The 344,432-nt window shown below is 66.7% G+C and carries 337 protein-coding genes, 3 tRNA genes and 2 pseudogenes (1 of these 342 cut by a window edge); 178 read left to right on the top strand and 164 right to left on the bottom strand.

What is annotated here, in order from left to right:
- The 7 genes from BoBH3_RS08275 to motA all read right to left on the bottom strand — a co-directional run.
- Nucleotides 1-145, bottom strand: a 145-nt coding sequence (locus BoBH3_RS08275; protein WP_465247128.1) for a flagellin N-terminal helical domain-containing protein, incomplete at its 3' end; no start/stop codon positions are given.
- Between the two features lie 350 nt (nucleotides 146-495).
- Nucleotides 496-1,560 (bottom strand): flagellar biosynthesis protein FlhB, encoded by a 1,065-nt coding sequence (flhB, locus tag BoBH3_RS08270; RefSeq protein WP_262330287.1) that lies wholly within the window; start codon nucleotides 1,558-1,560, stop codon nucleotides 496-498.
- 11 nt (nucleotides 1,561-1,571) lie between these two features.
- Complete coding sequence (locus BoBH3_RS08265) at nucleotides 1,572-2,636, bottom strand: flagellar motor switch protein FliG (RefSeq protein ID WP_316045091.1); 1,065 nt, start codon at nucleotides 2,634-2,636, stop codon at nucleotides 1,572-1,574.
- 1 nt (nucleotide 2,637) lies between these two features.
- Entirely contained in the window at nucleotides 2,638-3,018 is a 381-nt protein-coding gene (gene fliN / locus BoBH3_RS08260) for a flagellar motor switch protein FliN (protein WP_262330286.1), read from the bottom strand.
- Nucleotides 3,019-3,055: 37 nt separating this feature from the next.
- On the bottom strand, nucleotides 3,056-3,370 hold the full coding sequence (locus BoBH3_RS08255) for a hypothetical protein (RefSeq protein WP_262330285.1): 315 nt from the start codon (nucleotides 3,368-3,370) through the stop codon (nucleotides 3,056-3,058).
- Nucleotides 3,351-4,298: a flagellar motor switch protein FliM gene (locus tag BoBH3_RS08250; protein ID WP_262330284.1), complete on the bottom strand. Its 948-nt coding sequence runs from the start codon at nucleotides 4,296-4,298 to the stop codon at nucleotides 3,351-3,353. Before BoBH3_RS08250 ends, BoBH3_RS08255 begins: the two co-directional genes overlap by 20 nt.
- Nucleotide 4,299: 1 nt before the next feature.
- Nucleotides 4,300-5,199, bottom strand: coding sequence for a flagellar motor stator protein MotA (motA, locus tag BoBH3_RS08245; protein ID WP_262330283.1), 900 nt, complete (start codon nucleotides 5,197-5,199; stop codon nucleotides 4,300-4,302).
- Nucleotides 5,200-5,392: 193 nt separating this feature from the next.
- On the opposite strand from motA, the gene BoBH3_RS08240 reads away from it, so the two are divergent.
- From BoBH3_RS08240 to fliI, 3 genes are all read left to right on the top strand, one after another.
- Nucleotides 5,393-6,475: a DUF1217 domain-containing protein gene (locus tag BoBH3_RS08240; protein ID WP_262330282.1), complete on the top strand. Its 1,083-nt coding sequence runs from the start codon at nucleotides 5,393-5,395 to the stop codon at nucleotides 6,473-6,475.
- Nucleotides 6,476-6,477: 2 nt separating this feature from the next.
- Nucleotides 6,478-7,203, top strand: coding sequence for a flagellar basal-body rod protein FlgF (gene flgF, locus BoBH3_RS08235; RefSeq protein ID WP_262330281.1), 726 nt, complete (start codon nucleotides 6,478-6,480; stop codon nucleotides 7,201-7,203).
- Between the two features lie 99 nt (nucleotides 7,204-7,302).
- Entirely contained in the window at nucleotides 7,303-8,631 is a 1,329-nt protein-coding gene (gene fliI / locus BoBH3_RS08230; protein ID WP_262330280.1) for a flagellar protein export ATPase FliI, read from the top strand.
- Between the two features lie 117 nt (nucleotides 8,632-8,748).
- Here fliI and BoBH3_RS08225 read toward each other — a convergent pair whose 3' ends face one another.
- The 13 genes from BoBH3_RS08225 to BoBH3_RS08165 form a co-directional block, all read right to left on the bottom strand.
- A complete protein-coding gene (locus BoBH3_RS08225) occupies nucleotides 8,749-9,204 on the bottom strand; it encodes a hypothetical protein (RefSeq protein ID WP_262330279.1) in 456 nt (151 codons plus the stop codon).
- Nucleotides 9,201-9,713 carry a hypothetical protein gene (locus BoBH3_RS08220; protein WP_262330278.1) on the bottom strand — a complete coding sequence of 171 codons (513 nt, stop codon included), beginning with the start codon at nucleotides 9,711-9,713 and terminating at the stop codon, nucleotides 9,201-9,203. The genes BoBH3_RS08225 and BoBH3_RS08220 overlap by 4 nt, the downstream gene beginning before the upstream one ends.
- Nucleotides 9,714-9,719: 6 nt before the next feature.
- Complete coding sequence (locus BoBH3_RS08215; protein WP_262330277.1) at nucleotides 9,720-10,358, bottom strand: hypothetical protein; 639 nt, start codon at nucleotides 10,356-10,358, stop codon at nucleotides 9,720-9,722.
- Nucleotides 10,359-10,408: 50 nt separating this feature from the next.
- Nucleotides 10,409-10,810: a hypothetical protein gene (locus BoBH3_RS08210; RefSeq protein ID WP_262330276.1), complete on the bottom strand. Its 402-nt coding sequence runs from the start codon at nucleotides 10,808-10,810 to the stop codon at nucleotides 10,409-10,411.
- Between the two features lie 6 nt (nucleotides 10,811-10,816).
- A complete protein-coding gene (gene fliR / locus BoBH3_RS08205) occupies nucleotides 10,817-11,569 on the bottom strand; it encodes a flagellar biosynthesis protein FliR (protein ID WP_262330275.1) in 753 nt (250 codons plus the stop codon).
- The gene (flhA, locus tag BoBH3_RS08200) at nucleotides 11,569-13,668 is read right to left on the bottom strand and encodes a flagellar biosynthesis protein FlhA (RefSeq protein ID WP_262330274.1); all 2,100 of its coding nucleotides are present in this window, start codon (nucleotides 13,666-13,668) and stop codon (nucleotides 11,569-11,571) included. The genes fliR and flhA overlap by 1 nt, the downstream gene beginning before the upstream one ends.
- 85 nt (nucleotides 13,669-13,753) lie before the next feature.
- Nucleotides 13,754-14,020, bottom strand: a complete 267-nt coding sequence (gene fliQ, locus BoBH3_RS08195; RefSeq protein WP_262330273.1) for a flagellar biosynthesis protein FliQ — start codon at nucleotides 14,018-14,020, stop codon at nucleotides 13,754-13,756.
- Nucleotides 14,021-14,031: 11 nt separating this feature from the next.
- Nucleotides 14,032-14,328 (bottom strand): flagellar hook capping FlgD N-terminal domain-containing protein, encoded by a 297-nt coding sequence (locus tag BoBH3_RS08190; RefSeq protein ID WP_262330272.1) that lies wholly within the window; start codon nucleotides 14,326-14,328, stop codon nucleotides 14,032-14,034.
- Nucleotides 14,329-14,396: 68 nt separating this feature from the next.
- Nucleotides 14,397-14,876 carry a flagellar biosynthesis repressor FlbT gene (gene flbT, locus BoBH3_RS08185; protein WP_262330271.1) on the bottom strand — a complete coding sequence of 160 codons (480 nt, stop codon included), beginning with the start codon at nucleotides 14,874-14,876 and terminating at the stop codon, nucleotides 14,397-14,399.
- A gap of 44 nt (nucleotides 14,877-14,920) precedes the next feature.
- Nucleotides 14,921-15,268, bottom strand: coding sequence for a flagellar biosynthesis regulator FlaF (flaF, locus tag BoBH3_RS08180; RefSeq protein ID WP_262330270.1), 348 nt, complete (start codon nucleotides 15,266-15,268; stop codon nucleotides 14,921-14,923).
- A 100-nt stretch (nucleotides 15,269-15,368) separates the two neighbouring features.
- Nucleotides 15,369-16,418, bottom strand: coding sequence for a flagellar hook-associated family protein (locus BoBH3_RS08175; RefSeq protein ID WP_262330269.1), 1,050 nt, complete (start codon nucleotides 16,416-16,418; stop codon nucleotides 15,369-15,371).
- Between the two features lie 3 nt (nucleotides 16,419-16,421).
- The gene (gene flgK / locus BoBH3_RS08170; protein WP_262330268.1) at nucleotides 16,422-17,900 is read right to left on the bottom strand and encodes a flagellar hook-associated protein FlgK; all 1,479 of its coding nucleotides are present in this window, start codon (nucleotides 17,898-17,900) and stop codon (nucleotides 16,422-16,424) included.
- A 31-nt stretch (nucleotides 17,901-17,931) separates the two neighbouring features.
- Nucleotides 17,932-19,191 carry a flagellar hook protein FlgE gene (locus BoBH3_RS08165; protein WP_262330267.1) on the bottom strand — a complete coding sequence of 420 codons (1,260 nt, stop codon included), beginning with the start codon at nucleotides 19,189-19,191 and terminating at the stop codon, nucleotides 17,932-17,934.
- 514 nt (nucleotides 19,192-19,705) lie between these two features.
- On the opposite strand from BoBH3_RS08165, the gene BoBH3_RS08160 reads away from it, so the two are divergent.
- From BoBH3_RS08160 to hydA, 14 genes are all read left to right on the top strand, one after another.
- Entirely contained in the window at nucleotides 19,706-20,482 is a 777-nt protein-coding gene (locus BoBH3_RS08160; RefSeq protein ID WP_316045090.1) for a winged helix-turn-helix domain-containing protein, read from the top strand.
- 172 nt (nucleotides 20,483-20,654) lie between these two features.
- The gene (gene flgB / locus BoBH3_RS08155) at nucleotides 20,655-21,035 is read left to right on the top strand and encodes a flagellar basal body rod protein FlgB (RefSeq protein ID WP_262330266.1); all 381 of its coding nucleotides are present in this window, start codon (nucleotides 20,655-20,657) and stop codon (nucleotides 21,033-21,035) included.
- Nucleotides 21,036-21,073: 38 nt separating this feature from the next.
- Nucleotides 21,074-21,493 carry a flagellar basal body rod protein FlgC gene (gene flgC, locus BoBH3_RS08150; protein ID WP_262330265.1) on the top strand — a complete coding sequence of 140 codons (420 nt, stop codon included), beginning with the start codon at nucleotides 21,074-21,076 and terminating at the stop codon, nucleotides 21,491-21,493.
- Nucleotides 21,493-21,843 carry a flagellar hook-basal body complex protein FliE gene (gene fliE / locus BoBH3_RS08145; RefSeq protein WP_262330264.1) on the top strand — a complete coding sequence of 117 codons (351 nt, stop codon included), beginning with the start codon at nucleotides 21,493-21,495 and terminating at the stop codon, nucleotides 21,841-21,843. Before flgC ends, fliE begins: the two co-directional genes overlap by 1 nt.
- Nucleotides 21,844-21,855: 12 nt before the next feature.
- Nucleotides 21,856-22,641, top strand: coding sequence for a flagellar basal-body rod protein FlgG (gene flgG, locus BoBH3_RS08140; RefSeq protein WP_262330263.1), 786 nt, complete (start codon nucleotides 21,856-21,858; stop codon nucleotides 22,639-22,641).
- Between the two features lie 11 nt (nucleotides 22,642-22,652).
- On the top strand, nucleotides 22,653-23,123 hold the full coding sequence (gene flgA, locus BoBH3_RS08135) for a flagellar basal body P-ring formation chaperone FlgA (protein ID WP_262330262.1): 471 nt from the start codon (nucleotides 22,653-22,655) through the stop codon (nucleotides 23,121-23,123).
- Nucleotides 23,123-24,241: a flagellar basal body P-ring protein FlgI gene (flgI, locus tag BoBH3_RS08130; protein ID WP_262330261.1), complete on the top strand. Its 1,119-nt coding sequence runs from the start codon at nucleotides 23,123-23,125 to the stop codon at nucleotides 24,239-24,241. Before flgA ends, flgI begins: the two co-directional genes overlap by 1 nt.
- 126 nt (nucleotides 24,242-24,367) lie before the next feature.
- On the top strand, nucleotides 24,368-24,922 hold the full coding sequence (locus BoBH3_RS08125; protein WP_262330260.1) for a MotE family protein: 555 nt from the start codon (nucleotides 24,368-24,370) through the stop codon (nucleotides 24,920-24,922).
- Nucleotides 24,919-25,626: a flagellar basal body L-ring protein FlgH gene (flgH, locus tag BoBH3_RS08120; RefSeq protein WP_262330259.1), complete on the top strand. Its 708-nt coding sequence runs from the start codon at nucleotides 24,919-24,921 to the stop codon at nucleotides 25,624-25,626. The genes BoBH3_RS08125 and flgH overlap by 4 nt, the downstream gene beginning before the upstream one ends.
- Nucleotides 25,626-26,138 carry a flagellar basal body-associated FliL family protein gene (locus BoBH3_RS08115; protein WP_262330258.1) on the top strand — a complete coding sequence of 171 codons (513 nt, stop codon included), beginning with the start codon at nucleotides 25,626-25,628 and terminating at the stop codon, nucleotides 26,136-26,138. Before flgH ends, BoBH3_RS08115 begins: the two co-directional genes overlap by 1 nt.
- On the top strand, nucleotides 26,135-26,875 hold the full coding sequence (gene fliP / locus BoBH3_RS08110; RefSeq protein WP_262330257.1) for a flagellar type III secretion system pore protein FliP: 741 nt from the start codon (nucleotides 26,135-26,137) through the stop codon (nucleotides 26,873-26,875). The genes BoBH3_RS08115 and fliP overlap by 4 nt, the downstream gene beginning before the upstream one ends.
- Nucleotides 26,876-26,962: 87 nt before the next feature.
- The gene (locus BoBH3_RS08105) at nucleotides 26,963-28,255 is read left to right on the top strand and encodes a Zn-dependent hydrolase (RefSeq protein ID WP_262330256.1); all 1,293 of its coding nucleotides are present in this window, start codon (nucleotides 26,963-26,965) and stop codon (nucleotides 28,253-28,255) included.
- Nucleotides 28,256-28,293: 38 nt separating this feature from the next.
- The gene (locus tag BoBH3_RS08100; protein ID WP_262330255.1) at nucleotides 28,294-28,953 is read left to right on the top strand and encodes an aspartate/glutamate racemase family protein; all 660 of its coding nucleotides are present in this window, start codon (nucleotides 28,294-28,296) and stop codon (nucleotides 28,951-28,953) included.
- A 162-nt stretch (nucleotides 28,954-29,115) separates the two neighbouring features.
- A complete protein-coding gene (hydA, locus tag BoBH3_RS08095; RefSeq protein WP_262330254.1) occupies nucleotides 29,116-30,594 on the top strand; it encodes a dihydropyrimidinase in 1,479 nt (492 codons plus the stop codon).
- 135 nt (nucleotides 30,595-30,729) lie between these two features.
- On the opposite strand, the gene BoBH3_RS08090 is transcribed toward hydA, so the two are convergent.
- Nucleotides 30,730-31,110 carry a cupin domain-containing protein gene (locus BoBH3_RS08090; RefSeq protein ID WP_262330253.1) on the bottom strand — a complete coding sequence of 127 codons (381 nt, stop codon included), beginning with the start codon at nucleotides 31,108-31,110 and terminating at the stop codon, nucleotides 30,730-30,732.
- Between the two features lie 258 nt (nucleotides 31,111-31,368).
- Between BoBH3_RS08090 and BoBH3_RS08085 the strand changes: the two genes are divergently transcribed.
- The 6 genes from BoBH3_RS08085 (at nucleotide 31,369) to BoBH3_RS08060 (ending at nucleotide 35,588) form a co-directional block, all read left to right on the top strand.
- A complete protein-coding gene (locus BoBH3_RS08085) occupies nucleotides 31,369-31,683 on the top strand; it encodes an NIPSNAP family protein (RefSeq protein WP_262330252.1) in 315 nt (104 codons plus the stop codon).
- Complete coding sequence (locus BoBH3_RS08080; protein WP_262330251.1) at nucleotides 31,683-32,501, top strand: alpha/beta fold hydrolase; 819 nt, start codon at nucleotides 31,683-31,685, stop codon at nucleotides 32,499-32,501. The genes BoBH3_RS08085 and BoBH3_RS08080 overlap by 1 nt, the downstream gene beginning before the upstream one ends.
- A complete protein-coding gene (locus tag BoBH3_RS08075) occupies nucleotides 32,498-33,304 on the top strand; it encodes an aspartate dehydrogenase (protein WP_262330250.1) in 807 nt (268 codons plus the stop codon). The genes BoBH3_RS08080 and BoBH3_RS08075 overlap by 4 nt, the downstream gene beginning before the upstream one ends.
- Before the next feature lie 47 nt (nucleotides 33,305-33,351).
- Nucleotides 33,352-34,137 (top strand): SDR family oxidoreductase, encoded by a 786-nt coding sequence (locus BoBH3_RS08070; protein WP_262330249.1) that lies wholly within the window; start codon nucleotides 33,352-33,354, stop codon nucleotides 34,135-34,137.
- Nucleotides 34,138-34,142: 5 nt separating this feature from the next.
- The gene (locus tag BoBH3_RS08065) at nucleotides 34,143-34,913 is read left to right on the top strand and encodes an SDR family NAD(P)-dependent oxidoreductase (RefSeq protein WP_262330248.1); all 771 of its coding nucleotides are present in this window, start codon (nucleotides 34,143-34,145) and stop codon (nucleotides 34,911-34,913) included.
- 75 nt (nucleotides 34,914-34,988) lie between these two features.
- Nucleotides 34,989-35,588, top strand: a complete 600-nt coding sequence (locus BoBH3_RS08060; RefSeq protein ID WP_262330247.1) for a TetR/AcrR family transcriptional regulator — start codon at nucleotides 34,989-34,991, stop codon at nucleotides 35,586-35,588.
- A gap of 36 nt (nucleotides 35,589-35,624) precedes the next feature.
- Here the strand turns inward: BoBH3_RS08060 and BoBH3_RS08055 are convergent, their stop codons facing one another.
- Both BoBH3_RS08055 and BoBH3_RS08050 read right to left on the bottom strand, forming a co-directional pair.
- Nucleotides 35,625-36,440 (bottom strand): extensin-like domain-containing protein, encoded by an 816-nt coding sequence (locus BoBH3_RS08055; RefSeq protein ID WP_262330246.1) that lies wholly within the window; start codon nucleotides 36,438-36,440, stop codon nucleotides 35,625-35,627.
- Between the two features lie 4 nt (nucleotides 36,441-36,444).
- On the bottom strand, nucleotides 36,445-37,437 hold the full coding sequence (locus tag BoBH3_RS08050; protein WP_262330245.1) for a L,D-transpeptidase family protein: 993 nt from the start codon (nucleotides 37,435-37,437) through the stop codon (nucleotides 36,445-36,447).
- Nucleotides 37,438-37,571: 134 nt separating this feature from the next.
- Between BoBH3_RS08050 and BoBH3_RS08045 the strand changes: the two genes are divergently transcribed.
- From BoBH3_RS08045 to BoBH3_RS08000, 10 genes are all read left to right on the top strand, one after another.
- Nucleotides 37,572-38,225: a protein-L-isoaspartate(D-aspartate) O-methyltransferase gene (locus BoBH3_RS08045; RefSeq protein WP_262330244.1), complete on the top strand. Its 654-nt coding sequence runs from the start codon at nucleotides 37,572-37,574 to the stop codon at nucleotides 38,223-38,225.
- A gap of 283 nt (nucleotides 38,226-38,508) precedes the next feature.
- Entirely contained in the window at nucleotides 38,509-38,703 is a 195-nt protein-coding gene (napE, locus tag BoBH3_RS08040) for a periplasmic nitrate reductase, NapE protein (RefSeq protein WP_262330243.1), read from the top strand.
- A 10-nt stretch (nucleotides 38,704-38,713) separates the two neighbouring features.
- Complete coding sequence (gene napF, locus BoBH3_RS08035) at nucleotides 38,714-39,223, top strand: ferredoxin-type protein NapF (RefSeq protein ID WP_262330242.1); 510 nt, start codon at nucleotides 38,714-38,716, stop codon at nucleotides 39,221-39,223.
- Nucleotides 39,216-39,503 (top strand): chaperone NapD, encoded by a 288-nt coding sequence (locus BoBH3_RS08030; protein WP_262330241.1) that lies wholly within the window; start codon nucleotides 39,216-39,218, stop codon nucleotides 39,501-39,503. The genes napF and BoBH3_RS08030 overlap by 8 nt, the downstream gene beginning before the upstream one ends.
- On the top strand, nucleotides 39,500-42,001 hold the full coding sequence (gene napA, locus BoBH3_RS08025) for a periplasmic nitrate reductase subunit alpha (protein WP_262330240.1): 2,502 nt from the start codon (nucleotides 39,500-39,502) through the stop codon (nucleotides 41,999-42,001). The genes BoBH3_RS08030 and napA overlap by 4 nt, the downstream gene beginning before the upstream one ends.
- Nucleotides 41,968-42,468: a nitrate reductase cytochrome c-type subunit gene (locus BoBH3_RS08020; protein ID WP_262330239.1), complete on the top strand. Its 501-nt coding sequence runs from the start codon at nucleotides 41,968-41,970 to the stop codon at nucleotides 42,466-42,468. The genes napA and BoBH3_RS08020 overlap by 34 nt, the downstream gene beginning before the upstream one ends.
- Before the next feature lie 12 nt (nucleotides 42,469-42,480).
- Nucleotides 42,481-43,194, top strand: coding sequence for a cytochrome c3 family protein (locus BoBH3_RS08015; protein WP_262330238.1), 714 nt, complete (start codon nucleotides 42,481-42,483; stop codon nucleotides 43,192-43,194).
- Between the two features lie 354 nt (nucleotides 43,195-43,548).
- Nucleotides 43,549-46,221: an aconitate hydratase AcnA gene (gene acnA, locus BoBH3_RS08010; protein WP_262330237.1), complete on the top strand. Its 2,673-nt coding sequence runs from the start codon at nucleotides 43,549-43,551 to the stop codon at nucleotides 46,219-46,221.
- A 44-nt stretch (nucleotides 46,222-46,265) separates the two neighbouring features.
- The gene (locus BoBH3_RS08005; RefSeq protein ID WP_262330236.1) at nucleotides 46,266-47,234 is read left to right on the top strand and encodes a Bug family tripartite tricarboxylate transporter substrate binding protein; all 969 of its coding nucleotides are present in this window, start codon (nucleotides 46,266-46,268) and stop codon (nucleotides 47,232-47,234) included.
- Between the two features lie 73 nt (nucleotides 47,235-47,307).
- The gene (locus BoBH3_RS08000; protein WP_262330235.1) at nucleotides 47,308-48,210 is read left to right on the top strand and encodes a GntR family transcriptional regulator; all 903 of its coding nucleotides are present in this window, start codon (nucleotides 47,308-47,310) and stop codon (nucleotides 48,208-48,210) included.
- A 238-nt stretch (nucleotides 48,211-48,448) separates the two neighbouring features.
- Here BoBH3_RS08000 and BoBH3_RS07995 read toward each other — a convergent pair whose 3' ends face one another.
- The 5 genes from BoBH3_RS07995 to BoBH3_RS07975 form a co-directional block, all read right to left on the bottom strand.
- Complete coding sequence (locus BoBH3_RS07995; RefSeq protein WP_262330234.1) at nucleotides 48,449-49,219, bottom strand: SDR family NAD(P)-dependent oxidoreductase; 771 nt, start codon at nucleotides 49,217-49,219, stop codon at nucleotides 48,449-48,451.
- A gap of 28 nt (nucleotides 49,220-49,247) precedes the next feature.
- Nucleotides 49,248-49,751, bottom strand: a complete 504-nt coding sequence (locus BoBH3_RS07990) for a TRAP transporter small permease (protein WP_262330233.1) — start codon at nucleotides 49,749-49,751, stop codon at nucleotides 49,248-49,250.
- The gene (locus BoBH3_RS07985; protein WP_262330232.1) at nucleotides 49,748-51,046 is read right to left on the bottom strand and encodes a TRAP transporter large permease; all 1,299 of its coding nucleotides are present in this window, start codon (nucleotides 51,044-51,046) and stop codon (nucleotides 49,748-49,750) included. Before BoBH3_RS07985 ends, BoBH3_RS07990 begins: the two co-directional genes overlap by 4 nt.
- Before the next feature lie 42 nt (nucleotides 51,047-51,088).
- The gene (locus BoBH3_RS07980; protein ID WP_262330231.1) at nucleotides 51,089-52,102 is read right to left on the bottom strand and encodes a TRAP transporter substrate-binding protein; all 1,014 of its coding nucleotides are present in this window, start codon (nucleotides 52,100-52,102) and stop codon (nucleotides 51,089-51,091) included.
- Between the two features lie 116 nt (nucleotides 52,103-52,218).
- Complete coding sequence (locus BoBH3_RS07975; RefSeq protein ID WP_262330230.1) at nucleotides 52,219-52,989, bottom strand: GntR family transcriptional regulator; 771 nt, start codon at nucleotides 52,987-52,989, stop codon at nucleotides 52,219-52,221.
- Between the two features lie 111 nt (nucleotides 52,990-53,100).
- Here BoBH3_RS07975 and BoBH3_RS07970 point away from each other — a divergent pair, with 111 nt between their 5' ends.
- The 4 genes from BoBH3_RS07970 (at nucleotide 53,101) to BoBH3_RS07955 (ending at nucleotide 56,942) form a co-directional block, all read left to right on the top strand.
- Nucleotides 53,101-53,772: a cyclase family protein gene (locus BoBH3_RS07970; protein WP_262330229.1), complete on the top strand. Its 672-nt coding sequence runs from the start codon at nucleotides 53,101-53,103 to the stop codon at nucleotides 53,770-53,772.
- A gap of 280 nt (nucleotides 53,773-54,052) precedes the next feature.
- A complete protein-coding gene (locus BoBH3_RS07965) occupies nucleotides 54,053-54,604 on the top strand; it encodes a TRAP transporter small permease (RefSeq protein WP_262330228.1) in 552 nt (183 codons plus the stop codon).
- Entirely contained in the window at nucleotides 54,601-55,884 is a 1,284-nt protein-coding gene (locus BoBH3_RS07960) for a TRAP transporter large permease subunit (protein ID WP_262330227.1), read from the top strand. Before BoBH3_RS07965 ends, BoBH3_RS07960 begins: the two co-directional genes overlap by 4 nt.
- Nucleotides 55,885-55,931: 47 nt before the next feature.
- Nucleotides 55,932-56,942 (top strand): TRAP transporter substrate-binding protein, encoded by a 1,011-nt coding sequence (locus tag BoBH3_RS07955; protein WP_262330226.1) that lies wholly within the window; start codon nucleotides 55,932-55,934, stop codon nucleotides 56,940-56,942.
- Nucleotides 56,943-57,323: 381 nt separating this feature from the next.
- Here BoBH3_RS07955 and BoBH3_RS07950 read toward each other — a convergent pair whose 3' ends face one another.
- The 4 genes from BoBH3_RS07950 to BoBH3_RS07935 all read right to left on the bottom strand — a co-directional run bounded on the left by BoBH3_RS07950 (nucleotide 57,324) and on the right by BoBH3_RS07935 (nucleotide 61,406).
- Nucleotides 57,324-58,643, bottom strand: a complete 1,320-nt coding sequence (locus BoBH3_RS07950) for a TRAP transporter large permease (protein WP_262330225.1) — start codon at nucleotides 58,641-58,643, stop codon at nucleotides 57,324-57,326.
- Nucleotides 58,640-59,149: a TRAP transporter small permease gene (locus BoBH3_RS07945; protein WP_262330224.1), complete on the bottom strand. Its 510-nt coding sequence runs from the start codon at nucleotides 59,147-59,149 to the stop codon at nucleotides 58,640-58,642. The genes BoBH3_RS07950 and BoBH3_RS07945 overlap by 4 nt, the downstream gene beginning before the upstream one ends.
- 62 nt (nucleotides 59,150-59,211) lie before the next feature.
- Nucleotides 59,212-60,207, bottom strand: a complete 996-nt coding sequence (locus BoBH3_RS07940; protein WP_262330223.1) for a TRAP transporter substrate-binding protein — start codon at nucleotides 60,205-60,207, stop codon at nucleotides 59,212-59,214.
- A gap of 293 nt (nucleotides 60,208-60,500) precedes the next feature.
- The gene (locus tag BoBH3_RS07935; protein ID WP_262330222.1) at nucleotides 60,501-61,406 is read right to left on the bottom strand and encodes a LysR family transcriptional regulator; all 906 of its coding nucleotides are present in this window, start codon (nucleotides 61,404-61,406) and stop codon (nucleotides 60,501-60,503) included.
- A gap of 175 nt (nucleotides 61,407-61,581) precedes the next feature.
- Between BoBH3_RS07935 and BoBH3_RS07930 the strand changes: the two genes are divergently transcribed.
- From BoBH3_RS07930 to BoBH3_RS07900, 7 genes are all read left to right on the top strand, one after another.
- The gene (locus BoBH3_RS07930) at nucleotides 61,582-63,189 is read left to right on the top strand and encodes an ABC transporter substrate-binding protein (protein WP_262330221.1); all 1,608 of its coding nucleotides are present in this window, start codon (nucleotides 61,582-61,584) and stop codon (nucleotides 63,187-63,189) included.
- A 43-nt stretch (nucleotides 63,190-63,232) separates the two neighbouring features.
- Entirely contained in the window at nucleotides 63,233-64,078 is an 846-nt protein-coding gene (locus BoBH3_RS07925; RefSeq protein ID WP_262330220.1) for an ABC transporter ATP-binding protein, read from the top strand.
- Nucleotides 64,079-64,081: 3 nt separating this feature from the next.
- On the top strand, nucleotides 64,082-65,053 hold the full coding sequence (locus BoBH3_RS07920) for an ABC transporter permease (protein ID WP_262330219.1): 972 nt from the start codon (nucleotides 64,082-64,084) through the stop codon (nucleotides 65,051-65,053).
- 2 nt (nucleotides 65,054-65,055) lie between these two features.
- Nucleotides 65,056-65,919: an ABC transporter permease gene (locus tag BoBH3_RS07915; RefSeq protein ID WP_262330218.1), complete on the top strand. Its 864-nt coding sequence runs from the start codon at nucleotides 65,056-65,058 to the stop codon at nucleotides 65,917-65,919.
- Nucleotides 65,920-65,923: 4 nt separating this feature from the next.
- Complete coding sequence (locus BoBH3_RS07910; protein WP_262330217.1) at nucleotides 65,924-66,976, top strand: ABC transporter ATP-binding protein; 1,053 nt, start codon at nucleotides 65,924-65,926, stop codon at nucleotides 66,974-66,976.
- Between the two features lie 13 nt (nucleotides 66,977-66,989).
- Complete coding sequence (locus BoBH3_RS07905; protein WP_262330216.1) at nucleotides 66,990-67,433, top strand: gamma-glutamylcyclotransferase family protein; 444 nt, start codon at nucleotides 66,990-66,992, stop codon at nucleotides 67,431-67,433.
- A 996-nt stretch (nucleotides 67,434-68,429) separates the two neighbouring features.
- Entirely contained in the window at nucleotides 68,430-68,780 is a 351-nt protein-coding gene (locus tag BoBH3_RS07900; RefSeq protein ID WP_262330215.1) for a hypothetical protein, read from the top strand.
- Nucleotides 68,781-69,900: 1,120 nt separating this feature from the next.
- Here the strand turns inward: BoBH3_RS07900 and BoBH3_RS07895 are convergent.
- Nucleotides 69,901-70,842: a GlxA family transcriptional regulator gene (locus BoBH3_RS07895; RefSeq protein ID WP_262330214.1), complete on the bottom strand. Its 942-nt coding sequence runs from the start codon at nucleotides 70,840-70,842 to the stop codon at nucleotides 69,901-69,903.
- A 93-nt stretch (nucleotides 70,843-70,935) separates the two neighbouring features.
- Between BoBH3_RS07895 and BoBH3_RS07890 the strand changes: the two genes are divergently transcribed.
- Entirely contained in the window at nucleotides 70,936-71,622 is a 687-nt protein-coding gene (locus tag BoBH3_RS07890; RefSeq protein WP_262330213.1) for a DJ-1/PfpI family protein, read from the top strand.
- A gap of 184 nt (nucleotides 71,623-71,806) precedes the next feature.
- Here BoBH3_RS07890 and BoBH3_RS07885 read toward each other — a convergent pair whose 3' ends face one another.
- The 7 genes from BoBH3_RS07885 to BoBH3_RS07855 form a co-directional block, all read right to left on the bottom strand.
- Nucleotides 71,807-73,009: an ABC transporter substrate-binding protein gene (locus BoBH3_RS07885; protein WP_262330212.1), complete on the bottom strand. Its 1,203-nt coding sequence runs from the start codon at nucleotides 73,007-73,009 to the stop codon at nucleotides 71,807-71,809.
- A 317-nt stretch (nucleotides 73,010-73,326) separates the two neighbouring features.
- The gene (locus BoBH3_RS07880) at nucleotides 73,327-74,319 is read right to left on the bottom strand and encodes a branched-chain amino acid ABC transporter permease (protein ID WP_262330211.1); all 993 of its coding nucleotides are present in this window, start codon (nucleotides 74,317-74,319) and stop codon (nucleotides 73,327-73,329) included.
- A 9-nt stretch (nucleotides 74,320-74,328) separates the two neighbouring features.
- Nucleotides 74,329-75,216: a branched-chain amino acid ABC transporter permease gene (locus tag BoBH3_RS07875; protein WP_262330210.1), complete on the bottom strand. Its 888-nt coding sequence runs from the start codon at nucleotides 75,214-75,216 to the stop codon at nucleotides 74,329-74,331.
- Between the two features lie 3 nt (nucleotides 75,217-75,219).
- Nucleotides 75,220-75,957 (bottom strand): ABC transporter ATP-binding protein, encoded by a 738-nt coding sequence (locus tag BoBH3_RS07870; protein ID WP_262330209.1) that lies wholly within the window; start codon nucleotides 75,955-75,957, stop codon nucleotides 75,220-75,222.
- A complete protein-coding gene (locus BoBH3_RS07865) occupies nucleotides 75,947-76,711 on the bottom strand; it encodes an ABC transporter ATP-binding protein (RefSeq protein ID WP_262330208.1) in 765 nt (254 codons plus the stop codon). The genes BoBH3_RS07870 and BoBH3_RS07865 overlap by 11 nt, the downstream gene beginning before the upstream one ends.
- 119 nt (nucleotides 76,712-76,830) lie before the next feature.
- Complete coding sequence (locus tag BoBH3_RS07860) at nucleotides 76,831-77,904, bottom strand: Leu/Phe/Val dehydrogenase (protein WP_262330207.1); 1,074 nt, start codon at nucleotides 77,902-77,904, stop codon at nucleotides 76,831-76,833.
- Nucleotides 77,901-78,653 (bottom strand): DJ-1/PfpI family protein, encoded by a 753-nt coding sequence (locus BoBH3_RS07855; RefSeq protein WP_262330206.1) that lies wholly within the window; start codon nucleotides 78,651-78,653, stop codon nucleotides 77,901-77,903. Before BoBH3_RS07855 ends, BoBH3_RS07860 begins: the two co-directional genes overlap by 4 nt.
- 111 nt (nucleotides 78,654-78,764) lie before the next feature.
- Here BoBH3_RS07855 and BoBH3_RS07850 point away from each other — a divergent pair, with 111 nt between their 5' ends.
- On the top strand, nucleotides 78,765-79,775 hold the full coding sequence (locus BoBH3_RS07850; protein ID WP_262330205.1) for a GlxA family transcriptional regulator: 1,011 nt from the start codon (nucleotides 78,765-78,767) through the stop codon (nucleotides 79,773-79,775).
- A 194-nt stretch (nucleotides 79,776-79,969) separates the two neighbouring features.
- Here the strand turns inward: BoBH3_RS07850 and BoBH3_RS07845 are convergent, their stop codons facing one another.
- Nucleotides 79,970-80,890 carry a LysR substrate-binding domain-containing protein gene (locus BoBH3_RS07845; protein WP_262330204.1) on the bottom strand — a complete coding sequence of 307 codons (921 nt, stop codon included), beginning with the start codon at nucleotides 80,888-80,890 and terminating at the stop codon, nucleotides 79,970-79,972.
- A gap of 234 nt (nucleotides 80,891-81,124) precedes the next feature.
- Between BoBH3_RS07845 and BoBH3_RS07840 the strand changes: the two genes are divergently transcribed.
- From BoBH3_RS07840 to BoBH3_RS24520, 9 genes and pseudogenes are all read left to right on the top strand, one after another.
- The gene (locus BoBH3_RS07840) at nucleotides 81,125-81,421 is read left to right on the top strand and encodes a (2Fe-2S)-binding protein (protein WP_262330203.1); all 297 of its coding nucleotides are present in this window, start codon (nucleotides 81,125-81,127) and stop codon (nucleotides 81,419-81,421) included.
- The gene (locus BoBH3_RS07835) at nucleotides 81,418-82,824 is read left to right on the top strand and encodes an FAD-dependent oxidoreductase (protein ID WP_262330202.1); all 1,407 of its coding nucleotides are present in this window, start codon (nucleotides 81,418-81,420) and stop codon (nucleotides 82,822-82,824) included. The genes BoBH3_RS07840 and BoBH3_RS07835 overlap by 4 nt, the downstream gene beginning before the upstream one ends.
- On the top strand, nucleotides 82,821-83,951 hold the full coding sequence (locus BoBH3_RS07830) for an NAD(P)/FAD-dependent oxidoreductase (protein WP_262330201.1): 1,131 nt from the start codon (nucleotides 82,821-82,823) through the stop codon (nucleotides 83,949-83,951). Before BoBH3_RS07835 ends, BoBH3_RS07830 begins: the two co-directional genes overlap by 4 nt.
- A gap of 29 nt (nucleotides 83,952-83,980) precedes the next feature.
- The gene (locus BoBH3_RS07825) at nucleotides 83,981-86,026 is read left to right on the top strand and encodes a hydantoinase/oxoprolinase family protein (protein ID WP_262330200.1); all 2,046 of its coding nucleotides are present in this window, start codon (nucleotides 83,981-83,983) and stop codon (nucleotides 86,024-86,026) included.
- A 10-nt stretch (nucleotides 86,027-86,036) separates the two neighbouring features.
- Entirely contained in the window at nucleotides 86,037-87,800 is a 1,764-nt protein-coding gene (locus BoBH3_RS07820) for a hydantoinase B/oxoprolinase family protein (protein WP_262330199.1), read from the top strand.
- A 386-nt stretch (nucleotides 87,801-88,186) separates the two neighbouring features.
- Nucleotides 88,187-89,758 (top strand): ABC transporter substrate-binding protein, encoded by a 1,572-nt coding sequence (locus tag BoBH3_RS07815; RefSeq protein WP_262330198.1) that lies wholly within the window; start codon nucleotides 88,187-88,189, stop codon nucleotides 89,756-89,758.
- 26 nt (nucleotides 89,759-89,784) lie between these two features.
- Complete coding sequence (locus BoBH3_RS07810; RefSeq protein WP_262330197.1) at nucleotides 89,785-90,738, top strand: ABC transporter permease; 954 nt, start codon at nucleotides 89,785-89,787, stop codon at nucleotides 90,736-90,738.
- Nucleotides 90,735-91,553: pseudogene (locus tag BoBH3_RS24525) on the top strand (ABC transporter permease); the annotation flags it as partial. The gene BoBH3_RS07810 and the pseudogene BoBH3_RS24525, both read left to right, overlap by 4 nt.
- A 144-nt stretch (nucleotides 91,554-91,697) precedes the next feature.
- The gene (locus BoBH3_RS24520; protein ID WP_410050574.1) at nucleotides 91,698-93,479 is read left to right on the top strand and encodes an ABC transporter ATP-binding protein; all 1,782 of its coding nucleotides are present in this window, start codon (nucleotides 91,698-91,700) and stop codon (nucleotides 93,477-93,479) included.
- Between the two features lie 290 nt (nucleotides 93,480-93,769).
- Here BoBH3_RS24520 and BoBH3_RS07800 read toward each other — a convergent pair whose 3' ends face one another.
- Nucleotides 93,770-95,572, bottom strand: a complete 1,803-nt coding sequence (locus tag BoBH3_RS07800) for a sensor domain-containing diguanylate cyclase (protein WP_262330195.1) — start codon at nucleotides 95,570-95,572, stop codon at nucleotides 93,770-93,772.
- A gap of 197 nt (nucleotides 95,573-95,769) precedes the next feature.
- Complete coding sequence (locus BoBH3_RS07795; protein WP_262330194.1) at nucleotides 95,770-96,687, bottom strand: alpha/beta fold hydrolase; 918 nt, start codon at nucleotides 96,685-96,687, stop codon at nucleotides 95,770-95,772.
- 138 nt (nucleotides 96,688-96,825) lie between these two features.
- Here BoBH3_RS07795 and BoBH3_RS07790 point away from each other — a divergent pair, with 138 nt between their 5' ends.
- Entirely contained in the window at nucleotides 96,826-97,749 is a 924-nt protein-coding gene (locus tag BoBH3_RS07790; RefSeq protein WP_262330193.1) for a LysR family transcriptional regulator, read from the top strand.
- A gap of 278 nt (nucleotides 97,750-98,027) precedes the next feature.
- Here BoBH3_RS07790 and BoBH3_RS07785 read toward each other — a convergent pair whose 3' ends face one another.
- Complete coding sequence (locus tag BoBH3_RS07785; protein WP_262330192.1) at nucleotides 98,028-99,368, bottom strand: LLM class flavin-dependent oxidoreductase; 1,341 nt, start codon at nucleotides 99,366-99,368, stop codon at nucleotides 98,028-98,030.
- A 199-nt stretch (nucleotides 99,369-99,567) separates the two neighbouring features.
- Here BoBH3_RS07785 and BoBH3_RS07780 point away from each other — a divergent pair, with 199 nt between their 5' ends.
- Nucleotides 99,568-100,095 (top strand): flavin reductase family protein, encoded by a 528-nt coding sequence (locus tag BoBH3_RS07780; protein WP_262330191.1) that lies wholly within the window; start codon nucleotides 99,568-99,570, stop codon nucleotides 100,093-100,095.
- The gene (locus BoBH3_RS07775) at nucleotides 100,095-101,000 is read left to right on the top strand and encodes an arginase family protein (RefSeq protein ID WP_262330190.1); all 906 of its coding nucleotides are present in this window, start codon (nucleotides 100,095-100,097) and stop codon (nucleotides 100,998-101,000) included. Before BoBH3_RS07780 ends, BoBH3_RS07775 begins: the two co-directional genes overlap by 1 nt.
- Before the next feature lie 69 nt (nucleotides 101,001-101,069).
- Here the strand turns inward: BoBH3_RS07775 and BoBH3_RS07770 are convergent, their stop codons facing one another.
- The 8 genes from BoBH3_RS07770 to speB form a co-directional block, all read right to left on the bottom strand.
- Nucleotides 101,070-101,909: a creatininase family protein gene (locus tag BoBH3_RS07770; RefSeq protein ID WP_262330189.1), complete on the bottom strand. Its 840-nt coding sequence runs from the start codon at nucleotides 101,907-101,909 to the stop codon at nucleotides 101,070-101,072.
- Between the two features lie 53 nt (nucleotides 101,910-101,962).
- A complete protein-coding gene (locus BoBH3_RS07765; protein ID WP_262330188.1) occupies nucleotides 101,963-102,811 on the bottom strand; it encodes a polysaccharide deacetylase family protein in 849 nt (282 codons plus the stop codon).
- A 62-nt stretch (nucleotides 102,812-102,873) separates the two neighbouring features.
- Nucleotides 102,874-103,989: an ABC transporter substrate-binding protein gene (locus BoBH3_RS07760; RefSeq protein ID WP_262330187.1), complete on the bottom strand. Its 1,116-nt coding sequence runs from the start codon at nucleotides 103,987-103,989 to the stop codon at nucleotides 102,874-102,876.
- A gap of 36 nt (nucleotides 103,990-104,025) precedes the next feature.
- The gene (locus BoBH3_RS07755) at nucleotides 104,026-104,841 is read right to left on the bottom strand and encodes an ABC transporter permease (protein ID WP_262330186.1); all 816 of its coding nucleotides are present in this window, start codon (nucleotides 104,839-104,841) and stop codon (nucleotides 104,026-104,028) included.
- On the bottom strand, nucleotides 104,841-105,689 hold the full coding sequence (locus BoBH3_RS07750) for an ABC transporter permease (RefSeq protein ID WP_262330185.1): 849 nt from the start codon (nucleotides 105,687-105,689) through the stop codon (nucleotides 104,841-104,843). The genes BoBH3_RS07755 and BoBH3_RS07750 overlap by 1 nt, the downstream gene beginning before the upstream one ends.
- Nucleotides 105,679-106,767: an ABC transporter ATP-binding protein gene (locus tag BoBH3_RS07745; protein WP_262330184.1), complete on the bottom strand. Its 1,089-nt coding sequence runs from the start codon at nucleotides 106,765-106,767 to the stop codon at nucleotides 105,679-105,681. Before BoBH3_RS07745 ends, BoBH3_RS07750 begins: the two co-directional genes overlap by 11 nt.
- A gap of 74 nt (nucleotides 106,768-106,841) precedes the next feature.
- The gene (locus tag BoBH3_RS07740; RefSeq protein ID WP_262330183.1) at nucleotides 106,842-107,627 is read right to left on the bottom strand and encodes an MBL fold metallo-hydrolase; all 786 of its coding nucleotides are present in this window, start codon (nucleotides 107,625-107,627) and stop codon (nucleotides 106,842-106,844) included.
- 3 nt (nucleotides 107,628-107,630) lie between these two features.
- Nucleotides 107,631-108,698, bottom strand: a complete 1,068-nt coding sequence (speB, locus tag BoBH3_RS07735) for an agmatinase (RefSeq protein WP_262330182.1) — start codon at nucleotides 108,696-108,698, stop codon at nucleotides 107,631-107,633.
- Between the two features lie 149 nt (nucleotides 108,699-108,847).
- Here speB and BoBH3_RS07730 point away from each other — a divergent pair, with 149 nt between their 5' ends.
- Nucleotides 108,848-109,828 carry a LysR family transcriptional regulator gene (locus BoBH3_RS07730; RefSeq protein WP_262330181.1) on the top strand — a complete coding sequence of 327 codons (981 nt, stop codon included), beginning with the start codon at nucleotides 108,848-108,850 and terminating at the stop codon, nucleotides 109,826-109,828.
- A gap of 86 nt (nucleotides 109,829-109,914) precedes the next feature.
- Here BoBH3_RS07730 and BoBH3_RS07725 read toward each other — a convergent pair whose 3' ends face one another.
- Together BoBH3_RS07725 and BoBH3_RS07720 are read right to left on the bottom strand one after the other, a co-directional pair.
- The gene (locus tag BoBH3_RS07725) at nucleotides 109,915-110,973 is read right to left on the bottom strand and encodes a Gfo/Idh/MocA family protein (protein WP_262330180.1); all 1,059 of its coding nucleotides are present in this window, start codon (nucleotides 110,971-110,973) and stop codon (nucleotides 109,915-109,917) included.
- Between the two features lie 468 nt (nucleotides 110,974-111,441).
- Nucleotides 111,442-111,528 (bottom strand) — tRNA-Leu (locus tag BoBH3_RS07720).
- Nucleotides 111,529-111,769: 241 nt separating this feature from the next.
- Here BoBH3_RS07720 and BoBH3_RS07715 point away from each other — a divergent pair.
- Both BoBH3_RS07715 and BoBH3_RS07710 read left to right on the top strand, forming a co-directional pair.
- Entirely contained in the window at nucleotides 111,770-112,774 is a 1,005-nt protein-coding gene (locus BoBH3_RS07715; RefSeq protein WP_262330179.1) for a complex I NDUFA9 subunit family protein, read from the top strand.
- 21 nt (nucleotides 112,775-112,795) lie between these two features.
- Nucleotides 112,796-113,476 carry an HAD family hydrolase gene (locus BoBH3_RS07710; protein WP_262330178.1) on the top strand — a complete coding sequence of 227 codons (681 nt, stop codon included), beginning with the start codon at nucleotides 112,796-112,798 and terminating at the stop codon, nucleotides 113,474-113,476.
- 12 nt (nucleotides 113,477-113,488) lie between these two features.
- On the opposite strand, the gene BoBH3_RS07705 is transcribed toward BoBH3_RS07710, so the two are convergent.
- Nucleotides 113,489-114,484, bottom strand: a complete 996-nt coding sequence (locus tag BoBH3_RS07705; protein ID WP_262330177.1) for a 2-hydroxyacid dehydrogenase — start codon at nucleotides 114,482-114,484, stop codon at nucleotides 113,489-113,491.
- Between the two features lie 203 nt (nucleotides 114,485-114,687).
- Between BoBH3_RS07705 and BoBH3_RS07700 the strand changes: the two genes are divergently transcribed.
- Nucleotides 114,688-115,218: an SH3 domain-containing protein gene (locus BoBH3_RS07700; protein WP_262330176.1), complete on the top strand. Its 531-nt coding sequence runs from the start codon at nucleotides 114,688-114,690 to the stop codon at nucleotides 115,216-115,218.
- A gap of 93 nt (nucleotides 115,219-115,311) precedes the next feature.
- Here the strand turns inward: BoBH3_RS07700 and irr are convergent, their stop codons facing one another.
- Entirely contained in the window at nucleotides 115,312-115,776 is a 465-nt protein-coding gene (gene irr, locus BoBH3_RS07695; RefSeq protein ID WP_262330175.1) for a Fur family transcriptional regulator Irr, read from the bottom strand.
- 270 nt (nucleotides 115,777-116,046) lie between these two features.
- On the opposite strand from irr, the gene fabA reads away from it, so the two are divergent.
- From fabA to BoBH3_RS07670, 5 genes are all read left to right on the top strand, one after another.
- Nucleotides 116,047-116,559: a 3-hydroxyacyl-[acyl-carrier-protein] dehydratase FabA gene (gene fabA, locus BoBH3_RS07690; RefSeq protein ID WP_262330174.1), complete on the top strand. Its 513-nt coding sequence runs from the start codon at nucleotides 116,047-116,049 to the stop codon at nucleotides 116,557-116,559.
- 115 nt (nucleotides 116,560-116,674) lie between these two features.
- The gene (fabB, locus tag BoBH3_RS07685; protein WP_262330173.1) at nucleotides 116,675-117,901 is read left to right on the top strand and encodes a beta-ketoacyl-ACP synthase I; all 1,227 of its coding nucleotides are present in this window, start codon (nucleotides 116,675-116,677) and stop codon (nucleotides 117,899-117,901) included.
- A gap of 7 nt (nucleotides 117,902-117,908) precedes the next feature.
- On the top strand, nucleotides 117,909-118,181 hold the full coding sequence (locus BoBH3_RS07680) for a DUF3303 domain-containing protein (protein ID WP_262330172.1): 273 nt from the start codon (nucleotides 117,909-117,911) through the stop codon (nucleotides 118,179-118,181).
- A gap of 102 nt (nucleotides 118,182-118,283) precedes the next feature.
- Nucleotides 118,284-119,117 carry an enoyl-ACP reductase FabI gene (gene fabI / locus BoBH3_RS07675; protein WP_262330171.1) on the top strand — a complete coding sequence of 278 codons (834 nt, stop codon included), beginning with the start codon at nucleotides 118,284-118,286 and terminating at the stop codon, nucleotides 119,115-119,117.
- A 54-nt stretch (nucleotides 119,118-119,171) separates the two neighbouring features.
- Nucleotides 119,172-119,417: a DUF2188 domain-containing protein gene (locus BoBH3_RS07670; RefSeq protein ID WP_262330170.1), complete on the top strand. Its 246-nt coding sequence runs from the start codon at nucleotides 119,172-119,174 to the stop codon at nucleotides 119,415-119,417.
- Nucleotides 119,418-119,441: 24 nt separating this feature from the next.
- Here BoBH3_RS07670 and BoBH3_RS07665 read toward each other — a convergent pair whose 3' ends face one another.
- Nucleotides 119,442-119,792: a hypothetical protein gene (locus BoBH3_RS07665; RefSeq protein ID WP_262330169.1), complete on the bottom strand. Its 351-nt coding sequence runs from the start codon at nucleotides 119,790-119,792 to the stop codon at nucleotides 119,442-119,444.
- A gap of 171 nt (nucleotides 119,793-119,963) precedes the next feature.
- Between BoBH3_RS07665 and BoBH3_RS07660 the strand changes: the two genes are divergently transcribed.
- Nucleotides 119,964-120,248 (top strand): GIY-YIG nuclease family protein, encoded by a 285-nt coding sequence (locus tag BoBH3_RS07660; protein ID WP_262330168.1) that lies wholly within the window; start codon nucleotides 119,964-119,966, stop codon nucleotides 120,246-120,248.
- A gap of 80 nt (nucleotides 120,249-120,328) precedes the next feature.
- Here the strand turns inward: BoBH3_RS07660 and BoBH3_RS07655 are convergent, their stop codons facing one another.
- Nucleotides 120,329-121,561 carry an argininosuccinate synthase gene (locus tag BoBH3_RS07655; protein ID WP_262330167.1) on the bottom strand — a complete coding sequence of 411 codons (1,233 nt, stop codon included), beginning with the start codon at nucleotides 121,559-121,561 and terminating at the stop codon, nucleotides 120,329-120,331.
- Between the two features lie 243 nt (nucleotides 121,562-121,804).
- Between BoBH3_RS07655 and BoBH3_RS07650 the strand changes: the two genes are divergently transcribed.
- Nucleotides 121,805-122,413 carry a 2-hydroxychromene-2-carboxylate isomerase gene (locus BoBH3_RS07650; protein ID WP_262330166.1) on the top strand — a complete coding sequence of 203 codons (609 nt, stop codon included), beginning with the start codon at nucleotides 121,805-121,807 and terminating at the stop codon, nucleotides 122,411-122,413.
- Nucleotides 122,414-122,439: 26 nt separating this feature from the next.
- Here BoBH3_RS07650 and BoBH3_RS07645 read toward each other — a convergent pair whose 3' ends face one another.
- The 3 genes from BoBH3_RS07645 to BoBH3_RS07635 form a co-directional block, all read right to left on the bottom strand.
- Nucleotides 122,440-122,703: a hypothetical protein gene (locus BoBH3_RS07645; RefSeq protein WP_262330165.1), complete on the bottom strand. Its 264-nt coding sequence runs from the start codon at nucleotides 122,701-122,703 to the stop codon at nucleotides 122,440-122,442.
- A gap of 78 nt (nucleotides 122,704-122,781) precedes the next feature.
- Complete coding sequence (locus BoBH3_RS07640; protein ID WP_262330164.1) at nucleotides 122,782-123,861, bottom strand: M48 family metallopeptidase; 1,080 nt, start codon at nucleotides 123,859-123,861, stop codon at nucleotides 122,782-122,784.
- Between the two features lie 33 nt (nucleotides 123,862-123,894).
- Nucleotides 123,895-124,452: a LemA family protein gene (locus tag BoBH3_RS07635; protein WP_262330163.1), complete on the bottom strand. Its 558-nt coding sequence runs from the start codon at nucleotides 124,450-124,452 to the stop codon at nucleotides 123,895-123,897.
- Nucleotides 124,453-124,889: 437 nt separating this feature from the next.
- Here BoBH3_RS07635 and rpsA point away from each other — a divergent pair, with 437 nt between their 5' ends.
- The 6 genes from rpsA (at nucleotide 124,890) to lhpI (ending at nucleotide 130,903) form a co-directional block, all read left to right on the top strand.
- A complete protein-coding gene (gene rpsA / locus BoBH3_RS07630; protein ID WP_262330162.1) occupies nucleotides 124,890-126,596 on the top strand; it encodes a 30S ribosomal protein S1 in 1,707 nt (568 codons plus the stop codon).
- A 192-nt stretch (nucleotides 126,597-126,788) separates the two neighbouring features.
- On the top strand, nucleotides 126,789-128,078 hold the full coding sequence (locus tag BoBH3_RS07625) for an Hsp70 family protein (RefSeq protein WP_262330161.1): 1,290 nt from the start codon (nucleotides 126,789-126,791) through the stop codon (nucleotides 128,076-128,078).
- Between the two features lie 172 nt (nucleotides 128,079-128,250).
- Nucleotides 128,251-129,225, top strand: a complete 975-nt coding sequence (gene sppA, locus BoBH3_RS07620) for a signal peptide peptidase SppA (protein ID WP_262330160.1) — start codon at nucleotides 128,251-128,253, stop codon at nucleotides 129,223-129,225.
- Between the two features lie 28 nt (nucleotides 129,226-129,253).
- Nucleotides 129,254-129,538, top strand: coding sequence for an integration host factor subunit beta (gene ihfB, locus BoBH3_RS07615; protein ID WP_262330460.1), 285 nt, complete (start codon nucleotides 129,254-129,256; stop codon nucleotides 129,536-129,538).
- 73 nt (nucleotides 129,539-129,611) lie between these two features.
- On the top strand, nucleotides 129,612-129,950 hold the full coding sequence (locus BoBH3_RS07610; RefSeq protein WP_262330159.1) for a LapA family protein: 339 nt from the start codon (nucleotides 129,612-129,614) through the stop codon (nucleotides 129,948-129,950).
- Nucleotides 129,950-130,903, top strand: coding sequence for a bifunctional Delta(1)-pyrroline-2-carboxylate/Delta(1)-piperideine-2-carboxylate reductase (gene lhpI / locus BoBH3_RS07605; RefSeq protein ID WP_262330158.1), 954 nt, complete (start codon nucleotides 129,950-129,952; stop codon nucleotides 130,901-130,903). The genes BoBH3_RS07610 and lhpI overlap by 1 nt, the downstream gene beginning before the upstream one ends.
- A 13-nt stretch (nucleotides 130,904-130,916) precedes the next feature.
- Here lhpI and BoBH3_RS07600 read toward each other — a convergent pair whose 3' ends face one another.
- On the bottom strand, nucleotides 130,917-131,090 hold the full coding sequence (locus BoBH3_RS07600; protein ID WP_262330157.1) for a DUF3309 family protein: 174 nt from the start codon (nucleotides 131,088-131,090) through the stop codon (nucleotides 130,917-130,919).
- 88 nt (nucleotides 131,091-131,178) lie between these two features.
- A complete protein-coding gene (locus BoBH3_RS07595; RefSeq protein ID WP_262330156.1) occupies nucleotides 131,179-132,159 on the bottom strand; it encodes a Bug family tripartite tricarboxylate transporter substrate binding protein in 981 nt (326 codons plus the stop codon).
- Between the two features lie 122 nt (nucleotides 132,160-132,281).
- On the opposite strand from BoBH3_RS07595, the gene mepA reads away from it, so the two are divergent.
- Nucleotides 132,282-133,223 carry a penicillin-insensitive murein endopeptidase gene (mepA, locus tag BoBH3_RS07590; RefSeq protein ID WP_262330155.1) on the top strand — a complete coding sequence of 314 codons (942 nt, stop codon included), beginning with the start codon at nucleotides 132,282-132,284 and terminating at the stop codon, nucleotides 133,221-133,223.
- Between the two features lie 180 nt (nucleotides 133,224-133,403).
- On the opposite strand, the gene BoBH3_RS07585 is transcribed toward mepA, so the two are convergent.
- Complete coding sequence (locus BoBH3_RS07585; RefSeq protein ID WP_262330154.1) at nucleotides 133,404-134,570, bottom strand: extensin-like domain-containing protein; 1,167 nt, start codon at nucleotides 134,568-134,570, stop codon at nucleotides 133,404-133,406.
- Nucleotides 134,571-135,158: 588 nt separating this feature from the next.
- A complete protein-coding gene (locus BoBH3_RS07580) occupies nucleotides 135,159-135,560 on the bottom strand; it encodes a hypothetical protein (RefSeq protein ID WP_262330153.1) in 402 nt (133 codons plus the stop codon).
- Nucleotides 135,561-135,654: 94 nt separating this feature from the next.
- On the opposite strand from BoBH3_RS07580, the gene BoBH3_RS07575 reads away from it, so the two are divergent.
- The 3 genes from BoBH3_RS07575 (at nucleotide 135,655) to BoBH3_RS07565 (ending at nucleotide 138,270) form a co-directional block, all read left to right on the top strand.
- Nucleotides 135,655-136,680 carry a Tim44 domain-containing protein gene (locus tag BoBH3_RS07575; RefSeq protein WP_262330152.1) on the top strand — a complete coding sequence of 342 codons (1,026 nt, stop codon included), beginning with the start codon at nucleotides 135,655-135,657 and terminating at the stop codon, nucleotides 136,678-136,680.
- 163 nt (nucleotides 136,681-136,843) lie between these two features.
- Nucleotides 136,844-137,650: a 4-hydroxy-tetrahydrodipicolinate reductase gene (gene dapB, locus BoBH3_RS07570; RefSeq protein WP_262330459.1), complete on the top strand. Its 807-nt coding sequence runs from the start codon at nucleotides 136,844-136,846 to the stop codon at nucleotides 137,648-137,650.
- Complete coding sequence (locus BoBH3_RS07565; protein ID WP_262330151.1) at nucleotides 137,647-138,270, top strand: alpha-ketoglutarate-dependent dioxygenase AlkB family protein; 624 nt, start codon at nucleotides 137,647-137,649, stop codon at nucleotides 138,268-138,270. Before dapB ends, BoBH3_RS07565 begins: the two co-directional genes overlap by 4 nt.
- 139 nt (nucleotides 138,271-138,409) lie before the next feature.
- Here BoBH3_RS07565 and BoBH3_RS07560 read toward each other — a convergent pair whose 3' ends face one another.
- From BoBH3_RS07560 to BoBH3_RS07550, 3 genes are all read right to left on the bottom strand, one after another.
- Nucleotides 138,410-139,030 (bottom strand): trimeric intracellular cation channel family protein, encoded by a 621-nt coding sequence (locus BoBH3_RS07560; RefSeq protein ID WP_262330150.1) that lies wholly within the window; start codon nucleotides 139,028-139,030, stop codon nucleotides 138,410-138,412.
- 4 nt (nucleotides 139,031-139,034) lie between these two features.
- The gene (grpE, locus tag BoBH3_RS07555) at nucleotides 139,035-139,637 is read right to left on the bottom strand and encodes a nucleotide exchange factor GrpE (protein WP_262330149.1); all 603 of its coding nucleotides are present in this window, start codon (nucleotides 139,635-139,637) and stop codon (nucleotides 139,035-139,037) included.
- A 108-nt stretch (nucleotides 139,638-139,745) separates the two neighbouring features.
- Entirely contained in the window at nucleotides 139,746-142,514 is a 2,769-nt protein-coding gene (locus tag BoBH3_RS07550) for a [protein-PII] uridylyltransferase (RefSeq protein ID WP_262330458.1), read from the bottom strand.
- A 306-nt stretch (nucleotides 142,515-142,820) separates the two neighbouring features.
- Here BoBH3_RS07550 and BoBH3_RS07545 point away from each other — a divergent pair, with 306 nt between their 5' ends.
- The 4 genes from BoBH3_RS07545 to BoBH3_RS07530 all read left to right on the top strand — a co-directional run bounded on the left by BoBH3_RS07545 (nucleotide 142,821) and on the right by BoBH3_RS07530 (nucleotide 146,093).
- The gene (locus BoBH3_RS07545; RefSeq protein ID WP_262330148.1) at nucleotides 142,821-143,783 is read left to right on the top strand and encodes an aliphatic sulfonate ABC transporter substrate-binding protein; all 963 of its coding nucleotides are present in this window, start codon (nucleotides 142,821-142,823) and stop codon (nucleotides 143,781-143,783) included.
- 18 nt (nucleotides 143,784-143,801) lie between these two features.
- Nucleotides 143,802-144,632 carry an ABC transporter permease gene (locus tag BoBH3_RS07540; RefSeq protein WP_262330147.1) on the top strand — a complete coding sequence of 277 codons (831 nt, stop codon included), beginning with the start codon at nucleotides 143,802-143,804 and terminating at the stop codon, nucleotides 144,630-144,632.
- A gap of 12 nt (nucleotides 144,633-144,644) precedes the next feature.
- Nucleotides 144,645-145,427 (top strand): ABC transporter ATP-binding protein, encoded by a 783-nt coding sequence (locus BoBH3_RS07535; protein ID WP_262330146.1) that lies wholly within the window; start codon nucleotides 144,645-144,647, stop codon nucleotides 145,425-145,427.
- 156 nt (nucleotides 145,428-145,583) lie between these two features.
- A complete protein-coding gene (locus BoBH3_RS07530) occupies nucleotides 145,584-146,093 on the top strand; it encodes an OsmC family protein (RefSeq protein WP_262330145.1) in 510 nt (169 codons plus the stop codon).
- Here BoBH3_RS07530 and BoBH3_RS07525 read toward each other — a convergent pair whose 3' ends face one another.
- Nucleotides 146,094-147,278: a DNA recombination protein RmuC gene (locus tag BoBH3_RS07525; protein WP_262330144.1), complete on the bottom strand. Its 1,185-nt coding sequence runs from the start codon at nucleotides 147,276-147,278 to the stop codon at nucleotides 146,094-146,096.
- Between the two features lie 113 nt (nucleotides 147,279-147,391).
- On the opposite strand from BoBH3_RS07525, the gene def reads away from it, so the two are divergent.
- The 3 genes from def to truA all read left to right on the top strand — a co-directional run bounded on the left by def (nucleotide 147,392) and on the right by truA (nucleotide 149,747).
- Nucleotides 147,392-147,931, top strand: coding sequence for a peptide deformylase (gene def / locus BoBH3_RS07520; RefSeq protein WP_262330143.1), 540 nt, complete (start codon nucleotides 147,392-147,394; stop codon nucleotides 147,929-147,931).
- 146 nt (nucleotides 147,932-148,077) lie between these two features.
- The gene (fmt, locus tag BoBH3_RS07515) at nucleotides 148,078-149,007 is read left to right on the top strand and encodes a methionyl-tRNA formyltransferase (RefSeq protein ID WP_262330142.1); all 930 of its coding nucleotides are present in this window, start codon (nucleotides 148,078-148,080) and stop codon (nucleotides 149,005-149,007) included.
- Nucleotides 149,007-149,747 carry a tRNA pseudouridine(38-40) synthase TruA gene (truA, locus tag BoBH3_RS07510; RefSeq protein WP_262330141.1) on the top strand — a complete coding sequence of 247 codons (741 nt, stop codon included), beginning with the start codon at nucleotides 149,007-149,009 and terminating at the stop codon, nucleotides 149,745-149,747. Before fmt ends, truA begins: the two co-directional genes overlap by 1 nt.
- A 68-nt stretch (nucleotides 149,748-149,815) precedes the next feature.
- On the opposite strand, the gene BoBH3_RS07505 is transcribed toward truA, so the two are convergent.
- From BoBH3_RS07505 to BoBH3_RS07495, 3 genes are all read right to left on the bottom strand, one after another.
- Nucleotides 149,816-150,400, bottom strand: coding sequence for a hypothetical protein (locus tag BoBH3_RS07505; RefSeq protein WP_262330140.1), 585 nt, complete (start codon nucleotides 150,398-150,400; stop codon nucleotides 149,816-149,818).
- A gap of 64 nt (nucleotides 150,401-150,464) precedes the next feature.
- A complete protein-coding gene (gene dapE / locus BoBH3_RS07500; protein WP_262330139.1) occupies nucleotides 150,465-151,676 on the bottom strand; it encodes a succinyl-diaminopimelate desuccinylase in 1,212 nt (403 codons plus the stop codon).
- Nucleotides 151,677-151,701: 25 nt separating this feature from the next.
- Nucleotides 151,702-152,127: a DUF805 domain-containing protein gene (locus BoBH3_RS07495; RefSeq protein WP_262330138.1), complete on the bottom strand. Its 426-nt coding sequence runs from the start codon at nucleotides 152,125-152,127 to the stop codon at nucleotides 151,702-151,704.
- Between the two features lie 250 nt (nucleotides 152,128-152,377).
- Here BoBH3_RS07495 and BoBH3_RS07490 point away from each other — a divergent pair, with 250 nt between their 5' ends.
- From BoBH3_RS07490 to BoBH3_RS07450, 9 genes are all read left to right on the top strand, one after another.
- Nucleotides 152,378-152,992 carry a ribonuclease D gene (locus BoBH3_RS07490; protein WP_262330137.1) on the top strand — a complete coding sequence of 205 codons (615 nt, stop codon included), beginning with the start codon at nucleotides 152,378-152,380 and terminating at the stop codon, nucleotides 152,990-152,992.
- A 212-nt stretch (nucleotides 152,993-153,204) separates the two neighbouring features.
- Nucleotides 153,205-153,993: an LPS export ABC transporter periplasmic protein LptC gene (gene lptC / locus BoBH3_RS07485; RefSeq protein ID WP_262330136.1), complete on the top strand. Its 789-nt coding sequence runs from the start codon at nucleotides 153,205-153,207 to the stop codon at nucleotides 153,991-153,993.
- A 1-nt stretch (nucleotide 153,994) separates the two neighbouring features.
- Nucleotides 153,995-154,741, top strand: coding sequence for an LptA/OstA family protein (locus tag BoBH3_RS07480; RefSeq protein ID WP_262330135.1), 747 nt, complete (start codon nucleotides 153,995-153,997; stop codon nucleotides 154,739-154,741).
- Between the two features lie 173 nt (nucleotides 154,742-154,914).
- Entirely contained in the window at nucleotides 154,915-155,712 is a 798-nt protein-coding gene (lptB, locus tag BoBH3_RS07475) for an LPS export ABC transporter ATP-binding protein (protein WP_262330457.1), read from the top strand.
- A 242-nt stretch (nucleotides 155,713-155,954) separates the two neighbouring features.
- Nucleotides 155,955-157,478 carry an RNA polymerase factor sigma-54 gene (gene rpoN / locus BoBH3_RS07470; RefSeq protein ID WP_262330134.1) on the top strand — a complete coding sequence of 508 codons (1,524 nt, stop codon included), beginning with the start codon at nucleotides 155,955-155,957 and terminating at the stop codon, nucleotides 157,476-157,478.
- 310 nt (nucleotides 157,479-157,788) lie between these two features.
- Nucleotides 157,789-158,373, top strand: a complete 585-nt coding sequence (gene hpf, locus BoBH3_RS07465; RefSeq protein ID WP_262330133.1) for a ribosome hibernation-promoting factor, HPF/YfiA family — start codon at nucleotides 157,789-157,791, stop codon at nucleotides 158,371-158,373.
- Nucleotides 158,374-158,459: 86 nt separating this feature from the next.
- A complete protein-coding gene (ptsN, locus tag BoBH3_RS07460; protein ID WP_262330132.1) occupies nucleotides 158,460-158,921 on the top strand; it encodes a PTS IIA-like nitrogen regulatory protein PtsN in 462 nt (153 codons plus the stop codon).
- A 241-nt stretch (nucleotides 158,922-159,162) separates the two neighbouring features.
- Nucleotides 159,163-160,791 carry a fumarate hydratase gene (locus BoBH3_RS07455; RefSeq protein WP_262330131.1) on the top strand — a complete coding sequence of 543 codons (1,629 nt, stop codon included), beginning with the start codon at nucleotides 159,163-159,165 and terminating at the stop codon, nucleotides 160,789-160,791.
- Nucleotides 160,788-161,111, top strand: coding sequence for a hypothetical protein (locus BoBH3_RS07450; RefSeq protein WP_262330130.1), 324 nt, complete (start codon nucleotides 160,788-160,790; stop codon nucleotides 161,109-161,111). The genes BoBH3_RS07455 and BoBH3_RS07450 overlap by 4 nt, the downstream gene beginning before the upstream one ends.
- A gap of 11 nt (nucleotides 161,112-161,122) precedes the next feature.
- Here BoBH3_RS07450 and BoBH3_RS07445 read toward each other — a convergent pair whose 3' ends face one another.
- Together BoBH3_RS07445 and BoBH3_RS07440 are read right to left on the bottom strand one after the other, a co-directional pair.
- Nucleotides 161,123-162,097, bottom strand: coding sequence for an alpha/beta hydrolase family protein (locus BoBH3_RS07445; RefSeq protein WP_262330129.1), 975 nt, complete (start codon nucleotides 162,095-162,097; stop codon nucleotides 161,123-161,125).
- Entirely contained in the window at nucleotides 162,094-162,957 is an 864-nt protein-coding gene (locus BoBH3_RS07440; RefSeq protein ID WP_262330128.1) for an AraC family transcriptional regulator, read from the bottom strand. Before BoBH3_RS07440 ends, BoBH3_RS07445 begins: the two co-directional genes overlap by 4 nt.
- Before the next feature lie 251 nt (nucleotides 162,958-163,208).
- Here BoBH3_RS07440 and BoBH3_RS07435 point away from each other — a divergent pair, with 251 nt between their 5' ends.
- Nucleotides 163,209-163,865, top strand: a complete 657-nt coding sequence (locus BoBH3_RS07435) for an MBL fold metallo-hydrolase (protein ID WP_262330127.1) — start codon at nucleotides 163,209-163,211, stop codon at nucleotides 163,863-163,865.
- A 20-nt stretch (nucleotides 163,866-163,885) separates the two neighbouring features.
- On the opposite strand, the gene BoBH3_RS07430 is transcribed toward BoBH3_RS07435, so the two are convergent.
- The 3 genes from BoBH3_RS07430 to efp all read right to left on the bottom strand — a co-directional run bounded on the left by BoBH3_RS07430 (nucleotide 163,886) and on the right by efp (nucleotide 166,529).
- On the bottom strand, nucleotides 163,886-165,052 hold the full coding sequence (locus BoBH3_RS07430) for a hypothetical protein (RefSeq protein WP_262330126.1): 1,167 nt from the start codon (nucleotides 165,050-165,052) through the stop codon (nucleotides 163,886-163,888).
- A gap of 299 nt (nucleotides 165,053-165,351) precedes the next feature.
- Entirely contained in the window at nucleotides 165,352-165,870 is a 519-nt protein-coding gene (locus tag BoBH3_RS07425) for a DUF1993 domain-containing protein (protein WP_262330125.1), read from the bottom strand.
- Nucleotides 165,871-165,959: 89 nt separating this feature from the next.
- Nucleotides 165,960-166,529: an elongation factor P gene (efp, locus tag BoBH3_RS07420; RefSeq protein WP_262330124.1), complete on the bottom strand. Its 570-nt coding sequence runs from the start codon at nucleotides 166,527-166,529 to the stop codon at nucleotides 165,960-165,962.
- A gap of 107 nt (nucleotides 166,530-166,636) precedes the next feature.
- Between efp and epmA the strand changes: the two genes are divergently transcribed.
- The 5 genes from epmA (at nucleotide 166,637) to BoBH3_RS07395 (ending at nucleotide 170,318) form a co-directional block, all read left to right on the top strand.
- Nucleotides 166,637-167,701 carry an EF-P lysine aminoacylase EpmA gene (epmA, locus tag BoBH3_RS07415; protein ID WP_262330123.1) on the top strand — a complete coding sequence of 355 codons (1,065 nt, stop codon included), beginning with the start codon at nucleotides 166,637-166,639 and terminating at the stop codon, nucleotides 167,699-167,701.
- Nucleotides 167,698-168,765, top strand: coding sequence for a lysine-2,3-aminomutase-like protein (locus tag BoBH3_RS07410; RefSeq protein WP_262330122.1), 1,068 nt, complete (start codon nucleotides 167,698-167,700; stop codon nucleotides 168,763-168,765). Before epmA ends, BoBH3_RS07410 begins: the two co-directional genes overlap by 4 nt.
- A gap of 39 nt (nucleotides 168,766-168,804) precedes the next feature.
- Complete coding sequence (locus BoBH3_RS07405; protein WP_262330121.1) at nucleotides 168,805-169,473, top strand: DsbA family oxidoreductase; 669 nt, start codon at nucleotides 168,805-168,807, stop codon at nucleotides 169,471-169,473.
- 96 nt (nucleotides 169,474-169,569) lie between these two features.
- Entirely contained in the window at nucleotides 169,570-170,001 is a 432-nt protein-coding gene (locus BoBH3_RS07400; RefSeq protein WP_262330120.1) for a GFA family protein, read from the top strand.
- 110 nt (nucleotides 170,002-170,111) lie between these two features.
- Nucleotides 170,112-170,318 (top strand): hypothetical protein, encoded by a 207-nt coding sequence (locus BoBH3_RS07395; protein ID WP_262330119.1) that lies wholly within the window; start codon nucleotides 170,112-170,114, stop codon nucleotides 170,316-170,318.
- Nucleotides 170,319-170,375: 57 nt separating this feature from the next.
- Here the strand turns inward: BoBH3_RS07395 and BoBH3_RS07390 are convergent.
- Both BoBH3_RS07390 and BoBH3_RS07385 read right to left on the bottom strand, forming a co-directional pair.
- Nucleotides 170,376-170,768, bottom strand: a pseudogene (locus BoBH3_RS07390) (cell wall hydrolase); the annotation flags it as partial.
- 434 nt (nucleotides 170,769-171,202) lie between these two features.
- Nucleotides 171,203-171,598 carry a DUF1801 domain-containing protein gene (locus tag BoBH3_RS07385; RefSeq protein ID WP_262330118.1) on the bottom strand — a complete coding sequence of 132 codons (396 nt, stop codon included), beginning with the start codon at nucleotides 171,596-171,598 and terminating at the stop codon, nucleotides 171,203-171,205.
- Nucleotides 171,599-172,452: 854 nt separating this feature from the next.
- Between BoBH3_RS07385 and BoBH3_RS07380 the strand changes: the two genes are divergently transcribed.
- The 13 genes from BoBH3_RS07380 to BoBH3_RS07320 all read left to right on the top strand — a co-directional run bounded on the left by BoBH3_RS07380 (nucleotide 172,453) and on the right by BoBH3_RS07320 (nucleotide 184,961).
- Nucleotides 172,453-172,662: a hypothetical protein gene (locus BoBH3_RS07380; protein WP_262330117.1), complete on the top strand. Its 210-nt coding sequence runs from the start codon at nucleotides 172,453-172,455 to the stop codon at nucleotides 172,660-172,662.
- Nucleotides 172,663-172,883: 221 nt separating this feature from the next.
- Complete coding sequence (locus BoBH3_RS07375) at nucleotides 172,884-173,861, top strand: LysM peptidoglycan-binding domain-containing protein (protein WP_262330116.1); 978 nt, start codon at nucleotides 172,884-172,886, stop codon at nucleotides 173,859-173,861.
- Between the two features lie 117 nt (nucleotides 173,862-173,978).
- On the top strand, nucleotides 173,979-174,686 hold the full coding sequence (gene pyrF, locus BoBH3_RS07370; protein ID WP_262330115.1) for an orotidine-5'-phosphate decarboxylase: 708 nt from the start codon (nucleotides 173,979-173,981) through the stop codon (nucleotides 174,684-174,686).
- Nucleotides 174,687-174,730: 44 nt separating this feature from the next.
- Nucleotides 174,731-175,018 (top strand): DUF1330 domain-containing protein, encoded by a 288-nt coding sequence (locus tag BoBH3_RS07365; protein WP_262330114.1) that lies wholly within the window; start codon nucleotides 174,731-174,733, stop codon nucleotides 175,016-175,018.
- A gap of 3 nt (nucleotides 175,019-175,021) precedes the next feature.
- Nucleotides 175,022-175,330 carry a DUF1330 domain-containing protein gene (locus BoBH3_RS07360; protein ID WP_262330113.1) on the top strand — a complete coding sequence of 103 codons (309 nt, stop codon included), beginning with the start codon at nucleotides 175,022-175,024 and terminating at the stop codon, nucleotides 175,328-175,330.
- A 3-nt stretch (nucleotides 175,331-175,333) separates the two neighbouring features.
- Nucleotides 175,334-176,455, top strand: coding sequence for an anhydro-N-acetylmuramic acid kinase (locus BoBH3_RS07355; RefSeq protein WP_262330112.1), 1,122 nt, complete (start codon nucleotides 175,334-175,336; stop codon nucleotides 176,453-176,455).
- An 80-nt stretch (nucleotides 176,456-176,535) separates the two neighbouring features.
- On the top strand, nucleotides 176,536-177,144 hold the full coding sequence (locus BoBH3_RS07350; RefSeq protein WP_262330111.1) for a helix-turn-helix transcriptional regulator: 609 nt from the start codon (nucleotides 176,536-176,538) through the stop codon (nucleotides 177,142-177,144).
- Nucleotides 177,145-177,341: 197 nt separating this feature from the next.
- Nucleotides 177,342-178,913 (top strand): ABC transporter substrate-binding protein, encoded by a 1,572-nt coding sequence (locus tag BoBH3_RS07345; RefSeq protein ID WP_262330110.1) that lies wholly within the window; start codon nucleotides 177,342-177,344, stop codon nucleotides 178,911-178,913.
- 165 nt (nucleotides 178,914-179,078) lie between these two features.
- Nucleotides 179,079-180,056 (top strand): ABC transporter permease, encoded by a 978-nt coding sequence (locus BoBH3_RS07340; RefSeq protein WP_262330109.1) that lies wholly within the window; start codon nucleotides 179,079-179,081, stop codon nucleotides 180,054-180,056.
- Between the two features lie 154 nt (nucleotides 180,057-180,210).
- Complete coding sequence (locus BoBH3_RS07335; protein WP_262330108.1) at nucleotides 180,211-181,047, top strand: ABC transporter permease; 837 nt, start codon at nucleotides 180,211-180,213, stop codon at nucleotides 181,045-181,047.
- The gene (locus tag BoBH3_RS07330; RefSeq protein WP_262330107.1) at nucleotides 181,044-182,651 is read left to right on the top strand and encodes an ABC transporter ATP-binding protein; all 1,608 of its coding nucleotides are present in this window, start codon (nucleotides 181,044-181,046) and stop codon (nucleotides 182,649-182,651) included. Before BoBH3_RS07335 ends, BoBH3_RS07330 begins: the two co-directional genes overlap by 4 nt.
- A gap of 136 nt (nucleotides 182,652-182,787) precedes the next feature.
- Nucleotides 182,788-184,077, top strand: a complete 1,290-nt coding sequence (locus BoBH3_RS07325) for an ArgE/DapE family deacylase (protein ID WP_262330106.1) — start codon at nucleotides 182,788-182,790, stop codon at nucleotides 184,075-184,077.
- A complete protein-coding gene (locus tag BoBH3_RS07320) occupies nucleotides 184,074-184,961 on the top strand; it encodes a DMT family transporter (protein WP_262330105.1) in 888 nt (295 codons plus the stop codon). Before BoBH3_RS07325 ends, BoBH3_RS07320 begins: the two co-directional genes overlap by 4 nt.
- A gap of 28 nt (nucleotides 184,962-184,989) precedes the next feature.
- Here BoBH3_RS07320 and BoBH3_RS07315 read toward each other — a convergent pair whose 3' ends face one another.
- Genes BoBH3_RS07315 through BoBH3_RS07300 form a run of 4 tightly spaced genes read right to left on the bottom strand, consistent with a single transcriptional unit; the run spans nucleotide 184,990 to nucleotide 189,157 of the window.
- On the bottom strand, nucleotides 184,990-185,739 hold the full coding sequence (locus tag BoBH3_RS07315) for an SDR family NAD(P)-dependent oxidoreductase (RefSeq protein WP_262330104.1): 750 nt from the start codon (nucleotides 185,737-185,739) through the stop codon (nucleotides 184,990-184,992).
- Nucleotides 185,739-187,028: an ABC transporter substrate-binding protein gene (locus BoBH3_RS07310; protein ID WP_262330103.1), complete on the bottom strand. Its 1,290-nt coding sequence runs from the start codon at nucleotides 187,026-187,028 to the stop codon at nucleotides 185,739-185,741. Before BoBH3_RS07310 ends, BoBH3_RS07315 begins: the two co-directional genes overlap by 1 nt.
- A 58-nt stretch (nucleotides 187,029-187,086) precedes the next feature.
- Nucleotides 187,087-188,391 (bottom strand): ABC transporter substrate-binding protein, encoded by a 1,305-nt coding sequence (locus BoBH3_RS07305; protein ID WP_262330102.1) that lies wholly within the window; start codon nucleotides 188,389-188,391, stop codon nucleotides 187,087-187,089.
- Nucleotides 188,363-189,157 (bottom strand): FadR/GntR family transcriptional regulator, encoded by a 795-nt coding sequence (locus BoBH3_RS07300; protein ID WP_262330101.1) that lies wholly within the window; start codon nucleotides 189,155-189,157, stop codon nucleotides 188,363-188,365. Before BoBH3_RS07300 ends, BoBH3_RS07305 begins: the two co-directional genes overlap by 29 nt.
- A 123-nt stretch (nucleotides 189,158-189,280) precedes the next feature.
- Between BoBH3_RS07300 and BoBH3_RS07295 the strand changes: the two genes are divergently transcribed.
- From BoBH3_RS07295 to BoBH3_RS07275, 5 genes are read left to right on the top strand one after another with little or no spacing between them, the layout of a single operon-like run.
- Nucleotides 189,281-190,405, top strand: coding sequence for a mandelate racemase/muconate lactonizing enzyme family protein (locus BoBH3_RS07295; protein ID WP_262330100.1), 1,125 nt, complete (start codon nucleotides 189,281-189,283; stop codon nucleotides 190,403-190,405).
- Nucleotides 190,405-191,277 carry a carbohydrate ABC transporter permease gene (locus BoBH3_RS07290; protein WP_262330099.1) on the top strand — a complete coding sequence of 291 codons (873 nt, stop codon included), beginning with the start codon at nucleotides 190,405-190,407 and terminating at the stop codon, nucleotides 191,275-191,277. The genes BoBH3_RS07295 and BoBH3_RS07290 overlap by 1 nt, the downstream gene beginning before the upstream one ends.
- Nucleotides 191,270-192,097 carry a carbohydrate ABC transporter permease gene (locus BoBH3_RS07285; protein ID WP_262330098.1) on the top strand — a complete coding sequence of 276 codons (828 nt, stop codon included), beginning with the start codon at nucleotides 191,270-191,272 and terminating at the stop codon, nucleotides 192,095-192,097. Before BoBH3_RS07290 ends, BoBH3_RS07285 begins: the two co-directional genes overlap by 8 nt.
- Nucleotides 192,098-192,102: 5 nt before the next feature.
- Nucleotides 192,103-192,987: a DUF6772 family protein gene (locus BoBH3_RS07280; RefSeq protein WP_262330097.1), complete on the top strand. Its 885-nt coding sequence runs from the start codon at nucleotides 192,103-192,105 to the stop codon at nucleotides 192,985-192,987.
- Complete coding sequence (locus BoBH3_RS07275; RefSeq protein WP_262330096.1) at nucleotides 192,987-193,322, top strand: hypothetical protein; 336 nt, start codon at nucleotides 192,987-192,989, stop codon at nucleotides 193,320-193,322. The genes BoBH3_RS07280 and BoBH3_RS07275 overlap by 1 nt, the downstream gene beginning before the upstream one ends.
- 104 nt (nucleotides 193,323-193,426) lie before the next feature.
- Here BoBH3_RS07275 and BoBH3_RS07270 read toward each other — a convergent pair whose 3' ends face one another.
- The 6 genes from BoBH3_RS07270 to dctP form a co-directional block, all read right to left on the bottom strand.
- Nucleotides 193,427-195,322, bottom strand: coding sequence for a bifunctional sugar phosphate isomerase/epimerase/4-hydroxyphenylpyruvate dioxygenase family protein (locus tag BoBH3_RS07270; protein WP_262330095.1), 1,896 nt, complete (start codon nucleotides 195,320-195,322; stop codon nucleotides 193,427-193,429).
- Nucleotides 195,319-196,164, bottom strand: a complete 846-nt coding sequence (locus tag BoBH3_RS07265) for a shikimate dehydrogenase family protein (protein WP_262330094.1) — start codon at nucleotides 196,162-196,164, stop codon at nucleotides 195,319-195,321. The genes BoBH3_RS07270 and BoBH3_RS07265 overlap by 4 nt, the downstream gene beginning before the upstream one ends.
- Nucleotides 196,165-196,252: 88 nt before the next feature.
- Nucleotides 196,253-196,690: a type II 3-dehydroquinate dehydratase gene (locus BoBH3_RS07260; RefSeq protein ID WP_262330093.1), complete on the bottom strand. Its 438-nt coding sequence runs from the start codon at nucleotides 196,688-196,690 to the stop codon at nucleotides 196,253-196,255.
- A gap of 37 nt (nucleotides 196,691-196,727) precedes the next feature.
- Nucleotides 196,728-198,023 (bottom strand): TRAP transporter large permease, encoded by a 1,296-nt coding sequence (locus tag BoBH3_RS07255; protein WP_262330092.1) that lies wholly within the window; start codon nucleotides 198,021-198,023, stop codon nucleotides 196,728-196,730.
- Nucleotides 198,020-198,538, bottom strand: coding sequence for a TRAP transporter small permease (locus tag BoBH3_RS07250; protein ID WP_262330091.1), 519 nt, complete (start codon nucleotides 198,536-198,538; stop codon nucleotides 198,020-198,022). Before BoBH3_RS07250 ends, BoBH3_RS07255 begins: the two co-directional genes overlap by 4 nt.
- 88 nt (nucleotides 198,539-198,626) lie before the next feature.
- Complete coding sequence (gene dctP / locus BoBH3_RS07245; RefSeq protein WP_262330090.1) at nucleotides 198,627-199,616, bottom strand: TRAP transporter substrate-binding protein DctP; 990 nt, start codon at nucleotides 199,614-199,616, stop codon at nucleotides 198,627-198,629.
- A 196-nt stretch (nucleotides 199,617-199,812) separates the two neighbouring features.
- On the opposite strand from dctP, the gene BoBH3_RS07240 reads away from it, so the two are divergent.
- Nucleotides 199,813-200,490, top strand: coding sequence for a GntR family transcriptional regulator (locus BoBH3_RS07240; RefSeq protein WP_262330089.1), 678 nt, complete (start codon nucleotides 199,813-199,815; stop codon nucleotides 200,488-200,490).
- 133 nt (nucleotides 200,491-200,623) lie between these two features.
- Here BoBH3_RS07240 and BoBH3_RS07235 read toward each other — a convergent pair.
- The 3 genes from BoBH3_RS07235 to BoBH3_RS07225 all read right to left on the bottom strand — a co-directional run bounded on the left by BoBH3_RS07235 (nucleotide 200,624) and on the right by BoBH3_RS07225 (nucleotide 203,993).
- Nucleotides 200,624-200,698 (bottom strand) — tRNA-Thr (locus BoBH3_RS07235).
- Nucleotides 200,699-200,808: 110 nt separating this feature from the next.
- Entirely contained in the window at nucleotides 200,809-201,510 is a 702-nt protein-coding gene (gene pdeM / locus BoBH3_RS07230; protein WP_262330088.1) for a ligase-associated DNA damage response endonuclease PdeM, read from the bottom strand.
- Nucleotides 201,507-203,993, bottom strand: coding sequence for a ligase-associated DNA damage response DEXH box helicase (locus BoBH3_RS07225; protein WP_262330087.1), 2,487 nt, complete (start codon nucleotides 203,991-203,993; stop codon nucleotides 201,507-201,509). The genes pdeM and BoBH3_RS07225 overlap by 4 nt, the downstream gene beginning before the upstream one ends.
- Before the next feature lie 216 nt (nucleotides 203,994-204,209).
- Between BoBH3_RS07225 and BoBH3_RS07220 the strand changes: the two genes are divergently transcribed.
- A complete protein-coding gene (locus tag BoBH3_RS07220) occupies nucleotides 204,210-204,920 on the top strand; it encodes a L,D-transpeptidase (RefSeq protein ID WP_262330086.1) in 711 nt (236 codons plus the stop codon).
- Nucleotides 204,921-205,010: 90 nt separating this feature from the next.
- Here the strand turns inward: BoBH3_RS07220 and BoBH3_RS07215 are convergent, their stop codons facing one another.
- Together BoBH3_RS07215 and BoBH3_RS07210 are read right to left on the bottom strand one after the other, a co-directional pair.
- Nucleotides 205,011-205,676: a hypothetical protein gene (locus tag BoBH3_RS07215; protein ID WP_262330085.1), complete on the bottom strand. Its 666-nt coding sequence runs from the start codon at nucleotides 205,674-205,676 to the stop codon at nucleotides 205,011-205,013.
- 139 nt (nucleotides 205,677-205,815) lie between these two features.
- Nucleotides 205,816-206,775 (bottom strand): class I SAM-dependent DNA methyltransferase, encoded by a 960-nt coding sequence (locus BoBH3_RS07210; protein ID WP_262330084.1) that lies wholly within the window; start codon nucleotides 206,773-206,775, stop codon nucleotides 205,816-205,818.
- Between the two features lie 23 nt (nucleotides 206,776-206,798).
- Between BoBH3_RS07210 and BoBH3_RS07205 the strand changes: the two genes are divergently transcribed.
- Nucleotides 206,799-207,866 (top strand): ligase-associated DNA damage response exonuclease, encoded by a 1,068-nt coding sequence (locus BoBH3_RS07205; protein WP_262330083.1) that lies wholly within the window; start codon nucleotides 206,799-206,801, stop codon nucleotides 207,864-207,866.
- Between the two features lie 7 nt (nucleotides 207,867-207,873).
- Here BoBH3_RS07205 and BoBH3_RS07200 read toward each other — a convergent pair whose 3' ends face one another.
- The gene (locus BoBH3_RS07200; RefSeq protein WP_262330082.1) at nucleotides 207,874-208,629 is read right to left on the bottom strand and encodes an SGNH/GDSL hydrolase family protein; all 756 of its coding nucleotides are present in this window, start codon (nucleotides 208,627-208,629) and stop codon (nucleotides 207,874-207,876) included.
- A 158-nt stretch (nucleotides 208,630-208,787) separates the two neighbouring features.
- On the opposite strand from BoBH3_RS07200, the gene BoBH3_RS07195 reads away from it, so the two are divergent.
- The 3 genes from BoBH3_RS07195 to BoBH3_RS07185 all read left to right on the top strand — a co-directional run bounded on the left by BoBH3_RS07195 (nucleotide 208,788) and on the right by BoBH3_RS07185 (nucleotide 211,688).
- Nucleotides 208,788-210,422, top strand: coding sequence for a cisplatin damage response ATP-dependent DNA ligase (locus BoBH3_RS07195; protein WP_262330081.1), 1,635 nt, complete (start codon nucleotides 208,788-208,790; stop codon nucleotides 210,420-210,422).
- Between the two features lie 93 nt (nucleotides 210,423-210,515).
- A complete protein-coding gene (locus BoBH3_RS07190) occupies nucleotides 210,516-211,196 on the top strand; it encodes a response regulator (protein WP_262330080.1) in 681 nt (226 codons plus the stop codon).
- Nucleotides 211,197-211,433: 237 nt separating this feature from the next.
- Entirely contained in the window at nucleotides 211,434-211,688 is a 255-nt protein-coding gene (locus tag BoBH3_RS07185) for a DUF6460 domain-containing protein (RefSeq protein ID WP_262330079.1), read from the top strand.
- A gap of 18 nt (nucleotides 211,689-211,706) precedes the next feature.
- On the opposite strand, the gene BoBH3_RS07180 is transcribed toward BoBH3_RS07185, so the two are convergent.
- The 4 genes from BoBH3_RS07180 to BoBH3_RS07165 all read right to left on the bottom strand — a co-directional run bounded on the left by BoBH3_RS07180 (nucleotide 211,707) and on the right by BoBH3_RS07165 (nucleotide 215,356).
- Nucleotides 211,707-212,774 (bottom strand): ligand-gated ion channel, encoded by a 1,068-nt coding sequence (locus BoBH3_RS07180; protein WP_262330078.1) that lies wholly within the window; start codon nucleotides 212,772-212,774, stop codon nucleotides 211,707-211,709.
- Entirely contained in the window at nucleotides 212,774-213,736 is a 963-nt protein-coding gene (locus BoBH3_RS07175) for a cache domain-containing protein (protein WP_262330077.1), read from the bottom strand. The genes BoBH3_RS07180 and BoBH3_RS07175 overlap by 1 nt, the downstream gene beginning before the upstream one ends.
- A gap of 190 nt (nucleotides 213,737-213,926) precedes the next feature.
- Nucleotides 213,927-215,015 carry a quinone-dependent dihydroorotate dehydrogenase gene (locus BoBH3_RS07170; protein WP_262330076.1) on the bottom strand — a complete coding sequence of 363 codons (1,089 nt, stop codon included), beginning with the start codon at nucleotides 215,013-215,015 and terminating at the stop codon, nucleotides 213,927-213,929.
- Entirely contained in the window at nucleotides 215,012-215,356 is a 345-nt protein-coding gene (locus tag BoBH3_RS07165) for a DUF952 domain-containing protein (RefSeq protein WP_262330075.1), read from the bottom strand. Before BoBH3_RS07165 ends, BoBH3_RS07170 begins: the two co-directional genes overlap by 4 nt.
- Before the next feature lie 166 nt (nucleotides 215,357-215,522).
- Here BoBH3_RS07165 and BoBH3_RS07160 point away from each other — a divergent pair, with 166 nt between their 5' ends.
- Entirely contained in the window at nucleotides 215,523-216,152 is a 630-nt protein-coding gene (locus BoBH3_RS07160) for a S24 family peptidase (protein WP_262330074.1), read from the top strand.
- 120 nt (nucleotides 216,153-216,272) lie between these two features.
- Here the strand turns inward: BoBH3_RS07160 and BoBH3_RS07155 are convergent, their stop codons facing one another.
- The 4 genes from BoBH3_RS07155 to BoBH3_RS07140 form a co-directional block, all read right to left on the bottom strand.
- Complete coding sequence (locus BoBH3_RS07155; protein WP_262330073.1) at nucleotides 216,273-217,730, bottom strand: sensor histidine kinase; 1,458 nt, start codon at nucleotides 217,728-217,730, stop codon at nucleotides 216,273-216,275.
- Between the two features lie 11 nt (nucleotides 217,731-217,741).
- Nucleotides 217,742-219,169, bottom strand: coding sequence for an FAD-dependent oxidoreductase (locus tag BoBH3_RS07150; protein WP_262330072.1), 1,428 nt, complete (start codon nucleotides 219,167-219,169; stop codon nucleotides 217,742-217,744).
- A gap of 100 nt (nucleotides 219,170-219,269) precedes the next feature.
- Nucleotides 219,270-221,600 carry a putative bifunctional diguanylate cyclase/phosphodiesterase gene (locus tag BoBH3_RS07145; RefSeq protein ID WP_262330071.1) on the bottom strand — a complete coding sequence of 777 codons (2,331 nt, stop codon included), beginning with the start codon at nucleotides 221,598-221,600 and terminating at the stop codon, nucleotides 219,270-219,272.
- Nucleotides 221,601-221,773: 173 nt separating this feature from the next.
- On the bottom strand, nucleotides 221,774-222,715 hold the full coding sequence (locus BoBH3_RS07140; protein WP_262330070.1) for an enoyl-CoA hydratase-related protein: 942 nt from the start codon (nucleotides 222,713-222,715) through the stop codon (nucleotides 221,774-221,776).
- Nucleotides 222,716-223,101: 386 nt separating this feature from the next.
- Here BoBH3_RS07140 and BoBH3_RS07135 point away from each other — a divergent pair, with 386 nt between their 5' ends.
- The 8 genes from BoBH3_RS07135 to BoBH3_RS07100 all read left to right on the top strand — a co-directional run bounded on the left by BoBH3_RS07135 (nucleotide 223,102) and on the right by BoBH3_RS07100 (nucleotide 229,688).
- Complete coding sequence (locus tag BoBH3_RS07135) at nucleotides 223,102-223,263, top strand: hypothetical protein (RefSeq protein ID WP_262330069.1); 162 nt, start codon at nucleotides 223,102-223,104, stop codon at nucleotides 223,261-223,263.
- Between the two features lie 58 nt (nucleotides 223,264-223,321).
- Nucleotides 223,322-224,611, top strand: a complete 1,290-nt coding sequence (gene murA, locus BoBH3_RS07130; RefSeq protein ID WP_262330068.1) for a UDP-N-acetylglucosamine 1-carboxyvinyltransferase — start codon at nucleotides 223,322-223,324, stop codon at nucleotides 224,609-224,611.
- A gap of 45 nt (nucleotides 224,612-224,656) precedes the next feature.
- Nucleotides 224,657-225,103 carry a DUF2948 family protein gene (locus tag BoBH3_RS07125; protein ID WP_262330067.1) on the top strand — a complete coding sequence of 149 codons (447 nt, stop codon included), beginning with the start codon at nucleotides 224,657-224,659 and terminating at the stop codon, nucleotides 225,101-225,103.
- 218 nt (nucleotides 225,104-225,321) lie between these two features.
- Nucleotides 225,322-226,614, top strand: a complete 1,293-nt coding sequence (gene hisD / locus BoBH3_RS07120; RefSeq protein WP_262330066.1) for a histidinol dehydrogenase — start codon at nucleotides 225,322-225,324, stop codon at nucleotides 226,612-226,614.
- Between the two features lie 37 nt (nucleotides 226,615-226,651).
- On the top strand, nucleotides 226,652-227,140 hold the full coding sequence (locus BoBH3_RS07115) for a UPF0262 family protein (protein ID WP_262330065.1): 489 nt from the start codon (nucleotides 226,652-226,654) through the stop codon (nucleotides 227,138-227,140).
- Nucleotides 227,141-227,172: 32 nt separating this feature from the next.
- Entirely contained in the window at nucleotides 227,173-227,655 is a 483-nt protein-coding gene (locus BoBH3_RS07110; RefSeq protein WP_262330064.1) for an arsenate-mycothiol transferase ArsC, read from the top strand.
- Between the two features lie 201 nt (nucleotides 227,656-227,856).
- Nucleotides 227,857-228,234: a hypothetical protein gene (locus BoBH3_RS07105; RefSeq protein WP_262330063.1), complete on the top strand. Its 378-nt coding sequence runs from the start codon at nucleotides 227,857-227,859 to the stop codon at nucleotides 228,232-228,234.
- A complete protein-coding gene (locus BoBH3_RS07100) occupies nucleotides 228,231-229,688 on the top strand; it encodes a methyl-accepting chemotaxis protein (protein WP_262330062.1) in 1,458 nt (485 codons plus the stop codon). Before BoBH3_RS07105 ends, BoBH3_RS07100 begins: the two co-directional genes overlap by 4 nt.
- An 80-nt stretch (nucleotides 229,689-229,768) precedes the next feature.
- Here BoBH3_RS07100 and BoBH3_RS07095 read toward each other — a convergent pair whose 3' ends face one another.
- The 6 genes from BoBH3_RS07095 to BoBH3_RS07070 form a co-directional block, all read right to left on the bottom strand.
- A complete protein-coding gene (locus BoBH3_RS07095; protein WP_262330061.1) occupies nucleotides 229,769-230,986 on the bottom strand; it encodes a phosphopentomutase in 1,218 nt (405 codons plus the stop codon).
- A 10-nt stretch (nucleotides 230,987-230,996) separates the two neighbouring features.
- Nucleotides 230,997-232,625, bottom strand: a complete 1,629-nt coding sequence (locus BoBH3_RS07090; protein ID WP_262330060.1) for an ABC transporter ATP-binding protein — start codon at nucleotides 232,623-232,625, stop codon at nucleotides 230,997-230,999.
- A complete protein-coding gene (locus BoBH3_RS07085) occupies nucleotides 232,622-233,797 on the bottom strand; it encodes an ABC transporter permease (protein ID WP_262330059.1) in 1,176 nt (391 codons plus the stop codon). Before BoBH3_RS07085 ends, BoBH3_RS07090 begins: the two co-directional genes overlap by 4 nt.
- Before the next feature lie 7 nt (nucleotides 233,798-233,804).
- A complete protein-coding gene (locus BoBH3_RS07080) occupies nucleotides 233,805-234,890 on the bottom strand; it encodes a microcin C ABC transporter permease YejB (protein WP_262330058.1) in 1,086 nt (361 codons plus the stop codon).
- A gap of 7 nt (nucleotides 234,891-234,897) precedes the next feature.
- On the bottom strand, nucleotides 234,898-236,766 hold the full coding sequence (locus BoBH3_RS07075; RefSeq protein ID WP_262330057.1) for an extracellular solute-binding protein: 1,869 nt from the start codon (nucleotides 236,764-236,766) through the stop codon (nucleotides 234,898-234,900).
- A 188-nt stretch (nucleotides 236,767-236,954) separates the two neighbouring features.
- Nucleotides 236,955-237,497 carry a c-type cytochrome gene (locus tag BoBH3_RS07070; protein WP_262330056.1) on the bottom strand — a complete coding sequence of 181 codons (543 nt, stop codon included), beginning with the start codon at nucleotides 237,495-237,497 and terminating at the stop codon, nucleotides 236,955-236,957.
- A 195-nt stretch (nucleotides 237,498-237,692) separates the two neighbouring features.
- Between BoBH3_RS07070 and BoBH3_RS07065 the strand changes: the two genes are divergently transcribed.
- Together BoBH3_RS07065 and BoBH3_RS07060 are read left to right on the top strand one after the other, a co-directional pair.
- Nucleotides 237,693-238,427 carry a 3-deoxy-manno-octulosonate cytidylyltransferase gene (locus BoBH3_RS07065; RefSeq protein ID WP_262330055.1) on the top strand — a complete coding sequence of 245 codons (735 nt, stop codon included), beginning with the start codon at nucleotides 237,693-237,695 and terminating at the stop codon, nucleotides 238,425-238,427.
- Nucleotides 238,428-238,445: 18 nt separating this feature from the next.
- Nucleotides 238,446-239,300 (top strand): prephenate dehydratase, encoded by an 855-nt coding sequence (locus tag BoBH3_RS07060; protein ID WP_262330054.1) that lies wholly within the window; start codon nucleotides 238,446-238,448, stop codon nucleotides 239,298-239,300.
- A gap of 94 nt (nucleotides 239,301-239,394) precedes the next feature.
- Here the strand turns inward: BoBH3_RS07060 and BoBH3_RS07055 are convergent, their stop codons facing one another.
- From BoBH3_RS07055 to BoBH3_RS07025, 7 genes are all read right to left on the bottom strand, one after another.
- A complete protein-coding gene (locus BoBH3_RS07055; protein ID WP_262330053.1) occupies nucleotides 239,395-239,616 on the bottom strand; it encodes a hypothetical protein in 222 nt (73 codons plus the stop codon).
- 11 nt (nucleotides 239,617-239,627) lie between these two features.
- Entirely contained in the window at nucleotides 239,628-239,855 is a 228-nt protein-coding gene (locus tag BoBH3_RS07050; protein ID WP_410050573.1) for a helix-turn-helix domain-containing protein, read from the bottom strand.
- A gap of 123 nt (nucleotides 239,856-239,978) precedes the next feature.
- A complete protein-coding gene (gene nudC / locus BoBH3_RS07045; protein ID WP_262330052.1) occupies nucleotides 239,979-240,935 on the bottom strand; it encodes an NAD(+) diphosphatase in 957 nt (318 codons plus the stop codon).
- 43 nt (nucleotides 240,936-240,978) lie between these two features.
- A complete protein-coding gene (gene mmsB, locus BoBH3_RS07040; protein WP_262330051.1) occupies nucleotides 240,979-241,866 on the bottom strand; it encodes a 3-hydroxyisobutyrate dehydrogenase in 888 nt (295 codons plus the stop codon).
- A 129-nt stretch (nucleotides 241,867-241,995) separates the two neighbouring features.
- On the bottom strand, nucleotides 241,996-243,150 hold the full coding sequence (locus BoBH3_RS07035) for an isobutyryl-CoA dehydrogenase (protein ID WP_262330050.1): 1,155 nt from the start codon (nucleotides 243,148-243,150) through the stop codon (nucleotides 241,996-241,998).
- Nucleotides 243,147-243,701, bottom strand: coding sequence for a hypothetical protein (locus BoBH3_RS07030; RefSeq protein ID WP_262330049.1), 555 nt, complete (start codon nucleotides 243,699-243,701; stop codon nucleotides 243,147-243,149). Before BoBH3_RS07030 ends, BoBH3_RS07035 begins: the two co-directional genes overlap by 4 nt.
- Nucleotides 243,702-243,730: 29 nt before the next feature.
- On the bottom strand, nucleotides 243,731-245,227 hold the full coding sequence (locus BoBH3_RS07025) for a CoA-acylating methylmalonate-semialdehyde dehydrogenase (protein ID WP_262330048.1): 1,497 nt from the start codon (nucleotides 245,225-245,227) through the stop codon (nucleotides 243,731-243,733).
- A 123-nt stretch (nucleotides 245,228-245,350) separates the two neighbouring features.
- On the opposite strand from BoBH3_RS07025, the gene BoBH3_RS07020 reads away from it, so the two are divergent.
- On the top strand, nucleotides 245,351-246,283 hold the full coding sequence (locus BoBH3_RS07020) for a LysR family transcriptional regulator (RefSeq protein WP_262330047.1): 933 nt from the start codon (nucleotides 245,351-245,353) through the stop codon (nucleotides 246,281-246,283).
- A gap of 9 nt (nucleotides 246,284-246,292) precedes the next feature.
- Here the strand turns inward: BoBH3_RS07020 and BoBH3_RS07015 are convergent, their stop codons facing one another.
- On the bottom strand, nucleotides 246,293-246,829 hold the full coding sequence (locus tag BoBH3_RS07015) for a MarR family winged helix-turn-helix transcriptional regulator (protein WP_262330046.1): 537 nt from the start codon (nucleotides 246,827-246,829) through the stop codon (nucleotides 246,293-246,295).
- A 106-nt stretch (nucleotides 246,830-246,935) separates the two neighbouring features.
- Here BoBH3_RS07015 and BoBH3_RS07010 point away from each other — a divergent pair, with 106 nt between their 5' ends.
- Nucleotides 246,936-247,733, top strand: coding sequence for an SDR family NAD(P)-dependent oxidoreductase (locus BoBH3_RS07010; protein ID WP_262330045.1), 798 nt, complete (start codon nucleotides 246,936-246,938; stop codon nucleotides 247,731-247,733).
- 54 nt (nucleotides 247,734-247,787) lie between these two features.
- Here BoBH3_RS07010 and BoBH3_RS07005 read toward each other — a convergent pair whose 3' ends face one another.
- The 3 genes from BoBH3_RS07005 to BoBH3_RS06995 all read right to left on the bottom strand — a co-directional run bounded on the left by BoBH3_RS07005 (nucleotide 247,788) and on the right by BoBH3_RS06995 (nucleotide 251,970).
- Nucleotides 247,788-249,077, bottom strand: a complete 1,290-nt coding sequence (locus BoBH3_RS07005; protein WP_262330044.1) for a GGDEF domain-containing response regulator — start codon at nucleotides 249,075-249,077, stop codon at nucleotides 247,788-247,790.
- Nucleotides 249,078-249,194: 117 nt separating this feature from the next.
- Nucleotides 249,195-250,946: an ABC transporter permease gene (locus BoBH3_RS07000; protein ID WP_262330043.1), complete on the bottom strand. Its 1,752-nt coding sequence runs from the start codon at nucleotides 250,944-250,946 to the stop codon at nucleotides 249,195-249,197.
- 31 nt (nucleotides 250,947-250,977) lie between these two features.
- Complete coding sequence (locus BoBH3_RS06995; protein WP_262330042.1) at nucleotides 250,978-251,970, bottom strand: ABC transporter substrate-binding protein; 993 nt, start codon at nucleotides 251,968-251,970, stop codon at nucleotides 250,978-250,980.
- A gap of 224 nt (nucleotides 251,971-252,194) precedes the next feature.
- Between BoBH3_RS06995 and tal the strand changes: the two genes are divergently transcribed.
- From tal to BoBH3_RS06980, 3 genes are all read left to right on the top strand, one after another.
- Nucleotides 252,195-253,163, top strand: coding sequence for a transaldolase (gene tal, locus BoBH3_RS06990; protein WP_262330041.1), 969 nt, complete (start codon nucleotides 252,195-252,197; stop codon nucleotides 253,161-253,163).
- Between the two features lie 7 nt (nucleotides 253,164-253,170).
- Entirely contained in the window at nucleotides 253,171-253,878 is a 708-nt protein-coding gene (locus BoBH3_RS06985) for an SDR family NAD(P)-dependent oxidoreductase (protein WP_262330040.1), read from the top strand.
- A 201-nt stretch (nucleotides 253,879-254,079) separates the two neighbouring features.
- Nucleotides 254,080-254,691: an HdeD family acid-resistance protein gene (locus BoBH3_RS06980; protein WP_262330039.1), complete on the top strand. Its 612-nt coding sequence runs from the start codon at nucleotides 254,080-254,082 to the stop codon at nucleotides 254,689-254,691.
- 107 nt (nucleotides 254,692-254,798) lie between these two features.
- Here BoBH3_RS06980 and BoBH3_RS06975 read toward each other — a convergent pair whose 3' ends face one another.
- Nucleotides 254,799-255,287, bottom strand: a complete 489-nt coding sequence (locus BoBH3_RS06975) for a hypothetical protein (protein WP_262330038.1) — start codon at nucleotides 255,285-255,287, stop codon at nucleotides 254,799-254,801.
- Between the two features lie 262 nt (nucleotides 255,288-255,549).
- On the opposite strand from BoBH3_RS06975, the gene BoBH3_RS06970 reads away from it, so the two are divergent.
- Both BoBH3_RS06970 and BoBH3_RS06965 read left to right on the top strand, forming a co-directional pair.
- The gene (locus BoBH3_RS06970; protein WP_262330037.1) at nucleotides 255,550-256,119 is read left to right on the top strand and encodes a YceI family protein; all 570 of its coding nucleotides are present in this window, start codon (nucleotides 255,550-255,552) and stop codon (nucleotides 256,117-256,119) included.
- Nucleotides 256,116-256,673: a cytochrome b gene (locus tag BoBH3_RS06965; RefSeq protein ID WP_262330036.1), complete on the top strand. Its 558-nt coding sequence runs from the start codon at nucleotides 256,116-256,118 to the stop codon at nucleotides 256,671-256,673. The genes BoBH3_RS06970 and BoBH3_RS06965 overlap by 4 nt, the downstream gene beginning before the upstream one ends.
- A 7-nt stretch (nucleotides 256,674-256,680) precedes the next feature.
- Here the strand turns inward: BoBH3_RS06965 and BoBH3_RS06960 are convergent, their stop codons facing one another.
- The 4 genes from BoBH3_RS06960 to amaB form a co-directional block, all read right to left on the bottom strand.
- On the bottom strand, nucleotides 256,681-258,357 hold the full coding sequence (locus BoBH3_RS06960; RefSeq protein WP_262330035.1) for a thiamine pyrophosphate-binding protein: 1,677 nt from the start codon (nucleotides 258,355-258,357) through the stop codon (nucleotides 256,681-256,683).
- Nucleotides 258,350-259,537, bottom strand: a complete 1,188-nt coding sequence (locus BoBH3_RS06955) for a CaiB/BaiF CoA transferase family protein (protein WP_262330034.1) — start codon at nucleotides 259,535-259,537, stop codon at nucleotides 258,350-258,352. The genes BoBH3_RS06960 and BoBH3_RS06955 overlap by 8 nt, the downstream gene beginning before the upstream one ends.
- Before the next feature lie 109 nt (nucleotides 259,538-259,646).
- The gene (locus BoBH3_RS06950; RefSeq protein WP_262330033.1) at nucleotides 259,647-260,840 is read right to left on the bottom strand and encodes an acyl-CoA dehydrogenase; all 1,194 of its coding nucleotides are present in this window, start codon (nucleotides 260,838-260,840) and stop codon (nucleotides 259,647-259,649) included.
- A 139-nt stretch (nucleotides 260,841-260,979) separates the two neighbouring features.
- Entirely contained in the window at nucleotides 260,980-262,500 is a 1,521-nt protein-coding gene (gene amaB, locus BoBH3_RS06945) for an L-piperidine-6-carboxylate dehydrogenase (RefSeq protein ID WP_262330032.1), read from the bottom strand.
- A 240-nt stretch (nucleotides 262,501-262,740) separates the two neighbouring features.
- Here amaB and BoBH3_RS06940 point away from each other — a divergent pair, with 240 nt between their 5' ends.
- The 3 genes from BoBH3_RS06940 (at nucleotide 262,741) to BoBH3_RS06930 (ending at nucleotide 265,492) form a co-directional block, all read left to right on the top strand.
- Entirely contained in the window at nucleotides 262,741-263,655 is a 915-nt protein-coding gene (locus BoBH3_RS06940; RefSeq protein ID WP_262330031.1) for a LysR family transcriptional regulator, read from the top strand.
- A gap of 93 nt (nucleotides 263,656-263,748) precedes the next feature.
- Nucleotides 263,749-264,972: an NAD(P)/FAD-dependent oxidoreductase gene (locus BoBH3_RS06935; RefSeq protein ID WP_262330030.1), complete on the top strand. Its 1,224-nt coding sequence runs from the start codon at nucleotides 263,749-263,751 to the stop codon at nucleotides 264,970-264,972.
- A 13-nt stretch (nucleotides 264,973-264,985) separates the two neighbouring features.
- Entirely contained in the window at nucleotides 264,986-265,492 is a 507-nt protein-coding gene (locus tag BoBH3_RS06930) for a DinB family protein (RefSeq protein ID WP_262330029.1), read from the top strand.
- A gap of 209 nt (nucleotides 265,493-265,701) precedes the next feature.
- Here the strand turns inward: BoBH3_RS06930 and BoBH3_RS06925 are convergent, their stop codons facing one another.
- The gene (locus BoBH3_RS06925) at nucleotides 265,702-266,259 is read right to left on the bottom strand and encodes a GNAT family acetyltransferase (protein ID WP_262330028.1); all 558 of its coding nucleotides are present in this window, start codon (nucleotides 266,257-266,259) and stop codon (nucleotides 265,702-265,704) included.
- 247 nt (nucleotides 266,260-266,506) lie between these two features.
- On the opposite strand from BoBH3_RS06925, the gene BoBH3_RS06920 reads away from it, so the two are divergent.
- From BoBH3_RS06920 to BoBH3_RS06905, 4 genes are all read left to right on the top strand, one after another.
- Nucleotides 266,507-267,139 (top strand): LysE family translocator, encoded by a 633-nt coding sequence (locus tag BoBH3_RS06920; RefSeq protein WP_262330027.1) that lies wholly within the window; start codon nucleotides 266,507-266,509, stop codon nucleotides 267,137-267,139.
- Nucleotides 267,140-267,144: 5 nt separating this feature from the next.
- Nucleotides 267,145-267,711 (top strand): chromate transporter, encoded by a 567-nt coding sequence (locus BoBH3_RS06915; RefSeq protein WP_262330026.1) that lies wholly within the window; start codon nucleotides 267,145-267,147, stop codon nucleotides 267,709-267,711.
- Nucleotides 267,711-268,250 (top strand): chromate transporter, encoded by a 540-nt coding sequence (locus BoBH3_RS06910; protein WP_262330025.1) that lies wholly within the window; start codon nucleotides 267,711-267,713, stop codon nucleotides 268,248-268,250. Before BoBH3_RS06915 ends, BoBH3_RS06910 begins: the two co-directional genes overlap by 1 nt.
- A gap of 87 nt (nucleotides 268,251-268,337) precedes the next feature.
- Nucleotides 268,338-269,483, top strand: coding sequence for a M20 family metallopeptidase (locus BoBH3_RS06905; RefSeq protein WP_262330456.1), 1,146 nt, complete (start codon nucleotides 268,338-268,340; stop codon nucleotides 269,481-269,483).
- A gap of 119 nt (nucleotides 269,484-269,602) precedes the next feature.
- Here the strand turns inward: BoBH3_RS06905 and BoBH3_RS06900 are convergent, their stop codons facing one another.
- Nucleotides 269,603-271,444 (bottom strand): glycoside hydrolase family 15 protein, encoded by a 1,842-nt coding sequence (locus BoBH3_RS06900; RefSeq protein ID WP_262330024.1) that lies wholly within the window; start codon nucleotides 271,442-271,444, stop codon nucleotides 269,603-269,605.
- Nucleotides 271,445-271,446: 2 nt separating this feature from the next.
- On the bottom strand, nucleotides 271,447-272,244 hold the full coding sequence (gene otsB / locus BoBH3_RS06895; protein WP_262330023.1) for a trehalose-phosphatase: 798 nt from the start codon (nucleotides 272,242-272,244) through the stop codon (nucleotides 271,447-271,449).
- A 279-nt stretch (nucleotides 272,245-272,523) separates the two neighbouring features.
- Between otsB and otsA the strand changes: the two genes are divergently transcribed.
- The 6 genes from otsA (at nucleotide 272,524) to BoBH3_RS06865 (ending at nucleotide 280,282) form a co-directional block, all read left to right on the top strand.
- A complete protein-coding gene (otsA, locus tag BoBH3_RS06890; RefSeq protein WP_262330022.1) occupies nucleotides 272,524-274,077 on the top strand; it encodes an alpha,alpha-trehalose-phosphate synthase (UDP-forming) in 1,554 nt (517 codons plus the stop codon).
- A gap of 178 nt (nucleotides 274,078-274,255) precedes the next feature.
- Nucleotides 274,256-276,523 (top strand): phosphoenolpyruvate--protein phosphotransferase, encoded by a 2,268-nt coding sequence (gene ptsP, locus BoBH3_RS06885; RefSeq protein ID WP_262330021.1) that lies wholly within the window; start codon nucleotides 274,256-274,258, stop codon nucleotides 276,521-276,523.
- A gap of 57 nt (nucleotides 276,524-276,580) precedes the next feature.
- Nucleotides 276,581-277,666: a peptide chain release factor 1 gene (prfA, locus tag BoBH3_RS06880; RefSeq protein WP_410050567.1), complete on the top strand. Its 1,086-nt coding sequence runs from the start codon at nucleotides 276,581-276,583 to the stop codon at nucleotides 277,664-277,666.
- 60 nt (nucleotides 277,667-277,726) lie between these two features.
- On the top strand, nucleotides 277,727-277,981 hold the full coding sequence (locus BoBH3_RS06875; RefSeq protein WP_262330473.1) for a hypothetical protein: 255 nt from the start codon (nucleotides 277,727-277,729) through the stop codon (nucleotides 277,979-277,981).
- The gene (prmC, locus tag BoBH3_RS06870) at nucleotides 277,948-278,889 is read left to right on the top strand and encodes a peptide chain release factor N(5)-glutamine methyltransferase (RefSeq protein WP_410050572.1); all 942 of its coding nucleotides are present in this window, start codon (nucleotides 277,948-277,950) and stop codon (nucleotides 278,887-278,889) included. The genes BoBH3_RS06875 and prmC overlap by 34 nt, the downstream gene beginning before the upstream one ends.
- Nucleotides 278,890-279,313: 424 nt before the next feature.
- Complete coding sequence (locus BoBH3_RS06865) at nucleotides 279,314-280,282, top strand: DUF4167 domain-containing protein (protein WP_262330020.1); 969 nt, start codon at nucleotides 279,314-279,316, stop codon at nucleotides 280,280-280,282.
- A gap of 78 nt (nucleotides 280,283-280,360) precedes the next feature.
- Here the strand turns inward: BoBH3_RS06865 and BoBH3_RS06860 are convergent, their stop codons facing one another.
- Both BoBH3_RS06860 and BoBH3_RS06855 read right to left on the bottom strand, forming a co-directional pair.
- A complete protein-coding gene (locus BoBH3_RS06860; protein ID WP_262330019.1) occupies nucleotides 280,361-281,146 on the bottom strand; it encodes an MOSC domain-containing protein in 786 nt (261 codons plus the stop codon).
- A 79-nt stretch (nucleotides 281,147-281,225) separates the two neighbouring features.
- Nucleotides 281,226-281,552, bottom strand: coding sequence for a DUF2293 domain-containing protein (locus BoBH3_RS06855; RefSeq protein WP_262330018.1), 327 nt, complete (start codon nucleotides 281,550-281,552; stop codon nucleotides 281,226-281,228).
- 177 nt (nucleotides 281,553-281,729) lie between these two features.
- Here BoBH3_RS06855 and clpB point away from each other — a divergent pair, with 177 nt between their 5' ends.
- On the top strand, nucleotides 281,730-284,348 hold the full coding sequence (gene clpB, locus BoBH3_RS06850) for an ATP-dependent chaperone ClpB (RefSeq protein ID WP_262330017.1): 2,619 nt from the start codon (nucleotides 281,730-281,732) through the stop codon (nucleotides 284,346-284,348).
- 72 nt (nucleotides 284,349-284,420) lie between these two features.
- Here clpB and metW read toward each other — a convergent pair whose 3' ends face one another.
- Complete coding sequence (gene metW, locus BoBH3_RS06845; RefSeq protein WP_262330016.1) at nucleotides 284,421-285,041, bottom strand: methionine biosynthesis protein MetW; 621 nt, start codon at nucleotides 285,039-285,041, stop codon at nucleotides 284,421-284,423.
- A 3-nt stretch (nucleotides 285,042-285,044) separates the two neighbouring features.
- Complete coding sequence (gene metX, locus BoBH3_RS06840) at nucleotides 285,045-286,214, bottom strand: homoserine O-acetyltransferase MetX (RefSeq protein ID WP_262330015.1); 1,170 nt, start codon at nucleotides 286,212-286,214, stop codon at nucleotides 285,045-285,047.
- A gap of 174 nt (nucleotides 286,215-286,388) precedes the next feature.
- Here metX and BoBH3_RS06835 point away from each other — a divergent pair, with 174 nt between their 5' ends.
- The 4 genes from BoBH3_RS06835 to BoBH3_RS06820 all read left to right on the top strand — a co-directional run bounded on the left by BoBH3_RS06835 (nucleotide 286,389) and on the right by BoBH3_RS06820 (nucleotide 289,501).
- Nucleotides 286,389-287,222, top strand: coding sequence for a chorismate mutase (locus tag BoBH3_RS06835; RefSeq protein WP_262330014.1), 834 nt, complete (start codon nucleotides 286,389-286,391; stop codon nucleotides 287,220-287,222).
- A gap of 30 nt (nucleotides 287,223-287,252) precedes the next feature.
- Nucleotides 287,253-288,359, top strand: a complete 1,107-nt coding sequence (gene hisC, locus BoBH3_RS06830; protein ID WP_262330453.1) for a histidinol-phosphate transaminase — start codon at nucleotides 287,253-287,255, stop codon at nucleotides 288,357-288,359.
- Nucleotides 288,356-289,303: a prephenate/arogenate dehydrogenase family protein gene (locus BoBH3_RS06825; RefSeq protein ID WP_262330013.1), complete on the top strand. Its 948-nt coding sequence runs from the start codon at nucleotides 288,356-288,358 to the stop codon at nucleotides 289,301-289,303. The genes hisC and BoBH3_RS06825 overlap by 4 nt, the downstream gene beginning before the upstream one ends.
- A 122-nt stretch (nucleotides 289,304-289,425) precedes the next feature.
- Nucleotides 289,426-289,501: transfer RNA gene (locus BoBH3_RS06820), tRNA-Thr, on the top strand.
- Nucleotides 289,502-289,986: 485 nt separating this feature from the next.
- Here the strand turns inward: BoBH3_RS06820 and BoBH3_RS06815 are convergent.
- The 17 genes from BoBH3_RS06815 to BoBH3_RS06735 all read right to left on the bottom strand — a co-directional run bounded on the left by BoBH3_RS06815 (nucleotide 289,987) and on the right by BoBH3_RS06735 (nucleotide 309,573).
- On the bottom strand, nucleotides 289,987-290,802 hold the full coding sequence (locus tag BoBH3_RS06815) for an NAD-dependent epimerase/dehydratase family protein (protein ID WP_262330012.1): 816 nt from the start codon (nucleotides 290,800-290,802) through the stop codon (nucleotides 289,987-289,989).
- Nucleotides 290,803-290,941: 139 nt separating this feature from the next.
- On the bottom strand, nucleotides 290,942-291,706 hold the full coding sequence (locus tag BoBH3_RS06810; RefSeq protein WP_262330011.1) for an HpcH/HpaI aldolase family protein: 765 nt from the start codon (nucleotides 291,704-291,706) through the stop codon (nucleotides 290,942-290,944).
- Between the two features lie 38 nt (nucleotides 291,707-291,744).
- Nucleotides 291,745-293,454, bottom strand: coding sequence for a hydantoinase B/oxoprolinase family protein (locus tag BoBH3_RS06805; protein ID WP_262330010.1), 1,710 nt, complete (start codon nucleotides 293,452-293,454; stop codon nucleotides 291,745-291,747).
- Nucleotides 293,447-295,573: a hydantoinase/oxoprolinase family protein gene (locus tag BoBH3_RS06800; RefSeq protein ID WP_262330009.1), complete on the bottom strand. Its 2,127-nt coding sequence runs from the start codon at nucleotides 295,571-295,573 to the stop codon at nucleotides 293,447-293,449. Before BoBH3_RS06800 ends, BoBH3_RS06805 begins: the two co-directional genes overlap by 8 nt.
- Before the next feature lie 146 nt (nucleotides 295,574-295,719).
- Nucleotides 295,720-296,607 (bottom strand): LysR family transcriptional regulator, encoded by an 888-nt coding sequence (locus BoBH3_RS06795; RefSeq protein ID WP_262330008.1) that lies wholly within the window; start codon nucleotides 296,605-296,607, stop codon nucleotides 295,720-295,722.
- A gap of 209 nt (nucleotides 296,608-296,816) precedes the next feature.
- The gene (locus BoBH3_RS06790; protein WP_262330007.1) at nucleotides 296,817-297,920 is read right to left on the bottom strand and encodes an ABC transporter ATP-binding protein; all 1,104 of its coding nucleotides are present in this window, start codon (nucleotides 297,918-297,920) and stop codon (nucleotides 296,817-296,819) included.
- A 2-nt stretch (nucleotides 297,921-297,922) separates the two neighbouring features.
- Nucleotides 297,923-299,644: an ABC transporter permease gene (locus BoBH3_RS06785; RefSeq protein ID WP_262330006.1), complete on the bottom strand. Its 1,722-nt coding sequence runs from the start codon at nucleotides 299,642-299,644 to the stop codon at nucleotides 297,923-297,925.
- Between the two features lie 161 nt (nucleotides 299,645-299,805).
- Nucleotides 299,806-301,134 (bottom strand): ABC transporter substrate-binding protein, encoded by a 1,329-nt coding sequence (locus tag BoBH3_RS06780; protein WP_410050566.1) that lies wholly within the window; start codon nucleotides 301,132-301,134, stop codon nucleotides 299,806-299,808.
- 45 nt (nucleotides 301,135-301,179) lie between these two features.
- The gene (locus tag BoBH3_RS06775) at nucleotides 301,180-302,121 is read right to left on the bottom strand and encodes a TIGR01459 family HAD-type hydrolase (RefSeq protein WP_262330005.1); all 942 of its coding nucleotides are present in this window, start codon (nucleotides 302,119-302,121) and stop codon (nucleotides 301,180-301,182) included.
- Nucleotides 302,099-302,929, bottom strand: coding sequence for a phosphonate ABC transporter, permease protein PhnE (gene phnE / locus BoBH3_RS06770; RefSeq protein ID WP_262330004.1), 831 nt, complete (start codon nucleotides 302,927-302,929; stop codon nucleotides 302,099-302,101). Before phnE (BoBH3_RS06770) ends, BoBH3_RS06775 begins: the two co-directional genes overlap by 23 nt.
- Entirely contained in the window at nucleotides 302,926-303,726 is an 801-nt protein-coding gene (phnE, locus tag BoBH3_RS06765; protein WP_262330003.1) for a phosphonate ABC transporter, permease protein PhnE, read from the bottom strand. The genes phnE (BoBH3_RS06770) and phnE (BoBH3_RS06765) overlap by 4 nt, the downstream gene beginning before the upstream one ends.
- 2 nt (nucleotides 303,727-303,728) lie before the next feature.
- Nucleotides 303,729-304,538: a phosphonate ABC transporter ATP-binding protein gene (gene phnC / locus BoBH3_RS06760; protein WP_262330451.1), complete on the bottom strand. Its 810-nt coding sequence runs from the start codon at nucleotides 304,536-304,538 to the stop codon at nucleotides 303,729-303,731.
- A gap of 41 nt (nucleotides 304,539-304,579) precedes the next feature.
- Nucleotides 304,580-305,569: a phosphate/phosphite/phosphonate ABC transporter substrate-binding protein gene (gene phnD, locus BoBH3_RS06755; RefSeq protein WP_262330002.1), complete on the bottom strand. Its 990-nt coding sequence runs from the start codon at nucleotides 305,567-305,569 to the stop codon at nucleotides 304,580-304,582.
- A gap of 116 nt (nucleotides 305,570-305,685) precedes the next feature.
- On the bottom strand, nucleotides 305,686-306,438 hold the full coding sequence (locus BoBH3_RS06750) for a DeoR/GlpR family DNA-binding transcription regulator (RefSeq protein ID WP_262330001.1): 753 nt from the start codon (nucleotides 306,436-306,438) through the stop codon (nucleotides 305,686-305,688).
- Between the two features lie 231 nt (nucleotides 306,439-306,669).
- The gene (gene cydX / locus BoBH3_RS06745; RefSeq protein ID WP_262330000.1) at nucleotides 306,670-306,801 is read right to left on the bottom strand and encodes a cytochrome bd-I oxidase subunit CydX; all 132 of its coding nucleotides are present in this window, start codon (nucleotides 306,799-306,801) and stop codon (nucleotides 306,670-306,672) included.
- A 23-nt stretch (nucleotides 306,802-306,824) separates the two neighbouring features.
- Nucleotides 306,825-307,979, bottom strand: a complete 1,155-nt coding sequence (cydB, locus tag BoBH3_RS06740) for a cytochrome d ubiquinol oxidase subunit II (RefSeq protein WP_262329999.1) — start codon at nucleotides 307,977-307,979, stop codon at nucleotides 306,825-306,827.
- A gap of 19 nt (nucleotides 307,980-307,998) precedes the next feature.
- Complete coding sequence (locus BoBH3_RS06735; RefSeq protein ID WP_262329998.1) at nucleotides 307,999-309,573, bottom strand: cytochrome ubiquinol oxidase subunit I; 1,575 nt, start codon at nucleotides 309,571-309,573, stop codon at nucleotides 307,999-308,001.
- A gap of 150 nt (nucleotides 309,574-309,723) precedes the next feature.
- Here BoBH3_RS06735 and BoBH3_RS06730 point away from each other — a divergent pair, with 150 nt between their 5' ends.
- The 3 genes from BoBH3_RS06730 to BoBH3_RS06720 all read left to right on the top strand — a co-directional run bounded on the left by BoBH3_RS06730 (nucleotide 309,724) and on the right by BoBH3_RS06720 (nucleotide 314,345).
- The gene (locus tag BoBH3_RS06730) at nucleotides 309,724-311,283 is read left to right on the top strand and encodes an ATP-binding cassette domain-containing protein (protein WP_262329997.1); all 1,560 of its coding nucleotides are present in this window, start codon (nucleotides 309,724-309,726) and stop codon (nucleotides 311,281-311,283) included.
- Between the two features lie 2 nt (nucleotides 311,284-311,285).
- Entirely contained in the window at nucleotides 311,286-312,863 is a 1,578-nt protein-coding gene (locus tag BoBH3_RS06725; protein ID WP_262330450.1) for an ATP-binding cassette domain-containing protein, read from the top strand.
- Between the two features lie 219 nt (nucleotides 312,864-313,082).
- Nucleotides 313,083-314,345, top strand: coding sequence for an NAD(P)/FAD-dependent oxidoreductase (locus BoBH3_RS06720; protein ID WP_262329996.1), 1,263 nt, complete (start codon nucleotides 313,083-313,085; stop codon nucleotides 314,343-314,345).
- A gap of 9 nt (nucleotides 314,346-314,354) precedes the next feature.
- Here BoBH3_RS06720 and thrC read toward each other — a convergent pair whose 3' ends face one another.
- The 4 genes from thrC to BoBH3_RS06700 all read right to left on the bottom strand — a co-directional run bounded on the left by thrC (nucleotide 314,355) and on the right by BoBH3_RS06700 (nucleotide 317,724).
- Nucleotides 314,355-315,503, bottom strand: a complete 1,149-nt coding sequence (gene thrC, locus BoBH3_RS06715; protein WP_262329995.1) for a threonine synthase — start codon at nucleotides 315,501-315,503, stop codon at nucleotides 314,355-314,357.
- 90 nt (nucleotides 315,504-315,593) lie between these two features.
- Complete coding sequence (locus BoBH3_RS06710) at nucleotides 315,594-316,910, bottom strand: MFS transporter (protein ID WP_262329994.1); 1,317 nt, start codon at nucleotides 316,908-316,910, stop codon at nucleotides 315,594-315,596.
- Nucleotides 316,911-316,973: 63 nt separating this feature from the next.
- On the bottom strand, nucleotides 316,974-317,474 hold the full coding sequence (locus tag BoBH3_RS06705; protein ID WP_410050565.1) for a MarR family winged helix-turn-helix transcriptional regulator: 501 nt from the start codon (nucleotides 317,472-317,474) through the stop codon (nucleotides 316,974-316,976).
- A gap of 13 nt (nucleotides 317,475-317,487) precedes the next feature.
- Nucleotides 317,488-317,724: a hypothetical protein gene (locus BoBH3_RS06700; protein WP_262329993.1), complete on the bottom strand. Its 237-nt coding sequence runs from the start codon at nucleotides 317,722-317,724 to the stop codon at nucleotides 317,488-317,490.
- A gap of 332 nt (nucleotides 317,725-318,056) precedes the next feature.
- Here BoBH3_RS06700 and BoBH3_RS06695 point away from each other — a divergent pair, with 332 nt between their 5' ends.
- Nucleotides 318,057-318,887 (top strand): aldo/keto reductase, encoded by an 831-nt coding sequence (locus BoBH3_RS06695; protein ID WP_262329992.1) that lies wholly within the window; start codon nucleotides 318,057-318,059, stop codon nucleotides 318,885-318,887.
- Here BoBH3_RS06695 and BoBH3_RS06690 read toward each other — a convergent pair.
- Nucleotides 318,884-319,756: an SDR family oxidoreductase gene (locus tag BoBH3_RS06690; protein ID WP_262329991.1), complete on the bottom strand. Its 873-nt coding sequence runs from the start codon at nucleotides 319,754-319,756 to the stop codon at nucleotides 318,884-318,886. The genes BoBH3_RS06695 and BoBH3_RS06690 overlap by 4 nt on opposite strands.
- A gap of 105 nt (nucleotides 319,757-319,861) precedes the next feature.
- Between BoBH3_RS06690 and BoBH3_RS06685 the strand changes: the two genes are divergently transcribed.
- Nucleotides 319,862-320,260, top strand: coding sequence for a winged helix-turn-helix transcriptional regulator (locus BoBH3_RS06685; protein ID WP_262329990.1), 399 nt, complete (start codon nucleotides 319,862-319,864; stop codon nucleotides 320,258-320,260).
- 143 nt (nucleotides 320,261-320,403) lie between these two features.
- Here BoBH3_RS06685 and hpxZ read toward each other — a convergent pair whose 3' ends face one another.
- The 3 genes from hpxZ to BoBH3_RS06670 all read right to left on the bottom strand — a co-directional run bounded on the left by hpxZ (nucleotide 320,404) and on the right by BoBH3_RS06670 (nucleotide 322,973).
- Nucleotides 320,404-320,808, bottom strand: a complete 405-nt coding sequence (hpxZ, locus tag BoBH3_RS06680) for an oxalurate catabolism protein HpxZ (protein WP_262329989.1) — start codon at nucleotides 320,806-320,808, stop codon at nucleotides 320,404-320,406.
- On the bottom strand, nucleotides 320,805-321,977 hold the full coding sequence (locus tag BoBH3_RS06675) for an amidase (protein ID WP_262329988.1): 1,173 nt from the start codon (nucleotides 321,975-321,977) through the stop codon (nucleotides 320,805-320,807). The genes hpxZ and BoBH3_RS06675 overlap by 4 nt, the downstream gene beginning before the upstream one ends.
- 129 nt (nucleotides 321,978-322,106) lie before the next feature.
- On the bottom strand, nucleotides 322,107-322,973 hold the full coding sequence (locus tag BoBH3_RS06670) for a DMT family transporter (RefSeq protein ID WP_262329987.1): 867 nt from the start codon (nucleotides 322,971-322,973) through the stop codon (nucleotides 322,107-322,109).
- A gap of 91 nt (nucleotides 322,974-323,064) precedes the next feature.
- Here BoBH3_RS06670 and BoBH3_RS06665 point away from each other — a divergent pair, with 91 nt between their 5' ends.
- On the top strand, nucleotides 323,065-324,513 hold the full coding sequence (locus BoBH3_RS06665; RefSeq protein WP_262329986.1) for an aminotransferase-like domain-containing protein: 1,449 nt from the start codon (nucleotides 323,065-323,067) through the stop codon (nucleotides 324,511-324,513).
- Nucleotides 324,514-324,622: 109 nt separating this feature from the next.
- The gene (hemC, locus tag BoBH3_RS06660) at nucleotides 324,623-325,579 is read left to right on the top strand and encodes a hydroxymethylbilane synthase (protein WP_262329985.1); all 957 of its coding nucleotides are present in this window, start codon (nucleotides 324,623-324,625) and stop codon (nucleotides 325,577-325,579) included.
- Between the two features lie 93 nt (nucleotides 325,580-325,672).
- Here hemC and BoBH3_RS06655 read toward each other — a convergent pair whose 3' ends face one another.
- The 4 genes from BoBH3_RS06655 to BoBH3_RS06640 all read right to left on the bottom strand — a co-directional run bounded on the left by BoBH3_RS06655 (nucleotide 325,673) and on the right by BoBH3_RS06640 (nucleotide 327,716).
- On the bottom strand, nucleotides 325,673-325,879 hold the full coding sequence (locus tag BoBH3_RS06655) for a hypothetical protein (protein WP_262329984.1): 207 nt from the start codon (nucleotides 325,877-325,879) through the stop codon (nucleotides 325,673-325,675).
- A gap of 129 nt (nucleotides 325,880-326,008) precedes the next feature.
- The gene (locus tag BoBH3_RS06650; RefSeq protein ID WP_262329983.1) at nucleotides 326,009-326,152 is read right to left on the bottom strand and encodes a hypothetical protein; all 144 of its coding nucleotides are present in this window, start codon (nucleotides 326,150-326,152) and stop codon (nucleotides 326,009-326,011) included.
- Between the two features lie 230 nt (nucleotides 326,153-326,382).
- A complete protein-coding gene (locus BoBH3_RS06645) occupies nucleotides 326,383-326,676 on the bottom strand; it encodes a hypothetical protein (RefSeq protein ID WP_262329982.1) in 294 nt (97 codons plus the stop codon).
- A 62-nt stretch (nucleotides 326,677-326,738) separates the two neighbouring features.
- The gene (locus BoBH3_RS06640) at nucleotides 326,739-327,716 is read right to left on the bottom strand and encodes a DNA topoisomerase IB (RefSeq protein WP_262329981.1); all 978 of its coding nucleotides are present in this window, start codon (nucleotides 327,714-327,716) and stop codon (nucleotides 326,739-326,741) included.
- Nucleotides 327,717-327,950: 234 nt separating this feature from the next.
- Here BoBH3_RS06640 and BoBH3_RS06635 point away from each other — a divergent pair, with 234 nt between their 5' ends.
- The 7 genes from BoBH3_RS06635 to BoBH3_RS06605 all read left to right on the top strand — a co-directional run bounded on the left by BoBH3_RS06635 (nucleotide 327,951) and on the right by BoBH3_RS06605 (nucleotide 337,135).
- The gene (locus BoBH3_RS06635) at nucleotides 327,951-329,435 is read left to right on the top strand and encodes a M81 family metallopeptidase (RefSeq protein WP_262329980.1); all 1,485 of its coding nucleotides are present in this window, start codon (nucleotides 327,951-327,953) and stop codon (nucleotides 329,433-329,435) included.
- A gap of 46 nt (nucleotides 329,436-329,481) precedes the next feature.
- A complete protein-coding gene (locus BoBH3_RS06630; RefSeq protein ID WP_262329979.1) occupies nucleotides 329,482-331,104 on the top strand; it encodes an amidohydrolase in 1,623 nt (540 codons plus the stop codon).
- A 213-nt stretch (nucleotides 331,105-331,317) separates the two neighbouring features.
- Entirely contained in the window at nucleotides 331,318-332,907 is a 1,590-nt protein-coding gene (locus BoBH3_RS06625; RefSeq protein WP_262330448.1) for an ABC transporter substrate-binding protein, read from the top strand.
- Nucleotides 332,908-333,045: 138 nt separating this feature from the next.
- Nucleotides 333,046-333,981: an ABC transporter permease gene (locus BoBH3_RS06620; protein ID WP_262329978.1), complete on the top strand. Its 936-nt coding sequence runs from the start codon at nucleotides 333,046-333,048 to the stop codon at nucleotides 333,979-333,981.
- A 14-nt stretch (nucleotides 333,982-333,995) separates the two neighbouring features.
- A complete protein-coding gene (locus BoBH3_RS06615; protein WP_262329977.1) occupies nucleotides 333,996-334,817 on the top strand; it encodes an ABC transporter permease in 822 nt (273 codons plus the stop codon).
- A 10-nt stretch (nucleotides 334,818-334,827) separates the two neighbouring features.
- Nucleotides 334,828-335,787, top strand: a complete 960-nt coding sequence (locus BoBH3_RS06610) for a succinylglutamate desuccinylase/aspartoacylase family protein (protein WP_262329976.1) — start codon at nucleotides 334,828-334,830, stop codon at nucleotides 335,785-335,787.
- Between the two features lie 229 nt (nucleotides 335,788-336,016).
- Nucleotides 336,017-337,135 (top strand): GGDEF domain-containing protein, encoded by a 1,119-nt coding sequence (locus BoBH3_RS06605; protein ID WP_262329975.1) that lies wholly within the window; start codon nucleotides 336,017-336,019, stop codon nucleotides 337,133-337,135.
- Between the two features lie 5 nt (nucleotides 337,136-337,140).
- Here BoBH3_RS06605 and BoBH3_RS06600 read toward each other — a convergent pair whose 3' ends face one another.
- Entirely contained in the window at nucleotides 337,141-339,129 is a 1,989-nt protein-coding gene (locus BoBH3_RS06600; protein WP_262329974.1) for an acetyl/propionyl/methylcrotonyl-CoA carboxylase subunit alpha, read from the bottom strand.
- Between the two features lie 8 nt (nucleotides 339,130-339,137).
- The gene (locus BoBH3_RS06595) at nucleotides 339,138-340,715 is read right to left on the bottom strand and encodes an acyl-CoA carboxylase subunit beta (protein ID WP_262329973.1); all 1,578 of its coding nucleotides are present in this window, start codon (nucleotides 340,713-340,715) and stop codon (nucleotides 339,138-339,140) included.
- Nucleotides 340,716-340,953: 238 nt separating this feature from the next.
- Between BoBH3_RS06595 and BoBH3_RS06590 the strand changes: the two genes are divergently transcribed.
- From BoBH3_RS06590 to BoBH3_RS06580, 3 genes are all read left to right on the top strand, one after another.
- A complete protein-coding gene (locus tag BoBH3_RS06590) occupies nucleotides 340,954-342,129 on the top strand; it encodes an acyl-CoA dehydrogenase family protein (RefSeq protein ID WP_262329972.1) in 1,176 nt (391 codons plus the stop codon).
- Nucleotides 342,130-342,277: 148 nt separating this feature from the next.
- Nucleotides 342,278-342,880 (top strand): TetR/AcrR family transcriptional regulator, encoded by a 603-nt coding sequence (locus tag BoBH3_RS06585; protein ID WP_262329971.1) that lies wholly within the window; start codon nucleotides 342,278-342,280, stop codon nucleotides 342,878-342,880.
- Between the two features lie 120 nt (nucleotides 342,881-343,000).
- Nucleotides 343,001-344,044, top strand: a complete 1,044-nt coding sequence (locus BoBH3_RS06580; protein WP_262329970.1) for a histone deacetylase family protein — start codon at nucleotides 343,001-343,003, stop codon at nucleotides 344,042-344,044.
- Between the two features lie 165 nt (nucleotides 344,045-344,209).
- Here the strand turns inward: BoBH3_RS06580 and BoBH3_RS06575 are convergent, their stop codons facing one another.
- Nucleotides 344,210-344,432, bottom strand: partial view of an acetolactate synthase large subunit gene (locus BoBH3_RS06575; protein ID WP_262329969.1) — the end only. The gene runs 1,334 nt beyond the window's last position; the window shows 223 of its 1,557 coding nt (coding positions 1,335-1,557); its start codon lies beyond the right edge, outside the window — the gene reads right to left on this strand; the stop codon is at nucleotides 344,210-344,212.

The following is a 344,432-nucleotide window of genomic DNA, read 5'->3' as shown; positions in this document are numbered from 1 at the left end:
CCTTGTTGTCCGACTTCATGGTCGTGGCGATCGACCAGTAGGCGGCGTTGTCCGTCGCGGTGGAGACACGCAGGCCGGTCGAGATGCGGTTCTGCGTGGTGTCGAGACGCTTGTTGGTGGCCGTCAGCGTCTGCAGGGCAGTCATCGCGGCGGAGTTGGTGAGAAGGGACGAACCCATAGTATGTTCCTCATTCCTGAAAAGGGATTGTCGGGAACATTCCGGATTAAAACCGGGATGGCGGACCGGCATCATGCCTACGACGCGGGGGACGAAAACCCGTCCGGTCGCTCCGCCATGACGCGAGGAGTACCGCCTCGAATCTTACGCGAGGCTTACCATCGGTCGCGGCATTCTCCGGGTCTGCCGCTTTTCTTAACTTTTTGGCTGTCCGGCCCGTTCGGGCACCATCCTGACCGGCGCGTTTCGCGCCTTGGTCGTGTGGAAGGGGCGCTGGCGCGCCCCTTGGAGGTCCTGGAGCCGATCGGTCCGAACCGTCACGCCGCCTTGCGGGCGTAGACCATGCAGAGCAGCTCGGCCACGACCTTGTAGAATTCCGGCGGGATCATCTGGTCGATCTGCACGCTGGCGTGCAGCGAGCGGGCGAGCTGGCGATCCTCGATCACCGGGATGTCGTTGGCCTCGGCGATCTCGCGGATCTTCAGCGCGATCAGGTCTGTGCCCTTGGCCAGCACGATCGGCGCGCCGCCTTCCTCCTGCACATAGCGCAGCGCGACGGCGAAGTGCGTCGGGTTGGCGACGACCATCGTGGCGCGCGGCACCGCGGCCATCATCCGGCTGCGGGCCCGGTCGCGGGCCAGCGACAGCCGGCGCGACTTGAGGATCGGGTCGCCCTCGGCCTGCTTGTGCTCCTCCTTGAGCTCCTGCTTCGTCATCCGCAGCGACCGGCGCCAGGACTTCTGCGTCCAGACGAGGTCGGCGGCGACGATCACGATCGTCGCGACGCAGGCCGCAGAAAGCAGCCGCAGCGCAATGGAGAGGATCAGCTCGGGTATGGTGCTCGGATCCTGCAGCATCGCTGTGACCACCGTGTCCTTGTCCGATTTGAGGATCAGCCAGACCGCCCCCGCGATGGCGGCGAGTTTGCCCAGCGATTTGCCGAATTGTACGAGGCCCTCGACTCCGAAGATCCGCTTGAGGCCCTTCGCAGGCGAGAGGCGCGACCACTGCGGCGTGATCCGCTCGAGCGCGAGCTGGGGCGGATGCTGCAGGAAGGAGGCGCCGAGGCCGAACACCATGAAGAGCAGCAGAACCGGGCCGAGGAAGACGCCGATCCGCATCAAGGTGTGCAAGAGCAGCGTCGTCACATTGGCGCTGGTCGAGATGTCGAAATCCGAGGGATCTCCCAGAAAGCTCCCCAGAAGCCGGGCCATGTCGCCCGCCCCGCCGCGCACCAGGAACACCCCGGCGATCAGGGCAGCCGCGATGCTGGCGAAGATCGGGGCTTCCTTGGAGGAGGGCGTGTTGCCCTTCTCCACGGCGTCCCGAATCTTCTTTTCGGACGGTTCTTCTGTTTTGCTTTCCTGATCCTGATCGGACACGCGTCACGGCCTCACTGGAAGTAGGCGCCTTCGTCGCGCTGCGGATTGAGCTCGACCTCGCCGCGGCTCGCCATGTCGAGCGCGATGTCGGTGATCGCGCGGCGGGCCTCGACGACGTCGCGCTGCAGGGCCGGCTCGCCGCCGTCCAGCTCCTGCTGGACGATGCGGCGCGCACGGGCGGCCAGCGAGGACAGGATCTGCTCGCGGAACTGCACCTCGGTGCCCTTCAGTGCCAGCACGAGCCTGTCGGACGGCACCTGGTCGAAGATCGCCATCCGGTCGCGGGCCGAGAGCTTGACGATGTCGTCGAAGGTGAAGAGCAGGCCCTTCAGCATCTCCGCCGTCTCCGGCCGCTCTTCCTGCAGGCTGTTGAGGGCCGCCTCCATGTCGCGCACGTCCATCTTGTTGAGGATGTCGGCCATGCGGGCATGAGTGTCGGCGCCCTTGTTGCGGGCGAAGTTCTGGGTGAAGCCTTCGTAGAGCACCTTCTCGACGAGCGTGCCCGCCTTCTCCGCCACTGGCTTCAGGTTCAGCATCCGGCGCATGAGCGCGTGGCGCTGCTCGGCCGGCATCTGCGCCATGACGCGGGAGGAGGAGGCCGGCTTCAGCTTCGACAGGATATAGGCGGCGGTCTGCGGATGCTCCTTGGCGAGATAGTTCGCCATCACGCTCTCCGGCATCATCGAGCAGCGGTCCCAGATCGAGCTGGTGACGGATTCCTCCGCCTCGCCGATGATCTCGCTGATCTCGTCGTTCGAGAGGACGCCGGCGAGCAGCTTCTGCACTTCGCGCGGCGTGCCGACCAGGTTGGCCCCATGGGCGAACTGCTGGCTGAATTCGTTGACCAGCGCCGTCAGCGACTCGGGCGGAACCCGGCCGAGCTCGGCGGCGCGGCGCATCAGCACGCGGATCTCGCCGCTCTCGAAATGCTTGAGCATGCGGCTGGCCATCGGCTTGCCCATGGCCAGCATCAGGGCGGCAGCCTTGTCGATGCCTCCCATCTGCTGAGACGCGGCGAGGGAGGCGGCCGTGGCGGGCGCCTTCATCTCCTTCGCGAGTGCCGTCATCGGATCCATGTCAGTCCTCGAACTTGCTCTGGACGCCGACGATCTCGGTCAGGGACACGCCGAAGCGGCTGTTGTCGTCCTCGACGACCACGACCTCTCCGCGCGCCACGACGCGGCCGTTGACCACGACGTCGACCGGCTCGCCGACACGGTGGTCAAGCGGCACGACGGCGCCGCGACGCAGCTTCATCAGGTTGGCGACCTGCATGCTGGCGCTGCCGAGAACGACCTGGATCGTGACCGGGATGCGCATCACGGCGTCGAGATTGAGCGGCTCGCCGGTGGCGGAGGCTTCGGCGGCTGCAGCGGCGGTGATCCCGGCCTCGAGGGGGGAGGAGACTTCCTCAACGGCCAGATCGGAAGGCTGCATGGTCTTGGACGAATTCGTCATCAGGCTCTCCTGCAAAGGATTTTATCGCTTGGGGCGTTCAGGCGGCCCGGCGCCGGCGGCTCTGGGCCTGCGCGGCGTCTGCGGCGGGACGGCTCGCCTTGATCTCGTCGACCAGGCGTTTGCCAGCATCGATGCGCTGGCCGAGCTCTTCGATCACTTCGCGCCCGTTGGTCTGGAGCTCGCGGATCGTCTGCTGGATTGCGCCGAGGGCGGCTTCCGTCTTGCCCAGCGCTGCGTGGTATTCCGTCTGGTAGGCCCGCACCTGCCGCAATTCGCGGCGCATGCGCAGAGCCTGAAGGGTCGTCAGCACCAGCGCGACGAAGAGGACGGCTTCACCGAGATAGTAGGTCATCGAAGAACTCCTGTTCATGGCTGGCACTGTCCTGCACACGCAGGACATAGGAGCCGTCGCGCTGGCCGAGCTGGCACCAGAAGACGGTTTCGTCGTTGCACTGGAGCTGGACCTGCGAGCGCGGCGAGGCCTGCAGCTCGATCACCTGCCCGATCTTCAGGTTGCAGATGTCGCCCAGCGTCATCGGCCGCTCCTCGAGGATCGCGCGCAGCTTGACCTCGGTCTTGTGCACCTCGGTCTTGATCTGCTTGGACCAGCGCGGGTCGCGGGCCGAGGTATTGCCCGAGAGCACCCGGGCGAGATTCTGGCGGATCGGGTTCAGAGCCGTCTGCGGGATCACGATGAACATCTGCCCGGAGCTATCGAGGCCCTGGACCAGCATGTGAGCCTTGACGGCGAGGTTGTTGCGGCTGCCGATGGTCGCGAAATACATCCGCGTCTCCATCCGCTCGAACGTGAAGGTCACGTCGCAGACCGGGGCGAAGGCGCTCTGCAGGTTCTTGGCGGCCAGCTCGCACATCGCCTGGGCGACCTGGATCTCGATGTTCGTGTAGGGCCGCTCGTCCTCGGGAAAGGAGGGCTCGTGCTTGAACGCCGGCTCGCTGCCGTCGGCTCCGAACAGCATCTCGCTCATCGTGAAGACGAAGTCGCGATCGACGCCGATCAGGATGCGAGCGTCCCATTCGGGCGCATGGAAGATGCCGGCCAGCGTGTTGTCGCCATAAGCGTCGAGCGCGTCGCCGATGCGCTGGCTCTGGACGCCGCCGACGGAGAAATAGGTCGGCGAGGTCGACATTTGGCGGGCGGCGTCGGCGCAGCCGGTGGCGAGGCGGTCGAACACCATCCGCAGCATCGGCAGGCGATCGATCGAGATGCCCGTCGAGTCGAGGAGCTTGTCCTCGCGGATTGCTTGAGCAGCGGCGGTCATATCAGGCAGCTTCCTTCACGGCGCTGGCATTGTCGGACTGGCGCTGGTTCGAGCCGCTGATCGCCTTGTCCTCGACCTCGTCGATCGACGGCCTTTCAGCGGCCGAGATCACCTTGCGGCCGAACTCGAGCGCGACCTGCGGGGCGGCGCCGTTGATGAAGGCGAGCAACGTCTGCTTCACCACGATGTAGACCCGGTTGCGCTTCTCGCGTGTCACCTTGATCTTCTGCGCGATGGGCCCGAACACCGCATAGGCGAAGAAGATGCCGGCGAAGGTGCCGACCAGCGCCGCGCCGATATAGCCGCCGAGGAGCGCCGGCGACTGGTCGATGGCGCCCATGGCCTTCACGACGCCAAGCACGGCGGCGACGATGCCGAGCGCCGGCAGGCCCTCGGCGAGCATGCCCATCGCATAATAGGGCTTCATGTCGTCCTGGATCTGGCTCGAGATCTCCTCGTCGAGGAGGGCGTCGATCTCATGTGCCTGTGCCTTGCCGACGATGATCAGCCGGAAATAGTCGCAGATGAAGGTGGTCAGCCCGCGATCGGCCAGGACGCTCGGGAAATTCGCGAACAGCGTCGACTCATAAGGCGTCTCGATGTGCTGCTCGACTTCGGCGCGCCCCTTGTTCCGCAGCTCGCGCATCAGCGCATAGAGCACGCCGAGCAGCTCGAAGTAGTGGGACTGCTTCGGCGTCGCGTTGAGGAAGGCTTCCTTCAGGGCGACGCCGGTATCGCCGATCACCTTTATCGGGTTGGCGATGACGAAGGTGCCGACCGCCGTGCCCAGGATGATCACCAGCTCCCAAGGCTGCCACAGGACGGCGAGGTGCCCGCCCATCGCGGCAAAGCCGCCCAGCAGCGAGACGGCTGCTATCAATAATCCGAGTACTACGCTCAAGGCGCCGCTCCTTTTCGCGAACCTGTTCCAAGCGATAGCGGCGATGGCTTGCGTGAGGCTGAATCGACGAGGGGTGCCGGAAGGTCAGGTCCGCGCAAGCCTCGGGCGCGAGCCTGCGCGCGACGAGTCAGAAGGCATCGCGGCTCCATTTCGGGAGCGTCGCGCCGGGCCTGGCAGCCGCATGGAGGTTCCCATGATCTCGACGATGACCGCCTACCAGATGGTGACGCGGAACATGACGAAGTCGCTGGAGCGCACGGCGGCGCGGCCCATGGTGGCCAGCGAGACCGCCTATTTCGAGAAGAACATCGGCAAGGTGAAGAACCTCGATGACTTCATGAAGGACGACAGGCTCTACCGTTATGCCGTCGAGGCTTATGGATTGGGCGACATGGCCTATGCCAAGGCGCTGATGAAGAAGGTGCTGGCGGGGGGCGTGAAGGATACGAACTCCTTCGCCAACCGCATGTCGGACCAGCGCTACAAGGATTTCGCTGCCGCCTTCGACTTTTCGAGCGAGTCGGCGGAAACCACCTATTTCCAGAAGAACATCTCCCAGGTGAAGACAGTCACGGCCTTCACCCATACCAGCGGCGAACGGATGTTCGACTATGCGATCAAGGCCTTCGGGCTCGAGTCGATCGCCGACACGCCCAAGGAGAAGGAGGCGATCACCGCGGCGCTGCACCTCGGCAAGGCTTCCCCTCTCCGCTTCGCCGATCCGGCGATCGACAAGAACTTCCGCGAATTCCTGAAGGCCTTCGACTACGCCGGCAAGAACATCAAGGCGACCAGCGACAAGGCCGCGATGCAGGGGGTGGTCGATCGCTACGTCGCCGGCGCCCGTGCAGAACAGGCCGAGGCGACGATCGAGAAATACACCCGCCAGCAGCTCGAGCAGGAGGAGGGCGTCAGCAACGAGAACGTCCGGCTCGCGCTGTATTTCGAGCGCAAGGCGTCCGGGATCAAGACTGCCTATCAGGTCATGGCCGACCCGGCGCTGCTCAAGGTCTTTCAGACCGCGCTCGGCCTGCCGGAGTCGCTGAGCCAGGTGGATATCGACAGGCAGGCGAAGATTTACTCGGACCGTTTCGATTTCAAGGATTTCCAGGATCCGGCCAAGGTTCAGAAATTCCTGACCCGCTTCGCCGCCATGGCCGACGCCACCTCGGGCGTGAGTTCGAGCCCCACTCTCTTGATGTTCCAGTCCGCGCCGGTCGGCGTCGGCGTGGACATCATGGCCAGTCTTCAGAAACTCCGCCTCGGAGGCCTTTGAGCATGCAGCCTTCCATTTATGTCGGCCTGTCGTCCCAGCTCGCTTTGGAGCGGCGCATGGAGACGCTCGCCCGCAACGTGGCGAACATGAACACCACCGGCTACCGAGCCGAGGAGATCAAGTTCTCGACCTTCCTGTCGAAGAAGGGCACGGACGCCGTGAACTTCGCGACGGAAGGCGAGAGCTTCATCAGCCGCACCCAGGGCGGCATCGAGAAAACGGGCAATCCGCTCGACGTCGCCGTCGAGGGCGACGGCTGGTTCTCCCTCAACACGCCGGCCGGCCGAGTCTTTACCCGCGACGGGCGCTTCTCCATGTCGGCCCAGGGCCAGCTTCTTTCGGTCGCCGGCCATGCGGTGCTCGACGCAGGCGGTGCGCCGATGCAGCTCGATCCCGAAGGCGGCCCGCCGGTCATCGCCCGTGACGGCATGATCTGGCAGGGCAACCAGCAGGTCGGCGCCATCGGCCTGTTCTCGGTCGACCCCGGAGCCAAGCTGCAGCGCTACGACAATTCGGGGGTCATTCCGGACCGCGCGCCGACGCCTATCCTCGATTTCGTCTCAAATGGCGTGCGTCAGGGCCATATCGAGGGCTCCAACGTCAACCCGATCCGCGAGATGAGCAAGCTGATCATGGTGACCCGCACCTTCGAAAGCGCGGCCAACGCGATCGAGAAGGGCGAGAAAGCCGTCGAAGGCGCGATCCGCACCCTCGGCGAGACGAGCTGAGGCGCGGCAACCCGCCCTTAAGCCTTGCCGCCGTAGCATGCGCCCCGATCCGGCTTCGCGTCTTCGGTGCAAGTCGACCCTCACTGCTAGAGGATCGCGATGAACGCGCTTGAACGTCTCGAACAGGCCCTGGCCGGCGGCCCGCAGGAGAATGACCTCGTCTCGGTCAGCGGCTCCGTTTCGGAGGTGACGCCGGCGGCGATCCGCGTCGGCGGCCTGTCGCGCTTCGTGCGTCTCGGCGAGCGCATCGCGCTTTCGACCAATGGCCGCGAGGAGCTCGGCGAGGCGATCCGCATCGACCGCGACGGCGTGCTGGTCAAGCCCTTTTCCACCACGGTCGGCGTCGGCCTGGGCGCGCGCGCCAGCGTCGCCGGGCCGATGACGCTGCGCCCCGCCCAGAGCTGGAAGGGCCGCGTCATCAACGCCTTCGGAGATCCGATCGACGAAGGTGGTCCGCTGATGCCCGGTGACCGCGAGATGCCCGCCGATGGCGCTCCACCGGAAGCCATGCGCCGCGGCCGTGTCAGCCGCCCGCTGCGCACCGGCGTCAAGGTCGTCGACCTGTTCACGCCGCTCTGCGCCGGACAGCGCATCGGCATCTTCGCCGGTTCGGGCGTCGGCAAGTCGACGCTGCTGGCGATGCTGGCGCGCGCGCCGGGCTTCAGCACCATCGTGCTCGGGCTGGTCGGCGAGCGCGGCCGCGAAGTGCGCGAATTCCTCGACGACACGCTGGGCGAGATGCGCGCCAATGCGGTCGCCGTCGTCTCGACCAGCGACGAAAGCGCGATGATGCGCCGCCTCGCCCCGAATACCGCGATGGCGGTGGCCGAGTATTTCCGCGACCAGGGCGAGGACGTCCTGCTGATCGTCGACTCGGTGACGCGTCTCGCCCATGCGGCGCGGGACGTCGCGCTCGCGGCCGGCGAGCCTGCCGTCGCGCGCGGCTATACGCCCAGCGTCTTCAGCACGTTGCCGAAGCTCCTGGAGCGCGCCGGCCCGGGCATTGAGGGCACCGGCTCGATCACCGGCATCTTCTCCGTCCTGATCGATGGCGACGACCACAACGATCCCGTCGCGGATTCGATCCGCGGTACGCTCGACGGGCATTTGGTGCTCGACCGCGCCATCGCCGACCAGGGTCGCTATCCCGCCGTCAACGTGCTCGCCTCGGTCTCGCGTCTCGCGCACCACGTCTGGACCCCGGAGCAGCGCGGCCTCGCCATGCGGATGAAGGGGCTCGTCGCCCGCTTCGAGGACACGCGGGATTTGCGACTCATGGGCGGTTACCAGCCCGGCGCCGATGTCGAGCTCGACAAGGCGATCGCGCTCGTGCCGCGCATCTACGAGGCGCTGCACCAGGACATGACCGCCGCACTCAGCGCCGACGCCTTCCAGGATCTGGCGAGCGCGTTGCAGCAGCAGGGCTAGGCCGGGATCGTCGGCACTCCGGAGCTACGCCGACAGGAATCAAAAAAGGGGCTGCCGAAAGCAGCCCCTTTTTGCATCGGTCCATGATGTGCCAGGCCGGATCGGCCGGCGGCGCACTCAGCTCCGCAGCTGTTCCTTGCGGACGTAGTTGAACTCCTTGACCATCAGGTCCTTGATGAACTCGCCGCCGAAGCGGGTGTTGACGTTCGTGCGGATGGTCTTGAGCAGCCCGTCGATGTCGATGCGCTCCAGCTTGGTGAAGTCGACCTTCGTGTTCGAATAGATCGTGCGCAGCGCCTCGTCGCGGACATAAGGGTGCGGTTTCACCGTCATCTGGCGCAGCGCGCGGGCATCGGCCGTGAAGACGAACTGCGCCGCGACATAGCCCTGCACCTGGCCGTCGACGAGGATCGGCACATGCAGGATCTCGGTCTCCTCGTAGTCGATGCCCTCGAGCAGCGGCGTCTCGGTTGACGGCGGCGTCGCAGCGCGCCAGGTCAGCGCGAAGTGGCCGGAGACCAGCGTCACGGCGCAGACCCAGACGCCGAGCATCAGGAGCCGCAGAGTCGTCATGCCGGCCGGGCCTTGCCCGCCGCGGCGGTGGCGAGCTGTGCGCCGGACCAGGCATTGTAGGTCCCGTCGGACTCGGCATCGATCAGCGTGCTCGTCATCGCGGCGGCGATCTCGCGAACCGCTTCGAGATGCATCCCGATGGCGAGGCGATTCTGCTCCAGCTTCAGGCGCAGCGTCTCCAGCCGCGCCATCAGGCGCACATCGGTGATCTCCTCGCGCAGCGCCCGCGCGGCACGGCTCGCATCCAGCAGGAGACGGCTCTTGGTCTCGTTCAGCCGGTCGAAATCGGCGGCACGCATCGTCGCGAGCTGCGTGTTCTCATGGTCGAGCGTCTGCTCGAGCTTGTCGAGCACCGACCACATCGCGCGCGAAGCGCCGGTCGGATGGTCGCCCTCGATCTGGCGGTCGTCCTCGCGGGCGATCAGGATCTCCTGATCGGGCTCGATAACCATCGGCAGCCCGGCCTGGTTCGCGGCGGTGGCCGCGCCTTCAAGAAATTCGTCGCTCATGCTGCGTCACGCTCGCGGTGTGCTGGAGTTTCGGAGGGCGCCGGCGGCGACGCCGGGCTTAATGATGTTCAGGAACTGGCGTTCCGCAGCGAGCGGCACGGCCGCGTCGCGGGAATTGGCGCCGGCAAGCGTCCGGTCGAGGACCTTCTGCGCCGCGGCCGTTCCGTCGCCCGGCGGCACGGCACCGGCGCGGGAGACGATGGCCGCCTGGATCTTCTCGCGGATGCCGAACCCGCCGGATTTGGAGATCTCGCCCGCAATCTTCTCGGCGAGCTGGGAGCGCCAGACGTCGCCGGAGAGGCCGCCGCCATAGGTGTTCTTGTTCTCCTCCGACTTCGGCATCATCTGCTCGATGAAGGTGGAGATGACCTGCGCCTCGAACTGCCGCAGCGACTTCTCGGTCTGCGGCGGCACGGTGGCCTTGGCGGCCGCGGCGGGATTGAGCGGGCCAAGGCTGGCGAACCGCGCGCGCGCATCCGCAAGCCCCGGCGCTGTCGTGGCATCCGTGAAAGCGTTGGCGAACTGCGCGCCCGCCGAGCCCGGCATGGCCATGCGGGCCAGCCGATCATAGGCGGTCGTGGAGCGGGTGGGATCGGCTGCGCGCACGACGTCGAGGACGATATCGGACGGCGGGGAGATAGCCATGTGATCTTCCTGGGTCGCTGATCTCGTGGCGACAGCCTGACACTCCAGGCTTATTCGAGGCTTGCCGCGCGCCTGGCCTCGACGCTGTCCATGATCTCGGAGAGCGCGCCGTCCTGGTCGGCCCGCAGCTTGACCTTGCGCAGCCGGTCGACGAGGCGCTCCGTGCGCTTCTCGCGGCCGGTCTCGGCCATGACGCGCCTGGCCTGCTCGGCGGCGGCGGTCTCCAGCTCCGAGATCGAGAGCGTGACGCGGTGGAGCCGCTTCGCGGTCATGTCGGCGAAGAGCCCTTCCATGGGGCCGTCGCCGTTCAGCGAGGCCACCAGCGCGCGCGATTCATCCTTTGCTGCCACGGCCTTCTGCTCGATCGCCTTTTGCCGCCATTCGGCGAGGCCGCGGATGCGCGACTGGATCGCGAGCATCCTTTCGATCGATTTGAGGCGGCGGGGGTCCATCAGCGCTCAGCCGTTCGCGAGCCAGGAGGAGAAGGCGGTGATGAACAGGCGCAGCGATTCCGCACCCGTGAAGTAGAACAGCATCAGGCCGCCGGCGATGACGAAGGGCAGAGAGACGAAATAGACCGGGATCTGCGGGACGAGCTTGTTCATCAGGCCGACCGCGAGGTTGACGATCACCGCATAGATCATGAAGGGGCTGCCGATCCGCAGCGCCAGGAAGAAGGTGTCGGAGATGCGGTCCGCGAGCTGGATCAGCCCGGCCTGGGGCTCGAAGGCCGTGCCGGGCGCTATCCGCGTATAGGAGCCGGCGAGCGCCCGGATCACCTCCCCATGCTGGTCGGTCACGAACATCAGCGTCGAGGCGGTGAGCGTCACCAGCGTGACGAAGGGGCCTGACGACTCGGCTTCGTCGATGGGCAGGCCCGGCATCTGGCCGAGCCCCGACGCGGCCGCCATGGCGGTCGCCATCATCTGCAGCGCCAGGAAGAAGAAGCGGGCCATCAGCGCGATCAGCGAGCCCGTCAAAGTTTCGGTCACGATCATGCGCAGCAGCGTCGCCGGGCCCGGATTGGGCGCCATGTTGGCGAAGGCCGGCAGCACGAAGGGCGTCAGCGCCAGCGTCGCGGAAAGCGCGATCAGCAGGCGGATCTGCTGCGGCACGCGCGGGCTCGAGAAGCCCGGCATCAGCATCAGGCAGGCTCCGACGCGGCAGAAGACCAGGAAGGTCTGCAGCAGCACGTCGGAGTTGATGGGCATCACGAGATGGTGCCCAGCTGGTTCACCTCCAGCCCGCGCGCGATCTCCACATGTGACATCACAGGAAGCGCGGGGAAGATGCGCTCGACGATCATCCGTACGTAAGGCCGCGCATCCGGGCTGGTAACCAGCACGAAGCTCTGCGCCTTGTCCATGCGGCTGCGGATCGCCGTCGTCGCCTCGCCCGCGAACTCCTCGATCAGGCGCGGGTCGATGTCGAATTCGATGACATCGCCCTTGGCGTCGCGCTTCAGGCTCTCGTGGAAGGCGAGGTCCCAGCGGTTGCCGAGCCGGAGCACGTTGAGCTTGCCACCCTCGGTCAGGTCGCCGCAGATCTGCTGGGCCATGCGCATCCGCACATGCTCGACGATCTGCTCGGCGCGGCGCACATGCGGCGCGATCTCGGCGATGACCTCGAGGATGAGGTGCAGGTTGCGGATCGAGACCCGCTCCGCCAGCAACAGGCGCAGCACCGCCTGCAGGCTCGACAGCGACATGTGCTGCGGGCAGATCTCCTCAAGCAGCTTCTTGTATTCGGGGCCGAGCCGGTCGAGCAGGATGCGCATGTCCTTGTAGGACAGGAGCTGACCGAGGTTCTTGCGGATCGTCTCGCTGAGATGGGTCAGCAGCACCGACAGGCGGTCGACCGGCTGCAGCCCCTCGCGGCGGACTTCGTTGACGTAGCTTTCCGAGACCCACATCGCCTTCATGCCGAAGGCGGGCTCGCGCACCTCCTCGCCCGGCAGGTCCGGCACACGGCCGTCCCCGGTGACGACGAGCACGCTGCCCGGCCGCATCTCGCCCGTGGCGACGACGGTGCCGTGGACACGGAACTCATAGGCCTTGGGCGGCAGCTTCAGGCTGTCCGACAGCTTGATCTCGGGAACGACGAAGCCGTACTCCATCGCGAACTTCTTGCGCATCTTGCTGACGCGGTGCGCGAGCTCGCCATGGACGTTCAGCATCTCGGCGGCCAATTGCTTGCCGAGCAGCAGCTCGATCTCGGCGCTCTTCAGCGATTCCTTGATCGTGTCCGGGGGCGTCAGAAGGGCCTTCTCTTCGGCCTCCACGGCGCGCTGCTCCTCTGCGGCGGCCTCGCGCTCGGCGATCTTCTTCGGGATGGTGTAGCCGATGAACGCCATCATTCCGCCGAGCAGGGCAAAGGGCATGAGCGGCAGCCCCGGCACGAGGGCCAGGATGAACATCAGGAAGGAGGCGACGAAGAGGGCGCGCGGATAATGCCCCAGCTGGTTCAGGATAGCCTGCTCGGCCGAGCCGCGCGTGCCGCCCTTGGAGACCAGCAGGCCCGCGGCCAGCGAGACGATCAGCGCCGGGATCTGCGTGACCAGGCCGTCGCCGACCGCGAGCTTCACGAAGACGTCCGACGCCTGGCCGAGCGACATGCCATGGCGCGTGACGCCGATGATGATGCCGCCCAGGATGTTGACGGCGGTGATGATCAGGCCGGCGATCGCGTCGCCGCGCACGAATTTCGAGGCGCCGTCCATCGAGCCGAAGAAGGAGCTTTCCTCCTCCAGCTCGCCGCGCCGGCGCTGGGCCTCGCCCGCGTCGATCAGGCCGGCCGAAAGGTCGGCGTCGATCGCCATCTGCTTGCCGGGGATGGCGTCGAGGGTGAAGCGGGCGCCGACCTCGGCGATACGGGTCGCGCCCTTGGTGATGACGATGAAGTTCACCGTCACCAGGATGATGAAGACGATCAGGCCGATGACGAAGTCGCCGGCGATGACGATGCGCGCGAAGCCGTCGATGATGTAGCCGGCCGCGTGAGAACCCTCGTTGCCATGCGAGAGGATGACGCGCGTCGTCGCGACGTTGAGCGCCAGGCGCAGGATCGTCGCGATCAGCAGCACGGTCGGGAAGGATGAGAATTCGAGCGGCTTCTGGATCCAGAGCGCCACCATCAGGATCAGCACGGACAGCGCGATCGAGAGCGCGAGCCCCATGTCGATGACGAAGGCGGGGATCGGCAGGAACAGCACCATGATGATGGCGATGATGCCGACGGCGAAGCCGATATCGCGCCTGCTGCTGGGCATCTCCGGAGATTTGCCCGCCGATATGACGTTCTGGGTCGCCATGCTGGCCTGGTTCCTGTCCCTGGGGGAGGTCTTCGCGAAAGGAAGGTCTTGGCGAAAAATGCTTTGGCTTCCGAGCGCCGGGCGCTCAGAAGCCGCGTTCGATGCGCGAGTAGACGCGCTCGGTGAAAGCGTAGAGATGCGCGCCGGTGAAGGAGCCGGTCGCCGCCATCACGACGAAGATCACGACGATCTTCGGCACGAAGGTGAGGGTCGCTTCCTGCACCTGCGTCAGGGCCTGCATCAGCGCGATGAAGATGCCGATCACCATGGCGGCGAGCACCGCCGGCCCGCAGCCGACAATGATCGCCCAGGTGGCATCACGCATGATGTCGAGAGCATCCGCCTCGTTCATGGGCGTGGAGCTCAGGTCTGGGTGGGAGTTTCGGGCTTGGAGATGGCGGAATAGATCGCCACCAGGCCGCCGAGGACCTCGTCCAACTTGGCATTGGTCGTGACCGTCTGTTCGACCTGCGAGAGCGCGGCGAACTGCTGGACGTATTGCGACGGGTCCGTCGGGTTGGTCGGGTCCTGGTTCTTGGCCTGGGCGATCAGGAGCTGAAGGAACGTGTTGTAGTCGCCCATGGTGGTTCCACCGGTGGTGGTGGAAGTGTTGGTGTTGGCGCTGTAGGCGCTCGTGCCTGAGGTGCTGCTGACGTCCATGATCGGCTCCTGCGCTTTCCGTTCGGCCGTGACCGGTCGAACGGAAGTCGTTCGGGCCGATCGATGCTTCAGGCCGCGCGCGGAGCGAGAACCGTCGACGCGGAGCGCATCGCCGGCATCGCCATTTCGGGCGGCATGTTCGAGAGCTTAGCCCCCAAAGCCTGCCCGGAGCTTGCGAGGATGCCAGCCTCGACCGAAAACAGGCCACGAAGCTGCTTGAGCGCCTCGTAGTAGCGGTCTTCGCCGATCAGCTTGTCGATATGGTTGAGCCCGCCGAGCACCTCGGCATCCTCGAAGCTGCTGGCGGTGGAGGCCAGCATGCGCTCGAACAGCAGCCTGGTCATGCCCGCGCTGCCCGGGTCCATCAGCATCGTCTGGATGACGAAGTAGATCTGCCTGAGCGGCGTCGTCGTCTGTTCCGGCTGGATCACATGGGTCTCGAGCAGGAACGTCGCATCGTTCAGGATCTCGAGCGTGACCTTGTGCGGGAATTTCAGGATCGCGCCGTTGATGTAGATCTTTTCATTGGCGCGAAGGGACAGGCTCATCGCCTTTTTCATGACGGTTCCCTTGGTGGTTTCCTGCGTCGGTGTCACGCCAGGCTGTCCCGGATCATCTTGTTGATGTCGATGACCGAGTCGAAATCGTCCGACTGGCCGAGCCGCAGCATCTCGCCCTGACGCAGCGCGAAGAGGCCAATCGAGATCAGGGAGGCCCGCATGGCCTGCGGCAACGCGTTGTCCTCGCTGCCGAGGTCCTGGATCAGGAGCGTCCAGAGCCGCCTCAGGAAGAGAACGGCCGCGATCGTCTCGCTCGATGCCGCGCCGGTGGGGCGGGCTTCCTCAAGCAGGGTGACCGCCTGGTTGAGCGCGCGCCATTCATGCGCGCGCGCCTGGGCGAAGTCGTCTTCGGCCACCGCGAGATACGAGCTGTGATACATTCTGCTTCTCCAGCTTTCTTGGTCTACTTGTTCTTCCGCATTCTCTTCGCGCGAACCGGTGTCGACTTCGCTCGAAAATGCTCTGGCGGTCAGCCGAGGCTCACCGGATGTAGTTGAGGATGCTGAGGGTCTGGAACCGTGCGGTCAGCGCGTAGGACGTCTCGATCTGGGTCGTGAGCTGGTCGACGCGCAGCTTCGCCTCATAGGGATCGACGCCCTCCAGCCCGTTGATCTGCTTGGCCAGGATGTCGCGCTGGATGCTCAGCCGGTCGCTCGCCGTCGAAACGCGCGACTGGGCGGAGCCGAGCTGGGCCTGTTGCTTGATCAGCCCCTGGATGGCGCCGCTGACGGTCGTCAGCGCCTCGCCGACAAGTGCTTCATAGGTGTTCTGGCTCAGATCCGCGGTCGGCAGGCTGACGATCATCGTGTAGGCCTTGGCCAGGTCCCGCATGAAGGTCTCGTTGGTGTTGGTCGAGACGGTCATGACCTCGTTGGGCGAGATCCGGCCGGTCAGGTTCCGGCTGCTGGCGTTCGACCAGTTCGTTCCCCAGTTCGGGTCGGTGAACTCGGCGTTGAAGGTGCCCTGCAGGAAGGTCGTCAGGGCGGCCGCCGGGATGTCGGCCGTCGTTGGGTAGGTGCCGATGGGGAAGGCGGCGGCGAAGGCGGTGTCGATGTTGGTCTTGCTGGTCGGGGCCGGCGTTCCGAAGAAGTTCGTCATCGGCTGTTGCTGCGTGTTGATGCCGCCGAAGACGAACTGGTTGCCCACCGCGGTATTCGCCGCGCCGGTCATCGTCTGCAGGCCATGCGTCGCCTCGGTGACCAGAACGTCGGCCCCCTTCTCTCCGTTGCGGACGGCGAGCAGCGTGGCCATGAAGTTCTGCGCCACGGTCAGCATGCTGCCCAGCGCCTCCTGGGAGGTGTCGAGCCGCTGCGAGATCAGGCCGTTCGTGTCGAGGATGCCCTCGATGCGCTCGTACTGGCTGCGGACATTGACCGTGAGGCCGGTGCGCGAGCCGATGCTGACGCCGATATCGGCGAAGCGGGCGGTCGTCATCTCCTTGTTCGCGCCGATCAGCAGCTCCTGAGCCTTCAGGGTGGTCGCGCGAAGCGTGTTGGCGATGGCGGAGGTCGAAACGAAGGTGGTCTTCATGGCTTACCTCACAGCCTGGAGCAGAGACTCCAGCATCCGGTCGATCGTGGAGATCAGGTTGGACGACGCGGCGTAGGAGCGCTCGAGCTCCATCATCAGCGTCATCTCCTCATCGATGTTGACGCCCATGGCGTTCGACAGGGACTCGGTCGTGCGCTGCAGCAGCGCGGCCGAGTATCCCAGCGTCGTCGTCGCGGTCTGGCGCTCCGCCTCCAGCCAGCCGACGGAGGAGCTGGCGAAGCCGGCCAGGCTGTTGCTGGGGTCGGCCTTCGCGCTCGGGTCGAAATTGCGCTGGGCGTTCAACTCGTCCAGCATCCCCTGGATGCGGTCCGAGAAGCCGGCCTCGCCCGTCGTGTTGTAGACATAGGCGGCGCCGGCGAGGCCGCCGTCGCGGATCCTGTCGAGGTTGCCGCCCTGCGTCGGGTCGGCGGCTGGATTGACGCGGATGGCCGCGGCGATGCCGTTCACCGCGACACCGCTCGGCAGCATCGCCGCCGTGCCGGTCGTGAACAGGCCCGCCAGCTTTGTCGGCACGGCCGGCGGAACGGCCGTCTGGTCGGTCTCGGCGAAGACCTCGATCAGCCCGCGGGCGATTTCGTCGACCTGGCGTTGATAGGTCACCGCGACGTCGTCGCGGATCACCGAGGAGCCGTAGATCTTGCCGGACTTGATCGGCATGATCGCGCCGTTGCTTGCACCGGTGACCGGCACGCCGTCGACGAAGACGGAGGCGCCGACGCTGCCGGGGCCGAGCGCGAAGCTCGGCGCCATGGTGACGCTGCGCGGCACGGTTTCGAACAGGGTGACGCCGCTATCGGTGTAGATCACCATGTCGTTGTCGCCGCGCGTCGACGTGCTGATCCCCATCTCCTCCGAAAGCTGGGAGAGGATGCGCTCCCGGGTGTCCAGCAGGTCCGTGATGTCGCGGCCGGCCTTGGTGCCCTTGATGATGTCGGCGTTGTTCGTCTCGAACTCGGCGAGCAGGCTGTTGACGTGGCCGACGCTCTCCGTCATGTCCGCGTCCGCCTGCTTGCGCACCTCGCTGATCGCGGCGCTGGCCTGGTTGAGCGACGTGGCGATATCGTGCGCGCGGGTCAGGACTTCCTGCGCCAGCAGCGGATCGTCGGGCGTCACGCCGTATTGCTGCAGCGCGTTGGTCAGCGCGCCGAGCTTTGCCGCGAGCGACTGGTTGAGCTCGGGGTCGTTGACCGTGTTCTCGAGCTGGTCGAGCCCGTCCACGATCGCCTGCTGGGAGGTCGCCGCCGAGGTCGCGGCGATCTTGCCCGCGAAAAGGACGGCGTCCATGGCGCGGCCGATCGAGGCGATCTTGACCGCACCACCATAGGTCGTGATCTGCAGGCCGGCTTTGCGGCCGAAATTCGGGTCGCTCGCGCCGGCGACGTTGCGCGAGACGATGGAAGACTGCAGCGAGGTTGCCGACAGGGACGACTGTGCGACGTTCAGGGCTGACGAAAGGCTCATGGTAGCATCCTCGCTGGCGTATAGGGCGGCGTCAGCGCTTCAGGTTGACCAGCACGTCGAGAAGCTCGGACCCGGTCTGGAAGGTCTTGGAGTTCGCGGTGTAGCTGCGCTGAGATTCGATCATTGCGGTGAGTTCGGTCGCGAGGTCGACGTTCGACTGCTCGAGCGCCCCGCCCTTGATGCTGCCGAGGCTGCCGGTCTCCGGGAAGCCGACGATGACGTCGCCCGAGAGCTGGCTGACCGAATAGACGTTGCCCGCCCCAGGGGTGAGCTGGTCCGGGCTCGGCACGTTGGCGAGCGGGATGCGATAGGTCGCGAGACGCGCGCCGTTCTCGAAGATGGCGTAGACCGTGCCGTCGCCGGCGATCTCCATGTCCTCGACCGCCGAGGGCGCGTTGCCGTCGACCGCGAGCTCGAGCGCCGTCTCACCGGTTGCCACCTGCGAGACTTCGCTGAAGTCGATGGTCGCTGTGGCGCCGCCGGGAATGTTGACGTTGAACGTGGCGGGGGCGGTGGTCAGCTCGCCGACGCCGTTGAAGGCCAGCACCTGGGTTGCGAGCGGGCCGCCGGTATAGGGGAAGCCGCCGCCGGCTGCCGCCGTCGACTGGTCGAACACCACGGCCTGCCAGGTGTCGGGGGCCGTGGCGGTCTTCGCCATGTAGACGTCGAGCATCTTCTTGTTGCCGAGGTTGTCGTAGGTCACGATCGACGACTTGCTCGAATAGGTGCTGCCCGCGACGTTGGCGGAGGGCAGGGTGGCGGCCGGTACGATGGCGCTGTTGGAGTCCAGCACGCCCTTGATCGTGCCGCTCACCGTCGGGTTGGCCTGATACGAGATCTTGCCCATGTTCACCCGCTCCATGCCGTCGAGGCTGTTGGCCACGACGCTCGGATCGCCGTTCTTCAGCGGGTAGCCCATCAGGTAGAAGCCGGCCGCGTTGACCATGTCCTTGTTGCCGTCCAGGACGAAGTTGCCGGCGCGGGTCATGAAGTTCGTGCCGCCCGCGTCGGAGACGACGAAGAAGCCGTTGCCGCGGATCGCGAGGCTGGTCGAGAAGCTCGAGCCCATGATGAGGCCCTCGTCGCTGATCGCGTAGCGGATCTGCGTGTCGACGCCGCCGGAATTGTATTCGCTGTGGTTGCCTTCGGAGATCAGCGACGAGAATTCGGTCGAGGCGCGCTTGTATCCGACGGTATTCACGTTGGCGATGTTGTCGGCGACTGCGCCGAGCTTGTTGCCTTGTGCGGCCATGCCGGACACGCCGGTACGCATGATTCCGAAAATGCTCATTGCCTATCTCCGAGACGAAATCTTTGAGCGCATTCGATATCGACTGGCTTGTGCGAAGCTGTCGCAGTCAATCAAAGATAATTTGAATCAAATGCTTGCGCGGAATCTCGTGTGTCGGGCGCCAGAACTTGGGGCGGAACTCCTATTAAATGCAGGCGGATATTGCCGCCGCTGCTGTCGGTCGTCAGCGCGGAAAGGAAAGCGGCAAGGTCATCCGGGAAGCGTGGGGCAGAATAGTTCAGCTCGACATCGCGATGCGATATTCGCGGAATTCACTGTGGCTGCGAGGGCCGATGCGCCGGCGATGGTTTCCGGAACCTTGCCCTCATTTCAGAACAAATCCTCGGGCGTCGGGACCAAGTTGACGACATTGAAAGATTCAGATCGCCGCTTTGATCTGGTAACTTGTCATTAATCGGTGTTTAGGGAAATTAAGGCCGCCTAATAAAAGGTTAATGTAATCAAATAAATATATAAATCGGACTTTATTCGCGATTTCCGTCGTCTGAAACCTATGTTGCGGCGCGTCATTATCTCGTTGACGAAGACGATACCGGTTCATAGCGTGAAATTGCTTCCCGGTGTTTTTGGGAAGACGAGTTTGCGTGGGGGTGCAATGTATATTGTGATCGACGACCGGGCCATGGTCACCGAAGGTTACAGGGCCCTGTTCAATGGCGAAGGCGTGCCCTCGATTGGCTTCACGCCTTCAGGTTTCCAGGAATGGGTGGAGGATTCACCCGCCGATCACCTCAACAACGTCAAGGCCTTCCTCATCGGTGAGTGCCAGGAACGCGTCAGCTTCCCGATGATGATCCGCCGCCGTTCCCAGGCCCCGGTCATTGCGATGAACGAGGCTTCCAATCTCGAGAAGACTTTGGAACTCTTTGCCGCCGGCGTCGACGACGTCGTTCGCAAGCCGGTTCACGTCCGCGAGATTCTGGCGCGCGTCAACGCCATGCAGCGCCGCACCGACAAGCGCCGCTCCGGCGACGACGAGATCTCGCTGGGCGACATCAAGGTCTATTTCGACGGCCGCGATCCCGATGTCGGTGGTGACGTGATGTCGCTGCCGCGCCGCGAGCGCCGCATCCTCGAATTCCTTGTCCGCAGCCGCGGCCGTTGGGTCACCAAGACCCAGGTATTCAACGAGGTCTACGGCCTGTTCGATGCCGAGGTCGACGAGGCCGTGGTCGAAAGCCATGTCAGCAAGCTGCGCAAGAAGCTGCGCGAGCGGCTCGGCTACGACCCCGTCCAGTCCAAGCGCTACCTCGGCTACACGATCGCCTGATCGAATTGTTGACCGCTGGGCGACAGGTTTGACAAACCGTCGCCCGCAGTTTTATAGTCATATCTAAGCATATATGCTCAATTCGCGGCAATTTATTCTGGATAATTGCTGACGACAGCTTCGCGCAAGACACTCCTCCTAGTGTTGCATTGCAACGATTTGGAGGCTTCCTGTGGAGCCAATTCATCTTTTCGATCTGGCGGCCAAGAAGGCGAACTGGCTCGCCGTGCGCCAGAACGCCGTTTCGCAGAATATCGCGAACGCCAATACGCCGCGCTACTCGGCCATCGACATCGAGCCGTTCGATGCGGTCGTCAACAAGACGCATCTGTCTATGGCCTCGCCGACGCCCGGCCACATCAGCGTGGCGCCGACCGAGAGCATGACGACGAAGCAGCGGAAGTCCGAGAGCTGGTCGACGGTGCATTCCGGCAATTCGGTGAGCGTCGAGCAGGAGATGCTCAAGGCCGGCGACATCAACCGCAACTACTCGCTCACGACGAACATCGTGAAAAGCTTCCATCGCATGATGACGATAGCGATGAAGGGCTGAGTAAAGCCTTTCTGCTGAAGTATAGCCGAGGATCATCGATGATTGACCCTATTGACTCTTCGCTTCGTATCGCTGGCGCGGGCCTTCATGCCCAGTCGACCCGCGTGCGGGTCGTCTCGGAGAACCTGGCCAACGCCCAGTCGACGGGCCAGACGCCTGGCTCCGATCCCTATCGCCGCAAGACGGTGACCTTCGCGAGCGCCATCGACCAGGCCTCGGGCTCCAAACTCGTGCAGGTCAAGGGCGTCGGCGTCGACCGCGCCCCCTTCCGCCTCGAATATGACCCGAACCATCCGGCCGCCGACGCCAAGGGCTTCGTCAAGATGCCCAACGTCTCGATGCTGCTGGAGATGGCCGACATGCGCGAGGCCAACCGCTCCTATGAGGCGAACCTGCAGATGATCAAGCAGGCGCGCTCGATGCAAGCCATGACGATCGACCTACTGAGGAACGGCTGATGCTGAACGCCATTTCCGCTCTCTCGCCCATCGCGAGCCGTGCAGCCCAGGGTGTCACCCAGGGTCTCTCCGGCCTGGGCGCTTCGCTGACCAATCCCGGCGCACAGGCCGGTGCGGCCGGCGGCACCCCCGGCGCCGATTTCGGCTCCGTCTTCGCCAATGTCGCCGAGAACTTCCTCGACACGATGAAGCAGGGCGAGGCGGCTTCGATCGCCGGCGTCCAGGGCAAGGCCGCCGTGCAGGACGTCGTCCAGGCGGTGATGTCGGCCGAGCAGTCGCTGCAGCTCGCCATGGCGATGCGCGACAAGGTCGTCTCTGCCTACCAAGAATTCATCCGGATGCAGATCTAAGGAAACGCCGCCATGAAGGTCCTTGCCATCGCCGCGACCGGCATGAGCGCGCAGCAGCTCAACGTCGAAGTCATCGCGAACAACATCGCGAACATCAACACGACGTCGTTCAAGCGCGCCCGGCCCGAGTTCACCGATCTGCTCTACCAGACCGAGCGCTCGCGCGGCGTCCCGAACCGGGGCGGCGACGGCTCGATCCCGGAAGGCGCCTCGCTCGGCCTCGGCGTGCGCGCCGCAGCCATCCGCAACCTGCACCTTCAGGGCGCGATGACGCAGACGGGTAACCGTCTCGACCTCGCCATCGACGGCCGCGGCTGGTTCAAGATCACCGCGCCGGAAGGTGAGACGCTCTATGCCCGCGCCGGCACCTTCAATACCAATGCCGACGGTGACGTCGTTACGGCCGACGGCTACCTGCTCGACCCGGCGATCCGCGTGCCGGCCGAGGCGGTGGACGTCACTGTCAACGAGTCGGGCCTCGTCTTCGCCAAGATCCCGGCCGAGGTGCAGCCGCGCCAGATCGGCCAGATCACGCTGGTGAACTTCGCCAACGATGCCGGCCTCGAGCCGCTCGGCGGCAATCTCTACCGCGAGACGGTCGCCTCCGGGAACCCGACCGAGGGCACGCCGACGAGCATCGGCTTCGGCAAGCTGCGTCAGGGCTATCTCGAGGCCTCCAACGTCGATCCCGTCAAGGAGATCACGGCGCTGATCGCAGCGCAGCGCTCCTACGAGATGAACGCCAAGGTCATCACCGCCGCCGACCAGATGGCCGGCACCGTAACCAACGTCCGTTGAGGAGCGCTGCGATGACCTCTGCCCTGCTGCGATATGCTCTGCTGGCCGCGACTCTCCTCGGCGCGGCCGCGCCGCTCAGCGCCGCGGCCGAAGACGTGATGCTGCCGGTGCCGCTGGTCACGCTCTATCCGGGCGACGTCGTCAGCGACGGCCAGCTCGTCGACCGGATGTTCCGCATCAATTCGCGCGCCTCGCTGGTCTCGATCGACAATCGCCTCGCCGTCGTTGGCAAGGCGGTGCGGCGCACGCTGCTGCCGGGCCAGCCTATCCCCAGCAACGCCGTCGACGACCCCAAGCTGGTGCGCCGCGGTGTGCCGGCCCAGGTCGTGTTCCGCGAGAAGGACCTCGTCATCACCGGCATCGTCGAGCCGATGGCCTCGGCCGCGGTCAATGAGATGGTCAAGGCCCGCAACCCCGATAGCGGCCTCATCGTCGTCGGCGTGGTGCAGGCGGACGGCACCATTCGCGTCGGAGCCCAGTGATGACCTTTCGCTCGCGCATCGCCGCGCTCTGCTGCGCGCTCGTTCTGGTCTTCCAGAGCGTCGTGCCGGCATCGGCCTCGGTCCGGATCAAGGACATCGCGGGGCTGCAGGGCATCCGCGACAACCAGCTCGTGGGCTACGGGCTCGTCATCGGCCTGCAGGGCACCGGCGACAGCGTGCGCAACTCGCCTTTCACCGGCCAGGCCATGCAGTCGATGCTCGATCGACTCGGCGTCAACGTCCGCAACCAGGCGCTGCGCACCCGCAACGTCGCGGCCGTGATCGTCACCGCCGACCTGCCGCCCTTCGCCGGTCGCGGCAGCCGGATCGACGTCAACGTCGCCTCGATGGGCGATGCGACCTCGCTGCAGGGCGGCACGCTGGTCGTGACCCAGCTCCTCGGCACGGACGGCCAGACCTATGCGCTGGCGCAGGGCCGGCTCAACGTCTCGGGTTTCGATGTCCGCGGCGAGGCCGAGCGCGTGACCCAGGGCGTCACGACCGCCGCCCGCATTCCCGGCGGCGCGATGATCGAGCGTCAGCTCCCGGACCCGCTCGCCAACCTGCATGTGCTTTCGCTGGAACTGCGCAATCCCGATTTCGCCACGGCTGAGCGCATGGCAGCCGCGATCAATGCCTATAGCCGCAGGCAGTACAAGACGACGGTTGCCTATGCGATGGACAACCGCACGATCAGCCTGACGCGCCCCGTCAGCGTCTCGACCTCGCGTTTCATCGCCGATATCGAGCGGCTGGAGGTCGAGCCCGATGCCCCGGCCCGCGTCGTGGTCGACGAGCGCACCGGCACGGTGGTGATCGGCCGCGACGTCAAGATCTCGACCGTCGCCGTGACCCACGGCAATCTGACAGTGCGCGTCACCGAGGCGCCGCAGGTCTCCCAGCCGGAGATGTTCAGCAACGGCGAAACGGTGGTCGTGCCCCGCACCCAGGTCGATGTGACCCAGCCCAACGGCCATCTCGCGATCATCAACGGCGCCAACCTGCACACACTGGTCCGGGGCCTCAACCAGATCGGCCTCAAGCCCTCCGGCATCATCGCGATCCTGCAGGCGATCAAGACGGCGGGCGCCCTCCAGGCCGACCTCGTCGTCCAGTAGCCAGGATAGACCCTGCCCCGCGCAGGAGGAGCGCCGGCCGCAAGGCCGGCGCTCTCATTTTGGGGTCAGCCTCGCGAAAGCGTCCGCTGCTAGGACTGGCCCAAGACGATGCAACGGATTGTGGATATGGCGGATAGCAAGCTCCCGGTCGGAACCCTGCGACATGCCGCGTTCGCGGCGTTCATCCTGGTGCCGCTCGGCGCCTGGGCGCAGACGCCCAGGGATGCGCTGAGGACGACGCCGGCAGCCGTGGCGACGTCGACTTCGGACGCCGCCAATTTCTGCGCCAGCATCCGCGATCCCGCTGCGGAGGCGCGCTTCGCCTGGCAGTCCGAGCAGCTCAGGGTGCTGGAGGCCAAGCTCTCCGACACGCTGAAGAAGCTCGATGCCCGCAAGGCCGAGCTGCAGGCCCTGAACGACCGCCGCGACGCCGATGCGAAGCAGGTCGAGGCCCGCATGACCGATATCTTCTCGCGGATGCGCCCCGATGCCGCCGCCCTCCAGCTCGCCGCGATGGACCCGGCCATGGCCGTCTCCGTGCTCGGCAAGCTTCCTGCGCGCGCCGCCAGCGCCGTCCTCAACGAGATGGAGGCCTCCCGCGCCGCCCAGCTCGCAGAGGCGATGGGCGGCCGCAACCCGACCTCCCGTAGAACCCAGACGAATGGAGCGCAGAGCCGATGAAGGCCATCATTCTTGCGGCTTGCGCCGTCGCCCTTGGCGGCTGCGCGCAGGACATCGCCGAATTCAATCGCGAGCCGGTGATGTCGCGCGTCGGCAGCGGCCTTTCCGTCGCCCATGACGCCATCCCGCATGCGCAGGCCACCGGCCGCCCGGTCGATGTCGCCTTCAACTCGATCTACAGCCGCAACACCAGCGAAAGCCTGTTCCGTGACGCCCGCGCGATGAAGGTCGGCGACGTCGTGACGGTCAAGGTCTTGTTCAAGGACAAGGCGAAGCTCGACAACAAGACCGATCGCTCGCGCAACTCCTCCACGAAGTTCGGGCTCGACCTCGCCGCCGCCTTCAACGGTTCGTCCGGCGACGGCAGCCTCAGCGCCGATGCCAGGTCGGACAGCTCCTCGCGCGGCAAGGGCCAGACCGATCGCTCGGAGGAGATCGATGTCTCGGTCGCAGCGGTCGTCACGCAGATCCTGCCCAACGGCAACCTGCTGATCAGCGGCTCGCAGGAGATGCGCGTCAACTACGACATGCGCGTGCTCAACGTCGCCGGCATCGTGCGCCCGGGGGACATCACCGGCAGCAACACTGTCGCCTACGACAAGATCGCCGAGGCGCGCATCTCCTATGGCGGCCGCGGTCGCGCCATGGAAGTGCAGCAGCCGGCCTGGGGTCAGCAGCTCTATGATCGGATCACCCCCTTCTGATGGCCAAGCTTCCAGCCAAATCGCCTGAGAGGAAGAAGGCTGCCGGCCGCGCTGCAGCCGTGCTGACGACCGCCGTCCCGGTGGTCCTGCTGACGGCGCTCGCGGCCGGGGCTGGCACGCTCTGGGGCATGCGCGTCGTCGGCACTGTCGAGGACACGGTGAAGCAGCGCATGGAGGAGAGCACGCCCCATGTCGCGGTCAACCCGGCGATGACCGGCACCTATGTGCTCAAGAAGCTCGCGCCGATCGTGACCAACCTCGCCGCGCCGCCCAACACCTGGGTCCGGATCGAGGCCTCGCTGGTGATGGAGCAGAAGGCCGCCGAGTCCGCCGATCCGCTGGCCGGCGCGATCGGCGAGGATATCCTCGCCTTCCTGCGCAGCGTCACGGCCGCGCAGATGCAGGGCGCGGCCGGCCTCAAGAACCTGCGCGAAGACCTGACCGAGCGCGTCGCGATCCGTTCCAAGGGCCTCGTGCGCGACATCGTCATCGAAACCCTGGTGGTTCAGTGATCAGATTTGCCGGCGTCATCGCCATCCTGCTGGCCGGCACGGCCGGCGCGGCTGCGCAGTCGCTCAGCCTCGACGGCCTGCTGCCGCAGGGCGGCGCCTCGGCCTCCGGGCGCATCGTCCAGATCGTCGCGATGCTCACGGTGCTCTCGGTGGCGCCGGGCATCCTGATGATGGTCACGAGCTTCAGCCGCTTCGTGATCGCGCTGTCCTTCCTGCGTTCCGGCCTCGGCCTGCAGGGCACGCCGGCGAACCTGATCCTGATCAGCCTCGCGTTGTTCATGACCTTCTTCGTCATGGCGCCGACCTTCGACCGGGCCTGGCAGAACGGCGTGCTGCCGCTGGTCGAGAACCGGATCAATGAGGGAGAGGCCTATACCCAGATCACGGCGCCTTTCCGCGAGTTCATGCTGGCGCAGACGCGTCCGGCGGATCTGCGTCTCTTCGCCGACGTCGCCCCGCCGAGCATCCGCCCGACCGACCCGACCAGCCAGACCGTCGACCTGCGCATCCTGATCCCGTCCTTCATGATCTCGGAGCTGCGCCGCGCCTTCGAGATCGGCTTCCTGATCGTGCTGCCCTTCCTGGTGATCGACATGATCGTCGCCACCATCGTGATGTCGATGGGCATGATGATGTTGCCGCCGACGGTGATCTCCCTGCCGTTCAAGGTGATCTTCTTCGTCCTGATCGACGGCTGGAACCTGCTGATCAGCGGCCTGATACGCTCCTACGGATAGCGTAGGAGCTTTGCACGGAGCCCCTTGACTGGTTCGGCCGCTCCGTCGACGAGTCGTCGTCGCCGACCTTCGCTGGGCCTGACCAACATGACTACGACGACCTTCGCTCCCGATGCGATCCGCGCCGCCGTTACGGCCCAGCGCGGCTGGGTCGAGGAGCTGTTCGGGAGCCTCGCCGCCGGCAGCCAGGGCCATCCCGGCATCAACCGCGACACCTATGGCGATGGTGAGAATTTCGCGCACCGGCTCTTCGTGGAGCATGCCAGGGCGCGCGCGCTCGATGTCACGCAGGACTTCGCCGCCAACAGCTACGCCACCCTCCCGGGGCGGGACCGCACCGCGCCCCGCATCCTGATGGGCTCCCATCTCGACAGCGTCCCGCATGGCGGAAATTTCGACGGCGCGGCGGGGGTGGTCGCCGGCCTCGTCGTCATCGAGGTGCTGCGTGCGCTGGGCATCGCGCCGCGCTGCGACATCGCCACCATGGCCGTGCGCGCCGAGGAGAGCGTCTGGTTCGCGGTCTCCTATATCGGCAGCCGCTCCGCGCTCGGCACGCTGCCGGAGGGGGCGCTCGAAGCGAAGCGCATCGATGACGGCCGCGTGCTGGGTTCGAGCATCGCCGCCTGCGGCGGCGATCCCGAGGCCATCCGCCGCGGCGAACGGCATCTCGACCCGGCCTCCATCCGCGCCTTCCTGGAAGTCCATATCGAGCAGGCGCCGAGCCTCGTGGAATCGGCTTTGCCGGTTGCGATCTGCACAGGCGTCCCCGGCAATTTCCGCTACCCGGACGCCCATATCGTCGGCCGGCATGACCATGTCGGCACGCCGCGCCGCTTCCGCCGCGACGCGGCCATGGCGGGCGCCGAATTCGCCATGCTGCTCGACCGGATCTGGGAAGAGGAGGAGGCGGCTGGTTTCCCCATGGCCGTGACGCTCGGTCGCTTCCACACGGACTCGGCGGTTCATGGCCTGACGACGGTGCCCGGAGCCTTCGCCTTCAGCCTCGATGTGCGCGCCTATGATCCGGCGGTGCTGGAACGGGTCGAGAAGCGGATGCTGGCCGCGATCCCGGAGATCGAGGCGCGCCGCCGCGTGCGCTTCGAACTCGGCAAGCGCGCCAGCGCCGCGGTCGGGCCCGTCGATCCGGCCATCGTCGCTGGGCTGGAGGCTGCCGCCGCCCGGCTCGGCATCGGCACCATGCCGCTGGGCAGCCCGGCCTCGCACGATTCCGCCGCCTTCGCTGCGGCCGACGTGCCGATCGCCATGCTCTTCGTGCGCAACGAGCATGGCAGCCATAATCCGATGGAGGCTATGGAGATCGGCGATTTTCTGGATGCTTGCACGGTGCTTGCAGACTGGGTCGTCGCCGAGGTCGCCTGACCTGTGGCCCGCTCCGCCCCGCCCGAAGGATTGAACCCATGACCCGCCGCGCCCGCATCCTCGTCATCAACCCGAATTCCAACGAGGTCGTCACGGAGGGGCTGCGTCAGGCCGTGCTGCCGCTGACTTACACTGAGGGGCCGGAGATCGTCTGCGAGACGTTGGCAGAAGGCCCCCTCGGGATCGAGACGCAGGAGCATGTCGAGAGCGTCTCGCTGCCGCTGCGGCGCAAGGTCGAGGCGGCGAACGACGTCGATGCCTTCGTCATCGCCTGCTATTCCGATCCCGGGCTGCATGTGGCGCGCGAGGGCACGGCGAGCCCGGTCTTCGGCATCGCCGAATGCGGTGTGCTGACCGCGCTGACGCGGGCGGACCGCTTCGGCGTCATCGCCATCAAGTCCCGCTCGATCCCGCGCCATATCCGCTATCTGCGCCAGATGGGGCTGATGGACCGTCTCGCCGGCGAGCGGCCGCTGGAGATGTCGGTCGCCGAGAGCGCCTCGGGAGAGGGCACGCTCGCGCGCATGATCGCGATCGGCACGGAGCTCAAGGAGATGGACGGCGCCGGCGCCATCGTCATGGGCTGCGCCGGCATGGCCCGCCATCGCCGCCCGCTGGAGCAGGCGCTTGGCATCCCGGTGATCGACCCGACCCAGGCCGCCGTCGCCATGGCGATCGGCACCGTCATGGTCCGCTGAGATACCCTCAACCCTCATCCTGAGGAGCCGCGAAGCGGCGTCTCGAAGGATGCTTCAGGAGGCTCCGGAACCACCTGAAGCATCATCGAGACGCGCTTCAGCGAAGCGCTCCTCAGGATGAGGGCTCCAAGACTGTGTTCCGACGGCAAAAAGGCGAACGACATGACGACGAGCTACGATCTGGTCATCCGCGGCGGCACGGTCGGCAGCGCCACCGGCAGCTTTGCCGCCAATGTCGCGGTGAAGGACGGCAGGATCGCCGCGGTGGGGCAGGGGCTCCCGGCCGGCGCGCGCGAGATCGACGCGACCGGCAAGCTGGTACTGCCCGGTGGCATCGACACCCACGCCCATGTCGAGCAGGTCTCGGCCGGCGGGCTGCTCAACGCCGACACCTTCGAGAGCGCCACCACCTCCGCCGCCTTCGGCGGCAACACGACGCTGATCTCCTTCGCCGCGCAGCATCGCGGCAGCGATCTACGCAAGGTCGTCGACGACTACGCGGCGCTGGCGAAGCGCGGCGCGTTGATCGACTACGCCTTCCACCTCATCGTCGCCAATCCGGATGCCAAAACCATCCAGACGGACCTGCCGGCGCTGATCGGGGAGGGGCATGCCTCGATCAAGATCTTCATGACCTACGATCTCATCAAGATCGACGACGAGCCGCTGCTCGACCTGTTGCTGACGGCGCGGAAGAACCGCGCGCTGGTTTGCGTCCACGCCGAGAACCACGGCATGATCGCCTGGATGGGCAAAAAGCTCGTCGAGAAGGGCTATGTCGCGCCGAAATACCACGCGATCAGCCATCCGCGCGGCTCGGAGCCCGAGGCGTTCAACCGGCTGATCACGGCGGCCGAACTTCTCGACCAGCCGATCATGATCTTCCATGTCTCGACGGCGGAGGGCGCGGCGGTCATCCGGCAGGCGCGCGGGCGCGGCTTGAAGGTCTTCGCCGAAACCTGCCCGCAATACCTCTTCCTGACGAAGCAGGACCTCGACAAGCCGGGGCTTGAAGGCGCGAAATGGATGTGCTCCCCGCCGCCGCGCGAGGCGGCCGATCAGGACGCGCTCTGGCAGGCGCTGGCGCTGGGCGACATCCAGACCGTCTCCTCTGACCACGCCCCCTATCGCTTCGACGAGACCGGCAAGCTCTCGGCCGGGCCGAACCCGAACTTCAAGCAGATCGCCAACGGCTTGCCGGGACTGGAGGTGCGCTTGCCACTGCTCTTCGATGCGCTCGTCTCGAAGGGGCGGCCGGAATTCGCGGGCCGCGGGCTGGAGGCCTTCGTCGAGCTGACCGCGACGGCGCCGGCCTCGCTCTACAACCTGCCGAACAAGGGCGCGCTGCTGCCGGGCTATGACGCCGACATCGCGATCTGGGACCCGCAGAAGACGGTGACGATCACGGACGAGGCGATGCATGACCTGACCGGCTTTACCCCCTTTGCCGGCCGCAGCGTGACCGGCTGGCCGGAGCGCGTGATCCGGCGCGGTGAAGAGATCGTGGCGGACGGTGCGGTGAAGGCCTCGCCCGGCTCGGGCCGCTGGCTCGGCCGCAAGGGCGGCTGGGCTGCCGAGCCAACGGGCCGCCTCGTCGCCGACATGGACCCGGCGACGAATTTCGGCGCGAAGCTGCTGTAGGGCTCGCCCCTTCGGTCCAGGTCGTCATTGCGAGGAGCGACAGCGACGAAGCAATCCAGAGGGATGTAGAGCGCTGCCGCCCCCGGATTGCTTCGCTGCGCTCGCAATGCCGGTCCCGATCGCTCGGATGCCCCCTCAGGGCACGTAGCGGCGCGAGAGCTCGTTGCGGTCTTCGTAGCTCGCCTCGAAGATCGGTGCCGCGAGCGTCGCGCGGACTCGCAGGATGCCGGTGCCGACATTCTTGAAGCCGTGCTTTGCGCCGGCCGGAACCAGCACCGACTGGCCCGGCCTGACGAGTGCGGCTTCGCCCCTCAGATAGATCTCCGCTTCGCCCTCGATCACCTCGAGAACCTCTTCGACGGCATGGAGATGGATCGGGGCGCCGAGGCCCGGCTCGCAGAACTGCTCGAAGATGCAGAGCTGCATCGACTTGACGAGGGACGAATACAGCATCCGCGTCATCACGCCGTCGCGCCATTTCTCGAGCGGCTGCGTTTCGTGATCCATTGGCTTCATGACCATACCCTCGAAATTGAGCGAGCGACCGACGGAAGCCCGTTCGGTCGTTTCAGCTTGCATATCCGGCAGGCCCGAGAAAGAGCCCTGATATCGCATTCGGCGCAGGCCGCCCTGCGCGTTGACATGGGTCAAAGGGAGGGCGTACTGACTTACATGTCAGTAACTATGTCTTCCATGCAGTTCGACTGTCATTTTGCCGGCAGCGACATCCCGTGCTGGTTTGGTATGAACTGCGATCGGAAGAGGTGAGCGGCGATGATCTACGAAGAACGCGATTACCGCATCAAGGCCGGCAAGCTGCCAGAGTTCGTCCGGCTTTACGGGGAATACGGCCTGCCGCTCCAGAAGGAGCATCTCGGCACGTTCCATGCTTATTTCACCACCGAGATCGGCGAGCTCAACCATGTCGTCGCCTTGTGGAGCTATGAGAGCCTCGACGACCGCATGGCGCGCCGCCGGAAGATGCTCGCCGACCCGCGCTGGCAGGACTATCTGAAGCGTGTCGACGGCCTGATCGACACGCAGAACTCGCGCATCCTGACGCCCGTCGCATACTCTCCGATGCAGTGATGACAGACCGGCCCGCAGAACAGAGCTTCACCGCCACGACGCCGGACGGCGCCGTCCTTCAGGCATGGTCGCAAGGTGAGGGGCCGACGACCCTGCTGCTGGTCAGCGGGCTCGGTGGAACGGGCGGCTTCTGGAAGGGCACTGCGGCTACGTTGAGTGGCCAGTTCCGCATCCTGCGCTTCGACCAGCGCGGCATCGGCGCTTCGAGCCGCGGCACGGCGCCCTGCACGATCGACCAGCTCGCCCGCGATTGCCTTGAGGTGCTGGACGCCGCGGGCGTCGAAAGCTGCGTGCTGCTGGGGCATTCGACGGGCGGCTGCATCGGCCAGGCGCTGGCGCGCATCGCGCCGGAGCGGCTCTCCGGCATGATCCTCAGCGCGACCTGGTTGAAGCCCAGCCGCTATATGAGCGGGTTGTTCGGCACGCGGCGCGACATCCTCGACATCGCGCCGCAGGCCTACGCCGCCACGGCTTCGCTGCTCGCTTATCCGCCTGCTTGGCTGGAGGCGAACTGGCAGGTCTACGAGACAGGAATGGCGAACGCTCCGCTCACGCCGGAGGCGCGGCAGGTGGTGCGCGAGCGCATCGATGCGCTGTTGTCCTTCGATGGCAGCGCCGAGGCCGCTTCGCTTGATCTGCCGATCCTCGTGCTTGGTGCCCGCGACGACATGATCGTCCCCGCCTTCCTGCAGGAAGAGCTCGCGCAGGCGCTGCCCGGCGCGCGCACCGTCCTGCTCGATACCGGCGGCCATTTCTTCCCGGCCTCTCGCCCCGATGCCTTCACGGCCAAGGTGGCGGAATGGATCGCCGGGCTATGAAGTCGCGGCGTGTTGCCGTCATTGGTTTCGGCGCGATTGCCGGCGAGCTGGTCGAGAGCCTGCTCGCCGCGTCCGAACCCGAGTACCGGGTTGCCGTCTGGTTGCGGAAGGGCTCCGCTTCCCGTGACCGCGTTCCCTCCGGCGTGGCTGTCGTCGAAAGCGCCGCGGAGCTTGCTGCGTTCACCCCCGATCTCGTCGTTGAGGCTGCCGGCCACGGCGCGGTTCGCGAGCAGGTTCCGGACGCGCTGGTGCTGGGCCTGCCCGTGCTGGTCTCCTCCATCGGTGCGCTGCATGACGACGCGCTGAAGGAGCGACTGGTCGAGGCGGCGAAGTCTCATGGCGGGCGGCTGCTGCTCGCCTCGGGCGCGCTCGGAGCGCTCGATTATGTGCGGGCGGTCCGGCCCGCGCGCGAGCTGGAATTGACCTATGAATCGCGCAAGCCGCCGGCCGCCTGGGCGAAGGAGCTGGAGGCGCTCGGCCACGATCCGCAGGCCATCGCGGCTCCGGTGACGCTGTTCGAGGGCACGGCGCGACAGGCGGCGGCGGACTATCCGCAGAACCTCAACGTCGCCGCTGCCCTGGCGCTGGCCGGACCCGGTTTCGAGGCCACCCGCGTCAGCGTCGTCTGTGATCCTGAGGCCAAGGGCAACACTCATGTGGTGAGGGTTCGCAGCGAGTTCGGCACCATGCAGATGACGATCGCCAACCGCCCGTCCCCGACCAATCCGAAATCGTCCTGGATCGTCGGTCGTTCGCTGCTCGCTGCCATCGACCAGCATTTCTCGCCGGTGGTGATGCTGTGAGGGCATCGCTGCGCACAGCTTCGGCCGATTGAGTGGAGCGCGAACAGATGAAGCTCGCAGGACGCATCGCGATCATCACCGGGGGCGGCTCCGGCATCGGGCATGAGGCCTGCAAGCTCTTCGCCAGGGAGGGCGCGACCGTGATCGTCGCCGATCGCAACCTCCCGGCCGCCGAAAGCGTGGCGCAGGAGATCGTGGCCGCCGGCGGCAAAGCCGAGCCTGTCGGCGTCGATGTCTCGAAGGAGGCCGAGGTGAAGGCGATGGTCGACAAGGTCGCCGCTGCGCATGGCCGCATCGACATCCTCGTCAACAATGCCGGCTATGGCATCGCCGGCACGGTCGTCACCACCTCCGAGGCGGATTGGGAAGCGCTGATGGCGGTCAACGTCAAGGGCGTCTATCTCGGCTGCAAGCACGTCATTCCGGTCATGGCGAAGCAAGGCGGCGGCGCGATCGTCTCGACGGCTTCGGCAGCGGCGAATGTCGGCATCCACGACCGCGCGGCCTATGTCGCCTCGAAGGGCGCCGTCGCAGCGCTGACGCGGGCCATGGCGATCGACCATGTCGAGGATGGCATCCGCATCAACGCGGTCGCGCCCGGCACGATCGAGTCGCCCTATTTCAAGAAGATCCTGAGCGGGCCGGACGGCGCGGACCTGCGCCGTGGCCTTGAAGAACGGCAGGCGATGGAACGCCTCGGCCAGCCGGTCGAGATCGCGCAGGCGATGCTCTGGCTCGCCAGCGACGATGCTTCCTTCTGCACCGGCACGGTCATGGTGGTAGATGGTGGCTGGACCGCGCGCGGCGACCGCAAATTGAAGAAGAAGGCTTGATCGTGATGTACGGACTTGAAGGACGCAGGGCGATCGTCACCGGCGCTGCCTATGGCATCGGCAAGGGTATCGCGGCGCGGTTGCTGGCGGAAGGCTGCGAGGTCGGCATCCTCGACCTTGACGGCGAGGCCGCGGAGAAGACGGCGGCCGGCCTGCGTGAGAGCGGCGGCAAGGTTGTCGCGGCGGCGGGCAATGTCTCCTCGCGGTCCGATGTCGAGGCGGCCGTGGCCAAGCTCACCGCTGCGCTCGGCCCCATCGACATCCTCGTCAACAATGCCGGTGTCCTGAAGGTGGGCAAGCTTCTGGAGGCCAGCGAGGCCGACTGGCGCTCGCATTTCGCGGTCAATGTCGACGGGCTGTTCTACATGACGCGCGCTGTCGCACCGCAGATGGTCGAGCGCCGCAAGGGAGCGATCGTCAACATCGCCTCCTGGATGGGCAAGTCGGGCGTCGCGGCCTACAGCGCCTATTGTGCGTCAAAATTCGCGATCATCGGCATCACCCAGTCGCTCGCCACCGAGGTCGGAGAGCATGGCGTGCGCGTGAACGCGGTCGGCCCCGGCCTGATCGTCGACACCAAGATGCGCGATGAATCCGAGATCAAGCGCAAGGCCGAGGGACTGCCGAGTGCCTTTGACCGCGCCAGGGATATCCCGCTGCGCCGGCCCGGCTTCCCCGAGGATATCGCGAAGGCCGTCGCCTTCCTGGCCTCGGACGAGGCGTCATACATCACCGGCGAGACGATCAGCGTTACGGGCGGCCTCTGGAACGACTGATCCTGTCCGCTTCCCAGCCGTTCCCGCCCGGACCCGCGGCGGGACGGGGCGGAGGAGCGTCATGAGGGGGGCGGCATGAAGGACGAGATCAGGCGTGTGACCGTGGTCCTGCTTCTCCGTCATGGCTATCAGGGCCTGCGCTTTCGCGACATCGCCGAGATGCTCGATACGACCCGCGCCAACATCCACCATCACTACGGCAACAAGCTCAACCTCTGCGAGGAGGTCATCGTCGAATATGTCGACAGGACGCTCGAGAACTGGTCGGAGAACTGGCTGAGCGACCGGACGCTGACCCGGAAGATCGACGGGATGATGGAGTCCAACCGTCAGCGCTACCTGACTTACAACCCGACGGGAAAGACGGCCCATCCCTGGTCGCTGATCGGCCGGATGCGCATGGAGCGGGATATGATCGGCCCGCGCGCGCAGCAGGCCCTGATCGATTTCGGCACGACGCTGGACAGCCTCGTCAAGAACGGCATCGGCCAGGCCATGGCCTCGGGCGAGTTGTCGGAAACCGCGCCGCGCGACGACATCGCCCTCCAGCTCGTCGCCATTGCCGACAGCGCCGGACCGATCACCCAGGATGGCGGGGACTTCAACCGGCTGGAACAGCTCTACCGATCCTTCAACCGGATCGTCCATCACGCTTACGGGCGCAAAGCGTCCTGACGCGGCGAGCCCGGCTCGCTGCTTCGCCGAGCCGATCTACTCGACCGCCCACTGGCACATGCGCAGGCCGCGCGCGCGTTCTTTCAAGTCGAAATGCAGATGGTCCTTGTGCGAGGCGTCCGCGCCGGGGCCGAGCACGGTCGTGAACCGCCCGCAGACGCTTCGCTGGATGGCCTCACGCAGCGGCTTGAGCTCCGGCTCCTTGCCGGCGAGCGAAACGCTGCGGCCGTCCTGGAAGGCGAGGCCGAAGAGGTCCAGCGCGTTGCCGCTCGCATGCTCGCTGATCGGGGCGCCCGCCACCCCGTTGCGGGGCCGGCAGGCATGGCCGCCCACGCCGGTGAGCTTTGCCAGCCGGGTGTTCTCCTTCTGCGCCAGGGCAGAGAGATCGTCGCGTATCCAGGCGGCGAGCTCGACCGCGAAGCTGCATCGCACGGTGATGGCGCTATCCAGCGTCACCTTGCCGCCATCCGGCAGGTTCACCTCGCGGAAGGTGACCGGGTCCTCGATGGCGCATTCGGGCCGCTGCGTCTCGGTCGCGGGAGTGGGCAGGGCCTCGCCGCCGCGCTCGGCGAACACTGCATAGCAGATCGGCGGGCCGGCGGGGCGCTCAGGCTCAGCCGGCGTTTCGACACTGGCGGGCTCGGCAGCTTTGGCAGGCGTGGGCAAAGCAGCGGGGCGGGGCGGCGGCAGAGGCGCGGCGACGGTCGTCGGTTTCGGCGCGTTGCTGGAGGCAGGCTGGCCTTGCCGCTCACGCGGTGCAGCGGCCAGGACAGCCGGCACGAACGTCAGCGCGAGCAGTCCCGACAGCAGGGCCCTCACGACGAATCCACGCTCACGGAAACGGGCGGCCATGGCGTCAATCCAGGAACCGCACGGGCACGCCCGGACGCAGCAGCTCGGCCAGTTCCTCGGCATCCCAGTTGGTCAGCCGCACGCAGCCATGCGAGCTCGTCTTGCTGACCTTCGAAGGCTCGGGCGTCCCGTGGATGCCGAAGGTGGGCTGAGACAGCGCAATCCAGACCGTGCCCACCGGGCCGTTCGGTCCCGGCGGCAGGCGCATGATCTCGGTGTTCTGGCCCTGCTGGAAATTCTCCTCGGGGTTGTATGTATAGTCCGGATTCCGGGCGATCCGCGCGACCTTGTGCTCGCCCGAGAGCGAGGGCATGTCCTCGCTGCCGATCGTCGCGGGGTAGCTGGCGAGGATGGCGTCGTTCTCGCCGAAGACGACCGCCATGCCGGTGCTCTTGACGACGTCGATGCGCCGGGCGCTGCCCTTCTCCGGCGAGCGTTGCGCCGAGACGACGGAGATCGCGGCATCGGCCTCGTCGAAGCGCCCGTCCGGGTTCAGCGCCTTGAGCAATTCCTCGCTCATGTGGAAGCGCTCCCCGAACATTTCCGCCGGGCTGGTATAGGATAGGCGCTTCATCTTCGCCTGCTTCGCATAGTCCTTCGGGATGCGTTCGGCGAAGTCGTAGGCCGCATCCTTCTTCGAGACCCGGTACTCGATGACGATGCTCTGTGCATCCTCGCCGCCAAGGCGCTGCCACGTCTGCTGGTCGATCTGGTCGCCCTCGCCGAGCTGCTCCTGCCGGCGGAACTGGGCGATCGCCTTGCGGAAATTGTCGCCGTCACGTCCGTCGATGACGCCGGGCGAAATGCTGCGCCGGCTGAGAAGAACCTGCGCCTTCACGATGAAGGGATCGATGCCCTTGTCCTTGCGAGGCTTGTTCGCCTCGAAGCGAGCGCTGTCGATCTCCGCGCCCGAAAGCGCGAACGCCGGAAGCGGCGCGAGGGTCGCGGACATGGCCAGAAGGGCTGAAATCGTGATGCGCAGACCGGGAAAAATCATCGACGAGGGCTCCAACTCGGCAGATATACGGCTGACGGGCCCTGAAAGTTCCGGCGGGCGCTCGCCGCGGAACAGCCTTCACTGTGCGTTATCCTCGCGCAGCCAGGGCCGGGGGCGTCGTGCGGGGTGGAGCGATGGCGCTGGGAAAGGCCGATTTCGAGCGGGCTCGTGCGCATATGGTCGAGACGCAGATCGCCGGCCGCGGCGTGCGCGATCCGCGCCTCCTCGACGCCATGCGGCAGGTGCCGCGCGAGGCCTTCGTCGCCGAGGGCTATGAGGAGTTGGCCTTCGAGGACGCTCCTCTGACCATCGGCGAGGGCCAGACTATCTCGCAGCCCTATGTCGTCGCCCTGATGATGGAGGCCGCCGAGACGAAGGTCGGCGACGTCGCGCTGGAGGTCGGCGCCGGCTCCGGCTATGCCGCCGCCGTGCTCGGCCGGCTCGTCGCCCGCGTCTTCGCCATCGAGCGCCACCGCTCGCTTGCGGAGGAGGCGCGGCGCCGCCTGAAGCGCCTCGGCTGCGACAACATCGAACTGCGCTGCGGCGACGGCACGCGCGGTTGGCCGGAGGCGGCGCCCTTCGATGTGATCCTGGTTTCGGCAGGCGCGCCAAAGGTGCCTGAGGCGCTGAAGGAGCAGCTTGTCTCAGGTGGGAGGCTGATCATTCCCGTTGGCCGCCACGATGGGCATCAGAGGCTGCTCAAGATCACGCGATGCGGGGCGGCCGACTCTCTGACGACGGATCTCGGGGCCGTCTCGTTCGTGCCTTTGGTCGGCGAGCAGGCCTGACGTCTCCGGGTTGAACGCCACGGCTTTTCTGCTGATGTCGAGCAGGCCTACGGGACACCGGCGCTCCGCGCACGCTCGCGACCTGACCTAGCTTTTTCTGCGGCGGCGTCACGAATTGCAAGCCGTCGCGTGCCAGATTTGCGCTATGTCAAACGGTGCTTAGAAAAGCGGCATTTCAGTGTGGAGATGCTGGACAATACAGCAGGACTCCTTATCCTCCTTAGTCGATCTCTAATCTGGCGACGGCGCGATTTGTGACCGCCCGCGCGCGAAGGGACCGGAGATGGCGACCGAGACCGTAGGCCGGAGCGGATCGGAACCCGCTCCCGAAAAGCCGACCAGGCGAGCCGAGTTTTTGGCTTTCCTGACGCTGGCAGTGCTGATCTGGCCGATCGTCGCGGTCGGGATCGTGGGCGGCTACGGCTTCCTGGTCTGGATGTCCCAGATCATCCTCGGCCCTCCCGGCCCTCCGCATTGAGGGCCTGGTCATGGATCGCAACACCGTCGATCTCTCGCGCCGCGGCTTCCTGACCGGCAGGCGCCATGTGCCCTCCGACAGCGTTTCTCCGCCCTGGACGCGCGCCGCATCGGTCGCTGCGGCTTGCACGGGTTGCGGCGCCTGCGTGCCCGCCTGTCCGCAGCACATCATCGCGCTCGACGCGGCCGGCCGGCCCGCGCTCGATTTCTCCGCCAACGAATGCAGCTTCTGCGGCGCCTGTGCCGATGCCTGCCCGGAGCCGGTCTTTGACCGCGCCATCGCGGCCTTCGAGCATGTCGCCGTGATCGGCCCCGCATGCTTCGCCGGCCGCGGCATCGTCTGCCAGAGCTGCGGCGATGCCTGTCCGGAAAGCGCGATCCGCTTCCGCCATCGGCTCGGCGGGCCCGCCTTGCCCGAACTGGCGAGTGACCGCTGCAGCGGCTGTGGCGCCTGCATCGCCTCCTGCCCCGCACAGGCCGTCGCTGTGTCGCCCCGCATCCCGGAGGTGGCCCATGGCTGATCGACCGGGCCCGCGCTTCCATCACATATCGAGCGCCGTCGTCTCGGCGCTGCCGGCGCATGTCGACGCCGTGCTCGCCGGCATCCGCGCTCTGCCCGAGACCGAGGTGCATCGCGTCGAGAACGGCAAGATCGTCATCGTGCTGGAAGGCGCGAGCACCGGCCAGATCGGCGATCGGCTGGCCGCCATCGGCCTGATGGACGGCGTGCTCTCGGCCAACATGGTGTTCGAGCAGGTCGAGGATCTCGCAACCCTCGACGACCCTGGAGTGGAACCATGACCCTGTCTCGTCGCGAGATGCTGAAGGCGCAGGCGGCCGGTGTCGCCGCGCTCGCCGCCAATATGAGCGTCCCGGCCGAGGCCCAGCCGGTTTCGGGCGGCGTCGACAGCCTGCAGATCAAATGGTCGAAGGCGCCGTGCCGCTTCTGCGGCACCGGATGCGGCGTGATGGTCGGCGTCAAGGAAGGCAAGGTCATCGCCACGCATGGCGACATGAAGGCCGACGTCAACCGCGGCCTCAACTGCATCAAGGGCTACTTCCTCTCCAAGATCATGTATGGCAGCGACCGGCTGACCCAGCCCCTGCTGCGCAAGAAGAACGGCGTCTACGCCAAGGACGGCGAGTTCACGCCGGTCTCCTGGAGCGAGGCCTTCGACACCATGGCCGCCAAGGCCAAGGCGACGCTCAAGGCCAAGGGGCCGACGGCGCTCGGCATGTTCGGCTCCGGCCAGTGGACGATCTTCGAGGGCTATGCCGCGACCAAGCTGATGCGGGCCGGCTTCCGCTCGAACAATCTCGACCCCAACGCCCGCCACTGCATGGCGTCTGCCGCCTACGCCTTCATGCGCACCTTCGGCATGGACGAGCCGATGGGCTGCTACGACGATTTCGAGAACACCGACGCCTTCGTGCTCTGGGGCTCGAACATGGCGGAGATGCACCCGATCCTGTGGACCCGGGTCGCCGATCGGCGGCTCGGCCAGCCGCACGTCAAGGTGGCGGTGCTCTCGACCTTCACGCACCGCAGCTCGGAACTCGCCGACATCCCGATCGTGTTCAAGCCGGGCACCGACCTCGCGATCCTGAACTACATCGCGAACCACATCATCTCGACCGGACGGGTGAACAAGGACTTCGTCGACAAGCACACCACCTTCGTGAAGGGGGCGACGGAGATCGGCTACGGTCTCCGGCCGGACGATCCCCGCGAGATCAAGGCCAGGAAGGCCGCCGATCCGGCTGCGATCTCGCCGATCGACTTCGAGGCCTATGCCGCCTTCGTGAAGGACTACACGCTGGAGAAGGTCTCGGCCCTCACCGGCGTCGAGCCCGGCTTCCTGCAGCAGCTCGCGGAGCTTTATGCCGATCCGAAGCGCAAGGTCGTCTCGCTCTGGACCATGGGCTTCAACCAGCATGTACGCGGCGTCTGGGCGAACCAGCTCGTCTACAATCTGCATCTGCTGACAGGCAAGATCTCGGAGCCCGGCAACAGCCCGTTCTCGCTCACCGGCCAGCCTTCGGCCTGCGGCACGGCGCGCGAGGTCGGCACCTTCGCCCACCGCCTGCCGGCCGACATGACGGTCGTCAATCCCGAGCATCGCAAGCATGCCGAGGAGATCTGGCGCATTCCGCACGGGATCATCCCGGAGAAGCCCGGATATCACGCTGTCGAGCAGGACCGGATGCTCAAGGACGGCAAGCTGAATTTCTACTGGGTGCAGACCAACAACAATCTTCAGGCTGCGCCGAACAGCAGCAACGAGACGTATCTCGGCTATCGCAACCCGGAGAACTTCATCGTCGTTTCGGATGCCTATCCGACGGTGACGGCGCTGGCCGCCGACCTCATCCTGCCCGCCGCGATGTGGGTCGAGAAGGAGGGCGCCTACGGCAACGCCGAGCGACGCACCCATGTCTGGCACCAGCTCGTCCAGGCGCCGGGCGAGGGCCGCTCCGATCTCTGGCAGATGATGGAGTTCTCGAAGCGCTTCACCACCGACGAGGTCTGGCCGGCCGAGACCCTCGAGGCCAACCCGAACTACAAGGGCAAGACGCTGTTCGACGTGCTGTTCCGCAACGGGCAGGTCGACCGCTTCCCGGCGAGCGAGATCAGCCCCGAATACGACAATGTCGAGTCGAAGCATTTCGGCTTCTATGTCCAGAAGGGGCTGTTCGAGGAATATGCCGGCTTCGGCCGCGGCCACGGCCACGATCTCGGGCCTTATGACCTCTATCACGAGGTGCGCGGCCTGCGCTGGCCTGTCGTGGACGGCAAGGAGACGCTCTGGCGCTACCGCGAGGGGCTCGACCCTTACGTCAAGCCCGGCAAGGGCGTCGAGTTCTACGGCAACAAGGACGGCAAGGCCCGCATCATCGCGGTGCCTTACGAGCCGCCGGCGGAATCGCCCGACAACGAATACGATCTCTGGCTCGTCACCGGCCGCGTGCTGGAGCATTGGCATTCCGGCTCGATGACCATGCGCGTGCCGGAGCTCTACAAGGCCTTCCCGGGCGCGCGCTGCTTCATGCACCCCGAGGATGCGCGCAAGCGCGGACTCAACCAGGGCGCCGAGATCACGATCATCTCGCGCCGTGGCGAGATGCGCACGCGCGTCGAGACGCGCGGCCGCAACCGCATGCCGCCCGGCGTGGTCTTCGTGCCCTGGTTCGACGCCAGCCAGCTCATCAACAAGACGACGCTCGACGCCACCGATCCGATTTCCAAGCAGACGGATTTCAAGAAATGCGCGGTCAAGATCGTTCCGGTCTCGGGCTGATGCGCTCGTGGACCTTGCTCGGGGCGGCCCTGGCGGCCAGCCTCGTCCTCGCCTTCGGTGCCGTCTCTCAGGAGGGGGCGCCGGTGAAGATCGTGCCGCGCCTGACCGGGACGGCCGATCCGATGGCGCTCGACAAAGTGCCTGCGCTCGGCCGGCCCATCGTCGACGACGTCAAGCGGATGCGGAACTATCCGGAGCAGCCGCCGGTGATCCCGCATTCCATCGACGGCTACCAGCTCACGCTCAACACCAACCGCTGCATGGACTGTCACAAGCGCGAATTCACCGAGGGTTCGGGCGCGCCGATGATCAGCGTCACCCATTTCCAGGACCGTGACGGGCAGGTGCTCTCCGATGTGACGCCGCGACGCTATTTCTGCACGGCCTGCCACGTCCAGCAGACAGATGTCGCGCCGCTCGTCCTGAATCGGTTCCAGGACGCCAAAGACATTGGCCGGAAGCCTTAGGCGGAACGCGTCATGGCCAGCCTCAAATCCTTCGTCCTCTGGTGCTGGGACATCGTGGTGCGCTTCTGGCGCATCATCAGCCGGCCCAGCACCTATTTGCCGCTCGGTGTGCTGACGCTCGGCGGCTTCGTTGGCGGCGTGCTCTTCTGGGGCGGCTTCAACACGGCGCTGGAGATCACCAACACCGAGAAGTTCTGCACCTCCTGTCACGAGATGCGCGACAACGTCTATCAGGAGCTGCAGTCGACGGTGCATTTCTCGAATCGCTCGGGCGTGCGCGCGACCTGCCCGGACTGCCATGTGCCGCATAACTGGACCGACAAGATCGCCCGCAAGATGCAGGCCTCCAAGGAGGTCTGGGGCAAGATCTTCGGCACGATCTCGACGCGGGAGAAGTTTCTCAACCTGCGGCTGGAACTCGCCAAGCACGAATGGGCGCGGCTCAAGGCGAACGACTCGCTCGAATGCCGGAACTGCCACTCCTCCGTGGCGATGGACTTCACCAAGCAGACGCGCCGCGCAGCCGAGATTCACGGGCGCTTCCTGACGACGGGCGAGAAGACCTGCATCGACTGCCACAAGGGCATCGCCCACCTGTTGCCGGACATGAGGGGGATCGAGCCGGGCTGGAAGGACGCGCCTGAACTGCAGGGCAAGGGCAGCGCCTCCTGGCATGGGCCCGAGCGCGCGGTGCGGACCTATCTCGCGGAGATCGAGAAGAACTGAGCCATCCGCGATGCTTCCGGGCGCGCTGGAGCGGGAGTGAGACCCGCAGATCGCCGCTGATCTGAGCGGCACCGACCTGAAGCCGGAATGGTCGCTCCCAGGCAGCCTTCGGCGCGTTGGTAACAGGGGTAGCAACACCTGTGCCCCGCCACGACGGAACCTTCCTTCCCGGCCCGTGTCGGCGGTCGAACCCCGCCTGGGCAGAATGCGCTGATGCCGTGCTCAGTACCTTATTGGCTTGAGGCAAATCCCGGTTCTCGCGTTCCAGGGCCTTGAGCGTGGCCGTGACCGCGCACATCGAACGCAATAGCGTCTCATATTGCATTTATTGTCGTTATTATGCATATATCGTGTATGAGCCGGTCATATGCATCGCCGTGTCGAACTGCGCGCCTCGCGGGCGGCGTCTATGTCGTCGCCGATTTGAGGGCCGCGTTCGGCGACGATTTCTGCCGGATGCCGCACGTCTTGCGGATCATCGCCGAAAACGTGCTGCGCGAGCTCACGGGCGACCACGAGCGGGATCAGGCCATGAGGGCCCTTCGCGGCTGGCTCGTAGACGGGACCTCGGTGGCGGAGATCGCTTTTCAGCCGGGCCGTGTTCTGATGCACGACACGACATGCACGCCGGCGCTGGTGGATGTCGCGGCTATGCGCGACGCCATTGCTGCGGCGGGCAGGGATCCAGAGCGCCTCAGCCCGGTTCTGCCGGTGGATGTGTCTGTCGACCACTCGCTGGGTGTCGATCTTTCGGCCTCGCCGGACGCCATGGGTGTCAACCTGAAGCGCGAATATCGCCGGAACGGCGAGCGCTATCGCTTCTTGAAGTGGGCGACGCAGGCGCTTGACGGCGTTTGTGTGCATCCGCCGGGCACCGGCATCATGCACACGATCAACCTGGAGCAGCTCGCGACCGTCGTGACCTCGCGCTGGATCGACGGCCGGCTCTGGGCGATGCCCGACACGCTGATCGGTACCGACAGCCACACGCCGATGATCAATGGTATCGGCGTACTCGGGTGGGGCGTCGGCGGGCTCGAGGCCGAGAGCGTCATGTTCGGCATGCCGGTCATGATGCGGATTCCCGACGTCATCGGCGTGCGCCTGACAAACCGGCTGCGCGAGGGAGTCAGTGCGACCGATCTCGCGCTGACAGTGACGCAGCGGCTCCGGGCCCGGAATGTTACCGGTGCGTTCGTCGAGTTCTTCGGGCCCGGCGTGTCCAGCCTGTCTGCGGGCGAGCGCTCCGTGGTCGCGAACATGACCCCGGAATTCGGCGCCTCGACCGGCTATTTCCCGATCGACGACGCGACGCTGGCGTATCTGGCGCAAACGGGCCGTTCATCGGAACAGATCGCTCTGGTCGAGGCTTATGCGAAGGAGCAGCAGCTCTGGTTCGATCCGCAGGCGCAGCCCCGCTACACCGACATCGTCGAGATCGACCTCGCCGCGATAGCCATCAGCCTCGCCGGGCCGCGACGCCCGCAGGATCTGCTCGCTCCCGGGGCTGTGGCGCCGGCCCTGATCGCGATGCCGCAGCCCGAAGCGCCATCCGCCTCTCTGCCGCGCTTTCCCGTCGCCCTTGCGGCGATCACCAGCTGCACCAACACCTCTGATCCCCGCCTCGTCGTGGCGGCCGGGCTGGTCGCCCGCAAAGCACGCCGTCTTGGGCTGAAGCCACCGGCATGGGTCAAGACGTCACTGGCACCGGGTTCGCCCGCCGCGGAGCGCTATCTCAGGCGGGCGGGATTGCTTGACGATCTCGAGGCCCTCGGCTTCGGCATCGTCGGCTATGGCTGCACGACCTGCATCGGCAACTCGGGGCCGCTGCTGCCGGCTATGGATGCGGCTGTCCGCGCCGATGAGGTTCTCCCGGTCGCAGTTCTGTCAGGCAACCGCAACTTTCCCGGTCGGGTGCATGGCCAGGTGGAAGCAGGGTTCCTGGCATCGCCCGCGCTTGTGGTGGCGTATGCACTGGCCGGCGACGCTGATCGCGATATCCTCCATGACCCATTGGCCTCCACGGCCGACGGCAGGGCGGTGACGCTGGCCGAGCTGTGGCCGAGCGGTGCCGAGATCGACGCAGCTTTGGCGCTCGCCCTCGACCCTGCGGATTTCAAACGCGCGTTTGCCGAAGCCACGACAAGCCGTCACTGGGCTGAGTTGGATGCACCATCTTCGCCGCTCTTCCCATGGGACCCGGCCTCGACCGCCCTCCGGCCGCCCCCCTTCGCCCGGGCGATTCAGGCGAACAGGCTTGGCCGGTATCGCGCCCAGCCGCTGCTGGTTCTCGGCAACGACATCACCACGGACCACATCTCTCCGGCCGGGCAGACCCCAGCCGCCAGCGAAGCCGGGCAATGGCTGGTCGAGCGCGGTGAGGATCCGAAGGACCTGAACGTCTACGCCTCGCGCCGCGGCAACTGGGAGGTGATGCTGCGCGGTCTGTTCACCAACCGCACGGTGGCAAACCGCCTTGCCCCGGACCTGCCGGCAGGCTCGACCCTTCACGTCCCGACCGGCCAGACCCTGTCCCTTTGGCGAGCCGCGGAGCGCTACCGCGCATCAGGCGATGCGATGGTCGTCGTCGCCGGCGAGCGCTACGGCACGGGCTCGTCGCGGGACTGGGCCGCAAAGGGGCTTGGGCTCCTCGGCGTCAATGCGGTCATCGCCCAGAGCTTCGAGCGTATCCATCGCTCCAACCTGATCGGAATGGGCATTCTGCCTCTGCTGCTTCCTCCCGGGACCGGGCCGGAGACGCTGGATCTTGCGCCTGGCGACACGATCGAGATTGAAGCTACGGCCGATGTAATCGCTCCGCGCAGCGCCGTCATAGCCCGCATCCATCGTGTCGGCGGATGCATCGAGCCCCTGCCTCTGCAGGCCGCCGTCGAAACCGCGCTCGAATGCGAGACGCTGCGTGCGGGCGGCATCATTTCCCTGATCCTCGGGCGCCAGTTGGCCGCGCCCGTACCGCCTTTCACCGCAACCGGTGAAACACCACCCGCAGCCCTGCGGGACGCCTGAACAGCGCAAAAGCGCGATCACCTGTCATCCTTGGGAGGATCATCATGACGACCCGCAGAGTTTTCCTGGCCGCCGGCATCGCGGCTCTCTCGATCTCGCCCGGCTTCGCGCTGGCCCAGTCGCCGATCCAGGAACTGAAGATCATGGCGCCGGCCGGTCCCGGTGGTGGCTGGGACGGTGCTGCCCGCTCGATCCAGCAGGTCCTGACCGAGACCAAGGCCGTCCGCAGCGTGCAGGTCAACAACGTCACCGGCGCCGGCGGCACGATCGGGCTGGCGCAGTTCATCAACAACGCCAAGGGCGACCCGAGCCAGTTGATGGTCAACGGGATCACGATGGTTGGCGCCATCCTGACCAACAAGTCGCCCGTAAACCTGGACCAAGTGACACCGCTCGCGCGCCTGACCGGCGATCCGCTGGTCATCGTCGTGCCAGCGGAGTCACCCCATAAGACGGTGAAGGACTTCGTGGCCGCAATCAAAGCCGATGTGGCGCGCGTCACCTGGGCGGGTGGGTCGGCGGGCGGCGCCGATCATATTCTTGCCGCGCTCGTCACCAAGGTGGCGGGCGCCGATGCCGGCAAGGTCAATTACGTCGCCTTCTCCGGCGGCGGCGAAGCGCTGGCGGCGATGCTCGGTGGCCGCGTGACGGCGGGCGTTTCCGGCTACGGCGAGTTCGAGGGCCAGATCAAGGCTGGCAAGCTGCGGGCGCTCGCAATCTCCTCGGGCAAGCGTCTCGAAGGCGTCGATGTCCCCACGCTCAAGGAACTCGGCTACGACGTCGAAGTCGTGAACTGGCGTGCGGTCATGGCAGCGCCGGGCATCGCGGCCGATCAGAAGGCGCAACTGATAAAGCTCTTCGATGGTCTGGTCGCAAGCGGCGAGTGGAAGGCCCTGCTCAAGGCGCGCGGCTGGGACGACTATTATCTCGCCGGCGAGCCTTTCGCCGCCTTCCTCAAGGAGGAACAGGTCCGCGTCGGCGACATCCTCAGAGCCATCGGCCTCGTCAAATAGGCACCGCTTGCCGCGCGGCCCTGCCGGCCATAGACCACATATCGGCGCGCGAAATGCCGCCGAGGTGCAGGCAATGGCTGGCAGCGGAAGACGAGACCTCGCAACCCCACTCGCGGCGCGCATCCTTGGCGAGATCCGGGATGGTGCCATGGGCATCGGAACTCATCTCCGCTCTCAGGACATCGCGACACGCCTCGGCGTGTCGCGGTTTCCTGTCGGCCAGGCACTCCAGCTTCTCGCCGACAAGGGTGTGCTGCGTCACGAACGCAACCGTGGATATTTCGTCGAACAGGCGTCGCCGCCTTCGAGTGAGACACTTGGGCTTTCCGAGCCGGATCAAGTGACACAGGCCTATTTTCGGATCGCAGACGACCATCTCCGGGGCAGTCTCCCGGAGCAGGTCAGCGAAGCCGATTTGCGCCAGAGCTATGGTCTCACGCGCGCCGAACTCAATGCGGTCCTGACCCGCATCAGCCAGGAGGGCTGGGCAGAGCGGCGGGCGGGCTATGGTTGGACCTTCGCGCCGGTGTTGAACACGCCGGAAAGCCTCGAGCAAACCTATCGGCTGCGCCTCGCGCTCGAACCCGCTGCGCTTCTGGAGCCTGGATACCATTTGGCCCCGGAGAGCATCGCAGCGTGTCGTGCTGCCGAGGAGCGGCTGCTCGCAGGCGCCATCGAAACCGATACAGCCGATGCCCTGCATGAGCGCGGCGTGCGCTTTCACGAGACCATCGTGGCGGGGGCTGGCAACCCGTTCTTTCTCGACACGATTCGCCGGATCAACCGGGTGAGACGGTTGCTGTCCTACCGCTCCATGCTCGACCGCAAGCGCTACCGCCAGCAATGCGAGGAGCATCTCGCAATCCTCGACAGCCTCGCAGGAGGGCGGCAATCGGAAGCGGCAGAGCGCCTGCGTCTGCACCTGACGCACACCATCGACAATCTCAGTGGAATCCGCTCGCTGCTGAGCCGCTGAGAGAAGCCGTATTGAACAGGCACGTCGCAAGCGCTCGGAAATGCTTCGGCTTGAGGTAGCGTCCGTTCGACGACGCGCCCCGGATCAAGGCCGCGTGGCGCTCGCTGTGGATTCGCTGTCATCCCGCAAGCGGATGTTCATTGCCTTCTTCGGGGCGATTTGAAGCCAGATCGTTTGCGTTGGCCGTGCCTGAGCGAGGGCTTCATCCAGAGATGCTGCCTCAAGCTCTCCGGCATCTTCAGACTCTCGTCCCGCCGTCGGCCATGATGACCGACGCAGTACAGAAGGAGGCTTCGTCCGAGGCCAGCCAGAGGATCGGGAAGGCGACCTCGCGCGGGTCCGCCCAACGGCGCTGGATGTTGTGATCGACCTGTTCGGTGCGCAGGTCCTGCTCGCTTCTGCCTTCGGCGGCGAAGCGGCGGACATGGAAGGGCGTCAACGTCAGCCCCGGGCAGACGGCGTTGACGCGCACGCCGCGGTCGACCTCCTCGAAGGCCAGTGTCTTGGTCAGCGAGATGATGCCGGCCTTGGCGGCGTCGTACTGGCCCATCCCGGCACGCGGGTTGAAGGCGTGGGTCGAGGAGATGTTGACGATGGCGCCCTTGCCGGAGCGGCGCAGCGCCGGGAGCGCCTCGCGCGCCAGATAGGCATAGCTCAGCAGATTGACCGAAAGGACCTTCGCCCAGGTTTCGGCCTTGGCCGCCTCGAGCGGCTCATAGGAGCGAATGCCGGCGTTGTTGACCAGAATGTCGAGGCTGCCGAAGGCGGCGAGCGAGCGCGCGACGATCTGCCCCGCGGCGCTCTCCTGGCCGACATCGGCCTCGATGGCGAGGATCTCGGCGCCGGGCACGGCCTCGCGCACCGATGCCGCGACCTGGTCCAACGCGGAGGAATCGATGTCGACCAGCGCGATGCGAGCGCCTTCCTCGGCAAAGAGCCGGGCGGTGGCGTGGCCGATTCCGCCGGCGCCGCCAGTGATGATCGCGGTCTTTCCCGCCAGCCGTGGCATGCTCGGAATCTCCTGATTGCGTGTTGTCTCAGCCGACCAGCGTTGCGCTGGATTCGAGCGCCTGGCCGCGCATCACCCGGAGTAGCCAGACGACCGAGTAAACCGCCATCAGCGCGGCGCAGCCGGGGATCGCGCCATACCACCAGCCCTTGTCGAGCCTGAGATAGGGGGTCGTCTCCCCGGCCAACCGGACGAAGTCGATACCGTAGATCAAGAGCACCAGCGCGAAGGCGAGCATGGCGAGGTTGATGAAGATCTCGACGACGCGCCGCGCGGCGGCCGGCATCAGGTCTTCGAAGAGCACCACGCGGTAGAGCATGCCCTCGCGCCAGAGCGCGAGCGATGTCAGCATCACCAGCCAGATGAACAGGAGTTCCACGATCTCGTCATAGCCCTGGATCGAGAAGAGTGGCGACAGTCGAAGCACGATGGCGAGCGCCAGCAGCACGAAGAGCCCGAGCATGCAGGCGACCGCGCCCGCCTTGCAGAGCGCCGCCACGACGCGGTCGGCCGCCTTCAGCACGGCGATCATCGCGACACTCCATAGCCGAGCAGATGCGGGAGCCAGAGCGAGATGGCGGGCACATAGGTGATGACGAAGAGCACCGCGATCAGCGCCAGTACATAGGGCCAGATCTCGCGGGTGATCTCGGCGATCGAGATCTTGGCGATGCCGGCCACGACATAGAGGCACAGCCCGACCGGGGGAGTGACCAGTCCGATCATGATGTTGAGCACAAGGATGACGCCGAAATGCACCGGGTCGACGCCGATCTTGGTGATGATCGGCAGCAGCACCGGATAGGCGATGATCATGATGGCGATGCCCTCGATGAACATGCCGAGCAGCAGCAGCACGACGTTGATGATCAGCAGGATCATCCAGGGCTCTGACGACATCGAGAGGAACGCGGTGAGGATCGCGTTCGGGATCTGTTGCTGGATCAGCACCCAGCCGAAGGGTGTGGCGAGCGCGATGATGAACATCACCTGCGCGGTCTGCCGCGCGCTTTCCCAGAGCACCTCGACCGTATCGCCCATGGTGAGCTCGCGGTAGACGAAGCGCCCGAGCAGGAAGGCATAGCCGGCCGCGACGACCGCGGCCTCGGTCGGCGTGGCGAACCCCGCGAAGATCACGAGCAGGATCGTCGGCGGCAGCAGCAGGGCAGGGCCGGCCTTGGCGACCGTTCGCATCGCCTCCGGCAGCGGCGGCAGCGCCTCGCCGCGTGGCAGGTCCATGTGCTTGGCGACGGTGGCGATCACGCCCATCAGCGCGGCCGCCATCAGCAGGCCGGGCAGGATGCCGGCGAGAAACAGCGCGCCGACCGAGACGTTGGCGAGACTGCCATAGATCACGAACGGAATGCTCGGCGGGATGATCGGCCCGATGGTGGAGGAGACCGCCGTGATCGTCGCCGCGAAGCGGCCGGTATAGCCCGCCTTGGTCATGGCGCGGTGTTCGATGACGCCCATGCCGGCCGCATCGGCGACCGCCGAGCCTGACATGCCGGCAAAGATCACGCTGCCGATGACGTTGACATGGGCAAGCCCGCCGCGAATGCGGCCGACACAGAGCTGCGCGACCTGGAAGATGCGCTCGGTCGTGCCGCCGACATTCATCAGGTTGCCGGCGAGGACAAAGAAGGGAATCGCCAGCAGCGGGAACGAGGTCGTGCCCGCATAGGTGCGCTGGATGAAGATCAGCAGCAGGTCCGGCCCCGCCGTCCAGACCATGGTGGCGACGGCGACGAGGCCGAGCGCCGCGGCGATAGGAATGCCGATCAGGATGACGAAGCAAACCCCGATCAGGATAGCCGTAACCAGCATAGCGTCCGCTGCCCTTTCTGCCTCCTTGCGGTTCCGCTTCGCTCAGGCGGTCCGGGCTTCGCTGACGAGCTTCGTCCAGGCGTTCCAGACGTCCTCTCCCAGTGCCTTGCGGAGTTGGTCGTAGGCAGGGCCCATCTTCTCGCGGAACGGCGCGACATCCGGCCGGGTCAGTTCCACGCCGGCCTTCTGCATGTCCGCGAGGTTCTTCTCCTCATTGTCGCGCACACCCTTGCGGGAGGCGTTGCCAGCGGCCTTCGCCTCTTCGGAGACGATCTTGCGCTGCTCCTCGCTCAGTTTGCCCGACCAGACGCGCGGATTGGCGCAGAAGACAATCGGCGCGTAGATGTGCCGGGTCAGCGCGATATGCTTCTGCGCCTCGTAGAACTTGGCCGCGAAGGTGGTGCCCACGGGGTTGTCCTGCCCGTCGACGACCTTGTTGGCGAGGGCGAGATAGACTTCCTGGAAAGCGATGGTCTGGGTGCTGGCGCCCAGCGCCTCGAAGGCGGCCTTGATGGCGAGCTCGGGCGGGACGCGGATCTTCAGCCCCTGCACGTCGGCCGGCTGGTTGATCGGCCGGCGGCTGTTGGTCGTGGCGCGGAAACCCCATTCGAAATTGGCGATCCAGGCGAAGCCGGCCGTCTTGAGCTGCTCCGCTATCCAGTCGCGAGCGGTGACGTCGAGCGTGCGGTGGGCGTGTTCGTAGGAATCGAACTGGTAGGGGATGTTGATGACGCCGATGGTCTTCGACAGCGCCTCGATGTTCGCCGGGTTGAACAGCATCATGTCGATGGCGCCGAGCCGGGTCTGCTGGGCGGCCTCGACCGGCGACCCGAGCGCGTTATTGGGGAAGATCGTGATCTTGACCTCGCCCTTCGTGCGGTCGGCGATGCGCTTGACCATCGCCTCCGCCTCGGTGTGAACCGGGTGGCTGATATCGGCCGGGTGCGTGAGCCTCAGTTCGACCGCGGCGCGGGCCGGCCGGATGAAAGATGCGCTGACGGCCAGCGCTCCACCGGCACCGAGTACGGCACGACGCGAAATTCTGCTGGCGATCATGAGTTCTTCCTCCGCTCCCTGCCGCGGCCTGCGCGGCATCGTTCTGGGCGTGAGGTCGTCGCCTCCGCCAGCCTTCTGCGAGGCTGCGGAAACCTTGCATGCAAGAATACGGAGCGTCAACCGCTGCCAGCGCCGCCGCCGATTTCGCCGGTCGCAGGGCCGGGCACCGTGCCGCGGCGCTCGGAGAGCGCGGCGACCAGGCCGGAGAGACCGCCGCGGACATGTTCGCGCAGCGCCTCGCCGGCGCGCTGCGGATCACGCGCCGCCAGGGCGTCGAGGATGAGTTGGTGTTCCTCGATCGCTGCCTTCCAGCGCTTGGGCCAGAGGTTCGAGGAGTAGCGCGCGCGATCGACGCGGAGCGCGAGCTGGTCCCAGACCGAGAGCAGCACCGGATTGGCCGCGAGCTCCACGATCTTGCGATGGAACGCCTTGTTGGCTTCGAAATAGCCCGGCAGTTCGTCGCGGGCATGGTGCAGCAGCATGCGGTAATGCAGCAATCCGATCTCCGCCTCTGCCTCTTCCGTCATGTTTTTGGCCGCAAGCTCGCCCGCCAGCCCCTCGATCACGGTCACGACGTCGATCAGCGCGGTGACATGGTCGAGATCAAGATCGGACACGACGGCGGAATGGTTCGGCAGCGCGCGCAGCAGCCCGTCCTGGATCAGGGTCTTGATCGCCTCGCGCACCGGCGTGCGGGAGACGGCGAACTGCTCGCAGAGTTCGCGCTCGTTCATCTTGGCCCCCGGGGCGAGCACGCCTGTGACGATGAGGTTGCGCAGTTGGCTGACGACGCTGGCGTGCAGCACGCCCTTTCGGCGTGTGCCGTCCTGCGCCTGCGTCTGCGCGATCAGGGCTGCGAGCGGCGTCGTCTCCGCGGATGTAGTCATGGCTGGTCGGGCATTCCAAATGCGCTGCTTGACTGGCGCAATTCCTTGCATGCAATTTCTTCGGCCTTCAAGAGATGGGCCGCGTGCCCATGCCGCATTGGGACGACAGCCATGAACATCATCGACCTCTCGATGCCCATCGGGCAGCATTTCCGCTGGCCGGTCGAGCTGGGAATCAAGGGCGATATCGCCAAGGGAGACCAGTTCCGCGTCTCCCGCCTGTCCGCGACCTGTCACGGCTTTTCCCATGTCGACGCCATGGCCCATTTCGTCGCTGGCGGGCCGACCATCGAGACGACGCCGCTTTCCGCCGTCGTCGGCCCCTGCCGCGTGCTCGATCTCAGCGCACGCCCCGCCAACGAGCCCATCGAGCCGGAACACCTCGCGGCGGCCGACCCCGGCGGCAAGGAGGGAGAGATCTTGCTGCTCGCCGCGCATTGGTCCGACCGGCGCGACTACAACTCCCGTGAGTTCTGGACGCAGGCGCCCTGGCTGAGCCGCGCTTCGGCCGAATGGCTCGCGGCGCGCAAGCCGACCGCGGTCGCCTTCGATTTCCCTCAGGATTATCCGATCCGCCTGCTGCTCGACGGCAAGGAGGTGCCGAAGCCGGAGCATGTCACGCATGACGTGCTGCTCTCGAACGGCGTCACGCTGATCGAGTACGTCGTGAACACGAGCCGGCTCAAAGCCCCGCGCAACCTCTTCTCCGCTGCGCCTCTGCTGATCCCCAATGCGGATGGGGCGCCCGCGCGCTTCTATGCGATCGAGGGCCTGCCAGTCTGACCGCAGGCGATGCGCGCGGCTGGAGCACGCGCCGATCAGATTGCGCAGCAATCCGATCGGGCCGCGCGTTCTCCATCCATAGTTTGGAGGCGGATTCACCAGGGATCGGGTTTGACACGCCGCAGTCGCCTTGTATTCTGCATACAGAATAAACGAGGCCGCCGGATCTGCGTGCGGCCCTGAGGAAACCGAGGAGGAGGGCGATGGTGCAAAACCGCGCCCCGCTGGCTCTTTGCCGGCAGCATCGTCGCACCTGTTCGCAGCCCTTGCGGGCCGCGTCATGAGCGAGCGCGTCAGATACGCTCTCCTGCGGGGCGTCGAAAACCTGCTGATCGTCGGCTTCGTGGCGATGATCGCAATGGTCTTCGGCAATGTCGTGCTGCGTTACGCGTTCAATTCCGGCATCACCGCCTCCGAGGAGCTTTCGCGGCTGCTTTTCGTCTGGCTGACCTTCGGCGGCGCCTTCCTGGTGGCGCGCGAGGGCGGCCATCTCGGCATGACGACGGTCGTGCTGATGCTTGGGCAGCGTGGTCGCTGGTGGTGCCGTTTCGCGGCCGAGAGCCTGTCCTTGCTCTGCATGGTGCTGTTGGTCGCCGGCTGCTGGACGCAGACCGTCATCAACATCGAGAACCACATGCCCGTCACGGGCGTGCCGATGGCGATGACCTATCTCGCCGGGCTGGTCTGCGGACTGGGCATCGGCGCGCTCAACCTGCAGACGATCGTTTTGATGCTGCGCGGCCAGATCGGCGAGGACGAACTCGTCATCGGCGCGGAGTCGGAAGAGCTCTCCGCCTTCGAGGCGCAGCAGCGCCAGGAGGCGCGCCGGTGACCGTCCTCGTCTTCCTCGGTTCGTTGCTCGGCGCCATGGGGCTGGGCATGCCGATCGCCACCGCGCTGCTGGCCTGCGGCGTCGCGTTGATGATCCAGCTCGATAGCTTCGACCCGCAGATTCTGGCGCAGAATCTGGTCGCCGGTGCAGACAGCTTTCCGCTTATGGCGGTGCCTTTCTTCATGCTCGCGGGCGAGTTGATGAATGCCGGCGGGCTTTCCCGCCGGATCATCGCGCTCGCCGTTGCGCTGGTCGGCCATGTGCGCGGCGGGCTCGGCTATGTCGCGGTGCTGGCGGCGTTGGTCATGGCCAGCATCTCAGGCTCGGCGGTTGCCGACACGGCCGCCCTGGCCGCGATCCTGCTGCCGATGATGCGCCAGGCGGGCTACAACATGCCGCGCGCAGCGGGGCTGATCTCGGCCGGCGGCATCATCGCCCCGGTCATTCCGCCCTCGATCGGCTTCGTCGTGTTTGGCGTTGCTGCGGGCGTCTCGATCACGCGGCTGTTCCTCGCCGGCATCGTGCCCGGTATCCTGATGGGGCTCGCGCTCGTCATCACCTGGTGGATCGTCGCCCGCGACGAGCCCGTGGCGCGCGCCAAGCGGGCGAGCCTGCGCGAGATCGCCAGGGCCGGCATCGACGGCATCTGGGCGCTGGCGCTGCCGGGGCTGATCATCGGCGGCATGAAGGCGGGTGTCTTCACCCCGACGGAGGCCGCGGTGGTGGCCGCGGTCTATGCGGCCTTCGTCGGCGCCTTCGTCTATCGCGAGTTCAAGCTGGAGCATCTGCGCCCGGCGCTGCTCAACGCGATCAAGACCTCGGCCGCTGTCATGTTCCTGGTCGCGGCGGCGATGGTTTCCGCCTGGCTCATCACTATCGCCGACATTCCGGCCCAAGTCGCAGATCTGCTCGGCCCGCTGCTCGACAACAAGACGCTGCTGATGTTCGCGATGATGGCACTGGTCGTCGTCGTCGGAACTGCGCTCGATTTCATCCCGACCGTGCTGATCCTCACGCCGGTGCTGATGCCGATCGTCAAGCAGGCGGGCATCGATCCGGTCTATTTCGGGGTGATGTTCATCATCAACAACGCGATCGGCCTGCTGACGCCGCCGGTCGGCACGGTGCTGAACGTGGTTTGCGCCGTGGGCCGCATCCCGATGGACAAGGTCATTCGCGGCGTCATGCCGTTCCTGATCGCGCAGATCGGCTTGCTGCTCCTGCTCATCCTCGTTCCGGAGATCGTGACGGTTCCAGCGCGCTGGCTGTCGGGACGCTGAAGCTGCCTGAGTTTCAATTGCCAAGAAAAGAACATCGGAGGACGCTCATGACCCTGAAGACAGCATCGCTCACCCGCCGAGGCGCGCTCATGGGCGCGAGCGCTGGCCTCGGCCTCTTCATGATCGGCCGGCCGGCGCTCGCGCAGACGACGAAGCTGCGCTTCGCTCATCCGCATCCCGAGGCCGACAGCTGGCACAAGGCGGCGCTGCTCTTCGCCGAGCAGATTAAGGCCAAGAGCCAGGGACGCTACGAGGTCCAGGTCTTCGCAAACGGCGCTCTCGGCTCCGACGCGCAGACGATCAGCGCCGTGCGCGGCGGCTCGCTCGACATCTGCCTGACCGGCAATCCCTTCTTCACCGGCCTTGCGCCCAAGCTCAACGTGCTCGATCTGCCTTTCCTGATTCAGAGCCGCAAGCACGCGGCCGCCGTGATGGACGGGCCGATCGGCGATGGCCTGCGCCGCGAGCTCGAAGGCTCCAATCTCAAGGCATTGGCGACCTGGGAAATCGGCTGGAGGAACCTGACCAATAATCGCCGCCCGGTGGCGACCGCCGCCGACATCAAGGGGCTCAAGATTCGGACCACGCCGAACCCGGCCCATATCAAGGCCTTCCAGCTCCTCGGCGCCGTTCCGACCCCGATGGCCTTCACAGAACTGTTCACCGCGTTGGAGACCGGCACCGTCGATGGGCAGGAAAACCCCGTGACGCTGATCCTCAACGCAAAGTTCCACGAAGTGCAGAAGCATCTTTCGCTGACCCGCCACGCTTTCACCACCGGCCCGGTGGTGATGAACAAGGCAAAGTTCGACGCCCTGCCCGCCGATCTGCAGGAGGTCTTCGTCAAGATCGCGGTCGAGATCGCAGGCACGCAGCGCCAGATGAACGAGGACACCGAGGGCTCCAGCCTCGCGGCCTTGAAGAAGGCGGGCATGCAGGCCGTGGAAAATCCCGATCGCGACTCCTTCGCGAAGATCGTGACCACGGAGGTGGAGAAGGATTTCGTCGGCAAATTCGGAAGCGAGACGCTCGACGCCATCAAGAAGGCGGCGGTCTAGAAGCGCTGGCGTTTAGAGGCGGGCTTAAGCTCCGTGCTTGGTGGCCGGGTGCTTGAGCCTTTGACGGGAGTCGCCGCCTCGGTTCCCAGAAAGCGCGACTGATGGGCCAGGGCTCGCGGGTTTGCGAGCCCTGGTCCGCGTGATCGCAACGCCATGTCTGCTCGTTAAGCCTGGTCGGGCGCGCGCCCTCGCTGTCTATCCGTCGGCTGGAGAGTGGCAGAATGTCCAGGCGGCGGTGGCTGGCAGACCGGCTGCCGACGGCGCGCGCCTGAGCCGGTCGGATACTCCAACTGACTATTCCGGCGTTCTGCACCCACAATCGGAACCCGGACGTCCGCCGCAAGCCCGACATGCGTCGAGCTGCTTACGGGGGAGTCCCGGTCAGTTCAGGAACTCCGGAGAGATCAGGCCGGGAAGGAACAGCGAAACCTTCGGCCACATGATGATCAGCGCCAGCACCAGCAGCATCGGCATCAGCATGATCATCGTGTCTTTCAGGGCTGCCCGAATGCTGATGCCAGCGACCGAGCAGGCGATCATCAGGCACAGCCCGTATGGGGGCGTGACCAGGCCGAAGGCGAGGCTGACGATCCCGATCATAGCGAAATGGACCGGATCCATCATGACCGCCTTGGCGAGCGGAGCCAGGATCGGGCCGACGATGATGATCGCCGGGATCGCATCGAGGAAGCAGCCCACCGCGAGGAAGACGGCCGCGATGAAGAAGCCGGTCTCGTAGAAGCTCATGCCCCAGGACGAGACGCCGGCCAGGATGGCCTGCGGCATCTTGTAGTAGGCCATCAGCCAGCCGAAGGCCGAGGCCGTGCCGACGCAGAACAGGGTGACGCCGGACAGTTTGCCGGTGTCGAGAAGAGCGGCGTAGAGCCCCTTCAGGTCCATTTCGCGATAGACGATCAACGACAGGATCGCCGCATAGACGACCGCGATCGCTGCCGATTCCGTCGCCGTGAACCAGCCGAAGATCTTGCCGCCGATGATGATGCCGGGCGTGGCCAGCGCGAGAAGCGAATGCTCGAAGGCCTTCAGAACCTCCCTGAACGTTGAACGGGGATAGGTCGGGTAGCCCCGCCTCACGGCATAGGCATGAACCGTCGCCATCTGCGCGACGCCGATCAGTAAGCCGGGGATCACGCCGGCCAGGAACAGCGCGCCGATCGAGGTGGTCAGGATGCCGCCCCAGACGATCATCAAGATCGAGGGCGGGATGATAACCGCGAGCACCGCCGACACCGCGGTGATCGCCACCGAGAAGCTGTCGTCATAACCCTCCCGGCGCTGCGCCTCGATGAAGATTTTCGACTGGCTCGCGGCGTCGGCGGTGGAGGAGCCGGAGATGCCGGCGAAGAATATCGACAGCACCACGTTGATCTGAGCCAGACCGCCGGGAAAATGCCCGACGAGCGCACGCGAAAGGGTCATGAGACGGTTCGTCACGCCGCCGACATTCATCAGGTTGGCGGTCAGAAGGAAGAACGGGACGGCCAGAAGAATGAACGAGTTCAAAGAGTTGAACGTCTCGCTCATCAAGGTCATGATGTCGAGCCGAGGCTCGATGATCAGGATGGGTAGACAGGCGAGGGCGAGCGAGAAGGCGACGGGGATCCGCAGCAGCAGCCCGAGGAAGAAACAGCCGAAAAGGATGCCCGCGGCTTCGCCGGAAGAGAGGACGCTGCCGGTCATGGGGTGCTCTTTCCAGCGAGAATGCGCAGATCATCGAGAAACTGCTCACCGAGGAAGGCGATCCAGCTCATGCCGGCGATCGGCCACGCGACATGGATCAGCCAAAGCGGCAGCTCTGCCAGTTCGGATGTGCGGTTCCAGGCGAACTTCGTGAACTCGATCCCGCCGATCACGAAGACGATGGCGATCGCCAGGACGCCGAGCTTGGCGACGATGCGCATGAACGCGTCACCGCGCGGACCCAATGGGGGCAGCAGGTCGACATCGAAATGCGCGCTGTCACGGACCCCGAGCGCGGTCCCGATCATCACGGTCCACAGGAAGAGAAACCGGGCCATCTCCTCCGTCCAGATGTAGGACGGGATGAGATCGGTATAGCGCGACACGATCTGCAGCATCACTGGCACGACCAGGATGCCGACGGATACCACGACGAGATGCGACAGGAGCCGAGCATAGGCAGCCGTGAGGCGCCGCCATGGGCTGCCGGACAGGATGGCGTTCATGGGGATGTTCCGACGCGGAGGGCGAACCCCGACCGCGATGGCGGCCGGAGTTCAGGCGAGGATCAGGCGCTGGCGATGGCCGTGTGGATGCCGCTTGCGTCGACCTCTTTGGCGTAGGCGAGCATGACGGGCTCGGCGAGCTTCTGCATGGCAGCGCGGTCCTCGAACGGGATCCGCTTCAGCCGGCCGGCCGCCTCCAGCCTGGCGAGGATCTCGGAATCGCTGCCGGATTCGACCTTGCGTTCGTAATCCGCCGCTTCCTTGCCGGCCTGGATCACCGCGTCCTGCAGGTCCTTGGGCAAGCTCGTCAGCGTCTTCATGGAAAAGCAGATCGGCCTGACCGAAACCGCGTGCTGCGTCATCAGGATGTTGGGAGCGACTTCGAAGAACTTCATCTGCTCGATGCCGGCGGCTTCGTTCTCGGCCGCCGCGATGACGTTGTTCTGAATCGCGTTGTAGATTTCGTTATAGGCGATGACCGTCGGTGACATGCCGATGGCCGAGAAGCTGCGGGACCAGATCGGCGCGCCCTGGACGCGGACCTTGAGGCCCTTGATCTCGGCGAGGTTCTTCATCGGCTTGTTGGAGAACAGGTTGCGCACGCCGCCACCGCCATAGCCGATCAGCCGGACACCGGCCTTCTTCTCGATCTCGTCGGCGATGGGCGTCAGCAGGCCCTTGTTCACCACGGCTTCCATGTGCGGGAAATCCCGGAAGACGAAAGGCGCATCGATGAATGGCGCGGCCTTGGCGAAGGTCGACATGTGGGCAGGCGACACGACGGCGTAATCGACGTTCTTACCTTGAGCCATATACTCGAAATACTGCTTCTCGAGGCCCAGTGAAGAATCCTTGTGCAAGGTGAAGTTGATCGGCCGATTGTAGAGCGCCTTCACCCGTTCCTCGAACTTGAGCAGTCCTTGGGTAAAGGGGTGCGCATCGTTGAACTGGACGGCTCCTACGAGCGTCGGGACGGCCTGCGCGCGACCGATGGCAGGGGCAAAAACCGTCGTAGCAGCCGCGGCGGCGACGCCCTTGAGCAAGGCTCTCCGTTTCATCAGCATTCCCTCCTCCAACGCCTCTCTAATGGAGGCTGCCGACAGAATGTCAGATCGTTCCAGGTTTGACCATGACTTGCAGTCTAGATTTCTGATTGCCGTAGATGCGGGGTAGTTATGAACTCATCTGCATCCGGATGTGCCCACGGCAGACATTGAGCTGCTGCCCCTTGCCGGGCGTTCGGCTGGAGCACAAAGAGGGTTACCCAGCGACCAAGGCTTCGAGTATTCAAGCTGGTGAAGAAATCTTACATTGCCGGCCTGCAAAGGGTGGCTTGGCCGGCTGACGCCGCTCAGGCCGGGCCGCCGTTGTAACGTCCAGCTTCCTCGCGCAGCCAGCCGACGAAGGCCTGCACGTTGATGTTCTCGTCGAAGCGCTTGGGGTAGACGACGTAGTAGGCATCCTCGCAACGCATGCGGTGCGGGCAGGCGACCATCAGCGCTCCCGACTGGATTTCCTCCCGCACCAGAAAATCCGGCAGGATGGCCACGCCGATGCCGGCGATCGCGGCCTGGATGACGAGCGAATAATACTCGAACTTCGGCCCGGCGATGCCGTTCACGTTGCCGGCTCCGGCATCGACCAGCCAATCGCGCCAGAGATAGGGGCGCGTCGTATGCTGCAGCAGCGGCAGCCGCGCAAACCCGTCGGGGCTCGCGAGGGCTTCGCCGCCGATCAGGGCGGGCGCGCAGACCGGGATCACATGCTCGTCCAGCAGGTGATGGATGCGGGCGCCCGGCCAGGTCGGGCTGCCGAAATGGATCGCGGCATGAGCCTTTTCTTCCTCGAAGCTGAACGGCCGGATCTTTGAGATCAGGTTGATGTCGACTGTCGGATGCTTGGCGATGAAGCGCGCCAGCCGCGGCACAAGCCAGCGCGAGCCGAAGGTCGGCAGGCAGGCAACCGTCAAAACCCCGCCTTTGCGTCCGTGCGAAAGAAACCGGGTGGTCGCCACTTCGACCCGATTCAACAGGCTGCGCAGCTCCTCGGCATATTCCTCGGCAGCAACGGTCGGCGTCAGCCGCTGCTTGTCGCGCAAGAAGAGGGTCTGGCCGAGCAGTTCCTCGAGCGCGGCGAGCCGGCGGCTGACGGCGCTCTGCGTCAGGTTGAGCTCGGCCGCAGCGCGCGTGACGCTGCGATGGCGCGCGACCGCCTCGAAACAAGCGAGATCCCGCGTCGGCGGCAAGGTCCTGCGCATTGGTCCGGTTCCGCCAAGTTCATTCCAATTTGGAATGATGTGCATCGGAAATCGGCAATGGGCAAGCTTGCCGGGGAGCCCTAGCTTTCCAGGAGAGGGAATAGGGCGGGCAAGCGGAAAGATCCGCGCTCAGCCGGATTTGTTTGCAGGCCGCACACAAAGAAAGGGGAGAATGATGAAGCTCGCGACAGCATTCGCAGGCGCGCTGATGGGGCTTGGCACGACAGTGGCCTTGGCGCAGCAGCCGGTTCCGGAGATCAAGGTGCTGACCTGGCCGGCTGCCAAGTACCAGCACTATTTCGAGACCTCCAATTACATCGCCGAAGGCTGGCGCAAGCTCGGGCTCAAGGTCACGCTCGATCCGCAGCCCTTCCCCAATCCGATGCTGTCGAAATGGTTCAAGGAGCACGACTTCGACGTGGTGCTGTCGGTCCTCTCGGGCTCACCGCAGCGCTCGGAGCCGGACTTCTTCACCAACGCCCAGTTCAACTCGCGCAACAATGCGCCGGGCGATTCCAATGTCGGCTCCTTCTCCAGCCCGAAGGTCGACGAACTCGGCGCCCGGCAGCTCGCGCTCTACGACGCGCAGGAGCGCCGCAAGGTGATCTACGAACTGCAGCGCGTCCTGGCCGACGAGCAGCCTGAGGCGGTCCTTGCCTATGTCGTCAACACCTTCGCGATGAACACAGCCAAGGTCGAGATCCCCGGCTATGAGGACACCACCGATGGCCCGCGCTCGCTCTGGAACATGCTGCGCATGACGCCCAGGGCCGGGGCTGCCGTGAAGATCGGCCGGACCATCGACCAGGGCACCTTCAACCCGCTGGCGGCGACGATCGTCGAGGACTTCAACACGCTGAGCCTGGTCTACGACAAGCTCGTCGAACTCGGCCCCGACGGCTCGCCGCGGATGTGGCTGGCCGAGGCGCTCGAGGTGGTCGACCCCACCACCGTGGTCGTCAAGCTGCGCCAGGGCCACAGCTTCAGCGACGGCAAGCCCGTCACCGCCGAGGACGTCAAGTTCTCGTTCGACTATGTGAAGCGCTGGGACGCGGCCTATTTCAAGAAATACCTGGAGAAGCTGGCCTCGGTCGAGGTCGTCGACCCCGCGACCGTGCGCTTCAAGCTGACCGAGGCCTATGCGCCGTTCATCATCAACACGCTCGGCCAGGTGCTGATCCTGCCCAGGCACATCTGGGCGGACGTGGTCGAGAAGACCGGCATCGCCAAGCCGCAGGACTTCCGCAACATGCCGCTCATCGGCAGCGGACCCTATACGCTGCGTTACTGGCGCGAGGGGCAGGAGATCTCGCTGCAGCGCCGGGCCGACCATTTTGCCAAGCCCGCCTCCGACCTGTTGATCATCGTCTTCGGCTCGGCCGAACTCGTCGGTGCAGCACTCAAGAAGGGCGATATCGACGTCTCCTTCCAGCCGATCGTGCCGACCGTGGTCAAGGAGTTTGGGGCCGAGAAGAACATCAAGCTGATCCAGGCGCGCTCGAACGGGTATATGTCGATGCGCTACAACATCGCCCGGCCGGTATTCGCTCATACGGCGCTGCGGCAGGCCCTGGCGCATGCCATTCCCTACGAAGCTATCATCGACGAGGTGCTGGGCGGCGATGCCGGTCGCAGTGCGACGCCGATCGTGCCCGTCAACGCCTTCTGGCACGACAGCTCGATCCCGCTGCCGGCCTATGACGTCGACAAGGCCAAGGCGATCCTGAAAGCCGCCGGCTTCAGCTGGGGCCCGGACGGCAGCCTGCGCGCCCCGGCCAAGTGACGCGGTCAGTAACGCGACCGCCGAATACGCGAGCCATCCTGCGATGATCGACGTCAGGAATCTGACCAAGCACTATGCGGCGTCCGCCGGGCTGCGCTCGCTGCTGCCCGGCCGGCGAGGCGAGGTGACGCGGGCGGTCGACGGAGTCAGCTTCCGGATCGGCGCCGGCGAGGTCCTGGGTCTCGTCGGCGAATCCGGCAGCGGCAAGTCGACCACCGGTCGCCTGCTCGTCGGGCTGGAGACGCCGAGCGCAGGCACGATCCTGATCGAAGGCATTGACAGCGCAGCGGCGCGCGCCCGGGACAAGAAGGCCTTCCACCGCCAGGTGCAGATGATCTTCCAGGACCCGTACGGGGCTCTCAACCCGCAGCACACGGTCGAGGAGCTTGTCGGACGACCGTTGTTCTATCAGGGCGTGCGCGACCGCGTGGCCATCGCCAAGAGCGTGCGCGCCGTCCTGGCCGAGGTCGGTCTCAACCCGGCCGATAGCTATCTCGACCAGCACCCGCACCAGCTCAGCGGCGGCCAGCGCCAGCGTGTCTGCATCGCCCGCGCGATCATCCTCGAGCCGCGCTTTCTCGTCGCCGACGAGCCGGTCTCGATGCTCGACGTCTCGATCAAATGGGACATCGTGCGGTTGCTCAAGCGCCTCGCCCGCCAGCGCGGCATCGCGATGCTCTACATCACCCACGACCTCGCCACCGTCGGCGCGGTCTGCGATCGGCTGGCGATCATGCATCGCGGCCGTATCGTCGAGACCGGCCCGGTCGAGGAGGTTCTGTCGGCGCCGAGCGATGCCTATACGCGCGCCCTGATCGCCGCCATCCCTTCCGCCGATCCCGATGTCGTGCGGGGCCCGCTCCCCGGTACCACGCAGGCGGTGGTTTGAGCCATGGCCAGCTATCTCGTTCGCCGCCTCGGGCACATGGTTCTGACGCTGTTCGCGATGGCGACGCTGATGTTCTTCCTGTTCCGGCTGCTGCCCGGTGACCCGACCGCGACCGTGATCAGCCCTTCGCTCTATCCGAAGGCGCAGGAGGCGATGCGGCAGCAGTTCGGGCTCGATCGGCCGCTCTTCGAGCAATACCTGCTCTATCTGCGCAATCTCTGCGTCCTCGATTTCGGTTTCTCGTTTCAGACCAACCGGCCGGTCTTCGAGATGATCCAGGGCCGGCTCCTCAACACGCTTTTGCTGATCCTTCCCTCCATGCTCGCCGCCTATCTGATCGGCGCGGTCATCGGGGCGATGGCCGCATGGAAGCGCGGCGGCGGCGCGGAAGTCAGCGTCGTGCTGACCGCGACCGCGCTGCAATCGGCGCCGCTGTTCTGGCTCAGCATGCTCGCCATCCTGCTGTTCTCGATCAAGCTCGACCTGTTCCCGATCGGCCACATCGTCACGCCTGGCCTTTTCCCGGAGCAGGACTGGCGGATGTACCTATCGCTCGACTTCTTGCACCATCTGGCGCTGCCCTTCCTGGTCAACACGCTCTACCAGCTCTGCTTTCCGCTGCTGCTGATGCGCTCGACCATGCTGTCGACCATCGGCGAGGATTATATCGAACTCGCCCGCATGAAGGGGCTGAGCGAGCGCCGCGTCCTCTTCAGGCATGCCGCCCGCAACGCGCTGCTGCCGCTGGCCACGACGCTGCCGATGATCCTCGGCTGGGCCGTGGCCGGCTCGGTGGTGATCGAGACGGTGTTCTCCTGGCCCGGGCTCGGCCTGCTGATGATCGAGGCCATCAGTCGCGCTGATTATCCGGTCGCGCAGGCCGCCTTCCTGCTCATCGCGCTGCTGACCGTGCTCGGCACCTTCGTCGCGGACCTGCTCTACGGTCTGCTCGACCCACGCATCGTCTACGACTGACCATGGCTGCGATCATCCTCGACTTCTTTCGCGCAGTCTGGCGCGGTCCCTTCGGCCCCACAGGCCTGGTGATCCTCGCGATTTGCGTCGCGCTGGCCGTCCTGGGCCCGGCGATCGCGCCTTACGATCCCGTCGCGCGCAACTACGACGCTGCCGGCAAGCTGCTGCGGCTGGCGCCGCCCTCCTGGCAGCACTGGCTCGGCACCACGCTGCTCGGCCGCGACGTCTTCAGCCAGATCCTGGTCGGTGCAAGGCCGGCCCTGCTCGTCGGCGGGCTGACGGCGCTCGGCACCGTACTGATCGGCGTCAATATCGGGCTGATCTCCGGCTATTTCGGCGGCCGGATCGACTCCTTCCTGATGCGGCTGACCGACATGTTCCTCGGGCTGCCCTTCCTGCCCTTCATCATCATCGTGCTCTCGCTCACCGGCCGCAGCCTGACGACTATGGTCATCGCCATGACGCTGGTGATGTGGCGCTCGACGGCGCGGGTGGTGCGCGCGCAGGTCCTGTCGCTGCGCGAGATGCCGTTCGTGGCGGCGGCCCGGATCACCGGAGCGAGCGACTTCGCCATCATCTACCGCGAGATCGCGCCCAACATCATGCCGATCGCGCTGGTCAGCGTCGCCTTCGCGCTAGCCTGGGCGATCATCACCGAGGCCAGCATCGGCTTTCTCGGCTTCGGCGACCCGTCCGTGGTGAGCTGGGGCTCCATCGTCTACGACGCCTACGCCTCGCAGATGATGTATCGCGCGCCCTGGTGGGTGGTGCCGCCGGGCATTGCGATCATGCTCCTCGTTTCGGCCGTCTATTTCGTCGGCCGCGCCTATGAGCAGGTCGTCAATCCGCGCCTGAGGATGGGCTAGAGCCATGGACGCCAGCGGCTCCCATTCCCTCCTGTCGATCTCCGGGCTTTCGGCGAGCTATTCCACGCAGCGCGGGCGAGCCAGCGCGCTGTCCGAGATCGACCTCGATCTCGGGAAGGGCGAAAATCTCGGGCTGATCGGCGAGTCCGGTTGCGGCAAGAGCACCTTGCTGAAGACCGTGATGGGCGTGATGCCGGGCAATGCCCGCATCGATGCCGGCAGCATCGCCTTCCAGGGGCGAGACCTCGTCTCGGCCACCGCGGAACAGCGGCGCGCCGTGCGCTGGGCCGGCATCTCGATGGTGACGCAGAGCGCGCTCAATGCCCTCAACCCCGTGCTCAGCGTCGGCGACCAGATCGCGGAGGCGATCCTCGCGCACCGCGATGTATCGCGCGCGGAAGCCTGGCGCCGCACGCAAGCGCTGCTCGCCATGGTCGGCGTCGCACCCGAGCGGGCGCGCGATTTTCCGCACCAGTTCTCGGGCGGCATGCGCCAGCGGGCCATCATCGCCATGGCGCTGGCGCTGGAGCCGCCGCTCGTGCTCGCCGACGAGCCGACGACCGCGCTCGACGTCGTGGTGCAGGACCAGATCTTCCGCAGCCTGCGCGAACTCCAGCAGCGGCTCGGCTTCTCTCTGCTGCTGGTGACGCATGACCTCGCCCTCGTCATCGAGAACTGTGAGCGGGTGGCGGTGATGTATGCCGGCATGATCGTCGAGACGGGGCCGACGCGGGACGTGATCCGCCGGCCGGCCCATCCCTACACGCTCGGGCTCAAGAATGCCCTGCCGCGGCTCGGCAGCCGTGAAGAGCCGATCGCCATCCCGGGCGGGCCGCCCGATCTCGTCGATCCGCCGGCCGGCTGCCGCTTCGCCGCCCGCTGTCCCTTCGCGCTGCTGCGCTGCCACGCCGAGCCGCCTCCGCTGACGAGCATCGACGTCGGACGGCAGGCCCGCTGCCACCGCGCCGCCGAGATCGACACGCTCGCCCCTCTCGCAGCCCTGCCGCGGACCTGGGACGCCTTGCGCGGCCAAAGTCTGGACGCTCCCTCAGCATGAAACGGAGATCGCCGTGAACTATTTCGCCTATGCCAATCTGATGGACATCGAACTGATCCACGGGGTCGCGCCATCCGCTCGCGCGCTCGGCATCGCCTGCTTGAAGGATTACGAGCTCACCTTCGGCAAGACCACGGACGGAGCCTATGAGGGAGCGCGGCTCGCGCCCCTGGACGGAGCCGAAACATGGGGCGTGCACTACGAGCTGTCTGAAGCGGACATGGCGGCGATGGATCGTTCTGCTGGCACCGACAAGGGGCACTGGGCCCATAAATCGATTGTCCTGCATACGCCCGACGGCCGGACAATGGCCTCGACGACCTACGACATACCCGCGCCATCGGGGCCGGCCGGCGCGCCCGCGCACTACAAGGTGCCGCTGCTGAAGGGCGCCCGCGCCAACCAGCTTCCGCCAGCCTATATCGAGAAGCTGGAGCGGCTGCTCGGCAACGTTTGAGCGGTCAGTGTCCCGGTGGCCTGTGTCAGGAGGCGCATGTCGCGATCGCCCCAAAAGGCATCGAGCGAGGCGATCTACGGGCTCTAGAGCATTTTCGAGCGAAGTGGGTGTCGGGTCGCGTGAAGAAAATGCGTTGCGACGAGGAGATGGAGCATTTTCGCGATCCAGAGAAAACGCGGAAATGCCCTGGGGTCTGAAAGGGGAGGGGGCCGCTTTCCGGTATCGGCTTGCTCCCTCGCTCAGGTGGTCAGCGGTCACCTCTGCAAAGTCATCGCGATACGCCTCGGCCTCGTCGGCGAAGGCATCGCCGTGGTCGAGAGTCGTTTAGTTTCGCACCGCAGCCTTTCGATGCGCCGGGCTTATGGCGTGAGGACGCCGGGTCGCTCAAAGCCCCCGAGCCCAGCGGACCCGGCTTTGAGCAACCTAAGCGTACACACCAACGCAACTCCGCAACGCAACCGAGTCGGCAACTGGCTGCGGTGTGAAACGTTCCGGGGTAGGCGCGCTCGCTGCGTCTGCACCCCGCCGCGACGGAACCGCCCGACGCTCGTCGCGTTCAGGCTCGTCTCTGTCGAGGACCGATATGGCCCAAATTTTCACGATATGCCGATTGGGTAACGAGTGGGGCTTCCGCGATGTTACTGGTGCCGACTACAGCCGCTCCCCCGATCTCACGGTCGTTGTAGAAACGGCTGAGCGGTTGGCTCGGCGGACCGGAGGTCAGGTCCAGTTCACTGACGAGGCCGAACAATACTACCGCTTGATCACCGGTGCGCGGTCTGATGAGAGACCTCAAAAACCGCCACCTACCAAGGGCACGCTGGCAGGATTTTGGGCGCGCTTCCGGAGACGGAGAAAGTGAGCAACACCCATCAAATGATGGAGCGCCGGATTTACGGAGGGTCTAGAATCGTCAACTGATCAATCGCCGACTACCCGGCACAGGCGGTTAGCATCCTCGGTTCCCGCGTCGAACGCGGACGATCGGCAAAAATAGTGAAACCGACAGTCGAAGAGTACACGGTAGCATTACCGTGGTACGAGCGCGCTGATTTTCAGCGCTTGTGGGAGCTTGCCCACGATCATGATGAAATGCCGAGCGACTACGACGCTTGGCACAAGGCAGCACTGAGCGTCATAAATGCATGGCTGGCGCGAGGCCGCGCCCTGCAGATCGTGACCATCAAACCCGATGGGTTCCTCGCCTGGCTCGAAGCGCGAGGGCTTCCAAACACAGCGGCGACCCGACTCAAGTACGTCGAGGAGAAGGCGTCAGGCGCCGGCAGCGAGACAGGCGGGATTGGCATCGCATCCGATCGCCGAGTTCTGTCGCGTTTGGACACCTAACCTCCCGCAAGGAACGACGCGATCGAGGCGCCGTTGAATCGCAATCAGTGTGTTGCGTGAGGCGTTTGCATGGTCGCTCCAAGAATGCCGACCCAGCAGCCGGCAAGACGCTTTCCTCCAGTCAGACGGGGGCTCTATCGAGAGCTCTGCCAGGACGATGAAAGCAATCGCCACACGGTTATTGTCTGGCGCCATCTTCCAGGTACGCGAACCTCCTACACCCTCGAAGATGGGACCCCCCTGGATTACGAGGACGAGTGCTATTTCGCCATGCCCTCGGGGACGATGCTAACCGGTGCGAGGACTAGCCGAGATCCGCCTGTGCCGTTTCCACCGCTTTTCCGTCCGGGGGGCTCCGTCCTTGCCGGCCGTAAGGCGCGCCGAAATCGATCTTTGCGAGCGGGCTCGAAACCGACGCGCGCCTGCCAAGAGCGACGGCAGTGCAGAATAGCTACCCAAACCGATTATCTCAAATTTTGGAGCTAACCCAAGGAACTAAAATATTCCTGTCGAATTTTCTCCAACGCCAAACTGAGCTCGATGCCTGCGCCGGATAAAAATCAGACACTGGTGAGGTTGATGCTCGAAAATTACAACGCGCTTCTCGAAATAAGCGGCAATCCTTGGGTAAGAAGCAAGGCTCAAATCCTTCTTCCTCCATGCGATCGAGCGGTTGTACTCTGTTCATACACGCTCAGCACGTGCGGAAAATACTATGTTGGATTTGTCGAAGGCCGATTTGGATCGCTAATTAACGGCAGGCAGCCGCTTGCCATATCATGGCCTGGCGGCATCTTACGCTATGTCGCCGTTACGGCTTTCAGCGAGCGCTGGGTGTCCTTTCGAGTACTGCGTTCAGATTGGATTGAAGGCGACTAAATGGAAAAGGCAGGCTCAAACGAAAGGGCCCTGCCAGCCGGAGCTGACGGCGCCAAGGTAAGGTTTGACGTGATGCCGGCAGAGCCCATGCATCGACGCAAACCGTCTGCGACCTCGGTGGACTAATGGGCGGTCGCATTCATCCACTCGCCGTCACTTCTTTTCCACCGGCCGGGCTTGAGCGAAGAATGGCGCGCGCTTCGATGAGTTCCGGCGAGCGCTGCCCCCAACCGCCACGCGATCACTTCCACCCGCGGGCTGTCCTGCGCAGCGATTGCGGCGGCTGGCCGAAAGCCCGGACGAATGCGCGTCGCATGCGCTCCGCGTCGCCGAAGCCCGTCGTCTCGGCGACGCGCTCGATCAGATCGCCGGAGGACTGCACCCGTTCGCGCGCCACTTCCAGCCTCAGCCGTTCCACCGCTTTCGAGGGCGTGGAACCGGTCTCCGCCGTGAACGCCCTCGCGAAATGCCGCGCGCTCAGGCCCGCGCGATCGGCCAGAACCTCGACGGTGAGCGGCTTGTCGAGGTGCTCGCGCACCCAGGAGAGCAAGGGGCCGAACCGGCCGTCAGGCGCCTTGAATTCCAGAAGCGAGGAGAACTGCGATTGCCCGCCACTGCGCCGGTGATAGAGCACGAGCTGGCTCGCGACCTCCTTGGCGACGGTCTCGCCGTGATCTTCCGCGACGATGGCCAGCGCCAAGTCTATCCCCGCCGTGATCCCCGCCGATGTCCAGATATTGCCTTCCCGCAGAAAAATCCGGTCCGGATCGAGCCTGACCTGAGGGTAGCGCGACACGAAATCCTGTGTCCGGCACCAGTGCGTGGTGGCCTTGAGGCCATCGAGCAGGCCGGCGGCCGCGAGGACATAGGCACCGGAACAGACGCTCGCGATGCGAACGCCGCTCTGTGCCAGACGCCGCACGAAATTCAGCGTCCTGCGGCAGGCGATGACGGATTCGACGCCGAACCCGCCGGCAACGACCATGGTCGTGAGACCGTGGCTGGATCTCAGGCTCGAGGCGACGACCTCGACGCCGCACGAGGCCCGGACCGCGCCCGGCTGAACCGCGATCATCCTGACGCCAGGCGCGTTCGGGACATAACGTTTGGCGATCTCGAAGACCGAGGCCGGCCCGGATGCATCGAGCAGCTGGAAATCCGGGAAGATGAGAATGCCGATCACGGAAACGTCTGAAAACGAGGGATGTGCGACATTTGAGAGCAGATGCCATCATGGCATTGTCCGGCCGTCAAGCCGAACCCCGAAAGAGATTCCATGGCCACTCCGTTCAAGATCGGGTTGCTCGTCTTCCCGCGCATCACACAGCTCGACATGACAGGGCCGCTCCAGGTCTTCTCCAGCATGGCCGACACGGAGGTGTTCCTGGTCTGGAAGAGCCTGGAGCCGGTCCCGAGCGACACGGTCCTCACGATCGCGCCGACGGTCACCTTCGCGGACTGTCCGCAACTGGACGTGATCTGCGTCCCCGGCGGATACGGCACCGACGATCTGATGGCCGATGACGAGGTGCTGGACTTCCTGCGTCGGCAGGCCGAGGGCGCTCGCTTCGTCACCTCGGTCTGCACCGGCTCGCTCGTGCTCGGCGCGGCGGGCTTGCTCGACGGATACAGGGCATCGACCCACTGGAGCGCGCTCGAAATCCTGCCGCTGTTCCGGGCGACGACCTCGCGCGAGCGGGTCTGCATCGACCGGAACCGCATCACCGGAGGCGGAATCACGGCGGGAATAGACCTCGGCCTGACCGTCGTCGCCAACCTGGTCGATCGCCGGACCGCCGAGGCGATCCAACTGCGCATGGAATACAATCCGGCCCCGCCATTCAATGCGGGCTCGCCGGAAACGGCGCCGCCGGACGTCCTCGCTCTGCTCCAGAGCAGGATGCAGACCGCCCGGCAACATCGGCGCGCCCTGGCCGAGCGGGCCGCGGCACGATTGGGATAGGGAGCCTTCCCGGTCGCGGCGCGTTCCGCGCGGTCACGTGGTGCGGAACTCCGTGCTTCGGAAATCGGCCGCCGCCGGCACCTTGTAGGACGCAGCGAGTACCGGTCCGGGGGAAGGCGTCTCACCGAGCCAAGGCGGGTCGAGCAGCCCCGCGTTCCTCCGGAGCGCGGGGCTGCTCCGGTCGTCACTTCGGTCTGGCCACCACCAAAGGGCATTCGCTTTCGCTCAAGGGGCGATAGGCATCGGCGGGTTTCACCGTCTCCACGACCTTGTAATAGGCCCAGGGCCGATCGAGTTCGGCCGGCTTCTTCGCCTGGACGAGATAGAAGTCGTGAACGAGCTTGTTGTCGGCACGAAGCGTGGCGCCGGGCGCGTAGAAATCGTCGACCGGCGTGGCGCGCATCTTCGCGAGCACGGTGGCGGTATCGTCGGAGCCCGTGGCGGCGACAGCCTTGAGATAATGCAGGATCGCGGAATAGACGGCGGCCTGCGGCGCGGTGGGCATCGTCCCGCGCATCCCGAAGAAGCGCTTGGCAAAGGCGCGCGTGTCGTCGTTCAGATCCCAATACCAGGCGGTCATGGTCGTCAGCCCCTGAGCGATCTGTAGTCCCATGCTGTGGACGTCGGTCAGGAACATCAGGAGCGCGACTGGAGTCTGGCCGGCGGCGCCCATGCCGAACTCGTTCCACTGCTTCATGGCCGAGACGAGCTGCTCGCCGGCATTGGCGAACGCGACGACCTTGGCGCCCGAGGCCTGCGCCTGGAGCAGGAAGGATCCGTAGTCGGCGTTGCCGAGCGGATGGAAGACCGATCCCGCCGTCCTGCCGCCGGCCGAGGCCAGCATCGCCTGCGATTCCTGCACCATGTTCCGACCGAACGCATAGTCGGCCGCAATGAAGAACCACGGGTCGAGGCCTTGGGACTTCAGCTTCCGGATCGGCCCGGAGACGAGGTTGTAGTTGTCGTGCAGCCAGGCCAGCCCGGTCGGCGAACATTGCTTGCCGGTGATGTCGACCGTGCCGACGGCCGAATAGACCACCAGCTTGCCGCGTTCCTTGGCGATCGACTGCACCGCCAGGGCGACGGCCGAGTTGCCGACGTCGAAAACCGCGTCGACCGCCTCCGCATCGTACCAGCGCCTCACGATCTGCGCGCCGATATCGGGCTTGTTCTGGTGATCCGCCGTGACGAGCTCGACCTTGACGGACGGCGACAGCTTCTGGAAATCCTCGATCGCGAGCCGCGCCGCGGCGACCGAGCCGGGCCCCGCGAGGTCGGAAAGCGGACCGGCCTGATCGTTGATCACGCCGATCTTGACGGTGCCGCCGGCGACCTCGGCGACTGCGAGGTTGGCCGTCGTCAGCAGCGTTGCGAACGCGGCTGCCAACGGCAGGAGGGAGGCTCTGATCCGGCCGGTCCGGGCCGGCCTGCTACGGTCTTGATGCATCATGTGTCGTTCCCCTGTCGAACCGCTTGCTGCGGCTTCTGCGCTGAAGCTAATGCCGGGTGAAATGCAGCCACAACGGCTGATATCCCTCGTTTTCTGCCGCCTCTGATCCGGCGCTTTCGGAACGGGCGGCGAGTGCGTCCGCCCGCCTCGTTCGCATGCAGCCTTCGAGCCGGCGCGAGCCGGGCTCCGGGCCGCCGGTCCCCGGTTGCGCGAGGGCCCGGAACATCGAACGGGCCAGCCGGGGCGCGGCGGCCCTATAGGGGTCTCTTGCTCCATTTCGCGATGATGCCGACGATGCCCTCGCGGAAGGTCAGGACGCAGACGACGAAGATGACGCCCTGGACGACGAGGACCCATGATCCGAGGCTCGCGAGGAAGTTCTGCATCGAGACGATGACGAGCGCGCCGGCGATCGGGCCGAAGATGGTGCCGAGCCCGCCGACCAGCGTCATGAGCACGACCTCGCCGGACATCGACCAGTGGACGTCGGTGAGCGAGGCCAGCTGGAACACGATCGCCTTGGTGGCGCCGGCGAGGCCCGCGAGAGCGGCGGAGAGCACGAAGACGACGAGCTTGTAGCGGTTGGTGCGGTATCCGAGCGAGATCGCGCGGGGCTCGTTGTCCCGGATCGCCGTGCAGACCTGGCCGAAGGGCGAATGGATGATCCGGTAGATCAGCAGCAATCCACCCATGAAGATCGCGGCGACGAGCCAGTAGAGCGCCCTGTCGTCGGCGATATCGATCAAGCCGAAGAGACGGCCACGCGGCACCGCCTGGATGCCGTCCTCGCCGCCGGTGAAGCCCGGCGTCTGCAGCGAGAAGAAGAACGCCATCTGCGCCAGCGCCAGCGTGATCATGGCGAAATAGATGCCCTGGCGCCTGATCGCGAGCGCGCCGAAGACGAGCCCGATCAGCGTGGCGACCGCCGTGCCCGAGAGGATCGCCAGCTCCGGCGAGAGCCCCCAGAACTTGGCGGCATAGGCGCAGACATAGCTCGCCATGCCGAAATAGGCGGCTTGGCCGAAGGAGAGCAGGCCACCAAAGCCGAGCAGGAGGTTGAAGGCGAGCGCGAACAGCGCGAAGCACATCACCTTCATGACGAAGACCGGATAGGTGACGAAGGGCGCGATGACCAGCGCGACGGCGATGCCGATCATCAGGATGCGGTGCAGCCGCTCGGTGCCGTCGTCGATCTCGCGGACCGAGAGGCCAGCGGCGGGGGCGTCGGTGGAAGCGATGTCTGCCATCTCAGTTCCTCACGCGGCGCGGCCGAACAGGCCCGCAGGCCGCACCAGCAGCACAAGCACCATGATGATGAAGATCACCGTGGCGGATGCTTCCGGATAGAAAACCTTGGTGAGCCCCTCGATTAGGCCGAGCGAGAAGCCGGTGATGATGGCGCCCAGGATCGAGCCCATGCCGCCGATGACGACCACGGCGAAGACCACGATGATGAGGTCCGCGCCCATGTTCGGATTGACCGAATAGATCGGCGCGGCGAGCACGCCCGCGAAACCCGCCAGCGCCACGCCGAAGCCATAGGTCAGCGTCACCAGCAGCGGCACGTTGATGCCGAAGGCCTGGGTCAGGGTCGGGTTCTCGGTCGCGGCGCGCAGGTAAGCGCCGAGCTTGGTTTTCTCTATCAGGAACCAGGTCGCCAGGCAGACCGCGAGAGAGGCGACAACGACCCAGCCGCGATAATAGGGCAGGAACATAAAGCCGAGATTCTGGCCACCTCGAAGTTCCGGCGGGATCTGGTAGGGCAGCCCGGAGGAGCCATACTGGTTGCGGAACACGCCCTGGATGATCAGCGCCAGGCCGAACGTCAGCAGAAGCCCGTAAAGATGGTCGAAATGGGCGATGCGCTTGAGCAGCAAGCGTTCGATCGCGATGCCGGTCGCGCCCACCACCAGCGGCGCCAGCAGCAGCGCGGCCCAGTAGTTGATGCCGAGATAGTTCAGGCACATCCAGGCGACGAAGGCACCCATCATATATTGGGCGCCATGGCTGAAATTGATGATGTTGAGCAGCCCGAAGATCACCGCCAGCCCGAGGCTGAGGATCGCGTAGAACGAGCCGTTGATCAGGCCGAGCAGCAACTGTCCGAACAGGGCCTGCGCAGGGACACCTAGTATTTCGAACATCGCTCAGACCCCGAGATAGCCGTGCAGCTTGTCGATATTGGCGTCGAGCTGGTCATTGGGGATCATGTCGATGACCTTGCCCTGCTCGACGACATAGTGCCGGTCGGCGACGGTCGCGGCGAAGCGGAAGTTCTGCTCCACCAGGATGATCGTGTAGCCGTCCTGCTTGAGCTTGCGGATCGTTGCGCCGATCTGGTCGATGATGACCGGTGCGAGGCCTTCCGTCGGCTCGTCGAGCAGAAGAAAATGGGCGCCGGTGCGCAGGATGCGCCCGATCGCCAGCATTTGCTGCTCTCCGCCCGAGAGCTTCGTCCCTTGGCTCCGCAGGCGCTCCTTGATGTTGGGGAACAGCGTGAAAATCTGCTCCAGCGAGAGCCCGCCCGGCCTGACGCGCGGCGGCAGCATCAGGTTCTCCTCGACACTGAGCGAGGAATAGATGCCGCGCTCCTCCGGCACATAGCCGATGCCGAGCCGGGCGATCGCGCGCGAGGGCAGCCCGATCGTCTCGGTGCCCTCCAGTACGACCGAGCCCTTGCGCTTGCCGATGACGCCCATGATCGACTTCAGCGTCGTCGTCTTGCCTGCGCCGTTGCGGCCGAGCAGTGTCACGACCTCGCCGGAGGCGACATCCAGGTCGATGCCGTGCAGCACGTGGCTCTCGCCGTACCAGGCCTCGAGCCCACGCACCTGCAGCAGGGGCGCGGCGGTTTGGGCCGAAACGCGAGCGGCCTCAGTGAGCATGGCCGACTCCCGAGCCGATATAGGCCTCGATCACGCGCGGATCCTTCGAGACGGTGGCGTAGTCCCCCTCGGCCAGCACCTGCCCACGCGCCAGCACCGTGATGCGGTCCGACAGCGAGGCGACGACCGAGAGATTGTGCTCGACCATCAGGATGGTGCGGTTGTGCGAGACCTTGCGGATCAGCGCCTCGATGCGCTCGACATCCTCCCGCCCCATGCCCGCCATGGGCTCGTCCAGAAGCAGCATCTCCGGGTCCAGCGCCAGCGTCGTCGCGATCTCGAGCGCGCGCTTGCGGCCATAGGAAAGTTCGGCCGCCGGCAGCTCCGCGAAGGCAGAAAGGCCGACGGCCTCGACCAGCCGCAGTGCCTCCTCGTCGAGCGGCTTCAGCACGTCCTCGGAGCGCCAGAAATCGAACGAGTCGCCGCGCTTGCGCTGCAGCGCGATCCGGACATTGGTCTTGACGCTGAGCTGCGGGAACACCGCCGAAATCTGGAACGAGCGCACCAGCCCCTGGCGGGCGATCTCAGCCGGCCTGTCCCGGGTGATGTCGCGGCCGTTGTAGACGATCGAGCCCTTCGTCGGGGTCAGGAACTTGGTCAGCAGATTGAAGCAGGTCGTCTTGCCCGCCCCATTCGGACCGATCAAGGCATGAATGGAGCCCCGCCGAACCGCGAGATCGACGCCGTTCACCGCGGTGAAACCGCCAAACGCTTTCGTCAGCCCCGTGACCGCGAGAACCGTGTCGGCTTCCATGTGCGATGTCCTTCCTCTGCGGGCTCGACGGTGCCGAACGACTAACTCATCGCGATCGACCGGTTGGCGCCCGCCACGCGGGCGGCCGGGCCGGCACGCACGGCGGTATCGGCGGATTTTCAACCCGACATGCGGTGCATCGGCTTAGGCGTGGCGTCGGCTGCTGCGATCAGGTCGCGTGCCATCGCATCGGCGATATGCGACGGCGGCCGTCCCGTCGCGGCCGCGCGGTCCAGCACGGCTTCCAGGCGCTCGGGAATACGTCGCACCTGCTCCAGGACCTCGTGCTGGTCGCGTCCGAGATATTCCGCCGCCACATTGATGATGCCGCCGGCATTCGCGACATAGTCCGGCGCATACAGGATGCCCCTGTCGTGCAGGCGCTGGTCGTCTGCCTGAGTGGCGAGCTGATTGTTCGCCGCGCCGACGACGGATGACGCTCTGATCTCGGGCACGGTCAGGTGATTGAGGCCGCCGCCGAGGGCGCATGGGGCGAAGAGGTCGACGTCGCTGCGATGAATCTCGTCCACCGGGGCCACCTCGGCCGGCAGATCGGCGAGCAGGCGCTGGATAGCTCGATCCTGGACATCGGCCACGACCAGTCTTGCGCCGCCCTCATGCAGCCTTCGGCACAGATCGGCTCCGACATGACCGAGCCCCTGCACGGCCACCCGGCTGCCCGCCAGCGCGATGCCGCGCCGGGACAGCACATGCTGGATGCTCAGGAAGACGCCGAGCGCCGTCCAGGGCGACGGGTCGCCGCCCGCGGAGGTTCCCAGCACCGGCAGCCCGAAGACGAACGGCGTCACGGACCGCACGATCTGCATGTCGCCGGGGCTGGTCCCGACATCCTCGGCGGCCAGATAATCGCCGCCGAGCTCGTTGAGGAACGATCCGAAGGATCGAAAGAGGGCCTCCCGGTCGAAGGGGCCCCGCGGACGGGCGATGACGGATTTGCCTCCGCCCAGAGGCAGGCCCGCCATCGCATTCTTGTAGCTCATGCCACGCGCGAGTCGCCGGGCGTCGGCGAGCATTTCGCCGGCATCACCGTAGTGCCAAAATCGGCACCCTCCAGTCGCGGGTCCCAGCACGGAGGAATCGACGACGATTACGCCGGAAAGGTCGCAGGCGCTATCCTGCACCTGGATGATGCGCTGGCCGTCTTCCTCGAATGCGCGGACCTGCCGGGTCATCGCGAGGCCCTGGTGGGCACCGCGGCGCTTTCCGAGGCTGCGTCATCCGGGCCGAACCCGCCATTGCGTAGCCGGGCCGCCGCCCGCTCGCTCGATCGCAGTCTTTCCGCGAGCATCGGAGCCGCCGCGGAGCGGACCTCGGCCAGCAGCGCGGCCGGCGCATTCCGCTCGTTGATGTCGAAAGGCGGCTTCGGATCGTATTCCAGCATCAGTTGCAGGCGCTTGGCCAGGTCCTCGCCGCACAGCTCGGCCGCTACGCGGAAGGCGAAGTCGATGCCGGCCGTGACGCCGCCGCCGGATATGCGGTTGCGATCGACGACGATGCGCTCGTCCACGGGGATGGCGCCCAGTACGGAGAGCTGGTCGCGGGACAGCCAGTGACAGGCGGAACGATATCCCTCCAGCAGGCCCGCCCCGGCGAGGATGAAGCAGCCGGCGCAGACCGACGTGACGTAGCGCGCGCTGGCGCCGGACCGGGCGATGAAGCCCATCACCTCCGCATCGTCCATCAGCGCCATTTGCCCCGGCCCGCCGCCGACGCAGAGAACGTCGAGCTGCGGGCAGTCCTCGAAGGCGGTCGTCGGCATCAGCGTCAGGCCGACATCGCTGGTAATCGGCTCGATCCGCTTCCAGAGGAGGTGGATGCGCGCGTGCGGCAGGCGCGCCAGGACTTCGAAGGGCCCGGTTACGTCCAGCTGCGTCATGCCGGGAAAGAACAGAAATCCGATCTGAAGCTCTGCGGTGCTCAAGGAGACCTCCATCTCAAGCGAGGCCTCATCTTTGGGCATGACAGCCCGTGACTAAAACGACATTCTACCCTCCTTTTCTGCCAGTTTCGGCAACGGTGCATGGAGGACGCCTTGTCTCCGCGTCACGTCGTCTTCGTGGTCTTTCCCGATGCGCTGCTGCTGGACCTGTCCGGCCCCCTCGCCGCCTTCGAGCTGTCCTGCGAGACCGCGGACCGCGAGAGCGCCCCGTACCGTCTCAGCGTGGCATCGACGGCCGGAGGGCTCGTCAGAATGTCCTCGGGCATCGAGCTGATGACCCGGCCTATCGAGGAGATGACCGAGGTCGACACCGTGGTCGTCGTCGGTGGAACAGGCGTTCATCGAGCGGCCGGCGAGCCGCAACTCGTGGGCTGGCTGTCGGATAATGCCGGCGCCATTCGCCGCCTCTGCTCCGTCTGCACGGGCAGCTTTGTTCTGGCGGCCGCCGGGCTGCTAAGCCGGCGGAGGGCCGTGACGCACTGGGGATCCTGCAAGCTGCTGCAGGATCGTTATCCGGACGTCTCGGTCTCCCCGGATGCGATCTATGAGCGCGACGGGCCGATCTGGACCTCCGCCGGCGTCACCGCCGGCATCGACCTCGCCCTCGCGCTGATCGAGGAGGATCGTGGGCATGCCGAGGCGATCCGTGTCGCCAAACGCCTGGTCGTCTTCCTCAAGCGAGCCGGCGGCCAGACGCAGTTCAGCGTTCCACTCGCCCTGCAGGAAGCGGATGACGGCGATTTCGACGATCTTCATCGCTGGATGCAGGACCATCTCGGCGATGATCTCAGGGTCGATGTCCTCGCCTCACGGGTCGCGATGAGTCCGAGAACCTTCGCCCGTTCCTACTTCGCCCGCACCGGCAGGACACCGGCCAAGGTCGTCGAGGAGTTGCGGCTGGAAGGCGCGCGCCGTGCGCTGGAGGACACGCGCCAGAGCATCAAGGAGATCGCGACCCGGTGCGGTTTCCTGGACGAAGAAAGGATGCGCAGGGCGTTCCGGCGCCGGCTTGGTGTCAATCCCCAGGACTACAGGGACAAGTTCGGAAGGAGAGATCCGAAGGATCGAATCTCGCAGGCTGAAGCGGTCGCGCTATCGCGCTGACGAAGAGCCGGCTGTTTCACGGCGACTGACGCGCGTGCGGTCGTGTCATGATCAGAAACATCGCAGGGCTGGATGCCTTCGGGGATGAAGCCGGCGATCAGAGCGCCCGCTGCGGTCAGCGGCAGCGCATAGTGCCGGACGGCCATGTCACCGCGGAAGCAGGCGACGGCGAGCAGGCATTGTCGCCCCTCTGCTCAACGCCAGCTTGCTGCGAGGTCGTCGATAAAGCGGGTGGCCATTGATTTTGCCTCGCTGGCGAATTCCGAGATGAGTTGAGGGTTTCTGGCGTCGCGCCCGAAGCAAACCAGAAAGTCCAGCGGAATGGTCGGCTCGAATGGCCTGACGACAACCTGTTTCTCTACGCCGGCAACGAAGAGAGGATGCACGAGCGATACGCCGAGGCCGGCGGCGACGAAATGGCACAGCGTGGAATTCGAATCGGCTGTCAGGACGATGTTGGCGCGGACATCGAACGTATCGAACATCGTCGAGACCTTCTGTCCCGTATAGGTCTCGGTGTTGAAGGCGACGAAGGGAACGCCGTTCAGGTCGTCGGGCCGGATGACGCTGCGCTCGGCGAGCGGGTGCCCGATCGGCATGATGCAGAGCAGCGGATGCTCGAACAGCGGCTCGGTGACGATGAAGGGGTTCTCGACGCGCGCGGTTACGATGCCGATGTCGAGCACGCGCGTCAGCACGTATTCCGGTATCCACTGGGAGCTCGGTGACTTGATCCAGCAATAGACGTTCGGGTTGCGCTTGAGAAAACTCATCGTCGTCCGCTGGATATAGGCGCCGCCGAGAGCGGGAATGACACCCACGACGAGGCGCCCCTGGTCCTCGCGCTTGATCAGCCCGATCGCGCTCTCGACCTGGCGTACGCCGACGAAGATGCGTGCCACCTCCTCATGGAGCCTGAGGCCTTGCGCCGTCGGGATCAGCCGGCCCTTGTAACGGTCGAAGAGCTTGAGCCCGTTGTCTTTTTCAAGCTGCATCAGGAGCTTGCTCGCCGCCGGCTGGGAAATGTAGATCGCCTCGGCCGCGCGGCTGACGGTGCCATGCTCGATCAGGGCCTTGAAGATTTCGATCTGTCTCAGATTGAGCGCGCGAGGCATGCTATAACTCTAGGAATAGAGTGCGGGATTTTTTCTATTGGACATAATACTATGCCGGTCCCTACCGTCGTCAACACGGAGGGAACGACATGCATTGCTCAAGGCCGACGCTTTTCGAGGCGCTGTGGCTGGAACGGGAGAACACTCTCGCCGCCCGCTTCCGCGCTGGACCATCGGCCCCGGCAGCCGGCCGCTGAGAGCGGTTCCGCGTCGAGATTTCCGGAAGGCAAGCCCATGTTCAGGACGCTGGATCAGGAGACCGGGGAGACGCTGACGGTCCATGTCGACGGACGTCCCGTCGCTGCAATCGCGGACGAAAGCGTCGCGGCCTTGCTCCTGCGGCAGGCTGCGCCGTGGTGCCGGACGACGCCGGTATCGGGCGCGTTGCGCGCTCCCTATTGCATGATGGGCGTGTGCTTCGATTGCCTCGCCGTGGTCGATGGCGTGCCGTCGGTCCAGACCTGCCTCACGCCGGTGCGCGAGGGCATGCGGATCGAGCGGCAGCAGGGCCGGCCGGACGTGACGCCATGAGCCGGCATGTCGACCTCCTGATCGTCGGAGCCGGTCCTGCCGGCATGTCGGCGGCCATCGTGGCCAAGCGGCACGGCCTGCGGGTCCTCGTCGTCGACGAGCAGCCGTCGCCCGGCGGGCAGATCTGGCGGAACATCGAGAATCTCGCCGGAACCCCGCGGGCCGGCCTGCTCGGCAAGGCCTATGGCGAGGGCGCCGCGGTGGTCGGCCGGTTTCGGGCGAGCGGTGCCGATTACGAGCCCGGCACGCAGCTGTGGCATGTCGAGGCGGGAGCGGGAGCCCGCGCCTTCCTGCGACGCGATGGTGCGGCGAGCTCCGTCCGGGCCGGTTGCGTGTTGCTGGCGACGGGCGCGCAGGAGCGCCCCGCGCCGTTCCCGGGCTGGACGCTGCCGGGCGTCATGACGGTCGGCGCGGCCCAGATCGTCCTGAAGTCTTCCGGCCAGATCCCGAGCGGACCGGTCTGGATCGCCGGTTGCGGCCCGCTGCCGCTCCTCTATGCGATGCAATTGCTGCAGGCGGGCGGAATGGTCGCCGGTTTCCTGGACACGACGCCGCCCGGACGAAGCCGCGAGGTCATCGCGGCGTTGCCCGCAGCCTTGCTCGGAGCGCCCGGCGATCTCCTGAAGGGCCTGAGCTGGATCGCGCGGCTGCGGCGGCACGTTCCCTATATCCGGCATGTCGCGGCGATCGAGGCGACCGGCGAGGGAGGGCTCGAGAACATCCGCTACGTCACGGCCGATGGCCGGGATGCGACCGTCGAGGCGCGCCTCCTTCTCGTCCATGAGGGCCTGGTACCGACGATCCATCCGACCCTTGCGCTCGGCTGCCGCCATGTCTGGAACACCGACCAGGACAGCTTCGCACCGGCGCTCGACGGCTGGGGGGAGACATCGGAGCAAAACGTCTTCGTGGCGGGGGACGGTGCAGGCATCGGCGGCGCCAGGGCGGCCTGCCTGCGCGGCGAGCTCGCGGCTCTGAGGATCGCTGCCAAGGCCGGCCGGCTGTCCGAGGCCGAAGCAGAAGCCCTTGCGCTGCCGGTCCGCTCCCGGCTGGCGCGGGCATTGTCTCCGCGGCGGTTCCTCGATCGCTACTACCGCCCGCGGCCGGCCGTGTTCATCCCGCCGGACCAGACGATCGCCTGCCGCTGCGAGGAGGTCCGCGTCGCGGCGATCCGGGAGCAAATCGGCGCGAGCCGTCCCGGCCCGAACCAGGTCAAGGCGTTCACGCGCGCCGGCATGGGCCCCTGCCAGGGGCGCCAGTGCGGCTACACCGTCGCCCATGTCCTTGCCGCGGCCGAGGGGCGCAGCGTGCCGGATGTCGGGCTCTACCGGGTCCGTCCGCCGCTGAAGCCCGTCACATTGGGCGAGCTCGCCGCACTCGACACGATGGATGCCCTGTCATGAATGGCGAGGCCATCGACACGCTCGTCGTCGGCGGCGGGCTACACGGTCTGTCGGCGGCACTGCAGCTCGCCCGTGGCGGGCGCCGCGTCACGATCCTCGAAAAATCCTGGGTCGGGCGCCATGCCTCGGGCGCGACGGCGGCGGGGGTCCGGACGCTCAACCGCGATCCCGCCGAGATCCCGATCGCCCTCGAAGCGATGGAGATGTGGCATGGCATCGAGGCGATCGTCGGGGATGGCTGCGGCTTCCAGGCCCATGGCCAGCTCAATATCGCCGAGCATGCGCATCATTTGCCCAAGCTCGAAAGCCGCCTCGCCCGGATGCGGGAGGCCGGATACGCGCATGAGGAGCTGATCGACCGGGCCGAACTGCTGAGGCTCGTGCCGGCGATCTCACCGCATTGCGTCGGGGCCTTGATCGCCCGACGCGACGGCGCAGCGGACCCGCATCGGACCTTGCAGGCGTTCCGGCGCAGCGCGGAGGCGGCCGGCGTAACGATCCGCGAGGGCGTCGGCGTCGACGCGATCGAGCCGGCCGGGAGCGATTGGCGCTTGCGCACTGAGGCCGGGGAATTCATCGCGCCGACGGTGATCAATGCCGCCGGCGCCTGGGCGGGCAAGATCGCCGCGATGCTGGGCGACGACATCCCGTTGGGGCTCAAGGCTTCGATGATGATCGTCACCGAGCGCATCGCTCCGCTGCTCAAGCCCGTGATCAGCGTGGCCGGGCGTCCGCTCTCGTTCAAGCAATCCGACCAGGGAACGCTCGTCATCGGCGGCGGCCTTCAGGGCCGGGCGGATATCGAAGCGCAGAAGAGCTTCGTCGACTTCCAGGAATTGTCGAAGGGCGCGCGGGCCGCGACGGATCTGTTCCCGTCTATCAGGTCTCTCAGGATCGTCCGGAGCTGGGCCGGCATCGAAGCGACGACGAAGGATCACCTGCCGGTGATCTGTGCCTCGCCGAACGCCAAGGGCGCGTTTCACTGCTTCGGCTTCTCGGGGCACGGCTTCCAGCTCGTGCCGGTGGTCGGCGCGATCATGGCCGATCTCGTGATCCAGGGCGGCACGCAACGATCGATCGAAGGCTTCGGCGCCACGCGGCTGATGTGGCAGTGCGCGGCGGCGTGACGCCGGACAACAAAAGGAGCGAACGCGACATGTATCGGATCGGCGTGGACGTGGGCGGGACATTCACCGACTTCGTCATGGTCAGTACGCAGGGCGGCCCGACCGCCTTCCACAAGGTGCCCTCGACGCCGGACGATCCGTCGCGGGCGATCGCGTCGGGCATCGTCGAGATGCTCGCGCTCAATGCTGTCTCGCCCGAGGAGGTCGGCTATGTCGGCCACGGCACGACGGTCGCCACCAACATGGTGATCGAGCGGCGCGGCGTTCCGACCGGGTTCCTGACCACGAAGGGGTTCCGGGACGTGCTGGCGATCGGGCGCCAGACCAGGCCGTCATTGTTCGACTGGTCGGTGCGCAAACCCGAGGAACTGGTCGAGCGCCATCGCCGGGTCGAGGTCGAGGAGCGCCTGGACAAGACGGGAGCGCCCTTGGCGACCCTGGACCTTGCGGCGGTGGAGAAACTTGTCGTCCAGCTGCGCGACAGCGGCGTCAAGGCCGTAGCGATCGGCTTCCTGCATTCCTATCGCAATCCCGAGCATGAGCGGGCGGTGCGCGACCTGATCAAGCGCGTCGCGCCGGATCTCTATGTCAGCGTTTCCTCAGAGGTCGTCGCCGAATTCCGCGAATACGAACGCTTCTCGACGACGGTGCTCAACGCCTATGTCGGTCCGCATACCCAGAAATACCTGCACCGGTTGCGCGAGAAGATCGCGGCCTCCGGCATCAGGGTCGAGCCGCTGACCTTCCATTCCAATGGCGGCCTGCTGCCGGTGCAGACCGTCGAGGAACTGCCGGTGCTGACCTGCCTGTCCGGGCCGGCGGCCGGGGTGATCGGCTCGGCCCGGATCGGAGCCGAGATCGGCGAGAGCGAGATCATCACCTTCGATGTCGGCGGCACCAGCACCGACGTCTCGCTGATCACCGGCGGGCGGGCGCAATTCACCTCCAGCCGCCTGGTCGCGGGCCATCCGGTTCGAATGCCGATGGTCGACATCCATGTCATCGGTGCCGGCGGCGGCAGCATCGCGCGACTCGACGACGCCGGTGCGCTCAAGGTCGGCCCGACCAGCGCCGGTGCCATGCCGGGGCCGATTTCCTACCTGCGCGGCGGCACCGAGGTCACGCTGACCGACGCTAATATCGTGCTCGGCCGGCTGAACCCCGTCGCCCTGCTGGAAGGGCGGATGAAGGTCGATCGCGGCCTGGCCTATGCGGCGATCCGCAGCCAGATCGCCGACCCGCTCGGCATCTCGGTCGAGGATGCCGCCCATGGCATCGTCAGCATCGCCACCGCCAATATGAGCCGGGCGATCCGCTCGGTCTCGATCGAGCACGGGCATGATCTTGCCGGTTTCTCGCTCTTCGCCTTCGGCGGTGCCGGGCCTTTGCATGCCGCAGATGTCGCGGAGGAGTGCGGCCTCAACAAGATCGTCGTGCCGCAGGAGCCGGGCACGCTCTGCGCGCGCGGCGTCCTGCTGTCGGATCTCAGCCGCGACTACGTCCGCACCGCCCTGATCCGCGTAAGCGGCGAAAGCTGGGCGCAGGTCGTCGCTCTCGGTGCCGAACTGTCGGCGGCGGGCCGTGCCTGGCTCGAAACCGAAGCGCTGCCGGACGCCGGCAAGGCGCTGCATTTCACCCTCGACGCGCGCTATCGCGGCCAGAGCCACTACATCCCGGTTCCCTTCGACGATCTGGCCGAGGGCTCGCTCGACACCTTCATGCAGCGTTTCCACCGCGCCCATGCCGACCAGTTCGGCTACAGCCTGGAGGGTCGCGACATCGAGGTCGTCAATGTCCGGCTCAAGGCTGTCTGCCATGTCACGAAGGGCGAGACGGTCGTCCCCGCACGGGGCGCTTCGCTGGACACGGCCCAAATCGAGAGGCGCCAGGTTTATCTCGGCCCCGATCGCGGCTGGGTCGCGACGCCGATTTACCGGCGCGCGCTCCTGCCGGCCGGCGAAGCGTTCGCGGGGCCAGCGATCGTCGAGGAGATGAGCGGCACCACCGTCATCCTCCCTGGCCAGACCGCCGAGATCGACGGTTTCGGTAATATCCATATCGCGCTGCAGCGTTGAGGACCTGACCATGACGATGCCGAACAGAACGACGGGATCGATCGCCGGTTTCGACGCGATCGCGATGGAAGTCTTCGCCAACCGCCTGCTCTCGATCACCGAGACCATGGCGATCAACATGATGCGCTCGTCCTTCTCGGCGCAGATCAAGGAGCGCCGCGACTTCTCGGTCGGGCTGTTCGACGGCAAGGGCCGGCTGGTCGCGCAGGGCACGCATATCCCCATCCATCTCGGCTCGCTGATGGGCGTGGTCGAAGGGTTGCTCAAGCGCTATCCGCGCGCGGAGATCCGCCCCGGCGACGCCTTCATCTCCAACGACCCCTACGCTGCCGGCGGCACCCATCTGCCCGACATTTCGGTCGCGACCCCGGTGTTCCAGGGCGAGGACCTGATCGCCTTCGTCGTCAATATCGGCCACCACACCGATGTCGGCGGCGCCGTTCCGGGCTCGACCTCGCCAACCGCACGCTCGATCTTCGAGGAGGGCCTGCGCATCCCGGTGATGCGGGTCTGCCGCGACGGCAAGGTCGACGAGGATCTTCTGAACCTGATCGCGCTGAACTCGCGCCTGCCGGAAGAGCGCGTGCTCGACCTGCGCGTCCAGATCGCCACCAACGAGCGCGGCTCCGGTGCTGCGCTGGAGCTGGTGCGCCGCATGGGCGCCGACGGTTTCAAGGCGCGCATCCGCGACCTGCTCGACTACACCAAGCGGCGGCTGGACCTGCGCATCGCCGGGCTGGCGGAAGGTGCTTCCAGCCGCTTCACCGCCTGGCTCGACGATGACGGATTGCCGGATGGCGAGATGGTGCCGCTTTGCGCTGCCGTCAGCGTCGAGGGCGGCAAGCTCGTGATCGATTTCACCGGGAGCGGGCCGGAGGCGCGCGGCGCGATCAACATCGCCGAGAACGCGCTCAGGGCCACGGCCTATTACTGCGTCAAGGCGCTGCTCGATCCCGAGCTCATGGCGAATTCCGGCATGATGGATTCGATCGTGCTGCGGGCGCCGGAAGGCACCATCGTCAATCCGCGCTCGCCTGCGCCGGTGGGCTCGCGCACCATCGCCTGCCAGCGTCTGGCGGGGGCGATCTTCGGCGCCTTCCAGCCGCTGGTCGATCCGGGCACGCGGATCGCCTCGGCCTATGACGTGCTGCCTTCCTTCGGCTTCTCCGGCCACCGCCCCGAGAACGGCAGCTTCTATATCTGCGGCGAGACGGTCGGCGGCGGCGGGGGCGCGCGCTGCGACGGCGACGGCATGGACGGCATCCATGTCCATGTCACCAATTCGCTCAATCTCCCGACCGAGGCGATGGAGAACGAATTCCCGCTGCATGTCGAGGAATACACGCTGGTGCGGGATTCCGCCGGCTGCGGCCGCTGGCGTGGCGGCATGGGCATCGCCCGCACAGTGCGGGCACTGCACGACAGGACCAATCTCGAAGCGCGCTCGGATCGGCACAAGGCCGGCGCGCCCGGCGCGGAGGGCGGCGGGACCGGCGGCGTGGGCTACGTCACCCGCAACCCTGGAACCGGCCGCGAGCAGGCCTTGCCCTCGAAGGTCGCCCAGCTCCTCATCGATGCCGGCGAGACGGTCCGTATCGCGACGCCTGGCGGCGGTGGCTTCGGCAATCCCGCCGAGCGACCGGTCGCGCTGATCGCAGGCGATCTGCTCAACGACATCATCACCGAAGACTATGCCCGCGCCGGCTATGGCGACAGGCTGGTCGACGAGGCGCTGACGCTGCTTCGCGAGGGGCGGAGGCGCTCGGCAGCCTAGCCGGTCGCCGCGATAAACCTCGCAGCGGTCCTGGGCTTCGGCCGAACCCCACGAGACCCACCCGTTCATGCCGCGGCTCAAGGCTTGAGCGCTCTGGCGCTCACAGTCGGCGGGCTCCGCTGCCTCGTAAAATCCATAACTTGAGGAATACGAGCTAAGAAATTTCGACTTGGACTTATGGATTGGGATCGGGAGTCTAGATCGAGGCTGCCGGGCCGTTCGGCAAAACGCTTGAGGGCGGCACGGCAGCCGAGCCTCGCGAAGGTGAGCCTCGCACAAGAGCGCCGCCGATATCGGCCGGAGCCGAAGACGGCTCATCTGCAAGGGAATGACGGCCTCTGAAGCTCAGCGGCTCCGCAATTCCAGAAAAATAAACGGAGAGGGATATGGCGAAGAATCGAAACATGTCGGGCGATCGGTCTTTCTCGCGGGACCGCCGTCAATTCCTGCAAGCAAGTGCCGCGATCGGCGCGGGCCTGCTCGTTCCCACGGTCTTGTCCAAATCCGCCAACGCGGCAGCCCCGGGCACGATCACCTATGCCCTGTCGGCCTATCCGCCTAACCTGCGGCCCTTCGACTGGTCGGGCCAGGCCGCGGTGACGGTCAAGGCCCTGATGTTCCGCGGCCTCCTCTGTTTCGACGAGAAGGGGGCTGTGCAGCCGGAACTGGCCGAATCCTGGGAACAGCTCGATCCCCGGACCTATCGGTTCAAGCTGCGCGCCAACGCCACGTTCCAGAACGGCGAGCCGGTGACCGCCGAGGACGTCAAGGCCTCGTTCGATGCAATCCGCGGCGAGAAGTCCACGGCCTATGTCCGGCAAGCCTTCCAGGCCGTCGAGACGATCGCGGTCGAGGACGCCAAGACCGTCCGCATCGTGCTCAAGCAGCCGACGCCGTCCTTCATCCTGGCGCTGGCGGGCCAGATGGCGCCGATCGTCTTCGCCAGGAAGATGGACAATCCCGATGCGATGATCGGCGCAGGCCCCTACAGGTTGGAGAGTTCCGAGAAAGGCGTCTCGCTCACCTTCAAGGCGCGGGCCGATTTCTACAGGCCCGGCCAGCCCGCAACGGAGACCGTCCGCTTCGTCGCCTATCCCGACGACAGCCTGCGGATCGCCGCCCTGACTGCCGGCGATGTCGACATCATCGAATACGTGCCGTGGCAGAGCATGAAGCGCGTGTCGCAAACGAAGGGCCTGACCCTCCAACATTCGCTCGGCTCCTTCATGTACGTGGTCTTCAACCTGAAGGAAGGCCCGTTCACCGATCCGAGGGTCCGGCGGGCCGTGGCTCATGCCGTCAAGCGCGAGGACATCATCAGCGCGGCCTTCTTCGGAGCGGGCAAGCTCCTCGACGGCGTGCCGCTACCGGCCGGCTCTCCCTATGCCGTCGCCGAGCTGGAGCATCTCTGGCCTTATGATCCCGGCCGCGCCAGGAGCTTGCTGAAGGAAGCGGGCGCCCAGAACGTGCAGGCGACGCTGCTGGCGACCAGCACCTACGGCTTCCACAAGGACATCGCCGAGATCATGCAGCAGCACCTGGCCGCCGTCGGCATGCAGGTGAAGCTCGCCTTGCCCGAGTGGGGCGTGCGCGTCAGCCAGGGCAATGAAGGGCGCTACCATTTCGCCATCAACGGCGGCGGGCCCGACCTCGGCGACCCCGACGATCTGACCGCCTTCTTCGGCTCCGGCTCCGATTCCTATCGCCGTTCCTTCGGCCTGTCGGATCCGAAGCTCGACGCGCTGCTGACCAAGGGGCGCCACGAAAGCGATACCGGCGCTCGTGTGAAGATCTATGCCGATCTGCAGCGAGCCGTCAGCGACAGCGTCCCCGTCACCTTCCTCAATTTCCGGGCGCAGGGCTGGGGCGTGAGCGACCGGGTCAAGGGCTTCAAGGTCCTCTCGGACCAGATGAACAACCAGGTCGGCATGGCCTTCGACACCGCCTCGATCGGCTGAGCGGGCGGGAGGCACAGAGCTACATCATGCTCGCTTACATAGTGAAAAGATGCGCGGTGGCCGCCGTGATGATCTTCCTGGTGGCCACCGCCGTGTTCATGATCCTGCATGTCGTGCCGGGCGATCCGGTTGAGGTCATGCTGGCGGCCGACGGCGGCAAGCCCGATCCCGCCGTCGCGGCCGAATTGCGCTCGCGCCTCGGCCTCGATCGTCCGCTGGCGGAGCAATATGCGAGCTATCTGTCGCGCCTGGCGCGCGGCGATCTCGGCAGGAGCTTCCTCGACAACGAGCCTGTCGTGAACAACATCGCGCAGCGCCTGCCGCGCACGCTCGAACTGATCGCGGCGGCGACGGCGCTCTCCCTGCTCGTGGGAATCCCCCTCGGCGTTCTCGCTGCGCGGAACCGGGGCAGCGGCATCGACCGGGTGCTCGGCACGGCAACGAGCCTTGCCCTGTCCGTGCCGACCTTCGTGCTCGGCACCTTGTTCATCCTGGTCTTCGCACTCCTGCTGCGCATCGCCCCGGCCGGCGGTTATGTGCCGTTCAGCCAGTCTCCGACGATGCATCTCACGCTGCTGCTGATGCCGGCGAGCGCCGTCGCCGTCGGCCTGTCCGCGATCATCATCCGCATGACCCGCTCGACCGTGCTCGACGTGCTCCAGCAGGATTGGGTGCGGACGGCGCGGGCGAAGGGACTGCGCGAGCCGCGCGTCCTGCGCCGGCATGTGGTGCGCAACGCGCTCGGGCCCGTCCTGACCGTCACCGGCCTGCAGATGGGCTCGATGCTCGGCGGGACCGTGCTCATCGAGTTCATCTTTAACTGGCCGGGCATGAGCGGCTTCCTCGTCAGAGCGGTTGAGCACCGCGACTATCCCGAGGTCCAGGGCGTGGTGCTCGTCACCGCGACGCTGTTCATCCTGCTCAACCTCGTCGTCGACCTTCTCTATTCCGCGCTCGATCCGCAGGTGCGCATGTCATGAGCAGCTTGCTCTCCCTGTGGCGGAACCCCAAGGCACGCCATCTCGCGCCGTCGCTGATCGCGCTCTCCGTCCTGATCGTGATCGCCATTCTGGCGCCGGTGATCGCTCCCCATGATCCCCTGGCACTGGATATCGGCGGGCGCCTCGCCCCGCCCTCCGCGGGGCATTGGCTTGGGCAGGACGAGTTCGGCCGCGACGTGCTGAGCCGGCTGCTCTATGGCGCGCAGGTATCGCTCAGCGTCGCGCTGGCGACCGGCGCTGTGGCGGCCCTGGTCGGCATCAGTGCCGGCATGGTCGGCGGCTATTTCGGCGGCATCGCCGAGGTGCTCACCGTCCGCACCGCTGAATTCATGCTGTCCTTCCCGCCGATCCTGCTCGCCCTGCTCGTCATCGCCCTGACTGGCCCCGGCACCGCGACGCTGATCGTCACGCTCGCCGTCTTCTATGCGCCGGAATTCGCCCGCATCGCTTATGGCGAGGTCCGCGCCGTCAAGCAGAAGGAATATGTCGAGGCGATGCGCGCCATCGGCGCGGGGCCGGCCCGCATCCTGCGGCGGACGATCCTGCCGAACATCGCCGCGCCGCTCTTTGTGCAGTTCTCGCTGGTGGTCGCCTCGGCGATCGTGGTCGAATCCGGCCTGAGCTTCCTGGGTCTCGGCATCGTGCCGCCGACGCCGTCCTGGGGCCTGATGATCCGCGGTGCGCGCGCCTATCTGGAGATCAATCCGCTCGGCCTCGTCTGGCCCTGCGCCGCGCTCGTGACCACGATCTTCATCGTCAATTCGCTCTGCGACGCCGTGCGCGACGTTTTCGATCCCCGCACCACCAAGCTCAAGGGCCTGCCTGAGGGCGACCGGCGGACAGGGGAGCCTCGGGATGGGAATGGCTCCGCGCTTCCGGAAGACATCCAGCTATCCGTGGCGGGGCTGCGGACCGAATTCGCCACCCCGAACGGCGCTATGGCCGCGGTCAAAGGCATCTCCTTCGATCTGAGGCGCGGCGAGACCTTGGCGGTGGTCGGCGAGTCCGGTTCCGGCAAATCGGTCACCAGCCTGTCGATCATGGGGCTCCTGCCGAAAGGCGTCGCAAAGGTCACCGGTGGACGGATCGCCTTCGCCGCAAAATCCGGCAAGACCCATGATCTGGCTGATATCTCGGACGAGACGGCCTGCTCGCTCCGGGGCAGCGATATCGCGATGATCTTCCAGGAGCCGATGACCAGCCTCAATCCAGTTTACCGGATCGGCGATCAGATCGCCGAAGCGATCCTGGCGCATCGGGATTGCTCGCGGGCGGAAGCACGGAAATTGGCCTTGGAGATGCTGCGCAAGGTCCGCATCTCCGATCCGGAGCGCCGTCTCGACCAATTCCCATTCGAATTATCGGGAGGCATGCGCCAGCGGGCAGTCATCGCGCTTGCGCTCGCCTGCAAGCCGAAGCTCTTGATCGCCGACGAGCCGACCACGGCCCTCGACGTCACGATCCAGGCGCAGATTCTCGAATTGATCAAGGATCTGCAGAAGGAGGAGGGCATGGCGATCCTCTTCGTCACCCATGACATGGGCGTGGTCGCCGAGATCGCCGACCGGACGGTGGTGATGTACAATGGCGAGGCGGTCGAAACCGGCACCACCGCCGAGATATTCCGGCAGCCGCAGCACCCCTACACCAAGGCGTTGCTTGCGGCAGTGCCGAGGCTCGGCGCCATGAATGGCCGCGAGCGGCCAATGCGCTTTCCGATCGTGGATCGCAGCACCGGCCTGTCGGATACGCCGATCGAGGTGCCGGACACCGTGCGGGATCGCGAGCGCCCTGTTCTCGAAGTCAACGGCCTGACGACGCGTTTCCCGATCCGTTCAGCTATTCGTGGCCGGATCACCGGTCGGGTCCATGCGGTCGAGAATGTCTGCTTCGACCTGCGTGCGGGGGAGACCCTGGCCCTGGTCGGCGAATCCGGCTGCGGCAAGTCGACCACCGGGCGCTCCCTCTTGCGACTCGTCGAGCCGGAGGCCGGCTCCGTTCGCCTGGACGGTGTGGACGTGCTGAAACTGGGCGCTGACGAACTGCGCGAGCAGCGCCGACGCATCCAGATGATCTTCCAGGATCCGTTCGGCAGCCTCAATCCGCGCGAGACGGTCGGCGCAGCGATCGCGGAACCTCTCCTCATCCATGGCCTCGCCACGCCGGTGGCAGCGCGCAACAAGGTCGCGGACCTGCTGGAACGGGTCGGGTTGCAGGCCGACATGGCCTTTCGTTATCCGCACGAGTTCTCGGGCGGCCAGCGCCAGCGGATCTGCATCGCCCGCGCGCTGGCGCTCGAACCGCGCGTGATCGTCGCCGATGAGTCCGTCTCGGCACTCGACGTGTCGGTGAAGGCCCAGGTCGTCAACCTGATGCTCGACCTGCAGGCCCATATGGGCCTGAGCTATGTGTTCATCTCGCACGACATGGCGGTGGTGGAACGCGTCAGCCATCGGGTTGCGGTGATGTATCTCGGCGAGATCGTCGAGATCGGGCCCCGTGCCGCGGTCTTCGGCAATCCGCAGCATCCCTATACGAAACGGCTGCTCGCCGCGGTGCCGATTGCGGATCCGGCCCGCCGTCATCAGCCGCGGCCCGTCTCGAACGCGGAGATCAGAAGCCCGATCAGGCCGGCCGATTTCGCGCCGCCCGTCCGCCAGTACCGAACGGCCTCGCCGGGGCATTCGGTCATGATCTGGGGCGATGAATGGGGCCGCTAGACATGAGAATTGTTCCGTAGTTCCGATATTTCAGCCGCTCGGCAGGCCCCCTTTCCCGCCGAGTGGCCGCGCGCAATGTACAGAGGCGCCTCGCGGTCACGACTGACCTTCGCGCAGCCTTGGACTACGGCAATCGGGCCAGATGAGGTTGCCCGGCGAGAACGCGCCATGTGCGGACATCAGATGCCTGCCAAAGAGCGGACATTCCCGCCTGCAGAGCGCCTTGTCGGTCGCGACGTCGTCGATGAACTGAACAGAGGGATCCAGGCTCTGCGGTTACACTCTTCTGCCTATGCAACCAGTGCGCATTCGTTCGGCAAGCCCCCCTGCGTCTCCATCGACCTGATGGCGCTCCGGGTTTGATTTCGTCCCGCGCTTTTGGCTTCGTAGAGCAGTTTGTCGGCCCTTTCATAGAGACTGGCAAAACTCTCATCGTCACGAAGCTCCGCGACACCCATGCTGGCGGTTACAGGTCGTTGGAGACCTGCGACTGCATTGGCCACAATTGCGGGAATCGCTTTTCGCCGCCGCTCGGCCTGGATGCCAGGGTCCTCGCCACGTAGCAGGAGCATGAATTCTTCGCCGCCGAAGCGGTATGCCAGAATGTTCAGGTCGGCCTGCAGGGCTTTGGCCACGGCCTTGAGCACCGCATCTCCGACCAAATGCCCGTTTGCGTCGTTGATGGCTTTGAAGTGATCGAGGTCAATCACGGCCAGCGTGGCGAAGCCTTCCGCCCGAAGCTGTTCAAACTGTCTCTCGATGGCTCGCCGGTTGAGCAAGCCCGTCAACGGGTCTGCTTCGGAAAGCCGTTCAAGCAAATCGGCTTCGGTGCGTGCGCGATCTCGCTCGCGCTTGATGGTCACGAAGCGGTCAGCCACGCCAAGCGTTGTGAAGAGTACTTCGCACAGACAGCCGATGTAAAACATAAGCATGGCATCGGCATTGTGGAGCCAAGGAATAACCCCACTCACCAGACGGGTCAGCCCAACCAGCACCAATGGCGAGTATCCAATAGCCTGAAACTTCGCGGCGCGGCTTCCGCGGCGTAATGCATCGACCATCGAGAACAAGAATACGGCGAGGATCGGCGCAAAAGCCGCCGTGTATGCGCTGGATTGTATGGGCCGGGCAACGAAAGGAAACGCCGCATGAAACGTGGCCAGGAATATTGCCCATGCCGCACAATAAGGCAGAAGCCGCCGAAGAACCGGATGCATCAGACCTGGTTCGATAAAGCTGTAGGTGAACATAGCTCCGGACGCGACGGTGATCCCGAAGATCAAGGTCGTCATCCAGCTCAGCGTCATCGCAGGCGGATCGAAAAATGCAACCGAGAGCCCCGATGAAACCAGGATGGTCATCAGGAGCGACAGCGTGAGGGCCGAGTGCCAGAGGACGAAAGGCTCACGCAGGATCCGATAGAATGCCGCATTGAAGAGCAAGGGCATGAGGAGCATCCCTGCAAGCCCCGCTACAATCAGCAGGAGACGCAAGTCCTCCATGTCGCTGCCGGCATCGATCGACGTCAAATGTGCCCTCTCCAGGGTCATTCGGTGGCTAGGCAGATCAATTGCGACGACGATCTGCCGTGTCGCGTGTGTCACTTCCGGCAGGGAAGCCTTGAAGTACCCGCCAACCATTGAACTGGCCAAGGCAGCCGCGGCGACGAAGGTTTGCCGAACTGCGCCGTCCTGGTCGATCGCAAGCAGGTGCACCCCCTTGAGTGCGCTCCGCCTTGAGAGAAAATATCGGGGAGGGCTATCGTCGGCGCCCAGTTCGAAACGAAGCAGGACCCGCTCCGCAGCAATGGAAAACGTTTGATCCGCACAGTGCCATCGCTCGGCTGACCGAGCTATGGTGACCACCTCTTCCGAGATGCTGCCAGACGCCCAGCAGGAGCTGCGAATGTCGGTGTAGTCAGCCGCGCTAGCCGATTCCGGACCAAGATGCGCAAGCCCCGCTAGAAGCAGCAAGGCCGCTAGAATACTATCGCGAAAGCCACCCCAAGACATGACGCCCAGATAAGACGAGAAGCTTTCGATGCCGTTAAGTGCAGAACGAAGGCGCCGTGCGCGATGGGCCAAATCCGACACGCACTGACTTCACTCTTCATGCTGAATTTTTTCGACATAGGGTGATGGTCTGAGGACTCTTCTTGGGAGGTCCACCTAAATGAGTCAGCCGCGCCCAGCTCATCAACACGACAGACGCTCCTCGTGAGCAGGTGTCCCGCAATCGGCTCCCGCACATCCCGGGGCGGTTCCGATCGAACCGCCCCGGAGTGGCGCGACTATCGTCCCTTATCGAGAAAGGCCCGTACCATGACGACGGTAGCCGTGGGGTTCTCTTCCATGATCCAGTGCCCGGAGTCGGGGATGACGCCCTCGGTCACGTCGGTCGCGGCAGCCCGCATCACGGCCGCCATCGCGGTGCCGAACGACTTCTCACCGCCGATCGCAAACACCGGCATGTCAAGCTTGCCGCCGGCCGCCAGATAGGCGCGGTTGTCGATTGCGTCCTGGTCGAAGGCGGCGAACTGGGCGAAGCCGGAATGCATCGCGCCTGGCAGCGCGTAGAGCTTGGCATAGTGCTCGCGCGAGGCTTCACTGAAGCGAGCCGGCGTCGCCGAGAACTCGTTCCAGAAGCGGTCGAGGTAGATGCGCTCGCGCCCCGCGACCAGCCGCTCCATATCCGGCCCGCCAAAGCGGAAATGCCAGAGCAGCGGGTTTTTCAGGATTTCCTCCCAGGGACCGACACCGGGGACCGGGGCGTCGATCAGAGCGAAGCGGCCGACCCGACGGGGATGCTGCGCGGCAAAGGCGAAGCCGACCATGTTGCCGATATCATGCGTCACCAGGTCGGCCCGCTCGATCTTGAGGGCATCGAGCACGCCTGCGACATCCCCGGCCTGCGTCTTCTTGTCGAAGCCGGAGGCTGGCTTGGACGAGAGGCCGAGTCCGCGCAGGTCCGGCACCACCACGGTGTAATCTCGAGCCAGGTCGGCCGCCATCGGCGCCCACATGTCGCCGGTCTCGCCATAGCCGTGCAGCAGCACCACCGCCGGCCCCTGGCCGCCGACGCGGACATGGATCGTCGCGCCGTTGGTGGTGATCTCCTGCGTCTTGAATGAGGGCGGGAAGTCCGGCACCTGCGCGGCCGCTGGTGCTGCGAAGGCGAGCGCTCCAATCGCCAAGGCGATTTTCAACATGGTCTATCTCCTGCCGGTCGGGAGGGCGGTCGTCAATGACCGTCGCTGTCAGCCCCGTTGGCATGACGCTACGTAGCATTGCGCTTGCGTTCGGATTAGCGTCGCATCGGCGGAACTCAGCTCCGGAAAAACCGAACGATGTTGAAGCTCGACGGCATCGCCACCTTCGTCGCGATCGCGGAAGCCGGCTCGCTGAGCGAGGCCGCCCGCCGATTGCGCCTGTCGAAATCCGTGGTCAGCGATCGACTGATCGAATTGGAGCGCAGCCTCGGTGCAACGCTCGTGCACCGCAGCGCCCGCCGGCTGACATTGACCGAGGACGGCATGGCTTTTCTCGAACGTGCCACACGCATCACCCGAGAGGTCACGGAAGCCGCAGCCGACATGGCCGAGCGGCGCGGCGCGCTGGCCGGGCCGCTGGTGATCTCGGCGCCCGTCACTTTCGGGCGGATGCATCTTGGCCCCGCAATCTATCCGTTCCTCGCGCGGCATCCCGAGATCGCGCTGACGCTCGACCTCGACGACCGCCGGGTCGAGGCCGGCGCCGACAGCTATGACGCTGTGCTGCGTCACGGGCCGATCGCGGATTCACGCCTCGTCGCCTGGACTCTGGCCCCGAGCCGCAGGGTGCTCGTCGCATCGCCAGATTATCTGGAGCGGCACGGCAGCCCGGACTCGCTTAGCGCACTCGATGGCCATAGCGGCATCTTTTACACCAACCGGGGCAGCGGCGACTGGCGCTTTCATGGTTCGGAAGGCATGGTCAGCGTCCGCGGGCGTCCCAGCCTGCGCGTCAACAACGGCGACATGATGCGGGATGCGGCTCTGGCCGGGCTCGGCATCGCCCTGCTGCCGCTGTTCATCGCCGGAGCCGACATCGGCAGCGGCCGGCTCCGTATCGTCGACATCGGCGTCCAGCCGGAGCCGGAGTTCATCTATCTCGCGCATCCCGAAGGCCGCCGCCCGTCGGCCAAGCTGCGCGCCTTCGCCGACTGCCTTCGTCAAGCTTTTGGCCAACCACCCCATTGGGAGCGTTTCGACGAAGGTTTGGCTGAGCGCTAACACTTGCCTGCGAATGAGACTTTAAAGGTGCCGGAACGTCTCGGACGCATTCCGATGCCGCATCCACCGCGCTGCGCCGCCAGCATGGCCTCTAGCGGGCGGCTGCAGGCCAGCGCCGAACTCGCGCGCTGGAGTGGCCTCGCGTTATCCAGGCTGGCGGCGCGCAGCGTTCCGCCCGGGCTCATGGCGCCGTCCGCGCATTTTGAGATCACTCGGGAAAGTCAAAGAAAAAATCCTGCTTCCTTTCGACCGGCAACGTCTTCTCAGGAAGTCCCGGATCAGCCGCGGCGCGTCTGCGGGCGCGCAAGCCCGAGATGCTCGCGCAGCGTCGTGCCCGCATAGTCCTTGCGGAACAGGCCGCGCCGCTGCAACTCGGGCACCACCAAGGAGACGAACTTCTCCATCCCGTCGGGCAGATGCGAGATCCGCACCATGAAGCCGTCGGTGGCGCCGTCGCAGAACCATTCCTCCATGCGATCGGCGATCGTCTTGGGCGAACCGACCACCGCGTTCATGCCGCCCCGTGACGCAGCGACAGCTTCGTAGAGCTGGCGGACGGTCAGCGTCTTCTCGCCCATCGCCTGCCGCATCATGTCGAAATAGGATGTGGTGGCGTTTGCCTTGGCCGGAAGCATTCCCTCTGGGATCGGTTCATCGACGGGCAGCCCGCGCAGATCGACCTCGAGATCGACAGACAGGATCGCGCGTCCGACGTCGGGGTGGATTCTGCCCTGGAGCTCGGCGAAGGCCTCCTGCGCCTGTTCGTCGGTCTCGCCGACGAAAGGGTTCAGCGCGGTCATCACCGCCAGCTCATGCGGAGCCCGGCCGTGCTTCGCCATGCGGCCCTTGAGATCCTTGTAATAGGCGCGCGCGCTGGGGAGATCGCGGTCGACGCTGAAGACCACCTCAGAGGTGCGGGCCGCGAGTTCCTTGCCGGGTTCCGAACCACCTGCGCTGATCGCCACGGGGCGGCCTTGCGGCGGCCTCGGGACGTTGAGCGGGCCCTTGACGCTGTAGAACTCGCCCTTGTGCTCAAGCGGATGCCGCTTCGCCGGATCGAAATGGATGCCGCTCGCACGGTCGCGGACGAAGGCGTCGTCGTCCCAGCTGTCCCAGAGCCCGTTCATGACGTCGACGAACTCGTTGGCCCGGCGATAGCGGAGCGCGTGATCGTCTTGCATGTCCCGGCCGAAATTCGCGGCTGCGGGCGCATAGGCTGTCGTCACGACGTTCCAGCCGGCCCGGCCGCCGCTGATGTGATCGAGCGAAGCGAACATCCGCGCTGCGTTGTAGGGCTCGGAATAGGTCGAGGAGATCGTTGCTGCGAGGCCGATATGCTGCGTCGCGGCGGCTAGCGCCGCCATCAGCGTCAAGGGCTCGAAATGCCCGGTATAGGCGCATTGCCGCGTGACGCCGGCCATGTCGCCGGCCCGCGATGCCAGCGTGTCGGCGACGAAGAAGAAATCGAGCTTGCCGGCTTCGGCGAGCCTCGCGAGCTTCAGATAGAACGGGAAGCTTATCTCGCCGCCGAGCGGGCTGTTCGGGTCCAGCCAGGCCGCAGGGTGAACGCCGACATCGCTGATCAGCACGCCGAGCTTCATCATTCTGCTGTCGTTCATCGACCGGCTCGCCTCACGGGACAAATCTCATGCTGTGGGGCGCACTATACTGACGATGCGTGGCCAGTGGTTGCCGAATGCCGAAACCTCGGTTGATCGAATGCCGAAGCTCGGCAGCGTAGCCAGCTGCTAGATTGCGTGGCCGGGACGCTGCAATGGGAACAGGCAGCCGGACGCGCATGGGGACTAAAGAGGGAGCATGAGCGTGGTGCGAGCATCGGCCATCGATGCCAATCAATTCCGGGACAGGCTGGGGCACTATGCCTCCGGCATCACGGTCATCGGCGGACTCGCCGGTGACGAGCCCGCCGGCTTCACCTGCCAGTCCTTCTCCAGCGTCTCGTTGGCTCCGCCGCTTGTCTCCTTCTGCGCCATGCGCTCATCCACATCCTGGCCGCGCATCCGGCCGGGCGGGCGATTTTCAGTCAACGTGCTGGCGGAGGGCCAGCAGCATGTCTCCCAAGGCTTTGCGCGGTCGGGAGGACCCAAATGGGCGAGCGTGGACTGGCGCCTGTCGCCGGGCGGCAATCCGCTGATCGAGCGGTCGCTGATGTGGCTGGATTGCGAGGTCTTCGCCGAGCACGAGGCCGGAGACCATCACATCGTCATCGGCGAAGTGAAACACATGAGCGCCGCGGACTGGCATGAGGGCGGCGCGCCGCTGCTCTATTTCCGCGGCGTCTATCACCATTTGCGCCAGCGCATGACAGAAGAGGCAGCCCGCTGATGACGACCGCATTCGTACCCCCGCAGACCTGGCTCGGCGCGCCGTTCGGCGCGCCAGGGCGGACCTGCAAGGCTGCCATCGTCGGCATTCCCTTTGACTGCGGCACCCACCCCGACCGTATCGGTTCGCGGATGGGGCCGGCCTCGATCCGGACGATGTCGACACATCTGCGCCGCTACGATCCGCGCAACAATATCGATGTCCTCGATCGGCTCGGGCTGGTCGATTGCGGCGACGTGCCGGTGACACCAAGCCTGATCGAGGAGTCCTATGCGGCGATCGAGAGCGCGATGTCCCAGATCCTCGGCGAGAACATCGTCGCGGTGACGATGGGCGGCGATGGCGCGGTGACGCTCCCGCAGGTCCGGGCCATGGCGAAGCACTATCCCGGACTCTGCATCGTCCACATCGACGCTCATACCGACGCTTATCCGATCCAGGGGTACAACGTCGCCACCTCGTTCCGGCATATGGCGCAGGAAGGGTTGATCGACGCCGGCCGATCCTTCCAGATCGGCATCCGCGGGCCCACCATGGTGCCGGGCATCTACGAGTTCTGCCGCGAGCTCGGCTACAACCTGATCACGATGCGTGAACTGCGCGAGGTCGGCTATCAGGCTGTCGCGAAGCGGGTGCTTGAGACGATCGGCCACCGGCCGGTCTATCTTTGCTACGACATGGACTTCTTCGACCCCTCGGTCGCGCCGGGAGTCTGCACCCCGACCTGGGGCGGCTGCCAGGCCCATGAGGGCCTGTCCTTCCTTGAGATGCTGGCGCCGCTCGACAGCCGCGTGCTCGACGTCAATACGGTCAGCCCGCCGCATGATCCCGGCGGCATGACGGCCTTCCTCGCCGGCACCGTGATGTGGAACTTCCTGGCCGGCCTCGCCGCGAAGATCGACTGAGCGCCGAGATCCGCAGAGACAGAGGAGGCGCCGGGCGCGAGCCCGGCGCCTTTCATTTTATGGACCCGCTCAGGGCCGCAGGTCGAAGCGTACGACGGAGGCGATCCATTCGGCGATCAGCGCATAGCTCTTCTCGCCGGTCTCTGCCGTGGCGAGTTGCGGGTCTCCGGTGATGCCGTCTGAAATGCCGTCGAACATGCCGCGGAATTCGTCGCGGTCGAAGCGGTAGCGGCCGATCGCGCCGCCGAGATAAGGCAGGAAGTCGCCATAGACCTCGGGCTCGAGCGGCAGGTTCGGATGATACGGACGCGCCTCCTCCATGCGGACGAGATGCGGCGCGGTGGCGAGCATGCGCGCCGTCTCGCCCTCGCCGCCATGGCCCTGCGGCTTGTCCGAGACCAGCATGCCCTTGTATTTCGGGCGGATGCCGATCAGCCAGTTGAGCACGACGATATTGGCGTCGGTCGTTTCGGTCAGCTCCTTGGCGACGATGTGCATCGCGAACTCGCTCTCGACATTCGCCAAGAGCAGGTAGATCCGCCGGAAGCCGTGCCTGATCAAGGACTTGCAGACGTCCTGGAGCAGCGCGCGCAACGTATCGTTCGAGACTGTGATCGTTCCCGGCATCGGCCGCGGCGTCTCGCTGAGGAACGGCGGCGGGCCGAACGGAATGGCGGGCCCCACGATCAGCGGAATGCCTTCCTTCGCCAGCAGTGCCGAGGCCCGACGGCCCATGTCGAGGCCCTGATAGGTGTCGGTCGAAAGCGGCAGATGACCGCCATGGTGCTCCGTGGCGCCCAGCGCCACGATGACGGGCGCGTTCGCTGCGGCGGCCTCGGCGACGTCGGGCGAGGTCATCTCGTCGTAGATGAGGACTTTGCGATGGTCGGTTTCGAGGCGCACGGCCATGGTCGGTCTCCGGTATTCTCTGGGTACGTGCTGAAAATCAGCGTTGTTCGTGGTCAGGGCCGTTCCTGGGCGGCGAAGGCTTCCGCGATCTCGCGACCGGTCGCGTACCAGACGTCGTCGAACTGTCGGGTGAAGGCGATGAACCGGCGCAGGATTTCCATGCGCATCGGGCGCCCGGTCACCTGCGGGTGCATGACCAGCACATAGACGCCCCCCCATTCGCGGATCACCCGGAACTCGTCCTGCCAGATCCCCAGCACATGGTCGGTGCCGAACATCGGACGGGGAAAGCGCAGATGGCTGGTGCCGTAGCTCCAATCGTCCATGGACGGGTGCTCGGGCAGTTCGATCAGGCCGGGCGAGCCATCACGCAGGACGTGGCGATAGGGGTGGATGTCATCCTTGAAGCAGCTGTTGTAGAGGAAGCCGCGCTGCGTCAGCAGCTCCAGCAGGTAATGCGTCGACTCGCTGCCGGGCGGGCGATATCCGACCGGCCTGACACCGAAGCGGCGCTGCATCGCTTCCAGGCCGCGATCGACCTCTTCCAGAACCTGTGCCTCGTTGGCCGGGTCGGGCCAGTAATGGACATAGCCGTGATGGCCGAGCTCATGGCCGTCCTGCAGGATGGCCTCGACCTTTCCTGGATGGTTGTCGACGGTCCAGCCCGGCGTGAAGAAGGTGCCCTTCAGGCCTTCCTCGCGCAGCAGCTCCAGGATTTTCGGCACGCCGACCTTGGCGCCATAGCGCCCCTGGCTCAGCGTCGCGAGCTTGCCGGCATTCTCCGGTTCACGCGCGAGCCAGAGCGATTCCGCATCGAAGTCGAAAGTCAGGCAAACGGCACAGCGCTTTCCGCCCGGCCAGGTCATCGGCCGACTGTCGGAGCCACTCGTCTGGATAGCCATTGTTTTTCCCCCTTTAGCCAGAGTGGCGGAGGCCGCTGCGGTACGGCGGCCTCCGCATGCGATCAGGAAATCGCTTCGAGATACTGGTTGAGGACGGTCGCGCTATTGGCGGCGTACCATTCCGGGTCGGCCGGGATCTGCAGAGCGTAGTTCTCCGGGCTGCCCGGATCGAGCGGACGCAGATCGGCCGGCACCATCGCGGCCGCGGCCGGATTGACCGGCCCGTTGCCCATCACCTTGAACAGTTCGACCTGCCCGGCGGGGTCCTGCGCCGAGGCCATGAACTTGAAGACCTCCTTGCCGGCGGGGTTGCCCTTCGGCACCAGCCATGCGCCCACCCAGGCGCTGGCCTGGTTGTAGTGGAAGTCGACCGCGCCCTTGGATTCGCGCTTGGCGACGATGGCGCGGGTGTTGAACACGCTGCCCATCGTGACTTCCTTGTCGCGGAAGACCTGCTGGCTCTCGGCGCCGGTGGCCCAGAAGATCACGTCCTTCTTGATCGACTTGATCTTGTCGAGGGCGCGCTTGACGTCGAGCGGGTAGAGCTTGTCCGGCGCCACGCCGTCGGCGAGCAGTGCGGTCTCGAGCTGGCCGTCGATGTGCTTGCGCATGGTGCGCTTGCCCGGGAAATCCTTCAGATTGTAGAAATCGGCCCAGGTCTTCGGCGTGCGGCCGCCGAATGCGCCCTTCTCGTAGGCAAGCACGTTCGAGTAGATGTAGGAGCCGAGGCCCCATTCGCCGGCATGCTCGGGCCGTACCTTGCTCTTGTCGACGATGCTGTAGTCGATCTTCTCGATCAGGTTCTGCCGACCGAGTTCCAGCGCCGCGATCAGGTTGCGGTCGACCGCGTCCCAGGTGACCTTGCCGCTCTCGACCATGGCCTTGATCTTGGCCGAGCTCGGGCCGCCGCCGTCGATCAAGGCCTTGACCGCCGAGCCCTTGTTGAACGGCTCGGCCCAGGCCGCGTTCATCGCCGTCACAGCGTCGCCGCCCCAGTTGACGATGACCAGCTCCTTGGCCTGGGCATGCGCCGGCGTGAAGCGGAACAGGGCCGGCGAGACGCCGAGGACCGCGAGCGTCGAGAGGAAGGCGCGCCGGTTCACGGTGCGTCCCTCGGTCTGCTGGCGCAGGATGTCCAGGCAATCCTCCTGGAAGGTCTGTGTCACGTTATCTGCCATCTTTCGTTCCCCTGTTTTGATGGACGTTGCGGAAATTCACGGCTCAGTCGGGACCGCGGCGAGGCGCGCCTGCCGGCGTGCGAGCAGGATGCGTACGACCATGGCGATGACGGTCAGCACGATCATGAGCGAGGCGACGGCGGCGATCGCCGGATTGATGTTGTCCTGGATGCCGTCCCAGATCTTGCGCGGCAGCGTGTAGACCCCGCGGCTGCTCAGGAAGAGCGTCACGACCAACTCGTCCCAGGAGAGGGCGAAGGCGAACACCGATCCCGCCGCCATGCCTGGCTTGGCCGCGGGAATGATGACCTTCCACAGAGCCTGCAGGGCCGTCGCGCCGAGATTGCGCGCGGCCTGCTCCAGCCGCAGATCGACATTGGCCAGCGCCGCCGAGACGCTGATCACCACATAGGGCGTGCCCTTCATCGCATGGGCGAGGATCAGGCCGAGATAGGTGTCGAGCAGGCCGAGCTGGGCCCAGATCTGGTAGAAGCCGAGCGCATGGACGATCGAGGGCACGATCATCGGTGCCAGCATCGCCATCCGAACCAGCTCCGAGGCCCGGCTGGAAATGCGCCAGCAGGCGAGTGCGGTCATGGTGCCGAGCACGATCGCGACGAGCGTCGAGCCAGTCGCAACGATGAGGCTGTCGCGGATGCTGAGAATCCAGCTCGGGTCCTGCAGCAGCGTCTGATAGTGGCGCAGCGAGAGCTCGCCATCGGGCAGCGACAGATAGCGCTGCGGCGTCAGCGAGACTGGAAACACCACCGCGAACGGCAGCGTGAGGAACAGGATGGCGAGCCAGGCGCCGAAGACTGTGATGCGGAAGGGCTTGGACGGGGCGAGATCCATCACTTCACCCCGAAGACTTTGCGCAGGTCGACGAAGAAGCTCAGCACCGCCAGCAGCGCAAAGATCGCGAGCAGCAGTGACGTCGCCAGCATCGAGCCGAGGCCCCAGTTGAGCGTCTCGTTGATCTGCACGGCGATGTACTCGGAGATCATGATCGTCTTGCCGCCGCCGAGCAGCGCCGGCGTGACATAGAAACCGAGCGAGAAGATGAAGGTCAGGATGCCGGCGCTGATCAGGCCGGGCAGGCTCATCGGGAGGTAGACCTTGAGGAAGGCCTGCACAGGGCTGGCGCCGAGCCCACGCGCTGCCGGAACCAGACGCGTGTCGATGCCCTTCATATTGGCGTAGAGCGGCAGCGCGGCATAAGGGATCATGTAGTGGACCATGCCGAGCACCACGCCGAACTCGTTGCGGATCAGCGTCAACGGCGCGTCGATGATCCCGACGTTCATCAGCCAGGTGTTGATCAGGCCGCGGCTCTGGAGCAGCGTCAGCCAGGCGAAGGCGCGGATCAGCACCGAGAGCCAGAACGAGAGCAGCACGAAGAACAGCAGGAGCTCGCCGCGCCAGCCGCGCAGGTGCAGCGCGGCATAGGCGACGGCGTAGCCGATCAGCAGCGCGAGCGCCGTGGTGAAAACGCATATCCTGAGCGTGGTCCAGATCACGTTCTGGATCCCGCTGCTGGTGAACAGCCGCTCGAAGTTTCCGAAGCCCGGCGTCGGCACGGTGACAGAAAGCCAGAGCACCCGCGAAAGCGGGTAGAGGTAGAGGAACGCCAGAAGGAACAGCGGCGCCAGCAGCAGCACGAGATAGACGCGCCGCGTCCGTGCATCCATGTCAGCGGTCATCGCGAAGCACCACCGCTGCGTCCTGATCCCAGGACAGCCAGACCTTGTCTCCACGAGCGGGGCTGGCGCCCCCACCGGTGGACGCGACGACCGCCTGCATCGAGCCGAGCGGCGTCGTGGCGCGAATGTGGTAGTCCGCCCCTTCATAGGTCACGAGCGTGATCTCGGCCGGGACTGCGTTCGCTGTCCCACCGGGGGCCTCGCTCGCTAGCCGCAGCTTTTCGGGGCGCAGGCCAAGCAGGATCGGCTGGTGCGGCTGCGGGGCTGCGCCATCCACCGGGAGGGCGTGGCGAAGCGAGAGCCCGCCGGCGCCGTAGGAAATCTCGCGGCCCGACAGGGACGAGACGGCGCCTTCGATGAAGTTGGCGCGGCCGAGGAAATCCGCGACGAAGCGCGTGTCGGGCTTGTCGTAGAGCGCCTTCGGAGCGCCCCTCTGGACGATGCGGCCCCGATTGACGATGACGATCTCGTCCGACATCGAGAGCGCCTCTTCCTGGTCGTGCGTTACGAACACGAAGGTCGTCCCGAGCCGGGCGTGGAGATCGCGCAGCTCCTCCTGGAGCCCGGCGCGCAGCTTCTTGTCGAGCGCGCTCAAAGACTCATCGAGCAGCAGCACCTTGGGGTTGAAGATCAGCGCGCGGGCCAGCGCGACGCGCTGCTGCTGCCCGCCAGAGAGCTCGCGCGGGTAGCGCCCGCCGAGCCCCGGCAGGTGCACGACGTCGAGCATCCGCCGGACCTCCTTCTCGACGGCGTCGCGCGCGACGCCCCTCAGCTTCAGCGGAAAGGCCAGGTTCTCGGCCACCGTCATGTTGGGGAACAGCGCATAGCCCTGGAAGACCATGCCGAACTCGCGGCGCTCCGGCGGCTCGTTCGTGATGTCGCGCCCGCCGGCAAGGATGCGTCCCTTGGTCGGGCGCACGAAGCCCGCGATCATCATCAACAGCGTCGTCTTGCCGGAGCCTGAAGGTCCCAGCAGCGTCACGAACCGTCCGGCGCCGATTTCGAGCGAAACGTCGTCGGAAGCCAGGTGGCTGCCATAGGCCTTCGTGACGTTCTCGAGCGTGATGGATGCGGACATGCTGCTGGACTACCCAAAGGAAGAATGGCTGGTGCGCGGAAGATGGCGCAGGGATCGGTCCTGGAGAAGTTGCCTCATCTCCCTCTCCCCGAGCGGGACGCCATGTAACGCTCGATCACCGTGATCATGCGGCTGCGTGTCATCGTATCGTTGTGTCCACCGAACACCTCCGTGACAGGAAGCCGCTTCAGCCGCTCCATCGTCGGCAGATAGGCGGAGATGCTGGCGCCGGGGCCGGTATCGACGATGACGCCGTCATAGAGCGCATCGCCCGTGAACAGGGAGCCCGTCGCTTCCTCCCAGAGTGCGATGCTTCCCGGCGAATGGCCGGGCACATGCAGAACCTCGAGGCGCCGGTCGCCGAGATCGACGACGTCGCCCTCGTCGACGAGGCGCGTCGGCTCGACAGGATCGCGCCCGTAGCCTTCAATGTCGTAGTCGGGATAGGGCACGGCATCGACCATGAACTCGGTCAGCTCGATGCCGGCGCGGCGCAGGCTCTCGATCTGCTCCGGAGCGCGCTTCGGAAAGCGCAGTCCGCGTACGCCGGGCCGGCGCAGTTCGTCGGCTTCGAGCGGATGGACGAAGATGTCGAGATCGGCGAACTCCGGATGGCCGCCGATGTGGTCGGCATGGGCATGCGTCGTGAACACGCTCAACGGCCGAGACGACAGGCTGGCGACGATCGGCCTCAGCGGCGCGACGCCCATACCGGTATCGATCAGGAGGTCTCTCTCGGAGCCGAGGAGCAGGAAGCAGTTCGCACGCACCATCCTGTGGCAGCACGGCTCGGTGATCCGGTAGAGATCGGGCCGCAGCCGGGTGACCGCGAACCAGGAGAGCGCGACGGGCAGCTCCACGGCTCAGCCCTTCGCCGGCACTGCGCCGCGCCGGGCATCCACGGCCAGCGCGAGCAGGGTGAAGATCGTGAACAGCATCTGCGCGCCGGCTTGCGCCGTATTGGTCGTCGCGTCGTATTGCGGGGCCACCTCGACGACGTCGCCGCCGACGAAATCGATTCCACCGAGCCCGCGCAGGAGCATCAGGGCCTGCAGCGTGGTCAGCCCGCCGACTTCGGGGGTGCCGGTCCCCGGCGCGAAGGCCGGATCCAGACTGTCGACGTCGAAGGAGAGATAGGTTGGGCCGTCGCCGACGACCTTGCGGGCCTCGGCGATGACCGCCTCGACGCCCATGCGCCCGAAATCATCGGCATGGATCACGGTCATGCCGGAATCGCGCGAGAACTCCCAGAGATACTCCGCTCCGCCACGGATGCCGATCTGCACGGTGCGGCGCGGATCGAGCACGCCGTCCAGCACGGCCTGCCGGAAGGGGCCGCCATGGTGGAAGCGCGAGCCCTCATAGGGGCCGCTGGTGTCGCAATGCGCGTCGATATGGATCATGCCCACCGGCCGCTTGTCGCCGACGGCGCGGAGGATCGACTGCGAGATCGAATGATCGCCCCCGACCGAGAGAGGCACGACTCCGGCCTTCACGATCGTGCGCACATGCGCCTCGATATCGGCATGGCAGCTTTCGAGATCGAAGCGGCTGCGGAACGGCACGTCGCCGATATCCGCCGCCTTGACCATAGTCGCGGGCGCGATCCCCAGCCCATGCTCGAACGGGCCGATCCGCTCGATCTGGCGCACGGCACGCGGGCCGAGGCGGCAGCCCGCGCGGTTGGTGACACCGAGATCCATCGGCACGCCGAGCACGGCGATGTCGAGCTCCGCAAACCCGTCCGCGGCTGGACCGTTCGGCAGATAGGGCAAGCCCATGAAGGTCGCGACGTCCGAATAAGGCAGCTTTCGCCGGTCGCCCTGGAATTGACTCTCGGCAACGCGGCGAAATGCGGCATCATGGATGTCGCCGCCTCCGGCGGTTCCATATTTCGCGCGCAGCCGCTCCAGTTCGCCCGATGCACTCACGTGAGCCTCTTTCGATCAACTTGCCGGCATGCGCACGGCCCAGTGCGAAGCGTGGCACGCCGATTGCCTGCATTTCCGGCCGATGTTCGCTGCTGGCATTGGCTCTGACGAGTGCCGGCGTGGAAACTGAACTTTCGTGAGGACCTAACTTGAGCACGCCCACCGGAACCACGCCGGTCACCGACTTCGACCTCCGTTTGCTGCGGGTCTTCAAGACAATCGTGGAAGAGGGCGGTCTGAAGGCCGCGCAGGCAGCGCTCGATGTCAGCCTGCCGACGATCAGCAAGCAGCTCTCCGATCTGGAGGCGCGCTTCGGCGCGCGGCTCTGCCAGCGCGGGCCGCGGCAGTTCGAGCTGACGCCACAGGGCGAGATCATCTACAAAGCCGCGGCCGAGCTGTTTTCAGGGATCGAGCAGTTCCAGCGCGAAGCGGATCAGGTCCGAGGCGGGCAACGCGGCGAGCTGCGCATCGGGATCATCGACAACACGATTTCGGATCCGAGCTGCCCCCTGGTCGCGGCCTTGCAGAGCCTGCAGGGCGCGGACCTTCATCTGAGGCTCGCCGTGCTCGACCCCGACAGTCTGCAGCAGCGCGTTCTCGAGGGCCGACTCGATATCGGGCTGGTGCCGCTCTACAGAAAATGGCCCGGGCTGGAGTACCGGACGCTCTACGCCGAGCGGATGTATCTCTATTGCGGCCGCATGCACCCGCTTTTCGAGCGCGATAACGAGCCGGATGAACGCGAACTGGCAAGGTATGCTTTCGTGGAGCACGGCTATGTCGACGGCCGGGAACTCGAGGGTTTTGCCGCACCCGCCAAGACGGGAGCGACCGCCTGGCAGGTCGAGGCCGTGGCGATCCTGCTGATGAGCGGGCGTTTCCTGGGTTACCTGCCGCAGCATTACGCTGCTCCGTTCGAGCGTCAGGGCAAGCTGAGGCGATTGCTCGGCGCGACGAGTGGTTATCAGTCGAGCGTCGCCGCCGTGTTCAAGGCTGGCGCGCAACAGTCGCGTCCGGTCAAGCGCCTGCTCTCGGCCCTGCACGAGGCCTGCTCGGCTGATCACGGCACCACGGCGGAGACAGAGCCTGTTCGCGGGGGCGTCGCCACTGGCGGCGCGCCGTCGCTCTGACGGGTGCGCCTTTGTCGTGTGATGCACACCCAGGTTATCGGGGCTGGATCGCTGACCTATCCCCGCGATTCAATCCGCTCTCGGCTTCAGCGAATGATGGTCGCGTTCTCCGCTCGGAGGGGACCATAGTCCACGCACTGAGTCCTGCCTCCGGCCCGGGCGGAGCCGACAATGGCGTCCAGCACCGCGACATTGCATGCGCCCTCCGTGCCGCTCACGGCGGGAGCCCCGGTGCCGCGGATGGCATGGGCGAACCGTTCAAGCTGAAGCGCCAAGGTGTCGATGAAGGGTATGGGGCGGTTCTCTATCTCGCCTGACCGATGAACGATGGTGAAACTCGGTCGATCCGTCTTGCTGTCAGGCCTGATCCCGACCACCGATACCGTCGCTTCTGAGCCGTGAACGACAAAGCGGTTGGTGTAGGGCGCGCTGTAGAGGCAGACCAAGCTGGCCGAGAGACCATTCGAAAAGGCCAGGCGCGCCGTCGAGACATCGTCCATCGGCACCGGCGTGCCCCGGTGCGCGAAATGAGCCGCCACCTCGCTGATCGGCCCGAACAGATGGTGAAGCCAATCGATGACGTGCACGCCTAGCACCGTCATTGCGCCGCCGGGGCACTCTTCGGGTGACGTCCGCCAATGGCCCGGCGAAAACGCCATTGCTTCCGCCGTCGAAAAATTGGCCTCAACATGAAGCAGGCGACCCAGCGTACCGCTCTCGACGAGCCGCTTCAGCATGTCGACCTGAGCCAGCAGCCTGCGATTGTGGCCTACAGCCAGAACGATCGAGCCGGATCGGGCGGCCTCGACAGCTCTCAACGCCTCGACCAAGGTCGTGCTGAGCGGCTTTTCGACGAGGACATGCTTGCCGGCGCCCGCCGCGGCGACGATCTGATCGACGTGCATCGAGTGCGGCGTGGCCAGAACAATCGCTTCGACCGCCTTATCAGACAGAACCTCGGCGAAATCATGTGTCACGGCGCAACCAAACCGCCTGCCAAAGCGCGCCCGTTCCTCATTATCGAGCCCACATCCGAGCACGACCTCGAGGTGTCCATCGGTACGGTTGGCGGCCTCGGCCAGCTCGGAGCCCCACCAGCCCGTGCCAACGAAAGCCGCACGGACAGACTTTGAAATATCGACCACTGAAATACCCGAAGTATGTTGAGCAGGTCAGCTCGCGAGGTCGCTCGCCGAGCCACGACAGGAATTTCGATCACGTTGTGCAATGTGGCCCGCGCCAAACGAGCCGAGGCGGCTCGTTGCCAGCACCCGTGGCCAGGCACAGCGTGATCAGCCTGCCTATAATCAGACGTCGCCACAGTCGGCAATGGGCCATCCGGGCTCCTTCATCGAGGAGGCGGCGAAGCACGGATCACGGTAGTGTCCGAGAATGAAAACGCCGGAACCCAGTGTCGGGCCCCCCGGGGATTGAGCAGGTGAAGCCATCCCGGGCCCTGAAACCGGCACCCTCGCGTTCAGGTATTATAATCCCGACTTGGTAGCGTAGGGATGAGGCATCTGAAGGGGCATGATGTGAAACCGCAGAGTGAAAGCGGATACCACCTAACCCGTTATCGATGCTTAGCTCTTTCTCCTGCTGAGGAAAAAGAGTGGTGCCCAGGAGAGGACTCGAACCTCCACGCCCTTGCGAGCGCCAGCACCTGAAGCTGGTGCGTCTACCAATTCCGCCACCTGGGCAACGGCGGCTCGTTTACGGGGGCGCAGAGGTCCTGTCAACGGGCTGGCCCGAGAAATGTGTCGACACCTCCGCAGCCTGTGGAAGCGGCGCCCGCAGCTCGCGTCGCGGCGCAGGGATACCGGTCCGTGAATGCGGCGCAGCGCGATGCGCCAACCCGTCAAGCCGCCTGCGCGCAAAAGGGATTTCCACTTTCGCCGAACATGATCTAGGAGGGCAGAAGGATTCTAAGGAGCCTTCGCGATGGCTACTCGTGCCCCGGCCCAGCAACTCGTCACGGTATTCGGTGGCTCCGGCTTCGTCGGCCGCCATGTCGTGCGCGCGCTCGTCAAGCGCGGCTATCGGGTCCGTGTCGCCGTGCGCCGTCCCGACCTCGCCGGCTTCCTGCAGCCGCTCGGCATCGTCGGGCAGATCCACGCCGTGCAGGCCAATCTGCGCTATCCGGCCTCGGTCGCAGCGGCGGTCAAGGGCGCCGATGCGGTCGTTAATCTCGTCGGCATCATGCAGCAGGGCGGACGGCAGAGCTTCTCGTCCGTTCAGGCCAATGGCGCGCGCGCCGTGGCCCAGGCCTGCGCCGCAGCCGGGATCGAGCGTCTCGTGCATGTCTCGGCGCTCGGCGCCGATGCCGGGTCGCGCTCGGGCTATGCCCGCAGCAAGGCGGAAGGCGAGGCTGCCGTGCTCGCCTCGGTGCCCGGCGCGGTGCTGCTGCGGCCTTCCGTGATGTTCGGCCCCGAGGACAGCTTCTTCAACCGCTTCGCCTCCATGGCGCGGATGCTGCCCGTGCTGCCGCTGGTCGGCGATGGCGCGACGAAGTTCCAGCCGGCCTTCGTCGGCGATGTCGCCGAGGCGGTGGCGCGCGCGGTCGACGGCTCGGTTCCGGGCGGCCGCACTTATGAGCTCGGCGGCCCCGAGGTGCTCAGCCTGCGCAAGATCGTCGAGGACATCTGCAAGGTCACCGGGCGCAAGCCGCTGCTCGTGCCCATGCCCTTCGCATTGGCCAAGATCGTCGGGCGCGTGCTCGAGGTCGTCGACACGCTGACACTCGGCCTGATCCCGGATGAACTCGTGATCACGAGCGACCAGGCGATCCTGCTCCAGAGCGACAATGTCGTCTCCGCGCAGGCGACGTCGGAAGGGCGCGATTTCGCCGGGCTCGGCATCGCGCCGACCTCGGTCGAGGCGGTGGTGTCGTCCTATCTCTGGCGCTTCCGCAAGACCGGACAGTTCGATACGGCCCGCGCGAACTGAACCTCGGGCGGGAGCCCGCCGATGTCGTTCGATCTCGTCATCTACGATTGCGACGGCACGCTTCTCGACACCGAGACGCTCTATGGCGAGGTCAGCCTGCTGCTCTGCCAGGGTCTCGGTCTGACGCAGTGGACGCTCGCTGACTATCACGCGAATCTCGTAGGCATCCCGCTTTCCGACGGCCTCAAGGTGATCGAGGCCGCGCTCGGCCGCCCGCTTCCGCCGGATCTCGAGGACCGCATCGAGGACGGTGTCGCGGCCCGGCTCGAAAGCGAGGCCCGCGCCCTGCCGGGCGTGCATGAGGCATTGTCCGAACTCGCCGGGCGGCGCTGCGTCGCCTCCTCGACCAGCCTTGCGCCCCTGCGGCGCAATCTCGGCCTGGCCGGGCTTCTCGATCTGTTCGATCCGCATGTCTTTTCGGCTTCGCAGGTCGCGCGGGGCAAGCCGGCCCCGGACGTCTTCCTCTTCGCGGCCACGCAGATGGGCGCCGCGCCGGAAAATTGCCTTGTGCTGGAGGATTCGGTTCCGGGCGTGCAGGCCGCCCGCGCGGCCGGCATGCAGGTGGCGGGCTTCACCGGCACGGCCCATGACAAGGCCACGACACGCGAACGTCTGCTGGCGGCCGGCGCCGCAACGGTGATCGAGGGCTATCCCGAATGGCCGGGCGAAGCGGCGCGGCTCTGGGGGCTGCGCGCCCTCTGACGCCGGATAGGCTCAGAGCATGCTGGGCAGCACGCGGTCCGGCGGCTTGTGGCCGTCCATGAAGGTCCGGATGTTGACGATGACCTTCTCGCCCATGTCGGCGCGGCCCTCATGGGTGGCCGAGCCCATATGCGGCAACACCACGACCTTGTGCTGGCGGGCGAGCTTGAGCAGCCGCGGATTGACGGCAGGCTCGCTCTCGAACACGTCGAGGCCGGCGCCGGCGAGCTCGCCGGCCTCCAGCATGCGGGCCAGCGCCGTCTCGTCGACGATCTCGCCACGCGCCGTGTTCACCAGGATCGCGTCCGGCTTCATCAGCTTGAGCCGGCGCGCCGAGAGCAGGTGATAGGTCGCCGGCGTATGCGGGCAATTGACCGAGACGACGTCCATGCGGGCCAGCATCTGATCGAGCGAATCCCAATAGGTCGCGTCGAGCTGCTCCTCGATGCGCGGATCGATCCGGCGGCGGTTGTGGTAGTGGATCGAGAGGCCGAAGGCGGCGGCGCGCTTCGCCAGCGCCTGGCCGATCCGCCCCATCCCGACGATGCCGAGGCGCTTGCCGGTGATGCGCCGGCCGAGCATCCAGGTCGGCGACCAGCCGGCCCAGTCATCGTCGGGGATGACGCGCGCGCCTTCCGCGATCCGACGCGCCACGGCAAGGATCAGCGCCATCGTCATGTCGGCCGTGTCGTTGGTCAGCACGCCCGGCGTGTTGGTGACGGTGATGCCGCGCTGCACGGCGCTGGCGACGTCGATATTGTCGACGCCATTGCCGAAATTCGCGATCAGGCGCAGCTGGTCGCCGGCCTGGGCGATCACGGCGGCGTCGATCTTGTCGGTGATTGTCGGCACCAGCACGTCTGCGGTCTTGACCGCCTCGACGAGCGCGGCCTGCGACATTGGCGTGTCGTCGACATTGAGGCGCGCGTCGAACAGCTCGCGCATGCGGGTTTCGACCACGGCGGGCAGCTTGCGCGTCACCACCACCAAAGGCTTTTTCTTCGACATGGCGGCCACCTCCCGTCGTTCGGCGGCGACCATCCTCAATTCCTCAACCCACCATTAACTCTGGTGGCTCAGGAATGAGGCGGCTGCGCCGGGCACCATCGTTGTCTAGGCGGCGCGGCGGCGGAAGACAACTTGACCCTTCGCCGGGGGGCGGGTGGATTCGCAAGTGGACTTTGCAAGTGGGTTTTGAAGGAGTGCGGCGGATGAAGGCCTGGTCGATGCGCGAGCTTGCTCTGGCAGCTGTTTTCGCCGTCGGCGGCCCCATAGTCGCCTCGGCGCAGGACATGCAGGCCGGCTCCGTCACCGGGCTGCCCGTGCCGCGCTACGTCAGCCTGAAGACGGACCGTGTGAATCTGCGCGAGGGACCTTCCAAGGAGCATCGCACCCGCTGGGTCTATCAGCGCGCCGGGCTGCCGGTGGAGGTCACGGCCGAGTTCGAGACCTGGCGGCGCGTGCGCGATGCGGATGGCGCGGAAGGCTGGGTGCTGCACAGCCTGCTCTCCGGGCGGCGCACCGCCCTGATCGCACCCTGGTCGAAGAACAAGGAAGAGAACTTCCCGATGCGCAGCGCGGCCGGGGAGGACGGGGCCGTGGTGGCGAAGCTGCAGCCGGGCGTGATCGCCAATGTCGGGTCTTGCGCCAATACCTGGTGCCGCGTCAGCGTCGGCAGCATCAACGGCTATATCCGCCAGGAGCGCCTTTGGGGCGTCTATCCGAACGAGAAGGTCGACTGAGCCGGTCGGCAGCGACCGCCCACCGTCATCCTGAGGAGCGCTTCGCAGAAGCGCGTCTCGCAGGATGGAGGCCGTGCTTGTTCGAGAGTGGCTTCAGCTTGCGATCTTGCGCAGCCGCACCACGACATCGACCCGCGCGATCTCGTAGCCCTCGGGCGGGGTCGGCAGGGTCGTGACGCCGATCTCCTGCGCTGGGATGTCGATCACCCGGCTCTCGCCGTCGACGACGAAGTGATGATGATCATGGTCGGCGGTGTCGAAATAGGCCTTCGCGCCGTCAAGCGTCAGCTCGCGCAGCAGGCCGGCCTCCGTGAACTGGCGTAGCGTGTTGTAGATCGTCGCCAGCGAGACCGGAATGCGCTCCTTCATCGCCTCTTCGTACAGCATCTCGGCGCTGACATGGCGCTGGCCCTTGGCGAAGAGCACCCAGCCGAGCGAAACCCGCTGGCGGGTCGGGCGCAGGCCCACGCGCCGCAGTTTCTGCCGGACGTCGTTGAAGGGGCAGCCCTGCCGCACGGCCGATCCGTAGCCCTGATCCGGGGATGTCAGATCGTTCATGCTGTCTCTCGTGCCTTCCTCAAGCTTGCCCGACGCTCCACCTGTTGCGTCGAATTCCACATTGGAAATGTAGGACTTCGAGTGCTGCGTCGCAAGCGCGCGGGCCGGCCGTAACGTCGCGGGCCGGCTCACACGAGGGTTTCGCGCGGCCTTTTCAGGCGCCGCGCCTGGGGGAAGCGCGCCTGCGCCCTTTCGTTTCCGGCTCCCGGCGTGTAAGGCACGGCAAGATACGCGGGCCGAATCCAGCCCGCGCAGAGGAGCGGAACGGGAATGCAGCGTCAGTCGTCATTCAGCTACGAGGAGATCCTCGCCTGTGGCCGCGGGGAGCTGTTCGGGCCGGGCAATGCGCAGCTGCCGCTGCCGCCGATGCTGATGTTCGACCGGATCACCCAGATTGCGGACGAGGGCGGTGAGCACGGCAAGGGCCTCGTTCGCGCCGAGTTCGACATCAAGCCGGATCTCTGGTTCTTCGACTGCCACTTCAAGGGCGACCCCGTGATGCCGGGCTGCCTCGGCCTCGATGCGCTCTGGCAGCTCACCGGCTTCTTCCTGGGCTGGCTCGGCCTGCCGGGCCGCGGCCGGGCGCTCGGCGTCGGCGAGGTCAAGTTCGCCGACCAGGTTCTGCCTTCGGTCAAGCGCGTCGTCTACGGCGTCGATTTCAAGCGCGTCTTCAAGTCGAAGCTCGTTCTCGGCATCGCCGATGGCTGGCTCGAGGCGGATGGCAAGCGAATCTACACGGTCTCCGACATGCGTGTCGGCCTGTTCAAGCCCGAAGCGGCCTGAGGAAAAACACGCCGCGGCCTTGCGTGCGGGTGCCGCGCGGTCCATTTGCGCGGTATAAATCCGAAGAGCGGCGGGGCCTGCCCCGTCGAGCGCGGACAGCTGGAGAGAAGCGAGCATGAGACGCGTCGTCGTCACCGGGATGGGCATCGTCTCGTCCATCGGCAACAACACGCAGGAGGTCCTGGCGTCGCTGCATGAGGCGAAATCGGGCATTTCCTTCGTCCCGGACTTCGCCGAGCACGGCTTCCGCAGCCGCGTCGCCGGCGTGCCGACCCTCGATGCCGCCAGCGTCGTCGACCGTCGCGCCATGCGCTTCCACGGCGGCGGCTCGGCCTGGAACCATGTCGCCATGGATCAGGCCATCCTCGATTCGGGGCTCGAGCCTGGCGAGGTCAGCAACGAGCGGACAGGCATCGTCATGGGCTCCGGCGGCCCCTCCACCCGCGCGCTGATCGACGCCTATGACAAGGCGCGCGAGAGCGGCTCCTCCAAGAAGGTCGGCCCCTTCGCCGTGCCCAAGGGCATGTCGTCGACGGCCTCGGCCACGCTCGCGACCTGGTTCAAGATCAAGGGCGTCAACTATTCGATCTCCTCGGCCTGCGCGACCTCCAACCACTGCATCGGCAACGCCTATGAGCTGATCCAGTGGGGCAAGCAGGACGTGGTCTTCGCCGGCGGCTGCGAGGAGCTGGACTGGACGCTTTCCGTCCTCTTCGACGCCATGGGCGCGATGTCGACGGACTTCAACGAGACCCCGGCCCGCGCCTCGCGCGCCTATGACGTCAAGCGCGACGGCTTCGTCATCGCCGGCGGCGCCGGCGTCCTCGTGCTCGAGGAGCTGGAGCATGCCAAGGCCCGCGGCGCCAAGATCTATGGCGAGATCGTCGGCTATGGCGCGACCTCGGACGGCTACGACATGGTCGCTCCGTCGGGCGAGGGCGCGGTGCGCTGCATGCGCATGGCGCTGCAGGGCGTGAAGTCCAAGGTCGACTACATCAACCCGCACGGCACTTCGACCCCGGTCGGCGACGCCAAGGAGATCGAGGCGATCCGCGAGGTCTTCGGGGCCGGTGACAAAAGCCCGCCGATCTCCGCCACCAAGTCGCTGACCGGCCATTCTCTCGGTGCGACCGGTGTGCAGGAGGCGATCTACTCGCTGCTGATGCTCAACAACGACTTCATCTGCGAGAGCGCCCATATCGAAGAGCTCGACCCCGCCTTTGCCGACATGCCGATCGTGCGCAAGCGCATCGACAATGCGGGCCTCGGCACCGTGCTCTCCAACTCCTTCGGCTTCGGCGGCACCAACGCGACCATCGTGATGAAGCGCCTGGAGGCGTGAGCCGGCCATGCTCTTCATGGTGATCGAGCATTTCGACCAGGCCCGCGTGAAGGACGTCTACGCCCGCTTCCAGGAACGCGGGCGGATGGCGCCGGAAGGCGTGCGCTATGTCGAAAGCTGGATCACGGCCGATCTCGGGCGCTGCTTCCAGGTGATGGAATGCGACGACATCGCGCTGCTGCAGGAATGGGTCCTGCAGTGGAGCGATCTGGCCCGCTTCGAGATCGTGCCCGTGGCGCCGTCGAAGGCGACGGCCGCAGCCGTGACGAAATACCTCTGAGCCCCGCTGCCTTGCGCGGTTCGGGCTTGACCATATCGAATTGACCCGCGTTTTCCTCCATCCGCCTTCGGTAAAGACCCCGAAGCCGCTTCCGAGTTTGCCATGCTCCCCCTGATGCATAAGAAGCGCGGCCTCGTCATGGGCGTCGCCAACCAGAACTCCATCGCCTGGGGCATCGCCCGCACGTTGCATGCGCACGGCGCCGAGATCGCCTTCACCTATCAGGGCGATGCGCTCGGCAAGCGCGTCCGGCCGCTGGCCGAGAGTATCGGGTCCAGCCTCGTCATTCCCTGCGACGTCGAGGATATCGCCTCGGTCGATGCGACCTTCGCGGCGCTCGATGAGGCCTGGGGCGGCGATCCGGAGAGAAACACGCTGGACTTCATCGTTCATGCCATCGGCTTCTCCGACAAGAACGAGCTCAAGGGCCTCTATGCCGACACCAGCCGCGAGAACTTCTCGCGCACCATGGTGATCTCCTGCTTCTCCTTCACGGAAATCGCCAGGCGCGCCGCCGAGCGCATGCCGAAGGGCGGCAGCATGATCACGCTGACCTATGGCGGCTCGACCCGGCTCATGCCGAACTACAACGTCATGGGCGTCGCCAAGGCGGCGCTGGAGGCGAGCGTGCGCTATCTCGCCGGCGACTACGGCCCGCGCGGCATCCGCGTGAATGCGCTCTCGCCCGGCCCGGTCAGGACGCTGGCCGGCGCCGGCATCTCGGATGCGCGCGCCATGCTCTCCTGGCAGCGGGCCAATTCGCCGCTGCGCAAGTCGGTTTCGCTTGAGGAAATCGGCGGCTCGGCGCTCTATTATCTCTCCGATCTGTCGGGCGGCGTCACGGGCGACGTCCATCATGTCGACGCCGGCTACCACATCACTTCGATGCCGGCGCTGGAGGGCCTGCGGGCCGCCGACAGCGGCAACGGGGAATAGGCGGAACCCGAAAGCCAGTCCGCCGTTCCCCCTTCATCGAAAGGAGGGCGCGCGATGGTCATGGTCAAGTACGAGGTCGTCGAACACGATGGCGGCTGGGCCTACAAGGTCGGCGACGCGCTGTCGGAGACCTTCAGGTCGCATGATGCCGCGCTGAAGGCGGCCACCAGGGCAGCAGCCCGCCAGACCATCGCAGGCAGCACCGACGGCATCGTCTATCAGGACAAGGACGGTCAGTGGCACGAGGAACTGGCCGACGGCCATGACCGCCCCTCGACGCAGGTGATCGACGGAGCTTGAGGCTGCGAGCGGACTCTGCCGTAGCTACCGCACCGTGAAGAAGGTCAGCAGCACCTTGCTCTTCTCGCCGAGCAGGCAGAGGAAGCGACGGGGCTTGTCCGAGCGGTCGGTTCGCAGATAGGCCTCGCCCATCACGATGCGCGTCACCGGGATGTCTTCGATCTTGGTTTCCGACACGGCGACCGTCGCGCCGTCCTCGTCGATGTAGATGTCCTTGATCTCCGGCTCCTTCGCGTGGAGCGTCTGAAGCGCGGCCGCCTTGCATGTCGCGATCTCCGGCGTCGCCGGCTTCTCGCTCTTCGGTGGGACCTGCTGCGCGAAAGCGGGCGCGCAGAGTGCTGCGACGATCAGGGCAGGGGGGACGAAGCGAAGCATGCGCGGGGCACTCACATTGACCGGTGAGTGCTGAACGCGCGAGCAGGCCCGCGGTTCATGAAGGCTCATCAAGGGTGTCTTCCCGTGCGCGCTGCGGCGCGAAGTGCCGCTGCGCAGACACGGGACCGCCAACCGGATAGGGTACTGTCTCGCCCTCTCCCCGAGATCTGCATGACCGCTCGCATCTATGCCGTCTATATCCTCGCGACGCGCAAGGACGGTCCGCTCTATATCGGCATTACCAATGACATCGAGCGCCGGATCGCCGAGCATAAAAGCCACGCGATCAAGGGACACGCAGCCAAGTACAACATCGACCAACTTGTCTATGTCGAGACGTTCGACGAGCCAAACCAGGCGATCGAGCGCGAGAAGGTTCTCAAGAAATGGCGCCGCGCGTGGAAAGTCGCGTTGATAGAAAAGGAAAACCCGGCGTGGTCTGACCTCGCCGGGTGATCGGAGCCTTTGTCGTCAGGCGATCCCGTGTCTGCGCAGCGGCACTGCATGCCGCAGCGCGCACGGGATGACGGCGGGCGTCAGAGCCCCAGCTTCTTCTTCCTCTGCCCGAGCGTGCGCAGGCGCAGCGCGTTGAGCTTGATGAAGCCGGCCGCGTCGCGGTGGTCGTAGGCGACCGCACCTTCCTCGAAGGTGACGAGGTCCTGGTCGTAGAGCGAGTAGTCGCTGGACCGGCCGATGACATGGACGCCGCCCTTGTAGAGCTTGAGGCGGACATCGCCGGTCACGAATTCCTGGCTCTTGTCGATCAGCGCCTGCAGCATCTCGCGCTCCGGCGAGAACCAGAAGCCGTTATAGATCAGCTCGGCGTATTGCGGCATGATCTGGTCCTTGAGATGGGCCGCGCCGCGGTCGAGCGTGATCGACTCGATGGCGCGATGCGCCGCATGCAGGATCGTGCCGCCGGGCGTCTCGTACATGCCGCGGCTCTTCATGCCGACGAAGCGGTTCTCGACGAGGTCGAGCCGGCCGATACCGTTGTCGCGGCCGAGATCGTTGAGCTTCGCGAGCAGCGTGGCCGGCGAGAGCTTCACGCCGTCGATCGCGACCGCGTCGCCCTTCTCGAAGGACACCGTGACGATGGTCGGGGTATCAGGCGCGTCCTCCGGCGAGATCGTACGGGAATAGACGTAGTCCGGAACTTCGACCGCCGGGTCCTCCAGCACGCGCCCTTCCGACGAGGCGTGCAGCAGGTTGGCGTCGACGGAGAAAGGCGCCTCGCCGCGCTTGTTCTTGGCGATCGGGATCTGGTGCTGCTCGGCGAAGGCGATGAGCTGCTCGCGCGAGCGCAGGTCCCACTCGCGCCAGGGCGCGATCACATGGACGTCGGGCTTCAGCGCATAGGCGGTGAGCTCGAAGCGGACCTGGTCGTTGCCCTTGCCGGTCGCGCCGTGGGAGACGGCGTCGGCGCCGGTCTTCTCGGCGATCTCGATCAGCTTCTGGGCGATCAGCGGACGCGCGATCGAGGTGCCGAGCAGATAGACGCCCTCATAGGCGGCATTGGCGCGGAACATCGGGAAGACGTAGTCCCGCACGAATTCCTCGCGCAGATCCTCGATGAAGATGTTCTCGGGCTTGATGCCGAGCAGCAGCGCCTTGTCGCGCGCCGGGCCCAGTTCCTCGCCCTGCCCGAGATCGGCGGTGAAGGTCACGACCTCGCATCGATAGGTGGTCTGCAGCCATTTGAGGATGATCGAGGTGTCGAGTCCGCCTGAATAGGCAAGGACGACCTTCTTCACGCTGGTGTCGGCCATCTTGATCAATTTCCTGCTGGTGACTGCGGGCCGCGTTTCGGACGCAATGGCGCACTATCGCAGGCATTGGAGCGAAGCAATCGGAACCTTCTGATCGATCCTGCGTCATCATGTGATGGATCAGGCTGGATCGGCGTCGCTCCTTTCGGTCTGGCGCGGTTCAGCCGCGCCTGGCGTCGGGCTCCGGAGGGTGGATAGCCTGAAGGCGCGCGACCTGTAAGATGGTACCCGCCTGGAGGTTGAATGCCGAATCGTCCCGTTCTGGACTTCTGGTATGAGCTTGCGTCCCCCTATGCCTGCCTGACTGCGCTGAGGATCGAGAAACTGGCCGAAGAGGCCGGGGTTGCGCTGCGCTGGCGGCCCTTCCTGCTCGGCCCGATCTTCGCGGCTCAGGGCTGGAACACCTCGCCTTTCGAGCTTTACCCCAGCAAGGGCCGCTATATGTGGCGGGATACGGCGCGCCGGGCCCGCAAGCAGGGCTTCGGCTTCGTCCGGCCGGCTGAATTTCCCCAGAATTCATTGACCGCGACACGGCTCGCACTGGCCGGACGCGACGAGGGCTGGACGCCCGCCTTTTCCAAGGCGTTGTTCCAGGCCCAGTTCGGCGAGGGGCGCAACATTGCCGAGGAGGCTGTTCTGAGCGCGGCGCTGAAGCAGGCGGGGCGCGATCCGGGAGCCACGCTGCCGCTCGCGCGCAACGAGGACGTCCGAGCCCGTCTCAAGGCCGAGATCGAATACGCCAAGTCGATCGGCATCTTCGGCGCGCCCTTCTTCATCACCGAGGACGGCGAGCCGTTCTGGGGCGACGACCGGCTCGAGGAAGCGCTCGAATGGGCGCGCGAAGGGCGCTGAGCGTCCGCTTCTCGCAAGCGGGGGCTTCAGCTTCGATTGCTGGTCTTCCAGCAGCTCTGGCTGGCCACCGATTTCCAGACGCCGTTGGCCTTGCACCCGCTGAGCGGGACGGAGCAGAGCCGCGCGACGCAGGCGCTGGGATTGTTGCCCTTCTGGCAGTTCCGCTCGCAGGAGGCATTGATCTGCGAGCATGAATTCTGCGAGGCCCGGCACCCTTCCTGTGCGCCGGCGGGGCCGTAGCCCGCCATCGACGCGGAAAGGCCGAGCGCGATCAGGATCACCGCTTTCATAGCCGGTCTCCGCTCTTACCTTAGGTAAGATAAGGCGGAGGCGCCGCGGTCGTCCACGCTCTGCACGATGCAGATTGGCTACCCCGCTGGAGGCCTCTGCCAGGGGCCTCGCCCCGCTCCGATCTCGTGATGCACCGATGCCTCGACCATTGACGGCAGGTCGGGACGCTCGGCGATCTTGGGCGGGTGCGGCGGCATGGCTGGCGCGCGGCCGCCGGCCGTCTCGACCAGGGCCTGGACGCGCTTGGTGACGGAAGGATGGGTCGAGAACAGGTCTGCGAAATCGTCCGGGTCGTTCTCGAAGCACATATCCATCACGCCGGAGGGCACGCCGTCGATATCGGCCCGCCCCGAGATTTTGAGCAGCGCCGAGATCATCGCGTCCGGATTCTTGGTCAGCTCCACCGCCCCGGCATCGGCGAGATATTCCCGCGAGCGCGACAGCGAGAGCCGGATCAGGACCGCCAGCAGCCAGGAAACCACGATCACCGCGATGCCGATAACGACGGCGATCGCGTTGCCTCTCTTGGAGTCGTCGGATTGAAAGCGGATGCGGCTGCGGCCGAAGCCGCGGAACACCAGCTCTCCGATGAAGGAGATCACGCCGGCGATCACCACCGCGACGACCATCAGTTTCACATCGCCGTTGCGGATATGGGTCAGCTCATGGGCGAGCACGGCCTCGACTTCGGCGTCGTTGAGCTGAGCGAGCAGCCCGCTCGTCACCGTCACGGTGAACTGCTTGTCGTTGACGCCGCTGGCGAAGGCATTGAGCGCCTCGCTCTCCATGATGGCGAGCTTCGGCATCGTCAGGCCGCGGGAGATGCAGAGGTTCTCCAGCATCCGGTAGAGCTTGGGGTTGTCCTCCCGCGCGATGCCCTTCGCACCGGTAACGGCGCCGATCAGCGCGACGTTCACGCGAAAGCCGATGAAAATCCACAGCATCGTCGCCGCGGTGATGAGCGGGAACCAGGAGCGGAAGATGCGGCTGGCCTCGCCGAAGGCAGTGCGCCCCTGCGGAACGCCGCCATAGCCGAAGGCGACCAGCAGCAGTCCCCAGGCCGTGAGATAGACGAGCAGGAAGAGCCCGGCGATCAGGAAGTTCGACCTGATCCGGTTGTTGCGCTGATGGGTGTAGAGACCGAAGGCCTCGGCCATCGCCGCCGCTCCGCTTGTCCGGCTCCGGGCGCCTTAGAACTTCACGCTGGGCGCGACTTCGATCTGCGCGCGCGTCTGCTCGCCGACATCGAAGAACTCGCGCTGGGTGAAGCCCATCTGCGGCGCGAAGAGCACGGCGGGGAAGGCCTGGATGGCAGCGTTGAACTCGCTCACCGCATTGTTGAAGAAGCGCCGCGCCGCCGCGAGCTTGTCCTCGACATTGCCGAGATCGACCTGGAGCTGCTGGAAATTGGCGCTCGCCTTCAGGTCGGGATAGGCCTCGCCGAGCGCGAGCAGCCGGCCGACCGCGCCGGAGAGCTGCTGCTCGGCGGCCGCCTTGTCGTGGACGCCGGTGGCGCCCTGCGCGGCGTTGCGCGCCGCGACGACCGCGTCGAGCGTCGATTTCTCGTGGGTCGCGTAGCCCTTCACCGTCTCGACGAGGTTCGGGATCAGGTCGTGGCGCTGCTTGAGCTGGACGTCGATATCCGCGAAGGCCTGGTTGACGCGCTGCCGCATCGCGACGAGCCCGTTATAGGTCATGATCAGATAGACGCCGACGGCGACGATAAGGCCCAGTACGACCCAGCCCATAGGATGCCCCTCCCTGGAGCCCGCGCCGGTCAGCCTGCCTGGCAAGCCGATCGGATCACGCGTTCTCTATCCATAATTGCGCGCCACACTGCCACGGCGGTCGACCTTGGGGAAGCGGTCGGCGGCGGGCGTCATGGGAATGAAGGAGCCGCCTGCGATCTTGCTTCCGGGCCGGGCTTGCAGTACATCGCCCGTGTCCGAAGGGCCGTGATCGATCATGCGCCGGGGGCGGTCCTTAAGGCCGGCTCCCGTTTCGTGCTTGCAAGCGAGCCCCTGGGATACGGATCGAACCGGCGGCCATGGCGCCCCGGCCTGACGCTTGAAGGCCGGCAGTCCTCCGAGAGGAGGCGCCGACGGCAGCGATCCGGACCGCAGCACCAGCCAAGGCGCCCATGCCGGACATCCGCGGGATACGCGGCCGGCCTCCAGGAGTTCATATGTCAGCTGTTGAAAGCTATAGCGCGGGCCGCGAGGATTTCGCCGCTCTGCTCGAAGAGTCCTTCTCGCGCAACGAGGCGCTCGAAGGCACCGTCATCAAGGGCAAGGTCGTTGCCATTGAGAAGGACATGGCGATCATCGACGTCGGTCTGAAGACCGAAGGTCGCGTCGCGCTCAAGGAATTCACCGGCCCCGGCCGGGAGCAGGAAATCAACGTCGGCGATGAGGTCGAGGTCTATCTCGACCGGATCGAGAACGCGCTCGGTGAAGCCGTCATCTCGCGCGACAAGGCTCGCCGCGAAGAGAGCTGGGTCAAGCTCGAGAAGGCCTTCGAGGCTCGCGAGAAGGTCACCGGCATGATCTTCAACACCGTCAAGGGCGGCTACACCGTCGATCTCGACGGCGCCGTCGCCTTCCTGCCGCGTTCGCAGGTCGACATCCGCCCGATCCGCGACGTCGGCCCGCTGATGGGCCAGCCGCAGCCCTTCGAGATCCTCAAGATGGATCGCCGCCGCGGCAACATCGTCGTGTCGCGCCGCACCGTCCTCGAGGAGACCCGCGCCGAGGCTCGTTCCGAGCTCGTCGCCTCGCTCGAAGAGGGTCAGGTCATCGACGGCGTCGTCAAGAACATCACCGAATACGGTGCGTTCGTTGACCTCGGCGGCATCGACGGCCTGCTGCACGTCACCGACATGGCCTGGCGCCGCGTCAACCACCCGTCCGAGGTCGTCACCATCGGCCAGACGGTCAAGGTCAAGATCATCAAGATCAACCAGGACACGCACCGCATCTCGCTCGGCATCAAGCAGCTGCTGGCCGATCCGTGGGATGGCATCGCCGAGCGTTACCCGGTCGGCACCCGTCTCAAGGGCCGCGTGACCAACATCACGGACTACGGCGCGTTCGTCGAGGTGGAGCCGGGCATCGAAGGCCTGATCCACGTCTCCGAGATGTCCTGGACCAAGAAGAACGTCCACCCCGGCAAGATCGTCTCGACCTCGCAGGAAGTCGACGTCGCGATCCTCGAGGTCGATCCCGTCAAGCGCCGCATCTCGCTCGGCCTCAAGCAGACCCTGCGCAACCCGTGGGAGCTCTTCGCGGAGCAGCACCCGTCGGGTTCGACGGTCGAGGGCGAGGTCAAGAACAAGACCGAATTCGGCCTGTTCCTGGGTCTCGAGGGCGATATCGACGGCATGATCCACCTCTCGGATCTCGACTGGAACCGTCCGGGCGAGCAGGTCATCGAGGAATACAAGAAGGGCGATGTGCTGCAGGCCATCGTTCTCGATGTGGACGTCGAGAAGGAGCGTATCTCGCTCGGCCTGAAGCAGCTCGGCGGCGATCCCTTCGTGGATGCCGGCGAGTTCAAGAAGGGCCAGATCGTCACCTGTGAGGTGGTCGAGGTGAAGGAGTCGGGTCTCGACGTGAAGATCGCCGACACCGACATGATGACCTTCATCAAGCGGGCCGAGCTGGCGCGTGACCGTTCCGAGCAGCGCCCCGAGCGCTTCGCGGCCGGCGAGCGCATTGACGCCCGCGTCGTGCTCTTCGACAAGAAGGCCCGCAAGATCCAGGTCTCGGTTAAGGCCCTGGAAATGGCCGAGGAGAAGGAGGCGATGGCGCAGTACGGCTCCGCCGACTCCGGCGCCTCGCTCGGCGACATCCTGGGCGCCGCCCTCAAGAAGGCGACGACCGACAAGAAGTGAGGCTTCGGCTGCTTCGGCAGCCGGCCTTCGAGTTCAGCCCGCGCGGAGAAATCCGCGCGGGCTTTTGTTTCGGCTCAGCCCGTCATTCTCGGGCGGAGCGAAGCGCAGACCCGGGAATCTCGTGACCAGACCCCGCTGGTTTCCGAGATGGTCGGGTCAAGCCCGACCATGACGATATTCAGGAGACGCGATATGACCCCCGCCGCCATCGGCATCGACTTCGGCACCACCAACAGCGTCGTCGCGCTCGCTGGTGCGGACGGCTCGGTCATCACGCGTTCCTTCGCCACGAAACAGGGTGCCGTCGATGCCTATCGCTCGGCGCTGATGTTCTGGCGCGAGGGCAGGCCGCCCGAATCCCGCATCGCCCATGTCAGCGGGCCGGATGCGCTGGACATGGCCCTCGGCATGACCGCGGAGCATCGCTTCCTGCAGTCGCTCAAGACCCACCTCTCCAGCCGCGCCTTCCAGGAAACGCGCCTGTTCGGCAAACTCTTCAAGCTGGAGGACCTGATCGCCGTCTTCCTGAACGATCTCGCGGAGGGGCTCGCCGGCCGCGACGCCCTGCCGCTCGTCTCCGGCCGCCCCGTCGTCTTTGCGGGCGAGCGTCCCGACGAGGAGCTGGCGCTCGGCCGGCTTGGCGCCTCCTACGCGGCCGCCGGGATGAGCCAGGTCGATTTCGCCTATGAGCCGCTCGGCGCCGCCTACTGGTATGCCCGCGACCTGAAGCGGGCCCAGACCATGCTGGTCGCCGACTTCGGCGGCGGCACCAGCGACTTTTCCGTGATGCGCTTCGAGCCCGGCACGCGCGGGCAGCTGGAGGCGATTCCGCTCTCCCACGCCGGCGTGGGCGTCGCTGGCGACACCTTCGACTACCGCATCATCGAGCACGCGGTCTCGCCGGCGCTCGGCAAGGGCACGGAATACCGCTCCTTCGACAAGCTGCTACCGGTCCCCGCCCACTACCACGCGGCCTTCGCGCAATGGCACAAGCTCTCGCTGATGAAGAGCCGCGAAACCATGGCCGAGCTCAACGCCCTGATCCGCGAGGCTGTCGAGCCCGGCAAGCTCGAGGACCTGCTGACCGTGATCGAATACGATCTCGGCTACGAGCTCTACCGTGCGGTCTCCGCCACCAAGGTCGCGCTCTCCGACAGCGAGGCGACGGTGCTGCGCTTCGATCAGATGGGCGTGAACATCGAGACGCCGATCCGCCGCACCGATTTCGAGGGCTGGATTGCGGAGGATGTCGGTGCCATCGAGGCCGCGCTCGACCGCGCCCTGGCCGAGGCCGGGCTGGCCTCCGAGAAGATCGAGGCGGTCTTCATGACCGGCGGCACGTCCTACGTCCCGGCCGTGCGCGCGCTCTTCGATCGCCGTTTCGGCGCCGGCAAGGTGCATATCGGCGATGCCTTCCGCTCGGTCGCCAGCGGCCTCGCCCTGCTCGCTCTTGACCGGGCTCAGGCCGCCGCCGCGGCCTGACGTCGCGCTGGAGCATCGGACCGAAAAGTGGAATCCGCTTTTCGGAGGAATCCGATGCCAAGTCAGGAATGGATAGCCGCTTCGCGCCCGGCAGGAGGCGCGGCGATCTAGTGCCTTGCCGGGCTGGCATGGCGGGTCTACATCACGGACCCGCAGCCGACAGGAGTACCCGATGTCGTCCGATGCCGATCTGCTTGCAGACCGTCGCAGTCTCAGACGCAAGCTGACCCTCTGGCGGGGGCTTGCGGTGCTCGGCGTGGTGGCCGCGGCGATCATCGGCGGCTTCGCCTGGCGTGGCGGCTCCACAGCCGCCTTGCAGGGCGCCCACATCGCGCGCATCACCATCTCCGGCTTCATCTCAGGGGATCGTCGCACGCTCGACCTGATCAAGTCGGTCGAGGACAGCAGCTCGGTCTCCGCCGTGGTCGTCCGGGTCGACAGCCCCGGCGGCACCACCTCCGGTTCCGAAGCCTTGCATACGGCGTTGCGCGGACTTGCCGCGAAGAAGCCGATGGTCACCGTCGTCGACGGCGTCGCCGCCTCGGGCGGCTACATCGCCGCCATGGGGGCGGACCGCATCGTCGCGCGCCAGACCTCGCTCGTCGGCTCGATCGGCGTGCTCTTCCAATTTCCCAACGTCTCGCATCTGCTCGACACCGTCGGCGTCAAGGTCGAGGCGATCAAGTCGAGCCCGCTCAAGGCCGCCCCCAGCGGCTTCGAGCCGACTTCGCCGGAAGCCCGTGAGGCGCTCCAGCGCGTCGTCGACGACAATTATGCCTGGTTCAAGCAGATGGTGCGGGACCGCCGTCATCTCGCCGATGCCGAGCTTGCCACCGTCTCGGACGGCCGCGTCCATTCCGGCCGGCAGGCGCTCGGCCTCAAGCTCGTCGACCAGATCGGCGGAGAGCCGGACGCCATCGCCTGGCTGGAGCGCGAGAAGGGCGTTTCCCGCAACCTGCGCGTGCGCGACTGGCGCCGGCGCAGCGAAACCTCCTCCTTCGGACTGTGGAGCGCCGGCGAGGCGCTGGCCCGTGCCGCAGGCTGGGAAGGGCTGGCTGCAACCATAGCGCGCGCAGCCGATCAGCCGATCGGCTTGCGTCTTGACGCGCCCTTGGCGCTCTGGCAGCCTGCCGCAACCGAAAAATGATGTTGATACAAATGGTTATATTCCGGCGATGATTAAGTCCGAACTCGTTCAGCGGATTGCTGACCAGAACACCCACCTTTATCAGCGCGACATCGAAAACATTGTCTCGGCCATATTGGACGAGATCGTGAAGGCGCTGGAGCGGGGCGACCGGGTGGAACTGCGCGGCTTCGGCGCATTTTCGCGCAAGGCCCGCTCGGCCCGTATCGGCCGCAACCCCCGCACCGGCGATGCCGTCGAGGTGGAGGAGAAATTCGTCCCCGTCTTCAAGACGGGCAAGGAACTCAGGCTGCGGCTCAACGGCAAGTCCTGAAACGGGCAAGTCCTGAAGCAGGCAAGTCCTGAACCAAGGCTGGCGCTCCTGTCGCGCCGGCACGGAGAGAGCGATGAAGGCCTTTCTCAAGGCGTTGGTTTTGATCCCGATCGCGCTGGTGATCGTGCTGTTCGCGGTCGCCAATCGGGCGCCTGTGCGCGTCTCGCTCGACCCCTTCAGCCGCGACCTGCCGATGCTGTCCTATGAGCTGCCGCTCTTCCTGGTCGTACTCGCTGCGATCTTCGTCGGCGTGCTGATCGGCGGGCTCGCTTCCTGGATCGCCCAGGGCAAGCACAGGAAGGCGGCGCGCCGCGGCCGTCGAGAGGTCGAGGCGCTGCGCTCCGAAACGCAGGCGCTGCGCTCCGCCGTGCCCGATTCAGCCCTGCCGGCCCTGACCAGCGGAAGAAATTGATGCGCCTTTTCGAGGATGCCGAGCTCGACTCGGCCCTGAGCTACCCCTCTCTCATCGACATTCTGGACGAGGCCTTCCGCAGCGAGGTCATCGCCCCCAAGCGCAGCCAGTATGATCTCCAGCGCCCGGGCGAGGACGGTGCGATCCTGCTGACGATGCCGGCCTGGAGCGGGCCGGGCGTCGCCAAGCCCTATATCGGCACGAAGATCCTCTCGGTGTTCTTCGGCAACGGCAAGCGCAACCTGCCGGGCGTGATGGGCGCCTATCTGCTCATGGACGGAGAGACCGGCCGGCCATTGGCAGTGATGGACGGCAATCGCCTCACGCTCTGGCGCACCGCGGCGGCCTCCGCGCTCGCCTCGCGCTACATGTCGAATCCGGAATCCAGCCGCATGCTGATGGTCGGGGCCGGCGCGCTCGCGCCCTTCATCGTGAAGGCGCATCGCTCGGTCCGCCCCATCACCGACATCGCGGTCTGGGCACGGCGTCCCGAGGCGGCAGAGGCGGTCGTCGCGGCGCTGGCGCTGGACGGCATCGAGGCTCGCGCCACGATCGACCTCGAGGGCGAGGCCCGCACGGCTGACATCATCTCCTGCGCGACCAACGCGACCGAACCGCTGATCCACGGCCATTGGCTGAAGCGCGAGGCGCATCTCGATCTGATCGGTGGCTTCACCATGCAGATGCGGGAGGCCGATGCGGACGCGCTCCATCGCTCTCGCGTAGTCGTCGACTCGGTCAAGGCCATCGAGGAGGGCGGCGACGTCGCGGTCGCCATCGCTGAGGGCAGCTACAGCGCCGACAAGGTCGCCGGCACGCTCGCAGACCTCTGCCAGGGCAGGATCGCCGGCTCCGTCGAGGGCGGCGGCATTACGCTGTTCAAGTCGGTCGGCGTCGCGCTTGAGGATCTGGCGGCCGCCATCGCGGTGTGGGAGCACCGCGACGGCGCCTGAAGGATAGGCTGACTTACGTCACGACGGGCGCCCCGCCGATCGCGCCGAGCAGCCATAGGATCAACACGACGACCACGACGAGGCCGACGACGCCGCCGAGGCCGGCGCCGCCATAGCTCCTGTGGCCGTAATATCCGCCGCCGCCGAGCAGCAGCAGAAGCAGCAGAACGATCAGCACTGTGGACATGAGAATCTCCCGTCGGTTCAGGGCCCTTGCGGGCTGTTCCGACGGGAAACTCCGGCTGGGAAGGGCTGGTTCCGTGCCTCGGGACGCGTCAGTCGGCCTTGATGCCGACTTCCTTGATCAGATCGCCCCATTTCTTCATCTCGGCCTGCAGGAACGTGCCGAGTTCTGCCGACGTCCAGCCGCCGGGCTCTGCCGCCAGAGCGTCCATCTTCGACCGGACCGCGGGGTCGGCGATGCCGGCCTTGGTGTCGGCCTGGATCTTGGCGATGATCGCGGGCGGGGTCTTCGCCGGGGCGAACAGCGCGAACCACGAGGATACGTCGAAGCCCGGGATGGTCTCCGCGATCGGCGCGAACTCCGGTGCGGTCGCCGCGCGCTTGGCGGTGGTCACGCCGAGCCCCCGGACGGTGCCGGCTTTGGCATGCGGCAGGGCCGAGGTGATGTTGTCGAACATCAGGTCCACGCGCCCACCGATCAGGTCCTGGATCGCCTGCGAAGAGCCGCGATAGGGCACATGCACCATCTTGGTGCCGGTGAGCTTCTGGAAGAGCTCGCCGGAAAGATGCAGCGAGGTCCCGACGCCGGATGAGGCGTAGGTCAGCTTGCCCGGATTGGCCTTGGCGTAGGCGACGAGTTCGGCGACGTCCTTCACCGGGAGCTGGTTGTTGACGACGAGCAGGTTGGGCACCAGCGCGACCATGGTGATCGGCGCCAGGTCCTTGGCCGCGTCGTAGTTGACCTTGGCGTAGAGATAGGGGTTCGTCGCTAGCCCGACCGAGGCGATCAGCAGTGTGTCGCCATTAGGCTCGGCCTTGGCGGCGGCCTCGATGCCGATGTTGCTGCCGGCGCCGGGCCGGTTCTCCACGACGATGCCCGTGCCCCAAGTCTGGGCGAGCTTGTCCGCGACGAGCCGGCCGAGCACGTCGGTGGCGCCGCCGGCCGTGAACGGCACGACGAGCTTCAGGGTTCGTCCCTGCGGCCAGGGCTGCTGGCTGAAGGCAGGAATGGGCGCGGCGAGCGCGGCGCCCGCGCCCGCTAGCAAGGCGCGCCGGTCGATCTGGACTGTCATCGAAATATCCTCCTACGGCGCAATTCCGGCGCCTGACTGAACGTAAGGCTGCAATCCTGCACGGGGCTTGTCCAGCAAGCACGGCTTGACCGCGGCCGGCCGGCACGATGATCCTCCCGCTCATGCGCACTATCTCGCGAATCGCGGCTATCGCAACCGCTCTGGCGGCTTTCGCCCCGGCCATCGGCATGGCCCAGTCGACGGCTGATCAGGAGGCGAAGAATCGCGCCGCCAACATCGCGGCCTTCCCGGACGCGGCGCGCGCGCTCTTCGGCCAGAAGACGACGCCGGCCAGCATGCAGGCGCGCGCCATCGGCTCCTATGCCCGTGGCTGCCTCGCGGGTGCCCGCGCCTTGCCGGTCGACGGGGCGAGCTGGCAGGTCATGCGGCTGAACCGCAATCGCAACTGGGGCCACCCCGTCCTCGTCGGCTATCTGGAGCAGCTCGCCGCCGAGGTACCGCGCATCACCGGCTGGCCGGGCCTGCTCGTCGGCGACATGTCGCAGCCGCGCGGCGGACCGATGCTGACGGGCCATGCCTCGCACCAGATCGGTCTCGACGCCGATGTCTGGCTGACGCCGATGCCCCGGGCCCGGCTCGACGGCGAGCAGCGCGAGAACATGCCGGCGGTCAACATGGCCCGCGCCGACTGGCGCGACGTCGATCCGCGCAACTGGACCCCGGCCCATACGCGCCTCATCAAGGCAGTCGCCGCCGAGCCGCGCGTCGAGCGCATCTTCGTCAATCCCGCGCTCAAGGTCGCGCTCTGCCGGGAGGCCGGCGCCGACAAGGGCTGGCTCGACAAGGTGCGGCCGATCTGGGGCCACAACTACCATTTCCACATTCGCATGGCCTGTCCCGCCGGGATGGCGAGCTGTCAGGGGCAGGAGCCGCCGAGTTTCGGCGATGGTTGCGGCGCCGAGCTGTCCGGCTGGGTCGAGCGCCAGCACGACGCGATCTTCAACCCGCCCAAACCGAAGCCGGGTCCGAAGCCGAAGCCCAAGCCGCCGATGTCGCTCGAGGCCTTGCCGCCGGAATGCCGGCAGGTGCTGGTTTCCAACTGAAGGGTCGTTCAGGGCAGGGCCTGGAGCCTGAGCCCCGGAGCCCATGAGCACGAGCTTTCCGTCATGGTCGGGCTTGTCCCGACCATCCACGTATTCCTTCATGCAGTGCGGTGTTCAAGACGTGGATGCTCGCCGCAAGGGCGAGCATGATGGCGTGACCCTGCATGAACGCGTGAGGCTCTACCGCCGCGGTGGTGCGCGGCCGGAGCTGTAGGCGAAGGGGTCCCGCCGTGGCGTGATCATCGGCTGGGCCTGATCGTAGCCATCCTCGTCGATGACGCCGGTTCCCCCTTCGTCGCCTACGATGACCCCTTCCTCGGTGGGCGAGACTGCGCCCGGCAGCGCAAGCGGCCCCCTGTTTTCGCTCGGGAGCGGCTCCGGCCGGTAGGGCTGGGTAGGGGCGGGCTGGCGCATGGCCGGATGCTCGAGATAGCGGCGCTGCGCCTCGAGGCCCTGGCCCGCGTTTTGGCTGTAGGCAGCGACGGGATAGCCGCCCTGCACCGCCCCCGGCGGGCGCAGGCCGTCACTCGGCTGGCGCAGCAGCGGCCCGCTTGCGACCACGGCGCCGGCCATGGGTGCCGCCATCGGGGCGCCATTGCGCTGCTGCGGCCCTGCTTTCGCCGTCGAATAGGTGCGCGCCGGGTCCGGCGGCGGCAGGTTGTAGTTCGGTGTGTACTTGATGATCGGCTTGCAGACCCGCCGGTCCTTGGAGTGCCGCGCCAGGTCGATATGGAAATGGTCGTAATGCATCGGGTCGGCGCCGGGGCCGAGCACCGTGCCGAAATAGTTGCAGGCGCCGACGAAGACTTCACGCAGGAAGTTCTGTTCTTCCGGAGAGCCGCGCCAGCCGTCCTTGACCGTGACGACGCGGCTGTCGTTCAGGCGGAAGGAAAACACGTCCACGGCATTGCCGAAGGCGTGTTCCGAAGTGCGCGAGGTCGCCGTGCCGTTGTTCATCGCGCGGCAGGAATAGGAGCCCGCCCGCATCTCGATGACCTGCGCGCCGAGGATGTTCATCGCCGCCGGCTGCACCACCTCGGCCAGCCACTGGTCCGTGGTCGCGACCACGGGGCAGGAGAGGGTGGCCGTGCTTGTCAGCCCGATGCCGCCATTGGAGAAGGCCGAGACCTTCAGCGGCTGCTGCATGCCGCAGACGCCTGGCCCGTCGATGGCCTTGCCGCGCAGGCTGACATAGCTCGAGAGCTGCACCTGGCGGGAGGCCATGCAGGCAGCCTCCGCCTGGTCGCGCCAGGCGGCCCGCTGCGGCTTCTGGAATTTGCCGCAGCCGGCAAGGCCCGCTGCGGCGAGGAGACCGAGGAGGATGAGGGCATGTTTTGCGCGTCGCATGACCAATCAAATGCGAAGCGCTTGGTGAACGCTTTCTCAACCGACTGCGCCCCGGCCGCCACAGCCGGATTAACTTTGGCAGGGTGGTGAACGAGTGCTTAAAACCGCGTCCGGCAGCGTTTACCGGATGCCCGCCTTCGCCGCAGCGCCTGCCCCGCCGCCTTCCCGAAGGTCAGGAAGGGCCAGGCCGGAAAAAATCGCGGCGACGCTGTGGCCAAGGGTTGGAAGAGCCGGTTCCACGGGAGCCTGGGGATAGAAAAATCGCGTTGGAACATCAGTGGTTTAATTGCATTTTAACGAAGAACTAGCCTGCGCCGCCGCCCCGCCACTGTGCTGCCCCCTTGCGGCCTCCGTCAGTTCTGTTAGCTTCTGCGACAGGTCAATGACAGGAGGAGGGTGTGATGGGTGTCACGCTACGTCTCGACCGGTTGGTCATGGGAGCGGCTTTCGTTTTCATGATGGCGATCGTTCTGGGAGCGTTCTGACAAGGTCAGTCTCGAAGTCGCTAGGACCTCAAGAGCCATGTAGAGCAGCGCCGCCGGGAAATTCCCGGCGGCGTTTTTGATTCAAGGCCCTCTGCGGCGCCTCTCAGCTCTCCGGGCAGGGCGTTTCGGTCACATGCCAGGACATCATGTTGACAACCCTTCCGCAGGTCGCGACCCGCTGGCCCTGGTTTGTGCGGATGCAGGATGTCGCGCCCTCGGCGATCTTGCGGCCGTTGTTCCAGCAGAAGCAGAGCGGCTCCGGCGCCTGCGCTAGCCGCGGCGGATCGAGCGGGATGGCGGGCTCGGCCGCGGCTTCGACGACGAACAAGAGCATGGCGAGCGCGAGCAGCCAGCTCAGCGTTCTGTCCCTGAATCGGTGAGGCCTGCGTCCGGATCCGGTCATGGCGCTCTCCCTCTCGCCCGCCGCCGGCAGGCGATGCGCCAGTTTACCACGCGGGGAGTATCTCGCCGAATGATTATGCATTGATTTGAAATAGTCAGGCATTTCAGATCGTTAGCCGGGTCCCTCCTTGCGTGCCGGGCGATCTCCCACCATATTCTCACGCATGAGGGTTCATTGGGGGACCCCGGGAGGAACAATGTCTCTGATTTCGCTCGCACGCCGTGGACGCGCCGTCGCCCTGGTCGTCGGTGCCTTGATGCTCGTGCCGCTCGTTGCCGAAGCCCGTCCGGGCGGGGGCAGGAGCTCCGGCAGCCGCGGCTCCTTCACCAATAGCGCTCCGCCCTCGACCGCTACGACGCCGGGCGGCGCACAGTCCTTCCAGCGCAGCGCCGGCCCGGCTTCGCCGGCCTCGCCGTCCGCCGCCAACCCGGGCATGGGTGCCGCAGCCGCTCAGGCTGCCCGGCCCTCGATGGCCCGCAACATGATGATGGGCATCGGCGCGGGCCTGCTCGGCGCGGGCCTGTTCGGCATGCTCTCGGGCTCGGGCTTCTTCGGCGGCCTCGCTTCGCTCGCCGGCATGCTCGGCTTCCTGCTGCAGATCGGCCTGATCGCGGGCATCATCTTCCTCGCCATCCGCTTCTTCCGCCGCCGTTCCGAGCCGCAGCTCGCCGGCGCTGGCGCGCCCTATGCCCGTCAGGGCCAGGACGGCCCGCAGGGCTATGCCCGTCAGGGACATGACGCGCCGCAGGCCGCGCCGCGCGCGAACCTCGGTGGTGGTTTCGGCATGGGCGCCGCTGCCCAGGCGAAGCCCGAGCCGATCGAGCTCTCGGGCGATGACTTCAACAGCTTCGAGCGCCTGCTCGGGGAGATCAACACGGCCTATTCCAACGAGGACGAGGCCGGCCTGCGCCAGCGCGTCACGCCGGAGATGTTCGGCTACTTCGACGAGGATCTGACGCAGAACGTGCGCCGCGGCCTTGTCGACCGTGTCACGGACGTGAAGCTGCTGCAGGGCGACCTTTCGGAAGCCTGGCGCGAAGGCGCTGCCGACTACGCCACGGTCGCGATGCGCTTCAGCCTGGTCAACGCGCTCTATGAGCGCAGCACCGGCAAGGTTGTCGAAGGCAACCCGAACGAGACCCAGGAGGTCAAGGAATACTGGACCTTCCTGCGCGAGCGCGGCGGCGCCTGGAAGCTTTCGGGCATCCAGCAGGCGTCCTGAGCTCCAACGCGACAAAGATAGAGAGACGGCCGGGGAAACCCGGCCGTTTTGCTTTGCGCGGGTTCCGGGTGTTGCGGCGGCGGAAAAGCGGCTTATAGCGATTACCGCCATGACGGATGTGTTTCCGTCTGGAAGCCACCGGAGCCCGCCTTCCATGAGTGACATGCGCCTCGTCGTCGTCGGTGCCGCCGGTCGCATGGGCCGGATGCTGATCCGCGCCATCGATCAGGCGCAGGGCTGCCGGCTCGTCGCGGCCGTCGAGCGTCCCGGCAATGCCGCCATCGGCAGCGATGCGGGCGTTCTGGCGGGCCTCCCCACTCTGGGCGTGGCGGTCACCAGCGATCCGGCTGCTGCCTTCGCAGCGGCCGACGGCGTGCTCGATTTCACGGCGCCGGATGCCACGGTCGCCTTCGCCGGTCTCGCGGCGGATGCCGGCATTCTGCATGTCGTCGGCACGACCGGCATGGAGCCCGCCCATCTGGCGAAGCTGGAGGAGGCTGCCCGGCGCACGCCGATCATCCGCTCCGGCAATATGAGCCTGGGCGTCAACCTGCTGGCGGCGTTGGTGCGCAAGGTCGCGGCCACGCTCGGCACGGATTGGGACATCGAGGTGGTCGAGATGCATCACCGCATGAAGGTCGATGCCCCTTCCGGCACGGCCGTGCTGCTGGGCGAGGCTGCTGCCGAAGGCCGTAACGTCGATCTGGCGAAGGCCCGTGTCGCCGGCCGCGACGGCATCACCGGCGCGCGCGAGGCGGGCACGATAGGTTTCGCCGCTTTGCGCGGCGGCACGGTGGTCGGCGATCACAAGGTGATTTTCGCCGGAGCCGGCGAGCGGCTTGAGCTCGCTCATGTCGCGGAGGATCGCAGCCTCTTCGCGCAGGGCGCGGTCAAGGCCGCGCTCTGGGGCAAGGGCCGGGCTCCCGGCCTCTACTCCATGGCCGACGTACTCGGCCTCGACGCGCTTTGACCCGCGTCGCCATCGCGCCGGGTGTCGTCCACTGGCCGGGTCGGCTCGCGCCGGCCGAGCAGGCGGCGTTGGTGGCGGAGCTGCGTGCCGTGGCGCGCAAGGCACCTTTCTTCCAGCCGCGCATGCCGAAGACCGGCAAGCCTTTCTCTGTCAGGATGACGAATTGCGGCCCGCTGGGCTGGGTCTCGGACGAGCGCGGCTATCGCTACCAGCCGGAGCACCCCGAGACGGGCGAGCCCTGGCCGATGATGCCGGCGCCGCTTCTAGCGCTGTGGGAGGAATTGTCGGGCTATCCGCACCCGCCCGAGGCCTGCCTGATCAATTTCTATGCGGCTGGCGCCAAGATGGGGCTGCATCAGGATCGTGACGAGCAGGATTTCGACGCGCCGGTGCTCTCGGTCTCGCTCGGCGACGCGGCGCTCTTCCGCATCGGCGGCACGACGCGCGGCGGCCCCACCTCCTCGTTCAAGCTTGCCTCGGGCGACGTGATGCTCTTCGGGGGCGAGGCCCGGCTGGCCTATCACGGCATCGACCGCATCCTCTCCGGCTCCTCGACGCTGCTCCCGGAGGGCGGGCGGATCAACTTGACGCTGCGGCGCGTGACGAAACCGGCGGGTTAGAGCATTTCGACTTGAAAGCAATGCTCACCGTCATTGCGAGGAGCGAAGCGACGAAGCAATCCAGGGGGCGTAGAGCTATGCCGCCCCTCGATGGCTTCGCTCCGCTCGCAAGGACGATCCAAGCCGATCGAAAGCGGGGCTAATCCTGCGATTTTCCGGGCAGGCTCGGGAAGGACCAGCCCAGCAGCAGCGAACCCGCCCTGAGGCCGAAGCCCGCAGCGAAGCCGCCGGCCATGACGATGGCATTGGCCAGCCCCAGCCCCGCCAGCAAGGCGGTGGTCACGGCGCCGGCGCTCGCGGCGGTGACGTAGAAATCGCGGCTCCACAGCACCATGGGCCGGTCGCCGGCCAGTATATCGCGCAGGATGCCGCCGAAGGTCGCGGTCATCGCGCCGAGCGCGACGGCCGGAATGACCGGCGCTCCCGCAGCGAGGCCCTTCAGCGTGCCGGTTACGGCGAAGAGCGAGAGGCCCGCCGCATCCGCCCAGAGCAGCAGCTTGCGCCCGCCCCAGCCTTCGAGGACACCGGGCTTCAGATAGGCAAGCGCCCAGGCGCCGAGCGCAACGAGGCTGCAGATCACGACGTCCGACGGCGCCTGCACCCAGAACACCGTGCGGTCCAGAAGCAGGTCGCGCAGCGTGCCCCCGCCCACGCCGGTGACGGTCGCGAGCAGGACGAAGCCGAAGGGATCCATGCCCTTGCGGGCGGCGACCAGCGCGCCGGTCAACGCGAAGATGGCGACGCCGGCGGCTTCGACCACGGCGTCAGTGGCTGGTTGTGCCGTTGCCGGCCTGGCCGTCCGATGCCTTGGGGGCACCTGCCGAGACACCGACGAGGGCCGGGCGCAGCACCCGCTCGCCGATCTTGTAGCCGACCTGCACGACCTTGGAGACGAGCCCCTTGCCGATCGTGGCGTCGGGCGCCTCGAACATCGCCTGGTGCAGGTTGGGGTCGAACTTCTCGCCCTGCGGGTCGATCTTGCGGACGCCGTGGCGCTCCAGGGTCTTGATGAGCTCGCGCTCGGTCAGCTCCACGCCTTCCTGGAACGGCTTGGCGGAGGGGTCGGCCTGGGCGGCATCGGGCAGGCTCTCCAGCGCCCGGCGCAGATTGTCGGCGGAGCCGAGCATGTCGCGCGCGAAGCTCGTCGTCGCATAGGCCTTCGCATCGGCGACCTCGCGCTCGGTGCGCCGGCGCAAATTCTCCATCTCGGCCAGCGTCCGCAGCAGCTTGTCCTTGAGGTCGTCGCGTTCGGCCTCGAGCCTGGCGATCTCGGCCTCGGGGCCCGTCGCGGCGGCCTGCTCGGTCGCCTCGGTGGCGTCGAGCTTCGGGTCTTCCGTGGCAGGGTTCTGCGTCATCGCGTCTTCCAATTCCTCATCTTCTGGCTGGCTCCGCCGCCCCCAAAGAGAGCCGTGCCGGACATGCGCCGGGGCATGAGCCGCGTTCGAGCCCGCATATCGGACTTATGATGCCTGAAATCAAGCGCGGGCCGGCACCTTGGCCTTGGGGGAGGGCGCCTTCTCGGTCTCCAGATGGAACACCTCGAGCAACGCCTTGCGGATCGCGAGATGGCGCGCCGTCGAGGTGATCTTCGCATGGGTCAGGTCGGTGACGTAGAACACGTCGACGGCCTTCTCGCCGAATGTCGCGATATGGGCCGAGGCGATGTTGAGGTTGAGTTTTCCGATCGCCGTGGTGAGGTCGTAAAGCAGGCCCGGCCGGTCGAGCCCGGAGACCTCCAGCACCGTGTGACGGGCCGAGAGCACGTTGTCGATGATGACTTCGGGCTCGACCTGGAAGGTCTGGCCGCGCGGCGGCGGCGCGCGCCGCTGGGCCACGAGATCGGCGATCTTGATCTCGCCCTTGAGCGCCCGCTCGATCGCGGCGGCGATGCGCTCCGCCCGGCGCAGCTCGTCGTCGTCCCGGTCGAAGGCGCGCGAGACCGAGATGGTGTCGAGAACGAGCCCGTCGCTCGTCGTGAAGATCTGCGCGTCGACGATGTTGCCGCCGGCCGCCGCACAGGCGCCGGTGACGATGGCGAGCAGGCGCGGATGGTCCGGCGCCAGCACGGTCAGCTCGGTCACGCCGCGGAACTGGTTGGTCTCGACCCGGGTGGCCGTGGTGCGGCCGGCCTGCTCCGCCTCCCGCAGGAAGCGCGCATGCTTCTCCTGTTCGGCCGCATCGACCTTGATCCAGTAGGCCGGGTAGTGGCGCGCGACATAGGCGTCGCGTTCTTCGGTGCTCCAGTCGGCGAGGCGCGCGCGCAGCCCGTCCTGCTTGGCCTGGATGCGAGCCTTGCGGCCGGCACCAGAATGCCCGCCGGTCAGCACCAGTTCGGTCTCGTAATAGAGGGTGCGCAGGAGTTGGCCCTTCCAGCCGTTCCACACGCCAGGCCCGACCGCCTTGATGTCCGCGACGGTGAGCACGACCAGGAGCTTCAGCCGCTCCAGCGTCTGCACCGTGGCGGCGAAACTCTCGATCGTCTTGGGGTCGCCAAGGTCGCGGCTTTGCGCCACGGTCGACATGTCGAGATGGTGCTCGACCAGCCAGGCCACGGTCTCGGTCTGCGCGCTGTTGAGCCCGAAGCGCGGGCCGAGCTTGCGGGCGATCCGCGCGCCGGCGATGGAATGATCCTCCGGCCGGCCCTTGGCGATGTCGTGCAGGAACAGCGCAACATACAGCGCCCGCCGGTGCGAGATCGACGGCATGATCTCGTTGGCGAGCGGATGCTCGGCTTCCAGCGCCCCGGCGTCGATCTCGGCCAGCACGCCGATGGCGCGGATCAGATGCTCGTCCACCGTGTAGTGGTGATACATGTTGAACTGCATCATCGAGACGACCCGGCCGAAATCCGGGATGAAGCGGCCGAGCAGCCCGGATTCGTTCATCCGCCTCAGCACCACCTCGGGCGAGCGCCGGGCGGTGAGGATCTCGATGAAGATGCGGTTGGCTTCCGGATTGGTGCGCAGAGCCGCGCTCACCAGCTTGAGCGACTTGGTCACCAGCCGGCTGGCGTCGGGATGGATGGCGAGGTCGTCCCGGCTGGCGATCTCGTAGAGCCGCAGCAGGTTGACCGGGTCGCGCTTGAGCGCCTTGTCGTCGACGACGTCGAGGCGCTGGCTCGACAGCTTGAAATCGGGATGTCCGAGCGCACGCTCCCGCCGGCGCTTGGCGAAGGAGCCGAGCAGGCGGGAGAACGAGGCGCGCGGCTTCTGCTGGCGCGCCTCCAGCGCCGCGCAGACGATGGCGGTCAGGTCGCCGACATCCTTGGCGACGCGGAAATAGCCCTTCATGAAGCGCTCGACCGGCGCCTGGCCGCTTCGCCCGGCATAGCCGATGGCTGTCGAGACCTGCCGCTGGAGGTCGAAGGAGAGACGCTCCTCGGCGCGGCCGGTGATGAAATGCATCCAGCAGCGCACGCGCCAGAGGAATTCCTCCGAGCGCTGGAACATCTGGAGTTCCTGCCGGTCGAACAGCCCGGCCGCGACCAGCTCGCGCACGTCATGCACGCGGTAGGCGTATTTCGCGATCCAGAACAGCGTGTTGAGGTCGCGCAGGCCTCCCTTGCCGTCCTTGACGTTGGGCTCGACGAGATAGCGCGAGGCGCCGGCGCGCTGCACGCGCGTCTCCCGCTCGGCGAGCTTCGCCTCGGTGAAGGCGGTCGCCGTGCCCTGCACCACCTCGGCGTCGAAGCGCTGCACCATCTCATCAAACAGGGCATTGTCACCAGCCAGGAAGCGCGCCTCCAGCAGGGCGGTGCGGATCGTCATGTCGCCGCGCGCCTCGCGCACGCAATCCTCGACCGAGCGCACCGAATGCCCGGTCTTCAGCTTCAGGTCCCAGAGCGGATAGAGCATGGCCTCGACCACGCTCTCGCCCCAGGCCGTCTGCTTGTGTGGAAACAGGAAGAGCAGGTCGACATCGGACCCCGGCGCCAGCGTGCCCCGGCCATAGCCGCCGACAGCGACGACCGCGATCCGCTCCGACTGCGAGGGGTTGTCGACGGGGTAGAAATAGGAGGTTGCAGCCTTGTGCAGGCCGATCACCACCGCGTCCATCACGGCCGAGAGCCGCTGCGCGCAGGCGATGCCGCTGCGCGGGGTGGCGAGGATGGCGCGGGCCGAGGCCTTGCCGTCATCGAGCAGCTGCCTGAGGCCCGCGACCAGTGCCTGGCGCGTTTCGGCCTGGCTGGAGTGTCGCGCCCCGTCGAACAGCTGCGCGATCGTCCGCTCCGGGGTCTGCAGCATGTCGGCGAGCGGAAGCGTGGGCTTTGCGGGGGAGGCTGTCACTTTTGGGCTCGATTCCGACGTCAGCGCTTTTTCTAGCACGGCAGGGAGAGGCGGCAGAGTGCAAATTAACACATGTATAAAACGTGAAATAACGATAATAACGGGAACGGATGTATTGTTTGACATACAGAACGATTGAACCTAAAAGACGGATACGCGCCGATTTGAGCCACCAGCTTGCGGGCGCGAAACAAGTGCAGCTAAAGCGTGGGGAAGAGCGGCAGACGCTCCGATCCCTCGCATCACCAGAGAGGGATCACCAGGATGACCAGCATCACCCGCCGTCTCGCGCTCGCCGCGATTGCCGCCGCGAGCTTCGCCGCCCCGGTCTTCGCGCAGGCGCCGAAGGAAATCCGCATCGACTACGCCACCTATAACCCCGTCGGCCTCGTGCTGAAGGAGCGCGGCATCCTCGAGAAGGCGCTGGAGGCGGACGGCATCAAGGTGCGCTGGGTCCTCTCGGCCGGCTCGAACAAGGCGCTCGAATTCCTCAACGCCGGCTCGATCGATTTCGGCTCGACCGCTGGCGCTGCCGCCCTGATCGGCAAGATCAACGGCAACCCGATCAAGTCGATCTATGTCTATTCGCGGCCGGAATGGACGGCGCTCGTCACCGGCGCCAAGAGCGAGATCACCAAGGTCTCGGAGCTTAAGGGCAAGCGCGTCGCCGTCACCCGCGGCACCGACCCGCACATCTTCCTCGTCCGTGCGCTCGCCGATGCGAAGCTGACCGAGAAGGACGTCAAGCTCGTCCTGCTCCAGCACGCCGATGGCCGCCTCGCGCTGGAGCGCGGCGATGTCGATGCCTGGGCCGGGCTCGATCCGCTGATGGCCGCTGCCGAGGTCGAGAGCGGCGCCAAGCTGTTCTACCGCAAGCCCGAGGACAACACCTGGGGCGTCCTCAACGTTCGCGAGGCCTTCGCCAACGAGAATCCGGCGCTGGTGAAGAAGGTCCTCGCTGCTTACGAGGAAGCGCGCGCCTATGCCCGCGCCAATCCCGCCGAGCTCAAGAAGATCCTGGTCGAATACACCAAGCTCTCCGAGCCCGTGATCGAGCGCCAGCTCACCCGCACGGAGCTGACCCATTCGGCGATCGGCCAGGCGCAGGTCGACACCATCACCGCCGCCGGCCTCGCGCTGCAGGAGGCGGGCGTGCTGCCGGCCACGGCCGATGTGAAGGCCGCTGTCGACAGCCTGGTCGACCGGCGCTTCGCAGCCACCAACTGACGGTGTAGCGTCGGGGCGATGAGCGTTCTGGACGTCGAAGCCGCGGCTGAACAACTGGAAGCGCGGCCTGCCTCAGGGCGCCCGCGCTACGGCCTCGCCATTGCCGGCTTCGTGCTGCCGGTCCTGCTGGCCATCCTCTGGGAATGGCTGGTCGCGGCCGGCATCGCCAACGGAAGGCTGATGCCGCCGCCGAGCGTCGTCGGCCGGACGCTCGGGGAGCTGGCTGCTTCGGGCGAACTCCTGACCCATGTCGGGGCGACGCTCTGGCGGGTCGCGGCGGGCTTCGGTCTCGGCGCGCTGGCGGGCACGGTGTTCGGCGCGGTGACGGGGGCTCTGCCCGTCGCCCGCACCCTGCTCGACCCGACCTTGCAGGCGCTGAGGGCGATCCCCTCAATCGCCTGGGTCCCGCTCTTCATCCTCTGGCTCGGCATCTTCGAGGCGTCGAAGGTGGCTCTGATCGCGGTGGGGGTCTTCTTCCCGGTCTATCTTGGTGTCGCTGCGGCGATCCAGGGCATCGACCGCAAGATTGTCGAGGTCGGCCGGGTCTTCCGGCTCTCCCGGCTAGCCATGGTGCGCCGCGTGCTGCTGCCGGCGATCCTGCCCTCCTGGATCACCTCGCTTCGCGCGGGGCTGGGCCTCGGCTTCATGTTCGTCGTCGCAGCCGAGATCATGGGGGCGAGCGAGGGGCTGGGCTATCTGCTCGTGGACGGCCAGCAACTCGGCCGCCCCGACACCATCATCGCGGCCATCATCAGCTTCGCCGTGCTCGGCAAGCTGGCGGACGGGCTGCTCGTCGCCATCACGCGGCCCTTCCTCGCCTGGCAGGATACGGCGCGCGACAAGCTTTGAAGGCTCAAACCTGTGCTGAGCTTCGACCAGCTCTCGAAAACCTATGCGGACGGCACCCGCGCGCTCTCCGCCATCACGCTGGATGTGAGGCAGGGAGAGATCGTCGCCCTGCTCGGCGGCTCCGGCTGCGGCAAGACCACGCTGCTGCGCCTCGTCGCCGGGCTCGACAGGCCGAGCGCCGGCGCGATCCGCCTCGATGGCGAGGTGATCGCCGAGCCGCGCGCCGATGTCGGCGTCATCTTCCAGGAGCCGCGGCTCTTCCCCTGGCTCAGCGTCGCCGAGAATGCCGGCTTCGGCCTCTCGCATCTTTCCGCTTTCGAGCGGGAAGGGCTGGTGACCAACGCGCTCGTGCGCGTCGGCCTCGGCGGCTACGAGAAGCGCTGGCCGCGCGAGCTCTCCGGCGGCCAGCAGCAGCGCGTCGCCATCGCGCGCGCCCTCGTCACCCGGCCGAAGCTCCTGCTCATGGACGAGCCCTTCTCGGCGCTGGACGCCACCACCCGCGCCAGCCTCCACGGCCATCTGCTGGCGCTCTGGCAGGAGAGCCGCCCGACCGTCGTCATGGTCACCCACGATGTCGAAGAGGCCGTGACGCTCGCCGACCGCATCGTCGTGATGCAGCCGAAACCCGGCCGCATCTTCGACGAGCTCGACAACCCGCTCGCCCGCCCGCGGGACCGGCTCTCGCCGGCCTTCGAGGCCGGCAAGCGCGAGGCGCTGCGCGCGCTCGACCGTTCGTTGCGCGACGAGAGCCCGCAGCAGGAGAGGACAGCGGAAACCGCCGGCATGTGGTGGTGATCGCCTGAAGGAACACGCAGTCCGGCAAGAGGTACGTCGAGGCGCTCTCGCCGTTGCCGGGCAGACGCTTCCTCTGCCCCGCCGGCTCGTTTAGGAAGTCACGAACGGTCCGGCCTGTCGAGCCGGCGCCATCATCATCGCAGGGTGGAAAACATCATGGACGTCACGGCTCTCCGCGCTCTGCAGGCGCCGCTCAAGGATGAATACCGCACCAATCCCGACGCGGCGGTCATCACGCTCAAGGCCCATGGCGAGCTCGACGACCAGCACATCGCCTGCAAGGTCGAGACTGGCCGGGCCATCGCGCTCGCCGGCCTTCACCCGGCGACCGGCGGCTCGGGCGCCGAGCTGTGTTCCGGCGATATGCTGCTGGAGGCGCTGGTCGCCTGCGCCGGCGTCACGCTGAAGGCGGTCGCGACTGCGCTGGAGATTGATCTGAAGAAAGGCATCGTCCGCGCCGAGGGCGATCTCGATTTCCGCGGCACGCTCGGCGTCGTCAAGGACGCTCCGGTCGGCTTCAAGGCGATCCGCCTGTCCTTCGACGTCGAGACCGACGCCCCGCAGGAGAAGCTCGACTCGCTGCTGAAGCTCACCGAGCGCTACTGTGTCGTCTTCCAGACGCTGAATGTGAAGCCGGAGCTCTCCGCGGCGCTCAACCGCGGCTGATCATTCCGCCGCGGCCTTCAGCTGCAGCCCGGCTGTAAACGGCAGCTTCGGCTCGCTCTTCTCGTCCTCGAAATCGAGCGCGCCGATCTTCTCGGCGCGGCTCGTGACCTTTCCGGCCGAGGTCTTGATCTGGCCGACATCCTCCTGCGCCTGGCGGAAATGGTTGTCGAGCTTGTCGACGCGCTCGCCCAGCCGGCGCACGTCGTCGAGCAGCTTGCCGACTTCGGTCTGGATGACCTGCGCCTCCTCGCGCATCCGCGCATCGCGCACCAGCGACTGCATGAGCTGGATCGCCAGCGCCAGCAGCGAGGGCGAGACGATCATCACGCGGGCTCGGTGCGCCCGCTGCACCACATCGTCGAAATACTCGTGCAGATCGGCGTAGATCGCCTCGGACGGCACGAAGAGCAGCGCGATGTCCTGCGTCTCACCCGGCAGGAAATAGCGCTCGGAGATGTCCTTCACATGCACGCCGACATCGCTGCGCACGCGCTGTCCGGCCGCCTTCTTCGCATCTTCGCCGCGCGCCTCGCGCAGCAGGGTGAAGCTCTCCAGCGGGAACTTGGCGTCGATCACGAGCCCGCGCCCGTCGCCAGGCAGTGTGACGAGGCAGTCCGGCCGCCGGCCGTTCGAGAGCTGCGGCTGGAAGGAGAAGAAGGCTGCGGGCAGCCCGTCGCGGATGATCGCCTCCATCCGGCCCTGCCCATAGGCCCCGCGCGCCTGCTTGTTGGAGAGCACGTCCTTCAGCGTCACCACCTCGGAGGTGAGGTCGGTCAGGTTCTTCTGCGCGCTGTCGATGACCGCCAGCCGCTCCTGCAGCTTGCCCAGGCTCTCGGTGGTCTGCTGGACGTTGCGCTCCAGCCCCTGGCCGACCTTGTGGCTCAAGCCGTCCATCCGTTCGGCGACGAGCCGGGCGAGGTCGCCCTGCCGTGTCGAGAGGATCTCGGCCATGGACTGCATGCGCCCGGCGAGCTCCGCCTGCTGGCGGTTCATCTCCGCGACCTTGTCGTCCATCTCGCGGGCGCGCTCGGCGGCCATGGCGGCCTCGACCGCCCGGTTCTTGCCGCCGCGCCAGGCCGCGATCACGGCCAGCACCAGCAGCCCGAGGCTCAAGCCCGCGAAGCCTAGCGCGGCTTCGGACCAGGTTACGGGCCGTTCGAGCAGGGTGAAGGCGATCTGGTTCATCCCGCCAGCCTAGCCGATTCGGATCGGGATGGCGAACGAAAGCGGAACAGTTTGACCGTTTGCCCACAAATGCTTATGTGCCGGGCAACAAGCTCCCTTCCCCTCGGAATTCCATGGCCATTCGCCCCCTCGTCATCCTGCCCGATGCCCAGCTTCGCCTCGTCTCGAAGCCGGTCGACGCCGTCACGCCCGAGATCAGGACGCTGGTCGCGGACATGTTCGAGACCATGTACGACGCGCCGGGCATCGGCCTGGCGGCGATCCAGATCGGCGTGCCGCTGCGCGTGGTGACGATCGACCTGTCGAAGCCCGAGGCGAAGGAGGGCGAGGAGCCGGAGCCGAAGAAGCCGCAGGTCTTCATCAATCCGCAGGTCACCTGGTCCTCGGAGGAGCACAGCGCCTATGAGGAGGGCTGCCTCTCGATCCCCGAATACTATGAGGAGGTCGAGCGCCCGGAGCGGGTCAAGGTCAGCTACATGGACCTCGACGGCAAGGTGCAGGAGATCGAGGCGGACGGGCTGCTCGCCACCTGCCTGCAGCACGAGATCGACCATCTCGACGGCGTGCTCTTCATCGACCATCTCTCGCGGCTGAAGCGGGAGCGCGTGACCAAGAAATTCGCCAAGGCGGCCAAGCGCGAGCGGGCGGCTTAGGTTCTATCGCGGCGATTGTCGTCCCGGATGGGGAGAGGCCCCGATCCGGCCACTGTGCCTGAGCGCCTGCCGAAAGGTTCAGGCATGGATCCTGGTCCAGTCTCTGGCTGCCGGGGTGCTGTCCGTTACGGAGTCATATTCAGCGTATGAGTTTGCGCGTCATCTTCATGGGCACGCCGGATTTCGCCGTGCCGGTGCTGACCGAGATCGTCGGACAGGGACACGAGGTCGTCGCCTGCTACACCCGCGCTCCGGCGCAGGCGGGCAGGGGGCTGGAACTCAAGCCCTCGCCGGTCCACAGGGCGGCCGAGCGTTTCGGTATCCCGGTCTTCACACCTTCGACGCTGAAGACGCCGGAGCAGGCCGAGATCATCGCCTCGCATCAGGCCGATGTCGCGGTCGTCGTCGCCTACGGCATGATCCTGCCTCAGGCGATTCTCGATCTGCCGGAGCTCGGCTGCCTGAACCTTCATGCCTCGCTGCTGCCGCGCTGGCGCGGCGCGGCGCCGATCCAGCGCGCGATCATGGCGGGCGATGCCGAGAGCGGCGTCTGCGTCATGAAGATGGAGGCCGGGCTCGATACCGGCCCGGTCGGCATGGTCGAGACGCTCGCCATCGGGCCGGACATGACGGCGGGCGAGCTGCATGATGGGCTGAGCCGTCTCGGCGCCGACTTGATGGTGCGCGCGCTCGCCGCGCTCGGCCGTGGCGGTCTGCAGTTCACGCCACAGCTGGAAGAGGGCGTCACTTACGCCGCCAAGATCGCCAATGCCGAGGCGAAGCTGAGCTGGGAGCTGCCGGCCCAACAGGTGCATGATCTCGTGCGCGGCCTCTCGCCCTTCCCGGGTGCCTTCGCCGAAATCGACCTCGGCAAGGGACCGGAGCGTTTGAAGGTGCTGCGCACGGCGCGCGCCGGTGGTGCGGCCGAGCCGGGCACGCTGCTCGACGATGAGGGCACGGTCGCCTGCGCGGTCGGCGCAGTGAAGCTGCTGCAGGTCCAGCGCGCGGGCAAGGCGCCGATGAGCGGGGCGGAGTTCCTGCGCGGAGCACGCCTTGGGGCCGGCGGGCGGCTCTGATGCCGCGCTACAAGCTCGTCATCGAATATGACGGCACGCCCTTCTCAGGCTGGCAGCGTCAGGCGACCGATCCCTCGGTGCAGCAGAGCGTCGAGGAAGCGGTCGAGGCCTTCTGCGGCCATCCCGTCCGGCTGCATTGTGCCGGCCGCACAGATGCCGGCGTCCACGCCACTCATCAGGTCGCGCATGTCGATATCGAGAAGGAATGGCGCACCGATGTCGTGCGCGACGCCACCAATGCACGGTTGAAGGCACGCTTCCCGGTCAGCGTGTTGAGCGCAGAGATCGTTCCGGCCGATTTCGACGCCCGCATCTCAGCGACGCGTCGCTACTACATCTATCGCATCCTCGACCGCCGCGCCCCGCCGGCGCTCGACCGCGGCCGGGTCTGGCATGTCCCGGTGAAGCTCGATCACGAAGCGATGGACCGTTCCGCCAAGGCGCTGCTGGGCAAGCACGACTTCACCACCTTCCGCGCCGCCGAATGCCAGGCCAACAGCCCGATCCGCACGCTCGACCGGCTCGATGTCCGGCGCGAGGGGGCGGAGATCGTGGTCTACGCCCATGCCCGCTCCTTCCTGCACCATCAGATCCGCTCGATCGTCGGCAGCCTGAAGATGGTCGGCGCCGGCCGCTGGCCGGAGCAGCAGATGGGCAAGGTGCTGGCGGCGCGCGATCGCTCGCAATGCGCGGCGCTGGCGCCCTCTTGCGGGCTCTATCTGGCGGGTGTGGATTACTGAAGGTCCATCGGAAGGTCTGAGCCCTGATCCGGAGGAGCCGCGAAGCGGCGTCTCGAAGGAGGCCAGGCTTAGAACAGGCCGAACAGCCGGATCACGCCATAGTCGAGCACGACGCTGGCGATCACCAGCGGCAGCGCGATGCCCCTCGCTTCTGGCCCGAAGGCGGCGCGCGCCACGCAGTAGCGCAGCCGGAGCACGATCGCCGCGAAAAAGGCGGCTTGCATTACGGCAAGCTCCGGCGGTGACCAGCCGATCGCATGGACGGCGGCGGGCACGGCCATAAGGCTGGCTGAGACGATGCCGGCCCAGTTCCAGGCAATCACGAAGCTGGTGAAGTGTGGCGCGTGGCCGAGCTCCGGCCTCAGCGCGATCAGCAGCGCCGGCACTGCGAGTATGGCGAGGCAGAGCGCCCCGATGACGGCGAGAACCAGAGCGGGCGCGGTGAACAGGCCCGCGCTGTTCGGCAGGCCGGCGGTCAGGCGCACGGCGGCGAGGATGGCGATCGTCGCCGGCAGCATCAGCGCGAAGGCGAGGAAGGAGCGCCAGAACCCGTCGCGGCTAAGGTCGAACTCCTGCATAGCCTCGGCACCCCGGGTCATCAGGTGCCACGAACCGCGCAACGAGCGCGCGACGTCATCGGTCGCCAGCCTCATCACCCCATACTCCGTGTTCTTAGACTTTCGTCTAACGGAGATAATGAGCCTCGGTTCCCGGCCGTCAAGCCCTATGTTGCACTGCAAAATAGCTGGCGAGTAAACGATGCGTGATCCGCTCCAGCGCCGAGAGATCCGCGACCGCCACGCATTCGTCGATCTGGTGCATCGTCTTGCCGACGACGCCGTATTCCACCACCGGGCAATAGTTCTTGATGAATCGGGCGTCGGAGGTGCCGCCCGTGGTGGAGAGCGCCGGGCGCTTGCCCGTCTCGGCCTCGACCGCATCGGCGACCATCGCGACGAACGGGCCGGGCTGCGTCAGGAACGCGACAGAGTTGGTCGGGCGGAATTTGATCTCGTAGCGCACGGCGTTGCCGGCAGCCTCCTGCAGCCGCCGCTCGATCTCGGCGGCGAGCGTCTCGGGCATCCAGACATCGTTGAAGCGGATGTTGAACACCGCCTTCGCCTGGGCGGGAATGACGTTCGTCGCCGGGTTCCCGACATCGAGCGTCGTCACCTCGAGATTGCTGGCGTCGAAATGCTCGGTGCCGGTGTCGAGTGGTGCGGCGTCGAGCGCGGCCAGCAGGCGCACCATGACGCGGATCGGATTGTCGGCGAGATGCGGATAGCCGACATGGCCCTGGATGCCCTTGACCGTCAGCTCGCCGGACAGTGAGCCGCGCCGGCCGATCTTGACCATGTCGCTCATCGCTGCCGGGTTGGTCGGCTCGCCCAGGATGCAGTGGTCAAAGCGCTCGCCGCGCTCATGCGCCCATTTGAGCAGCTTCACCGTGCCGTTGACGGCGGGGCCTTCCTCGTCGCCGGTGACCAGGAAGGCGATCGAGCCCGGCGCTTGCGGGTTCTCGCGGCGGTAGCGGATCGCGGCCGAGACCATCGATGCGAGCCCGCCCTTCATGTCGCAGGCGCCGCGCCCGTAGAGGATGCCGTTCTCGATGGCGCCGGCGAAGGGCTCGCGGCTCCATGCGGCCTCGTCCCCGACGGGTACGACATCGCTATGGCCGGCGATGACGAAGACCGGCGCCTGCGTGCCGATGCGGGCATAGAGGTTCTCGATATCCGGCATGCCCGGCTCGCTGAACACCGGGCGATGCACGTCATAGCCCTCGGCTCCCAGCACGGCGGCGAGCAGCGCGAGCGCGCCGCCCTCCTGCGGCGTCACCGACGGGCAGCGCACCAGCGCCTGCGTCAGCGCGACCGGATCGGCGGGATCGAAGGAGAGGGCAGGGGCGGAGGCGGCGGGCTCGGTCGTCATGGCGCGGCTTTAGCGCGCTTTCGGCTCAGGTGGAACCGGCCTCTGCGACGGCTGGCTGAGCGGCCTCCTCGGGCTTTGCCGAAGGCATCAGGCCGAGATCGATGAAGGCCACGATCCAGGCGATGGTCGAGATCGCTTCCAGCGAGGGGCGCCAGCCGAAGGGCAGATACTGGCGCAGCTGCTCGGGCAGCACGATGGCGCAGATCAGCAGGATGCCGAAGAGCGGAACGCTGCCACGGTCGTTGGCGCGTTTGGCCGCGAGCGCGGCCCAGGGAAACAGCGCGAAGGCGTTGATGAAGGCGAGGGCCGTCTGCGCGGTCTGGCGATCGGTGAACTGCGGCACGATCCGCTGCAGAGCCAGCAGCGTCAACGCCACGATCGCGCTGCCGAGCCAGAAGGCCCGCAGGCCGATGCGGCCGTCGAAATCGCTGAACAGGCGGATCAGGACCATGCTTGGAGCTCCCTCCAGCCCTTGTCGCATGCCGGGCCCCGCAGTTGAAGCACATGGTGAATAAAAGGTTAACGAGGCGGGGTGCAGCCTGTGCCGCTTTGGCCAGCTGCTGCAGAAAGAGCTTGAACCGCGCCGATCCGGCCGCTAGCTGCGGAAATGCGTCCGTCCCGGCGGGCGCTGAGCAAGCGATCAGCGAATCGTGAACAAGGCCGTTTGGCGGGGCTTCCCGCCGGCCAGCGAGGTTTCGAGCATGACCATCCGTTTCCATCGCGGCGACCTGCCGGACGGCTATGAAGCCGGAGCCAGCGTCGCGATCGATACCGAGACGCTGGGCCTCAATCCGCATCGCGACCGGCTCTGCGTGGTGCAGCTCTCGCGCGGCGACGGGACCGCCGATGTCGTCCAGATCCCGAAGGGCGGCGAGCGGCCGAAGAACCTGATCCGCCTGCTGGAGGACCCGGCGGTGCTGAAGCTCTTTCACTTCGCGCGTTTCGATGTCGCCGTGCTGCGCCAGGCTTTCGGCGTCGTCACCACGCCGATCTACTGCACCAAGATCGCCTCGAAGCTGACGCGCACCTATACCGACCGCCACGGGCTGAAGGACCTGGTGAGGGAGCTGCTGGGCGTCGAGCTCTCGAAGCAGCAGCAATCCTCGGACTGGGGCGCGGACACGTTGAGCGAGGCGCAGCTCACCTATGCCGCCTCGGACGTGCTGCATCTGCACGCGCTGCACGCCAAGCTTGAGGTGATGCTGGCGCGCGAGGGGCGCACCGATCTCGCCCGGGCCTGCTTCAACTTCCTGCCCCATCGCGCCGAGCTCGATCTGGCGGGCTGGGGCGAGACCGACATCTTCGCGCACGCTTGACAAATTTGAAGGGTTCTAGCGTCAGTCTTCACGCGAATGGGTGCGGGCGCGCGCGATTCCCTTTGCTGGATCATTGCGCGTCCGCCCGGACGCGATAGCGGTGATCGACCCATGAGGTATGGCATCGGAGTCTTTCGAAAAGTGGATTCCGCCTTTCGGTCTGATGCCGTAGCGACACGAAAATGCCGTGAGCGGCTGCCATTGCGCGGGACATGACTGTGGCAATGACCTTCAACGACCCGGCCGGCAGGCTGACCGCGCAGGCGCTTCGACGCAGCGCGGCCTTCGGCGCTGCACGCCGGCACACCCGGCTCGTCCATATCCTGCGCGGCGTGATTCCGGTCGCGGCCGTGGCTCTGGTGCTGGCGCTGGTGGTGATTCCCTTCCTCAGCCCGCTCGGCGGCAAGCTCGCCAATGTCTCCGTGAGCTCGGTCGGCATCAGCGGCGGCAAGGTCAAGATGGAGACGCCGAAGCTCTCCGGCTATCGCAAGGACAACCGGCCCTATCAGGTCACGGCCGAGAACGCCTTCCAGGAAATCCGCAACCCGACCCAGGTCGAGCTGCAGGCGCTGACGGCGCGCATCCAGATGGAGCGCGAAGGTTGGGTGACGGTGAATGCCCGGACCGGGCTGTTCGACACGCAGAAGGAGAAGCTGCGGCTCGTCGACGACGTCAACATCAAGACCGAGAACGGCCACGCGATGCAGATGCGCACTGCCGATATCGACTTCAAATCCGGCGCCGTCGTCTCGAAGGAGCCGGTCAAGGTCAGCCTCGGCGACACTACGGTGGACGCCGCCACGCTTGACGTGAAGAACAATGGCGAGTTGATCGTCTTCGAGGGGCGGGTGCGGGTCTTCATTCCGAACGCGCCGAAAGGTACCATTGCGGGGCCCGAGCGCGAAGGCAGCACGCCGATGCTGGAGCTGCTGCAGGCGAATCGGGACGCGCCCGCGGGCGAGGCGCCGGCCAATGGCGCCGGCAACGGGAAGAGACAGTGACATGACCAAGGCTGGCCAGACCTTTTCCTTCGCCGGGATTTTTCCGTGCACGAAGGAGCTCCACGGGGCGGCGCTGCTGCTGGCGGCGGGCCTGATCCTGCTCGGCGCGCCGCAGGCGGCATGGGCGCAGCAGCCTGCTGTGCAGGGCAAGGCTCGCGGCGCGGGCAATGCGTCCTCCCCGCTTGGTGGGCTGGGCGGCGACAGCAAGGAGCCGATCAAGATCGACGCCGACAAGCTCGATGTGCTCGACAAGGAGAACAAGGCCGTCTTCACCGGCAATGTCGTCGCGGTCCAGGGCGAGACGACGGTGCGCTGCTCGGAGATGACTGTGCTCTATGAAGGGCGCGGCGGTCAGGGCGGGGCTGCCTCGGCCCGCGCCGCCACCCCGGCGCCGGCCCCTGCGGCCGCCGCGGGCGGCAACCAGGCGAATGACAGCTCGATCAAGCGCATCCTCTGCAAGGGGCCGGTCACGGTCGTCTCCAAGACCCAGGCCGCGACCTCGGACAATGCGGAGTTCGACCGCGCCAACAACGTCGTCATCATGACCGGCAACGTGGCGCTGAACGACGGGCCGAACATCACGCGCGGCGAGAAGCTGACCTACAACACGGTCACGGGCGTCGCCAATGTCGAGACCAACAAGGGCGGCCGCGTGCAGGGCTTCTTCGTGCCGAACTCGACCGACAGCAGCAAGACGGACGCGAACAAGCCTGCCGCCGGCCAGCCGGCACCCAAGCCGACCAATTGACGTTGCCTACCAATTGATGTCGCCGACCCATTGAGGTCGCGCGCCAACTGATCTCGCCCCTAACTGAACGAGCAGCAGTGACCGTTTTCGACGCTCCCCGTCCCGCCGCCAGCCATTCGGCTGCGTCGGCGCGTCCCGATGCTGGCCCGCAGCAGGGCGGTGCCTTCAGCCGCCTGCGTGACCTGTTCTCCGGGCGAGGCCGGGCTGTGCAGAGCCGGCCTGCCATGACGGCCGCCGCCATCGGCGGGCCGGGCATCCTGGCGGTCAGTAACCTGCGCAAGAGCTATGGCGGGCGCACCGTCGTCAGCGATGCGAGCCTCTATCTGCGCCAGGGCGAGGCGGTCGGCCTGCTCGGCCCGAACGGTGCCGGCAAGACCACGATCTTCTACATGATCACCGGGCTGGTCGCCGCCGATTTCGGCGTCATCTCGCTGGAAGGCAACGACATCACCGCGCTGCCGATGTATCAGCGCGCCCGCCTCGGCATCGGCTACCTGCCGCAGGAAGCCTCGATCTTCCGCGGCCTCTCCGTCGAGGACAACATCCGCTCCGTTCTGGAAGTGGTGGAGCCGGACCGGAAGGCGCGCGAGCGCCAGCTCGACCAGCTTCTCGACGAGTTCACCATCGCCCGGCTGCGCAAGGCGCCCTCGATCGCGCTGTCCGGCGGCGAGCGCCGCCGCTGCGAGATCGCTCGCGCGCTCGCCGGCAAGCCCTCCTTCATCCTGCTCGACGAGCCCTTCGCCGGCATCGACCCGATCGCGGTCGGCGACATCCAGGCGCTGGTGCGCCAGCTGACCGATCGCGGGATCGGCGTGCTGATCACCGACCACAACGTCCGCGAGACGCTCGGCCTCGTCGACCGCGCCTACATCATCCACTCCGGACGCGTGCTGACCGAGGGCTCGCCGGCGGACATCATCGCCAATCCCGATGTGCGCCGCGTCTACCTCGGAGAGGATTTCCGCCTCTGACGGTCTGCCCGGCCGTCATTCCGAGGGGTCGCATCGGCGACGCCTCGGCGGATGAGGGTGGAGTTTTTCAGGCGATCCCTGCCTCGCAAGGATTTTGCAGTTGCGAGATCGCGCTGCGGCGCATTATCGTTCCTGCCTGCGGATAAGGCAGGGCCTTTGACGCGGCGAAAAGCTGGCGCTACTGTCCCCTTGGAAGCAAAAAGCGTGCCGACCGGCGCGCCTGTGGAAAGGGCCTTTCGCGCATGGCGATGATGCCGCGCATGGAGCTGCGCCAGGGACAGTCCCTGGTGATGACGCCGCAGCTGCTGCAGGCGATCAAGCTCCTTCAGCTCTCTCATCTCGAATTGCAGAATTTCGTCGATGGCGAGCTTGAGCGGAATCCGCTGCTGGAGCGTGATGAGGGGTCCGACCTGCCGGTCCGGGCCGATGGCGCCGACGGCCTGCACGATGCCGACCCCGAGAGCTACGCCCGCGCCGAGAGCCTGAATACCCAGGAGGGCATCGAGGGCCGGCTTGGGACCGGGCTCGACAACGTCTTCCAGAGCGAGCAGCCGAGCGCGGCGCGCAGCGATGCGGGCGGCGTCGACAGCCTGCCGATCATCGGCGGCGCCTATGGCTCGCGCGGCGGCTCCTTCGAGGACGGGCCTGACGGTTTCGAGAGCGGGCTGACGACGGAAATCTCGCTGCACGATCATCTCAGCGCCCAGCTGGACCTCGCGATCACCGATCCGGCCGACCGCATCATCGGCCGCCACCTCGTCGATGCTGTCGACGACAGCGGCTATCTCGGCGAGCCGATCGCCGACATCGCCGAGCGGCTCGGCGTGGCGCCCCTGCGCGTCGAGGCCGTGCTCGGCATCGTCCAGGGCTTCGATCCCTCCGGCGTGGCGGCGCGTGATGTCGCCGAATGCCTGTCGATCCAGCTGCGCGACCGCAACCGCTTTGACCCGGCGATGCAGGCCCTGGTCGCCAATCTCCACCTCGTCGCCAAGCGCGATTTCGCGGCGCTGAAGCGGGTCTGCGGTGTCGACGACGAGGACATTGCCGACATGGTCGGCGAGATCCGCCGGCTCGACCCGAAGCCCGGCCGGGCCTTCGGCGGCTCGGCGGCCGAAACCGTGGTGCCGGACGTCTTCATCCGCGCCGCGCCGGACGGCTCCTGGCTGATCGACCTCAACCCGGACACATTGCCGCGCCTGCTGGTCAACCAGACCTATCATGCCCGCGTCTCGAAGGCGGCCCGCAACGACGAGGACAAGGCCTTCATCGCCGAATGCCTGCAGACGGCGAACTGGCTGACCCGTTCGCTGGAGCAGCGCGCCCGCACCATCCTGAAGGTCGCCAGCGAGATCGTCCGTCAGCAGGACGGCTTCTTCGCCCACGGCGTCGAGCATCTGCGCCCGCTCAACCTCAAGACGGTCGCCGACGCCATCGGCATGCATGAATCGACCGTCTCGCGCGTGACGTCGAACAAGTATCTGACCTGCTCGCGCGGCGTCTTCGAGATGAAGTATTTCTTCTCGGCGGCCATCGCTGCGACAGGCTATGGCGAGGCGCATTCGGCCGAGGCCGTGCGCTTCCGCATCAAGCACATGATCGACGAGGAGAGCCCCTCCGACGTGCTCTCGGACGATGCCATCGTCACGAAGCTGAAGGCCGGCGGCATCGACATCGCCCGGCGCACCGTGGCGAAGTACCGTGAATCCCTTCGCATTCCCTCCTCGATGGAGCGGCGGCGGGAGAAGGTCGCGATGGCCGGCCGGTGAGTCCGGCGCAGTTTTGTTCCAAAGCCTCGGCGCATGCGGGCCATGAGCCTCTTGCCTCATTGACAGACCGGACTCCCAGTTCTTACCTGCTCTAGATGGCCGGCTATTGGCCATGGCTTAGAGGCTGTCATGAGCCTTGGACGGGCGCTACGCATGGCGCTGACGCAGTGAGGTGAAACAGGGCGACTCCGGCGTCGCACCCTTGCCGATATCGCCGTATCGGCTGCGCGATGCTCCTCGCAATCGCCCTGTTGGACCTTGGTCAGCCCGCCCAACGCTCATGACAGCTTCGCATAAGGGGAAGCACTCCATGAGCTTGCGAATCTCCGGCAAGAATCTCGATGTCGGCGAGGCCCTGCGGGGCCAGGCCGAGGAACGGGTCGCTGCGGCGGTCAGCAAATATTACGAGGGTGGCTATCAGGGCCATGTGACGGTCGACAAGGACGGCACCGCCTTCCGGACCGACACCGTCATTCATCTCTCCTCCGGGATCACGCTGGAAGCCTCCGCCACGGCCCACGACGCCTATGCCAGCCTCGACAAGATGGCTGAGCGCATCGAGAAGCGGCTGCGGCGCTACAAGCGCAGGTTGAAGGACCGCTCGGGTGCCAATGGCCGCGAGCCCGGCATCGAAATCCCCAGCTATGTGATCGCCGCTCCGGATGACGATATCGAGGAATTCGATGGCGTTTCGGTGGGTGACAACCCTGTGATCGTGGCAGAGTCCACCAAATCCCTGCATGTGTTGACGGTAAGTGACGCGGTGGCGGAGCTCGATATGACCGGCGCGCCGGTCATCATCTTTCGCCATGCTGGCAATGGCCGCATGAACATCGTATACCGCCGCCGCGACGGCAATATCGGCTGGATCGATCCGCCGGCATCGCTTTCCTGAGGGGCCGGCGGACGACCCGCACCGGCCGTCGAACCTGACTCGTGCCGGCGATTTCCGGCCGGCACGGGACATGCATGGACGGGCGTATGACGCTGACCGATCTCCTGAGCCCCAATGCGGTGATCTCCCCGCTCCGGGCCAATGGCAAGAAGCAGGCGCTGCAGGAGCTTGCCCAGCATGCCGCAGCGCTGACTGGCTTGCCCGAGCGCGAGCTCTCCGAGGCGCTGCTCCAGCGCGAGCGCCTCGGCTCCACCGGCATCGGCGACGGCATCGCCATCCCCCATGGCCGCCTGCCCGGTATCGACAGGCTGATCGGGCTCTTTGCCCGGGTCGAGAAGCCGATCGATTTCGACGCTCTGGACGGCCAGCCGGTCGACATCATCTTCGTGCTGATCGCGCCGGAAGGGGCGGGCGCCGACCATCTCAAGGCGCTGGCCCGCGTCGCCCGCGTGCTGCGCAACCAGTCAGTGCTGGATCAGGTCCGCAAGATCCGCGACCCCGGCGCAATCTACGCGGTGCTCGCGGAATCGGCGGCGCAGGCGGCCTGAGCCGCGCCTCCGTCATTGCGAGGAGCGAAGCGACGAAGCAATCCAGGGGGCTGGGTCGAACGCCTCCCCCCAGTCCCCTGGATTGCTTCGCTGCGCTCGCAATGACGTCGGGGTTCCGCTCCACTCTACAGCCATTAAAGACTGCTTGGACGCGAGGGGCTGACCGGCTATGACCCCGGCAGGATCGGCGTCGCGCTTTCATGCATCGAGCGCGGCGCGCCAAGTTTCGGAGCCGCTCACCATGGCCTATACGCATGTCGATCTCTTCCCACTCGGCGAGGACGCGACCCCCTATCGCAAGCTCGGCAGCGAGGGTGTCACGGTCGAGAAGATCGGCGACCGCGAGGTTCTGAGCGTCTCGCGCGAGGCCATCCGCAAGCTCTCCGAGCAGGCCTTCATCGACATCAATCATCTGCTGCGCCCCGGCCATCTCGCGCAGCTCGCCAAGATCCTCGACGATCCCGAGGCGACCTCGAACGACAAGTTCGTCGCCTACGACCTGCTCAAGAACGCCAATATCGCCGCCGGCGGCGTGCTGCCGATGTGCCAGGACACCGGCACCGCGATCATCATGGGCAAGAAGGGCCGCAAGGTCTGGACCGATGGCGAGGACGAGGAGGCGCTGGGCGAGGGTGTCTATGATGCCTATCTCAAGCGCAACCTGCGTTATTCCCAGGTGGCCCCGCTCTCCATGTTCGAGGAGAAGAACACCGCGACCAACCTGCCCGCGCAGATCGACATCTATGCCGAGGGCAAGGGCCACAATGAGGACGCCTACAAGTTCCTCTTCGTCTGCAAGGGCGGCGGCTCGGCCAACAAGACCTTCCTCTATCAGGCGACGCCCTCTCTCCTCACCAAGGACCGCATGATGGCGTTCCTGAAGGAGAAGATTCTGACGCTCGGCACCGCCGCCTGCCCGCCCTATCACCTCGCCATCGTCATCGGCGGCACCTCGGCCGAGCAGAACCTGAAGACGGTCAAGCTCGCCTCGACCCGCTATCTCGACGAACTGCCGACGCAGGGCTCGCCCTCGGGCCATGCCTTCCGCGATCTTGAGATGGAGGAAGAGGTCCACAAGATGACGCAGTCGCTCGGCGTCGGCGCGCAGTTCGGCGGCAAGTATTTCTGCCATGACGTCCGCGTCATCCGCCTGCCGCGCCACGGCGCCTCGCTGCCGATCGGGCTTGGCGTCTCTTGCTCGGCCGACCGTCAGGCCAAGGGCAAGATCACCAGGGACGGCATCTTCCTGGAGGCGCTGGAGGCCGATCCGTCGAAATACCTGCCGGATGTCGACGAGGCGAAGCTCGGCGGCGACGTCGTCAAGGTCGATCTCAACCGGCCGATGAGCGAGATCCTCGCCACGCTGAGCAAGTACCCGGTCAAGACCCGGCTCTCGCTCACGGGCACGATCGTCGTCGCCCGCGACGCCGCCCACGCCAAGATCCGCGAGCGCCTCGAAAGCCAGCAGGGCATGCCGGACTATTTCAAGAACCACCCGGTCTACTATGCCGGCCCGGCCAAGACGCCCGAGGGCTTCGCCTCCGGCTCCTTCGGCCCGACCACGGCCGGCCGCATGGATTCCTTTGTCGACCAGTTCCAGTCCTTCGGCGGCTCGATGGTGATGCTCGCCAAGGGCAACCGCTCTGCCTCGGTCCGGGAAGCCTGCAAGGCGCATGGCGGCTTCTATCTCGGCTCCATCGGCGGCCCGGCGGCCCGCCTCGCGCAGGACTGCATCCGCAAGGTCGAGGTGCTGGAATATCCCGAGCTCGGCATGGAAGCGGTCTGGAAGATCGAGGTCGAGGATTTCCCCGCCTTCATCGTCATCGACGACAAGGGCAACGACTTCTTCAAGGAGCTGAACCTCGGATGAGGCTGGCTCTCGCCCTTATGGGATTGCTGCTTGCGGGGCCGGCGCTCGCCCAGCAGCCGCGCCCCTCGACCTGCTCGCGCGACATCTTCCAGAACGAGGCCGGCTTCCGCCAGCAGCAGTCCCGGCTCGCGGCGGTGGCCAACGCGGACCAGGCGACGCAGTGCCGCGCCTATCGCGAGCACGTCGCCTATCTCCAGAAATCGCGCGCCGTCTTCGCGACCTGCCAGACCGGCCGGGACCGTGAACGCAATGTCGCCGAGATGGATTCCGAGCTGGTGAACTATCGTGCGCTCATCGCCAACCGCTGCGGCGGGCGGTGACACCGGCGCTGCTAACGAAGCGCTGGCGGCTGGCCGAGTTGAGCTTTCAGGAAGGTGAGCACGCTGGCGTTGAAATCGGCGTGAAAGGCCGCCCGGTCGAAACCGGGCGGATCGCTGCAGAGATCGGGAGCCGATTGAGCCAGTTCTGCGGGGCAGGGCGTCAGGAAGGAGAAATGCTGGGAGCTGGGGACGACGCGGAATTCGGGCCTCACCTGCAGCCGGCTCGCGATGTCGGCCACGCTGGCCGGCGTCACGCCATCGCCGCCGCGTTCCGAGCCCCAGAGCTGAACCGGCACCTGCACGCTCTTGAAGCTGTCCTGCGTAAAGAAGACGCTGAGCGGGTCGGCGATGACCGCCGCCTTGATGCGAGCATCATGGCTGAGCTCGGGTAGCTGTCCCATGCGGACCTGCTCGCAAAGCGCGTCGCTCTTGCCCTCGCAGAGCTGGAGGCGTTTGCCGAAATACGGATTGGCACCGATGGCGACGAGCCCCGTATAGCCGCCCCGCGAGAAGCCGAAGAAGCCGATGCGGCTTGCATCGATCGCGGCGGCATCGGGCCATGAGCCGAGCATGTAATCGATCACGCGTTTGATGTCGGCCGGCCGCTCGACGAAGATCGGGAACTCGTTCGTGCGACTCCTGTCGGGGGCACTGTCGCCGGGATGATTGATCGCCACGACGACGAAGCCGGCATCGGCTAGAAACTCCGCCGTGTCGCGATGTCCGAGGAAACTCCCGGTCTTGCCATGCGAGATCACGACGAGCGGCCGCTTCTCGCCAGAGAGCGGGCAGTTCATGCTGACTGACATGACGAACGGGCCGAGTCGCGTTTCGCTTGCGGGGCGATTGCACGGATACCAGACCGCGCCCTTGAACGCTTGAAGCCTCCCCTGGGCTGGAACTTCGATTGGCTTGAACCCGGCGGCCTGTGTCGTCGAGGCTGCGAGGCTGAAGGCGGCAAAGGCGAAGAAGCGGCGGAATTTCATGGCAGGCTCGGGCGGCGGATCGGGATCAGAAGTTCGGTGCGCAATGCGGCGGGTTCGATACCGCGCGTTGACATATCGAGATAGTGCTCCAGCGTGGGCCGGTCGTCCGGCTCGTAGCCGCTATCCGGCATCCATCTGGCATACAGGGCGTGCACCGCGGCGTTGATGCGGGTGTAGGGGCCGGTTAGCGGGTACGAGGCATAACGACCGCCCGGAATCTCCAGGATTTCGATGTCCGGATCTGCTGGCCGGGGGCCGGTCGAGGCGATGGCGGCGTAATATCTGAAGCGGGTGGGATCGGCGGGGTTGCCGAATGAGGCACCCCATTTTGCCGTGATGACCTGTGCACCGGCGCGACGGCGCAATTGCCGATGCGTATGGGGAACGGTCGCGAAAGGCCCGACATGACGCAGCGCATACACCCGCTGCGCCGGCCGTTCGACAATCTCGACGACGGGAGTCGCCGCATCGTTGCCGCAAGACGTCGGTGTCGTGGCGGCAGTGCGGGGTGTCTGCCTCATCTGCTGCTGGAAAGCGCGCGGCGAATGCCCGGTAAACTGGCGAAAGGCGCGGGTGAAAGCCTGCGGACTGTCGTAGCCGACCATCAGGGCAATTTGCGTGACGCTGTCGTCGGAACGGATCAGGAGGCGTGTCGCGAGAGCGAGCCGGACCCGGCGGGTCGTCGCGGCAGCGGTCTCGCCCACCATGGCGGCGTAGACGCGATGAAAATGGAAGGGTGAGACATGCGCGATGCGCGCGAGGTCGTCGAGGCGCAGATCCGCCACCGGATCAGCGGTGATGGCTGCGACAGTGCGGGCCACGCGGCTGCGGTAATGCAGTTCGGTTCGATCGCTGACCATGAATTGAACTCTGCCCTATCGGCGAGCGGAAAACTTAGCGGCTCTTGCTAAAATGCCAGTGTTGCTGGAGCGCTCCATGCTCATCAAACATCCTAATTCATCTCGTGGATGTGAATGCCCTGCGTTCCTGCCCTCCAAGGCCGGCTCGACGAATGGGCTTTGGGCGGAGTTGTGTTTTGGGGTAAGGCGGTCGCGCCGCACCGCCGTGTCGGCATGGCCGGCTCTCGAGCCGAGCAGCGACGGAAAATGGAATGACCGACGAGACCACCCCTCCGCTCCAGATCGCCGTCGTGCCGGTGACGCCGTTCCAGCAGAACTGCTCGATCGTCTGGGAGACGAAGACGAAGCAGGCGGCCATCGTCGATCCCGGTGGCGACGTGCCGCGCCTGCTGGAAGCGCTGAAGGAACTGGGCGTGACGCCGGCTGCGATCTGGCTCACCCATGGCCATCTCGACCATGCCGGAGGCGCCACCGCGCTGGCCGAGGCGCTCATGCTGCCGATCATCGGTCCGCATGAGGGCGACCGGTTCCTGCTCGACGGCCTGCCGGAGCAGGGGCTGCGCTTCGACATCCTCGACATGAAGGCGGTCACGCCGACGCGCTGGCTGAAGGATGGCGACGAGGTCTCGCTTGGCGAACTGACCTTCTCCGTCCAGCATGTGCCCGGCCACACGCCCGGCCACGTCACCTTCTTCCAGAAGGATCTGCGCTTCCTGCTGGCCGGCGACACGGTCTTCGCCGGTTCGGTCGGCCGCACCGATTTCCCCTATGGCAGCCACGAGACGCTGATCGAGGGCATCAGGACGAAGCTCCTGCCGCTCGGCGACGACGTCCAGTTCCTGCCCGGTCATGGCCAGGCGAGCACGCTCGGCGAGGAGCGGCGCAGCAACCCCTTCCTTCAGGGCTGACGCGGCGGCCCGCTGGCCGCTCAGCTGTTGTTGAAGCGCTGGATCAGGTTGCGGACATTGCCGCCCTGGGCGACGTGCTGCTGCGCCGGGCGTGGTGGGCGGGGCGGCGGGCTCGGTCGCCTCTGCAGGCCCAGGAGCGAGCCGACGCTCATCGAGGTGCCGCCGAAGGTGATGTACTCGACATCGTGCCAGTTCGTGCCCGGCAGCTGATGCAGCAGATGCTTCAGGAAGGTGCGCAGATGCACCTCCTGCGACCGGTAGTGGCCGTTCTTCTCGTGGATACCGCGGATATGCCCGTTCTCGACGCGGATCATCCCCGAGGCCAGCACCGGAGCCCCTGACAGGAAGCTGGAGTGGTGGAACACGCCGCCGACATGCATGCCGGCATAGACCACCTCCTGCGGGCTCAGCACGAAGGCGGCCCAGCCGGTGCTCATGCCGCGCAGCGCGTTCGACGGCCAGGTCGTGGTGTCGAGCGGCCTGAGCTCGGCATGGTGGAAGATGTTGGATCGCCCCATCTTGCTGAGGATCATGTTCTGCAGCGTCGGGGACATGCGCGACCATATCATCCCGCGATCGAACGACACCTCGAAGAGCGCGCGGAAGATCAAGTCGTCGACATAACGCACCGAGACATTTGCGAGATCGTTCTTCACGTCCGGCGCCTGCTTCTCGAGATACTCCCAGAAGGAGCAGGTCTCGGCGGATTTCTCCCAAGCCTCGAAATGTGTCGAGAGCTCCTGGCCGCGTCGGTGGTGCTTGTCCACGACCTCCAGCCAGTTCTCCTTCTGCATAATGCGCAGCGGGGCGGTGCCGTGGTTCTTGAGTGAACCGGACGGGATGAGCTTGCGGATCGCGGTCTTGGCCTTGGTCCAGTTCTGCAGGCCGCGCAGCTCGGCGACGGCGGCCCCGTGCAGGTCCTGGACGGCGGCGGCACGGAAGGACTCGCCATGGTCGATCTTGGTCTGCTTGTCGCTGAGCCAGCTGTCGCAGAGCGCGACGATGGCGAGCAGCGCCTGCGTCCTCTGCGTGCGCTCCTCGCGCGTCAGCGAGGGATAGGCCGCCAGCGCGGCGTCGATCTTCAGCAGAGTCTTGTTGACGCGGCGCGCGAAGCGCTTGGCCGTGTCCTTCCGGAAGCGCTCGGCGCCTCCGGCACGCAGATAGACGGTCCCCCTCGGCTCCCCCATCGCATCCTCCCCCCAGTCGCAGGCGATATGAAGAGGTCGTCGCTCCTGACGCAAGGGAAGTTCAAAAACCCGGCCGGAATTCGTCGCTGCACATGCGAAGGCGCCGCCAGATGCGGAAGGGGTGCGGATGCGGGGGCCTGAAAACGCCAACGGCCATGCAGCAGAACGGTGCGCGTACATCCGGCGTCACTCGTTCGACCCATGGCCGTCTTCAACGACGATGGAGGACGGTGGAACGCCCTCGACATCGTCGTGAACCTCATATGGGAGCGGGATGCGGCCTTTGCAAGGCCTCGCCGTCAGGCGTCGAAGACGCCTTTCAGGAAGTCCTGCTTGCCGATCTGGAAGCCGTTCTCGCGCAGGATCGCGTAGGCGGTCGTGGCGTGGAAATAGAAGTTCGGGATGGCGAAGCGGGTCAGATAGGCCTCGCCGGTCATGGTCACGGTGGCCGAAGGCCCGCGCGGGAAGGTGACGTCGCGGGTGAGGCCAGCATCGAGCGAGGAGGCATCGGCAGCCGCGACGAAAGCGAGCGTCTTGGCGATGCGCTCCTTCAATTCGGGGAAGCTCTTCTCCTCATCGGGGAAGCGCGGGTTCTCGCCGCCCGAAAGCCGCGCCACGGCGTTCTTGGCGAAGTCGCAGCAGAGCTGGATCTGGCGGGTGAAGGCGAGCATGTCGGGCGCCAGCCGCGCGGAGAGCAGCACTTCGGGCTGGATCTTGCGGGCCTCGGCCTGCTCGACGGCCTTGTCGATAATGGCGTCGAGCGCGTGGAGCGTCTGAACGAAGCCGGAAAGGGCGGCGGCCTGAACGGTAAGCGGCATGGACTGTCCCTGAAATGACGACGGGCCCGGAAAGGGCCCGCCGCGCATCGCTATAAAGGAAATTCTTCTCGTCCGCTCGCGTCGGGAGATCAGTCCTTCGCACGCTCGACATACGAGCCGTCGGCGGTCATCACGACGATGCGGGTGCCGACGCCGATATGCGGGGGCACGGCGCTGCGCACGCCATTGGAGAGGATCGCCGGCTTGTAGGAGGAGGAGGCCGTCTGGCCCTTCGTCACCGGCTCGGTCTCGGCGACTTCCAGCGTCACGCGTTGCGGCAATTCGATCGCGACGGCCTTGTCCTCGAACACCGACAGCGAGACCTTCATGTTCTCCTGGAGGTAGGGGGCGGCGTCGCCGACCACGTCCTTGTCGACATGGATCTGGTCGTAGGTCTCCGGGTTCATGAAGACGTACTGCTCGCCATCCTGGTAGAGATAGGTGAAATCGCGGTCCTCGACATAGGCGCGCTCGACCTGCTCGGTCGTCTTGTAGCGCTGCGTCATCTTGGTGCCGTCGGAGATGCGGCGCATGTCGATCTGCGTCGTCGGCGTGCCCTTGCCGGGGAAGAAGCTCTCGGCCGAAATGACGGTGCAGAGATGCCCGTCGAGCTCGAGGACGTTGCCCTTGCGGACGGAAGAGGCGATGACCTTGACCACGTGAATGTCCTTCTGGTGCGCGAGGCACCCGCGCGCTATGCGAAATTCTGTCGCCGCGCAACTACCGCATCCGCGCGCGAAACGAAAGCTATCCGGCGCGAGATTCGATGAGTTCAGCCCCCTTGCCCTTCTGGCGGCCCGACATCCATGCCGACCGTCGCCCGGCGCTGCTGGCCCGCGGGCGGGTCAGGGCGCGCCTGCGCCGCTGGTTCGAGGACAGGGGCTTCACCGAGGTCGAGGCGGCTGTCCTGCAGCTCTCGCCCGGCAACGAGACGCATCTGCACGGCTTCGGCACGACGCTGATCGACAACGCCGCCGAGGGGCATCCCTACTATCTGCACACCTCGCCCGAATTCGCCTGCAAGAAGCTGCTGGCGGCCGGCGAGACGCGCATCTTCGATTTCGCCCGCGTCTTCCGCAATCGCGAGCGCACGGCGCTGCACCACCCCGAATTCACGATGCTGGAATGGTATCGCGCCGGCGAGGATTACGAGGTGCTGATGGCCGATTGCGCGGCGTTGCTGGCCGAGGCCGCTCGCGCCGCCGGCGTAACCACGCTGCGCTGGCGCGAGACGCAAGCCGATCCCTTCGCCGAGCCGGAGCGCCTGACACTGCACGATGCCTTCGCTCGCCATGCCGGCATCGACCTGCTGGGAACAGTCTCGCCCGATGGCACGACGGACCGTCCTGCATTGGCCGCGGCCGCGGAGAAGGGCGGCATCCGGTTGGCGGCGGATGACAGCTGGTCCGACATCTTCAGTCGCGTGCTCTCGGAGCGTGTCGAGCCCCAACTCGGTCGCGGCCGTGCCACGATCCTCTGCGAATACCCGATCAGCGAGGCCGCGCTGGCCCGGCCGAAGCCCGGCGATCCGCGCGTCGCCGAGCGCTTCGAGCTTTATGCCTGCGGCGTCGAGCTCGCCAACGCCTTCGGCGAACTCACCGACGCGGACGAGCAGCGCCGTCGCTTCGAGGCCGATATGGACGAGAAGGAGCGCATCTATGGCGAGCGCTACCCGGTCGACGAGGATTTCCTGGCCGCGCTCGCCGGAATGCCGGCCGCCTCCGGTATCGCGCTCGGCTTCGACCGGCTCGTGATGCTGGTGACGGCATCGCGCCGGATCGAGGACGTGCTCTGGACGCCGGTCGCGGAACCGGGCAGGGGAGGCGCATGACGGTCCACCAGCCTCCCGGCGGCCAGCCCCTGCGCAGCATCGACGCCCTCGTCGAGGCCGGGCTCGTCGCGTCCGAGCGCCGCGAGGAGCTGCAGGCGGTGAGCGAGCGCTACGCCGTCTCGGTGACGCCCGCCATGGCCGCGCTGATCGACCCCGCCGATGCGGCCGATCCGATCGCGCGCCAGTTCGTCCCCGATGCCGCCGAGCTCGTGACGCTGCCGCAGGAACTCGCCGACCCGATCGGCGACGACGCCCATTCGCCCGTCGAGGGCGTGGTCCATCGCTACCCCGACCGCGCGCTGCTCAAGCTCGTCCATGCCTGCCCGGTCTATTGCCGCTTCTGCTTCCGCCGCGAGATGGTCGGCCCCGGCGGAGACGCGTTGACCGGCGCGAAGCTCGATGCGGCGCTCGCCTATCTCGCCTCCCGGCCCGATATCTGGGAGGTCATCATGACGGGCGGCGATCCCTTCATCCTCTCCGCCCGCCGCGTGCGCGGGGTCGCCAGGCGCCTCGCCGCCATTTCGCATATCAAGGTGGCGCGCTGGCATACCCGCGTGCCGATGGTCGACCCCGCCCGCATCACGCCGGACTATGCGAAGGCGCTGCGCATCCCGGGCAAGGCGAGCTACATCGCCATCCACGCCAACCACCCGCGCGAATTCACCGATGACGCCCGCGAGGCCATCGCGCGGCTTGCGGATGCCGGCCATGTGCTGCTCAGCCAGTCCGTGCTGCTCAAGGGCATCAACGCCGATGTCGAGACGCTTTCGGGCCTGATGCGCGCCTTCGTCGAGAACCGGGTGAAGCCCTATTACCTGCACCACCCCGACCTTGCGCCCGGCACCTCGCATTTCCGGCTTTCGCTGGAGGAGGGGCAGGCCCTCGTCAAACGCCTGCGCGGCCATCTTTCGGGGCTGTGCCAGCCGACCTATATCCTCGACATCCCCGGCGGAGCGGGGAAGATTCCGGTCGGGCCGGCTTTCCTCTCGGGCTGCGAGACGCCCGGCGCTGAGGCTTTCGCCGAGGATCGCCACGGCGAGCGGCATCTTTATCCGCCCGCCTGACCAAACGCGTTCAGCGCAGAAGCCGTCCAAGGAGCCGTCATGGAAGAGAAGCTGCCACTCGCGATCGTCTCGGACATCGCCTGCCCCTGGTGCTTCATCGGCAAGGCGCGGCTGGAGACGGCGCTCGCTCGCCATGGCCTGACCGATCGTGTCGCCATCACCTGGCTGCCCTATGAACTGAACCCGGAGATGCCCGAAGAAGGCATGGACCGCGCGCAATATCTCGATTCCAAGTTCGGTCCCGGCAAGCGCCGCGAGATCGAGGTCAGGCTCTCGGAGGCGGCGCTCGAAAGCGGCGTGACCTTCAACTGGTCGAAGGTCACGCGCAGCGCGAACACCCGCATGGCGCATATGCTGGTCGCAGCCGCCTCGACCGTGCAGCGCGGCGGCGAGATGACGGCCGCCCTGTTCAAGGCCTATTGGCAGGACGGGCGCGATATCGGTGATCTGGAGACGCTGATCCAGATCGCGGTGGAGCAGGGCTTCGACGAGCAGGCTGCCCGCGAGGAGCTCATCAACGACGAGCTGCGCGAGACGGTGATCGGGCTGGAGAACCATGCCCGCGAGGTCGGCGTCACCGGCGTGCCTTTCTTCATCATCGACGGCAAGCTCGCCGTCTCGGGCGCCCAGCCGCCCGAGGTCTGGACGCAGGTCTTCCAGCAGGTGATGGCCCAGCGCCAGCCGGCGCCCGAGATGCCGGGGTTCTGAGCGGCACTGTCCCCCGATCGTGGCGGGCGGCGCCGCGCTCTGCTATGGCCGGGCGCGGCGCGGACGAGGTCCGCGCGCTCTGGCGAGGACGTGGCGATGGCGGGTGAAGCGGTTGTTCAGGCGGCCTGCCATTGCAGGCGCGTGCGCTTCGAGGTCACGCTGGCCGAAGGTTTCGACAAGCCGCGTCGATGCGATTGCTCGTTCTGCCGCATGCGCGGAGCAGTCGTCGTGGGAGCGACGCGCGATGGCGTCAGGATCGTCGCGGGCGAGGACGCGCTGGCCGAGTACCAGTTCAACACCGGCACGGCGCGGCACTTCTTCTGCTCGGCCTGCGGCATCTACACCCATCACCTGCGCCGCTCGAGCCCTGGCCAGATCGCGGTGAACGTGGCCTGCATCGAAGGCGCCAGCCCCTTCGATTTCGCGGAGGTGCCGGTCAGCGACGGCATCAACCATCCCAGCGATCAGCCCGCCGGCGCCAAGGGCCGGCTGGCCGGCATTTTGCGATACGAGCGGGCGCGCGAGTAGACCGCCTGCGGCTCGGTTGAGACGATCGCCGTCAGCGGTCGGCCTCAGCGATATCGGGAACAGTCCGGATAGCGAGGCGTTGGATAACCGAGAATGATCGGAGATCCGCGATGAACTATCTGTTCGCTTCACTGATGATCGGTATTAGCGGCCTGACGCTGGCTTTGGCCGGCTTGCCTGCCGGCAGCATCGAGGCGGAGTGCCACGGCGCGCCCAAGGGCTCGATCGTTGCGATCACCAATTGTCCGGATATGCCGGAAAAGGGGAAGGCCGGTCCGGCGGGGAATTCCTACGCCATGAACACCGTTCGCCAGTAAAAGCAGATCGTTCGAGGCGTCCGGTAGCCGCGGTCGCAGGGCACCGGACGTGCCTGCTCAGCTATAGAAGATGTGGCGTCCGATCACGTCCATTTTCCTCAGGCGCTTCGCCCAGTCCGGTTGGACGTAATCGGCGTGATAATGCGTCGAGGCGCCGATCTCTTCCAGATAGATCCTCCCCTCATAGACGTCGCGTGCGAGGCGGACGGCGTCCTCCCATGGCTCGGACTCTCTGACGCGCAGCGATTTGCCCATGCAGGCGAAGGAGAACTGGCACGCGAGGTGGCGGTGGCGGTTCTGGTAGACGACGCCGCATACGGAGCCCGGATAGGTGCCGCTTCTCACCCGGTTCAGCACGACCTGCGCAACGGCGATCCGGCCGTCCTCGGGCTCCGAGCGGGCCTCGAAATAGATCGCCTCGGCAAGGCAGCGCTGTTCCTTGGCCAGCGTGTCGCCGTCGAGGACGACGGGCACGCCGGAGAGGATGAGAGACGTGATCGGTGTGGATGCGGCCGACGGAACGACAAACGCCGTCAGCGCGAGCAGCGCCAGCGAGGCGATGCGCGTCATGAGGGAATCTCCGGGAAAGGGGCAGCCGAGCGCCAGCGCTTCGGATCCATTCGATGTCGAATAGATGCCGAGGATTCGATCTATTGTGGGAGTTTGATCGAACGAAGCGGGGATGATGAGGTCAGAGACGCGATGGCTCTGAGTTTATTAGGCGTATATCAGTGGCTTTCGCCGAATTCTTTATCTGACAACACTGTCTCGTTTTGATTTTGATGGGTGGTACGCGTTGGATTGAGGCGATATGATTAGGAAGTTCGGCGACTTTGTGACGATATATCTGCCTGCGACAGAATGGCCTCCGAAGCCGACTACGGCTATCGCTTGGTAGGCCGGTTCAGGGCGGCCGCTGCGCGGACGAGATCCTTAAAGGCATTCTCGTCCAGCGTTTCGCCTTCGCGGATGTCGATGGCGCGTCTGACATTGCCGTCGAGGCTAGCATTGAACAGCGATGAGGGGTCGGCGAGCGAAGCCCCTTTCGCGAAGGTCAGCTTGACGACGCTCTTATAGGTTTCGCCCGTGCAGATCTGCCCGTGATGGGACCAGACGGGCACGCCGCGCCACTTCCACTCCTCGGTCACCTCCGGCACCGCTGCGTTGATGAGCGCGCGGACATGAGCGAGCTGCTCTCCTCTCCAGTCGCCCAGCTCCCTGATTCTCCCGTCGATCAGCTCAGAAGCCGGGGCCGTTCCGGTCGCTTCGCTCTTTGCCATGGCGTGTCCGCTCCCTCATTCGTTTTCCCGGCCGGCACGAAGTCCGCAGTTGGTCGGGCTGATCACGATACATCCCCGCGGCCGATGCATGGAGACTCGATGCAAGGCGCGAGGAACCCGTCTTCCGGGGGAGGAGAAGGACAGCCGCCGCGCTCGGCCGTCATGATCGCCGTTGTGGCGGCCATCCACGTCTTTGCGGCATAGCTGGCCGGCTGCGCGATAGGCTGAGTCTCATCCGATTGTTATGATGTTAAGACATGGATGGTCGCGCCGAAGGCGACCATGACGCCAGCGGTTTCTCTCCCAGACTTATCCCCGTCCTTCCAAGCCGTGCTTATCCTCCGCTCCACCTCATCCCCTGAGGGGCAGCCATCCGGAGGTATGCCAGTGGCAGGGGTGGGGTCGGCGCCTGCGGGTGGAGTTACGATCCACTCCCGGGAGGCTTCGGGGCACCGCCCTGGGGACATTACGATCCCTGTGCGAGGAGCTCGCTGGAAGGCTCGGCGGCGAAGGATTGCGTAAGCGCGGACGCGACAAGGCGATGAGCCGAACTGGCGTCCTGACCCGCAGCTCCTGAACCGCCCAGCCGTATAAGCGCGGCCCGAGGTCCGAAATCGCCGATAAGCGGAGCGCCACGGGGCGTGCGGATGGTGGCTCAATCCATCCGCGCCGTTTCCTGGCTCAATGGAAGCGGCTCAATACCAAACCTGCGCCTCGCGGCGCTCCGCTGCCCCTCATGTTCACCGCACGCGGAAACGCTGGCGGGTGAAGGCTTGTGCGCGGGAACCGCACCTTCCGGGCGTGACTTGGCGCCCGGCTCGCGGCAGGATCGGGTCAACTTGGGAGTCCAGCTTATGACGAAGTTATTCGTGGTCGCGTGCGGCCTTCTCCTCGCCGCTTGCGCATCCGGCCGCGACCTGTCCGGGCCCGGCGGCATGGACGACATGCGAGACGACGCGCAGATCTATGTGCCGCGGGAAGGCGAGTTCTATGCCTCGCCGTCCGTCGATACGCGGCCGACCAGCACCTGCAAGATGAGGGGCCAGGGCGTGCAATGCTTCTGAGCAAGGCCCTTTACCCGGTGCGAACGCCGCAAGCCGCCTGAGCGCTGCTGATTTTTCACGGAATGGAATCGCGGCGTGGTTCCGGGCAAATCGGCACGCTCCAGCCTGCCCCTTTCGCAGTCGATCCGCCGGATCATCCGAACGAATGACGTTGCGGCACGGCGTTGCGGGTCGGATGCGCCCGGCGCGGCGCGGCCGCGTGAAGGGCGAGAAAATTTGCCATGGGCATCCGGTCTATCGATTCGTTCTTCACCGACCCGAAGGAGAAAGAGCTGGCTCTTCTCGTCTGGGACAAGGGTAAACAGCTTCTCGCGCGGGGATGGACCGCGACGCCCGTGACTGACGCGTTTCTGCTCATCGAGCCGACGCCGAACGTTCGGATTCTCGTTACCGCGAGCGACTGGATCAGCCAGACACGCGCCGAAGGGCAGGACTGGGCGATCGAGGACGTTAACATGGGCCTCGGCAGGCCGGACGGCTACTTCAACCGGGAGCACTGCGCCAATGTCGAGCACGTCTATCGCGCGGCCTATCTCTCCGTCGTCTTGACGCCGGCTGCGAGCTTTCTCGCCGCCGGAGCCTACGAGATGATCTTCGACCCGTTCCTCAAGGAACCGATCATGCGCGCCAAGCGGGCGTATGATAAGAACAGCGGGCTGAATGCGTTTGCCGCGGTCTGGTATCAGCTCTCGTATTTCGGCATCGCCTCGCACCTGCCTGAATCCTTCAAGCGCAACGGCAGCCAGTTTCTCTATGTCGATCTCAAGGGCTGGATGGCGGCGGCCGAATATTGGAGCGCGCTTGCGACAGAGCCGAAACATTACGGTGCAAACGCACCGGAATTCGATGCGAAGCTGCAGCTTCAGAAGCTCAAGCTCGGCATACAGGCGGTGAAGGCGAGCCTCGATGCGCAGGCCGCCCGCGCAAGCAGCGAGCCGCCGGCACTCAACCCGGCCGATTTCATGCCGGACACGCCGCCGACCAGGGCCGGCACCATGCTCTCGCAGATTTCGAAGGAGCGTTACGGCGTCTTCGAGCTCTGGCCGCTGATCTGGAAATACAACCAGAAGGCCATCGGCAATAATCCGAACCGCGTGCCCGTCGGGACGGTGCTCAAGATCAAGAAGAAGGAGCGATACACGCCCGACGAGCTGAAATTCGCGCGTGAGAACTGGAAGAAATGGGCGGCCCTGAACTGAGGCGGCGCGTTAGCGAGCGGGGCAGCGGAGGCTGCGGCCGGGCTTGGGCTTGAAGCCGCCATGGCCTTGCATCTCCTTTCGAATCATGCGCCTTCCCTCGAAACTCGGGAGATGGCCATGCCGCAGAAGCTCAACGACGTCCGCGACCGCCTGATCGTCGCGCTCGACGTGCCGACCGTCTGGGACGCCTACCGCCTCGTTTCGACGCTGGGAGACGGCGTCACCTTCTACAAGATCGGCTATCGGCTGGCCTTTGCCGGCGGGCTGGATCTGGCGCGCCAGCTCGTCGCCGAGGGCAAGAAGGTCTTCCTCGACCTGAAGCTCCACGATATCGGCAACACCGTCACCGAGGGCGTCGACTCGCTGACCAAGCTCGGCGTCACCTTCCTCACCGTCCATGCCTATCCGCAGACCATGCGCGGCGCGGTCGAGGGACGTGGCGATGCGGCGCTGAAGCTGCTCGCCGTGACCGCGCTCACCTCCTATGACGACACCGACCTGCGCGATGCCGGCTACGGGTTGGCGGTGCGCGATCTGGTGCGCCTGCGCGCCGAGCAGGCCCGCACGGCCGGCATCGACGGCATCGTCTGCTCGGCGGCCGAGACCGCGATCGTGCGGGACGTCATCGGCCCGGACATGGTCATCGTCACGCCGGGCATCCGCCCTTCCGGCAGCGCCGCTGGCGACCAGAAGCGCACCCTCACCCCGGCCGAGGCGATCCGCGTCGGCGCCGACCATCTCGTCGTCGGGCGTCCCATCATCCGCGCGGCAGACCCGCGTGCGGCGGCTGGCGCGGTCATGGACGAGATCGTCGCCGCTTCGTAAGCTCGGCGCCCAACCGATTCCGCTCAACGAACGGACTTGAAGCCATGCCCAAGGGATATGTCATCGCTCGCGCCAAGGTCACGGATGCGACGAAATGGGCGGCCTATGCCGCGAAGGCCTCCGAGGCGATGAAGATCTATGGCGGCACGCCGATCGTGCGCGGCGGCCAGATGACGGTGGCCGAAGGCGAGGGGCGCGCCCGCAACATCGTCATCGAGTTTGCCGATTTCGCTTCGGCCAAGGCCTATGTCTCCTCGCCCGAATATGCCGACGCCCGCAAGCTGCGCGAGGGCGCAGGCGAGATCGACATCGTTGTCGTCGAGGGGATGTGATCCATGACGAAGGGCTACTGGATCGCGCGTGTCGACGTCGAGAACGACGAGGCCTATGCCCGCTATCGTTCGCTGAACGCCGTCGCCTTCGCCAAATACGGGGGGAAGTTCATCGTCCGCGGCGGTGAGTACAAGCTCGCCCGCGGCGAAGGGCGCAAGCACAACGTCGTCATCGAGTTCAAGGACGAGGAGACGGCGCGCGCCTGCTACGCCTCGCCCGAATATCAGGAGGCGGTGAAGCATCTCAGCGCCGCCGGCAAGTCCGACCTCATCATCATCGGCGGCTATGAAGGCCCGCAGCCGGGCGAATAGCGCTTGGCCGGGCGGGATCTGACGCGCGATACGCTGACCGCCATCGGTGTCATCAGCGGCACGTCGATGGACGCCATCGACGTTTCGCTGGTGACCAGCGACGGGCGCGACGCCGTCCTGTTCGGCGCAGGAGCCTCCTATCCTTATCGCGCGGAAACCCGCCGCGCGCTCCAGGCCGTAATCGCCGATGCGGAGCGCGCCGCATCCGAACCGCTTGTCGAGCTCGAAGCGGCGGTGACGGCGGATCATCTGGCCGCGATCCGAAGCTATGGCGCCGATCAGAACCTCGATCTGTCCGCGATCGACCTCGTCGGCCTCCACGGCCAGACCATTTATCATCGACCCGAGAAGCGCTTCACCCGCCAGCTCATCGACGGGCAGGCGGTGGCGGACGCGCTCGGCATTCCGGCCGTCGACCGCTTCCGCGACGCCGATGTCGCGGCGGGCGGCGAGGGCGCGCCCTTCGCCCCGCTCTGGCACCGCGCTTTGGCGCAGGGGCTGGAACAGCCGGTCATGGTGTTGAACCTCGGCGGCGTCGCCAATGTCAGCTATATCGACGGCGACACCGTCATCGCCTTCGACACCGGCCCGGCGAGCGCGATCCTCGACGATTTCGTGCTGCGCCGTCTTGGGCGGCCCTATGACGCGGACGGCGCGCTCGCCGCCAGCGGGCTGGTCCATGAGGATCTCGTCGCCGGCTTCATGGCCAATCCCTTCTTTGACCGCCCGGCGCCGAAATCGCTCGACCGCAACGACTTTCATCGCCGCGCACAGGTCGTCGAGGCTCTCTCCGATGCCGACGGCGCGGCAACGCTCTCGGCCTTCACCATCGAGAGCATCGTCGCGGCGCTGCGCCACGTGCCGCGTGCGCCGAAGCGCTGGCTGGTCGGCGGGGGCGGGCGGCTCAATCGGCATTTCATGGCGCGGCTCGGTGCGCACCTTGGCGTGCCGGTCGAGCCGGTCGAGGCCGTGGGCTGGGACGGCGATGCGCTGGAGGCGCAGATCTTCGCCTATTTCGCCATCCGCTCGGTGAAGGGGCTGCCGCTCAGCCTGCCTTCGACCACCGGGGTGCCGCAGCCGATGACGGGCGGCCGGCTCCATCGTCCGAGACTGAACGACGGGTGAACCCAAACGCATCCTCGCGCGACCAATGAGTGCGGACGCGCAGCTTGTGCGATCCGCAGGTCGCAGGGATGGATATTGCCATGACGCTCCACGTCTCGATGGCCGGCAGGCCGAGCTACACCCCCTTTTCGCCGCGGCGCGAGACGTCGTCCGATGAGCTCGGCGGCGCGGCTCGACCCGTCTTCGTCATCGATGCCTCCCTCAACATCTGCTTCAGCAATCGCGGCGCGATGGAAATGGCGCGTGAGGGGCTGGGCGGCCCGGATCGCTTCACCGCGTCCGACAAGGATTTCGTCGCCCGGCTGCATGGCTGGCTGAAGCGCTGCCAGAACGGCACTGCCGCCGGCGAGACGCGGCTGACGCTCTCGCTGAGCTGCGGCCGGCAGGTCGCGATCGATGCGGTCCATCTGGCGAGCATCGACCTGTTCGTCCTGACCGTGGACGACCCCGAAAGTGCGATGGACCGCAAGATCGCCGATGTCAGCGAAGCCTGCGGACTGACGCCGACCGAGGAACGCATGCTCTCTCTGATCGTCGAGGGGCTCGACACCATCGTCGCCGCAAAGCGCCTCGGCATCGCCCCGACCACGGCGCGCACCCATCTCCAGCGCCTCTTTGCCAAGACGGGCACGGCCCGCCAGAGCGAGCTCGTCCGCTTCGTCGCGACCTATGTCGAGGAGGCGCGCTGAGGAGCGCTTCGCGGCTTGCCGATACGCCACGCCGTCATGCGCCGCTCAGGGCCTCGGGGCGGCGCTTTCCTTTTCTGGCGCGGAGCTTGCTAACGCCCCTGTCGAGCTTGCCAATCGCCGCGCGATCGGGTGCGATGGCGCCCGATCGATCCACGCGATGCGATGGACGACGCGACAAGAAACAGGGGATAGGCACGATGACGGGTCATGTGACAGGTTTTCGGTTCGGTCTGGCGCTTGCGGTATCGCTGCTGGCGCTGGGTACAGCGCAGGCGCAGGCGCCCAAGCAGGGCGGAACCGTCCATGTCGTCGTGCAGCCCGAGCCGCCGATGCTGATGCAGGGCCTCAACCAGAACGGCCCGACCAACATGGTCGCCGGCAACATCTACGAGTCGCTGCTGCGCTATGACGAGAAGCTGCAGCCCGTCCCCTCGCTGGCCAAGAGCTGGGAGATTTCGCCGGACGCCAAGACCTACACCTTCAAGCTGCAGGAAGGCGTGAAATGGCATGACGGCAAGCCCTTCGGCGCCGACGATGTCGTCTTCTCCCTCGATAAGTTCCTGCGCGAGGTCCATCCGCGCTGGCGGCCGATCGCCAACGCCCAGGTCGAGAAGATCGAGAAGGTCGACGATCTGACCGTCAGGATCACGCTGAAGCAGCCTTTCGGCCCGCTCATCCTGTCGCAGGAGGTCGCCGGCGCGCCGATGATCCCCAAGCACATCTATGACGGCACGGATTATCGCGCCAACCCGGCCAATAACACCCCGATCGGCACCGGCCCGTTCAAGCTCAAGGAGTGGAAGAAGGGCTCCTATATCCACCTCGTGAAGAACGAGGATTATTGGCAGAAGGGCAAGCCGAACCTCGCCGAGGTCTACTGGCAGATCATTCCGGACGCAGCCGCCCGCGCCGTTGCCTATGAAACGGGCAAGGTCGACGTGCTGACCGGCGGCTCGGTCGACGTCTACGACGTGCAGCGTCTCTCCAAGCTGCCGAACACCTGCGTCACCACCAAGGGCTGGGAGATGTTCGCCCCGCATGCCTGGCTGACCCCGAACATCGCCAGGGGCGGCCCGCTCGCCAACAAGCAGTTCCGTCAGGCCATGATGTTCGCGATCGACCGCGAATTCGGCAAGGACGTGGTCTGGGCCGGCCTGGGCAAGATCCCGACCGGGCCGATCTCCTCGAAGACGAAGTTCTATTCGGCCGACGTGCCGAAATACACCTACGATCCCGCCAAGGCGAAGGAGCTGGTCAAGGCCTCCGGCTACAAGGGCGAGCCGCTGAAGATCCTGGCGCTGCCCTATGGCGAGACCTGGAGCCGCTGGGCCGAGGCGATCAAGCAGAACTTCGCCGATGTCGGCATCAACGTCTCGATCGAGACCACCGACGTTCCGGGCTGGACGCAGAAGGCCTCGAATGGCGATTTCGACCTGACCTTCAACTATCTCTACCAGCTCGGCGACCCGGCGACGGGCGTGGCGCGCAACTACATCTCGACCAACATCGTGAAGGGCAATCCCTTCGGCAACCAGGGCGCCTATGTGAACCCGGAAGTCGACAAGCTCTTTGCCGATGCGGCCATCGCGCCGACGGACGCCGCCCGGCAGGAGCTGTACACGAAGGTGCAGAAGATTCTCGCCGACGAGGTGCCGGTGCTCTGGCAGCTCGAGATGGACTTCCCGACCATCTATCGCTGCAACGTCAAGAACCTCGTCTCCACCGCCATCGGCGTGAACGACGGCTTCAAGGACGCCTGGAAGGATTGAGGACAGCGTCGCGCGCAAAAGAAGCGCGCGACGGCTTCCCCGTCATGGTTGGGCTCGTTCCGGCCATCCACGTCTTCGCTTGCCGAATGCGGGTTTCAAGGAGTGGATGCTCGCCACGAGGGCGAGCATGACGGCTTGAGCCTCGTCATTGCGGATTGGGTCTGAATGAACCTTCTCACCTTCCTGGGCAGCCGGCTGGCCAAGGGCGTGCTGACGCTCCTGGCCATCGCCGTCCTGAATTTCTTCCTGATCCGCGCTGCGCCGGGTGACCCGGCGCAGGTGCTGGCCGGCGAGGCGGGCGCGGCCGACGAGGTGCTGCTGCAGCAATTGCGCGAGCGCTTCGGGCTGAACGAGCCACTGACCACCCAGCTCTGGATCTATATCAAGGGCTATCTCACCTTCGATCTCGGCTTCAGCTATCGCCAGCAGCAGCCGGTGCTGAGCCTGATCCTTGATCGTCTCCCCGCGACGCTGCTGCTGACGGGCGCGGCCTTCCTCGTCTCGCTGATCGTCGGCACGGCGATGGGCGCGCTCGCGGCGCGGCGGGCCGGGAAATGGTCGGACAGCGTCATCACCACGCTGGCGCTCGCCTTCTACGCCACACCGCTGTTCTGGATCGCGCTGATGAGCCAGATCGTCTTCGCGCTGAAGCTCGGCCTCGTGCCGAATGTCGGCTACGAGACCATCGGCGCGCATTACGGCGTCCTCGGCCGCGCGCTCGACATCGGCCATCACCTCATCCTGCCGGCGCTGACGCTCGGCCTGTTCTTCACCGCGCTCTATGCACGGATGATGCGCGCCTCGATGCTGGAGATCGCGGGCGCTGATTTCGTCAAGACGGCCCGCGCCAAGGGTGTCTCGCCATCCAAGGTCTGGCGCCGGCATGTCGCCCGCAACGCCATCCTGCCCGTGGTGACTCTGGCGGGCCTGCAGGCGGGGCAGCTCGTGGGCGGCGCGGTGCTGACCGAGACCGTCTTCGCCTGGCCCGGCATCGGCCGGCTGATGTTCGATGCGCTGGTCCAGCGCGATTATTCCGTGCTGCTCGGCGTCTTCTTCATCTCCTCGGCGATGGTCGTCGGCTTCAATATCATCACCGATCTGGTCTACCGGATCGCCGATCCGCGCATCGAGGCGAGCGCATGAAGGTCCATCGCCTATCCAAATCGAGCCCTCATCCTGAGGAGCCGCGTCAGCGGCGTCTCGAAGGATGCTTCAGGAGGCTCTGGAAGCAACTGGACCATCCTTCGAGACGCGCCTGCGGCGCTCCTCAGGATGAGGGCTGTGGGGAAAACGCTGCATGAACTTCCTCAAGCGCTTCCTCCGCAATCGCGGCGCCGTCATCGGCATCGTCATCCTGCTCGCCGTCGTCGCCTTCGCGATCCTGGCCCCGACGCTCTATCCGCAATCGCCGTGGCGGCCGGTCTACCGGCCGTTCCAGGCGCCTTTCGTGATGGAGCGCTTCCCGCTCGGCACGGACACGCTCGGTCGCAATCTCGCGGCGGGCATGGTCCATGGCGCGCGCGTTTCGCTGATGATCGGCATCGTCTCGACGCTGGTGGCGCTGGTGATCGGCGTGCCGCTCGGCGCAGTCGCGGGCTATGCCGGCGGCTTCGTCGACGATGCTCTGATGCGCTTCACCGAGTTCTTCCAGACCATTCCCTCCTTCGCGCTCGCCATCGTGCTGGTGGCGATCCTGCAGCCGCAGCTCGGCTCGATTGTGCTGGCCATCGGCGTCGTGAGTTGGCCGCCGGTGGCGCGGCTCGTGCGCGGCGAGGTGCTCTCGCTCAAGACGCGCGAATATGTGCAGGCCGCGGTCACGATCGGCCAGTCCACGCCACGCATCATCTTCAGCCAGGTGCTGCCGAACACCATCGCGCCGATCATCGTCATGGGCTCGCTGATGATCGGCTCGGCGATCCTGCTCGAATCCTCGCTCTCCTTCCTTGGCCTCGGCGATCCCAACCTGATGAGCTGGGGCTACATGGTCGGCGCCGGCCGCACGCGCCTGCTCGATGCCTGGTGGATCTCCTTCTTCCCGGGCCTTGCGATCTTTCTCACCGTGCTCGCGCTGAACCTCGCCGGCGAGGGACTGAACGACGCGCTCAATCCCCGCCTCGCCAGGGGGCGCGAATGACCGCGCCCGCTCTTGCAATCGAGGGGCTGACCCTGGCGCTGCCGGCGATGGCAGACCGGGCGAATGCTGTGGAGAGCGTCACGCTTTCCATAGCGCCGGGCGAGACGCTTTGCGTCGTCGGCGAGTCCGGCTCGGGCAAGTCGATGATCGCCCATGCCGTGATGGGGTTGCTCCCCAAGGCGGTGAAGCCGGTGGCCGGCGCGATCAAGCTCGCCGGGCGCGACCTGCTCAGCCTCGACGAGGCCGCGATGCAGGATGTGCGCGGCCGCGAGATCGGCATGATCTTCCAGGAGCCGATGACTTCGCTCAACCCAGTCATGCGCATCTCCGACCAGATCGTCGAAACCTTCGAGGCCCACGGTCTGCACGACAAGGCGACGCGCCGGGCGCGCGCCATCGAGCTCTTGACCGAGGTCGGCCTGCCCGACCCGCCGCGTCTCGCCCGCGCCTACCCGCATGAACTCTCGGGCGGCCAACGCCAGCGCGTGATGATCGCGATGGCGCTCGCGCTGGAGCCGAAGCTCCTGATTGCGGACGAGCCCACCACGGCGCTCGACGTCACGACGCAGGCGCAGATCCTCAAGCTCATCGACAACCTGCGCCACCGCCATGGCACGGCGGTGCTCTTCATCACGCATGACATGGGCGTCGTCGCCGAGATCGCCGACCGCATCGCCGTGCTGGAGAAGGGCATTCTCGTCGAGGAAGGCACGGCCGATCAGGTGCTGGGTTCTCCGCAGCATTCCTATACGCAGAAGCTGCTCGCCGCCGTGCCCTCCCTGACGCCGCCGGAGCGTTCGCCGCTGCCGGAGACGGCGCCGGTCATCAGCGTCGAGGGCCTCGGCAAGACCTATCGCAAGCGCTCCCTCTTCGGCGTGGCCCGCGAAGTGAAGGCGGCCGACGAAATCTCCTTCTCGTTGATGCGCGGGGAGACGCTCGGCCTCGTCGGTGAATCGGGCTCCGGCAAGTCGACGGTCGGGCGCTGCTGCCTGCGGCTGATCGAGCCCGACCGTGGCCGCATCGCGCTCGGTGACCTCGTTCTATCGGAGCTGAAACCCGCCGAACTGCGCGAACAGCGCAAGCGCATCCAGATGGTTTTCCAGGACCCGTTCGCTTCGCTCAACCCGCGCCAGACGGTCGGCCGCATCATCTCGGACGGGCCGGTCGCCCACGGCATGCCGCGCAAGGAGGCGCTGGCGAAGGCGCGCGAGCTGCTGGAGCTGGTCGGCCTCTCCGCCAATGCCATAGACCGCTATCCGCACGAGTTCTCCGGCGGCCAGCGCCAGCGTGTCGGCATCGCCCGCGCGCTCGCTCTCGAACCGGATGTGCTGGTGGCGGACGAGGCCGTCTCGGCGCTCGACGTTTCGGTCCAGGCGCAGATCCTGAAGCTGATCAAGGACATCCAGAAGCGGCTCGGCCTCGCCATCCTCTTCGTCACCCACGACCTGCGCGTCGCCGCGCAGATCTGCGACCGCATCGCCGTGATGCAGCGCGGCCGCATCGTCGAGAGCGGCCCGACCGCGGCGCTCTTCGCCGCCCCGCAGCACGCGTATACCCGGCAGTTGCTTGCGGCTGTGCCGGGCGGCGGGCGCTTCGGGCACTAATGGCGCGGAGCGCACTCCGCGTCATGGTCGGGCTTGTCCCGGCCATCCACGTCTTTCCCTTCATCCATGTCGCAAGACGTGGATGCTCGGCACAAGGCCGAGCATGACGGCTCTGGCCTAAAAGGAGTTCCTGCCCATGCCTCTCGATCCCGCCCTTCGCGACAAGATCCTCGCCTCCGTCGAGGAGGGCTTCGCCGAGCAGGTCGCCTTCACGCAGGAGCTCATCCGCTTCCCCTCGCTGCGGGCCGAAGAGCACGCCTGCCAGGACTTCGTTTTCCGGGCCATGACCGAGCGCGGCTTCACCATCGATCGCTTCAAGATGGACGAGGCCGCCATCGCCGCCCATCCGGGCGGGGCGCCGTTCTCCGAATTCCATTCGCAGGCGCCGATCGTCGTCGGCATCCACCATCCGCGCGAGGAGAAGGGCCGCTCGCTCATCCTGCAGGCCCATGTCGATGTGGTGCCGGCCGGGCCGCTCGACCAGTGGAAGCATGCTCCCTTCGACCCCGTCATCGAGGGAGACTGGATGTATGGCCGCGGCAGCGCCGACATGAAGGCCGGCGCCGGCGCCAATTTCTATGCGCTCGACGCCCTGAAGCGCATCGGCCTGCAGCCGGCCGCGACCGTCTATCTGGAATCGGTCGTAGAGGAGGAATCGACCGGCAACGGCGCGCTGATGACGCATCTGCGCGGATACCGCGCCGATGCCGCGCTGATCCCGGAGCCCGAATACGAGATGCTCGCCCGCGCCAATGCGGGCGTGCTCTGGTTCCAGTTCGAGGTGCGCGGCATCCCCGCCCATGTGCGCGAGATGGGCATCGGCGCCAACGCCATCGACGCGGCCTATCGCGTCGTCGCGGCCCTGAGGAAGCTGGAAGAAGAGTTCAACGTCGAGAAAGCCGGCCGCGAGCATTTCGAGAACGAGCCGCATCCGATCAACCTAAACATCGGCAAGATCGAGGGCGGCGACTGGGCCTCCTCCGTGCCGTGCTGGTGCAAGGTGGATTGTCGCGTCGGCCTCTATCCGGGCGTCACCGCCAAGGAGATCGCGCAGCGTATCGAGGACTGCATCCGCGCCGCCGCGCGCGCCGATTCCTTCCTCGCCAACAACCCGCCGAAGGTGACGTTCAACGGCTTCTGGGCCGAGGGCTATGTGCTGGAGCCCGGCAGCGAGGCCGAGGCCGTGCTCGCCCGCGCCCATGAGTCGGCGCTGGGCAAGCCGCTCAAGAGCTTCACGACGGTAGCGTATCTCGATACCCGCGTGCATGCGCTCTACGACAAGATTCCGGCGCTCTGCTACGGGCCGATGGGCGAGAACATCCACGCCTTCGACGAGCGTGTCAGCCTCGCCTCGGTCAAGCGCATCACCGGCGCGATGGCGCTGTTCATCGCCGAATGGTGCGGCGTCGAAAGCATTTCCGCTTGAGCCAGATTCCTCCGGGGCGGGCCGTCCTGCTCGTCCCGCTGCTGGGCCTGCTCTGGGGCTTCAACTGGCCGGCGGTCCGGATCTCGCTGACGGAGATCGCGCCCTGGACGCTGCGTGCCTCGGGCATGGGTTTCGCCGGGCTCGTGCTCGTCGTCGTGGCGCTGGCGCGCGGCGTGCCGCTCGCCGTGCCGCGCGGGCAATGGCCGCGCCTGCTGCTGGCCGGCTTCCTCTCGGTCGCGGCCTTCAACGTGCTGCTCGCCTTCGCGCAGCTTGCGGCGCCGACCTCGCGCGCCGCGATCCTGACCTTCACCATGCCGATCTGGGCGACGCTGCTCGCCCGCCCCATCCTCGGCGAGGCCTTCGACGGCAGGCGGCTGGCGGGGCTTGGACTCGGCATCGCCGGCCTCGTCTGCCTCGGCCTGCCGCTGATCATGGCGGGGCAGCTCTCGCTGGGCCTGCTGTTTGCTTTGATCGCGGCGTGGAGCTGGGCGCTCGGCACCATGGTGACGAAGCGCTGGCCGGTCGCCGCACCGGCGCTGACCATCGCTGCCTGGCAATTGCTGATCGGCGGCGCAGCGGCCGGCATCGGCATGCTGGTCTTCGAGGGGCTGCCGGTGCCGAAGCTGCTCTCGCCGCATGTCGCGGCGGCGCTGTCCTTCCATATCGTCGGCGCGCAGGCGCTGGCCTATTTCCTCTGGTTCGTCGTCGTCTCGCGGCTGCCGGCCGGCATCGCCAGCCTCGGCACGCTGATGGTGCCGGCGGTCGGCGTGCTCGGCTCGGTGCTGCTCCTCGGCGAGCGGCCGACACCGACCGATTGGCTCGGCCTCGCGCTGGTCGTCGCCGCCTCGGGCGCGATCATGGTCCCAGCGCGGGGCAAGGGCTGAGGGCAGGGCGGGGCGGGAACTGCGACCGTCAGAGCCGCATCCCGCCATCCACCGCGATCCCGGCGCCGTTGATGTAGCTTCCGGCCGGCGAGCAGAGCAGCACCGCCATTCCCGCGCAGTCCTCGGGGCTGCCGATCCGGCCGAGCGGGATGCGCGCCAGAGCCTGCTCTTCGCGGCCCGGCTGGGCGAGGATCGCGCGGTTGCGATCCGTGCGGATCGCGCCGGGCTGGATCACGTTGAAGGTGATGTCCGGCGCCTGCGTGGTGCGCGCCAGGTTCAGGATCATGCTCGTCTGCGCCGCCTTGGTGGCTGCGTAATACAGGCAATCGGCATTGGGCCGTCGCTCCTGCACGGAGCCGATCGCGATGACGCGGCCGAAGCCGCGGCTCTGCATGCCGGGCAGGAAGGCTTTCAGAAGCCGCGCCGTCGCATGCAGGTTGACCTCGCTTTGCAGCGCCAGCGCCTCGTCGCTCAGTTCCTGCACCGTCTGGCGGATTTCGGCCGAGGCGCAGAGCACGAGGATATCCGGTTCGACCGCAAGCCGGACCAGCTCGGCAGCCATTCGGGCAACGGCGCCGGGCTCAGCCAGATCGGCGATCAGTGGCATCGCGCGCCCGTTTCCGCTGCCGAGCTGGTCTGCTGCAGCGACGGCCGCTTCGTCCCGGTCATGGATCAGGAGGCGCGCGCCCGCCTCGGCAAAGGCGGTTGCGATGGCCAGGCCGATGCCGCGCGCCGCGCCGGTGACCAGCGCGACGCGTCCCGAAAGCGCGCCTGCCATCAGCCGAGCAGCGGCTTCACGCGCGCTGTCGCGTCGTCCATCGCCTGCTGCGCCGGCTTGCGGCCGAGCACGGCGGCCTGCGTCTCCTCGATGAAGATGTCGTGGGCGCGGGCCTGTTCGTCGAAGGCCGGCAGGTGGATGCGCGAGGCCTTGAGCGCGGCCGCCTCGTCAGCCGCGTACGGCATCGCCGCCTTCAGCTTCTCGTCGGCATAGGTCGAAAGCCGCGTCGGGCCGTTGCCGTTCAGCGCCATCGCGGTTGTGCCGGCCTTTGAGGAGAGGGCGCGGATGAACTCCCAGCTCAGCGGCTTCTGCTTCGCGTTCTTCGGGATCATCAGCGACCAGAATTCGACCGTCGGCGCGAAGGCCACCTTGCCGGCGAGATCGGCGGACATCGGCGGCAGCAGCGACTTGAAGCGCCCGCCATACTTGCCTTTCGACGGGTCGTTATAGGTGACGAGCCGCGCGAAGGGGTTGATCGTCATCGCCGCCCGGCCCTGCTGCATCCAGGTCGTGATCTCTTCGTTGTTCACCGTCGCGAAGTTCCGCGGCAGCACCCCGGCCTTGTAGAAATCCGCGAGCAGCGTGAGCGCCTTCACCATCGGCGGCTCGGCTGCGACGATCTTGCCGTCGGTCGTCATGTAGTCGCCGCCGAGGCAGCGGGCGAGGGTCAGGAAGTTCGAGGCGAAGACGGCGGTGAAGGCGAGGCCGTAGACCTGCGTGCCGTCGTCGCGCTTGAAGGTCAGCTTGCGGGCGAGCTCGATCAACTCCTCGAAGCTCATCGGCAGCTTGGTGACGCCCCGCTCTTCGAGCAGCGCCTCATTGTAGATCAGCGCATTTGTCGCATGGCGCACCGGGATGCCGCGCAGTGCGCCATCGGCGTTGAGAGGCGCGAGCAAGCCCGGCGCGAAATCGTCGAAGGCCTCGATCGGCGCCTGCTTCATCAGGGCGTCGAGCGGTTCAAAGAGCTGCAGGTTGCGCGGCACCGCCCGGCCGTTGACGAGATAGGCGACGTCGATCGAGGTCTCGGACAGCGAGGCCTCGCGCAGCAGGCGTTCATGCACGGCGTTGACGTCGCCGAAGGTCACCCAGTTCACATCGGCGCCGCTCGCCTTGCGGAAGCCCTCGGTCGCGTCGCCGCCAGGACCGGTGGTCGCAGCAGTTTGGTGGACGCGGTGGCCGAGCGCGGTCAGCGTCTTCGCCTGGGCGAAGGCGCTTGCCGGAAGAAGCGCCGAGGCGGCCGTCGCGCCGGCAAGCGCGCCGAAACGGCGGCGCGAAATCTGAAACGTCATGGCTATCCTCCCGGATATGGTTCCGGCGCTGTTCCCGCGCCGTGTTCTGCTTGTTCGTTCAGGCCGGCAGCAGCGGCTGCACGCGCTTGACCAGCGCCGCCATCGCCTCCTCGGGCGTCTTCATGCCGAGGACGGCAGCCTCCGCCTCCTCCTTGAAGAGATCGCCGGCGCGGGCCGCCTCGTCGAAGGCCGGCAGCGGCACCCGCGCGACCTTCAGCACCTTCAGCTCCTCGGAGGCATAGGGCACGGAGTCGGCGAAGCTCTGGTCGGCATAGGTCGAGGCGCGCACCGGCCCGTTGCCGTTGAGCGCGGCCTTGAGCGTCGCCTCCTTCGAGGCCATCGCCTTGATGAAGCTCCAGGACAGGTCCTTGCGCTTGGCGTTCTTCGGGATGACCATGCCCCAGAATTCAACCTTGGCTGGCGCCGCGTCGTACTTGCCGGCGAGCGTCTTCGAGGCCGGCACGGCGATGGTTTTGATCTTGCCGGAGAATTTCGACTTCTGCGGGTCGTTGTAGATGCGGTTGCGGCCCATGCTCTGCAGGCTCATCGCCGCGCGGCCCTGCTGCATCCAGACATTGACGTCCTCCGGCGAGAGCGTCGCGAAATTGCGCGGGAAGGCGTTGGCCTGGAAGAGCTCGCGCAGCGTCCGGATCGCGTTCAGCATCGCCGGCTGGTCGGCGGCGCATTTGAAGTCGGGCGTGATGAACTCGCCGTCCCAGGCGCGGGCGAGGTCGATCACGTTCGGATAGGTCACGCCGGGTGTGCACAGCCCGACGACCTGCGTGCCGTCGGCGCGCCGATAGCTGCAGGCCTTGGCGATCTCGATCATTTCCTCGATCGTCGCCGGCGGCTTGGAGAAGCCCTTCTCGGCCAGGATCTCTTCATTGTAGTGCAGGCCTGAGGAGGCATGGCGGAAGGGCACTGCGAGCTGCTTGCCGCCGATGTGCATGCCCTTCATCAGGCCGGGGAAGATGTCGGAGACGTCCTCGACCGGGTCCTTCTTCAGGTATTCGTCGAGCGGCTCGAACAGCGTCGCGGCGCGCGGCACGACCTGCGTGTTGACGACGAAGCCGACATCGACGGAGGTTTCGCCGAGGCTCGCCTCGCGGAAGAGGCGCTCCTGCAGCGGCCCGGTGTCGAAGGTCGTCCATTGAACGGTGACGCCGTTCTTCTGCGCCCAGTCCTTGGTGATGTCTCCGCCTTGCGCGCCCGTCGCGACCGTCTGCATGACGCGATGGGTGAAGACGTTGAGCGGCCCGCCCTGCTGCTGCGCGCGGCCGGGCGTGGCGCCCAGCGCGGCGAAGCTCAGGCCGATGATGCCGGCGCCGAACTGCCTACGGTCTAGACCCGTCCTCTCGGTCATGGTTGCTGTCCTCCCTGTGGTTCGCGAGCTCCGCGATGGCGGCTTCTGCCGCTTCGAAATGTTGGCTCATGGCCGCCGAGGCCGCGCCGGCATCGCCGGCGCGGATTGCCTCGACGACGCGCTGGTGGCGCTCGAATGTGCGGCGCCAGTCCTGCGGGCCGCGCGCTTCGCGCGAATTGAAGATCTCCATCACCTCGCGGATCACGGGCCGCAGGCCACGAATCTGGAAGTCGAGCAGGCGATTGCCGGAAGAGGCGGCAACGGCTTCGTGGAAATCGAGATCGGCTTCGATCCAGAGCGGAACATTGCCAAGCGCATCCTCCATCCGGGCAAGGATCAGGTCGAGCTTCTCGATGTCGCTGTCGCTCCGGCGATGCGCGGCATGGGCGGCGATCGGCGGCTCGAGGATGCGGCGCAGCTCCACCGCCTCTGTCAGTCCGTTTTGGCGCCCGCGCACGGCGAAGCGGTAGAAGCGGTCGAGCGGCGCGGCATCGAGTGCCTGCACGCGCGTTGGCTTGCCCTGCTGGATATGCACGACGCCCATCGCTGCGAGCTGGCGGATGGCCTCGCGCGCAATCGGCTTGCTGACACCGAAGGAGGCGGCAATGCGCGACTCCGATGGCAGGGAGTCGCCTGGCTTTAGCCGCCCGTCATGGATCGCCGCCGTGAGGCGCTGGATGACGGCGTCGCCGAGGCGCATCGGCACGACATCGCCCCCTGAGAAGAGGTCGTCGTCATCGGACAGGGACTGCGCAGCGTCGCTCATTCATCGTCTCCGGCTGCATCATTGACAGATGCCTCGTTCCTTGGCAACTGTTCAACCTATCAGATAAGTAGATGCCCAACGCGGCATCGACATCAATGCAATGTCCTGGGGAGGACGCGCCGCATGTCGGCAAATCGCATCACCAGGGTCGAGGTGCATCCGCTCCGGGCGACCCTGCCCAAGGTCCAGCGCACCTCGCAGGGCGACTATCCCGCCATCGAGCTCGTCGTCGTCGAGGTCGAGACGGAGGGCGATACTATCGGCTTTGGCGAGGGGCTGTGCCGGCGCGGCGCGGCCGGCTATGCCCGCTTCATCGAGGATGCGCTGGTGCCGCGGCTCCTGGGGCGGGATGCGGCCGACCGGCGCGCGCTCTGGAAAGCGATGCGCGCCGCACTCTCGGGCCGTCCGGGCGGGCAGGTGGTCGAGGCCATCGCCGCGGTCGACATCGCGCTCTGGGACATTGCCGGGAAACAGGCGGGGCTGCCGATCCACAAGCTGCTCGGCGGCATGGGGCGCACGGAACTGGCAGCCTATGCCTCTTCGATCAACTGGCTCGACGATGCGACGGTCGAAGCCGAGGTCGCGGCAGCCCTGAAGGCCGGCTTCCGCGAGATCAAGGTCAAGCTCGGGCATCCGCTCCGGGACGCGGTGGCGCGGGCGAAGCTCATCCGCCGGCTCGCGGGCGACGATATCGCGCTCTATGTCGATGCGAACTGGGCCTATGACGTCGACGACGCCATGATCGTCGGCCGGGCGCTGGCCGATCTCGGCTACGGCTTCTTCGAGGAGCCGATCGCCCCGCATGACCGCGAGGGTTATCGCCGGCTCGCCCAGCATCTGCCGATCCGGCTCGCCGCCGGCGAGAGCGACTTCGTCGCCGGCGAGGCGCTGACCATGCTGCAGGACCGCTCGCTGGGCCTGATCCAGCCCGACGTGACGCGCTCGGGTGGCATCACCGAGACCTGGCGCATCGCCGAACTCGCCGCCGCCTTCAACACGGCCTACGCGCCGCATGTCGGCTGGTCCGGCGCGATCTGCGTCGCCGCCAGCCTTCAGTTGGCCGCGGCGGCCGAGAGCTTCCGCACCTTCGAGTGCATGGTCTACGAGAACCCGCTGCGCGACGCCTTCACGCACCCGGTCGTCGGCGAAGGCTCGCAGCTCGTCGATGGCAGGCTCGTGGTGCCGCAAGGGCCTGGCCTCGGGGTCGAGATCGACCGCGCGGCGCTGAAGCGCTTCCGGATCGCGTGATGTCGGCCCGCACCCCTCTTTCGGCCATCGCACTGGTCACGCCGGTGCAGCTGATGATCGGCTGCATCATCTTCCTACCGGCGCTCTATGTGTTCTGGCTGAGCCTCAACCAGTCCTCCTTCGGCCAGCAGGCCGTCTTCGTGGGGCTCGCCAACTACGCCAAGGTGCTCGCCGACCCCTATTTCTGGAAGGCGCTGCTCAACACGGTGATCGTCGTCGCCGTGGTCGTGCATGTCGAATTGCTGATCGGGCTGGGCATGGCGCTGTTCTTCGCCGCCGGCGTGCCGTTCCGGCCGCTGCTGCTGGCCATCGTGCTCGCGCCCTATGCCGTCAGCGAGGTCTCGGCGGTGGTGATGTGGCGCTTCCTGTTCGAGCCGGAGGTCGGCATGATGAGCCGGCTGCTGGCCTCGTTCGGCCTGCCGCCGATCGAATGGGCGGTGAACCCGAGCCACGGGCTCGCCATGGTCAGCCTGCTCTCGATCTGGCTGCACCTTCCGTTCAGCTTCGTGATCCTCTACGCCGCGCGGCTGTCGATCCCGACCGACCTCTACGAGGCGGCCGCCATCGATGGCGCCTCGCCCTGGACGGCCTTCCGGCGCGTGACCCTGCCGCTCCTGATGCCGGCGCTGCTGATCGCCGCGCTGTTTCGCTACATCTTCGCCTTCCGCCTCTTCTCCGAGGTCTGGCTGATGACCGGCGGCGGCCCGGCGCGCACCACCGAGGTTCTGGCCGTCTATCTCTATCTCGAGGCCTTCCGCTACAACGCTTTCGGCCCGGCCGCCGCTACTGGCTGGCTGATGGTGCTCGCCTCCCTCGTGCTCGCGCTGTTCTACCTGCGCCGGCTCTATAGGGAGATGTTCGCCCGTGGCTAAGTTCGCGCGTTATCTCCTCAAACTCGTCGGCGTCCTGGCGATCGTCGCCTGGTCGCTGCTGCCGATCGGCCTGATCGCGATGTCCTCCTTCAAGGCGGACCGCGACATTTTCTCGACGGGCGGCGCTTTCGCCTTCATGCCGACGCTGGCGAATTACGAAGCGCTCTGGAACCGCTGGGGCGATTTCTTCTTCGGACTCTGGAACAGCTTTCTGGTGACGGTCGGCGCGACGGTGCTGGCCGTCGGCGTCTCGCTGCTGGCCGGCTTTGCCTATTCGCGCTTCGCTTCGCGGGGGCTTCAGGCCTCGGCCTTCTTCCTGATCTTCATCCGGCTGATCCCGCCGATCGTCATCACGCTGCCGCTCTTCCCGGTGGTGAACTGGCTCGGCCTCAACGACACGCATGTCATCCTGATCGTGCTCTACGCCACCTTCTTCGTCTCGCTGGGCACGGTGGTGATGCGCACCTTCATCGACCAGATCCCGCGCGAAATGGACGAGGCGGCGATGATGGACGGCGCCTCGCGGCTGCAGATCATCACGCGCATCATCCTGCCGATGGCGGCGCAGGGCATGCTGGCCGTCTCGGTCTTCGTTATCGTCTATGCCTGGAACGAGTTCCTCTTCGCCTTCATCTTCACGACCACCAAGGCCAAGACCGCGCCGCTGGTGATCTCCGAGATGATCGGCGCCGTGGAAGGCGTCGAATGGGGCGTGCTCTTCGCCGCTTCCACCGTGCAGCTCGTGCCGGTGCTCGCCTTCGTCATCCTCATGCAGAAGCATCTCGTGGCCGGGCTGACCGCCGGCTCGGTGAAGGGGTAATCGCCATGACTCAGCTCGACGATCTGCGCCGTGCGCTCCGCGAGAGCGACCCGCAACTCAGCCGCTTCGACCCCCAGCCGCGCATCATCTGCCTCGACGACTTCGATCGCGGCATGTGCGGCTGGACGCAGCTCGTCGGCAATTACGAGGACAGTCTCGACGCGATGCTGCCGGGCTATGCGCAGCACAGCCACGCCATGCTCTCGACGCTGCCGAACTGGGACTTCGGCTCGCATGGCGGCGTCGACGGCTCCTACGCGCTCAAGATCGCAACGCGAGCGAGGAAGGGCGCGCAGAACGTCGCGATCAAGCGGCTGACCTTCCGCAAGCCCGGCCCTATCCGGCTCGAGGCCTATTTCACCTTCAAGCCGGAGGCCACGGACCTTGCGCTTTCCGAGACGGATATCCGGTCCTTCGGCTTCCTCTACGATCTCCAGATCGGCGATACCTCGGGGCCGGGCGACCGCGTCATGCCGCATCTGCGCTTTCTCAACGCGCAGGACGGAAAGCACATCCAGAAATGGCAGTTCAAGCGCAGGACGACGCCGATCAAACCGATCGGAACCGCTGGCAAGACCATCACGCACTACCACCTGTCGCCCGACGATTGGGAGGATCTGCCCGGCGGCGAGCAGCGGCTCTGCTACAACGAGATCCCGACCAAGGTGAACTGGCACTATCTGCGCTTCGACTTCGACCTCGCGGCGATGCAGGCGACCAGATTCCAGGTGAACGACCGCGTCTTCGCGATGGAGGGCTTCGACTGCATCCGCATCCCCGCGATGAAGAACCTGTGGTGCATGCTGAACCTCGCCTTCTTCGCCGAGACGGACACCGACAAGCGCGCCTTCGCCTATCTCGATTCCGTCTGCCTGTCGGGAGATTTCTGATGCTGCCCGAGAACCTCACCGCCATCGTCGCCCGCAACGAGAGCTGGACCGGCGAGAGCGCCACGGAGCCCTATGAGGCCGGCTGGGCGAAGGAGGCGATCGTCTTCGTCCGCGCCCTGAAGCAGCCGAAGGGGACTCTTCCCAAGGCCCGCATCGAGATTTCGGCCGACGGCATGCACTGGTGCCCGGAAGGCTCCGAATTCGCGCTGCCGGCGGCGAAGGACGCGGTGACCTTCCAGCGCCTCGCCCATTTCGGCAATTTCGTGCGGGTGGCCGCCACGCTGCCTACGGGGGCCGAAATCACCGTGCTGGTGACGCTTCACATGAAGGCGTGAGGGCGTCGCGGCTTGGCCCGCGCGTCCTGAAGTTCACTCCTGGACCGGCTTGGCCAACCAGTGGCGCGCGCCAGACCATGGCGAACGTCGCCTGCAACCACGGTTCAACCCGCGGAAGGGACCGTGATCGGACGCGCCAGCCGGGCCTGCGCCGCCAGCCGGATGCCGGCATTGGCGGCGCCGTAGCCGCGATAGCCGTCGCGCTGGACGATCTCGAAGAACAGCCCGCCGTCGAGCGTCTGCGTATAGGCCTGGCGGAAGCTGCCGACGGCGTCGCTGTCGTAGAGGATGTTCAGGGACTTCAGAGTAGCGAGTTCGTCGCTGCCGAGGTCCGAGCGCGCTTCCAGGTCGTCATAGTAGTTCTCGGGGATCGTCAGCATCGCGACGCCGTTCCGGGCGAACTGCGCGACCGTCGCCGCAATGTCGTCGGTCTGGAACGCGATGTGCTGCACGCCGGACCCGAAGAAGTCCGTGACGAAGCGCGCAGAGAGCGTGCGGTGGCTCTGCGAGCCGTTCAGGATCAGCCGAAGCCCCGCGCCACCCGCGAGCCCGCTCTCGATCACCTGGCTCTGGACCACGCCGCCGGGGTCCAGCACGGCCTGGGTCGGTGTCTTCGCCGTCTCGAAGAGCGAGGAGTAGAAGAGCAGCCAGGTCAGCATCTCCTCGTACTGCATCGTCTGCGAGACATGGTCGACGCGGGTCAGGCCGGCCCCGCCGCCGGCTTCTCCTGTCGGCTGGAAGTCCACCTCGGCCCAGCGCCCCAATGCCGATCCTCGGTCCAGGAAGTAGAGCAGGCTGCCGCCGAGGCCGCGCACCGCCGGGATGTCGAGTTCTCCAGGACCCACGGCGCCTTCATAGGGCACGTCGAGCAGGGCGGCGGCCCGCTGAGTCGCAGCCCGCGCATCGGGCACCCGCAGCGCCAATGCGCAGACCGAGGTGCCATGCGTGATCTGGTAGCTGCGGGCGAAGGAATCCGTCTCGCTGTTGAGCACGATGCGGATGTCGCCCTGGCTCCAGAGGTCGACGTCCTTCGAGCGATGGCTGCCCGTCCGGGCGAAACCCAGCGCGCGCATCAGCGCCTCGAAGCCGGGCCGCTCCGCCTCCGAGACGGCGAACTCGATGAACTCGACGGTCTCGACCGGCGCCGGCGGCGGCATCGGCACCGCGCCGGGAACCGGCCGCCCGAGCTTGCGGGCCGTCTCGTCGAGCAGCCAGATCAGAGAGCGATGCCCGTCGAGAGCGACGGAGCGCGCCGAGCCGGCGCGGAAGCGGTCGTTGAAGATCTCGAGCGAGAGCACGCCGTCATAGCCGGTGGTGGCCAGCGCCTGCATGAAGGCGGAGAGGTCGAGATCGCCCTGTCCCGGCAGGCAGCGCCAGTGCCGGCTCCATGAGAGATGGTCCATCTGCAGCCAAGGCGCATCGGCCATCTGCACCATGGCGATCTTCTCGCGCGGGATCGTCCCGATGGTCGCGAGGTCCAGGCCCCGCGACAGGATGTGAAAGGAATCCAGCACGATGCCGACATTGTCGCGGCCGACCCGGCGCACGATCTCCCAGGCATCGCGGTAGTCGTAGACATGTCGGCCCCAGGCGAGGGCCTCGAAGCCGACGCGCATGCCGCGCCGCGCCGCGCGTTCGCCGAGCTCGGCGAAATCCCCCGCCAGCCGGTCGATGCCGGACAAGGCTTCGGGCGAGACGCTCGAGCAGACGAACAGCAGGTCGCTGCCGAGCTCCTGCAGCAGGTCGAATTTGCGCTCGGCCCTGTCGAAGGTCCGCTGGCGGCGCGCGTCGGGCATGCCCTCGAAATCGCGGAAGGGCTGGCAGGTGACGATGGCGAGGCCGAGATCGGCGCAGATGCCCCGCACCTCTTCCGGCGAGCCGGGAAAGGCGAGCAGGTCGTTCTCGAAGATCTCGACGGCGGTGAAGCCGGCGGCGGCGATCGCCTCCAGCTTCTCCCGCAGCGTGCCCGAGACGCAGACCGTGGCGATGGAGGGGATCATGCCGGAACCTCGCTGGATAGGCGCGCGACGGCCCTCAGATCGTCCGGCGTGGTCGAGGGCAGGCCGAAGAATTCGAGATAGGCCGGAATCTGCTCGAACAGCATGTCGGTGCCGACCTGGATCGCGCAACCCCGCGCGCGCGCCGCGGCGAGGAAGGGCGTAATCTCCTGCGCCATCACCACCTCGCCGACGAAGCTTCCGGGCGAGAGGCGCTCCATGTCGAGCGGCAGAGGGTCTCCGGGCTTCATGCCGAGCGGCGTGGCATTGACGACGATGTCATAGCCGGCAGGGTCGTTCGAGCCGGTGCGCAGCGAGAGCGCGGGATAGTGCTGCCGCAGGCGCCCGGCCAGCGCCTCGGAGGCATGCGGGGTCAGGTCGAACAGGGCGATCTCGCCGGCCCCCGCCTTCGCCAGCGAGGCCGCTATCGCCGAGCCCACGCCGCCCGAGCCGACGACCAGCGCTTTGCGGCCCGCGACGGGCCTGCCCTTGCGCAGCACCCCGCGCACGAAGCCTTCGCCGTCGAACATGTCGCCGGTCAACGTGCCGTCCGGCTCGCGGCGAACCGCGTTGCAGGCCCCGGCGATGGCGGCGGTCGGCAGAACGAGGTCGACGAGCCCGGTCGTGGTCACCTTATGGGGCATGGTGATCAGCGCGCCATGGGCGTTGGAAAGCCGAAAGAAGAGCGGCAGGAAGGCCGGGTAATCCTCGGCACGGCAGCCCATCGGAACGACCACGGCATCGATCCCTTCTCGCTCGAAGAAGGGATTGTAGATCATCGGCGCCTTGAAGCTCTCGGTGGGATAACCGAGATGGCCGATCAGTCTGGTCGTACCGCGGATCATGGCGAAGTCGTTCTCTCACGGTCTGTGGCCGGGCCGGACCCGGCGTGAAGCGCTGGCGGAAGCAGGCCGCCGGCCTGTCCCCTCCGTCTTAGCCGCGCCCTTTCAGCTCGATAGCGGCGCGTACCGCCACGGCGTAGCCCTGCGCGCCGAGCCCGGCGATGACGGCGGTCGCCGCCAGCGAGACATAGGATTTGTGGTAGTGCTGCTCGCGGCGATGGATGTTCGAGATGTGCAGCTCGATGATCGGGCCGGGAAACATCTTGAGCGCATCGAGGATGGCGATCGAGGTGAAGGAATAGGCAGCCGGGTTGATGACGATCGCGTCGCCCCGGTCGATCGCCTCGTGGATCCAGTCGACGATCTCGTATTCGCGATTGCTCTGGCGGAATTCCAGCGCGTGGCCGGCGGCGGCCTCCCGGCAGATCTCCTCGACCTGGGACAGGGTGGTGCTGCCGTAGATCTGCGGCTCGCGGGTGCCCAGCCGGTTCAGATTCGGGCCGTTCAGGACGTAGATGGGCTTGGGCATCGGTTCACCTGTCGTTGGATCACGCCGGCCAGCCGCCTCAGCCTTGATAGCCCATCAGTCGGGGCAGCCAGAGCACGAGTTCCGGGAAGAGGGTGATCGCCGCGAGCGCGACCAGCATCGCGCCAAGGAAGGGCATGCATTCGCGCACGATTTCGCGCAGCGGCACCTCGGCGATGTTCGTCATGATGAAAAGCAGCAGCCCGTAGGGCGGTGTGATCAGCCCCATCATGATGTTCACGACGACCACCACGCCGAAATGCACCATGTCGATGCCGAGCGCCTTCGCGGTCGGGATCAGCACCGGCACCACGATCAGCAGGATGGTCGTGCCTTCGAGCAGGCAGCCGAGGATCAGCAGCAGCAGGTTGACCAGCAGCAGAAAGCCGAGCGGCGAAAGGTCGAAGCCGGCGAGAAAGCCCTTCAGGGTTTCGGGGATGTTCTCGATGGTGACGACGTAGTTGAAGACCAGCGCGCCGGCGATGAGCATCCCGATCGAGACAGTGGTGCGGGCGCTGTAGGCGAGGGAGGTGTAAAGCGCCGGCAGGGTCACGCTGCGGTAGAGCAGCGCCGAGACCAGCAACGCATAGGCGGCCGCGACGGCGGCGGCCTCGGTCGGCGTGGTCGCGCCGCCATAGATGCCGCCGAGCAGCACGACCGGCATCATCAGCGCCGGAAAGGCGCGCCAGGTGATGCGCGGCAGTTCGCGCAGCGGGATCGGCGGCTCGACCGGGAAGTTCCGCTTCCTCGCCGCCCAGGCGACCATCAGCATCTGCGCCAGCGCCATCAGTAGGCCGGGGATGACACCGCCCAGGAAGAGGAAGCCGATCGAGGCATCGGAGACCAGCGCGTAGATCACCATCGGGATCGAGGGCGGGATGATCGGCCCGATCACCGAGGAGACGGCCGTCAGCGCGGCGGCGAAGGCGGGCGGGTACTTGCCGTCCTTCGTCATCATCGCCTGCATCATCCTGCCCGTGCCGGCCGCGTCGGCGATGGCCGAGCCCGACATGCCGGCGAAGATCACGCTCTGAACGATGTTGACCTGTGCCAGCCCGCCGCGAAAGCGCCCGACCAGCGCGTCGCAGAAGCGCAGCAGCCGCTCGGTCATGCTGCCGATGTTCATCAGCTCGGCGGCAAGAATGAACAGCGGCACCGCCAGGATGACGTAGTTGGTGTACATGCCGTTGAGCAGCTGCTCGGCGGCGATGCTGAGATCCTGCCCTGCCATCAGCAGGTAGAGGATCGAACCTGCGATCATGGCGTGGCCGATAGGAAGGCCGAACAGCGACAGCGCGACGATGGCGAGGATGGCGAGTGAGAAGGGCGTCGTCATACGCCGGAGCCTGCCTTGGTGGGGTCGAACTCCTCCGGCGCCTTCCCGCGCAGCGCGCTGAAGCCGAGCCAGAGATAGCGGGCGATCGCGGCGACGGCGAAGGCCAGATAGATCGAGTAGACCCAGTTGAACGGGATCTTCAGATAGGCCGTGCGCTCGACCTTCATGAAGGAGACGTAGTCGACCATCGCTGGCAGCGAGATGGTGTAGAGCACGACGAGCACGGCCGCGGTCACCAGCGACATGGTCCGGCGCAGCCGCGGGCCGACGGCGCCATAGATGATGTCGAAGCGGATTTCCTCAGTCTCGCGTGTGACGAAGGCCGCGCCGAACAGCACCATCCAGAGCCAGAGCAGCACGCTGATCTCATGCGTCCAGCCGATCGGGAAATTGAGCAGGTAGCGAAAGATGATCTGGACGATGAAGACGGCGAACATCGCGCCGAGCATCAGGACCAGTAGGTTTTCAGCCCGCCTTGCGAGCCAGCCGCCGATCAGGCGTAGCCGTTCCCCCATCGCGCTCCCCTTTTTGCCTCTGTCGATGAGGGCGGCCGCTCACCCTGCCTTGTGGCATGGGACGAACGGCCCCCGTCGCAGGCGCCGCTCAGAGCGCGTTGATCTTGGCGACCATGCCTTGCGGCCAACTCTTGGCCAGGTCGGACGCCAGGTACTTCTTCTGCGCGAAGTCGCGGAAGGCGGCGAGGTCGGGCACGTAGACCTCGAGCCCCTGCTTCTTGAAGAAGTCGACGAGCTCCTTCTCCTTGTCGAGATGCGCCTTGGCGCTCCAGTCCATGGCCGCGTCGGCCGCGGCCTGGAAGGCGGCCTGCTTCTGCGGCGACATCGCCTTCCAGACGCGGTCGGTGACGCAGAGCAGGTCGAAGCCGACGAGATGCGAGGTCAGCACGATCTGCGACTGGACCTCGTAGAACTTCATGTTCTGGACGTTCGGCAGCGGGTTGTCCTGGCCGTCGATCGCGCCGCTCTGCAGCCCGGTATAAACCTCGGCATAGGCCATCGGGGTCGGGTTGGCGCCGATCGACTGGCCGAGGAACTGCCAGGCGTCGCCGCCCGGCATGCGCAGCTTGATGCCGGCCATGTCGGCAGGCGTCGTGATCTTCTTCTTGGGCTTCAGGCCCACTTGCCGGGCGCCGAAATAGGTCGGCCCGAGAATCTTGATGTTGAGCTTGTCCTCGGCGAGCTTCTTGAGGTCGCGGCCAACATCGCTGGCGAAGACCTTCTTCAGATGGTCGGCGTCGCGGAAGAGATAGGCCGAGGTCACGATCGACCATTCGGGGATCTGGTTGGAGATGTCCTGCGGCGCGATGTTCCCCATTTCGAGGTTGTTGCGCTGCATGGCGACCAGCTCGGTGCCCTGCTTGAACAGGTTGCCGCCGTAATAGGGCTGAAGCGTGAAGTCGTCTTTGATCGCTTCGCCGAAGCGCTTCATCATCTCGGCCCGGATGTCCTGCTCCGAGAACACCGCGGAGAAGCGCAGATTGGGCTTCGCCTGCGCCTGGGCGCCCGAGCCCATGCCCGCGGCGGCCAGGGCCGCGCTGCCGGCAATGAGACGACGCCTGTCGATCTGAATGGCCATGTGGAACCTCCCTGATGGCGAGTTATGGTCCCGCCTGCTGCGACACTATCGACATGCCGCAGATCTTTCGCAACAGGCATTTTCAATAATATATGAGATTATGGATTTTGAAGGCCGCATTGAACCTCGCCGCGGTTCCGCTATGGTCGGCGGGGCGCGGCCTTTTCCTGGCCTCGACGCAATTGGACGATCGGACATGCTGAAAGCGACGCCGCCCAGCGCCTCCGTTGGCGAAATGGCCTATCGGCGGATCAGGTCCGACATCATCTTCGGCAAGCTGGCGCCGGGGCAGAAGCTGAAGCTGGAGCTTCTGCGCGAGGCTTACGAGACGAGCGTCAGCACGCTGCGCGAACTGCTCAACCGCCTCGCCTCGGAAGGGCTCGTCGAGGCCGAAGGCCAGAAGGGCTTCATGGTCGCGCCGGTCTCCCCCGAGAATCTGCGGGAGATCGCCGCGATGCGGCTGCTGCTGGAAGGGCACGCGCTCGCGCAATCCTTCGAAGCAGGGGACATGGAGTGGGAAGGCCGGGTCGTCGCCGCCCATCACAAGCTGGCCCAGATGGAGCGGCGCATGCTCGACCAGGACAGGGCCGATCCCGAGCTCTGGAAGCGCTATGACTGGGAATTCCATCACGCGCTGATCTCGGCCTGCGGCTCCCGGGTGCTGCTGGAGACGCATGCCGCGATCTACGATAAATACCTGCGCTACCAGATGGTCGCGGTCGTCTTTCGCGGCGAGATCGCCGCGCGCGAGCATCAGATCCTGCTCGACTGCGCCCTCAATCGCGACATGGCGCGCGCCGAGCAGGTCCTGGCCGCCCATATCGACGGCTGCGTCGACGACACGCTCGCACGCAGCGCCCTCGAGGCATGCTGAGGTTCTATCGACCGGCTCGGCCGAGGAACGCTATCGGTTCGGGAGGGCTTGGTGAGGCCACCGCAAAGGCGGCATCGTGAGAGGCAAGCTGACGCTTTGCTTCTCGTTTCCGGGCCAGATCGAGGGGATGGGCTGGTGCTGCCAGGGAGGATTGAACTCCCGACCTCTCCCTTACCAAGGGAGTGCTCTACCACTGAGCTACGGCAGCAGGTTCGTCAGCCAACCCGCGACGGCTTGCCCTGAGGCATCGTTCGGCGCGGCTTCGTTGCGAAGCGGCGCCCTGATGACACATGCGCGAGGCGGACGCAACCCGCTCCCTCAATCCGGAAGCAATAACCGTGAATCGATCCGAAACAACCGGCCGTCGCCGATGAGATGCGCGTTCACGCCGTCGCGGAACAGCGGCCGGAACGCTGCGTCGCGCAGGTTGAGGCCGCCCGCATAGGCACCCATGGCGGGCATGATGCAACGGCGCGCGGAGAGCGCGAAGCAGCGCCGCCTGATGGCCCGCCCGCGCATCCTGACTTTCGCCGCCGGATGAAGATGTCCTGCGATCTCGTATTCGCCTTCGCCTGGCTCGTGGCGCAGCGTCACGCCGGCGAGCGTGATCTCTGCCGCGCTCTCGCCGCCCATGGCACGGCTGATCGCGGGGTCGTGGTTCCCCGTGATCCAGAGCCAGTCGCGGCCCTGTTGCATCAGGTCGAGCGCGGCGCGCGTTTCCGGTGCGAGGCGATTTTCCGCATCGCGATCATGGAAGGAATCGCCGAGCGCGATCACGCGGGCGGGCCGAAGGCGCGTCGTGACGGAGGCGAGCGCTGCGAGCGTCGCGGTCGAATCATAGGGCGGCAGCATCACGCCGCGCGCCGCATAGGCCGAGCCCTTCTCCAGATGCAGATCGGCGACGACGAGCGTGCGCTCCTCCGGCAGCCAGAGCGCGCCCGAGAGGTCGGGCACGATGGCGAGCCGGCCGAGCATGAAGCCCGCCGCTTCCGCCGCCGTGATGCGCTGTGCCAGCGTCACGCCATTGCCTCTTCCGTCAGCATCGCTTCCGCCTCCGCCAGGATCTCGTCCGCCGCCTCGCCATAGACCGCCTCGCGCCCGATCTCGAGCATCACCGAGACGCCGAGCGGCGAGACATGGTCGAGCGGCTGATGCACGATTCGGCCGCTGATCCGTGTCAGCATCTCACCGAGCCGGCGAATGTCGAGCAGGCCCGTCGCCGCATCGGCGCGCGCCGCCTTGAGCAGGATATGGTCGGGCTCGTGCCGGCGCAGCACGTCGTAGACGAGATCGGTCGAGATCGTCACCTGCCTTCCGCTCTTCTCCTGCCCCGGAAAGCGCCGCTCGATCAGCCCGCCGATGATGGCGCAGGAGCGGAAGGTGCGCTTCATCAGCGCCGATTCCGCCATCCAGTCTTCGAGATCGTCGCCCAGCATGTCCTGCGCGAACAGGTCGTCGAGATCGAGTGCGCCGCGCGCGATCGCTGCCGTCATGTCGCCCAGCGTCCAGCAGGCCATGCCGTAATCGTTGCAGACGAAGCCGAGCGGGCGCATCCGGGCGCGCTCCAGCCGGCGCGTCAGCAGCATGCCGAGCGTCTGGTGGGCGAGGCGGCCTTCGAACGGGTAGGCGACGAGATAGAAGCGCCCACCGCGCGGAAAGGTCTCGACCAGGAGCTCGCCGGGCTTCGGCAGCCGCGATTTCAGCTTCTGCGCATGCAGCCAGGCGGAGACCTCCGCCGGCAGCGTGTTCCAGAGACCGGGCGAGGCCAGGATGGCGCGCACGCGCGCGGCGAGGAAGGTGGAGAGCGGGAACTTTCCACCGTCATAGGAGGGGATTTTCGGATCGGTGCCGGGCGAGGCGCGCGAGCACACGGCCTCGTTCTCGACGATGCCCTCGAAGCGCAGCACCTCGCCGGCGAAGACGAAGGTGTCGCCCGCCACCATCGTCTCGGCGAAATACTCCTCGATCTCGCCGAGCACGCGCCCGCCGCGGGTGATCATCCCTGGCTGGCCGGGCTTGCCGGCGCGCGCCCGGCCGAGCCGGACCTTCAGCATGGTCGCCTCGACGATGGTGCCGACATTCATGCGGTATTGCTGGATCACGCGGGCATGGCTGGCGCGCCAGAGGCCGGCCTTGTCCTGCCGGAGCTTGGCGAAGCGCTCATAGCTCTTCAGCGCATAGCCGCCGGTCGCGACGAAATTGACGACCGCGTCGAAATCCTCGCGGGCGAGGTCGGCGTAAGGGGAAGCGGTCTTCACCTCATCATAGAGCGCATCGGCCTGAAACCCGTCCGAGCAGGCGACGCCCAGCACATGCTGCGCCAGCACGTCGAGCGCGCCGATGCGCGGCGGCGGCGTATCCTGCGCCGCCTCGTGCACGGCTTCCAGCGCGGCGCGGCATTCCAGAAGCTCGAAGCGGTTGGAGGGGACGAGCAGCGCCTCGGAGGGCTCGTCCATGCGGTGGTTGGAGCGCCCGATGCGCTGGATCAGGCGGCTCGCCCCTTTGGGCGCGCCAAGATTGACGACGAGGTCGACATCGCCCCAGTCGATGCCGAGATCGAGCGTCGCGGTGCAGACCACCGCCTTGAGCCGCCCGTCCGCCATCGCCGCCTCGACCTTGCGGCGCTGCTGCGCGTCGAGCGAGCCGTGATGCAGGGCGATCGGCAGATTGTCGTCGTTGAGGTTCCACAGGGCCTGGAAAGCGAATTCCGCCTGCATGCGCGTGTTGACGAAGACCAGCGTCAGCTTGTGCGTGCGGATCGCTTCATAGACCTCGGCCATCGCATGCAGCGTGGTGTGTCCGGCGATCGGCAGGCGCCGCTCGGTGTCGAGGATGCCGATGCGCGGCTTCGCCCCGCCCGCGACCGTGATAAGCCCGGCCGGTGTCTCGGCGCCGCCGAGATAGCGCTGCAGATCGGCGGGCTCGCGCACCGTCGCCGACAGGCCGACGGCGGAGACCTGCGGCGCCAGCTCCTTCAGCCGTGCGAGATCGAGTGCGAGCAGGTCCCCGCGCTTGGATGTGACCAGAGCGTGCAACTCGTCCAGCACGATGCGGCGCAAATTCGCGAAAAAGGGCGCGGCGTCGCGATGCGAGACGAGCAGAGCGAGCTGCTCCGGCGTCGTCAGCAGGATGTCGGGCGGGCGCTGGATCTGGCGCGTGCGCTTGGCGGCGGAGGTGTCGCCCGTGCGCGTCTCGATGGTGATCGGCAGCCCCATCTCGCGCACGGGCGCTTCGAGATTGCGGGCGATGTCGACGGCGAGCGCCTTCAGCGGCGAGATGTAGAGCGTGTGCAGCCCGTCATGCTGGCCCTTGCGCTCGGCCAGTTCGACGAGCGAGGGCAGGAAGCCGGCGAGCGTCTTGCCGGCGCCGGTCGGCGCAACCAGCAGCGTCGAGCGCCCGGCGCGGGCCTCCTCCAGCAGCGCCAGCTGATGCGTCCGCACGCTCCAGCCGCGGCTGGCGAACCATGCCTCGAAGACGGGAGGGAGCGGGGAGGGGGCGGCCATGCCGGCCGAAGATAGGGGCATGGAAGGGAGAACGAAAGGGGAATGACGGAGGCGGCGAGGCCGCGGTCGTCACAGGCTCCGGCGCGCCGCGGCGCCTCAGGCGAAGGCACGATCTTGCCAGCCGGGCCTTGTGGCGGCAATGTCCCGGCCGGCAGGGGGCTTGGTGCATAGGGGCTGGAGAATTCTCCGCCGGGCAGCAGTGGGAAGTGCAGGGTCATGATTATCAATCGTTTCAATGACAATGCCGGCGAGATGGACGCGCGCGATGCGCTCCGGCGCAGGGCCGGTCTGCTCGACCGCCGGTCGTTCCTAGGGGGCTCGGCCGCCGGTCTCGGCGCGCTGGCGCTGGGCGGTTGCTCGGCGACGGGCGGCATGAGCCTCGCCGAGGCTGAGAAGGTCTACGGGCCGGTGCCGCAGGAGAAGTTCCCGATCCCGGCGGTCGATGTCACCAAGGTCGACGCGAAATATTTCCGTGCGACGGTCCCCTACGACACCAGGGAAGCGCCCGGCACGATCATCGTCGATCCCGGCAATTACTATGTCTATCGCGTGGAGGGCGACGGGCAGGCGACCCGCTACGGCGCCAATGTCGGCCGCGACGGCTTCCGCTGGACCGGAAACGCCTATGTCGGGCGCAAGTCCGAATGGGCGACCTGGACCCCGCCGAAGGAGATGATCAAGCGCCAGCCCGAGGCGGCGAAATGGGCGCGCGGCATGCCGGGCGGGCTCGAAAATCCGCTCGGCGCGCGCACACTGCATCTCTATCAGAACGGCGCCTATACGCTCTACACGATCTACGCCAGCAGCGATCCGGAGACGATCGGATCGGGCATCACCAGCGGCTGCGTCGGCCTGCTGAGCCAGGACATGATCCACCTGTATGACCAGACGCCGGTCAAGACGAAGGTGATCGTGCTGCCGGCCTAAAGGTTCGCGCGAACCCACGCCGTCACTCCGAGCTCGGCCCTGCGGGCCGCCCCGGAATGACGGCGTGGTTCTGCGGAAAATCGGCCCGCCTTAATTAGTGGCGAAGCAATAGATCAGGCCGGCGCCGCCGGTACCTTTCAGCGCGTCCTGGCTGCAGCCGCCGCGCGAGATATGCGACATGTTCCAGGATTTCGCAGCGGCCGAGTCGTCGAGCCCCCTGCGGTCATGGTGGCCCATCATCACGGCGCCCTCCGTGCCGCTCTTCGTGTAATTGCCGCAGGTCCGGTCCTCGCCGGCGGCGAAGGCCGTACCGTCCGCCTGCGACCCCGTCAGGATATCGTGGGTATTGGGTGTATCGCCGCCGCCGTTGACGATCTCGCCCTTCTCGGTGAGAGCGGTCTGCTTGGTGAGGTTGGCCGCGCCGCCATGCAGGTCGGCGACGCTGCTCGCGATCACCGCGCCCCTGGCATTGCGCCATGGCCCGGCGCCGATCCGGTCGCGCGCATTGACCGCCTGCGCGCCGCCAACGGCCTGCGTCGAGAGATAGGCCCGCCAGGTCTTGGCCCCGGCACCGGCCGCCTGCGCAAGGCGCTGGCAGATCGCGTCCGCGCCTGCGAGACCGCCGAGATCGGCGCCCTTGCCGGAGCCGGCGCTGGTGACGAAGAAACTCATCTCGGATGTCTGGGCTTGCGTGCCTGTCGCGGCCAGGGCAGCCAGTCCGGCGACGGCCAATAACTGAACGCATCTTGCGTGCATGATTCTACCTCCCTTTGGCTTTTTCGTTCTTAGGTGCGCTTCTATCCGGCATCGTTCGTGCCGGTCGGCGTAGGCCAACGCATTTTGCCAAGGTGGGGAGGAAAGCGCCGATTGATGGCGCAATCGCGGCGGCGTGCTTTCAGGCCTTCTCCGCGACGACCAACAGCCCCGGCACGGCCACACCGCGATCCTGCCGCGTGCTGGCAGGCTCGATAGATAGGGGAGCCAGCTTCGTCTTCTGCAATCGCTGACGCAGCCAGCCTTCCGCATGCGCGAACCGCCGATCCTCGCCGACCACCACGCCATCGCCCTGATGCGTCTGCACCGTGAAGGCCAGCAGGCCGCCGGGCGCGAGAACGCGCGCGCTCTGCGCGAAGCTTTGGCCCAACTCGCCGAGATAGACGAAGACGTCCGCCGCGATCACGAGATCGGCGGAGTTGTCCGGCCGGCTGGTCAGGAAGCTCGTCAGCCCTGCGACGGCGAGCTTGTCGTAGAGCGGGGCGCCGGCGGGCGTGGTCTTGGCCCGCGCCCGCTCGATCATGCGTGGCGAGAGATCGCAGCCGGCGAGGAAGCCGCTCTGCTCGCGGATGGCCTCGCCCATCAGCCCGGTGCCGCAGCCGAGATCGTAGACGGTCTCGAACCGGAAGGGCCGGCCCGCGTTGCTGCAAAAGCGCGCCAGCGCCGCCTTCAGCAGCTCTGGGGCGTTGTAATGCAGGGTCTGGGTGAGATGGCTGTCGAAGCGGTCGGCATAGGCGTCGAAGAGTGCGCCGGAGAAATTCTCCGAGGTCGCCTGCTCGGCCGAGATCGCGCCGATGCGGGCAAGGTCGAGCCGCGCGCCGAAATGATCGTTGGGATCGAGGTCGATGCATTGCCGCCAGGCGGTCGCCGCGTCCTCCCTGTGACCCAGCGCTTCCTGCGCCAGCCCGTAGAGATGCCAGGCGGCGGTGAAGTGGGAGGCTTCGGCCAGCGTCTGGTCGAGGATCTCGACAGCGGCTTGCGCGTCGCCTTCCTTCAGCGCAGCCTCGGCCCAGCCGTAGCGGCGGTCGAGCACCGGGTCGCCGGAGCTGGCGAAATGCGCGGTCTGGCCTGTCTCGGTCATGCCCACCGCTCTAGCCGAGGAGCATGACGCTGGCCAGACAGAGCGCCCGCTGGCGCCCCTCCGAATTGCTGGTGCCGACGCCGGAGGGGCTGTTCTGCCCGCCGGCCGGCATCCATATCGACCCGGTCCGTCCGGTGGAGCGCGCGCTGATCACCCACGGCCATTCCGACCATGCCCGCGCCGGCCACGGCTCCGTGCTGGCCACGCGCGAAACGCTTGCCATCATGGCGCTGCGCTATGGCGAGGGCTTCGCCGGCTCGCAGCAGGTGGCCGCGCCGGGCGAGACGATCCGGATCAGTGAGGTCGATTTCCGCTTCGTGCCGGCCGGCCATGTGCTGGGCTCGGCGCAGATCGTGGTGGAGAGCCGCGGCCTGCGCATCGTCGTCTCGGGAGACTACAAGCGCGAGCGCGACCCGACCTGTGCCGGCTTCGAGCCTGTGACCTGCGACATCTTCATCACCGAGGCGACCTTCGGCCTGCCGGTCTTTCGCCATCCATCGGCTGCGGGCGAGGTGGCCAAGCTGCTGGAGTCGGTGAGGCTTTTCCCTGAACGCACGCATATCGTCGGCGCCTATTCGCTGGGGAAGGCGCAGCGCGTCATGGCCCTGATCCGGGAGGCCGGCTACGCGGAGCCGATCTATATCCACGGCGCCGTCGAGAAGATCACCGAATACTATCAGGCGGAGGGAATACCGCTCGGCGAGGTCCGCATGGTGGCCGGCACCGACCGCAAGGCCCTGGGCGGCGAGATCGTCATCTGCCCGCCAAGCGCGGCACAGGACTTATGGGCCCGCCGCTTCCCCGACCCCGTCACCTCCTTCGCCTCGGGGTGGATGCGGATCAGGGCGCGCGCCCGGCAGAAGGGCGTGGAACTGCCGCTGGTCATCTCCGACCATGCCGATTGGGACGATCTGCTGGCGACCATCCGGGAGGTCCAGGCCGGCGAGATCTGGGTCACGCATGGCGAGGCCGATGCGCTCGTCCACTGGTGCGGCACGGCGGGCTTGAAGGCCAAACCGCTCCATCTCGTCGGTTATGGCGACGAGGGTGAGGCGGAACCGGTCGGGGAGGTTTCCGATGCGGCGTTCTGAACGCGGATCAACGCCCGGCAGAAGCCACCGGCTGGCCCTTGGCAGTCATGGCGGCGAAGGACATCGCCATGCCGCGTGCCAGGCAGTCATAGCCGGCATCGCTCATATGGAAGCTGTCGCCGGCGAGCACGCTGGCGAAGGCGGCGGCGTCACGCTTGTACCATCCGGTCATCGCGGCATAGCGGGAGAGAACCGGCACGGAGCGCTCGCGCGCCGTCTCGGCCACCGCGGCGACGTAAGTTCCGTAGCGCTGCGGGTCCTTGATGCCCGGGTAGAACTGCTGGTCGAGGATCACGAGCCCGGCGCCCGCGCCGCGCACGATGTCGATGCCTTCGCGGATCAGCTCCTTGAAGACATCCATGTTGCCGCCGGTGACGGCGTCGTTGGTGCCGACCTGCCAGATCACGAGGTCGAATTTCCCCTCGGCCATCAGCTGGCGCAACCGCTGGAAGGTCTGCGGCGCGGTCTCGCCGCCGATGCCGGCATTGACCATCTCGACCTTGGTCTTCGGCCAGGCCTGCTCCAGCAGCACGCGCAGCCGCTCCGGATAGGTCTTGTCCTTGGAGGAGGCGCCGACGCCCTCGGTCGAAGACGAGCCGATCGCGAGGATCTTGAGCTGATGGTCCTGCGCGATCTTGCCGGCCGGAACCGGGGAATTCGCCTCGGCGGCGGTCATCGTGGCGGGACGGCACTCGAAAGGGGCGGCCTGCGCGCTGCAGGCAAGCAGCGTCGCCGCGACAAGGCTGGAAACAAGCAGGCGCATCGCGGCGTCGGTTCCGGCATTCGTGTGATGATGTCCGCTTCCTTAGGGACGCGTTCCTGAATGCTATCTGAACGCGAGGGACAGGTGGCTATGCGAGGGACCAGCAAGCTTTGTGCCGGAATGCGCCGTCGGACGCGCCCCGCTCCGGGGTTCCGGCCATGAATCGTTTCGCCTGGCTGCTCGACCGCCTCGCCTATGAGCCACGCCGCAACGCCAAGATCGCACTGATCACCGATTACCTGCGCACCACGCCCGATCCCGATCGCGGCTATGCGCTGGCGGCGATGACGGGCGGGCTCGTCTTCCGCAATGCCAAGGCGGGGCTGGTCCGCGCGCTGGTCGCCGAGCGGACGGACCCGGTGCTCTTCGCGATGTCCTATGACTATGTCGGGGACCTGTCGGAGACGGTGGCGCTGATGTGGCCGGCCCGGCACGGCGCCAACGCCGTGCCGCATCTGCCCGAGGTCGTCGAGAGCCTTCGCGAGGCCGGCAAGACCGATCTGCCGCGCCTCGTCGCCTCATGGCTCGATGCGCTCGACGAGACCGGCCGCTGGGCGCTGCTGAAGCTCATTACCGGCGCTCTGCGCATCGGCGTTTCGGCCCGCCTCGCCAAGACGGCCGCAGCCAGCCTCGGCGGCGTTCCGGTGGATGAGGTCGAGCAGGTCTGGCATGGGTTGGAGCCGCCCTATGCCGAGCTCTTCGCCTGGCTGGAAGGGCAGGGGCCGCGGCCGGAGGCACGCGATCCGGCGCCCTTCCGCCCCGTCATGCTCTCGCACCCGATCGAGGACGGCGACTTCGACAAGCTCGACCCGGCCGAATTCAGTGCCGAATGGAAATGGGACGGCATCCGCGTCCAGGCGGCAAGCGGCCTGCGCGCCGACGGCACGCGCCTGACGCGGCTCTATTCGCGCACCGGGGAAGACATCGCCGCGGCGTTCCCCGATCTCGTCGAGGAGTTGACGCAGGACGGCGCGCTCGACGGCGAACTGCTGGTGATGCGCGAGAGCGCCGTCCAGAGCTTCAACACGCTCCAGCAGCGTCTCAACCGCAAGACGGTGACGGCAAAGATGCTGGGCGAGTTCCCCGCCCATATCCGCGTCTACGATCTCCTGGTCGATGGCGAGGAGGATATCCGCCATCTGCCCTTCGCGGAGCGCAGGCGGCGCCTGGAGGCCTTCCTCTCGCGGCTCGCCAGCGCGCGCTTCGATCTCTCGCCGGTCATTCCCTTCGCCTCATGGGAGGAACTGACCGCGGCGCGGGCCGATCCCGTCTCGGCCGGCGCGGGCACTGACGCCGAAGCGGTCGAGGGCTGCATGATCAAGCGCCTGGATTCGCCCTATCTTGCCGGCCGGCCCAAGGGCTACTGGTGGAAATGGAAGCGCGACGCGCGGCTTGTCGACTGCGTGCTGATGTATGCCCAGCGCGGCCACGGCAAACGCTCCTCCTTCTATTCGGACTACACCTTCGGCGTTTGGCGGAGCGGGGAGGCCGGCGAGGAGCTGGTGCCGGTCGGCAAGGCCTATTTCGGCTTCACCGACGAGGAACTGCTGGAGATCGACAAATACGTCCGCAAGAACACGGTGAACCGCTTCGGCCCGGTGCGGGAGGTGACGCATGACGCCGGCAGCGGCCTCGTCTTTGAAGTGGCCTTCGAGGGGTTGCAGCGCTCGACGCGGCACAAATCCGGCCTCGCCATGCGCTTTCCCCGCATCAATCGCATCCGCTGGGACAAGCCGCCGCGCGACGCAGACCGCATCGATGTGCTGGAATCGATGCTGCAGACGAAGGGTTGAGGCCCGAATGGGTTGCACCTCTGCGTTTGCAATGCTTGTGGTGCACGCGTTCGCTGAGGCAAAATATCCGGGCGAGGCAAGGGAGTGGATGCGATGAGCAAGCAGCCTTCGACACGGATCGTCATCGCGGACGACCATCCGCTCTTCCGCGGCGCGCTGCGACAGGCGGTTTCCCACGCCATCGAGGGCGCCGAGGTCAGCGAGGTCGGCTCGCTGGAAGCCCTCACGGAAGCGCTGGCCAGCGGCGGCGACGCGGATCTCGTCCTGCTCGATCTCACCATGCCCGGCGTGCAGGGCTTCTCCGGCCTGCTCTTCCTGCGCGCCGACCATCCCGAGATCCCGGTCATCGTCGTCTCGGCCAATGACGACCCGGCGGTGATTCGCCGCTGTATCGAATTCGGCGCGCTCGGCTTCCTGCCGAAGACCGCCGACGTCGCCCAGATGGGCGAGGCGATCCGCGCCGTGCTCGACGGCGGGGTCTGGACGCCGCCGGGAGTCGACCTCTCCGCCCCTGTCGACGCCGAGGTCGCCGACATGGTCCGCCGCCTCTCGACCCTAACGCCGCAGCAAGTGCGCGTGCTGATGATGCTGTCCGAGGGGCTTCTCAACAAGCAGATCGCCTATGAGCTCGGTGTCTCCGAGGCGACGGTAAAAGCGCATGTCTCGGCGATCCTGACCAAGCTCGACGTCGACAGCCGCACCCAGGCCGTCATCGCCGCCTCGAAGATCGCCGGCACAGCCTGGGCGACGGCCGGGGCATCCGCGACGGTTTAGGGGAAACGCAGCCCTCATCCTGAGGAGCGGGCGGAGCCCGCGTCTCGAAGGATGGTCCAGTGATCTCGGAAGCCTCCTGAAGCATCCTTCGAGACGCCGCTGACGCGGCTCCTCAGGATGAGGGCTGCGGGAAACTGCGGACAGCGTTCAGCCGCCATTCAAGCGAAACGGATTTCAGGTTAAGACGAAGCGCCCCGCGGTTCGCGAGGGCGCCCAACAGGAATGGCCAAGGCTTCCATGGAACGGTTTCTCGGCGGCTCGCCTCTCAGCGTCCTCGTCCGCCTGATCTTCATCTCGCTGCTGGTCGGCGCGGCCCTGGCCTTCCTCGGCCTCTCGCCGCAGGGGCTTCTGGAATCGGCCGTGCGCTTCCTGCGTTCGATCACGGGCCTCGGCTTCGGTGCGGTGCGTGAGGTCGGGCAGTGGATCGTGGCGGGCGCGCTGATCGTCGTGCCACTCTGGCTGCTGATGCGGCTCTTCGCGGCGCGGCGCTGAGCGCCTGGCTGGCCGTCGTCAGGTCGGTAGCGCCCGGATCGCCGCGCCCAGGCAGATGATCAGCATGATTGCGGGCATGGCCCAGCGCAGGTGCAGGCGGAGCGCCGCGGCCTCGCCGTTCCACCGAAAATGGGGGCTGGCCACCGCCACCGACAGCACGATCTCGAACAGCAGCACCGCCACCAGATAGAGATAGCCGAGCGAGATCATCTCCGCGACGGGCGTATTCAGCGAGATCGAGCCCGGAAAGCTGGATTCGAACGTGAAGCTGATCGCCGCCAGCGCCAGCAGCGAGGAGAAGATCAGCCCACCCTTGTCCTGTTCCTTCAGGCCCGGCGACCAGAGCACGAAGAGCGACACGGCCAGAACGGCGATGATGGGGATGAAGACGCGCAGAAGGTAGCGTTCGGCATAGCGGGCGATCGTGACCGTGGCGTTCAGCCGCGAATAGGAGCGCGCATTCCAGCCCATCACCAGATCGTTGGAGAAGCGCACGCCGATGGGGCGCCAGTCGACGACCGAGAGGCTGTTCTCGATGCCGGAGAACGAGCGGTCCTCCTCCGTGGTCAGCACGACGGCCTCCTGCTGCGCATAGCGCGGCAGCGAAAGCCCGATCGCCAGCTTCTGCCTGTCGAAGGGGAAGGCGTCCATGTTCATCCGGAAGCGGAAGTCGCTCTCGAAGCGCTCGATCAGCACGACCTCGCCATTGGCGTGAACGGACAGGGCGACGGTGCGCGAATCCTTCTCGCCGATCTGGTTGTCGAGCGACAGGCCCGGGGACCAGATCGTCTTGAGATGCTCGTCCGCATCGTCGCCGACGCGGTCCTCGCGTGCGAGCCCCCGCGCGACGGCATCGAAGGTCAGGCGCGGATCGTGCCAGCGCTGGGTCAGCTCCAGATGCAGCCGTCCCTGGCCCGACACCTCCTTGATTTCGAGCACGTTGAGCACGCGCAGGGCGACGCGCACCCGGACGGGCAGCTCGACGGACATGGGCAGGCCCGGCTTGCCGGCACTTGCCGCTTCGTCGGCCAGCGCCCCATGCCCGGGAGAGGCGAACAGCAGGAGCAAGAGGAGCAGGGCGCGCATCACACGTCCTGCCGCCGCCTGGGTGCCAGCATGAGGAAGCCGACAAAGGCGAGGATGCCGCCGCAGAGCGCGATCACCCAGAGCTCGGTCATGAGGCGCCGCCAGTCGGAGCGGGGCTCCTCCTTGAGCACCAGCACCATCCCTACGAGCTTGCCGGAAAAATCGACCAGCGGCTGGGCCATGAAGCCGTAGCTGCCCTCGCCGATCTGCCGCTTGCCGATCTCGACATCGCGCAGCGGCTTGATCGGCTGCGCGCGCAGCAGGGTTGAGAACAGGGCCTCGTCGGTCGAGGCCATCACCGTCAGATTGCCGATGGTGGGCAGCTTCGGGTCGAGGGCGACGCCGCTGAGCGAGGTTGCGGCGACGACAGCGACCTCGGCATTCGTCGAGGCCTTCACGATGTCCAGGAGAGGGCGCAGTTCCACCCCGGTCTCCATGGTGCCGACGAGCTCTCCGCCCTGTTCGACCAGCGCCACGCCGCGGATTCCGATGCCGGCGATACCGATTTCCACGCCGGTCTGGGCTCGCCGCAGGCGGTTCGCGGCGACGATCATCGCCCGAAAGGAAGAGATGTCGTCCCCGTGCTGGTCGGGACGATGCATGCGCAGGAGATAGCGCAGGTCCTTTCTGTGGTAGCCGAAGATCTGGATATTGGCCTGTCGGCTCAGGTACAGATAGGCATCCCGCGACAACGCCTCGAGGCGCGGGCGGTCACCGGCGGCGAGGGCTTCGCGAATCTGGGCGTTGCGCGCGAAGGACTCTGCCAGCGAGAGCGAGAATTTCGCGGCCTGGTCGAAGCTGGAATTCAGCAGCGTGCCGACGAGCCGCATCTGGGTCTCGCGGTCCCGCTCGGCGACGTCGTCGAGACTGCGGGTCTGGTGCCAGAGCATCGCGCCCAGAATCGACGCGATGAGAAGCGCGGGCAGAAGAGCGCTCCGAAAGCGCTTGTAGTCGGTCGGCACCTAGAAACCCCCTGCGCCGTCTTCGGCGAGATCGGGGCTGGTTGCGAAAGCGACCGGCCTGCCCGCAGATCCGCCTGACGACGTGCAGCGCGGCGGATATGGCAGTGAGGTGGATGGCGCAAGGGCTTTCAGTTGCGCGCGTGCGTTTCTCCCCGGTTCAGAACGCGGTCAGCACCGCTGTGGTAAGCGATCAGAGCTTCTCCCCGCGCGCGATCGCCGCCGCGTCGCGGCCGATCAGGGCCGTGAGGCGCGTCAGCCCCGCGCGGCGGGCCTGCTGGGAGAGGCCAGCCTTGATCTCCCTGGCCAGCCCCGGCCCCTTGAACACCATCGCCGAATAGAACTGCACCAGCGTCGCGCCGGCGCGGATCTTGGCGAAGGCGGTCTCGGCCGAATCGACGCCGCCGACGCCGATGAGCGGGAACTGCCCTTCGACGCGCAGGAAGGTCTCGGCCAGGATGCGGGTCGAGGCGGCGAAGAGCGGCTTGCCGGAAAGCCCGCCCGTCTCGGTCCTGGCGGCGCTGCGCAGGCTCTGCGGCCGATCGATCGTGGTGTTGGAGACGATCATCCCGTCGATGCCGCGCTTGCGGGCGACGGCGACCATGCCGTCGAGCTCCGGCGGCGTGAGGTCCGGCGCGATCTTGATCAGCACCGGTGTGCGCCGGCCGCCTGCGGCCACCTCGTCGCGGGCGGCGAGCGTGCGGGCCACAAGGTCGTCGAGCGCCGTCTCTGCCTGCAGGTCGCGCAGGCCCGGCGTGTTGGGCGAGGAGACGTTGATTGTCAGGAAATCGGCGAGCGGCGCGAGCCTGCGGGCGAGGATGGCATAGTCCGCGGCGCGGTCGGCCGATTCCTTGTTGGCCCCGAGATTGACGCCGACAACGCCGGGCTGGCCGCGCCGGGCCGCGAGGCGGCTCGCCACCGCCTCCATGCCTTCGCTGTTGAGGCCGTAGCGGTTGATGACAGCCTCGTCCTCCGTCAGCCGGAAGACGCGCGGGCGCGGATTGCCGGGCTGCGGCAGAGGCGTCACCCCGCCGACCTCGACGAAGCCGAAGCCGAGCCCGAATGCGCCCTTGATCGCCTCGGCATTCTTGTCGAAGCCGGCGGCAAGGCCGACCGGGTTGGGGAAGGTCAGGCCGAAGGCCTCCGTCGCCAGAACCGGGTCGTCGGAGCCCGGCTTCAGCGCAGGCGCGGCGGCGAGCCCGGCGACCGCCATGCGATGGGCCGTCTCCGCATCCATGCAGTGGATCAGCGGGCGGGCGAGGTTGAACAGGTTGCCGATCATGCGAGGCTCTCAGGAATAGCGTGGCTGCCGTCGGCCCGCAGGGGAAGCGGCGCGATCCAGCGCGCCGCCTTCGGGTCGAGCGGGGCGTAGAGATGCGGGAACAGCGCCCCGCCGCGCGAAGGTTCGTAGCGCAACGCCGCGCCGAACCGCGAATCATCGACCGCGATCAGCAGTAGCCCGTGCTGCCCGGCGAAATGCTTCGCCGCCGTCTCGGCCAGCTGGGACGCGGTGGAGAAGTGGATATAGCCATCGGCGAGATCGACCGGGGCGCCGTCGAAACGGCCTTTCGCCTCCGCCTCGGACCAGAGCGCGGCGGGACATATCTTGTAGATCAGGGGCACCGGAAATCTCGCGGGGACATCACGGATACCCGGATAAGCACTGGCAGGAGGATTCCGCAAGCCGCCAGCGAATCATGGCAGAAATCGGATTGAAATCTTATGCGGTAGGGGATATTTCCTATATCCAATCCCCGCCCCACGGCAAGAGCGAAGCGAGGCCTGCGCGATGCTGTCACATGACCAGATCTGGGGGGCGATCGACACGCTCGCCCAGCGCTACGGTTTCACCGCCTCGGGGCTGGCGCGCAAGGCGGGCCTCGACGCCACGACCTTCAACCGCTCCAAGCGCGTCGGCCCGGACGGGCGCGAGCGCTGGCCCTCGACCGAGTCGATCGCCAAGATCCTGGCGGCGACGGGCGCCTCGCTCGACGAGTTCATGAGCGTGGTGCTGCGGCGGGAGCCCGCGCCGGCACGGACCATTCCGCTGATCGGCTTCGCCCAGGCGGGCTCCGGCGGCTTCTTCGACGATGGCGGCTTTCCGGCCGGCGCCGGCTGGGAGGAGGTCGCGTTTCCCGGCGTCACCGACGACAAGGCCTATGCGCTGGAGATCTCGGGCGATTCGATGCTGCCGCTTTATCGGGACGGCGACACCATCATCGTCTCGCCGACCGCGACGGTCCGGCGCGGCGACCGTGTCGTGGTAAAGACGGTGGAGGGGGAGGTGCTGGCCAAGCAGCTCAGGCGACAGACGGCCAAGACCGTCGAGCTCGCCTCCCTCAACCCGGAGCATCCCGACCGCGTGCTGAACCTCACCGAGGTCGCCTTCATGGCGCGGGTGATCTGGGCGAGCCAGTAGGCACACACGCGTCATTCCGGGGCAGGCCGAAGGCCTGAGCCCGGAGCCCATGAACACGACGAAATTCCAGAGAAGGTGGACAGCCGCAGAGCGGTATCAATCTGGGTTCCAGCTTCGACTCTAATGCCCGTTCCCGCGCCGCGCCGGCAGCGCGACGAGGAAGACCGCACCGGAGCTTGAGGGCTCGAGCGCGATCCGGCCGCCATGGAGCCGGACGAGCTCCGCCGCGATGGCCAGCCCCAGCCCCGTCCCGCCCGGCGTCACCGAGCCGCGGAAGGCCTGGAACAGATTGGCCCGTGCCCGCTCCGGCACGCCCGGCCCGTTGTCGATGATGCGCAGCGCCACCGAACCGTTCTCCGCCCCGCCGGTCACCGTCAGGAGGGGCTGGTCGTCTTCCTCGGCCCCGGCCTGCGCCAGCGCCTGGACGGAGTTGCGCATCAGGTTCGTCAGCACCCGCGCGAGCTGGTCGGGGTCGCAAGGCGCGCTCAGCTCAGCCGGAACCTTGTTCTCGAAGCGCAGCCGGGCATTGCCGGGGATGCCGAGCATATCCGCCTGCTCGGAAACGAGTTGGCGCAGGACGACATCGCGAATGACGGGGTTCGCCTCGGCAGCGCGGCCATAGGCGAGGGTGGCCTGGCAGAAATCGATGGCGCGCCCCAGCGTCGCGATCAGCCGTGGGGCGAAGCGGCGGATCTTGGCGTCGCGCGTCTCGACGAGCTGGTCGGACATGAGCTGCGCAGCCGCCAGCATGTTGCGCAGATCGTGGTTGATCTTGGAGACGGCGAGCCCGAGTTCGGCGAGGTGCTTCTTGGTCCGCAGCTCCTCGGCGAGCGTCTGCTCCATGCGGGCGAGGGCCCGCTCGGCCTCGCCGATCTCGTCGGCGCGCAGCGTCGGCTCGATGATGCGCTGCGGGTTCTCCGGATCGCTCTCGAACTCCATTACATTGGTCGCCAGCCGCCGGATCGGGCCGATGATCAGCGAATTCAGCGCGACATAGAGAGCCAGCGCCGCCAGCGCGGTGATGACCAGCGATACCAGCAGTAGAGTGGCCGAGAACTTCAGCATCGCCCGGCGCAGCGGCGCCTCGTCGATGACGATCTCGACGAAATCGGCACCGCCGACGGCCTCGCCCACCACGCGGATCGGCATCGTCGCCGGCGCGACCAGCACGGCGAGCGCCTGGTTGACGGCGCTCAGCCAGTCGAGGCTGCGCAGGTCGACGGAGCGGGAGACTTCCGGCGGCGGCATCGAATCGAGGCTGAGCAGCCGGCGCGCGCCGCCGACCCGTGCGGCGATGGCCCGGGCGCCGACGCCCATCAGCAGCCGGTTCTCGCTGCCTTCGGGCAACCCGTCCTCGGGCGCCCCCTCCAGCACCAACGCCGCGACCTGCGCCGCCGCGATGCGGTCGTTCAGCCAATTGCGTCGGAAGTTCGCGATCGAGGGCACATAAATCAGCACCTCCGCCAGCATGACGAAGAGCACGGTGACGAGCAGGAGCTTGGCCGAAAGGCCGAGCCGGGTCAGGCTCCGCGGCTGGCTGATCGACAGGTCGTTCCTCTGCAGCCCTGGCTTGTGCATCGCCCGCGATCTTAGCCGAAACGGCGCAGAAAGCCGATCAGGCGGCGGATGCGGGGGCTCGCGGCTGTCGAGGCATGGAAGGAGAGGGCCACCCGGCGCGAGGCCTGCGAGCGGCCGAGCGCGGGCATGGCGATGCCGGCCATCGCGGCGGCGTCGATCCCGGCTTTGACGGCCACGCACCAGGGCGCGATCAGTTCGCCCGCGCCCTCCGCGACGATGGTGACGCCCAGCAGGCGGCCCTTCGCATCGGTAACGAGCTTGATGAAGCCGTCGGCCTCACCGGCCATGCGCGCTCCCGCGATCTCGGCGAAAGGCCAGCGCAGCACGCGGATCGTACCGGCCTTGGCCCGGGCGGCATCTTCGGACAGGCCGATCGCGGCGATCTCCGGCTGGCACGGAGCGATGCGCGGATAGCTCGCGGGATCGATCCGCACCGGCTGGCGGAACAGGATGCTGCGCAGGATCAGCCCGACATGGTCGTCGCCAGCCTGGCCGGAGGCAGCGGCCCCGACGCCACCCGCGCAGCCGCCCAGCGCATAGACGCGGCGATTGGCAGTCCGGAGGCTTTTGTCGACGAGGATGCCCGTGGCGTCGTGGCGAATTCCGGCAAGATCGAGTTCGAGTCCTCCGATCTCCGGCCGACGGGGCGCGGCGATGAAGAGCTGCGAGCCCTTGACCACCTTCTCGCCTTCGGGCGTGGAGAGGACGAGCCGCAGGCCCGTGCGGGAGCGCTCAGCCCGCAGCGGCCCATGACCTTCATGGATCGCAAGCCCTTCGCGCAACAGGCGGCGGCGCGTGATGTTGACCGCCTCGGCATCGTGCTCAGGCATCAGCCCTTCGGGCGCGACGAGCGACACCGTGCTGCCGAGGCGCTGCATCGCCTGCGCCAGGGCGGTGGCCATGCCGTCGCCGCCCAGCACGATGGGGCGCTCCGGCAGGCGGGTCAGCCCCGCCAGGTCGTCCTCGGAGAGCACGGATACGGAATCGAGGCCTGGCAGGTCCGGGGCTGCCGGCCGGCCGCCGGTCGCGATGACGAAGCGCCGCGCCTTGATCGCCTGGTCGCCGACCATGACGGTGCTGCGGCTGGAAAAGCGTGCCGTGCCGCGGACGATCACGATCCCAAGGGCCTTCAGCCGCTCCTCGGTCGTGTCGATGGCCTCGGCCGACAGCACACGGCGGACATGGTCATGGAAAGGCGCGGGCAGGGCAGGCGCTCCGCCCTTCCGCATCGTCTGCGCCAGGGCAGCGGCCTCGATCAGCGTTCTGGCGGCAAGCGGCGCTCTGCTGCCGCCTGTCTCGCCGCGTTCGACCAGCACGACCGATACGCCGAAGGCCGCGGCGGCAGTCGCCACCGCAATGCCGTTCGCGCCCGCGCCGATGACGCAGATGTCGGGTGTCAACGCGGCAGGTGGTGCCGTTTTGGCCGTGCCCTCGCTCACGTAAAGTCCTGCTTCGCTGCCGCCTTCATCGCAGATGCGTCGTCGAGCGGGCGGAATCAAGGCCGCTGCACGGCTGCCGTGCAAAAACCCTGTGCGCCTCTCAGGCGACGCTGCGGTTGCCGCCGCGGGCCTTGATGACCGCCAGCGGTTCCGGCCGGCCGAACAGGAAGCCCTGCGCCCGGTGCGCGCCGAGGAGCTGGACGGCGATCCGCTGCTGCTCGGTTTCGATGCCTTCCACCACGACGGTCATCTGCAGGCGGCGGGCGAGCTGGCAGACCGCCTCGATGACCGCTTTCGGCGCCTCGTTGGTATGGACCTCGCGGGCGAAGCTCTGGTCGATCTTCACCTGCGCGAAGGGGTATGTGGAGAGATAGGCGAGCGAGGAATATCCGGTGCCGAAATCGTCCAGCGCGAAGGTCACGCCAAGCGCCCGGAGGTCGTCGAGCACCTGGAGCGTCAGCTTGTTGTCCTCGATCAGCAGCGATTCCGTCACTTCGAGCATGAGGCGCCGCGATTCAAGCCCGGAGGCGAGCAGCGCTTCCTTCACGGTCTCGACGATTCGCCTTGGTTCGCGGAACTGCAGCGGCGAGACGTTCACCGAGAGCCCGACATTCGGCTCCCAGCCGGCAGCATCCTTGCAAGCCTGCCGGATCGCCCAGTCGCCCATCATGCCGATCAGGCCGGATTGCTCGGCGATCGGGATGAAGACGCCGGCCGGCACCATGCCGCGCGTCGGGTGGGCCCAGCGCATCAGCGCCTCGCGGGAGATGATCTCCTGCGTCTTCAGGTCGACAATCGGCTGGTAGTAGAGCTCGAGCGAACCGTTGGCGAAGGCCTCGCGCAGAGCGACCTCGAGCTCATGCCGCTCCAGCATCTCCTCGGCCATGGCCGGGTTGAAGAACATCAGCGTGTTGCGGCCGGCCGCCTTGGCCTTGTAGAGCGCGGTGTCGGCATGGCGCAGCAGGTCCGCGGGCCTCCGGCCGTCGCTCGGCGCCATGGCGATGCCGATGCTGGCGGTGACATAGACGGTCTTCCCGTCGACATCGAAGACGCGCGTCATCGCGTTGATCATGCGCTGCGCGATGGCTGTGACGATGGCGTGGTCGGCCGAAGGCAGGATCGCCAGGAACTCGTCGCCGCCGAAGCGCGCCAGCAGGTCGTTGGCGCGGATCGCGCTGCGCAGCCGGCTTGCCGTCTCCATCAGCACCTGGTCGCCGACATCATGGCCCAGGCTGTCATTGACCTGCTTGAAGCCGTCGAGATCGACATAGAACAGCGCGAAGGCCTCGCCCGTGCGCTCCAGCCGGGCGAAGGCTTCCCTGATCTGGGCATTGTACTCGAAGCGGTTGGCGAGGCCGGTGAGTTCGTCGAACCGGGCCATCTGCTCGATGCGGGCCTCCGTCGCCTTCCGCTCCGTCGCGTCCTCCGTCAGCATCAGGATGCCGCCTTCGGCCGCCGGAGCGAAGGTGACGACCAGCACGAGCCCGCTGCGGGTCACCACCTCGCGGCTCGCCGCGGTCTGCGTCTTCTGCACCGTGTCCAGCCCCCCGCGCAGATCGTGCAGCTGCTCCTTGCTGATCACCTGCCGCTCGACGAGGAAGCGGGCGATCGCGGTCATCGGCGTGCCGGGCAGGGAGAGGGTCTCGGGCAGGCCGTAGAGGCTGCTGTGCGGGGCGTTGGCGACAGCAAGCTTCAGGTTGGCGTCGAACATCGCCAGCCCGTCGATCATCGTATTCAGCGCGGCGTCGAGCGTCAGGTTCTGGGAGTGCAGGGCCGAGGCGAGCGCCTTCGATTGCTTGGTCGCGTCGCTAAGCGCCAGCAGGTTGCGGTGCAGCGAGTTGGTGATCGCGATGTTGGCGGCGAGATAGAGGAAGGCGAAATAGCCGATGTAGCGATAATACGGGTTGTGGGCTCCGATCAGGCCGATCGCCATCGGGACGCAGAACATCATCAGCTGCACGGCGACGAATTTCGGCCGGCCGGCATTGCGCGCGACATAGCCGGACGCCAGCGCGATCGTGGACGCGACCGAGGTGATATGCGCGGCCGGGTCGTCGGTCTGGACCAGCGCGACATAGCAGCTGTAGCCCAGCACCGCGCTGAATACCGTCGCGCCGATGAAGTAGTCGCGGTCCCACCGGCGCGTCTGCGCATAGCTGTCATTGGCATGGCTGAGCCGCCGATAGGCGACGACGGTCATCACCCGCAGAACCACCACCACCGTCACGACGATGGTGAGGGTCATGAAGATGTCCATGCCGGTCGAAAGCCAGCACAGGAAAGGCGTCAGGATACCCGCGATGCCGCCAGGAATGATCGAGGCCGGCGAGGAGAACAGCGACGAGACCAGCAGCGTATAGCCAGCCAGGTCGACGTCACCGCCCCGGTCGCGCCCGCCAGCCGCCATCAGTCGCTTGAGCGCGCCTGCCATACACTCCTGCCTTTGCCGCTCTCTGCGGTGCGATGGGCGATGTCCGGATGTCGCCTATCATGCGGAGGTTTTTAAGGCGTCAGAGGTAAATGCTTCGTATGGCCTCGTCACAGTTTTTCTGAATATAGGGCGGATTTTGCCCATCAATTCGGAAATATCGCCCTAGAACAGGCTCAAACGGCGGCCAGATGCCGCTGGTAGACGCGCGACAGCATCCGGTCCTGCGTCTGCGCGATGCGCTGCAGCTTCGAGATCGCGCTCGGCGTCAGGCGCAGCATGCAGTCCGTCCAGATCTGGCCGAGATGGGAGAGCTCCTCCCTCAGGTCGCCCGAGCGGCGGTTGAAGGCGGAGAACAGCGCCGTCCGGGCGGCATGGCTCGGCAGTGAGTCCGCGCAATACTTGCGGATCCAGGCCTCGCCCGTCCCGGTCGGCACCACGGCGTCGAGAGCGCCCGCCGCCATGAACGCGCTTGCGCTCATGTCCTCGCCGGAGAGCAGCATCTGCTCGGCCGCGCGCTGCCCCATCCGCCGCGAAAGGATCGCGACTGCCGTGATCGGGAAGTGGTTGAACTTGATCTCGGGGTAGACGAACGAGGCCTGCTCCTCGGCGATCATCACGTTGCAGGAGCGCGGCGCGTCGATGCCGCCGCCGATCGCCTTGGCATGGATGGTCGACAGCGTGACCACCAGCCCGTTCAGGCCGTTCGAGTTCCAGATCGCCCCTTCCGCCGAGAGCCGCGCATATTCGGCGAGCGCGGCCCGGTCGTTCTTCGCCAGGCAGTCCAGGTAGAAGTCCAGATCGCCGCCGAGCGTGAAGAACGGGCCGGCGCCGCGGAAGGCCAGGAAGCGAACCGGAGCGCGGTGATACTGGTCCGGCGCGCCCCACAGCGCGACGATCGCGCTCTGGATCTTAACCAGGCTGTCGAGCAGCTGCAGCGTGAAGACCGGCTTCAGCTCCGGCCGGATCGTGACCCAGAGCGTCTGGATCTCCCGCTCATAGGCGAGCTCCACCTCCGGCAGGAAGCCGGCCTTGTAGCGGATCGCGTCGATGACCTCGCAGCTCTCCTGAAGGGCCGGGGCTATGAGCTCGGCTCTGCTCGTAAGCGACTGCAACATCTCGCTACTCCGCAACGCAACGCATCGACACCGGCAGGGTAAACAAGCTTAACAAGTTGTAAACGAGTTCTGCCGGAAATGGTTAACAGCCTTAATCTGTTTTCATCGATTGCGCATCGAAGCAATCTCGCCAGTCGTGCAGCGCGCAGTGTGATTTTTCTGAAGATTTCAAGATGAGTGCGTGCTGCGACATAAATCGCCGAAGAGAAGCGGCCGAAACGACATGATATTCTCCGGCCGCGCGTGCTGATCATGCCGCTGGGGTGCGCAGGGAGTGGCTGTGCGTCGGTCCGGAACGCTTGTCGCGGGCTGGTCCTGCCGCTAACGATACCGCGCCCCGAATTCGCCGCGTTCCCAGCGTTCAACACCGATGTCGAGCTGATGCCGTGACTCGCCAGACAGCCGAGGACGAGAAGCAGGCGCGCCTAGCCGCCGCGCTCCGCGAGAACCTGAAGCGCCGCAAGGCCCAGGCTCGCGCTCGCCGCTCGGAAGAGGCGAAAGCGCAGGAGCCGGCGACGTCCCCTCAGGCCGATCCTCCCCGGTCCTGATTTCCCTTTGTTTCATGGGCCGCCGGCTCTGCGCCGGGTGGTCGAGCAGGACCTGAAGATGGACAAGATCCGCATCACCGGCGGCCAGAGCCTCAATGGCGCGATTCCGATCTCCGGGGCGAAGAACGCCGCGCTGCCGCTGATGATCGCGAGCCTGCTGACGGACGAGACGTTGACGCTGACCAACGTCCCGCGCCTTTCCGACGTCACGGCGCTCTCGCGCATCCTGTCGAACCACGGCGTCGACCGCACCGTCGCCGGCAAACGCATCGGCCAGTCGGCCGAGACGGGCCAGACCATGGCGCTGACCGCACGCCAGATCGTCGATACCTGCGCGCCCTACGAGCTGGTCTCGACCATGCGCGCGAGCTTCTGGGTCATTGCGCCGATCCTGGCGCGGATGGGCGAGGCCAAGGTTTCGCTGCCCGGCGGCTGCGCCATCGGCACCCGCCCGGTCGATCTGCTGCTGATGGCGCTGGAGAAGCTCGGCGCCGAGATCGTGATCGAGAACGGCTATGCGCTGGCGCGCGCGCCCAAGGGCCTCAAGGGCGGCCAGATCGTCTTCCCGAAGGTCACGGTCGGCGGCACGCACACCGCCCTGATGGCCGCTGTCCTCGCCCAGGGCACGACCGTGATCGAGAACGCCGCTCGCGAGCCCGAAGTCACGGACCTCGCCGCCTGCCTCGTCAAGATGGGCGCGAAGATCGAGGGCGCCGGCACCTCGCGCATCGTCGTCACCGGCGTTTCGCGTCTCGGCGGCGCGCATCACGCCGTGCTGCCGGACCGGATCGAGACCGGCACCTATGCGATGGCGGTCGCCATGGCCGGCGGCGACGTCATGCTCGAGGGTGCCCGCCCCGAGCTGCTGCAGGAAGCGCTGGACACGCTGGTCAAGGCCGGTGTCGAGATCAGCACCACGAACGAGGGCGTCCGCGTGCGCCGCAACGGCCACGGCATCGAGGCGGTCGATGTCGACACCTCGCCTTTCCCGGGTTTTCCGACGGATCTGCAGGCGCAGTTCATGGCGCTGATGACCAGGGCGAAGGGCACCTCGCGTATCCGCGAGACCATCTTTGAGAACCGTTTCATGCATGTGCAGGAACTCGCCCGGCTCGGCGCGAAGATCCGGCTGGACGGCGATGTCGCCCATGTCGAGGGCGTGCCGAAGCTCACCGGCGCGCCTGTCATGGCGACCGATCTGCGCGCCTCGGTCTCGCTCGTCATCGGCGGTCTCGCCGCCGAAGGCGACACCACCATCAACCGCGTCTACCATCTCGATCGTGGCTTCGAGGCGCTGGAAGCCAAGCTTTCGCGCTGCGGGGCGGTGGTGGAGCGCATCAGCGGTTGATTCTGGACGGTTGATTTTCTCGGGGCGTCTCGCCAGAACAGTGCCATGTCTGACGATGCCGCCGACCCGCTGAAGCTCATCGCGCTCGACGCTGACGACCTCGCGATCGTCTCAGCCCATCTCCAGGATGCGGTGCTGAAGGCGGTCGATCTCGTCTATCTGCCGGCCGAGAAGCGCTTTGCCCTGGCGGCGCGGCGCTTCGATTGGGAGGGCGCGCAGCACGGCGAGCGCCGGCGCCGGCTGACTGCGCTGCATTTCGACCGCGTCCTCAATGTCCGCAGCGCCAAGCTCGATCCGAAGGATGCCGGCAAGGTACTCAACCTCCTCGCCATCACCTTCGACCAGGGCGAGGAGCCGGCCGGCGACGTCACGCTGCATTTCTCGGAAGGCGCGGCGATCCGCCTCTCGGTCGAATGCGTCGAGGCCCAGATGAAGGACCTCGGGCCGGTCTGGGAGGCCGTGGCCACGCCGGGCCACCCCGACGAGGGCTGAAGGCTTTTCGTCCGACGACTTCTATCGGCTGCTCCCATCGTCTAATAACGCGCCGTCATCCCGGACAAGCCGCGCAGCGGCGCCGATCCGGGATCCATGCCGGAGCGCTTCCTGTGAAGGTTCCGGCATGGATCCCGGGTCTCCCTTCGGTCGCCCGGGATGACTGCTGAAGATGCGCGGGGGATGAATCCTCGCCGTCGCCAATCCGAGGAACACCCATGCCGATCAGGCTCGACGACCGGGATGCAGGCTTCACGGAAGGCTTTTCGGCGCTGCTGTCCGCCAAGCGCGAGGTCTCGGAGGAGGTCGACCGTGTTGCAGCCGACATCATCGCCGAAATCCGCGGGAAGGGCGATGCCGCGCTGATCGCCTATACCAGCCGCTTCGATGCGCTGGATCTCACGCCCGAAACGCTGCGCGTCAGCGAGGCCGAGATCGACGCGGCCATCGCCGCCTGCTCGGCCGAGCTGCTGATGGCGCTGGAAACCGCGCGCGACCGCATCCTGGCCTATCACGAGCGTCAGAAGCCGACCGATTCCTGGGTGAAGGACGCCGCCGGCATCGAGACCGGCTGGCGCTGGAGCGCCATCGAGGCCGTCGGGCTCTATGTGCCGGGGGGCACTGCGAGCTACCCGTCTTCCGTGCTGATGAACGCGATTCCGGCGAAGGTCGCGGGTGTGCCGCGCATCGTCATGGTCGCGCCGACCCCGCGCGGCGAAACCAACCCGCTCGTCCTCGCAGCGGCACGTCTTGCCGGTGTCGACGAGGTCTATCGCATCGGCGGCGCGCAGGCCGTGGCGGCGTTGGCCTATGGCACGGCGAGCATCGCGCCTGTCGCCAAGATCGTCGGCCCCGGCAACGCCTATGTCGCCGCCGCCAAGCGCCGTGTGTTCGGCCAGGTCGGCATCGACATGATCGCCGGCCCCTCCGAGGTGTTGGTCATTGCCGACCGCACCGCCAATCCCGACTGGATCGCCGCCGATTTGCTGGCGCAGGCCGAGCATGACGTCTCCGCCCAGTCGATCCTGATGACGGACGATGCCGGCCTCGCGGCCGAGGTCGAGAAGGCGGTCGAGGCCCAGTTGAAGACGCTGCCGCGCGCCGGGATCGCCGGAAAGAGCTGGCAGGACTTCGGCGCGATCCTGCTCGTGGCCGATCTCGAGGCCGCTGTGCCGCTGGTCGACCGCATCGCGCCCGAGCATCTCGAGATCATGACCGCAGAGCCCGAGCGCCTGAGCAATCTGATCCGCAATGCCGGGGCGATCTTCCTGGGCGGCCATACGCCCGAGGCGATCGGGGACTATGTCGGCGGCCCCAACCATGTCCTGCCCACGGCGCGCTCGGCCCGCTTCTCTTCGGGGCTGGGCGTCGGCGACTTCATGAAGCGCACTTCGCTGCTGAAATGCGGCCCCGAGGGGCTGCGCGCCCTGGCCTCGGCCGCGACGCAACTCGCCGAAGCGGAGGGCTTGCAGGCGCATGGCCGATCCGTGACGATCAGACTCAATCTTTGAGAGCCGGTCTCTCGCCGGCGCCGCGGCAGGAGTAGCGATGCCAACGGTCTCATCTCCCGACAGGCGCAGCCTGGTCGGCGTCACGCTCGATGAGGACTCGCTCGGCCGCGGCACGCCGGACCAGGAGCACGAGCGCGCCGTCGCCATCTACGACCTGATCGAGCGCAACCGCTTCTCGGTGCCGGAGCATGATGGCGGGCCCTACCTCGTCCATCTCGCCCTGGTGGAGCGCCGCCTGGTTCTGGAGGTCAAGGAGGCGGGAGGCGCAGCCGTGGTGACCCACCACCTCTCGCTCAGCCCGTTCCGACGCATCATCAAGGACTATGAGCTGATCTGCGAGAGCTACTACGCCGCCATCCGCACGGCGACACCTTCGCAGATCGAGGCGATCGACATGGGCCGGCGCGGCCTCCATGACGAGGCGGCCGTCATCCTCGCCGAGCGGCTGGCCAACAAGGTCGAGATCGACTTCGACACCGCGCGCCGCCTCTTCACGCTGATCTTTGCCCTTCACTGGAAGGGCTGACGCGCTTGGAGCCCAAAGCATTTTCAGGCGAAATGGATATCGGTTCGCGTGAAGAAAATGCGCCCAATGCGCAGCCGGCCATCCCGCGAAAGGTCCAGAGCGTCCTGTTCATCTGCGCGATGAACGCCGTGCGCTCGCCGATTGCCGAGGCGCTGGCCAAGCACTTTTTCGGCAAGTCGATCTATGTCCAGTCGGCCGGCGCCAGGAAGGGCGAGCCCGACGGCTTCGCGCTCGCGGTGCTGGACGAGATCGGCATCGATCTCAGCCGCCATAAGCCGAAATCGGTCGATGAGCTGGAGGAATGGGAGGGGCTGAATTTCGACCTCATCATCTCGCTCTCGCCGGAGGCGCACCACCGGGCGCTGGAGCTGACCCGCACCCTCGCGGTCGATGTCGAATACTGGCCGACCGTCGATCCCACAGTGTTCCAGGGCTCGCGCGAGCAGAAGCTCGACGCTTATCGCGATGTCCGCGACGGGCTGATCCGGCGCATCAAGCAGCGCTTGCAGGGCTGACGCGCTTCGCGGAATCGTACCCAGTTCGGTAGGTTTCGATTGAAAATGTCGGAGGATGCCAAGCGATAGATTGTATTATTATCGCGTCGATAAAACATGAGCCAAGGACTTGGCGCAAAACTTTGCTGCATGGCGTAAGTGAAATTTTACGCAACTCGTCTTGAGTGGTCATGCCCCGACGTATCGAGTGATCCGCCGTCCATGCCTTCGTCTCGCCCTGTGAACTCCGGCACGCTCCGGGAGGAGCGGCTCTCGCCGGGCGGCAGCCTTTTGGTCGGCGCGATCTGTCTGCTCGTCAGCCTCGCGCCACTTGCCAGCCTCGCGGGCGCCGGCAAGGGCGCTGAACCGGTGGCGATCGTCTTCCCGCCCTGGGTTTCCGGCCCGGAAGCAATCGCGCTCAGCTTTGCGGCCGGTCATAAGGTGCTCCGCACCGGGCGCCTTTCCTCCATCGTCGTGGTCGCTCCCGCCGCTTCGGGCGCCAAGGCCAGGCCGCTGCCCAGCGGCGCCTGGCTCTCGCTGGCTCTTTCGGGCCTGGCAGGGTGTCTCGATGCCGCAGACCCGGCGCAGGTGACGATATGATCTGGTCACTCCCGGCTGTGCGCCGCGGCGTGGCGCAGGCGCTTCTCGCGCTGTCCGTCATCCATCTGCCGTTGCTGGTGCTGGCCTTTTGGGCGAACGGCTCCTCGGGCCTCGTCCCCGTCGCCCTCTCCGCAGTGACGGTGGCGGTAGCCGTGCTGCTCTACGGCCTTTTCGGAACGGCGATCGTGACGCAGCTCGTCATCGCGGCGGTGCTGATCGGGCAGGTGTCGACGATGGTGTTCAGCTTCGCCGGTCATCCCTGGCAGCCGGACATGCACATGTACTATTTCGCGGTGCTGGCGCTGCTCGCCGGCTTCTGCGACTGGCGGCCCGTTCTGATGGGGGCGGTGCTGACGGCGCTGCATCATCTCGTCCTGCAGTATGTATTGCCGGCGGCCGTGTTCTATCAGGGCGGCAGCCTGCTGCGCGTGCTGCTGCATGCGGTGATCGTCGTCATCGAGACTTCGTTCCTGGCGATATTCGCCATCGTGATGCAGCGCATGTTCGCGCGTCACGAGGAAAACCTCGAACGGGCGCAGGCCGTGGCTGAGCGCGAGCGCATCGCCGGCGAGAAGGAGCGTGCCCTCTCGGAGGAGCTCGCCCGGCGCGCGCAGGCGCTGCGGGAGATCGTGTCGGGCTTCCGTCAGCAGATGGAGCAGGCGATGGCGGTGCTCGACCATTCGGCCGTGGCGATGAAGGGCGAGGCCGGCACGCTGACGGCGACCTCGGACCGCGTGCGTCTGCAGACCGCGCTCGTCTCCGATTCCGCTGCGGGCACCATGCAGAGCATCGAGCATCTCTCGGCCGCGAGCACCGAGCTCGTCGCCTCGATCGGCGAGATCGGCCGCAATGCGGCGGACTCCGCCGACGGCTCGAAATCGACGGCCGAACTGGCGCGCAGCGCCAGCGCGGAGATCGAGCATCTGGCCCGCAGCAGCGAGAATGTCGGCACTGTCGTCGAGATCATCCGCAGCATCGCGGCCCAAACCAGCATGCTGGCGCTGAACGCCACCATCGAGGCTGCGCGCGCCGGCGAGATGGGCCGCGGCTTCGCTGTCGTCGCCAGCGAGGTGAAGACGCTCTCCTCGCAGACCGCGAAGGCGACCGACGAGGTCTCCCACCAGATCGGGGCGATGCAGAAGGCTTCGCAGCGCTCGCTCAAGGCCATTCGCGATATCGTCGAGGCGATCGGCGCGGTCGAGAGCGTCGCCAACGCGATCGCGCTTTCCGTCGACGAGCAGAGCCACGCTACCGCCGAGATCGCCCATCAGGTTCACCTGTCCTTCCAGGGCGCCCAGCGCAGCGCCGACGTCGCCGGCGGCTTCGACCTCATGACCCGTGAGACGCACGACGCCGCCGAGCAGCTCCAGAGCACGGCGAGCGCGCTCGCGCAGCAGGCGCAGGACATCCGCCGCGAGGTCGCGAGCTTCTGCGAGCAGGTGGCGGCGGCCTGAGCTCGGCCTTTTACTCCGCCTGGATCGTCATTGCTTCGTCGCTTCGCTTTTCGCAATGACGGGTAGTGCGATGGGGCGAGCTACCAGGCCCGGCCGGGGCCGACGGGGCCGATGCCGAGGAAGACGCCGAGGCTCGCGGCGATATCGGCGAAGCTCTCGCGACGTCCCAGCGGCTGCGGTGTGATGCCGGGGCCGAAGGCGAGGATCGGCACATGCTCGCGCGTATGGTCGGTGCCGCGCCATGTCGGGTCGTTGCCATGGTCGGCGGTGATGACGGCGATGTCTCCGGGCCTCAGCATGGCTTCCAGACGCGGTAGCTGCCGGTCGAAGGCTTCCAGCGCGGCGGCATAGCCCGGCACATCGCGGCGATGGCCGAACTCGGTGTCGAAATCGACGAGGTTGACGAAACAGAAGCCGCCATCGGGGAGCTCATCCCAGGCCGCCAGCGCAGCTTCCATCATCGCATGGTTGCCGAAGGGCTTGATCTCCTCGCCGGTGGCGCGATGGGCGAAGATGTCGCCGATCTTTCCAACGGTGACGATCTTGCGGCCCTGCGCCGTCAGCCGGTCGAGGATCGTCTCGGCAGGCGGCGGGATCGCGAAATCCTTGCGATTGCCGGTGCGGGTGAAGCCTTCCTCGACGGAGCCCACGAAAGGCCGCGCGATGACGCGCCCGATCCTTAAGGGGTCGACCAACCTTCGCACCGTCTTGCAGAGCGCGTAGAGCCGCTCCAGCCCGAAATGCTCCTCATGCGCCGCGATCTGCAGCACGGAATCGACCGAGGTGTAGCAGATCGGCTTGCCCGTCCGGATGTGCTCCTCGCCGAGCTCCTCGATGATCGCGATGCCGGAAGCATGCCGGTCGCCGAGGATGCCGGGCAGGGCGCCTTCCTTGACGATGCCGGCGACGAGCTCGGGCGGGAAGGAGTTTTCCAGTTCTGTGAAATAGCCCCATGGCAAGGAGACCGGGCAGCCGGCGATCTCCCAATGGCCCGAGGGCGTATCCTTTCCCTGGCTGATCTCGACGCCGTAGCCCCAGCGCCCTTCAGGCGCGGCCGGCATCTCGACCCCGGCGAGCGGACGCCCCGTCGAAGCCTCGCAGGCATGGGCGAGGCCGAGCCGCACGAGATTGGGCAGCGTTAGCGGCCCTTGGCGAAGCCCCTCCCGGTCGCCGTGGCCCTCGGTGCAGGCCCGTGCGATATGGCCGAGCGTGTCGGAGCCGGCGTCGCCATAGGCCGCCGCATCCTCGGCGCCGCCGCAACCGACCGAATCCAGCACGATCAGGATCGCGCGTGCCATCTGCCAGATCCTAGTCCCTGACCGCGCTGTGCCCGGCCGTCTCCATGTTCAGCGCGGCCGCCAGCAGCGCCAGCGTATAGGGCTCGCGCGGCTTGGCGAAGATGGTTTCCGCCGGTCCTTCCTCGACGACCTTGCCGTTCTGCATCACCAGCACCCGGTGCGACAGCGCCCGCACGACCTTGAGATCGTGGCTGATGAAGAGATAGCCCAGTTTGCGCTTCGCCTGCAGCCCGCGCAGCAGCTCGACGATCTGCGCCTGGACCGACATATCCAGCGCCGAGGTCGGCTCGTCGAGCACGACGAATTTCGGATCGAGCGCCATGGCGCGCGCGATGGCGATGCGCTGGCGCTGGCCGCCGGAGAATTCATGCGGGTAACGGTCCATGGCAGCCGGGTCGAGCCCGACATCGGCGAGCGCCTGCGCCACGATCTCGCGACGCCTCTCATAGGTCAGGCCCGGCTGCTGGATGGCGAGCCCTTCCGCCACGATCTCCGCCACCGACATGCGCGGCGAGAGTGAGCCATAGGGGTCCTGGAAGACGACCTGCAGATCCTTGCGCTTCGGCCTGACCGCGCGGCTCGACAGCCCGTCGATGCGGTCCCCGAGGAAGACGATGGGGCCTTCGGACGAGATCAGTCGCAGGATGGCGAGGCCGAGCGTGGTCTTGCCGGAGCCGGATTCGCCGACGATGCCCAGCGTCTCGCCCTCGCGCACCGAGACGGAGATGCCGTCGACTGCCTTCACATGGCCTGTCGTGCGGCGCATGAATCCGGTCTTGATCGGGAACCAGACCTTGACCGGCCCGGCTTCGAGCAGCGTCGGCGCGTCGGCCGGGATGGGGGCGGGGCGGCCCTTCGGCTCTGCCGCGAGCAGGCGCCGCGTATACTCGTGCCGCGGACTGGCGAAGACTTCGCCGACCGGGCCCTGCTCGACGATCCGCCCCTTCAGCATCACGCAGACCCTGTCGGCGATGCGCCGGACGATGCCGAGATCATGGGTGATGAACAGCATCGCCATGCCGAGCCGGGTCTGCAGCTCCTTCAGCAGCTTGAGGATCTGCGCCTGCACTGTGACGTCGAGCGCGGTCGTCGGCTCGTCCGCGATCAGGAGATGCGGCTCGTTGGCGAGCGCCATGGCGATCATCACGCGCTGGCGCTGCCCGCCGGAGAGCTGGTGCGGATAGGCGTCGAGGCGGCTTGCCGCATCGCGGATGCCGACGAGTTCCAGCAGCTCGAGCGTGCGGGCGCGTGCCTTCTCGCCACGCAAGCCCTTGTGCAGCTCGAGGATCTCGCCGATCTGCCGCTCGATCGTGTGCAGCGGGTTGAGCGAGGTCATCGGCTCCTGGAACACCATGGTGATGTCGTTGCCGCGCACCTTGCGCATGGCGTCCTCGTCGGCGGCGAGCAGATCCTGCCCGTCGAAGACGATGCGTCCGGAGGGGTGATGCGCTGCCGGATAGTTCAGCAGCTTCAGGATCGACAGCGCCGAGACGGACTTGCCGGAACCGGATTCCCCCACGAGCGCCAGCGTCTCCCCGCGGCCGATGGAGAAGGAGACATGGTCGACGGCGAGCGTCTCTCGCCCGCCCTGGCGGAAGGCGACGGAGAGGTCTTCGACGGAGAGGAGAGGCGCGCTCATGCGAAGGTCTTCCGCGGGTCGAAGGCGTCGCGCACGGCCTCGCCGATGAAGATCAGCAGCGAGAGCATCAGCGCGATGACCATGAAGCCGGAAAGCCCCAGCCAGGGCGCCTGAAGGTTCGCCTTGCCTTGGGCGAGCAGCTCACCCAGCGAGGGCGAGCCGGGCGGCAGGCCGAAGCCCAGGAAGTCGAGCGAGGTCAGCGTCGTGATCGAGCCGTTGAGGATGAAGGGCAGGAAGGTCAGCGTCGCCACCATCGCGTTGGGTAGCAGGTGCCGCCACATGATCATGCGGTTGGAGAGGCCGAGTGCCCGGGCGGCTCGGACATATTCGAAGTTGCGCGCCCGCAGGAATTCGGCGCGCACGACACCGACCAGCGCCACCCAGGAGAACAGCAGCAGGATGCCGAGCAGCACGAAGAAGCTCGGCGTGATGATCGCCGCCACGATGATCAGCAGGTAGAGCGACGGGATTGAGGTCCAGATCTCGATCAGGCGCTGGAAGATCAGGTCCGTCCAGCCGCCGAAATAGCCCTGGATCGCGCCGGCCGTGATGCCGACCACCGAGGAGAAGGCGCACAGGATCAGCCCGAACAGCACGGAGATGCGGAAGCCGTAGATCAGCCGCGCCACCACGTCGCGGCCCTGGTCGTCGGTGCCGAGCCAGTTCCATTCGAGATCGCGACAGGTGGCGCCGCCGGTGCGCTCGGCGATCGGCTTGCACTGCTCGTCCTTGAGCATCCAGGTCGGCGGGGCGGGAGCCGGGACCGGCAGGTCGAGATTATGCGTGCGGTAGGAGTAGCGGATCGGCGGCCAGAGCGCGAAGCCGTTATCCGCGATCTCCTTGGCGATCACCGGATCGCGGTAATCGGTGGTGGCGAGGAAGCCGCCGAACTTCTCCTCCGGGTAGTTCATCGCCACCGGGAACAGCCACTCGCCCTTGTAACGGACGAGCAGCGGCCGGTCGTTCGCGATGAACTCGGCAAAGAGCGAGAGCACGAACAGGACGAGGAAGAGCCACAGCGACCACCAGCCGCGCCGGTTCGCCTTGAAGTTGTCGAGCCTGCGCCGGTTGATCGGCGTCAGCTTCAGCCAGCCCTGGTTCGCCTCGGCTGGCGCGTGCGCGGCCTCGCTGCGCAGCGCAGGCAGGGGGGCCTCGATCAGCGTGTCGGTCATGCCCGCCTCACGCCTCCCTGCTCTCGAAGTCGATGCGGGGGTCGACCCAGCTATAGGTCAGGTCGGTGATGAGATGCACCACGAGGCCGATCAGCGAGAAGATGAAGAGATTGGCGAAGACGACCGGATAGTCGCGGTTGACGATCGCCTCGAAGGAAAGGAGCCCCAGCCCGTCGAGCGAGAAGATCGTCTCGATCAGCAGGGACCCGCCGAAGAGCGCATGCACGAAGGCGCCGGGAAAGCCCGCGATCACGATCAGCATGGCGTTGCGGAAGACATGGCCGTAGAGCACGCCGCGCTCCGAGAGGCCCTTCATCCGCGCGGTCAGGACGTATTGCTTGCGGATCTCGTCGAGGAAGGAGTTCTTGGTCAGCAGCGTCGAGGTCGCGAAGGCGCCCAGCGCCATGGCCAGCACCGGCAGGGCGATGTGCCAGAGATAATCTTTCGCCTTGCCGAGGAGCGAAAGCTCCGCCCAGTTGTCGGAGGTCAGGCCCCGGAGCGGGAAGATCTGCCAGAACGAGCCGCCGGCGAAGAGCACGATCAGCAGGATCGCGAAGAGGAAGCTCGGAATCGCATAGCCGACGATGACGATCGCGCTCGTCCAGGTGTCGAAGCGCGAGCCTTCCTTCACCGCCTTGCGGATGCCGAGCGGGATCGAGATCGCATATGAGAGCAGCGTCATCCACAGGCCCAGCGTGATCGAGACCGGCAGCTTCTCCTTGATGAGCTGGAGCACCGGCGCGTCGCGGAAATAGCTGCGGCCAAAGTCGAAGCGGGCATAGTCGCCGAGCATTTTCAGGAAGCGCTCATGCGCCGGCTTGTCGAAGCCGAACTGCTTCTCCAGCTCCTTGATGAAGGCGGGGTCGAGCCCCTGCGCGCCGCGATAGGCGGAAGCCTCCGCCTGGGCACCCGCATCGCCCGCCTGCCCGCCGCCGACACGGTCGGCCGCGCCGCTGTTCGGGTTCTGGAGCTGCGAGATCACGCGCTCGACCGGGCCGCCCGGAGCGAACTGCACGATGACGAAGGACACCAGCAGGATGCCGAACAACGTCGGCACCATCAGCGCGAGGCGCCGGGCGATGTAGCTCAGCATGCCGCCATCACGCCTTTCCGATCCGCTTGGCCTTCTCGGCGTTGAACCACCAGATCGACGGCGCGCCGGAGGAGTATTTCGGCTTGGTCGACGGGCGGTCGTACATGTCCCAATAGGCCAGCCATTCCTCGTCGTTCCACCACATCGGAATCCAGTAGCGTCCGGCGCGCAGCAGCCTGTCGAGGCATTTCGCCGCGACGACAACCTCGGCATAGCTCTGCGCCTGGCCGATCTTCTCGATCATCGCGTCGATGGCAGGGCTGCTGATGCCGCCGACATTGCGCGAGCCGCGCGTCTTTGCGGCTTCCGAGCCATAGACGATCCGCAGCGAGTCGCTCGGGATGGCGCTGCCGCCGAGCGCGCGGCTGATGATGTCGAAGTCGAACTCGTCGAGCCGGCGCTGATACTGCGCCCCGTCAACGATGCGGGAGGTCGCGTTGATGCCGAGCCGCTTGAGATTGGCCTGGAAGGGCTGTGTATGCGGCTGCAGCGCGCCCTGCGAATCGAGGAACTCGATCTCGAAGGGCTGGCCGTTAGGCAGCTTGAGCACATTGCCGTCGCGCTTGCAGCCGGCGGCGCGCAGCATCTCGTCGGCCTTGCGCAGAAGGTTGCGGTCGCTGCCCGAGCCGTCCGAAACCGGTGGCAGCCAGGGCTCGCCGAAGACCTCGTCGGGCACCTGGCCCCGGAAGGGTTCGAGCAGGGCGAGTTCCTCCGGCGCAGGCTTGCCGACGGCCTTCGAGTCGGAGTTCTCGAAATAGGAGGTCATGCGCTCATAGGAGCCGAACATGATCGTCTTGCGGGTCCATTCGAAGTCGAAGGCCAGGCCTAGCGCCTCGCGGATGCGCGGATCGGCGAATTTCTCGCGGCGGATATTGTAGACCCAGCCCTGCGAGCCGACAGGCTCGGTCTTCGGCAGGGCCTCCTTCTTCACCTTGCCGTCGTGCACGGCCGGGAAGTCGTAGCCCGTCGCCCAGATGCGCGAGGTGAACTCCTCCTGGAAGGTGATGACGCCGCTTTTGAAGGCCTCGAAGGCAACCTGCCGGTCGCGGAAATACTCCCAGCGCACCCGGTCGAAATTATTGGTGCCGATGTTCACGGCTAAGTCCTTGCCCCAGTAATCGGCGCGGCGTTCGAACTCGATGAAGCGTCCCTGTTCGAAGCGCCCGACCTTGTAGGGGCCGGAGCCCAGCGGGGGCTCCAGCGTCGAGGCGGTGAAATCCCGCGTCGACCAGTATGTCTCCGAGAAGACCGGCAGGCCGGCGACGACGAGGTGCAGGTCGCGGCTGCGCTTGGGCGAGAGCTTCACCACGACGATGTCGTCGCCTTCCGCCTCGGACGAGACGAGCTCGTTGAGCAGCAGCCGGAAGGAGGGATGGCCCTTCGCCTTCAGGATGTTCATCGAAAAGGCGACGTCGCGCGCGGTCACTCGCGAGCCGTCATGGAACCGCGCCTCTGGCCGCAGGCGAAAGCGATAGGTCTGCTTGTCGGGCGAGATCGCGACGCTCTTCGCCAGGAGCCCGTAGAGGGAGCCAGGCTCGTCGCCGGAGCCCGCCATCAGGCTGTCGAAACAGGCATCCATGCCCGCCGCGCCGTCGCCCTGCAGCACATAGGTGTTGAGCGTGTTGAAGGTGTCGAAGCTCTGGTTGCCGCCGGCCCGCTTGATCTGGCTCGTCAGCGAGCCGCCCTTCGGCGCCTTCGGGTTCACATAGGCGAAATGCGGGAAGTCCGGCGGCAGGCCGAGCTCGCCGAAGGTGGAGAGCCCATGCAATTCGGCATCCTGCGCCCATGCGGCCTGCGGCAGGGCGGGCAATGCAGCCGTGATCGCTGCAGCGCCTCCGGCCTCGAGCAGCCTGCGACGTGTGATGCGTCTCGCCATCGTTCAGCGTTCCTCGTCTGATTCGCCGCCCGCCAATCTCGCTTGTGGCGCGCGCTCACGGCAATGCCCCCGATTGTGCGGGCAAGCCGAAGGCGGGAGCAAGGCGTGCGTCAGAAAAGCCCATGCAAGACAAAAGCCGGGCTTGAGGCCCGGCTTCGTGGAAGTTTGGCGATCGCGGTCGATCCGGATCAGGGCGTCGGCAGCGGCTTCGGCGAGTCAGCCAGCTTGTTGAGATAGGCCACGACGTCCGCGCGGGTCTCGGGCTTGGCGATGCCGGCGAAAGCCATGATCGTGCCGGGCACATAGGCCTTCGGGTTCTTCAGGAAGTGGTCGAGCGCGTCGGCGTCCCAGGCCTTGTCAGCGCGGCCCTTCATCGCGGCAGAGTAGCCGAAGCCGGCGACCGAGCCCTCGTTGCGGCCATAGACATCATAGAGATGGGGGCCGACCTTGTTGGCGCCGCCCTTCTCGAAGGTGTGGCAGGCCTTGCAGGCCGCGGTGGCTTTCTCGCCCCTGGCCGGGTCGGCCTTGGCGAGGCGAACCGCGATCGGCTCCTCGGCGGCCGGAGCAGCTGCACCACCGGCGCTGGCGGCCGGTTCCTCGCTCGGCAGGTCGAAGCCCGGCACGGCCGGCTTCTTCGGGGCGAAGACGATGCCCGCGGCCATGCTGAGGCTCATCACGACGAGCAGCGTGGAGAGAACCGCGCCGGCGATCTTGTTGGCTTCGATGTTCATCGTATCCGAACCCTGGTGCCTCCTTGGCCAAGGCCGGGAGACGAGATAGCGCTTCGCCGGAGTCTCGAAAGACTCCAGCCTCCGCCGTTGCTTAACCGCTTTGCGCGCTTCATTGCAACTCGTATAAGCACGCACGCTTTGAGACTTTTTGCCGCCGCGCCATGCGTGGCCTTCCTGCCGAGCTTGCCCGAAATCATGTCCAACCCGCTGATCCTGATCCCCGCCCGCATGCAGGCGACGCGCCTGCCCGGCAAGCCGCTGGCCGACATCCATGGCGAGCCGATGATCGTCCATGTCTGGCGCCGCGCCGTCCAATCCGGAGCCGGGGACGTCGCGGTTGCGACGGATGCTCCCGAGATCGCCGCCGCGATCGAGGCGGCCGGCGGTAAGGCGGTGATGACCAGCGCTGCCCACCAGACCGGTTCGGACCGGATCAAGGAAGCCGCCGACATCCTCGATCCGGAGCGGAAGTACGACATCATCGTCAATGTTCAGGGTGATTTCCCGACGCTGGCCCCGTCAGCCATCGCCGCGGCGGTGAAGCCGCTGGCCGATCCGGCTGTGGATATCGCGACGCTTGCGGGCGTCATCGACGACGAGGAGGAGAAGACGGCGCCGAGCGTCGTGAAGCTCATCGGCAGCGAGATCGCGCCGGGCCATATGAGGGCGCTCTACTTTACGCGCGCCACGGCGCCGACGGGCGAGGGGCCGCTTTACCACCATATCGGCCTCTACGCTTATCGCCGTGCGGCGCTCGACCGTTTCGTCAGCTTGCCGCAATCGCCGCTGGAGCTGCGCGAGAAGCTGGAACAGCTGCGCGCGCTGGAAGATGGCATGCGCATCGATGTCATGGTCATCGACCATGTGCCGCGCGGCGTCGATACGCCCCCCGATCTCGATCGCGCGCGCGCGATCCTGAAATCTCGTTGAGCAGCCGGAAAGCGTCCCATGTCCTTCCTCGTGTCCTATCAGGGTGAGCCCGGAGCCTTCTCCTCGCAGGCCGCCCTCCAGGTGTTTCCGGACAGCGAGCTCCTGCCCTGCGCCACCTTCGAGGACGCGCTCGCCGCAGTCAGCGACGGCAAGGCGCGCTATGGCATGATCCCGATCGAGAACTCGATCGCCGGCCGCGTCGCCGACATCCACCATCTGCTGCCGCGCTCGGGGCTGCATATCATCGGCGAGCATTACCTGCCGATCAGCTTCCATCTGATGGGAGGGGAGGGCGCGACGCTGGCGACGATCAAGACGGTGCAGAGCCACATCCACGCGCTCGGTCAGTGCCGCAAGATCATCCGCAAGCTCGGCCTTAAGGCCGAGGTCGCAGCCGATACGGCGGGCTCTGCCCGCCAGGTCGCCGAGGCGGGGGACATCACGCGCGCGGCCATCGCGCCGCGCATCGCGGCGGAGGTCTACGGCCTCAACATCCTGATGGAGGACATCGAGGACGAGAAGCACAACACCACGCGCTTCGTCGTGCTCTCGAAATATCCCGAATACGCCCGTCAGGGCGCCGGCAAGACGGTGACGACGTTGATGTTCCGCGTCCGCAACATCCCGGCGGCGCTTTACAAGGCCATGGGCGGCTTCGCCACCAACGGCATCAACATGACCAAGCTGGAGAGCTACATGGTCGACGGCCTCTTCGCCGCGACCATGTTCTACGCCGATGTCGAGGGGCACCCGGACGACCCGGCCCTCAGGCGCGCGCTCGACGAGCTCGCCTTCTTCTCCAAGGAGGTCAAGATCATGGGCGTCTATCCGGCCAACGACTTCCGCGAAACGATCGGCGAGCCAGCCGAGTAAGGGCGAACGCGGCCTGGAATGCTCCGCGGAACCGCGCCGTCATCCCGGGCTTGACCGGGATGACGCGGTGATGGCCGCGCAATATCAGCATTCCCTACCGCGCGAGTCCCTCCTCGATGACCGCCCGCGCCGCGACGAAGGCGTCGGCATGCTCCGGCACCGTGCCCTGCTGCTGCTCGAGCAGCAGCAGGGCGGTCTCGTAGATCTCCCTGACGTCGCGGGCCGAGAGCGCGCCCTTCAATACGAGGCAGCGCATCAGCGCCGCCATCGTCGCCGAGGCGACGAGGTTGCTCGCTGCGGCATCGATTGCCGTCATGGCAGCCACCCTCAATGTGGGGAGGGCTGGGTGGACTCAGGCACGTCGTAGCCTTCGGCGCCATAGGCGCCGATCTTGTTGCGCAGCGTGCGGATGGCGATGCCGAGGATATGCGCCGCATGCGTGCGGTTGCCGCCGGTCTCGCGCAGTGTAGCCAGGATCAGGTCGCGTTCGACATCGGCGACAGGCAGGCCGACGAGCTGCTCCACGACGGTGTAGGCGGGGTCGAGGTCGTGCATGGTCACGGTCCTTTCCGAGCCCCCGAAGCCCCGGTTGGACGTGGGCCAAGGGGACGCCTGCTCGGTTAAGGAAAGGTAAACAGGTCGCGGAAAGTCCGGATTGTCTCGCCGTGAAGGGGGGCTCTACGGCTGCTCGCCTTCGAGCGCCCAGGCGCGCACCAGCGTGTTGGCGATGGCGATGTGCTGGGGGCAGGCGAGGCCGTCGGGATGCTTGCCTTCCAGCATCTGCAGCACCTCGGAGCGCGGGAACCAGCGCCCGTCTTCCAGCTCGGTCGTGTCGAGTGTGATCTCGTCGCCGAGCGCTTCCGCGATGCAGCCGACCATGATCGAGGAGGGGAAGGGCCAGGGCTGCGAGGCGAGATAGCGCACCGTGCCGACCCTGAGGCCGGCTTCCTCCCAGCTCTCGCGGCGCACGGCGTTCTCCAGCGTCTCGCCGGGCTCGACGAAGCCGGCGATGCAGGAATACATGCCCGGCGCGAAGCGGGCCTGGCGCGCCAGCAGGCAGGAATCGCCGCGCGTCACCAGCATGATGACCACCGGGTCCGTGCGGGGGAAATGCATGGCGCCGCAGGCCGTGCATTCGCGGCGCCAGCCGGAGGCGCCCGCTACGGTCGATCCGCCGCACTGGGCGCAGAAGCGGTGGCGGGCATGCCAGTCGAGCACCGCCTTGGCCTCGCCCAGCGGCCCGACCTCGTCGGCCGGCACGAGGCGCTTCAGAGCCACCGAGCGCAGGTCGGTCACGAACAGCTCGGGCCGCTCCTTCAGCGGCTCGGCCAGCGCCTTGTCGAGCAGCCGCGCGAAGCGCGGCGTGCCGTCCTCCGCCATGCCGAGGAAGATCTCCTCGGCGGCGGGGCCGAGCATCTCCGTCTCGCCATGGGTGAACCAGACCGTGAGCGCCTCGCCGTCCAGGCGCTTCATGATCGGCATCTCGCCGGCCACGGCCGCGATGCGGGTGTCCGAGCGGTGGCGCAGCGCCGTCACCGCATCGGGTTTGTTGCGCAGGTCCTCACGCCGGTCGAGCGGATTGATCGCGAAGCCGGTCAGGGAGGAGCGTTCGCGGCGGGCGGAGACGTCGTTCATGCCTTGGGTCTAACGCCGCGACAGCTTGTCGCGCAAGCGCGTCTCACGCGGTCCCGCGTCCCCGCAGGAGATTGATGATGCCGGAGAAGTCCGCGCCGCCTTCGCCCCAGGCGTTGTGCAGCCCGAAAAGCTGCGCCGCCGCCGCTCCGAGAGGCGTCGAGGCGCCTGCCGCCTGGGCCGCTTCCTGCGACAGCTTCAGGTCCTTCAGCATCAGCGCCGAGGCGAAGCCGGGCTTGTACTCGTTGTTGGCCGGAGAGGTCGGCACCGGGCCGGGCACCGGGCAATAGGTCGTCAGCGACCAGCACTGGCCGGACGAGGTCGAGGCGACGTCGAACAGCGCCTGATGCGACAGCCCGAGCTTCTCGGCGAGCACGAAGGCCTCGCAGACGCCGATCATCGAGATGCCTAGCACCATGTTGTTGCAGATCTTCGCCGCCTGCCCGTTGCCGGCGCCGCCGCAATGCACGATCTTCCGGCCCATCTTCGTCAGCACCGGCTCGCCCTTGTCGAAGGCCTTGGCGCTGCCGCCGACCATGAAGGTCAGGGTCGCCGCCTTGGCGCCGCCCGTCCCGCCAGAGACCGGCGCATCCAGCGAGAGGCAGCCATGCTCCTCCGCCAGCGCATGCGCCTTGCGGGCGCTTTCGACATCGATCGTCGAGGAATCGATCAGCAGCGTGCCGGGCTTCACCGCCGGCAGGATATCCGCCCAGACCGAAAGCACATGCTTGCCCGCCGGCAGCATGGTGACGACGATCTCGGCATCCGCAACCGCCTCCTTTGCAGAACCCGCAATGCCGACGCCCAGCTCGGCCGCGGCATCCTTGGAAGCCTGGACGAGGTCGAAGGCGCTGACGTTATGCCCGGCCTTGACGAGGTTGCCGGCCATCGGGCCGCCCATGTTGCCGAGGCCGATGAAGGCGATGTTGGTCATTGGCGTATCCTCTCGTCGTTCTGGGTGTCATCCCGGGCTGCTCGCAGAGCAGGCCCGGGATCGTCGTCAGAAAAAGCCGCTTTATCGTCTCGCGATCCCGGATCGCCGTTCGGGATGACGCCTTCGGCGTCAATTCCCCTTCGCCCGGCCGACCAGCCCGCGCGCCACGATCATCCGCATCACCTCGTTGGTGCCTTCGAGGATCTGGTGGACGCGCAGGTCGCGGACGATCTTCTCGATGCCGTAATCGGCGAGATAACCGTAACCGCCATGGATCTGCAGGGCGTCGTTGGCGACCTCGAAGCCGGTGTCGGTCGCGATACGCTTGGCCATGGCGCAGAGCTTGGTCGCGTCGGGCGTCTTGGCGTCGAGCGCTGCTGCTGCGCGCCAGAGGAAGGTCCGGGCCGCCTCCAGCTCCGTCGCCATGTCGGCGAGCTTGAACTGCAGCGCCTGGAAATCGGCGATCGGGCTGCCGAAGGCCTTGCGTTCCTTGGCGTAGGCGATGGATTTGTCGAGCGCGCCTTGCGCACCGCCGATCGAGCAGGCGCCGATATTGAGGCGCCCGCCGTCGAGGCCTGCCATCGCGATCTTGAAGCCGATGCCTTCCGGGCCGAGGCGGTTCGCCACCGGAACGCGGCAGTTCTCGAAGATCACGGCGCGCGTCGGCTGGGCGTTCCAGCCCATCTTCTTCTCCTCGGCGCCGAAGGAGAGGCCGGGCGTGCCCTTTTCGACGACGATGGTCGAGATGCCGGAGGCGCCTGCGTCTCCGGTGCGCACCATCACGACATAGATGTCGGAGACGCCGGCCCCGGAGATGAACTGCTTCTGGCCGTCCAGCACGTAATGGTCGCCGTCGAGCACCGCCTTGGTCTTCAGCGCGGCGGCGTCGGAGCCGGCGCCGGGCTCGGTCAGGCAGTAGCTGGCGAGGTGCTCCATCGTGCAGAGCTTCGGCAGGAATCGCTGGCGTTGCTCGCCCTCACCGTAGCGGTCGATCATCCAGGCGCACATGTTGTGGATCGAGATATAGGCCGCGACGGTGGGGCAGCCGGTCGAGAGCGCCTCGAAGATCAGCGCCGCGTCGAGCCGCGAGAGCCCTGAGCCGCCGACATCCTCCTGGATGTAGATGCCGCCCATGCCGAGCGCCGCGGCGGCACGCATCTCCTCGACCGGGAAATGCTTTTCCTCGTCCCAGCGCGCGGCATGGGGCGCGAGCGTATCGGCGGCGAAGTCCTGCGCCATGTCGCGGATGGCGATCTGGTCCTCGGTCAGGGAAAACGGGCTCAAGGCTGGCGCTCCTGATGGGTTGGGGCTGCTCGCCGGGCATTCGGTGCCTGCGGGCGCCGGCGCTCGGGATAAGCCCCGTCAAAGGCCTGGGTGCGGCCGCGATGCGGCGAGCGGGCAGAGTCGAGGGTGACGAAGTCTTCCGGCTGCGGCGCGTCCCCGGCCTTGCCGACGAAGACGCGCGGTCCCTGGTCCGTCACCACGACGTCGCCATAGGAGACGTCGCTGCTCATGAAGCTCTCGACGGTGACGGGCGGTGGCGGTGGCGGCGGCAGGCTCGCCACGAGTTCGCGCCGCAGCCTGTTCTCCTCGACGATGCGGGCGACATGCTCGCGGCTGAGCCTGCGCATTTCGGCGATCCGGGCCTGATGGAGCCGCCGGCAGTGCGCCTGCTGGCGGGCGTCCAGCGTCATGTATTCGATGATGCCCGGCTCGCAGAAGGCGTCGTCGGCGGAGAAACCCGGCGGCTGGCCGGGTTCCTGCGCAACGGCCGGTAGCGCGGCGCCGCAGAGCAGGGCGAGCGACGATGCGATGATGCGCAGCGATCGCTCCATGGCCTCCTCCCGTCCGCCGCCTCCGGGCCTCAGTTCATCGTCGGGATGACGAAGCTGGCGCCGTCCTTGATACCGCTCGGCCAGCGGGCCGTCACCGTCTTGGTCTTGGTGTAGAAGCGGATCGAGTCCGGGCCGTGCTGGTTGAGATCGCCGAAGGACGAGCGCTTCCAGCCGCCGAAGGTGTAGTAGGCCAGCGGAACCGGGATCGGCACGTTGATGCCGACCATGCCGACCTGCACCTTGGAGGCGAAGTCGCGCGCAGCATCGCCGTCGCGGGTGAAGATCGCGGTGCCGTTGCCGTATTCGTGGTCGTTGGTGAGCTTCAGAGCCTCGTCATAGGTCTCGGCGCGGACGACCGAGAGCACGGGGCCGAAGATCTCCTCCTTGTAGATGCGCATGTCCTTGGTGACGTTGTCGAACAGGCAGCCGCCGACATAGAAGCCGTTTTCATAGCCCTGCATCTTGAAGCCGCGGCCGTCGACGGCGAGCGTCGCGCCTTCCTGCACGCCGATCTCGATATAGGAGCGGATCTTCTCCTCCGCCGCCTTGGTGACGACTGGACCGTAATCGGCGGTAAGGTCGGTCGAGGGGCCGACCTTGAGGCTCTCGACGCGCGGGATGAGGCGCTTCACCAGCTCGTCGGCCGTGGCCTTGCCGACCGGCACCGCGACCGAGATCGCCATGCAGCGTTCGCCGGCCGAGCCGTAGCCGGCGCCGATCAGCGCATCGACGGCCTGGTCCATGTCGGCGTCGGGCATGATGACCATGTGGTTCTTGGCGCCGCCGAAGCACTGCACGCGCTTACCGTTGGCGCAGCCGCGAGCGTAGATGTACTCGGCGATGGGCGTCGAGCCGACGAAGCCCACGGCCTTGATCTCGGGATGGTCGAGGATCGCGTCGACAGCTTCCTTGTCGCCGTTGACGACGTTGAGGATGCCGGGCGGTCCGCCGGCCTCGATGAACAGTTCGGCGAGGCGCATCGGCACGCCGGGGTCGCGCTCGGAGGGCTTCAGGATGAAGGCGTTGCCGCAGGCGATCGCGGGGCCGAGCTTCCACAGCGGGATCATCGCCGGGAAGTTGAAGGGCGTGATGCCGGCGACGACGCCGAGAGGCTGGCGCAGCGAATAGATGTCGATGCCGGGGCCGGCGCCGTCGGTGAACTCGCCCTTCATCAGGTTCGGCACGCCGAGGGAGAATTCCACCACCTCAACGCCGCGCTGGATGTCGCCCTTGGCGTCGGGGATCGTCTTGCCGTGCTCGCGGGCGAGCAGTTCGGCGAGTTCGTCATTGTTCTGCGCGATCAGGTCGAGGAATTTCATCAGCACGCGGGCGCGGCGCTGCGGATTGACCGCCGCCCATTTCGGCTGCGCCTCTGCGGCGTTCTGCACGGCGGCGTCGAGCTCGGCGGCGCTGGCGAGCGCCACCTTGCCGATCACAGAGCCATCCATCGGCTGGAAGATGTCCGAGGTCCGTCCCGAGGTGCCGGCGACCTGCTTGCCGCCGATGAAATGTCCGACCTGACGCATGGCGCCCTCCCTACGAATTGGTGGTGTTGTGATCTTGTCGCCTCCCTACCATTCTCGTTTGTGCACGGCTATAGCGATGGCGAAACGCCGGCCGTGCGAAAACACAAATATAGGGAGAGGGTCTTGGAGCGCTTCGACTGGGACGACCTCCGTTTCTTTCTCGCTGTGGCCCGCTCGGGGCGCCTGACGGCCGCCGCCCGCCGCCTCGGCGCCGACCATGCCACCGTTTCGCGCCGCATCACCTCGCTGGAGGAGGCGCTGAAGGCCAAGCTCTTCGAGCGCCGGCCGCAGGGCTATACGCTGACCGCTCATGGCGAGCGCCTGCTCGCCAAGGCCGAGAGCATGGAGACGGAGGCGCTCGCGATCCAGAGCGATATCGGCGGCGCCGACATGGCGCTCTCAGGCACGGTCAGGATAGGCGCGCCGGACGGCTTCGGCACCGCCTTCCTGGCGCCGCGCCTCGCTGGCTTCGCCAGTGCCTATCCGGGCCTCGAACTGCAACTCATCGCCATGCCGCGCCTGCTTTCGCTCTCGAAGCGCGAGGCCGATGTCGCGATCACGCTGGCGCCGCCCAAGGAGGGAAAGGTCGTCGCCCGCAAGCTCTCGGACTACCGCCTCGGCCTCTACGCCTCGGCCGACTATCTCGCGGGGATGCCGCCGGTGACGAAGCCGGAGGACCTCTTCGCCCACCGCATCATCGGCTATATCGACGACCTGATCTTCTCGCCCGAGCTCGACTATCTCGACGAGGTCGCCAAGGGCCTTCGCGCCCATCTCCAGAGCTCGAGCGTCATCGCCCAGAAGAACGCCGTCGTCGCGGGCGCGGGCATCGGCGTCATCCACCACTTCATGGCCGAGTATGAGCCGCGGCTCGTGCCCGTGCTGCCGGACACGGTGCAGATCACGCGGTCCTTCTGGCTGCTCGTCCATGCCGATCTGAAGGACGTGGCGCGGGTGCGCGCCATCGTCGACTTCATCGTGCGCGAGACCAAGGCGTCGCGGGGCCTGCTGATGGGCGAGCCGCGACCGGCAGCGCCGCGCGCGGCCGCGGAATAGCCTCCCGGATCACGAACCTTCCAGCGGCCTGCCGCTGCGATAGGCGTCGAGGAAGCGCTCGGAGGCGATCAGGTCGGCCAGCGCCCGCAAGCCCCCCGCCACGCCGGGGCCGAGCGTGGTCTCCACCCGGCCATTGGCCTGCGCCCATCGCGAGACGGCCTGCTGCATGCGCTCCCGACCAGCCGGCGTCAGGGTCGCCCGCTTGCTGCGCCGATCCTCCGGATCGGGATTGAGCGCGACCAGCCCGTCCCGCACCAGCGGCCGAAGCGCATGGGTCAGCGCGGAGATCTGCACGAGCTGGCGCGCCGCGACGTCGTTGAGCGTCGGTCCCTTGCCCTCGTCCGTCAGCCCGTGGATCGCGACAAGCAGCCCGAACTGCGTCGCTTTCAGGCCGAGCGGGCCGATGGCGTCGTCATAGAGCTGGCCAAGTCTGCGGGTCGCCCGGCGCAGCGCGGTGTTGGTGCAGGCGAGCTGGAAGAACGCGTCCGGCACGTCCTCGGGCGCGACGCAGCCGACCGGAACCTGAGCCTTCGATTTTGTTTTCATGGGCTTAAAATGGTTGAGCACTGCACTATTGAAAAGAGGCGGGCGCCTCCCATTTGATTGAGCACTCAATAATTAAGTTGAGCACTCAATTAAATGGAACTTCGCCATGAGCACGTCTTCCACTCACAAGCTCGCCGTCGTGACGGGCGCCTCGTCCGGCATCGGCGCCGTCTACGCCGACAGGCTGGCAGCCCGCGGATATGACGTTCTCCTGATCGCCCGCCGCCGCGACCGGCTCGAAGAGGTCGCCGGCCGTATCGCCTCGGCCCATGGCCGCAAGGCGGAGATCTTGGTCGCTGACCTCGCCGATCCCGACGATCTGTCACGCGTCGCGGACGATCTTGCACACCGCGGGGACATCGAAATCCTCGTCAACAATGCCGGCATCGCGCGTTTCTCGCCCATCGCCAAGGGTGACGCAGCGGATTCGTCAGCCCAGATCGCCCTGAACATCACGGCGCTGACGCGGCTGACGCATGCGGTGCTGCCGGGCCTGGTCGCCCGTGACCGCGGCACGATCATCAATTTGGCTTCGGTGCTGAGCGTGCACTCGCTGCCGTACAGCGCCGTCTACAGCGGCACCAAGGCTTTCGTCATGGTGTTCTCGCGCGGTCTGCAGGCGGAGCTCGCCGGAACCAACGTCAAGGTCCAGTCGCTTCATCCGGCGGTCACGGCAACCGAGATCTGGGAACAGGCCGGCCTCTCCGTCGACGGCTTCGACGCCGCGAAGGTGATGAAGACGGAGACGATGGTCGACGCCGCGCTCGCCGGTCTCGACCAGGGCGAGGCGTTCACCTGGCCGTCCGTTGCCGATGAGGCGCTCTGGAAGAGCTTCGCAGCGACGAGCGATGCCCTCTTTGCCGCGGGCGAGACCGGCAAGCCGGCTCCACGCTACGTCGCCTGACGCGATCGGCCTGCGGCGCGCCGCCTTCCGAAGCGAAGGCGGCCGTGCCCGAACTCAGCCGGCGGCCGTCATGCAGACCCGGTTCCGGCCGCCCTGCTTGGCGGCGTAGAGCGCGCCGTCGGCGAGGCCGAGGCAGGTGGCGAAGTCATCTTCGCGCGCGATCTCGGTGACGCCGAGAGAAACCGTCAGCGACAGCGTCTGGTCGTCCAGCTTCAGCGGCTCGCGGGCGATGGTTTCCCGGATGACCTCGCAGAGACCGGCTGCCTGGGCGAGGTCGGAACCGGGCAAGAGAATCGCGAATTCCTCGCCGCCGACACGGGCGATGAGGTTGAACCCGCGCGAGGCCGACTGGTTCAGGTTGTGGGCGACCGCCGCCAGCGCCTTGTCGCCGACATCATGGCCGTAGCGGTCGTTGAGGTCCTTGAAATTGTCGATATCGAGGATCGCGACCGAGACCGGGACGCCAAGCCCGCGCGCCTCGTTGACGAGGTAGTGGCCCCGCTCGAAGAAGTGGCGGCGGTTGTAAAGGCCCGTGAGATAGTCCCGCGCGGCGAGGTCCTTGAGCTGCTTCAGCTGGGTCAGCGTCTCGACATTCGAGGCGATCCGGCACTGCAGTTCCTCGAGCACGAAGGGGCGCGCGACGAAGTCGTGCGCGCCGGCCTTGAGGAAGCCGGCCGAAGTCTGCCTGTCGGTCGAGGACGAGATGCCGATGACCCGGATGCCGCGGTTGAGCCGACGGATGCGCCGCGCCAGATCGAAGCCGTCCATGTCGGGCATGTAGTAGTCGCTGACGACGAGCTGGATGTCGGGGTTGGCCTCGAGCAGATGCAGCGCCTCCTGCCCGGAGCTGGCCTCGACCACAGAATATTGCTGGATCAGCAGCATGCGGGCGAGCACCTTGCGGGTGGTGCGCGTGTCGTCGACGACGAGGATGCGGGTATGGCGGTTGTCGAGCGCCCGCTTGACCGTGGCGACGAGATTGGGAAGCGCGAACTCGTTGTCCTTCAGGACGTAGTCGATCACCTCCCGTTCCATGATCCGCCCGCGGGTGGCCAGATCGAAGGTGGCGGTGAAGACGACCGACGGAATGCCGTGGGTGACGGTCCAGTCCAGCGCCTCGCCGCGCGGGGCGTCGGGCAGGTTGAGGTCGACGACGGCGATCGCATAGGCGCCGGGCGCGGCGACGATCAGCGCGCTCAGCTCCCTGAGCGAATCGCAGGTCGTGACGTGCAGGCCCGTCTCCGCCTCGAGGAGCTGCCGCAGCGCCATCGAGAATGTTCGCGAGTCCTCGATGACGAGGATCCTCCGCGCATCGGCGGCAGGTTCGGGGCGAGGCTGGATCATAGGCAGGGCGTCCATGCCGCTTATGAACCCGAATTCGTTTAATTTTCCGTCACGGCCAAATGCAGGGTCATCGAAAAACGCCGATTTGCGGCGTTTTTCCTGATTGTCGCCGAATGCCTACAATCTCCAGGGCAGGATATTCTGCGGCAGGTGCCGGCCCAGCAGGTCCAGGGCGAGCATAACCACCAGGATCACGGCCGAGGCGCTGACGGCAATGGCTGCTGCCTCTCCGGCAAGTCCCGCTTCCTTCAGGCTGAACAGCACGACGCCGAGCGTCTCCGTGCCGGATGACCAGAGCAACGCCGAGACGGTGAGTTCGTTGAAGGCGACGAGGAAGACCATCAGGGCCGAGACGGCCGCGGCCGGCGCCAGGATCGGCGCCACGATGAAGCGCAGCATCTGCCAGAGGCCGGCCCCGTCGAGGCGTGCCGCCTCCTCGTGATGCGCCTCGATCTGGGCCATGGCCGCCACGGGCGCCTTCAGCGCCAGCGGCAGGAAGCGCGCGAGATAGGCGAAGAGGATGATGAAGGGCGTGCCGTAGATACTGGCGCCGATCAGCGGCAGAGGCTTCAGGAAGATCAGGATGCAGGCGATGGCGAGCACCACGCCCGGCAGCGCGTAAGGCAGCTCGATCATCAGCTCGACCGGCCGCCTGAGCTTGCCGATCCGCCGCTCCAGCCCATAGGCGAAGGCGATCGACAGGAAGGCCAGGATCACGGCCGCGGCGCCTGCGAAGAGCAGCGAGTTGCGGAAGGCGCGCATGGTCACGGCCTGCCGCAGCAGCACCTCGGTGAATTTGTCGAAGGTCAGTGTCTGCCAGGACAGGGCAACGCCGAGTGCCGGTGTCAGCGCCTCTGTCAGCAGGGCCAGTAGGGGCAGGCCGAGCTTGAAGGCGAGCAGCAGCCAGAGGCCTGCGGCGACGAAGGGCCGGGCGGCACCCAGCAGCCAGAACGGCTCGAGCGGCCGCTCGATCTCGACCTTGCCGCGATGCCGGCTGGCGACGAAGGCGCCCGCGGCGATGCCGAGCGCGGCGACCACGCCGACCATCACGGCGAGCGCCGCCGTCTCTCCGAGGCTCGACGGGCCGAAGCTCGACAGCCGGCGATAGATCAGCGTCGGCAGGGTGAGGTAGTTCACCGGTAGGCCGAGCAGGGCCGGGATGCCGAAATTGCCGACGCCCGCGACGAAGGCGATGAGCCCGGCTGCGACCAGCTGCGGCCTGAGCACGGGAATGACGATGCGCGCCGTAATGGTCGAAGCCGCGGCGCCTTCCATCTGCGCCGCCTCGATCAGCGATTGCGGAATGCTGCGCAACCCCGTCCAGAGCGTGATCATCACGAGCGGCGCATGGTGCAGCGCCATCACCAGGATGATGCCGCCGCGTCCGAGCAGCGGGTTCGGCGTGCCGGGCTCGGGCGCAAGGCCCAGCAGCGACAGGATCTGCGAATTCGGCGCGAAAAGGCTCAGGAAAGCCAGCGCCGCCACCTGCGGCGCGATCATCATCGAGAAGACGAAAGCGAAGGCGAGCGGGCGCTTGCCGCGCACATCGGTGACGCCGAGCGCCAGCGCGACCGTGCCGCCGACGAGCAGCGCCCCAAGCGCCGATAGGACGGCCGTCTCCAGCGTGTGCCATGTCGCGGTGACGGCGGAGCGGCTCACCATCTCGGCGAACGCCGCTTCCGGCGCGAACTGCCAGCCGGGCGCGAAGGCGGCCAGCACCAGCCGGAAGAAGGGCAGGCCGCCGAGCAGGAGCGCGACCGCGACGACGAGCGCCGGCAGGCCGAGCCCGGCAGGCAGCCGCAGACGCGAAAGAAGCGGGGCCGCATCTGCGGGCTCCCGCCTCCCGTTTCGGGCAATGACCAGCGTCACCGCGCCGTCCTGTGCAGGACGCGGTCCGGCATCACTCGAAGATCGAGCTGAAGCGCTTGCGCGTGGCGGCCTCGTCGGCGAGCGCCTTGGCGGCGTCGAAGGGCATCAGCTTGATCGCGCTGCGCTCGGGATAGCCGGCCGGCAGGGCGACGCCGGGATGGGCCGCGACATAGCCCTGCTTCAGGGCGAGCTCCTGGCCCTCCTTCGAGAGCACGAAGTCGATGAAGGCCTTGGCCGCCTCGGGGTTCTTGCTGCTCTTCAGGATCGCGACCGGCTCGCTGACGGCCGAGACGCCCTCGCTCGGGAACACGAACTCGACGGGCGCGCCCTTGGCTTTCTCGCGGATGGGCATGAAGTCGACGATCATGCCGTAGAGCTTCTCGCCGGTGGCGACCTGGCGCAGGATGTCGCCGTTACCACCGCCCGCGACCGTGCCGTTGTCCTTCAGCTTCTCGTAGAAGCTCCAGCCGTCCTTGAGGTTGCCGGTCAGCGTGATGGTGTGGATCATCGCAGCGCCGGAATTGAGCGGGCTCGGCATGGCGAGCTGGTTCTTGACCTCGGGCTTGGTGAGGTCCGTCCAGCTCGTCGGCTTCATCGGCGCCTTGGTGTTGTAGACGATGCCGGTGGTGATGAGCTTGGTCGCGAACCACATCTTCTGCGGGTCGTGCACGCCGGCCGGGAAGGCCGAGACGTCGGCCTTGTCATGGGCGAGCAGGCGGTCTTCCTTCTTCAGCCCTTCCATCGTCACGGCATCGGCGATCAGCAGCACGTCGGCCTGCGGCGCGCCGGCCTCGAACTCGGCCTTGAGCTTCGCCATGATGCGCGGCGTGCCGTCGCGGACGAAGGTGACGTCGACCTTCGGGTACTTCGCCTTGAAGGCGTCGATGGTCTGCTGCGCATCGGTGTTGGGCTGGCTGGTGTAGAGCACCAGCTTGCCTTCGGCAGCCAGCGCAGCGGGCGCGGCGAAAGCGGCGGCGGCGAGGCCGGCCGCGAGGGTGAAGGCGCCAAGGGCCTTGCGCTGCATCTGTCTCTCCATCTTTCGTCGCTTCTGCGAGATGGCGCTGCCGGTAGACCTCCTAGATGACACTTCCATGAATGTCCCGTCATCTTCGTGAGCCGGCGCGAGAATTCGCCGCAGCTATCCGGTCGCGGCATGGCTGCGTGGCTTTGTGGCCTCTCGCCATTCTGCGAAACAGGCGTCACATTGCACATGCTACCCAAAGAACGAAAAGACGTCGGGAATCGCTCATGACTGCCTCAAAGCTCGACCAGCTCCGCGAGATGACCACCGTGGTCGCCGATACCGGCGACATCGAAGCGGTGCGCCGCCTCAAGCCCGTCGATTGCACCACCAATCCGACGCTGATCCTGAAGGCCGTCGAGACGCCGGCCTATGCGGATCTCGTCGAGGAAGCGATCGTCTGGGGCAAGAAGCAGGGCAGCAGCGAGAAGGCGGTCCATGCGGTCTGCGACCGGCTGGCCGTCAATTTTGGCACCGAGTTGACCAAGATCGTCCCCGGCCGCGTGTCGACCGAGGTCGATGCCGATCTCTCCTTCGATGCCGAAGCCTCGATCGCGAAGGCGCGCGCCATCATCGCGGCCTATAAGGAGCGCGGCGTCGGGCGCGAGCGCATCCTGATCAAGGTCGCCTCGACCTGGGAGGGTCTGCAGGCCGCCAAGGTGCTGCAGGCCGAGGGTATCGACTGCAACCTCACCCTGCTCTTCGCCCTGCCGCAGGCCGTCGCGGCTGCCGATGCCAAGGCCTTCCTGATCTCGCCCTTCGTCGGGCGCATCCTCGACTGGCACGTCAAGGCCGGCGGCGGGCCCTATACCGCAGAGACAGATCCGGGCGTGCTCTCGGTGAAGAGCATCTACGCATATTACAAGAGCTACGGCATCAAGACGGTGGTGATGGGCGCCTCCTTCCGCAACACGGGCGAGATCGAGGCGCTGGCCGGCTGCGACCGGCTGACCATCGGCCCCGGCCTGCTGGACGAGCTTGCGGCTGCCACCGGAGACCTGCCGCGGCGGCTCTCCCCGGCCGCTTCGCCCCAGACCTCGTCGGATATCGCCAAGCGCATCGTGCTCGACGAGAAGGCCTTCCGCTTCGCCATGAACGAGGATGCGATGGCCACCGAGAAGCTGGCGGAAGGCATCCGCGGCTTCGTCAAGGATCTGCGCGCCCTGCGCAAGCTCGTCTCCGCCAGACTCGGCTGAGCCGGCCATGGCGCAGCAGAGGATCGCCGTCGTCACGGGCGGGGCCAAGGGCATCGGCGCGGCCGTCGCCGACAGGCTGGAGCAGGACCGGCTCACCCCTGTCATCTGGGACATCACGTCGCCGAGCGCCGGGCGCCGTCATGTCGCCTGCGATGTCTCGGACGAGCAGGCGGTGGCGGATGCCGTAGCCGCCACCGAGCGCGAGCACGGGCCGATCGCGGTGCTCGTCAACAATGCCGGCCTCACAGGCCCCTCGACCACGGTCGCCGAGACGCCGCTGGCGCAATGGCAGAAGGTGCAAGCCATCAACCTGACCGGCACCTTCCTCTGCGCGCGGGCGGTTGCCGCCGTCATGCTGCCGCGGGCTTACGGCCGCATCATCAACATCGCCTCGCTCGCCGGCAAGGAGGGCACGCCGACGCTTGCCGCCTACAGCGCCGCCAAGGCCGGCGTCATCGCCTTCACCAAGGCCCATGGCAAGGAGCTCGCCGGCAGCGGCATTCTCGTCAACGCGGTCGCACCGGCCGCCATCGAGACCGAGCTGCTCCAGCAGATGAGCGCGGAGACGGTCGCGACGATGATCGCCAAAAGCCCGCTCAAGCGGCTCGGCACCGTCGACGAGCTCGCCGAGCTGGTGGCCTGGCTCGCGAGCGAACGCTGCAGCTTCTCGACCGGCGCCGTCTTCGATCTCTCGGGCGGCCGCGCGACCTACTGAATTATTGTGACTGAACCTCTCCGTCATTCCGGGGCTTCGCGCAGCGAAGAGCCCGGAATGACGGGTTGGGTCTGTCTGAGGTCGTTTCCGGCGCGGTTTGCGTTAGGTCATTGACGGCAAAGCGCGGCGGGTCTCTCATGCGGCGCAGTCCAACGAGGCGGTCCCTGCTGTCGCGGCTGCCTGAACGCGGAGTGGGTCGTCATGAGCACACCGTCCGAAACCAGCACGCAGGCATCCGCTCCGCCCTCCCTGGGCTCCCATCTCATCCCGCTCCGGCGCAACTGGGGCTGGCTGATGGCGGCGGGCATCGCACTCGTCGTTCTCGGCGTGCTGGGGCTGGGCGCCGTGGCGATGCTGAGCATCGCCAGCGCGCTCTGGATCGGTGCCATGATCTTCGTCGGCGGCATCATCGTGCTGATCGATGCCTTCCGCCATCAGGCCTGGAAGAGCCGGCTCTTCCATATCCTGATCGGTCTCCTCTATGTCGCAGTGGGCGTGCTCACCTTCGTCAATCCGCTGGTGGCCACGGCCTCGCTGACCCTGCTGGCCGGCGCCGCGCTCGTCGCGACCGGCGTGCTGCGCATCGTTGTCGCCTTTCAGAACAGGCAGCTGCCCTATTGGGGCTGGATCGCCTTCTCGGGCCTGCTGTCGCTGTTGCTCGGCGGGATGATCCTGATGCAGTGGCCGGGCTCGAGCCTCTGGGTGCTCGGCACCTTCTTCGCGATCGAGCTGATCTTCCAGGGCTGGGCGGCCATCGCGCTCGCCCGCGCCATCCGCTCGACCTTCGACGGCAAGATCACACGACGGGCTTAGCGGCGGTTCGTCCTGGTCGGGCTTGCCCGACCATCCACGTCTTTGCTGGTCGATAGCCCTGTTCACAGCGCCATGCTCGCCACGAGGGCGCGCATGACGCGAGGCGCTCAGCGGTTGGCCGTCTCGACGCGCTTGGGCGCGACCTTGGCCGGCGTCTCCACATTCGTCCCGACGCCGAAGACGTTGCGGCCGCCGGCCGCCGCCTCGTTCAGCTTCTGTTTCCAGCCCTTGGAATCGCTGCCGCCCAGCGCCGCGAAATCGGCCGGACGCATCGCGTCGCTGTCCCGGCCCTGATAGACCATCACGCCGCTGGCCGTGACGACGATGTCGCCGCGCCGCAGCGTCGGGTCCTTCAGATACCATTCCTGGTCGGTCTGCGGATCGAGCTGGACGACCGGCGGCTTGGGCTTCGTCGAAGCCTCCGCCCGCGGCTTGGCCGGGCGCGCCCGCGGCTCGTCATACTCGTAGATCGGCGTCGCATAGATGCGCTGCCTGCCGCCGCCGAAGAGCGCACGCGCCAGTTCGTCGAAAAGCCCGGCGGCCTGGGCGGCCGGTGCAGCCGAAACGGCCATAGCCGCCACGATCGCAAATCGCATCAGCGCCCCATGTGCCATCGTCTCGACCCTCCGCATCCACGTCTAACAACGTGCATTGGTCGCAAAAGGTTCGGCCCGGGTTCATGGATGTCGTTAAGAAATTTTCGCGAGCCCGGATATTGCGCCGCTCACGAGCATCGGCGCTTGCGCCGGCCTGCACAGTGACCTGAATCACCTTTCCGTGTTCGTGCTGCTTCGCCATGGCTTTTCCTTCAAGCTGGCGGATCGTGGGCTGTCCCGAATTCGGTTCGGAGGGGCCGCCATGACGCGGATTGCCGCTCTCGCTTTCGCTTTCGCATCTCTCCTGATCGGCTGGCAGGCTGATGCCCAGACGGTCTGGCGTTTCGACAGGGCCTCGACCGAGGTTAGCTTCGTCGGGCGCCGTTTTGGAGCGCTCGTCACGAGCGGGCGCTTCGATCGCTATGACGGCAGCTTCGCGATCGATTTTGAGCATCCGGAGCGAAGCCGCATCCGCGTGACGCTCGATACGGGTTCGATCAGGGCGGGCTCGTCGATGATAGACGGTTTCATCGCGGGCGAGAGCATGCTCGATGCCGCCCGCTTTCCGGCGGCGAGCTTCGTCTCCGAGAGCGTGTCGAGAACCGCAGAGCGCAGCCTCGCCATTCGCGGCAAGCTGACGATCAAGGGCATCACGCAGCCCTTCGTCGTGACGGCGAACGTGGACGGCGATATCGACCGGGCGAAGAGCGGCGAGGCGCTGCCCTTCCAGGCCCTCGGCAGCTTCCTGCGCCCGGCCTACGGGATCGGCCGTGAGGTGAACATCGTCGACGACAGGATCGACATCGTCATCAAGGGGCGCCTGACCCGATGAACGCACAGGCGGGGCCGCCCGGCCGCTGGCACCCCGCCAGCGTCGTGCTGCACTGGCTGACCCTGCTGCTGGTCCTGTATCAGTTCTGGGTGGCCGGTCCCATGCGCGACGAGACGCGCGACCTGCTCTCGCGCTTCGATCTCTATCAGCGCCACAAATCGGTGGGGCTGACGATCGCGCTGTTCGTGGTGCTGCGCCTCATCCTGCGTCTCACTTTGCGCCAGCCACCGCCCTTCGAGCGTAATCCTTGGCTGCGCGGCGCGGCCGGCACTGTCCATGCCGGCCTCTATCTCTGCCTTTTGGCGCTGCCCGTCACGGGGCTGCTCATGGCCGCCGCCGCCCCGATCCAGATCCCCACGCTCTATTTCGGCCTGTTCGCCGTGCCGCATCCGGTCGGAGCGGACCCGCAAATCTACAAGGCGATGCTGCTCTGGCACGGCCGCGTCGGCAACCTGCTGATCGCGCTTGGCGTCGCGCATGTGGCGGCGGTGGCCGTCCACATGCTGGTCTGGCGCGACGGGCTCCTGAGCCGCGTGGGGCTCGGCCGCCGCTGATGCCGGCTTATTTCTTGCCCTGCGCTGCGAACGCCTCGGCCCGGATCGTCGAGAGGGACTTCGCGGGGGTGATCGCTTCGGGGTCGAGCATGCAGTGGATGATCGCGGGCTTGCCGCTCTTCACCGCGCGCTCGAAGGCCGGCGCGAACTCCGCCGTCGTCTCGACACGCTCGCCATGGCCGCCGAAGGCCTTGGCATAAGCCGCGAAATCCGGGTTCTTCAGCGTCGTCGCCGAGACGCGGCCGGGATATTCGCGCTCCTGATGCATGCGGATCGTGCCGTACATGCCGTTGTCGACCACGATCACGATCACCGGCAGATCGTATTGCACGGCGGTCGCGAAATCCTGCCCGTTCATCAGGAAGCAGCCATCGCCGGCGAAGGCGATGACGGTGCGCTCCGGGAACATGCGCTTGGCGCCGATCGCAGCCGGCACGCCATAGCCCATCGAGCCCGAGGTCGGCGCGAGCTGCGTCGCGAACTTGTTGAAGCGGTGGAAGCGGTGAACCCAGGTGGCGTAGTTGCCGGCGCCGTTGCACATGATCGCGTCGTCCGGCAGCTGGCTGCGCAGCCAGCGCACCATCTCGCCCGGATGGAACTGGCCCGGCACCGCAGCCGGCTGCTCGCTCCAGGCGATATAGGCTTCGTGCGCCGTAGCGGATGCGCCCGCCCAGGCCGGAGCCTTCGGCGGTTCGATCGTAGCCAGCGCGGCGGCGAAGCCGGCCGGGGAGGCGTTGATCGCCAGCGTCGGGCGATAGACCCGGCCGAGCTCTTCCGGATCGGGATGGACATGGACCAGCGGCCGCCCCGGGTTGGGGATGCCGAACAGGGTGTAGGACTGGCTCGGCATCTCCGAGAGGCGCCCGCCGACGACCAGGACGAGATCGCTCTCCTTGATCCGGGCAAGCAGCTTCGGGTTCACGCCGATGCCGAGATCGCCGGCGAAGTTCGGGTGATCGGCCGGGAACAGCATCTGCCGGCGGAACGAAACCGCTACGGGTAAGTCGAAGCGCTCGGCGAAGGCTTGGAACTGCGCGATCGTCTCCGGGCTCCAGCGCGAGCCGCCGAGAATCGCGATCGGCGACTTGGCGGTGGCGAAGCGCTTGGCGAGGTCGTCCATCTGCACCGGCGAGGGATGCTGCTCGGTGACCTGATAGGGCTCGGCGTCGGCAACGTCGGCCAGCTCGGTCAGCATCTCCTCCGGCAGCGCGATCACGACAGGGCCGGGGCGGCCCGAGGTCGCGACATGGAAGGCGCGGCTGATGATCTCCGGGATGCGCGCGGCATCGTCGATCTCGGTCGCCCATTTCGTCATGGTGCCGAAGACGGCGCGGTAATCGAGCTCCTGGAAGGCCTCACGCTCGCGCATGCCGCGCTCGATCTGGCCGACGAAGAGGATGAGCGGGGTCGAGTCCTGGTCGGCGATATGGATGCCCGGCGAGGCGTTGGTGGCGCCCGGGCCGCGCGTCACGAAGCAGATGCCGGGCTTGCCGGTGAGCTTGCCCGCGGCCTCGGCCATCATGCAGGCGCCGCCTTCGGCCCGGCAGATGGTGACCTTCATCGAGGCGTCGTGCAGCGCATCGAGCACGGCAAGATAGCTCTCGCCCGGCACGCAGAAGGCGTCGGTGGCGCCATGAAGAATGAGTTGGTCGACGAGGATCTGTCCGCCGGTGCGATTAGCCATGCTGCGGCCCTCCCCAGGCCGGGTCGTTCAAAATCTCTTCGGCGTGCTCGCCGAGGCGCGGGCTGTGGCGCTGCGACACCTGCCGCACGCCGTCCATGACGATGGGTGAGGCGACGGTCGGGATGGAGCCCGCCTTCGCCGCCGTGCTCGGCAGGTCGACGCGGACGCCGCGCGCCACCACCTGCGGGTCGGCGAAGACCTCGCCGATGTCGTTGATCGGGCCGGCCGGTACGCCGACCTTTTCCAGCCCGGCCAGCAGATCGACCTTGGCATAACGCTGGCAGAGCAGGTGCAGCCTCGCCGTCAGCGCGACACGGTTCTTCACCCGCGACCGGTTGTCGACATAGTCGGGTTCGCTCGCCAGCGCCGGATCGCCCAGAACGGCGCAGAGCTTCTGCCACTGCCCGTCATTGCCCGTGGCGATGATGATGTGCCCGTCGGCCACTGGGAACACGTCATAGGGCACGATGTTCGGATGCGCGTTGCCGAGGCGCGGCGGTGGCTGGCCCCCGACGAGATAGTTCATCGCCTGGTTGCCGAGAACGGCGATCTGCGAATCCAGCAGCGCCATGTCGAGATGGGCGCCTTGGCCCGTCGCGTCGCGCTGGCGCAGCGACGAGAGGATGCCGACCGTGGCGTAGAGCCCGGTATAGATGTCGGCCACCGCATAGCCCGCCTTCATCGGCGCGCCTTCCGGCTCGCCGGTGACGGACATCGGCCCGCCCATGCCCTGCACCAGGAAGTCATAGCCGGCGCGCGGCGCATAAGGCCCGTCCTGCCCGAAGCCCGTGACCGAACAATAGATCAGGCGCGGGAACTCCTTGCGCAGCGAAGCGGCGTCGAGCCCGTACTTGATCAGCCCGCCGACCTTGAAGTTCTCGACGACGACGTCGGCATGGGCCGCGAGCCGTCGCACCAGAGCCTGTCCCTCGGGCGTGCGGAAATCGGCCGTGATCGAGCGCTTGCCGCGATTGGCCGAGTGGAAATAGGCGGCCGAAAGATGCTCGCCATCTTCGCCCTCGACGAAGGGCGGGCCCCATTTGCGGGTGTCGTCGCCCTCCGGCGCCTCGACCTTGACGACATCGGCGCCGAGATCGGCCAGAAGCTGGCCGATCCAGGGACCTGCGAGGATGCGCGCCAGTTCGAGGACGCGCAGGCCGGCGAGGGGAGGGGTGGTCATGGCGGGCTCGGCTCGGCGTCATGGTCGGGCTTGACCCGACCATCTCCGGGGAAGTTCACGCGGGACGAGATGCCCGGGTCAAGCCCGGGCATGACGATGTGGATCGGGCTCAGAAGAACGCCTGCAGGCCGGTGATGGCCCGGCCGAGGATCAGAGCATGGACGTCATGCGTGCCCTCATAGGTGTTCACCGTCTCGAGGTTCGCGGCGTGGCGCATCACATGGTACTCGATCTGGATGCCGTTGCCGCCGTGCATGTCGCGGGCCTGGCGGGCGATGTCGAGCGCCTTGCCGCAATTGTTGCGCTTGACGAGAGAGATCATCTCCGGTGCCATCTTGCCCTCATCGAGCAGGCGCCCGACACGCAGGCTGCCCTGCAGGCCGAGCGTGATCTCGGTCAGCATGTCGGCGAGCTTCTTCTGGTAGAGCTGCGTCTGGGCGAGCGGCTTGTTGAACTGCTTGCGGTCGAGCCCGTACTGGCGGGCACGATGGAAGCAGTCCTCCGCGGCACCCATAGAGCCCCAGGAAATGCCGTAACGGGCGCGGTTGAGGCAGCCGAACGGGCCCTTCAGGCCCGAGACGTTCGGCAGAATGGCGTCCTCGGGAACGATGACGCCGTCCATGACGACCTCGCCCGTGATCGAGGCGCGCAAGCTGAGTTTGCCGCCGAGCTTCGGCGCCGAAAGGCCCTTCATGCCCTTTTCGAGGACGAAGCCGCGGATCTGGTTGTCATGGGCGACTGACTTCGCCCAGATGACGAAGACGTCGGCGATCGGCGAGTTCGAGATCCAGATCTTGGAGCCGGTCAGCTTGTAGCCGTCGGCCACCTTCTCGGCGCGGGTCTTCATGCCGCCGGGGTCGGAGCCGGCGTCCGGCTCGGTCAGGCCGAAGCAGCCCACCCACTCGCCTGTGGCGAGCTTCGGCAGATACTTCTGGCGCTGCTCTTCGCTGCCATAGGCGTAGATCGGGTACATCACGAGCGAGGACTGCACGCTCATCATCGAGCGATAGCCGGAGTCGACGCGCTCCACCTCGCGGGCGACGAGCCCGTAGGAGACGTAGTTGGCGCCGGCGCAGCCGTATTTCTCGGGGATGGTGACGCCGAGCAGGCCCAGCTCGCCCATCTCGTTGAAGATCGAGCGGTCGGTCTTCTCGTCGAGATAGGCGTCATGGATGCGCGGAGCGAGCTTTTCCTGCGCATAGGCGCGGGCCGTGTCGCGGATCAGCCGCTCATCTTCGCTGAGCTGCTCGTCGAGCAGGAAGGCATCGTCCCAGGTGAGCTGCGCGAGCTTGTCGCCGGCCATGTTCGTGTTTCCCCGTTGTTCGTCGTTAACCGTTATTGCGAGACGCAAAGCAACGAAGCAATCCAGGGGGACGTGGAGCTCTGCCGCTCCTGGATTGCTTCGCTGACGCTCGCAATGACGATAGGGTCTTCAGTCTTCCTCACGCATCCACGTCGAAGCTGACGCCCTGCGCCAGCGGCAGCGTGGTGCCGTAGTTCAGCGTGTTGGTGGCGCGGCGCATATAGGCCTTCCAGGCGTCCGAGCCGGCCTCACGGCCGCCGCCCGTCTCCTTCTCGCCGCCGAAGGCTCCGCCGATCTCGGCGCCCGAGGGGCCAATATTCACGTTGGCGATGCCGCAATCGGAGCCCTCGTCCGAGACGAACATCTCCGCCTCGCGCATGTTCAGCGTGAAGATCGAGGAGGAGAGGCCAGCGCCGACCGCGTTCTGCATCGCGATCGCCTCGTCCAGCGACTTGTACTTCATCACATAGAGGATCGGCGCGAAGGTCTCGCGCTCGACCGGGCCGCACTGCTTCGGCATCTCGACCAGGGCCGGACGGACATAGAAGCCGCCAGCGCCGACATCGACCTTCTCGCCGCCATGGACCTTGCCGCCTTCGGCGCGGGCCTCACCGAGCGCCTTCTGCATGCCCTGATACGCCGCCTCGTCGACCAGCGGGCCGATCAGCACGCCGGCCTCGCGCGGGTCGCCGATCTTCACCGACCCGTAGGCCTTGATCAGCTTCGGCACGAGCGCGTCATAGACGCTTTCATGGACGATCAGGCGGCGCAGCGTGGTGCAGCGCTGGCCGGCGGTGCCCATCGCCGCGAAGGCGATGCCGCGCAGCGCGATGTCGAGATCGGCCGAGGGCGCCACGATCGCGGCATTGTTGCCGCCGAGCTCCAGGATGGCGCGGGCGAAGCGGGCCGCCAGCTTCTGGCCGACTTCCTTGCCCATGCGGGTCGAGCCCGTCGCCGAGACGACCGGGACGCGGTGGTCGGAGACGAGGATGTCGCCGATCTCGCGGGCGCCGATCAGCACCTCGGAGAGGCCGGCGGGGGCCTCGGGGCCGAAGCGCTTCATCGTCTTCTCGACGATGGCCTGCACGGCGAGCGCGGTCAGCGGGGTCTTCTCGGAGGGCTTCCAGACGACGCTGTCGCCGCAGACAAAGGCGAGCGCGGCATTCCAGGACCAGACCGCGACCGGGAAGTTGAAGGCCGAGATCACGCCGCAGACGCCGAGGGGGTGCCAGGTCTCCATCATGCGATGGTTCGGGCGCTCGGTCGCGATGGTGAGCCCGTAGAGCTGGCGCGAGAGACCGACCGCGAAATCGCAGATGTCGATCATCTCCTGCACCTCGCCGAGGCCCTCGGAGACGATCTTGCCGGCTTCCAGCGTCACCAGCAGGCCGAGATCGGTCTTAGCGGCGCGCAGCTCCTCGCCGAGCAGCCGAACGAACTCGCCGCGCCGCGGCGCCGGCACCTTGCGCCAGGCCAGGAAGGCCGCCTGAGCGCGGCCGATGGCGGCTTCGGCTTCCGCCGGGCTCGTCTCCTTCAGCGTCACGACCGTCTCAGCCGTGATGGGCGAGCGGGCCGAGAGGCCGGCCGAGGCATAGGCGGCTTCCGAAACGCCGAGGCGCTTGAGAAGAGCAAGCGTGTCCGTGGGGAGAGCGGTGGTCATGTGTCTGCCTGTTCGCCGATGCGGGTGAACCATAGCCCGCATCCTGAGGAGCGCCGAAGGCGCGTCTCGAAGGATGTTCCAGTGAGCGGCGTCTTCTGGAACATCCTTTGAGACGCCGCTGGCGCGGCTCCTCAGGATGAGGGCTCAGGCGACGGTCGGTCGCCCTTTGGCCGCGGAGAATGCCCTCTTTCATGGCTGCGCGGCAACCGATATGTTCTCACCACTTGGTGAGAAAAAATCATGGATGACGCGCTCGTTCCCGGCCGCCTCTCGGTCCCATCGCTCTCGGCGCTCGCCGCCTTCGAGGCGGCTGCCCGGCATGGCAGTTTCACCCGCGCGGCGCAGGAACTCAACCTGACGCAGGGGGCGGTGAGCCGGCAGGTCGCGCATCTGGAGAAAGCGCTCGGCGTCAGCCTCTTCGAGCGCGTCCGCAAGCGCGTGGCGCTGACGGCCGCCGGCGCTGCATATGCCGCGGAGATCCGCGACGGGCTTTCGCGTCTCGCCGCCGCCACGGTCTCGGCCATGGCGTTCCGCGGCGCGGCCGGCGTGCTGAATCTCGCCGTCTTGCCTACCTTCGGCACGCGCTGGCTGATTCCGCGCCTGCCGCGTTTCACCGAGGCGCACCCTGGCATCACCATCAATTTCACCACGCGCCTGGTGCCCTTCGACTTTGCCCGCGAGCAGGTCGATGCCGCCGTGCATTTCGGCGCCGAGAGCTGGCCGGGCGCACGGCTTCACCGACTCATGGGGGAGGAGGTCGTGCCCGTCGCTGCGCCTTCGCTGATCGCGCGTGCCGGCATTGCAGCGCCCGCCGACATGCTGCGCGTGCCGTTGCTGCAGCAATCGACCCGGCCGCGCGCCTGGGCGGATTGGCTCGAATTGCAGGGCGTGGCGCCCGAGCGGGCGCTGATGGGCCCGCGCTTCGAGCAGTTCGCGATGATCGCGCAGGCGGCTGTCGCGGGGCTCGGGCTCGCCATCGTGCCGCGCTTCCTGGTCCAGGAGGAACTGCGCTCCGGGGCGTTGGTCATCCCGATCGACCGGCCATTGACGGGCCGTGATGGCTATTACCTCGTCTATCCGGAGGAAAAGGCCAATCTGCCCACCGTCATCGCATTCCGGGACTGGCTGCTCGGAGAATGTGCTCCGGCGGCGTGAGCCCCTCTCGACAAGCGTCCCCGCCCGCGTCATTCATGCGTGGAATTCACCAACCCGGCGTCCCGCTGGACGCCGGCCCGCGCGAGGCCTGCCATGCCGCCCGTCTCCGATAGCGCCGATATCGTGATCTGCGGAGGGGCGGCGATCGGCTCCTCCGTCGCCTATCATCTCGCTGCCGATCCCGGCTTCAAGGGCAAGGTCGTGGTCATCGAGAAGGACCCGACCTATCGCTTTGCCGCCTCGGCGCTCTCGGCTGCCTCGATCCGCCAGCAATATTCGAGCGCGGTCAACATCCGCATCTCGCTCTACGGCATCGGCTTCCTGCGCAACATCGGCACGCATCTGGCCGTCGAGGGCGAGACGCCGACCATCGACCTGCACGAGGGCGGCTATCTCTATCTCGCCACCGAAGCCGGCGCCCCGATCCTCGCTGCCAACCAGAAGCTGCAGGCGCAGGAGGGCGCCGACATCGCCTACTACGATCCGGCGGCGCTGAAGCAGCGCTTCCCCTGGCTCAATGTCGAGGACCTGGCTTGCGGCACCTTCGGCGTCAGCGGCGAGGGCTGGTTCGACGGCTGGGCGCTGCTCCAGGCCTTCCGCAAGAAGGCGCGCAGTCTCGGCGTCGAATACCGCCAGGGCGAGGTGGCGCGTTACATCACAGAGGGCGGGCGCGTGATCGCGGTGGAGCTCACCGACGGCAGCCGCATCGCCTGCGGCGCGGCCGTCAACGCCAGCGGCACCCATGGCGCCCGTCTCGCCGCCACGGCCGGGGTCGATATCGCCGTCAAGTCGATGAAGCGCTACGTCTTCTCCTTCACCTGCAAGGGCGATGTCGGCAACTGCCCGCTCCTGATCGATGCCAGCGGCGCCTGGTGCCGGCCGGAAGGCAAGCGCGGCGGCGAGGATCAGCTCTTCATCGGCAGTTGTTCGCCGCTGACGCCCGAGCAGGATGTCGAATGGGTCGAGACAGACCCGACGGTCGAGGATGTCGACTGGGACTTCTTCGAGGAGGCGGTCTGGGTGCCGCTCGCCCACCGCATCCCTGCCTTCGAGCAGATCCGGCCGGGCCGGGCCTGGGCCGGCCCCTACGACATGAGCGGGCTCGACCACAACGCCATCATCGGCCCCGCGATCGGCATGCCGAACCTCTACCTCGCCAACGGCTTCTCCGGCCACGGCCTGCAGCAGGCCCCGGCGGTGGGCCGCGGGCTGGCCGAGCATATCCTGCATGGCAGCTACCGCACGCTCGACCTTGCCGATCTCGGTCATGAGCGCATCGTGAAGGGGCGGCCGCTCAAGGAGGCCAACATCATCTGACCAGGAGGCCGCCATGATCGAGCCCGCTTTCGTTCGAACCATGGCCCGCTACAACGCCTGGCAGAACGAGAGCTTGATGGCGGCGGCCGACGGGCTCTCCGACGAGGCGCGCCGGCTCGACCGCGGCGCCTTCTTCAGATCGATCCAGGGCACCTTCAACCATGTCCTCTGGGCCGACGAGGTCTGGCTGAGCCGCCTGACCGGCAGCGAGAAGCCACCCGTGGGTGGCAGCGAGTCGTCGATCTATTTCGGCGACTGGGCCGCGTTTTGCGAACGCAGGCGGGAACGAGACCGCACGATCATCGACTGGGCCGAGGGCATGGATGGTGACTGGCTGCGCGGCACGCTGATCTGGCACTCCGGCGCCGCCGGTCGAGAGATCGGCAAGCCGCGCGCCTTCGTCATCGCGCATATCTTCAACCACCAGACCCACCATCGAGGCCAGATCCACGCCATGCTGACCGCAGCGGGCGCGAAACCGGACGATACGGATCTGTTCCTGGTCGACGAGCCGCGGTGACGCGGTGTCCCGTTATGCTCGGATAGCGCGGGGAACCCTCTCCACACATCTCGGGCTTGCCCGAGATGTGCATGTAGGATGTCGAAGTCGGCAACAGCCGGCTTCGATGGGAGAGGACAGGGTGAGGGGTAGGCCGTCTCGTGCTTTGCTGTGCAGTAAACGCAGCGCAGCGGTGAGGGCGTCGTTTTACTGGTCCAAGGGCCTACACCTCACCCCTGCCCCTCTCCTCTCAGGAGAGGCGTTCCACGCGCTTTTCGCGGCAGGCTTTCGCGCTTCCGGCCGCCACCCTTTGCCTCTTCCTCTTCCTCCTCCCCGCGATCCGGCGGCACGGCGGCCGTCGCGTTCTGACTGAGCTTCTGGAACAGGCCGAGGCCGACGAGGGCTGCGATGGCCACCAGCATCAGCAGGCCCGGATAGGCGAGATCGCTCATCCTGTCCCGCGAGGTCTTGGCGATCAGCACCAGCGACTCCAGCGAGAGCGCCACGATCATGATCGTCATGAATTTGGTGAGCGAGCCGCGCGCCTCGGCCGGGCGCCTGAGCTCCCGGTCGGCGATGACCTCCTCCTCGAACAGGAACTTGCCGACATCGGCCACCGCCACCGCAATGATCACGAGGCCGATCGCATCGAGCATGGTGTCGAGCGCGCCATCTCCGGTCCAAAAGCCTTGCGTGGTGCGCCAGACCGCGACGCCGATCAGGGTGATCGAGGCGCCGAGCAGCGCAAACGCGATCACCGTGTAGAGCAGCCTGCTGAACAGCGTCATGTCTTCCCCCTAGATCATCGTGCGTCCTATCGGACGCGGTCACGATGATCGACCACATTGGCATTGCATCGGATATTTCCGAAAAGTGGATTCCACTTTTCGGTCCGATGCTATGGCTGGAGGCCCTAACGGGCTGGGCGTCGGCTGGTTCCGCCTATCGAGGCGCTGCATGGCCGCTCCTGCGCCTGGGCCGATTGCCGCGGTCTGCAAACCATGCTCCAAGCGCTCGATCCCGGAGCGCTTCGCCATGCCCGATACGACGAACCTGGTCACCTTCGCGCTGATCGCGCTCGGCATGGTGCTCACGCCCGGCCCCAACATGATCTACCTGATTTCGCGATCCATCGCACAGGGCAGGGCGGCAGGGCTGATCTCGCTCGGTGGCGTGATCCTCGGCTTCTTCGTCTACATGTTCTGCGCAGCCTTCGGCATCACGGCACTGCTCTTCGCTGTGCCTTACGCCTATGACGCGTTGCGGCTCGGCGGCGCGGCCTATCTGCTCTGGCTCGCCTGGCAGGCGGTCCGCCCCGGCGGGCGCTCGCCCTTCCATGTCCGCGACCTGCCGCATGACGGCCCGCGCAAGCTCTTCGCCATGGGCTTCCTGACGAGCCTGCTCAACCCCAAGATCGCGATGTTCTACCTCGCGCTGCTGCCGCAGTTCATCGACCCGGCGGCCGGCCATGTGCTCAGCCAGTCGGTCGTGCTCGGCATGGTGCAGATCACGATCAGCGGCGGCGTCAACGCCCTGATCGCTGTCGGCGCGGGCAGCATCGCGCTGTTCCTGCGGACGCGGCCGTTCTGGTCACTGGTGCAGCGCTGGCTGATGGGCACGGTGCTGGCGGGCTTTGCCTTGCGCATGGCCATGGAATCGCGGCGCTAGGACCGATGGCGACCCTCGAAACCGCGACGGACGCGCCGCGCCCGACACTGTCGGACCTGTTCACCGGCTTCCTCAAGATCGGGCTGATGGGCTTCGGCGGCGTCGGCCCCATCGCCCGCCACATCATCGTCACCGAGCGTAACTGGCTCGACGATCGCGGCTATGCCGAGCTGATCGGCATCTGCCAGGCGCTGCCGGGGGCCAACACGGTCAACGCCGCCGTCATGCTGGGGGACCGCTTTCGTGGCATGGCCGGGGCGCTGATCTGCGTCTTCGGGCTGATGGCGATGCCGCTGCTTTCGCTCGTCGCCATCGCCAATGCCTATGACGCGGTGTCCGATCATCCGCTGGCGCAGGTCGCGCTGACCGGGGCGGCGGCGAGTGCCGCGGGCCTCATCCTCGGCACCGCTGCGCGACTGCTCACCAAGGCGGGGCTAGCACGCTGGGCCTGGGTCATGGCGGCCGTGGCCTTCGTGGCCATCGGCGTGCTGCGGCTGCCGATGCTGCCGGCTCTGCTGGTGCTGGTGCCGCTCGGCCTCATTGCGGCGACCTTTGGAGCAAGACGCATCTGATGGAACGCGGCGTCTTCACCCAGCTCGTCATTACCTTCGGCACCATCTCGCTGATGGCGATCGGAGGCGCCAACGCGGTGGTGCCGGAGTTCCACCGGCAGATGGTGGACGTCCTCTCCTGGATGGACGCGCCGACCTTCGCCCGTCTCTTCGCCATCGCGCAGACGGCGCCGGGGCCGAACGTCATGCTGGCCAGCATCCTCGGCTGGCATGTCGCCGGCACGCCTGGCCTGCTGGTCGCGACGGCCGCGATCCTGACGCCCTCCTCGGTGCTTGCGCTCGCCTGCAGCCGCGGCCTGCAACGCTACAGCGGCAACCATATCGTGCGGATCGCGACGCTGGCGCTGGTGCCGATCGCGCTCGGCCTGATGCTGGCGAGTGGCATCGTCGCCGCCTTCGCCGCCGATGCGGGGCTGATCGGCTTCGCGATCACGGCCGGGACCGCGATCGTGACCTATCGCTCCAAGGTCAATCCGCTCGTGCCGATGGCCGTGGGCACCGCAGCCTATGTCGCCCTCTGGTTCGCCGGCCTCGTCTGACCACACTTTCAGAAGGAAACCATCGCCGTGTCCCTGACCGCCGAAGAACAGACCGTCGTCGATTGGCTGGCTACCCGCAAGGAAGGCATGGTCGCGCTGCTGCGCGAGCTCGTCGACACCGACTCCGGCTCCTATGACAAGGCCGGCGTCGACCGGGCCGGCGAGGTCGTCGCGGGGTTCCACCGCGCGAACGGGCTGGAGGTCGAGATCCTGCCGGATGCCCGCTATGGCGACGCGGTCAAGGCGCGGCTTCCGAACCCGACCGCGAACGACCAGCGCCCGGTGCTGCTGCTCGGCCATCGCGATACCGTCTTCCCGCAAGGCGAACCGACGCGCCGGCCCTTCACCATCAAGGGCTCGCGCGCCTATGGCCCGGGCGTCGCAGACATGAAGGGCGGCATCGTGATCTCGGCCTTTGTCGCGGCCGCCTTCGCCGAATGCGGAGGCCTCTCCGCGCCGCTGATGATGCTGACGACCAGCGACGAGGAGATCGGCTCGCCGTCCTCGCGCCCGGTCATCGAGGCGGCGGCGCGCGAGTCACGCTGCGTCTTCAATGCGGAGCCGAGCCGCCTGCCGGTTGGAAGCGATTTCGCGAAGGACCATCGCCAGTCCGTCACCAGCGGCCGAAAGGGCGGCGTTTTCATGCGCGCCGAGTTCACCGGCAAGCCGGCCCATTCCGGCGCCAATTACGAGAAGGGCGCCTCGGCCATCGTCGATCTCGGCCACAAGATCCCCAAGCTCCAGGGCCTCACCGATCTGGAAAAGGGCATCACCGTCAATGTCGGGCTGATCGGCGGCGGCCAGACGGTCAACACCGTCGCGCCCCATGCCTGGTGCGAGATCGACCTGCGCTACGTCACGGCCGCCCAGCGCGGCGAGATGGTCGAGGCGATCCGCAAGATCATCGAGACGCCGATCGTCGAGGGCACGGGCGCCAAGCTGGCGATCAAGGGCGAGTTCCTGCCGCTCGAAGGCACGGATGAATCGCAGAAGCTGTTCCAGACCTATCGCGAGGCGGCGTCCGGTTTCGGCATCGCCACGATCGCGGAGTTTACCGGCGGCTGCGCCGATTCCGGCTTCACCGCCGCGCAGGGCACGCCGACGCTCTGCAGCGTCGGCCCCATCGGCGGCATGGCCCATACGCCGGACGAATTCCTGGAGGTCGAGAGCCTCGTCCCGGCGGCGCAGATACTGGCGCTGTCGGTGATGCGCGCGGCGAAGCTGATGGAGTGATGTCCCCACGCCGTCATGCTCGGGCTCGACCCGAGCATCTCAGGCAGGATCAGGCTGCTCCGACAGCGAACGCGTCATGAGATGGCCGGGTCAAGCCCGGCCATGACGGCTGCCGAAGATCAGAACGCCTCTTCCCAGTTTCGGCTGAGCCGCATCGCCGAGTTGATCAACCCGACATGCGAATAGGTCTGGGGGAAATTGCCCCAGAGTTCGCCCGTCTCGAGATCGGCATCTTCCGAGAGCAGGCCGAAGCTGTTGCGCCGCTTCAGGACGCGGTCGAACAGCGCCTTCGCCTCGTCCACCCGGCCGATGGCGTAGAGCGCATCGACATACCAGAAGGCGCAGATCAGGAAGCCGGTGTGCATGTAGCCAAAATCGTCCTGCGTGGCGTAGCGCAGCAGGAGGTCGCCGCGAACCAGATCGCGGCCGATCGCCTCGACGGTGGCGATGTAGCGTGGATCGTCCGCCTTGACGAAGCCGAGCTCGGCGAAGAGCAGCAGCGTGGCGTCGAGATCCTCTCCGTCGAAGGTCGAGACGAAATGGCCCTTTTCATGGTTCCAGATGCGCTCGAGGATGATCTCCTTGAGCCGGCGGGCCTCGATCTTCCAGTAGTCCTTGCGGTCGGCCCGGCCGAGCGTGCCGGCGATGCGGGCGAGCCGGTCACAGGCGGCCCAGCACATCACGCTGGAGAAGGAATGCACTGCCTCCTTCTCGCGCAGCTCCCAGGGGCCCGCGTCCGGCTTGTCGAAGACCGCGATGGCGAGCTCGCCCATGCGCTCGAGCTGCGCGAACAGCGAGTCCTTGCCGGGCTGGATCAGGCGGCGGTCGAAGAAGGAATGTGTCGCCGCCAGCACCACCGCGCCGTAGCCGTCGTTCTGGATCTGCACCGCTGCCCCGTTGCCGAAGCGCACCGGCCGGTGGCCGCGATAGCCTGAAAGGTTCGAGGCCTCGATCTCGATCAGCGTGCCGTCGCGCGTGATCGGGTAGAGCGGCGGCAGATGCTCGGCCCCGCTTTCCGCGAAGGAGTCGACGATGTTGGTGATGAAGCCGAGATAATCCTCCATCGTCCGCGTCGTGCCGAGGCGGTTCAGCGCATGCACGACGAAGGAGGCGTCGCGCAGCCAGCAGAAGCGATAGTCCCAGTTGCGCTGCGTGCCCGGAGCCTCTGGGATCGAGGTGGTCAGGGCTGCGACGATGGCGCCCGTCTCCTCGAAGGCGCAAAGCTTCAGCGTGATCGCGGCGCGGATCACCTCGCGCTGGTATTCGAAGGGGATCGAGAGCGAGCGAACCCAGTCGCGCCAGTAGTCGGTGGTCTTGTCAAGGAACTCGCGCGAGGTCGTCTCGATCTCGGCGCGCAGCGCCTCGTCGGAGCCGATGAAGAAGGAATAGGTCTGGTCGACGGCGAAGGGCGTGCCCTCGACGACATAGGAGATCGGTGCGTTCGTCGTCAGGCGGATGGTCTGGTCCGCGCCGACATAGCGGACATGGTTGGAGCCTTGCGTGATCTCGTCGGGCTCTTCGCCGATGCCGAGGCAGGGCTTCACGATGACGCGGATGCGCGGCCGCCCCGAGATGCGCCTGACGCGCCGCACGAGCTGCGGCGGCCGGAAGAAGCGCTCGTAGCGCACGAAGCGCGGAGCGAAATCGAGGATCTCGATGGCATTGCCCTGGTCGTCGGAGAGCACCGAGGAGAGGATCGCCGTGTTGTCGAGATAGCCCTGCTCGCAGCGCGTCATGCCGACGAGCTGGATATCGAAGACGCCCTTCTGCTGCTCGGTATCGCCGTCTTCCGCCTCGTTGTCGATCAGCGCGCAGAACACAGGGTCGCGGTCGAAGCGGGGGAAGCAGCCCCAGACGATGCGGGCGCGCCGATCGATCAGCGCCGCGATCGAACAGTTGCCGATGACGCCGAGGTCGAGCGAGGCGGAGTGGCGCCCCGCGGCCGTGGTCGTGACGGTCATGGTCAGTCCTGCTGAGAGAAGCTCGATGCGGTCAGGCCGCCGGTCTCGGCGGCTTCGAGAAGGATATGCCGCAGGGCGGTCGGGGAAGCGATACGCATCGCGGCCAGGCTCTCCCGGTCTTCGCCGATGCGAACCGAGAGGCCGCCCATCGCGTTCACCGCCTCGAAGCCGTCCTCGTCGGTGATGTCGTCGCCGATGAAGACGGGGCGGCGCCCGGCATAGGTCGGCGTCGCCATCAGCCAGGCGATAGCGTTGCCCTTGCTGGCGCCGGCGGGGACCAGCTCGGCAACGGATTTGCCCTCCTGCAACCGCACGCCGGGGCCGAGCTTCGCGGCAATCCTGCGCATCAGCTCCAGTGCCTCGTCCTGAAGCTCCGGGGCGAGCCGCCAGTGCAGCGCCGTCGAAATGCGCTTGTCCTCGACGATGATGCCGACATGGCTGTTGGCGAAGCGCACGAGGTCGCGCAGCACGTCGCGCAGATTCTCCGGCGCGTCGGCTTGCGCGCGCAACTCGCCGCCGAGCCTGATCTGGGCGCCGTGCAGCCCCGCGATGTCGAAGCGGTGGGGAGCCAGCATTTCGTCGAGGAAGGCGATCGGCCGGCCGGAAACCAGCGCGAGCGCGCCGCCGAGGCTGCCGCGCAGCGTGTCCAGCGCCGGGGCCACGCGCCGGTCGAGCCTGACATCCTCAGGCGAGGGAGCGATCTCGACGAGAGTTCCGTCGAAATCCAAAAACAGAGCGATTCCCGCGTCATGGATGTCGCGGGAGTCAGGAATAGTTTCCGGATCGATCAATGTCGTCATCGCTTCGTTGTCTGGACAGGGAAGACGGCAGAAGAACGGCCGATAGCCCCGACGATCCTTTCGTTCTGTCTACATGGGCCGGCGCCGGACAAAAATCGTCCTTGGGGTTGCCTCGATCGACTCGACGCCGCACAGTGCCGGGCACGATTTCACCGCCGGGCTGCCACCGCTTTGCCATGCGGCCAGCCCCGCATCCCGGAAACATTACGCCTTTGCAGGCGTTCTGTTCCTGCCGCCGATGGCAAAATTCGGGCGGCCCCTCCTGGAGAACTCGTCCTTATGCGCCTCGTCGTCGTTTCGAACCGTGTCACCATTCCCGAACGGCACGAGAAGGCCACGGCGGGCGGGCTCGCGGTGGCGCTGCGCGAGGCGCTGGAGCAGCAGGGCGGCCTCTGGTTCGGCTGGAGCGGCGGGGTCAGCGACGGCCCGCAGGACCTCCGTCAGGTCCAGCGCGGCAACGTCACTTACGCTGTCACCGATCTCTCGGAAGCCGAACGCCAGAGCTACTATCTCGGCTTCTCGAACCGGGCCCTCTGGCCGCTGATGCACTACCGGCTCGGCCTGACCGAGTTCCAGCGCAGTGACTATATGGGCTATCTCGGCGTCAATCGCCGCTTTGCCCGCGCGCTCGCGGCGCTGATCCAGCCCGACGACCTGATCTGGATTCACGATTACCACCTCATTCCCCTGGCGGCGGAGCTGCGCCGGCGCGGCATCACTAACCGGATCGGCTATTTCCACCACATTCCCTGGCCTTCGGCAGAGGTCTTCGGCGCGCTGCCGTTCAGCACGACGCTGATCCGCACCATGGCCTCCTACGATCTGATCGGGATGCAGACTGAGATCGACGCCCGCAACCTGATCGGCGGGCTGGTTTCGCTGTGCGGCGCGCGGGCGGAGGGCGACCGCGTGCGGCTGGGCGCCCGGCAGACCACCGTGCAGAACTTCCCCATCGGCATCGATGTCGAGTCGTTCCGCCGGCTTGCGGCCGCATCCGTCCGGCAGGCGCCGACGACCCTGCGCGCCGCGCGCGAATCGCTCGGCGAGCGCAAGCTGGTCGTCGGCGTCGACCGGCTCGACTATTCGAAGGGCATCGTGCAGCGCCTCGAGGCCTTCGGCGAGTTCCTGCGCAGCCATCCGGAGCATCGCGACCGGGTCAGTCTTCTTCAGATCGCTCCGCCCTCGCGCAGCGACGTGCCGGAATATGCCGAGCTCGACCGCCAGTCCGACGAGGTGGCGGGGCGCCTCAATGCGCAGCTCGGCGAATTCGACTGGACGCCGATCCGGGTCGTCAAGAAAGCCTATTCGCGCAGTGCACTGGCCGGCTTCTACCGCCGCGCCCAGGTCGGGCTCGTCACGCCGATGCGGGACGGCATGAACCTCGTCGCGAAGGAATATATCGCCGCGCAGAACCCGGCCGATCCGGGCGTGCTCGTGCTGTCGCGCTTCGCAGGTGCCGCCCAGCAGCTCGGCGAGGCGCTGATCGTCAACCCTTTCGACGTCCATGAGGTGGCGGAAGCTATCCGCACCGCCCTTGCCATGCCGAAGACGGAGCGCATCCGCCGCTTCGAGAAGCTTTATGCCACCATCGCCGCCACGGACATCGACTGGTGGACCCGGCGCTATCTGGAGGTGCTGTCGGGAGGAGCAGCCGCGGCTGTGATGCCTCCCGTCGGCGAGGCACGCGAAAAAACGCGCGCCGGCGGGCGCCGCTCCGCCCGTGCCGAATCCGCAACGCCGCCCACGCGCCAGCCGGCTACGAAGGGCGGTGCCGCCTCGTCCGGATCGGGTCGCAAGGCCGTTGCCGGCCCGCCGGCCACGGCCCGCCCATGAGGACCGAACCGGCGAAATCGGTGGTCGAATCGCGGGATGAGCGTTCAGCGCCTGCTCGCGGCCCTTGCGGAATGCGGCCTTTGCTCGCTAGAAGGCGGCATGGCTTGGGTGGGCGACTCAGGTCAGGACAGGCATCGCAGCGTCGATGGCTGAGGAGGCGGCGGAGGGCTTGAGATCGATGCGAGGCGCTCTGGGAGGACCGGGCGTTCTGTTGCGCCGCCTCCGCGAGGTCATGGCGGCATCGATCAGCCCGCAGGAGCGCCTCGACAGGCTCGTCGTCCTGATCGCCGGCAATCTCGTCGCCGAGGTCTGCTCCGTTTACGTCCTGCGCGAGGACGGCTCGCTCGAGCTCTACGCCACCGAAGGCCTCAACCGTGAGGCCGTTCACCTCACCACCATGCGCGCCGGCGAGGGCCTTGTCGGCCTGATCGCCAGCGAGGCCGAGCCGCTGGCCCTGTCTGACGCGCAGGCGCATCCCTCCTTCTCCTATCGCCCGGAGACGGGCGAGGAGGTTTACCGCTCCTTCCTGGGTGTGCCGATCCTGCGCGGCGGCGCGGTGATGGGCGTGCTCGTCATCCAGAACCGGGCCTCGCGGATCTACTCGGACGAGGAGACCGAGACGCTCCAGACCACCGCCATGCTGATGGCGGAGATGATCGCCGCCGGCGGGCTGAAGTCGCTCGCGGCGCCCGGCGCCTCGATCGGCCTCGACCGTCCGATCCATGGCGTCGGTGTCTCGCTCGCGGACGGTGTCGGCCTCGGCCATGTGGTGCTGCACGAGCCGCGCGTCGCGATCACAAACCTGATCGCCGAGAACCCCGCCACCGAGGTCGGGCGCCTGGAGGCGGCGATCGGCGAGATGAGGGCCTCGATCGACGAGCTCGTCGAGCGCGGCGACGTCGCTCATACTGGCGAGCATCGGGACGTGCTCGAGACGTTCCGCATGTTCGCGCATGACCAGGGCTGGTTGCGCCGCATGCGCGAGGTCGTGCTGACGGGCCTGACCGCCGAGGCCGCGGTTGAGCGCGTTCAGTCCGACACCCGCGCCAAGATGCTGCGCCAGACCGATCCCTATCTGCGCGAGCGGCTGCACGATCTCGACGACCTCGCCAACCGGCTGCTGCGCACGCTGGTGGGCAAGGCCAACGGCGTTCCGCGCGAAAAGCTGCCGGAGAACGCCATCGTCGTTGCCCGCTCGATGGGGCCGGCGGCGCTGCTGGACTATGATCGCTCCCATTTGCGCGGCCTCGTGCTAGAGGAGGGCGGTCCGACCAGCCATATCGCCATCGTGGCGCGTGCGCTCGGCATCCCGGCCGTGGGCGAGGTCGCCAACGCGACGGCGCTGGTCGAGGCGGGCGACGCCATCATCGTCGATGGCCAGGCAGGCGAAGTGCAGATCCGCCCGCAGCCCGACGTCGAGAACGCCTACAAGGACAAGGCCCGGCTGCGCGCCCGCAAGCAGAAGCAATACGCGAAGCTCAAGGAACTGCCCTCGGTCACCAAGGACGGTGCCGCGATCACGCTGCAGATCAATGCCGGCCTCATCGTCGACATGCCGAACATCGAGGCGACGGCCGCCTCCGGCATTGGGCTCTTCCGCACCGAGCTGCAGTTCATGGTGGCGCAGCACATGCCGACCACCGCTGAGCAGCAGGCGCTCTATACAGCCGTTCTGGACGCGGCCGAGGACCGGCCGGTGACCTTCCGGACGCTCGACATCGGCGGCGACAAGGTGCTGCCCTATATGGAGCGCGTCGAGGAGGAGAACCCGGCTTTGGGCTGGCGGGCGATCCGCATCGGCCTCGACAAGCCGCGGCTGCTGCGGGCGCAGCTTCGTGCTTTGCTGCGGGCGGGTGCAGCGCGCGATCTCCGCATCATGCTGCCCATGGTGGCGACCACCGACGAGTTCCGCCGCGCCCGCGTCATCCTCCGCCGCGAGCAGGCCATGCTGGAGAAGCAGGGTGTCGCGCCGCCGCGCCTGCTCAAGGTCGGCGTCATGGTCGAGGTGCCCTCGCTGCTGTTCGAGCTGCCGGAGATCACGCGCGAGGCGGATTTCCTCTCGATCGGCACCAACGACCTGATGCAGTTCCTCTTCGCGGCCGACCGCGAGAACAAGCGCGTCGCGGATCGCTTCGATCCGCTCGGCGTCGGCGCGCTCAGGGCGCTGCGCCGCATCGTCGAGGCGGCGTCCGAGACCGGCTGCGCGGTCACGGTTTGCGGCGAGATGGGCGGCAAGCCGCTCGAGACCATGGCCCTGATCGGGCTGGGCTATCGCGGCTTCTCGATGTCCGCGGCCTCCATCGGCCCGGTCAAGGCGATGCTGCGCGCGCTCGATGCACGCAAGCTGACCGAGCGCATGGACTGGATGCTCGCAAGCCCCGAAGGCGCCACCTCGCTGCGCCCTCAGCTTGCCGCCTTTGCGGCCGAGTTCAAGGTTCCGGTCTAGCGAAGCTCGTCGCTTCAGCCTTGCGGCCTCAGACCCTTTTCGTTTCAAGAGTTGTCCATGTCCCTTCAGCTTCCCCAGGATCGTCTCGACGTCATCGTGGCGCGCCATGCCGCCGCGATGGACGAGATCAACCACGCGAAGGAAGCGGCCCGCACCGTCGAGCTTGCCAAGGAGCTGGCGGAGCTCGATCCCGTCGTTGCGGCGATCGCTTCCTGGCGGCAGGCGCAAGCCTCGCTGGAGGAGGCGGAGGCTTTGATCGCCGACCCCGCGACCGACGCCGAGTTCCGCGACCTCGCCTATGAGGAGCGCGACGCGGCTCGCGCCGAGATCGACGCCCGCGCCCGCGAGATCCTGATCGCGTTGTTGCCGAAGGACGCTGCCGACGAGCGTGGCGTCATCCTCGAAATCCGCGCCGGCACCGGCGGCGACGAAGCCTCGCTCTTCGCCGGCGACCTGCTACGGATGTATCAGCGCCACGCCGCCCAGAAGGGCTGGAGCGTCGACATCCTCTCCGAGAGCGAAGGCACGGTCGGCGGCTTCAAGGAGGTGATCGCCGAGATCAACGGCCGCGGCGTCTATGCGAGGCTCAAATTCGAGTCCGGCGTCCATCGTGTCCAGCGCGTGCCGGATACCGAGACGAGCGGCCGCATCCACACCTCTGCCGCGACGGTCGCGACCCTGCCGCTGGCGAGCGAGGTCGATGTCGCGCTGAACGATTCGGATATCCGCATCGACACGCTGCGCTCGGGCGGCGCCGGCGGTCAGCACGTCAACAAGACGGAATCGGCGGTGCGCCTGACCCATATCCCGACCAACACGGTGGTTTTGGTCCAGGACGAGCGCTCGCAGCACAAGAACAAGGCCCGCGCCTATGAATTGCTGCGCGCCAAGCTCTTCGACATGGAGCGGATGCGGATCGACGCCGAGCGTTCGGCGGACCGGCGCGCGCAGGTCGGCTCCGGTGATCGCTCCGAGCGCATCCGGACTTACAACTTCCCCCAAGGCCGCGTCACCGACCATCGCATCAACCTGACGCTCTACAAGCTCGACGAGATGATGCAGGGCCTCGTGCTCGACGAGATCGTCGATGCGTTGACCGCCGAGCATCAGGCGAAGCTGCTTGCCGCCGAGGGCATGGCGTGAAACCAAAAACCCCGTCGGGCGTTGTTGACGTATCGACACCAGCGAAGGGGGTTTCGTCCCATGATCAAGATGATGTCCACGGTTGCGATGGCCGGCCTGATGGCGTTTGCGGTGAGCGGCGCCTCGCAGGCGCAGGAAAAGACCATGCGCAAGGTCCTCAACGCCAACCCGCCCGCCAAGCTGCAGGGCTCGATGACCGAGGCACAGGCGCGCAAAGCCTGTCAGATGGAGATGAAGGGCGCTCGCGAGAGCAAGTCCTCGATCCGCACCAAGACGAAGTTCTGCATCGACCAGAAGATGCAGGGCAACAGCTGATTCCCGGCGGGCGGGGACCGGGCAGCTCGGTCTCCGGCGATGGGATAGGTCGCATTTTCGAGGACGCCACGCCGACCGTCAGGGAGGCGCGGCGTCTGCTTGCGCAGAGGTTGATGCAGGCCGGCGGTGGCTCTGCCGGGCTCGACGCGCGCCTGCTGGTCGAAGGCAGCCTTGGGGAAGTGAATCCTGATCCCGATAGGTTGATCCCTGCCGATGCGCTTGCGCGTCTGGCCTCCTTCGCCACGCGGCGCCTGTCGGGGGCGCCAGTCTGGCGCATCCTCGGCGAACGCGAGTTCTGGGGGCTTCGCTTTCTGCTGTCGCCGGCGACACTGGAGCCGCGGCCCGACAGCGAAACCATCGTCGAAGCCGCATTGGTTGAATTCAAAGGTCGGCGCGACGAGCCGCTCTCCCTGCTCGATCTCGGCACCGGCACCGGCTGCCTGCTGGTCTCGCTCCTCAGCGAATTGCCCCGCGCGCGCGGCCTCGGTATCGATCTCTCGGATGAGGCCTGCCGCACCGCCGCCGGCAACGCTGCGCTGAACGGCTTGGGCGACAGGGCCGAGTTTCGGCCGGGCAACTGGACCGAAGGCCTCTCCGGCCGCTTCGACCTGATAGTCTCAAACCCGCCCTATATCCCCTCTGCTGAGATCGCAGCGCTCTCGGTCGAGGTGCGCGATCACGACCCCGTCCTGGCGCTCGACGGCGGCGCGGATGGCCTCGGCCCCTATCGCATCTTCGCCCGCACGCTGCCGGGGTTGCTCGCGCCCGGCGGTATCGTCGTCTTCGAGATCGGAGCGGGGCAGGGGGCCGATGTGGTCGCGCTCATGCAAGCAGGAGGCCTTGAATTTGGCGGCAGCCGGAACGATCTGGGAGGACATGAGCGGGCACTGATCTTCCGTTGCCCATGATCATGCACAGGCTTTTGGTCGATTTCGCTTGGAGAAGCGGCCAAAAGCAGCTATGCAGCATTCCAGCCGAAGCTGGTGGCGTCAGAGCCGAGCCTTTGGGCAGTTCCCGATTTAACAGGATTTGCTCAGGATCAGCGTTGTTCGCAGGCATGTTCCTGTAGCAATGCAGCTGACGAGCCGGATGGAATACCAAAGGCGCCATGGCGCCGATTCGGCTCGATCGGGGTGGATCCCCGCGGGGTTGGAGCCCCTTTTTGGAAAAGAGCGCGTGAAGACCAGGAACGGCGCAAAGCCCCTTCAGGTCAACTCAGTCCGACACAGCGTCGCAACCCGCTGTGCTTCGCAACGCGCATCATGACAGCACGGTTGCCTTGAGCACAGAAGCGCGAGACAGACGCGAATGAGACCAGGTCAGAACCGGCGTATGCGCGGCCGCAGCAATAACAACAACAATAATAGCGGCAACCGCAAATCTCCGAATCCGCTGCAGCGTAGCTACGAGTCGAACGGTCCGGACGTAAAGGTCCGCGGCACCGCTCAGCATGTCGCCGAGAAGTATTTGCAGCTCGCGCGTGATGCTCAGTCTTCGGGTGATACCGTTGCGGCCGAGGGCTATTTCCAGCACGCCGAGCACTACTATCGCATCCTGCTCGCGGCCCAGGAGCAGATGGCCCAGCAATTCGGCCATTCTTTCCCACCGAATCGCGCCTTCGTCGAAGACGCCGATGAGGGCGAGGAGGAAGGCGACGAGGAGATGCAGCCCTTCCAGCCCGGCACCGGCCCGCAGCCGGAGCGCGGCGCCAACGGCTATGGCAACGCGAATGGCTATAACGGCCATGGCGGCCAGCGTGCCGAGGGCGAGGGTGGCGAAGGCCAGTCACAAGGCGGCCAGCGTTTCGACCGTCAGAACCGTCGCGAGCGCTTCAACAACAATAACAACAACAATAACCGCTTCGACCGGCAGGACCGCGGCGAGCGTCGCTTCGACCGCAATGCCGAGGGTGGCCAGGGCGTTCCGGGCGGTTATGCGCCGCGCCCCGATGCGCCGCGCTCCGACATCCCGGTCGGCGGCGAGTCGCAGCCCGACGCGCCGTCCGAGCAGCCGCAGGCTGAGCGCCGTTTCGAGCGCAGCGAGCGTCCGCAGCGCGAGCGCCGTCCGCGCCGCGAGGAACCTTCGGATGCGGGCGAGGAGGTCGCCGCCGCGCTGCCGTCCTTCCTGACCACTCCGGTGCGGGTCGCGGCCGTCGCGGCCCCTGTGGAGCCTGCTGAGGCCGCTCCGGCGGACGTCTCGACCGAAGCCGCGGAAGCCGCCCCGAAGCGGACCCGCCGCCGCCGTTCGCCGCGCGAGGTCATGGACGCGCTCGGCTCCGAGACGGATGGCTCGGCCGAGTAAGCAGTTCAGGCTGCCGTTCAAATCGAGAAGGGCCCGAAAGGGCCCTTTTCTTTGTTTGCGTCCCTTTGATGATCGCGCTCAGGCGATGCCGAGTTCCGCCGGCGCGTTCTCGACGCTGAGTTCGTCGCCCTGTCTCAAGGCGCCTCCCGTAACGATGCGGCAATAGACGCCGCAATCGACATGCCCGTAATGCGTCATCAGCGCCTTGGGGATCTGCATGTCCCGCGCGCCGGTCTCGGGGTCGACATTGGTCGCGGCGCAGCGGTCGATGCGCTTGAGGACATGAAGCCGCAACCCATCCGCGCCGGTGAGATCGCGGCCGACAAGGTCGTTCTCCTCCCAGGGCTCGAGCCCGCTGACCATCACATTGCCGCGGAAGCGCAGCGGATCGAGCGGGCGTCCAAGGCGCGCTTCGAGATCGGCGACGCTGGCGAGGTTGATGATCGAGACGAAGCCCGAGCGGGAATCGGTGAAGCGGTAGGTCGGCGGCGCCGTTAGCAGCTCCGGTGCGCCGCGCAGTTCGTCGGGCATGAAGCCTTCGAAGAAGCGGGTGATCTCCGCCCGCCCGCTTTCGCTACCGGTTGCGGCGCGCAGCACCTGCTGCCCGCTTTGCTCGATCACGAGGTCGCCGGTCGGGTCGTCATAGCGGCTGCGCAGCCGCGCAAGCGACTCGTTACGCATCAGCATGAGGTACTTGATCTTCGGCTGATGCACCGGCTCGGCCGGATCGAAGCCCGAGGGGCCGTTCTCGATGGCGAAGAGGCGGTCGCCGGGGAAATAGCCCTCGGCCGGCAGTTCGGCGCGCGCGAGCCTCTCCGGCGAGAGGCCCTTCACGGGGTAGCGGTAGAGCGTTTCGATGCGCATTGAAGGAACCCTGCCTAAGACTATGGCCATATAACCTTGTCGGCGGACCCTGACAGATCAATTATTCTATCGTTTTCGATCAATCCGGCTCGTCTTCTTCGCCGAGATCGCCCTCGCTGACGGAGCGTTGGCAGCCCCAACCGGTGAGCACGGCATCCGTTTCCTCGGCGACGAAGAAGCGGGCTGCGTCGCGGTCGTAGCCCTCTGATAGCAGGCGTTCATAGTCGGTGTGCACATGGCGGACATGGGAACCCAGGGAAAGCCAGAGCGCGGTGGAGGGCGGCAGATCCTTCATGTGCTTGCGCTCGGCCAGCGCGACCACCGCCTCGGCGTCGGAGAACGGGATGCCGGGCGTGACGGCTCTGAGCGCCTTGCGAATCGCCTGCTGTCGCTTGGTTCCGGCCATGCCCGATCTGCGCCTGCCCCTTGCGCCAGGTCAATTGCGGGCGCAGACCCCTTCCGTTGCGCGGATGTCACACTATCTTGGGTGGCGAGGGGCGGCCCGTCAGGGCGCTCCATCCTGATGAAAGGCAGCGGGCTGGCGTCGCTTCGGGGCGTCGGTCTGCGGGCGGAGTGAATCTGAATGAACATCGAGAAATATACCGATCGCGCGAAAGGCTTCCTCCAGGCGGCGCAGACGATCGCGCTGCGCGAGGGACACCAGCAGTTCACGCCGGAGCATCTGCTCAAGGCGCTGCTCGACGACAACGAGGGCATGGCGGCAGGCCTGATCGACCGGGCCGGCGGCAATGCCAAGCTCGCCTTGCAGCTGACCGATCAGGCGGTTGCGAAGCTGCCGAAGGTCTCCGGCGGCTCGGGCGGCCTCAATCTGACGCAAGGGTTGGCCCGCGTCTTCGATGCGGCCGAGAAGGCGGCGGAGAAGGCCGGCGACTCGTTCGTGACGGTCGAGCGCCTGCTGCTCGCTCTCGCCATCGAGAAGGACACCGAGGCCGGCAAGGCGCTGTCGAAGGCCGGCGTCACGCCGCAGGCGCTCAATGCCGCCATCGAGGCGATCCGCAAGGGCCGCACCGCGGATTCCGCGTCGGCCGAGCAGGCCTACGACGCGCTGAAGAAATATGCGCGCGACCTCACCGCCGCGGCGCGCGAGGGCAAGCTCGACCCGGTCATCGGCCGCGACGAGGAGATCCGCCGTACCATCCAGGTGCTGTCGCGCCGGACCAAGAACAACCCCGTCCTGATCGGCGAACCCGGCGTTGGCAAGACCGCCATTGCCGAGGGCCTCGCCCTGCGTATCGTCAACGGCGACGTGCCCGAGAGCCTGAAGGACAAGGAGCTGCTCGCCCTCGACATGGGCTCGCTGATCGCGGGCGCCAAATATCGCGGCGAGTTCGAGGAGCGGCTGAAGGCCGTGCTGAACGAGGTATCGTCCTCGGATGGCGGCGTCATCCTGTTCATCGACGAGATGCATACCCTCGTCGGCGCCGGCAAGACCGACGGCGCGATGGATGCCTCCAACCTGCTGAAGCCCGCGCTCGCCCGCGGCGAACTGCACTGCGTCGGCGCGACCACGCTCGACGAGTATCGCAAATATGTCGAGAAGGACGCCGCCCTGGCGCGGCGTTTCCAGCCGGTCTTCGTCGAGGAGCCGACGGTCGAGGATACGATCTCGATCCTGCGCGGCCTGAAGGAGAAATACGAGCAGCATCACCGCGTCCGCATCACGGATTCGGCGCTGGTTTCGGCCGCGACGCTGTCGAACCGCTACATCACCGACCGCTTCCTGCCCGACAAGGCCATCGACCTCGTCGACGAGGCTTCGGCGCGGCTGCGCATGCAGGTCGATTCCAAGCCCGAGGAGCTGGACTCGATCGACCGCGAGATCGTCCGCCTCAAGATCGAGCAGGAGGCTCTCAAGAAGGAGAGCGACGCCGGCTCGAAGGAACGGCTGAAGCGGCTCGAATTCGAACTCGCCGAGCTCGAGGGGCGCTCCGAGACGATCACCACCGCCTGGAAGGCCGAGAAGGACAAGCTCGGCCAGGCCGCGGAGATCAAGACGAAGCTCGACAATGCTCGGAACGAGCTGGCGCAGGCGCAGCGCAAGGGCGAGTACCAGCGCGCCGGCGAGCTCGCCTATGGCGAGATTCCGCAGCTCGAGAAGCGGCTCGCCGAGGTCGAGGCCGTGGGCGAGGGCGCCGGCATGGTCGAGGAGGCGGTGACGCCCGATCACGTCGCACAGGTCGTCTCGCGCTGGACCGGCGTGCCCGTCGACCGGATGCTCGAAGGCGAGAAGGAGAAGCTGCTGCGCATGGAGGAGGTTCTGGCCTCCCGCGTCGTCGGCCAGCGCGAGGCGGTGGAAGCCGTCTCGACGGCGGTCCGCCGTGCGCGTGCGGGCCTTCAGGACCCCAACCGTCCGATCGGGTCCTTCATGTTCCTCGGCCCCACCGGCGTCGGCAAGACCGAGCTGACCAAGGCGCTGGCGTCGTTCCTGTTCGACGATGACACCGCGCTCGTGCGCATCGACATGTCGGAATACATGGAGAAGCACTCGGTCGCCCGGCTGATCGGCGCGCCTCCCGGCTATGTCGGCTATGAGGAGGGCGGGGCGCTGACTGAGGCGGTGCGCCGCCGGCCCTATCAGGTCGTGCTCTTCGACGAGGTCGAGAAGGCGCATCCGGACGTCTTCAACGTCCTGCTGCAGGTGCTCGACGATGGTCGCCTGACGGACGGCCAGGGTCGCACGGTCGATTTCCGCAACGTGCTGATCATCATGACCTCGAATCTTGGTTCGGAGTATCTGGTGAACCAGCCCGATGGTCAGGACAGCGACGCGGTTCGCGACGAGGTGATGGGCGTGGTCAGGCAGGCCTTCCGGCCAGAGTTCCTGAACCGCATCGACGACATCATCCTGTTCCACCGGCTGCGGCGAGCGGATATGGGCGCGATTGTCGACATCCAGATGGCCCGCCTCGCGAAGCTGCTGACCGATCGCAAGATCACCCTCGAACTCTCGAAGGAGGCGCGCGAGTGGCTGGCGGAGAAGGGCTACGACCCGGCCTATGGCGCGCGCCCGCTCAAGCGCGTGATCCAGAAGTCGGTGCAGGACCCGCTTGCGGAAGCCATCCTCGCCGGCGAGATCGTCGACGGCGAGGATGTGCCGATCACGGTCGGACCGGGCTCGCTGATGCTGGGCGATGTCGCGGCTGTGAAGGAGAAGCGGCCGGCTGGCGTCGCGTTGAACTGAAATCTGCCGAGCAGCTAAATGAGAAAGGGCCGCGCGAGCGGCCCTTTCTTGCTTTCGACGGCTCGGGGCGCTTCAGCCGCGCTTCAGCAGAAACACCGCCTGTGCGCCAAACAGGTTCCAGAACCACCACGGCGCATTGACGCCGACCCTGCCACCGGCGGCGTCGAGCGCCACGGCGCGCTCCTTCTTGGCGCCGACCTGCTCGCACAGCGCCACGAAGTCCCGGATCGTGCAGAAATGGATGTTGGGCGTGTCCCACCACGAATAGGGCAGGGAATCCGTCACCGGCATCCGGCCCTGGAAGAACACCTGGCTGCGCATCCGCCAATGCCCGAAATTCGGGAAGGAGACGATGGCGTGCCGGCCGATGCGCAGCATCTGCTCCAGCACGAGCCGGGGATTGCGCGTCGCCTGAATGGTCTGGGACAGGATGACGTAGTCGAAGCTGTCGTCCGGATAGTCGGCGAGATCGGTATCGGCGTCGCCCTGGATCACCGATAGCCCGCGCGCGACGCAGTCCGCCACGCCCTCTCGTGACAGCTCGATGCCGCGCGCATCGACATCCCGCGTCTCAGCCAGAAGCGCGAGCAGCGCACCGTCGCCGCAACCGACATCGAGCACGCGCGTATGCGGCTGCACCATCTCGGCGACGAGCTTCAGGTCGATGCGGTTGCTGTTCTCGGTCAGCGCCATGCCTTAGATGCCCCGTGCCCGTGCCGCCGCGCCGATGAAGCCGCGCGTCGTGGCGAAGAGATTGGGCTCCTCCAGCAGGAAGGCATCGTGCCCCTTGTCGCTCTCCAGCTCGACGAAGGAGACCGAGGCGCCGGCCGCATTGAGCGCATGGACGATCGCGCGGGAATCCGCCGTCGGGAACAGCCAGTCCGAAGTGAAGGAAGCGACGCAGAAGCGCGTTTTCGTTCCCGCGAAGGCCCTTGCCAGCACGCCGTCATGATCGTCGGCGAGGTCGAAATAATCCATCGCGCGGGTCACATAGAGGTAGGAATTGGCGTCGAAGCGCTCGACGAAGCTGAGCCCCTGATGGCGGAGGTAACTCTCCACCTGAAAGTCAGCGTCGAAGGAGAAGGTCGGCGCCTCGCGGTCCTGCAGCTTGCGGCCGAACTTCCGGTGCAGTGCCTGCTCCGAGAGATAGGTGATGTGCGCGCCCATGCGCGCGACCGAGAGCCCTTTCGACGGCCGCGTGCCTTCTTCGAGATAGCGGCCCCGGCGCCACTCCGGATCGGCCATCACCGCCTGCCTGCCGACCTCGTGGAAGGCGATGTTCTGGGCTGAATGCTTGGCGCCGGTCGCCAGCGGCAGTGCCGAGAAGACGCGGGTCGGATAGCTCGCGGCCCATTGCAGCACCTGCATGCCGCCCATCGAGCCGCCGGCTACGCAGAACAGCGTGTCGATCCCGAGCGAGTCGACGAGGGCGGCTTGAGCCCGCACCATGTCGCGGATGGTCACGACCGGGAAGGAGAGGCCCCAGGGCTTGCCCGTTTCCGGATCGGTCGAGGCCGGCCCCGTCGTGCCGGTGCAGCCGCCGATGACATTGGCGCAGATCACGAAGAAGCGGTCGGTGTCGATCGGCTTGCCCGGCCCGATCATCGAGGTCCACCAGCCGCCCTTGCCGGTGATCGGGTTGCGGCTCGCGACATACTGGTCGCCCGTCAGCGCGTGGCAGACCAGGATCGCATTCGACCGAGACGCGTTCAGATCGCCGTATGTCTGATAGGCGATCTGCCAGTGGTTCAGCACGGCGCCGCAATCCATCAGCAGCGGCGTATCCGGGCCGAAGCGCGCGACCGGGCTCGATGGCTCGTTCGCTTCCTTCAGCGGGTCGGCCAGGCTGGGGGAAAGATCGCTCATATCGACCGCATCGCCAGAATGATTTGTCTTGCCGGTCCAGGCGTTCGGAAAATCGAACCCTAGCGATGCAGCGCCGAGGCTGCTCTGTCAATGCAGGACTGCGCTGCCGGCTTTGCCAAGGCGCTTTCGGGGCGCTAAGGAGCGTGGCCCTGTCGAGAAGCGCGTCCCGCCACGATGACCGAAGCCGCCCCTACCTCCCTCGCCGATCTGCGCAGCGAGATTGACCGCATCGACAGCGCCATGCACGCGCTGCTGATGGAGCGCTCGCAGATCATCGAGACGCTGATCTCGATCAAGAAGACGCAGGCCTCCGGCTCCGCCTTCCGCCCCGGCCGCGAGGCCGACATCATGAAGCGTCTCGCGCTCAGCCATAAGGGCCTGCTGCCGCTCGATACGGTGGAGAGCGTCTGGCGCATCATCATCGCGACCTTCACCTATGTGCAGGCGCCCTATTCGGTCCATGCCGATGTCTCCGGCGGCGATGCGGCGATGCGTGATTCCGCCCGCTTCCATTTCGGCTTCACCGTGCCCTTCATGCCCCATGAGGACGCGCGAGCCGTCATCCGCGCCGTGGCGGAGTCGGCCGGCGATCTCGGCATCTTCCGCATGGACCAGGGCGCCAGCGCCGGCATCTGGTGGCGGGACCTGATCGGGCAGGACTCGCCGAAGATCATCGCGCGGCTGCCCTTCGTCGAGCGGCCGGACCATCCCGCCGGCACGCCGGTCTACTGCATCGCCAAGCCCCTGGCGGACGCCGCGGTGCGTGAGATCGTGCTCTATGCCGCCCGCGTCGAGCGCTGGTCGGAGAGCCTGCGCCACGGCCTCGCACAGCATCTGGCCGAGGTCTCGGCTTCCGCCGCGGACGGCTCCCATCTCTCCCTGCTGGTTGCCGCCTCCGGCGAGATCGACCAGGCCGTGATCCGTGAGGCGCTCACGCCCGCGGGTCTCAGCGACTTCTCCGAGGTGGGCAGCCACGCCGCCCGCTTCGCCGTCAAATCCGCCCGCTGAGTGGGCCACACTCTTCCTGCTGCAAGGTCAATCGTCATGGCGACTCGTCCCACCCCGCGTCCCGGCGTCCTCGACATCGAGGCCTATGTCCCCGGCAAATCCGCTGCGCCTGCCGGTGTGAAGCTGCACAAGCTCTCCTCCAACGAAACCCCGCTCGGCCCGAGCCCGAAGGCGATCGCGGCTTTCGAGGGTCTCGCAGCAAAGCTGGAACTCTACCCCGACGGAACCTCCAGCAAGCTCAAGCAGGCGATCGCCGCCCGCTACGGCCTTGATCCCGCGCGCATCATCTGCGGCAACGGCTCGGATGAATTGCTGGAGCTCGTCACCAAGGCCTATCTCGGCGACGGTGACGAGGGCGTCTTCACCGAGCACGGCTTCCTCGTTTATCGCATCGCGATCCTTGCCGCCGGCGGCAAGCCGGTCGTCGTCAAGGAGAAGAACTACACCGCCGATGTCGATGCCATCCTTGCAGCGGTGACGCCGAGGACGAAGATCGTCTTCCTCGCCAACCCCAACAACCCGACCGGCACCTATCTGCCCTTCGACGAGGTCAAGCGCCTGCAGGCCGGCCTGCCGCCACAGGTCCTGCTCGTGCTCGACGCTGCCTATGCCGAATATGTCCGCCGCAACGATTACGCCTCCGGCATCGAGCTCGTCGCCGAGAGCGAGAATGTCGTGATGACCCGGACCTTCTCGAAGATCTACGGCCTCGCCAATCTGCGCATCGGCTGGATCTATGCGCCGGCGCATGTCATCGACGCGCTTGAGCGCATCCGCGGCCCCTTCAACGTCAACGGCGCCGCGATCGAGGCTGGTGCCGCGGCCGTTGCCGACGAGGCGCATGTCGCTTCAGCCCTCGAACACAACGAGAAATGGCTCGCCTGGACGACGGCCGAGCTGGAGAAGCTCGGCCTCACCGTGACGCCATCGGTCGGCAACTTCATCCTGATCCACTTCCCGAAGGCACCGGGCAAGACGGCGAAGGAGGCCGACGCCTTCCTGACGCAGCGCGGGCTGATCCTGCGCGCCGTCGCCTCCTACGGCCTGCCGGATGCGCTACGCATGACGATCGGCACCGAGGAGGCCAACCGCCTCGTCGTCGCCGCGCTCGCCGATTTTCTGGCCGGCAAGCCGTGACCTCGGCTCAGGAGAGCTTCGCGCCGCGCCGCGCCGAGCCGGTCTTCGGCAGGCTGGCGATCATCGGCATCGGGCTCATCGGCTCCTCGATCGCGCGGGCGGCGAAGGAACTGAACCTGGCCGGCACGATCGTGCTGTCGGATCGCGATGCCGGCGTACGGACCCGTGCCCGCGAACTCGACATCGGCCATGCCATCACGGAGACGGCGGCCGAGGCCGCGCGCGGTGCCGACCACATCATCCTCTGCGTGCCGGTCGGCGCCTGCGGCACGGTCGCCGCCGAGATCGCCTCGGAGCTGAAGCCCGGCGCAATCCTGTCGGATGTCGGCTCGGTCAAGGGCTCGGTCGTCGATGCGGTCTCGCCGCATCTGCCCGACGGCGTTTCCTTCGTGCCGGCCCATCCCGTCGCGGGCACCGAGAATTCCGGCCCCGAGGCCGGCTTCCCGAGCCTCTTCCTCAACCGCTGGTGCATCCTGACCCCGCCCGAGGGCACCGACCCGGCGGCGGTCGCTAAGACGCGCCAGCTTTGGGAGGGCATGGGCGCCCTGGTCGAGGTGATGAGCGCGCAGCATCATGATCTCGTACTGGCCGTCACCAGCCATCTGCCGCATCTGATCGCCTACAACATCGTCGGCACGGCAGAGGATCTGGAGGCGGTGACGCAGTCGGAGGTCATCAAGTTCTCCGCCGGCGGCTTCCGCGATTTCACCCGCATCGCGGCTTCGGACCCGACGATGTGGCGCGACGTCTTCCTGCACAACAAGGAAGCGGTTCTGGAGATGCTCGGCCGCTTCAACGAGGACCTCGCGCTGCTCACCCGCGCCATCCGCTATGGCGACGGCGAGACGCTGCACAAGCACTTCACCCGCACCCGCGCCATCCGCCGTGGCATCGTCGCGCTCGGCCAGGAGAAGCCGGAGACGGAGAAGCTGCGCAAGGACTGAGCCGGGAGCAGGCGGGCGGTCGCCGGATTTTCCTTCAGCCGAACCGGGTTGTGCATGGAGCCCCATGAGGCCTGGCGAGGACTCTTGCCAAGCCGGCCCCCTGCTGTTACAGCGCCCCCGTTGCCGCTTTAGCTCAGCTGGTAGAGCACCTCATTCGTAATGAGGGGGTCGGGGGTTCGAATCCCTCAAGCGGCACCATTTTCCTATTCACCCAGGTTCGCTGACGTTCGCAAACCGGTCAAAACGGCCGGTTTTTTTGTGTCTGGCGTACGTCTGCGTTCGAGTCCGGCCATTGACGGCCGCGAGGCAAGTCCTATCGCTATTGGCGCCCACGCGGTGGCGATCACGACTCAAATCCTATGCCAGCCGTTCAATGCCACGTCGCTCTCCAGGCAGTTCTTTGCTGTTCCGATGAGGGGCACTCTCGGTTGAACCGGGCGCCTGTCTCGAAGCGGTAAAGAGCTCGTCCGACCTAACGGTCGCGGTTGGCCCATTGCCGACGCTCAGGAGGTGCGGTTTCGGGCAGTGCGACGGGACGGTCGAAGCTGGCCGAGAACGACGCAAGGCGTGTCCGCAATTGGGCTCTGCACTTTCAGTGGAATGTTTCTCACAGGCGAACGCTGAGCGCCGAGAAGCACGCGATTGTCCCGTTTCGCCTGTGGCCAATCGCGTTCGAAACAGGTTCAGGCCTTCGCCTCATCGTCGGGATGGGGCATCTCGCAGAATTTTCCGCCGAGATAGCGCCCAGCTGGCGACATCGGATCGAGCGCGGGCGACGTCGTCTCGACATGGGCCCGGAACGGCTCCGAACTGTCCTGCGGGTGGTAGCCGAGATGGTTGGCGCCACTATTGTCCACGGCCTTCACGGCGTTGTTGGAGGTGCCGAAGGAAATCGTGTGACCGACGAAGGGAGCGGTCAGCGCAGCCGTGACGAGGCGTACGCAATCGTCGAAGGACAGATAGGACCAGAGCATCCGGCGGTCGACCGGCTCCGGGAAGGACGAGAAGATGCGCAGGCACGCCGTCTCGATGCTGTACTTGTCCCAATAGAGCCGGCTGAGGCTTTCGACGAAGGTCTTGCCGACGCCGTAGAGGCAGTCGGGCCGGACGGGCGCATCGACCGGGATCTGCGCCCCGATCTCGTGGAAGCCGATGGCATGGACGGAGGACGCGTAGACGATTCGCTTCACGCCGTGTTTCCGGGCGCCCTCGTAGACGTGGTAGGAGCCGCGGATACTCGAATCGAGGACGATCTGCCATTCCCGTTCGGTCGGCGCGCCGCCAAAATGTACGATCGCGTCGCACCCCTCGGTGGCGGCGATCGTGGCCTCCATGTCGGCAAGGTCGAAGATCGCCTCCTCTTCATGGGCGGCGAGCGGCCCGAGCGGCTCGCGATCGGCAAGGCGAATGATCTTGGCGAGCGGCGCGAGGCCCAAGCGGAGCTGAGAGCCGAGACGCCCGGCCGCGCCGGTAATCAGGATGCGGTTGTAATGCGGCATGTGATCCTCGCCTCTGTCCGCCGCAGCCTAGCAACGCGGCAGCTTCTGGGGTAGCCGCGGTGAACGGCGCAACGGCACGTCGTCACCCTGTCGGCGGCTGGTGGTCGCGCTTCAGACACGGGCCTCGCGCTGCGCCGGATCAGCCGCGCATCTTGGCGATCAATCCGTCCGCTCCACGGGCCAGAAGAACAGCGTCGCCTCCGCACGCCACGAAGGAGAAGCCCTCCCCCAGCAGGCTCTTTGCGAAGGCCGGGTCGAACACCAGCGTTCCGACCGGGATGCCGGCCTTGATCAGCCTTTGCGCCGCGGGGCGGATCAACTCCCACACGGCCGGATCGGTGGGCTTGCCCAGGAGTCCGATATCCGCCGCGATATCCGCCGGCCCGAAGAACACGCCGTCGACACCGGCGACACGGCCGATCTCCAGCGACTGCTCGACCGCCGCGCGCGTCTCGACCTGAACGATCACCGCCGTCTCTTCGCCGATCCGGCTGAAATAGTCGGTCATCCGACCGAAGGCATTGGCGCGCGTGCAGCCGCTGACGCCTCGGATGCCGTGCGGCGGATACCGGGTCGCAGCGACCGCTTTCTCGGCTTCGGCTGGGTTCTGCACCATCGGGAAGAGCAACCCCGGCGCCCCGAGATCGAGCAACCGCTTGACCAGCACGGCGTCGTTCCAGTCCGGGCGCACGATGGGCGTGACTGGATGGGCGGCGAGCACCTGCAGTTGCGCCATCACGGAGTTCAGGTCGTTCGGCGAATGCTCCGTATCGATCAGCATCCAGTCGAATCCGGAGCTGGCCACTGCTTCCGTGGCGAAGGCGCTGGAAAGGCTGAGCCAGAGCCCGATCTGGGGCTGCCCGGCCCGGATCGATGCGAGGAACCTGTTCGTGGGCAGTTGCATCGAATTGCTCTCCATTCGGCAGACCGTCGCGCAAGGCGCTAGCGAGGCAGCTCGCCACGGCGGGACGTCGCCAGCACAGCCGCCACGCGCTCTTCGGACAGCCCGTACTCGGCGCGGGCGACCTCGGCCGAGACATAGCCCAGCGCCAGATCGCGCTCGACGCTGCTTGCCGCCCGCTCGGCCGGCGCGCCATAGCCCGCCCCGCCCGGAAAGGCCATGACGACCTTGCGGCCATGCGGCACGAACTGCTTGCCCTTGCCCTTCATCGCCGTGCCGTCGTCCAGCGCGATCGTCGTCGGCGCGCCGCCGCCGCCGCCGCGCCGGCCACGGGCGGGATGGTGCACGCGGTCGAACATCGCCTGGATGTCGAACTCGTAGCCCTCCCAGGCACCGACCTCCATATGCTGGCCGAGGCCGCCGCGATGCCGGCCATTGCCGCCGGAATCGGGCCGGAGTTCCTTGCGCCAGACAATGACCGGGCCGACCTGCTCGGTCGCCTCGACCGGCATCGTCATCACGCCCGAGGGAAAGGCTGTCGCGCTCATGCCGTCGAGCGCAGGCCGCGCGCCCGAGCCACCTGAGTTGAAGGTCAGCACCTCGGCGCGCACCGGCTCGGCCGGCTGCGGGCCGTCGCTGCGCGGGCGCAGCGAGACCTGGAAGTTGCAGAGGCTGCCCGCGCCCTCGGCCGGAACGAGGCCGGGCAGGAGCTTGTCGAGCGCGTCATAGATCGTGTCCGGCACCATGTGGCCGATGATGTGGCGCAGCGCCACCGGCGCGGGCCAGACCGCGTTGACGATCGTATGCTCCGGCGCAGTGATGCGGAACGGCTCCAGCGAGGCGGCGTTGTTCGGGATCTCCGGCGCGATCGCGCATTTCAACGCGTAGCAGGTATACGCCTTCGTATAGACTAGCGGCACGTTGATGCCGTTCTTGTCGACGCCGGAGGTGCCGGCCCAGTCGCAGAGCACACCGTCCGGCTCGATCGAGATCTTGACGTGGAGGTCGATCGGCCGGCTGTAGCCGTCGATCCGCATATGGCCCTCGGCCTGGCCGCGTGGCAGCGCCGCGATCCTGTCGAGCGTCGCCTGGCGGGAGTTCGTCAGGATGAATTCGGAGATGCCCGCGAGATCGGCGAGCTTGAACTCGACCATCATGTCGATCAGGCGGCGATGACCGATCTCATTGCAGGTCGCGAGCGCATAGACGTCGCCGACGAGCTGGTCGGGCTCGCGGACATTGCCGCGGATGATCGCGACCAGCGTCTCGTTGACCGTCCCGCGATCGGCGAACTTCATGATCGGGATATGCAAGCCTTCCTCATAGACCGAATTGGCGTCGGCGCCGAAACCACGCCCGCCGATATCGACGATATGGGCGGTGCAGGCGAAGAAGCCGACATGTCGGCCGTTGTGGAAGGAGGGGCTGACGACCGTGATGTCGTGCAGGTGGCCGGTGCCCTCCCAGGGGTTGTTGGTGATGTAGACATCGCCTTCCGCGATGTTCTCGCGCCCGATGCGGCGGATGAAATGGGCGACGGCATCGGCCATGGCGTTGACGTGGCCGGGCGTGCCGGTCACCGCCTGCGCCAGCATCTCGCCCTTCTCGTTGTAGACGCCGGCCGAGAGGTCCCCGGCCTCGCGCACCGAGGTCGAGAAGGAGGTGCGGATCAGCGCCTGCGCCTGTTCCTCGACGACCGAGATCAGGCGGTTCCACATGACCTGATAGGCGACCTTGGAGATCTCAGACATGGGCGGGCTCCTTCCGCGCGGCGACGGAGGCGGCGGGTGCGACTTCTGAAAGGCGGATGTCGATGCAGCCGTCATTCAGCGTGACGGCGAAACGGCTCGACGGCAGGACGATGGTGGTCTCGTCCTCGGTGACGATGCCGGGGCCGTTGATCCGGCTGCCGGCGGGGAGGGCAGTGCGGCTATGGGCTTCGGCTTCGACGCGGCGGCCGAGCCCTGCATCGAAGACGGAACGGCTACCCTCTGCCGGTACATCCCGTATCTGCGAGCCCGGCGCGACAGGAACGACGGCTTCCTGCGGCGTGTGAGCGTTGACCGACCAGACCGTGATCTCGGCGGCGAGTCCCTTCACCGTGCGGCCGAACAGATTGGCGTATTCGCGCTCGAAACGCTGCAGGATGACGGCAGGATCGGCGGCGCGCGCCTCCTCCGGCGTCAGCGTCACCGGGATTTCCCAGCCCTGACCGGCATAGCGCATATAGACCTTGTATTCGGCCAGGATCTCGCCGGCCCAGCCGCAGGAGCGCACGACCCGCGTCGCTTCCTCTTCCATCTCGTCGAAGAGCCTGGCGACGCGCGTCGTGTCGAACTGGGCGAGGCGCATGAACAGCGTGCGATTGGCCTCGAAGCTGAACGGCGCCCTGAGGAAGCCGATGGCGGAGCCGACGCCGGCACCGGGCGGCACGAGGCAGCGCGAAATGCCGAGCTTCTCGCAAAGCCGGCCGGCATGGAGCGGGGCGGCGCCGCCGAAGGCGATCATCGTGTATTCCGACAGGTCCTCGCCGTTCTCGACGGCGTGGACGCGCGCGGCGTTGGCCATGTTCTCGTCGACGACCTCGGCGACGCCCCAGGCGCTCTCCTGGGCATCCATGCCGAGCTTGCCGCCGATCTCGCGTTCCAGCGCAGCGGCCGACTGATCTGCGAAGAGCGGAATCGTGCCCGCCGCGAAATTATCCGGATCGATTTTGCCGAGGATGACGTCGGCATCGGTCACGGCCGGGCGCTTGCCGTCGCGGCCGTAGCAGGCGGGGCCGGGCTCGGAGCCCGCGCTTTCCGGCCCGACGCGGATCTGATTCATTGAGTCGACGTGGGCGAGGCTGCCGCCACCGGCGCCGATCTCGACCATGTCGATCACCGGGATCGAGATTGGCATGCCCGAGCCCTTCTTGAAGCGATAGGTCCGGGCGACCTCGAAGACGCGCGCGGTCTTCGGCGTGTAGTTCTTGATCAGGCAGATCTTCGCGGTGGTGCCGCCCATGTCGAACGACAGGACTTTCTTCAGTCCGTGCCGCGCCGCGATGTCGGCGGCGAAGACGGCCCCGCCGGCCGGACCGGATTCGACGAGGCGCACCGGGAACTCCGAGGCGCTCTCCAACGAGATGATGCCGCCGCCCGAATGCATCAGGAAGATCGGACATGAGGCGCCCTCAGCGGCGAGCCGCCCCTTCAGCCGGACGAGATAGCTCTTCATCAGCGGCTTGATGTAGGCGTTGGCGATCGTCGTGTTGAAGCGCTCGTATTCGCGCATCTGCGGCGAGACTTCCGACGAGAGCGAGACCATCGCCCCGGGCAGCCGCTCGGCCAGCACATCGAGGATCAGCCGCTCATGCGCGTCGTTGACATAGGAGTGGAGCAGACCGACGGCGACGCTCTCATAACCGGCCTCACGCAGTTCGTCGGCCAGGGCCTCGACCGCGGCCCGCTCCAGCGGAAGCAGCACCCGGCCGCGGGCATCCATCCGTTCCTTGACGGTGTAGCGGCGATTGCGCGGCAGCAGCGGTTCCGGCAGCGTCAGGTTGAGGTCGTATTGCTCGAAGCGGCTTTCCGTCCGCATCTCGATGACGTCGCGGAAGCCTTCCGTCGTGATCAGCGCCGTCTTGGCCCCGCGCCGCTCGATCAGCGCATTGGTTGCCAGTGTCGTGCCGTGGATGATCTGCCCGATATCGGAAGCCGCGATGCCGGCCTTGGCGCAGACCCGGTGCATGCCCTCGATGATCGCGTCCTCGGGCGCGGCATAGGTGGTGAGAACCTTTGCCGACCAGCGTTGCCCCGCCTGTTCGAGCACGACATCCGTGAAGGTACCCCCGATGTCGACGCCCAGACGGGCTCCGATAATGGACATGGCTCGTGCGCCTCCGTTGCCTGATCGGATCAAGATAGAAATGGTCTGCCCATGTCGTCGAATTATTATTTTCTATATTATTCGATAAAGGAAATTTATCGATCATCCCTCCGCGGTCACCCCCGCGCGGCCGTGATCTCGTCGGCTCAATGATGCCGCGCAGCCCTTTCCCCCGCGAGTTCGGCGGCACGCCTGAGCAGGAAGCTGGCTGGCGTATGGGCATATGACGCCGTGAAGATCAGAGCGCTGGGCTTCCACGGATAAGGCACCTCCACGAGCTCGCCGGACTCCAGGTGTTTCCCCACCAGCGTGCGCGACATCGGCGCGATTCCGAGGCCGTCCAGGGTCATCTGCAGCGAGGCGGCCAGGCTGCTCGACGGAACGATCCGTATCGGCCCTTCCCAGCCGTCGCGGAAATGCGCCGAAAGCTCGACGAAATGGCGCGTGTTACGCGCATGGGTGAGGATCGCGTGCGACGCCATCGTCGCAATATCCGAGCCGGCGAGCGCAAGCCGGGGCGAGGCCACCCACAGATAGGGCACGGAGCCGAGATCGATATTGGTGATGTTGAAGTTCGAGATCGGTCCGTTCAGGAGGCACAGATCGAGCGACCGTGAGACCAGCTCCTCGCGCAGATTGATGGTCAGATCGACCCTCAGCTCGACATCGACATTCGGGAAGACCTCGCGCAGATCGAGCAGGTAGTCGCGCAGCCAGGTCTGCGCGATCAGCTCGGCGACGCCCAGCCGCAGGACGCCGGCCTGCTGGTCGGAACGGATGGAATGCTGCGAGAACTCGTCCGAAGCCAGCAGCACTTTCTCGGCATGTGCCAGCAGAGAATGCCCGATCGGCGTCAGGGCAACCGAGCCGGAGTCGCGATAGAAGAGCCTTACACCCAACGTGGCCTCGAGCTGGGAGATGCGCACCGAGATATTCGGCTGCGTGGTATTAAGGCGTTCGGCAGCACCTCTGAAACTGCCGAGCTTGGCGACCCAGGCGAAGCTCTCGAGCTGCTTCAGGGTCCAGTTCGGCATCGCGCCCCTCCAGAGCGCCGCAGCGCAACAAGCACTTTTAGGCCGTTTTTCCAATCGATAAAGAAATTCTATCGCAGAAACAGAAAAATCCAATTGGATGTTATCGCGAGATCAGAGTGCGCTTCTCAGCGCGTCTGTAACGTTACCCTCAGGTGTCGGCGTAAGCCGCTGGCGTGTCCACGAAACCGCAGCAGGCAACTTTCGCGAAATCAGTTAGACAACCACAGCAGCGAACGTTCAGGAATTCTCACGCTGGCCGGCGCGCCGATCTCGACCAGATCGCGCCCCGACTGGAACGGCACGTCGATCGCCACCGGATTCGTCCCGATCGTGACGAGATAGCGGACGCTGGCGCCCAGGAACTCCCGCCCCGTCACGATGCAGGGCATAGCGACGCCTTCGCCCTTGGCATCGGCAGGCGCAAGAATGGCGTGCTGCGGGCGGAAGACGAGTTTCGAGCCGGGCGGGATGTCGCTGCCGGACTCAACGACGATGCCGCCGTCCAGCTCGAAATGGCGTGAATCCGAAGCGATCCTCCCATCGAGGATGTTGGCCGTGCCGAGGAAGTTGGCGACGAAGAGGTTGGCCGGGTTCTCATAGAGCTCCATCGGCGTACCGACCTGCTGCACGATGCCGTCGTTCATCACGGCGATGCGGTCGCAGATCGTGTTCGCCTCCTCCTGGTCGTGGGTGACGAAGATTGTCGTCAGTCCGAGGCGCTGCTGCAGTTCACGCAGTTCCCGGCGCACCTGCACGCGCATCTTGGCGTCGAGGTTCGACAAGGGTTCGTCGAGCAGCAAGACCTTCGGCTCGACGACGACAGTGCGTGCCACGGCGACGCGCTGCTGCTGGCCGCCGGAAAGCTGCGAAGGCCGGCGATCTGCCAGATGGGAAAGCCCAACCAGGCCCAGCGCGACATCGACGCGTCGGTCGACCTCCGCGCGCTTCACGCCGCGCTCCTCCAGCCCAAAGGCAACGTTGCGGCGCACGCTCATATGCGGCCACAACGCATAGGACTGGAACACCATGCCGACGTCGCGCTTCCAGGGGGGCAGCGCCGAGATGTCCCGGCCGCCAATGGTGACGCGGCCCGTATCGGCCTGGTTGAACCCGGCGATCAACCTGAGCAGGGTGGTCTTGCCGCAACCCGAAGGGCCGAGAAAGGCGAAGAACTCGCCCGGCCTGATCGAGAGCCCGACATCCTTCAGGACATGGTTGTCGCCATAGGACAGGTTGACCCCCTCGATCTCGACGGAGAGCGCCGGAGTGGCGATGGCTGCTGCAGCCGTGTCTTGCTTGATCGACGCATTCATCGTCAGTGGTCCATGCCCTTGGCTTTCTGGCTGCGCTCGATCACGAGATGCGAGAGAAAGGTGCAGGCCGCGACCAGCAGCACGGCGATGACGCCGAGTGCCGCACCGGGCCCGCGCCCCGCCGCAGACTGCATGAAGACGTAGAGCCCGTAGGCCAGCGGCGCATCGGAGTTGGATTGCACCAGCATCAGCGTCGCCGAGAGCTCGACCGCGGCCGTCGAGAAGGAGGTGACGAAGCCCGCGAGAATGCCACCCGCCATCAGCGGCACGACGACGCGGCGCACGGTCCGGGACTTGGTGGCGCCGAGATTCTCGGCGGCCTCCTCCAGCGAGACCGAGATCTGCTGCAGGGCGGCGTAACAGGCGCGCAGCGCATAGGGCAGCCGACGGATGGCCAAGGCCAGCACGATGGTGATCCAGAGCGATGCCAGCGGCGTGCCGTCGGGCAGGGTGACCCCGTAGAAGGCGCGTAGATAGCCGATGCCCAGCACCACGCCGGGTATCGCGAGCGCAGCCGTCGCCATCCAGTCGAGCCATTCGCGGCCGATCAGCTTGGTGCGCAGCACGAGATAGGCGATCGCGACGCCGAGCACGACATCGATGCCTCCGGCGATGGTGGCGTAGAGCAGCGTGTTCTTGATGTAGATCGAGCTTTCGCCGAAGACGCGGCCGTAATGCGCCAGGGTGAAGCCGTCCGGCAGCGGCGAGAACGACCAGATCGTCGCGAAGGACAGCAGCAGCAGACCCAGATGCGGCGCCAGCACGAGCGCCAGGATCAGGAACACGACGCCATAGCCGAGCGCCGCCTCGCCGGGGCTCATCTTGCGGCGGGCAAGGCCCCCGCCGCCGCGCTGGGTGGTGGCATAGTCGCGGCCCTTCAGGGCTTGTGCCGAGAGCCACATCGCCAGCACCGAGGCGACGATCAGGACGACCGAGATCACATATCCCATCGGGTCGGCGATGCCGATCGAGGTGACGCGCAGATAGGCCTGCGGGGCGAGCATGTCCTTCACATTGAGCAGCAGCGGCGTCGCCAGATCGTCGAACACCTTGACGAAGACGAGCGAGGCGCCGGCGAGATAGCCCGGCATGGCGAGAGGGAAGACGATCCGCCGGAAGAGCCGGAAGCCGGAGGAGCCGAGATTCTGCGCCGCCTCTTCCATGGCGCGGTCGATGTTGCGCAGCGCCGCCGAGAGGTTGATCAGGATGAAGGGGAAGTAGTGGACCGACTGGACGAATATGACGCCGTTCAGCCCCTCCATGAAGTCGATCTTGAAGCCCAAATACTCGTCCAGCAGCAGGTTGATCGAGCCGTTCCTGCCGAAGAAGAGCTGCATGGCCACCGCGCCGACGAAGGGCGGCATGATCAGCGGCAGGAAGCCGAGCGTCTGGACGATCGCGGCGCCGCGAAAGGCGAAGCGCGTGGTCAGATAGGCTAGCGGCAGGGCGAAGACCGAAGCCCAGACCACCGACATCGCCGCGACATAAGTCGAGTTCCACAGCGAGCGCATGAACAGCTCGGTGCGGAAGAAGTCGTAGAAATTGACCAGCGTGAAGCTCGACGTGCCCTTCTCGGTGAAGGCGACGTAGATCACCGTCGCGACCGGCAGCACCAGGAACATCACGAGGAACGCGGCGATGGCGAGCGCCAGCGCGATCTGGCCGGGTGTCGCGGAGATGCGACGGGACGGGTGCGATGTGGTTGCGGTCGGGATGGCTGTCATGAAGCGGGCCGGGTGTCATCCCGCACGCGCTGCGGCATGGAATGCCGCCGCGCAGATGCGGGATCGTCTGCAGGAAAAGGCGCCTTCTCGTCACGCGGTCCCGTGTCTGCGCCGCAGCGTTTCACGCAGCAGCGCGCACGGGATGACACGCGCGTGAAAGCCTACTTCGCGGCCTTCAGCGCATCCTCGGCCTTGGCCTTCGCCTTGGCGTAATGATCGCGGGCAAATCCGGCCCACTGGTTCTCGACCTCGGCCTGGCGCGCCCCCTTCTCCTTGCCGCCGGTGAAGGCTCCGCGCAGCTCGGCGCTCGCGGCCTGCGCCTCGGTGACCGGCATGGCCGCCAGCAGCACGCGCGCCTCCTCGGCCAGCGCCTTGGCCTGCTCGTTCGGCTTCTTGGCGAGAGCCGCATCGACCTCGTGGAGCACCTTGTTGACACCCTTCAGCCCGTCGAGTTGGAAGGAGATCAGCTGGTCGAACAGCGTGTCGACGACGGCCGTGCGCTGCTCCGACTTGTCGACGTCGAAGCCGATCATCTTCTGGAAGCGGGGATCGGTGAAGGGGTTGGGGTAGTCGGCCCCGGCCTTGGCGTAGACAGCCGGGTTGACCGGCAGGCGTCGGATGCCGGGCTCCAGCAGAACCTCCTGGCCGGCGGGCGAGAGCAGGAACTCGATGAAGGCCTCGGCCGCGGCCTTGTTCGGCGGATTGGCGATAATGCCGACATTGGCGGGCACGACCGTGGTCACCGTCGGGTAGACGAACTTGACCGGGAAGCCCGAGGCCTGCGCCGAGAAGGCGAAGAAATCGATCACGATGCCGACGCCGACCTGGCCCGAATTGACCTGCTCCGGCACACCGAAGGAGCGCTCGTTGATCGAGCGGAAGTTGCCGGCCATCTCCTTGATGGTGCGCCAGCCCTTGTCCCAGCCCTCGCCCTGCAGGATGGTCTCGATCGTCAGATGCGTCGTGCCCGAACGCGACGGGGCGGCGATCGCGACATGGTCGTAGAAGGCTGGCTTGGCGAGATCCTGCCAGTCCTTTGGCTCAGGCAGCTTGTTGGCCTTCGCGTAGCGCTCGTTCCACATGATGCCGTAACCCGAGGCCGCGAAGCCGAAATAGAAGCCGTCCGGGTCGTTGATCGGGTACGAACCGATCTTCTCTGGGATGTCGGTAGCCTTCGGCTTGTAGGCGGTCAGCAGCTTCTTGCCCTTCAGGACCTCGAAGGCGTCCGGCGCCGAGGCCCAGAACAGATCGACCTGATTGTTCGCCTTGGTTTCCTCGACATATTTCACGCCAGCATTGGTGTTGCGGTTCTGGACCTCGAGCGTGACGCCGGGCACGGCCTTCTCGAAGGCTTTCTTGATCGGGTCGGTCACATCCTTGGAAAACGAGGTCACCACCGTGACCTTGCCGGCAGGCGCCTGTGCCAGGGCGATGCCGGGCAGGCTCATCGCCCCCAGGGTGGCTGCGATCACGAAACGACGGTTCAGCATGGACGTTCTCCCTGGTGGTTTGTTTCTTGGCGGTTTCTTGGATTCTTATCGGCCGGCAGCGCTGCTCGCAGTGTGCGAGCCCGTCCCCCAGGCAAATGTTGGCAGGCAGTATGTCGGCGAAGCTGCGTTGCGGGCAAACAAGGCCTCGCAGCTGCGCTGGAACGCCTGATCGCCCTCGCTCCAGCTCAGCTCGTCCCGGTGAATGCCCCCGGCGATGAAGAGGCAATCGACGCCCGCGCGGGCCGCGCCCGCGACGTCATGTTCGAGCGAGTCACCGATCGCGAGCAGGCGGCTGGGCGGCAGACCAAGCCTCTGCAGGCAGGTACGATAAATGCGCGGCTCCGGCTTGCCATGGTAATGCACCACGCCGCCCATTCGCTCATACGCCAGGGCGATCGCACCCGGCGCCTCCAGCAGGCGCCCGCCCGGATGGACGCGGTGGCGGTCGGGATTGCCGCAGATCATCGGCAGTCCCTGCGACAGGGCGCGCTCCAGCACGGGGCGCCAGCCGGCGACCGACTGTTTCTCGGCATCGATACTGAGCACGAACAGGAAGTCCGCCTGCTCGGGCGCATCCACGAGCGTCAGTCCGAGGCCATCTGCCAGATGCTGCTCGCCCGGCCGCGTGAGCGGCAGGCAGCGTGTGCCCAGGTCGCGATAGGCCGGCTCGTCCCGCCGCAACAGCGCATCGCGGGCGTCGTCCCCGGCGGAGACGACGGAATCGTAGAGGTCGCGGGAAAAGCCCATTCTGGCCAGGATGGCCTCGTTCTCGCTGCCGTCACGTCCCGAATTCGAGAGAATGACGACGCGCTTGCCGGCCGCGCGCATGGCTTCGAGGCAGGCGATGGCGCCTTCATGGGCCGCTGCGCCGTCATGCAGCACGCCCCACTGGTCGAGCAGGAAGCCGTCATAGCGCCCAGCCAGTTGCGAGACACCGTCCGGGAACGCCGTCCGGTGCCGCAGATCAGACGATGCGGGCGCGGACATAGGCTGAAATCGCTTCGCTGATGATGACGATGCCGAGGATGGCGATCAGGATGACGATGGCCTGGGACCAGGCGAACTGGTTGATCGAGGCATAGAGCAGCAGCCCGATGCCGCCGGCGCCGACGAAGCCGAGCACGCTCGACTCCCGCACATTGATGTCCCAGCGATAGATCGAGGTTCCGATCAGGACCGGCAGGATCTGCGGCAGGATGGCGACGCCGTAGACCTGGAGCGTGCTGGCGCCGGTCGCTTCCACCGCCTCGATCTGGCCGGCATCGACCTCCTCGATCGCTTCCGCGACGAGCTTGGCGATGAAGCCGACCGAGCGCGCCGCCACGGCGCAAATGCCGGCCACCGGTCCGGGCCCGAAAATCGCGACGAAGACCAGTCCCCAGATCACCGTGTTGATCGAGCGCGAGAGCACCAGGATGCCGCGCCCGAGCAGCCAGGTTCCCTGGTTCCAGGTGGTGTTGCGCGCCGCCAGGAAGGCGACGGGAACCGCGAAGACGATCGCGATCATGGTGCCGAGCGTGGCGATGTGCAGGGTCTCGATCAGGGGCTGCACGATCCGCGGCAGGTAGGACCAGCGCGGCGGCCACATGCGGCCGATCAGGTCGGCGGCCTGCTCATGCGCATCGGCGAAGAACGCCCATTCGATGTCAAGCGCCGAGACCGACCAGGCCGCCGCCAGCGCGATGCCGCCGAGCCAGAGCCAGTGAAGGAGGCGCTCGCGCGCCGAATAGCGTTCCCAGCGGTCGGGATAGTCCCGCATCGGAGCGGGCCGGTGCGGCGGCTGATGTGCGGTCATCTCAGCCTGCGCCTCGCCCAGTCGCTGAACCATTCGCCAAGGGCGACCATGGCCGCGATCGTCAGCAGGATCGCGCTGGCGAAATCGAAATCGTAACGCGAGAAGGAGGCCGACAGCGTCTGGCCGATGCCGCCGGCTCCGACGATGCCGATCACGGTTGAATGGCGCAGGTTGGAATCGAGCCGGTAGATCAGCACGCCGAGCGTCTTCACCAGCACCTGCGGAACGACCGCATAGGCGAATGTCTGTCCGAAGCTCGCCCCCGTGGCGCGGATCGCCTCGACGGGGCCTGGCTTCATGTTCTCGATGTCCTCGGCCAGCATCTTTCCGAGGAAGATCGCCGAGGAGAAGGCGAGCGTCAGCAGCCCGGCGACGGGGCCGAAGCCGAAGAGCTTCACGAAGAAGATGGCGATGATCACCTCGTGAAAGGTTCGCCCGACGACGATGAAGCCGCGCGCAGCGAAATAAACCGGGCGTGGGGAGAGGTTGGACGCGGCGGCGATGCCGAGCGGAATGGACAGCACGGCCCCGACGATCGTCGCGGCGATCGCGATCTGCACGCTTTCGACCATGCCGGTCAGCAGGAGCTGCCAGCGCCCGAAATCGGGCGGCATCATCCGCACGAGGATGTTCCAGGCGCGTGGCAGGCCGGCCAACATCCGGGCCGTGTCGACATTCAGCGTCGAGAGCGACCAGACGAGATAGGCCGCGACGAGCGCCCAGAAGGCGAAGCGCCGTCCCGGGCTGCCGAAAATGGTCGGCGGGCGCCAGGCGCTCGGATAGGCTGGAGCGGCCATCGTCATTCCGCCCGGAGGGGAGCCACAGCGCCCGTCGCCTGCTCGTCCTCCTCCTCGCCCTGAGGCGTCGACCAGTCCTCCTCGCCATAGATGCGCGTCAGCGCCTCGTCGGTCAGGGCCTCGGCCGCAGCATCGAAGACGAGCAGCCCGTCCTTCAGGCCGATGATCCGGTCGGCATAGGCGCGCGCCAGCGCCACGTCATGGATATTGATGATCGCGGGCGTCTGCCGCTCGGCCACCAGCTCGCGCACGAGACGCATGATCTGGCGCGACGTCTTGGGGTCGAGGCTCGCAGTCGGCTCGTCGAGGAGTAGAAGATCGGGCCGCTGCATCAGCGCTCGGGCGATGCCGACACGCTGGCGCTGGCCGCCCGACAAGGCGTCGGCGCGCTGGTTGTGATAGCCATCGAGGCCGACGCGGTCGAGCAGCGCGAAAGCGGCCTGGATGTCCTGCGGCGGAAAGCGGTAGCGCAGCGACGCCAGCAGACCGGTATAGCCGAGCCGGCCCGAGAGCACGTTCTGCATCACGCTCAGGCGCTCGACCAGGTTGTATTCCTGGAAGATCATCCCGATCCGGCGCCGCGCTGCGCGCAGGCCCTTGCGGTCCAGCCCAACGATGTCTTCCCCGTTGAGCAGGATGCGCCCCGATGTCGGCTCCACCAGCCGGTTGATGCAGCGGATGAAGGTGCTCTTCCCGGCGCCGGACGAGCCGATCACCGCCACCAGCTGAGGCCGGTCGATGACGACGTCGACGCCGCCGAGCGCCTTCTTGCCGGTGGGGTAGGTCTTGGCGAGGCCTTCGACGGCCAGCAGCGGAGCGGCAGCCTGCGCCGCTCCTTCAGAAGCGGGCATCATCAGTCGCCCTTGAGCTTGGAGAGGCCGTCCTGGCTGTAGGTGACGCCGCTGTCGCGCTGGATCAGGATGATGTCGCCCCAAGCGTCCTTGTAGCTAAGCTCCTTGAAGCCCTTGGTGTCCTTGAATTCCTTCGCAAGGGCGGATTTCAGGAAGTCGAAGGAGAGGAAGGCCTCCTTGATCTTAGCCTGCAGCTCCGGCTTCAGGTCATGCGCGATGCCGAAGGCGGTGCGCGGAAACGGGCTGGATTCGTAGACGATCCGGATATCGTCGCGCTTGAACATGCCGCGGTCCGCCATGCGCTCGACCACGCTGGAGGCGACGGGCGCGGCGTCATAGTCCTTGTTGACCACGCCCATGATCGAGTTGTCGTGCTTGCCGGAATAGAGGACCTCGTAGTCCTTGCCCGGCACGACGCCCTTCTCCTTGAACAGGATGCGCGGTGCCGTGTCCCCGGAATTTGAGGACGGCGCGACATGGGCGACGCGCTTGCCCTTGAGATCGGCGATGCCCTTGATCGGGGAATCCTTCGGCACGATCAGCTGGAGCGTGTAGCCGATCGAATCGTCGACCTTCGCCATCGCCACGATCGGCACGAAGCCCGCCAGGTTCACGGCGAACGGCGTCGGGCCGCTTGCCACACCGGCGATATGCAGCCGGCCGGAGCGCATCGCCTCTACCTGCGCCGCATAGGACTCGGCGCCGAACCAGCGGATGCGCTTGCCGGTGACCTTGCTCAGATGTGCGAGGAAGTCGGCGAAGACATTCTCATAGACGGCCGGATCCTCCACCGGCGTGTAGGAGAACACCAGCGTGTCGGGGTCCTTCTGCCTGGCGGGATCGGTCGGAGTATCGGCCAGAAGGTCGCGATTGGCGTCGCAATAGCGGGCATCGAGCGTGCCGCGATTGGCGCAGTCCTGCGCTTGGACCGGCGCCGACAGGCCGAGGCCGAGAGCGGATAGGCAAAGGAACGCGAACTTCGCGCGCAACATGGCGACCTCCCTGGAGCCGGCGCCATTGAATGGCGCTCGTGTAAGATTTCTTCCATCCTGATCAAGAACGACCAGGGAGGCAAGGGTTGCCGGCTCATCAATCGGGGAAGGCGGCCCTACGCCACCAGCCAGCGGCTGCCGCCTCGCTGCCAGGCTTCCCGCAGCCGCTCGGTCGGATCGGCGTCGATGACGAACAGGTCGATCATTTCGGGATCGGCGATGCGCGCTGTGCCGACCTGGTCGAACTTGCTGTGATCGGCCAGAACGATCGTGCTGCAGGCGCGTGCCATCGCCGCCTGGCGAACGGCAATCTTCTCGAGATCGAAATCCATCGGCGCGCCATCGTCGTCGAAGCCGCCGATGCCCAGGATCGCATAGTCGAAGCGGAATGCCGCGATCGAGGCGATCGCCTGCTGGCCGACCAGGGAACCGTTGGCGCCGCGCGTGACGCCACCCGTCACCACCACATCGAAGATGCCGCCTTGGCAGAAGATGTTGGCGACCGAGACACTGGCCGTGACGATGCGCAGCCCGGCCTTGCCAAGCAGCGCGCGAGCCGCAGCTTCGACCGTGGTCCCGACGTCCAGGAACACGCAGGCGCCGGCCGGGATGACGCCGGCCACGGCCTCGCCGATCCGCTGCTTGCCCTGTGGCGAGACGGTCAGTTTCTGCGCATAGGCAGAGCGTATGCCGCCGGAGGCGAGCCCCGCCCCACCATGGAAGCGCTGCAGGAAATTCCCGTCCTGCAAGCGTATGATCTCGCGCCGGATGGTCTGTGCTGAAACGCCGAAGCGGGCCGCTAGCGTTTCGATGGTCGTGAAGCCGAGCTCCTGCACGACTGCTAGGATTTCCTTCTGTCGGACAGTCAACGTTTTCCGGCTGGGAAGATTTCCACTCATCGTCCACGAGGCTCCGAGCGCGCGGAAGGCGCGCTGCGAACTGGCATGCAGTCAGGAATCGAGCGTGCCCGCAAGGAGCCTGTCCGGCCCGCTCGCAGACGGACATGTGCCAGGATCTCTACCAAAAGAAAGCGGAACTCGGCATGTAGCCCCGCGCATCCAGCGATGCGGGCTCGTCACCGACTCCTCTCGCGCCCGCGCCTACGGTGTCAGGAGTGGCACCGTATCGTGGACCGGTTCCTCGCGGACCGTGCGCAGCTCGTACCAGAGCGCGTTGAGGATGCCGACAGAGGCGGCGAGGCCGAGGCCGAGAACCCAGGCGAAATACCACATGGCTCGTTCTCCTTGTTCCGTCTTCAGTAGGCCGAATGGCCGGCGTCCTCGACGCCCTTTTCGCTGACCTTGCCCCACAGCACGCGGTAGACCCATGCCGTATAGGCGAGGATCAGCGGCATGAAGATCAGCGTCGCCAGCAGCATGTTGCGCAGCGTCGCGCGGCTCGACGAGGCGTCGAACACCGTAAGCGAATGGCCCGGATTGGTGCTCGACGGCAGCAGGATCGGGAACATCGCGAGGCCGACCGTGGCGACGATCATGGCGACCGCGAGCTTGGAGGCGAGGAAGGTCAGCCCTTCCTGCCCGGTGCGGAAACCGATCGCCGCCAGCAGCGGCGCCGTCACGCCCAGCGCCGGAACGGCCCACAGCGCCGGGTGCGCGCGGAAATTCGCGAGCCAGGCGCCGGCATCGGCGACCACCGTCTTGCCGATCGGGTTGGAGGGGCCGTCCCAGACGATCGGGGAGGTCACCTTGTAGCCGCCGAGCAATCCCGCCCAGACGAGCAGGCCGCCGAGCGCGAACAGCGTTGCGGTGAGGAGCGCGGCGCCTGTGCCATAGGCCTTGGCCCGCTGCGAGACGATGCCGTCGGCCTTGAATGAGAGCCAGGCGGCGCCGTGCATCACGATCATCGCCAGCGAGACCAGCCCGCAGAAAAGGGCGAGCGGGTTCAGCAGCCCGATCAGGCTGCCCTCGTAGATCGGCCGCAGTTCCGGCGTGAAGTGGAAGGGCACGCCCTGCAACGTGTTGCCGATCGCGACGCCGAAGATCAGCGCCGGCACGGCGCCGCCGATGAAGAGCGCCCAGTCCCAGCGTTCGCGCCAGGCAGCGTCGGGTCTTTTCGAGCGGTACTTGAAGCCGACCGGCCGCAGGATCAGCGCGCACAGCACCAGGAACATCGCGAGATAGAAGCCGGAGAAGCTCAGCGCGTAGAGCGCCGGCCATGCCGCGAAGATCGCGCCGCCGCCGAGGATGAACCAGACCTGGTTGCCTTCCCAGACCGGCCCGACCGTGTTGATGGCGACCCGGCGCTCGATATCGTCCTTGGCGACGAAGGGCAGGAGCGCGCCGACGCCGAGGTCGAAGCCGTCCATCGCGGCGAAGCCGATCAGCAGCACGCCGAGCAGGACCCACCAGATCAGCCGCAGCGTTTCGTAGGAGAAGAGGAAGTCGATCATCGTTTTCGCTCCTTCCCGGTCACTCGGCCGGCTGCAGGGCAGGGCGCGGGCGCCCCGGCGCCATCGCATCGATGACGTGGGTGATCGCCGGCCCCGTGCGGATGGCTTCGAGCATCAGCTTCACCTCGATGACGGCCAGCGTTCCGTAGAGCGCCGTGAAGCCGGCGATGGTGAGCATGAGATTCCAGACCCCGAGCTCGGAGGTCGCCAGGAACGTCGGCAGCACGCCTTCGATGATCCAGGGCTGGCGGCCGAACTCGGCGACGAACCAGCCGACCTCGATCGCGATCCAGGGCAGCGGCATCGCCAGCAGCGCCATGCGGAACACCCAGCGCGGCGCCTCCTGCTCGCGGATCGTATGCCACAGCGAGATCGCGAACACGCCGAGCAGCAGGAAGGCGCACAGAACCATCAGGCGGAAGCCGAAGAACAGCCAGGGCACGCCCGGCACGGTCGACCACGCCGCATCCTTGATGTTCTGCTCCGTCGCCTGCCGCGGATCGGCGATGAACCTCTTCAGCAGCAGCGCGTAGCCGAGATCGTGGGAGGAGGCGTCGAAGGCGGCGCGGGCGGCGCCGTCGTTCCGGTTCGCCTTGATCTTTTCGAGCGCGTCATAGGCGATCAGCCCGTCACGGATGCGCGCCTCGGCCTTCTGCACCAGCTCGTTGATGCCGGGGATCGGCGTGTCGAACGAGCGTGTGCCGATCAGCCCCATCACCCAAGGGATATGGATGGCGAAATGGGTCTTGCGGTCGGTCAGGCTCGGAATGCCGATGGCGGTGAATGCGGCCGGCGGCGGCTCGGTCTCCCACATCGCCTCGATCGCGGCGAGCTTCATCTTCTGGTTGTCGGTCAGCGCGTAGCCGCTCTCGTCGCCGAGCACGATGACGGAGAGCGCCGAGGCGAGGCCGAAGGCCGAGGCGATGACGAAGGAGCGCTTGGCGAGCTCCACATGCCGCCCGCGCAGCATGTACCAGCCCGAGACGCCGAGCACGAAGGTGGCCGCGCAGACATAGCCGGCCGAGACCGTGTGCACGAACTTCGCTTGCGCGACCGGGTTGAAGATCACCGCCATGAAATCGGTAACTTCCATGCGCATCGTGACCGGGTTGAAGGCGGCGCCGACCGGGTTCTGCATCCAGCCATTCGCGACCAGGATCCATAGCGCCGAGAAGTTCGTGCCCAGCGCCATCAGCCAGGTGACGGCAAGGTGCGCGCGCGGCGACAGCCGGTCCCAGCCGAAGAAGAACAGGCCGACGAAGGTCGCCTCGAGGAAGAACGCCATCAGCCCCTCGATCGCGAGCGGCGCGCCGAAGACGTCCCCGACATAATGCGAGTAGAAGGCCCAGTTCATGCCGAACTGGAATTCCATGGTGATGCCGGTGGCGACGCCCAGTGCGAAGTTGATGCCGAAGAGCACGCCCCAGAACTTCGTCATGTCGCGCCAGATCGTGCGGCGCGTCATCACATAGACGGTTTCCATCATCGCGATCAGGATCGAGAGACCCAGCGTCAGCGGCACGAACAGGAAATGATAGAGCGCCGTGAGTGCGAATTGCAGGCGCGACAAATCGACAAGGAGCGGATCGACCATGGGAGCGTCCTTTCGGAATGCCTCAGTCTAGACTTGTTTTATCTCCAGCCGCTTGATTCGGATCAACCGGCACGCCCTGCGACAGGGGGACACTGAGGAATGGAAAATCGCATCCGTCCGGTTGGGCCAAGTAGCCCTGCTGACGGCAAAATGACTTTTGCAGCGCTCGAAAGAGCGCAAATTCAGGGTGCGGCGGGCCTGCGCTTGTTCCTCGCCTGGCAGATCGTCCGCACGGCCCTGCGCCTCGGTGCCGCAGGCTGCATGGCTCTTCTCTTCGGGCGGCTGGTCATGGGGCAGGAGATGGCGCCGTGGTCTCTAGCCGCTGTCCTGGTTCTCGTCTGCCTGGCGGCATGGGCCGGGCTGATGGCCGACCATGCGCAGGCGGGCGCCGAGACAAGGGTCTCCATCGCCATCCGTCAGGCCGCGAGCGAGAGGCTGCAGGGTTTGCCGGCCGGGCTGCTTCGCTCCCTGCCGGCCGGCGCTCTCTCGGTCGCCGTGCAGCGCTATCCCGAAGCCGTTTCCAGCCTTGTGATCGGCCATCGCGCCGCCGGCATGATGATGGCGGTCGGTCCGCTGATGGCGGCGATGGCGCTCGCCGCGGTCTCCTGGCAGTCGGCCCTGCTGGTCCTGCTGCTGACGCCGGTCATGATCCTGTTCTTCGTGCTGGTCGGCGGCGCCATCCGGGAACGTGCCGACGCACAGGAGCGGGCGTTCGGCCATCTCGCCGGGCAGTTCGCCGATCGCATCCGCACCTTGCCCACGATCGTCGCCAATGATGCGCTGGCGAGCGAGGAGGCCAAACTGTCCGGGCGGCTGGACGTCCATGTCGCCCGTACGATGGGCGTGTTGCGCCTCGCCTTCCTGAACGCCGGGCTGATCGACTTCTTCGCCTCGCTCTCGATCGCGATGCTCGCCGTCTTCCTTGGGCTCGGCCACCTCGGGCTCGCGACCCTGCCGGGCTTCTCCGGGCTCGAACTCTGGCAGAGCCTCTTCGTCCTCATGGTCGCGCCGGAATATTTCGCGCCGTTCCGCCGGTTCTCGGAGCAGTATCACGCCAAGGCCGAGGGGCAGGCTGCGGCCGCCGCGCTCGACCGCCTGCTCGACACCGCCGCGCCCGCAATGCCGTGCTTGCCGGCCGTGGACGAGGCGCTGTCGAAAATGGAGCTGCCCTCTCACGGGCTCGTGGTCGTGACGGGCCCGAGCGGCGCCGGGAAATCGACGCTGCTGCGGCGCCTCGTCGGGATCGAGCGCGCGCCTCGCGATGGCGCGGCGGCCCTGCCGGGCGGCTGCGTCTGGGTCGCGACCGACAGCTTCGTCGCGGGCGGCTCGCTGGCCGAGGCAATGACTGCAGGTCTCCCAGCGCCGGACGCCGCCCGGCTGCATCAGGCGGCGGCCCGCATCGGCCTGCTCGACGATGTCCTGCTGCCCGGTGGCCTTTCGGCCCGGATCGCGACCGGCGGAGCCAACCTCTCGGGCGGACAGCGATTGCGCATCGCCGTCGCGCGGGCGCTGCTGAGCGACGGGACCGTCGTCGCCGACGAACCGACGGCCAAGCTCGACCCTCGGACGGCGCAGGCGGTGCGGCTCGCCCTGCGCGACGTCGCGCAGCGGCGCCTCGTCGTCGTCGCGAGCCACGACCCTGCACTCGTCGCACTCGCGGACCGTCGCGTCGACCTGTCCCTCGCCCGGATGCCGGAGACCGTCGCGTGACGATGCGTACGGAAAAGGCGCGGAAGCTTTGGCGCTATGCCGGAGGGTTCGCTCTCACGGCTCTGCTCTGCGCAGTCATGCTCGGCGGCCTGTCGGCCTGGTTCCTCGGCTCGGTCGCGCTGGCGGGCCTGTCGGCGGCCGCCCTGACGTTCAACTTCCACATGCCCGGAGCGCTGGTCCGGCTCTTTGCGCTCGGCCGCACGGCGGCGCGCTATGGCGAGCGCCTGACCGGCCATCAAGCCGCACTGACCGACCAGACGGACCGGCGTATCGCGCTGTTCGACGCCATGGCGGCCGCGCCGGCCGTCCGTGGCGCCGGCTGGCAACTCGCGGATCAGGCGCGCCTCGCCGACTATCTCGACGACGTCGAGGATCTCGACTTCGCCCGCCTGCGCGCCGACCTGCCGGCGATGCTTCTCGCCGCAGGCCTTGTCGGCTCTCTCATCGCGACGGCCTTCGTCGCGCCGCCGGCGCTGATCCCGATCATGGCGCTTCTGGCGGTCCTTGGCGCCGGCCTGCGCCGGTTGGCCCGTCGTGGCGAGGCGCTGTGGCGGCAGGTGCGCGAAGGGCGTCGCGAGGGCGCGCGCGAACTCGGCGCCATTCTGGGCGCGGTCGTGCCGTTGCAGGCCGAACGCGCTTGGCCGGTGCATTGTGCAGCGGCGCTGCACCGCTTCTCGCAAGCCGAAGATGATCTGCTGGCGCTGCGTCGTGCGCAGGCATGGAGCGACGCACTGGCCTCGCTGCTCGGACCGCTCGCAGCCGTGAGCGTGATGGCCGCCGCGTGGATCGCCGGAGCCCGCACCGAGGCCCTGTTGATACCTGTGTTTCTCGCCTTCTCCTGGCTCGCGCTTGGTGAGTCGGCTCAAGGCATCTCGCGCATGGTAGCGGCAGCGCTGCGCAGGCGGGCGGCTGCCGGCGAGATCGCGCGATGGACCCAATCCGCTTCGGCCGCTGCGGTGCCTGCGGCGGTGCAGCCCATCGCTGCCCTCGGAGCAGCTTCACTGCAGCGCCGCGCGCCCGATGCCCGCCCTTTGGCTCAGCCCCTGGCGCTCGCCCTGAAGGCCGGCAGTCCGACGATCCTCGCCGGCGCGAGCGGCGTGGGCAAGACGAGCCTGCTCAAGCAGATCGCGGGCTGGATCGGCGAGGATGTCCTGGAGAGCGAAGGCGGCCCGCTCACCGCTGTCGAGCGGCGGGCTCTCGCGATGTTCTGCCCGCACGACGCCGCCATCCTGGCCGACAGCATTCGCGCCAACCTGTTCGCGCCCGATCTGCCGGACGATGAGCTCTGGCAGGCGCTCGATGCCGTCGAATTGTCGGAGCGCGTGCGCCAGGCCGGTGGGCTGGAAGGCTGGATCACGCAGGACGCTGTCTCGCTGGGCGAGGCCCAACGGCTGAACCTCGTGCGGGCCTGGCTCACCACGAAGCCGCTGGTGCTGCTCGACGAGCCGACCGAGCATCTCGATGCGGAGCAGGGGCCCCGCATTCTGGCAAGGCTGCTGACGCGCCTTCGCGACCGGATCGTCGTGATATCCAGCCACGCTGCGGCGCCGGGCGAAGCGAGGATCGTGCGGCTCGACTGACGCCGATGAGTGCGGCCGAGGGGGAGCCCCTCGCCGCCACCGCCACGCAGCCACGCGACAACTCCCGTCTTTCGTGCCAGATACCCGTCAGCGAAGCGCTCGACGGCCTTGCTCGAACGGCCCGACGCGCAGATCTGATGGGCTGGAGCATTTTTCGAGCGAAGCGGATGCCGGTCCGCTCGAGGAATTGCGACGAAGCAGGGCGAAAATCGAAGACCTATGTCGGAACTGGCCAATATCGCGGCCGATGGCCGCGCTGACGTCCTGATCCTCGGTGCCGGACAGGCCGGGCTGCAGACGGCTCTCTCGCTGCGTGAGGAAGGGTTCGCGGGCTCCGTCCTGATGATCGGGGACGAGCCCTCGCTGCCCTATCAGCGCCCGCCGCTCTCGAAGGGCTATCTTCAGGGAACCATCTCCGCCGACAGTCTCGTTCTGCGGCCGCGTGCCCTGCTCGATGAGCTTCGGATCGGCGTCCTCAGCGACGCGCGGGCCACGGCGATCGACCGGGTGCGGCAGGAACTCATCCTCTCGGACGGCCAGCGGCTGGGCTACGGCCACCTCGTGCTGGCGACGGGTTCGCGTGCGCGGCGCTGGAGCGGGCTGGGCTCCGATCTCGACGGCGTCATGTATCTGCGCAGCCTGGCTGACGCGACGGCGCTCGCGCAGCGGATAGGGCAGGCGCGCAGCGCAGTGGTCGTCGGCGCCGGCTTCATCGGTCTGGAGTTCGCTGCGGTCGCCGCCAAGGCGGGGCTCGCCGTCAGCGTCGTCGAGGCGGCCGACCGTCCCATGGCGCGTTCCGTTACGCCGACGATGTCGGAGCTGTTCCGGCAGTGGCACGCCGAAGCGGGCATCGCCCTGCATTTCGGCGCCCGGCTTGCCGCGATCGAGGGTGATGCCGGCAGGGTCGCGGCGGTGCGGCTCGAGGACGGCCGCCTGCTGCCGGCCGATCTCGTCCTGATGGGCATCGGCGGCGTCGCCAACGACGAACTCGCAGCGCTGGGCGGGCTTCCCACCGATAACGGCATCGTGGTCGACGAGTGGCTGCGGACGGAAGACCCGGCGATCTCCGCCATCGGTGACTGCGCGAGCCATCCGAACCCGTTCTCGGGTTCGCGGATCCGCGTCGAGTCGGTGCAGAACGCCATCGATCAGGGCCGCACCGTCGCCGCGCGTCTGGCCGGCAGGCCGCTGCCCTATCGCGCCGTGCCCTGGTTCTGGTCGGATCAGGGCAGTCTGAAGCTGCAGATGGCCGGGCTCGTCGCGCAGGGCGATCAACTGATCGAGATCGGCTCACGCGAGGAGCGCCGGCTGTCGCTGCTGGCGTTCCGGGACGGCATTTTCGTCGGCGCGGAAACGGTCAACCGGCCGGCCGACAACATGCTGGTGCGGCGAATCCTGGCAAAGCCCGCGCCGCTCGGATTCGCCGAGGCGCAGGCTGCGAGTTTCGATCTCAAGACTCTTGCCGCGGCTGTTCCGGTCTGAGTTGACGGCCTAGACCCGTTCGGCGATGGCCGCCTCGCACAGCCGCGCCACGGCGGCGGTGTCGCGCGGGTCGTCGACGCGGTGCGTGCGGGTGGGCATTTCCTGATAGGCGCGCGCGTCCTTGAAGCCGTGGCCGGTGATCAGGCAGACGATGCGGGCATCGGCCGGCAGTCGGCCATCGGCGAGGAGCTGCCGCAGGGCGGCGATAGGGCTCGCAGCCGTAGGCTCGGCATAGATGCCCTCGCGCCGCGCCAGCGTCTGCATCGCCTCGCGCAGCGCGTCATCGCTGACCGCCACCGCGCAGCCGCCGCTCTCGCGCACCAGCCGCAAGGTGTAGCTCCCGTCGCGCTCATAGCCGATCAGCGGGTCGCTGATGCCGGATGCGATCGTCTGCGGCATGCCCCAGGCCGTGACGTGCTCGGCGCCCGCCTCGAAAGCCCGCACGATCGGCGCGCAGCCCTCCGCCTGCACGGCGACGAGGCGCGCGCTCGCGCCGGCTTCGCGCAGGCCCTGCCACACGCCTTTCACCAGCGGGCCGCTGCCGGTCGGGATCAGCACATGGCTCGGGGCCTGCCCGCCGAGCTGCGCGAATATCTCGTGCCCCACGGCGGTAACACCCGCGACCGCATAGGGGTTGATGAAGGTCGTCGTCAGATTGGCGAAGCCGTGCTCCCCGGCGAGCGCCCGCGCAAGATCGTAGGAACGGCTGTAATGGCCCTCGACCAGCAGCAGGATCGCGCCATGGGCCGCGATCTGCGTCACCTTGCCGGGGGGCGTATGGGCCGGCACGACAATGATGGCGGGCACGCCGGCGCGCGCGGCATAGGCTGCGGTCGATGCACCGGCATTGCCCGAGGATGCGCAGACGACACCGCGCACCCCCATCGCGATCGCGCGGCCGAGCGCGGCTGCGATCAGCCGGTCCTTGAACGATCCGGAAGGATTGCGTGTCTCATCCTTCAGCCAGATCTCGCCGGAGAAGCCGGGCAGCTCCGCCTCGATCCGGCTCGCCCGCAGGAGCGGTGTTCCGCCTTCGCCGAAGGAGAACGGAGCGACATCGTCCTGCCCCACCGTCTCGAGGATGCCGCCGCAGGCCGGGCATTGGTAGATCAGGCGAGGCGGAAACATCGCCTCGCATTCGACACAGCGCAGATTCATGGACACCCTCTCGGCCGCGACTATGCGGGGTTCCGGAGAGCGGTCGCAAGCGCCCGCAGGCCATATCCCGCCTGCGGGGCGTGCGGGAGATCAGGCCGCCGCCGGCACGAGCGCCTCCTGGCGGGGCTCACGCACGGCGAGGATGGCGAGCGCGGCGACCAGGCAGAGGACGCCGGCGATGAAGAAGGCCGGCAGGTAGCTCTGATAGGCGGTGCGGCTGAAGCCCCCGCCCCAGGCGGCGAAGGCGGCCCCGAGTTGGTGGCCTGCGAAAATCCAGCCGAAGACGAGGTTCGCCTTCTCGCCGAAGCGGTCGGCCGCGAGCTTGACGGTCGGCGGCACGGTGGCGACCCAGTCAAGGCCGTAGAGAACTGCAAAGATCGAGAGTTCGTAGAAGCTGAACGAGGTGAAGGGCAGGTAGATCAGCGAAAGCCCGCGCAGGCCGTAATACCAGAACAGCAGCTTGCGGCTGTCGTAGCGGTCGGAGAGCCAGCCCGAGCCCACGGTGCCGGCGAAGTCGAAGATACCGATGACCGCGAGCATGCCCGCGGCTGCGACCGGCGCCATGCCGAAATCCCCGCAGAGCGAGACAAAATGCGTCTGCACCAGCCCGTTCGTGCTGGCGCCGCAGACGAAGAAGGTGCCGAAAAGCACCCAGAAGATGCGCGAGCCCGCCGCTTCGCGCAGCGCGACGAGTGGCGAGGCGAGCATCGCCATGAACGTCGCAGGCGCGGGCGGAGCAGCCGGCGCCGGTCCTGTCGCGCCATAGGCCGCAAGCCCGACATCGGACGGCCGGTCGCGCATCAGCAGGAGCACGACGAGTGCGGCGACGAGGAGCATGAAGAGCACGAAGCCGAGCGCGCTGCGCCAGCCGATCCGCTCGGTCAGCGAGGCGAGCAGCGGCAGGAAGACGAGCTGTCCCGTCGCGGTGCTCGCCGTCAGGAGCCCGACCACGAGGCCGCGCCGGGCGGAGAACCAGCGGGTCGCGACGGTGGCGCCGAGCACCATGGCGGTCAGCCCCGTGCCGAATCCGACCACGACGCCCCAGAGCAGGAAGAGCTGCCAGAGGGTGGTCATGGCGAAGGAGCCGAGCACGCCTGCCGCGATCAGGCTCAGCGCGACGGCCGCGACGCGGCGGACGCCGAAGCGGTTCATGAAGGCTGCTGCGAAGGGGCCGAGCAGGCCGAACAGCACGAGGCGGATGGCGAAGGCGGAGGAGATATCGGAGGTCGCCCAGCCGAACTCGGCCTGTAGTGGCCCGATCAGCACGCCCGGCGCGCCGACGGCTCCGGCCGTGACCAGCATCGTCAGGAAGGTGACGCCTGCGACGACCCATCCGTAATGGATGCCGCGGCGGGCGAAAAAGGTTGGTATCGCGCCGCTGCGAGCGGGGACGGTTGCTGTCGACATGGGCTCATCTTTCTGCGGGCATATGCCCGTATATGGGTCTGAATTGGGGTCGACGATGGTGCTTCACAAAAGGCGTTCGAGTTCGTCCAGGAACTGCATCCGGTCGGGGCCGAGGCGGGCGGTCAGCTCGTCCTGGGATTTCGCCCAGCGCGGCTCCGCCGCTTTCAGGACGGCCTGTCCCTGATCGGTCAGGCTGACGACCGCTTCGCGCTGGTCCTTGCCCTTGCCGATCGTGACCAGCCCGTCCTTCTCGACGACGCGGACATTGCGCCCCATGGTCGAGCGATCGAGGCCGAGCAGCCGCCCGAGCTCCGTCAGGCTGAGTGATCCGCGACGCGCCACCGTCCGCAGCAGCGCGAACTGCGCAATGTTGATGCCGGTCGGCGCCAAGGCGGCGTCATAGAAGGCAGCGACCTTGCGGGTCGCCGTTCGCAGACGCGTGCAGTGGCAGGGGTTGTACATGATGCGCGTATATACCCCGAACTCGAGGTTGGCAATGCTGTGCAGCGGCCGCGAGCTTCCGCGGCGCCAATGCCTGAGCTTCTGGCGGGGCAGCGTCCGCACGGCGTCGCAAACGCTACGCGGAGCGGATGACGCGCTTGAAAGCCCGCCGCACGAAAGTGCTGTGCTGCATCGTGAAGGCCCCCAACATCAGGAGGTTGATGGCCAGGAGTTCCGGCATCGGAGTGGGCACCCCCGAATTGATCGCCCGGGAGGCGACCCGGTCGGCGATGAAGCTTACGGCGTAAAGAAAGGTGACGAAAAAGACGGCGCCGGCGAAGAGGCCCTCGAGCAGCGGGACGATGCGGTTCATGCCGTGGTTCCCCCATGGCGGAGCGTTGCAGAGACCGGCGCGGCGCACGCAACCGAAGGGCCGTGCCGATGCCCTGCAGAAGAGGCCATGACGGACGCAGCGACTGCGATGCAGCTCACATTGGCCCTTTCGTCCGGTTATCCTCCGCAAGGAGCGTCGTTCCGGATCTCGACGGGTTGGCGCGCCTGCGATCCCGCAATGCACTGCGCACAGCGAAGGGCCTCGCGGCGCGCCGTCGCCGAACGTGGCCGGTCGGGCTAGGCTGCCGTCCCACATCTTCGAGCCGCCATACGCGCGGCGCGCCAGCTACAATCCGCGGATAGGAACTCGTCATGGAAACGATCAGCACCCAGGGCGTGGCTATTCCCCGTCTCGGCCTCGGCACCTTCAAGCTGGCGGGCAGCGATGCGCAGGCGCCGGTCGAGAGCGCCATCGCGCTCGGCTACCGCCACATCGACACCGCGGCGATGTACGACAACGAGGCCGGCGTCGGTGCTGGTATCGCGGCGTCGGGCATCAAGCGCGGCGATCTCTTCGTGACGACCAAGGTCTGGCATGACCAGCTGGCGCCGGCTGCGGTCGAGCGCGCCTTCGACACCAGCCTGCGCAAGCTCAAGCTGGATTATGTCGACCTCTACCTCGTCCACTGGCCCTCGCCGGATATGGACATGGCCGCGACGCTGGAGGCGCTGCTCTCGCTGCGCGAGCGCGGGCTGACGCGCGCCATCGGCGTCTGCAACTTCAACCTGCCGATGATCCGCCGCGCGGTGGAGGAGATCGGCGCGCCCATCGCCTGCCACCAGATCGAGTATCACGCCTTCCTGTCGCAGGCGCCGATGCTGTCCTACCTGCGAGCCAAGGGAATTCCGCTGACAGCCTATTGCCCGCTCGCGCAGGGCAGGGCGGCCAGTGACCCGGCGCTCAACGAGATCGGCCGGAAGCATGGCGCCAGCGCCGCGCAGGTCGCGCTCGCCTGGCTCATGGATCAGAAGGGCGTCGTCGCTATCCCGAAGGCCGGCCGGCCTGAGAGCCAGAAGGCCAATCTCGACGCGCTCGATATTAAGCTCGACGATGCCGACCGCGCGGCCATCGCCGCCCTGCCGAAGGACCAGCGCTTCGTGCGCCCGTCCTTCGGACCGGATTGGGATGCCGAAGCGGCTTAGGCCGCTTTCAGCGCCTCCGCGATGGTCGCCGCGAACGGCGTCGTCGGGCGCCCGATCAGCTGGGAGAGCGTGCGCGACTCGTCGAAAAGCGCGCCATTCGCCGCGGCTGCGTCGGAATTGGCGATGAGCTCCGCAAGCCCTTCCGGCAGGCCGGCGCCGAGCAGCGCGGCGCGGTATTCGGCCTCCGGCATGTCGACATAGGGGATTGGCTTGCCCGCCTGGTGAGAAAGTTCGGCGGCGAATTCCGTGAGCGAATAGGAGCTGTCGCCCGCGAGCTCATGGGCGACACGCGCTGCGCTGTCGCCGATCAGCGCGACGGCTGCGGCCTCGGCGTAGTCCTGGCGCGAGGCGCTGGAAATCCGGCCGGCGCCGGCGCTGCCGATGAAGGCGCCGTGCTGCAACGCAGGCGGGATCGAAGCCGCGTAGTTCTCCGTGTACCAGCCATTGCGCAGCAGCGAGTGGTCGAGACCGCTCGCGGCGATCAGCGCCTCGGTCTGGCGGTGTTCCTCGGCGAGCCCGAGCTTCGAGACGTCGGCATGCAGCAGGCTGGTATAGGCGATGCGCTTCACCCCGGCCCGCTTGGCGGCTTCGATCGCGTTGCGATGCTGAGGGACCCGCGCGCCGACAGCGTTGGACGAGATCAGCAGCAGACGCTCCGCGCCGGCGAAGGCCGCTTCCAGCGTTTCGGGCTGCTCGTAATCGCCCTTGCGGATGGAGACGCCCGCCGGAAAGAGCGAGGCCGCGCGGGAAGGATCGCGCACCACGGCCGCGACGGCGGAGGAACCGATGCGGCGGGCGAGCGCGGCGACGACGAGCCGGCCGAGCTGGCCGCTGGCACCGGTGACGACGAAGCGAGGGGAGGTGGACATGGCAATTCTCCGGTCTCTCTGTTAGACTAAGTCTCAGATAGAGACTTATGGAGAGGCCCGGAAGACGGCACTTTCCCGTCACCTGGTTACTGCGGGGAGACCGCCATGGACGCATGCACCACGCTGGGCGCGAAATTCGAGGACTGGCAGGCGCTGGGTCTGGATGAGGAACGCTGCCCGGTCCGCAACCTGCTCGACCAGATCGGGGATCGCTGGTCGATGCTGCTGCTTGCCGCGCTCGCCGGCGGGCCGAAGCGTTTCAGCGCGTTGGCGCGGGCGGTGCCCGACATCTCCAAGCGCATGCTGACGCAGACGCTCCGCATGCTGGAGGTCTCCGGCCTCGTCCATCGCGACGTTCAGCCGACAGTGCCGCCCAGCGTCACCTATTCGCTGACGCCGCTCGGCCGGAGCTTTGCCGGTCCGCTGCTGGGGCTGGTGGACTGGGCCGAAACGCATTTCGCCGCGGTCGTCGAGGCCCGCGCGCAGGCGAAAAAAGCGGCTTAGAAAGGCGCATTGAAGGGGCCGTCATGCTCGGGCTCGACCCGAGCATCTCGTGCCGAGTGAGGCTCCAGCACTCAGCCTTCCAGGGATTCTCGGGTCAAGCCCGAGAATGACGCCTTACGCCGAACCGCCTATGCGACGACCGCTCACCAGAGCCGGGCGCCGTCCATGGTCGAGACGTGGGCGGAGATCACTTTCCAGCCGAGATCGGGGAAGCGCACCCAGCTCTGGCTCTGCCGGCCGATCAGGTCCTTGCCGCGCACCTTGAACTCCAGGTTCACGGTGGCGATGTCGCGGCCCAGCGTCAGGATATCGAGCCTGATCCGCTTCTCCTTGATGCTTGGTCCCGGCGGCCGGGCGACGCGATGGGCATGGATCTCCGAGAAGCCATAACCGTTCTCGTGCAGCGCGTAGCGGATCGTGTGGGGGCTGTTCCAGAAGGTGGCGTCGAGCACGGCGACGTCCTTTTCCGCCAGCGCCTTCTCATAGCGTTCGAACAGCGCGGAGACCTCCGCGACGACCTCGGGAATGTTTGGTGTGAGATCGGTCACGCGGCTTCCTCCATGGCGAGTGCGACGGCGATCAGCGCGGCATCCGTGCCGCGTCCGCCGATGATCGAGAGCCCGACGGGCGCGCCGTCAACGGTGGCGCCGGGCAGGCTGACCTGTGGAGAGCCGGTGAGCCCGCCCTGCGCGCAGAGGCAGTTGATCCGGTCCCGCAGCGGTTGCAGCTGGGGTGTCGGCAGCCCGCGCAACGGGCCGGGAAAAGGCGTGGTCGGCAGGCACAGGATCGTGCCGGGCGGCAGCAGATGGCGCAGCCTTGCGCGGGCCTCCTGCCGCATCAGCGCGGCCCAGCTGCGCTCGGACGCCGGCATCTGAGCGCCGTTGAGCAGGCCGGCCGCGACACTGAAGGCCATGCGCGGATTGGTGGCCTCCACCCAGGGCTGGAAGGTCTGCCAGGCTTCGACCGGCTGCAGGGTCCGCTGCGCCCGCGACCAGACGGAGAGCCCCTGCGGCGCCATGAGATCCTCGCGGGCCTCGCCGACGATCCGCTTGAGACGCGCGACCATCGGCTGCAGCGCCTCGGCCACTTCCGGATCGGCAAATCCGAAGGCGTCGGTGGCGATGACGAGCTTCGTCGGCAGGGCGGCGGGCGCCTCGCCCAGCATCACGGTCGACACGCGGGCGAAGGTCTTCGCTTCGCGGGCGAACCAGCCGGTCGTGTCCGAGCTCGGCGCCTGCGGCATCATTCCGGCCGTGTCGACCCGGCCATGGGTCGGGCGGATGCCGTAGAGCCCGCAGAAGCTCGAAGGCACGCGCACCGAGCCGCCGGTATCGGTGCCGAGCGCGGTGTCACAGAGCCCGGCCGCGACCGCTGCCGCCGAGCCGGAAGAGGAGCCCCCCGGCACGCGCTCCGGCGCGGCGGTATTGATCGGGGTGCCGTCGAAGGGGTTCTCGCCGAGGATGCCGAGCGAGACCTCGTCGGTGATCGTCTTGCCGATGAGATCGGCCCCGGCATCGAGCAGGGTCTGCACCGCCCAGGAATGGCGCTCGGGCACCGCGTTGTACTTGGCCCAATCGTGGTTGCCGCCGCCGGTCGGCACGCCCGCCACGTCGAACAGGTCTTTCACCGCAAAGTTCAGCCCGGCGAGCGGACCGCCCGGCTTCCCGCTGGCATGCGCCCGCGGACCGGGCACAAAGGCATTGACGCGATCTTCCACTGGCACTCTCCGCTCACCCCTGCTCGCAGCACTGCCTGAGTGCCGGGCGATTCGTAAGTGCGGGGTGTGGGACCGTGCAATGCATATGCCGCGCAAGGCATCGTCGGAATCAGGAAACTGGAGAACCGTTCAGGCGAAGCGCTTGGCTCCGGCGACGCAGAGCACCACCACGCCCGTCGCGGCGATCATCGTCCAGGCGACGGGCTCGTTCAGCAGCAGGCCGGCGAGCATCAGGCCGAAGAAGGGCTGCAGCAGTTGCAACTGCCCGACGCCGGCGATGCCGCCGAGCGCCAGTCCGCGATACCAGAACACGAAGCCGACCAGCATGCTGAACACCGAGACGTAAGCGAGCCCGAGCCAGGCCGGCGTGCCGATGCCCTGCCACGAGGCGGGCAGGAACATGAGGGCGAGCGCCGCCATCGCCGGCAGCGAGAGCAGCAGCGCCCAGGAGATCACCTGCCAGCCGCCGAGCCGCCGCGACAACGCGGCGCCCTCGGCATAGCCGAGCCCGCACAGCAGGATGGCCGCGATCATCAGCAGGTCGCCGGTCAGCGAGCCGCCATCGCTATGAGCGAAGGCGAAGCCGGCCACGGTCACCGCGCCGAGCACGGAAAACAGCCAGAAGGCGGGCTTGGGTCGCTCGCCGCCGCGCAGCACGCCGAACAGCGCCGTCGCCAGCGGCAGCAGGCCGACAAACACGATCGAGCGTGCCGCCGGGATATGCTGCAACGCCAGAGCCGTCAGCAGCGGGAAGCCGAGCACGACGCCGACGGCCACAATCGCGAGCGGGCCGAGATCGGCGCGCGCCGGCCGCTTCTGGCGCAGCAGGACAAGGCAGGCGCCGCCAATGAGCGCCGCGATGACCGCCCGCGCCGAAGTCAGGAACAGCGGCGAGAAGCCTGCGACCGCAACGCGCGTCGCCGGCAGCGAGCCGGAGAAGATCAGCACGCCGAGCAGCCCGCTGCCCCAGCCTGCGCCGATACGATCCCTCAACATCCTGCGCCTTTTCACTTGATTGTCGCGGCCCGGTCTACGCGCGGGCTGAACCGGGTGACAGCGACAGTTCGATACATTCATGGCAAACTGTATGGCTATGGATGCCATCACGATCGACGATGCCGGTGCGCCGGACCACGGGCAGACCCGCACGGAAGCGGTCATGGCCGCCATCCGCGGCAGGCTGGCTGCGCGGCAGCTCACGCCCGGGGACCGGCTGCCCTCCATCCGTCGTTTCGCGGCGGCGATGCAGGTTTCGCCCTCGACCGTCGTCGAGGCCTATGACCGGCTCGCGGCCGAGGGGTTGATCCGGGCCCGGCGCGGCTCCGGCTTCTATGTGACGGGAGGCGGCCTGCCGCCGCTCGCTCTGACTAGCGCCGCCTCGCCGCGAGAGCGTGCGGTCGACCCGTTCTGGGTCTCGCGGCAGTCGCTCGATGCCGATCCGGCGGTGCTCAAGCCGGGCTGCGGCTGGCTGCCGCCCGACTGGATGCCCGACGAGGCGCTGCGCCGCGGCTTCCGCGCTCTGGCACGGTCGCAAGGAGCCATTCTCTCCGATTACGGCAGCACGCGCGGCTCGCCAGCCCTGCGGCGGCTCCTGCTCGGCCGCTTCGCCGAGGAGGGGTTGGCGGCCGGCCCCGAGCAGCTCCTGCTGACCGGCTCGGGAACGCAGGCGCTCGATCTCGTCTGCCGCTTCCTGCTGCGACCGGGCGACACCGTCCTTGTCGACGATCCCTGCTACTTCAATTTCCAGGCGCTGCTGCGCGCGCATCAGCTGCGCGTCCTCGGCGTGCCCTACACGCCGTCCGGGCCTGATATCGCAGCCTTCGAGGCGCTGGCGGCGACTGAGCGGCCGCGGCTCTACATCACCAATTCAGGGCTGCACAACCCGACCGGGGCGAGCCTCTCGGCGCAGACGGCCTATCGCATCCTGCGCGCAGCCACCGCTTGCGACCTGACCATCGTCGAGGACGAGATCTTCGCCGATTTCGAGCCGGAACCCTCGCCGCGGCTGGCGACGCTGGACGGGCTCGACCGCGTCATCCGCATAGGCAGCTTCTCGAAGACACTCTCGGCCTCCGTCCGCTGCGGCTACATCGCGGCGCGGGCGGACTGGATAGACGGGCTCGTCGATCTCCAGGTCGCGACCTGCTTCGGCGGGCCGGGGCCTGTGGCGGCCGATCTCGTCGCCGGCGTCCTCACCGGCGGCAGCTATCGCAAGCATATGGAGGAGCTGCGCCGCCGCCTGGCACAGGCCAGACGCGAGGTAGCCGCCCGGCTAGAGCCGCTGGGCATCCGGCCCTGGCTGGCTCCGCGCGGCGGCTTCTATCTCTGGTGCAGACTGCCGGAGGGGATCGATTCCGCCGAGTTGGCACGCCTTGCCTTGGCCCGTGACGTGGTTCTCGCGCCCGGCAATGTCTTCAGCGTTTCGCAGAGCGCCGGCGGCTTCATGCGCTTCAACGTCGCCCAATCGCGCGATCAGCGCGTGGTCGAGGTGCTGCGGCAGGCGATGGCCGAGCTGCGCGAGGGCGTGCGCGCCTGAAAGGCGGGGAGCCGGAGGCGCGGGATTGTGTCGCACCTGTCCTCGCCCCGCCCCCTGATATAGACCCCGCAACGACCGGCTAGTCTGGACAAGATCGAAAGTTCGTTTGATGCATCTGAGGATCGGCACGCGCCGCAGCCCGCTGGCGATGGCCCAGACCCGTTACATCATGGGCCTGATCCAGGCGAAGCGTCCCGAAGCTGAATTCACCCTCTGCCCGATCGTCACCATCGCCGAGCGGAACGGCGCTTCCGAGTTCCACGAATTCGGCATGGTCGGCGTCTTCGCATTCGAGCATGAGCGGCAGCTCGTCTCGGGCGAGGTCGATTTCGTCGTCCATTCGCTGAAGGACCTTCCGACCGTCCTGCACGAGGGTCTCGTTCTGGCCGCCGTGCCGGAACGGGAGGACCCGCGGGACGCGCTCTGCGGTGCAACACTGGCCTCGCTGCAGAGCGGGGCGCGGATCGGCACCGGCTCGCTGCGCCGCCGCGCGCAAATCCTGAACCTGCGGCCGGATGTCCATGTCGTGCCCATCCGTGGGAATGTCGGCCCGCGTCTGGCCCGGATCGAAGGCGAGGATTCGCTCGACGCCGTCATCCTCGCACAGGCCGGGCTCCGGCGGCTGGGGCTGGAGAAGGTTTCTGCCGAGGCGCTCGATCCGGTGCTGTTTCCCTATGCGGTGGGGCAGGGCGCGCTGGGGCTCGAGGCGCGTGCCGCCGACACCGACGTGATCGAGATACTGAAGTCGATCGAATGCCCCCAGGCTCGCGCCGAGGTCGATGCCGAGCGCGCCATGCTGCATGCGCTGGGCGCCGGTTGCAGCCTCCCTGTGGGCGCGAGCGCGAGCTGGCGGGAAGACCGCCTCGTCCTGCAGGCGCAGGTCACCTCGGTCGAAGGCACGGAACGTGTCGTCGCCGGTGGCAGCGCCGCCCCGGAGCGTGCGACGGAACTCGGCCTTTCGGTCGCGGAGACGCTGAAGGAGCGCGGTGGCGCGGTGATCCTGGAAAAGAGCTATAGTAGCTACTATCCGACGTTCAGGACGTTGGCGGCCCGCCCCGGCCAGTAAGTTAGAAGGCCCGGCCTCCTCGCGGAGTGCCGGGCCTCGTTATGGCCACCGCCGCATGCGGGCGATGGCCGCCTTGGTGTTTCCTCGAACTGCTTAGAGCTGTGCGGCGACATCCCGATGGCGGGACGCGAAGGTCGTCGCGTCCTTCCTGAATAACATCCAGGCGGGCTGCGGCCCGTCATGGCCGGGTTCCCGCATCGACATCGTGAAGGGCCCCTTGTTGCCAGCAGGCTTGTCGGGGTCGAGCCGCGCCGCGCGGCACATGGCCCGGGCGATCCGCATGATTCTCTCTTCGTCCATTCTTCTATCTCCGCTGCGAAGATTCAGCGGCAGGTGAACGTCGCAGCGGCGGGGCGGGTTCCAGGTCATCGTAAAAAAATAAGATTAGCCAGCGATATGAATATGTTGCGCGAGTAACCCCAGCTTGATCTATCCGCGTTGGCCGTCCGCGTCCTCCCTGTCCAGAACGGCGGCGCCCGCCCTGCGCGAGCGCGCCCAGGAGGACGCCAGAGCGATGCCGATCGGGATTCCGATCAGCACGATCAACACCACGAAGCTCCAATCGCTCGACATGACGGTCAGCTCCGCCCGGGAGGCTCGGGCGAGGGGCGTGTCCCGCCCGGTACGGACGCATCGCCCTGCGCTGGCTCCTCGACACGCTCGAATGGCGGAGCGGGGCCGGTGGGGTGAGCCGATGCCGGCGACGGGCCGGGCCGGTGCTCTGAGGCGGCGGACTGGCCGGGCCGTTGCGGCGTGCGGATCGGCGTCGGGGCAATGCGGGCGGGCATATCGTCCTCCTGCGCTCAGATCTTGGGCGGCAACGAGCCGCGTTCGAAAACGGGCACGGATTCGATCGGGCCTGTCGACGAGCCGCCGGTTGGAATGTCCTCGGCCGCCTGCCGGACGGCCTCTTCGGATTCGGTCAGCCCATCCGGCGTATCGTTGGCGTCGCTGCCCTCGTCGTGGACATTGGTGCGGTCGCTGGTGCGGCGGGAGTCGGCGGGGTCGTTGCCGATGCCCGCCTCGAGCGAGTTCGGCTGCCTGCGCTCATCATCGAGCTGGGCCGGGTTCTCGCGCTTCTTCTCCGGCGGGGCCATGGCGGTTTCTCCTTTGCGAGGGTTCATGCGAACCAAGCCCGCAAAGGCGGCATTGTTCCCGCTCAGGCAGCCAGCAAGCCCAGCGCCCGCTCGATGCGCGAGCAGCCCGGCCGCGAGCGGGCCCGGGCGTAGCTGCGTTGCAGCCGGCCGCTGGCATAGGCGTCGATGACGATGGCATGGACATAGCTCTTGCGCACCACGGCAGGCGTGTTGACCAGCCGCTGCGCGATCGCGCGCATGATGTCGGCGAGCTGGCGCTTGCGCCCGCTCTCACTCGCCATCTCCTCTCCCGCGAGCAGCAGCTCCGCCGCCGCGGCGTTTGCTGCGAGCATCCTGAGATCCTTGCTGCTGACCGGCAGGCCGCAGGCGCGCTTGAGATAGGCGTTGATCTCGGTCGCGTGGATAGGAGAGACGGTGCCGTCCTCGCGGCGATACTGCAGCAGCCGCTTGCCCGGCAGCGTCACGATCCGGCCGAGCGCACGCGCCAGCGGCGGGTCGTCCAGCGCGCAGGCGATGTCCTTGCCGCTCTTGCCGCGGAAATGCAGCGCGACGCGGGACCCTGTCAGCGTGACGTGTCGCTTCAGCAGGGTCGAGGCGCCGTGGCTGCCGTTCTCCTTGGCGTAGGCCTCGTTGCCGACGCGGATATGGCAGCGGTCGATGATGGCGGCGGCGCAGGCCAGCGCCTTGTCCTGCGAGAGGGTTCGCACCTTCAGATCGGCCGCGATGCGCGCCCTGAGCTTCGGCAGCGCCGCGATCAGCGCGGCGAGGCGCTTGAGCTTGCGCCGCTCGCGCACCTTCTCCCAGTCCGGATGGTAGCGATGCTGGATGCGGCCGGCCTCGTCGTAGCCGATGGCCTGCAGATGCGCGCGTGCATCGGTGGCGATGCGAACATTCTGATAGGCGGGCGGGATCGCGAGCGAGCGGATTCGCGCCAGCGTCTCTTCATCGGTGACACGCTCTCCATCCGTGTCGCGATAGCCGAAGGAGCGGCCATGGCGGATGCGCCGGATGGACAGCTCGTCGGAGGAAACACGCCGCAATCGCGTTGCGGCGGAACGTCGGCTGGCTTTGGCTGCGGCCGGCATGGCGGGGCCCTCGGGATCTCCGCTGCGGAGAATGCGCCATGGCCCGGATGGTTCCGCCAAGTCGAGCATATTCACCACCATTCGGCAAGGACTCGGCTCAGGGGCGGCGTATGCGCGAAAATTTGTGGCAATCGCGCTGGTCGCGGGCCAAGACTGTCAAAAAATTTGAACAGGGGCTCGAGGGAGAGAATGACGAGGCGCGTACTGATTGCCGAGTTCATGCATGAGACGAACACCTTCAGTGTTCAGCTCACGGACGAGGCCACTTTCCGGGCGCATGGCGCCTATCTCGGCAATGAAATCCCGGAGGCATTCCGCGGCACCCGCACATCGATGGGCGCCGCCTTCGAGGTCGCTGACAAGTTCGGCTGGAGCCTGGCCCACCCCCTGGTGACCGGCGCCAATCCTTCGGGCCGGGTAACCGACGCCGCCTTCGACGTCTTCGCGGGACATATCGTCGATGCCGCCGACGGCGTCGATGGCGTGCTGCTGCACCTGCATGGTGCGATGGCGACGGAAAGCTCCGACGACGGTGAGGGCGAGCTGCTGGCGCGGCTGCGCAAGCGCATCGGCCCGGACGTGCCCGTCGTCGCCGTGCTCGACCTGCACGCCACGGTCACGCAGCTCATGGCAGATAATGCCAACGCGCTGATCTCCTACCGCACCTATCCGCACATCGATCAATATGAGCGGACCTGGCAGGCGGCCGAACTGCTGGAACGCGCGATGAAGGGCGAGATCAGGCCGAAGGTCGCGCTCGCCCGGCGCCCGATCCTCTACGCCCTCGATGGCGGGCGCACGACCTCGCCGCCCTTCCTGGAGCTGCTGCGCCGGGGCGATGCGCTGGAAGCCTCGGGCGACGCGCTCGTCGTCAGCGTCCAGGCCGGCTTCTCCTCGGCCGATGTCCACGATATCGGCCCCTCGATCGCGGTCACGGCCGACGACCGCGGCAAGGCGCAGGCCATTGCCGAAGAGCTGATGGACTATGCCTGGGAGCAGCGCCGCTTCTCCTCGATCCATTTCACGCCGCTGGCGGAGGCCATGGGCCGCGCCAAGGCTGGCGAAGCCGATCTGGGCAAGCCCGGCTACAAGCCGGTGGTGATCTCGGACTACTCCGACAATCCCGGCTCCGGCGCCTATGGCGATGCCACCAACCTGCTGCGCGCCATCCTCGATGCGAAGCTGAAGAATGTCGGCTTCCACGCGATCTGCGACCCCGAGGCTGCCCTCGCGGCGCAGGCGATCGGTGTCGGCAAGCGTGGCCGGATCAGGCTCGGCGGCAAGGTCGATCCGACAATGGGCGGCGCGCCGCTCGATCTCGACGCCCATGTCGTGGCGATCACCGATGGCTATTTCCTCTGCCACGGCCCGATGGCCGGCGGCGTCTGGCGCAATTACGGACTCTCGGCCCTGCTGCGCGTCGACGATGTCGAGATCATCGTCATCACCCATAACGGACAGGCGACCGATCTTGCCCAGTTCACCTCGCTCGGCGTCGACCCGACGCGGAAATCGACCGTGATCGTCAAGTCGATGCAGCATTTCCGCGCCGCCTTCCAGCCGATTGCGCGCGAGGTTCTCGAGGTCGACACCGGCGCGCTCTCGACCCGCAATTTCAAGGAACGGCCGTACAAGAACGTGCGCCGGCCGATCTTCCCGCTCGACGACATTTGACCGCTGGCCCGCCACAGCCGCGAAGACAGGAACACAGGAGGAAGCCATGACGATTCAGGCCGATATCGTATTGCGCAACGGGCCGATCTGGTGCGGGCGCGAGGATGGCGTCGTCGAGGCGCTGGCGATCTGGCAGGACAAGGTCCTGGCGGCGGGCCGCGACGCCGAGATCGCCCCGCTCGTCGGGCCGAAGACCCGCGTCATCGACCTGAAGGGCCGGCTGGCGACGCCGGGCCTGAACGACTCCCATCTGCATCTGGTCTCGCTCGGCATGACCATGGGCTGGGTCGACTCGCGCCCCGAGGCCGCGCCGACGCTGGAGGCTCTGCTCGGCGCCATCGCCGCCCGCGCCGCCACGGCCAAGCCCGGCGAGTGGATTCTCTCGCGCGGCTATGACCAAACCAAGCTGGACACCGGCCGCCATCCCTATCGCGAGGAGCTCGACCGCGTGGCGCCGAACAACCCGGTCATGGTGGTGCGCACCTGCGGCCATATCGCCATCTGCAATTCCGAGGCGCTCCGGCTCGGCGGCATCGACGAGAAGTCGGTGGCTCCGCAGGGCGGGCTGATCGAGCAGCAGAACGGGCGGCTCACCGGCATGCTCGCCGAGAACGCCCGCGCTCCGGTCCAGGCCGCGATCCCGGCCGCGACCGAGGAGGACATCATCTCCGGCATCGAGCGCGGCGGCCAGTATCTGCTCTCGCTCGGCATCACGAGCTGCATGGACGCCGCTGTCGGCCAGAAGGGCGGCTTCCGCGAGATCGCGGCCTATCACCGCGCCAAGCGCGACGGGCGCCTGCCGGTCCGGACCTGGCTGACCCTGCTCGGCGATGACGGCCGCTCGATCGTGCCGCAATGTTACGAGGCCGGGCTGATCTCCGGCACCGGCGACGACATGCTGATGATCGGCGGCGTCAAGCTCTTCCTCGACGGTTCGGCCGGCGGCCGCACCGCCTGGATGACAGAGCCCTATCTGGGCGAGGACAAGACCACCGGCGTCTGGATGTGGGAGGATGCCGAGCTGGAGCGCATGGTGCTCGATGCTCATGTGAAGGGCTATCAGCTCGTCTGCCACGCCATCGGCGATGCTGCCATCGAGCAGCTGATCACGGCCTACGAGAAGGCGCTCGCGGCCCATCCGGACCCGGACCGTCGCCACCGCATCGAGCATTGCGGTTTCTCGACCCCGGCGCAGCACGAGCGCATGGTCAAGGCCGGCATCTATCCCTGCCCTCAGCAGGTCTTCATCCATGATTTCGGCGATGCCTACATCAAGGTGCTGGGGCCGGAGCGGGCGCTGTCGAGCTATCCCTTCCGCACCTGGTTCGATCTCGGCCTCAAGCCGGCGACGGGCAGCGACGCGCCGGTCTGCGACCCCAACCCCTTCCCGAACTTCCACAACATGCTGACCCGCAAGACCTGGAAGGGCACTGTGATGGACGAGGGTCAGCGCGTCTCGATCGAGGAGGCGCTGCAGGCCTATACGGAATTCGGCGCCTTCTCGCAGAAGCAGGAGAACGTGAAGGGCCGTCTCGTGCCCGGCTTCCTCGCCGACGTCGCAGTGTTCTCGCGCGACCTGCTCAGCGCCGATCCGGCCGACATCCTGAAGGATACGCGCTGCGACCTCACCATCCTCGGTGGCGAAATCGTCTACGAGCGGGGCGCTTGAGCCGGAGCATTTTCGAGCGAAGAAGATCGCTTCGCGTGAAGAAAATGCGAAAAAATGCCCTGGGTAGCTTCGTGGCGTTCTGAATCGCCGATCTACCCGGGAGATTTGACCGCGCGGGGGAAGACAAGCGCGGCAAAGCCGTTATGGTTCCAGTTGGAAGCAAAAAACTCCGGATCAGCCGGAGTGAGTAAGACGGGAGGACTAATCGTGTTGTTGAAGAAATTTGCGTTCGCCACTGCGCTGACGCTGGCGGCTTTTACGGTGCAGGCGCAGGCCCAGGAGCCGCGCCGCGGCGGAACGATCCGCTTCACGGCGCCCTACGGCGCCTCCTTCGTCAGCAATGACAGCCATGTCTCGAACCAGATTCAGGACGAGATCTATGGCTATGCGCTGCACGGCATGCTGTTCCGCTGGGATTCGAAGGCCGGCAAGCCGGAGCCTGAGCTGGTCAAGAGCGTGACCACCTCGGCGGACGGGCTGACGCACACGCTGAAGTTGCGCGACGACGCTTTCTTCCACAATGGCCGCAAGATGACGGCCGACGACGTGATCTGGTCGTTCACGCGTCTGGTCGACGGCTCGAAGAACTATCCCGGTGCACGCCACGTCTCGCGCATCAAGGGCGGCGCCGAGGTCCGCAAGGGCGAGGCCAAGGAGATTTCCGGCCTCAAGAAGATCGATGATTTCACCATCGAGATGACGATGACCGACGGGGTCGATCCCGGCTTCCTGTTCTACAGCGCCCCCACGGCGATCATGCCGGCCAAGGAGGCGCAGGAGCCGGACTTCTTCAACAAGCCCATCGGCCTCGGGCCGTTCAAGTTCGTCGAGCACGTTCCCGGCTCGCGCATGGTCTTCGAGCGCTGGGATAAGTACTACAAGGCGGGCAAGCCCTATGCCGACAGGCTCGTGATCTCGCCGATGGGCGAGGCCGCTGCGCGCGATGTCGCCTTCCGCAACAAGGAGATCGACGTCTCCATCCTGGGTTCGACCCAGTATGTCGCCTACAAGGCCGACCCGAACCTCTCCAAGGGCATCCTCGAGGTCGCGGAGGTCTTCACCCGCAACATGGGCATGAACCCGGAGTTCAAGCCCTTCTCCGACAAGCGGGTGCGCCAGGCGATCAACCATGCGATCGACAGCGAGCTGATCATCAAGCGCCTCGTCCGCGACAAGGCCTATCGCGCGGTGAGCTGGCTGCCGAGCTCGGTGCCGGGCTTCGACAAGGACGCCAAGTCCTATGCCTTCGATCCGGAGAAGGCCAAGAAACTCCTGACCGAAGCCGGCTATCCGGACGGTTTCGAGTTCGAGTGGACGGCGACGCCGAACGAGAGCTGGGGCATCCCGATCGTCGAGGCGACCATTCCGATGCTCGCCAAGGTCGGCATCAAGGTGAAGGTCAAGCCGGTCGAGACCTCGGCGCTCGGCGGCGTCATCGCGAAGGGCGACTTCCAGGCCTATATCTGGTCGAACACCTCCGGTCCCGACCCGCTGACGGCGCTGAAGTGCTTCCACTCGACGACGCCACGCTCCTCCTGCAACTACACCACCTTCAAGAGCCCGGCCTATGACAAGGTGCTCGACGAGGCGGCCGCCGAGAAGGACGCCGGCAAGAAGCTCGCGCTGCTGACGAAGGCCAACGCCATGCTGCAGGACGAGGCTCCGGTCTGGTTCTTCAACTACAACAAGGCGGTCCTGGCCTATCAGCCCTGGCTGCACGGCCTCCAGGCGAACGCGACGGAGCTCGCGCTCCAGCGCTACGAGGATCTCTGGGTCGACGCCTCTTCGCCCGCGGCGAAGTAAGCGCGCCTCCGCGGAGGTTCCCGCCAGCTCAAGGACCTCCGTCATCCCGGATCGGTGCGGCCATGCCGTCCGTCCGGGGTGACGGAGAATTTCGAGCCTTGACCTGAGTCCGCCTGCGGCGGCGATCAGGAGTTCACCATGCTGCCCTATGTCGTCCGCCGCCTGCTGCAGGCCATCCCGATTCTGCTTGCGGTAGCCGGACTCGTCTTCGTGATGTTCAGCGTCATTCCGGGCGATTTCGCCTCGACCCAGATGGCCGATGGCCGTTCGGTCGTCGATGCGGAGCAGGTCGCGCGCATGAACAAGCAATTCGGCCTCGACCAGCCTGTGCATGTGCGCTTCGCGAATTATGCCGTGAAGCTTGCGGCGCTCGATCTCGGCACCTCGTTCCGCACCCGCCAGCCGGTGATCAATTCCCTGCTCGAGCGGATCTGGCCCAGCCTTCAGCTCGCCATTGCCGCCATGGCGTTCGCCATCGTCTTCGGCGTTCCGCTCGGCTTCCTCGCGGCCCTGAAGCCGGGTGGCTGGCTCGACATGCAGTCGATGTTCGTCGCCGTGTCGGGCCTCTCCCTGCCGCAGTTCTGGCTCGGGCTGATGCTGATGTATGCCTTTGCGCTGGTTCTCGGCTGGTTCCCGAGCTTCGGCTACGGCGACGGCAATCCGCGCTACATCGTGCTGCCGGCGGTCGCGCTCGGCGTGGCACCGCTCGCCCTGCTGGCCCGCACGACGCGTGCCGCCGTGCTTGAGGTCATGAACGCCGACTTCATACGCACCGCCCGCGCGAAGGGCGCCGGCGAGATCCGGGTGATGCGCTGGCATGTGGCGCGCAACGCGATGGTCATCGTGCTGACAACGCTGGGCCTGCAGTTCGGCTCGATCATGGGCGGCGCGGTCGTGATCGAGAAGCTCTTCGCCTGGCCGGGCATCGGCTCGCTGCTGGTCGACAGCGTGTCCCTGCGCGACATCCCCGTCGTGCAGGCCTGCATCCTGCTGCTGGTGCTCTTCTTTCTCGTCGTGAACATCATCGTGGACGTGCTCTGCGCTCTGATCGATCCGCGCATCAAATATACCTAGAGGCAGGGCATTCGATGAAATTCCGGGCGAATCTCTGGATCGGCGGCGCGCTGTTTGCCGCCGTCGTGGTCGGCGGGACGCTGGCACCCTGGCTGGCGCATACGGACCCCGTCATGGACGCCAACCTGATGAACGCCGAGGTCCCGCCCGGCGCCGAGTTCTGGTTCGGCACGGATGCGCAGGGCCGCGACATCTACAGCCGCGTCCTCTACGGCGCGCGCATCTCGTTGACCGTCGGCATCGTCTCGCAGCTCATCAACACGGTGATCGGCGTGGCGCTGGGCATGTCGGCAGGATATTTCGGCGGCTGGTGGGACGATTTCGTCAGCGGCCTGACCAATCTCATGCTGTCGATTCCCTCGCTGGTCTTCGCGCTCGCCATCATGGCGATCCTCCAGCCGGGCCTGACCAGCCTGCTGATCGCGCTCGGCCTGACCAACTGGTCCTATACCTGCCGGCTGTCGCGGGCTGCGACGCTGTCGACCAAGCAGCAGGGCTATGTCGAGGCGGCACGCTCCTTCGGCGCGAGCAACGCTCGCATTATGCTGCTGCAAATCCTGCCGAACATCGCCGGCCCCATCATCGTCATCGGCACGCTCGGCATGGGCGGCGCCGTGCTCGCGGAGGCGGCGCTCTCCTTCCTGGGGCTTGGCATCCGTCCGCCCTTCCCGAGCTGGGGTAGCATGCTCTCCGATGCGCGCGACCAGATCACCACCGCGCCCTGGATCTCGATCTTTCCGGGCCTCGCCATCTTCATGACGGTGCTCGGCCTTAACCTGCTGGGTGACGGCCTGCGCGACATCCTCGATCCGCATTCCCAGCTCCGCAAAGCCTGACGGTATTTGGATGACCACGCAGACGCCTCTCGATCCGCCGCTCGAAACCATCCGCTTCCATGGGCTGAAGGCGGGGCCGAAGCTCCTCGTCCTCGGCGCCGTCCATGGCAACGAAACGTGCGGGCCCAACGCCATCGCCCGCGTCGTCGAGGATTGCCGGGCCGGGCGTGTCTCGATCCAGCGCGGCGAGGTCACCTTCCTTCCCGTCGCCAATCCGAAGGCCTATCGCCAGAACACCCGCGAGGGCGACCGCAACCTTAACCGCGACCTGCGCGAGCGGCCCCAGCCCGCCGACAACGAGGACAGGATCGGCAATCGCCTGGCGCCGATCCTGCGCCAGCACGACATGCTGCTCGACGTCCATTCCTTCACAGGGGAGGGCGTGCCCTTCGTCTTCTTCGGCCCGGATGACAATCGCGGTGAGTTGGAGCCCTTCCGCCATGCGCAGGCCGAGGCCGCCTTCGCCGCCTGCCTCGGCGTCGACCTGATGATCCACGGCTGGCTCGACATCTATGTCCGGCTGATCGCGGCGCGCGAGCGGCTGGGGCTGCCGCGGCTCGCCGTCACCGAGGGCTTCGGCACCACCGAATACATGCGTTTTGCCGGCGGCTACGGCGTGACGCTGGAATGCGGCCGGCATGACGATCCGGCCTCCGTCGATGTCGGGTATCGCGCCATCCGCAACGTCCTGGCCCATCTCGGCTTGAGCGACGAGGCGGCGCCTGCGCCCGCGAGGCGCGTCGTCGTCCATATGGACGATCTCGTCCTGTGCGAGAGCGAAGGCGACCGCCTCGAAGGCACGGGCTGGCGCACCGGGGACCGCGTCGCCAAGGGCACTCCCGTCGCGCGCCGGGCCGATGGCAGCGTGGTGGCGATGCCGCGCGACGGATTCATCATCTTCCCGAACCCGAAGGCGAAGCCGGGCGAGGGCATCTGCTATCTTGGCACCGAGAGCAGCCGCGACGCGTGACCGGCGCAACGCGTTGAAAGTCTGACGCTCTACCCGTCATTGCGAGCGAAGCGAAGCAATCCAGGGGACTGGGCTGAACGTTCAGTTTGCCGCCCTTGGATTGCTTCGTCGCTACGCTCCTCGCAATGCCCGGGAGCGGTTCCGCGCGAAATCGGCAAGTTCCACGACCTCTAAAATACCGGACATTGGGCAGAGGGAGTTTTAGGGTCGTCCCGCTACAGCCTCGGCCATGTCATTTCTGGTTTGGCCTCGCAAGCGCGCGACCCGACTACCCGCCGAGATCGAGATCGAGATCATCTCGCGTCTCTTCGGCGCCTTGCCGCAGATTCTGTGCGTCGCCGCTGGCCTGATCATCGGTTCGGCGATCATGGCCGTGAAGACCGGCGCGCCGGTCTTCTGGTGGATGGCGGGCGCCGGTGTAGCGACGACCGCGCTTCGCGTCATCAATATCATCGGCTTCAAGCGGCGCGATCCGGCACGGCCGCTGACGCTCGCAGAGGCGCGACGCTGGGAGGCCGGCTATGCCTATTCGGCCTTCGCCTTCACGCTCGTCATCTCCGCGCTGACCATCGTGGTGGCCTGGGTCGAGGACACGGCCGGCTATGTGCTGAGCCTCGGCCTCGTCATGGCGCTGACCGCAGGCTCCTATCTGCGGACGCTGCGCTACTGGATCTGCGCCGGGCTCTCGACCGTCGCGGTCGGCACCATGATGGTTGCCTTCCTGATCTCGGGCGATCCGCTCTATCAGGCGCTGGGGCTGCTGCTCGGCCTTTACCTCTATTCGATCTACGAGAGCTCGGACCACATCATCGGCCAGTTCGAGGAACTGCTGATGGTGCGCCGCGAGCTGGATTTCGCCGCCAGCCACGATCCGTTGACCGGGTTGTTCAATCGCCGCGGCTTCGACCGCGCGCTCGCGGAGGCCTTCGCGCGCGACGAACCGCCGGGGCTGCTGCTGCTCGATCTCGACGGTTTCAAGCTCGTGAACGATCGCTATGGGCATCATGTCGGCGACGACCTGCTCAAGCAGGTCGCCGCGCGGCTCCGCCAGGTCGTCGGGCCGGACAATCTCGTCGCGCGGATGGGCGGCGATGAGTTCGCGATCGTGGTCAATGGCATCGATGACGTTTGCGCTTTGGCCAAGGTCGCCGACCTGGCTGTGTCCGCCTGCAAGGCCCCCTTCACGGTGCTGGGGCATGCCCTGGCGGTCGGCGCGAGCGTCGGCGTTGCGATCAAGCCGCGCGAGAGCGGAGAGAGCTGGTCGGCGGAAGCGCTGAAGCGCGCGGCCGACAAGGCCCTCTACGACGCCAAGCGCGCCGGCAAGGGCCGCAGCATGATCGCCGCCTGAGCGGCTCAGCCCGGCTCGATCGCGATCAGCAATTCGCCGGCTGCCGCCGTCGCGCCGGGCTTCACCGCCACGCGCGTGACCGTGCCGGCCGCCGGGCTCTTCAGGTCCATGAACAGCTTCATCGATTCCAGCACGGCGACGACCTGCTCGGCCGCGACGCTCTCGCCCTCGCTGACATGGATGGCGACGACGGTGCCGGGCATGGTCGCCCGCACGGAATCGCCGCCCTGTCCCTTCGCCTGCCGCGCCGCGGCTTCAGCCGCGACGGCGAGTGTGATCTCGATGCGGCCCTCGAAGCTGCCGTCACGCAGGAACAGGCCGGTCGCATCGCGCACCGCATCGACGCTCCGGCGCCGCCCGTCCAGCAGGACGGACCAGCTCGCCCCTCCTGCGGCGGCCTCGACCGCAACCTCGAGCGTCCGGTCGCCGGAACTCACTCGGAAGCCCGTCTCATGGCTTTCGACGACGAGCCGGCGCATCTCGCCACTGGATGTGAGCGCGAGATGGCTCGTGCCCGGCTTGCCGGCAGGCGCGAGCAAGCGGAAGCGCGTCAGGCTGCCCCAGGGGCCGGCGGGTGCCTCTTCGAAGCCCGAGAGCCAGATCGCGGCTGCGACGGCGTCGCGCTCCAGCGCATCGAAGACCACAGGCTGCCAGCCATCCGGCCAGCTCTCGCCGATGAACAAGGTCGTCGCCTCGCTACGGACGAACGCCGGCTGCCGCAGCGCATCGACGAGGAAGGGCCTGATCGTCGCTGGTCCCAGCACCGCCATCCGGTCGAGCCCGTCGGCAAGGCGACGCCTCGCCGCCTCGCGGTCAGGCCCGTAGGCAATGACCTTGGCGAGCATCGAATCGTAGAAGGGCGAGACGGCGCTCCCGGTCTCGACACCGCTGTCGACACGCAGTCCTTCCGGCTCGCGCCAGAGCGCAATAGTGCCGGTATCGGGGCGGAAGCCCTCATCGGCACGCTCCGCCGTCAGCCGCGCCTCGATAGCGTGGCCGGTGCAGGCGATCTCCTCCTGTCGGCGCGGCAGCGTCTCCCCGGCCGCGATCCTGATCTGCCATTCGACGAGGTCGAGCCCGGTGATGGCCTCCGTGACGGGATGCTCGACCTGGAGCCGCGTATTCATCTCGAGGAAGAACACCTCCTGCGTCGCTGCATCGACCAGGAACTCGACGGTGCCGAGATTATCGTAGGCGATGGCACGAGAGAGTTTCAGCGCGTGTTCGTGCAGGGCGGCGCGAGCCTCGGGCTTCAGGTTGGGTGCCGGCGCCTCTTCCAGAAGTTTCTGGTTGGAGCGCTGCACCGAGCAGTCGCGCTCGAAGAGATGGACGATGGTGCCGTGCCGGTCACCTGCGACCTGCACCTCGACATGGCGCGGCCGCGTCACGAATTTCTCGATCAGCAGGCGTCCGTCGCCGAAGGCGGCCTTTGCCTCCCGGCTGGCGGTCGAGATGGCCGAGTCGAGATCGGCTTCCGCCTCGACCTTGCGGATGCCCTTGCCGCCGCCGCCGGCCGAGGCTTTCACCATCACCGGCAGGCCGATGCGCAGCGCCTCGCGCTTCAGCGTATCGGGGGATTGATCCGCGCCGTCATAGCCCGGCACGCCCGGCACGCCGGCTTCGCGCGCGATCTGCTTGGAGCGGATCTTGTCGCCCATCGCCTCGATGGCGCCGGCCGATGGGCCGATGAAGGCGATGCCGTTCGCCTCGCAGGCCGCGATCAGGTCGAGCCGCTCGGAGAGGAAGCCGTAGCCCGGATGGATCGCCTGGGCGCCGGTCGCGAGCGCCGCCTCGATGATGCGGTCGGCCAGCAGATAGGATTCGCGCGCCGGGGCCGGGCCGATACGAACCGCCATGTCGGCGAGGCGCACATGCAGCGCATCTCGGTCCGCGTCGGAATAGACTGCGACGGTGCGGATGCCGAGCTTGTGGCAGGTGCGGATGATGCGGCAGGCGATCTCGCCGCGATTGGCGATGAGCAGGGTGTCGAACATGGTGCCGCTCACATCCGGTAGACCGGGCGCGGGCCGGTGTCGCGCGCCTCGCCGGCCGAGAGCGCGAGGCAGAGGCCCAGCACGTCGCGCGTCTGCGTCGGCTCGATGATGCCGTCGTCCCAGAGCCGCGCCGTGGCGTAGTAGGGATCGCTCTGCTCCTCGAACTGCGCGCGGGTGCGCCTGTCGAGTTCGGCAATGGCGGCCTCGTCGCCAGCGCCCTTGAGGGACTGCCGGCGCAGCTCCGTCACCACGGTCGCAGCGACCTCCGGGCTCATCGTCGCGATGCGGGCATTGGGCCAGGAGAACAGGAAACGCGGACGGAAGCCGCGCCCGCACATGCCGTAATTGCCGGCGCCATATGATCCGCCGATGAGCACCGTGTATTTCGGCACGCGCGCATTCGAGACGGCATAGACCAGCTTGGCCGAATGCTTGGCGATGCCGCCGCGCTCGGCCTCTGTGCCGACCATGAAGCCGGTGATGTTCTGCAGGAAGATGAGCGGGATCTGGCGCTGGTCGCAGAGCTCGATGAAATGCGCGCCCTTCACCGCGGCCTCGGAGAACAGCACGCCGTTATTGGCGAGGATGCCGACCGGATAGCCATGGATATGGGCGAAGCCGGTGACGAGCGTCGCGCCGTAGTCAGGCTTGAAGGCGCTGAAGGCGCTGTCGTCGACCATGCGGGCGATGACCTCTCGCACGTCGTAAGGGCGTCGTAGATCGGTCGGGACGATGTCGACGAGTTCGGCCGGATCGAGCTTCGGCGGCGTTGCGGGCCGGGGTGGCGCGGTGACCTTGCCGATCTCGCCCAGCGCGCCGACGATCTCGCGCAGCTTGGCGAGCCCCTCCATCTCGTTCTCGACGAGATGGTCGCTGACGCCGGAGACGAGCGTGTGCATCTCCGCCCCGCCCAGCGTCTCGCCGTCGACGATCTCGTGGATCGCCGCCTTCACGATCGGTGGCCCGCCGAGATGGATGCGACCCGTGCCCTTGACCATGATCACCTGGTCGGAAAGCGCCGGAATATAGGCGCCGCCCGCCGTGCAGCCGCCGAAGACCAGCGAGATCTGCGGGATGCCCGCCGCCGACATCCGGCACTGGTTGTAGAAGGTGCCGCCGAAATGGTCGCGGTCGGGGAAGACGCGGTCCTGCTCGGGCAGGAAGGCGCCGCCGCAATCGACGAGGTAGAGGCAGGGCAGCCGGTGTTCCTCTGCGATCTCCTGCGCGCGCAGATGCTTCTTCACCGTCTCGGCGAAGAAGGAGCCGCCTTTCACCGTGGCGTCGTTGGCGATCAGCATGCAGGCGCGGCCTTCGACGATGCCGATGCCGGTGACGATCCCGGCGCCGGGCACCTCGTTGCCGTAGAGCCCGTGGGCCGCCAGCGGCGAAAGTTCGAGGAAGGGCGTCTGCGGGTCGAGCAGCAGATCGATCCGCTCCCGCACCATGATCTTGCCACGGGATTCATGCCGCGCCCGGAGCTTCTCGCCGCCGCCGGTCGCAGCCAGCGCGTGGTGCCCGCGCAGCGTTTCGATCATGGCGGCGAGCGGGGGAGGGGTGATAGAGATGCCTTGGTCGGTCCGCGCCATGTGCCTCGTCCGCTGTCGTTTCCTCAGCCCTCATCCTGAGGAGCCGCGGAACGCGGCGTCTCGAAGGATGCTCCAGTTTGCTCCGGAGCCTCCTGGACCATCCTTCGAGACGCGCCTTCGGCGCTCCTCAGGATGAGGGCTGGTGGGTGACAAAGGCAGTCTTGATCTCGCCACCTCATTCACCTACCGTCCGGTAGGTAGTCAGATCGCGACGCAGCGGTCAAGCAGGGAGAAAGCCATGTCGGCCGTCGAGAAGCTCAGTGAAGGAGCCCGCCGCTCGCCCTATTTCACCGAGGAGCACGAGGCGCTGCGCGATCAGGTCCGACGCTTCGTCGAGAGCGAGATCAAGCCCCATGCGCTGAAATGGGAGGAGGACGGCTTCGTTCCGCGCGAAGTGCTCCGCAAGATGGGCGCGCTCGGCTTCTTCGGCATCCGCTACCCCGCCGAATATGGCGGCTCCGAAATGGACACGATGGCGACCGTCGTTCTGGCGGAGGAGCTCGGCCGCTCGACCTTTTCCGGCGTCGCGATCACCGCGCTCGTCCACACCGACATGGCCTCGGTCCACATCGCCAATGCCGGCAGCCCGGCCCAGAAGGACAAGTACCTGCCCGGCATCATCGCAGGCGAGAAGATCGTCGCGGTCGCTGTCACCGAGCCCGATGCCGGCTCGGACGTGAAGGGTATCCGGACCACGGCCCGGCGCGAGGGCGATCATTACGTCCTCAACGGCGCCAAGATGTTCATCACAAACGGCGTCCATGCCGATCTCTACTGCGTCGCCGCCAAGACCGACCCGCAGGGCCGGCCCTCGCAGTCCGTCTCGATCTTCCTCGTCGAGAAGGGCACGCCCGGCTTCTCCGTCTCGCGCGCGCTCGACAAGCATGGCTGGCGCTCCTCCGATACGGCAGAGCTCTCCTTCGTCGATTGCCGCGTGCCGGCCGAGAACCTGCTGGGGCAGGAGGGGCGCGGCTTCTACGCGATCATGAGCAACTTCCAGAACGAGCGCACCGTGATCGGCGCCATGGCGATCGGCGAGTCGCAGGCGGCGATCGACCTGACGCTGGATTATGTGAAGACGCGCAAGGCCTTCGGTGCGCCGCTCTGGGAGAAGCAGGCGATCCGCCAGCGCCTCGCCGAATTGGCGGGCAAGGTCGAGGCCGGCCGCCAGCTCGTCTACCACGCTGCCTGGCTCGATGCGCAGGGCTTCGACGCCACCCGCGAGGTCTCGATGGTGAAGGCCTACTGCGGCGAGCTGGTCAACGAGGTGATGTATGACTGCCTGCAGTTCCATGGCGGCATGGGCTACATGCGCGAAAGCGCGATCGAGCGCATGACCCGCGACGCCCGCGTCCAGTCCATCGGCGGCGGCGCCACCGAGGTGATGCTGGAAGAGGTGGCGAAGCGGCTGTGAGTGATCGGCGTCATCCCGCACGCGCTGCAGCGCGCAGTGCTGCTGCGCAGATGCGGGATCGTCTTCCGGAAGAGGCGCCTTGTTCTGCTCGCGGTCCCGTGTCTGCGCGGCAGCGCTTCGCGCCGCAGCGCGCACGGGATGACACCCTATGAGTGAAGCCTCGGTTGTGCGGGCAGCTGCCGAAACCGGCTCGCGCCGCCTCATTCTCGACCACGCCGCGCGCCTGCTCCGCAATGGCGGCTATCATCAGACCACGCTGCGCGAGATCGCCGAGGCCGTCGGCATCCGCAAGGCGAGCCTCTATTACCACTTCGCCTCGAAGGAGGAGATCGTCGAGGAGGTGGTCAATGACGGCGTGCGGTTCGTCCATCAGGCTGTCGTCGTCGCGCTCACAGAGACGCAAGGCGCCGCGCCGCGCGAGCGGCTGGAGGCGGCGATCCGCGCCCATCTCGCCGCCCTTCATGGTCATGGCGACTACACCTCTGCCAGCATCAAGGTCTTCACCTTCGGCGCGGTGACGCCGCCGGAGAGCGTGCGGGCCGTGCGCCGTGCCTATGAGGATGTCTGGCGCGCGCTGATCGCCGAATTGCAGCAGGCCGGGGCACTGCCGGCCGAGCGCGCGCCGGACGCGTTGCGCCTCTTCCTGCTCGGCGCGCTCAACGGCTCGACCGACTGGTATCGGCCGGGGCGCTTCGAGATCGATGCGCTGGCGCGGGAATTCGCCGCGCTGCTCTCGCCCGCCCACGCCTGAAGGCAACGTCCCAGACGCAAGGGCGGGTGGCACGGAACGACTGGCGATGCGCCGTCAGCTTGTTACGATGGCGGCGTTATCGTCGCTCCCGAGCGGCTCTGCCAAAGGATTCCCCTGCCGATGCGTGCCTTCTACCACCCCGATCAGGCGCTTCATGACCCGCAGCAATATATGCGCTTCGGGAAGGTCGTTGCGCCCAAGGATCTGCCGGAGCGCACGGAGCGACTGCTCGGCGCGCTGGCCAAGCACGGCATCGCGCCCGAGCGCCCGGCTGCCCACGGCACCGATCCGATCCTGAAGATTCACGATGCCGGCTTCGTCCATTTCCTCGAGACGGTGTGGGACCGCTGGCAGAAGCTGCCGGCCGAGCGCGGACCCGAGGCCTGGGCGAACACCTTTCCCTACTGGAGCGGCCGCACCGACGAATCCGTCCGCCCGCCCTGCCGCCCGACAGGGCTGATGGGGCAGGCCGGCTGGTATCTCGGGGACCTGTCGGTGCCGGTCGGCGAGCATTGCTGGCAGTCGACCCTGCGCTCGGCCGAGACAGCGGTTTCTGCTGCCGATGCGGTGCTGGCCGGCGAGAGCGCTGTCTATGCGCTCTGCCGCCCCTCTGGTCACCATGCCCGCGCCGATCGCGCGTCCGGCTTCTGCTACATCAACAACACGGCGGTGGCGGCCCAGCGCCTGCGCTCGAAATTCGGCAAGGTCGCGATCCTCGACGTCGATGCCCATCACGGCGACGGCACGCAGCAGATCTTCTATCGCCGCGACGACGTGCTGACGATCTCGGTCCATGCCGATCCGACGGATTACTATCCCTTCTTCACCGGCTATGCCGATGAACGCGGCAACGGGCCGGGCGAGGGCTTCAACCTCAACCTGCCGCTGGCCCATGGGGCGGGCGGCGCCGCGATGGACGCGGCGGTCGATGCAGCCGGCAAGGCGATCCGCGATTTCGGCGCCGAGGCGCTGGTCGTGGCGCTGGGCTACGACGCCCATAAGGACGACCCCATCGGCGTCCTCAAGCTCGAAGCCTCGGATTTCGGCACGATCGGTAAGAAGGTGAAGGCCTTCGGCCTGCCGACCCTGGTGGTGCAGGAAGGCGGCTACGCCATCGAGGCGATCGGCGACTGCCTCGATGCGTTCCTAGGCGGGTTCAAGTAGCGCCTGTCATCCCGTGCGCGCTGCGGCACGAAGTGCCGCGGCGCAGACACGGGACCGCGCGACGAGAGGGCGCTCTTTTCTGAAGACGATCCCGCATCTGCGCCGCAGCACTTCGTGCCGCAGCGCGTGCGGGATGACGCCCTTCAGCGCCGCTCGACGCAAGCCTCAGATCGCCGCCTCGATCAGGAACGGCCCCTTCCGGCTCAGCGCCGCCTTGAACAGGCTGGCGAACTCCTCGGCCGTCGTGGCGCGGGCGGCTTCCACGCCCATGCCGCGCGCCATCAGCACCCAATCCAGCGCCGGCTCGTCGATGTTGAGCATCTGCGTCGCGTTGCGGCCGAAATCGTTGACGCCGACGGCGCGCATTTCGCCATGCAGGATCTGGTAG

The sequence above is a fragment of the Allobosea sp. BH3 genome (assembly GCF_025499465.1).
In the GTDB taxonomy this organism is placed as follows: domain Bacteria; phylum Pseudomonadota; class Alphaproteobacteria; order Rhizobiales; family Beijerinckiaceae; genus Allobosea.
Note: the sequence above shows the minus strand (reverse complement) of the source record. Positions and strands in the feature narration are given on the sequence as shown.

Coding starts and splice junctions, on each gene's coding strand:
- BoBH3_RS08265 (WP_316045091.1), bottom strand. CDS start 2,636: ATGGATCCGATGACGGCACTCGCGAAGGAGATGAAGGCGCCCGCCACG.
- fliN (WP_262330286.1), bottom strand. CDS start 3,018: ATGACGAATTCGTCCAAGACCATGCAGCCTTCCGATCTGGCCGTTGAG.
- BoBH3_RS08255 (WP_262330285.1), bottom strand. CDS start 3,370: ATGACCTACTATCTCGGTGAAGCCGTCCTCTTCGTCGCGCTGGTGCTG.
- BoBH3_RS08250 (WP_262330284.1), bottom strand. CDS start 4,298: ATGACCGCCGCTGCTCAAGCAATCCGCGAGGACAAGCTCCTCGACTCG.
- BoBH3_RS08240 (WP_262330282.1), top strand. CDS start 5,393: ATGATCTCGACGATGACCGCCTACCAGATGGTGACGCGGAACATGACG.
- flgF (WP_262330281.1), top strand. CDS start 6,478: ATGCAGCCTTCCATTTATGTCGGCCTGTCGTCCCAGCTCGCTTTGGAG.
- fliI (WP_262330280.1), top strand. CDS start 7,303: ATGAACGCGCTTGAACGTCTCGAACAGGCCCTGGCCGGCGGCCCGCAG.
- BoBH3_RS08225 (WP_262330279.1), bottom strand. CDS start 9,204: ATGACGACTCTGCGGCTCCTGATGCTCGGCGTCTGGGTCTGCGCCGTG.
- BoBH3_RS08220 (WP_262330278.1), bottom strand. CDS start 9,713: ATGAGCGACGAATTTCTTGAAGGCGCGGCCACCGCCGCGAACCAGGCC.
- BoBH3_RS08215 (WP_262330277.1), bottom strand. CDS start 10,358: ATGGCTATCTCCCCGCCGTCCGATATCGTCCTCGACGTCGTGCGCGCA.
- BoBH3_RS08210 (WP_262330276.1), bottom strand. CDS start 10,810: ATGGACCCCCGCCGCCTCAAATCGATCGAAAGGATGCTCGCGATCCAG.
- fliR (WP_262330275.1), bottom strand. CDS start 11,569: ATGCCCATCAACTCCGACGTGCTGCTGCAGACCTTCCTGGTCTTCTGC.
- flhA (WP_262330274.1), bottom strand. CDS start 13,668: ATGGCGACCCAGAACGTCATATCGGCGGGCAAATCTCCGGAGATGCCC.
- fliQ (WP_262330273.1), bottom strand. CDS start 14,020: ATGAACGAGGCGGATGCTCTCGACATCATGCGTGATGCCACCTGGGCG.
- BoBH3_RS08190 (WP_262330272.1), bottom strand. CDS start 14,328: ATGGACGTCAGCAGCACCTCAGGCACGAGCGCCTACAGCGCCAACACC.
- flbT (WP_262330271.1), bottom strand. CDS start 14,876: ATGAGCCTGTCCCTTCGCGCCAATGAAAAGATCTACATCAACGGCGCG.
- flaF (WP_262330270.1), bottom strand. CDS start 15,268: ATGTATCACAGCTCGTATCTCGCGGTGGCCGAAGACGACTTCGCCCAG.
- BoBH3_RS08175 (WP_262330269.1), bottom strand. CDS start 16,418: ATGAAGACCACCTTCGTTTCGACCTCCGCCATCGCCAACACGCTTCGC.
- flgK (WP_262330268.1), bottom strand. CDS start 17,900: ATGAGCCTTTCGTCAGCCCTGAACGTCGCACAGTCGTCCCTGTCGGCA.
- BoBH3_RS08165 (WP_262330267.1), bottom strand. CDS start 19,191: ATGAGCATTTTCGGAATCATGCGTACCGGCGTGTCCGGCATGGCCGCA.
- BoBH3_RS08160 (WP_316045090.1), top strand. CDS start 19,706: ATGTTGCGGCGCGTCATTATCTCGTTGACGAAGACGATACCGGTTCAT.
- flgC (WP_262330265.1), top strand. CDS start 21,074: ATGATTGACCCTATTGACTCTTCGCTTCGTATCGCTGGCGCGGGCCTT.
- fliE (WP_262330264.1), top strand. CDS start 21,493: ATGCTGAACGCCATTTCCGCTCTCTCGCCCATCGCGAGCCGTGCAGCC.
- flgG (WP_262330263.1), top strand. CDS start 21,856: ATGAAGGTCCTTGCCATCGCCGCGACCGGCATGAGCGCGCAGCAGCTC.
- flgA (WP_262330262.1), top strand. CDS start 22,653: ATGACCTCTGCCCTGCTGCGATATGCTCTGCTGGCCGCGACTCTCCTC.
- flgI (WP_262330261.1), top strand. CDS start 23,123: ATGACCTTTCGCTCGCGCATCGCCGCGCTCTGCTGCGCGCTCGTTCTG.
- BoBH3_RS08125 (WP_262330260.1), top strand. CDS start 24,368: ATGGCGGATAGCAAGCTCCCGGTCGGAACCCTGCGACATGCCGCGTTC.
- flgH (WP_262330259.1), top strand. CDS start 24,919: ATGAAGGCCATCATTCTTGCGGCTTGCGCCGTCGCCCTTGGCGGCTGC.
- BoBH3_RS08115 (WP_262330258.1), top strand. CDS start 25,626: ATGGCCAAGCTTCCAGCCAAATCGCCTGAGAGGAAGAAGGCTGCCGGC.
- BoBH3_RS08105 (WP_262330256.1), top strand. CDS start 26,963: ATGACTACGACGACCTTCGCTCCCGATGCGATCCGCGCCGCCGTTACG.
- BoBH3_RS08100 (WP_262330255.1), top strand. CDS start 28,294: ATGACCCGCCGCGCCCGCATCCTCGTCATCAACCCGAATTCCAACGAG.
- hydA (WP_262330254.1), top strand. CDS start 29,116: ATGACGACGAGCTACGATCTGGTCATCCGCGGCGGCACGGTCGGCAGC.
- BoBH3_RS08090 (WP_262330253.1), bottom strand. CDS start 31,110: ATGAAGCCAATGGATCACGAAACGCAGCCGCTCGAGAAATGGCGCGAC.
- BoBH3_RS08085 (WP_262330252.1), top strand. CDS start 31,369: ATGATCTACGAAGAACGCGATTACCGCATCAAGGCCGGCAAGCTGCCA.
- BoBH3_RS08080 (WP_262330251.1), top strand. CDS start 31,683: ATGACAGACCGGCCCGCAGAACAGAGCTTCACCGCCACGACGCCGGAC.
- BoBH3_RS08075 (WP_262330250.1), top strand. CDS start 32,498: ATGAAGTCGCGGCGTGTTGCCGTCATTGGTTTCGGCGCGATTGCCGGC.
- BoBH3_RS08070 (WP_262330249.1), top strand. CDS start 33,352: ATGAAGCTCGCAGGACGCATCGCGATCATCACCGGGGGCGGCTCCGGC.
- BoBH3_RS08065 (WP_262330248.1), top strand. CDS start 34,143: ATGTACGGACTTGAAGGACGCAGGGCGATCGTCACCGGCGCTGCCTAT.
- BoBH3_RS08060 (WP_262330247.1), top strand. CDS start 34,989: ATGAAGGACGAGATCAGGCGTGTGACCGTGGTCCTGCTTCTCCGTCAT.
- BoBH3_RS08055 (WP_262330246.1), bottom strand. CDS start 36,440: ATGGCCGCCCGTTTCCGTGAGCGTGGATTCGTCGTGAGGGCCCTGCTG.
- BoBH3_RS08050 (WP_262330245.1), bottom strand. CDS start 37,437: ATGATTTTTCCCGGTCTGCGCATCACGATTTCAGCCCTTCTGGCCATG.
- BoBH3_RS08045 (WP_262330244.1), top strand. CDS start 37,572: ATGGCGCTGGGAAAGGCCGATTTCGAGCGGGCTCGTGCGCATATGGTC.
- napE (WP_262330243.1), top strand. CDS start 38,509: ATGGCGACCGAGACCGTAGGCCGGAGCGGATCGGAACCCGCTCCCGAA.
- napF (WP_262330242.1), top strand. CDS start 38,714: ATGGATCGCAACACCGTCGATCTCTCGCGCCGCGGCTTCCTGACCGGC.
- BoBH3_RS08030 (WP_262330241.1), top strand. CDS start 39,216: ATGGCTGATCGACCGGGCCCGCGCTTCCATCACATATCGAGCGCCGTC.
- napA (WP_262330240.1), top strand. CDS start 39,500: ATGACCCTGTCTCGTCGCGAGATGCTGAAGGCGCAGGCGGCCGGTGTC.
- BoBH3_RS08020 (WP_262330239.1), top strand. CDS start 41,968: ATGCGCGGTCAAGATCGTTCCGGTCTCGGGCTGATGCGCTCGTGGACC.
- BoBH3_RS08015 (WP_262330238.1), top strand. CDS start 42,481: ATGGCCAGCCTCAAATCCTTCGTCCTCTGGTGCTGGGACATCGTGGTG.
- acnA (WP_262330237.1), top strand. CDS start 43,549: ATGAGCCGGTCATATGCATCGCCGTGTCGAACTGCGCGCCTCGCGGGC.
- BoBH3_RS08005 (WP_262330236.1), top strand. CDS start 46,266: ATGACGACCCGCAGAGTTTTCCTGGCCGCCGGCATCGCGGCTCTCTCG.
- BoBH3_RS08000 (WP_262330235.1), top strand. CDS start 47,308: ATGGCTGGCAGCGGAAGACGAGACCTCGCAACCCCACTCGCGGCGCGC.
- BoBH3_RS07995 (WP_262330234.1), bottom strand. CDS start 49,219: ATGCCACGGCTGGCGGGAAAGACCGCGATCATCACTGGCGGCGCCGGC.
- BoBH3_RS07990 (WP_262330233.1), bottom strand. CDS start 49,751: ATGATCGCCGTGCTGAAGGCGGCCGACCGCGTCGTGGCGGCGCTCTGC.
- BoBH3_RS07985 (WP_262330232.1), bottom strand. CDS start 51,046: ATGCTGGTTACGGCTATCCTGATCGGGGTTTGCTTCGTCATCCTGATC.
- BoBH3_RS07980 (WP_262330231.1), bottom strand. CDS start 52,102: ATGATCGCCAGCAGAATTTCGCGTCGTGCCGTACTCGGTGCCGGTGGA.
- BoBH3_RS07975 (WP_262330230.1), bottom strand. CDS start 52,989: ATGACTACATCCGCGGAGACGACGCCGCTCGCAGCCCTGATCGCGCAG.
- BoBH3_RS07970 (WP_262330229.1), top strand. CDS start 53,101: ATGAACATCATCGACCTCTCGATGCCCATCGGGCAGCATTTCCGCTGG.
- BoBH3_RS07965 (WP_262330228.1), top strand. CDS start 54,053: ATGAGCGAGCGCGTCAGATACGCTCTCCTGCGGGGCGTCGAAAACCTG.
- BoBH3_RS07955 (WP_262330226.1), top strand. CDS start 55,932: ATGACCCTGAAGACAGCATCGCTCACCCGCCGAGGCGCGCTCATGGGC.
- BoBH3_RS07950 (WP_262330225.1), bottom strand. CDS start 58,643: ATGACCGGCAGCGTCCTCTCTTCCGGCGAAGCCGCGGGCATCCTTTTC.
- BoBH3_RS07945 (WP_262330224.1), bottom strand. CDS start 59,149: ATGAACGCCATCCTGTCCGGCAGCCCATGGCGGCGCCTCACGGCTGCC.
- BoBH3_RS07940 (WP_262330223.1), bottom strand. CDS start 60,207: ATGAAACGGAGAGCCTTGCTCAAGGGCGTCGCCGCCGCGGCTGCTACG.
- BoBH3_RS07935 (WP_262330222.1), bottom strand. CDS start 61,406: ATGCGCAGGACCTTGCCGCCGACGCGGGATCTCGCTTGTTTCGAGGCG.
- BoBH3_RS07930 (WP_262330221.1), top strand. CDS start 61,582: ATGAAGCTCGCGACAGCATTCGCAGGCGCGCTGATGGGGCTTGGCACG.
- BoBH3_RS07925 (WP_262330220.1), top strand. CDS start 63,233: ATGATCGACGTCAGGAATCTGACCAAGCACTATGCGGCGTCCGCCGGG.
- BoBH3_RS07920 (WP_262330219.1), top strand. CDS start 64,082: ATGGCCAGCTATCTCGTTCGCCGCCTCGGGCACATGGTTCTGACGCTG.
- BoBH3_RS07915 (WP_262330218.1), top strand. CDS start 65,056: ATGGCTGCGATCATCCTCGACTTCTTTCGCGCAGTCTGGCGCGGTCCC.
- BoBH3_RS07910 (WP_262330217.1), top strand. CDS start 65,924: ATGGACGCCAGCGGCTCCCATTCCCTCCTGTCGATCTCCGGGCTTTCG.
- BoBH3_RS07890 (WP_262330213.1), top strand. CDS start 70,936: ATGGCCACTCCGTTCAAGATCGGGTTGCTCGTCTTCCCGCGCATCACA.
- BoBH3_RS07880 (WP_262330211.1), bottom strand. CDS start 74,319: ATGGCAGACATCGCTTCCACCGACGCCCCCGCCGCTGGCCTCTCGGTC.
- BoBH3_RS07875 (WP_262330210.1), bottom strand. CDS start 75,216: ATGTTCGAAATACTAGGTGTCCCTGCGCAGGCCCTGTTCGGACAGTTG.
- BoBH3_RS07870 (WP_262330209.1), bottom strand. CDS start 75,957: ATGCTCACTGAGGCCGCTCGCGTTTCGGCCCAAACCGCCGCGCCCCTG.
- BoBH3_RS07865 (WP_262330208.1), bottom strand. CDS start 76,711: ATGGAAGCCGACACGGTTCTCGCGGTCACGGGGCTGACGAAAGCGTTT.
- BoBH3_RS07860 (WP_262330207.1), bottom strand. CDS start 77,904: ATGACCCGGCAGGTCCGCGCATTCGAGGAAGACGGCCAGCGCATCATC.
- BoBH3_RS07845 (WP_262330204.1), bottom strand. CDS start 80,890: ATGCCTCGCGCGCTCAATCTGAGACAGATCGAAATCTTCAAGGCCCTG.
- BoBH3_RS07840 (WP_262330203.1), top strand. CDS start 81,125: ATGTTCAGGACGCTGGATCAGGAGACCGGGGAGACGCTGACGGTCCAT.
- BoBH3_RS07835 (WP_262330202.1), top strand. CDS start 81,418: ATGAGCCGGCATGTCGACCTCCTGATCGTCGGAGCCGGTCCTGCCGGC.
- BoBH3_RS07830 (WP_262330201.1), top strand. CDS start 82,821: ATGAATGGCGAGGCCATCGACACGCTCGTCGTCGGCGGCGGGCTACAC.
- BoBH3_RS07825 (WP_262330200.1), top strand. CDS start 83,981: ATGTATCGGATCGGCGTGGACGTGGGCGGGACATTCACCGACTTCGTC.
- BoBH3_RS07820 (WP_262330199.1), top strand. CDS start 86,037: ATGACGATGCCGAACAGAACGACGGGATCGATCGCCGGTTTCGACGCG.
- BoBH3_RS07815 (WP_262330198.1), top strand. CDS start 88,187: ATGGCGAAGAATCGAAACATGTCGGGCGATCGGTCTTTCTCGCGGGAC.
- BoBH3_RS07810 (WP_262330197.1), top strand. CDS start 89,785: ATGCTCGCTTACATAGTGAAAAGATGCGCGGTGGCCGCCGTGATGATC.
- BoBH3_RS24520 (WP_410050574.1), top strand. CDS start 91,698: ATGGCCGCGGTCAAAGGCATCTCCTTCGATCTGAGGCGCGGCGAGACC.
- BoBH3_RS07795 (WP_262330194.1), bottom strand. CDS start 96,687: ATGTTGAAAATCGCCTTGGCGATTGGAGCGCTCGCCTTCGCAGCACCA.
- BoBH3_RS07790 (WP_262330193.1), top strand. CDS start 96,826: ATGTTGAAGCTCGACGGCATCGCCACCTTCGTCGCGATCGCGGAAGCC.
- BoBH3_RS07785 (WP_262330192.1), bottom strand. CDS start 99,368: ATGAACGACAGCAGAATGATGAAGCTCGGCGTGCTGATCAGCGATGTC.
- BoBH3_RS07780 (WP_262330191.1), top strand. CDS start 99,568: ATGAGCGTGGTGCGAGCATCGGCCATCGATGCCAATCAATTCCGGGAC.
- BoBH3_RS07775 (WP_262330190.1), top strand. CDS start 100,095: ATGACGACCGCATTCGTACCCCCGCAGACCTGGCTCGGCGCGCCGTTC.
- BoBH3_RS07770 (WP_262330189.1), bottom strand. CDS start 101,909: ATGGCCGTGCGCCTCGAAACCGACCATCGCAAAGTCCTCATCTACGAC.
- BoBH3_RS07765 (WP_262330188.1), bottom strand. CDS start 102,811: ATGGCTATCCAGACGAGTGGCTCCGACAGTCGGCCGATGACCTGGCCG.
- BoBH3_RS07760 (WP_262330187.1), bottom strand. CDS start 103,989: ATGGCAGATAACGTGACACAGACCTTCCAGGAGGATTGCCTGGACATC.
- BoBH3_RS07755 (WP_262330186.1), bottom strand. CDS start 104,841: ATGGATCTCGCCCCGTCCAAGCCCTTCCGCATCACAGTCTTCGGCGCC.
- BoBH3_RS07750 (WP_262330185.1), bottom strand. CDS start 105,689: ATGACCGCTGACATGGATGCACGGACGCGGCGCGTCTATCTCGTGCTG.
- BoBH3_RS07745 (WP_262330184.1), bottom strand. CDS start 106,767: ATGTCCGCATCCATCACGCTCGAGAACGTCACGAAGGCCTATGGCAGC.
- BoBH3_RS07715 (WP_262330179.1), top strand. CDS start 111,770: ATGGCTACTCGTGCCCCGGCCCAGCAACTCGTCACGGTATTCGGTGGC.
- BoBH3_RS07710 (WP_262330178.1), top strand. CDS start 112,796: ATGTCGTTCGATCTCGTCATCTACGATTGCGACGGCACGCTTCTCGAC.
- BoBH3_RS07705 (WP_262330177.1), bottom strand. CDS start 114,484: ATGTCGAAGAAAAAGCCTTTGGTGGTGGTGACGCGCAAGCTGCCCGCC.
- BoBH3_RS07700 (WP_262330176.1), top strand. CDS start 114,688: ATGAAGGCCTGGTCGATGCGCGAGCTTGCTCTGGCAGCTGTTTTCGCC.
- irr (WP_262330175.1), bottom strand. CDS start 115,776: ATGAACGATCTGACATCCCCGGATCAGGGCTACGGATCGGCCGTGCGG.
- fabA (WP_262330174.1), top strand. CDS start 116,047: ATGCAGCGTCAGTCGTCATTCAGCTACGAGGAGATCCTCGCCTGTGGC.
- fabB (WP_262330173.1), top strand. CDS start 116,675: ATGAGACGCGTCGTCGTCACCGGGATGGGCATCGTCTCGTCCATCGGC.
- BoBH3_RS07680 (WP_262330172.1), top strand. CDS start 117,909: ATGCTCTTCATGGTGATCGAGCATTTCGACCAGGCCCGCGTGAAGGAC.
- fabI (WP_262330171.1), top strand. CDS start 118,284: ATGCTCCCCCTGATGCATAAGAAGCGCGGCCTCGTCATGGGCGTCGCC.
- BoBH3_RS07670 (WP_262330170.1), top strand. CDS start 119,172: ATGGTCATGGTCAAGTACGAGGTCGTCGAACACGATGGCGGCTGGGCC.
- BoBH3_RS07665 (WP_262330169.1), bottom strand. CDS start 119,792: ATGCTTCGCTTCGTCCCCCCTGCCCTGATCGTCGCAGCACTCTGCGCG.
- BoBH3_RS07660 (WP_262330168.1), top strand. CDS start 119,964: ATGACCGCTCGCATCTATGCCGTCTATATCCTCGCGACGCGCAAGGAC.
- BoBH3_RS07655 (WP_262330167.1), bottom strand. CDS start 121,561: ATGGCCGACACCAGCGTGAAGAAGGTCGTCCTTGCCTATTCAGGCGGA.
- BoBH3_RS07650 (WP_262330166.1), top strand. CDS start 121,805: ATGCCGAATCGTCCCGTTCTGGACTTCTGGTATGAGCTTGCGTCCCCC.
- BoBH3_RS07645 (WP_262330165.1), bottom strand. CDS start 122,703: ATGAAAGCGGTGATCCTGATCGCGCTCGGCCTTTCCGCGTCGATGGCG.
- BoBH3_RS07640 (WP_262330164.1), bottom strand. CDS start 123,861: ATGGCCGAGGCCTTCGGTCTCTACACCCATCAGCGCAACAACCGGATC.
- BoBH3_RS07635 (WP_262330163.1), bottom strand. CDS start 124,452: ATGGGCTGGGTCGTACTGGGCCTTATCGTCGCCGTCGGCGTCTATCTG.
- rpsA (WP_262330162.1), top strand. CDS start 124,890: ATGTCAGCTGTTGAAAGCTATAGCGCGGGCCGCGAGGATTTCGCCGCT.
- BoBH3_RS07625 (WP_262330161.1), top strand. CDS start 126,789: ATGACCCCCGCCGCCATCGGCATCGACTTCGGCACCACCAACAGCGTC.
- sppA (WP_262330160.1), top strand. CDS start 128,251: ATGTCGTCCGATGCCGATCTGCTTGCAGACCGTCGCAGTCTCAGACGC.
- ihfB (WP_262330460.1), top strand. CDS start 129,254: ATGATTAAGTCCGAACTCGTTCAGCGGATTGCTGACCAGAACACCCAC.
- BoBH3_RS07610 (WP_262330159.1), top strand. CDS start 129,612: ATGAAGGCCTTTCTCAAGGCGTTGGTTTTGATCCCGATCGCGCTGGTG.
- lhpI (WP_262330158.1), top strand. CDS start 129,950: ATGCGCCTTTTCGAGGATGCCGAGCTCGACTCGGCCCTGAGCTACCCC.
- BoBH3_RS07600 (WP_262330157.1), bottom strand. CDS start 131,090: ATGTCCACAGTGCTGATCGTTCTGCTGCTTCTGCTGCTGCTCGGCGGC.
- BoBH3_RS07595 (WP_262330156.1), bottom strand. CDS start 132,159: ATGACAGTCCAGATCGACCGGCGCGCCTTGCTAGCGGGCGCGGGCGCC.
- mepA (WP_262330155.1), top strand. CDS start 132,282: ATGCGCACTATCTCGCGAATCGCGGCTATCGCAACCGCTCTGGCGGCT.
- BoBH3_RS07585 (WP_262330154.1), bottom strand. CDS start 134,570: ATGCGACGCGCAAAACATGCCCTCATCCTCCTCGGTCTCCTCGCCGCA.
- BoBH3_RS07580 (WP_262330153.1), bottom strand. CDS start 135,560: ATGCCTGACTATTTCAAATCAATGCATAATCATTCGGCGAGATACTCC.
- BoBH3_RS07575 (WP_262330152.1), top strand. CDS start 135,655: ATGTCTCTGATTTCGCTCGCACGCCGTGGACGCGCCGTCGCCCTGGTC.
- dapB (WP_262330459.1), top strand. CDS start 136,844: ATGCGCCTCGTCGTCGTCGGTGCCGCCGGTCGCATGGGCCGGATGCTG.
- BoBH3_RS07550 (WP_262330458.1), bottom strand. CDS start 142,514: ATGCTGCAGACCCCGGAGCGGACGATCGCGCAGCTGTTCGACGGGGCG.
- BoBH3_RS07545 (WP_262330148.1), top strand. CDS start 142,821: ATGACCAGCATCACCCGCCGTCTCGCGCTCGCCGCGATTGCCGCCGCG.
- BoBH3_RS07540 (WP_262330147.1), top strand. CDS start 143,802: ATGAGCGTTCTGGACGTCGAAGCCGCGGCTGAACAACTGGAAGCGCGG.
- BoBH3_RS07530 (WP_262330145.1), top strand. CDS start 145,584: ATGGACGTCACGGCTCTCCGCGCTCTGCAGGCGCCGCTCAAGGATGAA.
- BoBH3_RS07525 (WP_262330144.1), bottom strand. CDS start 147,278: ATGAACCAGATCGCCTTCACCCTGCTCGAACGGCCCGTAACCTGGTCC.
- def (WP_262330143.1), top strand. CDS start 147,392: ATGGCCATTCGCCCCCTCGTCATCCTGCCCGATGCCCAGCTTCGCCTC.
- fmt (WP_262330142.1), top strand. CDS start 148,078: ATGAGTTTGCGCGTCATCTTCATGGGCACGCCGGATTTCGCCGTGCCG.
- truA (WP_262330141.1), top strand. CDS start 149,007: ATGCCGCGCTACAAGCTCGTCATCGAATATGACGGCACGCCCTTCTCA.
- BoBH3_RS07505 (WP_262330140.1), bottom strand. CDS start 150,400: ATGAGGCTGGCGACCGATGACGTCGCGCGCTCGTTGCGCGGTTCGTGG.
- dapE (WP_262330139.1), bottom strand. CDS start 151,676: ATGACGACCGAGCCCGCCGCCTCCGCCCCTGCCCTCTCCTTCGATCCC.
- BoBH3_RS07495 (WP_262330138.1), bottom strand. CDS start 152,127: ATGGTCCTGATCCGCCTGTTCAGCGATTTCGACGGCCGCATCGGCCTG.
- BoBH3_RS07490 (WP_262330137.1), top strand. CDS start 152,378: ATGACCATCCGTTTCCATCGCGGCGACCTGCCGGACGGCTATGAAGCC.
- lptC (WP_262330136.1), top strand. CDS start 153,205: ATGACTGTGGCAATGACCTTCAACGACCCGGCCGGCAGGCTGACCGCG.
- BoBH3_RS07480 (WP_262330135.1), top strand. CDS start 153,995: ATGACCAAGGCTGGCCAGACCTTTTCCTTCGCCGGGATTTTTCCGTGC.
- rpoN (WP_262330134.1), top strand. CDS start 155,955: ATGGCGATGATGCCGCGCATGGAGCTGCGCCAGGGACAGTCCCTGGTG.
- hpf (WP_262330133.1), top strand. CDS start 157,789: ATGAGCTTGCGAATCTCCGGCAAGAATCTCGATGTCGGCGAGGCCCTG.
- ptsN (WP_262330132.1), top strand. CDS start 158,460: ATGACGCTGACCGATCTCCTGAGCCCCAATGCGGTGATCTCCCCGCTC.
- BoBH3_RS07455 (WP_262330131.1), top strand. CDS start 159,163: ATGGCCTATACGCATGTCGATCTCTTCCCACTCGGCGAGGACGCGACC.
- BoBH3_RS07450 (WP_262330130.1), top strand. CDS start 160,788: ATGAGGCTGGCTCTCGCCCTTATGGGATTGCTGCTTGCGGGGCCGGCG.
- BoBH3_RS07445 (WP_262330129.1), bottom strand. CDS start 162,097: ATGAAATTCCGCCGCTTCTTCGCCTTTGCCGCCTTCAGCCTCGCAGCC.
- BoBH3_RS07440 (WP_262330128.1), bottom strand. CDS start 162,957: ATGGTCAGCGATCGAACCGAACTGCATTACCGCAGCCGCGTGGCCCGC.
- BoBH3_RS07435 (WP_262330127.1), top strand. CDS start 163,209: ATGACCGACGAGACCACCCCTCCGCTCCAGATCGCCGTCGTGCCGGTG.
- BoBH3_RS07430 (WP_262330126.1), bottom strand. CDS start 165,052: ATGGGGGAGCCGAGGGGGACCGTCTATCTGCGTGCCGGAGGCGCCGAG.
- BoBH3_RS07425 (WP_262330125.1), bottom strand. CDS start 165,870: ATGCCGCTTACCGTTCAGGCCGCCGCCCTTTCCGGCTTCGTTCAGACG.
- epmA (WP_262330123.1), top strand. CDS start 166,637: ATGAGTTCAGCCCCCTTGCCCTTCTGGCGGCCCGACATCCATGCCGAC.
- BoBH3_RS07410 (WP_262330122.1), top strand. CDS start 167,698: ATGACGGTCCACCAGCCTCCCGGCGGCCAGCCCCTGCGCAGCATCGAC.
- BoBH3_RS07405 (WP_262330121.1), top strand. CDS start 168,805: ATGGAAGAGAAGCTGCCACTCGCGATCGTCTCGGACATCGCCTGCCCC.
- BoBH3_RS07400 (WP_262330120.1), top strand. CDS start 169,570: ATGGCGGGTGAAGCGGTTGTTCAGGCGGCCTGCCATTGCAGGCGCGTG.
- BoBH3_RS07395 (WP_262330119.1), top strand. CDS start 170,112: ATGAACTATCTGTTCGCTTCACTGATGATCGGTATTAGCGGCCTGACG.
- BoBH3_RS07385 (WP_262330118.1), bottom strand. CDS start 171,598: ATGGCAAAGAGCGAAGCGACCGGAACGGCCCCGGCTTCTGAGCTGATC.
- BoBH3_RS07380 (WP_262330117.1), top strand. CDS start 172,453: ATGACGAAGTTATTCGTGGTCGCGTGCGGCCTTCTCCTCGCCGCTTGC.
- BoBH3_RS07375 (WP_262330116.1), top strand. CDS start 172,884: ATGGGCATCCGGTCTATCGATTCGTTCTTCACCGACCCGAAGGAGAAA.
- pyrF (WP_262330115.1), top strand. CDS start 173,979: ATGCCGCAGAAGCTCAACGACGTCCGCGACCGCCTGATCGTCGCGCTC.
- BoBH3_RS07365 (WP_262330114.1), top strand. CDS start 174,731: ATGCCCAAGGGATATGTCATCGCTCGCGCCAAGGTCACGGATGCGACG.
- BoBH3_RS07360 (WP_262330113.1), top strand. CDS start 175,022: ATGACGAAGGGCTACTGGATCGCGCGTGTCGACGTCGAGAACGACGAG.
- BoBH3_RS07350 (WP_262330111.1), top strand. CDS start 176,536: ATGACGCTCCACGTCTCGATGGCCGGCAGGCCGAGCTACACCCCCTTT.
- BoBH3_RS07345 (WP_262330110.1), top strand. CDS start 177,342: ATGACGGGTCATGTGACAGGTTTTCGGTTCGGTCTGGCGCTTGCGGTA.
- BoBH3_RS07340 (WP_262330109.1), top strand. CDS start 179,079: ATGAACCTTCTCACCTTCCTGGGCAGCCGGCTGGCCAAGGGCGTGCTG.
- BoBH3_RS07335 (WP_262330108.1), top strand. CDS start 180,211: ATGAACTTCCTCAAGCGCTTCCTCCGCAATCGCGGCGCCGTCATCGGC.
- BoBH3_RS07330 (WP_262330107.1), top strand. CDS start 181,044: ATGACCGCGCCCGCTCTTGCAATCGAGGGGCTGACCCTGGCGCTGCCG.
- BoBH3_RS07325 (WP_262330106.1), top strand. CDS start 182,788: ATGCCTCTCGATCCCGCCCTTCGCGACAAGATCCTCGCCTCCGTCGAG.
- BoBH3_RS07315 (WP_262330104.1), bottom strand. CDS start 185,739: ATGGCAGGCGCGCTTTCGGGACGCGTCGCGCTGGTCACCGGCGCGGCG.
- BoBH3_RS07310 (WP_262330103.1), bottom strand. CDS start 187,028: ATGACGTTTCAGATTTCGCGCCGCCGTTTCGGCGCGCTTGCCGGCGCG.
- BoBH3_RS07305 (WP_262330102.1), bottom strand. CDS start 188,391: ATGACCGAGAGGACGGGTCTAGACCGTAGGCAGTTCGGCGCCGGCATC.
- BoBH3_RS07300 (WP_262330101.1), bottom strand. CDS start 189,157: ATGAGCGACGCTGCGCAGTCCCTGTCCGATGACGACGACCTCTTCTCA.
- BoBH3_RS07295 (WP_262330100.1), top strand. CDS start 189,281: ATGTCGGCAAATCGCATCACCAGGGTCGAGGTGCATCCGCTCCGGGCG.
- BoBH3_RS07290 (WP_262330099.1), top strand. CDS start 190,405: ATGTCGGCCCGCACCCCTCTTTCGGCCATCGCACTGGTCACGCCGGTG.
- BoBH3_RS07280 (WP_262330097.1), top strand. CDS start 192,103: ATGACTCAGCTCGACGATCTGCGCCGTGCGCTCCGCGAGAGCGACCCG.
- BoBH3_RS07275 (WP_262330096.1), top strand. CDS start 192,987: ATGCTGCCCGAGAACCTCACCGCCATCGTCGCCCGCAACGAGAGCTGG.
- BoBH3_RS07270 (WP_262330095.1), bottom strand. CDS start 195,322: ATGATCCCCTCCATCGCCACGGTCTGCGTCTCGGGCACGCTGCGGGAG.
- BoBH3_RS07265 (WP_262330094.1), bottom strand. CDS start 196,164: ATGATCCGCGGTACGACCAGACTGATCGGCCATCTCGGTTATCCCACC.
- BoBH3_RS07260 (WP_262330093.1), bottom strand. CDS start 196,690: ATGCCCAAGCCCATCTACGTCCTGAACGGCCCGAATCTGAACCGGCTG.
- BoBH3_RS07255 (WP_262330092.1), bottom strand. CDS start 198,023: ATGACGACGCCCTTCTCACTCGCCATCCTCGCCATCGTCGCGCTGTCG.
- BoBH3_RS07250 (WP_262330091.1), bottom strand. CDS start 198,538: ATGGGGGAACGGCTACGCCTGATCGGCGGCTGGCTCGCAAGGCGGGCT.
- dctP (WP_262330090.1), bottom strand. CDS start 199,616: ATGGCCATTCAGATCGACAGGCGTCGTCTCATTGCCGGCAGCGCGGCC.
- BoBH3_RS07240 (WP_262330089.1), top strand. CDS start 199,813: ATGCTGAAAGCGACGCCGCCCAGCGCCTCCGTTGGCGAAATGGCCTAT.
- BoBH3_RS07225 (WP_262330087.1), bottom strand. CDS start 203,993: ATGGCCGCCCCCTCCCCGCTCCCTCCCGTCTTCGAGGCATGGTTCGCC.
- BoBH3_RS07220 (WP_262330086.1), top strand. CDS start 204,210: ATGATTATCAATCGTTTCAATGACAATGCCGGCGAGATGGACGCGCGC.
- BoBH3_RS07215 (WP_262330085.1), bottom strand. CDS start 205,676: ATGCACGCAAGATGCGTTCAGTTATTGGCCGTCGCCGGACTGGCTGCC.
- BoBH3_RS07210 (WP_262330084.1), bottom strand. CDS start 206,775: ATGACCGAGACAGGCCAGACCGCGCATTTCGCCAGCTCCGGCGACCCG.
- BoBH3_RS07205 (WP_262330083.1), top strand. CDS start 206,799: ATGACGCTGGCCAGACAGAGCGCCCGCTGGCGCCCCTCCGAATTGCTG.
- BoBH3_RS07200 (WP_262330082.1), bottom strand. CDS start 208,629: ATGCGCCTGCTTGTTTCCAGCCTTGTCGCGGCGACGCTGCTTGCCTGC.
- BoBH3_RS07195 (WP_262330081.1), top strand. CDS start 208,788: ATGAATCGTTTCGCCTGGCTGCTCGACCGCCTCGCCTATGAGCCACGC.
- BoBH3_RS07190 (WP_262330080.1), top strand. CDS start 210,516: ATGAGCAAGCAGCCTTCGACACGGATCGTCATCGCGGACGACCATCCG.
- BoBH3_RS07185 (WP_262330079.1), top strand. CDS start 211,434: ATGGAACGGTTTCTCGGCGGCTCGCCTCTCAGCGTCCTCGTCCGCCTG.
- BoBH3_RS07180 (WP_262330078.1), bottom strand. CDS start 212,774: ATGCGCGCCCTGCTCCTCTTGCTCCTGCTGTTCGCCTCTCCCGGGCAT.
- BoBH3_RS07170 (WP_262330076.1), bottom strand. CDS start 215,015: ATGATCGGCAACCTGTTCAACCTCGCCCGCCCGCTGATCCACTGCATG.
- BoBH3_RS07160 (WP_262330074.1), top strand. CDS start 215,523: ATGCTGTCACATGACCAGATCTGGGGGGCGATCGACACGCTCGCCCAG.
- BoBH3_RS07155 (WP_262330073.1), bottom strand. CDS start 217,730: ATGCACAAGCCAGGGCTGCAGAGGAACGACCTGTCGATCAGCCAGCCG.
- BoBH3_RS07145 (WP_262330071.1), bottom strand. CDS start 221,600: ATGGCAGGCGCGCTCAAGCGACTGATGGCGGCTGGCGGGCGCGACCGG.
- BoBH3_RS07140 (WP_262330070.1), bottom strand. CDS start 222,715: ATGTTGCAGTCGCTTACGAGCAGAGCCGAGCTCATAGCCCCGGCCCTT.
- murA (WP_262330068.1), top strand. CDS start 223,322: ATGGACAAGATCCGCATCACCGGCGGCCAGAGCCTCAATGGCGCGATT.
- BoBH3_RS07125 (WP_262330067.1), top strand. CDS start 224,657: ATGTCTGACGATGCCGCCGACCCGCTGAAGCTCATCGCGCTCGACGCT.
- hisD (WP_262330066.1), top strand. CDS start 225,322: ATGCCGATCAGGCTCGACGACCGGGATGCAGGCTTCACGGAAGGCTTT.
- BoBH3_RS07115 (WP_262330065.1), top strand. CDS start 226,652: ATGCCAACGGTCTCATCTCCCGACAGGCGCAGCCTGGTCGGCGTCACG.
- BoBH3_RS07110 (WP_262330064.1), top strand. CDS start 227,173: ATGGATATCGGTTCGCGTGAAGAAAATGCGCCCAATGCGCAGCCGGCC.
- BoBH3_RS07105 (WP_262330063.1), top strand. CDS start 227,857: ATGCCTTCGTCTCGCCCTGTGAACTCCGGCACGCTCCGGGAGGAGCGG.
- BoBH3_RS07100 (WP_262330062.1), top strand. CDS start 228,231: ATGATCTGGTCACTCCCGGCTGTGCGCCGCGGCGTGGCGCAGGCGCTT.
- BoBH3_RS07095 (WP_262330061.1), bottom strand. CDS start 230,986: ATGGCACGCGCGATCCTGATCGTGCTGGATTCGGTCGGTTGCGGCGGC.
- BoBH3_RS07090 (WP_262330060.1), bottom strand. CDS start 232,625: ATGAGCGCGCCTCTCCTCTCCGTCGAAGACCTCTCCGTCGCCTTCCGC.
- BoBH3_RS07085 (WP_262330059.1), bottom strand. CDS start 233,797: ATGACCGACACGCTGATCGAGGCCCCCCTGCCTGCGCTGCGCAGCGAG.
- BoBH3_RS07080 (WP_262330058.1), bottom strand. CDS start 234,890: ATGCTGAGCTACATCGCCCGGCGCCTCGCGCTGATGGTGCCGACGTTG.
- BoBH3_RS07075 (WP_262330057.1), bottom strand. CDS start 236,766: ATGGCGAGACGCATCACACGTCGCAGGCTGCTCGAGGCCGGAGGCGCT.
- BoBH3_RS07070 (WP_262330056.1), bottom strand. CDS start 237,497: ATGAACATCGAAGCCAACAAGATCGCCGGCGCGGTTCTCTCCACGCTG.
- BoBH3_RS07065 (WP_262330055.1), top strand. CDS start 237,693: ATGTCCAACCCGCTGATCCTGATCCCCGCCCGCATGCAGGCGACGCGC.
- BoBH3_RS07060 (WP_262330054.1), top strand. CDS start 238,446: ATGTCCTTCCTCGTGTCCTATCAGGGTGAGCCCGGAGCCTTCTCCTCG.
- BoBH3_RS07055 (WP_262330053.1), bottom strand. CDS start 239,616: ATGACGGCAATCGATGCCGCAGCGAGCAACCTCGTCGCCTCGGCGACG.
- BoBH3_RS07050 (WP_410050573.1), bottom strand. CDS start 239,855: ATGCACGACCTCGACCCCGCCTACACCGTCGTGGAGCAGCTCGTCGGC.
- nudC (WP_262330052.1), bottom strand. CDS start 240,935: ATGAACGACGTCTCCGCCCGCCGCGAACGCTCCTCCCTGACCGGCTTC.
- mmsB (WP_262330051.1), bottom strand. CDS start 241,866: ATGACCAACATCGCCTTCATCGGCCTCGGCAACATGGGCGGCCCGATG.
- BoBH3_RS07030 (WP_262330049.1), bottom strand. CDS start 243,701: ATGGAGCGATCGCTGCGCATCATCGCATCGTCGCTCGCCCTGCTCTGC.
- BoBH3_RS07025 (WP_262330048.1), bottom strand. CDS start 245,227: ATGCGTCAGGTCGGACATTTCATCGGCGGCAAGCAGGTCGCCGGCACC.
- BoBH3_RS07015 (WP_262330046.1), bottom strand. CDS start 246,829: ATGAAAACAAAATCGAAGGCTCAGGTTCCGGTCGGCTGCGTCGCGCCC.
- BoBH3_RS07010 (WP_262330045.1), top strand. CDS start 246,936: ATGAGCACGTCTTCCACTCACAAGCTCGCCGTCGTGACGGGCGCCTCG.
- BoBH3_RS07005 (WP_262330044.1), bottom strand. CDS start 249,077: ATGATCCAGCCTCGCCCCGAACCTGCCGCCGATGCGCGGAGGATCCTC.
- BoBH3_RS06995 (WP_262330042.1), bottom strand. CDS start 251,970: ATGCAGCGCAAGGCCCTTGGCGCCTTCACCCTCGCGGCCGGCCTCGCC.
- tal (WP_262330041.1), top strand. CDS start 252,195: ATGACTGCCTCAAAGCTCGACCAGCTCCGCGAGATGACCACCGTGGTC.
- BoBH3_RS06985 (WP_262330040.1), top strand. CDS start 253,171: ATGGCGCAGCAGAGGATCGCCGTCGTCACGGGCGGGGCCAAGGGCATC.
- BoBH3_RS06980 (WP_262330039.1), top strand. CDS start 254,080: ATGAGCACACCGTCCGAAACCAGCACGCAGGCATCCGCTCCGCCCTCC.
- BoBH3_RS06975 (WP_262330038.1), bottom strand. CDS start 255,287: ATGCGATTTGCGATCGTGGCGGCTATGGCCGTTTCGGCTGCACCGGCC.
- BoBH3_RS06970 (WP_262330037.1), top strand. CDS start 255,550: ATGACGCGGATTGCCGCTCTCGCTTTCGCTTTCGCATCTCTCCTGATC.
- BoBH3_RS06965 (WP_262330036.1), top strand. CDS start 256,116: ATGAACGCACAGGCGGGGCCGCCCGGCCGCTGGCACCCCGCCAGCGTC.
- BoBH3_RS06960 (WP_262330035.1), bottom strand. CDS start 258,357: ATGGCTAATCGCACCGGCGGACAGATCCTCGTCGACCAACTCATTCTT.
- BoBH3_RS06955 (WP_262330034.1), bottom strand. CDS start 259,537: ATGACCACCCCTCCCCTCGCCGGCCTGCGCGTCCTCGAACTGGCGCGC.
- BoBH3_RS06950 (WP_262330033.1), bottom strand. CDS start 260,840: ATGGCCGGCGACAAGCTCGCGCAGCTCACCTGGGACGATGCCTTCCTG.
- amaB (WP_262330032.1), bottom strand. CDS start 262,500: ATGACCACCGCTCTCCCCACGGACACGCTTGCTCTTCTCAAGCGCCTC.
- BoBH3_RS06940 (WP_262330031.1), top strand. CDS start 262,741: ATGGATGACGCGCTCGTTCCCGGCCGCCTCTCGGTCCCATCGCTCTCG.
- BoBH3_RS06935 (WP_262330030.1), top strand. CDS start 263,749: ATGCCGCCCGTCTCCGATAGCGCCGATATCGTGATCTGCGGAGGGGCG.
- BoBH3_RS06930 (WP_262330029.1), top strand. CDS start 264,986: ATGATCGAGCCCGCTTTCGTTCGAACCATGGCCCGCTACAACGCCTGG.
- BoBH3_RS06925 (WP_262330028.1), bottom strand. CDS start 266,259: ATGACGCTGTTCAGCAGGCTGCTCTACACGGTGATCGCGTTTGCGCTG.
- BoBH3_RS06920 (WP_262330027.1), top strand. CDS start 266,507: ATGCCCGATACGACGAACCTGGTCACCTTCGCGCTGATCGCGCTCGGC.
- BoBH3_RS06915 (WP_262330026.1), top strand. CDS start 267,145: ATGGCGACCCTCGAAACCGCGACGGACGCGCCGCGCCCGACACTGTCG.
- BoBH3_RS06910 (WP_262330025.1), top strand. CDS start 267,711: ATGGAACGCGGCGTCTTCACCCAGCTCGTCATTACCTTCGGCACCATC.
- BoBH3_RS06905 (WP_262330456.1), top strand. CDS start 268,338: ATGGTCGCGCTGCTGCGCGAGCTCGTCGACACCGACTCCGGCTCCTAT.
- BoBH3_RS06900 (WP_262330024.1), bottom strand. CDS start 271,444: ATGACCGTCACGACCACGGCCGCGGGGCGCCACTCCGCCTCGCTCGAC.
- otsB (WP_262330023.1), bottom strand. CDS start 272,244: ATGACGACATTGATCGATCCGGAAACTATTCCTGACTCCCGCGACATC.
- otsA (WP_262330022.1), top strand. CDS start 272,524: ATGCGCCTCGTCGTCGTTTCGAACCGTGTCACCATTCCCGAACGGCAC.
- ptsP (WP_262330021.1), top strand. CDS start 274,256: ATGCGAGGCGCTCTGGGAGGACCGGGCGTTCTGTTGCGCCGCCTCCGC.
- prfA (WP_410050567.1), top strand. CDS start 276,581: ATGTCCCTTCAGCTTCCCCAGGATCGTCTCGACGTCATCGTGGCGCGC.
- BoBH3_RS06875 (WP_262330473.1), top strand. CDS start 277,727: ATGATCAAGATGATGTCCACGGTTGCGATGGCCGGCCTGATGGCGTTT.
- BoBH3_RS06865 (WP_262330020.1), top strand. CDS start 279,314: ATGCGCGGCCGCAGCAATAACAACAACAATAATAGCGGCAACCGCAAA.
- BoBH3_RS06860 (WP_262330019.1), bottom strand. CDS start 281,146: ATGCGCATCGAAACGCTCTACCGCTACCCCGTGAAGGGCCTCTCGCCG.
- BoBH3_RS06855 (WP_262330018.1), bottom strand. CDS start 281,552: ATGGCCGGAACCAAGCGACAGCAGGCGATTCGCAAGGCGCTCAGAGCC.
- clpB (WP_262330017.1), top strand. CDS start 281,730: ATGAACATCGAGAAATATACCGATCGCGCGAAAGGCTTCCTCCAGGCG.
- metW (WP_262330016.1), bottom strand. CDS start 285,041: ATGGCGCTGACCGAGAACAGCAACCGCATCGACCTGAAGCTCGTCGCC.
- metX (WP_262330015.1), bottom strand. CDS start 286,214: ATGAGCGATCTTTCCCCCAGCCTGGCCGACCCGCTGAAGGAAGCGAAC.
- BoBH3_RS06835 (WP_262330014.1), top strand. CDS start 286,389: ATGACCGAAGCCGCCCCTACCTCCCTCGCCGATCTGCGCAGCGAGATT.
- BoBH3_RS06815 (WP_262330012.1), bottom strand. CDS start 290,802: ATGCCGCATTACAACCGCATCCTGATTACCGGCGCGGCCGGGCGTCTC.
- BoBH3_RS06810 (WP_262330011.1), bottom strand. CDS start 291,706: ATGCAACTGCCCACGAACAGGTTCCTCGCATCGATCCGGGCCGGGCAG.
- BoBH3_RS06805 (WP_262330010.1), bottom strand. CDS start 293,454: ATGTCTGAGATCTCCAAGGTCGCCTATCAGGTCATGTGGAACCGCCTG.
- BoBH3_RS06800 (WP_262330009.1), bottom strand. CDS start 295,573: ATGTCCATTATCGGAGCCCGTCTGGGCGTCGACATCGGGGGTACCTTC.
- BoBH3_RS06795 (WP_262330008.1), bottom strand. CDS start 296,607: ATGCCGAACTGGACCCTGAAGCAGCTCGAGAGCTTCGCCTGGGTCGCC.
- BoBH3_RS06790 (WP_262330007.1), bottom strand. CDS start 297,920: ATGAATGCGTCGATCAAGCAAGACACGGCTGCAGCAGCCATCGCCACT.
- BoBH3_RS06785 (WP_262330006.1), bottom strand. CDS start 299,644: ATGACAGCCATCCCGACCGCAACCACATCGCACCCGTCCCGTCGCATC.
- BoBH3_RS06780 (WP_410050566.1), bottom strand. CDS start 301,134: ATGCTGAACCGTCGTTTCGTGATCGCAGCCACCCTGGGGGCGATGAGC.
- BoBH3_RS06775 (WP_262330005.1), bottom strand. CDS start 302,121: ATGTCCGCGCCCGCATCGTCTGATCTGCGGCACCGGACGGCGTTCCCG.
- phnE (WP_262330004.1), bottom strand. CDS start 302,929: ATGACCGCACATCAGCCGCCGCACCGGCCCGCTCCGATGCGGGACTAT.
- phnE (WP_262330003.1), bottom strand. CDS start 303,726: ATGGCCGCTCCAGCCTATCCGAGCGCCTGGCGCCCGCCGACCATTTTC.
- phnD (WP_262330002.1), bottom strand. CDS start 305,569: ATGTTGCGCGCGAAGTTCGCGTTCCTTTGCCTATCCGCTCTCGGCCTC.
- cydX (WP_262330000.1), bottom strand. CDS start 306,801: ATGTGGTATTTCGCCTGGGTTCTCGGCCTCGGCCTCGCCGCCTCTGTC.
- cydB (WP_262329999.1), bottom strand. CDS start 307,979: ATGATCGACTTCCTCTTCTCCTACGAAACGCTGCGGCTGATCTGGTGG.
- BoBH3_RS06735 (WP_262329998.1), bottom strand. CDS start 309,573: ATGGTCGATCCGCTCCTTGTCGATTTGTCGCGCCTGCAATTCGCACTC.
- BoBH3_RS06730 (WP_262329997.1), top strand. CDS start 309,724: ATGACTTTTGCAGCGCTCGAAAGAGCGCAAATTCAGGGTGCGGCGGGC.
- BoBH3_RS06725 (WP_262330450.1), top strand. CDS start 311,286: ATGCGTACGGAAAAGGCGCGGAAGCTTTGGCGCTATGCCGGAGGGTTC.
- BoBH3_RS06720 (WP_262329996.1), top strand. CDS start 313,083: ATGTCGGAACTGGCCAATATCGCGGCCGATGGCCGCGCTGACGTCCTG.
- thrC (WP_262329995.1), bottom strand. CDS start 315,503: ATGAATCTGCGCTGTGTCGAATGCGAGGCGATGTTTCCGCCTCGCCTG.
- BoBH3_RS06710 (WP_262329994.1), bottom strand. CDS start 316,910: ATGTCGACAGCAACCGTCCCCGCTCGCAGCGGCGCGATACCAACCTTT.
- BoBH3_RS06700 (WP_262329993.1), bottom strand. CDS start 317,724: ATGAACCGCATCGTCCCGCTGCTCGAGGGCCTCTTCGCCGGCGCCGTC.
- BoBH3_RS06695 (WP_262329992.1), top strand. CDS start 318,057: ATGGAAACGATCAGCACCCAGGGCGTGGCTATTCCCCGTCTCGGCCTC.
- BoBH3_RS06690 (WP_262329991.1), bottom strand. CDS start 319,756: ATGTCCACCTCCCCTCGCTTCGTCGTCACCGGTGCCAGCGGCCAGCTC.
- BoBH3_RS06685 (WP_262329990.1), top strand. CDS start 319,862: ATGGACGCATGCACCACGCTGGGCGCGAAATTCGAGGACTGGCAGGCG.
- BoBH3_RS06670 (WP_262329987.1), bottom strand. CDS start 322,973: ATGTTGAGGGATCGTATCGGCGCAGGCTGGGGCAGCGGGCTGCTCGGC.
- BoBH3_RS06665 (WP_262329986.1), top strand. CDS start 323,065: ATGGCTATGGATGCCATCACGATCGACGATGCCGGTGCGCCGGACCAC.
- hemC (WP_262329985.1), top strand. CDS start 324,623: ATGCATCTGAGGATCGGCACGCGCCGCAGCCCGCTGGCGATGGCCCAG.
- BoBH3_RS06655 (WP_262329984.1), bottom strand. CDS start 325,879: ATGGACGAAGAGAGAATCATGCGGATCGCCCGGGCCATGTGCCGCGCG.
- BoBH3_RS06650 (WP_262329983.1), bottom strand. CDS start 326,152: ATGTCGAGCGATTGGAGCTTCGTGGTGTTGATCGTGCTGATCGGAATC.
- BoBH3_RS06645 (WP_262329982.1), bottom strand. CDS start 326,676: ATGGCCCCGCCGGAGAAGAAGCGCGAGAACCCGGCCCAGCTCGATGAT.
- BoBH3_RS06635 (WP_262329980.1), top strand. CDS start 327,951: ATGACGAGGCGCGTACTGATTGCCGAGTTCATGCATGAGACGAACACC.
- BoBH3_RS06630 (WP_262329979.1), top strand. CDS start 329,482: ATGACGATTCAGGCCGATATCGTATTGCGCAACGGGCCGATCTGGTGC.
- BoBH3_RS06620 (WP_262329978.1), top strand. CDS start 333,046: ATGCTGCCCTATGTCGTCCGCCGCCTGCTGCAGGCCATCCCGATTCTG.
- BoBH3_RS06615 (WP_262329977.1), top strand. CDS start 333,996: ATGAAATTCCGGGCGAATCTCTGGATCGGCGGCGCGCTGTTTGCCGCC.
- BoBH3_RS06610 (WP_262329976.1), top strand. CDS start 334,828: ATGACCACGCAGACGCCTCTCGATCCGCCGCTCGAAACCATCCGCTTC.
- BoBH3_RS06605 (WP_262329975.1), top strand. CDS start 336,017: ATGTCATTTCTGGTTTGGCCTCGCAAGCGCGCGACCCGACTACCCGCC.
- BoBH3_RS06600 (WP_262329974.1), bottom strand. CDS start 339,129: ATGTTCGACACCCTGCTCATCGCCAATCGCGGCGAGATCGCCTGCCGC.
- BoBH3_RS06595 (WP_262329973.1), bottom strand. CDS start 340,715: ATGGCGCGGACCGACCAAGGCATCTCTATCACCCCTCCCCCGCTCGCC.
- BoBH3_RS06590 (WP_262329972.1), top strand. CDS start 340,954: ATGTCGGCCGTCGAGAAGCTCAGTGAAGGAGCCCGCCGCTCGCCCTAT.
- BoBH3_RS06585 (WP_262329971.1), top strand. CDS start 342,278: ATGAGTGAAGCCTCGGTTGTGCGGGCAGCTGCCGAAACCGGCTCGCGC.
- BoBH3_RS06580 (WP_262329970.1), top strand. CDS start 343,001: ATGCGTGCCTTCTACCACCCCGATCAGGCGCTTCATGACCCGCAGCAA.